Source organism: Herbiconiux dendrobii (assembly GCF_052048175.1).
In the GTDB taxonomy this organism is placed as follows: Bacteria; Actinomycetota; Actinomycetes; order Actinomycetales; family Microbacteriaceae; genus Herbiconiux.
Window position 1 is genome coordinate 338,385 of record NZ_JBLZQV010000003.1, and the last position, 448,252, is coordinate 786,636.

432 protein-coding genes, 8 tRNA genes and 1 riboswitch (2 of these 441 only partly in view) are annotated in these 448,252 nt (G+C 69.7%); of the genes, 172 read left to right on the forward strand and 268 right to left on the reverse strand.

Annotated elements, in window-relative coordinates:
* Both ACN4JJ_RS10515 and ACN4JJ_RS10520 read right to left on the reverse strand, forming a co-directional pair.
* Positions 1-99, reverse strand: partial view of an FGGY-family carbohydrate kinase gene (locus ACN4JJ_RS10515; protein WP_440709860.1) — the 5' end (the start) only. Its footprint begins 1,386 nt before the window's first position; the window shows 99 of its 1,485 coding nt (coding positions 1-99); its start codon is at positions 97-99; its stop codon lies off the left edge, out of view.
* Positions 96-902, reverse strand: a complete 807-nt coding sequence (locus tag ACN4JJ_RS10520) for a DeoR/GlpR family DNA-binding transcription regulator (protein WP_440709861.1) — start codon at positions 900-902, stop codon at positions 96-98. Before ACN4JJ_RS10520 ends, ACN4JJ_RS10515 begins: the two co-directional genes overlap by 4 nt.
* A 153-nt stretch (positions 903-1,055) precedes the next feature.
* Here ACN4JJ_RS10520 and ACN4JJ_RS10525 point away from each other — a divergent pair, with 153 nt between their 5' ends.
* Positions 1,056-1,883 (forward strand): BtpA/SgcQ family protein, encoded by an 828-nt coding sequence (locus tag ACN4JJ_RS10525; protein ID WP_440709862.1) that lies wholly within the window; start codon positions 1,056-1,058, stop codon positions 1,881-1,883.
* A 61-nt stretch (positions 1,884-1,944) separates the two neighbouring features.
* Here the strand turns inward: ACN4JJ_RS10525 and ACN4JJ_RS10530 are convergent, their stop codons facing one another.
* Positions 1,945-2,865 carry a hypothetical protein gene (locus ACN4JJ_RS10530; protein WP_440709863.1) on the reverse strand — a complete coding sequence of 307 codons (921 nt, stop codon included), beginning with the start codon at positions 2,863-2,865 and terminating at the stop codon, positions 1,945-1,947.
* Between the two features lie 144 nt (positions 2,866-3,009).
* Between ACN4JJ_RS10530 and ACN4JJ_RS10535 the strand changes: the two genes are divergently transcribed.
* Both ACN4JJ_RS10535 and ACN4JJ_RS10540 read left to right on the forward strand, forming a co-directional pair.
* On the forward strand, positions 3,010-3,426 hold the full coding sequence (locus tag ACN4JJ_RS10535) for a nuclear transport factor 2 family protein (RefSeq protein WP_440709864.1): 417 nt from the start codon (positions 3,010-3,012) through the stop codon (positions 3,424-3,426).
* Positions 3,423-4,682, forward strand: a complete 1,260-nt coding sequence (locus ACN4JJ_RS10540) for an MFS transporter (RefSeq protein WP_440709865.1) — start codon at positions 3,423-3,425, stop codon at positions 4,680-4,682. The genes ACN4JJ_RS10535 and ACN4JJ_RS10540 overlap by 4 nt, the downstream gene beginning before the upstream one ends.
* Before the next feature lie 67 nt (positions 4,683-4,749).
* Here the strand turns inward: ACN4JJ_RS10540 and ACN4JJ_RS10545 are convergent, their stop codons facing one another.
* Positions 4,750-5,400, reverse strand: a complete 651-nt coding sequence (locus ACN4JJ_RS10545; protein ID WP_440709866.1) for a DUF6226 family protein — start codon at positions 5,398-5,400, stop codon at positions 4,750-4,752.
* Positions 5,401-5,597: 197 nt separating this feature from the next.
* Between ACN4JJ_RS10545 and ACN4JJ_RS10550 the strand changes: the two genes are divergently transcribed.
* Entirely contained in the window at positions 5,598-6,083 is a 486-nt protein-coding gene (locus ACN4JJ_RS10550) for a hypothetical protein (protein WP_440709867.1), read from the forward strand.
* Positions 6,084-6,175: 92 nt separating this feature from the next.
* Here the strand turns inward: ACN4JJ_RS10550 and ACN4JJ_RS10555 are convergent, their stop codons facing one another.
* Together ACN4JJ_RS10555 and ACN4JJ_RS10560 are read right to left on the reverse strand one after the other, a co-directional pair.
* Positions 6,176-6,391: a hypothetical protein gene (locus ACN4JJ_RS10555; protein WP_440709868.1), complete on the reverse strand. Its 216-nt coding sequence runs from the start codon at positions 6,389-6,391 to the stop codon at positions 6,176-6,178.
* Positions 6,392-6,606: 215 nt separating this feature from the next.
* Complete coding sequence (locus ACN4JJ_RS10560) at positions 6,607-6,744, reverse strand: hypothetical protein (protein ID WP_440709869.1); 138 nt, start codon at positions 6,742-6,744, stop codon at positions 6,607-6,609.
* A 301-nt stretch (positions 6,745-7,045) separates the two neighbouring features.
* Between ACN4JJ_RS10560 and ACN4JJ_RS10565 the strand changes: the two genes are divergently transcribed.
* The gene (locus ACN4JJ_RS10565) at positions 7,046-7,435 is read left to right on the forward strand and encodes a hypothetical protein (RefSeq protein WP_440709870.1); all 390 of its coding nucleotides are present in this window, start codon (positions 7,046-7,048) and stop codon (positions 7,433-7,435) included.
* Between the two features lie 55 nt (positions 7,436-7,490).
* On the opposite strand, the gene ACN4JJ_RS10570 is transcribed toward ACN4JJ_RS10565, so the two are convergent.
* Positions 7,491-8,090, reverse strand: coding sequence for an MFS transporter (locus ACN4JJ_RS10570; protein ID WP_440709871.1), 600 nt, complete (start codon positions 8,088-8,090; stop codon positions 7,491-7,493).
* 148 nt (positions 8,091-8,238) lie between these two features.
* The gene (locus tag ACN4JJ_RS10575) at positions 8,239-8,544 is read right to left on the reverse strand and encodes a hypothetical protein (protein WP_440709872.1); all 306 of its coding nucleotides are present in this window, start codon (positions 8,542-8,544) and stop codon (positions 8,239-8,241) included.
* Between the two features lie 291 nt (positions 8,545-8,835).
* Here ACN4JJ_RS10575 and ACN4JJ_RS10580 point away from each other — a divergent pair, with 291 nt between their 5' ends.
* Complete coding sequence (locus tag ACN4JJ_RS10580) at positions 8,836-9,405, forward strand: hypothetical protein (RefSeq protein WP_440709873.1); 570 nt, start codon at positions 8,836-8,838, stop codon at positions 9,403-9,405.
* Positions 9,406-10,075: 670 nt separating this feature from the next.
* Here the strand turns inward: ACN4JJ_RS10580 and ACN4JJ_RS10585 are convergent.
* Together ACN4JJ_RS10585 and ACN4JJ_RS10590 are read right to left on the reverse strand one after the other, a co-directional pair.
* Entirely contained in the window at positions 10,076-11,425 is a 1,350-nt protein-coding gene (locus ACN4JJ_RS10585; RefSeq protein ID WP_440709874.1) for an SMODS domain-containing nucleotidyltransferase, read from the reverse strand.
* Positions 11,422-12,372, reverse strand: coding sequence for a CBASS cGAMP-activated phospholipase (locus tag ACN4JJ_RS10590; protein ID WP_440709875.1), 951 nt, complete (start codon positions 12,370-12,372; stop codon positions 11,422-11,424). Before ACN4JJ_RS10590 ends, ACN4JJ_RS10585 begins: the two co-directional genes overlap by 4 nt.
* Before the next feature lie 980 nt (positions 12,373-13,352).
* On the opposite strand from ACN4JJ_RS10590, the gene ACN4JJ_RS10595 reads away from it, so the two are divergent.
* The gene (locus ACN4JJ_RS10595) at positions 13,353-13,571 is read left to right on the forward strand and encodes a helix-turn-helix domain-containing protein (protein ID WP_440709876.1); all 219 of its coding nucleotides are present in this window, start codon (positions 13,353-13,355) and stop codon (positions 13,569-13,571) included.
* Between the two features lie 223 nt (positions 13,572-13,794).
* On the opposite strand, the gene ACN4JJ_RS10600 is transcribed toward ACN4JJ_RS10595, so the two are convergent.
* Positions 13,795-15,000 carry an SAVED domain-containing protein gene (locus ACN4JJ_RS10600; RefSeq protein WP_440709877.1) on the reverse strand — a complete coding sequence of 402 codons (1,206 nt, stop codon included), beginning with the start codon at positions 14,998-15,000 and terminating at the stop codon, positions 13,795-13,797.
* Between the two features lie 185 nt (positions 15,001-15,185).
* On the opposite strand from ACN4JJ_RS10600, the gene ACN4JJ_RS10605 reads away from it, so the two are divergent.
* From ACN4JJ_RS10605 to ACN4JJ_RS10635, 7 genes are all read left to right on the forward strand, one after another.
* The gene (locus ACN4JJ_RS10605; protein WP_440709878.1) at positions 15,186-16,172 is read left to right on the forward strand and encodes an SMODS domain-containing nucleotidyltransferase; all 987 of its coding nucleotides are present in this window, start codon (positions 15,186-15,188) and stop codon (positions 16,170-16,172) included.
* Positions 16,169-17,887, forward strand: a complete 1,719-nt coding sequence (locus ACN4JJ_RS10610; RefSeq protein ID WP_440709879.1) for a ThiF family adenylyltransferase — start codon at positions 16,169-16,171, stop codon at positions 17,885-17,887. The genes ACN4JJ_RS10605 and ACN4JJ_RS10610 overlap by 4 nt, the downstream gene beginning before the upstream one ends.
* A gap of 173 nt (positions 17,888-18,060) precedes the next feature.
* A complete protein-coding gene (locus tag ACN4JJ_RS10615) occupies positions 18,061-19,131 on the forward strand; it encodes a hypothetical protein (protein ID WP_440709880.1) in 1,071 nt (356 codons plus the stop codon).
* Between the two features lie 696 nt (positions 19,132-19,827).
* The gene (locus tag ACN4JJ_RS10620; RefSeq protein ID WP_440709881.1) at positions 19,828-20,247 is read left to right on the forward strand and encodes a hypothetical protein; all 420 of its coding nucleotides are present in this window, start codon (positions 19,828-19,830) and stop codon (positions 20,245-20,247) included.
* A 35-nt stretch (positions 20,248-20,282) separates the two neighbouring features.
* On the forward strand, positions 20,283-20,525 hold the full coding sequence (locus ACN4JJ_RS10625; RefSeq protein ID WP_440709882.1) for a hypothetical protein: 243 nt from the start codon (positions 20,283-20,285) through the stop codon (positions 20,523-20,525).
* Positions 20,526-20,640: 115 nt separating this feature from the next.
* Positions 20,641-20,925: a hypothetical protein gene (locus ACN4JJ_RS10630; RefSeq protein WP_440709883.1), complete on the forward strand. Its 285-nt coding sequence runs from the start codon at positions 20,641-20,643 to the stop codon at positions 20,923-20,925.
* Between the two features lie 29 nt (positions 20,926-20,954).
* A complete protein-coding gene (locus ACN4JJ_RS10635) occupies positions 20,955-21,401 on the forward strand; it encodes a hypothetical protein (protein ID WP_440709884.1) in 447 nt (148 codons plus the stop codon).
* Positions 21,402-21,425: 24 nt separating this feature from the next.
* Here ACN4JJ_RS10635 and ACN4JJ_RS10640 read toward each other — a convergent pair whose 3' ends face one another.
* Entirely contained in the window at positions 21,426-21,677 is a 252-nt protein-coding gene (locus tag ACN4JJ_RS10640) for a hypothetical protein (RefSeq protein ID WP_440709885.1), read from the reverse strand.
* 69 nt (positions 21,678-21,746) lie between these two features.
* On the opposite strand from ACN4JJ_RS10640, the gene ACN4JJ_RS10645 reads away from it, so the two are divergent.
* The 4 genes from ACN4JJ_RS10645 to ACN4JJ_RS10660 all read left to right on the forward strand — a co-directional run bounded on the left by ACN4JJ_RS10645 (position 21,747) and on the right by ACN4JJ_RS10660 (position 24,997).
* On the forward strand, positions 21,747-22,955 hold the full coding sequence (locus tag ACN4JJ_RS10645; RefSeq protein ID WP_440709886.1) for a Fic family protein: 1,209 nt from the start codon (positions 21,747-21,749) through the stop codon (positions 22,953-22,955).
* A 199-nt stretch (positions 22,956-23,154) separates the two neighbouring features.
* Complete coding sequence (locus ACN4JJ_RS10650; RefSeq protein WP_440709887.1) at positions 23,155-23,517, forward strand: PadR family transcriptional regulator; 363 nt, start codon at positions 23,155-23,157, stop codon at positions 23,515-23,517.
* Positions 23,514-24,593 (forward strand): hypothetical protein, encoded by a 1,080-nt coding sequence (locus ACN4JJ_RS10655; RefSeq protein ID WP_440709888.1) that lies wholly within the window; start codon positions 23,514-23,516, stop codon positions 24,591-24,593. Before ACN4JJ_RS10650 ends, ACN4JJ_RS10655 begins: the two co-directional genes overlap by 4 nt.
* A complete protein-coding gene (locus ACN4JJ_RS10660; protein WP_440709889.1) occupies positions 24,590-24,997 on the forward strand; it encodes a putative quinol monooxygenase in 408 nt (135 codons plus the stop codon). The genes ACN4JJ_RS10655 and ACN4JJ_RS10660 overlap by 4 nt, the downstream gene beginning before the upstream one ends.
* A gap of 38 nt (positions 24,998-25,035) precedes the next feature.
* On the opposite strand, the gene ACN4JJ_RS10665 is transcribed toward ACN4JJ_RS10660, so the two are convergent.
* From ACN4JJ_RS10665 to ACN4JJ_RS10675, 3 genes are all read right to left on the reverse strand, one after another.
* The gene (locus tag ACN4JJ_RS10665; RefSeq protein ID WP_440709890.1) at positions 25,036-25,929 is read right to left on the reverse strand and encodes an Abi family protein; all 894 of its coding nucleotides are present in this window, start codon (positions 25,927-25,929) and stop codon (positions 25,036-25,038) included.
* Between the two features lie 259 nt (positions 25,930-26,188).
* Positions 26,189-26,863 (reverse strand): TetR family transcriptional regulator, encoded by a 675-nt coding sequence (locus ACN4JJ_RS10670; RefSeq protein WP_440709891.1) that lies wholly within the window; start codon positions 26,861-26,863, stop codon positions 26,189-26,191.
* A 79-nt stretch (positions 26,864-26,942) separates the two neighbouring features.
* On the reverse strand, positions 26,943-27,377 hold the full coding sequence (locus tag ACN4JJ_RS10675) for a hypothetical protein (protein WP_440709892.1): 435 nt from the start codon (positions 27,375-27,377) through the stop codon (positions 26,943-26,945).
* Positions 27,378-27,497: 120 nt separating this feature from the next.
* On the opposite strand from ACN4JJ_RS10675, the gene aroQ reads away from it, so the two are divergent.
* From aroQ to ACN4JJ_RS10700, 5 genes are read left to right on the forward strand one after another with little or no spacing between them, the layout of a single operon-like run.
* Positions 27,498-28,016, forward strand: a complete 519-nt coding sequence (aroQ, locus tag ACN4JJ_RS10680; RefSeq protein WP_440709893.1) for a type II 3-dehydroquinate dehydratase — start codon at positions 27,498-27,500, stop codon at positions 28,014-28,016.
* Positions 28,013-28,906: a shikimate dehydrogenase gene (locus ACN4JJ_RS10685; protein WP_440709894.1), complete on the forward strand. Its 894-nt coding sequence runs from the start codon at positions 28,013-28,015 to the stop codon at positions 28,904-28,906. The genes aroQ and ACN4JJ_RS10685 overlap by 4 nt, the downstream gene beginning before the upstream one ends.
* Positions 28,907-31,045, forward strand: coding sequence for a sugar phosphate isomerase/epimerase and 4-hydroxyphenylpyruvate domain-containing protein (locus tag ACN4JJ_RS10690; RefSeq protein WP_440709895.1), 2,139 nt, complete (start codon positions 28,907-28,909; stop codon positions 31,043-31,045). It abuts the gene before it with no gap.
* Between the two features lie 43 nt (positions 31,046-31,088).
* Positions 31,089-32,456 (forward strand): MFS transporter, encoded by a 1,368-nt coding sequence (locus tag ACN4JJ_RS10695; protein ID WP_440709896.1) that lies wholly within the window; start codon positions 31,089-31,091, stop codon positions 32,454-32,456.
* A gap of 9 nt (positions 32,457-32,465) precedes the next feature.
* A complete protein-coding gene (locus ACN4JJ_RS10700; RefSeq protein WP_440709897.1) occupies positions 32,466-33,413 on the forward strand; it encodes an N-acyl homoserine lactonase family protein in 948 nt (315 codons plus the stop codon).
* A gap of 110 nt (positions 33,414-33,523) precedes the next feature.
* Here the strand turns inward: ACN4JJ_RS10700 and ACN4JJ_RS10705 are convergent, their stop codons facing one another.
* Positions 33,524-34,402, reverse strand: coding sequence for a CE1 family esterase (locus ACN4JJ_RS10705; protein WP_440709898.1), 879 nt, complete (start codon positions 34,400-34,402; stop codon positions 33,524-33,526).
* Positions 34,403-34,483: 81 nt separating this feature from the next.
* Here ACN4JJ_RS10705 and ACN4JJ_RS10710 point away from each other — a divergent pair, with 81 nt between their 5' ends.
* Genes ACN4JJ_RS10710 through ACN4JJ_RS10720 form a run of 3 tightly spaced genes read left to right on the forward strand, consistent with a single transcriptional unit; the run spans position 34,484 to position 35,467 of the window.
* Positions 34,484-34,828, forward strand: a complete 345-nt coding sequence (locus ACN4JJ_RS10710; protein ID WP_440709899.1) for a MerR family transcriptional regulator — start codon at positions 34,484-34,486, stop codon at positions 34,826-34,828.
* 52 nt (positions 34,829-34,880) lie between these two features.
* Positions 34,881-35,126, forward strand: coding sequence for a CopG family transcriptional regulator (locus ACN4JJ_RS10715; RefSeq protein WP_440709900.1), 246 nt, complete (start codon positions 34,881-34,883; stop codon positions 35,124-35,126).
* Entirely contained in the window at positions 35,123-35,467 is a 345-nt protein-coding gene (locus ACN4JJ_RS10720; RefSeq protein WP_440709901.1) for a type II toxin-antitoxin system PemK/MazF family toxin, read from the forward strand. The genes ACN4JJ_RS10715 and ACN4JJ_RS10720 overlap by 4 nt, the downstream gene beginning before the upstream one ends.
* Positions 35,468-35,471: 4 nt before the next feature.
* Here ACN4JJ_RS10720 and ACN4JJ_RS10725 read toward each other — a convergent pair whose 3' ends face one another.
* Complete coding sequence (locus tag ACN4JJ_RS10725) at positions 35,472-35,801, reverse strand: dihydrofolate reductase family protein (protein WP_440710294.1); 330 nt, start codon at positions 35,799-35,801, stop codon at positions 35,472-35,474.
* A 149-nt stretch (positions 35,802-35,950) separates the two neighbouring features.
* Between ACN4JJ_RS10725 and ACN4JJ_RS10730 the strand changes: the two genes are divergently transcribed.
* Positions 35,951-36,490, forward strand: a complete 540-nt coding sequence (locus ACN4JJ_RS10730; protein WP_440709902.1) for a hypothetical protein — start codon at positions 35,951-35,953, stop codon at positions 36,488-36,490.
* Here ACN4JJ_RS10730 and ACN4JJ_RS10735 read toward each other — a convergent pair.
* The gene (locus ACN4JJ_RS10735; RefSeq protein ID WP_440709903.1) at positions 36,454-37,791 is read right to left on the reverse strand and encodes an MFS transporter; all 1,338 of its coding nucleotides are present in this window, start codon (positions 37,789-37,791) and stop codon (positions 36,454-36,456) included. The genes ACN4JJ_RS10730 and ACN4JJ_RS10735 overlap by 37 nt on opposite strands.
* Positions 37,792-37,881: 90 nt before the next feature.
* Between ACN4JJ_RS10735 and ACN4JJ_RS10740 the strand changes: the two genes are divergently transcribed.
* From ACN4JJ_RS10740 to ACN4JJ_RS10820, 17 genes are all read left to right on the forward strand, one after another.
* Positions 37,882-38,523: a helix-turn-helix domain-containing protein gene (locus ACN4JJ_RS10740; protein ID WP_440709904.1), complete on the forward strand. Its 642-nt coding sequence runs from the start codon at positions 37,882-37,884 to the stop codon at positions 38,521-38,523.
* 41 nt (positions 38,524-38,564) lie between these two features.
* A complete protein-coding gene (locus ACN4JJ_RS10745; protein ID WP_440709905.1) occupies positions 38,565-39,464 on the forward strand; it encodes a dihydrodipicolinate synthase family protein in 900 nt (299 codons plus the stop codon).
* Positions 39,461-40,651, forward strand: coding sequence for an MFS transporter (locus tag ACN4JJ_RS10750; RefSeq protein WP_440709906.1), 1,191 nt, complete (start codon positions 39,461-39,463; stop codon positions 40,649-40,651). The genes ACN4JJ_RS10745 and ACN4JJ_RS10750 overlap by 4 nt, the downstream gene beginning before the upstream one ends.
* A 120-nt stretch (positions 40,652-40,771) precedes the next feature.
* A complete protein-coding gene (locus ACN4JJ_RS10755; protein ID WP_440709907.1) occupies positions 40,772-41,380 on the forward strand; it encodes a cupin domain-containing protein in 609 nt (202 codons plus the stop codon).
* A 167-nt stretch (positions 41,381-41,547) separates the two neighbouring features.
* Complete coding sequence (locus tag ACN4JJ_RS10760) at positions 41,548-43,149, forward strand: ABC transporter substrate-binding protein (protein ID WP_440709908.1); 1,602 nt, start codon at positions 41,548-41,550, stop codon at positions 43,147-43,149.
* A 111-nt stretch (positions 43,150-43,260) separates the two neighbouring features.
* Entirely contained in the window at positions 43,261-44,271 is a 1,011-nt protein-coding gene (locus ACN4JJ_RS10765) for an ABC transporter permease (protein WP_440709909.1), read from the forward strand.
* A gap of 2 nt (positions 44,272-44,273) precedes the next feature.
* A complete protein-coding gene (locus tag ACN4JJ_RS10770; protein ID WP_440709910.1) occupies positions 44,274-45,152 on the forward strand; it encodes an ABC transporter permease in 879 nt (292 codons plus the stop codon).
* The gene (gene nikE / locus ACN4JJ_RS10775) at positions 45,149-46,810 is read left to right on the forward strand and encodes a nickel ABC transporter ATP-binding protein NikE (protein ID WP_440709911.1); all 1,662 of its coding nucleotides are present in this window, start codon (positions 45,149-45,151) and stop codon (positions 46,808-46,810) included. Before ACN4JJ_RS10770 ends, nikE begins: the two co-directional genes overlap by 4 nt.
* A 14-nt stretch (positions 46,811-46,824) precedes the next feature.
* The gene (locus ACN4JJ_RS10780) at positions 46,825-48,876 is read left to right on the forward strand and encodes a hydantoinase/oxoprolinase family protein (RefSeq protein ID WP_440709912.1); all 2,052 of its coding nucleotides are present in this window, start codon (positions 46,825-46,827) and stop codon (positions 48,874-48,876) included.
* On the forward strand, positions 48,873-50,558 hold the full coding sequence (locus ACN4JJ_RS10785; RefSeq protein WP_440709913.1) for a hydantoinase B/oxoprolinase family protein: 1,686 nt from the start codon (positions 48,873-48,875) through the stop codon (positions 50,556-50,558). The genes ACN4JJ_RS10780 and ACN4JJ_RS10785 overlap by 4 nt, the downstream gene beginning before the upstream one ends.
* Positions 50,551-52,236 carry a hydantoinase B/oxoprolinase family protein gene (locus tag ACN4JJ_RS10790; protein ID WP_440709914.1) on the forward strand — a complete coding sequence of 562 codons (1,686 nt, stop codon included), beginning with the start codon at positions 50,551-50,553 and terminating at the stop codon, positions 52,234-52,236. Before ACN4JJ_RS10785 ends, ACN4JJ_RS10790 begins: the two co-directional genes overlap by 8 nt.
* Complete coding sequence (locus ACN4JJ_RS10795; protein ID WP_440709915.1) at positions 52,226-53,527, forward strand: metal-dependent hydrolase family protein; 1,302 nt, start codon at positions 52,226-52,228, stop codon at positions 53,525-53,527. Before ACN4JJ_RS10790 ends, ACN4JJ_RS10795 begins: the two co-directional genes overlap by 11 nt.
* Positions 53,524-54,051: a YybH family protein gene (locus tag ACN4JJ_RS10800; protein WP_440709916.1), complete on the forward strand. Its 528-nt coding sequence runs from the start codon at positions 53,524-53,526 to the stop codon at positions 54,049-54,051. Before ACN4JJ_RS10795 ends, ACN4JJ_RS10800 begins: the two co-directional genes overlap by 4 nt.
* Positions 54,048-55,082, forward strand: coding sequence for a zinc-binding dehydrogenase (locus tag ACN4JJ_RS10805; RefSeq protein ID WP_440709917.1), 1,035 nt, complete (start codon positions 54,048-54,050; stop codon positions 55,080-55,082). The genes ACN4JJ_RS10800 and ACN4JJ_RS10805 overlap by 4 nt, the downstream gene beginning before the upstream one ends.
* Positions 55,072-55,431 (forward strand): TIGR04076 family protein, encoded by a 360-nt coding sequence (locus ACN4JJ_RS10810; RefSeq protein WP_440709918.1) that lies wholly within the window; start codon positions 55,072-55,074, stop codon positions 55,429-55,431. The genes ACN4JJ_RS10805 and ACN4JJ_RS10810 overlap by 11 nt, the downstream gene beginning before the upstream one ends.
* A complete protein-coding gene (locus ACN4JJ_RS10815; protein ID WP_440709919.1) occupies positions 55,428-56,435 on the forward strand; it encodes an LLM class flavin-dependent oxidoreductase in 1,008 nt (335 codons plus the stop codon). Before ACN4JJ_RS10810 ends, ACN4JJ_RS10815 begins: the two co-directional genes overlap by 4 nt.
* A complete protein-coding gene (locus ACN4JJ_RS10820) occupies positions 56,432-57,607 on the forward strand; it encodes an alpha/beta hydrolase (RefSeq protein ID WP_440709920.1) in 1,176 nt (391 codons plus the stop codon). The genes ACN4JJ_RS10815 and ACN4JJ_RS10820 overlap by 4 nt, the downstream gene beginning before the upstream one ends.
* Here the strand turns inward: ACN4JJ_RS10820 and ACN4JJ_RS10825 are convergent.
* On the reverse strand, positions 57,604-58,371 hold the full coding sequence (locus ACN4JJ_RS10825; RefSeq protein WP_440709921.1) for a TetR/AcrR family transcriptional regulator: 768 nt from the start codon (positions 58,369-58,371) through the stop codon (positions 57,604-57,606). The genes ACN4JJ_RS10820 and ACN4JJ_RS10825 overlap by 4 nt on opposite strands.
* An 86-nt stretch (positions 58,372-58,457) precedes the next feature.
* Between ACN4JJ_RS10825 and ACN4JJ_RS10830 the strand changes: the two genes are divergently transcribed.
* Entirely contained in the window at positions 58,458-59,312 is an 855-nt protein-coding gene (locus ACN4JJ_RS10830; protein ID WP_440709922.1) for an NmrA family NAD(P)-binding protein, read from the forward strand.
* Between the two features lie 92 nt (positions 59,313-59,404).
* The gene (locus tag ACN4JJ_RS10835; protein WP_440709923.1) at positions 59,405-59,797 is read left to right on the forward strand and encodes a DUF7144 family membrane protein; all 393 of its coding nucleotides are present in this window, start codon (positions 59,405-59,407) and stop codon (positions 59,795-59,797) included.
* A 60-nt stretch (positions 59,798-59,857) separates the two neighbouring features.
* On the opposite strand, the gene ACN4JJ_RS10840 is transcribed toward ACN4JJ_RS10835, so the two are convergent.
* Positions 59,858-60,595, reverse strand: a complete 738-nt coding sequence (locus ACN4JJ_RS10840) for a hypothetical protein (RefSeq protein ID WP_440709924.1) — start codon at positions 60,593-60,595, stop codon at positions 59,858-59,860.
* Positions 60,596-60,892: 297 nt separating this feature from the next.
* Here ACN4JJ_RS10840 and ACN4JJ_RS10845 point away from each other — a divergent pair, with 297 nt between their 5' ends.
* A complete protein-coding gene (locus ACN4JJ_RS10845) occupies positions 60,893-61,729 on the forward strand; it encodes an alpha/beta fold hydrolase (RefSeq protein WP_440709925.1) in 837 nt (278 codons plus the stop codon).
* Positions 61,730-61,797: 68 nt separating this feature from the next.
* On the opposite strand, the gene ACN4JJ_RS10850 is transcribed toward ACN4JJ_RS10845, so the two are convergent.
* Positions 61,798-62,670, reverse strand: coding sequence for an oxidoreductase (locus ACN4JJ_RS10850; protein WP_440709926.1), 873 nt, complete (start codon positions 62,668-62,670; stop codon positions 61,798-61,800).
* Positions 62,671-62,776: 106 nt separating this feature from the next.
* On the opposite strand from ACN4JJ_RS10850, the gene ACN4JJ_RS10855 reads away from it, so the two are divergent.
* The 3 genes from ACN4JJ_RS10855 (at position 62,777) to ACN4JJ_RS10865 (ending at position 64,490) form a co-directional block, all read left to right on the forward strand.
* On the forward strand, positions 62,777-63,208 hold the full coding sequence (locus tag ACN4JJ_RS10855; RefSeq protein WP_440709927.1) for a winged helix-turn-helix transcriptional regulator: 432 nt from the start codon (positions 62,777-62,779) through the stop codon (positions 63,206-63,208).
* Positions 63,205-63,432: an RNA-binding S4 domain-containing protein gene (locus tag ACN4JJ_RS10860; protein ID WP_440709928.1), complete on the forward strand. Its 228-nt coding sequence runs from the start codon at positions 63,205-63,207 to the stop codon at positions 63,430-63,432. The genes ACN4JJ_RS10855 and ACN4JJ_RS10860 overlap by 4 nt, the downstream gene beginning before the upstream one ends.
* A gap of 401 nt (positions 63,433-63,833) precedes the next feature.
* Positions 63,834-64,490, forward strand: a complete 657-nt coding sequence (locus tag ACN4JJ_RS10865) for a hypothetical protein (protein ID WP_440709929.1) — start codon at positions 63,834-63,836, stop codon at positions 64,488-64,490.
* A gap of 31 nt (positions 64,491-64,521) precedes the next feature.
* On the opposite strand, the gene ACN4JJ_RS10870 is transcribed toward ACN4JJ_RS10865, so the two are convergent.
* The 3 genes from ACN4JJ_RS10870 to ACN4JJ_RS10880 form a co-directional block, all read right to left on the reverse strand.
* Positions 64,522-65,046: a putative immunity protein gene (locus ACN4JJ_RS10870; RefSeq protein ID WP_440709930.1), complete on the reverse strand. Its 525-nt coding sequence runs from the start codon at positions 65,044-65,046 to the stop codon at positions 64,522-64,524.
* Between the two features lie 31 nt (positions 65,047-65,077).
* Positions 65,078-66,175 (reverse strand): hypothetical protein, encoded by a 1,098-nt coding sequence (locus ACN4JJ_RS10875; RefSeq protein WP_440709931.1) that lies wholly within the window; start codon positions 66,173-66,175, stop codon positions 65,078-65,080.
* Between the two features lie 80 nt (positions 66,176-66,255).
* A complete protein-coding gene (locus tag ACN4JJ_RS10880) occupies positions 66,256-67,308 on the reverse strand; it encodes an SDR family oxidoreductase (RefSeq protein ID WP_440709932.1) in 1,053 nt (350 codons plus the stop codon).
* An 85-nt stretch (positions 67,309-67,393) separates the two neighbouring features.
* Here ACN4JJ_RS10880 and ACN4JJ_RS10885 point away from each other — a divergent pair, with 85 nt between their 5' ends.
* Together ACN4JJ_RS10885 and ACN4JJ_RS10890 are read left to right on the forward strand one after the other, a co-directional pair.
* Positions 67,394-67,708, forward strand: coding sequence for an ArsR/SmtB family transcription factor (locus tag ACN4JJ_RS10885; protein ID WP_440709933.1), 315 nt, complete (start codon positions 67,394-67,396; stop codon positions 67,706-67,708).
* 76 nt (positions 67,709-67,784) lie between these two features.
* Positions 67,785-68,252 (forward strand): DUF2256 domain-containing protein, encoded by a 468-nt coding sequence (locus ACN4JJ_RS10890; RefSeq protein ID WP_440709934.1) that lies wholly within the window; start codon positions 67,785-67,787, stop codon positions 68,250-68,252.
* Positions 68,253-68,330: 78 nt separating this feature from the next.
* Here ACN4JJ_RS10890 and ACN4JJ_RS10895 read toward each other — a convergent pair whose 3' ends face one another.
* Positions 68,331-68,696, reverse strand: coding sequence for a hypothetical protein (locus ACN4JJ_RS10895; RefSeq protein ID WP_440709935.1), 366 nt, complete (start codon positions 68,694-68,696; stop codon positions 68,331-68,333).
* A 258-nt stretch (positions 68,697-68,954) separates the two neighbouring features.
* Positions 68,955-69,932 carry a zinc-binding dehydrogenase gene (locus ACN4JJ_RS10900; protein ID WP_440709936.1) on the reverse strand — a complete coding sequence of 326 codons (978 nt, stop codon included), beginning with the start codon at positions 69,930-69,932 and terminating at the stop codon, positions 68,955-68,957.
* Positions 69,933-70,014: 82 nt separating this feature from the next.
* Between ACN4JJ_RS10900 and ACN4JJ_RS10905 the strand changes: the two genes are divergently transcribed.
* Positions 70,015-70,503: a pyridoxamine 5'-phosphate oxidase family protein gene (locus ACN4JJ_RS10905; RefSeq protein ID WP_440709937.1), complete on the forward strand. Its 489-nt coding sequence runs from the start codon at positions 70,015-70,017 to the stop codon at positions 70,501-70,503.
* Positions 70,504-70,518: 15 nt separating this feature from the next.
* On the opposite strand, the gene ACN4JJ_RS10910 is transcribed toward ACN4JJ_RS10905, so the two are convergent.
* Both ACN4JJ_RS10910 and ACN4JJ_RS10915 read right to left on the reverse strand, forming a co-directional pair.
* Entirely contained in the window at positions 70,519-70,971 is a 453-nt protein-coding gene (locus ACN4JJ_RS10910; protein WP_440709938.1) for a BLUF domain-containing protein, read from the reverse strand.
* Positions 70,972-71,044: 73 nt separating this feature from the next.
* A complete protein-coding gene (locus ACN4JJ_RS10915; RefSeq protein WP_440709939.1) occupies positions 71,045-71,413 on the reverse strand; it encodes a hypothetical protein in 369 nt (122 codons plus the stop codon).
* Between the two features lie 79 nt (positions 71,414-71,492).
* Here ACN4JJ_RS10915 and ACN4JJ_RS10920 point away from each other — a divergent pair, with 79 nt between their 5' ends.
* A complete protein-coding gene (locus ACN4JJ_RS10920; RefSeq protein WP_440709940.1) occupies positions 71,493-72,434 on the forward strand; it encodes a linear amide C-N hydrolase in 942 nt (313 codons plus the stop codon).
* A gap of 26 nt (positions 72,435-72,460) precedes the next feature.
* On the opposite strand, the gene ACN4JJ_RS10925 is transcribed toward ACN4JJ_RS10920, so the two are convergent.
* Positions 72,461-73,423 (reverse strand): GGDEF domain-containing protein, encoded by a 963-nt coding sequence (locus ACN4JJ_RS10925; protein ID WP_440709941.1) that lies wholly within the window; start codon positions 73,421-73,423, stop codon positions 72,461-72,463.
* A 169-nt stretch (positions 73,424-73,592) separates the two neighbouring features.
* On the opposite strand from ACN4JJ_RS10925, the gene ACN4JJ_RS10930 reads away from it, so the two are divergent.
* The 4 genes from ACN4JJ_RS10930 to ACN4JJ_RS10945 are packed head-to-tail and all read left to right on the forward strand — an operon-like array spanning position 73,593 to position 76,666.
* Positions 73,593-74,747: an inorganic phosphate transporter gene (locus tag ACN4JJ_RS10930; protein ID WP_440709942.1), complete on the forward strand. Its 1,155-nt coding sequence runs from the start codon at positions 73,593-73,595 to the stop codon at positions 74,745-74,747.
* On the forward strand, positions 74,744-75,058 hold the full coding sequence (locus ACN4JJ_RS10935; RefSeq protein ID WP_440709943.1) for a hypothetical protein: 315 nt from the start codon (positions 74,744-74,746) through the stop codon (positions 75,056-75,058). The genes ACN4JJ_RS10930 and ACN4JJ_RS10935 overlap by 4 nt, the downstream gene beginning before the upstream one ends.
* A 12-nt stretch (positions 75,059-75,070) precedes the next feature.
* Entirely contained in the window at positions 75,071-75,898 is an 828-nt protein-coding gene (locus tag ACN4JJ_RS10940) for a hypothetical protein (RefSeq protein WP_440709944.1), read from the forward strand.
* An 18-nt stretch (positions 75,899-75,916) separates the two neighbouring features.
* A complete protein-coding gene (locus ACN4JJ_RS10945; RefSeq protein ID WP_440710295.1) occupies positions 75,917-76,666 on the forward strand; it encodes a GntR family transcriptional regulator in 750 nt (249 codons plus the stop codon).
* A 27-nt stretch (positions 76,667-76,693) separates the two neighbouring features.
* On the opposite strand, the gene ACN4JJ_RS10950 is transcribed toward ACN4JJ_RS10945, so the two are convergent.
* The 7 genes from ACN4JJ_RS10950 to ACN4JJ_RS10980 form a co-directional block, all read right to left on the reverse strand.
* Positions 76,694-77,977 carry an alcohol dehydrogenase catalytic domain-containing protein gene (locus tag ACN4JJ_RS10950; protein WP_440709945.1) on the reverse strand — a complete coding sequence of 428 codons (1,284 nt, stop codon included), beginning with the start codon at positions 77,975-77,977 and terminating at the stop codon, positions 76,694-76,696.
* Entirely contained in the window at positions 77,974-78,708 is a 735-nt protein-coding gene (locus ACN4JJ_RS10955) for a phosphonatase-like hydrolase (protein ID WP_440709946.1), read from the reverse strand. The genes ACN4JJ_RS10950 and ACN4JJ_RS10955 overlap by 4 nt, the downstream gene beginning before the upstream one ends.
* Positions 78,705-79,931 (reverse strand): TIGR03364 family FAD-dependent oxidoreductase, encoded by a 1,227-nt coding sequence (locus tag ACN4JJ_RS10960; RefSeq protein ID WP_440709947.1) that lies wholly within the window; start codon positions 79,929-79,931, stop codon positions 78,705-78,707. Before ACN4JJ_RS10960 ends, ACN4JJ_RS10955 begins: the two co-directional genes overlap by 4 nt.
* Entirely contained in the window at positions 79,928-81,757 is a 1,830-nt protein-coding gene (locus ACN4JJ_RS10965; protein WP_440709948.1) for a PhnE/PtxC family ABC transporter permease, read from the reverse strand. The genes ACN4JJ_RS10960 and ACN4JJ_RS10965 overlap by 4 nt, the downstream gene beginning before the upstream one ends.
* Positions 81,754-82,599 (reverse strand): phosphonate ABC transporter ATP-binding protein, encoded by an 846-nt coding sequence (phnC, locus tag ACN4JJ_RS10970; protein ID WP_440709949.1) that lies wholly within the window; start codon positions 82,597-82,599, stop codon positions 81,754-81,756. The genes ACN4JJ_RS10965 and phnC overlap by 4 nt, the downstream gene beginning before the upstream one ends.
* A 67-nt stretch (positions 82,600-82,666) precedes the next feature.
* The gene (locus ACN4JJ_RS10975) at positions 82,667-83,617 is read right to left on the reverse strand and encodes a phosphate/phosphite/phosphonate ABC transporter substrate-binding protein (protein ID WP_440709950.1); all 951 of its coding nucleotides are present in this window, start codon (positions 83,615-83,617) and stop codon (positions 82,667-82,669) included.
* Between the two features lie 125 nt (positions 83,618-83,742).
* Positions 83,743-84,639: an EamA family transporter gene (locus ACN4JJ_RS10980; protein WP_440709951.1), complete on the reverse strand. Its 897-nt coding sequence runs from the start codon at positions 84,637-84,639 to the stop codon at positions 83,743-83,745.
* 273 nt (positions 84,640-84,912) lie between these two features.
* On the opposite strand from ACN4JJ_RS10980, the gene ACN4JJ_RS10985 reads away from it, so the two are divergent.
* Positions 84,913-86,238: a YncE family protein gene (locus tag ACN4JJ_RS10985; RefSeq protein ID WP_440709952.1), complete on the forward strand. Its 1,326-nt coding sequence runs from the start codon at positions 84,913-84,915 to the stop codon at positions 86,236-86,238.
* A gap of 17 nt (positions 86,239-86,255) precedes the next feature.
* Here the strand turns inward: ACN4JJ_RS10985 and ACN4JJ_RS10990 are convergent, their stop codons facing one another.
* Positions 86,256-88,199 carry a cation:proton antiporter gene (locus ACN4JJ_RS10990; protein WP_440709953.1) on the reverse strand — a complete coding sequence of 648 codons (1,944 nt, stop codon included), beginning with the start codon at positions 88,197-88,199 and terminating at the stop codon, positions 86,256-86,258.
* Between the two features lie 169 nt (positions 88,200-88,368).
* On the opposite strand from ACN4JJ_RS10990, the gene ACN4JJ_RS10995 reads away from it, so the two are divergent.
* The 6 genes from ACN4JJ_RS10995 (at position 88,369) to ACN4JJ_RS11020 (ending at position 94,929) form a co-directional block, all read left to right on the forward strand.
* The gene (locus ACN4JJ_RS10995; protein WP_066043706.1) at positions 88,369-88,626 is read left to right on the forward strand and encodes a BatC protein; all 258 of its coding nucleotides are present in this window, start codon (positions 88,369-88,371) and stop codon (positions 88,624-88,626) included.
* Positions 88,623-89,978, forward strand: coding sequence for a cupin domain-containing protein (locus tag ACN4JJ_RS11000; protein ID WP_440709954.1), 1,356 nt, complete (start codon positions 88,623-88,625; stop codon positions 89,976-89,978). The genes ACN4JJ_RS10995 and ACN4JJ_RS11000 overlap by 4 nt, the downstream gene beginning before the upstream one ends.
* A 121-nt stretch (positions 89,979-90,099) precedes the next feature.
* Positions 90,100-91,071 carry a ferredoxin family protein gene (locus ACN4JJ_RS11005; protein WP_440709955.1) on the forward strand — a complete coding sequence of 324 codons (972 nt, stop codon included), beginning with the start codon at positions 90,100-90,102 and terminating at the stop codon, positions 91,069-91,071.
* A gap of 107 nt (positions 91,072-91,178) precedes the next feature.
* Complete coding sequence (locus tag ACN4JJ_RS11010; RefSeq protein WP_440709956.1) at positions 91,179-93,356, forward strand: glutamine synthetase III family protein; 2,178 nt, start codon at positions 91,179-91,181, stop codon at positions 93,354-93,356.
* Between the two features lie 136 nt (positions 93,357-93,492).
* The gene (locus tag ACN4JJ_RS11015; protein WP_440709957.1) at positions 93,493-93,972 is read left to right on the forward strand and encodes a MarR family winged helix-turn-helix transcriptional regulator; all 480 of its coding nucleotides are present in this window, start codon (positions 93,493-93,495) and stop codon (positions 93,970-93,972) included.
* A 63-nt stretch (positions 93,973-94,035) separates the two neighbouring features.
* A complete protein-coding gene (locus ACN4JJ_RS11020) occupies positions 94,036-94,929 on the forward strand; it encodes an Fpg/Nei family DNA glycosylase (RefSeq protein ID WP_440709958.1) in 894 nt (297 codons plus the stop codon).
* Between the two features lie 76 nt (positions 94,930-95,005).
* Here ACN4JJ_RS11020 and pdxY read toward each other — a convergent pair whose 3' ends face one another.
* Both pdxY and ACN4JJ_RS11030 read right to left on the reverse strand, forming a co-directional pair.
* Positions 95,006-95,857 carry a pyridoxal kinase PdxY gene (gene pdxY / locus ACN4JJ_RS11025; RefSeq protein ID WP_440709959.1) on the reverse strand — a complete coding sequence of 284 codons (852 nt, stop codon included), beginning with the start codon at positions 95,855-95,857 and terminating at the stop codon, positions 95,006-95,008.
* Between the two features lie 169 nt (positions 95,858-96,026).
* On the reverse strand, positions 96,027-96,791 hold the full coding sequence (locus ACN4JJ_RS11030; RefSeq protein ID WP_440709960.1) for an NUDIX hydrolase: 765 nt from the start codon (positions 96,789-96,791) through the stop codon (positions 96,027-96,029).
* Positions 96,792-96,879: 88 nt separating this feature from the next.
* Between ACN4JJ_RS11030 and ACN4JJ_RS11035 the strand changes: the two genes are divergently transcribed.
* Positions 96,880-97,224: a hypothetical protein gene (locus ACN4JJ_RS11035; protein WP_440709961.1), complete on the forward strand. Its 345-nt coding sequence runs from the start codon at positions 96,880-96,882 to the stop codon at positions 97,222-97,224.
* 70 nt (positions 97,225-97,294) lie between these two features.
* On the opposite strand, the gene ACN4JJ_RS11040 is transcribed toward ACN4JJ_RS11035, so the two are convergent.
* From ACN4JJ_RS11040 to galU, 7 genes are all read right to left on the reverse strand, one after another.
* Positions 97,295-98,563: a cell wall-binding repeat-containing protein gene (locus ACN4JJ_RS11040; protein ID WP_440709962.1), complete on the reverse strand. Its 1,269-nt coding sequence runs from the start codon at positions 98,561-98,563 to the stop codon at positions 97,295-97,297.
* Positions 98,564-98,721: 158 nt separating this feature from the next.
* Positions 98,722-98,797, reverse strand: a tRNA-Ala gene (locus tag ACN4JJ_RS11045).
* A gap of 157 nt (positions 98,798-98,954) precedes the next feature.
* The gene (locus ACN4JJ_RS11050) at positions 98,955-100,268 is read right to left on the reverse strand and encodes an acyltransferase family protein (protein WP_440709963.1); all 1,314 of its coding nucleotides are present in this window, start codon (positions 100,266-100,268) and stop codon (positions 98,955-98,957) included.
* A 75-nt stretch (positions 100,269-100,343) separates the two neighbouring features.
* On the reverse strand, positions 100,344-100,610 hold the full coding sequence (locus tag ACN4JJ_RS11055; RefSeq protein WP_440709964.1) for a DUF7218 family protein: 267 nt from the start codon (positions 100,608-100,610) through the stop codon (positions 100,344-100,346).
* Between the two features lie 93 nt (positions 100,611-100,703).
* Positions 100,704-101,717, reverse strand: a complete 1,014-nt coding sequence (locus ACN4JJ_RS11060; RefSeq protein WP_440709965.1) for a hypothetical protein — start codon at positions 101,715-101,717, stop codon at positions 100,704-100,706.
* Positions 101,718-101,877: 160 nt separating this feature from the next.
* On the reverse strand, positions 101,878-102,528 hold the full coding sequence (locus ACN4JJ_RS11065) for a GNAT family N-acetyltransferase (protein ID WP_440709966.1): 651 nt from the start codon (positions 102,526-102,528) through the stop codon (positions 101,878-101,880).
* Between the two features lie 45 nt (positions 102,529-102,573).
* Positions 102,574-103,464: a UTP--glucose-1-phosphate uridylyltransferase GalU gene (gene galU / locus ACN4JJ_RS11070; RefSeq protein ID WP_440709967.1), complete on the reverse strand. Its 891-nt coding sequence runs from the start codon at positions 103,462-103,464 to the stop codon at positions 102,574-102,576.
* A gap of 85 nt (positions 103,465-103,549) precedes the next feature.
* On the opposite strand from galU, the gene ACN4JJ_RS11075 reads away from it, so the two are divergent.
* From ACN4JJ_RS11075 to mscL, 3 genes are read left to right on the forward strand one after another with little or no spacing between them, the layout of a single operon-like run.
* Positions 103,550-104,128 (forward strand): 5-formyltetrahydrofolate cyclo-ligase, encoded by a 579-nt coding sequence (locus ACN4JJ_RS11075; protein ID WP_440709968.1) that lies wholly within the window; start codon positions 103,550-103,552, stop codon positions 104,126-104,128.
* A gap of 19 nt (positions 104,129-104,147) precedes the next feature.
* Positions 104,148-104,477, forward strand: coding sequence for an FmdB family zinc ribbon protein (locus ACN4JJ_RS11080; RefSeq protein WP_440709969.1), 330 nt, complete (start codon positions 104,148-104,150; stop codon positions 104,475-104,477).
* A gap of 10 nt (positions 104,478-104,487) precedes the next feature.
* Entirely contained in the window at positions 104,488-104,949 is a 462-nt protein-coding gene (gene mscL, locus ACN4JJ_RS11085) for a large conductance mechanosensitive channel protein MscL (RefSeq protein ID WP_440709970.1), read from the forward strand.
* Here the strand turns inward: mscL and ACN4JJ_RS11090 are convergent, their stop codons facing one another.
* Positions 104,950-105,153 carry a hypothetical protein gene (locus ACN4JJ_RS11090; RefSeq protein WP_440709971.1) on the reverse strand — a complete coding sequence of 68 codons (204 nt, stop codon included), beginning with the start codon at positions 105,151-105,153 and terminating at the stop codon, positions 104,950-104,952.
* 44 nt (positions 105,154-105,197) lie between these two features.
* On the reverse strand, positions 105,198-108,965 hold the full coding sequence (locus ACN4JJ_RS11095) for an AAA family ATPase (protein ID WP_440709972.1): 3,768 nt from the start codon (positions 108,963-108,965) through the stop codon (positions 105,198-105,200).
* A gap of 103 nt (positions 108,966-109,068) precedes the next feature.
* Here ACN4JJ_RS11095 and ACN4JJ_RS11100 point away from each other — a divergent pair, with 103 nt between their 5' ends.
* A complete protein-coding gene (locus ACN4JJ_RS11100) occupies positions 109,069-110,169 on the forward strand; it encodes an LLM class flavin-dependent oxidoreductase (protein ID WP_440709973.1) in 1,101 nt (366 codons plus the stop codon).
* A 365-nt stretch (positions 110,170-110,534) separates the two neighbouring features.
* On the opposite strand, the gene ACN4JJ_RS11105 is transcribed toward ACN4JJ_RS11100, so the two are convergent.
* A complete protein-coding gene (locus ACN4JJ_RS11105) occupies positions 110,535-112,517 on the reverse strand; it encodes a cell wall-binding repeat-containing protein (protein WP_440709974.1) in 1,983 nt (660 codons plus the stop codon).
* 108 nt (positions 112,518-112,625) lie between these two features.
* On the opposite strand from ACN4JJ_RS11105, the gene ACN4JJ_RS11110 reads away from it, so the two are divergent.
* Complete coding sequence (locus ACN4JJ_RS11110; protein ID WP_440709975.1) at positions 112,626-113,213, forward strand: TetR/AcrR family transcriptional regulator; 588 nt, start codon at positions 112,626-112,628, stop codon at positions 113,211-113,213.
* Between the two features lie 97 nt (positions 113,214-113,310).
* Here ACN4JJ_RS11110 and ACN4JJ_RS11115 read toward each other — a convergent pair whose 3' ends face one another.
* From ACN4JJ_RS11115 to ACN4JJ_RS11125, 3 genes are read right to left on the reverse strand one after another with little or no spacing between them, the layout of a single operon-like run.
* Positions 113,311-114,696: a GNAT family N-acetyltransferase gene (locus tag ACN4JJ_RS11115; protein ID WP_440709976.1), complete on the reverse strand. Its 1,386-nt coding sequence runs from the start codon at positions 114,694-114,696 to the stop codon at positions 113,311-113,313.
* A gap of 55 nt (positions 114,697-114,751) precedes the next feature.
* Positions 114,752-117,325, reverse strand: coding sequence for a right-handed parallel beta-helix repeat-containing protein (locus ACN4JJ_RS11120; RefSeq protein ID WP_440709977.1), 2,574 nt, complete (start codon positions 117,323-117,325; stop codon positions 114,752-114,754).
* Positions 117,325-118,731 (reverse strand): glycosyltransferase, encoded by a 1,407-nt coding sequence (locus ACN4JJ_RS11125; RefSeq protein ID WP_440709978.1) that lies wholly within the window; start codon positions 118,729-118,731, stop codon positions 117,325-117,327. The genes ACN4JJ_RS11120 and ACN4JJ_RS11125 overlap by 1 nt, the downstream gene beginning before the upstream one ends.
* A gap of 279 nt (positions 118,732-119,010) precedes the next feature.
* On the opposite strand from ACN4JJ_RS11125, the gene ACN4JJ_RS11130 reads away from it, so the two are divergent.
* Both ACN4JJ_RS11130 and ACN4JJ_RS11135 read left to right on the forward strand, forming a co-directional pair.
* Positions 119,011-120,051, forward strand: a complete 1,041-nt coding sequence (locus tag ACN4JJ_RS11130) for a right-handed parallel beta-helix repeat-containing protein (RefSeq protein WP_440709979.1) — start codon at positions 119,011-119,013, stop codon at positions 120,049-120,051.
* Positions 120,052-120,084: 33 nt separating this feature from the next.
* Complete coding sequence (locus tag ACN4JJ_RS11135) at positions 120,085-120,528, forward strand: nitroreductase/quinone reductase family protein (RefSeq protein ID WP_440709980.1); 444 nt, start codon at positions 120,085-120,087, stop codon at positions 120,526-120,528.
* A 79-nt stretch (positions 120,529-120,607) separates the two neighbouring features.
* Here ACN4JJ_RS11135 and ACN4JJ_RS11140 read toward each other — a convergent pair whose 3' ends face one another.
* The 4 genes from ACN4JJ_RS11140 to ACN4JJ_RS11155 form a co-directional block, all read right to left on the reverse strand.
* Positions 120,608-120,892 carry a GNAT family N-acetyltransferase gene (locus tag ACN4JJ_RS11140; RefSeq protein ID WP_440709981.1) on the reverse strand — a complete coding sequence of 95 codons (285 nt, stop codon included), beginning with the start codon at positions 120,890-120,892 and terminating at the stop codon, positions 120,608-120,610.
* Positions 120,893-120,913: 21 nt separating this feature from the next.
* Positions 120,914-121,540 carry a pyridoxamine 5'-phosphate oxidase family protein gene (locus tag ACN4JJ_RS11145; RefSeq protein ID WP_440709982.1) on the reverse strand — a complete coding sequence of 209 codons (627 nt, stop codon included), beginning with the start codon at positions 121,538-121,540 and terminating at the stop codon, positions 120,914-120,916.
* The gene (locus ACN4JJ_RS11150) at positions 121,537-122,880 is read right to left on the reverse strand and encodes an FAD-binding oxidoreductase (protein ID WP_440709983.1); all 1,344 of its coding nucleotides are present in this window, start codon (positions 122,878-122,880) and stop codon (positions 121,537-121,539) included. The genes ACN4JJ_RS11145 and ACN4JJ_RS11150 overlap by 4 nt, the downstream gene beginning before the upstream one ends.
* Before the next feature lie 98 nt (positions 122,881-122,978).
* On the reverse strand, positions 122,979-123,635 hold the full coding sequence (locus ACN4JJ_RS11155) for a helix-turn-helix domain-containing protein (protein WP_440709984.1): 657 nt from the start codon (positions 123,633-123,635) through the stop codon (positions 122,979-122,981).
* A gap of 62 nt (positions 123,636-123,697) precedes the next feature.
* On the opposite strand from ACN4JJ_RS11155, the gene ACN4JJ_RS11160 reads away from it, so the two are divergent.
* Positions 123,698-124,369 (forward strand): cyclodeaminase/cyclohydrolase family protein, encoded by a 672-nt coding sequence (locus tag ACN4JJ_RS11160; protein WP_440709985.1) that lies wholly within the window; start codon positions 123,698-123,700, stop codon positions 124,367-124,369.
* Between the two features lie 75 nt (positions 124,370-124,444).
* Here the strand turns inward: ACN4JJ_RS11160 and ACN4JJ_RS11165 are convergent, their stop codons facing one another.
* The 8 genes from ACN4JJ_RS11165 to ACN4JJ_RS11200 all read right to left on the reverse strand — a co-directional run bounded on the left by ACN4JJ_RS11165 (position 124,445) and on the right by ACN4JJ_RS11200 (position 132,271).
* Positions 124,445-125,590 (reverse strand): methylenetetrahydrofolate reductase C-terminal domain-containing protein, encoded by a 1,146-nt coding sequence (locus ACN4JJ_RS11165; protein ID WP_440709986.1) that lies wholly within the window; start codon positions 125,588-125,590, stop codon positions 124,445-124,447.
* Entirely contained in the window at positions 125,577-126,362 is a 786-nt protein-coding gene (locus ACN4JJ_RS11170) for an ABC transporter ATP-binding protein (RefSeq protein WP_440709987.1), read from the reverse strand. The genes ACN4JJ_RS11165 and ACN4JJ_RS11170 overlap by 14 nt, the downstream gene beginning before the upstream one ends.
* A 25-nt stretch (positions 126,363-126,387) precedes the next feature.
* The gene (locus ACN4JJ_RS11175; protein WP_440709988.1) at positions 126,388-127,281 is read right to left on the reverse strand and encodes an ABC transporter permease; all 894 of its coding nucleotides are present in this window, start codon (positions 127,279-127,281) and stop codon (positions 126,388-126,390) included.
* Positions 127,274-128,086, reverse strand: coding sequence for an ABC transporter permease (locus ACN4JJ_RS11180; RefSeq protein ID WP_440709989.1), 813 nt, complete (start codon positions 128,084-128,086; stop codon positions 127,274-127,276). The genes ACN4JJ_RS11175 and ACN4JJ_RS11180 overlap by 8 nt, the downstream gene beginning before the upstream one ends.
* Positions 128,083-129,075, reverse strand: a complete 993-nt coding sequence (locus ACN4JJ_RS11185; protein ID WP_440709990.1) for an ABC transporter substrate-binding protein — start codon at positions 129,073-129,075, stop codon at positions 128,083-128,085. Before ACN4JJ_RS11185 ends, ACN4JJ_RS11180 begins: the two co-directional genes overlap by 4 nt.
* 129 nt (positions 129,076-129,204) lie before the next feature.
* On the reverse strand, positions 129,205-130,251 hold the full coding sequence (locus tag ACN4JJ_RS11190) for a methylenetetrahydrofolate reductase (RefSeq protein WP_440709991.1): 1,047 nt from the start codon (positions 130,249-130,251) through the stop codon (positions 129,205-129,207).
* Positions 130,248-131,063, reverse strand: coding sequence for a creatininase family protein (locus ACN4JJ_RS11195; protein WP_440709992.1), 816 nt, complete (start codon positions 131,061-131,063; stop codon positions 130,248-130,250). Before ACN4JJ_RS11195 ends, ACN4JJ_RS11190 begins: the two co-directional genes overlap by 4 nt.
* Positions 131,060-132,271, reverse strand: a complete 1,212-nt coding sequence (locus ACN4JJ_RS11200) for an amidohydrolase family protein (protein ID WP_440709993.1) — start codon at positions 132,269-132,271, stop codon at positions 131,060-131,062. Before ACN4JJ_RS11200 ends, ACN4JJ_RS11195 begins: the two co-directional genes overlap by 4 nt.
* 241 nt (positions 132,272-132,512) lie before the next feature.
* Here ACN4JJ_RS11200 and ACN4JJ_RS11205 point away from each other — a divergent pair, with 241 nt between their 5' ends.
* A complete protein-coding gene (locus ACN4JJ_RS11205) occupies positions 132,513-133,721 on the forward strand; it encodes an FAD-dependent oxidoreductase (RefSeq protein WP_440709994.1) in 1,209 nt (402 codons plus the stop codon).
* Positions 133,722-134,253: 532 nt separating this feature from the next.
* Here the strand turns inward: ACN4JJ_RS11205 and ACN4JJ_RS11210 are convergent.
* The 7 genes from ACN4JJ_RS11210 to ACN4JJ_RS11240 all read right to left on the reverse strand — a co-directional run bounded on the left by ACN4JJ_RS11210 (position 134,254) and on the right by ACN4JJ_RS11240 (position 139,167).
* A complete protein-coding gene (locus ACN4JJ_RS11210; protein ID WP_440709995.1) occupies positions 134,254-134,427 on the reverse strand; it encodes a hypothetical protein in 174 nt (57 codons plus the stop codon).
* A gap of 155 nt (positions 134,428-134,582) precedes the next feature.
* Positions 134,583-135,515 (reverse strand): nucleotidyl transferase AbiEii/AbiGii toxin family protein, encoded by a 933-nt coding sequence (locus ACN4JJ_RS11215; RefSeq protein WP_440709996.1) that lies wholly within the window; start codon positions 135,513-135,515, stop codon positions 134,583-134,585.
* Positions 135,512-136,045, reverse strand: a complete 534-nt coding sequence (locus ACN4JJ_RS11220; protein WP_440709997.1) for a type IV toxin-antitoxin system AbiEi family antitoxin domain-containing protein — start codon at positions 136,043-136,045, stop codon at positions 135,512-135,514. The genes ACN4JJ_RS11215 and ACN4JJ_RS11220 overlap by 4 nt, the downstream gene beginning before the upstream one ends.
* Positions 136,046-136,213: 168 nt before the next feature.
* Positions 136,214-136,285: transfer RNA gene (locus ACN4JJ_RS11225), tRNA-Arg, on the reverse strand.
* Positions 136,286-136,396: 111 nt separating this feature from the next.
* Positions 136,397-136,897, reverse strand: coding sequence for an HNH endonuclease (locus ACN4JJ_RS11230; RefSeq protein WP_440709998.1), 501 nt, complete (start codon positions 136,895-136,897; stop codon positions 136,397-136,399).
* Positions 136,898-137,235: 338 nt separating this feature from the next.
* A complete protein-coding gene (locus tag ACN4JJ_RS11235; protein WP_440709999.1) occupies positions 137,236-138,249 on the reverse strand; it encodes a C40 family peptidase in 1,014 nt (337 codons plus the stop codon).
* 225 nt (positions 138,250-138,474) lie between these two features.
* Complete coding sequence (locus ACN4JJ_RS11240; RefSeq protein ID WP_440710000.1) at positions 138,475-139,167, reverse strand: iron-dependent transcriptional repressor DtxR; 693 nt, start codon at positions 139,165-139,167, stop codon at positions 138,475-138,477.
* Between the two features lie 90 nt (positions 139,168-139,257).
* Here ACN4JJ_RS11240 and serC point away from each other — a divergent pair, with 90 nt between their 5' ends.
* The gene (serC, locus tag ACN4JJ_RS11245) at positions 139,258-140,376 is read left to right on the forward strand and encodes a phosphoserine transaminase (RefSeq protein WP_440710001.1); all 1,119 of its coding nucleotides are present in this window, start codon (positions 139,258-139,260) and stop codon (positions 140,374-140,376) included.
* A gap of 93 nt (positions 140,377-140,469) precedes the next feature.
* Here the strand turns inward: serC and ACN4JJ_RS11250 are convergent, their stop codons facing one another.
* Positions 140,470-141,357 (reverse strand): DUF3027 domain-containing protein, encoded by an 888-nt coding sequence (locus ACN4JJ_RS11250; RefSeq protein WP_440710002.1) that lies wholly within the window; start codon positions 141,355-141,357, stop codon positions 140,470-140,472.
* Positions 141,357-141,737 (reverse strand): cold-shock protein, encoded by a 381-nt coding sequence (locus ACN4JJ_RS11255; protein WP_440710003.1) that lies wholly within the window; start codon positions 141,735-141,737, stop codon positions 141,357-141,359. The genes ACN4JJ_RS11250 and ACN4JJ_RS11255 overlap by 1 nt, the downstream gene beginning before the upstream one ends.
* A gap of 79 nt (positions 141,738-141,816) precedes the next feature.
* On the opposite strand from ACN4JJ_RS11255, the gene ACN4JJ_RS11260 reads away from it, so the two are divergent.
* The 3 genes from ACN4JJ_RS11260 to ACN4JJ_RS11270 are packed head-to-tail and all read left to right on the forward strand — an operon-like array spanning position 141,817 to position 145,587.
* Positions 141,817-142,080 (forward strand): hypothetical protein, encoded by a 264-nt coding sequence (locus ACN4JJ_RS11260; protein WP_440710004.1) that lies wholly within the window; start codon positions 141,817-141,819, stop codon positions 142,078-142,080.
* Entirely contained in the window at positions 142,077-143,915 is a 1,839-nt protein-coding gene (locus ACN4JJ_RS11265; protein ID WP_440710005.1) for a helicase-associated domain-containing protein, read from the forward strand. Before ACN4JJ_RS11260 ends, ACN4JJ_RS11265 begins: the two co-directional genes overlap by 4 nt.
* 28 nt (positions 143,916-143,943) lie before the next feature.
* Entirely contained in the window at positions 143,944-145,587 is a 1,644-nt protein-coding gene (locus ACN4JJ_RS11270) for a DNA repair helicase XPB (protein ID WP_440710006.1), read from the forward strand.
* 108 nt (positions 145,588-145,695) lie between these two features.
* On the opposite strand, the gene ACN4JJ_RS11275 is transcribed toward ACN4JJ_RS11270, so the two are convergent.
* Together ACN4JJ_RS11275 and ACN4JJ_RS11280 are read right to left on the reverse strand one after the other, a co-directional pair.
* The gene (locus ACN4JJ_RS11275; protein WP_440710007.1) at positions 145,696-147,255 is read right to left on the reverse strand and encodes an APC family permease; all 1,560 of its coding nucleotides are present in this window, start codon (positions 147,253-147,255) and stop codon (positions 145,696-145,698) included.
* Positions 147,252-148,136 carry a universal stress protein gene (locus tag ACN4JJ_RS11280; protein WP_440710008.1) on the reverse strand — a complete coding sequence of 295 codons (885 nt, stop codon included), beginning with the start codon at positions 148,134-148,136 and terminating at the stop codon, positions 147,252-147,254. Before ACN4JJ_RS11280 ends, ACN4JJ_RS11275 begins: the two co-directional genes overlap by 4 nt.
* Positions 148,137-148,230: 94 nt before the next feature.
* On the opposite strand from ACN4JJ_RS11280, the gene ACN4JJ_RS11285 reads away from it, so the two are divergent.
* The 4 genes from ACN4JJ_RS11285 (at position 148,231) to ACN4JJ_RS11300 (ending at position 156,912) form a co-directional block, all read left to right on the forward strand.
* On the forward strand, positions 148,231-148,920 hold the full coding sequence (locus tag ACN4JJ_RS11285) for a response regulator transcription factor (RefSeq protein ID WP_066040896.1): 690 nt from the start codon (positions 148,231-148,233) through the stop codon (positions 148,918-148,920).
* Between the two features lie 10 nt (positions 148,921-148,930).
* Positions 148,931-150,691 (forward strand): sensor histidine kinase, encoded by a 1,761-nt coding sequence (locus ACN4JJ_RS11290; protein WP_440710009.1) that lies wholly within the window; start codon positions 148,931-148,933, stop codon positions 150,689-150,691.
* Positions 150,692-150,868: 177 nt separating this feature from the next.
* The gene (locus ACN4JJ_RS11295) at positions 150,869-152,047 is read left to right on the forward strand and encodes an ROK family protein (protein WP_440710010.1); all 1,179 of its coding nucleotides are present in this window, start codon (positions 150,869-150,871) and stop codon (positions 152,045-152,047) included.
* 2 nt (positions 152,048-152,049) lie between these two features.
* Positions 152,050-156,912: a glycoside hydrolase family 3 N-terminal domain-containing protein gene (locus ACN4JJ_RS11300; RefSeq protein WP_440710011.1), complete on the forward strand. Its 4,863-nt coding sequence runs from the start codon at positions 152,050-152,052 to the stop codon at positions 156,910-156,912.
* Between the two features lie 645 nt (positions 156,913-157,557).
* Here the strand turns inward: ACN4JJ_RS11300 and groL are convergent.
* From groL to ACN4JJ_RS11330, 6 genes are all read right to left on the reverse strand, one after another.
* Entirely contained in the window at positions 157,558-159,177 is a 1,620-nt protein-coding gene (gene groL / locus ACN4JJ_RS11305; protein ID WP_440710012.1) for a chaperonin GroEL, read from the reverse strand.
* Positions 159,178-159,288: 111 nt separating this feature from the next.
* Positions 159,289-160,353: a DUF3048 domain-containing protein gene (locus ACN4JJ_RS11310; RefSeq protein ID WP_440710013.1), complete on the reverse strand. Its 1,065-nt coding sequence runs from the start codon at positions 160,351-160,353 to the stop codon at positions 159,289-159,291.
* A 68-nt stretch (positions 160,354-160,421) separates the two neighbouring features.
* Positions 160,422-160,625, reverse strand: a complete 204-nt coding sequence (locus ACN4JJ_RS11315; protein WP_259486230.1) for a cold-shock protein — start codon at positions 160,623-160,625, stop codon at positions 160,422-160,424.
* 198 nt (positions 160,626-160,823) lie between these two features.
* Positions 160,824-161,441, reverse strand: a complete 618-nt coding sequence (locus ACN4JJ_RS11320) for a LytR C-terminal domain-containing protein (RefSeq protein WP_440710014.1) — start codon at positions 161,439-161,441, stop codon at positions 160,824-160,826.
* 15 nt (positions 161,442-161,456) lie between these two features.
* Positions 161,457-161,750: a DUF3263 domain-containing protein gene (locus tag ACN4JJ_RS11325; RefSeq protein WP_440710015.1), complete on the reverse strand. Its 294-nt coding sequence runs from the start codon at positions 161,748-161,750 to the stop codon at positions 161,457-161,459.
* A 47-nt stretch (positions 161,751-161,797) separates the two neighbouring features.
* Complete coding sequence (locus ACN4JJ_RS11330; RefSeq protein ID WP_440710016.1) at positions 161,798-162,289, reverse strand: GNAT family N-acetyltransferase; 492 nt, start codon at positions 162,287-162,289, stop codon at positions 161,798-161,800.
* Positions 162,290-162,358: 69 nt separating this feature from the next.
* Between ACN4JJ_RS11330 and msrB (ACN4JJ_RS11335) the strand changes: the two genes are divergently transcribed.
* From msrB (ACN4JJ_RS11335) to ACN4JJ_RS11350, 4 genes are all read left to right on the forward strand, one after another.
* Positions 162,359-162,781 (forward strand): peptide-methionine (R)-S-oxide reductase MsrB, encoded by a 423-nt coding sequence (msrB, locus tag ACN4JJ_RS11335; protein WP_440710017.1) that lies wholly within the window; start codon positions 162,359-162,361, stop codon positions 162,779-162,781.
* A gap of 17 nt (positions 162,782-162,798) precedes the next feature.
* Positions 162,799-163,323, forward strand: a complete 525-nt coding sequence (locus tag ACN4JJ_RS11340) for a nitroreductase family protein (RefSeq protein WP_440710296.1) — start codon at positions 162,799-162,801, stop codon at positions 163,321-163,323.
* A 68-nt stretch (positions 163,324-163,391) separates the two neighbouring features.
* Positions 163,392-164,606, forward strand: coding sequence for an MFS transporter (locus ACN4JJ_RS11345; RefSeq protein WP_440710297.1), 1,215 nt, complete (start codon positions 163,392-163,394; stop codon positions 164,604-164,606).
* Between the two features lie 183 nt (positions 164,607-164,789).
* Positions 164,790-165,422, forward strand: a complete 633-nt coding sequence (locus ACN4JJ_RS11350; RefSeq protein WP_440710018.1) for a hypothetical protein — start codon at positions 164,790-164,792, stop codon at positions 165,420-165,422.
* Between the two features lie 12 nt (positions 165,423-165,434).
* On the opposite strand, the gene ACN4JJ_RS11355 is transcribed toward ACN4JJ_RS11350, so the two are convergent.
* Together ACN4JJ_RS11355 and ACN4JJ_RS11360 are read right to left on the reverse strand one after the other, a co-directional pair.
* Positions 165,435-165,510: transfer RNA gene (locus ACN4JJ_RS11355), tRNA-Thr, on the reverse strand.
* Positions 165,511-165,553: 43 nt separating this feature from the next.
* A complete protein-coding gene (locus ACN4JJ_RS11360) occupies positions 165,554-166,459 on the reverse strand; it encodes a DsbA family protein (RefSeq protein WP_440710019.1) in 906 nt (301 codons plus the stop codon).
* Positions 166,460-166,707: 248 nt separating this feature from the next.
* On the opposite strand from ACN4JJ_RS11360, the gene ACN4JJ_RS11365 reads away from it, so the two are divergent.
* Both ACN4JJ_RS11365 and ACN4JJ_RS11370 read left to right on the forward strand, forming a co-directional pair.
* Positions 166,708-167,808, forward strand: coding sequence for an ABC transporter ATP-binding protein (locus ACN4JJ_RS11365; protein ID WP_440710020.1), 1,101 nt, complete (start codon positions 166,708-166,710; stop codon positions 167,806-167,808).
* Positions 167,809-167,812: 4 nt separating this feature from the next.
* Positions 167,813-169,120, forward strand: coding sequence for a DUF4032 domain-containing protein (locus tag ACN4JJ_RS11370; RefSeq protein WP_440710021.1), 1,308 nt, complete (start codon positions 167,813-167,815; stop codon positions 169,118-169,120).
* Positions 169,121-169,212: 92 nt separating this feature from the next.
* On the opposite strand, the gene rlmB is transcribed toward ACN4JJ_RS11370, so the two are convergent.
* The 4 genes from rlmB to ACN4JJ_RS11390 form a co-directional block, all read right to left on the reverse strand.
* Entirely contained in the window at positions 169,213-170,271 is a 1,059-nt protein-coding gene (rlmB, locus tag ACN4JJ_RS11375; protein WP_440710022.1) for a 23S rRNA (guanosine(2251)-2'-O)-methyltransferase RlmB, read from the reverse strand.
* Entirely contained in the window at positions 170,264-171,691 is a 1,428-nt protein-coding gene (gene cysS / locus ACN4JJ_RS11380; protein ID WP_440710023.1) for a cysteine--tRNA ligase, read from the reverse strand. Before cysS ends, rlmB begins: the two co-directional genes overlap by 8 nt.
* Positions 171,692-172,170: 479 nt before the next feature.
* The gene (ispD, locus tag ACN4JJ_RS11385; RefSeq protein ID WP_440710024.1) at positions 172,171-173,358 is read right to left on the reverse strand and encodes a 2-C-methyl-D-erythritol 4-phosphate cytidylyltransferase; all 1,188 of its coding nucleotides are present in this window, start codon (positions 173,356-173,358) and stop codon (positions 172,171-172,173) included.
* A gap of 22 nt (positions 173,359-173,380) precedes the next feature.
* Positions 173,381-173,863: a CarD family transcriptional regulator gene (locus ACN4JJ_RS11390; protein WP_066040922.1), complete on the reverse strand. Its 483-nt coding sequence runs from the start codon at positions 173,861-173,863 to the stop codon at positions 173,381-173,383.
* Positions 173,864-173,989: 126 nt separating this feature from the next.
* Here ACN4JJ_RS11390 and ACN4JJ_RS11395 point away from each other — a divergent pair, with 126 nt between their 5' ends.
* Positions 173,990-174,550, forward strand: a complete 561-nt coding sequence (locus tag ACN4JJ_RS11395) for a hypothetical protein (RefSeq protein WP_440710025.1) — start codon at positions 173,990-173,992, stop codon at positions 174,548-174,550.
* Between the two features lie 27 nt (positions 174,551-174,577).
* Here the strand turns inward: ACN4JJ_RS11395 and ACN4JJ_RS11400 are convergent, their stop codons facing one another.
* Together ACN4JJ_RS11400 and ACN4JJ_RS11405 are read right to left on the reverse strand one after the other, a co-directional pair.
* The gene (locus ACN4JJ_RS11400; RefSeq protein ID WP_440710026.1) at positions 174,578-175,258 is read right to left on the reverse strand and encodes a winged helix-turn-helix domain-containing protein; all 681 of its coding nucleotides are present in this window, start codon (positions 175,256-175,258) and stop codon (positions 174,578-174,580) included.
* The gene (locus ACN4JJ_RS11405) at positions 175,255-176,409 is read right to left on the reverse strand and encodes a sensor histidine kinase (protein WP_440710027.1); all 1,155 of its coding nucleotides are present in this window, start codon (positions 176,407-176,409) and stop codon (positions 175,255-175,257) included. Before ACN4JJ_RS11405 ends, ACN4JJ_RS11400 begins: the two co-directional genes overlap by 4 nt.
* Positions 176,410-176,617: 208 nt before the next feature.
* On the opposite strand from ACN4JJ_RS11405, the gene phoU reads away from it, so the two are divergent.
* Positions 176,618-177,277 carry a phosphate signaling complex protein PhoU gene (phoU, locus tag ACN4JJ_RS11410; protein ID WP_440710028.1) on the forward strand — a complete coding sequence of 220 codons (660 nt, stop codon included), beginning with the start codon at positions 176,618-176,620 and terminating at the stop codon, positions 177,275-177,277.
* 97 nt (positions 177,278-177,374) lie between these two features.
* Here the strand turns inward: phoU and ACN4JJ_RS11415 are convergent, their stop codons facing one another.
* Positions 177,375-178,130, reverse strand: coding sequence for a phosphoglyceromutase (locus ACN4JJ_RS11415; protein ID WP_440710029.1), 756 nt, complete (start codon positions 178,128-178,130; stop codon positions 177,375-177,377).
* A gap of 44 nt (positions 178,131-178,174) precedes the next feature.
* Between ACN4JJ_RS11415 and ACN4JJ_RS11420 the strand changes: the two genes are divergently transcribed.
* Positions 178,175-178,990, forward strand: coding sequence for a class I SAM-dependent methyltransferase (locus ACN4JJ_RS11420; protein ID WP_440710030.1), 816 nt, complete (start codon positions 178,175-178,177; stop codon positions 178,988-178,990).
* Positions 178,991-179,023: 33 nt separating this feature from the next.
* On the opposite strand, the gene ACN4JJ_RS11425 is transcribed toward ACN4JJ_RS11420, so the two are convergent.
* The 5 genes from ACN4JJ_RS11425 to ACN4JJ_RS11445 form a co-directional block, all read right to left on the reverse strand.
* Positions 179,024-179,452: a hypothetical protein gene (locus ACN4JJ_RS11425; RefSeq protein ID WP_440710031.1), complete on the reverse strand. Its 429-nt coding sequence runs from the start codon at positions 179,450-179,452 to the stop codon at positions 179,024-179,026.
* A gap of 48 nt (positions 179,453-179,500) precedes the next feature.
* Positions 179,501-180,616: an FUSC family protein gene (locus tag ACN4JJ_RS11430; protein WP_440710032.1), complete on the reverse strand. Its 1,116-nt coding sequence runs from the start codon at positions 180,614-180,616 to the stop codon at positions 179,501-179,503.
* Between the two features lie 6 nt (positions 180,617-180,622).
* The gene (ygfZ, locus tag ACN4JJ_RS11435) at positions 180,623-181,822 is read right to left on the reverse strand and encodes a CAF17-like 4Fe-4S cluster assembly/insertion protein YgfZ (RefSeq protein WP_440710033.1); all 1,200 of its coding nucleotides are present in this window, start codon (positions 181,820-181,822) and stop codon (positions 180,623-180,625) included.
* A 4-nt stretch (positions 181,823-181,826) separates the two neighbouring features.
* Positions 181,827-182,501 carry a nitrobindin family protein gene (locus tag ACN4JJ_RS11440; RefSeq protein ID WP_440710034.1) on the reverse strand — a complete coding sequence of 225 codons (675 nt, stop codon included), beginning with the start codon at positions 182,499-182,501 and terminating at the stop codon, positions 181,827-181,829.
* Between the two features lie 132 nt (positions 182,502-182,633).
* Complete coding sequence (locus tag ACN4JJ_RS11445) at positions 182,634-182,900, reverse strand: hypothetical protein (protein ID WP_291053425.1); 267 nt, start codon at positions 182,898-182,900, stop codon at positions 182,634-182,636.
* A 77-nt stretch (positions 182,901-182,977) separates the two neighbouring features.
* Between ACN4JJ_RS11445 and ACN4JJ_RS11450 the strand changes: the two genes are divergently transcribed.
* From ACN4JJ_RS11450 to ACN4JJ_RS11465, 4 genes are all read left to right on the forward strand, one after another.
* Positions 182,978-183,670: a response regulator transcription factor gene (locus ACN4JJ_RS11450; protein ID WP_291053422.1), complete on the forward strand. Its 693-nt coding sequence runs from the start codon at positions 182,978-182,980 to the stop codon at positions 183,668-183,670.
* The gene (mshD, locus tag ACN4JJ_RS11455; RefSeq protein ID WP_440710035.1) at positions 183,639-184,577 is read left to right on the forward strand and encodes a mycothiol synthase; all 939 of its coding nucleotides are present in this window, start codon (positions 183,639-183,641) and stop codon (positions 184,575-184,577) included. Before ACN4JJ_RS11450 ends, mshD begins: the two co-directional genes overlap by 32 nt.
* Positions 184,577-185,725, forward strand: a complete 1,149-nt coding sequence (zapE, locus tag ACN4JJ_RS11460; protein WP_440710298.1) for a cell division protein ZapE — start codon at positions 184,577-184,579, stop codon at positions 185,723-185,725. The genes mshD and zapE overlap by 1 nt, the downstream gene beginning before the upstream one ends.
* Positions 185,726-186,004: 279 nt before the next feature.
* Positions 186,005-188,407: a glycosyl hydrolase family 8 gene (locus ACN4JJ_RS11465; RefSeq protein WP_440710036.1), complete on the forward strand. Its 2,403-nt coding sequence runs from the start codon at positions 186,005-186,007 to the stop codon at positions 188,405-188,407.
* 65 nt (positions 188,408-188,472) lie between these two features.
* Here ACN4JJ_RS11465 and ACN4JJ_RS11470 read toward each other — a convergent pair whose 3' ends face one another.
* The 8 genes from ACN4JJ_RS11470 to ACN4JJ_RS11505 form a co-directional block, all read right to left on the reverse strand.
* A complete protein-coding gene (locus tag ACN4JJ_RS11470) occupies positions 188,473-192,579 on the reverse strand; it encodes a cell wall-binding repeat-containing protein (protein WP_440710037.1) in 4,107 nt (1,368 codons plus the stop codon).
* 49 nt (positions 192,580-192,628) lie between these two features.
* The gene (locus ACN4JJ_RS11475) at positions 192,629-195,907 is read right to left on the reverse strand and encodes a cell wall-binding repeat-containing protein (protein ID WP_440710038.1); all 3,279 of its coding nucleotides are present in this window, start codon (positions 195,905-195,907) and stop codon (positions 192,629-192,631) included.
* Between the two features lie 97 nt (positions 195,908-196,004).
* The gene (locus ACN4JJ_RS11480) at positions 196,005-199,265 is read right to left on the reverse strand and encodes a cell wall-binding repeat-containing protein (protein WP_440710039.1); all 3,261 of its coding nucleotides are present in this window, start codon (positions 199,263-199,265) and stop codon (positions 196,005-196,007) included.
* A gap of 43 nt (positions 199,266-199,308) precedes the next feature.
* Entirely contained in the window at positions 199,309-204,255 is a 4,947-nt protein-coding gene (locus tag ACN4JJ_RS11485; RefSeq protein WP_440710040.1) for a family 43 glycosylhydrolase, read from the reverse strand.
* 101 nt (positions 204,256-204,356) lie between these two features.
* Positions 204,357-205,409, reverse strand: a complete 1,053-nt coding sequence (locus ACN4JJ_RS11490) for an ABC transporter permease (protein WP_440710041.1) — start codon at positions 205,407-205,409, stop codon at positions 204,357-204,359.
* Positions 205,406-206,533 (reverse strand): ABC transporter permease, encoded by a 1,128-nt coding sequence (locus ACN4JJ_RS11495; protein WP_440710042.1) that lies wholly within the window; start codon positions 206,531-206,533, stop codon positions 205,406-205,408. Before ACN4JJ_RS11495 ends, ACN4JJ_RS11490 begins: the two co-directional genes overlap by 4 nt.
* Entirely contained in the window at positions 206,530-208,056 is a 1,527-nt protein-coding gene (locus ACN4JJ_RS11500) for a sugar ABC transporter ATP-binding protein (RefSeq protein WP_440710043.1), read from the reverse strand. The genes ACN4JJ_RS11495 and ACN4JJ_RS11500 overlap by 4 nt, the downstream gene beginning before the upstream one ends.
* Positions 208,057-208,173: 117 nt before the next feature.
* On the reverse strand, positions 208,174-209,175 hold the full coding sequence (locus ACN4JJ_RS11505) for an ABC transporter substrate-binding protein (protein ID WP_440710044.1): 1,002 nt from the start codon (positions 209,173-209,175) through the stop codon (positions 208,174-208,176).
* Between the two features lie 278 nt (positions 209,176-209,453).
* On the opposite strand from ACN4JJ_RS11505, the gene ACN4JJ_RS11510 reads away from it, so the two are divergent.
* The 8 genes from ACN4JJ_RS11510 (at position 209,454) to pstB (ending at position 219,815) form a co-directional block, all read left to right on the forward strand.
* Positions 209,454-210,998 (forward strand): sugar ABC transporter ATP-binding protein, encoded by a 1,545-nt coding sequence (locus ACN4JJ_RS11510; protein WP_440710045.1) that lies wholly within the window; start codon positions 209,454-209,456, stop codon positions 210,996-210,998.
* Positions 210,999-211,070: 72 nt separating this feature from the next.
* A complete protein-coding gene (locus tag ACN4JJ_RS11515; protein ID WP_440710046.1) occupies positions 211,071-212,108 on the forward strand; it encodes a LacI family DNA-binding transcriptional regulator in 1,038 nt (345 codons plus the stop codon).
* 55 nt (positions 212,109-212,163) lie between these two features.
* Positions 212,164-214,344, forward strand: coding sequence for an RNA degradosome polyphosphate kinase (locus ACN4JJ_RS11520; RefSeq protein WP_440710047.1), 2,181 nt, complete (start codon positions 212,164-212,166; stop codon positions 214,342-214,344).
* Positions 214,341-215,270: an NUDIX hydrolase gene (locus tag ACN4JJ_RS11525; RefSeq protein WP_440710048.1), complete on the forward strand. Its 930-nt coding sequence runs from the start codon at positions 214,341-214,343 to the stop codon at positions 215,268-215,270. The genes ACN4JJ_RS11520 and ACN4JJ_RS11525 overlap by 4 nt, the downstream gene beginning before the upstream one ends.
* Positions 215,271-215,453: 183 nt before the next feature.
* On the forward strand, positions 215,454-216,578 hold the full coding sequence (gene pstS / locus ACN4JJ_RS11530) for a phosphate ABC transporter substrate-binding protein PstS (protein ID WP_440710049.1): 1,125 nt from the start codon (positions 215,454-215,456) through the stop codon (positions 216,576-216,578).
* 196 nt (positions 216,579-216,774) lie between these two features.
* On the forward strand, positions 216,775-217,878 hold the full coding sequence (gene pstC / locus ACN4JJ_RS11535; RefSeq protein WP_440710299.1) for a phosphate ABC transporter permease subunit PstC: 1,104 nt from the start codon (positions 216,775-216,777) through the stop codon (positions 217,876-217,878).
* On the forward strand, positions 217,875-218,978 hold the full coding sequence (gene pstA / locus ACN4JJ_RS11540; RefSeq protein ID WP_440710050.1) for a phosphate ABC transporter permease PstA: 1,104 nt from the start codon (positions 217,875-217,877) through the stop codon (positions 218,976-218,978). The genes pstC and pstA overlap by 4 nt, the downstream gene beginning before the upstream one ends.
* A gap of 57 nt (positions 218,979-219,035) precedes the next feature.
* Positions 219,036-219,815 carry a phosphate ABC transporter ATP-binding protein PstB gene (pstB, locus tag ACN4JJ_RS11545; protein WP_440710051.1) on the forward strand — a complete coding sequence of 260 codons (780 nt, stop codon included), beginning with the start codon at positions 219,036-219,038 and terminating at the stop codon, positions 219,813-219,815.
* Positions 219,816-219,997: 182 nt separating this feature from the next.
* On the opposite strand, the gene ACN4JJ_RS11550 is transcribed toward pstB, so the two are convergent.
* The 3 genes from ACN4JJ_RS11550 to ACN4JJ_RS11560 all read right to left on the reverse strand — a co-directional run bounded on the left by ACN4JJ_RS11550 (position 219,998) and on the right by ACN4JJ_RS11560 (position 222,328).
* On the reverse strand, positions 219,998-220,870 hold the full coding sequence (locus ACN4JJ_RS11550) for an anti-sigma factor (RefSeq protein ID WP_440710052.1): 873 nt from the start codon (positions 220,868-220,870) through the stop codon (positions 219,998-220,000).
* Positions 220,867-221,469, reverse strand: a complete 603-nt coding sequence (locus ACN4JJ_RS11555) for a sigma-70 family RNA polymerase sigma factor (RefSeq protein WP_440710053.1) — start codon at positions 221,467-221,469, stop codon at positions 220,867-220,869. The genes ACN4JJ_RS11550 and ACN4JJ_RS11555 overlap by 4 nt, the downstream gene beginning before the upstream one ends.
* 229 nt (positions 221,470-221,698) lie before the next feature.
* Positions 221,699-222,328 (reverse strand): DNA-directed RNA polymerase subunit beta, encoded by a 630-nt coding sequence (locus tag ACN4JJ_RS11560; RefSeq protein ID WP_440710054.1) that lies wholly within the window; start codon positions 222,326-222,328, stop codon positions 221,699-221,701.
* Positions 222,329-222,412: 84 nt separating this feature from the next.
* On the opposite strand from ACN4JJ_RS11560, the gene ACN4JJ_RS11565 reads away from it, so the two are divergent.
* A tRNA-Lys gene (locus ACN4JJ_RS11565) sits at positions 222,413-222,485 on the forward strand.
* An 80-nt stretch (positions 222,486-222,565) separates the two neighbouring features.
* Positions 222,566-223,264 (forward strand): DUF4190 domain-containing protein, encoded by a 699-nt coding sequence (locus tag ACN4JJ_RS11570; RefSeq protein ID WP_440710055.1) that lies wholly within the window; start codon positions 222,566-222,568, stop codon positions 223,262-223,264.
* Between the two features lie 62 nt (positions 223,265-223,326).
* Here the strand turns inward: ACN4JJ_RS11570 and ACN4JJ_RS11575 are convergent, their stop codons facing one another.
* The 4 genes from ACN4JJ_RS11575 to ACN4JJ_RS11590 form a co-directional block, all read right to left on the reverse strand.
* The gene (locus ACN4JJ_RS11575) at positions 223,327-223,458 is read right to left on the reverse strand and encodes a hypothetical protein (protein ID WP_291057446.1); all 132 of its coding nucleotides are present in this window, start codon (positions 223,456-223,458) and stop codon (positions 223,327-223,329) included.
* Between the two features lie 102 nt (positions 223,459-223,560).
* The gene (locus ACN4JJ_RS11580) at positions 223,561-224,223 is read right to left on the reverse strand and encodes a dihydrofolate reductase family protein (RefSeq protein ID WP_440710056.1); all 663 of its coding nucleotides are present in this window, start codon (positions 224,221-224,223) and stop codon (positions 223,561-223,563) included.
* 54 nt (positions 224,224-224,277) lie between these two features.
* Positions 224,278-225,192: a DUF4436 family protein gene (locus ACN4JJ_RS11585; RefSeq protein WP_440710057.1), complete on the reverse strand. Its 915-nt coding sequence runs from the start codon at positions 225,190-225,192 to the stop codon at positions 224,278-224,280.
* A gap of 44 nt (positions 225,193-225,236) precedes the next feature.
* Positions 225,237-225,650 (reverse strand): DUF7882 family protein, encoded by a 414-nt coding sequence (locus ACN4JJ_RS11590; RefSeq protein ID WP_440710058.1) that lies wholly within the window; start codon positions 225,648-225,650, stop codon positions 225,237-225,239.
* Positions 225,651-225,802: 152 nt separating this feature from the next.
* On the opposite strand from ACN4JJ_RS11590, the gene ACN4JJ_RS11595 reads away from it, so the two are divergent.
* The 4 genes from ACN4JJ_RS11595 to ACN4JJ_RS11610 all read left to right on the forward strand — a co-directional run bounded on the left by ACN4JJ_RS11595 (position 225,803) and on the right by ACN4JJ_RS11610 (position 230,700).
* Positions 225,803-227,539 (forward strand): ABC transporter ATP-binding protein, encoded by a 1,737-nt coding sequence (locus ACN4JJ_RS11595; protein WP_440710059.1) that lies wholly within the window; start codon positions 225,803-225,805, stop codon positions 227,537-227,539.
* Between the two features lie 155 nt (positions 227,540-227,694).
* The gene (locus ACN4JJ_RS11600; RefSeq protein WP_440710300.1) at positions 227,695-229,620 is read left to right on the forward strand and encodes an ABC transporter ATP-binding protein; all 1,926 of its coding nucleotides are present in this window, start codon (positions 227,695-227,697) and stop codon (positions 229,618-229,620) included.
* Positions 229,621-229,690: 70 nt separating this feature from the next.
* Positions 229,691-230,236, forward strand: coding sequence for a hypothetical protein (locus ACN4JJ_RS11605; RefSeq protein ID WP_440710060.1), 546 nt, complete (start codon positions 229,691-229,693; stop codon positions 230,234-230,236).
* Between the two features lie 86 nt (positions 230,237-230,322).
* Positions 230,323-230,700, forward strand: a complete 378-nt coding sequence (locus ACN4JJ_RS11610; protein WP_440710061.1) for a DUF4190 domain-containing protein — start codon at positions 230,323-230,325, stop codon at positions 230,698-230,700.
* Between the two features lie 12 nt (positions 230,701-230,712).
* Here ACN4JJ_RS11610 and ACN4JJ_RS11615 read toward each other — a convergent pair whose 3' ends face one another.
* From ACN4JJ_RS11615 to ACN4JJ_RS11630, 4 genes are all read right to left on the reverse strand, one after another.
* Positions 230,713-231,651, reverse strand: coding sequence for an aldose 1-epimerase family protein (locus ACN4JJ_RS11615; RefSeq protein ID WP_440710062.1), 939 nt, complete (start codon positions 231,649-231,651; stop codon positions 230,713-230,715).
* A gap of 41 nt (positions 231,652-231,692) precedes the next feature.
* On the reverse strand, positions 231,693-232,574 hold the full coding sequence (locus tag ACN4JJ_RS11620; protein WP_440710063.1) for a bifunctional methylenetetrahydrofolate dehydrogenase/methenyltetrahydrofolate cyclohydrolase: 882 nt from the start codon (positions 232,572-232,574) through the stop codon (positions 231,693-231,695).
* Positions 232,568-233,842, reverse strand: a complete 1,275-nt coding sequence (glyA, locus tag ACN4JJ_RS11625) for a serine hydroxymethyltransferase (protein WP_440710064.1) — start codon at positions 233,840-233,842, stop codon at positions 232,568-232,570. The genes ACN4JJ_RS11620 and glyA overlap by 7 nt, the downstream gene beginning before the upstream one ends.
* 43 nt (positions 233,843-233,885) lie before the next feature.
* A riboswitch (ZMP/ZTP riboswitch) is annotated at positions 233,886-233,969 on the reverse strand.
* A 46-nt stretch (positions 233,970-234,015) separates the two neighbouring features.
* A complete protein-coding gene (locus ACN4JJ_RS11630) occupies positions 234,016-235,287 on the reverse strand; it encodes an MFS transporter (protein ID WP_440710065.1) in 1,272 nt (423 codons plus the stop codon).
* A gap of 237 nt (positions 235,288-235,524) precedes the next feature.
* Here ACN4JJ_RS11630 and purU point away from each other — a divergent pair, with 237 nt between their 5' ends.
* Both purU and ACN4JJ_RS11640 read left to right on the forward strand, forming a co-directional pair.
* Positions 235,525-236,382: a formyltetrahydrofolate deformylase gene (gene purU / locus ACN4JJ_RS11635; protein ID WP_440710066.1), complete on the forward strand. Its 858-nt coding sequence runs from the start codon at positions 235,525-235,527 to the stop codon at positions 236,380-236,382.
* 304 nt (positions 236,383-236,686) lie between these two features.
* Positions 236,687-237,748 (forward strand): hypothetical protein, encoded by a 1,062-nt coding sequence (locus ACN4JJ_RS11640; RefSeq protein ID WP_440710067.1) that lies wholly within the window; start codon positions 236,687-236,689, stop codon positions 237,746-237,748.
* Here the strand turns inward: ACN4JJ_RS11640 and ACN4JJ_RS11645 are convergent.
* The 7 genes from ACN4JJ_RS11645 to ACN4JJ_RS11675 form a co-directional block, all read right to left on the reverse strand.
* Entirely contained in the window at positions 237,738-238,526 is a 789-nt protein-coding gene (locus tag ACN4JJ_RS11645; RefSeq protein ID WP_440710068.1) for a glucosamine-6-phosphate deaminase, read from the reverse strand. The genes ACN4JJ_RS11640 and ACN4JJ_RS11645 overlap by 11 nt on opposite strands.
* A complete protein-coding gene (locus ACN4JJ_RS11650) occupies positions 238,519-239,532 on the reverse strand; it encodes an ROK family protein (protein ID WP_440710069.1) in 1,014 nt (337 codons plus the stop codon). Before ACN4JJ_RS11650 ends, ACN4JJ_RS11645 begins: the two co-directional genes overlap by 8 nt.
* Positions 239,529-241,049 (reverse strand): beta-N-acetylhexosaminidase, encoded by a 1,521-nt coding sequence (gene nagZ / locus ACN4JJ_RS11655; protein ID WP_440710070.1) that lies wholly within the window; start codon positions 241,047-241,049, stop codon positions 239,529-239,531. Before nagZ ends, ACN4JJ_RS11650 begins: the two co-directional genes overlap by 4 nt.
* Positions 241,046-241,921 carry a carbohydrate ABC transporter permease gene (locus tag ACN4JJ_RS11660; RefSeq protein WP_440710071.1) on the reverse strand — a complete coding sequence of 292 codons (876 nt, stop codon included), beginning with the start codon at positions 241,919-241,921 and terminating at the stop codon, positions 241,046-241,048. The genes nagZ and ACN4JJ_RS11660 overlap by 4 nt, the downstream gene beginning before the upstream one ends.
* The gene (locus ACN4JJ_RS11665; protein ID WP_440710072.1) at positions 241,918-242,907 is read right to left on the reverse strand and encodes a carbohydrate ABC transporter permease; all 990 of its coding nucleotides are present in this window, start codon (positions 242,905-242,907) and stop codon (positions 241,918-241,920) included. The genes ACN4JJ_RS11660 and ACN4JJ_RS11665 overlap by 4 nt, the downstream gene beginning before the upstream one ends.
* Before the next feature lie 114 nt (positions 242,908-243,021).
* The gene (locus ACN4JJ_RS11670; protein ID WP_440710073.1) at positions 243,022-244,305 is read right to left on the reverse strand and encodes an extracellular solute-binding protein; all 1,284 of its coding nucleotides are present in this window, start codon (positions 244,303-244,305) and stop codon (positions 243,022-243,024) included.
* A 92-nt stretch (positions 244,306-244,397) separates the two neighbouring features.
* Positions 244,398-245,528, reverse strand: a complete 1,131-nt coding sequence (locus ACN4JJ_RS11675; protein ID WP_440710074.1) for an ROK family transcriptional regulator — start codon at positions 245,526-245,528, stop codon at positions 244,398-244,400.
* Positions 245,529-245,655: 127 nt separating this feature from the next.
* Between ACN4JJ_RS11675 and ACN4JJ_RS11680 the strand changes: the two genes are divergently transcribed.
* Positions 245,656-246,009, forward strand: coding sequence for a YrdB family protein (locus ACN4JJ_RS11680; protein ID WP_440710075.1), 354 nt, complete (start codon positions 245,656-245,658; stop codon positions 246,007-246,009).
* Positions 246,006-247,202, forward strand: a complete 1,197-nt coding sequence (nagA, locus tag ACN4JJ_RS11685; RefSeq protein WP_440710076.1) for an N-acetylglucosamine-6-phosphate deacetylase — start codon at positions 246,006-246,008, stop codon at positions 247,200-247,202. Before ACN4JJ_RS11680 ends, nagA begins: the two co-directional genes overlap by 4 nt.
* 112 nt (positions 247,203-247,314) lie before the next feature.
* Here nagA and ACN4JJ_RS11690 read toward each other — a convergent pair whose 3' ends face one another.
* Positions 247,315-248,532 (reverse strand): NADP-dependent isocitrate dehydrogenase, encoded by a 1,218-nt coding sequence (locus ACN4JJ_RS11690; RefSeq protein ID WP_440710077.1) that lies wholly within the window; start codon positions 248,530-248,532, stop codon positions 247,315-247,317.
* 126 nt (positions 248,533-248,658) lie between these two features.
* Between ACN4JJ_RS11690 and ACN4JJ_RS11695 the strand changes: the two genes are divergently transcribed.
* The 3 genes from ACN4JJ_RS11695 to ACN4JJ_RS11705 are packed head-to-tail and all read left to right on the forward strand — an operon-like array spanning position 248,659 to position 249,892.
* Entirely contained in the window at positions 248,659-249,111 is a 453-nt protein-coding gene (locus tag ACN4JJ_RS11695) for a GNAT family N-acetyltransferase (RefSeq protein WP_440710078.1), read from the forward strand.
* Positions 249,108-249,482: an MGMT family protein gene (locus tag ACN4JJ_RS11700; RefSeq protein WP_440710079.1), complete on the forward strand. Its 375-nt coding sequence runs from the start codon at positions 249,108-249,110 to the stop codon at positions 249,480-249,482. Before ACN4JJ_RS11695 ends, ACN4JJ_RS11700 begins: the two co-directional genes overlap by 4 nt.
* Positions 249,479-249,892, forward strand: coding sequence for a hypothetical protein (locus ACN4JJ_RS11705; RefSeq protein ID WP_440710080.1), 414 nt, complete (start codon positions 249,479-249,481; stop codon positions 249,890-249,892). The genes ACN4JJ_RS11700 and ACN4JJ_RS11705 overlap by 4 nt, the downstream gene beginning before the upstream one ends.
* A 30-nt stretch (positions 249,893-249,922) precedes the next feature.
* Here ACN4JJ_RS11705 and ACN4JJ_RS11710 read toward each other — a convergent pair whose 3' ends face one another.
* From ACN4JJ_RS11710 to sucC, 9 genes are all read right to left on the reverse strand, one after another.
* Positions 249,923-251,770 carry an ABC transporter ATP-binding protein gene (locus ACN4JJ_RS11710; protein WP_440710081.1) on the reverse strand — a complete coding sequence of 616 codons (1,848 nt, stop codon included), beginning with the start codon at positions 251,768-251,770 and terminating at the stop codon, positions 249,923-249,925.
* Positions 251,767-253,635 carry an ABC transporter ATP-binding protein gene (locus ACN4JJ_RS11715; RefSeq protein ID WP_440710082.1) on the reverse strand — a complete coding sequence of 623 codons (1,869 nt, stop codon included), beginning with the start codon at positions 253,633-253,635 and terminating at the stop codon, positions 251,767-251,769. Before ACN4JJ_RS11715 ends, ACN4JJ_RS11710 begins: the two co-directional genes overlap by 4 nt.
* 177 nt (positions 253,636-253,812) lie before the next feature.
* Complete coding sequence (ddaH, locus tag ACN4JJ_RS11720) at positions 253,813-255,018, reverse strand: dimethylargininase (protein WP_440710083.1); 1,206 nt, start codon at positions 255,016-255,018, stop codon at positions 253,813-253,815.
* 286 nt (positions 255,019-255,304) lie between these two features.
* On the reverse strand, positions 255,305-256,972 hold the full coding sequence (gene purH, locus ACN4JJ_RS11725) for a bifunctional phosphoribosylaminoimidazolecarboxamide formyltransferase/IMP cyclohydrolase (RefSeq protein WP_440710084.1): 1,668 nt from the start codon (positions 256,970-256,972) through the stop codon (positions 255,305-255,307).
* Complete coding sequence (purN, locus tag ACN4JJ_RS11730; protein ID WP_440710085.1) at positions 256,969-257,562, reverse strand: phosphoribosylglycinamide formyltransferase; 594 nt, start codon at positions 257,560-257,562, stop codon at positions 256,969-256,971. The genes purH and purN overlap by 4 nt, the downstream gene beginning before the upstream one ends.
* Before the next feature lie 2 nt (positions 257,563-257,564).
* Entirely contained in the window at positions 257,565-258,839 is a 1,275-nt protein-coding gene (locus ACN4JJ_RS11735; protein WP_440710086.1) for a cell division protein PerM, read from the reverse strand.
* 94 nt (positions 258,840-258,933) lie between these two features.
* Positions 258,934-259,452: a hypothetical protein gene (locus ACN4JJ_RS11740; RefSeq protein ID WP_440710087.1), complete on the reverse strand. Its 519-nt coding sequence runs from the start codon at positions 259,450-259,452 to the stop codon at positions 258,934-258,936.
* 101 nt (positions 259,453-259,553) lie between these two features.
* Positions 259,554-260,456: a succinate--CoA ligase subunit alpha gene (sucD, locus tag ACN4JJ_RS11745; protein WP_440710088.1), complete on the reverse strand. Its 903-nt coding sequence runs from the start codon at positions 260,454-260,456 to the stop codon at positions 259,554-259,556.
* Between the two features lie 16 nt (positions 260,457-260,472).
* On the reverse strand, positions 260,473-261,642 hold the full coding sequence (gene sucC / locus ACN4JJ_RS11750) for an ADP-forming succinate--CoA ligase subunit beta (protein WP_440710089.1): 1,170 nt from the start codon (positions 261,640-261,642) through the stop codon (positions 260,473-260,475).
* A gap of 227 nt (positions 261,643-261,869) precedes the next feature.
* Here sucC and ACN4JJ_RS11755 point away from each other — a divergent pair, with 227 nt between their 5' ends.
* Positions 261,870-263,819: a hypothetical protein gene (locus tag ACN4JJ_RS11755; RefSeq protein WP_440710090.1), complete on the forward strand. Its 1,950-nt coding sequence runs from the start codon at positions 261,870-261,872 to the stop codon at positions 263,817-263,819.
* Positions 263,820-263,829: 10 nt separating this feature from the next.
* On the opposite strand, the gene ACN4JJ_RS11760 is transcribed toward ACN4JJ_RS11755, so the two are convergent.
* The gene (locus ACN4JJ_RS11760) at positions 263,830-266,268 is read right to left on the reverse strand and encodes an ATP-dependent helicase (RefSeq protein WP_440710091.1); all 2,439 of its coding nucleotides are present in this window, start codon (positions 266,266-266,268) and stop codon (positions 263,830-263,832) included.
* Positions 266,269-266,280: 12 nt separating this feature from the next.
* On the reverse strand, positions 266,281-267,312 hold the full coding sequence (locus ACN4JJ_RS11765) for a glycerophosphodiester phosphodiesterase family protein (protein ID WP_440710092.1): 1,032 nt from the start codon (positions 267,310-267,312) through the stop codon (positions 266,281-266,283).
* Between the two features lie 84 nt (positions 267,313-267,396).
* Between ACN4JJ_RS11765 and ACN4JJ_RS11770 the strand changes: the two genes are divergently transcribed.
* On the forward strand, positions 267,397-268,215 hold the full coding sequence (locus ACN4JJ_RS11770; protein ID WP_440710093.1) for a Bax inhibitor-1/YccA family protein: 819 nt from the start codon (positions 267,397-267,399) through the stop codon (positions 268,213-268,215).
* 67 nt (positions 268,216-268,282) lie between these two features.
* Here the strand turns inward: ACN4JJ_RS11770 and guaA are convergent, their stop codons facing one another.
* From guaA to ACN4JJ_RS11805, 7 genes are all read right to left on the reverse strand, one after another.
* Entirely contained in the window at positions 268,283-269,881 is a 1,599-nt protein-coding gene (guaA, locus tag ACN4JJ_RS11775) for a glutamine-hydrolyzing GMP synthase (RefSeq protein ID WP_440710301.1), read from the reverse strand.
* The gene (locus ACN4JJ_RS11780) at positions 269,877-270,326 is read right to left on the reverse strand and encodes a DUF3817 domain-containing protein (protein WP_291053285.1); all 450 of its coding nucleotides are present in this window, start codon (positions 270,324-270,326) and stop codon (positions 269,877-269,879) included. The genes guaA and ACN4JJ_RS11780 overlap by 5 nt, the downstream gene beginning before the upstream one ends.
* A gap of 4 nt (positions 270,327-270,330) precedes the next feature.
* Positions 270,331-271,209, reverse strand: coding sequence for an SURF1 family protein (locus tag ACN4JJ_RS11785; RefSeq protein ID WP_440710094.1), 879 nt, complete (start codon positions 271,207-271,209; stop codon positions 270,331-270,333).
* A complete protein-coding gene (locus tag ACN4JJ_RS11790; RefSeq protein WP_440710095.1) occupies positions 271,206-272,699 on the reverse strand; it encodes a cation:proton antiporter in 1,494 nt (497 codons plus the stop codon). Before ACN4JJ_RS11790 ends, ACN4JJ_RS11785 begins: the two co-directional genes overlap by 4 nt.
* Positions 272,700-272,708: 9 nt before the next feature.
* Entirely contained in the window at positions 272,709-273,242 is a 534-nt protein-coding gene (locus tag ACN4JJ_RS11795) for a cation:proton antiporter regulatory subunit (protein ID WP_291053293.1), read from the reverse strand.
* Positions 273,243-273,371: 129 nt separating this feature from the next.
* Positions 273,372-275,105 carry a glycerol-3-phosphate dehydrogenase/oxidase gene (locus ACN4JJ_RS11800; protein ID WP_440710096.1) on the reverse strand — a complete coding sequence of 578 codons (1,734 nt, stop codon included), beginning with the start codon at positions 275,103-275,105 and terminating at the stop codon, positions 273,372-273,374.
* A 55-nt stretch (positions 275,106-275,160) separates the two neighbouring features.
* Positions 275,161-276,279 carry a GuaB3 family IMP dehydrogenase-related protein gene (locus ACN4JJ_RS11805; RefSeq protein ID WP_440710097.1) on the reverse strand — a complete coding sequence of 373 codons (1,119 nt, stop codon included), beginning with the start codon at positions 276,277-276,279 and terminating at the stop codon, positions 275,161-275,163.
* A gap of 74 nt (positions 276,280-276,353) precedes the next feature.
* Between ACN4JJ_RS11805 and ACN4JJ_RS11810 the strand changes: the two genes are divergently transcribed.
* Positions 276,354-276,968: a TetR/AcrR family transcriptional regulator gene (locus tag ACN4JJ_RS11810; RefSeq protein ID WP_440710098.1), complete on the forward strand. Its 615-nt coding sequence runs from the start codon at positions 276,354-276,356 to the stop codon at positions 276,966-276,968.
* Here the strand turns inward: ACN4JJ_RS11810 and guaB are convergent.
* A complete protein-coding gene (gene guaB / locus ACN4JJ_RS11815) occupies positions 276,956-278,458 on the reverse strand; it encodes an IMP dehydrogenase (protein WP_440710099.1) in 1,503 nt (500 codons plus the stop codon). The two genes, ACN4JJ_RS11810 and guaB, sit on opposite strands and share 13 nt — an antisense overlap.
* 248 nt (positions 278,459-278,706) lie before the next feature.
* On the opposite strand from guaB, the gene ACN4JJ_RS11820 reads away from it, so the two are divergent.
* The 7 genes from ACN4JJ_RS11820 (at position 278,707) to ACN4JJ_RS11850 (ending at position 284,970) form a co-directional block, all read left to right on the forward strand.
* Positions 278,707-280,005, forward strand: a complete 1,299-nt coding sequence (locus tag ACN4JJ_RS11820; protein WP_440710100.1) for a branched-chain amino acid ABC transporter permease — start codon at positions 278,707-278,709, stop codon at positions 280,003-280,005.
* Between the two features lie 14 nt (positions 280,006-280,019).
* On the forward strand, positions 280,020-280,997 hold the full coding sequence (locus ACN4JJ_RS11825; protein ID WP_291053314.1) for a branched-chain amino acid ABC transporter permease: 978 nt from the start codon (positions 280,020-280,022) through the stop codon (positions 280,995-280,997).
* Positions 280,990-281,991, forward strand: a complete 1,002-nt coding sequence (locus tag ACN4JJ_RS11830) for an ABC transporter ATP-binding protein (protein WP_440710101.1) — start codon at positions 280,990-280,992, stop codon at positions 281,989-281,991. Before ACN4JJ_RS11825 ends, ACN4JJ_RS11830 begins: the two co-directional genes overlap by 8 nt.
* Positions 281,988-282,812 (forward strand): ABC transporter ATP-binding protein, encoded by an 825-nt coding sequence (locus ACN4JJ_RS11835; protein ID WP_440710102.1) that lies wholly within the window; start codon positions 281,988-281,990, stop codon positions 282,810-282,812. Before ACN4JJ_RS11830 ends, ACN4JJ_RS11835 begins: the two co-directional genes overlap by 4 nt.
* Before the next feature lie 85 nt (positions 282,813-282,897).
* Positions 282,898-283,416: a hypothetical protein gene (locus tag ACN4JJ_RS11840; RefSeq protein WP_440710103.1), complete on the forward strand. Its 519-nt coding sequence runs from the start codon at positions 282,898-282,900 to the stop codon at positions 283,414-283,416.
* 46 nt (positions 283,417-283,462) lie between these two features.
* Positions 283,463-284,227, forward strand: a complete 765-nt coding sequence (locus tag ACN4JJ_RS11845; RefSeq protein ID WP_440710104.1) for a hypothetical protein — start codon at positions 283,463-283,465, stop codon at positions 284,225-284,227.
* Between the two features lie 2 nt (positions 284,228-284,229).
* Positions 284,230-284,970 (forward strand): hypothetical protein, encoded by a 741-nt coding sequence (locus ACN4JJ_RS11850; RefSeq protein WP_440710105.1) that lies wholly within the window; start codon positions 284,230-284,232, stop codon positions 284,968-284,970.
* 90 nt (positions 284,971-285,060) lie between these two features.
* Here the strand turns inward: ACN4JJ_RS11850 and ACN4JJ_RS11855 are convergent, their stop codons facing one another.
* The 4 genes from ACN4JJ_RS11855 to groES all read right to left on the reverse strand — a co-directional run bounded on the left by ACN4JJ_RS11855 (position 285,061) and on the right by groES (position 288,638).
* Entirely contained in the window at positions 285,061-286,419 is a 1,359-nt protein-coding gene (locus ACN4JJ_RS11855; RefSeq protein ID WP_440710106.1) for an ABC transporter substrate-binding protein, read from the reverse strand.
* 127 nt (positions 286,420-286,546) lie between these two features.
* A complete protein-coding gene (locus tag ACN4JJ_RS11860; RefSeq protein WP_440710107.1) occupies positions 286,547-287,341 on the reverse strand; it encodes a hypothetical protein in 795 nt (264 codons plus the stop codon).
* A gap of 20 nt (positions 287,342-287,361) precedes the next feature.
* Entirely contained in the window at positions 287,362-288,291 is a 930-nt protein-coding gene (rarD, locus tag ACN4JJ_RS11865) for an EamA family transporter RarD (protein WP_440710108.1), read from the reverse strand.
* Positions 288,292-288,341: 50 nt separating this feature from the next.
* Complete coding sequence (gene groES, locus ACN4JJ_RS11870) at positions 288,342-288,638, reverse strand: co-chaperone GroES (protein ID WP_066041091.1); 297 nt, start codon at positions 288,636-288,638, stop codon at positions 288,342-288,344.
* Positions 288,639-288,782: 144 nt separating this feature from the next.
* On the opposite strand from groES, the gene ACN4JJ_RS11875 reads away from it, so the two are divergent.
* The gene (locus ACN4JJ_RS11875) at positions 288,783-289,973 is read left to right on the forward strand and encodes a THUMP-like domain-containing protein (protein ID WP_440710109.1); all 1,191 of its coding nucleotides are present in this window, start codon (positions 288,783-288,785) and stop codon (positions 289,971-289,973) included.
* A 57-nt stretch (positions 289,974-290,030) separates the two neighbouring features.
* Here the strand turns inward: ACN4JJ_RS11875 and ACN4JJ_RS11880 are convergent, their stop codons facing one another.
* The 10 genes from ACN4JJ_RS11880 to glmS all read right to left on the reverse strand — a co-directional run bounded on the left by ACN4JJ_RS11880 (position 290,031) and on the right by glmS (position 298,520).
* Positions 290,031-290,627: a DUF4190 domain-containing protein gene (locus ACN4JJ_RS11880; RefSeq protein WP_440710110.1), complete on the reverse strand. Its 597-nt coding sequence runs from the start codon at positions 290,625-290,627 to the stop codon at positions 290,031-290,033.
* Between the two features lie 163 nt (positions 290,628-290,790).
* On the reverse strand, positions 290,791-291,072 hold the full coding sequence (locus tag ACN4JJ_RS11885) for a DUF4190 domain-containing protein (RefSeq protein ID WP_440710111.1): 282 nt from the start codon (positions 291,070-291,072) through the stop codon (positions 290,791-290,793).
* A 66-nt stretch (positions 291,073-291,138) separates the two neighbouring features.
* Positions 291,139-292,215: a tRNA (adenosine(37)-N6)-threonylcarbamoyltransferase complex transferase subunit TsaD gene (tsaD, locus tag ACN4JJ_RS11890; protein ID WP_440710112.1), complete on the reverse strand. Its 1,077-nt coding sequence runs from the start codon at positions 292,213-292,215 to the stop codon at positions 291,139-291,141.
* Positions 292,212-292,712: a ribosomal protein S18-alanine N-acetyltransferase gene (rimI, locus tag ACN4JJ_RS11895; protein ID WP_440710113.1), complete on the reverse strand. Its 501-nt coding sequence runs from the start codon at positions 292,710-292,712 to the stop codon at positions 292,212-292,214. The genes tsaD and rimI overlap by 4 nt, the downstream gene beginning before the upstream one ends.
* The gene (gene tsaB / locus ACN4JJ_RS11900) at positions 292,709-293,320 is read right to left on the reverse strand and encodes a tRNA (adenosine(37)-N6)-threonylcarbamoyltransferase complex dimerization subunit type 1 TsaB (RefSeq protein WP_440710114.1); all 612 of its coding nucleotides are present in this window, start codon (positions 293,318-293,320) and stop codon (positions 292,709-292,711) included. The genes rimI and tsaB overlap by 4 nt, the downstream gene beginning before the upstream one ends.
* 23 nt (positions 293,321-293,343) lie before the next feature.
* The gene (tsaE, locus tag ACN4JJ_RS11905; RefSeq protein ID WP_440710115.1) at positions 293,344-293,874 is read right to left on the reverse strand and encodes a tRNA (adenosine(37)-N6)-threonylcarbamoyltransferase complex ATPase subunit type 1 TsaE; all 531 of its coding nucleotides are present in this window, start codon (positions 293,872-293,874) and stop codon (positions 293,344-293,346) included.
* Between the two features lie 58 nt (positions 293,875-293,932).
* Positions 293,933-295,138, reverse strand: a complete 1,206-nt coding sequence (alr, locus tag ACN4JJ_RS11910) for an alanine racemase (RefSeq protein WP_440710116.1) — start codon at positions 295,136-295,138, stop codon at positions 293,933-293,935.
* Positions 295,135-296,310: an alanine racemase gene (alr, locus tag ACN4JJ_RS11915; protein ID WP_440710117.1), complete on the reverse strand. Its 1,176-nt coding sequence runs from the start codon at positions 296,308-296,310 to the stop codon at positions 295,135-295,137. Before alr (ACN4JJ_RS11915) ends, alr (ACN4JJ_RS11910) begins: the two co-directional genes overlap by 4 nt.
* Positions 296,307-296,666, reverse strand: coding sequence for a holo-ACP synthase (locus ACN4JJ_RS11920; protein ID WP_440710118.1), 360 nt, complete (start codon positions 296,664-296,666; stop codon positions 296,307-296,309). Before ACN4JJ_RS11920 ends, alr (ACN4JJ_RS11915) begins: the two co-directional genes overlap by 4 nt.
* Positions 296,667-296,672: 6 nt before the next feature.
* Positions 296,673-298,520, reverse strand: coding sequence for a glutamine--fructose-6-phosphate transaminase (isomerizing) (glmS, locus tag ACN4JJ_RS11925; protein WP_440710119.1), 1,848 nt, complete (start codon positions 298,518-298,520; stop codon positions 296,673-296,675).
* A 125-nt stretch (positions 298,521-298,645) separates the two neighbouring features.
* On the opposite strand from glmS, the gene coaA reads away from it, so the two are divergent.
* Positions 298,646-299,593, forward strand: coding sequence for a type I pantothenate kinase (coaA, locus tag ACN4JJ_RS11930; RefSeq protein WP_440710120.1), 948 nt, complete (start codon positions 298,646-298,648; stop codon positions 299,591-299,593).
* A 21-nt stretch (positions 299,594-299,614) separates the two neighbouring features.
* Here the strand turns inward: coaA and glmM are convergent, their stop codons facing one another.
* The 16 genes from glmM to ACN4JJ_RS12010 form a co-directional block, all read right to left on the reverse strand.
* The gene (gene glmM, locus ACN4JJ_RS11935) at positions 299,615-300,979 is read right to left on the reverse strand and encodes a phosphoglucosamine mutase (RefSeq protein WP_440710121.1); all 1,365 of its coding nucleotides are present in this window, start codon (positions 300,977-300,979) and stop codon (positions 299,615-299,617) included.
* Between the two features lie 26 nt (positions 300,980-301,005).
* Positions 301,006-301,491, reverse strand: a complete 486-nt coding sequence (rpsI, locus tag ACN4JJ_RS11940) for a 30S ribosomal protein S9 (RefSeq protein WP_291056851.1) — start codon at positions 301,489-301,491, stop codon at positions 301,006-301,008.
* Positions 301,492-301,538: 47 nt separating this feature from the next.
* Positions 301,539-301,985, reverse strand: a complete 447-nt coding sequence (rplM, locus tag ACN4JJ_RS11945) for a 50S ribosomal protein L13 (protein WP_440710122.1) — start codon at positions 301,983-301,985, stop codon at positions 301,539-301,541.
* Between the two features lie 178 nt (positions 301,986-302,163).
* Positions 302,164-303,030, reverse strand: coding sequence for a tRNA pseudouridine(38-40) synthase TruA (gene truA, locus ACN4JJ_RS11950; protein ID WP_440710302.1), 867 nt, complete (start codon positions 303,028-303,030; stop codon positions 302,164-302,166).
* 86 nt (positions 303,031-303,116) lie between these two features.
* A complete protein-coding gene (gene rplQ, locus ACN4JJ_RS11955) occupies positions 303,117-303,677 on the reverse strand; it encodes a 50S ribosomal protein L17 (RefSeq protein ID WP_440710123.1) in 561 nt (186 codons plus the stop codon).
* A 57-nt stretch (positions 303,678-303,734) separates the two neighbouring features.
* Positions 303,735-304,724, reverse strand: coding sequence for a DNA-directed RNA polymerase subunit alpha (locus tag ACN4JJ_RS11960; RefSeq protein WP_291056859.1), 990 nt, complete (start codon positions 304,722-304,724; stop codon positions 303,735-303,737).
* Positions 304,725-304,896: 172 nt separating this feature from the next.
* Positions 304,897-305,295 (reverse strand): 30S ribosomal protein S11, encoded by a 399-nt coding sequence (gene rpsK / locus ACN4JJ_RS11965; protein WP_022896808.1) that lies wholly within the window; start codon positions 305,293-305,295, stop codon positions 304,897-304,899.
* A 34-nt stretch (positions 305,296-305,329) separates the two neighbouring features.
* Complete coding sequence (gene rpsM / locus ACN4JJ_RS11970; RefSeq protein WP_066041126.1) at positions 305,330-305,707, reverse strand: 30S ribosomal protein S13; 378 nt, start codon at positions 305,705-305,707, stop codon at positions 305,330-305,332.
* Between the two features lie 154 nt (positions 305,708-305,861).
* Positions 305,862-305,978: a 50S ribosomal protein L36 gene (gene rpmJ / locus ACN4JJ_RS11975; protein WP_104242511.1), complete on the reverse strand. Its 117-nt coding sequence runs from the start codon at positions 305,976-305,978 to the stop codon at positions 305,862-305,864.
* A gap of 82 nt (positions 305,979-306,060) precedes the next feature.
* Positions 306,061-306,282 (reverse strand): translation initiation factor IF-1, encoded by a 222-nt coding sequence (infA, locus tag ACN4JJ_RS11980; RefSeq protein WP_022883252.1) that lies wholly within the window; start codon positions 306,280-306,282, stop codon positions 306,061-306,063.
* 111 nt (positions 306,283-306,393) lie between these two features.
* Positions 306,394-307,539 (reverse strand): mannitol-1-phosphate 5-dehydrogenase, encoded by a 1,146-nt coding sequence (locus ACN4JJ_RS11985; protein ID WP_440710124.1) that lies wholly within the window; start codon positions 307,537-307,539, stop codon positions 306,394-306,396.
* Between the two features lie 30 nt (positions 307,540-307,569).
* Entirely contained in the window at positions 307,570-308,001 is a 432-nt protein-coding gene (locus tag ACN4JJ_RS11990) for a PTS mannitol transporter subunit IIA (protein ID WP_440710125.1), read from the reverse strand.
* A gap of 54 nt (positions 308,002-308,055) precedes the next feature.
* Positions 308,056-309,651 carry a PTS mannitol transporter subunit IIBC gene (locus ACN4JJ_RS11995; RefSeq protein ID WP_440710126.1) on the reverse strand — a complete coding sequence of 532 codons (1,596 nt, stop codon included), beginning with the start codon at positions 309,649-309,651 and terminating at the stop codon, positions 308,056-308,058.
* A 53-nt stretch (positions 309,652-309,704) separates the two neighbouring features.
* A complete protein-coding gene (gene ptsP / locus ACN4JJ_RS12000) occupies positions 309,705-311,303 on the reverse strand; it encodes a phosphoenolpyruvate--protein phosphotransferase (protein WP_440710303.1) in 1,599 nt (532 codons plus the stop codon).
* Positions 311,304-311,377: 74 nt separating this feature from the next.
* On the reverse strand, positions 311,378-311,647 hold the full coding sequence (locus ACN4JJ_RS12005; protein WP_440710127.1) for an HPr family phosphocarrier protein: 270 nt from the start codon (positions 311,645-311,647) through the stop codon (positions 311,378-311,380).
* A 5-nt stretch (positions 311,648-311,652) separates the two neighbouring features.
* A complete protein-coding gene (locus tag ACN4JJ_RS12010) occupies positions 311,653-312,009 on the reverse strand; it encodes a PTS sugar transporter subunit IIB (protein WP_440710128.1) in 357 nt (118 codons plus the stop codon).
* Between the two features lie 218 nt (positions 312,010-312,227).
* Between ACN4JJ_RS12010 and ACN4JJ_RS12015 the strand changes: the two genes are divergently transcribed.
* A complete protein-coding gene (locus tag ACN4JJ_RS12015) occupies positions 312,228-314,150 on the forward strand; it encodes a BglG family transcription antiterminator (protein ID WP_440710129.1) in 1,923 nt (640 codons plus the stop codon).
* A gap of 28 nt (positions 314,151-314,178) precedes the next feature.
* Here ACN4JJ_RS12015 and map read toward each other — a convergent pair whose 3' ends face one another.
* The 33 genes from map to rpoB all read right to left on the reverse strand — a co-directional run bounded on the left by map (position 314,179) and on the right by rpoB (position 342,682).
* Positions 314,179-315,030 (reverse strand): type I methionyl aminopeptidase, encoded by an 852-nt coding sequence (map, locus tag ACN4JJ_RS12020; RefSeq protein ID WP_440710130.1) that lies wholly within the window; start codon positions 315,028-315,030, stop codon positions 314,179-314,181.
* A 92-nt stretch (positions 315,031-315,122) separates the two neighbouring features.
* Positions 315,123-315,728: an adenylate kinase gene (locus ACN4JJ_RS12025; protein ID WP_440710131.1), complete on the reverse strand. Its 606-nt coding sequence runs from the start codon at positions 315,726-315,728 to the stop codon at positions 315,123-315,125.
* Positions 315,725-317,047, reverse strand: a complete 1,323-nt coding sequence (gene secY / locus ACN4JJ_RS12030) for a preprotein translocase subunit SecY (RefSeq protein WP_440710132.1) — start codon at positions 317,045-317,047, stop codon at positions 315,725-315,727. The genes ACN4JJ_RS12025 and secY overlap by 4 nt, the downstream gene beginning before the upstream one ends.
* A 131-nt stretch (positions 317,048-317,178) precedes the next feature.
* Positions 317,179-317,871 carry a 50S ribosomal protein L15 gene (gene rplO, locus ACN4JJ_RS12035; RefSeq protein WP_440710133.1) on the reverse strand — a complete coding sequence of 231 codons (693 nt, stop codon included), beginning with the start codon at positions 317,869-317,871 and terminating at the stop codon, positions 317,179-317,181.
* On the reverse strand, positions 317,871-318,056 hold the full coding sequence (gene rpmD, locus ACN4JJ_RS12040; protein WP_022897975.1) for a 50S ribosomal protein L30: 186 nt from the start codon (positions 318,054-318,056) through the stop codon (positions 317,871-317,873). The genes rplO and rpmD overlap by 1 nt, the downstream gene beginning before the upstream one ends.
* The gene (gene rpsE / locus ACN4JJ_RS12045; RefSeq protein ID WP_291056887.1) at positions 318,056-318,751 is read right to left on the reverse strand and encodes a 30S ribosomal protein S5; all 696 of its coding nucleotides are present in this window, start codon (positions 318,749-318,751) and stop codon (positions 318,056-318,058) included. The genes rpmD and rpsE overlap by 1 nt, the downstream gene beginning before the upstream one ends.
* Entirely contained in the window at positions 318,748-319,119 is a 372-nt protein-coding gene (gene rplR, locus ACN4JJ_RS12050; RefSeq protein ID WP_440710134.1) for a 50S ribosomal protein L18, read from the reverse strand. Before rplR ends, rpsE begins: the two co-directional genes overlap by 4 nt.
* A 3-nt stretch (positions 319,120-319,122) precedes the next feature.
* Positions 319,123-319,659 (reverse strand): 50S ribosomal protein L6, encoded by a 537-nt coding sequence (rplF, locus tag ACN4JJ_RS12055; RefSeq protein ID WP_440710135.1) that lies wholly within the window; start codon positions 319,657-319,659, stop codon positions 319,123-319,125.
* Between the two features lie 6 nt (positions 319,660-319,665).
* On the reverse strand, positions 319,666-320,064 hold the full coding sequence (gene rpsH, locus ACN4JJ_RS12060) for a 30S ribosomal protein S8 (RefSeq protein ID WP_291056893.1): 399 nt from the start codon (positions 320,062-320,064) through the stop codon (positions 319,666-319,668).
* 77 nt (positions 320,065-320,141) lie between these two features.
* The gene (gene rplE, locus ACN4JJ_RS12065; RefSeq protein WP_440710136.1) at positions 320,142-320,729 is read right to left on the reverse strand and encodes a 50S ribosomal protein L5; all 588 of its coding nucleotides are present in this window, start codon (positions 320,727-320,729) and stop codon (positions 320,142-320,144) included.
* On the reverse strand, positions 320,729-321,088 hold the full coding sequence (gene rplX, locus ACN4JJ_RS12070; RefSeq protein WP_440710137.1) for a 50S ribosomal protein L24: 360 nt from the start codon (positions 321,086-321,088) through the stop codon (positions 320,729-320,731). The genes rplE and rplX overlap by 1 nt, the downstream gene beginning before the upstream one ends.
* A gap of 2 nt (positions 321,089-321,090) precedes the next feature.
* Positions 321,091-321,459, reverse strand: a complete 369-nt coding sequence (gene rplN / locus ACN4JJ_RS12075) for a 50S ribosomal protein L14 (protein WP_137837171.1) — start codon at positions 321,457-321,459, stop codon at positions 321,091-321,093.
* Between the two features lies 1 nt (position 321,460).
* On the reverse strand, positions 321,461-321,784 hold the full coding sequence (gene rpsQ, locus ACN4JJ_RS12080; RefSeq protein WP_440710138.1) for a 30S ribosomal protein S17: 324 nt from the start codon (positions 321,782-321,784) through the stop codon (positions 321,461-321,463).
* Positions 321,784-322,110 carry a 50S ribosomal protein L29 gene (gene rpmC, locus ACN4JJ_RS12085; RefSeq protein WP_440710139.1) on the reverse strand — a complete coding sequence of 109 codons (327 nt, stop codon included), beginning with the start codon at positions 322,108-322,110 and terminating at the stop codon, positions 321,784-321,786. Before rpmC ends, rpsQ begins: the two co-directional genes overlap by 1 nt.
* Positions 322,110-322,529, reverse strand: a complete 420-nt coding sequence (gene rplP / locus ACN4JJ_RS12090; protein ID WP_194679269.1) for a 50S ribosomal protein L16 — start codon at positions 322,527-322,529, stop codon at positions 322,110-322,112. Before rplP ends, rpmC begins: the two co-directional genes overlap by 1 nt.
* 2 nt (positions 322,530-322,531) lie before the next feature.
* Positions 322,532-323,296 (reverse strand): 30S ribosomal protein S3, encoded by a 765-nt coding sequence (gene rpsC, locus ACN4JJ_RS12095; RefSeq protein ID WP_173183340.1) that lies wholly within the window; start codon positions 323,294-323,296, stop codon positions 322,532-322,534.
* Entirely contained in the window at positions 323,296-323,688 is a 393-nt protein-coding gene (rplV, locus tag ACN4JJ_RS12100; RefSeq protein ID WP_440710140.1) for a 50S ribosomal protein L22, read from the reverse strand. The genes rpsC and rplV overlap by 1 nt, the downstream gene beginning before the upstream one ends.
* 27 nt (positions 323,689-323,715) lie before the next feature.
* The gene (gene rpsS / locus ACN4JJ_RS12105) at positions 323,716-323,997 is read right to left on the reverse strand and encodes a 30S ribosomal protein S19 (RefSeq protein WP_440710141.1); all 282 of its coding nucleotides are present in this window, start codon (positions 323,995-323,997) and stop codon (positions 323,716-323,718) included.
* A 12-nt stretch (positions 323,998-324,009) separates the two neighbouring features.
* Positions 324,010-324,849, reverse strand: a complete 840-nt coding sequence (gene rplB / locus ACN4JJ_RS12110; protein ID WP_440710142.1) for a 50S ribosomal protein L2 — start codon at positions 324,847-324,849, stop codon at positions 324,010-324,012.
* Positions 324,850-324,874: 25 nt separating this feature from the next.
* Complete coding sequence (gene rplW, locus ACN4JJ_RS12115; RefSeq protein WP_440710143.1) at positions 324,875-325,180, reverse strand: 50S ribosomal protein L23; 306 nt, start codon at positions 325,178-325,180, stop codon at positions 324,875-324,877.
* Positions 325,177-325,836 (reverse strand): 50S ribosomal protein L4, encoded by a 660-nt coding sequence (gene rplD, locus ACN4JJ_RS12120; RefSeq protein WP_440710144.1) that lies wholly within the window; start codon positions 325,834-325,836, stop codon positions 325,177-325,179. Before rplD ends, rplW begins: the two co-directional genes overlap by 4 nt.
* A gap of 3 nt (positions 325,837-325,839) precedes the next feature.
* On the reverse strand, positions 325,840-326,496 hold the full coding sequence (gene rplC / locus ACN4JJ_RS12125) for a 50S ribosomal protein L3 (RefSeq protein WP_440710145.1): 657 nt from the start codon (positions 326,494-326,496) through the stop codon (positions 325,840-325,842).
* 24 nt (positions 326,497-326,520) lie between these two features.
* Positions 326,521-326,829: a 30S ribosomal protein S10 gene (rpsJ, locus tag ACN4JJ_RS12130; RefSeq protein ID WP_092547990.1), complete on the reverse strand. Its 309-nt coding sequence runs from the start codon at positions 326,827-326,829 to the stop codon at positions 326,521-326,523.
* 323 nt (positions 326,830-327,152) lie between these two features.
* A complete protein-coding gene (locus tag ACN4JJ_RS12135; protein WP_440710146.1) occupies positions 327,153-327,923 on the reverse strand; it encodes a fructosamine kinase family protein in 771 nt (256 codons plus the stop codon).
* A gap of 240 nt (positions 327,924-328,163) precedes the next feature.
* Complete coding sequence (locus tag ACN4JJ_RS12140; RefSeq protein ID WP_440710147.1) at positions 328,164-329,123, reverse strand: DNA topoisomerase IB; 960 nt, start codon at positions 329,121-329,123, stop codon at positions 328,164-328,166.
* Positions 329,124-329,157: 34 nt separating this feature from the next.
* A complete protein-coding gene (locus tag ACN4JJ_RS12145; protein WP_440710148.1) occupies positions 329,158-329,370 on the reverse strand; it encodes an Rv0909 family putative TA system antitoxin in 213 nt (70 codons plus the stop codon).
* A 79-nt stretch (positions 329,371-329,449) separates the two neighbouring features.
* Positions 329,450-330,640: an elongation factor Tu gene (gene tuf / locus ACN4JJ_RS12150; protein ID WP_374847921.1), complete on the reverse strand. Its 1,191-nt coding sequence runs from the start codon at positions 330,638-330,640 to the stop codon at positions 329,450-329,452.
* Between the two features lie 114 nt (positions 330,641-330,754).
* Positions 330,755-332,869: an elongation factor G gene (gene fusA, locus ACN4JJ_RS12155; protein ID WP_440710149.1), complete on the reverse strand. Its 2,115-nt coding sequence runs from the start codon at positions 332,867-332,869 to the stop codon at positions 330,755-330,757.
* A gap of 90 nt (positions 332,870-332,959) precedes the next feature.
* The gene (gene rpsG / locus ACN4JJ_RS12160; protein WP_374823694.1) at positions 332,960-333,430 is read right to left on the reverse strand and encodes a 30S ribosomal protein S7; all 471 of its coding nucleotides are present in this window, start codon (positions 333,428-333,430) and stop codon (positions 332,960-332,962) included.
* A complete protein-coding gene (gene rpsL, locus ACN4JJ_RS12165) occupies positions 333,430-333,804 on the reverse strand; it encodes a 30S ribosomal protein S12 (protein WP_022882694.1) in 375 nt (124 codons plus the stop codon). The genes rpsG and rpsL overlap by 1 nt, the downstream gene beginning before the upstream one ends.
* Positions 333,805-334,100: 296 nt before the next feature.
* Positions 334,101-335,165, reverse strand: a complete 1,065-nt coding sequence (locus ACN4JJ_RS12170; protein ID WP_440710150.1) for a hypothetical protein — start codon at positions 335,163-335,165, stop codon at positions 334,101-334,103.
* A gap of 107 nt (positions 335,166-335,272) precedes the next feature.
* Entirely contained in the window at positions 335,273-339,151 is a 3,879-nt protein-coding gene (gene rpoC / locus ACN4JJ_RS12175; RefSeq protein ID WP_440710151.1) for a DNA-directed RNA polymerase subunit beta', read from the reverse strand.
* A 42-nt stretch (positions 339,152-339,193) separates the two neighbouring features.
* Positions 339,194-342,682 carry a DNA-directed RNA polymerase subunit beta gene (gene rpoB, locus ACN4JJ_RS12180; protein WP_440710152.1) on the reverse strand — a complete coding sequence of 1,163 codons (3,489 nt, stop codon included), beginning with the start codon at positions 342,680-342,682 and terminating at the stop codon, positions 339,194-339,196.
* A gap of 247 nt (positions 342,683-342,929) precedes the next feature.
* Between rpoB and ACN4JJ_RS12185 the strand changes: the two genes are divergently transcribed.
* The 5 genes from ACN4JJ_RS12185 to ACN4JJ_RS12205 all read left to right on the forward strand — a co-directional run bounded on the left by ACN4JJ_RS12185 (position 342,930) and on the right by ACN4JJ_RS12205 (position 347,378).
* The gene (locus tag ACN4JJ_RS12185) at positions 342,930-343,832 is read left to right on the forward strand and encodes a DUF817 domain-containing protein (RefSeq protein WP_440710153.1); all 903 of its coding nucleotides are present in this window, start codon (positions 342,930-342,932) and stop codon (positions 343,830-343,832) included.
* Between the two features lie 9 nt (positions 343,833-343,841).
* Positions 343,842-344,744 (forward strand): spermidine synthase, encoded by a 903-nt coding sequence (locus ACN4JJ_RS12190; protein ID WP_440710154.1) that lies wholly within the window; start codon positions 343,842-343,844, stop codon positions 344,742-344,744.
* 92 nt (positions 344,745-344,836) lie between these two features.
* Entirely contained in the window at positions 344,837-346,024 is a 1,188-nt protein-coding gene (locus tag ACN4JJ_RS12195; protein ID WP_440710155.1) for a PQQ-dependent sugar dehydrogenase, read from the forward strand.
* 21 nt (positions 346,025-346,045) lie between these two features.
* Positions 346,046-346,867, forward strand: a complete 822-nt coding sequence (locus ACN4JJ_RS12200; RefSeq protein WP_440710156.1) for a hypothetical protein — start codon at positions 346,046-346,048, stop codon at positions 346,865-346,867.
* 10 nt (positions 346,868-346,877) lie between these two features.
* The gene (locus ACN4JJ_RS12205; protein WP_440710157.1) at positions 346,878-347,378 is read left to right on the forward strand and encodes a SprT-like domain-containing protein; all 501 of its coding nucleotides are present in this window, start codon (positions 346,878-346,880) and stop codon (positions 347,376-347,378) included.
* An 84-nt stretch (positions 347,379-347,462) separates the two neighbouring features.
* On the opposite strand, the gene ACN4JJ_RS12210 is transcribed toward ACN4JJ_RS12205, so the two are convergent.
* The 3 genes from ACN4JJ_RS12210 to ACN4JJ_RS12220 form a co-directional block, all read right to left on the reverse strand.
* Positions 347,463-348,476 carry a Vgb family protein gene (locus tag ACN4JJ_RS12210; RefSeq protein WP_440710158.1) on the reverse strand — a complete coding sequence of 338 codons (1,014 nt, stop codon included), beginning with the start codon at positions 348,474-348,476 and terminating at the stop codon, positions 347,463-347,465.
* 135 nt (positions 348,477-348,611) lie between these two features.
* Positions 348,612-348,914, reverse strand: a complete 303-nt coding sequence (locus ACN4JJ_RS12215) for a DUF427 domain-containing protein (RefSeq protein WP_291057518.1) — start codon at positions 348,912-348,914, stop codon at positions 348,612-348,614.
* A gap of 28 nt (positions 348,915-348,942) precedes the next feature.
* The gene (locus tag ACN4JJ_RS12220; protein ID WP_440710159.1) at positions 348,943-349,506 is read right to left on the reverse strand and encodes a 2-phosphosulfolactate phosphatase; all 564 of its coding nucleotides are present in this window, start codon (positions 349,504-349,506) and stop codon (positions 348,943-348,945) included.
* Between the two features lie 28 nt (positions 349,507-349,534).
* Here ACN4JJ_RS12220 and ACN4JJ_RS12225 point away from each other — a divergent pair, with 28 nt between their 5' ends.
* The gene (locus tag ACN4JJ_RS12225; protein ID WP_440710160.1) at positions 349,535-350,110 is read left to right on the forward strand and encodes a hypothetical protein; all 576 of its coding nucleotides are present in this window, start codon (positions 349,535-349,537) and stop codon (positions 350,108-350,110) included.
* Positions 350,107-350,793, forward strand: a complete 687-nt coding sequence (locus ACN4JJ_RS12230) for a DUF1684 domain-containing protein (protein WP_440710161.1) — start codon at positions 350,107-350,109, stop codon at positions 350,791-350,793. Before ACN4JJ_RS12225 ends, ACN4JJ_RS12230 begins: the two co-directional genes overlap by 4 nt.
* Before the next feature lie 33 nt (positions 350,794-350,826).
* Here ACN4JJ_RS12230 and ACN4JJ_RS12235 read toward each other — a convergent pair whose 3' ends face one another.
* Complete coding sequence (locus ACN4JJ_RS12235; RefSeq protein WP_440710162.1) at positions 350,827-351,885, reverse strand: Vgb family protein; 1,059 nt, start codon at positions 351,883-351,885, stop codon at positions 350,827-350,829.
* 351 nt (positions 351,886-352,236) lie between these two features.
* Here ACN4JJ_RS12235 and ACN4JJ_RS12240 point away from each other — a divergent pair, with 351 nt between their 5' ends.
* Entirely contained in the window at positions 352,237-353,862 is a 1,626-nt protein-coding gene (locus ACN4JJ_RS12240) for a DEAD/DEAH box helicase (protein WP_440710163.1), read from the forward strand.
* A 219-nt stretch (positions 353,863-354,081) separates the two neighbouring features.
* On the opposite strand, the gene ACN4JJ_RS12245 is transcribed toward ACN4JJ_RS12240, so the two are convergent.
* A complete protein-coding gene (locus tag ACN4JJ_RS12245) occupies positions 354,082-354,684 on the reverse strand; it encodes a YdeI/OmpD-associated family protein (protein ID WP_440710164.1) in 603 nt (200 codons plus the stop codon).
* 16 nt (positions 354,685-354,700) lie between these two features.
* Positions 354,701-355,240, reverse strand: a complete 540-nt coding sequence (locus tag ACN4JJ_RS12250) for an NUDIX hydrolase family protein (RefSeq protein WP_440710165.1) — start codon at positions 355,238-355,240, stop codon at positions 354,701-354,703.
* A gap of 89 nt (positions 355,241-355,329) precedes the next feature.
* On the opposite strand from ACN4JJ_RS12250, the gene ACN4JJ_RS12255 reads away from it, so the two are divergent.
* From ACN4JJ_RS12255 to ybaK, 4 genes are all read left to right on the forward strand, one after another.
* Positions 355,330-360,120, forward strand: coding sequence for an ATP-dependent helicase (locus ACN4JJ_RS12255; RefSeq protein WP_440710166.1), 4,791 nt, complete (start codon positions 355,330-355,332; stop codon positions 360,118-360,120).
* Positions 360,113-360,892, forward strand: a complete 780-nt coding sequence (locus ACN4JJ_RS12260) for an Fpg/Nei family DNA glycosylase (protein ID WP_440710167.1) — start codon at positions 360,113-360,115, stop codon at positions 360,890-360,892. The genes ACN4JJ_RS12255 and ACN4JJ_RS12260 overlap by 8 nt, the downstream gene beginning before the upstream one ends.
* Before the next feature lie 187 nt (positions 360,893-361,079).
* Positions 361,080-361,805 carry an alpha/beta hydrolase gene (locus tag ACN4JJ_RS12265; RefSeq protein WP_440710168.1) on the forward strand — a complete coding sequence of 242 codons (726 nt, stop codon included), beginning with the start codon at positions 361,080-361,082 and terminating at the stop codon, positions 361,803-361,805.
* A gap of 50 nt (positions 361,806-361,855) precedes the next feature.
* Positions 361,856-362,359, forward strand: a complete 504-nt coding sequence (gene ybaK / locus ACN4JJ_RS12270) for a Cys-tRNA(Pro) deacylase (RefSeq protein ID WP_440710169.1) — start codon at positions 361,856-361,858, stop codon at positions 362,357-362,359.
* Between the two features lie 10 nt (positions 362,360-362,369).
* On the opposite strand, the gene ACN4JJ_RS12275 is transcribed toward ybaK, so the two are convergent.
* The 3 genes from ACN4JJ_RS12275 to ACN4JJ_RS12285 all read right to left on the reverse strand — a co-directional run bounded on the left by ACN4JJ_RS12275 (position 362,370) and on the right by ACN4JJ_RS12285 (position 364,297).
* Entirely contained in the window at positions 362,370-363,266 is an 897-nt protein-coding gene (locus tag ACN4JJ_RS12275; RefSeq protein WP_440710170.1) for a hypothetical protein, read from the reverse strand.
* 61 nt (positions 363,267-363,327) lie between these two features.
* A complete protein-coding gene (locus ACN4JJ_RS12280; RefSeq protein ID WP_440710171.1) occupies positions 363,328-364,098 on the reverse strand; it encodes a YqjF family protein in 771 nt (256 codons plus the stop codon).
* Positions 364,085-364,297 carry a hypothetical protein gene (locus tag ACN4JJ_RS12285; protein ID WP_291057168.1) on the reverse strand — a complete coding sequence of 71 codons (213 nt, stop codon included), beginning with the start codon at positions 364,295-364,297 and terminating at the stop codon, positions 364,085-364,087. Before ACN4JJ_RS12285 ends, ACN4JJ_RS12280 begins: the two co-directional genes overlap by 14 nt.
* Positions 364,298-364,374: 77 nt before the next feature.
* Here ACN4JJ_RS12285 and ACN4JJ_RS12290 point away from each other — a divergent pair, with 77 nt between their 5' ends.
* Together ACN4JJ_RS12290 and ACN4JJ_RS12295 are read left to right on the forward strand one after the other, a co-directional pair.
* Positions 364,375-365,184 carry a thymidylate synthase gene (locus ACN4JJ_RS12290; protein WP_440710172.1) on the forward strand — a complete coding sequence of 270 codons (810 nt, stop codon included), beginning with the start codon at positions 364,375-364,377 and terminating at the stop codon, positions 365,182-365,184.
* 10 nt (positions 365,185-365,194) lie between these two features.
* Positions 365,195-365,707, forward strand: coding sequence for a dihydrofolate reductase (locus ACN4JJ_RS12295; RefSeq protein WP_440710173.1), 513 nt, complete (start codon positions 365,195-365,197; stop codon positions 365,705-365,707).
* A 33-nt stretch (positions 365,708-365,740) separates the two neighbouring features.
* Here the strand turns inward: ACN4JJ_RS12295 and msrA are convergent, their stop codons facing one another.
* Both msrA and msrB (ACN4JJ_RS12305) read right to left on the reverse strand, forming a co-directional pair.
* Positions 365,741-366,262, reverse strand: coding sequence for a peptide-methionine (S)-S-oxide reductase MsrA (msrA, locus tag ACN4JJ_RS12300; RefSeq protein ID WP_440710174.1), 522 nt, complete (start codon positions 366,260-366,262; stop codon positions 365,741-365,743).
* Positions 366,259-366,753, reverse strand: a complete 495-nt coding sequence (gene msrB / locus ACN4JJ_RS12305) for a peptide-methionine (R)-S-oxide reductase MsrB (protein ID WP_440710175.1) — start codon at positions 366,751-366,753, stop codon at positions 366,259-366,261. The genes msrA and msrB (ACN4JJ_RS12305) overlap by 4 nt, the downstream gene beginning before the upstream one ends.
* Positions 366,754-367,007: 254 nt before the next feature.
* On the opposite strand from msrB (ACN4JJ_RS12305), the gene ACN4JJ_RS12310 reads away from it, so the two are divergent.
* Positions 367,008-367,784, forward strand: a complete 777-nt coding sequence (locus tag ACN4JJ_RS12310) for an isocitrate lyase/PEP mutase family protein (RefSeq protein ID WP_440710176.1) — start codon at positions 367,008-367,010, stop codon at positions 367,782-367,784.
* Here ACN4JJ_RS12310 and ACN4JJ_RS12315 read toward each other — a convergent pair.
* Complete coding sequence (locus ACN4JJ_RS12315; RefSeq protein ID WP_440710177.1) at positions 367,739-368,020, reverse strand: hypothetical protein; 282 nt, start codon at positions 368,018-368,020, stop codon at positions 367,739-367,741. The genes ACN4JJ_RS12310 and ACN4JJ_RS12315 overlap by 46 nt on opposite strands.
* A gap of 66 nt (positions 368,021-368,086) precedes the next feature.
* Positions 368,087-368,746 carry a TetR/AcrR family transcriptional regulator gene (locus ACN4JJ_RS12320; RefSeq protein WP_440710178.1) on the reverse strand — a complete coding sequence of 220 codons (660 nt, stop codon included), beginning with the start codon at positions 368,744-368,746 and terminating at the stop codon, positions 368,087-368,089.
* A 118-nt stretch (positions 368,747-368,864) separates the two neighbouring features.
* Between ACN4JJ_RS12320 and ACN4JJ_RS12325 the strand changes: the two genes are divergently transcribed.
* Positions 368,865-370,334: an MFS transporter gene (locus ACN4JJ_RS12325; RefSeq protein WP_440710179.1), complete on the forward strand. Its 1,470-nt coding sequence runs from the start codon at positions 368,865-368,867 to the stop codon at positions 370,332-370,334.
* Here ACN4JJ_RS12325 and ACN4JJ_RS12330 read toward each other — a convergent pair.
* From ACN4JJ_RS12330 to dnaK, 9 genes are read right to left on the reverse strand one after another with little or no spacing between them, the layout of a single operon-like run.
* Positions 370,331-370,906 carry an NADPH-dependent F420 reductase gene (locus tag ACN4JJ_RS12330; RefSeq protein ID WP_440710180.1) on the reverse strand — a complete coding sequence of 192 codons (576 nt, stop codon included), beginning with the start codon at positions 370,904-370,906 and terminating at the stop codon, positions 370,331-370,333. The two genes, ACN4JJ_RS12325 and ACN4JJ_RS12330, sit on opposite strands and share 4 nt — an antisense overlap.
* 58 nt (positions 370,907-370,964) lie before the next feature.
* A complete protein-coding gene (locus ACN4JJ_RS12335) occupies positions 370,965-372,611 on the reverse strand; it encodes an FAD-dependent oxidoreductase (protein WP_440710181.1) in 1,647 nt (548 codons plus the stop codon).
* Positions 372,611-372,874, reverse strand: a complete 264-nt coding sequence (locus tag ACN4JJ_RS12340) for a UBP-type zinc finger domain-containing protein (RefSeq protein WP_440710182.1) — start codon at positions 372,872-372,874, stop codon at positions 372,611-372,613. Before ACN4JJ_RS12340 ends, ACN4JJ_RS12335 begins: the two co-directional genes overlap by 1 nt.
* Positions 372,871-373,323, reverse strand: coding sequence for a thioredoxin (trxA, locus tag ACN4JJ_RS12345; protein WP_440710183.1), 453 nt, complete (start codon positions 373,321-373,323; stop codon positions 372,871-372,873). Before trxA ends, ACN4JJ_RS12340 begins: the two co-directional genes overlap by 4 nt.
* Positions 373,320-375,980 carry an ATP-dependent chaperone ClpB gene (gene clpB, locus ACN4JJ_RS12350; protein ID WP_440710184.1) on the reverse strand — a complete coding sequence of 887 codons (2,661 nt, stop codon included), beginning with the start codon at positions 375,978-375,980 and terminating at the stop codon, positions 373,320-373,322. Before clpB ends, trxA begins: the two co-directional genes overlap by 4 nt.
* Entirely contained in the window at positions 375,971-376,288 is a 318-nt protein-coding gene (locus tag ACN4JJ_RS12355; protein WP_440710185.1) for a chaperone modulator CbpM, read from the reverse strand. The genes clpB and ACN4JJ_RS12355 overlap by 10 nt, the downstream gene beginning before the upstream one ends.
* Positions 376,285-377,232 carry a DnaJ C-terminal domain-containing protein gene (locus ACN4JJ_RS12360; protein ID WP_440710186.1) on the reverse strand — a complete coding sequence of 316 codons (948 nt, stop codon included), beginning with the start codon at positions 377,230-377,232 and terminating at the stop codon, positions 376,285-376,287. Before ACN4JJ_RS12360 ends, ACN4JJ_RS12355 begins: the two co-directional genes overlap by 4 nt.
* 4 nt (positions 377,233-377,236) lie before the next feature.
* Positions 377,237-377,776 carry a nucleotide exchange factor GrpE gene (locus tag ACN4JJ_RS12365; RefSeq protein ID WP_440710187.1) on the reverse strand — a complete coding sequence of 180 codons (540 nt, stop codon included), beginning with the start codon at positions 377,774-377,776 and terminating at the stop codon, positions 377,237-377,239.
* A gap of 11 nt (positions 377,777-377,787) precedes the next feature.
* Entirely contained in the window at positions 377,788-379,662 is a 1,875-nt protein-coding gene (gene dnaK / locus ACN4JJ_RS12370) for a molecular chaperone DnaK (RefSeq protein ID WP_440710188.1), read from the reverse strand.
* Between the two features lie 285 nt (positions 379,663-379,947).
* Between dnaK and ACN4JJ_RS12375 the strand changes: the two genes are divergently transcribed.
* Positions 379,948-381,522, forward strand: a complete 1,575-nt coding sequence (locus ACN4JJ_RS12375; RefSeq protein WP_440710189.1) for a PucR family transcriptional regulator — start codon at positions 379,948-379,950, stop codon at positions 381,520-381,522.
* A gap of 38 nt (positions 381,523-381,560) precedes the next feature.
* Positions 381,561-383,723 carry a tetratricopeptide repeat protein gene (locus ACN4JJ_RS12380; RefSeq protein WP_440710190.1) on the forward strand — a complete coding sequence of 721 codons (2,163 nt, stop codon included), beginning with the start codon at positions 381,561-381,563 and terminating at the stop codon, positions 383,721-383,723.
* 12 nt (positions 383,724-383,735) lie between these two features.
* Here the strand turns inward: ACN4JJ_RS12380 and ACN4JJ_RS12385 are convergent, their stop codons facing one another.
* A complete protein-coding gene (locus ACN4JJ_RS12385) occupies positions 383,736-385,283 on the reverse strand; it encodes a GMC family oxidoreductase (RefSeq protein WP_440710191.1) in 1,548 nt (515 codons plus the stop codon).
* Positions 385,280-386,683 (reverse strand): alpha/beta hydrolase, encoded by a 1,404-nt coding sequence (locus ACN4JJ_RS12390; protein WP_440710192.1) that lies wholly within the window; start codon positions 386,681-386,683, stop codon positions 385,280-385,282. The genes ACN4JJ_RS12385 and ACN4JJ_RS12390 overlap by 4 nt, the downstream gene beginning before the upstream one ends.
* Positions 386,684-386,945: 262 nt before the next feature.
* Here ACN4JJ_RS12390 and ACN4JJ_RS12395 point away from each other — a divergent pair, with 262 nt between their 5' ends.
* On the forward strand, positions 386,946-387,362 hold the full coding sequence (locus ACN4JJ_RS12395; RefSeq protein WP_440710193.1) for an HAD family hydrolase: 417 nt from the start codon (positions 386,946-386,948) through the stop codon (positions 387,360-387,362).
* A 133-nt stretch (positions 387,363-387,495) separates the two neighbouring features.
* Here the strand turns inward: ACN4JJ_RS12395 and ACN4JJ_RS12400 are convergent.
* A tRNA-Ser gene (locus ACN4JJ_RS12400) sits at positions 387,496-387,585 on the reverse strand.
* 76 nt (positions 387,586-387,661) lie between these two features.
* Between ACN4JJ_RS12400 and ACN4JJ_RS12405 the strand changes: the two genes are divergently transcribed.
* Positions 387,662-388,366, forward strand: coding sequence for a potassium channel family protein (locus ACN4JJ_RS12405; protein WP_440710194.1), 705 nt, complete (start codon positions 387,662-387,664; stop codon positions 388,364-388,366).
* 151 nt (positions 388,367-388,517) lie between these two features.
* On the forward strand, positions 388,518-389,462 hold the full coding sequence (locus ACN4JJ_RS12410; RefSeq protein WP_440710195.1) for a phosphodiesterase: 945 nt from the start codon (positions 388,518-388,520) through the stop codon (positions 389,460-389,462).
* Here the strand turns inward: ACN4JJ_RS12410 and ACN4JJ_RS12415 are convergent.
* Positions 389,398-391,047: a stealth family protein gene (locus tag ACN4JJ_RS12415; RefSeq protein WP_440710196.1), complete on the reverse strand. Its 1,650-nt coding sequence runs from the start codon at positions 391,045-391,047 to the stop codon at positions 389,398-389,400. The genes ACN4JJ_RS12410 and ACN4JJ_RS12415 overlap by 65 nt on opposite strands.
* Before the next feature lie 187 nt (positions 391,048-391,234).
* Here ACN4JJ_RS12415 and ACN4JJ_RS12420 point away from each other — a divergent pair, with 187 nt between their 5' ends.
* Together ACN4JJ_RS12420 and radA are read left to right on the forward strand one after the other, a co-directional pair.
* Entirely contained in the window at positions 391,235-392,017 is a 783-nt protein-coding gene (locus ACN4JJ_RS12420; protein ID WP_440710197.1) for a hypothetical protein, read from the forward strand.
* A 124-nt stretch (positions 392,018-392,141) separates the two neighbouring features.
* Complete coding sequence (gene radA / locus ACN4JJ_RS12425) at positions 392,142-393,464, forward strand: DNA repair protein RadA (RefSeq protein ID WP_440710198.1); 1,323 nt, start codon at positions 392,142-392,144, stop codon at positions 393,462-393,464.
* A 24-nt stretch (positions 393,465-393,488) separates the two neighbouring features.
* Here radA and ACN4JJ_RS12430 read toward each other — a convergent pair whose 3' ends face one another.
* Both ACN4JJ_RS12430 and ACN4JJ_RS12435 read right to left on the reverse strand, forming a co-directional pair.
* A complete protein-coding gene (locus ACN4JJ_RS12430) occupies positions 393,489-395,063 on the reverse strand; it encodes a carboxylesterase/lipase family protein (protein ID WP_440710199.1) in 1,575 nt (524 codons plus the stop codon).
* Between the two features lie 119 nt (positions 395,064-395,182).
* The gene (locus tag ACN4JJ_RS12435; RefSeq protein ID WP_440710304.1) at positions 395,183-396,289 is read right to left on the reverse strand and encodes a fatty acid desaturase family protein; all 1,107 of its coding nucleotides are present in this window, start codon (positions 396,287-396,289) and stop codon (positions 395,183-395,185) included.
* 174 nt (positions 396,290-396,463) lie between these two features.
* Between ACN4JJ_RS12435 and ACN4JJ_RS12440 the strand changes: the two genes are divergently transcribed.
* Both ACN4JJ_RS12440 and ACN4JJ_RS12445 read left to right on the forward strand, forming a co-directional pair.
* Positions 396,464-397,150, forward strand: coding sequence for a GAF and ANTAR domain-containing protein (locus ACN4JJ_RS12440; RefSeq protein ID WP_440710200.1), 687 nt, complete (start codon positions 396,464-396,466; stop codon positions 397,148-397,150).
* Between the two features lie 31 nt (positions 397,151-397,181).
* Positions 397,182-397,895, forward strand: coding sequence for an ANTAR domain-containing protein (locus ACN4JJ_RS12445; protein WP_440710201.1), 714 nt, complete (start codon positions 397,182-397,184; stop codon positions 397,893-397,895).
* Here the strand turns inward: ACN4JJ_RS12445 and ACN4JJ_RS12450 are convergent.
* The 6 genes from ACN4JJ_RS12450 to exaC all read right to left on the reverse strand — a co-directional run bounded on the left by ACN4JJ_RS12450 (position 397,884) and on the right by exaC (position 404,326).
* Positions 397,884-398,207 carry a DUF7882 family protein gene (locus tag ACN4JJ_RS12450; protein WP_440710202.1) on the reverse strand — a complete coding sequence of 108 codons (324 nt, stop codon included), beginning with the start codon at positions 398,205-398,207 and terminating at the stop codon, positions 397,884-397,886. The genes ACN4JJ_RS12445 and ACN4JJ_RS12450 overlap by 12 nt on opposite strands.
* A 103-nt stretch (positions 398,208-398,310) precedes the next feature.
* Positions 398,311-399,699 carry a sensor domain-containing phosphodiesterase gene (locus ACN4JJ_RS12455; RefSeq protein ID WP_440710203.1) on the reverse strand — a complete coding sequence of 463 codons (1,389 nt, stop codon included), beginning with the start codon at positions 399,697-399,699 and terminating at the stop codon, positions 398,311-398,313.
* A gap of 177 nt (positions 399,700-399,876) precedes the next feature.
* A complete protein-coding gene (locus ACN4JJ_RS12460) occupies positions 399,877-401,334 on the reverse strand; it encodes a cell wall-binding repeat-containing protein (protein WP_440710204.1) in 1,458 nt (485 codons plus the stop codon).
* A gap of 147 nt (positions 401,335-401,481) precedes the next feature.
* The gene (locus tag ACN4JJ_RS12465; RefSeq protein WP_440710205.1) at positions 401,482-402,168 is read right to left on the reverse strand and encodes a hypothetical protein; all 687 of its coding nucleotides are present in this window, start codon (positions 402,166-402,168) and stop codon (positions 401,482-401,484) included.
* A gap of 98 nt (positions 402,169-402,266) precedes the next feature.
* A complete protein-coding gene (locus ACN4JJ_RS12470; RefSeq protein ID WP_440710305.1) occupies positions 402,267-402,608 on the reverse strand; it encodes a DUF779 domain-containing protein in 342 nt (113 codons plus the stop codon).
* Positions 402,609-402,733: 125 nt separating this feature from the next.
* Positions 402,734-404,326 (reverse strand): acetaldehyde dehydrogenase ExaC, encoded by a 1,593-nt coding sequence (gene exaC / locus ACN4JJ_RS12475; protein WP_440710206.1) that lies wholly within the window; start codon positions 404,324-404,326, stop codon positions 402,734-402,736.
* A 106-nt stretch (positions 404,327-404,432) separates the two neighbouring features.
* Between exaC and ACN4JJ_RS12480 the strand changes: the two genes are divergently transcribed.
* The gene (locus tag ACN4JJ_RS12480; RefSeq protein WP_440710207.1) at positions 404,433-405,323 is read left to right on the forward strand and encodes a helix-turn-helix domain-containing protein; all 891 of its coding nucleotides are present in this window, start codon (positions 404,433-404,435) and stop codon (positions 405,321-405,323) included.
* A 36-nt stretch (positions 405,324-405,359) separates the two neighbouring features.
* Here ACN4JJ_RS12480 and ACN4JJ_RS12485 read toward each other — a convergent pair whose 3' ends face one another.
* From ACN4JJ_RS12485 to mobA, 4 genes are all read right to left on the reverse strand, one after another.
* Positions 405,360-406,571, reverse strand: a complete 1,212-nt coding sequence (locus ACN4JJ_RS12485; protein WP_440710208.1) for an MFS transporter — start codon at positions 406,569-406,571, stop codon at positions 405,360-405,362.
* A 142-nt stretch (positions 406,572-406,713) separates the two neighbouring features.
* Positions 406,714-408,057 (reverse strand): GAF domain-containing protein, encoded by a 1,344-nt coding sequence (locus ACN4JJ_RS12490; RefSeq protein ID WP_440710209.1) that lies wholly within the window; start codon positions 408,055-408,057, stop codon positions 406,714-406,716.
* Positions 408,058-408,189: 132 nt separating this feature from the next.
* The gene (locus ACN4JJ_RS12495; protein ID WP_440710210.1) at positions 408,190-409,548 is read right to left on the reverse strand and encodes a molybdopterin-binding protein; all 1,359 of its coding nucleotides are present in this window, start codon (positions 409,546-409,548) and stop codon (positions 408,190-408,192) included.
* A gap of 15 nt (positions 409,549-409,563) precedes the next feature.
* On the reverse strand, positions 409,564-410,721 hold the full coding sequence (mobA, locus tag ACN4JJ_RS12500; RefSeq protein WP_440710211.1) for a molybdenum cofactor guanylyltransferase: 1,158 nt from the start codon (positions 410,719-410,721) through the stop codon (positions 409,564-409,566).
* Between the two features lie 102 nt (positions 410,722-410,823).
* On the opposite strand from mobA, the gene fdhD reads away from it, so the two are divergent.
* Positions 410,824-411,711 carry a formate dehydrogenase accessory sulfurtransferase FdhD gene (gene fdhD / locus ACN4JJ_RS12505; protein ID WP_440710212.1) on the forward strand — a complete coding sequence of 296 codons (888 nt, stop codon included), beginning with the start codon at positions 410,824-410,826 and terminating at the stop codon, positions 411,709-411,711.
* Entirely contained in the window at positions 411,708-414,005 is a 2,298-nt protein-coding gene (locus ACN4JJ_RS12510; RefSeq protein WP_440710213.1) for an FdhF/YdeP family oxidoreductase, read from the forward strand. Before fdhD ends, ACN4JJ_RS12510 begins: the two co-directional genes overlap by 4 nt.
* 91 nt (positions 414,006-414,096) lie before the next feature.
* Here ACN4JJ_RS12510 and ACN4JJ_RS12515 read toward each other — a convergent pair whose 3' ends face one another.
* Positions 414,097-414,606: an 8-oxo-dGTP diphosphatase gene (locus ACN4JJ_RS12515; protein ID WP_440710214.1), complete on the reverse strand. Its 510-nt coding sequence runs from the start codon at positions 414,604-414,606 to the stop codon at positions 414,097-414,099.
* 153 nt (positions 414,607-414,759) lie between these two features.
* Here ACN4JJ_RS12515 and ACN4JJ_RS12520 point away from each other — a divergent pair, with 153 nt between their 5' ends.
* Both ACN4JJ_RS12520 and ACN4JJ_RS12525 read left to right on the forward strand, forming a co-directional pair.
* The gene (locus ACN4JJ_RS12520; RefSeq protein WP_440710215.1) at positions 414,760-414,933 is read left to right on the forward strand and encodes a hypothetical protein; all 174 of its coding nucleotides are present in this window, start codon (positions 414,760-414,762) and stop codon (positions 414,931-414,933) included.
* Positions 414,934-415,160: 227 nt separating this feature from the next.
* Positions 415,161-415,280 (forward strand): TraR/DksA C4-type zinc finger protein, encoded by a 120-nt coding sequence (locus ACN4JJ_RS12525; RefSeq protein ID WP_440710216.1) that lies wholly within the window; start codon positions 415,161-415,163, stop codon positions 415,278-415,280.
* Positions 415,281-415,435: 155 nt separating this feature from the next.
* Here the strand turns inward: ACN4JJ_RS12525 and ACN4JJ_RS12530 are convergent, their stop codons facing one another.
* The 3 genes from ACN4JJ_RS12530 to ACN4JJ_RS12540 all read right to left on the reverse strand — a co-directional run bounded on the left by ACN4JJ_RS12530 (position 415,436) and on the right by ACN4JJ_RS12540 (position 418,978).
* Positions 415,436-415,723, reverse strand: a complete 288-nt coding sequence (locus tag ACN4JJ_RS12530) for a hypothetical protein (RefSeq protein WP_440710217.1) — start codon at positions 415,721-415,723, stop codon at positions 415,436-415,438.
* Entirely contained in the window at positions 415,720-416,247 is a 528-nt protein-coding gene (locus ACN4JJ_RS12535) for an amino-acid N-acetyltransferase (RefSeq protein WP_440710218.1), read from the reverse strand. The genes ACN4JJ_RS12530 and ACN4JJ_RS12535 overlap by 4 nt, the downstream gene beginning before the upstream one ends.
* A 208-nt stretch (positions 416,248-416,455) precedes the next feature.
* Positions 416,456-418,978, reverse strand: a complete 2,523-nt coding sequence (locus ACN4JJ_RS12540) for an ATP-dependent Clp protease ATP-binding subunit (RefSeq protein ID WP_440710219.1) — start codon at positions 418,976-418,978, stop codon at positions 416,456-416,458.
* A 466-nt stretch (positions 418,979-419,444) separates the two neighbouring features.
* On the opposite strand from ACN4JJ_RS12540, the gene ACN4JJ_RS12545 reads away from it, so the two are divergent.
* On the forward strand, positions 419,445-419,726 hold the full coding sequence (locus tag ACN4JJ_RS12545; protein ID WP_440710220.1) for a hypothetical protein: 282 nt from the start codon (positions 419,445-419,447) through the stop codon (positions 419,724-419,726).
* A gap of 67 nt (positions 419,727-419,793) precedes the next feature.
* Here ACN4JJ_RS12545 and ACN4JJ_RS12550 read toward each other — a convergent pair whose 3' ends face one another.
* Entirely contained in the window at positions 419,794-420,216 is a 423-nt protein-coding gene (locus tag ACN4JJ_RS12550) for a DUF5684 domain-containing protein (RefSeq protein WP_440710221.1), read from the reverse strand.
* A gap of 92 nt (positions 420,217-420,308) precedes the next feature.
* Between ACN4JJ_RS12550 and ACN4JJ_RS12555 the strand changes: the two genes are divergently transcribed.
* Positions 420,309-421,397 (forward strand): pirin family protein, encoded by a 1,089-nt coding sequence (locus tag ACN4JJ_RS12555; RefSeq protein ID WP_440710222.1) that lies wholly within the window; start codon positions 420,309-420,311, stop codon positions 421,395-421,397.
* A gap of 25 nt (positions 421,398-421,422) precedes the next feature.
* Here the strand turns inward: ACN4JJ_RS12555 and cls are convergent, their stop codons facing one another.
* The 16 genes from cls to tilS form a co-directional block, all read right to left on the reverse strand.
* Positions 421,423-422,895, reverse strand: coding sequence for a cardiolipin synthase (gene cls / locus ACN4JJ_RS12560; RefSeq protein WP_440710223.1), 1,473 nt, complete (start codon positions 422,893-422,895; stop codon positions 421,423-421,425).
* A gap of 55 nt (positions 422,896-422,950) precedes the next feature.
* Positions 422,951-423,130 (reverse strand): hypothetical protein, encoded by a 180-nt coding sequence (locus tag ACN4JJ_RS12565; protein WP_440710224.1) that lies wholly within the window; start codon positions 423,128-423,130, stop codon positions 422,951-422,953.
* Between the two features lie 35 nt (positions 423,131-423,165).
* Positions 423,166-423,384, reverse strand: a complete 219-nt coding sequence (locus tag ACN4JJ_RS12570) for a hypothetical protein (RefSeq protein WP_291054859.1) — start codon at positions 423,382-423,384, stop codon at positions 423,166-423,168.
* 31 nt (positions 423,385-423,415) lie between these two features.
* Positions 423,416-424,948 carry a lysine--tRNA ligase gene (lysS, locus tag ACN4JJ_RS12575; RefSeq protein ID WP_440710225.1) on the reverse strand — a complete coding sequence of 511 codons (1,533 nt, stop codon included), beginning with the start codon at positions 424,946-424,948 and terminating at the stop codon, positions 423,416-423,418.
* A gap of 53 nt (positions 424,949-425,001) precedes the next feature.
* Positions 425,002-425,859 (reverse strand): pantoate--beta-alanine ligase, encoded by an 858-nt coding sequence (gene panC / locus ACN4JJ_RS12580; protein ID WP_440710306.1) that lies wholly within the window; start codon positions 425,857-425,859, stop codon positions 425,002-425,004.
* A gap of 200 nt (positions 425,860-426,059) precedes the next feature.
* Positions 426,060-426,764 carry a Rossmann-like and DUF2520 domain-containing protein gene (locus ACN4JJ_RS12585; protein ID WP_440710226.1) on the reverse strand — a complete coding sequence of 235 codons (705 nt, stop codon included), beginning with the start codon at positions 426,762-426,764 and terminating at the stop codon, positions 426,060-426,062.
* Positions 426,761-428,605, reverse strand: a complete 1,845-nt coding sequence (locus tag ACN4JJ_RS12590; RefSeq protein ID WP_440710227.1) for a PH domain-containing protein — start codon at positions 428,603-428,605, stop codon at positions 426,761-426,763. The genes ACN4JJ_RS12585 and ACN4JJ_RS12590 overlap by 4 nt, the downstream gene beginning before the upstream one ends.
* A gap of 10 nt (positions 428,606-428,615) precedes the next feature.
* Positions 428,616-429,056, reverse strand: coding sequence for a PH domain-containing protein (locus tag ACN4JJ_RS12595; RefSeq protein ID WP_440710228.1), 441 nt, complete (start codon positions 429,054-429,056; stop codon positions 428,616-428,618).
* Between the two features lie 302 nt (positions 429,057-429,358).
* The gene (locus tag ACN4JJ_RS12600) at positions 429,359-429,811 is read right to left on the reverse strand and encodes a DUF3180 domain-containing protein (RefSeq protein ID WP_440710229.1); all 453 of its coding nucleotides are present in this window, start codon (positions 429,809-429,811) and stop codon (positions 429,359-429,361) included.
* Positions 429,808-430,362 (reverse strand): 2-amino-4-hydroxy-6-hydroxymethyldihydropteridine diphosphokinase, encoded by a 555-nt coding sequence (folK, locus tag ACN4JJ_RS12605; protein ID WP_440710230.1) that lies wholly within the window; start codon positions 430,360-430,362, stop codon positions 429,808-429,810. Before folK ends, ACN4JJ_RS12600 begins: the two co-directional genes overlap by 4 nt.
* Complete coding sequence (folB, locus tag ACN4JJ_RS12610) at positions 430,359-430,844, reverse strand: dihydroneopterin aldolase (protein ID WP_440710231.1); 486 nt, start codon at positions 430,842-430,844, stop codon at positions 430,359-430,361. The genes folK and folB overlap by 4 nt, the downstream gene beginning before the upstream one ends.
* Complete coding sequence (gene folP, locus ACN4JJ_RS12615; RefSeq protein ID WP_440710232.1) at positions 430,841-431,647, reverse strand: dihydropteroate synthase; 807 nt, start codon at positions 431,645-431,647, stop codon at positions 430,841-430,843. The genes folB and folP overlap by 4 nt, the downstream gene beginning before the upstream one ends.
* Entirely contained in the window at positions 431,644-432,363 is a 720-nt protein-coding gene (gene folE / locus ACN4JJ_RS12620; RefSeq protein WP_440710233.1) for a GTP cyclohydrolase I, read from the reverse strand. Before folE ends, folP begins: the two co-directional genes overlap by 4 nt.
* 6 nt (positions 432,364-432,369) lie before the next feature.
* Entirely contained in the window at positions 432,370-434,382 is a 2,013-nt protein-coding gene (ftsH, locus tag ACN4JJ_RS12625; protein WP_440710234.1) for an ATP-dependent zinc metalloprotease FtsH, read from the reverse strand.
* A gap of 164 nt (positions 434,383-434,546) precedes the next feature.
* Positions 434,547-435,101, reverse strand: a complete 555-nt coding sequence (hpt, locus tag ACN4JJ_RS12630) for a hypoxanthine phosphoribosyltransferase (RefSeq protein WP_440710235.1) — start codon at positions 435,099-435,101, stop codon at positions 434,547-434,549.
* Between the two features lie 32 nt (positions 435,102-435,133).
* Positions 435,134-436,243, reverse strand: a complete 1,110-nt coding sequence (gene tilS, locus ACN4JJ_RS12635) for a tRNA lysidine(34) synthetase TilS (protein ID WP_440710307.1) — start codon at positions 436,241-436,243, stop codon at positions 435,134-435,136.
* A 56-nt stretch (positions 436,244-436,299) separates the two neighbouring features.
* Here tilS and ACN4JJ_RS12640 point away from each other — a divergent pair, with 56 nt between their 5' ends.
* On the forward strand, positions 436,300-436,797 hold the full coding sequence (locus tag ACN4JJ_RS12640; protein ID WP_440710236.1) for an inorganic diphosphatase: 498 nt from the start codon (positions 436,300-436,302) through the stop codon (positions 436,795-436,797).
* 433 nt (positions 436,798-437,230) lie between these two features.
* Here ACN4JJ_RS12640 and ACN4JJ_RS12645 read toward each other — a convergent pair whose 3' ends face one another.
* Both ACN4JJ_RS12645 and ACN4JJ_RS12650 read right to left on the reverse strand, forming a co-directional pair.
* Complete coding sequence (locus ACN4JJ_RS12645; protein ID WP_440710237.1) at positions 437,231-438,535, reverse strand: M23 family metallopeptidase; 1,305 nt, start codon at positions 438,533-438,535, stop codon at positions 437,231-437,233.
* An 8-nt stretch (positions 438,536-438,543) separates the two neighbouring features.
* Positions 438,544-439,791 carry a peptidoglycan DD-metalloendopeptidase family protein gene (locus ACN4JJ_RS12650; RefSeq protein WP_440710238.1) on the reverse strand — a complete coding sequence of 416 codons (1,248 nt, stop codon included), beginning with the start codon at positions 439,789-439,791 and terminating at the stop codon, positions 438,544-438,546.
* 201 nt (positions 439,792-439,992) lie between these two features.
* On the opposite strand from ACN4JJ_RS12650, the gene ACN4JJ_RS12655 reads away from it, so the two are divergent.
* The 3 genes from ACN4JJ_RS12655 to ACN4JJ_RS12665 all read left to right on the forward strand — a co-directional run bounded on the left by ACN4JJ_RS12655 (position 439,993) and on the right by ACN4JJ_RS12665 (position 440,389).
* A tRNA-Glu gene (locus ACN4JJ_RS12655) sits at positions 439,993-440,065 on the forward strand.
* Between the two features lie 99 nt (positions 440,066-440,164).
* Positions 440,165-440,238, forward strand: a tRNA-Asp gene (locus tag ACN4JJ_RS12660).
* Between the two features lie 78 nt (positions 440,239-440,316).
* Positions 440,317-440,389: transfer RNA gene (locus ACN4JJ_RS12665), tRNA-Phe, on the forward strand.
* 90 nt (positions 440,390-440,479) lie between these two features.
* Here ACN4JJ_RS12665 and ACN4JJ_RS12670 read toward each other — a convergent pair.
* The gene (locus ACN4JJ_RS12670; protein WP_440710239.1) at positions 440,480-440,872 is read right to left on the reverse strand and encodes a VOC family protein; all 393 of its coding nucleotides are present in this window, start codon (positions 440,870-440,872) and stop codon (positions 440,480-440,482) included.
* A gap of 121 nt (positions 440,873-440,993) precedes the next feature.
* Here ACN4JJ_RS12670 and ACN4JJ_RS12675 point away from each other — a divergent pair, with 121 nt between their 5' ends.
* The 5 genes from ACN4JJ_RS12675 to ACN4JJ_RS12695 all read left to right on the forward strand — a co-directional run bounded on the left by ACN4JJ_RS12675 (position 440,994) and on the right by ACN4JJ_RS12695 (position 445,417).
* Positions 440,994-441,875: a DNA/RNA non-specific endonuclease gene (locus ACN4JJ_RS12675; RefSeq protein ID WP_440710240.1), complete on the forward strand. Its 882-nt coding sequence runs from the start codon at positions 440,994-440,996 to the stop codon at positions 441,873-441,875.
* A gap of 97 nt (positions 441,876-441,972) precedes the next feature.
* Positions 441,973-442,491 (forward strand): anthrone oxygenase family protein, encoded by a 519-nt coding sequence (locus tag ACN4JJ_RS12680; RefSeq protein ID WP_440710241.1) that lies wholly within the window; start codon positions 441,973-441,975, stop codon positions 442,489-442,491.
* A 97-nt stretch (positions 442,492-442,588) separates the two neighbouring features.
* The gene (locus ACN4JJ_RS12685) at positions 442,589-443,779 is read left to right on the forward strand and encodes a winged helix DNA-binding domain-containing protein (protein WP_440710242.1); all 1,191 of its coding nucleotides are present in this window, start codon (positions 442,589-442,591) and stop codon (positions 443,777-443,779) included.
* Positions 443,776-444,678, forward strand: coding sequence for a spermidine synthase (locus ACN4JJ_RS12690; RefSeq protein WP_440710243.1), 903 nt, complete (start codon positions 443,776-443,778; stop codon positions 444,676-444,678). Before ACN4JJ_RS12685 ends, ACN4JJ_RS12690 begins: the two co-directional genes overlap by 4 nt.
* Before the next feature lie 25 nt (positions 444,679-444,703).
* Positions 444,704-445,417, forward strand: coding sequence for an SOS response-associated peptidase (locus tag ACN4JJ_RS12695; protein ID WP_440710244.1), 714 nt, complete (start codon positions 444,704-444,706; stop codon positions 445,415-445,417).
* Positions 445,418-445,436: 19 nt separating this feature from the next.
* Here ACN4JJ_RS12695 and ACN4JJ_RS12700 read toward each other — a convergent pair whose 3' ends face one another.
* On the reverse strand, positions 445,437-447,155 hold the full coding sequence (locus tag ACN4JJ_RS12700; protein WP_440710245.1) for an endo-1,4-beta-xylanase: 1,719 nt from the start codon (positions 447,153-447,155) through the stop codon (positions 445,437-445,439).
* Positions 447,156-447,391: 236 nt separating this feature from the next.
* On the opposite strand from ACN4JJ_RS12700, the gene ACN4JJ_RS12705 reads away from it, so the two are divergent.
* Complete coding sequence (locus tag ACN4JJ_RS12705) at positions 447,392-448,174, forward strand: TspO-related membrane protein (protein WP_440710246.1); 783 nt, start codon at positions 447,392-447,394, stop codon at positions 448,172-448,174.
* Here ACN4JJ_RS12705 and ACN4JJ_RS12710 read toward each other — a convergent pair.
* Positions 448,169-448,252, reverse strand: the end of a protein-coding gene (locus tag ACN4JJ_RS12710) for a sensor histidine kinase (protein ID WP_440710247.1). 1,449 nt of this gene lie beyond the right edge of the window; only the last 84 of its 1,533 coding nucleotides appear in the window; the start codon falls outside the window, past its right edge; its stop codon occupies positions 448,169-448,171. The two genes, ACN4JJ_RS12705 and ACN4JJ_RS12710, sit on opposite strands and share 6 nt — an antisense overlap.

Below are 448,252 nucleotides of genomic sequence, written 5' to 3' on the forward strand. Positions count from 1 at the left end.
TTCGCGCGAGGCCTGGGCGACGATGCCGCCCTGCACGTCGAGCAGGATCGTCTTGGTGCCGGTGGTGCCGATGTCGATCCCGATGGTGTGGCGGGTCATGCGCTCTCGCCCCGATCCGAGGCCCAGGCGGCGGGCCCGGGCACGCACACCACTTCGACACCGAGGGAGCGCGCCCCCACCAGTGCGGCGTGGTCGGACGGGCCGTCGGTGACGATGGCCGTCACGGCGCTGAGGGGTGCCACGCTGACGAGCTGAACGCGGCCGAGCTTCGTCTCGTCGGCCACCACGATCACGCGGTCGGCCGCTTTGACGGCTGCGCGCTTCACGCTGCCCTCCTCCCGGTGGTACTCGGAGACACCGCGTGCCGGGTCGACACCGGCGATCCCCATCACGTAGGTGTCGCAGTTGTAGCGGGTGAAGATCTCCTCGGTCTCCGAACCGATCAGGCTCAGCTCACCCGGCCGCACCCGGCCGCCGGCCAGCAGCACGACGGTGTCGGGTTCATCGGCGAGCTCCAGGGCCACGAGGATGCTGGGGGTGACGACCGTGAGGCCGAGCCCGCGACCCTTGATGGCCTTGGCGACGGCGAGCACCGAACTGCCGCTGTCGAGGATGACGGTCTCCCGCGGGTGCAGAAGCTCCACGGCGGCCTCGGCGATGTGCATCTTGCCCTCGGCGGCCTCGGCCGCGCGGGTCTCGAACGAGGGCTCGGCCGCCTTGCCGTTGGAGAGGATGGCGCCGCCCACCACGCGGCGCACCACGCCGGATGCCTCGAGCGCCTCGATGTCGCGCCGGATGGTCATCTCGGAGACCTGGAACTCGCCGGCGAGCGTGGCGAAGTCGATCTCGCCCTCGGCCAGCACGCGCTGTTCGATCAATGCCCTGCGGGTCTTAGCTGCCATAGCTTCATCAAAACCAATGTTTGTTACTGATTCACACGAAGAGTGTTTCAAACATGTAAATTCGCATCATTTCGATCCAATGTATGTGAATATATGACATGTATCTCGTCGCGTCCAGTGCGACGCACGCATGTTTGAACGAAAGGCTCTGCCATGAGCGACTGGCTCGGATCTGTCTTCCCCGCGGCGAAACCCGTCATCGCGATGCTGCACCTGTCGGCCCTGCCCGGCGACCCCGGATTCGACAGCGCCGCGGGCATCCGCGCCGTCGTCGAGCGCGCGAAGGGGGAGCTCGCCGACCTGCAGGAGGGCGGGGTCGACGGCATCCTGATCTCGAACGAGTTCAGCCTGCCCTACCTCACGAAGACCGAGCCCATCACGGCGATCAGCATGGCCCGCATCATCGGCGAGCTGCTGGACGACATCACCGTCCCCTACGGCGTCAACGTGCTCTGGGACGGGCGCGCCTCCATCGATCTCGCGGTCGCCACGGGTGCCCAGTACGTGCGTGAAATCTTCACAGGCGTCTACGCGAGCGACTTCGGTCTGTGGAACACCAACGTGGGCGAGGTCGCCCGCCACCGCGCGCGCATCGGTGGCGCCGGTGTGAAGCTGTTCTTCAACATCGTTCCCGAGTCGGCCAAGTACCTCGCCGACCGCGACCTCACCTCGATCACCGAGACGACGGTGTTCGCCACCCTCCCCGACGCGATCTGCGTCTCAGGCCTGACGGCGGGTGCTCCCACCGACACCCAGGCGCTGGCCACGGTCAAGGCGGCGGCCGGCACCGTTCCCGTCTTCGTGAACACGGGCGTTCGGGCTCACAACATCGGCGACCAGCTCGCAGTCGCCGACGGCGCGATCATCGGCACATACTTCAAGAAGGATGGCGTGTTCGAGAACGCCGTCGACCTGGCGCGCGTGCACGAGCTCATGGGTGCGGCGCGGGATGCCCGTACCGCCCTCTCCCGCGCGGAGTAGTCCGGAGCGCTCCCGGTATACGGGAGCATCCGCTCCCGTTAACCGGACGAGCGGGTGACGGCTAGGCGGGAACGATGCTCAGGTCGGCCTGAACCGGAATCGCGGCCCCGACGCTCAGGATCACACCCGGTGAGACGGCGGTGGTGCCGGCTCCGAGCGTGTACTCGAAGTCGTAGACACCCTCCGCGACCGAGTCGATCTCGAAGCCCGTCATGCCGGTCTGCGGATCGGTGACGTCGGACCAGCCCGCCGCCATCACCACCGTCGTGCCCGCCGGGAACGGCGGGGTCTGGAACGGCGGCGGGAACTGGCTGAGGTCGGCGATGATCCCCCGCCGACCGACGGCGTAGGAGTTTCGCGGCACCGTGAGCCGGAGGATCGTCGTGGTGCCGAACGCGGCGGGGTCGGGGATCCATTCGAGCGTCGGCTCTGGGCCGAAGCCGACTCTGATGGTCGCAGTGAGCGAGCCGGGCTCCTCGTCGTTCGAGTAGGTCGCCACGGCCGTGTAGGGACCTGACCGCTCACCCCATTGATCGACGGTGAAGTAGGTGCTGCCGCCGTTCACTCCCCCGGCCGGCGAGGTGAGCACCCCCGTGGCCGCGCCGAAGTCGGGGACGTAGGTCCATCGCCCGGCACCGATCGTCGGCGGGATCGGCCCGTCGTCCAGCATCGTCACGACGATGGTCGCCGCGCTGCCGATGCCCGGTGACCCGACCGGGAGCGTGAGGGTGAGCAGCGACGACTGGCCCTGAATTCCCTCCGCCTCCGACCAGGAGAACGACGCGTCGGGCTGCCCGCCGCCGCTGGCCGCGGCAAGGGGCGCGGCGACGCTGGCGACGATCACCGGCGCCGCCCAGGCAGCCCCGATCACGGTGCGTCGCGAGAAGCCACCGGGGCGGGCATCCGTGGGCGTGGAGGTTGGCGTGGGCGTCGAGAACAGAGCGGCGAGCGATGCCATCGGCTCGCGGAATCCTTCGGGCATCCTCCCACTCTCTGGGACACCACCCCGAGCGACCAGACCCTCTTCAGGCCATGTCCGCAAGAGGGCATCCCCTCCCCCGGCAGGCGATCCACGCACCGCGAATTCTTTCGAGACATCGTGCCGAGCCGATGCCATAGTTCACCTATGACCGATTCCTTCTCCACCGAAGACAGCACGTCTGAGATGACCCCCGAGGTGCTGGCGGCGTTCAGCAACGCCTGGGCCCGCCACGACCTCGAGGCGCTGATGAATCACGTCACCGACGACTGCGTGTACAGCGCCTCCGTCGGTCCCGAGCCCGGCCGCACCTGGTCGGGCAAGGAGCAGGTGCGGGAGGGCTTCGCGATCATGCTCGCCCACGACGTCGGACAGGAGCGGCACGAGGACGAGGGGCCGATCATCGCGGGGACGCGTGGTGCCGGCACGTGGTCTTTCACCGGACCCGGCCCGGATGGAAAGGTTCTCGAGACGCGGGGCTGCGACATCTACGAGTTCCGCGGTGGCAAGATCGCGCGCAAGGACGCGTTCCGCAAGGTCTACCAACCCGAGTCGACTGAGTGAACGACGTCGCCCGCACCCGATCCTGGCTGTTCGTCGCCCCCTCCCTCATCGTCTTGGGCTGGGGTGGTAACCAGTTCCTGCCGCTGATGCAGTACTACCGGCTGGTGGAGGGCTTCTCGCAGGTGCAGGTGAACATCCTGCTCGGAGCCTATGTGTTTGGGATCGTTCCCGGATTCGCGCTGTCGGGCGGATGGTCGGACCGCTTCGGGCGGCGACCGGTGCTGATGGTGGGCCTCGTGCTGGGCATCCTCGGCAGCATCGTTCTGGCGACCTCCAGCTCGAGCTTCACCGGGCTCTGCGTCGGACGGTTCATCTGTGGTCTCAGCGTGGCCGCCGGGATGGTGGTGGGCACCTCCTGGATCAAGGAGCTCTCGATCGCGGAGGGCCGGTCTGCGGCCGGGGCCCGGCGGGCGGCGGGCATGCTCACGATCGGCTTCGGGGGCGGTGCCGGAATCGGCGGGGCTCTCGCTCAGTGGGCTCCGTGGCCGGCCGTGCTGCCCTACCTCGTGCAGATCGGCGCCTGCGTGGTCGCCTTGATCGTGCTGCTGTGGGCATCCGAGACCCGACGATTCGACCCCGGCGCGACGAGGCTGCTCGGCAACCTCCGGGTGCCGCGATCGGCCCGATCGACGTTCTTCCGGGTCATCGTCCCGCTCGCACCCTGGGTGTTCGCGGCGCCGGCTCTGTCGTTCACCGTCGGCCCGAGCCTGGTGAGCGACCGCCTCCCCGGTTTCACCGTCGGCTTCGCCACCGTCGTGACGGTCATCACGCTCGGCACTGGCTGGGTGACGCAGTTCTTCTCGGGCCACCTCGCGAAGTACCTGCGCGGGCGCATGGGGTTGGTGGGGGGATCGCTCATCGCCGTGGGCGCGCTCCTGCTGATCCCCGCCGCCACCTCGCAGCAGGTGTGGATCGTGCTCGTCGCCGCGCCCGTCTTCGGAGCCGGCTACGGGCTCGCGATGGTCTCCGGCCTCGCCACCGTCCAAGCCCTGGCGACGCCCGACGATCTCGCGGGCATCACGGCGGCGTACTACTCGCTGACGTATCTGGGATTCCTCCTCCCGGCGACCCTCGCGGCCCTGACCGCGTTCGCGCCAATGTGGATCCTGTTGGGCGCGACCGCCGCCGCGTGCGCGCTCTGTACGGCACTGGCCGCGCGCGCCATGCGGCGCAGCAGCGCCGGCACAGGCTCGGCCGGCGGCTCCGTCACCCCGAGCGCCGCGGTCGCTGGGCCTCCCAGCCGGGCGAACGGATGACCGCGGACCTGTCTTCGCGCCGGTGGCTACGCCGGTGTTTCCATTCACCCGTGAAGCGGCACCCCGATCAGACGGATGCTCGCCGCGGCCACGCAGCCCAATCCGCGGTGGCAGAGCGCAGCGCCGACTCCGCCGCGGCGTAACGCTCGGGCGACATGCCCTCCTCACGAGACTCGCCTGAGGACGCGCCGTTGGAATACGAGAAGGCGTACCCGGCCCAGGGGTCGCCCTCGCGTCGCTTGAGCGTCTCGCGGTAGTGCCCGGTCACGACGGCGAACACCTGCTGTTCAAGCCGGTCTGCCTCGGTCTGCCACGTCGAGTCGCAGGCGTCACAGCCGCACACCGGGAAGTGGAAGTCGTGCAGCACTCCGGCGTGCAGGTAGATGCCGGGGTACGCGGTCATCACCACGGTCAGGGATGCGCAGGCCGGGTCGCGGGGTCGCAGCCGCACCGCGCGCACCACGTCGTGGGACGGCACACGGATGAGATCCGCCACCACGTCGTCGCCCTCCTCGACGCTGACATCGTAGGAGTCGCGGAGGTAGGCGATAAGAGCATCCGCCACGGTATGGAACGGCGCGAACCGCTCCGGATGCGTGTCCACCGAGTACGTGTCCTCCGGCGGCGACCCCTCCCACCGATTCCCGTACTCGAAGACCCGCCCGTCGCCATCAAGGAACACCGCCGCCTCGACCGCCGGACGCACGTAGCTGCTCACCCCGCCATCCTCCCCCACCGGCCCGCTTGCGGTCATGTCCGGAAGAGGGTGCCCGCGCACGGCGGTTGTCGCGCTGTCCTGCCCTACCGTGAACACGTGACCCGAAACGCGGTCGACAGGTCCGGCTCGCTGTCGCCAACCGGGCCCCCGAAACCGACGAACAGCCGATGCTCGAACGAGAACGTGAGGACCCACCCGTGACCGACGCAGATCAGCCACGGGAGATCTCCCGCCGCACCATCACGATCGTGGGCGCGTGGTCAGTACCGACGATCGCCCTCGCGGTAATGGCCCCCTCCGCCGCCGCGTCCGGCTCGGACTTGCCCGAACTCGCCATCGAAGCGGTGGGTCCGACCCGTGGAGATGCCGTCACCTTCTGGACGGTCACGATCCGCAACACCAGCCGGATCGACATCCCCGATGGAGACCTGCGGCTGGTCGTTCCGAAAGGTACGGAGTACCGCATCGCGAACAACTCGACGGATGCTTGGATAAAGGTCGACCCCGGCACCTCCTTCGTCTACACCCACCGCGCCGGTGTCTACGGCGGCGCTGCCGCGACCAGCTTGACGTTCGAGTTCAAGAGGTTTCCCCCCGATTCGACGGGTTCGCCGACCGTGACGATCACCGCCATGGCCTCGGGGTTCCGTTCGGCCTCCAGCGCCCTCGTCATCCCCTACTGATCAGACCTCACTCGACCGAAACTGTCTCTGCATCGACGGGCGTCAATTCAATTCACCCGCGAGTCAGCGCGGGGCCCCCTACACGCCTCGATCTATTCCGCCGAGTCACCATGCTCGAGCGTGCGTTCCCCCAGCGGACTCTGAAGCGATACAGCTCGATCCTCGGTCGTCAGAGAATCCGCGCACGCCTCAGCGAGACCGGTCAGAAGGATCGGCGTAATGGTGACGCTCGACTCCGACTCGACAACGTCTACCCGATCGAGCCGCTCGCAGCCGCCGCCCACTGCCACGCCGATCGTGAGCGTCATCGCATCAGGACTCGAGGACAACAGCTGCCAGCTCGCCACCCGAGTGGAATCGTCCGCGTTCAGGGAGGGCGCTGAGGCGGCAGCAGTTTCGGAGGTAGACCAGCCGATGGTTCCACCGGAGGAACCACCCTGCGAAGCGCACCCTGCCATGAGGCCGACCGCCGCCAGCGCACCGACTCCGACAGCCGTCCCCGCCTTCGTTCGAAGCCACATGGTCACAGAATCCACCTCTCCTTAGCAGCAATCTCGCTCGACAGCGCCTGCAGGTCGTACCCCGCCTCGGCCTCAGCCGCCCGCGCGTCGATTTGTTCCTCGGTGCCGGGTACACCGTTGATCTTTTCGTGGTCGCGCATGGTCCCTATCGTAACTTCTCCTGAGATATCATCACTTTCATTTGATTCTTCGACCGGAGCACCCTTGCGGCGCAGTCGTCTGTCGGCAGCCGATTGATATCTGGGGCGGGGCCGATCTCGACCGCGACGCCGGCTCGCCCATCGACCAGGTCGAAATCGTATGAGGGGAGACCACGTCTTCGTCGACGAGACGAGAGCACGGGATTACCTTCTCGTCGCTGCCGCTATTCGCCCCGCTGACCTCCACGTGGCGCGCAAGCTAATTCGCGACCTCACACTGAGGGGACAGCCACGCCTTCACATGAAGAAAGAGAGCGACTCCCGCAAGCGCCAGATCCTCCACGGCATCGTGACCCTGCATCCGGCGGTCACGATCTTCCGTGCCGGGTCCAACCACCAAACAGACCTGGCGCGACGTGAGCGCTGTCTGCGTGCCCTTATGGAAGATTGCGCAGAAACTCAGCGCGGGTTCCTGTGCCTTGAGCGAGACGAAACGCTCGTCAGCCGGGACCGCCAGTGGCTCATCGAAGCGACCCGCGCCGCGGGAGCCCGAGACCTTGCATACCGCCATGAGGCCGCCTCATCCGAGCCGCTCCTAGCGATCCCCGATGCCATCGCCTGGGCATGGGCACGCGGAGGCGACTGGCAGCGCAGATGCCGTGAGATCGTCGCCCGCGTGGTGGATGTGTGACTGGCGCTTAAACGCAAAACTCGAGCGCCACGACCATTCCGGACGGGTCTCGAGTTCACTTTCCACCGCTCAACGCGATGGACACCCTAATGATACGGCCCATCTGCACGTCGCGCGAGCACAGCGGCCAGGCCCGAGCGAGCACGAGCCCCCCGACGATCGTGGTGGCCTGGAACGAGGCGAAGAATCCGCGATGCCCCCGCCTGCCCGACTCCGACAACAACACCGTGGCGGCCGCGTACTCACCCCCGGTGGCGATGCCCTGGAGCAGGCTCACGACCACGAGGATCACGGCCGCCCAAGCCCCCACCGCATGCTCGGTCGGGGCAAGCGCGAGAGCGACGGATCCGGCCGACATCATCGTGACCGCCGCAACGAGTGCCCGTTGCCTGCCTCGCGTGTCGGCGAGTCGGCCGAAGAGCCAGGAGCCGAGGGGGCGAACCACGAACGTCAGGGCGAAGAGCCCGTAGACGTAGATCAGCGAATCGGGCGAGTCGGGATCGAAGAACTCGGTCCGGAAGTACGGAGCGAAGGTGGCGTAGAGGTAGAGGTTGAACCACTGCACGAGATTGGGCACCGAACCCGCCAGGATCACCCCCACCTGAGCGCGACGCTCCGGATGCGACCCGGCTCCGGCCGACGGGGTGGGAATCACGGGACGACCCTACCGAATGTGCTCCCCGGGCTGCCCTACCCCGCACAACGACCGAACATCGACGATCAGACGCACGAGCCGTGGCGCCGGTTGGTGACGGAGGAGCTGGGCTTCATGCAACCTTTGCGCGTGATCGCCGAATTCGCCGCTACGCGAACTCATCCGTTTCAGAACGGGGCAGTACACCAGTCACCGGAGGCCTGACCACGACCCCGCCCAGCTTCCGCTGAATGCGCCGAAGAGCTTCAATCGTCTCATCATCCGTGAACCCGGTCGTGATGCTCCAGTCGATTCCAGAACCGACGATGTTGCTCACGAACACGATCTCCGTCGCCAACAAAGCACGCGTCCAGTCCGCGCGACTCAGAGGCGCACCCGCGACGATCAACTTGGCGAGCTGGCCGCCCTCACGAAGCAGCGCGTCCGAACTCCCGAATCCCAGAGCCACCGCCATCGGTTCACCGCTATGCGCGGGGCCTCCCCACTCCCTAAGGCCGCGTACTAGGAAAACGCGTTCTCGATCCGAAAGCTCGACATCAATCCGGTCATCCCCAATAGTCGAATGATGGCATCTGAGTAGCGTCAGGTCGAGTATTGCTCGCCAGCACCAGAAGATGAACTCTTCGCATTGGATGCGAACTGGCCGGTTCCTGTGACCTCGCCCACACTGAAGCGAACCCAGGCGGGTACGAATCTGAACTACAGTCCGCATCCGCCGGGCGAGCCCGCTGTTAGCGTGTGATCCATGTTCACAATCGACCAGGTGACCGCCGTTCAGGCCTTCTTCCGAACGGCGGGCTTCGACGGAGAACTGCGCATCACGGGGATGCAAAGGCCCGACCAAATTACGTTCGCCTTCGACCCTGAATTTCTGATCCCTCTCCGCCACAAGGCGGGGCAGGATCTCGAGCACATAGTCCAGCAGATCCTCCAAATCCAGGTTCAGATCATTCCCGAAGGCCAACCGTGGAACAGCAAGCGACCCTTTGATCTGAGCCTGATCGGCCCGGCACACGCCGACCCTCCCCAGAGTCGCGACGACGAACCCGTGACCGCAGACGCGGCCGATGAATCGTTGTCGCTCGAAGAGGGCTTTCGCGCAGCGTTCTTCATGGTCGATGACTACATGAGCCTCGAGAACGAACCGGACGAGGGATTGGTGCTCTTCCATGCCTACTTGCTCTCCGATCCGGCACGCTGGAATGACTGGAAGGAGTCTGTCGAAAAGGCCCGTGCTGACCCGACTGCAGCCAGCGAATACCTTCACGACTGGCGCTTCAGATTCGCTCCGCCCGAGCGGTTCGAGGGCCCCTGACCAACCAGAGTTGGACGGTCACGAATCCGCCGGGCAACACATCGACGGGCTAGATCCAGCCAGGCAACTGCTGCCGATGTCGCGCCGAACCTTTCCTTTGCTCGCGCCGGCCTCAGCTCCGGAGCTGATTCCCTAGCCGCGCGCTGAAGGCGGTTGTGCTCGCGCGCAAGGAGGTGCACATGGCACTCAACCTTGTGACGCGACGAGCGAACGTCGACGTCGACGCATAGCGCAATGTCGGCGCTTCTTGATATCGTGACCGGGTCATGACCAGCCCGCCCGGCTTGAGGAAACTCAAGTCCCGGGCTGGTTCTCTTTAAGCCCCACGCTTCTATCGTCGGGGGTCTATCCGTGGGCATCCCGTACGAGAAACCACATCTCACTTAGGACGAGCAAATCGAGAAGCTCGTCGGTCGTGATCTGGAAGTGTCGGATCGTGCAACGGCCAGCGAAGCACTCAAGTCGATTGGCTCTGCCCGATTAGAAGCCAGTCGCCCTCGGCGGGGTTCACGAGATTGTCGTTCGCCACGTAGGTGTAAACGCTGGTACAAGGCGGTACCCAGTAGCTTGAGTCGGTCGGATCAGCACCAACTAGCTTGACGAGACCAAAGACTTCAGTCACCCAGCCCGCCCTTCAATCAGCTACTAGCGACTGGAATGCCGAAGACATCTACTTGATATTCACGTAGTGACGGTCAATGGCTACACAGATGCCATTCACTACGACATAGCACTCGACATAGTGGCGCCCCTTGTATTTCGTAGGCTCCTGCCTGCTCTGGCTTCCAGAGTCCTTCTCTACTTGGCCGCGAATGCAGTCGTTGTCGATTGCTTCCTTCCCCGTATTTCGCACCTTCCAGTACAAGTCAAATGGACCCTGGACGTTGTGACGCGCTAGACGGAAGTTGATCGTCCGATTGGGAGCAACCACGTTGCCTTGGCTGCTGAGCTCATAGTGACGAAAGCCATTTTTCCTCGTCGTACGCGCACCTAGCTTTACTTTGTATGCAGGATTCAACCGAACTGGGATCCCCCACTTTGATTCGATCGTCTCCTCGGTATCCTGAACGCCGGCCACTCCCCGATGAGCTTCCGTAGCCTTCTTTACTGTGAGGTCGTACGTTCCGAACTTGTCACCAAACAGCTTCCGCCATTTGGTCTTGCTCGTCTCGAGGTTTTCCTCTTCGTAGGCATCGTCTATCCACCCGCGGTACATGTGCAGCTTGTCACGAAAATTGGCGTATTGATCCTGGTCCCAGCGGTGGTTGAAGTTCTCCGAAGGCTCGCTAGGGTCATCGATACTTGGCATCGTCGGGTTGGCTTGCAAGTAATCGTCAAGATCAGCCGCGATGCTCCGAAGGGCGGTCGGCACGTCTGGGTAGTCGCTGTTGTCCCCCCACACTGCGGAATCTTTGACCTGACCGCCGAGCAGGATGCTCAGAATCACAGACTTCACCGAGAAGGTGTTCTTGTGGTCCCGCAGGTACTTGATCAGTCGGACGACTTTGATCAATCGGCCGCTCGCGAGACGATTCTTTTCGTCGAGCCATGCGTTGTATCCCTCTGGATTAGTCAGCTCAAATTCATCCGTCACACGGTTGGTGATGTAGTTCTGTCCATGGCGAAGGAGGTACGGCACGACGTCGATATGGAACTCGTTGGCGTAGTCGACTTTGACGCAACGGTCGTGGCGGCTGACCATGTTTCGGTAGGTGGGGTTGGCGCGGAAGACTTTGTATAGCTCTTCGACGTAATCCTCGGCTTCCCACTCATCTACCTCGTCGATGTACAGCAATACGTCGGCATCAAACTCGTCGTTCGATCCAACTGGATTGATGATGGTTCTGTGCGCGTATGAACCTTGAGGCAGCAGGTCGATGAAGTTCGTTGCGAAGTCGTCGTCGCCCGCCTGCAAGAAGTTGGACACCGCTTCGACACGTTTGTCGAGCGAAGTGATGCGCGAGTCGCTCAGATTCACCTTATTCACGAGAAAGGCGTCAAAGTGCTTGATCAATTTCATAGCGTGTCCTCCAACGACCTAATTGGAACGAATGCTTCAGCCTTCTCGGTGAAGAAGATGCTGCGGAGCTTTGGCAGTTCGGTTCGAGCAACGGAAGCTCCCAGCGCACGAAGAGCTGGAACTCCCTCAATCCCGTCGAGCTTGAAACGCTTTTTGTCCACTACAGGGGACACTCGGTAGACGTTTTCATGACCAAGTAGGAGTTGCGCAGTTCCTATCGAAGATGAGGACTGGCCAGAAATGAATACCGCGACCAGGCGCTGAGCCCAGTAGTTCAATCCGAGCCAGTTACGGCGGTCTGCGTTGGCAGACATTGGAGAATCTGTACACCCGACGCTCAGCAAGCGGACGTCTCCCTTTTCCCATTCAAGTATTCCGAGAGCCTCGACTGCCGCCGGCCCCATTGGGTTGTTTGCCCACATGCCGCCGTCTACGAGAGGGATCCCAGCTGCGAGACGATGCGTTGGAAAATATGTCGGAGCGGCCGCTGTCGCAAGAGCGACATCAACGACTGGGATCTTGTAGTCACGCTCGAAGCGCTCGTGGTGTGCCGTCTTGAAGACGTGTACGGCGCCGGTCTCCAGGTCGAGTGAGGGGATCATGATGCGTGTGTTGCTTTCGCCCAGCTTTCGCTCGCCAAACGCATCGGTCAGCGCTCTCTCGAGCGGCTCCGACTGATACTTGGCACGAAAGAGGGGGCGGATGCGCCCTAGACCCTTTCCTCCTCGGAATATATCCGGCCCGCGTTCTTGGTAGAAGGCTAGGAGGTCCTTAGCAGAGAGTCCCATCCCGAGACCTAGGGCGATAATGCCTCCAGTAGACGTCCCGACGATCAGATCGAAATAGTCGACCAAAGGCATCTCGAGCTCGTCCTCGAGGTCCGCCAAGAAAGCGGCGGGAAATACGCCCTTGATTCCACCCCCGTCGATCGACAATATTCGCTTCATTTCGGCTCCCCGTTTGCGTGAGCTGATTATGACAGCGACCTCCGACACTGAGTATGGTGAGAATCAAGAATGTCGGATCGCTAGTGGCGATCAGATGGTGACGGCCTCGGCGGACATTTCGCCCCCAACGGGGAGTCCGGCTTCCTCGCAGCCGACATCGCCGCAATTCCCCCCGCTCTCCGATGCGTGTTGAGTGAGTGCTCCCGTCTCGGGCAAGACACCCGACCCTCGACGCGGCGACCGTCCACTACCACGCCGAAGATCACGCTGGCCGAGACAGGCCTGCCAGCGCACATTCTGATTATCGACGGTCTGGAGTGGGCCGACTCCTCCGCAGTGCGGAGCATCTCGGGATGCGACGACCTCGGCAGCCACTCACCCAAAATTCGCGGGCCCCCGGATGCGAACGCGAGCGGTCAGCCGTGGCTATACGCACTTGATCGTCTGAGCCTCCACGCGCAGCACGCAAAGATCACTGCCTTCAAGCCCCGGCGGTTGAGACGCACGAAGCGCGCCCGTCACTACGACTCGCACACCCTCGACCACGCAGGCGAGGGCGTGGTGTGCGAGCGCGCCCTCGCAGACGATCTCGCACGTAGGCTCCGCACGACCCGCGTGGACGTCGTCGGAGAGCAGGAACGCAACCAAATCCCCGGCTGGCCCGTCACCAACGAACGGCTCACTCGACACGCATCCGCGCACCTCAACTTGCGAGAACATGCGACTCCAGCTCTTCGCCAGGCAAGCACTTGCCGCAGTCAGCGACTGCCTCCCCTTGCTGCATGATCCAGATCTCGTTGGCGCACTCCTCCGAGCAGGCCAACTGGTCGTACCGCATCTCATCGCTCGGCACCCGGATGCCACAGTGCCGACATCGACGCAATCTGTCCTTGAACCTCATGAGAGGCCTCCATTCATTTCTGAGAATGCTACTCATAAGTATGTAGACCTTCAAGTATCATTCCGCGACGCTCAGTCAGATGGAAGGCGAACTGCAAAAGATCCTCGGCCGGAACCTGCGCCGTCTACGCGAAAGCCAGGGCATGAGCCAGGAGGATTTCGCCGACAAGCTCGGCTATCACCGCACTTACCTCGGCGGGGTGGAGCGGGGCGAACGGAACCTAACTCTCCGCTCGGTCGAACGAATCGCGGATCTCACCGGCAGCGACCCGGTTGCACTACTTTCAGAAGCCGTCTAGTTCTCGCAGGACCCGAATCGCAACGGGACCACTCGCGATGCGGCTCTCCACTTGGCCACCTTCATCTGCACACGAAGCCCTTCGCTGTCCGCCAACCGTTGAGCCGCGCAATCGTGCCGCTGCATCCCCTCACAGGTTGCAGGTGACTACAGAACCCCAAGAGCATGGTCGCGCTGGCCATCATGGTCGATGAAGCATCCGCCATGCCTTCCGCGAATGGCCCTTATCGCGGCAGCTCCAAGGTGAAGGCGTAGCCCGCGTCATGCCCAGTTCGGTCATAAATTCTCATCGGCGGGTGCACCGACGAGTTCACTTGACGACCGATTGCGACCGCAATGGTTATTGGCACCGCCGGCACGAGATTTACCTCGGTGATCTTTTCGTGCGTCTCGATTTCACTCAACAAAGAGCGCCAAGTTCGAGCGAACGCGTCCACGGTCGCGGGCGAATCAACCAAATCGAAATTCGGGGTCTCATTTACGGGCCTCAGCTCATAAATGCGCGCAGTGCCCCTAGTGGCCTCCGGTAGGCGATCTATTTCGATCGATCCAGACACAGAGAAAACGACTGTCGCTCGATCCGGATTGATGGCGCCATCCGCAAGTACCCTCCATTCGAATTCATGTTCAGCCCCTGTCGCCGGCCACCCCCACGCTTCGGCACCATCCCTACGCTTTGGATACACCTTGGTCGGGACCGTATCGTCCAAAATCGCGCCGAGGGAAATCAGAATTGGGATCCGAGCGAGCGGGAACACGGCAAGGTCGACTACCGTCCCGTCGGCGACGAACGCCTTTAGGAGCCTGAGGCGGTCTCGAATGAATGAAACAGCGGTCAACCAGTAGAGGTCTGTACCTTCCTCCTCGCCGGGAATCTTCCGCAGGTCAACTTCGTACTCATCAGTCCGCAATAGGGCATACGACGGAAATCGTCCGGCCGCAATCAACGACTCCGCGATAGCCGACTGAGCAAGTTGCACGGGTGCACCGTGGATCGTCCCGACGACACGGAGCACAGTCGTGCTGTCCGTTTGCGCCAAGGCGGTCAACTGTTTAATTCGGTATTCGTGAGCACGTTTCAGTGATTGAAGGCGGTCGACGCTGTACACGTCCCAGAGACTTTTCGAGTCAATCACGTGGTGCTGGTCGTAGCAGATGAGCATCAAATTGTCCGCTTCGTTGCGCTCATCGACCGGATGTTGACTGCTGCCGCGCGGGGAGCCGTCCGCCGTGTCCCAGCCGACGATGTGTGCGAGCTGCCCAATAAAGATCGCCTGCCCTGTTGTTTCGTCGTCTAAGAGCCATCGGTTACAGAAGACGCAGCGGCCGCCCGAAGCAATCCAGACCCGGCGAGCCACCCGCTCTGGGATATTACGAGACGTTTTGCCTGGGCCGATTGCACGGTTGGGCCTGAGATTCTCTTGTTCCATGTTTTGCAACGATGCCTTCCGATGGCAGGTGGTGGACTTCAGTTCGCGTGCTGGCGGAGCTTCTGAAGCAGCGGACCTTTACGGGCATCCCAGAAGAGTGTCGGTGGTGCGGGGTATCATAGTTACACCCATGTAATTCGCCAAATCGAGCGCCCTCTCGCTGCGGCACGATCCGAGGAGGGGCCTTGAAGCTCACCAACCATTTCGACGTGTTGCTACGCGACACAGTAAACCTCAGTCCGACTCGCCTTGCTCAATTGTCCGAGCGAGTTGATCGGATCTATAGCGCGCTCTCGACGGACGCCCAGCTCGACGGTGTGATCGTTGGAATGTCCCCCCAGGGCTCCTGGGCCCACCGGACGATCATAAATCCTGTGGGCGAGAAGGAATTCGATGCTGACTTCCTCCTAGTAATGAAAGAGGTGGACGCGTGGGGCCCCTCTGACTACATCGAGCAGGTCTACGCTGCGATTCATAGGCACTCGATCTATAAGGACATGCCTCATAATCGCAAGTGTCGTTGCGTCAGGCTTGTCTACTCGAACTCCTGCCACGTCGATATTGTCCCCACGGTCACGATCGACTCAAGTCAATACATTGTGAATCGTGATGAGAACATCTGGGAACCCAGCAATCCACAGGGGTTCACTGATTGGATGCACGATCGAGACCAAGCCACCAAAGGCAATCTGCGGAAGGTCATTCGGCTGGTGAAATTCTTGCGAGATCACAAGAACTCGTTTACCGGGACAAGGTCAATTATCCTCACCACCCTGCTCGGCGAGCAGGTTTCTCAGGTCAAGCAGATTTTCGATCCAGGCTATTACGCAGACGTGCCCACCACGCTTGTCCATCTGATGGACGACCTCGATGTGTGGCTCCAAGCGCGGCCGGCGAAGCCTTCAATAGCCGATCCATCGGACTCCGGCCTCACCTTCGACCACCGGTGGACCGAAACGAGCTATCTCTATTTCCGGGACAGGGTTAATGTGCATGCTGCTGAGATGCGCGATGCACTCAACGATCCCGACAAAGAGTCGAGCGTCGCCAAGTGGAAGGTGATATTCGGAGATGGGTTCAAAGCCCCGGTGCCCGCTGACAATAGTGGAAGGTTCGGCAAGACGGCCGTTCCCGCAATGGCTGTGGCTTCCCTTTCAGGCCGAGCAGGTTGACGCCGACGTCCAGCGCGTGGCAGGAGCTCTGCTATTCAGAGTTTCTTCGGGTCCAACGTGAGCACCCCGAATCGGTTCGCATCGTTTGCCGCAGAAAGATCCGGGCGGATGGATCGCTGCCTATTGAGATCGAGCTCCCCACCGGAGACCTGCCTTACAGCGAGGGTGGTGCCTCTCTACAGAGCAGAGAACGCTTCACCGTCGTCGTGCCAGAACGTTCAGTAGTCCCGTTCAATGTGGAGGTCGATCACCGGAGGTTCCTAGATGTGCCGCACGTGCTACAAGGAAGTCGACTTTGCATCTACCTCGACCCTTCTCGCGAATGGGATCCAGCCGGCGGTGTGACCGCGTTCCTCGAGAGGCTCTGGAGCTGGCTTTCAGACGCGAGCACAAATAGCTTTGATCCAAGCACTGCGCTATATCACGCAGTCGGTGGGGTTCTTCATTCAAACCAGCTATCTCCAACCTTTGTCGTGCGCTCAGAGCTTCCCAACAAACCTGCGTTGCTCTACGCGACGTCTCGATCCGAACACCGGATCGACATCGACGTGACCCGTGGGTCAGACAGTTTGTCCGTGGCGATGTGGACATCGGATCACGCCCTTCCGCTCGGAGCGGGAAGCTCGCTCGCGGAGCTTGGTCTCGTCCTGTCCGACCCAAACCTTGAATCTAGCCTTCCGGCCTCCGTAGCAGATCTCACCCGTGGAATCGGCGATGCTCTCGTGGCCACCGCCAAACGCAATCCCGATGGCAGCCCCGCGTACGCCGTTCTCACTATCGCTCACCCCGCCGGAGGCTCGCCCCACGTACTCGTCGGGCGGGTGAGCGCCGCATCAGCCGACCAGTTACGTGCTTTACGACGTTTCGATGACGTACCAAACGTGAACATAGAGTGGTGCCCCGTTTCCGACGAACGTCCTAGCGTGACAAATAGGCGGGACACCCGATCAGCTGCATCATTCTTACGGGGGAAGACACTCACGATATTGGGGTGTGGCGGGCTCGGTTCTTGGATCGCTGAGTTCGCCGTCCGCGCTGGGGTCAGCAGAATTCGCCTCGTCGATCCTGGCTCGGTTGCGGGCGGCTTGCTGGTGCGCCAAAACTTCACCGAGATGGATATCGGCCAGAGGAAGGTTGCGGCACTCGCCGAGCGACTTCGACATGTTTCGGACGACATCGAAGTCATTACCCGGAACGAGCTTGTTTACGATCTTGCAACTGCATTCGAACAAGACGACCTCGTCGTCGACGCATCAGTCAGCAGAGCTGTCACTCGACTCCTCAACGAGATTTGCGAGTTGGGGCCACGTCGACCGTTGGTCGCCCAAGTAGCGACTGACAGCAATACAGGGACGCTAGGTCTGGTTGGTGTGCTTGCACCAAGCGACACGCGTACGCTCGATACGGTAGATACGCATGCACGCTCGGTTGTCGAGTCCAGCGCTTTCCTGGAATCTTTCGAAACGTTCTGGGCCGCATCGAGCGCCTCTCAGATTGTTCCTACACGGGGATGTTCGGTCCCCACGTTCCATGGCTCTGCAGCTGACATGGCTGCAGTATCAGGAAGCGTCGTGTCCCTGTTGGGGCTGCAGGTTGCACACCCCCAGTCGGGAGTTCACCTGATTTCACTGCCTCATGCCCCCAAATCTGCACCACGTCACCACTTCATCGAGGCCGCTAGATCTACTGTTTCAGGTGCCGACGATTCTCCATGACTTTTTCTCGAGTTCTTCTTCGTTGCAGTTCGCGTCGGCCTAAACGGATCGGATCGGCCCCATCAGGCTCATGATGAGAATCCACCTAATGCAGTTGGCTGTTGCATCTTTTTCGTTCCTTTGAGCTCCCCGTCACCCGCTATTGTTCAGGCCAGACGATCGGAAGAGGGAGGTTGCTTATCGCCGTTATTATTGCTCCCAGTGAGCTCGGCCCATTCCGCACGGTCATGCGAGACCTTCAACTTGGTGCCGCTCGGTACTACGCGCAGACGGCCATCGGCGGGGATCTTGGCTCGCTCGTCAGAGCATTCATTGCAAATTGTCAAGTCCTCAATGACTGGTCCGTCCACGCAATCGCCGATCACGCCTCGTACACTGCTCTGTTTGACCAGCCACGACATGAGGGCACCGACGTCATCGACGCCATGAAATACGTTCGCAACGTCTCCCAACATGTGCTCCACGTGGTCAAGCCGAGCGACACGGTGACCCTGGTCGGTGGCGCATTGGGATTTCGGACCTACGCGCAGTGGGAAGGCATCCCCGCACAGGTTCATTCGAAATTACGGCCAGGGACTCAGGCATTGCGGCCTGCATACGAGAACAACCTTGCGGGCAAAGAGGTGATGAGCACGATGATGGCTGTGCTTCGCTTTCTTGCCGACGTTGCCCCGAACATCGTCCACCGCGACAAGCTTGGCGAATGGACGGGCTTCCCGCTGATGAGCCAACCTGGTATGCCACATCCCCTGCATCCAGAGGAACCGATTGGAAGCATTGCAGAGGCTCGGGCTTGGCTGGACAGTCGAAGGCCGGGCGGCGATGCTCGGGTCATTTGTGGCCAGGTGACAATCGACGGGGTGGAGTATGTCCACGGCTACACATTCGTGGGCCGCCTATCGTTCGCGCCCTTCCACGAGACGGTTCCGCAGGTCAATCAGGACATAGCACTTGGCTTCCCTTATCTTGAGGGGGATCTGGCAGCGAACGTGTCTGACGTGAGCGATGAGCATCGCGAGGCGTTACAAGGCCACGTGATACAAAGCCGCGATGACCTTCCAACATGGGCGCACCCTCTCGCTCACGTGGAGCCTGCGGAGGACTGGAGCTCGCCAGCCCTCGATCCCCATCGTTGGCGCACTCAATGCAGGCTGGAAGTTTCAGATCTGGTTCCGGACTACGTCGCTTATGGCGTGAGACGGGCACGACGTCTTAATGCTCTCGTCCCACCTCGAGGTCTTTGAGTCCCGAGCTCGCTAGCAGCCTGCGACACAGTCATTACGGAGTCGGGATGGGGCGGACGGCGCCAGTGAGCGCTCAGGCCGACCGCGTTCACGGCGGGAATTCTCTTCACGCGAATCGGTTGAGCGCACCAATCACCTCAAGAACGATGTGATCGATCCGGCGGTCTGCCCCTGTTCGGTCGAGCAGCCCTCAGTCCACAGTCGCCGACCCGTAGTGGGTGACGCGGAGAGCTACGTGACTGCTGAAGCGGCGGGGATGCGGAGGGCTCGGTGGTGGACGGCGTGGATAGGGTCACTCCCCCGAACTTGAACATCGCGCGCGCCCAGCACGCCATCGAGGATCACCCACTCGACTCGTCTCGGGTCGTGGCTGGTTCAAGTTCGCACTCGCCAAGCGGTGGTGGGTGAGGCGACCCCAGCTACACCTCCGGTCAAGCGGAACCCGTGGAGCCTTGACTCCTGGCCCTGCGCGAGTTTGTCGGGGCGGTGCCACTGTGAGCTCGCACGAATGGTTCAGTAGCCGGTTCCGGCGCTGCCGGCAATGCGGCATCCGGGTGCCCCGCAGCGAGATGGTCTACGGCCACCGCGCCTGCTCCGAAGTCTGCGCCAACAACCTCTGGTTCAAGGAGACGTTCGACGCTTTCGTGGAGTAGGCGGAGGACTCGACGGCACCATCTGGCTCGGTAGCATGAGCGCATGATCGCTTTCGCCGCATCAGCACGAGCGCTCAGAGTGTTCCAAGTCGTGTGGGTGATCGGCTTCCTCGTGGGAACAACCACTCACACGGCGGATCTCATCGTCGGCGGAATGAACGCCTACAGCGACTTCCCTCTAGGCGTCCGGATGTTCTGGGTGTCACTGACGATCCTGGACCCGGTCACCGCTGCGCTGATCCTCTTCCGACGGCGCCCCGGCATCGTGCTCGGCATCGCCGTGATCGTCGCCGACATCGCAGTGAACTGGACCGTCTTCGTTATGGTCGGCGGACTCTCGTTGTTCGGCGTCATCAGTCAGAGCCTGTTTGCGGTGCTCATCCTTGTCACGGCTCGCCCACTGTGGACGTGGTTCGGGCCGTCTTCTCCACGAGAACGCGCCAACCTGAACAGAGCGGCCTGACCGCCCATGATTGCGAGACGGTCGAGGGTGGGTCGATGACGGCATATGTTGTCCAGGTCGTAGTGGGAGCCGTGTTGGTCGGCGGCGGGCTCTTCATCGTCTGCTTTCGCCGGCTCGTCGCTCGACTTCAGGCGCGGTGGTACCGGAACATGGAGGGCGCCATCGGGGAGCGTCTCCGTGGGACGACGCCACGCACTATGGGTTTGATCGGCGGCGCCTGGATTGTCGGCGGCGGCGCCTTGCTTTACGTAGGGATCGAGCACATCGTCAGGACCTGATCCCCCTCCGAGAGCAAGGCGGCGTTCCGCGTATCCAGAGGATTACTCGTTTTGTGCGATATGGTGCCGGCGCACAGCAAACCTGTGTGCATGCCTCATCGGGAGATGACTTGACGTGAGCTGGATCGAGCAATTCGGCGGCGCTCTCTTGACGGCTCTGGGGCTGGGCCTGTTGGCGGTCATCGGCCTCCTTCTCTACCGATTCCTATCGCTGGTCGCATCCAGCCGCCGCAGCGCGTCTAAGGCACGGGCGTCCAACGTGGCTGAGGACAAGCTGATGGCACGACTACAGGCTGATGGCTTTTCACCCAAGGATGCCGAAGCAGCCCTGCGGGCAACCCGAGACGGTGCCGGAAGAGAAGCACGCCGGAGCCGGGCGCCCGACGACACCCAGCCCTGACGACCACTCATAGTGCTTCGTATGGAAAGATGAGCAATGCTTTCGTCGGACCGGCCTTACCCCTGACCACAGGTATCCCTCGCGGGTTTGCCACGTACGCGCCGGCCGGCGAGACCATCACAGGTCGGCACGCTGTTGGATACGACGCCTTCGTCGAGCTTGTCGGCGTAGAGCGCGCGCGGTCGATGTCCGCTGACGGCGCCTTGGTCGAGATCGTGAGTCGCGCACGAGCAATCAGAGAGTCACCGGACGATCTCGAGCGATCGGCCGTCATCTTCTTGGGGAACAAGATCACTCAGGAACTGCCGAACGCGGAGTGGCGAGCCTACGGAACATCAGGGTTGGAGATCTCGACAGGCACCGCGGCATACAACGTGGCGGGGGCAGTGCGATCGGCGTGCGAAGATCCCAAAGATCCGCGAGAAGGACTTCGCCGATTCTTCGCCCTGGCACGAGGTGGCGAGCCCAAAAGCTAGGCGCGCCACCTCGAACCATCGGAATCAAGTGCCGCAGGCCACGTTCTCGTCGAAGATGTCGTAAGCCGTGGCGAGATAGTTGGTACAGGCGAGCGAGAGGTTCCCCGACGTTTCGTTGCGATAGTTGCTCGCGTTGCCGTTGCTGCAGTTGTACGCCAGGTAGGTGCTCATGATGGTGCCGACCGAGAGGTTGGTGAAATCGATGTCTACCGAGACGTGCCAGATGCCCCATGGTTCGGGAGCATCAAGGCCTGAGTCGAAATCGAGTCCAGTCAAGGATGTCAGAACCGGAAGGGTCGAGTTTATGAGTAACTGCGTTAGTCATAAAGTAGACTCATCAGCATTATGAGTAACCACGTCTCCGAGCCAGCCCCGAAGCAGTGGCCGAGCCTTGAGTGGGAGCGCCAGGTGTGGCTGCCCACATCGGGCTGGAGCGTGAACGCCGAGTTCGAGGGCGGTCGACAGCCCTACAAGTCCTCGATTCCGCCGGCCATCGCCGCGCTGACTCCCGAACCAGACATCGAGGCACGCGAAGCCGCCGAAGCTGCGGTGCAGGAGCTGAGCCGGTTCGACGCGGAGCTGGGTGCTCGGGTTGCCGGGTTCGCTCCGGTGCTTCTGCGGTCGGAGGCCGCATCCTCGTCTCAGATCGAGAACCTCACCGCGAGTGCGCGGGCCATCTTCAGTGCCGAGCTCGGGTCGACGAGCAGTCGCAATGCCGAGCTGATCGCCGCGAACACACGCGCCATGCAGGCCGCTATCGACCTGTCGGATGCACTGTCACCAGCTGCCATCCTCGAAATGCACCGCGTGCTCATGGGTGATCAGACGCGTCACACCCCGGGTGAATGGCGCCGGGAGGCCGTGTGGATCGGGACGAAATCGAACAGCCCTATCGGTGCCGAATTCGTTGCGCCGCACTTCGAACGAGTGCCGGCGCTCGTCGACGATGTCGTCGACTTCTCTGCCAGGCGCGACGTACCCGCTCTCATCTCGACCGCCATCGCGCAAGCGCAATTCGAGACCATCCACCCATTCACCGATGGAAACGGTCGAACCGGACGGGTGTTCGCCCAGGCGTTGTTGCGGCACCGCGGGGTGACCCGCAATGTCGCTGTGCCGGTGTCGGCAGGATTGCTTGCCGACGTCGAGGGGTATCACCACGCCCTCACCGCCTATCGTGAGGGCAACGTCTCGCCCATCGTTCTGGCGTTCGCGGAGGCATCGCTCCGTGCGGTCGCGAACTCACGAGAACTCGTCGCCGATATCGACGCCATCAAGGAGAGCTGGCAGGGCCGGCTGACTGCACGACGATCCAGCAATGCCTGGGCACTGCTCGATGTGATCGCTCGACGACCGGTCATCGATTCCGCCACAGCCGCTGCCGCGCTCGGGGTGAAGCAGCCGAACGTCTACCCCGCACTGCAGGCGCTCACGGAAGCCGGCATCCTGAAGTCGAAGGCCGAGCACCGGGCGGGGCCGTTCTGGCGCAGCGACGAGATCCTCGGCGCCATCGACCGCTTCGCCGAACGCGCAGGGCGACGCGAACGCAGCTGAGGACACCGGCAAGAGCGCGTTGTCTGTAGGGGCGATCCGCTCCAGTGGTGCATGTCCCTGGCGGCCGGGATCTTTCGAAGTGCGCGTGCACAATGCGGTCTCAGCATTCATCCGCCGTGGCGCGATGGCGCGATTACTTCCTCAGTGCGCACTACTGCGCAGTCCGTGGTACCTTGTCTACCGACACAGTGGAGGTTCAGTGGATACGACGCAACTGCTCAAGGGGGTGCTCGACGTGGCCGTGCTGGCCGTCGTGCAGCACGACGATGGGTACGGGTACGACATCGTTCGGCGGCTGCGCGACGCGGGGCTGGGCGACGTCGGTGACGCGTCGGTCTACGGAACGCTGCGCCGGCTCTATGCGGCGGGCGCGCTGTCAAGTTACGTGGTGCCCTCCGACGGAGGCCCGCACCGCAAGTACTACGCCATCAACAGCGAAGGTCGCGACATGCTGGCCCGCCAGCGCGCCATCTGGTCGGACTTCGCCGGTGCGATGTCTGCACTGCTGGCGGAGACCCCACCGAAGAAAACCGCGCTTCGCACGATCGGAGAGAACAAGTGAGCGAATCAACGGCCACCCTCGACAAGTCGATCGCGGAATTCGCCTCCGCGGTGAGGCGCCACCTCGACGACCTTCCTCTGGACGAGGTCGACGACCTCACCGGCGGGCTCGAGGCCGACCTCTCCGAACAGGCCTCCGACGAGCAGGGCGATCTGCATCTCGACGACCCGGCGTCCTATGCGGCCGAGCTGCGCGCATCCGCTGGTCTGCCGCCCCGCTCCAGTGCCGCTCTGCCGCTGCGACGGCGGGTGCAGCAGCGGCTCGACTCGCTCGAGGCGGCGACTCGGAGGATCACCCACTCGACCCGGCTCGGGTCGTGGCTGGTGGAGTTCGCCCTCGCCGTGCGGCCCGTATGGTGGGTGCTTCGCGGGTGGGTCGTTTACCAGCTGCTCACGGTCGTGGTGCTGGGGCAGAGCGCACTGGTGCCGTCGGGGCTCGTGATGTGGGTGATGCTGTTCGCCGCGGTCGTGCTGAGCGTTCAGTGGGGGCGCGGGCGGTGGGCGCCCGGGGCATTCTTGCGGGTGCTGCGGGTGGTGGTTTCCGTGGTCGCGATCGTGGCCCTGCCGTTCGTCACGGTGTGGGCGCTGAATGAAGCCAGGGCGAACTCCGGATACTCGTCCCCCGCCATCTATACCGATCCGACAGGGCTGCAGCTCGACGGCCAGCGCGTCACGAACATCTTCGGGTACGACGCCGAGGGCAACCCGATCACCGACTTGCAGCTGTTCGATCAGAACGGGGATCCGCTGGTGACCATCGGGGCCGGGCTGGTCGGGGAAGAGTACGACTACAACTACAGCACCGGCGACGCAACCGTCACCGTGCCCTTCGCGGACGGCACCCGCGGGAACATCTGGAACGTCTACCCGCTGAGGGAGGCACCCGTCGACGACATGGGCGACGTGGATGCTCGCGACGCGGTGCCGGCGACGCCGCCGTTCCGCACCACCAATGCCGTGCCCGAGTCGACCGTCCCCACGCCTTCTCCCACGCCTACCGCTGCTCCCACCCCCAGTCCCAGTCCCACCCCCGCCCCGGCTCCCGAGCCGAGCCCGGCGCCGGATTCCGCGCCATGACTACCCCTCGAGTGATCTCTCTCGATGTCACCTACCTGGTCACCGAAGCGCTCCTGCTCCCCGATCCCGAGCGGTCTCGACCCGCTCAGGGGCAGGCGGATGGCGCACCCGGCACGACCGCGGACGAGATCCGGCTCACCGGGAGGCTCGTGTGCCGGAACGCCGCCGAGGCCGCGATCGTCGCCGCCCACCTGCCGGAGCACATCGAGCTCACCCGAGCTGAGCGCGGCTGCCTCGCGTTCGAGGTCGCCGCAACGGATGACCCCCTCGTGTGGGCCGTGGACGAGCATTTTGCGAGCGAGGACGCGTTCGCCACCCACCAGGCGCGGGTCGCCGGCAGCGAGTGGGGCCGAAGCACCGCCGACATCGAGCGCCAGTACGAGATCCGGCGCGTCGCGCGCTGATCCCTGTTGCCCTCCGGGCCTCATCGACGAAGGTGTGATCAGGTGCCTTGCCAGAGTTCGAGTTCGGACCAGCTCCTAGGCGCACCGAGGTGCGTGATGTTCACGGTGGGCATCGACGGGAAGCTTCTCAAAACGGCTGGCAACACAGTGAGTTTGCCGAGGCCCCGTTGCGCTAGTAGGAACTGAATCATTGAGAGGTGGCCGAAGGCTCTGGTGAAGGGTGCGCATTCGTCGAGCTGCGGAAAACGCCCAGGGGCCGGCAGCTTCGGCGCGATGGCAAACACACGATTGAAGAGCCGGCCGTGGTGGGCGCACACATTGCGAACGACGTTGAGTGACTTCAGCCAGGAGCCGAATTGGGGTGCCGAGAGACTGAACTCTCCTGCGACCCGATCCTGAACGGCACGTGTGGCGAAGCCGTAGAGCCTGGCGAGACCACCCCAATCGAGCAGCTCGACGGCCGCCCACACGGGGAGGGTTCCGCCGTACTTTCGCACATGATGCTCGACGAAATCTTCGCGCGATTCATCCTGGGCCCGCTCGAGCTTCGCCACCCAATCGTCGTAAGCACGACCCTGCGCGGTCGGGCCAAGGCAATCCCGGCGCAGGTGAGCACACTCATTCAGCGCGCCCAGCGCATGGCCGAGCGAGGCTCGCACGGCAAGCTCGATACTCCCGAGAGACGCGAACGTCATCGACCGCAGACCTTGGTCGAACCGATACAGATCCAGCACCGACGTCAGGGTCGTTCCTGGATAGAAGCCGTCCTGTCGAGCCGCATTCTCGAGTTTTCGAAACGGATACCAGTAGCCGCTGAGACGGTAGTAGCTGACGCGACTGAGCTCGCGCAGGGCGCCCTCACGGCCGCCGATGTCCATGCCCCGCTCGACCAACAAATCGATAAGTCCGTCGTAATCGCGGTACTGCTTCACCGAAGTCAAAAGCGTGACCTCCGGGAAAAGCGAAGACCGGCCCTGGACCTATCGAATAGGCGGAACCGGTCGTGATGCTGAAATGGTACCACCTCAGGGAGCGTTGCGACCGTCATTGTCGACATATTATCAACAATTGTCTGCACGTCATGGACCGCACAACGCTCGGCGCGAAAGAACGAGGAGAGGTAGTAGATCAAGCGGCGCCCTCTGCTCCCCCGGCTACGCGAGGCCGCGCAGTGCGGCCGCTTCGGGCTCGTCAGGCCCGGCCGACGCGGGGGCCCTCCGGGGCGGTCATCGTGGCCACGATCATGTCGCCCGCCAGGCGGCGGTAGCGGTCGTTGCGGTCGACGTCGAGGAGGTCGCGCTCGAAGAGCACGCGGAAGGTGTAGCGGTTCGCCACGTGGAAGACCGAGTACGCGCTGATCATCATGTGCACGTCGAGCGCATCGATGTCGGAGCGGAACACCCCGGCGGCGACACCGCGCCCGAGCACCCGCTCCAGCGTCTGCACTGCCGTGGAGTTGAGATCACGGATGACGCCCGAATGCCGGATGTGCTCGGCCCGGTGCACGTTCTCGATGGCCACCAGGCGCACGAAGTCGCGATGGCTGGTGTGGTGGTCGTAGGTCGACTCGGCGAGCGAGCGGAGGGCGTCGACCGGGTCGAGTCCGTCGACGTCGAGGTTCTGCTCGAGCCGGCGGATGACGGCGTACGCCGACTCCATCACCGCGAGGTAGAGCCCCTCCTTCGAGCGGAAGTAGTAGTAGATCATCCGCTTCGTGGTGGCCGTCTGCGCCGCGATCTCGTCGACACGGCCGCCCGCGAAGCCGTTGTCGGCGAACTCGGTGGTGGCCGCACGCAGGATGCTCTCCCGGGTGCGCTGCGCATCCCGCCGCTTCACCGCCGGCTGCTCCTCGACGGAATCGACCATGGAAGACCCACCCTTTCGCCGCGATCGGTTCCTCAGCGGCCAGTTTAGGGCGCTCGGGCCGATGGCCCGTGAGAGCCGCTCAGTCGACCAGGAGACGGATGCCGGCGGCTGACGCGTCGGCGCGCACCACCCAGCTCCCCGGGGCGAGCGCCGACAGCGGCAGTGGGGCCGGCTCGGCAGCCGGCCGGGCGTCGATCACACCGTGCGCGTTGCGCCAGGGGATGTCGAGCGAGGTCGCGCCGACCGCCCGGATGCGCCGCGACGGGTTCTCGGCCACGAGGGCGTCGACGACGTCGTCACCGATCGGTGGATCGGCCCAGAGGGTGAGCTCGTGCACACCGATCCGCAGCAGAGCCCGGGCCGGCAGTTCCGCATGCGGGCCGGCCGCGAGCAGCACCACCCGGCCGCCGAGTGTCGTCTCTCCACGGGATCTCAGCACGGCTCGGGCACGCAGCAGCTCAGCCACGGCGTCGTCGATCCGGGTCTCGTCGATCCGGCCGGGCTCGTGCTCCATTGCAGACGTCGTCCTCTCGCTCCTGGCGATCAATGATCCGAATAGTACATTGCCCGCCCCTTGACGCGCGGTGGATGTCCGTCCATTATTAACCGCACGGTACATTACGGAGATCACTCAATGACGAATCCTCCCGGGGTCACCCCCGCAGGGCCCACCCGCTCGGGCACCCCGCTCCCCCGCATCCTGGTGCTCAACGGACCCAACCTGAACCTGCTCGGCACGCGGGAGCCCTCGCTCTACGGCCACGACACGCTGGCCGACGCCGAGAAGCTCGCCGTCGAGGCGGGTGCCCGCGCCGGGGTCGCGGTGGAATGCCTGCAGAGCAATCACGAGGGCGTGCTCATCGACCGCATCCAGGCCGCCCGCGGCACTGCGGCAGACGCAGAGGGCGCAGTGGCGGGCATCGTGCTGAACGCCGGCGGCCTCACCCACACCTCGGTCGCGCTGCGCGACGCGCTGGCCGCCGTGGCCATCCCCTTCGTGGAGGTGCACGTGAGCAACGTGCACGCCCGCGAAGAGTTCCGGCACCACTCCTTCCTCTCGGCGAACGCCTCGGCAGTCATCGTGGGGGCGGGCATCGCCGGCTACGGCTGGGCCGTCGAACTGCTCGCCCGACGAACGGCGGCGGCATCATGACGCGCCGCTACCTGGTGGGCCTGATCGGCGCCGGCATCACCGAATCGCTCACCCCACCCATGCACGAACGCGAGGGCCGGGCGCTCGGCTTCGACTACGAGTACCGCGTGCTCGACATCCTCGAGCTCGGCCGCCGTCCGGAGGAGATCGGGGCGATGCTCGCCGAGGCCTGGGCCAAGGGCTTCGACGCCGTGAACGTGACGCATCCCTGCAAACAGCTCGTCATCGCCGAGCTCGACGCCCTCACCCCCGACGCCGAGCGGCTCGGCGCCGTGAACCTCGTCACCCGCGGCCCCGAGGGCACCCTGGGGCACAACACCGACTGGACCGGGTTCCGCCGCGCCTTCCGCGACGGCCTGCCCGGCGCCGCCGTCGACCTCGTGGCGCAGATCGGCGCCGGTGGGGCGGGAGCCGCCACCGGCTACGCCCTCCTCGACGCTGGAACCCGGCACCTCCTGCTGGTCGACGCCGATCTCGAGCGCGCCGAGTCCCTCGCCCGCTCGCTCGGCGAGCTCTTCCCCGACCGCCGCGTCGACGCCCGCAGCGCCCTCGACGACGCCGAGTTCGGCGCGCTCGACGGCGTGGTGCACGCCACCCCCACCGGCATGAAAGAGCACCCGGGCACCGCCTTCGACGTGGCCGCCCTCGCCCCCACCGCCTGGCTCGCCGAGGTGGTGTACCGCCCGCTCGACACCGAGCTGCTGCGGGCGGCACGCGCCCGCGGCCTGCGCACCCTCGACGGCGGACGGATGGCGGTGGGCCAGGCCGTCGACGCCCTGCACCTGATCACCGGCGTCGAACCCGACGGCGAGCGGATGCGCGCCCACTTCCTCGACCTGGTCGACGCCGACGAGCGCGCCGCCGAACGAACCGCCCGGGCGGCGGTCTAGATGCGCACCTCCATCGCCACCGTCTGCGTGAGCGGCACCCTGGCCGAGAAGCTCGAGGCCGTGGCCGCCGCCGGCTTCGACGGCATCGAGCTGTTCGAAGCCGACCTGGTGACCAGCCCGCTCTCCCCCGAGGAAGTGGCCGGCCGCTGCGCCGACCTCGGCCTCACCATCGACCTCTACCAGCCGTTCCGCGACTTCGAGGGCGTGGAGCCGAGCGTGCTCACCGCCAATCTGCGGCGAGCCGAGCGCAAGTTCGAGCTGATGCACCGCCTCGGCACCGACCGCATCCTGGTGTGCTCCAATGTGGGCACCGCCACCGTTCCCTACGACGAGACCGCGGTCGACCAGCTCGGGAAACTGGCCGAGCTGGCCGCCGAGCACGAGGTCGTCGTGGCCTACGAGGCACTGGCCTGGGGCAAGTACGTCTCCACCTACGACCACGCCTGGCGCATCGTGGAGCAGGTCGCGCATCCGGCACTCGGCGTCTGCCTCGACAGCTTCCACATCCTCTCCCGCGGCAGTTCGCTCGACACCATCGCCGACATCCCCGGCGAGAAGATCGCCTACGCGCAACTGGCCGACGCACCCCGGATGAACCTCGACGTGCTCAGCTGGAGCCGGCACTACCGGCTCTTCCCGGGCGAAGGCTCGTGGGACCTGGCCGATTTCGTGGCGCGGATGCTCGCCACCGGCTACACCGGTCCGCTCTCGCTCGAGGTGTTCAACGACGTGTTCCGCGAGAGCGACCCGCGGGTCACCGCCGTCGACGCGCGGCGATCGCTCGTGGCGCTCGAGGACGAGGTGGCCAGGCGCAACGGCGACAGCGCGCTCGAGGTGCTTCCCGCGCCGATCGAGCTCGGCGGGTTCAGCTTCGTCGAGCTCGCGCCGGGGGTCTCCGACCCGGGCGCCGTCGACGGGTCCGGCGCGGAGTCGGGCCCCGATGCGAATTCCGGCGCAGGCTCCTCGTCGGACGTCGAGCGGATGCTGCGGGCACTGGGTTTCACCGAGACAGGCTCGCACCGGCGTAAGAACGTGGCGCTCTGGCAGCAGGGAGACGCACGGATCGTGGTGAACCATGGGCTCGAGGCTGCCTCGGCGGGCATCGCCGCACTCGGCTTCGACGTGCGCGAAGTGCGCGAGGCCGCAGCCCGGGCGGATGCGCTGCAGAACGACGTGCTGCATCGCGACCACCGCGCCGGCGAGGACGAACTGCTCGCCGTGCGGGCGCCCGACGGCACTGAGGTCTATTTCAGCGAGCTGACGTCCGGCACCGGCGGGAGCGCCGACCGCCGGTGGACCGAGGAGTTCGGCACCGCGGACACCGGCACCGCGGAGTTCGGCACCGCGGACACCGGCACCGCGGGGTTCGGCACCGCGGACATCGGCACCGCGGAGTTCGGCACCGGAGAACCCGGCACCGCGGAGTTCGGCGACGGGGACACCGGCACCGCGAAGTACGGCGACGGCGACGCGCCCGACTCGTCCGAGCATCCGCTGCGCATCGACCACGTCGCCCTCGTGCAGCCCTGGGACCGCGTGGAGGAGGCCGTGCTGTTCTACCGCAGCCTGCTCGACCTCACCGCGACCGAGTTCGTCGACGTGCCGGGAGCCAGCGGTCTCGTGCGCTCGCGCAGCCTCGTGTCGCCGGCCGGCGGCATCCGATTGGCCCTGAACGCCCTGCCCGATCACGCTCGCGACGACTCCGACTACCCCAACCACATCGCCCTCGTCACCGACGACCTGCTCGGCCTGCTGCGGCGGCTCGACGGGCTGCCGCTGCTCGAGGTGCCGGGCAATTACTACGACGACCTCGACGCGCGGTACGGGCTCGCCCCCGAACTGCTCACCGAGCTGCGGGCGGCGAACGTGCTGCTCGACCGGGCCGGGGACGGCGAGTTCCTGCACGTGTACACGCGGCCGGTCGGCCGGGTGTTCTTCGAGCTGATCGAGCGTCGCGACGGCTACGACGGCTACGGGGCGGCCAACGCCCCGGTACGCCTGGCTGCGCAACGACGACTCACCGGCACCGTCGCATCCGGCACCGTCGCGTCCGGCACCGTCGCATCCGGTACCAGCCCGTCCGGTATGAGCCCGTCCGGTATGAGCCCGGCGGCCCCCATCCCTTCCCGCACCACCTGACCGCACCAGCCGGCCTTCGGGCTACCCTTCGAAAGGATCAATGATGACCTCTCTCCCCTCCTCCCCGGCAGCCGCCGGCGCGCCGCACGCCGGCAATCCGAGGCGTGCCGCCACCGCCGCCTGGATCGGCAGCGCGTTGGAGTACTACGACTTCTTCATCTACGGCACCGCTGCCGCGCTGGTGTTCGGCCGCATCTTCTTCGCCGGCAATGACCCCATCATCGCCACCCTGCTGGCCGTGGCCACCTTCGGCGTCGGCTACCTGGCCCGTCCGCTCGGAGCGCTCGTGCTCGGGCACATGGGCGACCGCTTCGGCCGCAAGCGCGTGCTGGTGTTCACCGTGCTGCTGATGGGTGTGGCCACCTTCTTGGTGGGCTGCCTTCCCACCTACGACCAGATCGGGGCGTGGGCTCCGGTGTTCCTGGTGGTGCTGCGACTGTGCCAGGGGTTCTCGGCCGGCGGCGAGCAGGCCGGGGCCAACTCGATGTCGCTGGAGCATGCGGGCGAGGGCCGGCGCGCCTTCGTGACGAGCTTCACGATGAGCGGAACGCAGGCCGGGCAGATCCTCGCGACGGGCATCTTCATCCCCGTGGCGCTGCTGCCCGAAGACCAGCTGCTCAGCTGGGGCTGGCGGCTGCCGTTCTGGCTGAGCGCGATCGTGGTGGTGGTGGCGTTCCTCATCCGTCGCACACTCGAAGAGACCCCTGTGTTCGAGCAGGAGAAGGCGAGCGGGCAGGTCTCCGAGGCGCCGCTGAAGGTGCTGCTCCGCGATCACTGGCGCACGGTGCTGCGGGTCGTCGCGGCCGCCCTGATCGCCTCGGTGAGCACGATCTTCACCGTCTACGCCCTCACCTACGCCGTGAACACGGTGGGGCTGGACCGCACCTCGATGCTCTGGGTGGGCGTGCTGGCGAACGTCGTGGCGCTCGGCGCCATCCCGTTCTGGGCCCGGATCTCCGACCGCGTGGGCCGCAAGCCCGTGTTCATCGGCGGCTCGATCGGCTGCGCGGTGCTGATGTTCGGCTACCTCTGGGCGATCTCGGTGGGCAACTACGCCCTCATCTTCCTCATCGGAATCGTGATGTTCGGCTTCGTGCACAGCGCCACCGGCGGGGTGTGGCCGGCCACGTACGGTGAGTGGTTCCCCACCAAGGTGCGCCTCTCGGGCACCGCGCTCGGCACCCAGATCGGCTTCGCCATCGCGGGCTTCGCACCTACCATCGCGGTGGCGATCTCGGGCGACGGGCCGGACTCCTGGCTGATCGTCGCGGTCTTCCTGTCGGTGCTGGTGGCCATCAACGTGGTGGCGATCGCCACCGCGAAGGAGACCTTCCGGGTGCCGATGGAGAAGCTGGGGCTCCGCGAGCCCCGCGCCGCCGACCGGGAGCGCGCCGGCGCCGTGGCAGAGTAGCGAGCAGCTATGAGCAGCCCGCAGCAGCATCCGTCGACGCCATCCTCGTCGTCGGTTCCGTCGTCGACCTCGTCGGTGCCGTCGGTGTCGCCGTCACCGATCCGGCGGCCGGATTCGCCGAGCGAGTTCCGCGTGTACGCGGTGCGGTACGCGACGCGCTCGGGGCTGCGCGGGCAGCACTTTCACGGAATCACGCGCGACTGGGATGCGCCGCACGAGACCGCCTACTTCGTCTGGCTGGCGGTCTCGGCGACGCAGACCGTGGTGGTGGATGCGGGCATCCACCCGGAGCGGGCGGCCACGGTGCCCGAGATCGCGTACCGGGGCTCGCCGCCCGAGCTGCTCGCCGAGCTCGGCATCGCGCCCGAGCAGGTCGACACCCTCGTGCTGACGCACCTGCACTACGACCACACCGGAACCGTCGCGCTCTTCCCGAACGCCCGCATCGTGGTGCAGCAGGCCGAGCTCGACTATTGGACGGGGCCGCTCGCCGCCCGCATCGTGCGCGAGCGCTGGCTGATGGAGCCCGCCGACGTGGCGCACGTGCGGGCGGCCCTCGCTTCCACGTCGGATGCGCATCCGGGCGGGGAGGCGGCCCCCGCGACGGCGACGGATGCGCATCCGGGCGGGGCGGTCGCGGTCTCCGGCGACGCCGAGCTGGCCCCCGGCCTCTCGGTGCACCTCGTGGGCGGCCACACGGCGGGCATGCAGGTGGTGCGCTTCGCCACCGCGGCGGGCCCCTTCGTCGTCGCCTCCGACGCGGCCCACTACTACGAGAACATCGAGGACGACCGGCCCTTCGAGATCCTGCACGACGTGCCCGGCATGTACCTCGGATTCGACCGCATCAACGAGCTCGCCGGCAGCCCGGCCCGCGTCGCCCCCGGCCACGACCCCGAGGTCTTCACCCGTCATCCGCCCCTCCCCGGCCACCCCGACGTGAGCCGCCTGGCCTGAGCCCGCCCGACGTGACCCGGCTGGCCCGGCGCGGCGCGACCTGGCCCGGCGGGGCTCGGCTCGGCGCGGATCGGATCGGATCGGCTCGGCTCGACTCGGCGGAAGGCCCCTCAGGCGGATCGGCCAAGTGCCCTAAGGGTCTCGAGAACGATGTCGTCGATGCGGCGGTCCGCTCCCGTTCGGCCGAGCACCGCAGGGGCCGGCTTCGCCCCGGGCACGGTGTGTCCGCCGCCGTGGACCGTGTACAGGGTGACGGACGGGCGGCCCGCCTCCCGGTACTTGGTCTCCTCCATCCGGGGACGCCGGCGCGGGGCGGGCGCTGCGAGGACAGGTGCGACCGTGGGCGCGGCGGTGATGCCGTTGCGCCGGGCGAAGTACTCGGCCGTGGCCGGCGCGGAGAGAGCCACTCCCCCGACCTTGAACATCGCGCGCGCCCACCAAGCCATCCGTCCGCCCTCGTAAGGGACGATCCGGTCCGCTGTCCCGGCCACGAGAGTGACGGGAATGGGGTGCTCCGACGTCTCCGAGAAGGGGCCGAGGAAGCCGGCCCGATCGGGCATGGTCGCGGCCACGACCACCGCGCCCGCGAGGAGATCCGGAGCGTCATGGATGAGGCGGAAAACCATCTGGCCGCCGTTGGAGTAGCCGACGCCCACGACCCGGCGCGGATCGACGCGGTGGGATCGGCGCACGGAGTCGACCACGGCACGCGCGAACGCGACGTCATCCACCTGCTCCCGGCGGGCCGGGAAGGAGCTCTCGGCGCGGGCGTCGTTCCAGTTGCCGCGGTAGCCGTCGAGGTAGACCACCACCGCCCGGCCGTCGGTCGCGAGGCGGTCGAGCGCGCCTCCCGTGAAGCGGCGGTGGGTCTCGCCGTCCTGTTTCGAGCCGTGGAAGACCAGCACGAGGGCACGGCCATCGGCACCGTCGGCCTCTCCGATCACCGTGAACGAGCGGGTGCGGCCGGCGGCCGTGACTGTTGAACGCATGAGACATCCTTCGTGTTCGGACGGACCTCGCCCGGACACCGTCACGCTAGACTCTGACATCATGTCAAGGTCAAACGCGCGATGAAGATCGGCGAAGTCAGCCGGCGCAGCGGCGTGAGCGCGCGGTCGCTCCGGTACTACGAGCAGCACGGGCTCCTCTCCGCGCGTCGCGAGTCGAACGGCTATCGCGAGTACGACGACTCGACGGTGGAGCGCGCCGAGATCATCCACATGCTCTTCGGCATGGACTTTCCGCGTGAGGTCGTGCTGTCGGTGCTGGCCTGCACCGGTGACGCTCCGGATGCCGCGCACGACGCCCTCGCGGAGCAGCTCGTGCACGTGCGGGAGGGCCTGGCGGAGCGCATCGAGCGGCTCACCGCCACGCACCGGCGCGTGAGTTCGTTCCTGGACGAGCGTGGCCTCTGAAGCATTGCCCGAATCTCCGCGCACGGAGAGTATGACTTGTTATACTCGGAACATGAAGACTGCGATCTCCGTCCCCGACGGCGACTTCGACCGGTTCGAGAGGATCGCTTCACGCCATGGCATGAACCGATCGGAGTTCTATCGCCTCGCCGCCAGCCGGCTCGCCGATGAGCTGGAAGGCGAACGAGAACTCACCTCCCTGGCCAACGCGGTGATCAAGCGGGCAGGTCAGCCTTCCGGTGATGGCGTGTTCCTGGGGGAGAACGCCCGCCGGCAGCTCGAGTCCACCGACTGGTGATCGCGTACGGCGATGTCGTCTGGGTGGACTTCGGATCTCCTCGCGGTTCGGAGCCGGCCAAGATCCGGCCCGCGGTCGTGCTGCAGGAGGACTGGCTGCTTGCGACCGACATCAATACGGTGCTCGTCGTTCCGCTCACCTCCAACACGGCGCTGGAAGGATTCCCCGGCAACGTTGCGATCCCCGTCGAGGCCTCCGGGCTCGACCGGGATTCGGTTGCCGTCGTGTCACAGCTCGGCCCGGTGAGCCGGGAGTACCTCGACCCCTATCCCGTCGGCCGAATTCCGGCATACCTCCTGACCAGGATCGGAGCCGGAGTGCGGCTGGTCACGGGAGTCTAGGAACTCACGCGGCGGTGGGCCGGTAGAGCAGTGACACCGCCCCCGACCGGAACTCCTGGCGCTCGACGAGTTCGAGCTGCATCCGCTCGCGCAGGCCGGCGAACAGGGTCGGCCCGTGGCCGGCGATCACCGGGTGCACCACGAACGCATACTCGTCGATCCGGCCGAGAGTGCTCGATACGACGTACTTCTTCGTGCCGTCGATGGTCTCGGCGAACGGGATATCCCACTCGCCCATCCAGTCCGGCCATCCGCCCGAGGCCGGACGCCGCCAGGCCGCCTCCATCATCTCGTAGGTCTCCCGGCCGTACAGCAGGGCATCCGCGCGGTCGATCTCGGCGGTCCACTAGCGCATCGACTCCTCGTCGGTGAGGGGCTCACATAAGGTCGGAGCGACGGCCACTACCACCACCTTTGCCCGCCCGCTCGGATGCGGCGTCAACGTTCGTCGAATAGCGTTCCGGCATGTTTTCCATGCGACGTGTGAGGATCTCTGGAGCGACGATCGCGGCCGCGGGCCTGCTGATGCTGAGCGCGTGCTCTGCTGAACCCGAGGCTCCGGAGGTCGCGGAGTCGAGTTCGGCGCCCGCCAGCCCGACCCCTTCACCCGACCCGACCGCCGCGGCGATGGCCGCAGCGGCGGCAGACGAGAAACTGCTCCCCCTACCGGCCGACGACATCAAGGAGTGGGCGGAGACCGCCGTACCGGGCGCGGAGACAGAAGGCCATCAGAGCAGCTATTCGGGGTGGCTGAGCCAGCATTCCTCGCCGCGACTCGTCAACACCGACAACACGATCGACGCCGGGACGTATCAGGTGCAGCTCGCCTGCCGCGGCGAGGGCACCATCACCGTCTCGGTGCACCCCCTCGACACCGAGCCCGGCGAGGAGGCGGTCGTGTGCCAGAACAGCACCATCGCCTTCACCGCCTCGACCCCCACGCCGGGCCTCGTCTCGGAGTTCACGCTCGACGGGGCCCCGACCATCTACGCCATGTCGTTCGTTCTGGCCCCCACCCCGTAACGACGGGCGGGGAGAGCCACCAGCGACAGGAGCGCCGTGAGAGCGGAGGCTCCGAAGACGATCCCCGTGACCGCCGACGTGCCGGCGGCTCCGACGAGCGCGCCCGCTGCGAGGGTGCCGGCGCCGACTCCGAGGGTCATGGCGCTGACGACCCAGCCGTTCGCCTCGGTGAGCGCGGCGGCGGGGCTGAGCTGCGCGATCCGTTCGAAGACCTGGCCCAGGGTCGGCGGGAGCATCAGGCCCGAGATGCCGGCTGCGATGACGTAGGCCCAGGTGGGGAGCGCGGTCGCGGCGAGCGGGAGGTAGCCGACGGCGAGGAGCACACCGCACACGGTGAGCAGGCGCGCCGGAGTCGAGCCCAGGGGACGAATGCCGACGACCGTCGCACCGACGAGGGCGCCGACCGCGTTCACAGCGAGGATCCACCCGGCGAGCCCCTCGGAGGTGCGGGCCGCCTCGGAGGCGGTGGCGATGATGGTGAGCGCCCCGACGGGCACGCCGATGCCGAACGTGAACACGGCGACCCGCGCGACCGCCGGCATGAGGATGGGCGAACGGACACCCGGACGGGCGGCGGCATCGGGATGGGCGGCGGCACCCGGATGAGCGGCGACGCCGGGACGGGCGGCCGCATCCGGATGAGCGGCGACACCGGGACGAGCGGCGCTACCGGGACGGGCGGCGACGCCGCTGCGCGGGTGGGCCGAGGCCGCGCGCGGCGCGGGGTTCAGGATGAACGCGAGCGCGCCGACCAGGCCGAGACCTCCCGCGAAGAGCAGGTTGCCGACCGGGCCGAAGAGCGCGATGCCGACGACGGTGAGCAGCGGGCCCAGGATGAAGATGATCTCCTGGGCACCGGCATCCAGACTGAAGGCCGCCTTCAGCTGCGGGCCGGGAGCCACGAGCCGCGGCCACAGCGCCCGCAGGGCCGGCTCGAGGGGCGGCGTGAACACCCCGGCGGCCGCGGCGAGCGCCACCGCCAGACCCGGCGAGGGCGCGAGGGTCAGCGCCATGCCCGTGAAGGCGAGAAAGCTCAGGATGCCGCTGACCGCCAGAACCGCGACCTGACCGACGCGGTCGATCAGCCGGCCGAGGAGCGGCTGCCCCACCGCCCCGGCGACGACGTAGACCGCGGTGATGAGCCCGGCGAAGCCGAAGTCGCCGCTGGTGGAGCGCACGAGCTGCACGATCGCGAGGGCGGCCATCGCGCCGGGCAGGCGCCCGAGCAGCGAGGTGACCAGCAGGTACCCGGTGTGCCTGGTGCGCAGGACACCGACGACCGGGTAGGAGGGGCTTGGCACCCCACCAGTCTGACGGGTGGATCGCCGCGACAAGATATCCATCGACGCGGGTCGACATTTATTGCACCGATAGTGCACTACGATGCACTCATGGACGTCGACACTCCGAGCCTCGCCGCCGCGATCGGCGAACGCATCCGCCGGGAGCGTCAGGCGCGCGAATGGACGCTGGACCGCCTGTCCGAGGCGGCCGAGGTCAGCCGCCGCCAGCTCGTGAACGTCGAACAGGGCGAGGCGAACCCCAGCATCGGCACCTTGCTGGCCCTGAGCGACGCACTCGGCATCTCGCTCGCCGCCCTGGTGGAGCCGCCGACCGCGCGACTGGTGAAGATCCATCGCTCGGGCGAAGGCGCCGAACTGTGGGCCGGCGCTCACGGCGGCCGGGCCGTGCTGCTGATCGGCACCCAGCCTCCCGACGTGGTGAACCTCTGGGACTGGCGGATGAACCCGGGCGAACGGCACGAGAGCAGGCCCCACCCCCGGGGCTGCCGCGAGGTGCTGCACGTGGTCGCGGGCACGGTGACCCTCGATGTGGCCGAAGACCGGTACGTCCTCGGCCCGGACGACTCGATCACCTTCCCGGGCGACGTCGCCCACGCCTACTCGAACGAGTCCGGCGAGCCCGGCAAGCCCGGTGAGCCCGGTGAGCCCGGTGAGCCCGCCCACTTCTCGCTGACGGTCTACCAGCCGCAGTCGAGCGCGGCCCGCGAGACGCACGCCCCCGACGCCTGACCACGATTCCTGACCACGAAGCCCGACCGATCGGAGCACCGATGTTCACCGGCCTGAGCGCCTTTCCCCTCACCCCGCTCCGCGACGACGCGTTCGACGAAGCCGCCTACGCGCGGCTGCTCGAGCGCCTGGTCTCGGCCCGCGTCGACTCGATCACCGCCCTCGGATCGACGGGCTCGTACCTGTACCTCGACCGCGACGAGCGGCGCCGGGTGGCGGCCGCCGCGGTGCAGCACGCCGGCCACATCCCGGTGATGGTGGGGATCGGCGCCCTGCGCACCTCGCAGGTGCAGCGTCATGCCGAGGATGCGCAGCAGGCGGGCGCCCGCGCGGTGCTGCTGGCGCCGGTCACCTACCAGGCGCTCGGCGACGACGAGGTGTTCGGCCTGTTCGAGGACGTCACGGCCGGACTGTCGGTACCCCTCGTGGTCTACGACAACCCGGGCACCACGCACGTCACCTTCACCGACGACCTCTACGCCCGGATCGCCGCCCTGCCGAACGTGGCGTCGATCAAGATCCCGGGCATCCCGTCCGACCCCCAGGAGGCCGCCGAGCGCATCCGGACGATCCGCGATCGCGTCCCCGGCACGGTCACCGTCGGGATCTCGGGCGACAGCGCCGCCGCCCGGGGCCTGAACGCCGGATGCGACGCCTGGTACTCCGTCATCGGCGGCACCCTCCCGGTGCCGGCGCGGGCGATCACGCACGCCGCACTCGCCGGGGACCACGCGGCCGCGGCGGCCGAATCCGCGCGGCTCGCGCCGCTCTGGGAGATGTTCGGCCGGCACGGCAGCTACCGGGTGACCGCGGCCATCGCCGAGCACCTCGGACTCGTCTCACCCGACAGCCTCCCCCGGCCGGTGCGCGGACTCGACGCGGCCGCCCGGAGACAGCTCGCGCAGATCGTCGTCGAGCTGCAGCTCGCGGATGAGGGATGACGGGTACCCATGCGCCACCCGCTCGGCCGCGGTGGGGGCTGACCCGGTACGTCGCCGCGGCGACGCTGGCCCGCACGGCCGACGGCGGAGGGGTCGTGGCGATCGTGCTCGTGGTGACCACGAGCGGTGCTCCGGGCTGGCTCGCCGGCCTCCTCGGTGCGAGCATCACCGCCCCGCACCTGCTCGGCCCGTTCCTCGCTCGCCGGCTCGACACCGCCCGGGACGGGCGCACCGTCATCGCCCTCGCCTGCCTCGTGCACGGCGCCGCCCTCGCCGCCGCGGTGCTGCTGTACCCGCTCGTCTGGCCCGTACTCACGGCGCTGCTCCTGTTCGCGTCGGGCCTGGTCGGGCCGTTCCTCACCGGCGGCATCAGCAGCCGCCTCCCCGCCATCGCCGGACCCGACCAGCACCACCAGCGTCGCGCGCAGGGCTGGGACGTGGCCACCTACGGGCTCGGTGGCACGATCGGCCCCACCATCGTGGCCGTCATCTCGGTGTGGGCCACGCCGACCGCCGCCGCGCTCGTGCTGGCCGGAGGCACCTTCGCCGCCGCCGTCCTCGTGCGTCTGCTTCCGTACGCCCCGCCGGCCGCGGCATCCGCCGACGTGCCCCGACCGCTGCGCACGCTCCGGATCATGGCCGCCTCCGGGCCCCTCCGCCGAACGCTGTACCTCACCACCACCGTCGCCGGCTCGGTCGCCGTGCTGCCCATCGTCGCCGTCTCCTCGACCGGGAGCCTCGGAGCCGCCGCCGGGGCCGGAGCCGCCCTGACGGCCGTCTACGGCATCGGGAGCCTGCTCGGATCGGTGGGAGTGATGGTGCGACCGCTGCGCGGCGGCGCCGACACCCTCATGACCCGCTTCGCCCTCGCCGTGGCCGTCACCCTCGTGGCCGTGACCCTCGTGCCGAACCTGGCGCTCGCCATCGTCGCGTACGCCGCGGCCGGCATCGCGAACTCCTTCCTCTTCGCCGCCACCCTCGCCGCCCGGAGCGAATACTCACCGGCCGCCGCACGCGGCCAGATCTTCGTGTGGGTGGGGGCGCTCAAGATCACCGCCGGTTCGGCCGGTACCGCGGTGGCCGGCGCGCTCGTCGCCACCGCGGTGCACCTGCCGACGATCCTCGCCGCCGTCCTCACCACGGCCGCGGCGACCGCCTCGATCATCGACCGCCGCACGCGGGTCTGACGGCGCGGCCCGTCGCACCCGCTACTGTGAGACGTTTAATACGAGTAAACGCATCGGTGCGGCGGATGGTCCGAACAGGAGCCTGACGTCGGGGGCCGCGACCTGAAGGGACGGACGTTCGTGCACGCAGCATCCGGAGACCGGGAACACGACCTCACCAACGACGTCGACGTCGTCGGCGAGCGCATCCGGAGCTTCCGCACCGAGCAGGGGCTGTCGCTGCGCGCGCTCGCCACGGCGAGCGGGCTCACGGTCGGCTTCCTCTCCCAGGTCGAGCGCGGGCTGAGCTCGATCGCGCTGTCGAGCCTGCGGTCGGTGGCCGCGGCCCTCGGGCACCCGATGGCCGACTTCTTCGTGCAGCCGCGCGCCGCCGAGACCGAACCGGAGGGTGTGGTCTTCACCCTCAACCGGGCCGCCGAGCAGGTGGAGCGCGTGGTCTCGGGCGGGCGGCACTACGAGATGCTCTCCGCCCGGGTGCCCGGCCTCATCCTCGAACCGATGCTGGTGTACATCGAGCCGGGAGGCGAGAAGGAGGAGTCGTCGCACCACGCCGGCGAGGAGTTCGCCTACGTGATCCAGGGCGAACTCACCTACGAGGTGGCCGGGGTCACGCATCGCCTCGGTGTGGGCGACAGCCTGCACCTGCGCTCCAACACGCCCCATTCGCTGCACAACGACACCGAGGAGCTCACCATCGTCGTCTCGGTGGTCACCCCGCGCCTGTTCTGACCCGATCCGGCGGACCCGGTCCGTTTTACGATCATGTTAAATGTCAGCGCCATGCGTGTTTAGTACGGTAAAACATCTGAAGGCCCTACCCATTCGCGAGGCCTGTTCCATCAGACATCAACCGTGCATCAGGACACCGTGGAGGACCCGTGGAATTCCCATCGCAAGTGACATCGAAACCGTTCCGCAGACTCGTCGTGGCCGGGGCCCTGCTCACCGCGGCCGCCCTCGGCCTCACCGGCTGCGTCGCCGGCCAGACCGCCCCGACGGAGTCCGCGGCATCCGAGCTCCGCATCGCCGTGCCCTCCTACCCGGGCAGCTGGGACCAGGACTTCGTGGCCTTCGACCCGGTGGCGCTGGCCCTGTTCAAGAACGTGTACCCCTACCTCGTCGACTACGGAGTCACGGATGTCGACGGCGGGCAGATCCTCGACACCGAGAACATCCTGCCCGCCTGGGCGGAGTCGTTCACCTCCGACGACGGCAAGCTGTGGACCCTCACCCTGCGTGAGGGTGCGACCTTCCCGAGCGGCAACCCCATCACGGCCGACGACGTCAAGTGGTCGAAGGATCGCGCCTTCGCGGCCCAGGCCAACGTGGCGGGCGTCTACTCCCTGATCGGCCTCACCGATCCCGAGCAGATCCAGGTCGTCGACGAGCGCACGGTGACCTTCGACCAGGCCTACCCCAGCGCCCTGACCCCTCAGATCCAGGCCATCAGCCTCTTCGTCTACGACTCGGTGCTGATGAAGGAGCACGCGACGGCGGATGACCCGTGGGCACAGGACTGGGCGGCGCAGAACCCCAGCGACGGCGGCCTCTACAACGTGGAGTCGTTCACGCCCGGCCAGGAGATCGTGCTGAAGGCCAACAAGGACTACCCGGCCGAGGACGGGCCCCTGACCGACACCATCCGGCTCACCGTCGTCTCCGACCCCGCCGCCGAGAGCGTGCTGCTGCAGAACGGCGACGTCGACATCGCGCTCGGGCTCGGCCGTCAGCAGATCGCCGACCTCGACGGCACGCCCGGCGTGCAGGTCATCTCCGCCCCCTCCAACGAGATGATCTACATCCCCCTGAACACCGCCGTGGCGCCGTTCGACGACCCGCTCGTGCGCCAGGCGGTCGCCTACGCGATGCCCTACGACGAAATCATCTCCACGGTCTACGGCGGCGACGCCCGGCGGCCGAAGAGCATCGTGCCGATCGACATGCCCGGCTACAGCGAGGACGGATTCCCGTACGAGCAGGACGTCGACAAGGCGAAGGCCCTGCTCGCCCAGGCCGGCGTGAGCGGCGTCACGGTCGAACTCGCCTACCAGGCCGAGAGCGACGAGCAGGAGCAGATCGCCATCCTCGTGCAGAACGCCCTCGCCGACGTGGGGATCACGGTCACCCCGACCCCGCTCGACCCGGCCGCCCTCGGCGCCCGCCGCGACGCGAAGGATCTGGCCATGCAGATCGCCTCGGGCCAGCAGTGGGTGAACGACGTCGAGTACCTCATGAACGGCTGGACCACCGGCGCGTACCTGAATTACGCGAACTACTCCAACCCTACGGTGGACGCCGACGTGGAGGCCTCGCACACCATCACCGACGAGGCGGAGCGCGAGGCCCTGTGGGCGGACGTGCAGAAGCAGTTCGCGACCGACGTGCCCGTGATCCCGCTGGCACAGCCGAACTACAACCTCCCCGTGCGGGACACCGTGTCGGGCTTCGTGCAGCCGGTCGACGGCCTGCTGCGCATGAAGTACCTCACGATCGAGTAGACCGCGTGCCGGGCGGCCGCCCCCGAGGCCGCCCGGCACGCTCCCCCCGCTGCGTCCGCCCCGCGGCCCCATCCGCTCCGCCGCCCGCCCGCTCCCCGCCGAAAGAGAAGCATGCGAATCGCCCGGTACATCGCCATCAGGATCGCGCTCGTCGTGCCGGTGCTGCTCGGCGTGATCGTGCTCACCTTCCTGCTGGTGCGCGTGCTCCCGGGCGATCCGGTGCAGGCCTTCGTGGGGCCCAACACCACGGCGGAGGATCTCGACGCCATCCGGCAGCGGCTCGGCCTCGACGCTCCGCTCTGGAGCCAGTTCCTCGACTATCTCGGGGGCATCTTCGTGGGCGACTTCGGCACGTCGATCCAGACCGGGGTGCCCGTCTCCACCGAGCTCGCCTTCCGCCTGGCGCCCACCCTCGAACTCGTCTTCCTCGGAGTCGGGCTCGCGGTGGTGGTGGCGATCGTGATCGGCATCATCTCCGCCCTGCGGGTGAACAGCCCGCTCGACCACACCAGCCGCATCACCTCGTTGGTGGGCACGGCGATGCCCGAGTTCTGGCTGGGTCTCATCCTCATCGTCATCGGCTACCAGCAGCTGGGCTGGTTCCCCGGGCCGAGCGGACGGATCGGGCGGGGACTGAACCCGACCCCCATCACCGGGGCCGAGGCGGTTGACGCCCTGCTCACGGGCAACGGGCCCGCGCTCGGTTCCGCCCTGCTCTACCTCGTGCTGCCCGTGCTGACCATCGCGGTCGGGGTGACGGCCTCGCTGCTGCGCAGCGTGCGCTCGGCGGCCATCGACATCCGGGCCGCCGCCCCCTGGTCGACCGCGCGGGCCCACGGCATCAGCGGCCGGCCGCTGGTCACGGGCTACCTGCTGCGCGGCACGGTCTCCCGCATCCCCACGCTCGCGGCCCTCGTGCTCGGCAACGTGCTGGGCGGCGTGGTGCTCGTGGAGTACGTCTTCTCCTGGCAGGGCATGGGCCAGTGGCTGCTGCGCGGCCTGCTCTACCGCGACTACCCCGTGGTGCAGGCCGGCGTGGTGATCATCGCCCTCGTCTACGCCGTCGCCTACCTCGTGGCCGATGTCATCCATGCCGCCCTCGACCCGAGAGTGAGGCTCTGATGGTGAGTGTCGGACCCGTCGGCGTGAACCGCCGGCTCCCCCGTTCTCAGGCACCCCGCGCCTCGCGCGGCTTCGGCGCCGTGATGATCTGGACGGGCGCCGCCCTCGTGGCCCTGGTGGTGCTCGCGAGCGTGTTCGCCCCGCTGCTGACGCCGTGGGGACCGATCGAGATCGACTCGAGCGCCATCCGCCAGCCGCCCGGGCCCGCGCACTGGCTCGGCACCGACGCCAACGGCATGGACGTCTTCAGCCGACTGCTGTACGCCGGCAGAGTCGACCTCGGCGTGGCCGTGGTGTCGGTCGCCGTGGCGGTGGTGGTGGGCTCGCTCATCGGCGCGGTGTCGGGCTACGTCGGCGGGGTGCTGGATGCCGTGGTGATGCGGCTGCTCGAAATCCTGCAGGCCTTCCCCACCTTCATCCTCGCCCTCGCCGTGGCCGCCCTGCTCGGCCCCGGCCTCGTGAACCTCACGATCGTGGTGGCCGTCGTCTCGATCCCCTCGTACGCCCGGCTGGTGCGCGCCGAGGTGCGCACCGTGCGGGAACTCGCCTACGTCGACGCCGCCCGCACCTCGGGCCTCGTGAGCGCCCGTGTGCTGCTGCGGCACGTCATCCCGAACAGCCTCGCCCCCGTGCGCATCGTGGCGCCGCTCAACGTGGGCTGGGCGATGCTCGCGCTCGCCGGGCTCAGCTTCCTCGGCCTCGGGGTGCCCGTGCCCCAGCCCGAATGGGGCGCGATGATCAGCCAGGGCACGAGCGACATCGTCGCCGGCCGCCTCTGGACCTCGGTGCCGCCCGGCCTCGCGCTCGTCGTGTGCGTGCTCGGCTTCAGCCTGCTGGGCGAGGGCCTCCAGGAACGCGAGACCCGCAGGAGGACCCGATGAACGTGCTGCTCGATGTGCGCGGCCTGACCGTGTCGATCCCCACCTCGGGAGCCACCGTCGAGGCGCTGCGGGGAGTGGACCTCACCGTGCGGGCGGGCGAGGTGGTTGGCCTCGTGGGCGAGAGCGGCGGCGGCAAGAGCATGCTCGCCCGGGCCACCATCGGCATGCTCCCCGCCCGGGCGCAGACCGGCGGCGAGGTGCTCTTCGGCGGCGACGACGTGCTCCGGATGCCGGAACCGCAGCTGCTCGAGCACCGCGGCCACGGCGTCGCCCTGTGCTTCCAGAACCCCCGTGCGGCGCTCGAGCCCTTGCGCACGGTGCGCAAGCAGCTCGCCGACCGGCTGCGGCTGCACCAGGGATCGACCGGCCCGGCGGCCACCGCGGAGTCGGTGCGGCTGCTGGAGGCCGTGGGCATCGTCGACACCGCCCGCGTGCTCGGCTCCTACCCTCACGAGCTCTCCGGCGGCATGGCGCAGCGCGTGATGATCGCGCTCTGCCTGGCCTGCGACCCCGGACTGCTGCTCGCCGACGAGCCCACCACGGGCCTGGACGTCACCCTCACCCGCGATGCCCTCGCGCTGCTGCGCTCGCTCGCCGTCGACCAGAACCGCGGTGTGCTGCTGATCTCGCACGACATCGCAGCGGCGGCCGAGGTGTGCGACCGCATCGTGGTGCTGCGCGCCGGCGAGGTGGTGGAGGAGGGGACGACGTCGCAGGTGCTCGGCGCCCCGCGGTCGGAGTACACCCGCACCCTGCTCGCCGCCGTGCCCGACATCGACCGGCCACTGCCGCGGGCGGCGGCCGCCGGCATCGGCGACACCGGCCCCGCCGCCCTCACGGGACTCGCTCCCGAGGCGCCTGCCGCCCCGCGCGGCGTGGTGGCCGAGGTGCGCGACGCCCACGTGCGCTACCGGGGCCGCATCGGCAGCGGCGGTCACCACGCCCTGCGCGGTGTCGATCTGACGGTGCGCCGCGGCGAGACCGTGGGCATCGTGGGCGAGAGCGGCTCGGGCAAGACGACGCTCGCCCGGATGCTGGTGGGGCTCGTGGCGCCGACCAGCGGCCGGGTCGAGGTGGCCGGGCACGACCTCGCGTCACTGCGGGGAGCCCGGCGGCGGGCACTGCGCCGATCCGTGCAGATGGTGTTCCAGGATCCGCTCGGCGCCCTCGATCCCCGGCGCACGGTGCTCGACGCGGTCACCGAGACCCTCCTCGCCCAGGGCGTCGACCGGCCCCGGCGCGAGCAGCGCGCCACCGAGGTGCTGCGGCGCACGGGGCTCGACGAGAGCTTCCTCTCCCGTCTGCCGCACGAGCTCTCCGGCGGGCAGGCCCAGCGGGTCGGCATCGCCCGGGCCCTCGTCTGCGAGCCCGAGCTGATCGTCTTCGACGAGCCCACGTCGGCACTCGACGTGACCGTGCAGGCCCAGATCCTCGACCTGATCACCGAGCTCGGTGCCGACGGCGAACGCGGCCAGCTCTTCGTCTCGCACGACCTCGCCACCGTGCGCTCCTTCTGCGACCGCGTGGTGGTGATCTACCGCGGCGAAGTCGTGGAAGAGGGCTCGACGGCCGAGGTCTTCGACGCACCCCAGCATCCGTACACCCGGCGCCTGCTCGCCGCGGCACCCCGCCTCGGCGGCCGAGCCGTCACCCCGTGAAAGGACGGTCCCCCGTGTCCCCTGCCCCCTTCCGCCTCGCCGTCGACATCGGCGGCACCTTCGTCGACGCCATGGAGCTGGACACCCGCACCGGGGTCGTGCGCTTCCGCAAAGCCTCGACGACCCCGGCGCGCCCCTGGGAGGGCGTGCTGGCGGCGGTCGACGCGCTCGGCACCGATCTCGGGGAGGTGGAGCTGTTCATCCACGGCACCACGCTCGGCCTGAACGCGGTGCTCGAACGCCGGGGCGGCGCCACCGGGATCATCACCAACTACGGTCTGCGCGACATCTTCCTGCTCGGCCGGGGCAACGTGCCCGACGACCGGATGTACGACTTCCAGTACGAGCGGCCGGCGAGCCTCGTGCAGCGCCGGCACACCGCCGGGGTGCGCGGCCGCCTGAACCATCGCGGCGCCGAGCTCGAGCCGCTCGACGAGGAGGGGCTGCGCGAGGTGGCCCGGCAGCTCGTGGAGGAGGAGGGGGTCATCTCCCTCGCGGTCTGCTACCTGCACTCCTACCTCGACCCCTCCCACGAGCAGCGCACGGCCGAGCTGCTGCGCGAGTGGTACCCGGAGGTGACCGTGTCGGTCTCGACCGACATCGTGCGGGAGCACCGCGAGTACGAGCGCACGTCGACGACGGTGCTCGAGGCCTACATCCGGCCGATCTTCGAGCGTTACGTCGACGAGCTGGAGCGCGGCCTCGCGGCGAAGGGCTTCGACGGCCGGTTCCTCATCATGCGCTCGGGCGGAGGATCGATGACCTCGGCCACCGCCAAGAAGTCGCCCACCCACACCGTGCTCTCCGGCCCCGCGGGCGGGATCGTGGGCGGTGGATACCTCGCCGAGGTGCTCGAACGGCCGAACGTGCTCACCTTCGACATCGGCGGCACCTCGCTCGACGCCTGCGTGATCGAAGACGGAACGGCCGTCGTCACCCACGAGGCGGAGCTCGAGCACTTCCCGTTGCTCATGCCCTCCTACGACATCCGCACCATCGGCGCCGGGGGCGGCTCGATCGCCTGGATCGACCGGGGCCTGCTCAAGGTGGGGCCGGAGAGCGCGAGCGCCGTGCCCGGCCCCGTCTGCTACGGCCGCGGCGGCACCCGCCCCACGGTGACGGATGCCTCGGTGTGCCTCGGCTACGTCGATCCGGAGAGCTTCCTGGCCGGGTCGATGCCCCTCCACGCCGAGGCGGCCCGCGAGGCCGTGCGCAACACGATCGCCGATCCGCTCGGGCTCACCGTCGAAGCCGCCGCCGCCGGCATCTTCGACGTGATGCTCGCCAAGACCGTCGGAGCCGTTCGGCAGATCACCGTCGAGCGCGGCCACGACCCCCGGGTGTTCTCGCTGCTCGCCTTCGGCGGGGCGGGCCCGCTGGTGGCTCCCCTGCTCGCCCGCGAGATGGGGGTGCGCGAGGTGATCGTGCCCTTCGCCCCCTCGGGCTTCTCGGCCTGGGGCATGCTGAGCGCCGACATCGTGAACGACTTCTCGCGCACCCGGATGGAGGTGCTCGACGAGGTGGACCTCGACGACCTCCGCCGCGAGCTCGCCGAGATCGGCCGCGAGGCCCTCGAGTCGCTGCGCGAGCAGGGGGTGGCCGATGACGTGGCCCACCTCGAGAACCAGCTCGAGCTGCGCTACCTCGGTCAGGAGCACACCCTCACGGTGCCGGTCGGGGACGATCCCGATCCCGAGTCGATCCACCGCGCGTTCAACGAGCTGCACGAGGCGCGCTACGGCCACTCCATGCAGAGCCGGGTGCAGATCCTCACCGCCCGGGTGCGCGGGATCGGCCGCACCGTGCGGCCGGGACTGCCCGTGCTGCCGCGTGGCGACGGCGACCCCGCCCGCGCTCTCACGGGGCGCCGCGAGGCCTACGACTTCGGCACGCGGAGTGCGGCGGAGTTCGCCGTCTACGACCGGAGCCGGCTCGCGCCCGGCGACCGGTTCGACGGGCCGGCCCTCGTCGACGAGGGCACCTCCACCACGGTCGTGCACAGCGGCCAGCACGTCGAGGTGGACGAGCACGGCTACCTCCTGATCACCCTGGAGGAGCAGGCATGACGCTCGACGGCGCCACCATCGAGGTCGTGCGCAGCTACCTGCTCGCGGCGGCCGAGGAGATGCGCACCACGCTCATCCGCACCGCCTTCAACCCCGTCATCTACGAGGTGCTCGACTTCGGCATCTCGCTCTACGACGAGAAGCTCGAGCTCATCGCCGAGGCGCCCGGGCTCACCTTCTTCCTGGGCGCGAACGACTTCTCGCTGCAGAAGGGCGTGGAGTACGTCGGAGCCGAGAACCTGTTCCCCGGCGACATCGTGATGCTGAACTACCCCTACTGGAACGCGGCCCACGCCTACGACGCGACGCTGTTCGCCCCGGTCTTCGTGCCCGACGAGGCGCATCCGGATGCCGACGGCACCCTGGTGGGCTACGTCTGCGTGCGGGCCCACTGGATGGACCTCGGCGCCAAAGACCCGGGGTACGTGCTCGACTCCACCGACGTGCACCAGGAGGGCATGCTCTTCCCGGGCACCAAGGTGTTCTCCCGGGGCGAGGCCGTGCACGACATCCACGAGCTGATCCGCTTCAACTCGCGGATGCCCGACGTGGTGCTCGGCGACCTGCACGCCCAGGTGTCGGCCATCCGCACCGGCGAGCGCCGCCTGGTCGAGATCGTGCAGAAGTTCGGCAAGCCGGCCGTCGACGAGGCCGTCGCCGTCATCAAGGCGCACAGCGAGCAGAACACCGTCGACGCCTTGGCCGCGCTGCCGCAGGGCTCGTGGACGGCGGTCGACTGGATGGACGACGACGGCATCAGCGACGAGCCCATCCGCATGGAGGTGACCGTCACCATCGCCGACGGCACGTTCACCGTGGACTTCGCCGGATCGTCGCCGGCGACGAAGGGGCCCGTGAACATGCCCTTCGGCGCCACCATCGCGCTGTGCAAGGTGGTGCTGAAGAACCTCACCTCGCCCGAACAGCCGAGCAACGCCGGCACCACCGTGCCGCTCCGGGTGCTCGCGGAGCCGGGCACCCTCTTCCACGCCGTCTACCCGGCGCCGACGTTCACGCTGTGGACGGGCATCGTGGCGCTCGAACTCGTCTACAAGGCCCTCGCCCAGGGCATGCCCGATCGGCTCGCCGCCTCCTCCGGCGGCGACGTGCCCGGGTTCATGATGGTGGGCGACCACCCCGACACCGGGGAGTTCTTCGCGATCAGCAACAACGATCCGGTGGGCTGGGGCGGCACCCCGCACCACGACGGGCTCGACGCCACCATCCACCTCTCCGAGAGCACCGTGCGCAGCACCCCGATCGAGGTGCTCGAGGCCAGGAGCGGGATGCTGTTCGAGCGGCTCGAGATCCGCACCGACTCCGGCGGCGCCGGCAAGCACCGCGGTGGGGCCGGCCTGCAGCGCGACATCCGCTTCGTCTCGCCGGGCGAGTTCCTCTCGGTGATCAAGAAGACGCGCACCGCGCCCTGGGCGCTGGAGGGCGGGCTCGAACCCGAGCCCAACCAGGTCGTCGTCTTCCCCGGCACCGATCGGGAGGCGCGCGTGAGCACCAAGCGCGTTCCCGTTCAGCCGGGCGATCTGATCCGTCTGCTCACGGCCGGTGGCGGCGGGCACGGGGATGCCGCCGACCGCGATCCCGAGCGCGTGCGGCGGGACGTGTCGGAGGGGTACGTGTCGCGCGAGGCGGCCGCCTCGGTGTACGGGGTCGAGATCGATGACTGAGTCGCTGCCGAGCGTCGACGGGGCCACCGTCGAGGTCGTGCGCAGCTACCTCGCCGCGGCGGCCGACGAGATGCGCAGCACGCTCATCCGCACCGCCTTCAACCCCGTGATCTACGAGGTGCTCGACTTCGGCATCTCGATCTACGACGAGACGGCCCGGCTCGTGGCCGAGGCGCCGGGGCTCACCCGCTTCCTCGGGGCGAACGACCACTCCCTGAAGAAGGGGCTCGAGTACGTCGGCGTGGAGAACCTCCGTGCGGGCGACGTGGTGCTGCTCAACTACCCCTACTGGAACGCGGCGCACTCCTACGACGCCACCCTCTTCTCGCCGGTGTTCCTGCCCGACGAGGAGACGCTCGTGGGCTTCGTGTGCGTGCGCGCGCACTGGATGGACCTCGGCGCCAAGGATCCGGGCTACGTGCTCGACTCCACCGACATGCACCAGGAGGGACTCATCTTCCCGGGCACCAAGGTGTTCTCCCGGGGCGAGCCGGTGCACGACGTGCACGAGCTCATCCGCTTCAACTCGCGGATGCCCGACGTGGTGCTGGGCGACCTGCACGCCCAGGTGTCGTGCCTGCGCACCGGCCAGCGGCGCATCGTCGACGTGATCGCCAAGTTCGGTCTCGGCCCCGTGCGGGCGAGCATCGAGCGCTTCATGCAGCTCGGCGAGCAGGCCTCGCTCGAGGCGATCGCCGCGTTGCCGCAGGGCAGCTGGACGGCCGTGGACTGGATGGACGACGACGGCATCACCGACGACCCGGTGCGCCTGGAGGTCACCGTCACCGTGGCCGACGGCACTTTCACGGTCGACTTCCGGGGCTCGTCGTCGATGGTGCGCGGGCCGGTCAACCTGCCCTTCGGCGCCACGATCGCGTGCGCCCGGGTGGCGTTCAAGGCGCTCACCACGCCCTTCGAGCAGACGAACGCCGGCCACATGGCGCCGCTCCGGGTGAAGGCCGAGCCGGGTTCGCTCTTCCACGCCGTCTACCCGGCGGCCACCTTCACCCAGTGGACGGGCAACCTCGCCGTCGAGCTCATCTACAAGGCGCTCGCCCAGGGCATGCCGGATCGCCTCGCGGCCTGCTCGGGCGGCGACGTGCCCGGTTTCATGATGGTGGGCGCGCATCCCGACACCGGGGCCTTCTTCGCCATCAGCAACAACGACCCGATCGGCTGGGGAGGCACGCCGCACCACGACGGGGCCGGCCCGCTCAACCACCTGTGCCAGACCGTGGCGCGCAGCACCCCCATCGAGGTGCTCGAGGCCAAGAGCGGGATGCTCTTCGAGCGTCTCGAGGTGCGCACCGACTCGGCCGGGGCGGGCCGGCATCGCGGCGGGCCGGGCATCCGGCGCGACATCCGCTTCGTCTCCGACGGCGAGTTCCTCTCGGTGGTGAAGAAGACCCGCACGAAGCCGTGGGCGCTCGACGGCGGCGAGGAGAGCGAGCCCACCCAGGTGATCGCCTTCCCGGGCACCTCGAAGGAGCGGCGCCTCAGCACCCGCCGCATCGCCGTGACGGCGGGAGACCGGGTCACGCTGCTCACCGGAGGAGGTGCGGGGCACGGTCCCGTCTCCGAGCGTGATCCCCGACTCGTGCGCCGCGACGTCGCCGAGGGGATCGTCTCGGCCGCCGCCGCATCCGACACCTATGGAGTTGATCTCGATGACCGATGACACCGCCCGCACCGCGCTCCGGGCCACCGGGCCGAACCCGTCGAGCGTGCTGCTGCACTCGCTGTCGATCGTCGACGCCGTGGCCGAGACCGCCACGCCCGGGGCGGTGTGGGTGCGCGACGGCGTGATCGCGGCGGCCGGGGCGGAGCACGACGTGCGGCGGGCGATCGCTGCGGCCGCGGGGTCGGCATCGGGGTCGGGGTCGGATGCTCCGGTCGAGGTGGATCTCGACGGCGCCTTCCTCGTGCCCGGCCTGATGAACATGCACACCCACTTCTCCCTGGCGCTGCCCGGGGAGCGCGGCGCCTCGGTGAGCGCGCTCGACGACGCCGGCATCGCGCTCCACATGGCCGACGGCGCCCGCCGCGCCCTGCACTCCGGCATCACGACGGTGCGCTGCGTGGCGGAGCGCGGTCACGTCGACTTCGCACTCCGCCACGCCATCGAGCAGGGCCTCGTGCCGGGGCCCGACATCCGCACCGCCGGCCGGGCGCTGGTGTGCACGGGCGGTCACGGTCACGAGAACGACGACACCCTCGAGTGCGACGGCGCCGTCGGTTTCGCACGAGGGGTGCGCAGCCAGATCAAGGCCGGAGCCGATCTGATCAAGGTGATGATCTCCGGGGGCATCGCGGGCCGGCACGAGGGCATGGACACCCCGCAGCTCACCCGCGACGAGATGGCGGCGGTCATCTCCACCGCCCACGCCTGGGGCCGCAAGGTCACGGCTCACGCCGGCCCCGCGCCGATCATCGCCGAGGCCGTGGCCCTCGGGCTCGACTGCGTGGAGCACGGCTACGAGCTCACCCCCGAAGTCGCGGCGGCGATGGCGGCCGCGGGCACCGCCCTCGTGCCCACGCTCGTGGTGACCCGGTGCGGATCGTTCTTCGACGAGCTCGGCGTGCCCGCGTGGATGCAGGAGCGGTCGCTGTCGGCCGGACCGCGGCACGTCGAGTCGTTCCGGATGGCGATCGAGGCCGGGGTGACCATGATGGTCGGCAGCGACATGCCCCCGTTCTGGCCGTTCGAGGGCACCACCGCGATCGTGCGCGAGATGGAGCACATGAGCGGCAACGGGCTGGGCGCACCCGCCACCCTGCGGGCCGGCACGATCAACTGTGCGCGCTGGCTCGGGATCGACGACGTCGTCGGCACGATCGCCGAGGGCAAGCGGGCCGACCTCATCGCCGTGGACGCGAATCCGCTCGACGACATCTCCGCGCTCCGCACCCTGCGCTGGGTGATGCGTTCGGGAGCCGTGGTGCGCGACGACAGGATGGTGATCGCGTGAGCGCCCCGAGCCCGGCTCCGGCCCCGACCCCTTCCTCGACCCCGACCAGAGCGGAGAGCGAGGTGCTCGACGAGATCCGGGACATGTACGACGCGTTCCTGGCCCGCGACCGGCAGCGCTTCGACAGCCACCTGGCGTCGGACGTGACGACCTGGGAGACCCCGTTCCCCCGCCTGATCAGCCGGGGCGAGCTCGACGCGTTCCGCGACGAGCGGCCGCCGTCGGTCGTGGCGCAGGTGCAGTCGCTGCGGGTGGAGGCCGAGCGGGTGGACGTGTGGGGCGACCACGCGCTGGCCCGGTACCTGCTCATCGCGTCGAAGGCCGGTGCCGAGGGCGAGGAGATCTCCCGGGTGACCGACGTGCTGCTGCGCGACCCGCGGGACGGCTGGCGGATCGTGCACCACCACTCCGAGCTCTGGGCCCGCGGCGCATCCGCACCCGCTTCCCTATCGGGCTCCGCGTCCTCGTCCGGCTCCGCCCCTGCCGAGACGGGATCCGGGCCCGAGGCCGGAGCGCGCGGGTGACCGGCTACCGCGCCGCGGTGGTGGACCGATTCGGCGAGCCCGGCGGCGTGCTCCAGGTCTCGGAGCGGCTGCGCGAACCGCTCGGGCACGCAGAGATCCGGCTGCGCTGCGAGGCGGTCGGGCTCAACTTCCTCGACGTGATGATGTGCCGCGGCGACTACCCGGCCGTCCCGGCGCCGCCCTTCGTGCCCGGCGTCGAGGTGGCCGGCACCGTCATCGAGGCGGCCGAGGGCGCGGAGCATCCGGTCGGCACGAGCGTGCTGGCCTGCCCCGCGCTACCGGCCGGAGCCCTCGGCGACGAGGTGGCGATCGCCTCCTCGCTCGCCGTGCGGCGGCCGCCATCCGTCGACGCCGTGACCGCCGCCGCGCTGCCGGTCACCTACCAGACGGCGTGGTTCGCCCTGGATCGCGCCCGGCTCGAGCCGGGCGACTCCGTGCTGGTGAACGCGGGGGCGGGCGGGGTGGGGATCGCCGTCATCCAGCTCGCCCGCGCCCGCGGACTCCGCGTCATCGCGACCGCCGGAGGCCCGGAGAAGACGGCCGTGTGCCTCGCCCAGGGCGCCGAGCTGGCCCTCGACTACCGGCACGCCGACGTCGTCGGCCTCGTGCGCGAGGCCACCGGAGGGGCCGGGGTGACCGCCGTGATCGATCCGGTGGGCGGGCCGATGACCGCGCGCTCGCTGGACTGCCTGGCTTTCGAGGGCCGCCTCGTGGCGGTCGGCACGGCCGGCGGCCCGTCGCAGGTGGATCCGGCCGCCCTGATGGCGCGCAACGTCGATCTGGTGGGCCTGTCGTGGGGGTCGCGGTACCCCTGGGAGCGGCCCGCGAAGGTGCGGGAGGTCTACGCCGCACTGTTCGCGCTCGTCGCGGACGGGAGCGTGCGTCCGCTCATCGACCGCGTCGTCGGCCTGCACGACGCCGGCGCCGCTCTCGACGACCTCGCGGCCCGCCGCACGCGCGGGAAGACCGTCGTCGTACTCGATCGTGGCGACGGATCCGTGGCCGCAGAAGGAGGAGATCATGACCGATGAGACCCCGGATCAGGAGGGGACCACCGCGGAGGCGGACTCCGGCGACGACATGGAGCTGTACGACATCACCGTGGTGGTCGACCGCATCGAAGGCCGCTCGGTGTGCGGAATGCACGTGGGCGACTCGTTCGAGGTGGTGAACTCGAGCCAGCTGAAGGTACCGGGCCACTTCTGCCTCTACGCGCTGCAGGCCGTGCTGCCGATGATCCCGGCGAAGCAGCGCAAGCTGCCGGAGGGCGACTGGCTGGAGCGCGACTCCCTGGTCGCCTGCCCCGACCCGGAGGAGCGCCTGATCATGCGGATCGAGCGCGGCGCACTGTGCCCGATGCGCTCCGGAGACCTCACGTGAGCCGGGCGGAGATCGGGCTCGGCATCCAGTCCGACAAGGCCCCCGGATCGTACGGACCGCTGGCCGCGGCCGCCGAACGGCACGGCATCGACGTGGTCAGCGTCTTCAGCGACCTGCTCTTCCAGCCCCCGATCGCCGCGCTCCTCGAGATGGCCGCGGCCACCACCCGGGTGCGGCTCGGCGCAGCGTGCTGGAACCCGTACTCGCTGCATCCGTACGAGATCGCCGGGCAGCTGGCCGCCCTGGACGCCGCGAGCGACGGCCGGGCGTACCTGGGCCTGGCCAAGGGAACCTGGCTCGACGCCATCGGCATCCGGCAGGCGAAACCGGTCGCACACCTGCGCGAAGCGGCGGGGCACATCTACGCCCTGCTGGCGGGCGAGGGTTCCGGATTCGACGGAGAGCTCTATCCGCTCGCCCCGGGCGTCACCCTCCGCTACCCCGTGCGCCGGGCCCGCCCTTCCCTGCTGATCGGAACGTGGGGGCCGCTCGGCGCCGCACTCGCCGGCCGGATCGCCGACGAGCTCAAGGTGGGCGGCACGGCCAACCCGGCCATGGTGGCGGTGATGCGCGAACGGATCGGCGTCGGCGCCGAGAAGGCCGGACGCAGCGCCCACGACGTCAAGCTCGTGCTCGGTGCGGTGACCGTCGTCGACCGCGACGGCCGCGCCGCCCGGTCGGCGGCCCGCCGCGAGGTCGCGATGTACCTGGCGGCCGTCGCCGATCTCGACCCGACGGTGCAGCTGCCGGACGACCTGCTCGAATCGGTGCGCCGCCTGGTGGCCGAGGGCGACGACCAGGCCGCCGGTGACCGGATCCCCGACGACGTGCTCGACCTGTTCGCCTTCTCGGGCACCCCCGAGCACGTCGCCGAGCAGGCCCAGTCGCTCATCGACGCCGGGGCCGACCGCGTCGACTTCGGCACCCCCCAGGGTCTCACCGACGACGGCGGCATCGAGCTGATCGGCACCGCGGTGATGCCCCTGCTGAAGCTCGACCGGTGAGCCGGCGGCTCACGGCGATCGTGTCGACCGGGCTCGAGGTCGACACCGGGCTGCTCGAGCAGGTGCTCACCGAGGCCGCCGCGCCGCACGGGGTGCCGCTGCGGCTGGTCTGGCTCGGGCCCGGTGAGAGCTGGTCGGAGGCGATCCGGGACGACGCCTCGGCGAGCGGATTCCTCCTGCTGCCCGGCGACGATGTCGATCTCGGGCTGGAGACCGACTCGGTGTGGGCGGATCGGGGCGACGGATCCGTCGTCCGCGGGCCCCGGCCCCCGATCGTGCGCGTCGATCTGGGGCTGCGCGATCCCGATCCCTCGTCGGCGCTGCTGCACCACGTGCGCGGATCGGGACTGGACAGTCTGCGCTTCGTGGTCTCCTCCGTCGTCGCCGCGGCGGCGCATCCGGCGCAGCGGGAGCCGTACGGCCCCGGCCCCGACCAGTACGGCGAGTGGCGCGAACCGGAGGCGGCGCACAGGTCGGCGCCGACCTCGGAAGGGCCGCCTCTCGCCGTCCTCCTCCACGGCGGCTTCTACCGCTCGCGCTGGCAGGCGGGGCTCATGGACGAGCTGGCGGTCGACCTGGCACGCCGGGGCTGGCGCAGCTGGAACCTCGAGTACCGCCGGCCCGACCAGCACGGTTGGGCGGCCACGATCGACGACCTGCACGCGGGTCTCGCCCGGGCACGCGAGCTCGCCGGAGCCTCGGCGGGCCCGATCGTGCTCGTCGGCCACTCGGCGGGCGGGCAGCTCGCCCTGCAGCTCGCCGAGGAGACCGCGGCGGCGGCCGGCGGGCGGGATGCGGAGCCGGGCGTGCGGCTCGCGGTCTCGCTGGCCGGTGTGGTCGACCTCGTCGCCGCGCACGACCGGTTCCTCGGCGAGGGCGCGGTCGGCATCGCCCTGGGCGGAACGCCGTCCGAGCTGCCGGAGATCTACGCCGCCGCATCGCCGCAGGAGTTCCGCGACCGCGCCACGTCGTGGTTGCTCGTCCAGGGCTCCGACGACTCGGCCGACCTCGTGGAGATGAACCGCCGCCTCTCCAACTCGGTGCGACTCGACCGCCCGGAGCTGATCGAGGCTCCCGGGCACCACTTCAGCGTGATCGATCCCCGCTCCCCCATCTGGGAGACCGCATGGGCCCGCGTCACCGCCATCCTCGACGCCGGCGCCGGACGCTAGGTCACCGGCCGCGGAGCCCCGCGGCGTGGCAGCGGATCAGAGCCCCCATATTCGGCGGCGAGTGCCCGATCGAGCCACTCCGTCAGGAGCCGGCGCTCGGAGGCGCTGAGAGCCGTGAGCGACGGCGCGATCGCCCGGAAGGCGACCGTCGCCGCGAGCGTGTCGTCGGGCTCGCGGTCCGGGGCGTCGGTGAGGATCTGCGCCAGCACGGCCTCGTAGACGGCCTCCCCCAGGCCGGGGTCGCGCTGCTCGGGCGGGGTCGCGAGGAGGGTCTGGATCGTGCCGACGCCGCCGGCCTGGATGAGGCCGAGGGCGCGCTGTTCGCTGACCCGGAGGCGGCCGGACTCGGCCACCCGGCGGATCCGCTTCTCGAGCACCCGCCGGCCCGCCGCCGCCGACGGCGAGTTCCGCACGCGGCCGGGCTCGCTCAGCAGGCGGAACACGTCGGGGTTCGCCAGACCGAACTCCAGCTGCGTCTGCCAGCCGGCCCGGAGGTCGTCGAGCGGGTCGACCCCGTCGGCGGCGGCCGCATCGACGATGCCCGCCTTCGCCTCGACGTAGGTGGTCATCACGTGCTCGGCGACCGCCTCGAGCAGGCCGTCCTTGTCGCCGAACAGGCGGTAGATGGCGGGCGGCTGCACGCCCGCGCCCACGGCCACCGCGCGCGTGGTGACCGCCGCGGGGCCCTGGTCTTCGAGCAGCCGCGCCGCGGCGTCGATGATCCGAGCGCGGATGCTGGGGCGCTGGTCGGAGGCGTCATCCATGTATCAACGATATCGTGCCGGTGGTAACGATGCGATTCCAGTGATACTGTCATAATGTTTCCAACGATACTTTGAAGGGGTCACCCATGATCATCGTCACCGGCGCCACCGGCGCCCTCAACGGCGCCACCGTCGACCACCTGCTCGAACGGATGCCCGCCCGCGAGATCGCGGTCGTCGCACGCGACGTCGCCACGGCCCGGCGCTTCGCCGACCGCGGCGTCGAGGTGCGCTACGGCGACTACGCCGACGCCGCCTCGCTGCCCGCCGCCTTCGACGGCGCCGACCAGCTGCTGCTGGTCTCCTCGAGCGACCCGGCGGCCGATGCCGTCGCCCTTCATCACACCGCCATCGACGCCGCGGTGCAGGTCGGCGCCGGGCGCATCCTGTACACGAGCCACCAGGGGGCCGCGCTCGGCACCCCGTTCGGTCCCGGCCGCGACCACGCTGCGACCGAGCAGCTGCTCGCCGACTCCGGAGTCGCCTGGACGTCGCTCCGCAACGGCTTCTACGCCCACAGCCTCGGCTGGCTCACCGGCCCGTGGCGCGAATCCGGTGTGATGGCGGTTCCCGCCGACGGGCCCGTGTCGTGGACGGCGCGCGAAGACGAGGCCGAGGCCGCCGCGATCATCCTGGCCTCGGACGGCGCCTACGACGGCCCGGTCACGCTCACCGCCGCATCCGCCCCCACCCTCGACGACCTCGCCGCGATCGCCTCGGAGATCGCCGGGCGACCGATCGCGCGGGTCGTCGTCGACGACGAGGTCTGGGTGGCGAACCAGATCGCCGCCGGGCGCCCGGAGACGATGGCCCGGTTCACACTCGGCATGTACCGGGCGGCGCGCGAGGGATTCTTCGCCGGCGTCGACCCGCTGCTCGGCACGCTCCTCGGCCGGGAGCCGGTCGCCGCACGGGCCGCTCTCGAGGCCGATGCGGCCTGAGGGGGCCACTCCCGCGGCGCGGTCAACACCAGTAGGGTGATTTTCGACACGAGCCGGATTGCGCCGGCTCCAGAACTCACGGAGGAGCGGCCATGCGACGACCTGGTGGAGTCACCCTTGTGGCAGTGATCGTCTGGATCTCCGGTGCGCTGCAGGTGATCGGCGGCGTCATCGGCCTCATCACCGCTCCGACGACGGCGGAGGTGAACGGAGTGCCCGGCGCAACCGGGTCGCTCACCGCCACCGCGATCGTGGCGATCGTGCTCGGTGTGATCACCATCGCGGTCGGCGCCGCGCTGCTGCGCGGCAGCCAGCTCGCCCGAGTGCTGACGACGATCGTGCTGGCGCTCAACCTGGCCAGCGCCGTCTACCTCCTGCTCGCCGTGCCGACGAGCGTGTGGCAGGGCCTGCTGAACGGCCTCCTCGCCCTGCTCGGCATCATCCTGCTCTACACCCGCAGCGCGAACGCCTACTTCCGCCGCTAGCCGGCGCGCTCGACCGGGAGACCTCCGGCGCGCGGTACCCCCTGCCGATCGGGGTGCGGTCTACGGGATCAGCTGCTGCCCGCTCGTCGCCGTCGTGCCGCCGCCCAGGTCGGCGACGGCACGCAGCAGGTCGTAGCCACCCAGGGCGGACTTCTCGATCGCCGGGGCGGCCGTCCCGCTCTGCGGGCTGGTGCTGGCGGTGGCCACCTGGGTCCACGCGTCGGTGGCCGGGGAGTGCGCCTGGTAGGAGACCGGGCATCCGATGGGCATGCCGAGCCAGGTGACGACGTTGGTCGCGGCGATCACGAACCGCCCTTCGGCCACGAGGGAGAGCGAGAGGGAGACGCTCGACGGTCCGGGAACCAGGATGGCGAGGGTCGGGCTGAGAGTCAGATCGGGTGCCACTCCCGCCTGCAGACGCAGGAGGTCGTTCGCGTCGCCGAGCGAGTAGGGGATCGACTGGTAGACGGCGCCGTCGGCATCCGTCGTGCCGGTGGAGTACGACGACCAGACCAGGGTCGTCTTGTCGCGCACCTGGAGGTCGTAGTCGGTCTGGATGCCCGCACCCTCGGGAGACGTCACGGAGCCGAACACCGTGAAATCGGACTCGTAGACGTTCGAGATGCTGAGCGTGACCGTCGTCGACCCGGGCGAGGCCGCGGCGGCGGGGGCCGCGACGGCCGCCACCACGACGGGGGCGGCCCAGGCCGCCTGCAGCAGCGTGCGCCGTGGCAGCCCCGCGGATGCTCCGGCAGGCGGGGAAGACGGCGCGGGCGGCGCGGCGGATGGCTCGGTCACAGTGCCAGGTTAGGGGCCGCGGACGGCGCCCCGTGCGCCCTCTTGCGGACATGCCCGCAAGAGGACCCGGTCGCGCGATCAGCCCGCGTCGGCCCGCCCGAGACGATGGGCCGCCGGCATCCGCATCCCGAGCCGGTGAACAGCGGGTGCACATTCGTGCGAGATCGCGCCGGCACCGGAGCGCCGGGGCGGCTTCGCGAATAGATTTGGGGCACTCTCCGCGCGAGCGTGGAGCGGTTCCACTTGATCGTCGCCCCCGCGCGCAGCTCGAGGGTGACCTGAACACGGAGGTTGATCATGCCGTTTGTGACCACGGACGATGGCGCAGAAATCTACTACAAGGACTGGGGCAGCCCCGATGCCCAGCCGATCGTGTTCCATCACGGCTGGCCGCTGTCGTCGGACGACTGGGACGCCCAGATGCTCTTCTTCCTGGGCCACGGCTACCGGGTGGTCGCGAGCGACCGGCGCGGCCACGGGCGCTCGTCGCAGATCGGCACCGGCCACGACATGGACCACTACGCCAGCGACGTGAACGCCGTCGTCGAGCACCTCGACCTGAAGAACGCCGTGCACATCGGCCACTCCACCGGCGGCGGCCAGGTCGCGCGCTACGTCGCCCGGTACGGCGAGCCGCAGGGCCGCGTGGCCAAGGCGATCCTCGTGTCGGCGGTCCCCCCGCTCATGGTGCAGACCGACGCGAACCCCGAGGGCACTCCCCTCTCCGTGTTCGACGACTTCCGCAGCGCACTGGCCGGCAACCGCGCCGAATTCTTCCAGGCCGTGGCATCCGGACCCTTCTACGGCTTCAACCGCGAAGGCGTCACGCCCTCCGAGCCGGTGATCGCCAACTGGTGGCGGCAGGGCATGACGGGCAGCGCGCTGGCGCACTACGAGGGCATCAAGGCGTTCTCCGAAACCGACCAGACCGACGACCTCACGGCGATCACCGTGCCGGTTCTGGTCACCCAGGGCGACGACGACCAGGTCGTCCCCTACAAGGACGCCGCGCTGAAGCAGCACGAGCTGCTCCGCAACTCCACCCTCAAGATCTACGAGGGCTACCCCCACGGCATGCTGACGACGCATGCCGACGTCATCAACCCCGACCTGCTGGCGTTCATCCAGCAGTAGGCTCCACCGGCACGAGTGAAGGCGCACCCGGGATCTCCTGGGTGCGCCTTCGCCATTCCTTCGCCGCGTCAGCCCGCGATGGCGTCGAGGGCGGCGACATCCTCCTCGGAGAGGGCGAGGCCGGCCCCGGCGATGTTCTCGCGCAGGTGGGCGACGGACGACGTTCCGGCGATGAGCAGGATGTTCGGCGAGCGCTGCAGCAACCAGGCCAGCGCGACCGACAGGGGCGTCGAACCGAGCCGGGTCGCGACCGCGGAGAGCGCCTCCGACTGTAGCGGGGTGAAGCCCCCGAGTGGGAAGAACGGGATGTAGGCCACGCCCTCGGCGGCAAGCCGGTCGATCAGGGCGTCGTCGTGGCGCGCGGCGAGGTTGTAGCCGTTCTGCACCGACACGATCGGGGCGATCGACTGCGCCTCCTCGACCTGGGCCGCGGTGGCGTTGCTCACGCCGAGGTGCCGGATGACGCCCTGCCGCTGCAGGTCGACGAGCGTCTCGAACGCCTCCCCGATGCGCTCGGGGACGGGGCCGTTCGCGTCGCCGAGGCGCAGGTGCACCAGATCGAGCACGTCGACACCGAGCGTCTCGAGGTTGTCGTCGATCTGCTGTCGGAGCTCATCGGGTCTCCGCGCGCTGGGCCATCCGCCCTGCCCATCCCGCCGCCCGCCGGCCTTGGTCGCGATGAAAAGTCCCTCGGCGTACGGGTGCAGCGCCTCGCGGATCAGCTCGTTCACCACCCGCGGGCCGTACGTCTCGGCGGTGTCGAGGTGGGTGATGCCGCGCGAGACGGCCTCGCGCAGCACGGCGAGCGCGCCGTCGCGATCCTTCGGCGGCCCCATCACCCACGGGCCGGCGAGTTGCATCGCGCCGTAGCCGAAGCGGCTGACCGTGGTGTCGCCGAGGGTCCAGGTGCCGCCGGGGAGAGCGGATGCTGTGGGGGTCATGTGTGCCTTTCGGGGCGTGGTTCAGGTGGTCGCCTTCCACTCTCGACGAAGTACTATCTCTTCGGTAGTAGTTACCCGGAAGTGCGTTGGTACCGCGAGGAGAACCATGGCGACGATGACGGCGGCCGAGAAGAAGGCCGAGGCGAAGACGCAGTACAACGCGTTCCTGGCCGCGTGCCCCAGCCAGCAGCTGCTCGCCCGCGTCTCGGGCAAGTGGGTGACGCTGGTGATGTCGGCGCTGGGAAGCGGGCCCGACTGCACCGGCGAACCGCGGCCGATGCGCTACTCCGAGCTCGCCCGCGTGCTCGCCGGGGTGAGCCCCAAGATGCTGTCGCAGACGCTGAAGTCGCTCGAACGCGACGGCCTGGTCACCCGGACCGTCGTCGCCACGGTGCCGGTGACCGTCTCCTACGAGCTCACCGGCCTGGGGCTCTCCCTGCACGGCACCGTACGGCAGCTCAAGCTCTGGTCGGAGGCGCACCGCGACGAGGTCGCCGCTCATCAGGACCGGTTCGACTCGCGTACACTTCCGGCATGACGAAGCCCGACCGCATCGACGACATCTCGATCGGCGGGGAGAGCATCCGCCTCGGTCAGTTCGTGAAGTTCGCCGGCCTCCTCGACAGCGGGGGCCTCGGCAAAGAGGCCATCATCGACGGCTACGTCACCGTGAACGGCGAGGTCGACCGCCGCCGCGGCCGCCAGCTGCAGCTCGGCGACGTCGTCGCCTTCGAGGGTCGCCGAGCCCGCGTCTGCCCCTGAGGAGTCGTCCTCGCCGACGGCCGGCGGAGGAGGCGAGGCGCGGCGCGGGGCGAAGCCCCTACTGCGCGCGCACTCCGACGAGGGACTCCGAGACGTCCCAGAGGCGGCTCGCGGCGGCCGTGTCGCGCAGCGGTGACCACAGCTCCTGCCGGGCGGGCGTGCCACCGAGCGTGCGCCGGGGGCCGAAGAACTCGTCGCCGCGGGAGTCGCGGCCCGGTGGCGCAGGAACGCGGCGAGCCCCTCACGATCGATCACGACGTCGTCCTTCCCGGCAGGTCTGCCTTCGTTCCTACCGTGTCCGGGCCACCGTATCCACGACTTCCCTATCCCCCTGTCGCCGCCCGCACCGCGAGCACTGTTCGACGCGTGTACGGTGAGGCTCATCGAGTACGGGGGGCACCATGAAGGCACACAGCAGGGTCGCGGCCATCGTGATGGCGGCGGCGATCGCGGTGACGGCATCCGGATGCGTCGGCGGGACACCCGCTCCGAGCCCCAGCCCCTCCGTTCCCTCCACCTCGACGCCGGCGGCGACGCGGTCAGCGACGCCGACGGCCGGCCCCACCGCGTCACCCACCCCGACACCGACCCCCGAGGCCGACGCCTACGACCCCGACGACATGTCCACCTGGGACATCACCTACTCGGGCATCGGGCCGGTTCTGCTCGACCGGCCCGTGACCGACGTGCTCGCCGAGGTGACCGCGGGCGAAGAGCCCTGCCGACCGGGGATCGCCTCGTTCTTCGACGGCGGCGTGGTGGCGGTCGGCGACGCCTCCGACGCTTCCCTCGTCGCGGTGGCGATCACGGGCCCGAGCACGAGCCTCGACCTGTCGGAGAAACCCAGCACCGACGCCGGCATCGCGGCCGGTTCGACCTTCGATGAACTCCTGACCGCCTATCCGGATGCGGAGCCGTTCCAAGACGCCACCGGGCGACCGGGCTACCGCCTCACCGACGGCACGAGCTGGATCCACTTCACCAGCGTCGACGGTCAGACGGTCAACATCATCGACGTCAGCCGAGACGAGCTCAACCTCAAGGAGTACTGCGGCTGATCGCCCCGAGGTCGTCAGAAAGACGAGGCCGTCACAAGGAGGCCTGGAGGGAACGGATGTTCGCGCCGAGCACTCCCGACGCGAGAAGCCCCGCCCCCAGCGGCCCCGACGGGTCGGTACCGAGCAGCGGCAGGCGCTTCAGCGCGGCCCGCGCCGCATCGCCCAGGTGCTCGAGCTGCCACGCGATCTCGGCCGGGCCCGCGCCCTCGTCGGCCCCGGCGAGCGCCGCCGCCTTCGCCGCGTACGCCGCTGCACCGAGAGCGTGCGCACCCATGTGCGCGACGCCCGCCGCCTGACCGGCCGCCCAGGCCGCCGCTTTGGCCGCGGGTGTGTTCACCACCTGCGCCGCCCGGTTCGCGACGAAGCGTCGACGGATCTCGCCCGCGGCATTCAACTCCCCGCGCGAGAACGCCCGTGCTCGCGCGATGGCGTCCCCGGGCCGGCCGTCCTCCGGCGCCTCTGCCTCGAACAGCGGCAGCACCCGCTCGGCACAGTCCGCGGCCCACGCGGCGACGAGCCGGCGGTCGTGCTCACCGAGGGTCTGGGAAGACGTCATGTCAGCACCCTCGCACACCGCGCATCCGGAGTCACTTGTCGTCGATCACCGACATGAAGCCCGCGAAGGCGAAGATCGCCGGCACGCCGTAGAGCAGCACGAGGGCGAGGATCCAGCCCACCCGGCCGAGCACAGGCCAGAGACCGCGGCTGCGATAGGCGTTGGCGAGGCGGCGGCCGTCGGGGCCGATGATCCGGGCCGGGCGCGCGTGCTGGCGGGAGACGCGGTCGTCGCGGTAGCCGGTGGCGCGCTTGGCGAGGCGGAGGGCGGCGCCGCCCAGCACGGTCTCGATCCGCTGCCAGGTGGCCGGGTCGGCGTAGTCGGCCGCCGCCGGGGTCGAGAAGATCACCCGGTCGTCGATGATCTCCACGTCGAAGGCCGAGGCCTCGTCGACGAGTGCGGCCATCACGTCCGGAGTGAGCGCGTAGAGCGCGTCCGTGCCATAGCCCTCCGGCGCGTAGGCGGCGAAGTGGCGGTCGAAATCGCCCTCGAGCTTCAGGCGCTGCTGCGGGTCGACGCTCGTCGGCAGGTCGCCGGGTGAGCGCCCGTTCGCCAGCGAGTCGAGGTACAGGTGCGGCAGCGCGGAGGGCAGGGTGACGGCGAGGTACCCGCGCGTCACGGGCTTGCCGTGCAGCCCGGTGCGGAAGACGAGGTTGCCGAACTCGATGCGGTCGTCGCCCCGCGCCCTGAAACGGGGGTAGACGGATGCCCGGCCCGCCGGCTGGGCGATCAGGGCGGGCAGGGTGGAGACCGATCCGGGCTGCGGCTCGAATCCGTTCGCGAGCGCGGTGAGGGTCTGACGCCACTCGGTGAGCCGGGCCCGGGGCGACGGCGGGCGCCTGGCCCAACGCCGCAGCAGGAGGGCAGCGGCGATCCAGAGCAGGAGGACGAGCACGGCGATCGCGAGGTCGCGGTAGTCGTCTGGCCCGGTGCGGTTGTCGCCGTAGCCGTCGACCCGGATGCCGATGACCATGAACACGATGAAGCAGTACCAGAGCATCAGGCTCCAGGTGATATGCACGAGCACCTGGCGCCAGGTGGGCACCCAGGACGGCCGCGCGGTCTGCCGCTGGGTCGCCATCGCCTCCGCGACCTTGGCCGGGGCGGCGGTGAGCCATCGTGCATCCACCGTCCCACCGTACCCAGGTCGGCCGGGCCCGGCGACCCGTCGGCGAACCGCCCGCTACCTGCCCGCGACCCCCGGCACCCTCAGGGGATGAGGCGCCGGTCGCGGAGGTCGCGGAAGATGCGCAGGAACATCTCCTCGGTGTCGACGTACTCGTGGAATCCCGCCCGCCTCGACTTCGAGCTGTCGGCGATGACGTCGTAGTCCCAGCCGAACACGAAGTCCCCGAAGCCCCACGACGACACGTCGCTGTAGGGGGTCTCGACCAGGCCGTGCCGCGCGATCATGGCCTGCCAGAGCGGCTCCTTGTCGGCCATGACGTCCGTGAGGCTCATCTCCAGCGGCGGCGCGACCTCGAGATCGAAGAACGCGGCGAGCCTCGGCCACATCGACGACCAGCGGAAGAGGTCGCCGTTGGTGATGTTGTAGGCCTCGTTGCGCGCGTCGTCCGATCCGGCCGCCCAGACCGTGGCCCGGGCGAGCAGGCCGGCATCCGTCATCTCGATCAGGCTCGTGTACGCCCCGGGCTTGCCGGGGAACCGCAGCGGGATGCCGAGTTCCTTGCTCATCGACGCGTAGACGGCGATCACCATCGCGAGGTTCATCGGGTTGCCGAGCCCGACACCGGCCACGACGGAGGGGCGCAGCGCCGACCACGACCAGGTGGCGCCGCGTTGCCGGCGCTCGAGGAACTGCTGCTGGTCGACGTTGAACTCGGGCGGCATGTGGGGCGGGTCGGACTCCTTCGCCGGGGTCGCAAACGGGCCGAGGTGGGCGCCGTAGACCTTGTACCCCTGCATCAGGCTGATGTGCCGGAGAGCGGGTGCGACGGGCTCGATGGCATCGACGACGTTCGTGAGCATCGCGAGGTTCGGCGCGACGAGCTCGGCCCAGCTCGCTCGCTCCTGGTACGCCGCGTAGAACACGTGGGTGACCTCGTGCAGGTCGCGCAGGCGCTCCGCCGTGGCGTCGCGGTCGAGCAGGTCGACGGCGAGGTGGCGCACGGAGCCCGCATCCGCTCCCCCACGGCGCGAGAGGCCGATGACGTCCCATCCCCCGCTCTGCTCGAGATGCTCGATGAGGTTGCCGCCGATCACCCCTCGGGCTCCGACCACCAGTGCTGTCGCGCGTTCCATGTCATCTCCATCGCTAGATCGTGATTTACCGATGTACTGTCTACCACAGCATCGGTAAATAGCGATATTGCGATAGGGTGGAGGTATGGACGACACCGCCGAACTCGACCTGGTCGCCGTGTTCAAGGCACTGGGGCACCCCACCCGGCTCGCGATCCTGGGCTGGCTGAAGGAGCCGGAGTCGTTCCCGCCGCAAGACCGGCCGGCGAGCGAGGTGGGGGTGTGCCTGAAGCACATCCAGGCCCGCGCCGAGGTCTCGCAGTCCACCGCCTCGCAGTTCATGGCCACGCTGCAGCGCGCCGGCCTGGTCACCTGCACGCGGATCGGCCAGTGGTCGCACTACTCGCGCAACGAAGCGGCGATCGACGCGGTGGGCCGCGCGATGTCCGTGAGCGTCTGAGCCACGACGGCTCACCGTCGCGAGGGAGCGGGTGCGGGCCTTGCGGGCGGGGCGCATCCGGTCTTGGTTGAAAGGCATGGCACGATCTCGAACGACCGGGCAGCGCGCGACCCGCCGCGAGCAGCTCGCGCCGGCGTCCGCAGCGGCACCTGAACCGAAGGTGTGCGCCTCCTGCGGGAGGACGATCCAGTGGCGGGCCAAGTGGGCCCGGTCGTGGGACGATGTGCGGTACTGCTCCGTGGCGTGCCGGCGGCGGGGCGTCTCGGCGGCCGACCTGGACCTCGAGCGGATGCTGCTCGAGGCACTAGCACGACGGCCGGGCGGAGCCGCCCTCGGCCTGGACGAGTTCGCCGCCGAGTTCGCTCCCCCGGCCGACACCACCGACGCCTCCGCTCACCGGGAGCAGGTGCGCCGGGCGGCGCGCCGCCTCGCCGCCCGCGGCCGCGTCGAATGGCTGCAGGGCGGCAGGCCCGTCGACCCCTCCACCGCCCGCGGCCCGGCCGGCATCCGCCTCCTGCCGAGCTCCTCCTCGACGCGACGGTGAACGCGGCTCGCTCGCGAAGCGGGAATCACCTCGTCGATCCGAGGGAGCCGCACCAGGGCGGGCCGACGTCGCGGAGGGCTACTGCTGCGGCCGGTCGCGGTCCCGCTTGCGGGCGTCGTAGGCGCGTCTGCGGCTCGCGGCGCGGCGGCGGCGGTCTTCGCGGGAAGGGGGCACTCGCGGCACGCGGCCTCGGGCGACCCGGATGAGGTAGCCGGCGCTGGACGCGACGAGCGACGATCCCCCGACCAGCGCGGCGACGACACCGGCCCAGGCCAGCCACACCGGCACCCGGCGGGCGGCACCCGTGATCGTGAGAAGCGGTTGGCCCCACAGCTCAGTGGCGACGGTGGCCACGGCGAGCACCAGCACTCCCACTCCGAAGAGACCGACGACCGCGACTCCCACCACGCTGGACGGACGCCAGCGCTCCCGGATCTTCCCCACGGCATCAGCCTAGGCGGCGGAGGCGATGCGAAACCCGCGCCGAGGGCCCACGACCCCCGCGCGTCGTCGACGTTCCCGCCGCACTTCACGAGGTCGGTGCTTCCCACAGCCTTCTCCGGCGTGTGCCGGGACCTGACCCGCGGCCCCCTCGGCGCCCCGGCTCCGATCGTGACCAGCCTGCTTCTGCTCGGGGTGCCGGAATGACGAGCGCGAGGCCTGGCCGAGCACCGATCCTGAGGGCCAGGCCGCACGACGGCGTCAGAAGCGGAGCAGGATCTTCCCGGCGCGACCGGGGGCAGCACTCGCCGCCGCGGCCTCGCGTGCCTGTTCGAAGGGGAAGACCGCCTCGACCGGCAGCTGCACCTCGCCCGAGCCGACGCGGGCGAACAGCTCGCCGAACAGCTCGGAGCGCTTGGCGGCGGCCATCTCCCGGCTGACCCGGCTGCCCCAGAACCCCTTCACCGTGACGTCCTTGAAGATGAGGGCGCCGGACGAGATCTGCAGGTCGCCCGAGCCCATCGCGCCGAACGACCACAGGGTGCCACCCTCCCCCAGCAGCCCGAGCAGATCGGCGGAGGCGCTCCCACCGACCGAGTCGACCGCCGCCAGCGGGCTCGCACCCTGCAGCACGGCCGCCGCGGCATCCTGCCAGCCGTCCTTCTCGGTGGAGACCACGTCGTGGATGCCGATGGCCGCGAGCTCGTCGACCCCGGCGTCGCGACGCACCAGGCCGAGCACCCGCACCCCGCGGTGGGCGGCGAACTGGGCGACCAGGCGGCCGACCGCCCCGTTCGCGGTGTTCTGCACAATCCACCCGCCGGGCGGGACGTCGAGGTGGTCGAGCAGGCTGAGCGCGCTGAAGGGCATGGCGACGAGCTGCGCCGCGGTCTCGTCGTCGATGCCGTCGGGCACCGGGATGAGACCCGCAGCCTGGGCGACGAAGTACTCGGCCCAGACGCCGAAGGTGCCGCCGGTCACCACGCGCTGCCCCACCCGGAGGGAGTCGACGCCCTCGCCGAGCGCGTCGACCACGCCCACCGCCTCGGTTCCGGATGCCGCGGGCAGCGTCGGCTTGAACCCGTACGTGCCGCGGATGGTCCACAGGTCGTGGTTGTGGATGGGCGAGAGCACCGTGCGCACCCGCACCTCGCCCGGGCCGGGCTCGGGGAGCGGACGGTCGGTGACCTCGAGGACGTCGGTTGCTTCGCCGAAGGTGGCGTGGGTGAGAGCGCGCATGCCTTCAGGCTACGCGCAAGCCGTTCTCACCGGCGGCGGTCGGGCGTAGCGTCGGGAGTCCTACCGACGAATGGAGCACACCATGGCTGACGACAAGACCGACCTCGAGAATCTGGCCGACCTGCTGGACGACTTCCCGATCGCCATGGTGGTCACGCTCGACGAGCACGGGCATCCGGTGTCGCAGCCGCTGGCGATGCAGCAGCAGCACCACCGCTTCGACGGCGACCTCTGGTTCCTCACCAGCTCCGAGTCGTCGACGGCCGCACGGATCGCCGCGCAGTCCGTCGTGAACCTCGCCTTCAGCGCGAACGACTCCTGGGTGTCCGTCACCGGGCACGCCGAGCTCACGACCGAGCAGTCCTACATCGACGCGATGTGGGACAAGAGCGTCGAAGCCTGGTTCCCCGACGGTCGCACCGATCCGGCCATCCGCGCCCTCATCGTGCACGCCGACAGCGCGGAGTACTGGGACACCCCCGGCTCCACCATCGCCACCGTGTTCAGCTTCGTGAAGTCGAAGGTGACCGGCAGCCCGATGGAGGTCGACAACGAGAAGCTCGACCTCTGAGCCGATGCGGCGCCCTCACCCGGTGGGGGCGCCGTTCGCCTGGAACCAGCGGATGAGCTCCCGGAGCGCGGGTGTCGTCGCGTTCACGTCGTCGTGCTCGTCGCCGAGGTCGTCGAAGGTGGAGCGGTACCCCGGGACCCGATCCTCCTGGGCGGCCGCGACCGTCGGGAACCCCATCGTCCACTCCGGGAACTGCCGGGAGGCGACCTGCTCGTCCAGCAGCACCCGCACGGAGTGGTGTCCCGAGTCGGAGCCGATGCGGTCCATCAGCCGGCGGACGGCCTCCTCGGGGCCCTCGAGCACCTGCAGGAACCGCCCGGCACGGTAGAGGAGCATGCCCGTCAGTCCCGAACGCGCGTTGTTGCGGCGGCTGACGGTGAGGAGCGCCGCGAGTTCGGCATCGGAGAAGGGACTGCTCGCCGTGCTCGTGTACACCACGGACAGCAAGCGGATCGGGCGGGTCTGCATGCTTCGACCCTAGAGGCGCGCCGCGCCCTCCGCGCACGTGGGGAGGGGGGCTGGCGCGAGGCGGGCGGAGGCGCTAGCTCGCGACGTCGATGACGACGCCGGTGACGATCGCGGCGGCGGCGACCACCAGCACGGCGGCGGTGATGATCCTCGCGAGGATCCCGTGGCCGGCGCGCCGGCGCCCGGGCGACGACGCGAGCAGGCCGACCGCGACGGCGATCAGGATGCCGCCGCCCGCGATGCCTAGGGCGAGCAGCGCACCCGCCGCGAGCTCGGGCGTGTGCAGGTAGCCGAGCAGGAGGGCGCCGGCGTAGATGATCGCCGCCGTGATGACCCCGGCGAGCACGCGGGTCAGCACGTCGCGCCAGAGCTTCTGCTCCCGGATCCAGCTCGCGAGGAGCCGCCATCCGCGGGGGTCGTGCTGCGTGTCGGGGCCCGTCATGGTTGCACCCTATCCGGCTCCACCCGCCCCGGCCGGGTCGATCTGTGCGGCGCGCCCCGGGTGGGATACGCTCGCGATCATGTGCACCCGCATCCTCTGGAACACCAACGATGTCGCGATCACCGTCGCCCGCTGCATGGACTGGGCGGTCAGCGACGAGCCAGAGCTCTGGTTCGTGCCGCGCGGCACCGAGCGCAGCGGCAACGCCGACCACGAGTCGCACCGCTGGACCTCGCGCTACGGCAGCGTCGTGACGAGCATGTGGGGAATGGGCACCGTCGACGGCCTGAACGAGAAGGGCTTCGCCGCGCACGCCCTCTACCTCGACCCCGACGACGTCGAGTTCCCGCAGGCCGACGGGCGGCCCTCCGTGGCGAACGCGCTCTGGGTGCAGTATTTGCTGGACAACTACGCCACCGTGGCCGAGGCCGTGGCCGACATCGACCGGGTGCGGATCACTTCGCCGACGTTCCGCGGCATCGAGCTCGGCGTGCACATCGCGATCGAGGACGCCTCGGGCGACTCGGCGGTGATCGAGCCGCTGGGCGGCGAGCTGGTGGTGCACCACGGGCGCGAGTTCACGGTGATGGCCAACTCACCCACCCTCGACAAGCAGCTGCAGAACCTCGAGCGGTACCGCCCGTTCGGTGGCGAGCTGCCCCCGCCCGGTGACATCACCTCATCCGACCGGTTCGTGCGATCCGCCTACTTCCTGAACTACCTCCCCGAGCCGGAGAACGTCGAAGAGGCGGTGGCCGGCGTCTTCCAGCTCATCTCGAACGTCTCCGTGCCCTACGGCGCCCCGTATTCCACCGGGGACGTCTATCCGACCTGGTGGCGAGCCGGTGCCGACCTCACGAACCGGATCTACTACTTCGGTTCCACGCGCAGCCCCAACATCTTCTGGGTCACCCTCGACGATCTCGCCGACGCGGCCGAGGTACGGAAGCTCGATCCCCGCGAACTCACCCTCGTCGGCGATCAGACCGCCCACCTCGAGCCGGCGCCCCTGCTCTACTGAGCCGCAGCGCCGACCCTCGCCCTCCCCTAGCCGGCAGGGTTCCGCTTGCGGGCGGCCTTGTGCGCGTAGAGGCGCTGATCGGCGCGCTCGCGGATGGAGTGGGCGGTGTCGTCCGGCTCGGCGACGGCCAGGCCGAACGACCAGAGCTCGGGCGTGGCGGCGCGCAGCCGGCCGATCAGTTCGAGGGCCTGGTTGTCGGTCGTGGCGGGCAGCACGAGCAGGAACTCGTCGCCGCCGATCCGCGCGACCATGTCGTACGGCCGGGTGGTCGCCCGCAGGGCGGCGGCGAACTCGATCAGCAGCCGGTCGCCGGCGGCGTGCCCGCGCTGGTCGTTGATCTTCTTGAAGTCGTCGAGGTCGACGATCACCACCGCCACGGGCTGCGCGGTGCGCACCGCCCGGCCGAGCTCCAGGTCGATGCGGGCGTCGAGCCCCGAGCGGTTGAGCAGCCCGGTGAGCGGATCGGTGGTGATCTCCCGGTCCAGGCGGCTGCGCAGGTAGCCCGCCGCTTCGAGGCAGAACACCGAGGCGAGCAGAATGTTGACCCAGGTGAGCAGCACGGCGTCGAAGGGGTTCACCATGATCGCCGCGAACGAGAGCGCGAACCCTCCCCCGGTGACGGCCCGCGCGAGCCAACGGCGGTAGAACCAGCCCAGATAGCAGGCGAGCATCGGGTACAGCACGATGTTGTTGACGGATGCCACGGGCGCGGTCGAGACGGCCATCTGCAGCGACGTGATCACGAAGAAGACGCTCACGCCCGCAAGGCCCACCCAGTGCACGAAGCGGATGCCGAGCGCGATCGGGGTGCCGGCGAGCACGACGGTGACCGCGACCCAGAACCACGTCCACCCGCTGCCGAGCGGATCGCCCGTGGAGGTGACGGCATCCAGCAGCCCGCTACCCGCGATCACGGCGCCGCCCGCGGCGGTGACCCAGGCGAACGGCGGGACGGATCGACGTTCGAGCCATCGCGCTGCTCGCCTCATCGCCCTCCCCCGGCCGATCCGTTCTGCTGTCGCGTCGAATTCTAACCAGGCCGTCACGGCCGGGCGTGCATCTGTTCACCTCCTCTTCACCCGTCTCCCCGGTGGCAGGGCGGGCACGAGGGCCTAGACAGGGCGTGAGCGACCACCGTGGCCGCGGGAGGAGGGAACGATGGATGTGCTCATCACCGTGATCCTGGTGATCGTGGTGGCCCTGGTGTTCGACTTCACGAACGGATTCCACGACACGGCGAACGCCATGGCGACCTCTGTGGCGACCGGGGCCCTGAAGCCCCGCGTGGCGGTGGGCATCTCCGCCGTGCTCAACCTGGTGGGGGCCTTCCTCTCCACCGAGGTGGCCAAGACGATCTCCGACGGCATCATCAACGAGGGGGAGAACGGGGTCGAGATCACCCCCACCCTCATCTTCGCGGGCCTGATCGGAGCCGTGCTCTGGAACCTCACCACGTGGTACCTCGGCCTGCCCTCCAGCTCCACGCACGCGCTGTTCGGCGGTCTCATCGGCGCCGCCGTCATCGGTGCCGGCTTCGGCGCGGTGAACTTCTCGGTGGTGCTGTCGAAGATCCTGCTGCCGGCACTCATCTCGCCCCTCGTGGCGGGAGTGATCGCGCTGACGGCCACCTACGTGGCCTACAAGCTCACGAAGCACGCCGCCAGCCGCGGCGCCGAGGCGGGGTTCCGGCACGGCCAGACGGTCTCGGCCTCCCTGGTCTCCCTCGCGCACGGCACGAACGACGCGCAGAAGACCATGGGCGTGATCACCCTCACCCTGGTGGCGGCCGGGTACCAGGATGCCGGCGGGGCGCCGCAGTTCTGGGTCATCCTGGCCTGCGGTCTCGCGATCGCGCTCGGCACCTACCTCGGCGGCTGGCGCATCATCCGCACGGTCGGCAAGCGCATCACCGACATCCAGTCGCCGCAGGGGTTCGCCGCCGAGACGAGTTCGGCGGCCACCATCCTGGTCTCCTCGCACCTCGGATTCGCGCTGTCGACCACCCAGGTCACCTCGGGCGCCGTAGTGGGCGCGGGGCTCGGCCGCAAGCTCGCCTCGGTGCATTGGGGGATCGTCGGGCGCATCGCGATCGCCTGGGGCGTGACGCTGCCGGCCGCCGCGCTGGTGGGCGGGCTCGCCGCGTGGGCCGCGACCAGCAGCATCCTGGGTCTGATCATCGTCGCCGTGCTCGGGGCCGCCGCCGGTCTCGTGATCTACCTGCTGTCCCGCCGGCATCCGGTCACCCACGAGAACGTCAACGACGTCGACGAGGCCCCGGATGCTGCGAAGAAGGAGAAGGAGGTGGCGGCATGAGCGCCGCACTCACCGCACTCGCTGCACTCACCGCACCGGCGGCCACCGTGGCGGCCGAGAGCGGGGCGGCCGGCGAGGGGCAGTTCCTCGGGGTCGACTGGGGATCGTTCGTGCTCGTGTTCGTGGTGGCGTTCACCGCCAGCGTGCTGGTGGTCGCCTCGTACTCGCTCGGCCTGCGCCTGCTGGCCACGGGCAGCGACCGGGCCCACCGGCCGCCCCTGGCCACCGCGGGCGCGTACCTGTGCATCGCCCTCGGCATCGCGGCGGTGCTCTACGGCATCTACCTGGTCATCCCGCAGTTCCACTCCTAGGGTGGGAGCTGGATGACGCGACCGCTGCGAGACGACGGGCACGGCGAAGCCCGGCTGCGGCCGGACCGTGAGTCCACGGCGGTGAGTGCCGTGCTGCTGGGGTTCGCCGGGCTCCTGCAGCTGGCGGCCGCCGCCATCCGGTGGGCTCCCTGCATCGCGCCGAGCGGATCCGTGTCGACCGCCGCCGCGTCGTCCCCGGACCCGTGCTCGGCCGCATCCGACCATCTGCGCGACTACGTCTGGGTCTCCGTACCGTTCGAGCCCATCCCCGGCGCCGTCGTGCTCGCCGGCATCGCCTCGCTGCTGCTGGTCGTCTTCTGGGTGATCCAGACGGTGCACCTGCGCCGGCACCGGATCCTCCTGGTGCTAAGCGCGGTCACGGCCGCGACCTGGCTGTTCGCGGCCGCTACGCAACTGCCGGCGGCGTTCAGCGGCGGGGTTCTCGGCGTCGTCGACGACCGGAGCGGCCTGGCCGCACTGGTCGTGCTGACCGTCGCGGCGGTCGCTCCCCTCGTCGTCGCGCTCCGCTCGGCGGTGATGGCCGTCCGTGACCCGGCGGGGGTGATGGTCGTCCGCGACCCGGCGGGTGGGCAGAGCAGGCGAGGCCGCGGGCGCGGTGCGGAGGCCGCCGGTTGGCTCCTCGTGGCGGTGGCCGCGGTGCTCGCCTTCCCGCTCGTCGACTACGTGCTGCTGAATCCGTTCACCGGAACCCACGACTCCCCGGTCGGCAGCGCCGCCCCTGCCGCCCTCGCCCTGCTCGCCGCCGCTGCGGCGTTCGTGGCGGCGTTCGTCGCGGCCCGGTCACGCAGAGTTCGCTCGGTGGTCGCACAGGCCAACTAGTATGCCTACGTGTCCGCCATGCTGTACGTCGAGATCGCCGACGACCTCCGCCGCAAGATCGTGAGCGGCGAGCTCTCGCCGGGCGACGACGTCCCGAGCGAGGGCGAGCTCGCCGAACTCTGGCGCAGTTCCCGCGGGCCGATCCGCAACGCCCTGGCCGCGCTGCGCAACGAGGGGCTGATCGAGACCCGGCGCGGCCGCCCGGCCCGGGTCGCCGAGCGCAAGGCGCAGCAGGCGGCGGACGTGTCGATCCCGTTCACCCGCTGGGCGGAGTCGATGGGAACCCGGCCCGGCGCGCAGACCCAAGAGGTGTCGCTGCGGCGCGCCGACGACGAGAAGGCCCGCGCGCTCGGCATCGAGAAGGGCGCCCCGATCGTCGACGTGGTGCGGCTGCGGCTGCTCGACGGGCGGCCCACGATGCTCGAGCGGCTCACCTTCATCGAAGAGGTGGGGCGAGTGCTGTTCGATGTCGACCTCGATACCGTCTCGATCACGGAATACCTCAACGAGCGCGGTTACGGCTACCAGGACGTCGACCACGAGATCGACGCCGTCGCCGCCGACGAGCTCGACAGCCGACTGCTCGACGTCGAGGCCGGAACGCCCATCCTGCGTCTGCACCGCGTCACCCGCGGCGCCGACGGCCGCATCTTCGAGGCCTCGGACGACCGGTATCGCAGTGACATCATCCGCTTCACCGTGTCGGCGTCGGGCCGGGCGCGCGAGGGCAGCCACTTCATCCGCGCGATCGGCTCGATCGGCGCGTAGCCGCTGCACCGCGTCGCGCCTGTCCCGTCAGGCCGGCTGCTCCTCGCGCAGCGCGCTGCACGGCTTCACCGGAGCGAGCCCCGGCGCCACGCCGATCCGCACCGCCTTGCCGCCGGCCGCCGCCTCGATGCCGTCGTCGAGGTCGCCGAGCGCCACCGTGGCGCCGATCAGCTCGGCGAACGGGTACGCCTCGTGCCGTGACTCGATGTAGCGGGCAGCCTCCTCCAGGTGGTGCGGCGCGTAGTTGTGCACCCCGCGGAGGGTGACGAGCCGACGCACCAGGCTCTCCGGATCCAGCCCGACCGCAGCTGAGGGCGACACGCTCCCGACGAGCACGGCGACGCCGCCGACTCCGAGCGACCCGACCGCCGAGGCGACGGCGTGCACCGATCCCGAGGCCTCGATCGCCACCAGCGGCCGCTCCCCCAGCTGCTCGAGCACGGTCGCCAAGGACTCCGGATGGCCGGTCTCCGCGCCGGGATCGACCGCGAAGGCCGCCCCGAACCGCGTCGCGAGCGTGCGGCGCCGCCGCGCGGGGTCGACCACGACGACGCGGGCACCCCTGTCGGTGGCGATCGCGGCGGCGGTGAGGCCGATCAGGCCGGCGCCGAACACGAGAACCAGGGCACCGTCGAGGGGCACGATCGCCGAGGCCGCGTCGAGGGCCGCGACGGCGGTGGCCGTGCCGCACGACAGGGGGGCGAGCACGGTCGCGGGCAGGGCGCGGGCGACGGGCACGATCGCCGTGCCACGCCGCAGGTGCACGTGCGAGGCGAAGCCGCCATTGAGCTCCCAGCCGGATTCGAGCCGCTCGTGCCCGTACTTCTTCACCGACTCGCACTTCTGCGGAAGGCCGCGCGCGCAGGTGCCGCAGGCGCCGCATCCGATGGTCAGCGACCAGACGACCCGCTCCCCCACCACGAGCGGTTCACCGGCAGAGGTCACCGCGCCCTCACCCACCGCCACGACGCGGCCGACCTGCTCGTGCCCCAGCACCAGCGGTGCGGGAGCGCTGCGGTGCCCCTGGGTGGTGTGCACGTCGGAACCGCAGATCGTCGCGAGCTCGACGGAGACGAGGGCGTCGCCGGGCTCGAGCGACACCGAAGGCACCGCGATGCACTCGTGGGCGCGGCCGGCCTGCAGCCACACCATGGCGGTGGGGGCGGGCTGCAGCTCGACCCGGGTGACGGATGCGGCCGGGTCGGGCCGGGCGGCGGCGGTCACGCCGTCCGCCGACGGCCGGCGGGCAGCGGTGGCCGGTGCGGCCACCACGCGCCGCATGGCCGAGATCGCCTCGCGGGCGAGCGTCATCGCGCGGCCAGCTGCGGCAGAGCGGCGAGCTCACGCACGCTGTCGAGCACGAGGTGGGCGCCGGCCGTGAGCAGCTGCTCACGCGTGTGGGCTCCGGTGGTGACGCCCACCACGAGTCCGGCACCGGCATTGCGGCCCGAGCGCACGTCGCTCACGGTGTCGCCGACCACCACGAGCGAGGCCACCGAGTTCGCACCGGTGGCGATCAGCGCGGCGAGCACCAGGTCGGGCGCCGGGCGGCCCCGACCCGCGTCGGCGGGCGAGAGGGCGGCGTCGACCTCCCAGCCGAGGCGGGAGAGCACCGCGTCGCGCGTCTCGGGCGAGAAGCCGGTGGTGAGTGCCACCTTGATCCCGGATGAGCGGAGTGCGGCGATCGTCTCGGCCGCGCCGGGAATGGGGTCGACCCCCACCTCGTCGATGAGCTCGGAGTACGCGGCCTCGAACGCGCTGTTCGCCGCCTGCGCGGCGGCCTCGTCGCCGTCGGTGAGGTGGCGGAAGACCTCGATCTTCGACTGCCCCATGGTGTCGCGCACGTACCGCAGCGACTCCCCGAGCGGTCGGAGCGCATCCAGTCCCGTGCGCCGCGCAGCGCGCTCGAAGGCCTGCTCCACGATGCCGTCGTCGACCACTGTGGTGCCGGCCATGTCGAGCACCACGAGCTCGACGGGAACTGCGGGGACGGTGCGGGCCGGCGCGGTGCCGGTGGAGGTTTCGTCAGCGGTGATGGTCATGATGCCGTGCTCTCTCTCAGGGGTCGGATGACGGTGTCGAGGTGGCCGCCCACGGCGTGCTCGGCGAGGCCGAGTCCGGTGGTCATGCCGATGCCGGTGGTGACGACGGTGACGAGCACACCGGGCTCGACCTCCTCGACCAGGAACTCCTCGGGGGCGGTGGCGTAGACGCCCTGCCACCGCTCCACCACGGCGGGCGGGCGCTCGAACAGCACCTCGAACTCGGCGAGGAACGCCGTGGACGCCGCCTCCGGCTGGAACGGCGAGACGCTCTCGCCCTTCCAGTGGCTGTCGCCGAGTATGAGCGAGCCGTCGGGCCGCTGCGTGTACATCTGGTTCAGGTCGAGGGCGGCGAGGTCGGGCCGGTCGCCGGTCAGCCGGGCGCGAACCGCCGTCGACGCCGAGGTGCCGGTGAAGGCGCTGTACCGGATGAGCGACCACCCGGTGAGCAGCGGCCCTCCGAGTGGGCGCGGGAGATCGGCGGTGACGCGCAGCATGTCGAGGCCGCAGCGGATGACACCGTGCCGCTCGGCGAGCGCGGGGAAGAGCTGGTCGATGTCGTGGTTCACGGCCACCACCACGAGGCCGGCGTCGATCGGGCCACGGCTGGTCTCGACCCGCCCGCTCCGGATGCGCCCGGCCGCCGTGCGCATCCGGAATTCCACGCCGCGGGTCTGCAGGTGGTCGCGGATGGCGCCGGCGGCGAACCGCGGGTCGACCTGCAGGTCGCGGGGCAGGCGGGCGCCGCCGACGGCGGTACCCGCTGGGAGGGCGGCATGTTCTTCGATCTCGGCGGCGGTGAGCAGCTCGACCTCGACGGGATCGCCCGCTGCCCGGGGCGCCCGCTGCCCGGCGAGTTCGCGCAGCAGTCGCAGCTCGTCGTCGTGGCGGGCCACCACGAGGGTGCCGGCGTCGTCGATCCAGAACCCGGCTTCGCGGGCCAGCCGAAGCCAGATCCCGCGCGAGGTCAGGCCGTAGTCGCGGGCGATGCCCGACTGCGGGGTGAAGCAGAGGTGGCCGAAGTTGCGGACGGTCGCACCGGCGATCTCGGAGGCCCGGTCGATCACCAGCACCGAGCATCCGCGGTCGACGGCGGCGAGCGCCGCCCCGAGCCCGACGATGCCGGCTCCGACGACGACCACGTCGAACCGCTCGACCGCACCGGTCGCGCCGCCCGCACCCGGTGCCGCGGCGGCGTCACCGCCGATCGCGCCGGCGCTCACCGGAACACCCGCCGCATCCAGATCGCGAGTCCCTCGACCACCAGCACGGTGACCAGGATCATCAGCACGATCGCGGTGACGACGCCGTAGTTCGAGCCCTGGCTCGCGTTCAGCAGGTAGTAGCCCACTCCCCCGGCCCCGACGATGCCGAGCAGGGTCGCGCAGCGGATGTTGGTGTCGAGCATGTAGAAGGTGTGGCCGATGAGTGCGCGCAGCCCCTGCGGCACCGTGGCACCGGCGTACACCTGCAGCCGCGAAGCACCGGCAGCGGTGAGTGCGCGCTCGGGCCCGGCCTTGACCTCTTCGAAGGAGTCGGCGACGAGCTTGCCGAGCAGCCCCACGCCTCCGATGGCGAGCGCCACGGTGCCGGCCTGGGTACCGAGGCCGGAGATGACGATCAGCACGATCGCGAGGATGATCTCGGGGATGCCGCGGATCACCACGAGCAGCAACCGCATCCCGGAGCGCGTGCCCCGGTTCGGCGCCACGTTGCGGGCGGCCAGCGAGCCCACCACGATCGACACGACCAGGGTGAGGAGGGTGGCCGCCAGGGCGATGGCGATGGTCTCGCCCATCGCACCGAACATCGTCGAGGCCTCGTAGCTGCCGAACGACGGCGGCCAGAACTGCCCGGCGATGGCCGGGATCTTCGCCCAGACGGTGACGAGGTCGCCCCACTGGATGTCGCAGATCAGGATGCTGCCGGCCACCACGGCGAGCGCGAGCCAGCCCCAGACCGTGTTGCGCACGCGGATGCGGGTCCAGGGGCGGCGGAGCGCGGCCTCCGGAGTGTGCACCGCGGCGGCGGGCGAAGGCCGCACGGTGCCGGTGCGAGCACCGGCACGAGCCGACCCGCCGTTCGCGGAGCCCGACCGGGCGCGGCCGAGTCCGCGCAGCATCCGGTCACCCAGTCCACGGCCGGTGGGCGCGATGCCCAGCATGGCGGCCCGCACCGCGCTGGAGACCACCTCCATCAGCACGCAGAGCACGAAGATCACCAGGGCGTAGCCGAGCCCGAGCCCGTAGTCGAGCGACTTGAAGGCGAACGACATCTGCATGCCCAGGCCCACCACCCCGACGTAGCCCAGGATCACCGAGCCGCGCAGGTTGATGTCGTTTCGGTGCAGCACGGTCGCCACCCACGAGGGCATCACCTGGGGCAGCACCCCGGCGGTGAACTCCTGGAGCTTGCTGCCGCCGGCCGCGCGGATGGCCAGGCGCGGCCCCTCGTCGATCTGCTCGATGGCGTCGGCGAACATCTTCGAGATCATGCCGATCGAGTGGATGCCGATGGCCAGGATGCCCGGCAGGGTGCCCAGCGAGAAGATCAGCACGAACACCATGGCGAACACGACGTCGGGAATGGCGCGGGTGAGCACCCCGAGGAAGCGGGCGAAAGCCCGCCATCCGGCGCCCGGAGTGGTGTTGGCGGCGGCCAGGTAGGCGATCGGCACCGAGATGACGGCCGCGAGGAGCGTGCCGCAGATCACCAGGCCCAGCGTGAGGCCCGTGAGAGAGAGCAGCTCACCGGGTTCGGGGAACGAGATCGCACCGACCCGGCCGAAGAAGCGCTCGGCGTTCGACCAGCTCTGCGCCATCTTGGCGGGGTCGATGCTGATGCTGTTCAGCGCCACGACCGAGGCGACGAGCAGAGCGAGGAGGGTGAGGCCGGCGGCGATGCGCTCGGGCGAGATGCGGCGGCGGGGTGCCCGCGCGGCGATGTCGGCGGCAGCGGTGGAGCCGTGCGGGCCGTCCGGGCCGCCGGGGCCGTGCGGCGTGCGCGCGCCGGGGCGGCCGCTCGTGGGGGTGCGGGTCACGGTGCTCATCGCGCCTCCACGGTGGAGCCGGCCAGCAGCTCGGCCTCGATGGCCTGCAGCTCGCTGGTGCTGGTGGCGACGCGGCCGTAGATCTCCATCACCTGCGCCTTGCCGAGGCCCTCCGTGGGCGTGTCGAGCACGACCTCGCCGTGGCGCAGCCCCACGACCCGGTCGGCCCAGGAGAGGGCGAGATCGACCTGGTGCAGGCTGCAGAGCACAGTGAGGCCCCGGTCGAGGGCGATCTCGCGGATGAGCGCCATCACCTGGTCGCTCGACTCCGGGTCGAGCGAGGCGACGGGCTCGTCGGCGAGCAGGATCTCGGGGTCCTGCATCAGTGCCCGGGCGATCGCGACCCGCTGCTGCTGGCCGCCCGAGAGGGTGTCGGCGCGCTGATACGCACGGTCGAGCAGTCCGACGCGGTCGAGGTGGCCGAGCGCGGCGAGCTTGCCGGCCCGGCCGTACGACCAGAGGCCGAGGCGCGGGCCACGCACGCCGGCGAGCGATCCGGTGAGCACGTTCTCCAGAACGGTGAGCGAGGGCACCAGCTCGAACTGCTGGAAGATGAAGCCCACCCGGCGGCGGAGCTCGCGCAGCCGCCGGCCGGACAGCCGGGGAACGCTCTCGCCGAGCACCTCGACCCCGCCCTCGGTCGGCTGCTCGAGGCCGTCGATGTGGCGAAGCAGGGTGGACTTGCCCGATCCGGAGAGTCCGAGCAGCACGACGATCTCGCCGCGCCGCACCTCGAGCGAGGCGCCGCCGAGAGCGGTCGTGGCGCCGAAGCGCTTCGTGACGCCGGACAGTCGCACCACTGTCTCGGTCGGAGTCGCGATGGGCGTCTCGTGATTCGTCAAGGGATCCTCCGGATCGGGTTCGTCAGCGGGTCGGACGGTCAGGGGGTCACGCGGTGGGCGCGCTCGGTCAGCCCTGGCACTGCGTGGCGTCGGTCTTCTCGCAGATGTCGCGGATGGTGTCGTAATACGCGTCGTCGACCGGGCTCGTGGCGTAGAACACGCTGCGGAATCCGTCGGTGTCGGCGCTCTCGACGCCGTCGGCGATGATCTGGTCGATGGTGACCTCGCTCAGGATGTCTTTGAGCTGCGCCTGCAGGTCGGCCGGCAGGGTCGACGACATGACGATCGGGGCGCCGGGAACCATCGTCTGCTCGACGACCTTCACCTTGTCCGATTTCGCGACCTCGCTGTCCTCCGCGAAGCCCGCCTCGCACTCGACACCCTCGCCCACCTTGGCGACGCTCACGTCGTGCTTGCCCGCGAACACCGGGGTGACATCCTTCTCCGGGTCGATGCCGGCCTCGAGCAGGTTGTAGCTCGGGAACAGGTAGCCCGAGGTCGACGACGGGTCGACGAAGCACACCTTCTTGCCCTTGAAGCCGGCGAGGTCGGTGATGTCGCTGCCCGTGGGAACGATGGCCTGCGAGTAGTAGCCCGGCTCCTGGCCCTCCTTGGTGATGATGGAGGAGATGGGGGTGAGCTGGGCTCCGTTGTTGCTGGCGGTCACGTAGGTGAAGCCCGAGAAGCTGGCGACGTCGATCTGGCCGGCGATGGCCGCCTCGATCAGCGCGGCGTAGTCGGTGGACTCGTGGTACTCGACCGTCTTGCCGGTCTCCTTGGCGATGTAGTCCATCAGCGGCTGGTAGTTGGTCTCGGTCTCCACCGAGTCGGGCACGACGCCGAACACGAGCGTGTTCTCGTCGACGGCGAAGGTGCCGGCGGAGTCTCCGGATGCTCCGGCAGCGCCGGTGGAGTCGGTCGACGTGGAGGAGGCGGGGGCGGAACAGCCCGCGAGAACGGAGGCGAGCAGAGCGGCGCCGGCGAGGGCGGTGGCGAGCTGCGAACGGCGGAGGGTCATGACGGCCTTTCGGTGGGAACGGGACGTCAGAATGCTGTCACGCGGACGACAACAAATATACCTATGTAGACCTAGTTCAGCTTAAGTTCACCTCTTGTATGCCTATCTCGCGTCCTATGCCGCCCTCAGAGCGCGAGCATCACCACTCCGACCACCACGACGAGCGCTGCGGCGATGCGCCACCCCGGCCGCCCCTCCCGCAGCACGAACACGCCGAAGAGCGCCACCAGGATCACGCTGAGCTCGCGCATCGGCGCCACGAGCGCGACCGGTGCCATCGTGATGGCCTGCAGAACCAGGATGTACGACAGCGGCGACAGCACGCCGAACGCGAGCAGGCGCGGCCAGTGCCGGCGCAGCACCGCACCGAGTTCTCGATGCCGGCGGCCGAGCATCGCCGAGTAGATCGGGACCTCCACGATGGTGCAGCCGACCATGAACGCCACCGGAGACAGCTCCCAGGTGCGCACGGCATGGGCGTCCCAGATCGTGTAGGTCGCGATGGCGACGCCGGTGAGCAGACCCCAGAGCACGCCGGGGTCGATGCGGTGACGGTCGCCGGGCATCCGCTTCTCGCCGACGCCCCGATCGGCGAGCCCCACCGCCACGACACCGCTCAGGATGGCGGCCACCCCGAGCAGCGCCACCCATGAGGGCCGCTCGCCGAGCAGCAGCACGGCCACCACCACACTGATGGTCGGCCCGGTGCCGCGAGCGGTCGTGTACACCGTCGACAGCCGGCCTGTGGCGTATCCCTTCTGCAGCACGAGCATGTACACGACGTGGATGACTCCGGAGACACCCGCGCCCAGCAGGAAGCCGGCGAGGTCGCCGGCGCCCGCCTCACGGCCGCTGCCGATGCCCCCGGTGAACGGGATGGCGACGGCCCACAGCGCCGCGCTCACCACCGCGCCCCACCACAGGAACGGCAGACCGATGCGGCTCACGCCGTGGGCGAGCACGTTCCAGGCGGCGTGCGCCACGGCGGCGGAGAGCACGAGGAGGACGGCGAAAGACGACATGAGGACCCGTTCCACTCGTCGCGGGCGCGACGAAGCAGGGTCCTCCGGGCTTTTGTCCTGTCAGATGACGGCCGTTGCATGGGCTTCGGCCGTGGCGCCGCTCGGACCAGTCGAGCACTGCTGCTCCGGAACCCTAGGCGCTATCGAGAACGACCGTAGCAGAGCCGCGCGGAGCGAGGCCGAGCCAGCCGCAGAGTGCGCCGCCGCAGGCTTCACTCGTTGAGCAAGTTGAACTATACTCACTGATGGATCGGGGAGAAACGAGTCCGATCCATGACGTCTTCGCCCACCACTCTCAGCTGGCGTGTGCGGCTCCCCGCGCTCGCTATGGCCTTGACACTAGCTCCCACAGCGGCACTGCTCGCCCCCGGCACCACCGCAGTCGCGCTCACCCCGGCCGCCGCCTTCGCCGGAACTGCGCACTTCACCGTGTCCGACGTGTCGTCTTCCGGCGCGGGTCCGATGGGCACGGTCCTCGACGCCGATCGCGGTCTGGTGTACACGGCGAACAACGACGGCGACAGCGTCTCGGTGATCGATTCAGACAGCGGCTCGGTGCTCTCGACGGTCGCGGTCGACCCGTGGCCCGTCGCTCTCGCGATCGACTCCGTCCACGACACCGTGTGGGTGACGAGTCAGCTCAACGGAATCGTCTCGGTGATCGATCAGGCGACGAACACCGTGGCGCAGACCTATACCGTCGGCGCGGGCGCGTGGGGCATCGACATCGATGACAGTACCGGCACGGCCTACGTGACCAGCGCGACCAGCGGGACCCTCGCGATGATCGACACGACCTCCGGGGCGATCTCCACGACTACGGTGGGCGCGGGCATCCGCGGCGTCGCCGTCGATGGTGCGACGCACACCGCTTACGTCGCCAGCTACCCGACCGATTCGGTCGTGACCGTCGACACTCTGACTGGCGCGGTGGGCGCGAGCGAACTCGCTGTCGGGTACGGGCCGAAGGAACTCGCGCTCGATCCGGAGACCGGCGACCTCTACGTAGCGAACTTCGACGAAGACTCGGTGACCGTGTACGAGACACGCGGAGTTCCGCGCCGGGTAGCCGACATCCCGGTGTCGGCGCAGCCGCGTATGGTGACGATCGACAGTGCCCGGGGAGTGGCATGGGTGCCGAACTGGGTCGCCCGCAGCATCAGTGTCATCGATCTGAGCCTGCGGTCTGTGATCGCGACGATTCCCGTCAACAACGGCCCCTTCCAGGTGGCAGTCGATCCCTCGTCGAACACGGCGTTCGTCGCCCACAACGGAGACGACACGGTGTCCAGGATCAGCTGGACCATCAGCCCCGCCTTCGACAAGACCGATTTTTCGCTGAAGGCAGTGACGGGGCGTGCATTCGTGGCCCAGGTGAAAGCATCCGGCTCTCCGCCGCCCGCGTATTCCGTGACGTCTGGCACTCTCCCGCCAGGCCTTCTCCTGGATGCCGCGACCGGCGCGATCTCCGGCGTGCCTACCCGGAGCGGTACGTATCGCTTCGAGCTGACAGCAAGCAACGGATCGGCACCGGACGCGGCTCTCGCAGGCGAGATCGACGTGGAGCCCGGTCTGGCCCCCTCCCCTCCGCGGTTCTGATCCTGCAGCCGCATCCGTCACTCGGCGGCGGAGCGGCCGTCGAGGGTGTCGAGGGAGGTCTCCTCGGCGTCGAGCGCCACGCGCATCGCGTCGATCGACTCCGAGGAGAAGGCGCCGCGCTCGTAGACGTCGCGGAGCGCGTCGCGTTCGGCGACCAGCTGCACCCGGCGCAACTGCCGGTACTGGGTGACCTGGTTCTCCGGGTCGGAGAGGTCTTCGCTCGCCCACACCTCGAGATGGTTCATCCAGCGGTCGCTCTCGGCCCTCACGTCGGCGAGCGCCTTCGGCTCGAGCGGCGCCCCGGCCGACTCGGCCTCCACAGCGGCGGCGGCCACCGCGGAGTCGCCCGCATCCTTCAGGAGCTTGCGCAGCTCGTACAGCTCGGTGCGCTCGCTCCCCGGGTCGTCGCCGGCCGGGCGCAGCCGGCGCACCACGGGCGGCAGCAGCAACCCCTGCACCACCAAGGTCACGATCGCCACGGCGAACGCGATCAGCACGAGCGACTCGCGCATCGGCTGGCCCTCGGGAATGGTCTGCACGGCCGCCACGGTGACCACACCGCGCATGCCCGACAGGCCCAGGATCACGCCGTCGCGCCAGCCCAGCGCCTGGTCACGCTCGGCGGTGAGGTCGTTGTTCTGCTGCTCGAGCCGTCTGCGGAAGTTCTCGAAGGTCTTCGAGAAGCGCGCCCGCATCGTCGGATCGATCTCGACGGGCTCCGTCGGCGGGTTCCGCTCCAGCTCGGCCAGCCGCGCCAGGATGTCGTCGCGCGCCGCCTTGTCCTTCTTCGTCACGAGGCCCAGTCGCGCCCGCGCGCCCCTCGTGATGGCCTTCAGCGGCGACTGCCGGATGCCGAGCCGGCGCATGTTCGCGGCGCGCTGCTGGAAGTCCTCCTCGGTGACCGCGCTGAACCGCTCCTGCGTCTTGTCGGCCCGCGCCGCCCGCTTGCGGTACCGGCGGCGGATCGTCCAGAGCAGGGGCGGCATGGCGGCGAACCGGATGCCCACCAGCAGCAGGATGACGAGCCCCGCGACCCCCAGCGTGCCCAGCAGCTGGTTCTGCTCGAGCACCTCGGTGACCACCGGCCACAGCTGGAACCCCATGAACAGGAACACCGCGTTCTCCACCAGCAGCGTCACCGTGCGCCAGGTGTTCGCCTCGGCGAGACGGAACGAGGCCCGGATGCGGTACGCCCCCTGATTGCCCACCACGATGCCGGCCACCACCACGGCCACCACGCCGGAGGCGTGCACGGTCTCGCCGGCCAGGAACGCCAGGAACGGGACCACCAGCGACACCGCGGCATCCAGAACCGGATCGGTGATGCGGCGCCGCAGCGCGACGACGACCGCCCCGAGGATGCCCCCGATCAGCGCCGCGCCGACGACCGCCCAGAGGAAGGTGAGGGCGATCATCCCGCCGTTAGGCGACTCGGTCGACGTGCTGACGATCGCGAGCATGGTCGACAGCAGCACCAGGGCGGTGGCGTCGTTCACCAGCCCCTCGCCCTCGAGGATCGTGACGATGCGGGGCGGCAGACCGAGTCGCTTGCCGAGGCTCGTGGCGGCGACCGCATCCGGGGGCGCCACCACGGCCCCGAGGGCGATGGCCAGCGCGATCGGCACGGTGAGCCAGAGCAGGTGCACCAGCACCCCCACGAGCACCGCCGACACCACCACGAGCACGATCGCGAGAAAGCCGATCACCCGCAGATTGCGGCGGAAGTCGACGAGCGGCACCTGCCGGGCGGCCGCGTACAGCAGCGGCGGCAGGATGACCGTGAGCACGAGCGACGGTTCGACCTCCACGTGCGGGATGGCGGGTATCGCGCCCACGATCACACCCACGACGGTCAGGGCCAGCGGCGCGGCGACCCCGATGCGGCCCGCGAAGAACGACACGGCCCCGATCACCAGGACGACGCCCACCACCACGAGCGTGACCAGCTCTGTGCTCTCCATGCCCCAAGGCTACCGAGGGCCCGGCGCCCCTCCCGGGTCACACGGACCAGGGCGTTCGGATGCCGTTCCCGCGTCGCGTCGAAATGCGACACGGGGAGGGTGCGCGGCGTCGGGGGTCGGGCGTACGCTTCGAGCGACGGCATCGGGCCGCCGGTGAGAGGAGATCAGGATGGCAATCGACGACGACGACATCACGACCGACGCAGCTGCGGGCGGCGAGGGAACCGCCGACGGCGGCGCAAACCCGGGCGGCCACGACGGCGGGGCCGACGGCTCGGCAGCCGGCGGCGAAGGTCCGGCCGACGGCGGCGCGAACCCCGATGGGCACGACGGCGGAGCCGACGGATCGGCCGACGAGGGAGAGGGCACCGCTGACGGCGGCGCGAACCCCGGCGGCCACGACGGCGGGGCCGACGGCTCGGCGTGACGAACGGTTTCGAGCGCGGGTCGGATGCCCGGCCCGCGCTCTCCCGCTGCATCTCGGTCGCTCCGGCGGAGTTCGACCGCGAGTTCTGGGGGCGGGCGCCCCTGCTGTCCCGGGCGGCCACCCTCCCGGAGGGGTTCCGCGACCTGCTCACCGAGGAGGCGGTCGACGAGCTCGTGAGCGAGCGCGGACTGCGCACCCCGTTCATCCGGATGGCTCACGAGGGATCGGTGCTCCCGCCGTCGGCGTACACCGCGCCGGGCGGCTTCGGCGCCGAGGTGGGCGACCAGGTCAGTTCCGAGAAGGTGCTCGCCGAGTTCGCCGCGGGCGCCACGATCGTGCTGCAGGGGCTGCACCGCATCTGGCCGCCGCTGATCGACTTCACCCGGCGTCTGGTCGACGACCTCGGGCATCCGATCCAGGTGAACGCCTACATCACCCCCGCGTCCTCGCGCGGCTTCGACCCGCACTACGACGTGCACGACGTGTTCGTGCTGCAGATCGCCGGCGAGAAGCACTGGCGCATCCACGCTCCGGTGCATCCGGATCCGCTCCGCGACCAGCCCTGGAGCGATCACCGTGCCGCCGTCACGGAGGCCGCCACGCACGAGCCCGTGATCGACGCGGTCTTCCAGCCCGGTGACGCCCTGTATCTGCCGCGCGGGTGGATCCATTCGGCCGAAGCCCTCGGCGGCACCAGCGTGCACCTCACCATCGGCGTGGCCGCCTACACGCGCGCCGACGTGGTGCAGGCGTTGATCGGCTCGCTCGGCGACGTGGCCGCGTTGCGCTGGTCGCTGCCGGCCGGCCTCGACTTCTCCGACCCCGAGGCGCTGCGCCCCGTGGTCGACGACACGCTGGCCGCACTGCAGGAGGCGTTCGCCGCGATGGCCACCACCTCCACCGGCAGCCCCACGCACAGTCCTGCGGGCGCGCAGGAAGCCACCGATGCGCAGAGAGTCGCGGATGCGCCGAGAACTCCGGATGCGCGGCCCGCGACAGACGCGGCCGTCACCGTCTCGAACCGGCTCGCGGCACGCTTCGCCTCCGCCACCCGGCCCGAGCCGGTGTCGCCCCTGGCCACGGTCGACGCCATCGCGGCGCTGAACCCCGGCTCGCGCGTGCGCTGGCGCGGCTCGCTGCACGCCGCCGTCGATCTCGGCCCCGACGGCGAGACCGTGCGCATCCGCACCCCCTCGAAGACCGTGTCCTTGCCCGCCGAGGCCGAGCCGGCCGTGCGGCGCCTGCACGCGGGCGCAGCGGTGTCCCTCGCCGAGTTGCCGGGCCTCGACCCCGCGAGCGCGGTCGTCGTGGCGCGGCGCCTGCTGCGCGAGGGCATCCTGGTTCCCGCGTGAACGCCACCGCGCGCGGCCGGGCGGGCTGCCGGAGGCGCGGGAGACCGGGCGCGATTCCCGGCGGGATCCGGCGGGAGGCTGCGTCGACACGCTCGTCCCGCCGGGTGCGGAGCGCGGCGGCATGAGCGCGGCCGCACTGCCGGCCACCGGGGATCCCGCGCCGCACCCGCCCGCCGCGCCGGAGTGGCGGCCGTGCAGCGACCGGTCGCGCGAGCGCGACGATCCGCTGGCCGCGACCGGCGGCCGTGGGCTGCAGTGGTTCCTGGTGGAGAACGAGGGCGCCTGGGGTATCCGCGCCTTTCTCGACCCGCCCTTCGACGTCGAGCTGGGCCGGGCCCTGGTGACGCGCATCGAGAGCGCCGGGATGCGCCCGCTCGCCATCCGCCGCACGGGCCGCCACCCCGAGCGCATCGACCGCAGCACGCCGCAGCGGTGGCGCTGGGCCTTCGTCGACAGCCGGCCGGGGCACGAGACCGTGCGCTGGGGCGAGGTCGACGAGCCGCACCAGCTGCTCGACGTGCCGCTGGACGGCTCGGCGGGCGTCGCATCCGATCAGCCGGTGTTCGCCGTGTGTGCCCACGCCCGGCACGACCAGTGCTGCGCCGTGCGCGGGCGGCAGGTGGTGGCGCGCCTGGCCGAGGCCTTCCCCGACGAGACCTGGGAGTGCTCGCACCTCGGCGGCGACCGCTTCGCCGGCACGATGATCCTGTTCCCGCACGGCCTCTACTACGGGCGGGTCGACGACGACGACGCGGCCCGGATCGCCGCGAGCTACCGGGCCGGGCGCGTCGAGGAGCCGTTCTTCCGCGGCCGCAGCTCGCTCACGCATCCGGTGCAGGCCGCGCAGCACTACGCGCGGCTCGAGTTCGGCGACGACCGCGTCGAGGCCTACGCCCCGCTCGGCGAGGAGTGGCACGACGGCGGCGACGGCCACGCCCGCTGGACGGTGACCCTCGCCGACACCGACGCGTCGCGCACCATCACCGTCGAGCTCGCCGAAGCCCACTCCGACCCCCTGCTCTCCACCTGCGCCGCCACCCGCCCCGGCCGCGTGCGCCAATGGGACCTCGTCGCCCTCACGCGCGGATTCTGACCGTCACACCCCCGAAACACCGCCGAGACACCGCATCCCTAGGGTGAGCCCTGAGCGGCGTCCGTCGTCAGCGCGGTCACCCAGCGCCGCGACGAGGGAGAAGACCCATGAGTGGAAACAAGGCCCGACTGCAGGCGATGCGCGACGTGGAGGCCTACGTGCCCCCGGCCCACAGCTTCGACGAGTCCGAAGCACCCGGATCCGTGTTCGGCACGAACGTGTTCAACCAGGCCGTGATGCAGAAGCGTCTGCCGAAGTCGGTGTACAAGTCGGTGATGTCCACCATCGAGCACGGCGCCACGCTCGACCCGCTGGTGGCGGATGCCGTGGCCAGCGCCATGAAGGACTGGGCCCTGGAGAAGGGTGCCACCCACTACGCACACGTCTTCTACCCGCTGACCGGTCTCACCGCCGAGAAGCACGACAGCTTCTTCGAGCCCACCGGCGACGGATCCGCTCTCGCCGAGTTCGCCGGCAAGACCCTCGTGCAGGGCGAGCCCGACGCCTCCAGCTTTCCCAACGGCGGCCTGCGCAACACCTTCGAGGCCCGCGGCTACACCGGCTGGGACGTCACGAGCCCCGCCTACGTGCTCGAGAACCCGAACGGCAACACCCTCTGCATCCCCACCGTCTTCGTGTCGATGACCGGCGAGGCGCTCGACCACAAGACCCCGCTGCTGCGCTCGCAGCAGGCGATGGGCGAGCACGCCGAGCGCATCCTGAAGCTGTTCGGCCACACCGACACCAAGAAGGTCGTCTCCTTCTGCGGGCCCGAGCAGGAGTACTTCCTGGTCGACCGGCACTTCTTCCTCGCCCGTCCCGACCTGATGAACGCGGGCCGCACGCTCTTCGGCGCGAAGCCGCCCAAGGGCCAGGAGTTCGACGACCACTACTTCGGCGCCATCCCCGAGCGCGTGCTCGGCTTCATGATGGACACCGAGCGCGAGCTGTTCAAGCTCGGCATCCCCGCGAAGACACGGCACAACGAGGTGGCCCCCGGCCAGTTCGAGATCGCGCCGATGTTCGAGCGCGGCAACATCGCGGCCGACCACCAGCAGCTCTTGATGACGACGTTCAAGACCATCGCCAAGAAGCACGGCATGGAGATCCTGTTCCACGAGAAGCCCTTCGCCGGGGTCAACGGATCGGGCAAGCACGTCAACTTCTCGCTCGGCAACTCCGAGCTCGGCTCGCTGCTGGTGCCGGGCGACACCCCGCACGACAATGCGCAGTTCCTGGTGTTCTGCGCCGCGGTCATCCGGGCCGTGCACACGTACGCGGGGCTGCTGCGGGCCTCCGTCGCCTCCGCCACCAACGACCACCGGCTGGGCGCCAACGAGGCTCCCCCGGCGATCATCTCGATCTTCCTCGGCGACCAGCTGGCCGACATCTTCGAGCAGATCGCCTCCGGCCCCGCCACCTCGTCCAAGGGCAAGGGGCACATGACGATCGGCGTCGACACGCTGCCCGTGCTGCCGACCGACCCGGGCGACCGCAACCGCACCAGCCCGTTCGCCTTCACCGGCAACCGCTTCGAGTTCCGTGCGCCCGGGTCGATGCAGACCGTCTCGGGCCCGATGGTCACGATCAACACGATCATGGCCGACTCCCTCGACTACGTGGCGACCACGCTGGAGGCATCCGTCGCCGAGGGCACCGACTTCGACTCCGCGGTGCAGGCCCTCCTGACCGAGATCATCACCGAGCACGGCGTCGTCGTGTTCAACGGCGACGGATACGCGGATGCCTGGCCCGTGGAGGCCGAGAAGCGCGGGCTCGCGAACCTCAAGACGACGCTGGATGCTCTGCCCGAGCTGATCACGCCGGCCGCCCTCGAGCTCTTCGCGAAGTACAAGGTGTTCAACGAGCGCGAGATGCACTCGCGGTACGAGATCGGGCTCGAACAGTACGCGCTGACGATCGGCGTGGAGGCGAGGCTGACGCTCGAGATGGGCGCGACGCAGATCCTGCCGGCGGCCGTGCGTCACCAGACGGAGGTGGCGACGAACATCGCCGCGCTCAAGGCGGCCGGGGTCGAGGCCGATCTGGCGCCGCTGGAGGAGGTGTCGTCGCCGATCGGCGAACTGCGCGGCGCACTCGCCGCCCTGCGCTCCGCGCTCGCGGCGGAGGTGGGGCACCAGGCCCTGGCCGAGGCGGAGCACGCGCGCGACGCCCTGCTGCCGGCGATGTCGGCCGTGCGGGCCGCATCCGACGCCCTGGAGGAGCTCGTCTCCGACGACATCTGGCCCCTGCCCACCTACCAGGAGATGCTCTACGTGCTGTAGCAGCGCCCCACCACCCGCCCCACCTCGCCGACCCGTCACTTCGTACCGTTATCCCTGGCTCAAAGGGGGACGAAGTGACGGGTCGACGTCGTTGTGGCGGGGGTTGGTTGTCTCGACAAGTGCTTAGGATTGGGGCATGGATGCACCCCGCTGGCTGAGCGCCGAACAGTTGCGGGCGTGGATCCGGCTCGAGGCCGTCGTCGAGCTGCTGCCGGCCGTGCTCGACTCGCAGCTGCAGCGGGATGCGGCGCTGACGCACTTCGAGTACCTCGTGCTCGCGAAGCTCTCCGAGAGCCCGGATCGGGTGCTGCGGATGACCGCCCTGGCCGCCACCACGAACTCCACGCTCCCCCGCCTCTCGCACGTCGTGAGCCGCCTCGAGGCGCGCGGCTACGTCGAGCGGCTGCCCTGCCCGGGTGACCGCCGCGCCACGAACGCGCACCTCACCGAGGCGGGCTGGGACAAGGTCGTGGCCACGGCGCCCGGCCACGTCGACACCGTGCGCTCGCACGTGATCGACCTCCTCACCGACGAGCAGGTCAGCCAGCTCGACGGCATCATGGCCACCCTGCTGCAGAAGCTCGACCCCGAGAACACCCTCCGCGTCCTCCCCTGACCCTTCCCGTTCGCCGGTGCGCGGCGGGTGGTGGGTGTCGGGGGTGAGGGGCAGGATGGGGGCATGCCTGAGCTGCCCGAAGTGCACGCCCTCGTGAGCGATCTCGGGGCGCGGCTCGGCGGGCGCACCATCGAGCGCTTCGAGGTGGTGTCGTTCGCGGCGCTCAAGACCTTCGAACCCACACCCACGGCGCTGGCCGGGCAGCGGATCGCGAGCGTCTCGAGGCATGGCAAGTTCCTCGACTTCACGGTGGGTGCTCCGGATGCCGCCGTGCACCTGGTACTGCACCTCGCGCGGGCGGGCTGGATCCGGTGGCGCGAGGGTCCGCCCCCGCCGCCGAGCGGGCGGCCCGGCAAGGGGCCGCTAGCCGCACGACTGGTGCTGGCCGACGACGGGCTCGGCCCGGCCGGCTCGGGGCTCGACATCACCGAGGCCGGCACCAAGAAGAGCCTCGCGCTGTACCTGGTGCGGGATGTGGCCGAGGTGCCGGGCATCGCGCGGCTGGGGCCCGATCCGCTCGACGACGCCTTCACCGAAGAGGTGTTCGCCGGCATCCTGGCCGGTGCGGGCCGCGCGCAGATCAAGGGCGTGCTGCGCAACCAGTCGGTGATCGCGGGGATCGGCAACGCGTACTCCGACGAGATCCTGCACACCGCCCGGATGTCCCCGTTCAAGCCCGCCGCGATGACCGCGGAGGAGACATCCGCCCTCTATGCGGCGATGCAGTCGACCCTGCGCGGCGCGATCGAGCGCGCCGACGGCCTGGCCGCCTCGGAGCTGAAGCGCGAGAAGAAGTCGGGCCTGCAGGTGCACGGCCGCACCGGCGAGGCGTGCCCCGTGTGCGGCGACACCGTGCGCCAGGTCACCTACGCCGACTCCAGCCTGCAGTACTGCCCCACCTGCCAGACCGGCGGCAAGCCGCTGGCCGACCGCGTGCTCTCCCGTCTGCTCAAGTAGCCGCGACCCGCCCGCGCGCCGCAGCGGCGGATCGGCGTGCGAGCACGCGGCCCCGTCGGCCTTGCGGGAGGCCGCGTCAGCGCACGCGGCGGGCGGTGAACTGCATGCGGGGGTGGGCGTAGAACTCCTGCGACTCCACCAGGCGCAGCTCGCGCTCGCCCGAGGCGAGGGTGGCGTCGATGAGGTCGAAGATGCTCGAGGCCGTGCGCTCCAGTGCCAGTTTCGCGTCACCCGTCGCCCGGTAGTGGGCGGTGAACAGCCCGGCGGTCACGTCGCCCGATCCGTTGGCCTTGATCGGCAGCTGCGGGGTCTGCACGATCCACGCGCCGGCCGAGTCGACGGCGAGCATCTCGACGGTGTCGGGCTCGCGGTCGGGGCGCTCGACGCTGGTCACCAGCACGGTCGACGGGCCCATCGCGCGGGCCAGGTCGACGGATGCGAGGGTCGAGTCGAGATCGCCCGGCTCGGTCTCGGTGAGGAAGCCGAGCTCGAACTGGTTCGGCGTGATGATGTCGGCCACGGGAACCACGCGCTCGCGCAGCAGCACGGGGATCTCCGGCGCCACGAAGCAGCCCGACTTCGCGTTGCCCATCACGGGATCGCACGAGTAGATGGCCGAGGGGTTCGCCGCCTTCACGCGCTGCACGGCGTCGATGATGACGTCGCCGATGCCCGCGCCGCCCTGGTAGCCCGAGAGCACGACGTCGATCTGGGGGAACACGCCCCGCTCCTCGATGCCCGTGATGACCGCGCGGACGTCGTCGGGCGAGATCAGCGGCCCCCGCCACGACCCGTACCCCGTGTGGTTGGAGAAGTTGACCGTGTACACCGGCAGCACCTCCACCCCGATGCGCTGGAGGGGGAACACGGCTGCCGAGTTGCCGACGTGGCCGTACGCCACCGCCGACTGGATCGAGAGGATCTTCATCCCTTTACTCTCGCAGGTTTGGAACCACCCGGTGTCACTCGACGCACCGCGCGCAGGTCATCCGGCGTCACGGGGTGTGCCTGGCACCGCGCGCCGCCATGAGCGCCGCGCCACGCATCTCGACGGAGCGCGGGCAGGCGGTAGCGCGGGACGCAGGGCGGAAAGCGGCTCAGTCGAGCGGCGGGTAGCCCTCGGCGGGGTCGAGTGCCGGGCGGGCCGAGGCGCCACCGCCTTGCACGGTGGGCATCACGACGCGCGGGTCGGCGCGGAACGCCGCCGACCAGGCCGCCCAGTCGCCGTCGGCAGCCTCGAGACGCGCCAGGTGCGCGCGCGTCGGGAGCATCACGTGCGGGCCCCCGTCGGCGAGCCCGGTGAGCACCTCGCGCGGCTCGAGCCACTGCGCGCCCAGGATCTCGACGCCGTCGACCACCTCGGCGGCCTGGCCCGCGTCCTCGCCTGCGGCATCCGGAGCCTCGGCGGCGTAGAACCAGGTGTCGAATCGCTTGGGCTGCACCTCCGGTGTCAGCCAGCGGGACAACGGATGCAGCAACCCGAGGTCGATCCGCAGGCCCGTGGCGCGCAGCACCTCGAGCAGCCCGTCGCCGGCGCCGAACCCGACGCCGACGGCATCCGGTCGCGCGGCGGCCTCTGCACCGTGGCCGAGCAGCCGGTGCGTCTCCTCCCACAGCTCGCGGGCGGCGGCCACGCGACGAGCGCGCTCCGCGACGTCCGCCCCAAGCCCCTCGGGCACGTCGACGACATCGAGCCACTCCTCGCCGGCATCCGCCGCATCCACCACCCCGCCCGGGAACACCAGCGCTCCCGGAAACACCCCCACCGAGCCGCGCTCCACCATGAGCACGGACAGCGGATGCCGCCGCACGAGCAGCACCGTCACCGCGGCCCGCGGAACGGCAGGGTTCGTCTCGCTCATCCCTCCACCCTGTCAGAACGCGCCTGCACCCTGTCAGAACGCGCAACCGACCCGTGCCGAGAAGGTCACATCAGTGCACGATGGACGCATGCGTTGCATTACCTATGCCGGTGGCACCCTCTTCACCACCGATGATGTCGCCGAACACCTGATCGACCTCACCGCGGCCCTGGCCGACCGGGGCAAGGCGCAAGCCGTCGAGATCCCGATCGTGCCCGAGAGCGGCGAGGGTCCGCGCACCGCCGAACTGGTCATCGGGGTCGGCAACGACGTGCTGTCGGTGCCGCAGGACTGGGACGGCGAGGAGCCCGACTTCTCGGCCGACGCCGCCCGTCTCGAAGAGATGCTCAAGAAGCAGACCCCCACAGCGACGGCCGTGGTCATCCCCGACGACGAGACCGCCGACTACTACCCCGAGGACTACCCGGTCTGACCCGGCCGCGCCCGGCGGCGGCGCGGCGCTCGAAGGAAGACACCTTCCCGCCACCGCCGGGCGCCCAGGGTCAGTCGCAGTACCGCGGGTTCGGGAACACGCCGTCACCGATGGTGTTCGGGCCACCCATGAGGTCGAGGTTGTCGGGGTCGAGGTAGCTCTGGAAGATGGCGTCGGCCACCGGTCCGGGGTAGCAGTACGGGCGCACCAGGTAGAGCGGCGCTCCGTAGACCGCGGCGGCGGGTCCGGCCGAGAGGGCGTCGGGGAACACGTAGCCGGATGCGACGAAGACGTCCGTCACCTTGCCGCGGAACACGTCGTAGTTCATGTTGACGGCGACGTCGAACCGGTCGGCACCCGCGTAGCGCACGGCGAAGCCGATCGTCGAGCGGAGGTCGTTCTCGATGCCGTCGCTCACCGAGTTCGGGCCGCCGGCGATGTGGCCGGATGAGGCGCGAACGCGATGCAGCAGGCTCTTGGTCGGGTCATCCAGCGACGACGAGGTGCCGTGCACGAGCAGCACGGCGGCGTCCAGGTGCGCGGCCGCGGGGCCGGCGGCGAGCGCGTCGGGGTAGTTGCTGCCCGTCGCGAGGAAGATGTCGTCCGAGTCACCGGCGCACTCGGTGGCCTCGGAACCCGGAAGGGTGCCGCAGAAGGCGTAGTCGACGACGGCACGCGACACCTCGTAGCGGTCGGCGCCGGCCAGGCGCACGATCGAGGGCTGGAGCGCCGCGAGCTGGTCGTACACACCGGCCGAGATCGTGTTGACACCGCCCACCACGACGATCTTCTGCGGCTGGAGCTGCAGGATCGCCTGCCGGGTGACCTCGGGGATGCTGTCCCGCGTGACGAGCAGCAGCGCGCCGCCCTGGTGGGCTGCGGCCGGCCCGGCGCTCAACGCGTCGGGGTAGTTCTGACCACTGGCGATGTAGAGCACCGGCACCACGTCGCCGACGCTGTCGAGCGTGACGTTGACGGCCACCTCGTAGCGATCCGCGCCACCGTACTGGTAGACCTTGTAGGTCTTGTCGCCCGCCTTCTGCAGCGACGGGTCACCGGATGCCGGTGCGCCCCCGGTGACCGGCGAATCCGTCCGACTGACGCCCGACGGCGTCGGGGCCGGCGCGGTCTCGGCGTGGGCCGCGAGCGGCGCCCCGATCAGCGAGACGGCGATGGCCGCGGTGATGGCCAGTGCCGCCGCGCGGCGCCGTGGTGCGCGACCGGCCGTGCCGGTCTGGCCTGACGCGGTCTGGCGCGATCCGGTCTGGTCTGATGCGGTCTGGCGTGATTCGGTCTGGCGTGATTCGACGGGCGAGCCCGCGATGGATCGATGGTGCACGATTCCCCCCATGAGAACGGGCCGGGTCATGATGTCCCGGCGCAAGTAACTGACGCGAGCCTAGAGCACTCCGGCGACATCTGCGGTGCGGCACGGACAGCACACACCGGAGGCAGAACGCGAAAAACCCCCGGATCAGCGATCCGGGGGTTTCGTGGTGGTGGAGCTACGGGGATTCGAACCCCGGACCTTCTCATTGCGAACGAGACGCGCTACCAACTGCGCCATAGCCCCGCTGACGTCGAAACGACAACCCCGAAAGTCTACGACGAAACCGCGTCCGAATGCGAACCGGCTCCGCGTGGGGCCATCGAGCGTCGGCCTGCCGCCGTCCACGTCACGCACCGGGGTGTCCCCGGACTGCCGTGCACTCGGCGCGGTGGTTCGCGGCTCACCGGAGCGGAGGGGCTCCGGATGCCACCCGCCCGCGCCCGAGCATCAGGATGGCGACGCCCAGCAGCACGCTGCCGACGATCGCGATCGGGAGGTCCATGAAGAACTCCATCACCGCGAACGGCGGGATGAACGCCAGCGCGGTCGCCACGGCCACGACCGGCGTCGGCGGCGTCTCCCCCACCTCCCGCGGCGCCTCCCAGCGCCCCACGAGGAACGACAGGCCGAACACCGCGGCCATCACGATCACGAACATCAGCGGCCGCGTCCACCACCACCAGAGGCTCGCCGGCTCCGGGCTGGCCCCGGGGATCAGCAGCGCCGCCCCCGACACCAGCAGGATCACCGGCAGATGCCACAGGTAGATCGTCATCAGCCGGGTGCCCATCAAAAACACGAAGGCGCGCGCCGCGTGCGTGTTCATCAGCTTCGCCAGAGCCGGGCGCAACAGGCACAGGATGCTCGCCTGGGCCACCGCGAGCGCGACCAGCGGCAGCGTGGGCGGATTGAGGTTCGTGAGCATGTCGTCGGCGTACGGCCCGACGGCCGTCATCGGCACGAGGCTGGCGTAGGCCACGACGGCGATCAGCACGAGAGCCCACCAGCGGCGTGCGGCGAACCATCCGTCGGCGTACCAGAAGCCGAGCTGCTGCACGAGCAGCCAGACGAAGAACAGGTTGGCCAGGCCGATCGCGTCGATCCCGGTCGAGAAGCGCACGGCGTCGACCACCACGGCCCCGGCGAGCAGCAGGAGCAGCGTCGCCCGGGGCGCGCGCAGGTGCCAGCCGACCATCAGCGGCACCAGGGCCTGGCAGAGCATGTAGGCGGCGAGGAACCACAGCGGCGAGGCGGCGCCCACCACCGCGAGGCGAACCAGCTCGGGGTCGATGCCGATCAGCTGCGCCCCACCGATCACCACCGCGTAGAAGAGGAACAGCGGGAAGGCCGGCTGGGCCAGCCTCAGCACGCGGTTGCGAACGTACCCGGCGGCCGTTCCGCCGCGGCGCACGGTGCTGCGCCACGCGGTGATCGACGCGAAGCCGCCCACCACGAAGAACAGCGGCATGATCTGGCCCACCCAGGTGACGGGGGCGAACCACCACTGCGCCTCCAGGGGTCGCGACACGACGACTGCGCCATCCGCACCGAGGCCAACACCCACCATCAGCAAGTGGATGACCACCACGAGGAGCACGCAGAAGACGCGGGCGAGGTCGAGCGTCAGGTCGCGCTTGGAGAGGTCGATCGACGAACCGCTCCGCGAGGCCTTGCTCGCCGGAGGTGCGGTCCGGAGCCGCGCGTCGTCGCTCATGCAGTCATCCTAGGACGACGAGCGGCGTCGTATGCGGCACGCGGCATACACGACGGATGCGCCCGCAGACGCGTCTCACGAATCGCGGAGCGCTTGCACCAGCTGCGCCTTGGTCTTCTTCGAGTAGCCGGTGAGGCCGAGCTCCTTGGCACGCTTCTTGAGTTCGGGCACGGTCCAGTCCTCATACGAACCGGACTCCCCGCCCTTCCGGCCCAGGGCCTTGCGCCCGCGGGCCGCCGCCGCGTTCGAGATGCGGGCCGCCTTCTGCTTCGAGTCGCCCTCGTCGCGGAGCTTCTGGTAGAGCTCGGGATCCTTCAACTGGGGCGTGCTGTTCTCCGGCATGGTTCCTCCTTGCCGGGCACGCTACGCCCGCGGAAGAGCGGCGGCAACGGGCCGCGAGGGCACCGATCGCGGGCGGGCGTGAGGGCGGGCGGCTCAGCCGGCGCGGCGCCGCGCGAGCACGGCGTCGAGGTCGAGGTGCGAGCTCGTGTCGCCCTCGACGATCCCCATCCGGGCGAACCGCGAGGGCGGCGCGGGCGGAGCGGCGACGGGAGCAGCAGGCAGCTCGGCGACCGTCTCGTGCTCCGCCTTCAGCCGCAGCCGCAGCGCCTCTTCGGCTTCGGCCGCAGCGCGCAGCAGCTCCTCGCGCTCGACGGAGGCCACGGGTTCGGCGGCAGCAGGGGTGACTGCGGCCGCCGCGCCGGCGGGCTCGGCCGCCGCACCCGCGTCGTCCCCGACGGCGGTCACGCTGTCGGGCAGTCCCAGCGGCGCGTGGGATGCGCGGTCGAGGTACAGCGGCCGGGGCACCACGACCGGCACCCAGCCCGCCCCCGCCGATCCGTCGCCCTCGAGATCCTCGTCCTGCACGTCTTCGGAGGCGTCAGCGTCGGCTGTCGCGTCGAGCACGGCCACCGGATGCCCGCCCACCGCGTGATCGACGAACGCCGGTGCGACGCGCACGCCCTCGGGGCGCGGCAGCCGCAGGTGGCGGCCGGCGCGGGCGAGCCGCACGAGCACCGCGAGGCTCACACCGGAGGCGATGACGCCGCCGATGAGGATGATCCAGGCGCCGGTGTAGGCGGCCTGCATGCCCCCCAGCACGGCGACGGCGAGCGACAGCGCGAGCACTCCGGCCATCACGGCGCGGGTTCGGCGCAGGCGGTCGGCGGTGCGCACGGCCGAGGGGATGGCCTCGAGCTCGCGCTCGACGGCGCGGTGCTTCAGGATGCGCTCCTGCTCGGCGATGCTGCGGGCGTTCGCCTCGACCCGCACCTCGTCGGGCATCTCGGCCGTCTCGGCCAGGATGCGCAGCGTCTGCTGCAGCCGCACGGCGTTGCGCTCGGTGGCGAGGTACTGCCGGCTCTTGAACCACGAGGGCACGAGGTACACGAGCCACAGCACCGCCGCGAGGGCGATCATGAACCCTCCGCCGAGCCATTCCGTAGTCATGCCTCAACGGTAGGGCCGCATCCCGCCCACGCCCGTGCGCCCGGAGCGCGTGTCTCCCGCGGACTTGCCCCGAATGGCCGCCACCCGAACCGGATGGCCGCCGGTCGAGGCGAATGGCGGCCGGTCGAGGCGAGTCAGGGAGACGCCGGGGCGGCGCAGCTCAGGGCCTGGTGGGGATGGGGTGCTCGGCGGCGGCGCGATCGGCCTCGGGCACACTGCCCTGCCCCACGGGCACGCGGCCCTCCTGCCAGCGGCGCAGCACGCCGACCGGCAGTTCCTCGCGCACGAGGGCGAAGCAGAAGTGGTCGCGCCAGTCGCCGTTGATGTGGATGAACCGCCGCCGCAGCCCCTCGTAGCGGAACCCGAGCTTCTCCACCACGCGCAGGCTCGGCCCGTTCTCGGGGCGGATGCAGATCTCGATCCGGTGCAGCCCCACCGAGAAGAAGCAGTAGTCGGCGGCCAGCGCCACCCCCGTCGGCGTAATGTTCTTGCCCGCGAACCGCTCCGACACCCAGTAGCCGATCGAGGCCGAGGCCACCGATCCGTAGCTGATCGACGACACGTTCAGTTGCCCGGCCAGCTCACCGTCGTACTCGAGGATGAACGGCAGCCCGAGCCCGGCCCGCGCATTGGCCTGCAGGGAACGGATGCTCGCCCGGGTGTCGAACGACATCGGCCCCTGCGGGTTGGTCGCCTCCCACTTGCGCAGCCACGGCCGGTTCTCGATCAGCTCGCGCTCGAGCGGCTTGGCGTCGCGCACGCGGATCGGCCGCACCGTGAACGGGCCATCGGAGAGAGTCGGAACGAACATTTCTCGAACACTACCGCTCTGCGGCGGAAACGCTCAAAGACCGTCTCACAACCCCGCGACGAAGTCCTTCAGCCACGGCCGCAGGTCGGGACCGAGGTCCCTGCGGTCGCTGGCCAGCTGCACGATCGCCTTGATGTAGTCGAGCTTGTCGCCGGTGTCGTAGCGGCGGCCGTCGAACACCACGCCGTAGACGCCGTTCGCGATCGAGTCGTCGGCCGCGAGCGTGAGCAGCGCATCCGTCAGCTGGATCTCGTTGCCCTTGCCGGGGGGCGTGTTCTCGAGTATCTCGAACACCTCGGGCTGCAGCACGTAGCGGCCGATCACGGCCAGGTTCGAGGGGGCCGTGCCCTCCTCGGGCTTCTCCACGAGGCCCGTCACCTTCACCACGTCGGCCTCGTCGGTGGGCTCTACGGATGCCACACCGTACAGGTGCGTCATCGAGGGGTCGACCTCCATCAGCGCGATGATCGTGGCGCTGCGCGCCTGCTCCACCTCGAGCATCCGCTTCAGCAGCGGGTCGCGGGCGTCGATGATGTCGTCGCCGAGCAGCACCGCGAAGGGCTCGTGCCCCACGTGCATCCGCGAACGCAGCACCGCGTGGCCGAGGCCCAGCGGATCGCCCTGACGCACGTAGTGCATCTCGGCCAGTGCGGTCGACTCGTTCACGACCTTGAGCATCTCGCCCTTGCCCTTTTGCTCCAGCGTCGACTCGAGCTCGTACACGCGGTCGAAGTGGTTCTCGATCGCCGCCTTGTTGCGGCCCGTGACCACCAGCACGTCGTTGAGACCGGCATCCACCGCCTCTTCGACCACGTACTGGATGGCCGGTTTGTCGACGACCGGCAGCATCTCCTTCGGCATCGCCTTCGTGGCCGGAAGGAACCGAGTCCCAAGCCCGGCCGCCGGAATCACTGCTTTACTCAACGGGTTACCCATGCGCTTTAGCGTATACATGTTCGGCCTTTCTCATAGGGGCCGCACGAAACACCGCCGTCATCTTCGCGCGCCTACAATTGCACGCATGGCCACCGACGCGACGAACGAGAAGCGCGCCCTGCGCGCCGAGCTCCGCGAGCGGCGGCGCACGCGCCCCGCCCACGTGGTCGACAAGGCGAACGAGGGCTTCACGGCCAACCTGATCGCGCTGGCCACCCAGACGGATGCCCGCACCATCTCGGCGTACCTCTCCACCTCCTTCGAGCCCAACACCCGGCCCTTCCTCAACTGGGCCCTGACCGACGGCCGCCGCGTGCTGCTGCCCATCGCCCGGCAGGACGGTCTGCTCGACTGGGCCGAGGGCGACGGCGAGACCGAGACCGAGGGCCTGTACGGGCTTCCCGAGCCGGTCGGCGGCATCCTCGGCCCGATCGCGATCAACGACGCCGACCTCATCCTCATCCCCGCCTCGGCCGTGGATGCGCACGGCACCCGCATGGGCTGGGGCCGCGGCTACTTCGACCGCACGCTCGGCTCGATGGAGAAGTGCCCGCCCGTGTACGCGGTGGTCTTCGATGATGAGATCCTTGACGAGGTGCCCCGTGAGGTGCACGACGCCCCGATCGACGGGGCCGTCACCCCCACACGCATCCTGCGCTTCTGATCCTCTCGAAAGACGAACTGTGCCCACATACTCTTACCGCTGCACGGAGTGCGACAACGCCTTCGACATCCAGCAGGCGTTCACCGACTCCACGCTCACCGAATGCCCCGTCTGCGGCGGCAAGCTGCGCAAGGTGTTCAGCCCCGTGGGCGTGACGTTCAACGGATCGGGCTTCTACCGCACCGACTCGCGGGCGAAGAGCTCGTCGGGAGACTCCGGATCGGGCAGCTCGTCGAGCTCGTCCGGGTCGTCGTCCTCGTCCGGCTCGTCGTCGTCCGGCTCGTCCTCTTCGGCCCCCGCGGCGACGCCGTCCGCCGCGCCTTCGACCTCGAAGCCGGCCTCCGCATAGGCTTTATCCCATGATCAAGGGATTCAAGGAGTTCATCCTCCGCGGGAACGTCATCGACCTGGCCGTCGCGGTCGTCATCGGAGCCGCGTTCACCGCGGTCGTCAACTCGATCGTGAACAGCGTGTTCAACCCGCTGATCAGCGCGATCTTCCAGTCCGACAGTCTCGACAACGTGGCCGTGGTGCAGCTCGGCGACGCCCAGCTGAAGTTCGGTGCGGTGCTGGGCGCGGTCATCCAGTTCCTGCTGGTGGCGATCGTGGTCTACTTCGTCTTCGTGGTGCCGATCAACCACCTCAAGAAGGTCGCCTTCGCGATCAAGAAGACCCCGGCCGAGTCGCTCGAGGAAAAGAACGAAGAGCTGCCGCCCACCGAGACCGAGCTGCTCATCCAGATCCGCGACCTGCTCGCCGTGCAGCGCGCCGAGGCCGCCGGCGAGACCCTCCCCACCGAGCCGCACACCCCCAAGCACTGACTACCAGTGCGGCGGGACATCCTGTCGCAGGCGGTCGTCGTTCGGCCCTGAAGATCCTTTCGGGGCCGGACGGCCGCCCCAGGACTCGTCGCGGTCTTCGGCGGCCTTCACGGGGTCGCGCGCGGGGAGCGCCTGCGGGGCGGGATCGCTGCCGGGCACCGGCGCGGTCGAGGCACGACGGGGTCCCGTCTTCTTGACGGTCATGTCAAAAGCCTAGAACAGCGGGTGCACTGCGAGGGTCGGATCCGCTACACCCGCACGATCGGCTGGGTCTCCACGAGCGACAGCTCGCGCACGCCGATCACGTTGGCGATGCGGGCGGCCACGGCCTCCGGGTTCGCGAACAGCTCGAACGAGTGCACCCGCAGGTAGTGCCAGCCGAGGCGGCGCAGCATGTCGGGCCGCAGCCGCAGCGATTCGCGGAGCGAGGTGGAGTGCACCACGGCATCCGTCTCGATCGCGATCGCCCGTCCGTCGTGAGCGGCCACCAGCGTGAGCTTGCCCCGGTGCTCGAAGGCCACGTCTAGGCCGCGGGCGCCGAGCCGTCGCGCGAGGTCGATCAGCAGCGCGTCTCCGGGCGAGGAGAAGGTGTCGGGCGTCGGCCCGTTCTCGGCCTCCTGCAGGATCTGGCGCAGGGCGACGACACCGAAGTTCATCCGGTCCTCGTCGATGTCGGAGGGGTTGAAGCAGCTCACGATGTCCATCGAGCGGCGGGCCCGGGTCATCCCGACCGCCAGCAGGCGCTCTCCGCCGGGCTTCGCGAGCCCGCCGAAGTTCGTCAGAACACGGCCGTGGGCGGTCTTGCCGTAGCCGACCGAGAAGATCACCCGGTCGCGGCTCTGCGCCACCGACTGCTCGAGGGTGGCCACCATGAACGGCTCGGCGCGCTCCTTGAGCACGAAGTCGGCCAGGTCGCTGCGCTTGGCGAAGGCGGCCAGCACGGCCTGCTGCACGCGCACGGCGTGTTTGGGCGAGGCGGTGATCACCATCAGCGACTCGCGCGGGTAGTTGATGGCGTGGTCGAGTACGAGCGAGACCACGCGCTCCACCTCGGCGTCGACGGATTCCACGGCCCCCGACTCGGAGTCGGGCATGCCGCCGCGCCCCTCCACGTAGTGCAGCGCGAGGCTGCCGTGGCCGAGGTAGGTTCCGGCCCAGGGCAGGGAGTCGATCTTGCCGCCGTAGAAACGGTGGTTCACCAGCTCGGCGAGGTCTTCGCCGCCGGCCCGGTAGCTGCGGGTGAGCGAGAGCGTGGGCACGAGGTCGGCCAGGCGGGCCAGGGCCGAATCGGTGTGCAGCTCGTCGACGGATGCGGCGTCCATCGCGGTGCGGGTGCGCGAGTCGTCGAACGGGCGGATGGCGATCTCGAAGTGCGAGGGGGTCTGCGTCACCGGGTCGCCGAAGGCGACCACCTGGCGGGCCCGGCGGATGGCGCCCACGTTCTCGGCGAGCGTGGTGGCGCCGGCGTCGACCAGGATGACCGTGTCGAACGTCACCGCATCCGTGATCTGGGCGACCTCGTACGGCGAGGCCAGCCACACCGGCGCGAGCACCTTGCCCAGGCGGGGGGCGGCCTCGTGCAGGCGGTAGGAGTCGACGGCGTCGGAGCGCAGCAGCGCCTTGAGCGCGGCGGCCTCCATCGGGTTGTCGAGCAGCCCGACGCTCCAGGTCTCGGCGAGCTGCCACGCGAGCAGCTGCCCGTTCATCGAGGCGTGCGCCTCGTCGACGAGCCGGAAGTCGCCCTCGAGCCGGTCGAGCACGCCCGTGTTGGCGCCGAGCAGGGCCCGGTCGTTCGCGAGCATCAACTCGAGCACCGACTGCCACCAGGCGAGCTCGAGCTCGTCGGCGACGCCGGCCTCGGGCACGTGCCGCTGCGAGAGGTCGACGAGCAGCGGATCAAGCGAGTGCTCGTGCAGCGAGTCGAGCAGGGCCGTGCGCTCCTGCAGGTTGGCGAGCACCTCGGAGTCGGCGGCGAGGCCCTCGACCAGGCCGATCAGCTGATCGATCGGCAGAGCCGCGAGCTGGCGCGCGGTGCCGACGCTGCCGAGCGGCAGGTCGAGCTGCGCGAGGTCTTCGGTGACCCGCTGGAACGCGATCTGCACGTCGTTGATGCCGACCGGGATCTCCGGCGGGATGCCGGCGGCGGCGAAGCGGTACCAGAGCGTGCGCTGCTGCTGGATGCGGCGCAGCGCCTCGTTGATGTCGCCGATGTGCACGCCGGGGCGCACGTACTCCTTGGCCAGCGCCTTGAGGCGGCGGCGCGAGGTCGACGACATCTGCGGGGCGTCGCGGCGCGGGCTGGTGGCCGCGATCAGGTCGGTGAGCGAGCGGTCGAAGACCACCGGCAGGAACTTGTCGAGCGTCTCGCGCAGGTCGGCGAGCAGGCGCAAGTAGGTGCCGAGCTCGTTCAGCGAGGTGAACGGGCGCATCCGGGTCTGGCCGATGAGCTCATACGCGCCGGTGAGCAGGCGCGGGAGGTCGGTCTTGTCCAGGCGCTTGGCGAGCTGGTGGGCGCGGTGCGCGTCGTCGCTGGAGGAGAACTGGGCGCCGTACCAGGGCGAGTCGTCGGGCCCGTAGCGGAACTGGCCGAGCTCGGCGGCGCGGCTGAGCGCCTTGGCGGCCTTGGCGCGGCCGGAGGCGAGCGACTCCAATGCCGAGCGGTCGAGCCGGGCGGTGGTCGACGGCGGGTTGGGCACGAGCGCCAGGCGGGCGAGCTCGCGCAGGGCGTCGAGCACCGAGACCTTGAGAACGGGATCGACCCGCGACATCGAGGTGCGGTAATCGAGCAGCACGCTGCGCAGGCGCACGAGTGCCTCGTCGACGTCGGCGACGCGGGGCTGTGCGGCCTTCTCGTTGCGGCCGATCGACTGGATGAGGTCGCGACGCAGGGTGCGCGGGGAGACGGCCACGCCAGGGAGCCCCACATCCGAGAGCCGCCGGTTGATGCCGCCGAGGCTGAGGCGACGCGGGCTCACCACGAGCACGCGCTTGTTCTGGCCCACCAGGGCGCCGATGGCGTTCACGATCGTCTGCGTGCCGCCGGTGCCGGGAAGGGTCTTCACCACGAGGGAGTTGCCGCCCGCGATCTGCGCGATCACGTTCTCCTGCTCGCTGTCGGCGTCGAGCAGCAGCGTGTCGGTGGCGGGGGCGCGGTGGTCTTGCGGCGAGGGGTCGACGGGTTGGTAGCCGTCTTGCACGGCGCGGCGCGAGGTGAGGTTGCCGGCGAGGGCGTCGAGCACCGGATGCGCCAGCTCGGTGCTGTCGGCCAGCATCCCGGAGGCGACGTCGGCGAACGAGGAGACCACCAGGCGCGGCTGCACCTGGAACCAGGCCAGGTGCGAGGTGAGACTGCGCAGGCGGTCGATGACCGGCTGCGGCTTGAAGACGCCGTTCGAGGCGGCGAGCGCCACGAGGCTGTCGCGGTCGAGGGTGATGTGGAACTGGTCCTGCAGGGCACGCACCAGCTCGGGGTTCACGAACGGTGCGCCGCGCAGCTTGAGCTCGAAGTCCCGGCCGTAGCGGCGCACCGAGATGGGGCGCAGCAGCACCGGGGCGCGGAAGGTGGTGGTGACGCCCTCGTCGTCGCGCCGCCACTCCGCCAGACCGATGGCCAGCTGCACGGAGTCGATGCCGCGCACCGAGCGCAGCTCGACGCCCTTGTCGGTGATGGCACCGGCGGCGAGGCGGGCGTTGCGCAGTGCGAGCTCGTCGCGGATCAGGCTGGAGAGCAGCGTGGAGTTGCCGGTGATGAACTGGGCGAGGCCGCCGGGATGCGTCGTGCTCAGCTCGATGCGCGACCGCGGGGAGTCGTCGAAGTGCAGAAGCGGGGACTCGCCGCCGAGCGCGGCGATCTCGTCGCGCCACTGATCGCGGGTGGGTTCGACCAGGCTCTCCGTGGAGTAGACCTGCCCGATCGGGCTGTTGCCGGACTGACCGCCCCGGCCCCAGGCGGCCTCGACGGAGTCCGCTGCGGACGACGTCTCGTCCGCGTCTCGTTTCTTATCGGCGCGCCACACGCTGCCACAGTACGTGCGCATCTGCGCGATTCCCCGGCAATCCGCGCGAGTTTCGCGTATTCAGCGGAATACTCAGGCCGTCCCGCGCGCTGCACCTGGTGACATGACTGCTCTTTCGGTTCTCGACCTCATTCCCGTCCGCTCCGGCCAGAACTCCGGACAGGCGGTGGCCGCCGGGCTGTCGCTCGTGCGCACCGCCGAGCGGCTCGGCTTCACCCGCTACTGGGTGGCCGAGCACCACAACATGCCGGCCGTGGCCTCCACGTCGCCGTCGACGCTGATCGCGCACTTCGCCGCCCAGACGTCGCGCATCCGTCTGGGATCCGGCGGGGTGATGCTGCCGAACCACGCGCCGCTGGCCGTGGCCGAGCAGTTCGCGCTGCTGGAGGCCATGCACCCGGGCCGCATCGACCTGGGGCTCGGACGCGCTCCCGGTTCGGATCCGGTGACCGCCTACATGCTGCGCGGCCAGCGCGCCACGACGGATGCCGACCCGGCCGCGAGCTTCCCCACCGATGTCGAGACGGTCGCCGCGCTGCTCGGATCCGACCGCGCCGCCACCGAGGAGCCCTTCGCCTACGGCGACGACCAGCCCGCCGTGGCACTGAACATCCGCGGCCGCGCCTACGAACTGAAAGCCACCCCGAACGTGTCGACCGCCCCCGAGGTGTGGCTGCTCGGCTCGAGCGACTACAGCGCCGCGCTGGCGGCCTCGCTCGGCATGCCGTTCGTGTACGCCAACCACTTCGGGCAGTCGGGCATCGATCAGGCGCTCGCGCTGTACCGCAGCCGCTTCCAGCCCTCGGTGGCGCTGGAGGCCCCGAAGACGCTGCTCACGGTGAACATCTCGGTGGCCGAGAGCGACGAGCTCGCGCAGCTGCTCGCGCTGCCGCAGCTGATCATGATGGCGAGGCTCCGCACCGGGGGCGCACTCACCCCGCAGATGACGGTGGAGCAGGCCCGCGCGGTCGAGCTGACGGAGCTTGAGCAGCAGTCGATCCTCGACCAGTCCGGCCGCATGCTGATGGGCACCGCGGAGTCGGTGGAGGGGCGCATCCGTTCGCTCGCCGAGCAGTACGGGGTCGACGAGGTGATGGTGTCGCCCGCGAGCGCCGCCTTCGACGCCGACCCGCTCGACGCCACCCCCTCCCGTGAGCGCGCCCTCGAGCTGCTCGCCGCCCGTTTCCCCGAGCTCGCCGCCTGACCCCGACCGCGCGCGTCCCCGCCACCCACCCGCACGCGTCCCCTCCGCCCACCCGCGCGTGTCCCCGCCGCCCACCCGCGACTTGCCACAAGTTGTGGCAAGTGGGCGCTGAAGGCGGCGACTTCTGCCAAGTCGCCCCAGGCAAAGCGGCGACTTCTGCCAAGTCGCCGCTGGCTCCGAGCGCGCCCTGACTGCGACTTGCCACAAGTTGTGGCAAGTGACCGCGACATGCGGCGACTTCTGCCAAGTGGCCGCAGTCGCGGCGTCATCGCCTGCGACGGACGGGACGGGACGGACGGGCGGGGCGGACGGGACGGACAGGACAGGACAGGACGGGACGGGCGGACAGGACGGGCGGGCGTGGGTCAGCCGCAGCTGCGCAGGCTCTGCACGCTCGCGTCGAGCGAGGCGGGGCCGCCGAGCAGGGTGACGCGGTCGGCCTGGAAGCCGTTGAGGCTGAGGCGCACGGCCTGCGGCACGCAGTCGCCGTGCACCACGATCAGCGGCGCGCCGAGCGAGCCGGCGAGCGCCGAGCCGGCCAGCGCATCCGGGAAGTTCGCTCCGGTGGCGAAGAACACCCGCGAGCTCGTGTCGTAGGCGTCCTGGTTGATGTTCAGCGAGGCCTCGTAGCGGTCGGCGCCCGAGATGCGCGTCACGTTCGCGGAGCCGAACTGCGACTTGAGCGAGGCCAGCACTCCCGACGACACCGAGTTCGGGCCACCCGCCACGGTGACCTTCTTCACCCCGAGCGCCGTCAGCGCCGCGGAGGTGTCGGGGTCGATCGTGCCGGCCGATCCGTTCACCAGCACGACCGGCTTGCCGGCGTGACCTCCGGCGCCGCTCGCACTGAGGGCGTCGGGGAAGTTCGCTCCGGTGGCGACGTAGGCTCCGGATGCGCCGCCCGCCGACTTCGGGAAGGCGTACGCCGCCACGTTCCGCGACACCTCGTAGCGATCGGCACCGCCGAGGCGCACGATCGTGACCCCGGGGCGGAGGCTCGTGAGCTGCGCTTCGACCGCCGGCGAGACCGAGTTCGGGCCGCCGACGATCACGACGGTCGCCAGCTTCGTGTCGTCCGTGATCGCGGATGCCACGACATCCGGGAGCGCGTCGGCCTGCGTCAGCAGCAGCGGCGCGCTCTTCTCGACCGCGGCCGGTCCGGCCGAGAGCGCGTCGGCGTAGCCCGCGCCGTTCGCCAGGAAGACCGTCGAACTGCCCGACGGGTACGCCTCCTCGGCGATCGCGGCCGAGACGGCGAAGCGGTCGGCGCCCTGCAGGCGGTCGACGTCGATGTGCGGGTAGCCGAACCAGTCGGTGTAGATCACCCAGAAGTTGAGGTTGCCGTAGCTGGTGCAGGCATCCGGGCCCTTGTCCGGGTCGAGTGCATCGGCGTTCGGCGTGTAAGGCGTGTAGGCGTAGAGGGCGGCCGTGGCCTTGTTCTTGATGGTCACGCTGCCTGTTCCGCAGGCGGTGCCGGGCGCGTACTGGATGGCCGACGGGCTGCCGATCGGGTAGCGCGGCGAGATCTGGTAGTTCTTCAGCTGACGGGCCGCGTTGTAGACCTGGTTGGCGAAGCCCTTGTACGCGGGGTCGCACGGGGTACCGTCGTCGCGGCATTCGTAGCCCGTCGCGGCGTCGTAGGCGCCGTTCGTGGGAGCCGTCGCATCCACCACCTGCGACTCCTTCTGCACCAGCACGAGAAGCGCCCGCTGGCTCACACCGCAGGCCTTGCCGGCCTTCGTGATGATCGAGGCGGCCGACTCGGATGCGGCACCGGCGTAGGCGGTGCACTCCGCGTTGGCCGGTTGGCCGGTCGAGGGGAACGTCTTGCCGGAGATGCAGTTGCCGTTCGTGCACTCCGACGGGGGCGCCTGCGCGGTGAGGAAGGCCTGCACCTGGGCGGCGGTCATCGCCCCGCCGTCGTACATGTTGCCGTCGGTGATGATGTCGCCCGGGCGGAAGCTCGTGACGACCACGCCTTCGAGGTCGAAGTGCGGGTCGGGGAGTTCGGATGCGGACTCGGCCGGTTCTGAAGCGGGCTCCTGCTCGGGCGCGGGAGTCGAGGTCGCCGGGTCGGCCACGGGGGTCGCCGCCGCCGGGTCGGTCGCGGGCGTCGTCGAAGTCGACCGATTCGATGCGGGAGTCGAGGTCCCCTGGTCGGACGCGGCCGTCGAGGCAGCCGCGCCCGTCGAGGGCGTCGAACCGGCCGTCGGCGTCGGCTCGGGCGTGGCCGCCGAGGCCCCCGCCGCTCCCCCGAACAGCACCCCCGCGACGAGCGCGCCCGCCATCGCCACCGCTGCGGCACTGCGGATCAACCCGGTCCGCCCGATCGTCTTCGACTCAGCCATCCGGCGATGCTACCCCCACGGCCCGGAGATTCGATCGGAATCAGATGAACACCTGTCGACGAATGTCGGGCCGGCCGGGGAGAACGATTGTTCCGTTACGGTGGAGTGGTGCCGTCCACCGCCGCCGCCGCATCCGCCGCCCTCGTCGTCGAGCCCGTGGTGAGAGCGTCACCGGCCCGCGAGCGGCTGCTCGGTGTGGCCTCCGACCTGTTCTACCGCGAGGGCATCCACCGGGTCGGTATGGACCGCCTCCTCGCCGAGGCCGGCGTGACCCGCGCCACGATGTACCGCCACTTCAGCGGCAAAGAAGCACTGGTGGCCGCCTACCTCGAACGCGAAGACGCGCTGGCCCGGGCCGGTTTCGCGGCCCGGCATCCGGAGTCGGCCGACGAGCTGATCGAGTGGGTCGCCGACGACGTCGCCGGCACCCACCCCCGCGGCTGCCCTTTCATCAACGCCGCCGCCGAATACCCCGACCCCGACAGCGCCGTGCGCCGGATCGTGCGCGGGCACCGGGCCTGGTTCCGCGAGACGGTGACGCGGGTGCTCGAGAAGACACCGGTTCCGGATGCGACGGCCGCCGCCGACGCCCTGGTGCTGTTGCGCGACGCCGCCCTCGTCGGCTGCTCCCTCGACGGCCCCGCGGTGGCCCGCCCCGCCTTCGTGGCGACCGCCCGCCGCCTCCTCGCCCCCTGACGCACCCACCGCACCGCCGACCCGGCACTTCGTCCCGCTTTCGCGCCCGCATAACGGGACGAACTGCCGGGTCGGCGGCGGGGAGCGGGAGCGCGCCTCAGAAGTGCGTGATGCCGTACACCGGAGCGGTCGGGGTCAGCAGCGTGCGCAAGCGTGCGAGGGCGCCCGGGGTGCGCTCGCGCAGCAGTCCGGCGGCGCGCAGCATCGTGGGGTCGAATCCGCCCAGGTACACCGAGGCGAGCGCCGAGGCGTCCAGCTCGATGTCCGGCTCGGCATCGGCTTCGACGGTCACGGCTCCGCGGCCATCCGCCACCCGCAGGCGATGCACCCCCGAGGCGTAGCCGAGGGCATCCGTCACCCCGAGCACGATCTCGCCGGCGACCTCGGGCAGGTATCCGCGCGCCTGGAAGGCGGCCGGCAGGTCGAGCACGCGCAGCCAGAGCCAATCGTCCAGGCTCGTGGTCTTGAGCAGCCGCCAGTCGGCGAGCGCCCAGCGCAGCGGATCCTCGACCGGCGCGAACGCGTGCGTGACCTTCTCGACCAGGTCGATCGAGCCGAGCAGCTGCCAGAGCCCCAGGTAGGCGTCGTCGTTCTGCGCCACGAGGTCGACCACCTCGACGGTGCGCGGTGTCGACTCCCAGCCCTTAAAGCGGTACGACACGTAGCCGTCGATGCGGCCGGCATCGTCGCGGTGCACGGCCGCGCGCACGGCGCGATCCTCCTCGGGGTCGTCGCCCTCGCTGTCCAGGCCCGCGACCAGGCGCCAGTAACGGGTCTGGCGATCGACGGATCCGGGGTTGAGGGCGTGGAACCCCGCGAAGACGGTGGGCGCGATGGTCGTCAGCTCGGCCGCGGCGATCAGCTCGCAGCTCCCGGCGGGCTCGCCGAGCAGCCGGAAGCGCTGGTCGGTGGCGACCTCGACGGCGTGCACGGCCGTGGCCACGCCGAACCCGAAGCGCCGGTAGATGGTGGCCTCCGTCGCGGTCAGCGCGGCCAGCGCGTAGCCGTCGGCGTGCGCGCGGTGCAGGTCGGCCGTCATCATCTCGCGCAGGATGCCGCGGCGGCGGTCGGTCGGTCGCACGGTCACCGACGAGATCAGATGCGCCCGCAGCGGCACGTCCCCGCCGACGTTGACGGTGCGTTCGTAGGAGGCGAAGGTCGCGACCGGGAGCGCGGCGAGCGAGGCGGTTCCGGATGCGCCGGAGGTTCCGGATGCGCCGTGGGTTCCGGATGCGCCGTGGGTTACGGATGCGTCGGGAGTACCGGATGCGCCGGGGGCGGTGTCCCGGCGGAAGACGCCGGTGAGCATCCGGCCGTCCGCCGCCATGTTGGCCGCGGCGAGGTCGATCCGCTTTGCGAGCGGGCGGGGCTCGAGGAAGCCGAGGGTCTCGGCCTCGAACCAGGCGCGGGTGGCGTCGTCGGCCACCCCGTCCGGGGCGGCGGCGGCGAAGGTGCGGAACTCGTAGTCGTCGGTGGTGCTCATGCCTCAACGCTACCCAGCCCGCACGCCCGGCGGCGGGGTGCGGAGCGCAAGGGGCTCAGTCGCCGCGCCCGCGGAGGGCGTCCTGCTCGCGCTGGCGGCGCGCCTTCGAGACCCAGCCGGCCACCGCGCCGACGGGCACGCGCAGGGCGCCCGCCACCCGGTCGATCGGCTTGCCGGCGTCGAGCACGGCGGCCACGGCGAGTTCTTCGACGCTGGAGAAGCGGCCGTACGACGCCGAACTCGAGGCGGGCCGCGGATCGACGGCGGCCGCGCGGGCCCCCGCTCCCGCCGCCGCCCGTGCCACCGCGGGAAGGGCGCGCTTCGGGGGAACACCGCGGGTCGGGCTGAGCGGTGTGACGGGGGAACCGGCCGCCGATCCGGAACCACCCGCCGATCCCGAACCGGGGGCGGATGCGGAATCAAGGGCCGATCCGGACCCGAGGGTCGATGCGGAACCACCCGCCGATCCGGAACCGAGGGCCGATGCGGTCGGCGACCCGCCGGACGGTGACGCTGGTCTCCCCCGCCCACCGACCGCCACCCTCGGTGACGACGACACGGCAGGAGCCGGAGCAGACCCCACCGCCGCCACTTCCGGAGTACGGGAGGTCACCGCATCCGGAACCAGACCCACGTCCGCGCTCACGGCCACAGCCGCAGCCACGTCCGCGTCCGCGTTCACGCCCACAGCCGCCGCCACGCCCATGTCCGCGTTCACGCCCACAGCCGTAGCCACCCGCACATCCGCATCCGCGTCTACGTCCACGTCCGCATCCAGCGCGGAGACCGCCCCCACCCGCGCGCGCTCGTACTTCTGCTTCTCGGCCTGCGCGAGCGCGATCGTGGCCGACTCCACCAGATCACGGATGCGGCGCTGCCGCCGCGCCCGGTAGAACACGAACGCGATGCCCACCACCGGGATGATCAGCAACATCCCCCAGAGCAGGGCGAGCGGATGCGCCTCGATCCAGAGCAGCACCTCCCAGCGCTCGGTCCAGCCGGAGTCGGTGTTCGACAGGGCGGTCACGTCATCGGCGCCGTCGCGCTGGGCGATCGCCGAGGGCCCCGCGCCCGTGAGCGTGTTCCCCTCCGCCCGGGCGGAGGTGTGCGGCCCCTCGAACACGATCCCGTCGCCCGGATCCACCGCGATCGTGTTGCCCGTCACCTCGCTCTGCGAATCGCGCAGGTAGAGGCCGACCGTCTTCTGGCTCACCTCGTTGCCGGCGAACACCACCGAGCCCACGGTCGACACCCAGGCGCCGCCCGAGGCGTTGGCCGAGAGCGTGGAGTCGGTCACGCTCAGCCCCCACGAGTTCTCGACCGGGTACCCTGCCGAGTTCTCCCCGTCGGCCCGCGGCGAGCCGTCGAACCGCAGTCCGTAGGAGCCGCTGCGGGTGAGCGTGCTGCCCGAGATGCTCACCTCGCCCGCGCCCTGGCGCACGTTCACGCCGCTCGAGCCGGATCCGATCACCGTGCTCCCCGTGATGGCGGTGCCGACCGTTCCGCCGCCGATCTCGATGCCCTGGCGGGCGGCATTGCGGATGGTCGAGTCGCTCACGACGACATCCTGAGCCCTGGCCAGGTAGAGACCGATGTGCAGGTCGGAGAACGTGGAGTGCGCGATCGTGCCGGTGGCCGCCATCACGCTGCTGCCGGTGAGGGCGAAACCGCCCGTGCGCCCGCTGTAGAAGCCGAGGTCGGCGAAGTCGGCGTAGTCCGTGGCCACCGTGCCCTCGTGCACGCGGATGTAGGCGCGCCCGTCGCGGAGGTCGGTGTCGGCGGCGCCGGCCGCCTCGTCCCAGGAGGTGAACGCGATCGGGGCCGCCTCGGCTCCGGTGATGCGCAGCACGCCGCCCCACACCACGAGCGGCGCGAAGCCGCCCGCGCCGCTGGCCATCCGGAGCGTGAGGCCGGCGCCGTCGAGGTCGAGCTCGGCTCCGCGCGCCACGAACACGGTCTTGCCCATCAGCAGCGTGCGGTCGTCGACCCGGGTCACGGCGCCGAGCGACACGAGGTCGGCGAGCGTGTACGCCCCCGGCTTGGCGCCGAGCACCACGACCGTGCCGGCGGCTGCGGCGTCGAGCGCGCCGCCGCGGGCGATCAGCGCCCAGCGCGCGTCGTTGGCCTGCACGAGGTCGCCCTGCTTCTGCTCGTCGGCGTCGACCGGATACGGCGCGAGCGTCGAGCTGGGCCGCGCGGCCGCCTCGGCTTCGCGCAGGGCCAGGATGGCGGCGGCATCGCCCGAGACGGGCGTGACGGCCGCGGTCGCCGCCGACGTCGCGCTCGCAGCCGCGGCATCCGCCGGTTCCGGAGCGACGCCCGCCGCGCCCGCCGCCACCACGGCATCCGCCTCGCCCGTCGCCGTCGCCGCCGGCGCGGGCGCGGCCGCCGGAGCGGCGTCGGGCGCCTCGGGCAGCAGTCCGTCGAGGCCCGATCCGATCCCGCCGAGGAACGCGCTCACCCGTGCGGGCACCCCGTTCGACACCGCCACGGTCGCCCCGAGCCCGGCCACGATCATCACGGCCACCACGAGCCGGATCGCGAACCGCCGCCCGCCGCCGATCGTATCGCCGCGCTCCTCCGCCGTGAGCCCGCCGTCGCGTTCCCCGCGCTCCTCCGACGCGCGCATCAGGCGTCCTGCCCCACGGGAGCCGACGACGTCACGATCGACGAACCCGGCCCGCCCGAGGCATCCAGAACCGGCGCAGTCACCGAGCCCACAGAATCCGGGGCCGCATCCGCAGCAGCCGAAGCCGCCGCCGCATCCGCACCCGCTTCCGCACCCGCATCCGCACCCGCCCCCGCGTGCAGGCTCGACTCCCGCTGCCCCTCCCCGCCCACCGAGTCGGCCGAGCGCGTCAGCCACCCCTGCGTGTTCATCGTGAACAGCGCGAACAGCTTGATCGGCAGCGCCACGAGCATGGTGATCACGGCCACCAGCGGCAGGATCACGATGTCCTCCGGCCGACGCCACAGGTGCGAGATGCCCCGGATGCCCCGCCCCACCAGCACCCACAGCAGCGCCACCCCGAACGCCAGAAGCGGAAACGGCGCGGTCAGCGCGTGGAACACGTACGCGATGGCGATGAACATGCTGATCGGTGTGAACAGGATCTGCATCACCGTGATCTGCGAGATGAACGGCACCCGGAAGATCCAGCCCCGCCGGATCGCGGTCAGATAGCACCGGTACGAGTTGCGGCTCCACCGCACCCGCTGCTTCACGAACGCCTGGAACGTCTCGGGGAACATCGACAGCGCCCGCGCCGAATCCTGATGCGTCACCCGGTAGCCCTCCGAGAGCACCAGCCAGGTCAGCCGCCCGTCGTCACCGGCCACGCACTCCTTGCCCAGAAAGATCTCGTGCTCGAGGTCGGGCAGCTTCGGCAGGATGATCTCGCGGCGGTACGCGCTCGTGCGCCCCGAGGCGCAGATCACGCCGCCGAAGCGCCCCATCGCCGGCGCGTAGTCGTAGTAGCGCTGGTCGATGATCCAGTCGGCCACCCGCCGCCACACGCTGGTCTTCGGCAGGTACACGTTCTGCCGCGTGCTCACGGCTCCCACGGCGGCGTCGACGAACGGCATCTGGATGGCGTCGTGCATGCCGTCCTCCCAGGCCGTGTCGGAATCGACCAGGATGACGAGCTCGGTGTCGGCCGCGCGGATGCCCACACCCAGCGCGCTGCGTTTACCCCGGTGCCGGAACATGATGACGTCGACATCCGGATGCCCGAGCTCGCCGAGCCGCCGCTCGGCCTCGGTGTCGGCCACGTCGAGCACGATCACGATGCGCGACGGCCCCTGCCGCCGCCAGGTCTCGAGGCACCGCAGCAGCACCTCGGGGTCTTCGCGGTACGAGGGCACCACCACGGTCGTCGTGGTGCGGTACTCGTTCACCACGGGGCTGGTCGAGGCCGAGATCACCTTGCGCACCAGCCAGAAGCTCCACGACACGATCCCGAACACGCCGAAGGGCAGCAGCCAGAGAAGGGATCGGCCGAAGTCGTCGAGGAACGACGAAAGGTCGCTGGGCATCGGGTGCCGCCTGCCTTTCGGGCACTGGTGTCGGGAGCGGTGCGGGAGGTGGTGCCGGGTACGGGTGGGATGGCGCACGGGTGGGAAGGCGCACGGATGCGCCGGACGGCACGGATGCGCGGGGTGGCGCACGGGAGCGTCGGCTGGAGCGGGTCGGGATCCCGGCGGACCGGGTGAGCCCGGGGATTCCGTGTTCAGCATATAGACGACGACCCGTGCCGCGGGGGATGCGCGCGCCCCCCGTTCTGGGGCGCACCCGGGGCTTTGTAGGCTGGGGTCATGGTGACGCCGGGGCGATCGACCGCCCGCGCGGCGCGGCTCTCCGCCGTCGTCGCGGCATCCCTCGCCCTCGTGTCCGCCGTCTCCGGATGCTCGTCACCGTCGCCCGAGGTCCCCACCTCGTCGTCGCCGCCGGCCGCCTGCCCGTCCGGAACCGCCGTCGGCACCTCCGCAGAGCTGCAGAACGCCCTCGACTCGGCCACGGCCGGAGACGTGCTGGTGCTGACCGACGGCCGCTACGAGGGCTCGTTCACCATCCGCTCGCAGGGCTCCCCCGACGAGCCGATCACCCTGTGCGGCGGCCCCGGCGCGGTGCTCGACGGCGGCCCGGTCGACAGCGGCTACACCCTGCATCTCGACGGCGCGTCGAACTGGAGGCTCGAGGGCTTCTCGGTCATCGGCGGCCAGAAGGGCGTGATGCTCGATGCCTCCTCGCACAACGAGCTGACCGGTCTCGCCGTCTCCGCGGTCGGCGACGAGGGCGTCCACCTGCGCACCGGCAGCAGCGACAACCTGCTCGCGGGGGTATCGGTGTCGAACACCGGCCTCCGCAGGCCCGACTTCGGCGAGGGCGTCTACATCGGCAGCGCCGAGAGCAACTGGTGCGATCTCACCGCGTGCGCTCCGGATGCCAGCGACCACAACCGCCTGGTCGGCGCCACCATCAGCGGCACCACGGCCGAGGCGATCGATGTGAAGGAGGGCACGACCGGCGGGGAACTCTCCGGCAACACCCTCGACGGCGCCGCCATCACGGAGGCCGACTCGCTGATCGACGTCAAGGGCACGGGCTGGCGCATCACGGGTAACACGGGCACGGCCGCGCCGGGCGACGGCGCGCAGGTGCACGTGATCGTCGAGGGCTCCGGATCGGCCAACGTCTTCTCGGCCAACACCTTCGCGGTGGCCGCCGACGGATACGGGGTGCAGCTCGCCGGCGACGCCCGCTCGGCGGGCAACACCGTCTCGTGCGACAACGTCGCGACGGTCGACGGAGTGGCCGAGCCCGCGTTCGTGACGAACATCGCCTGCACCCGCTGACGAGCGGGCATCCCGCACGCTAGCCTCGGCTGCATGAGCGACTTCAACACCATGATCATCGAGCAGTTCCGGGCCAACGGCGGCTACGTCGAGGCCAACGGCTTCGGCTCGCGCCTCCTGCTCGTGCACTCGATCGGCGCCAGGTCGGGCCAGGCCCGCATCAGCCCGCTGATGGCCCTGGCGCAAGGCGACGGATCGTGGCTGATCGCCGCGTCGAAGGCCGGCGCTCCCGACAACCCGGCCTGGTACGCGAACCTGCTCGCGCATCCGGAGACCGAGGTCGAGGTGCCGACCGCCACCCACGGCCCCGTTCCGGGAGGCGCCGTCGACACGGTGGCGGTGCGCGCCGTGTCGCTCGAGGGCGAGGCCCGCGATGCGGCCTGGGCGCAGTTCACCGCGGCGGCCCCGGGCTTCGCCGACTACCAGGAGAGGGCGGGCGACCGGGTCATCCCGGTCGTGCAGCTCATCCCCCGCTGAACCGCCCGTTAAACGTTGGTGGAGAGGGCCGAAGCCCTCCCCACGCAGAATCGTAGCAAGTCGCAGGCGTGTTCGCCAATCAGCGTGTGAGCAACCCGGCCCGCTCCGGATGCTCGTCGAACCACTTGCCGACGTACCAGCACATCGGCACGATCCGGTAGGGCGTGGTCGACTCCACGTCGTCGACGGCGAAGGCCACGATCTCGCCCGCGTAGCCGTGACCGCGCTGCTTGGGATCGGTGAAGGTGTGCGTGAACGAGATGGCGTTCTCGTTCTGCACGTAGTCGACCGCGCTCACCAGAGCACCGTCGACACGGAGGGCGTACCGACGCGCATCCGCGTCGTGGGAGAATTCGCGTGCCATATTCCGACCCTACGCCCGGTCTCAGCCCGCGAGCACCTCATCGCGCCAGCGCCCCGAGTCCCCGTCGCGGCGGAATTCGCGGCGTTCGCTGCCGATGCCGCGGCCGGCCGTCCAGGCCGTCACCCGCAGCGGCTGCACGCCGTAGCCCACCCACCACACGGGGCGGGCGAGCGAGGCGTCCGGATGCGCCGCGTCGAACTCGGCCCAGCGCCGCTCGCGCTCGGGGCGCGGCCGGCGCACCAGGTCGTCGTCGTTCAGCCAGCCGAGCAGCCGTAGGTAGCGCGAGCGGGCGGCCCAGGCGCGGTCGGCCTCCTCGTCGCCGCTCAGCCGGGCGACGCCGGCCACCACGAGCTGGCGGCCGGCATCGGGCCAGGCGAGCGTCAGCGACACCGCCGCGTTCGCGTCCAGCTGCGCGCACTTGCGGGAGCGCGCATCGGTGTGGAAGTACAGGGTACCGGCCTCGTCGACGCCGCTGAGCAGCAGGGAGCGGGCATCCGGCAGCCCATCGAGGCCGATCGTGCCCACCGTCATCAACGGCGGATGGGCCGGGTACCCCAGACCGCACCAGTCGCGCAGCAGCCCGAGCGGGCCGGCCGGGTCGGATGCGCCGAGCGGGCCGGCACCCGGATGCGCGGCGTCCCCGGTCACGCGGCGACCCCGGGCTGCTCCGGGAACTTGCCGGGGTTCAGGATGCCCGCGGGATCCGTGTCCCGCGCCAGCCTCCGCAGTTCGTCGGGTCGCGAGTCGATCACCCAGGAGTGGCAGTCGTGCGAGCCGATCCCGGCCGCCGTCAGCGTCTGGATCGCGGCGGCGATGTCGCCCGGCGCGCGATACGGCAGCACGAGTGCGCCGAAATGCACCGAATGCCCGTACTCGAGGTGCAGGTGCGCTTCGGGGAACAGCGCCCGGATGCGCTCGGGGTCGTCGATCACGACGTCGCCGAACACCTCGAGGTGGAAGTACTCGCCGGTGTGAGAACGCAGGAACCACCACGCCGGGTGGTTGTAGGCGAGCATGCTCATCTTGAGCGCGTCGGCTGCCCCGGGCTTGGCCACGACGACGCTCCCGCCGTGCTCGGCCACGATGCGCTCGGCCGCCTCGAGCACGCTCGCGTCGACGATCGTGCGCAGGCTCACGACTCCGGCAGGCAGGGCCTCGTCGCGCGGCAGGGCGTCGGCGATCACCGCGTCGTCGGCCGAGACCAGCTTGGGGGCCGGATGCAGCGTGCCGAGCCCGCGGAACGCCGAACCGGCCGCGGCGAGTGTGTCGAATCGCGCGTACACCGCCACCCAGGCGGGCTCCGGATGCAGGCGCACCGTCGCCCGCACGATCACGCCGAGCACGCCGAAGCTGTGCAGGTAGGGGACCGCGTCGGCGCCCTCCACCCGCACGATGCGCGCATCCTCGACCGCGTGCACGACGTCGAGCGCGAGCACGAAGCCCTGCCGGGTGTTGCCGTACGCGATCGTGCCGGCCCCGGCCGAACCGCCGGCGAGGAAGCCGCCGAGCGAGCTCTGCACGGTCGAGGGGATGACGGTGAGCTCCTGCCCCTCGCGGCGGGCGGCTTTGTCGAGGTCGAGCAGCCGCGCACCTGCTTCGGCGGTGATCGAACCCTCCTGCACGGCCACGACGGCGGTGAGGCGGCGCAGGTCGAGCACGATGCCGCCGTGCAGCGGGATGCCCTGGCCGTAGTTGCCGGTGCCCCTCCCCCTCGTGGTGAGCGGGATGCCGTGGCGCACCGCCGCGGAGACGATCACCGGTACCTCCTCCACCCGGGTGGGCGTGATCACCACGTCGGCGAGGCCGAGTGGGAGCTGCGCGGCCAGCAGCGGAGACATCGCCGCCTCGTCGACCGAGGCTTTGCGGCGCGCGGCCTCGTCAGTGCTGATCGTGGCGGGGTCGATCGCCTCCGGTCCCGTACCCTCACGGAGCTCCTGGATCAGGGCGTCGATCCGTGTCGTCTCGACGGTCGCAAGCGGACTGCTCATCGGGGTCACCTTCTTCGGGCGGCGATGGCCGCATGGGAAATGTTACTAATACTGACATTAGTCGACGTCGTGTGTCGTCGAAGGCCGGACAGCGCCGATCAGGGGTAGTGGATCATCAGCACGGTGGCGAGCGTGTCACCCACCGAGCGGTAGCGGTGGAGCATGCCGCCCGGGCAGCTCACCGTCTGACCCGCTTTGAGCAGCAGCGACGTGGCCGTGGCCGATCCCTTCGACCGCATCTCGAACTCGATCTCGCCCGAGACCACGTAGACGAACTCGGGGCGGTCGTGCTCGAAGAACTCGCCCAGCTCGCGCGGCAGGTTCGAGAACTCGGTGATGTCGAGCTGGTCGCCGGCGTGCATCAGCAGCTGCACCCGCGCCTTGCCCGAGGTCTCGAAGCCCTCCCCGGAGCGGACTCCGGCGGGCGTGCCGACGGGCACCGGGGCATCCGAACGGCTGGGGCGTCCCTCGCCGTGACCGGCGGACGACCCTCCGGCGGCATCGTCGCCGTGCCCGGAGGCCGCGGCGATCAGTTCCTCCTGCGTGCTCTCCAGCGCCTGGGCGATGGAGAACAGCGAGCGCATGCTGGCGCGGGTCTTTCCGCGCTCGAGCTGACTGAGGAACGAGTGCGACAGCCCCGTGCGCCCCGACACCTCCACGAGACTGAGGGCGAGCTCCTTGCGGCGCCGTCGGATGGTCGAGCCGAGTTCGACGGAGAACCCGTCGGCGTCCACGGACAGGGAGGATGCGTTCATGCGGCCCCTCGTTCAAGCTGGCACTGCATCGATGACAGTGTGATCAACATTATTGTGGGTGCATGACCTCCGAAGCCAGCACCCCGCCCGCCGTGTCGACCGCCGCCTCGACGGTCGCCGACTGGGCCGGCGGTCTCGCCGAGCCCGTGCCGAACCCCGGGGGCGGTGCGGCGGCCGGCGTGATGCTGTCGATCGCGGCCGCCCTGCTGTCGATGGTGGCCGGCTACACCGAGCCGGCCGACGGCGAGCGCCGGGCCGAGCTCGCGGGCCTCGAGAGCCGGGCCGTCGCACTGCGCGAAGAGGCGCTGCGGCTGGCCGACGCCGACGCCGAGGCCTCCCGCGCCTTCGCCTTCGCGTACCGGCTGCCGGCGGGCGCCGAGCGCGACGAGGCCATCCGCACGGCGAGCATCGCGGCGGCGGTGTCGGCCGCCCGGCTCGGCGACCGTGCCGTCGAGGCGGTTCCGGATGCCGAGTGGCTGGCCGAGTGGGGCAACCCGGCGCTCATCGCCGATGTGGCGGTGGCGGGGGCGTCGCTGCGCGCGGCGGTCTCCAGCGCCCGCACGAACGTGGGTGTCGATCTGGTGGCGCTGCTCGGCCTCGGCGACGACCGCGACACCATCCGGGCGGCGCATCCGGAGCTCTGGGGCACCATCCCGGCCTACGACCAGGCCATCGAGCGCATCGACCGCCTGATCGCAGGGCTCGACGCGCGGGTCGTCGCCACGCACGTCTGAGGCGAGCCGAGCGGATCCGCCGAGGACGCACCACGCCGCATCGCCACCGCAGGCGTTCTGAGCCGGCGCGCGCACTCAGGCTCCCCCGCCGAGCTCGTGGCCGATCAGCGCGAGCGCGCGGGCGAACTCCTCTTCCTGGCCGAGGCGCGCGCCACCAGCCGCCACCACGCCCGAGACGCCGTCGAGGGCGAGCAGCTTCTGCCCGAGGTCGACGGATGCCCGAACCCCCGCCATGAACGGATCCGAGGCCTCGAGGATGCTCTCCACGTACCAGTTCGGCAGGATGGCGGCGGCGAACGAGGCCAGCACGCGCGCGCCCTCGTGGTCGATCACGACCGGGATACCCGGGAAGAACGGCATGGTGCCGCCGGCCTCGCGGGTCTCGGCGATGAAGTCGGCGAGCTCGGAGACCTCGCCGGAGTACTGGGGCAGACACAGCTGCGCTCCGGCATGCTCCTTCTGCACGAGCCGCGGCGCGCGACGGGCGGCCGGAGGCGAGGCCGGCGACTCGGCCACCGAGGCGAGCAGTCCGAGCCGGCGCGCGAGCGGCACCAGCTTCGTTCCCTCGAGGTCGAACACGGGCTTGGCATCCGGCCGGTCGCCGGTGTCGGTGTGGTCTCCGGTCACACAGTGCACGGCGGCCACCCCCGCCTCGGCGAGCGCCGCGAGCTCCCCCTCGAGGGCGACGCGGTTGCGGTCGCGGCAGTTGACGCCGAGCCACGCCCGCAGGCCGTTCTGCCGGATCAGCTCCGCCCGGTACGAGGGCGGGAACTGCACCCGCGCCCGCCCCGAGTCGCCCGAGAGCACGGCGTCGACCGACCCGCGCAGGATGTCGGCGCAGGCCCGGATCGACGAGGAGTCCATCGGCCGGGCGGGCAGCCCCGTCACGATCACGGGCCGCTCCGCCATGATCGCCAGCAGCTCGCGCCCCGCGGCGGTCGACACCTCGGCCGTCGCCGGCGCCGAAGCTGCTGCTGCCGGGGCCCCAACCCCGACAGCAGCAGCGGTCCCCGCATCCGGAGCCGCAGCATCCGTCAGCGAAATCGAGTCGTCCGACGCCGACGGCCAGCGCACCGTCGGCTCGGGCAGGAAGACGCACGCCCCCGCCGCCACTTCGCAGCGCCCGTCGGGCTCCACGCCGCCGCACGGCCCGTACGTCATGTGCTTCGGGCAAGCCTCCAGCCGGCGGCCGGCACCCACCAGCAGCTCAGTGCTCGACACGGTCGCGCGCCCCGGGTCGCATCACGAGCTCGAACACGGTGCTGCGCAGGTCGGCGAACTCGGGCAGCCGCTTGGTCGCCACCTGTTCGCGCGGTGCCGGCAGGTCGATCCGCAGGTCCCGGATGACCCGGCCGGGGTTCGCGGCCAGCACGAGCACCCGGTCGGCGAGGTACACCGACTCGTCGATGTCGTGGGTCACCAGCGCCACCGTCACGTCGTACTCGTCGCGGATGCGCAGCACGAGGTCTTCGAGGTCGGCGCGGGTCTGCGCGTCGACGGCCGCGAACGGCTCGTCCATCAGCAGCACCTTCGGTTCGGCCACCACCGCGCGGGCGATCGCCACGCGCTGCTGCATGCCGCCCGACATCTGCCAGGGGTACGACTTCTCGTGCCCGGCCAGACCCACGTTGTGCAACGCGCGCTCGATCCGCTCGTCGAGCACCGCCTTCGGCAGCCGTTGCGACACGGCCGCCATGGCGAGGTTGCGCTTGACGGTCATCCACGGGAACAGCGAGCGGCCGTAGTCCTGGAACACCACGCCCACGCCGTAGGCCGGCCCGTCGACCACCTTCTCGTCGAGCAGGATGCGCCCACCGGTCGAGGGAAGCAGCCCCGCCATCATCATCAGCAGAGTGCTCTTGCCGCAGCCCGAGGGGCCGACGATCGACACGAACTCGTTCTGCGCGATCGTGAAGCTGGTCTCCTCGAGCGCGAGCTTGCGCGAGGCGCCGGAGCCGTAGCTCTTGGTGATCCGGTCGACGGTGATGTCCATGAGAGTCCTTGGGGTGAGGCGGGGATCAGAGGTCGGCGAGGCCGGTGCGGCGCTGCCAGCGCAGCACGCGGCGCTCGAGCAGGTCGAACAGCACGTTGATGGCGATGCCGAGCAGGGCGATCAGCACGAACGCCGACCACATCTGCTTGTAGCGGAAGGTCTGCTGGTACAGCGCCACGTCGTGCCCGAGCCCGGCCGTGGTGGCGTAGAGCTCGGCGACGATCATCAGGATGAGCGCGAAGCTCACGCTGATCCGCAGCCCTGCGAAGATGTGCGGGCTGGCGGCGGGCAGGATGACCCGGCGGTAGAGCGTCCATCTCGGCAGGTGCAGGCTGCGGGCCGAGCGCACCCAGTCGGGGTTCACCCCGGCCACGCCGTCGGCGGTGTTCACGGTGATCAGCCACACGGTGCCGAAGCAGATCAGGAAGATGTTCATGCCCTCGGTCACGCCGAAGAACTGCAGCGCGATCGGCAGCAGCGCCGCGTTCGGAACCGACATCCAGAACCGGATGACCGGGCTGTACATCATCCGGGCGATGGGGCTGCGACCGAGGGCGAAGCCGATCACGAGGCCGAAGACCACGGCCAGACCCCAGCCGCGGGCGAGGCGGGAGAGGCTGATCGGCACGCTGGCCCAGAACTGCTCGCTGAGGAAGAGGGTGGCGGGGTCGCCGCTCCACCAGTCCTCGGCGAACTGGGTCATGACCACCGAGAACGGCGGGAAGAACACCGAGGGGGCCACCCGGCCCACGACCTCCCAGGCCACCAGCAGAAGGGCGAGGATCCAGAGCGAGGAGATCGGGCGCAGCACCCGGCGCGCGAAGCCCCGTCCGGCGCGGGGGCGGGCGCGATCCGGGGCGGGCGTGGGGACGGAGGCCTCCGGAGACGAGGAGGACGGGCTCAGAACGGCGCTAGACAAGATGGATCCGATCGATCGTCGCCTTCTCCACCACGGAGATCCCGGCGTAGACGAGCATGCCGACCAGTCCGATCAGCGTGATGCAGGCGTAGGCGGTGTCGATCTGCAGCGCCTGCTGGTAGCGCACCAGCACGAGGCCGACACCCGACTTGGCACCGAGCAGCTCGGCACTGATGATGACCACGAGCGAGATCCCGGATGCCACGCGGATGCCGGTGACGATCGAGGGCGTCGCCGAGGGCAGCACGAGCATCCCGTAGCGGCGCCACCACGACCAGTGCATCGAGCGGGCCGCATCCGTGCGCATCGGCTCGGTGCCGACCACGCCGTAGATGGTGCTGATCAGGATGACCGGGAACACGGCGTAGATGGAGACGGCGATCTTCATGGTCACCCCGAGGCCGAACAGCAGGATGGCCACCGGGATGAGCGCGGTCGACGGGATCGAGCGCAGCGCGTTCACGGCCACCATCGCCGGCCGGGACAGCCACGGCACGGTGCCGAGGATGAGCCCCAGGATGATCGCGGCGACGGTCGAGAGCGACAGCGCGGCCAGCCAGGAGCCGAGGGTGTCTCCCATGCCGGCGTAGAAGGCGGGGTCGGCGAGCACGACCGGCAGGCTCGCCGCCACGGAGAGCGGTGACGGGAGCGACTGCTCCGACACCCATCCGGCACCGACGATCAGCGCCCACACCGCGACGCCCGTGGCCGCGCCCAGAACGCCGAAGACGATCGGGGCGAGCCGGCGGCCCATCGCGGAGCGGATGTCGTCGGCGCCGTCCGCGGCGGCGAACCAGGTGGTCACTCGGCGCGGGCCAGGGTCGGCAGCACGGCGTCGACGTCGGTGTCGCCGATGGCGTCGGCGTCGACCAGCAGGTCGACCAGCGAGGTCACGGCGGCGGCGTCGAGCTGGCCGACGTACGTGGGCTCGGCGCTGGCGGCGAGGTCGGCGGCGGTCGAACCGCAGGCCGCGGCCGTCACCTCGAAGCGGTCGGTGTCGTTGGCCTCGTCGTTGGCCGAGGCCGCGACCTCGGTCATCGCCTGGGCGAAGGAGGCGGCGGCGGTCTCGTTCTCGGAGATCCAGGAGGCGTTGGCCACGTAGAACGAGGTCGGGATCTCGCCCACCCCGTCGAAGAACGGGTTGCCGAGCGAGCGCACGGTGCCGGCGTCGTGCGCGGAGGCGGCCTGGGAGGCGCCCACCTCGGCCGACTGCACGGTGCCGTTCACCACGCTGGTCACCTGGTCGGCGAAGGGCACGGCCACGAAGCTGGCGGTCGCGCCGTCGCCCTCGTCGGCGATCCAGGCGGCGGTGAGGATCTCGGCCAGGCCGCCCAGGGCGTTCAGCGCCACGGTGGTGCCGTCGAGGTCGGCCGCGGTCTGCACGGGCGAGTCGGTGGCCACGATCAGCTCGTTCGAGGTCTCGTTCGAGAGCGAGTTGCCCGAGACGATGTTGAGGTCGACCCCGCCGTCGATGGCCTGCAGGCTGGTCAGCGGGTTGGCGTAGGCCACGTCGATCTCACCGGCCTGCAGGGCCGAGACGCCGGCGGCGCCGGACTGCACGGTGGTGAGCTCCACCTCGAGGCCGTGGTCGGCGAAGATGCCCTGGTCGATGCCCCACACGATCGGGTCGTCGCAGAAGCCGAGTGTGCTGACACGGATGGTGCTGACGCCGCCGGCCGTGGTGCCGCTCGTGGCCGGTGCGGCCTCGGAGCCACTCGAGCAGGCGGTGAGGAACAGGGCGGATGCGGCGACGAGCGCGCCGGCGCCGTAGACGAGGGGGGATCTGGTGGGCATGGAGGTCTCCGATCGGGACAGGGCAGGGAATGTAACGCTCACTTACATTTCTTCACCCTATGTTCGTGATGTTTCCATTGCGTGTCGGAATCCGCGCCCAATGTAACCGTGGCGTGACGAAATCCCGGTTCAGCCCACCGAGAGCCGCGAAGCCGCCTCCGCCATGGCGGCCGCGTAGTCCACCTCGCCGCCGCGGGTGGCGCCTCCCGACATGCACACGCCCCGCACGCCGTCGACCTCCAGGTAGCGCAGCGCCAGGTCGACCGCCGCGGCGATGCCGGCCTCGCGCCGGTCTTCGCTGCCCATGATGCGCTCGAGGTAGCCGGGTGGGAGCAGGTGCGAGGGCAGGCCGGTCATGATGGCGGCGCTCCCCTCGTCGATCATCAGCGGTACGCACACCACGGCGGGCGCGGGTGCGCCGAGGCGCCCCGCCTCGGCGAGGAAGTCCCGCACGATCGTCGGCCCGGAGTTGATGTTGAGGAAGGCGATGTCGGCTCCGGCCGCGTACTTCTGCGCGAAGCGCTGCGGGCGGATCGCGACGGGCTCCGACTCGGGCGACTCGGCCACCGAGATGGTGAGCCCCCTCGCGCGCGCCAGCGACGTCAGCTCGGTCGAGTCGAGGTCGAACACGGGCATCGCATCCGGTCGTCGGCCGAGGGCCGGATGATCGCCGGTCACGCAGTGCACCGCCGAGACGCCCGCGTCGGCGAGCGCCGCCAGCTCACCCTCGAGGGCCACCCGGTTGCGGTCGCGGCAGTTCACGCTGCACCACACCGTGAGCCCGAGCGAGCGCAGCATCTGGGTGCGGAAGGCGGGCGGGTACTGCACGCGTACGCTCGGCGGTTCGCCGATGAGCACCGCGTCGACCCAGCCCACGAGGGCGCGGGCTCCGGCCTCGACCGTGGGCCGGCTGGGGTCGCGGATGGGGAAGTCGCTCATCACGATCGGCCGGCTGCGCATCAGGGCGAGCAGGTCGGTGCCCTCCTGCCGCCTCGGCGCGGGCAGGGGCATCAGCGATCGCTGGCCCGGCCGGTCGATGCCCGACCACGGGCGTGGTGCCGAGTCGAGGAAGACGCACGGATGCGGCGCCACCTCGCAGGTGCCGTCGGGGTGCACGCCGCCGCACGGCCCGTAATCCATGGCCTTGGGGCAGACGAATGCCGCGCTTGTGCTCACGCTCGTGCTCCTTCGCGGGTCGGGCGTTCCGGCGTGAAGCGCACGATCTCCTCGAGCGCCGTGGCGAACTGCCGCACGGTCGCGTCGAACAGCTCCTTTCCGCGCTCGGCCGTGGCCCCGGTGGGGTCGCCGATCGTGCCGTCGGTGCCGAAGTCGTCGCTCAGCCAGCCGATCGTCACGGGCTTGGAGTGGATGCCGAGGGTCGTCCAGCCCTGCAGCGAGTCGGGCACGCTGCGACGCCCGCGCTCGAGGTGCACGAGCTCGGGCCGCAGGTGCAGCATCACCGAGGTCTCGGCGAAGCCGGCATGGATGCCGAGCCCACACTCGTCGGGCCCGGTCACGCCGTCGCCTCCCGGCAGTCGCAGCCCGCCGAGGAAGGTCTGCAGCCCAAAACGGCGGCGCAGCTCGCGGGCCGCGGTGCCGAGCAAGGGCACGTTGCCGCCGTGCCCGTTCACGAACAGCAGCTTGCGGGCCGGGGTGGTGGCGAGCGAGCGGCCGATCCCGGTCAGCGTGTCCAGCAGCGTCTCGGCCGTGAGCCAGAGGGTGCCGGCTGCCCAGTCGTGCTCGTCCGACTTCGCGTAGGCGAGGGCGGGCAGCAGCCAGGCATCGACGCCGTCGGCGGAGGCCTGCGCCACGGCGGCCGCGGCCACCTCCTCCGCCATCACGAGGTCGGTCGAGAGCGGCAGGTGCGGGCCGTGCTGCTCGAGCGCGCCCACCGGAAGCACGAACACCGAGTCCTCACCGAGCCGCTCCCGCACCTCGGGTGCGGTGAGGTCGACGAAGCGGCGGCTCGTCGGTGCGATGCCGGTCATGCGGTCCTCCTGGTCTCGGATGCGAGGTCGGTGTCCCCGGCACCCTGCCACAGTCGCTCGACGACGGTGTGGCGGCGACTCACCAGCCGCCCGCGCCGGATCACCAGCCGATCGGCAGGCGCCTCGGCGATCGCCCCCGCGATGCTCGTCGCGCGCACCGCCACCAGGTCGGCGACCTGCCCCACCGCGGTGCCGGCATCCGCAAGCCCCATCGCCCGGCGCGATCCGGTGCTCACCACGCTCCAGGCCTCCTCGGGGTCGAGGTGCCCGGCCACGGTGAGCAGCATGGCGGTCTCGAACGGGTCCGACCGGCCGAGCGGATTGAACGGATCGCGCACGTTGTCGCCTCCCGCCCCGAGCACGGCGCCCTGGTCGAGCAGTGCCCGCAGCGGCGGGAGCCCGCGCGGGGTCGCGATCTCGTCGTGCCGGCCCTGCAGGTAGAGGTTGGTCTGCGGGAGCGTGACGATGCCGATGCCCGCGTCCCGGGCCGCGCGGATGAGGCGATCGCGCTCCGGCGGCTCGAGAGTGCCGAGCCGCACGCAGTGCCCGGCGGTGGCGTGTCCGCCGATCCGCTCGGGCCATGCTGCGGCCACGAGCTCGGCGTACAACCCGAGCGTCGGTTCGCTCCGCAGGTCTTCGTCGACGTGCAGGTCGATGCCCACACCGAAGCGCTGGGCCAGCCCGACGAGCCGCCGGGTCTGGGCCACCGGATCGGGCGAGAGGTGCGGAGCCCCGCCGAGCAGGTCGACTCCGGCGCCGATCGCGGCCTCGATCGTCTCGTCGCTCGCCGCGTGGGTGCTGAGCGCCACGAGCTGCAGGTCGAGCACCCCGTCCAGCTCGCGGCGCAGGCGCACGAGGGCCCGGATCGCGCGGAGCGGATCCTCCCCCTCGATCAGGCTGACGTGGCTCCGGATGGCGGTGCTCCCGTTCTCCGCCAGAGCCAGGACGGCCCGCCGAGCGCGCTCCAGGATGTCGCACTCGGAGGCCTCCCGCTGGAACGCCGCGAACGATGTGATGGCGGCCCGCAGGTCGCCTGCGGGCGGCCGCACGGCATCCCAGCTGAACGCCTTGTCGAGGTGGGCGTGCGCGTCGGCCGCGGCCGGCAGCACGAGCATCCCGTCGAGCTCGATCCGCTCCATCCCCGCCTCTGCGACTTTGCCGAGCCCGCTCCCGGCCGGAGTCACCCGCTGCACGACCCCGTCGCTCACGACGATGTCCGCGGCGCTCCCATTCGGCAGCAACCCTCCGGCCAAAACACTTGTCACTGACATTCACGCCCAAAATGTTGATGAAGTTTACATTCATCACCTTAGGTCTCCCGTATTTCACGCGTGTAACGCGCGCCGCACGGTGATTGCACGCCTCACGTCGACGCCGTAGGCTGATTGTCAGACAGTCCGTTCACCCTACGTAGGTGGTCGTCGGCATGTTTCGAACAGCGAGGTTCACATGAATACTGCCCACGTGATCGTGGTGGGAGCCGGCCCGGTCGGTCTCCTGTCGGCGCTGGCGCTCGCGCGCGCAGGTGTAGAGGTGACCGTGCTGGAGCGCGACACGCACCTCAACGACTCGCCTCGGGCGGCGGTCTACCACTGGTGCGTGCTGGAGGTGCTGGAGAAGTTCGAAGTGCGCCAAGACGCCGAGGCGGAGGGCGTGATCGTGCGCGGCAACACCTTCCACCGCCCCTCCACCGGCGAGAGCGTGCAGATCAGCCAGACCGCGATCGAAGGCGTGGTGCCTTACCCCTACAACCTCAACCTCGGGCAGGACAGGCTCGGCCAGATCTGCCTCAACCACCTCTCCCGCCTGCCGAACGCCACCGTGCGCTGGGGTGACGGCGTCGTAGCCGTGAGTCAGGATGCCGACGGACCGGTCGAAGACGGGGCATCCGGCGGCGTCACCGTCACCCTCGAGTCCGGTGGCACGCTGACGGCGGACTGGCTGATCGGCGCCGACGGCGGTCGCAGCTCCGTGCGCAAGGCGCTGGGGCTCGACTTCCCGGGCTTCACCTGGGACGACCGCTTCGTGGCCACGAACATCCGTTTCGATTTCGAGGCCTACGGCTACGGCCGCGCGAACATGGTGATGGATGCCGAGCTCGGCTGCATCGTGGCCCTGCTCGACCGGGAGGGGCTCTGGCGCGTCACCTTCGCCGAGAGCGACGACCTGCCCGAGGCCGGCATCCCCGACCGCATCGACGCCTTCATGCAGGCCTTCCTGCCCGGCGACAAGCAGTACGAGCTGGTGCAGTTCTCGCCGTACCACATGCACCAGCGTTCGGCGGAGAGCTATCGTGTGGGCCGGGTGCTGCTGGCCGGTGATGCCGCACACCTCACCAACCCCACCGGGGCGATGGGCCTGACCAGCGGTGTGTTCGACGTGGAGCTTCTCGTCGACCGCCTCCTCGCGGTGATCGCCGGCGACGCCTCCGCCGCCGCTCTCGATGACTACGCCGACCGTCGCCGCACCGCGTTTCTGGACAACGCCTCACCCACCGCGACCCGCTTCAAGAACCTGGTCTACGGCGGCGTCCAGGCCGACATCGACGAAGCCTTCGAGCTCTACCAGCGAGTCGAGCGAGACCCCGAGGCCTCCCGCGACTTCTTCCTCGGAGTGCAGTCCCTGCGCGAGCCCGAGTTCCGAAGCGTCCCGCTGTAGCCCGTCTCCGCTATGGCCGGTCTCCGCTGTGGCCCGTCTCCGCCGTGGCCCGTCTCCGCTGTGGCCCGTCCCTGCGCTGGCCCGCCCCCGCGCTGGCCCATCTCCGCGCTACTCGTCGGTGGGCTGCGCCTCAGCCGCAGCCCGCTTCTGTGCCTTGTACCTCTTCCGAGCCTCCCACGCCTGTGCAATGCCGAGACACGCCCAGGCGAAGGGCAGGAGCCACCGCCACCCCACCTCGTCCGGATCCCCGACCATCACAGCCGCGCTCAACCCCGCCACGACGAAGAAGCCGACCGAGATCGAGGCCACGGCCTTCCAGCTCAACCCACCCCGCGGAACAACCATCCGATCCCCCAATCGCCAGCAACCCTATCCGCCCTGCCGTGGCCCTGCCCAGCTCGCCTGGTGGGCGGCCCGGGCCCGCTGCGGCAGCTTCACCCCCAGAGGTGCCACCTCGACGCCAGGGCCAGCCCGGCTACGACGACGAGCACCAACCCCGCAATCCAGCCCAAAGCGACCCGCGACCCCCTGTTCACCGGTAGTCCTTCTTCGTGTGCCGCAGCACGTGGACTCCGGCAAGCGCGAACCCGGCACCCGTGACGGTCACGAGGATGCGACCCGCACCTTCGCGGTAGGAGCCATCACCCACCGGCGCCATCCGATCGAGCCAGTCCCGCCCGCGCCCCGACTCCAGCCGATCCCCCATACGCACCGACAGTACGCCGATCCGCCCGCATGCAGCACTCCCGCCGAACCCACGCGCGACAGCGCCGATGTGGGTACCCGAAGACAACAGTGCCCCTGGATAGACGTGAACTCTCAGTCCGGGTCAAGAACGCCGGCACTTTATCGACCGCGACATCAAGCCCTTCCGATGGGGCCGCGTGTGGACGACAGGATGGCGCGAATGATCTGACTCAGCCAGTCGCGTGCAATTGCGACATCCGGCAAGACCAAGATCCGGCCGTCGACCTCGGTCTCCGCGCGCGCGTCGGAGTAGGCGAGCTCCCACCCATCCATGTACCGCACCGGGAGCGGCGGCCAAGCCTGCTGTCGTCGCCACTCGAACGTGCGCACGCAGAGGTTGTTCAGGCTGGGTAGATCGGGGCCGGCGTTCCAGAGCAGTTGGAGGTCGACCAGGTCGTGCGCCCGTACGTAGGCAGGGTCGGTGACGGCATGGATCTTCTGCGCGATCTGGTACTCGAGCTCGACCAGGTCGACTGGCCGCAGCTCACCGAATCCGAAGAAGGTACCGAACTGCGCCAGCCCTCCGTCGACCTCCATCCGCGTGTGCGGGTATGGATCGACCTCGGGGTCGGAAACCTCGACATCGAGCGCGCCCCACGCGCTACCGAGGAAGGAGATCGACACCCGATAGGGATGCATCACATACGCCGGGCGGGCGAGCCCCGGATCATGGGGCTTCACGGCACGCACGTTCGCGGTGAATGCGACGCGATCCGGCGAATCCGGGTTGCGCCGCAACTCGCCCTTCGAAGCCGGAACCATTCCCCACCCCTCAGCCAGACGCGCGCGGAATGACTGCTCGAACTCCTCGCCGCGGACACGCGTGGAGACGTCGAGATCGGAGGTCGCCCGCGTACCCCGCTCACCAAGGCGCAATTTCACACCCATCCCGCCCTTGATCGCGACAGCATCAGGAAGCATCTGCGACACGATCAGCGTGCACAGCATCATTCGCGCACGCGCGACGGGGATGCCCCACTCCGCCGCGACCTGTGTGAGCCGGTCGTTGAGCTGCGTGACGTTCAGCGGCGGTGTCACCTCATTCATGCCGACGCGGTCTTCCACAGGACGGCGTCGCGCTCGCCGATCAAGTCCCTCCTGAGCGCATAGTCGACCAGGGATTCCCACCGATCGGGCGGCATCCGGTCTCGCATGTCCTCCAGCGCCCGCCGAACGGTTGTCGCCAGGACGCCCTCGTAGCGAGTGAGGTCATCGTCGAGCACATCAGATCGGTTCTCCAGCTCCATCCAGTTCGGCAGAGTGCGCCTCACCCGACGGCGAGTCCCCACACGCACCTTCGGTGGGTTGAACTGGCCGAGCCCGACCAGATCAAGGACGGATTCGCGATGCAAGAATGCGCCCTCCCCCGCCAGAGCGGTGGCGATCGCCGGCTGAGCAAAAGATGTTTTCGGCACGTCGCGGTGCGCATAGACACCTTGCCCGTATGCGCGGAGCGCGCCACGAGCAGCGAGCTTCCGCACTTCCACGGCGGGCACGCCTGCATCCTCGGCCTCGGCGAGGGTCACCACGCCGTTGTGCGACGCTGCGATCTCCCACAGATCCTGGCGATAACCCATCTCCTCACCTCTCCGCCATTACTGTACCAATAGTGGTACGGTTTTGGCGGCTCGTAGCCCATGACCTGGAGCACGTGTGGGCGATGTGTGGGCAAACGCGATTGCGTATCGCGAGAGGAGAGCCTCAGATCCCCGGAATCACAGGGATACGAGCACGTGGCACAACGGTGCCCCTGGAGGGACTCGAACCCCCAACCTGCTCCTTAGGACGGAGTCGCTCTTCCATTGAGCTACAGAGGCTGACCCGCCCAGTTTAGCGGGCCGGGCACCAGCGCGGTGCGGGTGGCGGCACGCGCCCGTCGTGACTGGGCGTGGCACCACGCGCACCGCGTCGGAGACGCCCGGCACGCGCTACGCGGCCGCCTCGAGGAACGTCTCCCACTGCGGCTCGGCGCGCTCGGCGCCCTTGATGCTCCAGCCGGCCTGGTGCGGCATCCGCGGCGAGGTGCGCAGCGACCAGCCCATCTCGGCGGGCGTGCGGTCGCTCTTGATGTTGTTGCACCGCAGGCAGCAGGCCACGAGGTTCTCCCAGGTGTCCTTGCCGCCGCGCGAACGGGGCTGGATGTGGTCGATCGTCGTCGCCGAACCGCCGCAGTAACCGCAGCGCTGGTTGTCGCGGCGCAGCACGCCCCGGCGCGACACCGGCATCATCCGATTGAGGGGAACCCGCACGTAGCGGGTGAGCAGGATGACCGCCGGGCGATCGTAGGCGTCGCCCGTGGTGCCGAAGACCGGATGCTCTTCATCCCGCGCCAGCACCCGCGCCTTCTCGTTCATCACCAGCACGAGCGCCCGCTTGAACGAGACGACTCCGAGCGGTTCATATCCTGCGTTGAGGACCAGTGTTCGCATGCTCTCCCTTTCGAAGAGACCTGGACGGCTTCCAGGTGTTCGATGTTTCACAAGCCGGCACCGGGATGCGGAGACGCGCGGACAACAAAAAAGGCGCCGTCACAATGACAGCGCCTTGCTCACCAGAACCGATATGCGGTCCTGACTCAGTCCACTCGTGTGCCTGCGCACGAGCAGCAGGAGACGACCCGTGGGGCGGATGCTCCTACCGTGCGACATCAGGCTCTCCAGATCTCGAGGACGATCAGAGCTTCAGAGTACGACAGAAAAGGCGTACCACATATCTGTGGCACGCCTTTTCGCGTCTCGGTAACGAAGTGTTTACACGCCTCGCGTGGCTACGCCACGATCCGGACGAAGTAGTAGCTCCCCCACACCGGGCGGTGCTCGACGTACCGGCCCCAGTCGGGCGAGTCGATCATCGTGCCGTCGCCGGCGTAGATGCCCACGTGGCCGATCGGGTAGATCATCAGGTCGCCGGCCTGCGCATCCTCGGGAGCGATCGGGATGCCCATCGCCGCCTGGTTGCTCACGGTGCGCGGCAGGTAGATGCCGAAGGCGCCGAACACGTACTGGGTGAGTCCGTCGCAGCCGAAGCTGGTGTCGGGGCTCGCGCCGCTGCCGTAGGGCACCACGCCGACGAACTGCTCGGCGAAGGCGACGAGCGCCGCTCCGCTGTACGAGCCCGAGGGCGGGTTGACCGTGAACGCACCGTTGCTCGAGGCGCCGCTGGTCTTGGCGTTCGCAGCGGTGGCTGCGGCAGCCTCGGCGGCGGCAGCAGCCTCGGTGGCGCGCACGGCCGCTGCAGCGGCCTCGCGGGTCGCGGCCAGCTGCTCGGTCGTGGGGGCGACGTAGTTGTCGCGGCTCACGGCCAGCGCGGCCGACGCATCCGGAACCACCAGCGTCTGGTTGCCGCTGAGCGCCGCATCCGTCGCCACACCGTTGTCGAAGTTGCCGCCGCCGCCGAAGGCGTAGGCCGGGAGGGCCATGGTGGCGATCAGCGCCGCGGCGAAGGTCATCACGACCACGCTCACGGCACCCTTCTTGGTGGGCTTCTTCATCCGCGGCACGCGGATGCTCGGACCGACCTTGCGGGGCTCGGCCACCGCGACAGCCGTCGTCGGCTTCACCGCGGGCGGCGCGACCACGGGGCGCACCTCGAGGGCCGAACCGGCAGCTTCGGCACGGGCCGAAGGGGCACCGGCCGAGGCGGCACCGGCAGCGCGCGACTCGAGTTCGCGACGCTCGCGACGACTCGCCGGCTGAGCGGATGCTGCGGTGGGAAGTGTCTCGGGTGTGTTCGGGTCTTCGGGGTTTCGCCCGGCTTCGGGCGACTCTCCATATGGGGCCAAAATGCAATCCTCCGGCACCTCGCGCAGCTAGGGCACTGCTCCCGTCCACACGTTAAGGGCGTGTGTTTTCGGTGCCCAAGAGACGGGAAACGAGGTGTCTTGGCCCGGATCCACCCCCGTTAGGCGGGCGGTGGACTCGTTCGAGGATACGTGAGGCCTCCGCCTTTGTCACCTCGAAACCGACCCTTTTTAACAATTCGGTAACGCGCGGTGACGAGGAGGCGCTCAGATCCCTACGAATATGTGGCTTGCGACCTCGTTGGGCAGTTCGAGCCCGCCGTCGAAACCTTCGACCTCGACTAGAACGTAGGAACCGACCGCCGAGAACGCGGCACTGTTGCCCGGCACGACGCCGGCCTGCTTCAGCTGCAGCAGCAGCTCGGGATCGACCTGGGCCGGCTCGCCGAGACGGCGGATGGTCTTCGTCTGCTTGCCCACGGCTCCGTGCACGAGCGTGACGATGTTCACGACGCCCCGCGTAAACGGCACCGCGGCGTCGTCACCGAAGGCGTCCAGGCCCGGGATCGGGTTGCCGTAGGGCGACTCCGTCGGGTGATCGAGCATGTCCAGGATGCGCAGCTCCACCTGCTCGCTCATCACGTGCTCCCAGCGGCAGGCCTCCTCGTGCACGAGCTCCCACTCGAGACCGATGACGTCGCTGAGCAGCCGCTCGGCGAGGCGGTGCTTGCGCATGACCGAGATCGCCTTCTTGCGGCCCACCTCGGTGAGTTCGAGGTGACGATCGACCGAGACGACGACCAGGCCGTCGCGCTCCATGCGCCCGACGGTCTGTGAGACGGTGGGGCCGGAGTGACCGAGGCGCTCGGAGATACGGGCACGAAGAGGGTTGATGTTCTCCTCCTCGAGCTCGAGGATCGTGCGGAGATACATCTCGGTCGTATCGATCAAATCTGCCACTGCATACTCCTAGGCCTTGTGAGGCGTACCTAACCAGCCTACTGTTTCGCCGTGCCGGTCGGGCGCTCGCGCGTCGATACTATGGTCATCATGGCCGAGATCCAGATTCCCACCGACAGACTCCCCGTGGACGGCCGATTCGGCTGCGGACCATCGAAGGTCCGCCCGGGTCAGCTCGAAGACCTCGTCACCCGTGGAGCGTCCCTCCTCGGCACGAGCCACCGCCAGGCCCCGGTGAAGAACCTGGTCGGCTCCGTGCGCGAAGGCCTGTCCTCTCTCTTCTCCCTCCCCGAGGGCTACGAGGTCGTGCTCGGGAACGGCGGATCGACCGCGTTCTGGGATGCGGCCGCGTTCGGCCTCATCCAGAACCGCGCCGAGAACCTGTCGTTCGGCGAGTTCGGCTCCAAGTTCGCCGCCGCTGCCGGGGCTCCCTGGCTCGAGAAGCCGCACGTGGTGAAGAGCGACGGCGGATCGCGCGGCGAGATCGAGGTGCTCGAGGGCGTCGACGTGTACGCCTGGCCGCACAACGAGACGAGCACCGGTGTGATGGCTCCGGTGAAGCGCGTGCACGGCGACGCCGGTGCGCTCACGGTCGTGGATGCCACGAGCGCGGCGGGCGGCATCGACTTCGACACCGCCGAAGCCGACGTCTACTACTTCGCCCCGCAGAAGAACTTCGCCTCCGACGGCGGCCTCTGGTTCGGACTGTTCTCCCCCGCCGCCCTCGAGCGCGTGGAGTCGATCGCGGCATCCGACCGGTACATCCCCGAGTTCCTGAGCCTCAAGAACGCCGTCGACAACTCGCGGCTCAACCAGACGCTGAACACCCCGGCCATCTCCACGCTGGTGCTGCTCGACAACCAGATCTCCTGGATCAACGAGAACGGCGGCCTGCCCTGGGCGTCCGCCCGCACCACCGAGTCCTCCTCGGCGCTGTACGACTGGGCCGAGGGCGTCTCGTACGCGACGCCGTTCGTGTCGAATCCGGAGCACCGCTCGCAGGTGGTCGTCACCATCGACTTCGACGACAGCATCGATGCCGCCCTGGTGGCCAAGACGCTGCGCGCCAACGGCATCGTCGACACCGAGCCCTACCGCAAGCTCGGCCGCAACCAGCTGCGCGTGGCCACCTTCGTGGCCATCGAGCCCTCGGATGTGCGCCAGCTCATCTCCGCGATCGAGTACGTGGTCGAGAACCTGGGCTCGTAGCCCCGACTCACCCCGGAAACCGCAGACGTCGCGGTCATCGGCTCCGTCCGGAGCTCGGCGACCGCGACGTCTGCGGTTTCGGGCCGACCAGGGTCAGCGACCGGCGGAGTAGCTCTCGGCGTGCGGGTCGTCGCCGTCCTCGTCGGAATCGTCGGCGTAGAAGTCGTCGTCGTCCGAGTCGTCATCGTCAGACTCATCGTCGTCCGAGTCGTCGTCGTCGGAGTCGTCGTCGTCGGACTCGTCGTCATCGGACTCGTCGTCGTCATCCGAGCCGTCGTCCGCGGCGGCCTCTTCGAGCTCGTCGTCGTCGGTGACGTGGTCGTCGATGTCGATGCCGTCGTCGAGGTCGAGACCGGCGTCGTCGTCGAGATCGTCCTCGTCGTCGTCGTGGTCCTCGTCGTCGTGATCGCCGTCCTCGTCGTCACCCTCGACGGCGGCCGTCGCGGCGGCGAGCTCCTGGGCGAGCTGGTACTCGGCCAGACGCTCCGACCACGGCAGCCAGTCCGGCGCGATCAGCGCGTTCTCGCCCGGAAGCATCTCGACCTCGAGCACCGAGGGCTCGGAGTCCTCGTCGATGCGCGCCAGAGTGACGGTCCAGTGCCAGCCCGGGTAGCCGGGAAGCTTCGACTCGAAGAACAGGCTGAGCACGTGGTCTTCGGCGGCCGACGACCCCACGATCGGGCCGATGTTCACCGACGGCGTGATCTCCAGCAAGGCCGCACGAGCGAACTCCACGGAGCCCAGCAGCACCTCGTCGGTCAGCGGCTCCCGCACGGGCTCGGCCTCGGCCTGCACGTCGCCCTGGACCTCGGATGCCTCGTCAGAAGCGTCCTCGACCTCGGCGGCTTCCTGGGCCTCGGGCTCGACCTGCTCCGATCCGACCTGCTCCGGATGCTCCACCCCGGCCGGCTCGACGTGCTCCGGCTCGGTCTGTTCGACCTCCGACGCAGTCTGCTCCGGCTCGCCCTGATCAGACGGCACTAGGCGTCCAGCTCGTCGGCCACCTTGCGCAGCAGCGCGGCGATCTTGCGGCTGTGCGCGCTGTCGGGGTAGCGGCCGCGCTTGAGGTTGCCGCCGATCGAGTCGAGCACCTTCACCAGGTCTTCGATGATCACGGCCATGTCGTCCGCAGGCTTGCGGGAGAGCTTCACCATGCTCGGCGGGGCTTCGAGCACCCGCACCGAGAGCGCCTGGGCGCCACGCTTGCCGTCGGCGATGCCGAACTCGAGCTTGGTGCCCGCCTTGACCGTGGCGCCGGCAGGCAGTGCCGACGCGTGCAGGAACACTTCTTGACCGTCATCGGAACTGATGAAGCCGAAGCCCTTCTCGTCGTCGTAGAACTTGACCTTGCCGGTGGGCATCGTGAATCTCCTCGTGTAATCGGCCCGAATACCGCTCCGGGCCACTGACCAGCCTACCGGTGCCCGTATCCTTGGTGACGTGAGCGATGCAGACTCCCCCTCCAGCGGCCGGATCGAGCGCGCGCTCGCCTTCATGATCGCCGCCACCCTCGGGCTCTCGGTGCTCGCCTTCCTGGCGCTGATCGTCGGCACCGCGGTGGGCGTGCGCGACTTCGGCGAGGGCGTCTGGCCGGTCATCATCTTCCTGCCGCTGATCGGTCTGCCGATCGGCTTCGTGCTGATGCTGGTGCTGCTCATCCTCAACATGCGCCGCCGGCTGCGCGACGCTCGCGGGAGTCGATGAGCGAATCGCTCACGCTCGCCCGCCGGCTCAGCGCCCTCGACGACGACGCGCTCTCCGCCCTGCTGTCGTCCCGGCAGGTCACGCCCCGCGAGGCGCGCGACTTCTTCGACCTGGCGGATCTACTGCTGAGCCCGGCGTCGGTGCGGGCAGCGCTGCGTACGATCGACAGGCCCACGCTCGAGTCGCTGGCCTCGAACGGCCCGTTCCCGGATGCCGCGAGCGAGCGGATGCTCATCCGCCTCGGTCTGCGGGTTCCGGATGAAGACGTCCCCCTGGGCGTCCGCGAGCAGGCGCTCGAAGCCCTGGCGGCGCATCCGCTCGACGACGTCCCGCTCCACGATGCGCCGGCCGGCCCCGCCGATGCAGCCCCGGAGCTCCCGGTCGACATCGCCCCGGCGGCCGAGCGCGCGTTCACCGCGATCTCCGCCGTGGCCGAGATCGGCCATCAGCTGCGGATCGCTCCCGCGAAGATCCGAGCCCACGGCGGCCTCTCCGCGCACGACGAGAAGCGTCTCGCCGTGCTCCTCGGCCTCGACCCCGCGGTCGTGCCACCGCTGCTGGAGGTCGCCCGAGCCGCCGGCCTGGTGCAGATCGACGGCGACGCCGTGCTCTCCACCACCCTCGCCGACGCCTGGGGCGCCCTCTCCCCCACCGACCGCTGGTTCGCGCTCGCCACCGCCTGGCTGCGTTCCCTGCCGGCACCCGTTCGCCGCACCCTCGCCTCCGGCACCGACGGCACCGACCCCAGCTGGCTCTCCGGCGAGCGCCTGCGCCATGCCGTCGTCCGGCTCTACCCGGCCGCCGATGCCGCCCTGCTCGACGCCCTGTCCCCGGTCGACACCGTCGCCGCGGTGCTGGGCCTCACGGTCGACGGCGCGACGACGGCGTTCGGCGCCGCGCTGCTGCGCGCCTCGGGCGCCCGCACCCCGGCACCCGGCGCCGTCGCCGACTTCGAGGCGGCCCTGCCCGGCGAGGTCGACCGCGTCTACCTCCAGCACGACCTGACGATCATCGCTCCCGGCCCCCTGGCGCCTCCGGTCGACGCGCGCATCCGCTCGCTCGCCGACCTCGAGAACCATGGGGTGGCGTCGAGCTACCGGGTCACGCGGCAGAGCATCGACCGCGCGCTCGCCTCAGGTGAGAGCGAGGCGAGCCTGCGCGACTTCCTCACCGCGATCAGCCTCACCGGCATCCCCCAGGCCCTCGACTACCTGCTCACCGAGGGCGGCCGCCGCCACGGGCTGGTGCGCGTCGGCCCGGCACGATCCGAGGCATCCTCCCCGGACTCCGGATCGGGTGCCGGCACCCGCATCCGCAGCGCCGATGCCACTCTGCTTGCCGCGCTGGCCGTCGACCAGTCGCTCGGCGCCCTGGGACTGCGGCGAAACGAATCGGGCGCGCTCCTCGGCCGGGCCGATGCGGTCGCCGCCTACTGGCTGCTGCTCGACGCCGGCTACCCCGTGCTCGCCGTCGACGCCGCCGGAGAGCCGCGGATGCTGCGCCGCGCGCGCATCCTGGAACGACACGAGGCCCCGCCGCCTCCATCCGACACCCCGCCGGTCACCCCGGCCGTGCTCGAGCTGGTGGCCCGGCTCCGGCAGGCCTCCGTGGAGGCGGGCGACGACGACGCGGCCTGGCTGGGCCGTGAACTCGGCAAGGCGGTGCGTGCCCGCACGCCGCTCATCATCGAGGTGCGCCTGCAAGACGCCAGCTCGACCCGGCTGGAGGTGACACCGCTCAGCTTCGCCAACGGCCGGCTGCGCTGCGTCGACGTGCGCGCGGGGGTCGAGCGAACGGTGCCCGTGGCGAACATCCTCTCGGTCACGACCGCCTGAGAGCCGGGTCGACGTAGACTCGGCTGCTATGCCCGACGGCCCTCTCATCGTTCAAAGCGACCGCACCGTTCTGCTGGAGGTCGCGCATCCGCAGGCCGCATCCGCCCGCCACGCCCTCGCCGTGTTCGCCGAGCTGGAGCGTGCGCCCGAGCACGTGCACACCTACCGCATCACGCGGCTGGGCCTGTGGAACGCGCGTGCCGCCGGCCACTCGGCCGAGGAGATCCTCGAGACGCTGGAGCGCTACTCCAAGTTCGCGGTGCCGCAGTCGGTGAACCGGGAGATCGTCGAGACCATCGGCCGCTACGGCACGCTCGTGATCGAGCGCGCCGGCGAGGGCCCGCTCCAGCTGCGCTCGACGGATGCGGCCGTGCTGACCGAGGTCGGCCGCGCCAAGAAGGTGGCACCGCTGCTCACCGAGCGGCACGAGGACGGATCGTTCAGCATCGAGCCCTGGGCACGCGGGCAGCTGAAGCAGGAACTGATCAAGCTCGGCTGGCCGGCCGACGATCTGGCCGGGTTCACGGCGGGCACCCCGCACGGGATCGAGCTCGACGAATCCGGCTGGCAGCTGCGCGGCTACCAGCAGGAGGCGGTCGACGAGTTCACCGCCCACGGATCGGGTGTCGTCGTGCTGCCCTGCGGCGCCGGCAAGACGCTGGTGGGCGCCGCCGCGATGGCCGCGGTGAAGACGAACACGCTCATCCTCGTCACCAACACGGTCTCGGCCCGGCAGTGGCGGGCCGAGCTGCTGAAGCGCACGAGCCTCAGCGAGGACGAGATCGGCGAGTACTCGGGCCTGGTGAAAGAGGTGAAGCCGGTCACGATCGCGACCTACCAGATCCTCACCTCCAAGCGCGGGGGCGCCTACGCGCACCTCGAGCTGCTCGACGCGCTCGACTGGGGGCTCGTGGTCTACGACGAGGTGCACCTGCTGCCGGCGCCCGTGTTCAAGCTCACCGCCGACCTGCAGGCCCGGCGCCGGCTCGGCCTCACCGCCACGCTGGTGCGCGAAGACGGCCGCGAGAGCGACGTGTTCAGCCTGATCGGTCCGAAGCGCTTCGACGCCCCGTGGAAGGAGATCGAGGCGCAGGGCTACATCGCGCCCGCGAACTGCTTCGAGGTGCGGGTCGACCTGCCCTACGAGGAGCGGATGACGTACGCCGCGGCCGCCGACGACGAACGCTACCGCCTCGCCGCCACCGCTCCCGCGAAGCTCGACGCCACCCGCCGCCTGATTGAGCAGCACCGCGGCGAGCGCATCCTCGTGATCGGGCAGTACCTCGAGCAGCTCGAGGAGCTCTCCCGCGAGCTCGGCGCTCCCCAGGTCACCGGAGCCACGCCGGTGGCCGAGCGCGAGCGGCTGTTCCAGGCCTTCCGCGACGGCGAGGAGACCATCCTCGTGGTGAGCAAGGTCGCCAACTTCTCGATCGACCTGCCCGAGGCGAGCGTGGCCATCCAGGTCTCCGGATCGTTCGGCTCACGCCAGGAGGAGGCGCAACGCCTCGGCCGCCTCCTGCGCCCCAAGGAGTCCGGCCTCTCGGCCAGCTTCTACACCCTCGTCGCCCGCGACACCGTCGACCAGGACTTCGCCCAGAACCGCCAGCGCTTCCTGGCCGAGCAGGGCTACAGCTACACCATTGTCGACGCAGACAGCCTGGCGGCTGCCTGACGGTGCGCCGCCGCCCCTGCGGCGCACCTTGCGGCTAGTCGTTCGCGCGCCTGTGTCGGCCGCTCTCATGCGGAAAAGCGACGTACACGCCGCCGCTTTTCCGCGCTCCTACTCGGGGAGGGCCGCATCCGCTTCGTTGGCGTCGCCGGCGATGCCGCGGGCCAGGGTGCGGTTCTTGAAGAAGTCGGGGCGCAGGCGCGACTGCACGAGCATGATCACGACGCCCAGCACGATGATCGTCATGCCGAGGATGAACACCAGCCCCACGCCGCCGATGTTCGAGCCGCTGCCGTAGTCGGGGTTCGCGCTCTCGATGATGGTCGTGAAGAACAGGATGCCCAGGATCAGTCCGCCCACCAGCGGCGAGAAGAACTGGAAGAAGAAGTTGCGCGCGCTCGAGAACCACTGCTTGCGGAAGTACCACACGCACGCGAACGCCGTCAGCCCGTAGTAGAAGCAGATCAGCATGCCGAGCGTGGTGATGGTGTCCCACAGCACGTCCTCCGAGATGAACCGCATCACGGTGTAGAACACCGAGGCCACGATGCTCGACACGATCGTGGCGTAGCCGGGCGTGAAGAACCTCGGATGCACCTTCGAGAACTTCGGCGACAGCGCCCCGTAGTGGCCCATCGCCAGCAGGGTGCGGGCGGGCGACACGAAGGTCGACTGCAGCGACGCCGCCGACGACGACAGCACCGCGATCGACACCAGGATCGCGAGCGGCCCGAGGATGGGGCCGGCCAGCGAGAAGAACACGTTGCCCTGGATCTCCTCGTTGCCGAGGCCGAACTCCCCCGTGCCGGTGCCCGCGTAGTTGATCAGCGCCACCGAGAGGAAGAGGTAGAGCACCACGATGATGACGACGGTGGCCGTGGCCGCCCGGCCGGGGGTGGAGGCCGATCCTTTGGTCTCCTCGCTCATCGTGAGCGTCACGTCCCAGCCCCAGAAGATGAAGATGGAGAGCGAGAGCCCGGCGGCGAAGGCGCTGAAGGAGCCGACGGCGAACGGGTTGAACCAGTCCAGCGAGATGGGCAGGGCGTCGAAGGCATCGCCCGCACCCACGTGCACGAACGCCACGATGCCGAAGAACACCATCACCAGCAGCTGGAAGCCCACCAGCACGTACTGCAGCTTCTGCGTGGTCTGCATGTCGCGGTAGGAGATGAGGGTGGCGCCGAGCATGAACGCCAGACACGTGATGACGTTGATGAACGGATTCGTGGTGAGGTCGGCGATCGAGGGGTTCTGGAAGATCTGCGAGAGCATCAGGTAGAAGAAGTCCACCGCGATGCCCGCGAGGTTCGACAGCACCACGATGGTGGCCGCGATCAGCCCCCAGCCCGCCATCCAGCCGATCCACGGGCCGAACGCCCGGGTGGCCCAGGTGAACGAGGTGCCCGAGTCGGGCATCCGGCTGTTCAGTTCGCGGTAACCGAACGCCACCAGGAGCATCGGGATGAAGCCCACCAGGAAGATGGCGGGCACGTGCGTGCCGACCTCGGCCACGGTGGGGCCGAGCGCGCCGGTGAGCGTGTAGGCCGGCGCGATGCACGAGATGCCGATGACGATGGCGCCGACCAGACCGACGGTGCCGGCCCCGAGGCCCTTCTTCGACAGGGCGGCGGTGGCCGCGGTCGGCGGGTTCGTGGTGTCGCGGGCGGTCATGACAGGTCTCCGATCGTGAACGAGGAGTCGCGCGGAACGACCACCATCGGTACGGGCAGTTCCCGCAGCATCTTCGCGGCGGTCGACCCGAGGAACAGGTGCTTGGGCTGGGCGAGCCGGCTCGAGCCGATCAGCACGATCTCGGCCGGGTCCCACTCGAGCGTGGTGACGGCGTCTTCGATGCGGTGACCGGATGCCACCTCTGAGCTCACAGCGATGTCGGCCGGCAGGTGCGAGACGGCTTCGGCCAGCACCGAGGCCGCGTGTGCTTCGGCGCGCGTCCTGGCATCCGGATGCGCCGCGTCGGCGGGCTGGTCGAGCGCGACGAGCGACACCAGGCGCAGGGGCACCCCGCCGCGCCGGGCGGCCCCGATGGCCGCGGCGAGCAGCTCGTCGGCGCCGGGGCGCGTGCCGACCGCGCAGGTGACGCGGCTGATCGGCTCGTCCGTCCCCGGTTCGCCGCTGCGGTCGGGCGCGAGCGCCACGGGCACCGTCGCCGAGTGCAGCAGCGCGTTCGCGTCGCTGCCGAGCGAGAAGCGGCCCAGGATGCCGCCGCGTGCCGCGCCGATCACCACGAGTTCGGCCTTCAGCGTCTCGATCGCCTCGAGCAGCCCGTCGGAGGGCGACTCGGCGTAGACGACGTGCGGCGTGGCCTGTACGTCGTCGGGCACGGCGGCGACGGCCTCGGCGAGCCAGCCCTCCGCGGTGTCGCGCAGGAACTTCTCGTACCCGGGATCGGCCGGCACGAGCGTGGGCCGGGCCTCGTTCGCCAGCACCAGCACGAGGTCGAGACGGGCGCCCGTGGTGCGGGCCAACCGCACCGCCAGAGCGAGCGCATCACGCCCGGAAGAAGTGTCCGTATAGCCGACGACGTATCTCATCCCGACATACTGGCGGAGAATCATCAGGAATGGCGACCCGACTCATCCGAGATGCTCCCAGGTTTCGCACAGCGAACCCGCAGATACTTGTCCCATGACCGGCCCACGCATCCTGATCGTCGACGACGAACCGAACATCCGCGACCTCCTCACCACGAGCCTGCGCTTCGCCGGCTTCGCGGTGCGCGCTGTCAGCAACGGCGCCCAGACCATCTCGGCCGTGCTCGAGGAAGAGCCCGACCTGATCATCCTCGACGTGATGCTGCCCGACATGAACGGCTTCGGCGTCACCAAGCGCCTGCGTGCCGCCGGGTACACCGCGCCGATCCTCTTCCTCACGGCGAAGGACGACACGGAGGACAAGATCACCGGTCTCACCGTCGGCGGCGACGACTACGTCACCAAGCCGTTCAGCCTCGACGAGATCGTGGCCCGCATCAAGGCGATCCTGCGCCGCACCATGCAGGCCGACGAAGACGCGATCATCCGCGCCGGCGAGCTCACCATGGATCAAGACACCCACGAGGTCTTCGTGGGCGACACCGCCATCGAGCTCTCCCCCACCGAGTTCAAGCTGCTGCGCTACCTGATGCTCAACCCCAACCGCGTGCTGTCGAAGGCGCAGATCCTCGACCACGTGTGGGAGTACGACTTCAACGGCGACGCCGGCATCGTCGAGAGCTACATCTCCTACCTGCGCCGCAAGCTCGATGCGCACACCGAGGAGTCGCTCATCCAGACCAAGCGCGGCTTCGGCTACATGCTGAAGGTGAGCAAGGCGTAGCCTTCTCGCAATGCTGACCGCCATCCAGAAGCAGTGGAACTCGATCTCACTGCGGAGCAAGATCACGGGCGTCACGGTGCTGATGCTCACCTTCGGCCTCGTGGTCTCCGGCGTCGGCACCATGATCGTGCTGCGCACCTATCTGCTGCAGCAGGTCGACAGCCAGCTCGACACCGCCGACCGCGACCCCTCGCCCTTCCTCGGGCCGAACGCCACGCAGGAGAAGTTCGGTGTGGCCGACATCACCTCGGCCCCCACCGACTACTTCGTGGGCCTGGTCGACTCCTCCGGCAATCTCATCGCCAGCAACTGGGGTGAGGCCGATCCGGCGGCGATGCCCCAGGTGCAGGTGACGCTCGACACCTCGAACGCCCTCGAGGGAAAGGTGTTCAGCGTCGACTCGCTCGACCAGCGCACCGAATGGCACGCGGTCGCGGCCCAGGTGTACCTCTTCGGCGGCACCGACCTCGGCAACGTGATCATCGCGAAGTCGCTCGCCGAGACCGAGAAGACCACGGCCACCTATCTCTCGATCTTCCTGGCCTTCGGCGTGGGCGTCGTCATCCTGGGCGCCATGCTCACGCGTCTGCTCGTCACCTCCACCTTCGGCCCGCTGCGCGAGGTGGAGCGCACGGCGGCGGCCATCGCCGACGGCGGCGACTTCAGCCAGCGGATGAGCGACGCGATGCCCAACACCGAGGTGGGCCGCCTCAACCGCTCGCTCAACACGATGCTCTCGCGGATCGACCGCGCCTTCGCCGACCGCGCCAAGACGATCGACCAGATGCGGCGCTTCGTGGGCGACGCCTCGCACGAACTGCGCACGCCGCTGGTCTCGGTGCGCGGCTACGCCGAGCTCTACCGGATGGGCGCCCTGCAGACCCCCGAAGACATCGCCTCGGCCATGGATCGCATCGAGAAGGAGGCGATCCGGATGGGCACCCTCGTCGAAGACCTCCTCGAGCTCGCCCGTCTCGACGAGACGCGCCCGCTCCAGCTGGCGCCGGTCGACCTCGTACCGCTCACGATGGATGCGGCGATGGATGCCCGGGCCGCGAGCCCGGAGCGGGTCGTCTCGGTGATCACTCCGCTCGGCCCGTCGTCGATGACCTTCGTGCCCGCGATCGAGGGCGGCCCCGACGGCACCGGTGGGGCCGGAGCGCCCGCCGACGGCTCTCGCACGCCGTCGACCGCGACCCGGCCGATCGCGTTCGCCAACGCCACGCTGGCGCGTCTGCGGCGACGCCCGCGTGCGGCCGGTTCGACGGCGTCGGATGCCACGGGAGAGATCATCCTGAACGGCACCGGCGGATCGGACGGCACGGCCGAGGTGCTCGGCGAGCTCGTCCCCACCGAGGCGCCGCGGCCGATCGTGCTGGCCGAGGAGAACAAGATCCGCCAGGTGCTCACCAACCTGATCGGCAACGCCCTGCGCTTCACCGACGCGACGACCCCGATCGACCTCTCGGTACAGGTCGACGAGCAGCGCCGAGTGGCCACGATCGACATCGTCGATCACGGCGAGGGCATCCCCCTGCAGATCCGCGAGAAGATCTTCCAGCGCTTCTACCGTGCCGACTCCTCCCGCACCCGCGAGACCGGCGGATCGGGTCTGGGCCTCGCGATCGTCTCCTCGATCGTGGCCGCGCACCACGGCACCGTCGAGGCCCTCGAGACCCCCGGCGGCGGAGCCACCTTCCGCGTCACGCTCCCCCTGATGCCGGTCGGCGCCGCGCCGACGGCGCCGCCGAAGGTGCCCGCGAAGCGCTAACCGCGCGCCCACCCGGGTGACCCTGCGCTCTCACCTCCATCTGTTGCACAAGGGGGCGACGTCGCCGAGGCGGTCGTGCGCCGCCCGCCCGCCATTCGTGTTTCAATGAGGAGAGACTGCGATGGCCCTCGTTCGGGGGCAGTCGCGGATGACAGCGGAGTCATCGAAGGGGTTGCGGTGGCAGTACAGGGGGCGGGCGGGGCGGGGCACGGCGACCACCTCGAATTCATCAGACGCGCGGGGCAGACCACCCGGCGGGCCATCGCCGAGCACACCGGACTCTCGCGCAGCGTGGTCGCCCACTCGGTGGCCGAGCTGATCGAGCAGGGGCTCGTGGTCGAACGTCGGCTCGGCTCGGCGGCTTCGCGCGACGACGCACTGCGGGCGCGGCGCGGCCGCCCCACCTCGGTGCTCGAACTCGCCGAACAGCCGGGAGTCGTCGTCGCCTGCGACATCGGGCACCGGCACATCACGGTCGCCGTGGTCGACCTGCAATCGCGCGTGCTCCTCGAGAACCGCATCGGCTTCGCCGTCGATGACAGCGCCGCCGAGACGTTCCGTGTGCTGCACCGCCTCATCTCCGACGCGCTGCGGCGAACGGGCGCCACGATGCTGGACGTGAAGGCGTTCGGAGTCTCACTCCCCTTCCCGGTCGTCCGCGACGGCACCGTCATGGCCCCGTCCGGCGTGACCGGCTGGCGCGGCGTCACCGCGGCCGCCGTCCGGCCCGCCGGCATCAGCGGACCTCTCCTCATCGACAACGATGCGAATTTCGGGGCCTGGGGCGAACGCCTGAACGCCGGCTCCCGTCAGTTCGACAATCTGCTCTACGTGAAGATCAGCCACGGCGTCGGATCGGGAGTGATCGTCGACGGCCGGCTGCTCTCGGGCGCGCACGGAACGGGCGGCGAGATGGGTCACATCCAGGTGGAGCAGGACGGCCCCCTCTGCCGGTGCGGCCGGCGCGGATGTCTGGAGACGGTGATCGCGATGTCGCTCCCCGACCACCACCTGGCCGGCCTTCGAGTCGGTCGTGCCATCGCGCAGTTGTGCAGCTTCATCGACGCCGAGGTGGTGGTTCTCGGGGGCCGGCTCGGCGCATCCGGTGGCCCGCTCGTCGACGGGGTGCGGGAGGCCTTCGACCGCCTGCTGCCCGAGCCGCGGGTGGCGGTGCGGTGCGCCGCGCTGGGGGAACGGTCCGAGCTCGTCGGCGTCATCGACCGCACCCTGACGGCGGCCTGGTCGGAGGAGACGGTCGCGCGCCACGCCGACCCGCATTCGTCCTGGGGCCGGACGAATTCACGGGTTGTACTGGACGTTCCGTTCGACGCCGAACGTCTTGCCCTGAAGGAGTGACTGTGCCCGCATCCGGCCAGAGGTCCACCGCCATCCGTCCGCCCCGCACACCCCTGCGCGGCCTGCTCGCCGCCGGAGTCGTGACCGCGCTGATGGGCGCGTTCCTGACCACCGGCCCCGCGGCCACCGCGGCCGAGCCCGACCTCGCTCTGAGCGGTACCACTACGGCGTCGGCGTCGCAGAACGACCAAGACGGCTCTTTCCCGGCCTCGAACGCGACCGACGGCAATGCCAGCACGCGCTGGGCGAGCGGCAACGGACCCGACTCCGACACGCTCTTCACGGCGTCGCTCACGAGCGACCTGGGCTCGGTGGCCACCGTCTCCGGCGTCTCGATCAGCTGGGAAGCCGCCTACGCGGTGGCCTACGACGTGCAGGTCGCCACGGCGAACCCCGATGATCCCGCGAGCTGGAGCACCGCATCCTCGCAGACCGCCGGCGTCGGCGGCACCGAGGACGTCACGTTCAGCGCCCCGGTCGAGGCCCGGTACGTGCGCCTCGCCATGCTGAAGCGCGCCGCCGCCACCTGGGAGGCGCCGACGCTGCACTACTACGGCTACTCCGTCTACACCTTCGCGGTACACGGCACGGTCGCCGTGCCGACCGCCGGCTTCGCCTCCCAGGCCGTCGACGTGGGCGCAGGCGCCGATGCGACGGCCACCGTCAGCCTGAACAGCCCGGCGGATGCCGACCAGTCGGTGCGCGTCACGAGCACCGACGGTTCCGGCGAGGCCGGCACCGACTACACCGAGGTCGACGAGACCCTCACCATCCCCGCCGGCCAGACCTCGGCCGACATCGTCGTGCCGACCGTGTCGCACGGCGCCCTCGCACCCGTGCACACCTTCACGCTCACGCTGAGCGACCCGTCCGACGGCATCACCATCGGCACGCGCAACACCGCCGTGGTCACGATCCGACCCACCGGCGACCTGCCGAACGACGGCCGGAGCACCGTGCTGCAGGGCTTCGAGTCGGGGGTGCCCTCCGATTACTCCACCTGGGCGAGCACTGATGCCGTGAAGCCCGCGCTCACCACGGCCCTCGATGACACCGTCCCCGGCGCCCCGACCGACAACCACGTTCTCGTGGCCACCGTCTCGGGCGTCCCGACCGCCTCCGACTGGTTCGGGTTCACCAACGACACCGCCGTGCAGGACTGGTCGGCCTCCGACGGCTTCGGCTTCTGGTTCCTCGGCACCGGCAGCGGCAAGACGCTGAGCTACGAGGTGAAGTCGGGCGGGCAGCTGTTCGACCGATCGATCGTCGACGACAGCGTCGGCTGGCGCCCGGTGAGCGTGCTCTTCACCGACCTCCGCCTGAAGGGCGACCCGTCGAATCCGGCCCGCTTCGCGCCCTCCGCCTCGACCGGTTTCGCCGTCACCCTCACCGGGCTCGGCGCCGGCACCTGGACGTTCGACGACTTCGCCGTGTTCGAACGCGCCACCACCCTCGAGGACTTCCAGGGCGAGGTGCCGATCGGCAGCTCCACCGAGCCCGTGGGCTTCTTCACCTGGGGCTCGAGCGAGGGTCTCGCCACCATGGATGTCACCTCTCAGGCCCGCGGCGACGTGCCCGACAACAAGGTGCTCTCGGGCACCTACCTCATTCCGGCCGGTGGGTACGCCGGATTCAGCGACAACCTCGCGTCGTCGCAGGATTGGAGTTCCTACCAGGGCCTCCGCTTCTGGTGGTATGCCTCGCAGGCCAGCAATCCCGCCTCGCCCACCGCGGGCGACGACATCAAGGTCGAGCTGAAGGACGGCGGACCCGACGGCGAGCACTCCGAGCTCTGGGCGGCCACGTTCAAAGACAACTGGGGCAGCTCCACGAGCCGTTGGAAACTGGTGGAGATCCCGTTCAGCGCCTTCTCCATCGGCGCCTACCAGCCGGGCAGCGCCGAGACCCAGAACGGCACCCTCGATCTGACGAGCGCCTGGGGCTTCGCCATCACCTTCGCTCCGGGGAAACCGACCAGCACCGGCTGGGCCGTCGACGACGTGCAGCTCTACGGCACGCCGGAGCAGGCCGCGAACCTCACGCTCAGCACCACTCAGGATGTCTACCTGCTGAACCCGGGAGACACCGCGCAGGTGGGGGTCACCCTCAGCACCTCGAACGGCGAGCCGCTCACCGACGCCGTGGAGGTGGCCTACAGTCCCGGAACGGGCACCGCCGAGGTCGGCACGCACGTGGCCGACTTCTCAGGCTCACTCACGTTCGCGGCCGGCACCGAGTCGGGAACGACGCAGGTCTTCGACGTGTCGGCGCTTGCCGCCGGCTCGAGCGGTGATCAGGCGCGCAGCATTCCCGTCGTGCTCGACGCCGACGGCGCCCAGCTGCCGGCATCCGCGCCTCGCATCGTGGTGAACGCGCACGGACTCCCCTACCTCGACCCGTCGTTGTCGATCGACGCGCGCGTCGACGACCTCATGGGCCGGATGAGCCTGGCCGAGAAGGTGGGGCAGATGGCGCAGGCGGAACGCCTCGGCCTCACCTCGCCCAGCCAGATCGCCGACCTCGGGCTCGGTTCGATCCTCTCGGGCGGCGGCTCGACTCCGGCCGAAAACACCCCGGAGGCGTGGGCGGCCATGATCGACGGCTTCCAGCGGCAGGCGCTGTCGACCTCGCTGCAGATTCCGCTGCTGTACGGCGCTGACGCCGTGCACGGGCACAGCAACGTGCTCGACGCGACGATCTTCCCGCACAACATCGGGCTCGGGGCCACGCGCGACCCCGCGCTGGTGGAGCAGCTCGCCCGCGACACCGCGATCGAGACGAAGACCACCGGTGTGAACTGGGCCTTCGCACCCTGCCTGTGCGTGAGCCGCGACGAGCGCTGGGGCCGCACCTACGAGTCGTTCGGTGAAGACCCGGCTCTGGTGACGAACTTCGCCGCGCCGAACACGGTGGGCCTGCAGGGCACCGACCCGTCGGACAAGTCGGGCGCCGACGAGGTGCTCGCCACCTCGAAGCACTGGGTGGGCGACGGCGGAACCACCTACGACCCGTCGAAGGCCGGCAACGGCTACCCCATCGACCAGGGGCTCACCGAGTCGCCGTCGATGGAGCAGTTCATGACCACCTTCGTCGACCCGTACATCCCGTCGATCGACGCGGGTGTGGGCAGCATCATGCCGTCGTACTCGGGCGTCGACATCGGTGGCGCCGGTGACGTGCGCATGCACGAGAACACGGCGCTCAACACCGACCTGCTGAAGGGCGACCTCGGCTTCGACGGGTTCCTCATCAGCGACTGGGAGGGTATCGACAAGCTGCCGGGCGGAACCTACGCCGACAAGGTGGTGCGCTCGGTGAACTCGGGACTCGACATGGCGATGGCGCCCTACAACTTCGGCGCCTTCATCACGAGTGTGACCGACGCCGTGACCACGACCAAGACGATCTCGCCCGATCGGGTCGACGACGCGGTGCGCCGCATCCTCACCCAGAAGTTCGAGCTCGGACTGTTCGAGCAGCCGTTCGCCGACCGCAGCCTGGCCGACCAGTTCGGTGGCGACGCCCACCGCGCCGACGCCCGCCAGGCGGCCGCGGAGTCGCAGGTGCTGCTGAAGAACGACGGCGTGCTGCCGCTGGCGAAGGATGCGGCGGTGTACGTCGCCGGGTCGAACGCCGACGACCTGGGCAACCAGATGGGAGGCTGGACGATCTCCTGGCAGGGCGGCTCCGGCCCCACGGCCACGACCGGCACCACCATCCTCGCCGGTATGCAGCAGGTGGCTCCGGATGCGACGATCACCTACTCGAAAGACGCGTCCGCACCCATGACCGGCAGCGATGTCGGCGTGGTGGTCGTGGGTGAGACGCCGTATGCCGAGGGCCAGGGCGATGTGGGGAACAACGGGCACAGCCTGTCGTTGAGCGCATCCGATCAGGCCACGATCGACAAGGTCTGCGGTGCCATGACGTGTGTCGTGCTCGTGGTGGCCGGTCGCACGCAGCTGGTCACCGACCAGCTCGGCGAGATCTCCGGGCTCGTGGCCTCGTTCTTGCCGGGCAGCGAGGGTGCCGGCGTCGCCGACACGCTCTTCGGCGACACCGCGTTCACCGGGCGGCTGCCCCTCACCTGGCCGGCCGACGCCTCGCAGGTGCCGATCAACGTGGGTGACGACGACTACCAGCCCCTGTACGCCTACGGCTGGGGTGAGCGGACAGACGCGCCGCTCGGTCGTCTGACGGCGCTGTCGGCATCGCTGCCGGCCGGCTCGGCGGCACGCACGGCGGTGGACGCTCTCGTGGCGGCCCCGGTGTGGGACGCCTCGGGTGCAGTGCTCGACACGGCCGAGGCGCGCGCGACGGTGGCGCAGCTCGCGGCGAACGCTGCGGCGGCTCTGGTGCCTGCCGCGGCCACCGCCTCGGTCTCCCTGGCGGCGTCGGTGACGCTCTCGGGTCTTGACGCCCCGACACTCGCGGCGACCGACGAGGTGACGTCGGTGGTGCGCGACCTGGCTCAGGCCGCGATGGTGGGCGGTACCGCCGTGACGGGCGACGCCTCCGAGGGCGTCACCGCCGACGCCGAGCACGCGCTGCAGAGCGGCGACCCGGTCACGGCGATCACTCTGCTGGCCTCGGTCTTCGGTGTCACGGTCGTGGCTCCCGAGCCCGGGACGGACCCGGGAACCGACCCCGGCACCGACCCCGGCGCAGGGACGCCCGGCACCGCGACGCCGGGTTCGGGCACGCCGGGTTCGGGCGGCACGGGCACGTCCCCGGGCGACGGGTCGGCCTCGGGCGACCTCGCCGCCACGGGCGCTCAGCCGGCCCTGATCGTCCTCGCGGCCTTGGCGCTCCTGGCAGCAGGAACGACCTTCGTCATCCGTCGCCGCCGCCGCACCACCCCGTAACCCGGCACCCCCACCCGGCGCAGCGACGACGGAGTGTGCACCCCTCGACGGGCTCACACTCCGTCGTCGCCCCCCTTCGCCCTCAAACTCCGTCGTAACCGTGACCGCGCCCGACCCGTGCGGGGAAGGGCGGGGCCGCGGGGCGCCACGAGGGGCCGGCGAACGCCCCAGGCCCTACCCGACGACCCAGCGCCCCAGGCCCTACCCGACGACCCAACGCCCCAGGCCCTACCCGACGACCCAGCGCCCCAGGCCCTACCCGACGACCCAACGCCCCAGGCCCTACCCGACGACCCAGCGCCCCAGGCCCTACCCGACGACCCAACGCCCCAGGCCCTACCCGACGACCCAGCGCCCCAGGCCCTACCCGACGACCCAACGCCCCAGGCCCTACCCGACGACCCAGCGCCCCAGGCCCTACCCGACGACCCAACGCCCCAGGCCCTACCCGACGACCCAGCGCCCCAGGCCCTACCCGACGACCCAGGGTGAGCGCGTGGCCGGAGGCCTCGACCGCAGGCCGAGGCCTCCGACCGCACGCGAACATGTCGCCCGCGCCGGGCGGGGACCGGCGCGGCACGAGCGCAACAAAAAACGGACGGGCCCCGAAGGGACCGCCCGTTCTTTGTTGTGCGAAGTGAAGGACTAGAAGTCCATGCCACCCGTGGGGTCGCCGGCCGGAGCCGGGTTGCGCTCGGGCTTGTCGGCCACGACGACCTCGGTCGTGAGGAACAGACCGGCGATGGACGCCGCGTTCTGCAGGGCAGAGCGGGTGACCTTGGCCGGGTCGATGATGCCGGCGGCCAGGAGGTCGACGTACTCACCGGTCGCGGCGTTGAGGCCCCAGCCGTAGTCGAGGTCGCGCACCTTGGCGGCGACGACTCCGGGCTCGAGACCGGCGTTGAACGCGATCTGCTTCAGGGGGGCCTCGATGGCCACCTTGACGATGTTCGCACCGGTCGCCTCGTCGCCCTTGAGGTCGAGGTTGGCGAAGGCGGTCTTGCCGGCCTGGATGAGGGCCACGCCACCACCGGCGACGATGCCCTCTTCGACTGCGGCCTTGGCGTTGCGCACGGCGTCTTCGATGCGGTGCTTGCGCTCCTTCAGCTCGACCTCGGTGGCGGCACCGGCCTTGATGACCGCGACACCGCCGGCGAGCTTGGCGAGACGCTCCTGGAGCTTCTCACGGTCGTAGTCGCTGTCGGTGTTCTCGATCTCGGAACGGATCTGAGACACGCGTCCGGCGATGGCCTCGGGGTCTCCGGCGCCTTCGACGATCGTGGTCTCGTCCTTGGTGATGACGACCTTGCGGGCCTGACCGAGCAGGTCGAGGGTGACGTTCTCGAGCTTGAGACCGACCTCCTCGGCGATGACCTGACCACCGGTGAGGATGGCGATGTCCTGCAGCTGAGCCTTGCGGCGGTCACCGAAGCCGGGGGCCTTGACGGCGACCGACTTGAAGATGCCGCGGATCTTGTTCACGACGAGCGTGGCCAGGGCCTCGCCGTCGACGTCTTCCGCGATGATGAGCAGCTGCTTGCCGGTCTGGATGACCTTGTCCACGATCGGCAGCAGGTCTTTGATGTTCGAGACCTTGCTGTTGACGATCAGGATGTAGGGGTCTTCGAAGACGGCTTCCTGGCGGTCGGGGTCGGTGACGAAGTACGCCGACAGGTAGCCCTTGTCGAAGCGCATGCCCTCGGTCAGCTCGAGCTCGGTGCCGAAGGTGTTCGACTCCTCGACGGTGACGACGCCTTCCTTGCCCACCTTGTCGATGGCCTCGGCGATGATCGCGCCGATCTCGGGGTCGGCCGCGGAGATGGACGCGGTGGCCGCGATCTCTTCCTTGGTCTCGATCTCCTTGGCGTTCTTGATCAGCTCGGCGGAGACGGCGGCGACGGCCTTCTCGATGCCCTTCTTGAGCGAGATCGGGTCGGCGCCGGCGGCCACGTTGCGGAGGCCTTCCTTGACCAGGGCCTGAGCCAGCACGGTGGCGGTGGTGGTGCCGTCGCCCGCGACGTCGTCGGTCTTCTTGGCGACCTCCTTGACGAGCTCGGCACCGATCTTCTCGTAGGGGTCGTCGAGCTCGATCTCCTTGGCGATGGACACGCCGTCGTTGGTGATCGTGGGAGCGCCCCACTTCTTCTCGAGGACGACGTTGCGACCGCGCGGGCCAAGCGTCACCTTGACGGCGTCGGCGAGCGTGTTCAGGCCACGCTCGAGGCCGCGGCGGGCCTCTTCATCGAAAGCAATGATCTTTGCCATGTGTGTTTCTCGTCCTCCCTGGACGTCTTCAAAGATTCAAGTGTTTTAGCACTCAGAGTTCACGAGTGCTAAAGCAATACTGGCACTCGGGCACCCCGAGTGCAAGTGACGTTACGCCGCGGGAGGCACGATCGTGACGCTGCCCTCATCCACAGGCACGAGTTCCACCCAGGTGTTCCCCGGGGCCAGGCGCACGGTGGCGCCGCTGTCGTCGAGCAGACGGATCGGCGCATCCCGCGCATCCTTCGCCCAGGTGGCGTGCAGCGTCTTGCCGCCGGTCGACACCCAGGCCTCGCCCGAGGCCACGAGCAGCGCCTGCGGCACCTCTTCGTCGTACGTGTAGGCCTCGTCGACCCGCAGGGTCACCACGTTGACCGCCGAGAGCCGGCCGCCGTTCGCGTCGAGGTCGGGCTCGCCCTCCTGCGAGCGCAGGAAGGCTCCGGATGCCGCGTCCCAGTCCCAGCCCGGGTAGCGGGCGTCGGAGAAGACGAGGGCGAGGGACGCCGAAGGCGATCCGTCGATCGCCGCACTCGACGACGGTACGTCGAAGGAGTAGGCGAACTGCTGCGACGGCGCGGCCAGCTCGGAGTGCTCGGCCACCAGGTCGGCGGCCTTCACCACCACGTCGTGCGGACTGTCGCGCCCGTCCATCCGGAAGAACGTCGACTCGGTGTCGCTCTCGCCGTGGATGGCGTTGTAGACGGGAGTCGCCTCCATCATCCGGACGAACTGCTCCTGCCCGCCCGAGAAGGCGACGATGCCGCCGAGCGGGGAGATGATGTCGGGATCCATCGGCCGGATCGAGCGCACGGGCCCGATCAGGTCGGGCAGGTCGGACTGCCGCACGGCCACGTATCGGGTGAGGCCACCCTCGACGAGCTCCTCGAAGACGAGGTCGGTGCGCTCCAGCCCGATCTGGGGCCGGGCGTCTTCGTGGTTGTCGATCTTGGCCGCGAGCGACGGCGAGGTGAGCGTCCCCTCGGGCACGAGCGTGCCGCGCAAAGGCGCCGGGACCATCGGTGCCGGTGTGACGTAGTCGGAGAGGAACGCCGCTGTCGGCTTCGGAGTGCCCGACGCATCGGGCGCATCCGCGACGCACCCGGTGAGCAGGCCGCCCGCGATCAGCACGGACAGGATCGCGCCCAGACGTGAGGAGCGTCGTCGCCGGTTGATCACCAGCACAGACTAGCGAAGGCAGCCGGATGCCACGGCGCCGCCCGCGCGGCGCCGGAGATCCTGCGGGCTCACGCCAGTCGGACGGATTCCGCCTGAGGCCCCTTGGACCCGGTGCCGACCTCGAAGACGACCTGCTGGCCCTCTTCGAGCACCTTGTAGCCCGACATATCGATCGCCGAGTAGTGCACGAAGACATCCTGTCCACCGCCGTCGACGGTGATGAAGCCGTAGCCCTTTTCAGCGTTGAACCACTTGACGGTTCCGTTCGCCATTGTTACTCCCGAGTGCTGTGTTTCTGCAGCAGCGGCACAGTTTGCCGCAACCAATTCCAGATACTAATCCGATGGGAACGGCGGAAAACGGCCGGAACGGGCAATTGTCCAAACCGTGACCGGGAATCAACACGACGGAAACACGCGTGAAATATTGGGCGCCGGATGACGCCTCGGAGGCCTGGGAGAAGGGCCCGTCTACTCCCCCGAGGCCGGCTCTTCCGCGGCCGGGTCTTCGGCGGGTGCCTCGCCCTCGGCGGCGGTGAGGCCCGGGCCGGCGTAGTCGGTGCCGAGCACGGCGGTGAGCGCCGCCCCCTGGAAGGTGGAGGACTGCACGGCCGGCACGTCGCCGAGCAGCTGGGCGAGGCCGAGCGCGGCCGCCTCGTTGGCCGGGTCTTCGTAATAGACGGTGGTGGTGGAGAAGTCGGTGGAGCTGGCGTTCGCCATCGTGGCGACGTTCCAGCCGCTCGCCACGGCGGCCTCACCCACCCGCCCGGCGAGGCCCACGTTGTCGGTGCCGTTCAGGACGGTGACCGCGAGGGTGCCGTCGGTGACCGGCGTCACCGTGGGCGTGGGGGTGGGGGTGTCGACCGGCGCGGCCGAGGAGGAGGAGCCGCCGAACGCATCCGTGAACTGGATGTTGTTGTTGATCACGGCGAGGTAGGTGATGCCGGCGCCGACCAGCAGAACCGTGGCCAGGGCGGCCCAGGCGAAGACGATCCAGCCGCGGCCGCGCGGGGCGGGGCCGCGGTGCGCGCCGACGCGGTCGGGGTGGGCGGGCAGGGCGTCGAAGCTGTCTGTGGTGAAACGTGACATGGGTCGGGCGGAGTCCTAGTCGTCGCGCGAGAGCAGGCGTGCGGAGCGGGCGGCCAGCCGCGCCTCCCGCACCCGCTGGAGCCTCTTGATGAGCATCGGGTCGTGTGCGAGGGCGGCCGGGGAGTCGATCAGCACGCCGAGCAGCTGGTAGTAGCGAGCGGACGACAGGCCGAACTCCTTGCGGATGGCCTGCTCCTTGGCGCCGGCATGACGCCACCAGCTGCGTTCGAAACTCAGGATGCGGGCGTCGCGTTCGGCGAGCGGCCGGGGGTTCGCCGACGGCATCGGCAGCTCGTCTGCGACAGCCATGGCATTCCCTTCACTCGAACTTCTCCGACATCATATGGCTGCACGCCTCAACGGGAGCCGATAGCGTCGGCGGGCCGGAACATCGATCGATGGGCGATGCCGGCCTCGACGTATTCCTCGCCGAAGGGCACGAATCCGACACCCAGATAGAGGGGGACGATGTAGCACTGCGCGTGCAGCAGCATCGACTCGGCGCCGAACTCCGCGATCACGGCGTCCAGCAGCGTGCGGGCCAGGCCCTGGCCGCGGTGCGCGGGATGCGTGACCACCCGGCCGATCACGCGGTGCGCGTCGAGGTGCTCGGCCTCGGCGTCGCGCAGCACGCGGAGGTAGGCGACGACCTCGCCGGCATCCGGACCCTGCTCGCCCGCGGTCAGCCAGACGTGAACGGTCTCGGGCTCGGCGTCGCGCCAGTCGAGCTCGCTCTCGTCGACCTTCTGCTCGACGTAGAAGACGTCGGTGCGCAGCTTCGCGATGGCGTACAGCTCGCGGGTGGTCAACTCGTCGAACCGGGCGCGGTGGAGGGAATGGTGAGGCACCGTGCAGAGTTTACTGGGATGATCGACAGTGAATCCGAGCACGGTCCGAACACGCAGGAGCACCCCCGCATGAGCTATCAGGTATCGAAGTCCGACGACGAGTGGCGCGACGAGCTGTCGGCCGACGAGTTCGCGGTGTTGCGCGAGGCCGCCACCGAGCGCCCCTGGACGGGCGAGCTGCTCGACGAGGGCCGCGAGGGCGTCTACACGTGCAAGGCCTGCGGCCAGGAGCTGTTCCGCAGCACCACCAAGTTCGACTCGCACTGCGGTTGGCCGAGCTTCTACGACCCCACCGGCTCCGACGCCGTCGAGCTGATCGAAGACCGTTCGCTGGGGATGGTGCGCACCGAGGTGCGCTGCTCGAACTGCGGCTCGCACCTCGGCCACCTGTTTGACGACGCCCCGCAGACGCCCACCGGCGACCGCTACTGCATGAACTCGATCTCGCTGAACTTCACCGCCGCCGAGCCGGAAGCCACCGAGGAGGCGTGACCGGCGTCAAGGAGGCCATGCTCACCCGGCGCTCGTCGTCGAAGGTGACGGATGCTGCGCCCACCCCGGCCGAACTGGCCGAGTACGTCGAGGCGGCCGGCCAGGTCGCCGACCACAGCCATCTGCGGCCCTGGCGGATCATCGAGATCCGCGGCGACGCCCGCGACCGCCTCGGCGACGCGTTCGCCAAAGCCGAGGGCAAGAAGAAGGACGCCCCGAAGCAGCGCTCGAAGGCCCGCCGCGCACCGCTCGTGCTCGCCGTCGTCGTGTCGTTCAAGAAGAGCAAGGTCGCGCGCTGGGAGCAGGAGGCCGTGGCATCCGGTGTCGCCCACAATCTCTCGCTCGTGCTGGCCGACGAGGGTTGGGGCGTGTTCTGGCGCACCGGCTCGCAGACCCGGGCGAAGGCCGTGAACAAGGCCCACGGGCTCGGCAAGAACGAGGAGCTGCTCGGCTGGCTGTACGTGGGCGGCATGCCCGAGCGCTCCCGCGTGCTGCGGCCCAAGCGCCGTATCCGGGTCTCCGAGCACCTCAGCGCGCTGTGAGCGGCGAGGCCGTCTCCACCTCCCCCGTCTCCTCCACCCCGCACGACCTCGCCGACGACTCCGCCGCGGTGCCACCGGTGAGCCCCGCCCGGCGCTGGCTCGCCATCCTCGCGCTCGCCCTGGGCGGATTCGGCATCGGCGTCACCGAGTTCGTGACGATGGGGCTGCTGCCCGACATCGCCGCCGATCTGCTGCCGGCCCAGTACGCGGTCGACCCCTCGGGCGCCAACGCCCAGGCCGGCCTGCTCGTCTCGGCCTACGCGCTCGGTGTGGTGGTGGGCGCTCCGACGATCGCGGCCGCGGCCGCCCGCTGGCCGCGCAAGCGCCTGCTGATCGTGCTCGTGACGGTGTTCGTGGTGGGCAACCTGCTCTCGGCGATCCTGCCCTCGTTCGGCCTCGTGCTGGCGGCGCGCTTCTTCAGCGCCCTGCCGCACGGCGCGTACTTCGGCATCGCCTCGCTCGTCGCCGCCTCGCTGATGGGGCCGGGCAAGCGGGCCCGCGGGGTGGCGTTCGTGCTCGGCGGTCTCACCATCGCGAACGTGGTCGGGGTGCCGTTCGGAACCTTCGTGGGCCAGACCTTCGGCTGGCGCAGCACCTACCTCGTCGTGGCCATCATCTTCGCCGTCACGCTGGCGGCCATCGCGCTGACGGTGCCGTACCGCGCCGGCGATCCGACGGCCACCATGCGCAACGAGCTGAGCGCCTTCCGCCGTCCGCAGGTGTGGCTGACCCTCGCGGTCGGCTCGATCGGCTTCGGCGGCATCTTCGCCGTCTACACCTACATCGCCCCCGTGGTCACCGACGTCACAGGCCTGGACGCCGGCATCGTGCCGTTCGTGCTCGTGGCCTTCGGAGTCGGGATGACCGTGGGCAACTTCCTCGCCGGCTGGCTCACCGACCGCTCGGTGAAGCGCTCGCTTGTCATCAGCGTGCTGGGCGTCGGCCTGTCGGTGCTGGCGTTCGCGCTCTTCGCGCACACGGTGCCCGGGTTGTTCGTCTCCGTGCTGTTCGTCGGCCTGTTCGCCGGAGCCTGCTCCCCCGCCATCCAGACCCGGCTGATGGATGTCGCGCACAACGCCCAGTCGATCGCCGCGGCCCTCAACCACTCGTCCCTGAACATCGGCAACTCGCTCGGGGCCCTGCTCGGCGGCCTCGCCATCACCGCGGGCCTCGGCTACATCTCACCCGCCTACGTGGGCGTCGGTCTCGCCGCCATCGGCTTCACGGCCCTGATGATCTCGTTCGGCGTGGAGCGCCGCGGTCGCAGCCGAGAGGGCGACTGAACCCACGCCGCCGCCGCGTCCCGGGTTCCTCCGTATGACCTGGGAGCAGTTCGACAGCTGACTGGGAACCCGTGGCGGCCTTCCCGGGTGCGGCCTATCGTTGTCCTCTTACTCCGCACGCCTTACCCGAGGCGGAAGCCGGTGACCCTCCGGCTGCGGACGACTCGAGAAGAATTGATCCCCATGGCGATGAAGTCTGCCCGAATCCCGATCTCCGCCGCCCTGACGGCGGCCGCCCTCATCGGCGCGCTCACGGCCGGCAGCGTGTATCTCGCGCCCCGTGCCTCGCGAGCGAGTACGACCACGACAGGCACGGCGGATGCCCGGTGCGCGCTGGGCATGACGACCGGCGACACCGGAACCGGCAATCCTTACCCCGAGCTGGCAGACCTGGACGGCTCGGACGAGTCGCCGTTCCCCCTCGGCGCCACGGTCGTCTGCACGACCGGCGGCGCCGCGTGGACGATCGCCCTGGGGCAGCCGATCCTCGACGCCGGTGCGGCGGACGGCCTCGACGTGCCCCAGGAGACGGACTCCGGGTACATCGTGCTGCCGGTGCAGGCCGGCTACGTGGGCACCGACACCTCGATCGTCACCGATGACCTGACCTTCTCCTACGTCGACGCGGAGGGCGAGCAGCACGACGCGGTCGCCGATCCGGCGCGCACGGATTCGCTCTACGACTTCCCGCGCGTGTTCCCCAACGGCATCGCCTCGGGCAGCGTCGTCATCCCGGTGCCGCAGGGCGACGCCGGCCACGGCCGCTTCGTGGTGCGCGTGGAGGCCACCGGCCAGACGGTGAACTTCACGCTCTGATGGCTGTGGGAGTGGGGCCGGCTGCGGGACTTGAACCCGCAACCCCCGCTTTACAAGAGCGGTGCGCTACCAATTGCGCCAAGCCGGCTGGTGGTGGTGAAACCACCCTAGTGTAGCCTCGCGGCCGCGCGTCAGCCCGCGGCGGGCGTCGGCGTGGGGGTCGCGGTGGAGTACGCCTCGCCCGCGACCTGCACCACGAACGCCGAGAAGGCGTCGGGGTCGGTCAGCGAACCGGAGTACTTCTGGCCGTTGACGAGCACCGTGGGGGTGCCGGTGACGGCCTGCTCGTCGGTGTTCGGCAGCGGTCCCTGCAGCGCGCGGGAGGTCGCATCCGCCACCCAGCCCTTGAACTGTGTGTCGTCGATGCAGGAGTCGATGTCGCCGGCATCCGTCACCCCGGCCTGCTCGACGAGGCCCTTGATGGTGTCGTCGTCCAGCCCCGACGAGTTCTCCTCCGGCTGGTTGGAGTAGAGCAGGCCGTTGAAGGCCCAGAACTGGTCGGGCGCGTAGTTGGCCACGCAGGCCGCCGCGTTCGCCGCCCGGGTGGAGTACTTCGTGCCGAGCGAGGAGCGGTCCAGGATCGACAGCGGGTGGATCTCGACCGTCGCGGCGCCCGACTGCAACCACTCGCCGATCTGCGCGTTGTTCGTGGTCTCGAACTGGCCGCAGTAGGGGCACATATAGTCGACGTACAGCCGGATGTCGACGGTTCCGGATGCCGGGTCGTTGACCGTGGGCACGGGGTCTTCACCGGAGGCCAGCGCCGGGGTGGTGACCGCCGTGAAGCCCTGGCCGATCTGGATGCCGTCGCTGGCCATGTTCAGCGGGCCCGGGCCGGCCGGCTTGAGCGTGGAGGTGATGACCAGGGTGATGCCGACGACGATGGCGATCACGACGACGCTCAGCGAGCTGATCAGGATGACGCGGTTGCGGACGTCTTTCTTGCGCTGCTCCTCGCGGAGCTGCTTCGCCTTCTCCCGAGCCGCCTCTCGACGCTGGTTCTTGGACTGTCGATCGTCGGATCCGCCAGTGGTCATTCGTGCAAACTCCGGAGACTGGGTGAGTGGAGAGGGCGCCGGGTGGGCGCTCAGGTCGGGGCCGGGTGGGCGAGGACCACTCAAGGATAGTAGGAACCCTGTCTGGGAGTTCGCCAGAGCGCGATGGGGAGCCGCGCTGCGCCACAGGCGTGCGATACTGATCTGTGGGTCTTCGACGATGCAGACCCGGTTCCATCCATCACAACGGATCGTCCGGCACGTACCTGCCGGTGAAGGAGTAATGAATCATGGCGTCCGTCACTTTCGACAAAGCCTCCCGTATCTACCCGGGTTCCACTCGCGCCTCGGTCGACAAGCTCGACCTCGAGGTCGCCGACGGCGAGTTCCTCGTACTGGTCGGCCCCTCGGGCTGTGGAAAGTCCACCTCGCTGCGCATGCTCGCCGGCCTCGAAGAGGTCAACGAGGGCCGCATCCTGATCGGTGACCGCGACGTCACCGACATCCCCCCGAAAGACCGCGACATCGCGATGGTCTTCCAGAACTACGCGCTCTACCCGCACATGACCGTGGCCGAGAACATGGGCTTCGCGCTGAAGATCGCAGGTGTCGGCAAAGACGAGCGCGCAACCCGCGTTCTCGAGGCCGCCAAGCTGCTCGACCTCGAGCCCTACCTCTCGCGCAAGCCGAAGGCCCTCTCGGGCGGTCAGCGTCAGCGCGTCGCCATGGGCCGCGCCATCGTGCGTCAGCCCCAGGTGTTCCTGATGGACGAGCCGCTGTCGAACCTCGACGCCAAACTGCGCGTGCAGACCCGCACCCAGATCGCGTCGCTCCAGCGCCGCCTGGGCGTCACCACCGTCTACGTCACCCACGACCAGACCGAGGCGCTCACCATGGGCGACCGGATCGCCGTGCTGAAGGACGGCCTGCTGCAGCAGGTCGGCACCCCGCGCGACCTGTACGAGAAGCCGAACAACGTGTTCGTGGCCGGCTTCATCGGCAGCCCCGCCATGAACCTGTTCCACGCCGACCTCGCCGACACGGGAATCAAGTTCGGCACCTCGATCGTGCCCGTCGACCGCGAGACGCTGGCCAGCGCATCCGGAACCAGCGCCACCATCGGTGTGCGGCCCGAGGACATCGTGCTCTCCTCCACCCCGGGCGAGGGCCTCGAGGTCGTCGTCGACCTGATCGAAGAGCTCGGCGCCGACGGCTACCTCTACGGCCACAGCGAGATCGACGGCAAGCGTACCGACATCGTCACCCGCGTCGACGGCCGTTCGCACCCCTTCGTGGGCGACAAGGTGTACCTCACGGCCGCCCCCGGCCACGTGCACCTGTTCGACCTCGAGTCGGGCGAGCGTCTCGGCAACAAGGCCGTGGTCGCCTAACCCGTTGACGACCTCCCTTTCGATCACCTCGGCCACGGCGGATCCGGCACTGCTGGATCTGCCGTGGTCGGTGCCGTTGGACGAATGGCCCGACGAGTACATCGCCGCGCTGCCCAAGGGCATCTCCCGCCACCTCGTGCGCTTCGCCCACCTCTCCGGACACGTCATCGCCATCAAGGAGACGACGGACGAGATGGCCAAGCGCGAATACGAGATGCTGCGCACGCTGCAGCGACTCGACGTGCCGTGCGTGGACCCGCTCGCCGTCATCACCAACCGCCACGACGCCGACGGCGAGCCGCTGCGCTCGGCGCTGGTCACCCGGCACCTGAAGTTCTCGCTGCCGTACCGGGCGCTGTTCTCGCAGACCCTGCGGCCCGACACGGCCACCCGCCTGGTCGACGCCCTCGCCGTGCTGCTGGTGCGCCTGCACGTGATCGGCTTCTTCTGGGGCGACGTGTCGCTCTCGAACACGCTCTTCCGGCGGGATGCGGGCGCGTTCGCGGCCTACCTCGTCGACGCCGAGACCGGCCAGCTCTACGACGGCCTCTCCAACGGCCAGCGCGAGAACGACCTCGAGATCGCCCGCGTGAACATCGCCGGCGAGCTGATGGACCTCGAGGCCGGCGGCCGCGCCGACGAAGACCTCGATCCGATCACCGTCTCCAACGGCATCGTGGCGGCGTACCGCTCGCTCTGGAAGGAACTGACCGGCTCCGAGTCGTTCAGCTCGTCGGAGCGCTGGCGCATCGCCGAGCGCGTCGACCGCCTGAACGACCTCGGCTTCGACATCGAAGAGCTCGCAATCAAGACCACCGAGGGCGGCACGACCGTGCGCATCCAGCCGAAGGTCGTGGACGCGGGGCACCACCAGCGCCGGCTGCTGCGCCTCACCGGGCTCGACGCCCAGGAGAACCAGGCCCGCCGGCTGCTGAACGACCTCGACTCCTACTCGGCCCGGTACGGCCGCAAAGACGTGGACGAGGAGATGGTGGCCCACCAGTGGCTGGCCGGTGTCTTCGAACCGGTCATCCGGGCCATCCCCCGCGATCTCAAGGGCAAGCTCGAACCGGCGGAGGTGTTCCACCAGCTGCTCGAGCACCGTTGGTTCATGAGTCAGGACCAGAGCCGCGACGTACCCCTGGCCGAAGCGCTCTCCTCCTACATCGACGAGGTGCTGCGCCACCGCCGCGACGAGGCCACCGTGATCGGCCCGCCCACCGAGGCCATCACCCTGCCCGTCCCCACCCAGGACGCCACCGCATCCCCCGACGACGCCGAGCCCGAAACCGACTGGCGCCTCACCGTCTGATCGTCTGATCGTCTGATCGAGAAGTCGCAAATGGCCGCTATTCCGACGATGTAGCGGCCATTTGAGGCTTCTCGACGAAGGCGGGGTGTGGGTTACTTCTTCTTGGCGCCTCGTTGACGGGCGATCTCGTAGAGGGTGACGGATGCGGCGATGCCCGCGTTGAGGGACTCGGTGCCCGAGGAGATCGGGATCGAGACGATCGCGTCGCAGGTCTCGGTGACGAGGCGGCTGAGACCCTTGCCCTCGTTGCCGACCACGACCACGATCGGGCCGTCGGCGAAGTCGAGGCCGGGGAGATCGGTGTCGCCGCCGCCGTCCAGGCCCACCACGAACACGCCCGCGGCCTTGAAGGCCTTGAGGGTCTGCGTGAGGTTGGAGGCCATGGCCACGGGGGTCGTGGCCGCGGCACCGGCCGAGGTCTTCCAGGCCGAGGCGGTCACGCCCACCGAACGGCGCTGCGGCACGATCACGCCGTGCCCACCGAACGCGGCCGTCGAGCGGATGATGGCGCCGAGGTTGCGCGGGTCGGTGATGCCGTCCAGCGCCACGAACAACGGCTTCTGGCCGCGTCGCTGCACTTGGTCGAGCAGGGTCTCCGGGTGCGCGTACTCGTACGGCGGCACCTTCAGGGCGAGGCCCTGGTGCACCGAGTCGTGGCCCGAGATGCGGTCGAGCTCGGGGCGCATGACCTCCATGATCGGAATGCCGCGCTTGGTGGCCAGCGACAGCGCCTCCTTGACGCGCTCGTCGACCTCCACCCGGAACGCCACGTACAGCGCGGTCGCCGGGATCTTCGCGCGCAGCGCCTCGACCACGGAGTTGCGGCCGGTCACCACCTCGCTGTCGTCGGCCTTCTTGGCGCGGCGGGCGGGCGCCGAGGTGCGGCCGGTCGAGTACTGGCCCGGATCCTGACTCCGCTCGCTCGTCGAGCGCGCACCCGGGCGGCCCTTGCCACCGGCCGCCGCGAAGCGCTCACGCGCCGCCTTGGCCTTGCCGGCGGGGTGGTACGGCCGGTCCTCGGCCTTGGGCGTGGGCTTCTTGCCCTCGAGCGCCTGCCGGCCCTGGCCGCCGGACCCGACGGCCTTGCTGCCCTTCGTACCCTTGCGGACGGCGCCGGCCCGAGAGGGGCGGCCCGTGGATGATTTAGCCATCAAGACTCCAGTGCGCGCCGGTAGGCGTGTCTTCTATCGATATTCCGGCCTGTCCGAGTTCGTCCCGGATGCGGTCCGCGGTGGTGAAGTCGCGGTTCTTACGTGCCGTCTCCCGATCGGAGACGAGGCTTTCGACCAGCGTAGCGAGTGCGCGCTCGGATCCGCTGTCGGTGCCGGTGGCCCACTCGGGCGCCAGTGGATTGATTCCCAGCACATCGGTCATGGCGAGCACCTGCCCCTGCAGGGCGGCCGCCTCGGCGAAGTCCTCGTCGTCGAGGGCGGCGTTGCCCTTGCGGACGGTCTCGTGGATGACGGCGATCGCCTGCGGAACGCTCAGGTCGTCATCCATCGCCTCACGGAACTCGTCGGGGACGACGACCTCGGCGGTGCCTGCGAAACGCGTGTCGGCCAGGCGGCGCTGCGCCCGCTCGAGGAAGCCCTCGATGCGCGAGACCGCGGCCTCCGCCTCCTCCAGGGCACCGTCGTGGTACTCGAGCGTCGAACGGTAATGGGCGGCACCGAGGTAGTAGCGCAGCACCACGGGGCGAGCGGATGCGATGAGCTCGCTCGCGAAGATGGAGTTGCCGAGCGACTTCGACATCTTCTGGCCCGTCACGGCCACGAGGCCGTTGTGCAGCCAGTAGTTCGCGAACGCGTCGCCCGCCGCGCGCGACTGCGCCAGCTCGTTCTCGTGGTGCGGGAAGCGCAGGTCGAGCCCGCCGCCGTGGATGTCGAACTGCGTGCCGAGGTACTTGGTCGACATCGCCGAGCACTCGATGTGCCAGCCGGGCCGACCCCCACCCCACGGGCTCGGGAACGACGCCGAGAGCGGCTCGCCCTCCTTGTGCCCCTTCCAGAGCGCGAAGTCGCGCACGTCGCGCTTGCCGCGCGAGTCGGAGTCGGCGGCGGGGGCCATGTCATCGAGCTTCTGATGGGTCAGCTCGCCGTACTCGGGCCAGCTGGCCGTGTCGAAGTACACGTCGCCCGTGCCGTCATCCGTCGCGTAGGCGTGGCCGTTGTCGATGAGACGCTGGATGATGGCCTGCATCTCGGGAATGGATGCCGTGGCCCGCGGCTCGTACGTGGGCGGGAGCACGCCGATGGCGTTGTAGGCCGCCGTGAACTCGAGCTCGACCCGGTAGGCCAGCGCCCACCACTGCTCCGGGCTGCCGGCCGCGGCGCTGGCGGCCGCGTTCAACAGGATCTTGTCGTCGATGTCGGTCACATTGCGCACGAACGTCACCGCGTAGCCGCTGTACGCCAGCCACCGCCGCAGCTGGTCGTACGCCAGAGCCGACCGCAGATGCCCGATGTGCGGCGAAGACTGCACAGTAGGCCCGCACACGTAGATACCGACCTCGCCGGGAACGATCGGCACGAAGTCGAGAAGGGCGCGCGCCTTCGAATCGTAGAGTCTCACCGTCTTAGTTTACCGGGGGCGCCGGGCTTCGCTCGGCGCTCCCGGGGCTCGCCGGTCCTCGCCCGGCGCCGCGCGACATGTGAGCGCGCGGTCGGCGGGCGCGGCCTGCGGTCGCACCCTCCGGCCACCCGCTCACCCTGGGTCGTCGACAAGGGCCTGAGACCTCGGATGCTCTGCTCAAGTGTCGGCGGTGTCAGACCGCAACGGAGGCTGAACGGCCGAAGTCTCGGGCCGTACTCGTCTACCCAGGGTGGGGGTGGGGCCGAACGGCCCGACCGCAGGCCGGGTCGTTCGACCGCGCCCCCACATGTCGCGCTGCGCCGGGCAGGGACCGGCGCAGCCCGGTCACGCCGAGCGAAGCCCGGCGCGACCGCAGCTAGCACAGCGGGGCTTCTGTCTAACGAGAAACCTCCCACGAAAACCCACCCCTGACGGGCGAGAAACCTCCCACGAAAACCCACCCCTGACGGGCGCGTGACCTACACCCGGTACACAAGGGCCGTGGCGAGGGCGGTCAGCCCCTCGCCCCGCCCGGCATACCCCAGGCCGTCCGTCGTGGTGGCCGCAACACTCACGGGCGCCGCGAGCACCTGCGACAGCAGCGCGTCGGCCTCGGCCTTGCGGGGGGCGAATCGCGGCCGGTTGCCGATGAGCTGCACCGAGACGTTGCCGACCGCGAAGCCGGCATCCACCAGGATGGCGCGGGTGCGCTCGAGGAAGACGACGCCGTGCGCACCGGCGAGCGAGGGGTCGGAGGTGCCGAAGCGGCTGCCGAGGTCACCGAGACCGGCGGCGCCCAGCAGCGCGTCGCAGATCGCATGCGCCACCACATCGCCGTCGCTGTGCCCGGAGAGCCCCGGCTCCCCCGGCCAGTGCAGTCCGGCCAGCCACAGGTCGACCGGCTCGGAGTCCGGCGCGAAGGCGTGCGCATCCACGCCCATGCCGGTGCGGAACGACGGCACCGACGTCGCCGCGCGACGCAGCAGATCCTCCGCGCGCTCGAGGTCGTCGGGCGTCGTGATCTTGAACGAACGGGCGTCGCCCGGCACCACCTCCACCGGGTAGCCGGCGTCGCGCACGAGAGCGGCGTCGTCGGTGGCGTCCGTCGTCGCCCGGGCGTAGGCGTCGTCGAGCTGGGCGCGCGGGAAGCCCTGAGGCGTCTGCACCGCGCGCAGACTCGAGCGGTCGACCGTCTGCCGGATGCCGCCGTCGGCGCCGAGCGCCTTGATCGTGTCGGTGACGGGCAGTCCGGGAATGGCGCCGTGTCCGTTCGCCCGCACCGAGGCGATCACCGCCTCGAACACCGACGTGGGCGTGAACGCGCGCGCCGCGTCGTGCACGAGCACGACCTCGATCGCACTCGACAGCACCTCGAGCCCGGCGGTGACCGAGCCCTGCCGGGTGTCCGCCCCGGCGACGGCCACGAAGTCGAGCCCGCTCGACGCCAGTTCGGCATCCGTCGCCGTCATCTGGGCGGCCGGAACGACCACCACGAGCTCGACGGGCTCGGCTATGCCTCGAACGGCATCCATTGCACGCGACAGGATGCTGCGGCCCGCGACCTCGACGAACGCCTTGGGCCGGTCGAGCCCGAGACGGGTGCCGGAACCGGCCGCGACCACGATGACCGCCACCGACGGGGACGCCGTCGGCGAAGACTGCTGCACGAGCGGGGCCGCGCGGAGAGGCCTAGGAGGCCAGGACCTCGTCGAGAACCAGCGAGGCCTTCTCCTCGTCGGTCTTCTCGGCCAGAGCGAGCTCCGAGATGAGGATCTGGCGGGCCTTGGCGAGCATCCGCTTCTCACCGGCGGACAGACCGCGATCCTGATCGCGGCGCCACAGGTCGCGCACGACCTCGCTGACCTTGATGACGTCGCCCGAGGCGAGCTTCTCGAGGTTGGCCTTGTACCGGCGGGACCAGTTGGTGGGCTCTTCGGTGAACGGAGCGCGCAGAACCTCGAATACCTTGTCGAGACCCTCGCGGCCGATCACGTCGCGGACGCCGACCAGGTCGACGTTGTCGGCCGGCACCTCGATGGTGAGATCGCCCTGCGTGACACGGAGCTTGAGGTAGATCTTCTCTTCACCCTTGATGACGCGGGTCTTCACTTCGGAGATCGTCGCGGCTCCGTGGTGGGGGTAAACGACTGTCTCGCCGACCTCAAAAAGCATGAATGGATGTCCTTCCGTGGCTACCAGGATACCACAGGGGGTATGTGGTAAGGGTGTCCTTACCCACTGCCGGCCGCCCGCTCGTTGTAGGCTGAATCCAAAGCGTCTACGACTCTGGAGGGTCACGTGAAAGCACGTCTCGCGGCATCCGTTCTGGCGGGTTCGCTCGTCCTCTTCGGCACGGCCGGATGCGCCTTCATCACCCCGCAGGCCACGGTCGAGATCGTCGAGACCTCCGACGGCGTGAACGCCGACCTCGGCGAGGTCTCGGTGCGCAACGCGACGCTCATCAGCGAAGACGGCGAGCTGGCCAGCCTGCTCGTCTCGTTCGCCAACAGCTCCGACTCCACCCAGCAGGTGCTCGTGCAGTACGAAGACGGCAGCACGGGCGAGCGCGTCAACCAGAAGGTCTCGGTGGAGGGCTCCGGTGCCATCACGAGCTTCGGTGGAAGCGACTCCGAGCAGATCGTGCTCAGCAACGTCAGCGAGCCGGGCAGCCTCTTCCCCGTCTACTTCCAGTACGGCGACACCGAGGGCAAGCAGGTTCTCGTGCCGGTGCTGAACACCTCGCTGCCGGAGTACACGGGCCTCGCGCCGACTCCGACGCCGACACCCACCCCCACGGTCACCATCCCGCCGGTGACCGAGACCCCCGTGCCCTCCGCCACGGCCGAGCCCGCCGAGTAGCGGGCCCGGCCTTCCGGCCGGCAGCGCTTACGCCTCGAAGCGGTAGCCGAGGCCCCGCACGGTGACCAGCAGCGTCGGATCGGACGGCGTCGTCTCGATCTTCGAGCGGATGCGCTTGATGTGCACGTCGAGCGTCTTGGTGTCGCCGAAGTAGTCCGATCCCCAGACCCGGTCGATCAGCTGGCCCCGGGTCAGGACGCGGCCGGCGTTGCGCAGGAGCAGCTCGAGCAGCTCGAATTCCTTCAGCGGCATGGCCACCTCCTTACCGTTCACGGAGACGGTGTGGCGCTCGACGTCCATCGACACCGGACCGGCCGACAGCAGCGGCTCCGAGGCGTCGATCACCTCGAGCTGACGACGGAGCACGGCCCGGATGCGCGCGAGCAGCTCCCGGGTCGAGTACGGCTTCGTGACGTAGTCGTCGGCGCCGAGCTCGAGCCCCACCACGATGTCGATCTCGGAGTCCTTGGCGGTGAGCATGATGATCGGCACCGAGGAACGGGTGCGGATCTCGCGGCACACCTCCGTTCCCGGGATGCCCGGGATCATCAGGTCGAGCAGGATGATGTCGACCCCGCCCCGGTCGAACTCGCTCAGCGCGCTCGGCCCGTCGGGGGCCACGGTGACCCCGTAGCCCTCCCGGCGCAGCAGATAGCTGAGCGGCTCGCTGAGCGCGGCCTCGTCTTCGACCAGCAGGATGTGGGTCATCGGTTCTCTCCTTGGGTGCCGGTGCGCAGGCCTGTGGCCTCCGGGAGCCGGATGGTGAATGTCGAGCCCTGGCCGATCTGCGACCAGGCCCGGATGTCGCCGCCGTGGTTCTGCACGACGTGCTTGACGATGCTGAGGCCGAGGCCCGTGCCGCCGGTGTTGCGCGAGCGCGCCTGATCGACGCGGAAGAAGCGTTCGAACACCCGGGGCAGATCTTCTTCGGGGATGCCGATGCCCTGGTCGGTGATGACCAGCTCGAGCACGCCGTCGTCATGGTGCACGCCGATGCCGATGCGCGATCCGTCGGGCGAGTACTGCACGGCGTTCGCGATCAGGTTGTTCACCGCGAGGGTGAGCAGGGCCTCGTCGCCCATCACGGTGAGCCGCTTCTTTCCCCCCACCACCAGATCCATGTCGCGCGCATCCGCGATCACGTGGTTCTGGTCGACGGCGGCCGAGATGACCGCGTCGATGTCGACGAGCTCCGCCGTGCCGAGCACGTCGGTGGACTGCAGGCGGGAGAGCTCGATGATCTCCCGGGTGATCTGCGAGAGCCGGGTGGCCTCGGTGCCCATCCGCTTGGCGAAACGGCGCACCTGCTCGGGGTCGTCGGATGCCGCATCGAGTGCTTCGGCGAGCAGCGCGATCGAGGCGATCGGGGTCTTCAGCTCGTGGCTGATGTTCGCGATGAAGTCGCGCCGCACCTCTTCGAGCCGGTAGGCATCCGTGCGGTCTTCGGCGAGCACCAGCACGTATCGGCTGCCGAGTCGGGCGATCTGGGTGTCGAGGTGGATGCTGGCCTCGCCGAACGGTCCGCGCGCGAGCACGATCTCCTCGTTCACCGATTCGCCCGAGCGGCGCACCCGCGCCACCAGCTCGCCGATCTCGTCGTGCACCAGCAGCCCGTTGGACACCAGGCCGTAGGTGTAGGCGCGCTCGGAGGCCTTCACGACGTTGTTGGAGGGATCGAGCACGAGGCCGGCGAAGTCGAGGGCGTCGATCATCTGCTCGACACCGTCGGGAACCGCGGTGGAGGAGACGGTGACCGCGTTGTTCCCGCGCCGTTCGGCGGCGAGGACCACCAGCACGAAGCCTGCGCCGACGACCAGGCCGAGTGCCACAGACAACAGCACGACCCAGCCTGTTTCCATGCCAACTACACTAGTGAGTCCGTCGGGACCGGATCCCGTGTGCGCCACCGCAGAGCCATCGCTTCCCGGAGTGTTCAACTGCACGGCACCTCGCGTTAACCTGGCCTCAGAAGGATGGACTCGTCGCCTGCCGATACCGGTGGCGACTCTGCGTGCACGTGAGCCAGCGGTCGCAGTGCCCGCCGTACCCCAGAAAGGACCACCACGCATGCGTGAGGTATTCCAGCAAGAGCTGCGCGAGGTTCAGGAACGACTCGTCGAGATCTCCGAGCTCGTGACCGTTGCGATCACCAATGCCACCGCGGCCTTCAACGAGTCGAACGTGACCCTCGCCGAGACGGTCATCGCCGAAGACCCCAAGATCGACGCCCTGGCCTCGAGCCTGGACGAGCTGGCCATCGGCATCCTGGCCCTGCAGCAGCCGGTCGCGCGCGACCTGCGCATCGTCGTGACCGCCCTGCGGGTGAGCGCTTCGCTGGAGCGGATGGGCGACATCGCCGAGCACATCGCGCAGCTGGCCCGCTACCGCTACCCCGACAAGGTGGTGAAGAAGAGCCTGCGCCAGACCTTCGCCGAGATGGGCCGCCTCGACGTGGAGATCTCGAAGAAGCTCACCGTGCTGCTGCGCACGGAAGACGTGCAGCTGGCGGAGCAGATCCGCAACGACGACGACGCCATCGACGAGCTGCACGTGAGCGTGTTCGACGCCGTGCTCGGCTCGCACTGGAAGGGCGAGGCCGTCGACACCGTCGACGTCACGCTGGCCAGCCGCTACCACGAGCGCTTCGCCGACCACGCCGTCTCGATCGCCAAGAAGGTGCAGTACCTGGCCACGGGCGAATGGCCCGGCTCCACGCAGAACGCATAGCCCTCACCCTTCTGCAGCTCCTCGCGAGCCGTCGAAAATGGCCCTAAAACCTCCGTTTTAGGGCCATTTTCGACGTGTCGCGAGGAGGGCGGGCGGGTTACTTCTTGGCGCCCTGCGCGGCCACTGCGGCGGCACCGGCTGCGGCGGCCTCGGGGTCGAGGTACTCGGCCGGGGTGACGGGGGTGAACGAGGCGTCGAGCTTGTAGACCAGCGGGATGCCCGTGGGGATGTTCAGCTCGGCGATGTCGTCGTCGCTGATGCCGTCGAGGTGCTTCACGAGAGCACGCAGCGAGTTGCCGTGGGCGGTCACCAGCACGGTCTTGCCTGCGGCGAGGTCGCCGGTGATGTCGCTCTCCCAGTAGGGCAGCATCCGGTCGATGACGTCTTTCAGGCACTCGGTGCGGGGCACGGCGTCGCCGAGGTCGGCGTAGCGCGGGTCACCGACCTGCGAGTACTGGTCGTCGTCGGCGATGGGGGGCGGCGGCACGTCGAAACTGCGGCGCCAGGTCTGGAACTGCTCGGGGCCGTACTCGGCGAGGGTCTGCGCCTTGTCCTTGCCCTGGAGCGCGCCGTAGTGGCGCTCGTTCAGGCGCCAGGAGCGCTTGACGTCGATCCACGAGCGGTCGGCTTCGGCGAGCGCCAGCTCGGCCGTGCGGATGGCCCGGGTGAGGCGCGAGGTGTACAGCACGTCGGGCAGCACACCGGATGCGGCGAGCAGCTCGCCGGCGCGCTTGGCCTCGGCGACGCCCTGCTCGCTGAGCTGCACGTCGACCCAGCCGGTGAACAGGTTCTTCTGGTTCCAGTCGCTGTTGCCGTGGCGCAGCAGGATGAGGGTATAGGGCTCTGTTGGCATGGTTTCAGTCTATTGCCGCCGGCCGCGCGTGCTTGGATGGAGGCATGCCCATCGGCGCCGTCACCCGGGGAACCACGGGCACCAATCGCCTGCGCCGGGTCGACCGCTGGATCGGCACCCTGCCGGTGCTGCGGCAGGCGGCCGATCCGCTGGTCGTCGATCTCGGCTACGGCGCCAGCGGCGTGACGGCGTTCGAGCTGCAGGCGCGGCTGGCCCGCGTGCGGCCGGAGGTGCGGGTGATCGGGCTCGAGATCGAACCGGGCCGGGTGGCCACCGCGCGGGCGCAGCTGGCCGAGGTGCGGGCGGGGCGCACCTCGTTCGACCCCGGCGCTCGCGTCGACTTCGCGGTCGGCGGCTTCGAGGTGCCGCTGCCGGGCGGGGCCGGCACGCGGGCCGCCGTCATCCGCGCCTTCAACGTGCTGCGGCAGTACGACGAGTCGGAGGTGCCCGCCGCCTGGGACCTCATGGTGTCGCGCCTGCAGCCCGGGGGCGTACTCGTGGAGGGCACCTGCAACGAGGTGGGGCGGGTGGCCAGCTGGGTGGCCGTGCAGCACGGCGGGCCCGTCTCTTTCACCGTGTCGCTGCGCCTGGCCGGGCTCGAGCATCCGTCGATCGTGGCGGAGCGGCTGCCCAAGGCGCTCATCCACCACAACGTGCCCGGCGAGCCGATCCACCGCTTCCTCGCCGACCTCGACCGGTTCTGGCAGCACAACGCCGCCCTCGGCACCTACGGGCCGGTTCAGCGCTGGGTGGCCACGGTCGCGGCGATGGAAGGCTCCGGATGGCCCGTGCGCACCCTCGCGCGCCGGCGCCGTCTCGGCGAGCTCACCGTGCCGTGGGCCGCCGTGGCCCCGCTCTGAAGCAGCCCGGGCCGAGGCGATCCGGGCCGGGGCCTACTTGACCTCGACCTCGACCTCTTCATCGCCCACGCGCACCGTGAGCGGCTCGGCCGTTGTGATGTCGGACGGGGTCCAGAACACCGAGGTGTGCGGCACGAAGTCCATGGTGCAGACCTGGTCGGCGGGCTGCGGCACGGTCGTGATCTCAACGGTGTTGCCCTCGCCCCGAGGCTCGATGACCTTGATGTCGGAGCCGATCACCGGGCAGGTGGAGCTGCCGGAGATGGCGACGCCGATCTGCGAGCCCTCCTGCATCCAGAAGGCCTGCAGGCCGGAGTCGGAGGGCTCCAGCTCGTGCACGAGCTTCTCTTCGTCGGGCAGGCCGGAGAAGTTGGTGGTGGGACCGGTCATGGTGCAGCCGGTCAGCACGAATGCGAACGCGAGTGCGGTGGCGGAGACGGTGACAAGCTTTCGCATCTTCATGGCTCTACGGTATCGAATCCCGCGGGTCGGCGTGGTATCGGAGGGCGCTCAGGTGGTGATGTCGGGGAGGGTGCGGCGGGCCTCGTCGAGGGGCATGCCGCTGGCGGCCAGCAGGTCGAGCACCAGGGGACGGATGGTGACCACCAGCGCGGCCTCGGAATAGGGCTCGCCCGGGGTGAGGCGGCGCGGGTCGAGGGTGATGGCGATCAGCACGAGACTCTGCCGCACCACGGGGCGCAGCTCCGGGTGATCGATGCTCTGCGCCAGCATCGAGACGGCGCTCTGCAGACCCGCCATGAGTTCGGCGAGCTCGGGGCGTGGGCGGGAGTCCAGGCCGAGGCTCAGCCGGCGCGAGACCACGCGCAGGTTGCGGGCCGCGTGATCCATGTGCAGCTGCATCCGCTGCAGCTCGGCGAGCTCGGTGCCGTGCCGGCGCAGGAACGGCGAGATGCGCGAGATGGCCACGGCCGACTCGAGCGAGGAGCGCCAGCTCTCGATCAGCGCCTGCGTGCCGCGCGCCCGGCCGAGCACGATCTCCGCGGTGCCGGGGTCGCCGATCCGCAGCACCGTCACGAGGGAGGAGAGGATGGCGCTGAAGGCCGCGAAGAACTTGAGGGCCTCCCGCCGGGCCGCCCGGCGCGGGTCACGCGGGATGAGCGCCGTGGCCAGGATGGCGACCGCGCCACCCACCAGGGCATCCGCGGTGCGTGTGAACGGGCCGCCCGCCGGGATCGGCATCAGCGACACCAGCGAAGCCTGCACCGCGGCCATGATCGGCAGGCCCGGCACCGGCGAGAGCAGACGGGTGACGGCCAGCGCGGCCAGCACCGTGAGCGCGAACTGCCAGATGCCCTGACCGAAGGCGAGCAGGATGACCTCGCTCAGCAGGATGCCGATCGTCATCGCGATGGCCGTCTCGAGCACCCGGCGGGGCCGGGCGTCGAGCACCAGCCCGAGGCTGGAGAGGGTCACCGTGACGGCGGCGATCGGATACTGGTGGCCGAGCAGGAAGTGCGTGATGAGGTAGGCGACCGTGACGGCCACCACGAGCTGGGCGATCGCCGGGCCGCTGGAGACGGTGCGTTCCAGGGCGGCGCGCACCTCGGCGTCCCAGCGGTCGCGCCGGGACACCGGATCGGCCGTCGGAGCCGGCAGACCGGTCACGCCGCCCTACCGGGTTCGCGCGCCGAGCTTGGGCAGGCGCACACGGCCCACCGCGGCACCGGCATCCGGCGACACGATCGCCTCGGCGGTCGCCGCGACCTCGCCCTGCGAGGTGCGCACGACGAGCGCGGCGTCGACGGGCAGCTGGCGCTTTACCACGGCGAGAGCGATCGGGCCCCATTCGTGGTGGATGCCCACCGAGGTGACGTGGCCGACCGCGGCTTCGTCTCCGGGCACCGCGACCTCGTCGCCGGCGGCGGGCAGCACGGCGTCGGAGCCGTCGAGCTGCAGCAGCACCAGCCGGCGCGGCGGGTGCCCGAGGTTGTGCACCTTCGCGACCGTCTCCTGCCCGCGGTAGCAGCCCTTGCTCAGGTGCACGGCCGAGCGCATCCAGTCGAGCTCGTGCGGGATCGAACGCTCGTCGACCTCGGTGCTGAGCCGCGGGCGCCAGGCCGCAATCCGCAGCGCCTCGGCGGCCAGCAGGCCGGCGGCGGCGAGTTCGCCGGCACGCACGGCGTCGGCCAGCGCCGGGAGTGAGGAACGCGGCACGAGCGTCTCGCGCCAGAACCAGACGGCTCCCGGATGCGCCTCGACCTGCGCGTACTGCACACCCCCCGCGACCACCTCGGGCCACGGATCGCGCCAAGTGAGCTCGTGGCCGTTGCCCTCAGCGGCCACGGCGGCCAGCGCGGGTGCGGTCGAACGCTCGGCGTCCGAGTCGGTGGACGAGGCGGCCAGCCAGCCGACGGTCGCGAACTCGGCCGTGCGGTCGGCGATCTCGACCCGCAGCATGAAGCGCATGCGCTGCAGCCAGGCCTCGAGCTCGGCGGTCTCGGTCGCGTCGACGAGCAGCCAGGCCGTCTCGCCGTCGTCGAACACCCGGATGGCGTGCTCGATGCGGCCGTTCGCCCCGAGCAGCAGCGTCTCGGCCGATTCGCCCGGCTGCAGGGCCCGGATGCTCTGGCTGGTGACCGAGTCGAGCCAGCTGAGCCGGTCGGGGCCGCCCACCGAGATGACACCGCGGTCGGAGAGGTCGACCACGACCGGAACGGAGCCGGAACCGGCGGCGCCGGCCGTGTCGAGCATCCGCTGTTCGCCGATCGGGTTGCCGTAGTGCGCCGGCACCGCGTCGGGCGCCTCGGACGTGGCGACGGCGCCGGGGAGCGCGAGGAACGGTGAGCGGGTGGGTGTCTCGTCGGCCGTCATGGCCTCAGTCGACCTTGGCGAGGCGCGCCGAGGCGTGGGTGCGCAGGTCTTGGCCGAGGGCCGCGATGTCCCAGGCCCAGAGCATGTGGTTCTCCACGAGGCCGTAGAGGCGGGTGGCCGCCGCGTACTCCTTGGCCGACTTGGTGCGCACCACGGCGTCGGTGGCGAGGTCGATGCGCGGGCCCTTGACCTGCCCGAGGTAGAGCTCGTTGATGCCGGTCGGATGCACGATCGACACCTCGATGTCGAAGCCGCCGGCCGCGTTGCGGAGCGTCTCCACCGACTGGGCGGTGTTGAAGGGGCGTGGGCCGTCGCCCGGGAGCAGGCCCGGCCCGGCGTCGCCCTCGATGTGCAGGCGGCTCAGGCGCCAGTAGCCCGTCTCCGCTGTGAGCGGCGTCGCTTCGGCCGCGGGGGTGACCGCCTCGCCGTCGGCGGCGTCGGAGAGCCGCGGCTCGGTGGGCACGTCACCCTCGGGCAGCAGCCAGGTGTACGAGCTGTAGTTGAGGTAGGGCAGTCCGTCGTGGCTGAAGCTCACGCGCTGCCCGAATTCGCGGGAGACGCGCGTGGCATCCTCGCCCTCGCCGATGGCGTAGTCGATGACGCCGGTGCCTTCCCAGACACCGATCAGCCACGACAGGGGCACCAGCTCGGCCGGCAGGCCCGTGGGGATCTCGATCACGGCGCTTCAGCGCCGGTCAGCGCTGGCCGCGGTACAGCTTGTAGACGACGACACCGGCAGTCCAGGCGATTGCGAGACTCGCAAGCCCGAGGAGGCCGATGAACAGGAGTTCGAGCGCAACGTAGGACATGACTAGATTGTAGCGCCCGCCGCGAAGGCCAGGGGACCGAGCACGACCGTGGCCACGGCGAGGATGAGCACCGCTCCCCCGACGCTCGCCGACACCCGGTCGACGAAGCCCTTGCGCACCGGCACGAGCAGCTGGATGCCGAAGGTGATGAGCAGCACCAGCCCCAGCACGACCGGCAGGAAGACGAGGTACATGTCGGGGGTGACGAACACCCCGACCGCGATCACGGCGAGGATGGACACGATCCACACCGGGACTACGCTTCTCATGAGCAGACTCATACCCGCCATTCTGCCCGACTCGGCCCGAGTAGTATGTACCGCAGGCGTTCTCTGGAGGATCTTACGTGGCGCAGTTGTTGATCCTGACCTCTGCGGTCGACCGGGAGGTGCTGCCCGCACTGTCCCTACTGAGTCACCGCACCCGGCAGATCCCGGCCGAGCCCTCGCAGCTCGTGAACACCCCCAACAGCGACCTCATCTTCGTCGACGCCCGGCACGACCTGGCCTCCGCCCGCTCGCTCTGCAAGATCCTGAGCACCACCGGAATCGGCGTGCCCGTCGTACTGATCCTCACCGAGGGCGGTCTCACGGCCGTTAGCGCCGAATGGGGGGCGGCGGATGTCGTGCTCGAGTCGGCGGGGCCGGCGGAGGTCGACACGCGCATCCGTCTGGCCATCGGCCGCCAGGTGCAAGACCAGTCGACCTCGAAGATCCAGGCCTCCGGCGTCGTCATCGACGAGGCCAGCTATTCGGCCCGCGTGCACGGCCGCCCGCTCGACCTCACCTTCAAGGAGTTCGAGCTGCTGCGCTTCTTCGCCATGCACCCCTCCCGGGTGTTCACCCGCGAGCAGCTGCTCTCGGAGGTGTGGGGCTACGACTACTTCGGCGGCACCCGCACGGTCGACGTGCACGTGCGGCGGCTGCGTGCCAAGCTCGGCGACCTCGAATCCCTGATCGGCACCGTGCGCAACGTCGGCTACCGCTTCAACTTCTTCGAGGACGACAATGACCGACTCGCTCAGACTCTCGGTCAGTAGCCCCGACGAGGCGCGCGAACCCTTTCTGCGGCTGGCCGCACGGGCCGCGCTCGTCGACGGACAGCATCCGTTCAACGACCAGGCGCTGGTCGACATCGGCAAAGGCACGCGCTCGCTGCTGCTCGCCGAGCGCGGCGGATCGGTGGTGGGCGCTGCGATCGTGGGGCAGGGCGAACTCGAGTTCGTGATCGATCCGGAGTGGCGCGAGGAGGGTCTGGGGCGGCAGCTGCTCGAGATCGTGCTGCGCAATCCGCCGGCTCCGGATGCCGCGGGCCGGCCTCTTCTCGCCTGGGCGCACGGCGACCATCCCGGCAGCCGCCGCCTCGCGGCCACGCACCGGTTCGCGCCGGTCCGCACGCTGCTGCAGCTGCGGCGGGAGCTGGCGCCGGCTGCGTCGACGCCGTCCTCGGCTTCGGCTGCAGCCGCTCCGGGCGCTCTGCCGGATGGCTTCTCGGTGACCACGTTCCGCGGCGGGGACGTCGACGAGTGGGTGGCGCTGAACGCGCGGGTGTTCGCCGACCACGCCGAGCAGGGCGGGTTGACCGCCGACGACCTGCGCTTCCGGATGTCGGAGTCGTGGTTCGAGCCCGACGACTTCCTGCTGCTGCGCGACGGGGCCGGCCGGCTGATCGGCTACAACTGGCTGAAGATCGAGCCCGACGACCCGCGGGTGGCGGAGATCTACGTAATCGGCATCGAGGAGGGGCACGCCGGCCAGGGTCTCGGGCGCGAGCTGATGAACCGCGGCCTCGCCCGGATGGTGGCGCGCGGCGCCTCGCACGCGGCCCTGTACGTAGACGGCGACAACACGCGCGCCGTGGCGCTGTACCGCTCGATGGGGTTCACCGACCACACCATCGACGTGCAGTACGAGCACCGGCCGGGCGGGCGCCCGCTCCGCGGGTGATGCTCGCCGTCGATCACGAGGCGGCTGCGGCGGGCTTCGAACTGGATGCCGGACAGCGGGCGGTGCTCGCGCGGCTGGAGGTGCTCGCGGCGGAGCTGGCCCGAGCGGCCGAGCCCGCCGGATCCGGCGAGGTGGTCGACGGGGTCGACGACCCTCCGCCCGCCGGCGCGCCTCGTGGCGTCTACCTCTGGGGGCCCGTCGGACGAGGGAAGACCTGGCTGCTCGACGCCTTCGTGCGGGTGCTGCCCGCGGCATCCGGCCCCGTTCGCCGGGTGCACTCGCACGGGTTCTTCGACGCGCTGCACCGGGAGCTGTTCGTGCAGCGCGGGCGTGACCCGCAGCATCGGCAGGAGGCCTTCGAGCGCACGCTGCGCGAGCTCGTGGGCGACGCGCGGCTGCTCGTGTTCGACGAGTTCCACGTCGACGACCCGGGCAACGCGACCCTGCTGGTGCGGGTGCTGCACGACCTGCGTGACGACGGGGTGGCGCTGCTGCTCTCGTCGAACCAGGCGCCTGAAGAGCTGCTGCCGGATCCGGTGCGGCACCATCTGATGGAGCCCGGCATCCGGCTGATCCGCACGGAGATGGACGTCTTGGAGCTCGCCGGCGAGGTGGACTACCGGCAGCACGCCGACGGGCGCTCCGCCGGACGGCGCGATGGGTTCGCGGCCGGGGCATGGGTGCACGGTGGGGCCCTCGGGACGCCGGATGCGGAGAGCGCGTCCGGCACGGGCGCCGCGACGGACGCCGAGGCTGCGCTGGCGGCCCTGGGCCTGCGCTCCCCCGGCCCCGACGAGGCGACCGAGCTGCGGATCGGCGGGCGCTCCTTCGAGGTGACGGCCGCCCGGCCCGGCGAGCTCTGGGTGAGCTTCGAGCAGCTCTGCCTGCGGCCGCTGTCGACGATGGAGTACCTCGACTGGGCCGACCGCTTCGGCGAGCGCTGGGTCATCACGGGCGTGCCCGGGTACGGCCGCCTCGCGCGCGATGCGCAGCTGCGGTTCCTGACGGCGGTCGACGTGCTCTCCGACGCCGGAGTGCCCACCGTGATGCTCGCTGAGGTCTCTCGCGACGAGCAGATCGCGGCGGTCGCCCGCGCGGGTGACGCCCGCCTCGCCAGCCGCCTCGCCCTCCTGCGCGTGTGCGCTTGACGGGTGGCCGGTGGCGCCATGGCGCCCTGGCGCCAAGAGCCTGACTTCAGACCGGCGACGAGCACGGACGGGTTGACGTTCAGCGCGCCCGCGATGCGGATGATGGTGTGCTGCGACGGATCGGCCTGACCGCGTTCGATCCGGCCGAGGTCGATCGCGAACCGCAGGAGCTCTCCACGGATGCGACACTCACCCGACCTGGACGGCCTGCAGCAGGGTGAGCGATCCAGACGTATCCTCGATGGTGTCCGCCGGATGCGATCGAAGGGCCCACCGACCATGAGACAGCTCCCCCGACGGGCCGCCGCCCTCGTCGCGCTGCTGGCCGCGACGCTCACCGCCTCGACCCTGCTCGCGCCGGCGGCCTTCGCCGACACCCCGGCCCCGACCGCGCCGTCGACCTCCGCAGCGCCGACGCCCACCGCGACGCCGACACCCACCGCACCGCCGACGCCCAGCGCAACGCCGACCGCACCCACCTCCACCGCCACACCGACGCCGACGCCCACGCCGACGCCCACGCCGAGCGCTGAGCCGAGCCCCGCCGAGGTCGGCGCCGAGGCCGGCCAGGCCGAGGTGCTGGCGGCGCCCGCACGGCCGTTCGGGTCGCATCCGGAGCCGTTCCCCAGCGGGGCGGCCGGCGCGCCGGGCGGCACGGCCGCGGCCGACCAGGCCACCGCCGCCGCGTACGACGCGTGGAAGTCCCGGTACCTCAAAGCCGGCTGCGGCACCGGGCGCTACTACGTCGACGCCTCTTCGGCGACGTCGTCGCTCGTCGTGTCCGAAGGGCAGGGCTACGGGATGGTCGTGACCGCGCTGATGGCCGGCCACGACCCGAACGCCCGCACGGCCTTCGACGGCCTCTACCGTTACGTGCAGGACCACCCGAGCGCCTCCGACCCCGACCTGATGGCCTGGCACCAAGACCCGAACTGCATGGACTATCCGAACAACAACAGCTCGGCCACCGACGGTGATCTCGACATCGCCTACGCCCTGCTGCTCGCCGACACCCAGTGGGGCTCGAGCGGCGCCATCGACTACCGCGCCGAGGCGCTCACCGTGATCGCGGCGATCAAGCGCAGCGAGATCAACCCGCAGACCCTCCTGCCGCGGCTGGGCGACTGGACGAGCCCGGGCACGAAGTACTGGTTCGCCACCCGCACCTCCGACATCATGGTCGACCACTTCGTCGCCTTCCAGAACGCCACCGGCGACGAGTTCTGGGGGCAGGTGGCGCGCGCGAGCACCCGCGTGGTGACCTCGCTGCAGGAGACGTACGCGCCCGACACGGGCCTGCTTCCCGACTTCGCGGTCGACACCGACAAAGCGCCGAAGCCCGCGCCGCCGAATTTCCTTGAGTCGCCGGATGACGGGCTCTACGCCTACAACGCCGCCCGCACGCCGTGGCGCTTCGCCTCCAGCGCGCTGCTCACCGGCGACGCCGCCTCACGCGCGGCGGTGACGCGGATGACCGACTGGATCGTCGCCGACACGAACGGCGACCCCGCTCGCATCCGCGCCCGCTACGAACTCGGCGGCACGCCCCTGGGCGACTACTCCGACCTCGTCTTCACGGCTCCGTTCGGCGCGGGCGGGCTTCCGGATGCGCGCAACCAGCCCTGGGTCGACCGGGTGTGGGCGCGGCTCACCTCCGCCGGCACCGGTCAGTACTTCGGCGACTCGATCCGGTTGCAGGTGATGCTGCTCGCCTCGGGCAACAGCTGGCTGCCGCAGGCCACGTCGGCGCCCTCCATCACGCGCATCCCCGGCGCCGACCGCTACGCCGTCTCGGCGGCGGTGTCGGCCGGCGTCTTCGCGCCGGGCGCGCCCGTGGTCTACATCGCCTCCGGCGAGGTGTTCCCCGACGCGCTGTCGGCGTCGGCCGCGGCGGGGGCGGACAGCGCCCCCGTGCTGCTCGTCTCGAAGGGGAGCATCCCCGCCTCCGTCGCCGCGGAGCTGAAACGCCTGGCCCCCAAGAGGATCGTGCTGATGGGCGGCGTCAACACCATCACCCCCGCCGTCGAGACGGCGTTGCGCGCCTACGTCTCCGCCCCCGGCACAGTCGACCGCATCGGCGGCGCCGATCGCTACGCCGTCTCCGCCACCCTCTCGGCGCAGACCTTCGCCCCCGGCGGCCAGGTGGCCTACGTGGCCTCGGGCGAGGTGTTCGCCGACGCCCTCTCGGGCTCGGCCGCCGCCGGCGCGCAGGGCGCCCCGGTGCTGCTCACCCAGAAGAACGCGCTGCCCGCGGTGGTCAAGGCCGAGCTGCAGCGACTCGCCCCGGCCAGGATCGTGCTGCTCGGCGGGGCGAACACCGTCACCGAGGCCACCCGCAGGGCGCTCAAGTCCGCTGTTCCCGGGGCCGATGTCACCCGCATCGGCGGCGCCGACCGCTACGCGGTGGCTGCCGCCGTCTCGAAGAGCGTGTTCGCGCCGATCCGCACCAGCACGGTCTACGCGGCATCCGGAGCCGTCTTCCCCGACGCTCTCTCGGCCTCCGCGGCCGCCGTCGCCGCGCACGCGCCCGTGCTGCTCGTGGCCAGAGACGCGGTGCCCGCCCCCACCGCGACCGAGCTCGGCCGGCTCGCTCCGAACACCATCGTGGTGCCCGGCGGCCCGAACACCGTCTCCGACGCCACGCTCGCCACCCTCGCCACGCACCTCGCCGCACGCGGCTGACCACGCCGAAGGGCCCGCGCCCGTTCCGGAGAACGAGCGCGGGCCCTCGGTGCGGGGCCGGCTGATCAGCCGGCGCAGGTCTCCAGGCGCTCCACCGCCGGCGACAGGGTGTTCGGACCGCCCAGCAGAGAGACCCGTGATGCCCCGAGGCCCCGGATCTGCTCCAGCGTCGCGGCCGGAACGCAGGTGCCCTGCGCCGTGAACAGCGGGGCGCCGATGCGAGGGCCGAACGCAGAGCCGGAGAGGGCATCCGGGAAGTTCGACCCCGTCGCCAGGAGCACCCGGTCGGCCTCCGTCACGAAGTGCGCGTTGATCGTGCGGGACGCCTCGAACCGGTCGGCACCGCCCAACCGAACCGTGTCGGCGATCTTCGCGGCATCCGACTGGATGCCCGCCGAGACGGATGCGGGGCCACCGGCGACCGCGATCTCATCCACGCCGAGATCCGTCAGAAGCGACTTCGTCGCCGCATCCAGACGCGAAGCACCACCGTTGACCAGCACGACCGGGCCACGACCGGCCACCGCAGCACCCGCCGAGAGAGCGTCCGGGAAGGTCAGACCGGTAGCCAGAACAGCCACTTCGGCACCGTCCGGGAACGCGTGCTTCGCAATGTTCCGCGACGCCTCGAACCGATCCGCACCACCGATCCGGGTCACGGTACCGAGCTTCGCAAGCTCAGCCTCCACACCCGCGCCGATCGTCCTCAGGCCACCCACGATCACGATGTCCTTCGCACCCAACCGCACGATCTCCGCCTTCACCGGAGCCGGCAGCGAACCCGACGTCGTCAGCAGGATCGGTGCACCCGCGACCGTGGCCGCCGACGCGGCCGACAGGGCATCCGGGAACACCTCACCCGACGCCACGTAGACAGTGGACGACCCCTCAGACCAGCCGGCCTTAGACGTGTTCACCGACACCTCGAAACGATCCGCCCCACCGATGCGGTCGACCGCGAGCTGAGGAACAATCGTCACCACCACGTCGAGTGTGACGGTGGGCGTGGCGAGCTCCTCCTCCGACTCCATGTCGAGCACCGGCAGTCCCTCGGCCGACCAGTGCACCCGGCGCACGAACATGTCGCGCCCGCTCAAGTCGTTGTGATCGGTGCGGGCGTGGAAGACGTAGATCATGTTCCCGTCTTCGTCCTCCGACCACATGCCGTGTCCGGTGCCGAGCTGCCAGGCGCCGTCGTAGAGACCCGACTTCTGGATGGGGTAGTTCAGCTTGGACCAGGCCGACGGCGACGTGAGGTCGGTGTCGCCCGACGCATCCGCCGTGGCCAGCCCCGTCGTGTACGTGTCGCCCACGGTCGATCCGGAGTAGATCAGCTGCAGCACGCCGTCGTGGTTCACCACGTTGGGGCCCTCGGCGATCGTGTTGTCCCAGGCGTACTCGGGCGCCAGGATGCGCACGGGCTCCGAGGTGAGCCGGGTGGGCTTGGCGGGGTCGACCTTCGCGATGAAGATCGCGCCGAGCTGCTGCCAGGCGTAGTACGACTGGCCCTTCTCGTCCTGGAAGAAGGTCATGTCCAGCGAGATGCCGGCCACCTGGTTGAGGTCGGAGCCGTCGGTGCGCAGCACCTTCTCGGGCTTGGTCCAGTTCGCCGGCACCGCCGGGTCGAGGTCGAGGCCCGAGGCATCCTGCTTCAGCTGCATGATCGACGCGCGGCCCGACCACATGTCGGGGTTGCTGCCGTAGCAGGGCATGAACAGGATCGACAGGCGCCCGTCGATCTCGTGGTACTCGGGCGCCCAGAAGCAGCCGGTCATCGCCGCGCCCTGCGCATCGGTGTCGCCCCGCTTCAGGAGGTCGATCTCCGTCGCACCCGCCGCATCCGACAGTCCGGTGATGGAGTCGGCGACCCGGATCGGCATCTTCGCGGCACCCTGCTGCTCGACGTTCGAGCCGTAGAGGTCGTTGGTGGCGATCATCAGGTACTTGGTGGTGCCGTTCCAGTCGTACTTGTACACCGAGGGGTCGGCGCGCTCGTCGGCGAAGGGCACCGGATACTCGGTCTGCTTCACCGTTCCGGTCACCGGGTAGGTGCCGGGCGTCGAGGTGTCGACGGTGCTGGTGTCCCAGGTCACGGGCAGCGATCCGGTGGAGCCGTCGGAGTAGTCCAGGCCCACCGTTCCGGGCAGTTCGAGGGCCGAGGCGTCGGCTCCCACCTCGGTGGTGACGTCGCCGAACGGCGTGTATCCGGTGTTCACGATGCGGCCGTAGCGCTCCTCGAGAGCGGTCACGGTCGCCGCGGGAACGGGGATGGAGCGCCCGGCCGGGTAGTCGTCGATCCCGGATGCGGCGTCGACCGCGCCCTGCGAGGTGACCTCACCGGCCACCACCGCACCGCGCGTGCCGGCATCCGCGAGGTCGCCGACCGTGGTGTGCTTCGCGGTGCCGGAGTCGTCGGTCCAGGCCACGAGGTAGGTGTCTGCCGCCGAGTCGTAGACCGCGTGCGGTGCGTTCACACCGTTGGTCTCGCCGAGGTCGAGCAGGCCCATCTCGTGGAACGAGAGCAGATCGGCTGAGGTGGCGATGAGCACGCTCGAGGTGGCGGTGCCGTCGGCTCCCCCGCCCCGCGCGGTGCGGGTGGCGATGACACCGTAGGAGCCGTCTTCGAGGGTGAAGACCGAGGGGTTCACGAGGCTCCGGATGATGGCGTCCGAGGTTCCCTCGGCCGGGGGCACGACGGAGGTCTTCGGGAAGAAGATGCCGTAGTTCTCGTTCAGCGGCGTCCAGTCGGCGGCATCCGGGGCCTTGAGGGCGAGGTGCAGGCTCAGTGCCACGTCGGCGTTGTTGGCCTCGTTCGCCGTGGTGGGGGTGCGGTGGTAGCCGAGCAGCTGCTCGGTTCCCTCGGCCGGGAGCACCTTCAGGGTGAAGGTCTTCTGCACCGTCACATCCGGGGTTCCGGTCTTCGAGACGACGGCATCGACGGTGCCGGTGACGGCGCCGTCGGCGTCGGCCACCGAGCCCTCGGCGGCCGTGACCGTACCGTCGGCCGCGATCGCGATGCCCTGAGCGTTCCGCAACGTCACCGAGGTGCCGTCGACGGCCGCCGGCAGCGTGCTGCCCGACACCACCACGGGAGGAAGCACGTAGCCGGCGGCGGCCGCCGCGACCCGCTCCTCGTCGCTGGTGGGCAGAACGGTGAGGGTGATGCTCGTGGTCGCGGTGACGCCGCGCACGGTGCTCGTGGCGGTGGCTGTGACGGTCGCGGGGCCGTCGGCCTCGCTGGGCTGGTTCACGGTGCCGTCGGCGGCGACGATCGCCGGGTCGGAGGTGGTCCAGGTCACGGCACCGCCGGCCGTGGGCAGGCCGACGTAGCTGCTGTCGACCGTCTGATCGGCGAGGTCGAGGCCGTCGAGGATGCCCTGGGCGGCCGCGGCCATCTGGTCGGCATGGATCGCCGCATCCGTGTCGGAGACGGCGGCCACATCCGCGTCGGACAGAGCCCGGTCGTACACGCGGAAGGTGGAGACCTCGCCCTTGAAGAAGGGGTCGGGCCAGGGCGAGCGACCGATGGCGTTGAGCGACTGGTCGGTGATGGAGGCGGGTGTCAGAGCGGATGCCGCCTGCCCCACCTTCACGCCGTCGACGTAGAAGGCGATGGTGCCGGCCGCGCCGTCGATCACCGAGGTGAGGCTGTACCAGCGGCCCGCCTCGAGCGCGGCGCCCGAGCGGGCGTTCACCTCGCCGGCGTTCGACCCGGTCGTGATGGCCGTTCGGGGCGTGTCGCGCACCGAGGTGAAGAAGTAGGAGGTCGGCGAGTCGTTGCCCACGTTCCAGAGGAAGTTGAAGGCCGACTTCATCGAGGCGTCGATCTTCACCTCCGTGGTCACCGAGGCCGAGGTTTTGCCGGCGAGGATGTCGTTCGGCAGCCGCACCCAGTTGGCACCGCTCGACTTGGCTCCGCCGGAGAAGACGAGCGAGTCGCCCGTCCAGGCGGCATCCGTGCCGTTCACCACGGTGGCGGCGCCGAGCGCGCCGTCGCCGCCGGCGGAGTTCGCCACCGAGGCGCCGGCGGTCTGGGAGAACACGTACTCCCCGATCAGCCCGTCGGCCGGCCGCTCGGCGGCCGTGGCCGATCCAGCCGCCACGAAGCTCGTGGCCACCACGGCCAGCGTCGCGACGGCCGCGGCGCCCCTGGTGATGATTCGTCTCAACATGGTCGATCCTTCGCTCGTCGTCGAGTGGGTCAGCGGGTGGGTCATGGTGCTAGCCGGCACAGGTCTGCAGCTGGGCCACGGCGGGGCTCAGGGTGGCTTCGCCGCCCAGGAGCGTGATCTCTTCGGCGCCGAGGGCGGTGATCTGTTCGAGGGTCTCCGACGGGACGCAGGTGCCTTGCACGGTGAAGAGCGGGGCGCCTGTGCGGGGGCCGAACGCCGAACCCGAGAGAGCATCCGGGAAGTTCGAACCCGTGGCCAGCAGCACGTTCTTCGCCTCCGTGACGAAGTGGGCGTTGATCGACCGCGACGCCGCGAACCTGTCCGCACCACCCAGCCGGACAGTGTCGGCGATCTTCGCCGCATCCGACTCGATACCCGCAGACACCGACGCGGTTCCACCGGCAACCGCGATCTCATCCACGCCGAGGTCGGTGAGCAGCGACTTCGTCGCCGCATCCAGACCAGACGCGCCACCGTTCACCAGGACAACCGGGCCACGACCGGCGACCGCCGCACCAGCCGACAAGGCATCGGGGAAGTTCAGACCCGTGGCCAGAACCGCCACCTCCGCACCGTCCGGGAAGGCGTGCTTCGCGATGTTCCGAGACGCCTCGAACCGATCCGCACCACCGATGCGGGTGACAGTGCCGAGCGTCTTGAGTTCCGCCTCGACACTCGCGCTGATGGTCTTCGGGCCTCCCACGATCACGATCTCGGCCGCCCCGAGCCGCTGGATCTCGGCCTTGACCGAGGCGGGAAGGGAACCCGACGTCGTCAGCAGGATCGGTGCACCCGCGACCGTGGCCGCCGATGCGGCGGACAGGGCATCCGGGAACACCTCACCCGACGCCACGTACACGGTGTCGGACCCATCAGACCAACCGGCCTTCGACGTGTTCACCGACACCTCGAACCGGTCCGCGCCGCCGATGCGGTCGACCTCCGGCGCCACCGGTGCCGTGACCACCACCTCGGCCGTGACGGTGATGGCGCTCGAGCTGAAGAGCTGTCTGCCCGACGCGTTCCACGCGGTCGAACCGCCCTCGCCCACCCAATCGTTCAGGTTGGCGCCGAGCGAGCGCACCGTGCCGGTGACGGCGTAGCTGCCGGGCGTCGCGAGGTCGACGGGCGTCGTGTCCCAGTCCACGGGCAGCTCCGCGGTGCCGCGCCCGTAGGCGAGGTTCACCGCGGCGGTGCCGGGCAGGGCCGCGGCCAGCTCCTCGGCCGTGCCGCCCTGGCCGAACGAGGTCGTGCCGAGGTCGGCCGTGACGGCCGACGTCGCATCCGCCGCTCGAACGGTGTCGTACTGCGCCTTCGTGAGCGAGACGATGCCGCCGTGCTTCGTGTTCGGCGCCATCGAGAAGCCCGGATCGGTCAGCTGGGTCCAGCCGGCATCGAGGTCGGTGGTCTCCATCGGGCGGTAACCGGTGCTGGGGATCACGTCGACGTACAGGTACCAGCGGTCCTCGCTGTGGCTCTTGAACACCGCCGGGCCCTCCACGCCGCCCGCGTTGCCGCCGGCCCACACCGCGCCGATCTTCGTCTGGATGCGCGTCCAGGCCGTGCCCGCCTCCCACCAGCGGGGTGCGGTCGTCGACTCCATGTAGATGCCGTCGCCGAATCCGTTGTCTTTGGTGATGCGGTAGGTGGTGCCGTTGTTCTGGATCATCGTGGTGTCGATCGCGTTGCCGCCGGTGTTCACGAAGTCGCCGCCGAAGGCGTAGGTGCCCTGCGTGAAGTCGCTGGTGGCGCCCCACAGCACGCGGTTGTAGCTCGCGGTGTCGTGGTTCGGGTCGGTGGCGGGGAACACGTTCGAGGCCCAGTACACGACGAAGGCGCCGCGGCCGTCGGGGTAGTAGTCGTCTACCCAGGTGGCCTCGGGAGCCCAGGCCATGCCGAGCTCGGCGACGGTGCCGCCGTTGGCGTCGACGGCCATGTCGATCTGGCGCAGGTCTCCCCAGGTCACGAGGTCTTTCGACTCCCAGATGTTCAGCTTGGTGCTGGCGTTCTTCGTCCAGTAGCACCAGGTGGTGCAGCTGCCGGAGCCCGAGTCGCCGCCGAACACCCGCAGGTCGGTGGCGATGATGTAGTAGGTCTTCGTCTCGGGGTTGTAGGTGAGGTACGGGTCGCGAACGCCGGTGGTGCCGAGGTCGGAGGCCAGGATGGGCACGCCGCCGTTCAGCGGGTCCCACTGCTCTGGGTTGTCGCCCCGGGAGACGTCGAGGTAGATCTTCTCGGCGTAGCCCGCGGAGTCCTCGATGAAGTGCACCATCAGGTAGCCGTAGTCGTCGCCGGCCTCGGCCATCGGGGTCACCGTCACATCGACTTCGCGCGACGCGGTCACACCGCGCACCGTCGCCGTGGCCGTGAGGGTGCCGGTGAGCGCGGGCTGGCCGGGTGCGGGCTGAACCGCCGTGGCGGTCACCCCGTCGGCCGCGATCGCGATGCCCGGGGTGTCGGAGGCCCAGCTCACCGAGCCGCCGAGGTCGGGCAGCACGAGTGAGCTGTCGTCGATGGTCACGGGCGACAGGGCGTCGACCGTGGCCCGCGCCACCGCCTGGAAGCCGGCGGCATGCGCCGTCGCATCCGCGTCGGAGACCGCGTCGACCTCGGTGGCCGAGAGCGCCCGGTCGTAGACCCGGAACGACGAGACGGCGCCCTGGAAGAACGGGTCGGGCCAGGGCGACCGGCCGATCGTGTTGAGAGACTGGTCGGTGATGGAGGCGGGGGTCAGGGTCGAGGCGGCCTCGCCCACCTTCACGCCGTCGACGTAGAAGGCGATGGTGCCGGCCTCGCCGTCGATCACCGAGGTGAGGCTGTACCACCGGTCGGCGTCGAGGGCCGTGCCCGAGCGGGCGTTGATCTCGCCCCCGCCGCCGTTGGTGGTGATGGCCGTGCGCGGGGTGTCGCGCACCGAGGTGAAGTAGTACTGCGCGGTCGTGTCGTTGCCGACGTTCCAGAGGAAGTTGAAGGTCGACTTCATCGAGGCGTCGATCTTCACCTCGTTGGTGATGGTGGCCGAGGAGGCCCCGGTGAGGATGCCGTCGGGCAGCTCCACCCAGTTCGCCGTGGGGCTCGACTTCGCGCCACCGGTGAACTGGAGCGCGTCGCCGGTCCACTGGTTGTCGGCGCCGTTCACCACCGTGGCGTCGGCGAGCGCACCGTCTCCGGTGGCCGAGTTGGCGACCGTGGTTCCGGATGTCTGGCTGAACAGGTACTCCCCGATCAGACCGTCCCTCGGCGCTGCGGTCTCGGCGGCGGCAGCGGGTGCCGCTGCTCCCGCCGAAACCGCACCGAAGCCGCCCACCAGCAGCAGCGATGTCGCCACCGCCGCCGTCCTTCTGAATACGTCACGCATCACGGTCGTCTGCTTCCTGTCGTCGTCGTCAGTTGCTGGGGTGATCGTCGGGTGTTCGGGATGCTCGTCAGGTGCTCGCGCAGGCCTGGAGCTGCTCGACCGCGGGCGACAGGGTCGCTTCGCCGCCGAGGAGGGTGATCTTCTCGGCGCCCAGAGCGGTGATCTGCTCGAGGGTCTCCGCAGGGACGCAGGTGCCCTGCACGGTGAACAGCGGGGCGCCTGCGCGGGGGCCGAACGCGGAGCCGGAGAGGGCGTCGGGGAAGTTCGACCCGGTCGCCAGCAGCACGTTCTTCGCTTCGGTCACGAAGTGGGCGTTGATCGCCCGCGACGCCGCGAACCGGTCCGCGCCACCCAACCGCACCGTCGTCGCGATCTCGGCAGCATCCGACTGGATGCCCGCGGAGACGGATGCGGTGCCGCCGGCGACGGCGATCTCATCCACGCCGAGATCGGTGAGCAGCGTCTTCGTCGCCGCATCCAGTCCCGCTGCGCCACCGTTCACCAGAAGGACCGGGCCGCGACCGGCGACGGCCGCACCCGCCGAGAGAGCGTCCGGGAAGGTCAGACCGGTGGCCAGGACTGCGACCTCGGCACCATCCGGGAACGCGTGCTCCGCGATGTACCGCGACGCCTCGAACCGATCCGCACCACCGATCCGGGTCACGGTACCGAGCTTCGCAAGCTCAGCCTCGACACCCGCGCCAATGGTCTTGGGGCCGCCGACGATGACGATGTCCGTCGCCCCGAGCCGCTGGATCTCCGCCTTCACCGAAGCGGGAAGGGAACCCGACGTCGTCAGCAGGATCGGTGCACCCGCGACCGCGGCCGCCGAGGCAGCCGACAGGGCATCCGGGAACACCTCGCCCGACGCGACGTAAACAGTGGACGACCCGTCCGACCAGCCGGCCTTCGACGTGTTCACCGACACCTCGAACCGGTCGGCACCCGCGATCCGCGACACCTCGGGCTCGGGCTGCGGCTCCACGCCGTCGCCCGCGAGGATCGCGATCGATGCCGCATCCAGCGCCCGGTCGTACACGCGGAAGTCGCGCATCCGACCGTCGAACAGCGGGTCGGCCGCCCACGACGACCGGCCCAGGTAGTTGAAGCTCGTCGAACCGCCGCCGATGGCGCCGGGGGTGGTGGTGATGCCCGTGTTCGTCGCCACGAGGGCGTCGTCCTGGTAGAGCTTCGCCACGCCGGGGTTCGCGCTGTCGCCGCCGGCCACCGTGTACGTGACCCGCACCCAGTTGCCCTGGGGCAGGAGGGCCGAGCCGGCCGAGCTCTGCTCCGCCGAGCCGGTGGTGCGGGTGATCGCGCCGCGGAACACGTTGTTGTAGTCGCGGGCGGTGACGAACAGGTACCCGCTGTTGGCGGTGGACGGGTTGCCCACCACGAACGACATCGTGTTCTGCGGCAGGCCCTGGTCGACCCAGAGGTCATAGCTCACGGAGACGTCGTCGAGACCCGTCACCAGGTCGTTCGGCAGCTTGATGCGGTTGCCCGTGGCGACCGATCCGCCGGTGAACTCGAAGCCCTCGGCTCCTCGCCACTGGGGCGTTCCCTCCACCACCGCGTCGCGGCCGTTGCCGGAGGAGTCGGTCACGGCCGTGCCCTCGGATTCGTCGAGCGTGTACCGGGCCACCAGCCCGCTCTCCAGGCTGGGCGCCTCGACGACCGTGACCGTGGCCGTGAGCGGCGTTGCGAAACCGTCGACGTGCCCCGAGACCGTGAAGGTGCCGGGCTGCGCGTACGCCGCCGGGTCGATCGCGTCCCACGTGATGGGCGCGGAACCGACGGCGCCCGAGGTGTAGGTGGCCTGCACCGAGCGCGGCAGGTCGGGGGCGTTCCGCTGCACGGCCTCGACCGCGAAGGTCGTGCTCTGCACGCTCGAGATGGTGTTGTAGGCGGTGCGCAGGCGTGCCTGCTCCTCGGCCGAGACGGGCAGCACCGTGCCGTGGCGGGGAACGCCGGGCAGGCCCGAGGAGTCCTGGGCCTCCCAGGTGAGCCCCTTGTCGTCGGAACGGAACGCGACGTAGCCGACACCGCCGTGGTAGCCGGGCTGGTCGATGAACAGCCACCAGGTGCCGTCGTCGCGCACGTCCTTGAACACCGTGGGGCCCTCGCCGCCCGTGTAGATGCGGGTCGAGCCGTCGATGGCGGTGTAGCTCTGGTTGCGGCCGATCTCGCGGGTGACGAGCGACCAGGCGTTCGGATCCTCGGTCACCACCATCGGGTCGCCGCTCGTGGCCCGGAGCGAGTCGGACTTCTGCAGCAGCACGTTCATCGTGCCCTCGTCCTTGGTGAAGCGGTAGTAGGTGTCGCCGTCCTGGATGACGGTGGAGTCGATCAGGCCGAGCCCGTTGCCGCGCTTGGAGTCGCTCCAGATCTGCGGTTCGGAGAAGGTCACGAAGTCGCGCGTGGTGGAGTACATCATGCGGTTGTAGGTGGCGAAGTTGTCGCGCGCCGACACCGGGGTGGAGGCGTCGTAGATGTTCGAGGCCCAGTACACGACGTACTCGCCGATCGTCTCGTCGTAGAAGGCCTCGGGGGCCCAGGTGTTGCCCACCGTGGCCTCATCCGACACCTTCACGTGCCGCTGGTCCGACCAGGTGACGAGGTCGGTCGACTCCCAGATCTCGAGGTAGGCGCTGCCGGTGCGCTGGGCGCGGCCGAAGTCGCCGTTCGGGTAGATCTTGAGGTCGGTCGCCACGATGTAGAACTTGTCGCCCTCGGGCGAGCGGATGATCATCGGGTCGCGCAGGCCCTTCTCGCCGAACTCCGAGTCCAGCACGGGCTGGCCGCCGTTGAGCTCGTCCCACTCGAGGGGGCTGTCGCCCTCGCTGGTGCCGAAGTAGATCTCCTCCCCCGCGTCGGTGGACTCGCCGGCGAAGTAGCTGAAGAGGTAGCCGGCCGGGTCGACGGCCGGTGCCGCGGCCCGCACGAGCAGGTCGAAGGTCTTCGACTGCCCCTCCACGGTGGCGGTCAGCTGAACGGTGACGTCGGCGCTGCCCCGGGTGACCGCGCCGGGGGCGATGCTGCCCTCGGCGGTCTCGGCGACCGCGTCGGAGACGACGGCCGCGTTCGACGAGCTCCAGGTGATGGGGCTGCCGCTCACGCTGCCGGTCTCGGGGAGGTGGATGTTGCCCCGCACGTCGTCGGCGGAGGGGATGACGAGGGCGGCGAGGTCGGCCGATCCGTCGGCCACCGCCGTGGTGCCGCTCGTGCTCGGCAGAGCGGCACCCGCCGGCACCGCCGCCGAGGTGGCGAGGAGCACGGCCAGGGCGGAGGCGACCAGCGCACCGCGGGTCGAGAGAAGTCGCTTCATTCGTTTCCTACTTCGTCGTAGTGATGGAGGATGGTGCGGCGGCTCAGCCCGCGCAGGGCTGGAGCTGCTCGACCGCGGGGCTCAGGGTGGCCGGGCCGCCCAGGAGCGTGATCTGCTCGGCGCCGAGGGCGGTGATCTGTTCGAGGGTCTCCGTAGGGATGCAGGTGCCTTGCACCGTGAACAGCGGGGCGCCGATGCGGGGACCGAACGCGGAGCCCGAGAGGGCGTCGGGGAAGTTCGACCCCGTCGCCAGCAGCACGTTCTTCGCTTCGGTCACGAAGTGGGCGTTGATGGCCCGCGACGCCTCGAAGCGGTCGGCGCCACCCAGCCGAACCGTGTCGGCGATCTTCGCGGCATCCGACTGGATGCCGGCCGAGACGGATGCGGGGCCACCGGCGACCGCGATCTCGTCGACACCGAGATCCGTCAGAAGCGACTTCGTCGCCGCATCCAGACCAGACGCGCCACCATTCACCAGCAGCACCGGGCCGCGACCGGCCACCGCAGCACCCGCGGAGAGCGCATCCGGGAACGTCAGACCGGTAGCCAGAACAGCCACCTCGGCACCGTCCGGGAACGCGTGCTTCGCGATGTTCCGCGACGCCTCGAACCGATCCGCACCACCGATGCGGGTGACAGTGCCCAGCGTCTTCAGCTCGGTCTCCACCGCAGCACTGATGGTCTTCGAGCCACCCACGATCACGATGTCCGTCGCACCCAACCGCACGATCTCGGCCTTCACCGAAGCCGGCAGCGAGCCGGATGTCGTCAGCAGGATCGGAGCGCCCGCGACCGTGGCCGCCGACGCGGCGGACAGGGCATCCGGGAACACCTCACCCGACGCCACGTACACCGTGCCGGAACCGTCCGACCAGCCGGCCTTCGACGTGTTCACCGACACCTCGAAACGATCCGCCCCACCGATGCGCCCCACCTCGGGCTCCACCGGAGCCGTCACGATGGTCTGCGGCGCCACGCTCTCCAGCGTCGGCGTCACGGTCTGCATGAGACCGGTGGCCGGGTCGAAGGTGAGCTCGTCGATCGTGGTCTCGCGGTGCTGACCATCGCCGCCCGGGATCGCGAAGCGGTGATACGCGATGTACCAGTCGTCGGTGCCCGGCACGTTCAGCACCGAGTTGTGCCCGGTGGCCAGGATGCCCTTCGACGTGTCCTTCTGCAGCAGCACTCCACGGTACGTCCACGGCCCGTCGACGCTGGTGGCCGTGGCGTAGCCCACCTTGTAGTTCGCCGACCCCGTGTCGTCGATCGAGTAGGTGAGGTGGTACAGGCCGTCGCGGTAGTTGAGGAACGTGCCCTCCCGGAAGTCGGTCAGTCCGGAGATCGGCTTCAGCGTCTCGGCCTTGATCGAGAGCATGTCGTCGGAGAGCTCGGCGTAGACCGGGGATCCGTTGCCCCAGAACAGGTAGTGCTTCCCGGTCTCCGGATCGGTGAACGCCGCCGGGTCGATCGCCTGGCCGGAGGTCACGGCCTCGTCGTTCAGGATCATCGCCTCGGGCTGCGCCACGAACGGTCCGGTGGGGCTGTCGGCCACGGCCACACCGATCGTCTTGCGGTCCAGCTCGGCGTTGTGACCGCTGAAGTAGAAGTAGTACTTCCCGTCCTTCTCGGCGATCGTCGGTGCCCAGGCGTTGCCCGTCGCCCACGGCACGTTCCCGTTCGCGCCGTCCAGCGTCAGGATGGGCGTCTCGGACCGCGTCCAGTCGACGAGGTCCTTCGACGACCAGACGAAGAACTCCTTGCCGCCCCAGCCGGGGAAGCCGTCGGTGGTCGCGTAGATGTAGTAGGTGTCGCCGAAGGCCACGATGTTCGGGTCGGCGTAGAGCCCCGGGATGCTCGGGCTGCCCATCTCGATGGCGCTCAGCGTCCAGGTGACGGGGTCGCCGCCGGTGGAGCTGAGCGTCACCGTCACCGGTTCGCGCAGGTCGACGGTCGATCCGGATGCGGGGCTCGCCTGCACGCCGGCCGCCGTCGCGAACTGCGGCGTGAGGGCGCTCCGGTCGGTGCCCGGCTTCACCGGGAACACCACCGTGTGGGCGGCCGAGTCGACGATCGGCGCGGTCTTCAGCACGTCTTCGGCGAGCGTCACACCGGCCAGGGCCGAGGTGTTGCCCGAGGCGGCGAGCACCTCGGCGTCGGAGAGCGCGCGGTTGTAGATCGCGAACTCGCGCAGCCGCCCGTCCAGCAGCCGGTCGCCGTCGTAGTTCGACTTGCCCAGGTGGTTGGCCGTGGTCGCTCCCCCGCCGATGTCGCCCGGGTCGGTGGTGACCGTTCCGGAGGCCACCGCGAGGCCGTCGAGATAGATCGTGGCGGTGGTGTCCTTCAGCACGTAGGTGAGGTGGGCCCAGCGGCCGCGCGGCAGGTCGCCGCCCTGTGCGACGGTCTGTTCGGTCGTCCAGTTGCCCGTGGCGAGACTGGTGCGGTAGCCGTTGCCCGTCGAGAAGAGGTAGCCGTTGCCGGCGCCCGAGACGGTGTTGCCCAGTCCGTAGATGAAGTACGGGGTGGCCTGCCCGGCGTCGATCCAGACATCCGCCTCGACCGTGGTGTCGACGACACCGGCCAGCAGGTTGTCGGGCAGGTCGACGTAGTCGTCGCTGCCGTCCAGCAGCAGCGCGCCGTCGGAGAAGGTGGCGCCGCCCTGAATGCTGCCGTCCTGGCCGTTGCCGGAGACGTCGTGCAGCACCGATCCGGAGCCGTCGGAGAAGTCGTAGCGCACGATCTCGCCGTTCTCGTTCGCCGGCGCGGGTGGAACCGTCGGCTCGTCGGCGCTGAGCGCGGCCAACTCGTCGGCGGTGACCGGGATCACGGTGCCGTGGCGGGGGCTGGCGGGCAGGTCGTAGTCCGCAGCGACCTTCCAGTCCGGGTGGGCGATGTCGTCGGTGGCGAGCGGGATGTACCCGCGTCCGCCGTACTCGTCCACGAGGAGGTAGAACTTCTCGCCGTTCACGTCGCCGGGGTTCGCCTTGAAGGCGGTGGGGCCCTCGACGGCGCTGGTACCGGCGTCGCGGCCGATGCAGCTGTCCATCACCGTCCACGAGTCGAGAGTCGCGCGCAGGTCGGTGGACGACTCCTGGATGATGTCACTGCACCCGGTGCCGCCGGCGCCCTCGTCCTTCGTGAAGCGGTAGTAGACGTCGCTCTCTTCGATGACGGTGGAGTCGATCCGCGACACCCCCTGGTCTTGCCAGACCTCGGGCGTGCTGAAGGTGACGAAGTCGCGCGTGGTGGCGTACATCATGCGGTGGTAGGTGGCGCCGGTGTGGCCCGGGTCGTCGTCGCCGTACAGCGCCGAGGCCCAGAACACCACGTAGGAGCCGATGGTGTCGTCGTAGTAGGCCTCGGGCGCCCAGGTCATGCCCGCATTGTCGGGGGCCACCTTGACGTGCCGCTGCGCCGACCAGTTCTTCAGGTCGCTCGACTCCCAGACCTCGATGTATTTGCTGCCGGTGCGCACCGAGTCACCCCACGAGGTGCCGCTGCCGATCGAGAGGTCGGTGGCGATGAGGTAGAACGTGTCGCCCTCAGGAGAGCGGATGACGAACGGATCGCGCAGACCCTTCGTGCCCTCGGTCGAACTCAGCGCCGGCCGTCCGCCGTTCAGCTCTTTCCAGTCGAGGGCGTTGTTGCCCTCGCTCGCGGCGAAGTAGATGTTCTCGCCGGCGAGGGAGTTGCCCGTGAAATAGGCGAAGGCGTAGCCCTCGTAGGCGCCGAGGTCGGCGGCCTTCCTCACCTGAGCCGTGAAGGTGCGGGTGGCGGTGGCGGAGCCCTTGCCGAGCTGGGCGGTCAGCGTCACCGCGGTGTCGGCCTCGGGGCGGTTCACCTCGCCGGTGGTCGAGATGACCGACGGATCCGAGGAGGTCCACTCCAGCGAGATGCCCGCCGGCGCCGCAGGCAGGGTCAGGTTGCCGCGCACGTCGTCGAGGGTGTTGATCGCGAGCGCGGCGGCCGCGGAGTCGACGTCGGACTGGTCGTCAGGCAGAGCGACCACGGTGGCCGTGAACTCCTTCGTGGTGCTGCCGGAGCCACGCGCGAGGGTGGCGGTGAGCGTCACGGTGGTGTCGCCCTCGCCGGCCGCCGGGCGGGTCACCGCACCGGTCGCCGAGATGGCGTCGGGAGCATCCGAGCTCCAGGTCACCGTCGAGCCGTTCAGGCCGGTGCCGGGTAGCGCCAGGTCGCTCTGCACGGCCGAGAGGTCGCCGAGCGTGAGCTGCTCGGCGTCGCGGGCGAGACGGACCTCGTCGGAGGGCTGCAGGGCGGCGACCTCGGTGGCGCTCAGCGCCGTGTCGTAGATGCGGAAGTCGCGCACGCTGCCCGCGAGGTACCGGTCGGAGGCGTAGTTCGAGCGGCCGATGAAGTTGGCGGTGGTCGTTCCGCCGCCGAGCTCGCCGGGCTTCACGGTGACGCCGGTGTTCACGGCCACCTCGGCGCCATCGAGGTAGAGGCGTGCGGTGTCGCTCGCGTCGTCGAGCGTGTAGGTGAGCGTCTTCCAGGTGTCCCGGGCCAGGTTCGCATTCGAGTTGACGACCTGCTCGCCGCTCCAGTTGCCGGTGGTGATGCCGGCCCGGTAGGCGTTGCCGGTGGCGAAGAGGTAGCCCGTGCCCGAGTTGCTCGTGGCCGGGTTGCCGAGTCCGAACACGAAGTACGGCGTGCCCTGGCTGCCGCGCACCAGCACCTCGGTGCTGACGGTGATCGAGTCCAGCCCGGCGAGGATGTCGTCCGGCAGCTTCACGTGATCGTCGACGCCGTCCAGGGTCACCCCCGCCCCGCCGCCCAGAACGGCACCGCCGGCGATGACGGCGTCGTGGCCCCCGCCCGAGCTGTCGACGGCCGTGCTGCCCGCGGTCTCGTCGAGGGCGTACCGCGCCACGAGGTGGTCGGCGGGTTCGGCGAAGGCGGGGGTCGCGCTCAGCAACGGCACGGCGAGAGCCAGCGCGGTGGCGGCGACCAGCGCCTTGGTGGGTGGACGTGTCATGCGGAGTGTCTCCTGAATCGGCTTCATCGTCGAACGGGGCGCAGCTGCACCAGGGCAGAGCTGTGCTGGGAGAAGGTGCCCCGAAGGGCCGTGTGGGCGGTCTAGGTCTTGCGTTTGCGCGACACCACGAGCCGCTGTAGCAGCACGAACACGAGCAGGATGCCGCCGGTGATGATGGTCGTGGCCTCGGGCGGGATGCTGCCGTCACGGGTGATCAGCACGTTCATCAGGCCGAGCACCAGGGCTCCCACCACCGAGCCGAGCACGAAGCCCGCACCGCCGGTGAGCAGGGTTCCGCCGATGATCACCGCGGCGATGGCATCCAGTTCCCAGCCGATGCCGGTGATGTTCTGCGCGATGCCGAGCTTGGAGGTGTAGACCACCGCGGCCAGGCCCGCGAGCGTGCCGCTGATCACGTAGATGAGCAGCTTGGTGCGCACCACGGGCAGGCCCATCAGCAGAGCCGACTGCTCGGATCCGCCGATCGCGTAGACGGTGCGGCCGAGCCGCGTGCGGTGCAGCACCACGAAGGCCACGATCACCACGACGGCGGCGATCAGCACGGTGGGGGTGATCACCAGGTCGTTGATCTTCGGTCCGTCGATCACCTTCCACTCGGTCGACAGGGTGCGGATGGGCGAGTCGTCGGCGAGGCGTTCGGGCGTGGTGCTCAGCATCGCGGCGAGCCCCCGGGCCAGGAACATCATCGCCAGGGTGGCGATGAACGGCTGCACGTTGAAGAACTGGATCAGGATGCCCGAGGCGAGTCCGAAGGCCGAGCCGATCAGGATCATCAGCACCACGACGGCGATCGGGTTCCAGCCCTGGTTGGCCAGCATCACCCCCACCAGGCTGCTGATCGCGATCACCGCGCCGACCGAGAGATCCACTCCCCCGGTGAGGATGACGAAGGTCAGGCCCACCGCCAGGATGATCAGGTACGAGTTGTTGATCAGCAGGTTCGAGACGGTGTTGAACTGCACGATCCGGCCGTAGGCGATCTCGCCGTAGACGATCATGCCGACGAAGATCACGACCGCGGCGAGCGTGGGCAGCGTCTCGAGCTTGGGCTTCAGGCGCGACAGCGGGTTGGGGCGGGCCGGAGGCGGCGAGCCCGTGGGGCCGGAGAGGGGGCGTTCCATGAGGGTGCTCATGCCGACACCGTTTCCTTTCGGGTCGAGCTGGGCGCGACGGGCGCCGGGGTGGGGGCCGCCGGGGTGCGCGGGGCTCGGCGCTGGTTGAACAGCGCCCTGACCCGGCGCGACTGCAGCAGGCAGATCACCACGATCACGAGCGCCTTGAACGCGGGCGTGGCCGAGGAGGGGATGGCGAGGAACACGATGGTCTTGTCGAGGGTGGCGATCAACAGGGCGCCGATCACGCTGCCGGTCAGCGAGAACTTGCCGCCGGCCAGCGAGGTGCCGCCGATGACCACGGCGAGGATGGCGTCCATCTCGGCCGAGAGACCGGTCTTGGCCACCTCGACCGTCATCACGCTGGCGGTGGAGAAGATGCCGGCGATACCGGCCAGGATGCCGCTGACGATGTAGACGGAGATCAGGATGCCGATGGGCCGGATGCCCGCCATCCGCGCGGCCTTGGGGTTGATGCCGATCGACTCGATCATGAGGCCCAGGGCGGTGCGCCGGATGAGCACGGCCACGATGGCCACGATCACGGCGCCGATGACGAACACCACCGGGAAGCCGAACACGGTGCCGTTCGCGATCCACCGGAACGGTTCGTTGCTGGCCGAGGTGTTCTGGCCGGAGGTGATCACCTTCGCGAGCCCACGGCCGGCGAGCATCGTGATCAGCGTCGTGATGAAGGGCTGCAGACCCACGATCGACACCAGCACGCCGTTGACCGCACCGAGCACGGCGCTGATGCCGATGGCGAAGGCCGCGGCGAGGATCGCGCCGCCGACGCTGCCGTCGCCCGAGCTGTTCATGAACTCCATCGAGACGGCGCCCGAGACCGCCATCACCGAGCCGACCGAGAGGTCGATGCCGCGGGTGGCGATCACCAGGGTCATGCCGATGGCGATCATCATGATCGGCGCACTGGCCCGGAGGATGTCGATGACGTTGCCGGAGAGATTGCCGGTGGTGCCGTTCACCGAGATGCCGAGGTAGCCCGGATCCTTGATCAGATTGATCACGATCAGCAGCAGCAGGGCGACGACGGCCCAGATGTAGGGCTGGCGCACGACGGAGGTGGCGAACTGCCGGGCTCCGGATCGCGGGGTGCTCGCTCGCGGCGTCGTTGGCGCGCTCATGGGGTGGTCCCTTCGGTGGCGATGAGGTCGACGATGGTCTCTGCGGTGATCTCCGGACCGTTCACGATCTCGCCGATCTTGCGGTGGTCCTTCAGCACGACGATCCGTTCACTCAGTCTGACGACTTCTTCGAGCTCGGACGAGATGAAGACCACCGACATCCCCTCTTCGGCCAGCGTCGCGATCGCCTCCTGGATCTCGGCTTTGGCCCCGATGTCGATTCCGCGGGTGGGCTCGTCGAGGATGATCAGCTCGGGCTGGGTGGCGAGCCACCGGCCGAGCAGCACTTTCTGCTGGTTGCCGCCGGAGAGGTTCTTGATGGGGAGCTCGGGATCGGCCGGCCGCACGTTCAGCGACACCAGGTACTTCTCGCAGAGCTCGTTCTGCTCGCGGCGGGAGAGCGGGCGGGCCCAGCCGCGGCGGGCCTGCACGGCCACGATCAGGTTCTCGCGCACCGTGAGGTCGCCGATGATGCCCTCGTCGCGGCGGTTCTCGGTCGAGAACGCGATCTTCTTCGCCAGGCCCGCGGTGGGGCTGTGCACCTCGACGGTCGCGCCGCCGATGGTGACCTCGCCCGTGTCGGGCCGGTCGGCGCCGTACATCAGGCGGCCGAGCTCGGTGCGGCCGGAGCCGAGCAGACCGGCCAGGCCCACCACCTCGCCCCGGTGCACCTGGATGTCGACGGGATCGATCGAGCCCTTGCGGCCGAGATCCGTCGCCGAGTAGAAGGCGGGGGCATCCGCGTCGATGGCGCGTCCGCGGTTGGAGCCGAGCGCCGCGAGGGCGCCGAAGTCTTTACCGATCATCTTCGAGATGAGCTGGCTGCGGTCCAGCTCCGAGGTGCGGTACTCGCCCACGAATTCGCCGTTGCGGAGCACGGTGAGGCGGTCGCTGATGGCGTAGACCTGGTCGAGGAAGTGCGAGACGAACAGGATGGCCACGCCCTGGTCGCGCAGGCGCCGCATCACGGCGAACAGGCCCTCGACCTCGTTCGCATCCAGGCTGGAGGTGGGTTCGTCGAGGATGAGCACCTTCGACTTGGTCACCATGGCCCGGCTGATGGCCACCAGCTGCTGCAGCGCCAGCGAGATGCTGGAGAGCGGCTGCTTCGTGTCGAGGTGGCCGAGGCCGAGGCCGACCAGCGCGTCGTGCGCGGCGCTGTGGGTCTTCGCCCAGTTGATGCCGAAGCGCCCCCGCACCTCGTGACCGAGCATCACGTTCTCACCGATGGTGAGGTTGTCGCAGAGGTTGACCTCCTGGTAGACGGTCGAGATGCCCGCGCTCTGCGCATCCGCCGTCCCGCTGAACGAACGCGGTGCACCGGCCACCCGGATGCTGCCGCCGTCGATCTTGTAGACGCCGGTGAGCGCTTTGATCAGCGTCGACTTGCCGGCACCGTTCTCACCCATCAGGGTGTGGACCTCGCCCGGGAACAGCCGGAAGTCCACGTGCTGGAGGGCTTTCACGCCGGGGAACTCGATCGAGATGTCGCTCATCTCGACGATCGGCTCTGTCGCTGCCATGTCTGCCTGGTCGTTCTGCCGGAGGTCCGGCGTCGTCGCGGGAGGGGGTGCCCGGCCAGGGGGCCGGGGCCGCCCGGCTCCCCTGTGAGGAGAGGAACCGGGCGGCGCGGGGTGGGATCAGAACTGACGGGTGGGCAGTGCCTCGGTCGCCGCCTCGGGCGAGTCGAAGGTCACGCTCGGCACCACGATGTCCGACTCGACGGTCTCGCCGGCCAGGGCCGACTTGACCACGTCGATGGCGGTGTCGCCGAACAGCGGGTTGTACTCGGCCACGAAGCTGAGACGGCCCTCGGAGAGCGCGGTCAGGGCGGCCTTGGTGCCGTCGATCGTGATGATCTTGACGTCGGTGCCGGGCTTCAGGCCCGCCTCCTCGACGGCGAGCGCGGCGCCCAGCCCCATCTCGTCGTTCTGGGCGAAGACGAGCTGCACGTTGTTGTTGTTCGCCTTGAGGATGGTCTCGAACACGCTCTTGGCCTCCTCGGTCGACCAGTTGGCCGACTGGCTCTCGAGCTTCACCAGGTTGGCGTCGACGGTCTCGTCCCAGCCCTTGTTACGGTCGTTGACCACCGAGAGGCCGGGAGGGCCTTCGAGCACCACGTAGTTGGCGCCGTCGGGGAACTGCGCGTTGGCCCACTCGGCGGCCGAGGCGCTGATGCCCACGTTGTCGGGCGCGATGTGGCTGGTGTACAGCTCGGTGTCGTTGGGCTCGATGCCGCGGTCCAGCAGCACCACCGGGATCTCGGCCTCCTGAGCACGCTCGAGCACGCTCTCCCAGCCGGTGGCCTCGGTGGCCGAGAGCAGGATGGCGTCGACACCCTCGTCGATGAACGAGGTGAACGCGGTGATCTGCGAGTTCTGGTCGCCGTTGGTGGCCGGGGCGTACTTGAGGTCGAAGCCGTTCTCCTTCGAGAACGAGTCCTGGATGTTCTGCTCGTTGGCGGTTCGCCAGCCGCCCTCGGGGCCGACGGCCACGAAACCGATCGTCGTGAGCTCACCGTCGGAACCGGCGGCGCCGGTCGACTCGGCGGACGAGCCACCCGAGCACGCCGTGATGCCCAGCGCCATGGCCCCTGCGAGTGCGATGCCCGCGAATGCGCGGAACGATGCTGTCTTAGACATTGATCTCCTCCTCGAGATCCGCCGGCCCTCCATCGGGTAGCGGTATGAATGTGTCTGCTGCGGTGGTGCGTGCGGGTGTCGAACACTTTTGTGAGCGCTCACAAACCCGATGCGCTGAACGTTAGCGACGAATTCGCTGCAGTGTCAAGTCACAAATTGAGAACGCTCACAACGGCTTGTTCCCGGGCCTCGCCGCGCGATAGACTCGCATGCGGTCAGCAGATGTGAACCCTAACATCCGGCCTCGGCCGCAGTCTTTTGCCTCACGGAGAGCCGAGATGAACGCGCCCATGCCGATCGTGCAGCTCATCGGCGTGTCCGTCGGCTTCCCCGGCGTGCTGGCGCTCGACGAGGTCGATCTGCGCCTGTTCCCGGGCGAGGTGCACTCGCTGATGGGCGAGAACGGCGCCGGAAAGTCCACCCTGATCAAGGCGCTCACCGGCGTGTACCGCACTCAGGGCGGGCGCATCCTGGTGGGCGGCGACGAGGTCTCGTTCTCCGGGGTGTCCGACGCGCAGCAGGCCGGCATCAGCACCGTGTACCAGGAGGTCAACCTGCTGCCCAACCTCACGGTGGCCGAGAACGTGATGCTCGGTCGCGAGCCCCGGACCCGCTGGGGCGGCATCCACTGGAAGGCCATGCGCACCCGCACCCGGGAGCTGCTGGAGGCGATGCACCTCGACATCGACCCGGCCTCGACCCTCTCCGACCACCCGCCCGCCGTACAGCAGCTCGTCGCCATCGTGCGAGCGGTGGCGGTGCAGACGCGGGTGCTCGTGCTCGACGAGCCCACCTCGAGTCTGGACGCCGAGGAGGTGACCGAGCTCTTCCGGGTGATCGCCCTGCTGAAGGCCGAGGGCGTGGCCATCCTGTTCGTGTCGCACTTCCTCGATCAGGTGTACGAGATCTCCGATCGGCTCACCGTGCTGCGCGAAGGCCGCCTGGTGGGCGAGTACCTGCCGCAGGAGCTGCTGCGGATCGATCTGGTGCAGAAGATGATCGGCAAGGAGCTCACCGCACTCGACGAGCTGCACCAGCGCCTGGAGTCCAGCGACCTGGAGGACTCGCTCGACGACGAGCAGCCCTTCGTGGCCGCCGTGGGTCTCGGCCGCAGCGGTGCGCTCGAGCCGGTCGACCTGCGCATCTACGAGGGCGAGATCGTGGGCATCGCGGGCCTCCTGGGCTCGGGCCGCACCGAGTTGGCGCGTCTGCTCACCGGAATCGACCGGGCCGACGCGGGCACGATCTCGGTGCAGGGACACCCGGCCCGTCTCAGCACGGTGCGCCGGGCCCTCAAACGCCGGATCGTCTACGCCTCGGAGAACCGCCGTACCGAGGGCATCATCGGCGAGCTGACGGTGCGCGACAACATCGCGCTCGCCCTGCAGGCCGATCTGGGCTGGTTCCGCCGGATCTCACGAGCCAGGCAGGACGAACTGGCCGCGAGCTACATCCAGGCCATGGACATCCGCCCGAACGACCCCGACGCGCTGATGAAGAACCTCTCCGGCGGCAATCAGCAGAAGGTGCTGCTCGCGCGCTGGCTCGCCATCGCGCCCCGCCTGCTGGTGCTGGACGAGCCCACCCGCGGCATCGACATCGGGGCCAAGGCCGAGATCCAGAAGCTCGTCACCGATCTGGCCGAGAACGGTCTCTCGGTGGTGTTCATCTCGGCCGAGCTGGAGGAGGTGCTGCGCATCAGCCACCGCGTCGCGGTGTTGCGCGACCGGCGCAAGGTGGCCGATCTGCCCAACCACGACCTCAGCGTCGCGAGCCTGCTGGCGGCGATCGCCGACGCGCCGCCGACGCGGATCGATCCGTGACGGCGGCCGTGGTGGCGCCGCGTCCCGACAGCGGTGCATTAGTGTTCCAGTCACGCCGGAAGGGGTGGAATCGTGCCCGCTGACACCCCTCGCCAGGCGACCATCTTCGACGTGGCCCGGCTCGCCGGCGTCTCGCACCAGACGGTCTCGCGGGTTCTCAACGACCTCCCCAACGTGCGCCCGTCCACCAAGGTCAGGGTGCAGGATGCCATCAAGAAGCTGCGATACGTGCCCTCCCCCGCCGCGAGGGCCCTGGTCACCCGGCGGTCCCGCACGATCGGCGTCGTGGCCACCGGGGGCACCGAGTTCGGTCCGTCGTCGACGGTGCTGTACTTCAACGCGGCCGCCCGGGATGCCCGGTGGTCGGTCTTCACCGCCAACATGGTCGACGGCGAGCCCGCCTCGGTGCGCACCGCGGTCGAGGCCTTCCTGCGTCAGAGCGTCGAGGGGATCGCCGTGATCAGCGCCCACGAGGGCGTCACCGACATCGTGGCCGGCATGGAACTGACGGTGCCGCTCGTGGTGCTGCACGCCACCGAGCTGAGCGGGATCGTGACCGTGGGCGCCGACCAGTACCGGGGCGCCCGCGCGGCCGTGCGGCACCTGATCGACCTGGGCCACCGCGACATCGCCCACCTCGCCGGGCCGGCGGATGCGATCGACGCTCGGGAGCGGGAACGCGGCTGGCGCGACGAGCTCGCCGACCACGGGCTCTCCGCACGCGTCATCGGCACCGGCGACTGGACACCTTCGGCCGGTTTCGCCTTCGGCTCGAGCTTCCCCGCCCACGAGTTCACCGGCGTCTTCGCGGCCAACGACCAGATGGCGCTCGGGCTGACGCACGCGCTCGCCGAGCGGGGCCTGCGGGTACCCGACGACATGAGCGTCGTGGGTTTCGACGACATCCCGGAGGCGGCGCACTTCTCGCCCCCGCTCACCACCGTCCGCCAGGACTTCCGGCGGCTCGGCACCGACCTGCTGGTCACCCTGCTCGCGCGCATCAACGGCGACCCGCCCGTGCCGGCACCTCCGGCGGCCCCGCAGCTGGTCGTGCGGTCCTCGGCCGGGGTGCCCGCATCGGTGAGCGCTCCCCGGGACGCCCGTTCCTGAGGGTGCCCGACCCCGGCGCCCCCGACGGACACATGCGAGTGCAATGATGGCTTGCATGAACGACGACATGATCTCGCTCGACGCCGGAGTCGTCACCGACTTCGACGACGACTTCGACGAACTCGCCGTGACCACGGCCGGCCCGCCGCTGCCCGAGGGCCGCTACCTCGACCGCGAGCTCAGCTGGCTGGCGTTCAACACGCGCGTGCTCGAGCTGGCCGAAGACCCCACGCTCCCGGTTCTGGAGCGCACGAACTTCCTCGCCATCTTCGCCAGCAACCTGGACGAGTTCTTCATGGTGCGGGTCGCGGGCCTCAAGCGCCGCATCCTCACCGACCTCGCCGTGCCCACCAACGTCGGCCGCCGCCCCACGGATGTGCTCGAAGACATCTCCGTCAAGGCCCACGAACTGCAGGCCCGCCACGCGAAGGCCTGGCAAGACCTGGTCGGTCCGAAGCTCGGCGAAGAGGGCATCCGGATCGTGCGCTACGACGAGCTCGACGAGGCCGACCGCGAGAACCTGCACGACATCTTCTCGAGCCAGATCTTCCCGGTGCTGATGCCGCTCGCGGTCGACCCCGCGCATCCGTTCCCGTACATCTCCGGCCTCTCGCTCAACCTCTCGGTGCGCGTGCGCAACTCCAAGACCGGCAAGGAGGAGTTCGCGCGCCTCAAGGTGCCGCAGGTGCTCAACCGCTTCATCCGGGTCGACCAGCGCGAGACGTCCGACGAACTGCGCTTCATCACCCTCGAAGACCTGATCGCGAACCATCTCGGCGACCTCTTCCCCGGCATGGAGATCGTGGAGCACCACGTGTTCCGCGTCACCCGCAACGAAGACGTCGAGGTCGACGAGGACGAGACCGAGAACCTGCTGCAGGCCCTCGAGAAGGAGCTGCTGCGCCGCCGCTTCGGCCCGCCCATCCGCCTCGAGATCACCGACGACATGGATCCGGTGACCCTCGAGCTGATCGTGCGCGAGCTCGACGTGACCGAGCAGGAGGTGTACCGCCTGCCCGCGCCGCTGGACCTCGGCGGGCTGTTCGACCTCAACCGCATCGCGCGGCCCGACCTCAAGTACCCCAAGCACGTTCCCACCACGGCGGCCGCCCTGCTACCGCCCGAGCCGAACGCGAAGCCCGACATCTTCAAGGCGATCAGCCGCGGAGACATCCTGCTGCACCACCCGTACGAGTCGTTCGCCACCAGCGTGCAGGCGTTCCTCGAGCAGGCCGCGGCGGATCCGCACGTGCTCGCCATCAAGCAGACGCTCTACCGCACGAGCGGCGACTCCCCCATCGTCGAGGCACTGATCGACGCGGCCGAGGCCGGCAAGCAGGTGCTGGCCCTGGTGGAGATCAAGGCGCGCTTCGACGAGCAGGCGAACATCTCCTGGGCGCGCAAGCTCGAGAAGGCCGGCGTGCACGTGGTGTACGGCCTGGTGGGCCTCAAGACCCACTGCAAGCTCGCGCTCGTCATCCGTCAGGAGAAGGGCCGGCTGAAGAGCTACAGCCACATCGGCACCGGCAACTACAACCCCAAGACCTCGCGCATCTACGAAGACCTGGGGCTGCTCACCGCCGACGACCAGGTGGGCAAAGACCTCACCCGGCTGTTCAACGAACTCTCCGGCTACGCCATCGAGAAGAAGTTCAAGCGCCTGCTGGTGGCCCCGCTGCACCTGCGCAAGGGCCTGCTCAAACGCATCGCGGCCGAGGCCGAGAACGCGCGCCAGGGCCTGCCCTCCGGCATCAAGATCAAGCTGAACTCGATCGTCGACGAGGCCATCATCGACGGCCTCTACCGCGCCAGCCAGGCCGGCGTGCCGGTGGAGGTGTGGGTGCGCGGCATCTGTGCCCTCAAGCCCGGGCAGCCGGGCCTCAGCGAGAACATCCGGGTGCGCTCCATCCTCGGCCGCTACCTCGAGCACTCGCGCATCTTCTCGTTCGAGAACAACGGCGACCGGCAGGTGTACATCGGCAGTGCCGACATGATGCACCGCAACCTCGACCGCCGCGTCGAGGCCCTGGTGCGCCTGGTCGATCCCGGCCACCTGAAGGAGATCGAGAGCCTGTTCGAGCTGGCGATGTCGGACGGCGTCGCATCCTGGTCGCTGGAGGAGTCCGGCGCCTGGACGCGCACGAACCTCGCCGCCGACGGCACGCCCCTGGTCGACCTCCAGGACGAACTGATGCAGCAGATCAGCCGCCGCAAGCGCCCGGGCACCACGCGGTGACGGTCTTCGCGGCGGGAGCAGTCTGCTGGCGGGTCGTCGACGGCAAGATCCGGGTGCTGGTGATCCATCGCACCGCCCACCGCGACGTGTCGCTGCCCAAGGGCAAGGTCGACCCCGGCGAGACGCTGCCGCAGACCGCGGTGCGCGAGATCGCCGAGGAGACCGGGCTCGGCGTGCACCTCGGTGTGCCGCTCGGCGTCACGAACTACACCATGCCCAACGGCCGCGAGAAGGTGGTGCACTACTGGGCCGCCGAGGTGAGCGAGGAGGCCGTCCGAGCCTCGACCTTCCGGCCCAACGCCGAGGTCTCGGCGTTCGAGTGGCTGTCGATCAAGAAGGCGCGCGCCGCCCTCACCTACGAGCGCGACGGGGCCATTCTCGACCGGTTCGCGATGCTGGTCGACGAGGGCGTCACCCGCACCTTCGCGATCATCGCCCTCCGCCACGCGAAGGCCACGCCGCCGTACCAGTTCCCGGGTCAGGATGCCGAGCGGCCGCTGACCGAGCGAGGCCGCGGCGAGGCCCGCTCGATCGTGCCCGGCCTGGCCTCGTTCGGGCCCACCAAGATCGTCTCCAGCACCGCCCTGCGCTGCCGGCAGACGGTGCAGCCCGTCGCCAAGGCGCTCGGCCTCCCGGTGAAGACCACGGATGCCATCAGTCAAGACGCGTTCGAGTACGGCGAGAGCGACATCCGCTCGGTCGTCGGCCGGCGGGTGGCCAAGGGCGTCACCGCCGTGATCTGCAGCCACGGCCCCGTGCTGCCCGAGATCGTGCGCGAGGTGGCGCTGGCCACCGGAACGGCCCCTGCTGTGACCGTGTCGCGCGCCGGCGACCTCCCCGTCGCCGGCTTCTCGGTGCTGCACCTCTCGGCCGACCGGCCGGACGCGGGCATCATCGCCATCGAGACACACACCCCGCAGATCTGACGACGGCCGTACGCCGATCGTCGGCATCCGTTAACCTTCCGTTCACCTCCGTGCGGGTGACTGGTCAGACGTCGCGCTTAGCGTCGCTGACGGGTCAGCACCGACCCGATCCGTGCGGCTGTGATCGATCTCTCGATATTCACTGCGGCCGCCCGCGAGATAACCCAATTCGAAGGGAACACAGTGAAGCTCAAGAACGTGGCGGCGGTGGGCAGCATCGTCCTCGTCAGCGCCCTCGCACTCTCGGCATGCGCCGGCAGCGACAGCAGCGGAACGCCGGCCGAGTCGACGACGCCCACGACCGCAGCGGTCGACAGCTCGCTCGCCGGAACCATCACCGCCGGCGGCTCCTCCGCCCAGGCCAACGCCCAGGCCGCCTGGACCACCGCGTTCACCGCGCAGGCCTCCGGCGTCACCATCAACTACGACAAGTCGCAGGGCTCCGGCGGCGGTGTCACCAACTGGCTCGCCGGCAGCTACGACTTCGCGGGCTCCGACTCGCCCCTGAAGGACGACCAGCAGGCATCCGCTGCAGCCAACTGCGGCACCGGCGGCGCCCTCAACCTGCCGATCTACCTCGACGGCGTCGCGGTCATCTACAACCTCGCAGGCGTCACCGACCTCAACCTGTCGTCGGCCACCCTGGCGAAGATCTTCTCGCTGCAGATCACCACCTGGAACGACCCGGCCATCGCCGCCGAGAACCCGGATGCCACCCTCCCCGCCACCGCGATCACCACCGTGACGCGCTCCGACGGATCGGGCACCACCACCAACTTCACGAACTACCTCAGCCAGACCCAGCCGAGCATCTGGACCAACGCGCCCGGCAACGCCTGGCCGATCGCCGGTTCCTCCGCCCAGCAGGGCGGCTCCGGTGTCGTGAACACCGTCAAGGCCGGCGACGGCACCATCGGCTACGCCGACCACAGCGCCATCGGCGACCTGACCTCCGCCAACATCCAGGTGGGCACCGGCACCGACTTCGTGCCGTTCTCCGCCGAGGGCGCCTCGAACGCCTTCACCGCGGCCGCCACCCAGAAGGACACCGGCATCGAGGGCGACCTGGCCCAGACGATCGACTACACCAAGATCACCGACGCCGACGCCTACCCGATCCCGCTCGTCTCGTACGCGATCCTCTGCACCACCTTCAAGGACTCGGCGCAGGCCGAGGTCACCAAGGGCTACCTCTCGTTCATCGCGAGCGAGGTCGGCCAGCAGGTCGCGGCCAAGAACGCCGGCTCCGCCCCGATCCCCGCCGACATGCTGGCGGAGATCAACACGAGCCTCGAGCTCGTCAAGTAACACCGCTCCACCCCGCCTGATCCGGCCGCCGTCCCGAGCGTCCACGCCGATACCCTTGAGAAAGAGTGCAGTGAGCGAATCCACAGCTGTTCAATCCGCCGCAGGGAGCTCGAGCGTGAACGACAGGACGACGGCCGGATCGGCCACCACCTCCTCCACCTCGCCGGGAGGCGCCCCCAAGAGCGCCTCCCGGAAGGTGAAGGCCAAGGCCCGCCCGGCCGACCGCATCTTCTACGGCCTCTCGGCCGGATCCGCGATCTCGATCATGGTCATCCTGGCCGGCGTCGCCCTGTTCCTGATCATCCAGGCCGTGCCCGCCATCCTCGCCGACTGGACCACCAACACCGACCTCACCGAGGGCCCCACCGCCGGCTACGGCAGCTTCTGGGAGTACGTCGGCCCGCTGATCTGGGGAACGCTGTTCGCCAGCGCGATCGCCCTCATCATCGGCGCCCCGATCGCCATCGGCATCGCCCTCTTCATCTCGCACTACGCACCGCGCCGGCTCGCCGGCATCCTGGGCTACCTCGTCGACCTCCTGGCCGCCGTGCCCTCCATCGTCTTCGGCCTCTGGGGCATCATCGTCATCCGCCCCTTCCTGCTGCCGCTCTCGGACTGGCTGAACACCTACCTCGGCTGGATCCCGCTCTTCGGCGGCCAGGTGTCGACCACCGGGTCCACCATCCTCGCCGGCGCCGTGGTGCTGGCCGTGATGATCCTGCCGATCATCACCTCGATCTCCCGCGAGATCTTCCTGCAGACCCCGCGCCTGCACGAAGAGGCCGCGCTGGCGCTCGGCGCCACCAAGTGGGAGATGATCAAGCTCGCCGTGTTCCCCTACGGCCGCTCCGGCGTCATCAGCGCCACCCTGCTCGGCCTCGGCCGGGCGCTGGGTGAGACGATGGCGATCGCGCTGATCATCTCGCCCGCCATCCTGGTCTCCGTGCGGATGCTCACCGAGGGTGAGAACTCGCAGACCATCGCGGCGAACATCGCCCTGAACTTCCCGATCGCCACCACGCTGCAGCGTGAGGCGCTGATCGGCACCGGCCTGCTGCTGTTCGTCATCTCGCTGGCCGTGAACATGCTGGCCCGCGTGATCGCCGGCCGGGCCGGCAAGAGCGCCCAGAAGAAGCGCAAGAAGATGCTGGCCCAGCTGCCGCCGTCGGATCCGAGCACCGTGCTGGCCGTCGACGACGTGCTGGCCCGCAAGGCCGCCGATGAGCGTGCCGAAGGCTCCGGCGCCGAGACCGGCGAGCGCCCCACCGATTCCTCCGAGCGAGAGCGAGGCGACGCGTGAGCGCCACCCTGACCCCGAGCCGCACGCCCAGCGGCCCGATCGCGAACTCCCTGACCTCGGGTCAGCTCCCCCGCCGAATCGAGTGGTACGTGCTGGCCGGCTCGCTCGCCCTGAGCGCCGTGGTGCTCGCCCTGATGGGCTTCAACATCGCCGGCTGGCTCGTGCTCACCGCGGTGATCTACCTGCTGGCCCTCGGCATCCTCTCCTCCGTCGTCGAGAACCGCCGCAAGGCCACCGACCGGGTCATCCGCGGTGTCGTCACCGTCGCCTTCCTGCTGGCGCTGGCCCCACTGATCTCCACGCTGATCACCGTGGTGGCGAACGGCATCGGCTCGATCAGCTGGGACTTCATCACGCAGACCTCCGGCTCGGTGTTCAACGCCGACACGCTGGAGGTCGAGACCAAGGTCGGCGCCTGGCAGGCCATCGTCGGCACCCTGATCATCACCGGCATCGCGGCGCTGATCTCGATCCCGATCGGCATCCTCACCGCGATCTACCTGGTGGAGTACGCCCAGCCCGGCAACTGGATGGCGCGCACCGTCACCTTCCTCGTCGACGTGATGACGGGCATCCCCTCGATCGTCGCCGGTCTGTTCGCGTTCTCCCTGTTCAGCCTGATCGTCGGCCCGAAGGCGTTCAGCGGCTTCTCGGCCTCGGTCGCCCTGTCGGTGCTGATGATCCCGATCGTGGTGCGCTCCTGCGAGGAGATGCTGCGACTCGTGCCGCACGACCTGCGCGAAGCATCCTTCGCCCTCGGCGTCTCCCGCTTCTCGACCATCATCAAGATCGTGCTGCCCACCGCCATCGCCGGCATCGTGACGGGCGTCATGCTCGCCATCGCCCGGGTGATCGGCGAGACCGCGCCGATCTTCATGGCGGCGAGCTTCACCGACAACTTCAACGCCAACCCCTTCGAGGGACCGATGCAGACCCTCCCCGTGATGGCCTACACCGGCTACAAGTTCCCGGGTCAGGACATCGCGGCGTCGAACGACTCCGCCTGGGGTGCCGCGCTGCTGCTGGTCATCCTGGTCGTCATCCTCAACCTGATCGCCCGTGTCGTCGCCAAGGTGTTCGCACCCAAGGGCTCGCGGTAGACCCACCGCACGCCCGTTCGCCCGCCCGCATCACAGAACGCAGAAGGAACTCTTTACGTGTCCAAGCGCATCGAAGTCAACGACCTCAACGTCTACTACAGCGACTTCCTCGCCGTCGAAGGCGTCAACATCAACATCGAGCCGCGTACCGTGACGGCGTTCATCGGGCCCTCCGGATGCGGCAAGTCCACGTTCCTGCGCACGCTCAACCGCATGCACGAGGTCATCCCCGGTGCCCACGTCAAGGGCGAGGTGCTGATCGACGGCAACGACCTCTACGCGCCCGGCGTCGACCCGGTGCTGGTGCGCCGCCAGGTGGGCATGGTGTTCCAGCGGGCGAACCCGTTCCCGACCATGTCGATCCGCGACAACGTGCTGGCGGGCGTGCGCCTGAACAACAAGCGCCTGTCGAAGTCGGACGGCGACGACCTGGTCGAGAAGTCGCTGAAGGGCGCCAACCTCTGGGAAGAGGTCAAGGATCGGCTCGCGCTCCCCGGCCAGGGCCTCTCGGGTGGTCAGCAGCAGCGCCTGTGCATCGCCCGCGCGATCGCCGTCTCCCCCGACGTGCTGCTGATGGACGAGCCCTGCTCGGCCCTGGACCCGATCTCCACCCTCGCCATCGAAGACCTGATCGAGGAGCTCAAGCAGGAGTACACGATCGTGATCGTGACCCACAACATGCAGCAGGCCTCGCGCGTCTCCGACAAGACCGCGTTCTTCAACATCGCCGGCACCGGCAAGCCCGGCAAGCTGATCGAGTACGACGTCACGTCCACGATCTTCTCGAACCCCTCCGTGCAGGCCACGGAGGACTACGTCTCCGGCCGCTTCGGTTGATCTGAGCCCCCAGACAAGGAAAGCCCCCTCGCCGATCGGATCGGTGAGGGGGCTTTCGTCTGTTAGCCGTGGGCGTGTGAAACGGCGGCGTGACGGTGTTTCACACGCTGAGAGCGCCTGGATGGACAGTTCGGACTACCTCACCGCAAGGTGCGCCGCAGGGGCGGCGGCGCACGACAGGCTCAGGCGCTTTGGACCACCAGGATGGGGTCGGTGGTGGGGGCGGTGGAGCCGCCCGCCGGTTCGACCGTCACGCCGATGGCGTCGCCCGAGGTCAACGCGCCGTCGAGCACGTGCCACGTGGTGCCGTCGGCCGAGGCCGTGAAGGTACCGGCCGGGATCGCACCCCCGGCGTTGATGTACCAGGCCTCGTAGACCTTGCCGTCGGGCAGGCCCGCGAGCCCGTCCACCAGCACGGCCGAGCGGCCCAGGTCGTTCGACCACACCAGCGTCGCCGTACCGCCGTCGGTGACCTGCACCGTCTCGCGCTGCACGTCGTCGGCCGCGGTGATGGCGGCCAGCTGGGCGGCGGAGGCATCGATGGTCGTGCTGTTCGTGGTGCTGTTGATGATCGCACTTCCCACGAAGCCGCCACCCACGAACAGGGCCGCTGCGGCGGCGACCGCGGTGAGCAGACCGACGGGCCGGGCGAACCAGCGCACGCGGGCCCGCTGCTCGGCGGCTCCGGATGCGGGCGCGGCCAGCTCGGTGACGGTCGCGTCGGCGGCTGGTGCGGCAGGAGCATCCGCGACCACCGTCTCGGGGGCGCTCGCTCGGGCATCCTGAACCGTCGTGGACTCGACGGCGGGAAGCTGCGGCGTGATGGCCAGCTTGGCCATCAGCTCGGCCTTCATGCGCTCGGACGGCGTCACCGGATCGGCCGCGAGACCCAGCAGGCTGGCCGTGGCGGCGAGCTCGTCGGCCTCCTCGCGGAGCACGTCGGAGCGGGCGGCGGCACGTTCGAACGCCTCGGCGTCCTCAGAGGACACTGCATCGAGCGCGTAGGCGCCCGTCAGCAGTCGTGGGTCGTTCTGGTCATCGTGTGGACCGGTCATGAGGTCACCCCCAGTTCGTCTCTCAGGCGGATCATCCCGTCACGCAAGCGTGTCTTCACGGTGCCGACGGGGATGGACAGGATTCCGGCGACTTCGCTGTGGCTGTAGCCGCCGTAGTAGGCGAGGGAGATCGCCTGGCGTTGCAGTTCGGTCAGCTGCGCCATGGCCCTCTTCACCCTCTCGTGCTCGATGCGGATCTCGACGGATTCGCTGACCTGGTCGTAGGCCGGTTCGATGTCGCGGATGCCGATCCGCTCGTCGCGGTCGTGGCCGGCCTGGGAGGCCCGCACCCGGTCGACCGCCCGGCGGTGGGTCATGGTGAGGATCCAGGACATCGCACTGCCGCGGGCCGTCTCGAAGCGGGAAGCGGACTTCCAGATCTCCAGGAAGATCTCCTGCGCCACCTCTTCGGACTGCGCGTGGTCGATCAGCACCCGCTTCACCAGGCCCAGCACGCGGGGCGCGGCCCGGTCGTACAGTTCGGAGAAGGCCTGCTGATCGCCTTGGGCGGTGCGCTCCAGAAGCGACTCGAAGCTCTCGGCGGGTTCGCCGCCTTCGACATCGATGGGCCCTCTGTTGCTCGTCACGAGTTCCAGCATGTCAGGTCACGCCCTCCCCCGCTCACGGCACCCAGGTGGTGTGCACGATCGTTATTCGGGGCGGCGCGTCGATCGGTTTGCCGAACGACCGAGATGTCTGCAGAAAAAGCGAGACCGGGCCGCGAAGAACGCCTCTCGGCGGAAGGCCGCTCGTAGCGGCGATATTTGGAGCCCGGGGTTATCGCGGCCCGGCAGTGTTCATTTTACCGAATTCTCCGGACCGTCGGCATCAGTCGAGCCCGTCACGACGCCAGAGGGCGGCCGATTGGCCGAGGTCGTCGCCGATCGACTCGAATCGGAGGGCTCTGGTGGTGAGGGTCGAGGCGGTCTCGGGCGCACCGATCTCCGCATCGTCGGCGATCGAGGCGCATCCCTGGGCCATGATCCGGCAGAAGGCGGCGGCCCGGTCGAGGGCGACCGCAAAGTCTCCTGTGAACAGTCCGCGCAGGATTCGATCGGCCAGCTCGGTGATCTCCTTCGGGCCCGTCGGCGACTCGGCGCCGGCCACCACGGGGTCGATCGAGGGGATCAGCTGGGCGCCGCGCTCGAAGAAGTAGCTGGTGAGCTCGGGATCCTGGCGGATCAGCGCGCGCAGCAGGTAGATCCGCCAGAGGCTGCCGGGCAGGCTGTGGGCGCCGGCGCGCGACCACAGCTCGGCGACCGTGTCGATGCCGTGGTCGTCGGTGAACGCGATCAGGCGGTCGATCACCTCGGGCTGCGGATCGTCGCGCACCCGGCTGAGCAGCGCACCGGCCGTCTCGTGGGCGACCCGGTTGATGGTCGCCGGATCCTCGCCGCCCTGGAAGGCCGCGAAGGCCTGCCCGCTGAAGAACACCGGTTTGTGGAAGTCGTCCGCCATGCCCTCCATTCTGCGCTCGTGCGCCGAGGGCCGGAGCACACTACGCGCAGGGCGAACCCCGTTTAGCGGTAGATTGGTCTGCGAGGGCCTGTAGCTCAGTTGGCAGAGCATCGGACTTTTAATCCGCGGGTCGAGGGTTCGAGCCCCTCCGGGCCCACTTGCATCGCTTGCGGTCACCAGCCGCGTGACCCGATCGGGGCGGTGCGCTGTTCTACGAGTGTCTGCCAGAATCGGCTCATGAGCAACTCACAGCAACCACCCGTCTACCCTCCGGCGCAGCCGCCCTATCAGCAGCCGCCGGCCGCGCAGTCCAAGACGAACGGGCTGGGCATCGCGGCCCTGATCGTCGGCGGCGTGGCCCTCGTCGGGGCATTCATCCCGTTCCTGAACTATGCCACCGGGTTCATCGCGTTCGTCGGACTCGTGCTCGGCATCATCGCCCTGTTCCTGAAGGGCAAGAGCCGGGGCGTCGCGATCGCGGGCACCATCGTCAGCTTCGTGGCACTCGTCCTGTCGATCATCCTCGCCATCGTCTACACCGCCGCCTTCGCGGCCTCGGTGACCAGCACCATCGATGAGGTGCAGGCCTCCAACAGTGCCGCCGCGGCCGTGCCCGTATCGGTGAAGTACGAGGTCACGAGCGACCTTCCCACCATCGACGTGAGCTACTCGCTGTACACGAACGGGTCGTCGGGCACCGAGTCGAGCAGCGGCGTGCCCGCGCCGTTCACCAAGGAGTACACGGTGGAGACCGGCGACGCCTTCGACTACAAGTCGTTCCTGCTCACCGGATCCACGGGCGCGGATCCCGGGACGGTGACCTGCACGATCACCGTGGACGGCGAGGTCGTCTCGACCCAGTCCGCCACCGGGTCGTACGCGTTCGTGACCTGCTCGAGCAGCGACTTCAACGGGCTGGACGGCGACTCGGAGTAGCGAGGCTCTCCCGGACGACCGGCTGATGACGTGAGCGCATCAGCCGGTCGGCGCGGGACGGGCTAGCGCTGGCCGCGGAACAGGCGCAGCACGACGATCACCGAGACCCAGACGATGCCGATCGTCGCCAGGCCCAGTAGGCCGATGTAGAACAGTTCGAGAAAGAAATACGGGTCGTCGCCCATCGTCGTCACGCTCCTCTGCGTCTGCCAGGAACGATACGACCGCAGTCGGCCTTCGAACACCCCTTGACGGGCGGACGTGCCGACGTCAGTGCGCCGTGGGCCGTCAGCCGATCAGTGTGGCTTCCGGGTGAAGACGTGGTGCACGGCGCCGCTCGGCGAGACGGCGGACTCGAGGTCGAAGCGCTCCTCGAGCCCCTCCTGGCCGTCCCAGAGCCGGATGCCACGGCCCAGCACCACGGGCGAGACGACGACGTGCAGGTGGTCGACGAGATCGGCGTCGAGGAACTCGCGCACGACCGTGGGGCCGCCACCCAGACGCACGTCGAGACCCCCGGCCTGCTCGGCGGCGAGCGCCAGGGCCTCCGCCGGCGGCAGGTCGCGGAACAGGAACGTCGCCTCGCCGAGCACCAGGTCAGGCCGCTCGTGATGCGTGAGCACCACCACCGGTGTGTGGAACGGCGGCTCGTCGCCCCACCACCCCTGCCACGACTCGTCCTCCCACGGCCCGGTCTGCGGCCCGAACTTGCCCCGCCCCATGATCTCCGCGCCGATCCCCTGCTGCGATGCGGCCGCGAAGGCGTCGTCGATGCCGCGCGTGCCACGGCCCACGGCCTCCGCATCGTGCCCCGTCATGCTCACGAAGGCGTGCGTGGGGAAGAACCAGTCCATCAGCCGCTGCCCCGCGTGCCCGAACGGCGCCTCGAGGGTGCGCCCCTCCCCCGTCGCGAACCCATCGAGCGAGACAGCGACATTGTGCACCCGGAGCAAAGCCATGCCCAGACCGTACCGGATGATGTGGACGTTGTACACATCACGGCACGGCGTCCATCATCGCGGGTCGTCGTCGGGCGGCGGGGGGCGGCGGAGGCCGGTGGCGGGGGTGCCCCAGCGGTTCCAGGCGAGCACGTAGATCGAGAGGCCCGTGATGAGGGCCACGATCACCCAGAGCACGACGAGGAAGTCGATCCAGGAGCCGATCGGGGGCGAGCCCGGGAGGAACCCGCGCAGGGGGACGACGGCGAAGAGCATCGCACCCATCCAGCTCGTGAGGGTGGCCTCCACCTTGCGGCGGCCGGTGAACGCGCGGATCGCCACGAACAGCACGAGCACGGGCATCACCACGAGCAGCCCCAACAGCAGGAAGCCGAAGGCGAAAGTACTGCCCGAACGGGTCGCGCCGATGTCGATGGTGGGCACGTCTTCTTCGGTGCCGTCGGCCATCGTCAGGGGCACGGTCAGCTCGTCGTTCTGGGAGACGGCGAAGTTCCAGCCCGACAGCGAGCCGCTCCACTCGACGAACACCGGGACTTCCTCCTTCACGCCGTCGACCGTCGTGTAGGCGATGATCCTGAGATTCGCGTCGTAGCGGTCGAAGGGCCAGTTTTCCACGGTCCCGCGCGTGGGAATCGAGACCGTCCGGGTCTGCAGAGCGAGCGTGCCCGCCTCGAGCTCGATCGACTGAGTGCCGTCGATCGGGGAGACGATCACCGTCAGATCCTTGGTGAGGGTGATCTCGTCGACCACGATGGAGTCCTGCGGAAACACGCGCACATCCACCGACAGCCGCTCACCCGGACCGTTGACCGCCACAGGGGACATCTCCAGGATGACCGAATCGGGCTGAGGCTCGCCCGACGTCCCGCCGGGCTCCGAGCGGGTGTTCGCTGCGTCGAGCATCACGATGGCGACGTACACCAGCACCACCAGGAGCCCGATGCCGACCACGATGAGTCGTCGTCGCATCCGTATGCCCCCTCCGACCCCATGCGCCGAGCTTATCGAGAGCGCTACGCCTCCGGCTCGCCCTGCGGCGGCTCGGGCATGATGTGCAGGTCGCCGCGGTTCGCCGAGAGCACCATCAGATCGAGCCAGGAGCGGTTGATCGCCGGCGGGCGGCCGCCGTAGAAACGGAATCGCAGCGGGATGGACGGATGCACCCAGAGCGTCTCGCGCCCGCCACCCTGGCTGGCGTCCATGCTCCACGACAGGGAGAACGCCTCCGCATTGCGCAGCTTGGAGACGATCACGATGCGCAGGTGTGCCAGGAGACGATCATCCATCTCGATCTCCGACGCAGCCGGACCATAGATCAAAAGGCCCAAGCCTGTGCTCCCAAGGTGTTCAGGGGCCTCGAAGGCCCATTCGTGGAGCCTAACCGAGCCGATTTCAGAGCCCAAACCCACTCGGTGGGGGCTTGACATCCGGCCGTCGCATCCGTGATTTCCGAGGAGTGTTCGGAGCCTCCGGCGCGGTCGGATTGCGAGCGTCGGTGGCCTCGGCTAGTGTCCCGAGCAGGACGCGACCGAGCCCCTACGACCCGGCCGATCCGCGTACCGAAAGAGGCCCCCCCCGCATGACCCTGCTCCGTCTGTTGACGCGCTACCTGCGCCCGTACCGCGGCTCGCTGATCGCCGTGGTGCTGTTCCAGCTCATCCAGGCGGTGGCCTCGCTCTACCTGCCCACGCTGAACGCCGAGATCATCGACCAGGGGGTGGCGCTCGGCGACACCGCCTTCATCCTCTCGACGGGCGGCTGGATGCTCGTCATCACGCTCGTGCAGGTGGCGGCGTCCATCACGGCGGTGTACTTCGGCGCCCGGCTGGCGATGGCCGTGGGGCGCGACCTGCGGGGCGATCTCTTCCACCGGGTGAGCGAGTTCAGCGAGCGCGAGGTCTCGTCGTTCGGGGCGCCCTCGCTCATCACGCGCTCCACCAACGACGTGCAGCAGGTGCAGATGCTCGCGCTCACCACGATGACGCTCCTGGTGTCGGCGCCGATCCTGGCCGTCGGCGGCGTGGTGATGGCGCTGCAGCAAGACCTCGAACTGAGCTGGATCATCGCGGTCAGCGTGCCGGTGCTGCTGGTTTCGCTGAGCCTCGTGATCGTGCGGATGGTGCCGCAGTTCCGGCGCATGCAGGCCCGCATCGACACGGTGAACCGGGTGCTGCGCGAGCAGCTCACCGGCATCCGCGTGGTGCGCGCCTTCGTGCGGGAAGACTCGGAGACCGAGCGCTTCGCCCGCGCGAATCACGACGTGACCGACTCGGCGCTTCGGGCCGGCCGGCTGCTGGCGCTGATGTTCCCCATCGTGATGCTCGTGCTCAACGCCTCGAGCGTGGCCGTGATCTGGTTCGGCGCCTTCCGGATCGACGACGGATCGATGCAGGTGGGCACCCTGATCGCCTTCCTCAGCTACCTGATGCAGATCCTGATGGCCGTGATGATGGCCACCTTCATGGCCATGATGATCCCGCGCGCGGCCGTCTGCGCCGACCGCATCACCGAGGTGCTCGGCACGGACTCCTCGGTCGTGATGCCCGCCGTCCCGGTGCGCGGCACGCCGCATCTGGGCCGCGTCGAGCTGCGGAGCGCGACCTTCTCCTACCCGGGTGCCGAGCAGCCGGTGCTGCGCGACCTCGACATCACGGTCGAACCGGGCAGCACGCTCGCCATCATCGGCAGCACCGGCGCCGGCAAGACCACGCTCGCCAACCTGCTGCCCCGCCTGTTCGACGCCACCGGCGGCGCCGTGCTGATCGACGGCACGGATGTGCGCGACTACGACCCCGACGACCTCTGGGGGCGGATCGGCCTGGTGCCGCAGAAGCCCTACCTCTTCTCCGGCACGATCGCCTCGAACCTCCGCTACGGCAAGCCCGACGCCAGCGACGAGGAGCTCTGGGAGGCCCTGGAGATCGCCCAGGCGAAAGACTTCGTGAGCGCCATGGAGGGCGGCCTCGAGGCGCCCGTCGCCCAGGGCGGCACGACGGTCTCGGGTGGTCAGCGGCAGCGACTGGCCATCGCGCGAGCGCTGGTGAAGCGGCCGGAGATCTACGTGTTCGACGACTCGTTCTCGGCGCTCGACCTGACGACGGATGCGCGACTCCGGCAGGCCCTCCGCGCGCACCGCGGCGGCGCGACGATGATCATCGTGGCGCAACGCGTGTCGAGCATCGTGGAGGCCGACCAGATCGTGGTGCTCGAAGACGGCGCGATCGTGGGCCGTGGCACGCACGAGGAGCTGCTGGCCGAGGGTGGCACGTACGCCGAGATCGTGGCTTCGCAGCTGACGGCGGAGGAGGCGGCATGAGCGGGCGCGCACCGGCGGGCGGAGCATCCGGAACCCGTCCCGGCGGCCCTGGAGCGAACGGCCCCGGCGGCCCCGGCGGCCCCGGTGGCCCCGGCCGGCCCGGCGCGGGCGGCCCCGGTGCGGCGGGCCCCGGCCCCGGCGGCCCTCGCGGGCCCATGGGCGGCGGCCGCCCCGGCGCGAACATCGGCATGCCCACCGTGAAGGCCATGACCTTCGGCCCCTCGGTCAGGCGCCTCATCCGCCGGCTCAGCCCGCATAGGATCGCCGTGCTGACGGTGATCGCGCTCGGCACCATCAGCGTCTTCTTCACGGTGCTCGGCCCGTGGCTGCTCGGCCAGGGCACCAACCTCATCTTCGCCGGCGCCATCTCGCAGACCCTGCCCGCCGGCGCCACGAAGGAGCAGGTCATCCAGGGCCTGCGCGACTCCGGTCAGAACGGCCAGGCCGACCTGCTCAGCGGCATCGCGCTCACCCCGGGTCAGGGCATCGACTTCAACGCCCTCTCGATCGTGCTCGGCACGGCCCTGGTGCTCTACGTGGCCTCCTCCGTCTTCTCCTGGCTGCAGGGCCGCCTGCTCAACACCATCGTGCAGCGCACCGTCTACCGCCTGCGCGAAGACGTCGAGGCCAAGATCAACCGGCTTCCCCTCGGCTACTTCGACCGGATGCCGCGCGGCGAGCTGCTCAGCCGCGTCACGAACGACATGGACAACGTGGCGCAGAGCCTGCAGCAGACGCTCTCACAGATGCTGACGAGCATCCTCACCGTGATCGGCGTGATCGTGATGATGTTCATCACCTCGCCGCTGCTGGCCGTGATCTCGCTCGTCACCATCCCGCTCACCATCGGCATCACCGCCGTCATCGCCAAGAGGTCGCAGAAGCTGTTCGTGGCGCAGTGGGCGCACACCGGAGCGCTCAACGCGCAGATCGAGGAGAACTTCACCGGCCACGCCCTGGTGAAGGTGTTCGGCCGGCAGCGCGAGACCGAGGCGGCCTTCCGCACCAAGAACGCCGAGCTGTACAGCGCCAGCTTCGGCGCCCAGTTCGTGTCGGGCATGATCATGCCCGCGATGATGTTCGTCGGCAACCTCATCTACGTGGTGATCGCCGTGGTCGGCGGCCTGCAGGTGGCCGGCGGCGCCATGAGCATCGGCGCCGTGCAGGCCTTCATCCAGTACTCCCGCCAGTTCACGCAGCCGCTCACCCAGCTGGGCTCGATGGTGAACCTGCTGCAGTCGGGCGTGGCCTCGGCCGAACGCGTCTTCGAGCTGCTCGACGCCGACGAACAGACCCCGGATGCCTCGCCCGCACAGACCACGCCGGCCGACGCCCCCGGCCGCCTGGTGTTCGACGACGTGTCGTTCAGCTACTCCCCCGACAAGCCGCTCATCCAGAACCTGTCGCTGGTGGCCGATCCGGGCCAGACGGTCGCGATCGTGGGGCCCACGGGCGCCGGCAAGACCACCCTGGTGAACCTCATCATGCGCTTCTACGAGCTGGATGCCGGCCGCATCACGCTCGACGGCGTCGACATCGCGCAGATGACCCGCCGCGACCTGCGCTCGCGCACGGGCATGGTGCTGCAAGACACCTGGCTGTTCGGGGGCACGATCCGCGACAACATCGCCTACGGACGTCCGGATGCCACGGAGGAGGAGATCCTCGAGGCGGCGCAGGCCAGTTACGTCGACCGCTTCGTGCACTCCCTGCCCGACGGCTACGACACCGTGCTCGACGACGAGGCCTCGAACGTGAGCGCCGGCGAGAAGCAGCTGCTCACGATCGCGCGCGCCTTCCTCTCCCGCCCGAGCGTGCTCATCCTCGACGAGGCCACCAGCTCGGTCGACACCCGCACCGAGCAGCTCGTGCAGCGGGCGATGTCGGCGCTGCGAGCCGATCGCACGAGCTTCGTGATCGCGCACCGGCTCTCCACCATCCGCGACGCCGACCTCATCCTCGTGATGGAGGCGGGCCGCATCGTCGAGCAGGGCTCGCACGCCGAGCTGCTCGCGGCGGGCGGGGCCTACCACTCCCTCTACACCGCCCAGTTCGCCTCGGCAGGCGTCGACGAAGGCTGAGAAGTCAAGCGGGCGGGACAAACGCGTTTCGGGTCGATGGTGGGAGTCACTCCATCAGACGGGACTCCCCATGTCAGAACGCAACACGCTCGTTCGCTCGCTGCACGATCTCGGCCTCGCCGCATGGTTCGGAGGCACCCTGATGGGAGCCGTCGGCCTGAACGGCGCCACGGCGAAAGCGGCCGATCCGACCGAGCGCCTGAAGCTCTCCTCGATCGGCTGGGCGAAGTGGGCGCCGGTGCAGCTCACGGCCATCGTCGCCCACGGGATCGGCGGGGTCGGTCTCATCCTCGGCAACAAGGGCCGCCTGGCCGGCCAGTCCGAGGCGCGCACCAACACCTCGGTGAAGCTCGTGCTCACGGGCGTGGCCGCCGCCGCGAGCCTCTACTCCGGCATCCTCGGCGCCACCATCGGCAAGCACGCCGACGAGGGGGCGGAGGGCGTCACCGAACCGGACGCCAAGGCCTCCAAGAAGCTGGCCGCCGCCCAGCGCAAGCAGAAGGTGCTGCAGTGGGTGCTCCCCGCCGTCACCGGCGTGCTCGTCGTGCTCGCGGCTCAGCAGGGCGAGCAGCAGCGCCCGGTCGCCGGCCTGCTGCACAAGATCACCGGCAAGTAACCCGGCGGATGCGCGCGCCGCGGCGGTGAGAGCACCGTCGCGGCGCGCCGACCCGGCTACCAGGTGCTCCGGCTAGATTCTTCTCCATGAGCAACTATCCGGTGCCGGGGCCGACTCCTGCAGGCTGGTACCCCGATCCGGAGGCCAGCGACGTGCTGCGCTGGTGGGACGGCTACCGCTGGACCGACGACTTCGCTCCCCGCGCGATCGATCCCGCCGACAGCCGCAACGGCTACGCCACCGCGTCGCTGGTCTTCGGCATCGTCTCGATCGGACTCAACATCCTGCTGGTGCCGAGCATCCTGGCCGTCGGCTTCGGCGTGGCCGGGCTCACCAGGGCGCATCGCATGCATCAGGGGCGCGGCATGTCGATCGCCGGCATCGTGCTCGGCGGCATCGGTGTGCTCGCGATGTTCGCCTTCATCGTGCTGTTCTCGCTGCTGCAGGTGCGCTCGCGCTACTGAGCACCGAATCGCTCAGGTGGCGGGCACGACCAGACGGATGCCCCACTCCATCGTCCAGGTCTCGCCGGGGGCGAGCCACCGCAGCCCCTCCCCCGTGTTGAGGGCGTTCGCGGGCGCGGTCATCGGCTCGATGGCGACGGCACGGCGCGGCCCCTCCGGTGCGGCGAACGCCGCCGGCGTGAACACCTGCACGTAGCCGAAGTTCCCGTCGGCCCACAGTTCGACGCGACGGCCGTCGGGCGCCTCGAGCGACTGCACGCTCCGGCCATCCGCAGCGCTCACTCGGACGCCGCCGTAGCCGTGATCGATGGTGAGGTCGCCGACCCGCCGGCCGAGCGTGAGGTCGAAATCGGTGCCCGACACCGCCTCCTCCGACACCGGGATCTGCGTGTCGTCGGTGAGGAAGCGGGTGGTGGCGTCGATGGTGAGCGTCAGCTCGTCGGCCGGCACGTCGCCCACCCGCAGGTACGGATGCGCCCCCACGGCGACCGGCGCGGCAGCAGCGGAGTCGTTGCGCACGGCGTGCCGCACGAGCAGCCCGTCGGAGGTGAGTTCGTGCTCCACCGAGGTCTCGAGCAGAAAGGGGTAGCCGTGCTGGGGATACACCGTGGCCGTCTGGTGCACCCGGTGCTCCTCGTGCGCCAGCAGCCGGTAGGGCGTGTAGCGCAGCAGGCCGTGGATGGCGTTGTTCTGCTTGGGCTCGGTGATGTCGAGCTGCTGCGCTGCGCCGTCGAGGGTCCACAGCCCGCCGGCGACCCGATTCGGCCACGGAACGAGCACGATCCCGGCCGCGCCCGGCGGCGTCGACGACTCGGGGAAGCTCTCGACGAGCGCCACCCCGTCGACCTCGAGCTCCCGGATGCCGGCCGCCACCTGCGTGACGACCGCGCTCACCCGCCGCCCGTCCTGCAGCAGCGAGAGCGGGTACTGGTCTCCGGTGGGTGCGCGCATGCGGTCAGCCTACCCAGCCTGCGCCGGAGGGGAGGAGACGGTCAGCGGGCGCGGCGCTCGGCCTCCTCGAGCACGTTGAGCAGGAGCATGGCGCGGGTCATCGGGCCGACTCCGCCGGGAACCGGCGAGAGGAACGCCGCGACCTCGGCCACGCCGGGGTCGACGTCGCCGATCAGGCGCGCCTTGCCCGTGGCCTCGTCGACCACGCGCGTGATGCCCACGTCGAGCACGGCGGCGCCGGGCTTCACCCAGTCGGCCTTGATCAGGCCGGGCACGCCCACGGCGGCGACCACCACATCCGCTCGCCGAACCTCGGCGGCCAGATCGGTGGTGCGCGAGTGCGTGAGGGTGACGGTGGCGTCGACGCCCTTGCGGGTGAGCAGCAGCCCGAGCGGGCGGCCCACGGTGAGCCCCCGGCCCACGACCACGACGTGCTTGCCCGAGAGGGGCACGTCGTAGCGCCGCAGCATCTCCACGATGCCGGCCGGCGTGCAGGGCAGGGGCGAGTCCAGTTCGCCCTCGACGCCCAGCACGAGACGGCCGAGGTTCGTGGGGTGCAGGCCGTCGGCATCCTTCGCCGGGTCGATCAGCTCGAGCATCGCGTTCTCGTCGATGCCCGCGGGCAACGGCAGCTGCACGATGTAGCCGGTGACGGCGTCGTTAACGTTGAGGGCGGCGATCGCGTCGCGCACCTCCTGCTCGGATGCCGTGGCCGGCAGATCCACGCGCACCGACTCGATGCCCACCTCGGCGCAGTCGCGGTGCTTGCCCGCCACGTAGGAGATCGAGCCCGGGTCTTCACCCACCAGGAGCGTGCCGAGGCCAGGCACGATGCCCCGGGTGCGCAGCACGGCGACCCGCTCGGCCACCTCGGCCTTCAACGCCGCGGCGGTGGCGACGCCGTCCAGGCGTGCGGCTACCACTGCTCGAGGCCCGGGTAGAGGGGGAAGCCGTCGGTGAGGGTGAGCACGCGGGCACGGAGGGCCTCGACATCCGGAGCCGGCTTGAGGGCCGTCGCGATGATGTCGGCCACCTCGGTGAACTCCGCGTCGCCGAAGCCGCGGGTGGCGAGCGCCGGCGTGCCGATGCGCAGGCCCGAGGTGACCATCGGCGGGCGGGGGTCGAACGGCACCGAGTTGCGGTTCACCGTGATGCCGACCTCGTGCAGGATGTCTTCGGCCTGCTTGCCGTCGAGCTCGGAGGTGCGCAGGTCGGCGAGCACGAGGTGCACGTCGGTGCCGCCGGTGAGCACGTCGACGCCGGCGGCGCGGGTATCCTCGGCCGTCAGGCGCTCGGCCAGCAGGCGGGCGCCGGAGAGGGTGCGCACCTGGCGGTCCTTGAACTCGGGCTCGGCCGCGAGCTTGAAGGCGGTGGCCTTGGCGGCGATCACGTGCATCAGCGGGCCGCCCTGCTGGCCGGGGAACACGTTCGAGTTGAGCTTCTTGGCCAGCTCCGTGTCGCGGCTCACGATGAAGCCGGAACGGGGGCCGCCGATGGTCTTGTGCACGGTCGACGACACCACGTCGGCGAAGGGCACGGGCGAGGGGTGCAGGCCTGCCGCGACGAGCCCCGCGAAGTGCGCCATGTCGACCCAGAGCTTGGCGCCCACCTCGTCGGCGATCGCACGGAACGCGGCGAAGTCGAGCTGGCGGGGGTAGGCCGACCAGCCGGCGATGATGACCTGCGGCTTGTGTTCGAGGGCCTTGTCGCGCACCACGTTCATGTCGACGAGGAAGGTCTCGGGGTCGACGCCATAGGAGACGGCGTTGTAGAGCTTGCCCGAGAAGTTGAGCTTCATGCCGTGGGTGAGGTGGCCGCCGTGGGCGAGCTCGAGGCCCAGGATGGTGTCGCCGGGGGTCGCGATGGCGCTCAGCACGGCGGCGTTGGCCGTGGCGCCGGAGTGCGGCTGCACGTTGGCGAACTCGGCACCGAACAGCGACTTGGCGCGGGCGATGGCGAGCTCTTCGGCCACGTCGACGAACTCGCAGCCGCCGTAGTAGCGGCGGCCCGGGTAGCCCTCGGCGTACTTGTTGGTGAGCACGGAGCCCTGGGACTCGAGTACCGCGCGCGGCACGAAGTTCTCCGAGGCGATCATCTCGAGGGTGCCGCGCTGGCGGCCGAGCTCGAGCTTGAGCACTTCGGCGATCTCGGGATCGACCTCACTCAGCGGCGCAGTGAAGATGTCGGACATGACGGGCTCCTTTTCGGCGTGACGGACTACGTGTGTCGGGATCCGTATCGACCCAGGCGCGCGGCCGAATCCCTTGTCCGTCGCTTCCCGATGGTGGACCATCTGAACGCCAGTTGCGACGGGGTCAGCCTACCTCAGGAGCGCCGTGCGCGGCGAGCCGATCAGGCCGCCGATCAGGCCGCCGAGCCCGATCGCACCCGCTGCGCCCGACGGGTCAGGGCCGGGGTCACCGAGAGCAGCACGATGCCGACCACGAGGGCGATCAGGTAGATCCAGGGCAGTGAGGTGAGACCGAGGGCGTCGAGGAAGAAGCCGCCGACCAGCGCGCCCAGGCCGATCCCCGCGTTGAACGCGGTCGAGTAGAAGGCGCTCGAGGTGTCGCGGATGGCCGGCGAGGCCTCGTGCATCAGCTGCGTGGGCAGCAGGGTCGGGATGACGCCGAAGGCCACACCCCAGACGAAGAAGGCCGCGATGGCGATCACCGGGTTGCCGGCGAACAGCGCGAGCGCCAGAACGGATGCCCCGGTCACCCCGAGCGCCACCATCAGCCCGCGCGCCGGCCGCTTGCCGAAGACCGCACCCGCCGTCAGCACGCCGATCGCCCCGGCCGCGCCGTAGACGAGCAGCAGCAAGCCGATCTGACCCTCGGGAACGCTCATCTGGCCGATCAGGAACGGCGCGATGTAGGTGTAGAAGGAGTAGTTGCCGATCATGATCACGGCCACCAGGATGCAGATCAGCGCGACCACGGGGATGGTCGGGTCGAGTGGGCCGCGGCGCCGCTCGGCCCGGATGGCCGCCGTGTTCGTCGACACCTCGAGGTGCTTGCGGTGGTCGACCCGCGGCAGCAGCAGCCAGATGAAGACGGCGCCGAGCAGCGCCAGAACGCCGATGCCGACGAACGGCGCGCGCCATCCGAAGGCGTGACCGACGGTGGTGGCCAGCGGCACGCCGAGCACGAAGGCCAGCGTTCCGCCCCCGGTGGTGATGGCGACGGCGCGGCCGATCTGCTCCTTGGGCACGAGGTGGGCCGAGTAGGCGCCGACGACGCCCCAGAACACACCGTGGGCCATCCCGCCCACCACGCGCGCGACCACCAGCACCTCGAAGTTCGGTGCGAGGCCGCCGACGGTGCTCGAGATCGCGATGGCGACCAGCACGAACATCAGCAGCAGGTGCCGCGGCACCCGGCGGAACAGGAAGGTCAGCGGCACGCTGGTGAGCACCACGGCGAAGGCGAAGAAGCTGATCAGCAGGCCGACCTGCGATTCGGAGACGCCCAGACCGGTGCTCATCTCGGGCAGCAGGCCGGTGGGGATCATCTCGGCGGTCACCGAGAGGAACACGGCGATGGCGAGCACGATGAGCCCGCCCCAGGGGAAGCGTTTCACGACGGGGACCGATCCCGTCTCGGACAGGGCTGTGGAGTGATTGAGTGTGGTCACGAGGTTCGCGTCCATTCGAAGACAACTCGAAATTCGGCGGACAGAGGAGGCTCGAGTGCCGATCCTGACGACCTGAAGCGCCGGCTCCCCTGCATCGCCTACTCGGCTGATGCCTCCCCGTCGATTCACGACGTGACTGGCCCGGCGACGACTTCGTACATGCCCGTGGCCGAACGATGACCGCGCGACCACTGGCTATTCTAGCAAAGGGGCATCCGCCTGCAAGAGGAGAAGCGAATGACGTTGCCGCGTAATCACTGGGTACTCACCTTCGTCTGCGCCGACCTGCCCGGGATCGTGCACGCGGTCAGCGGCGCGGTGGTCGAGTCCGGCGGCAACATCACCGAGAGCCAGCAGTTCTCCTCGGCCGATACCGGCCGCTTCTTCATGCGCCTCCAGGTGGAGGCGGACGCCGGCCGCGAGGTGTTCGAAGCCGCCCTCGCGCCGGTCGCCGAGCGCTACGACATGCAGTGGAAGGTCGACGTGGTCGGCCGCCCGCTGCGCACGCTCGTGCTGGCCTCGACGGCGGCGCACTGCTTGAACGACCTGCTGTTCCGCCAGCGTGCCGGGCAGCTGCCGATCGAGGTGCCGCTGGTGCTCTCCAACCACGGCACCCTGCGCGACCTGGCGCAGTTCTACGATGTGCCGTTCGAGTCGCTCCCGGTGACGGATGCCGCATCCAAGGCCGCCTTCGAAGACCGCGTCGTGCGGGCCGTCGAGGAGCACGACATCGAGCTGGTCGTGCTGGCGCGCTACATGCAGATCATCTCGCCCGAGCTCTGCGAGCGCCTCGCCGGCCGCCTGATCAACATCCACCACTCCTTCCTGCCCGGCTTCAAGGGAGCGAACCCCTACAAGCAGGCGCACGCCCGCGGTGTGAAGCTGATCGGCGCCACCGCCCACTTCGTGACGAGCGACCTCGACGAGGGCCCGATCATCGAGCAAAACGTGGTGCGCGTCGACCACAGCCGCACCCCCGCCGAGCTCGTCGCGATCGGTCAGGACGAGGAGAGCCGCACCCTCACCCAGGCCGTGAAGTGGTTCGCCGAGGACCGCGTGCTGCAAGATGGCGCCCGCACCATCATCTTCCGCTGAGTCCGTTGCTTTCATCGGCTCACCATCGAGGGCTCTCGGACGGTACGAGCGTGGTACTCAATTCTCTGTCCAAGAATACGTAGAACATCTCGAAGCTGATCTTCGTGGGTTGACCCGCCCGTATGGTGCCCAGAAGTAGTGGTCGGATCTCGCTCCGGCAGACAGCGAGGAGACGTGTTTGGCACGAAAACGAGCGACGAGGCGCAAGCGGCCGCAAGCCGATCATGATGTCTCGGAAGTAGTCCGCTTCGAGATCGAGAGGGCGCTGCGTACCGAGGTCCACAGGTATCAGCGACGAGAGCGTGTGGCATCTGCCGCCGCGCTCGCTAGCCGTTCTCGTGCGGCGTCGTCCTCCGTGCGAATTCGAATGGTCTCCGCAGCGCTGCTAATTTCTTCGGGACTCGGCGCTTTCGCAACTACGGGCCTCTTGTTGGCCTCTCCGCCAGCTGCCACCCTGTCGAGCGCGAAAGAGGGTGATGTCGCGGACATCGACCCAGGCCTCATCGAAGTCAGTTCTTCGACACCCCTTCCACTCACCTTCGACTTCGCTACGGAACTGCACCTTTCCGGTACCACGCGCGAGTCCTACGCATTCGAACTTCGGGCCCCCAAGACCGGTTTCGTCGACTGCGGATCAGCGTGTGCGGATGAACCACTGACACTCTCGATCGAGTTCAGCGGCTCCGCGGACGGAACGTCTTATCTCGTCACGACCGAAGACATGAACGATCTCCCTCATTCACTCATTCACGCTGCTTTCGCCTCGTCCACCGGGGCAATCGCCACGGTGCGTGAAGCGGGAATGCCTGTTCAGGATCTGGTGACGGACTGGGGAAGTCCGATGAAGCAGAACAAGTCCGTCCTGCAATTCCACTTCACACAGACCACCTTCATCTCCCACCGCGCTGACGAAGGCTGGAAACAGCCAGTGGTGAGGATCGAGGTAACACCTGCCCGGGACAATGCAGCACAGTCTGGCTCGTACTTCGCCGTTCAAGCCCCCACGGTTTCAACGATCCGCAGCAATGTGACCTTGACCTCCGCTTCGCCTTTCAACGAATCGGGTCTGTGCGTCTTCTGGCCGATACCTCTATTCGGCACCGTATTCGGAATCACAGACGATACCGGGGCCGCGATACTCACGGGCGGCGTCGAGTCAGAGAACAGCTGGCACGTCAATCCCGCTTCGCTTCCCGATGGATCTGGACCAGTAGTTTCGTATATCGACCACCGGCGGGCGCAGCTCGAAGAGTTTTGGCGACAGGGCATCCTGTTGGTATCGGCGACGCTGATTGGCACGGCATTTGCAATATGTGCCGATCTCTTCTTCGGTAAACGGACCGGCGTGGGTGTGGTCAGAGGATGACCGGGTCCCAGGTGGGCTTCTGGGCGAAGGCGTCGCGGTAGTAGTCGAGCTCGGCGAGGGCGCCGGCGGCGTCTTCGTCGACCACGACGGTGGCGCGCGGGTGCAGCTGGATCGCCGAGGCCGGCACGCTGGCCGTGAGCGGGCCCTCCACGGCCGCCGCCACCGCCCGCGCCTTGCCGGCGCCGAAGGCCAGCAGCACGAGGCGCTTGGCCCGCAGGATGGTGCCGAGGCCCTGCGTGATGCTGTGCACCGGCACCTCGTCGACCGAGTCGAAGAAGCGCGCGTTGTCCTCCCGGGTCTGCCGGGTGAGCGTCTTCACGCGGGTCACCGAGGCGAACGAGGAGCCCGGCTCGTTGAAGCCGATGTGCCCGTCGGTTCCGATGCCGAGGATCTGCAGGTCGATCCCGCCCGAGGCCAGGATCGCCGCCTCGTACCGCTCGCCGGCGGTCTCGATGCCGAGCTGACGGCCGTCGGGCACGTGCACGGCGGCGGCGTTGAGCCCGAGCGGGCGCGTCACCTGGGCGGCGATCACCGAGTGATAGCTCTGCGGATGACCCACCGGGATGCCCACGTACTCGTCCAGCGCGAACCCCCGCACCGACGAGAGGTCGAGCCCCGCCCTCACCCGCTCGGCGAGCGCGCGGTACACCGGCAGGGGCGTGTCGCCCGTCGCGAGGCCGAGCACCGCATCCGGTTTCTGCGTGACGAGCCGCTCGATCGCCTCCGCGACCAGGGCGCCCGCCGCCTTGCGACTACCGACGACGATCACTTCAGCCATGTCCCGCGATCTCCACTGTCTGTTCGGCGATCTCCACCGTCCGTCGCGGCGCTCCCACCAGGGCCGCGCCGACCGCCGCGGCCGGGAAGCCCGCCGGCACGAGCTGCACGCGGGCCGGCAGCCCGAGCGACGCCAGGAACGGCGACTCCTGCGCCCAGGATGCCAGAACCCGCCGCACGGCGTCGAGCAGCCAGTCGCCGAGGTTGCTCAGCCCGCCCCCGATCATCACGATCTCCACGTCGACGGTGAGCACGAGCACGCGCACCGCGGCCGCCACGTTGTCGACCAGCAGGGAACGGACCGCGATCGCCGTGGCGTCGCCGGTCTCCGCAGCCGCCAGAAGCGCCCGCACGGGGATCGGGTCGTCCGTCGGCCACTGCCGCGCGATCGCCGACCCCGAGGCCACCGTCTCCAGGCAGCCGCGCTGGCCGCACGGGCAGAGCACGCCCTGCGGATCGACCGGGATGTGCCCGATCTCCCCCGCCGTGCCGCGGGCGCCCCGCCAGAGCGTTCCGTCGATCACGAGGCCCGCCGCGAGCCCCGTACCGAGGTTGAGGTAGGCCATCGAGCGGGCCGTCAGCCCCGGCTGCGCAGTCATCAGGTGGTAGGCGCCGAGCGCGGCGGCCGTGACGTCGTTCTCCACCTCGACCCGGCGAGCGGATGCCGCATCCGCGGTCCCGCCCGGAGCAGTCCCGACGGCCTCCGCCGCCAGAGCCTCCGAGAGGCGCACCCCGACGTCGAGTTCTTCGAAGCCGAGGTTCACGGCGTGCGAGACGTGCCCCCGCCGCGGGTCGACCTGGCCCGGGATCCCCACGCCGATCGACTCGAACTCCGCGGGAGCGAGACCGGTGATGTCGGCGATGCGCCGGATGCCCTCCAGCGCCGTCGCGATCACCGCGTCGGCCCCGAACCCGGTGGGGAGCCGCACGCGCTCGACGACCATCCCGTCGGAGTCCACCGCCACGGCATCCGTCTTCGTGCCACCGATGTCGAGTCCGAGCCTCATGGGCGAACCCCTCTCCCGATCAAGGCGGCCGCGAGCGCCTGCCCGACGAGCGCCGAGGCGCCGTACGTGGCGATGCCCGCGTAGAGCGGATCGTCGCCGGGCCACCCGAGGTCGACGGTCACGACCCGCTCGTGGCGGGCACGCAGAGTGTCGATGAGCCGCACGACCTCCGCCCGCCGCTGGTTGTCCCGGCCGACCAGGAGAACGGATGCCGCTTCGGGAATATGCCCGATGGCGTCGGTCCACGACTCCTCGGCGACCGTGTACTCCGGTACGTCCAGGCCCGCGGCGGCCAACGCGGGCGCCGGATCCCACGGCACGACGCCGATCGCGTTGTTGGGGACGGTGTCGACCCGCAGCAGGATCCACCCCGGGCCGTGCAGCAGCTGCTCTGCCTCGGGCGAGATCGCGAACGAGGACGCCACGCGGTCGGCATCCGGTGACGCCGAAGCCGGCGCACCTGAACCCGCATCCGCACTCGCACCCGCACCCGAGACCGGGCCGGAGTGCGATCCCGGATCCACCGCACCGTCCGCGGCGCGAAGCACCTCCGCGAGCCGGCGCAGCCGCGCGCTCGCGTCGGCCAGGCGGTCGAGCGCGAGTTCGCCCGAGTCGATCGCCGCTGCCATCCGGTCGTGGATCTCCTCGAGCTGCGCCGCGGTGTTCTTCGTGCCGATGCACAGCAGGTCGCACCCGGCGGCGAGCGCGCGAACCGCCGCGCTCGGAATGCCGATCGCGCCGCTCGCCCCCACCATGTCCAGCGCGTCGCTCACGATCACGCCGCGGAAGCCGAGCTCGCCGCGCAGCAGCCCCTGCAGGATGGCGGACGAGAAGGTGGCGGGCTGCACGGGGTCGACCTGCGGCAGCAGCACATGGCTGGTCATCACCGTGAGTGCGCCCGCCTCGATCGCCGCGGCGAACGGCTGCAGCTCGCGCGCACGCAACACCTCCAGCGGCACGTCGACGCTCGGCAGGGCGAGGTGCGAGTCCTCCGCGGTGTCACCGTGGCCCGGGAAGTGCTTGAGGGTGGCGGCGACGCCCTGGGACTGGAGGCCTGCCGTCCAGGCGGCGCCGTGCCGCGACACGAGCCCGGGCGCGGCACCGAAACTGCGCACGCCGATCACGGGGTTCAGCGGGTTCGAGTTGATGTCGACATCCGGAGCCAGGTCGAGGTTCACGCCCACGGCGCGCAACTCGGCACCGACCGCGGCCCCCACCGCCCGTGTGGCCGCGACGTCGTCGATCCGTCCGAGCACCGCGTTGCCCGGGAACGGCGCCCCGCGGTCGTAGTAGAGGCGGGTGACGTCGCCGCCCTCCTCGTCGATGGCGATCAGGGCATCCGGATTCGCCGCCCGGATGGCGTCGGTCAGCGCGCGCAGGTGCGCGGTGTCGACCACGTTCTCACCGAACAGGCACACGCCGCCGAGCCCCTCGCGGAGCAACCCGTCCACCCACGCGGGCAAGACGGCTCCCTCGAATCCGGGCAGCAGGGTGCCCAGGATCTCGCGCCGGCTCATCCCTTCACCGCCCCGCTCACGAGGCCGGAGGTCATCCGCCCCTGCACGATCAGGAAGAACACGATCACCGGGATGGCCATCAGCGTCGACCCCGCCATGATCGCGGCCCAGTTCGTGGTGCCGGTGACCTGCTGGAAGGTGCGCAGCCACACCGGCAGCGTCATCATCTCGGGTCGCGAGTTGACGACGAGGGCGAGCAGGAACTCGTTCCAGGCCTGGATGAAGCCGAACACACCGGTGGCCACGAGGCCGGGCGCGAGCAGTGGGAAGGTGATGCGCCAGAACGCTCCGGTGCGCGAGCATCCGTCGATCATCGCCGACTCCTCGAGCTCGACGGGCACGCCGTTCACGAAGCCGCGCAGCGTCCAGATCGTGAACGGCAGCACGGTGGCCACGTAGACCAGGGTCAGCCCCGCGATCGTGTTGAGCAGCCCCCAGCCGTCGAGCACGCGGTAGGTCGACACGATCATCGCCTCGGCCGGGATCATCTGGATGATCAGGATGGCGAAGATGAACGTCTTACGGCTCTTGAAGCGGTATCGCGTGACGGCGAGCGAGGCCAGGAACGCGAACACCAGCGCGATGATCACGGTCGACACGGTCACCATCAGCGAGTTGCCGAGCGCGGGCAGGAAGGGCGCGCGACCCGGATCGAAGATGACGGTCTCGTAGTTGGCCATCGTGATGCTCTTCGGGATGAAGTTGGGCACGCTGCCGCGGATCTCGTTGTTCGGCTGCAGCGAGGTGTTCACCATCCAGTAGACGGGGAACACCGAGAACAGGAACACGACGACGGATGCGACGCCCAGCAGGATGCCGGTGGTGCGCTTGCGGGTCGAGACCCGGCGGTGGGGCGTGGCGATGGCGGTCACGATTCCTCCTCCTTGAGGCTGCGGCGCACGTAGAAGATCGAGATGGCGACCATCAGGATGACCATGATCACCGCGATCGCGCCGCCGGTGCCGTAGTCGCCCTTGCCGAGCGAGGTCTGGTAGATGTACACGCCGAGCGTGGAGGTCTGCTCCTTGATGCCGCCGATCCCCTGCAGGGCGAAGATCTGCGTGAACACGCGCAGATCCCAGATCACCTGCAGGATGATCACGACCACGAAGATCGAGCGAAGGTACGGGAAGACGATCAGCCGGAAGCGCTGCCAGGCACCGGCGCCGTCCAGCTGCGAGGCCTCGAGCACCTCCTCGGGAACCTGCGTGAGCCCCGCGAAGATCGTGAACGCCACGAACGGCACGGCGCCCCAGGTGACGATGATGGTGGCCACCACGAAGAACGAGAACGGGTCGATCAGCCAGGAGTGGTTCGTGAAGTCCTGCCCGCTCACCGCCTCGAGCAGGTAGTTCACCACGCCGTACTGGGTGTCGAACATCCAGCCCCAGACGATCGTGGCGGTGAGGGCGGGCATCGCCCAGGCGAGCAGCAGCCCCACGCTCACGAGCACCTTGAAGAACTTGTTCACCCGGTGCATCAGCAGCGCCACGAGGGTGCCGAGCACCATCGCGGTGATCACGTTGGCCAGGCAGAACAGGATGCTGCGCACCAGCACGGCCCAGAACTGCGGGTCGCCGAGAACGCGGCTGTAGTTGTCGAAGCCCACGAACGGGGCGTCGGCGCCGAACACCTGCGCGCGGCCGAACTCCTGGAACGACATGACGAACAGCTGGATCAGCGGCCAGCCGATCACCACGGCGAGGATCACCAGCGCCGGCAGCAGCAGCACGCCGGGGGTGAACCGGCCCGCCTTGGCGCGCGAGGGGCCGCGCTTCTTCTTTCCGCGGGGCGCGAGCGGAAGCTCTTGAACGCCTCCGGACTCGTGCTCGCGCACCAGCATCACCGACGAGGTCATGCGAGGTCCTCCCACTACGATCGAGGTGTGCTCACCACCTTCCTAGGGCGATGGGCATCTGGGCTGACGGTGGCCGTGTTCGCGCACGGCCACCGTCATTTCTTGTGAGGCGCCCTACGAGTTGAGGATGCCGTCGATCTTCTCGTCGAGCGCCTTCGCGAGCTGCTCGACGTCGCCGCCCTGGCCCACGGCCACGAAGAAGTCCTGCAGGGCTCCCGAGGCCTCGACGTCGGCCCACTTGGGCGACGCGGGCGTGAGCTTCGAGTTGGCCGCGGCCTCGGCGATCGCCTTCGCGACGTCGTCGGTGCCGAGGGTGCTCGCGAGCGAGATCTTGGCCGGCACGAGGCCGTTCTCGCCGAGGATCGACTGGTAGTCGTCGCTCAGCATGATCTCCAGCGCGTCGGTGGCGAGGTCAGGATGGGCCGAGTTCGCCGAGACGGCGATGTTCGAGCCGCCCGCGAACACGTGGGCCGCTCCGCCGTCCATGCCGGGAAGGGCATACACGCCGAGGTTGGCCTCCTGGTCGGGGCAGCCGGGCGCATCCGCGTCGGCCGGTGCCAGGATCGAGCCCTTCACCCAGCTGGGTGCGGACAGGTTCGCGACGACACCCTCGCAGAACGGGACCTGCGGGTCGGTCTCGTTGCCGTCCTTGGCGGCGACGCTGGCCTTGGTCATCACTTCCTGCACCTGCTTGAGGCCGGCGATCGACTCGGGGCTCGAGAAGCTCGAGGTCCAGGTGTCGCCGTCCTGCGTGGCGATCTCGCCGCCGTTCTCCCAGATGTAGGGCAGGGCGTTGTACCAGTCCTGGCCGGGGAAGTAGATGCCCGAGACGCCGGGGTTGGCTGCAGCGAGCGCCACGCCGTTCGAGATGTACTGGTCGAGCGTGGTGGGCACGGTCAGACCGGCGTTCGCGAGCAGGTCCTTCTTGTAGAACACCAGGCGTGCGCCCGAGTAGTACGGGGCGGCGTAGAAGGCTCCGTCGTACGATCCGGCGTCCACGAAGCCGGGCAGCAGGTCGTCGCCACCCAGCTCCTCGTACTTGTCGGTCAGATCCAGGAACGCGCCGGCCGAGGTGAAGGCGGCGGCCTGCGTGTTGCCCACCTCCACTACGTCGGGGCTGTCCGAGCCGGAGAGGTTCGTGGTCAGCTTGTCCACGAGCCCGGTCCAGGACTGCTCCTCGATGGTGAGGGTGGAGCCGGGGTGGTCGGCCTCGAAGGTGGTCTTCAGGTAGTCGCGCGCGGCATCCGGGGTGTCGGTGCCGTTCAGCCAGACCCGGATGTCGGCGCTGTCACCGGCGGCGTCGGTGCCGCCGCCCGATCCGGAGCCGCCGGCACAGCCCGCGAGCGCGAGCACGGCCGTGATTCCGAGGGCGGTGACAGCGAGTGTCTTCTTCCTCATGGTGTTTTACCTTTCCTAGGGCGATGGTGTGGATGTGGTGCAGGTGATGCGGGGTGGTGCAGCCAGCTGGGCACTGGCGTCTGGGGCGGGGTCTAAGAGACCCCGAGTCGGGCGGAGAGCACCATGACGGCGGCGCCGCGCAGCACGATGTCCTGCCCGAGCGCCGTCATCCGGAGCGTCAGTGCGCCGTGGAACTCGGCCATGGTGCGGGCGCGGAGGGTCTGGGCGGTGGCCGCCATCAGCGTGCCGTCGAGCAGGTCGACGGGGCCGCTCAGGATGACCTCGCCGAGGTCGAGCGCTCCCACCACCGGGGCGAGCGCGATGCCGAGCCGCTCGCCGGCCTCGCGCAGCACGGCTTCGGAGTCGGCCTCGGGCACGCCCGCGATCCGCTCGATCAGGTTCGGGATGCTCAGCCAGGTCTCCAGGCAGCCCCGCTTGCCGCAGGCGCAGACCGCTCCCCCGTCGGTGCCCACGACCACGTGGCCGATCTCGCCCGCGGCGAACCGGCTGCCGAACAGCGGCGTGCCGCCGAGCAGGAGGCCGGCGCCGACACCGTGGCCGATCCGGATCAGCATCGCGTCGCTGTCGGCACCGCCGAAGCTGTGCTCGGCGAGCACGGCGGCGTTGGCGTCGTTGGCCACCACTACGGGCAGGTCGAAGCGGGCGGCGAGGATGCTCTGCAACGGCATCCCGTTCCAGCCGAGGTTGGGGGCGCTCAGCACGATCCCGCCGAGGTCGACCACGCCGGGCGAGCCGACGCCGATGCCGAGCACGGGGGCGGTGGCCTCGGTGATCAGCCGTTCGGCCAGGGCGACGACCTTCTCGACCGCGTCCTCACCGGTGGAGCCGGCCAGTTCGACCTCGGCCCGCGCGATGATCGTTCCGTCGAGGTCGAGCAGGGCGCCGGAGAAGAGCGTGTGCTCGGAGAGGTCCAGGCCCACGATCACGAAGGCGCTGCGATCGAGGTCGAGCAGGGTGGCGGGCTTGCCGGGGCGGGTCTCCTCACGCTGCCCCAGCTCGATCACCAGGCCGTCGGCGATCAAGTCGGCGACGAGGGCGCTCACGGTGACGCGGGTGAGGCCGGTCTCCCGGGCGATGTCGGCACGCGAACGGCGGCCGTCGCGATAGAGCGTCTGCAGCACCAGCGAGCGGTTGTGGCCGCGAGCGTGCTCGGGGAGGACCTTCGCGCTGGGCCTCAGCACTCGTCCCTGGGGGCTGATCATGTTTGTTAGTAAAGCGTACGAACATACTCGCCGCAAGAGTTTTCCCGCATCCATGCGAACGCTTTACACATCCGTAACACGGGCTCCGCCGACCGGCACGCCGCCGGCACGCTTTAGCATGGAGGACGTGAACGTAGAGACCCAGCGCACGCCCTTCGACGTCAACGACGTCATCCGATTCGTGGTGGAGCTGTTCGCGTTCTTCACCTTCGGCTTCTGGGGTTTCGTGGCGTGGCCCTTCCCCTGGAACATCGCCTTCGGCATCGTCACCCCGCTGTTCGCGATCGTGGTATGGGCGCTGTTCCGCTCGCCCCGGGCCGTGTTCCACATCGACGCGTTCGGCAAGGCGTTGGTCGAGATCGTGATCATGGGGTCGGCCGCGCTGGCCTGGCTGATGCTGGGGCAGCCGGTCATCGCCCTGGTCTTCGGGCTGGTCGCGGTGATCAGCGGAGTGATCGCGGGGCGCCGGGAGTTCCGATGAGCCTGGCGCACGCCTCGGTGCTGGTGCATTCGGCGCAGGCGATCGACGCCGGCGGCATCGTCGACGACGCCTGGGTGCTCGCCTCCGACGACCGCATCGTCGAGTCCGGAACAGGCTCCGGATGGCGCTCGCTCGCCGCCGAGATCGGCATGCACGGCGGGCGCGGCCAGCTCGACCTCGTCGACGGATCGGGGCTGCGCCTGGTCCCCGGATTCATCGACCTGCACGCCCACGGCGGCGGCGGGCACGCCTTCGACGACGGCGCCGCCGAGATCGCGGCGGCCGTCGCGGTGCATCGCACGCACGGCACCACCCGCTCGGTGATCTCGCTGGTCGCGAATCCGCTGCCGGCGCTCGAGCAGAGCCTCGGTGCGGTCGCGTCGCTGGCCGAAGGTGATCCGCTCGTCCTGGGCGCCCACCTCGAGGGGCCGTTCCTCGCGCCCTCGCGGAAGGGCGCGCACAATCCGTCCTTCCTGATCGCTCCGACCCCGGATGCCGTCTCGCGGCTGATCGAGGCCGGCCGCGGCCACCTGCGGCAGGTCACCGTCGCGCCCGAACTCCCCGGGGCCCTCGACGCGATCGACCGCTTCGTGGCCGCCGGCGTCGTGGTGGCCGTGGGCCACACCGAGGCGACGGCGGAGCAGGCCCATGAGGCCTTCGACCACGGTGCCACCCTGCTCACGCACGCCTTCAACGCGATGCCCGGCCTCGGTCACCGCGAACCCGGCCCGGTGGCCGCCGCGCTGGCCGACCCGCGCGTGGTGCTCGAGCTGATCGTCGACGGCGTGCACGTGCATCCGGATGTCGTGCGCCTCGCCTTCGGCGCCGCGCCCGGCCGCATCGCGCTGATCACCGACGCGATGGCCGCCGCCGGCTCACGCGACGGCCGCTACCGCCTGGGCACGCTCGACGTCGAGGTGGCGAACGGCCGAGCCGTCCTCGCCGGCACCTCCACGATCGCCGGCTCCACCCTCACCCTCGACGCCGCCCTCCGCACAGCCACCGCCGCCGCGGGCATCGACGTCATCGCGGCGATCCCGGCACTCACGGCCACCCCCGCGCGCGTGCTCGGTCGCGCCGGCGACCTCGGCCTCCTCCGTCCCGGCCACGCCGCCGACCTCGTGCTGCTCACCCCCGACGGCCGCCCCCGCCACGTCTTCGCCGCCGGCGCCCGCATCCCCACCCCAGCCTGACACCCCCCTCCCACAGGCCGTGGCCACGAGGGAGACGACGAAGGCCCCCGCCCGGCGAGCCGGGGCGGGGGCCTTCGTGCGGCGGGCGGGAGCCCGCATGCGCGGCAGGAGCCTAGGCGGCCATCCGCGCCTTGAGGTTCTCGTCGAGCGTCGCGAGGAACTCCTCGGTGGTCTGGTACGGCTGGTCCTTGCTCACCAGCAGCGCCAGGTCTTTCGTCATCTTGCCCGACTCGACGGTCTTGATCACGACGTCTTCGAGGGTGAGCGAGAAGTCGATCAGGGCCTGGTTGCCGTCGAGCTTGCCGCGGTGGGCGAGCCCACGGGTCCAGGCGTAGATCGAGGCGATCGGGTTGGTCGACGTGGGCTTGCCGGCCTGGTGCTGGCGGTAGTGCCGGGTGACGGTGCCGTGGGCGGCCTCGGCCTCGACGACCGCACCATCCGGAGTCGACAGCACCGAGGTCATCAGGCCCAGCGAGCCGAAGCCCTGCGCCACGGTGTCGCTCTGCACGTCGCCGTCGTAGTTCTTGCAGGCCCAGACGTAGCCGCCCTCCCACTTCATCGCGGATGCGACCATGTCGTCGATCAGGCGGTGCTCGTAGGTGAGGCCCGCCGCATCGAACTGCTCCTTGAACTCGGTCTCGAAGATCTCCTGGAAGATGTCCTTGAACCGGCCGTCGTAGGCCTTCAGGATGGTGTTCTTGGTCGACAGGTACACCGGGTAGTTACGGCTGAGGCCGTAGTTCAGCGATGCGCGCGCGAAGTCGCGGATCGAGGCGTCCTGGTTGTACTGCACCTGCGCGATGCCGTCGTCCGGAGCGTCGTACACCTCGAACTTCATCGGCTCGGAGCCGTCTTCGGGGGTGAACTCGACCGTGAGCTTGCCCTTGCCCTTGAACACGAAGTCGGTGGCGCGGTACTGGTCGCCGAAGGCGTGACGGCCGATGATGATCGGCTTGTTCCAGCCCGGCACCAGGCGCGGGATGTTCGAGATGATGATGGGCTCGCGGAAGATGACGCCGCCCAGGATGTTGCGGATGGTGCCGTTCGGCGACTTCCACATCTTCTTCAGACCGAACTCCTCCACGCGCGCCTCATCCGGCGTGATGGTGGCGCACTTGACGCCCACACCGTGCTTCTGGATGGCGTGCGCCGCGTCGATCGTGACCTGGTCGTCGGTGGCGTCGCGGTGCTCGATGCCGAGGTCGTAGTACTCGAGGTTCACATCGAGGTACGGGTGGATGAGTGTGTCTTTGATGGCCTGCCAGATGATTCGAGTCATCTCGTCGCCGTCGAGTTCGACGACCGTGCCTTCAACCTTGATCTTGGACAATTCAGCTCCTCAACAGCCGCCGGAAATGGGCCGTCACCCAGTTTACCGCCTCTCGGAGATATCTCGACATCGAGATACTTTCGGGCCGACCTGGCGCACCCCGCACGCAGCCGTTAGCCTGTGACCATGAGTGAACTGAGGCTCGAGGAGCTGTCGGCGTCCAACATCGTCGCGGCCAACACGCTGACGCTGAAGCCGGGTCAGGAGCAGTACGTCGCTCCCGTCTCGCACTCCATCGCCGAGGCCTACGTGAACCCCTCCACCGCCTGGCCCCGGGTGGTTCTCGAAGACGACGAGGTGGTCGGCTTCATCATGGGCAACTTCGATCCGGATGCGGAGGAAGACGTCTTCCGCGGTTGCATCTGGCGCATCAACGTGGCCGCCGACGCCCAGGGTCATGGTGTGGGCCGCTTCGCCGTTCTCGCGCTGGCCGACGAGGCGCGCTCGCGCGGTTTCGACCGCATCACCGTCATGTTCGAACCGGGCGAAGACGGCCCGGCCGCCTTCTTCGAGCGGATCGGCTTCGTGCAGGTCGGCGAGACGCAGTACGGCGAGACGATCGCCGCCCTCACCCTGTGACGACGGGCCGGGATGCCGGCCCAGGCGCACCCTCCTTCGTCGACGACGTGCTCGAGATCGTCGACTCCATCCCGCCCGGGCAGGTGCTGAGCTACGGCGACGTGGCCGCGCTGCTCGGCACCCGTGCCGCCCGGGCCGTCGGCAGCATCCTGCGCCGCTACGGCCACGCGCATCCGTGGTGGCGGGTCGTGCGCGCCGGCGGCCTGCCGCCCGCCGGTCACGAGGTGCGGGCGCGTGAGCACTACGAGGCCGAGGGCACCCCGCTCCAGGTCATCTCGCGGGAACCGGGGTATGCAGTCAGCTACGCTGTAGCTCGGTGGCAGCCGCTGCACCCGGATGCCCATCACGAGAGGACCAACACCTGCCGATGACAAGACGAGCACTTCTCGCCGGATTGGCGGCGGCAGGCACCGTCGCGATGCTCTCCGGTTGCACCCTCGCGAGCGCCATCACGCCGCCGGTCGAATCGCAGCTGTACCCGACGATCGCCGACGCCCAGGCCTCCTCGGCGACGATCGAGATCCCGAGGTGGGTTCCCGCCGACGCGCAGATGATCCGCATCAAGGAGAACAGCGACACCGGCGAGGCCATCATGCAGTTCGGTGTGCCCACCCCGGTGGCCATCGGCACCGCCTGCGACGCGTCGATCGCGTCGAACGTGGCCCCGCTCGACGACACCTGGTGGCCGCAGACGCTTCCCCCGGCCGATCAGATCACCTGCCAGGACGGCTGGCACATCGCCTTCCTCTACGGCTCCCAGTTCTTCGCCTGGAAGCCGTAGCCCGCTCCGTTCCCGGAACGGGCTCCGGCCTCACACCAGCGAGTCGCGCCAGGAGGCGTGCAGCTGGGCGAACCGCCCGCTGCCACCGATCAACTCGACCGGCGATCCGTCTTCGATGATCCGTCCGTGCTCCATCACGAGCACCCGGTCGGCGATCGAGACGGTCGACAGCCGGTGCGCGATGATGACGGCCGTGCGGTCGGCCAGCAGGGTCTGCAGCGCATCCTGAACCAGGCGCTCGCTCGGGATGTCGAGCGAGGCCGTGGCCTCGTCGAGGATGAGCACGGCCGGGTCGGCCAAGAACGCCCGCGCGAACGAGATCAGCTGCCGCTGTCCCGCCGAAACCCGGCCGCCGCGCTTGTTCACGTCGGTCTCGTAGCCGTTCGGCAGGCCCCGGATGAACTCGTCGGCCCCCACCGCCCGAGCCGCCTCGATGATCTCGTCGCGGCTCGCCTCGGGCTTGCCGATGGCGATGTTGTCGGCGACCGTGCCCGAGAACAGGTAGGCCTCCTGGGTCACCATCACGATGGCGCGGCGCAGGTCTTTCGGATGCAGGTCCCGCAGGTCCACGTCGTCGAGCGTGATGCGCCCGTGGCTGGGGTCGTAGAAGCGTGAGATCAGCTTGGCCAGCGTCGACTTGCCGGCTCCGGTCGATCCGACCAGGGCGATGGTCTGCCCGGCCGGGATCCGCAGATCGAACGGCGGCAGGATCGGCCGGTCGGCGACGTAGCCGAAGTCGACGCCCTCGAAGGCGACCGCTCCGGATGCCGTCCACAGGTCGACGGGGCGCTCCGGGTCGGGCACGCTCGGCCGCTCCTCGAGCACGCCCGAGATCTTCTCCAGGGCCGCCGTGGCGCTCTGGTAGCCGTTGTAGAACATCGCCATGTCTTCCATGGGGTCGAAGAAGCGCCGGGTGTAGAGCACGGCCGCGAGCAGCACGCCGATCTCCATCCCTCCGTCGATCACCCGGAAGCCGCCCACCAGCAGCACCACGGCCACCGCGATGTTGCCGATCAGCACGAGCCCGGGGTCGTAGATGCCGAACAGCTTGATCACGCGCGCGTTGGTCTCGCGGTGTCCCTCCACGAGCTCGCCGAACTCGTCTTCGTTGCGCTTCTCGGTGCGGAACGCCTTCACCGCGCGGATGCCGGTCATCGACTCGACGAACTTCACGATCAGCCGCGCCGAGGCCACCCGGGTGCGCCGGAACAGTCGCTGCGATCGCAGCTGGAACCAGCGCGTGAGAATGCCCAGCGGCACGAGCGCGGCGAGCAGGATAAAGCCCGACTCGACGTCGAGAAGGAACAGCGCCACCGCCGTGAACACCATGTAGAGCACGCCCTGCACGAGCTGGTTGATGCCCGAGTCGAGCAGCTCGCGGATGGCGTCGAGGTCGCTGGTCTGCCGCGAGATGATGCGGCCGGAGGTGTAGCTCTCGTGGAACTCCAGGCTCAGTCGCTGCGTGTGCAGGAACACCCGGCGGCGCAGGTCGAACAGGATGGCCTGGCTGATCTGGGCCGAGAGCACGGTGAACCAGGCGATCAGGCCCGCGCCCGTGATGCCGGCGAGCAGGTAGGCCAGTCCCGCGAGCGAGACCGGCATCCAGTCGGCGTTCAGCAGGGCGGGGAGCCCGGTGTCGATGCCGTACGCGATGATCGAGGGGCCGGCGACCTGCGAGACGGTGCTGATGACCACCACGAGGATGCTGAGCGCGAGCTTCACCCGCATGGGCCGGATCAGCGAACCGAGCAGGCGCAGCGAACGGGCGCGGATCTGCGCGCTCTCGGCCTTGCTGAGGTCGTCGCGCTCCTCGCCCTCGACGCCCTCGACGCCCTCGACGCCGCGGTCGGCGGAGTCGGGCACGGTGGAGTCGCTCACGAGCGTGCTCCCTTCTGGTCGAGGTGGTGCGGGTCGAGGTGGTGCGGGTCGGGATCGGGGCCGGCCGCGGCGGCCTGTGGTGCCCGCTCGTCCTCCAGGCTGGAGATGACGAAGCGGTAGTGCTCGCTGGTGGCGAGCAGTTCGGAGTGGGTGCCCACCGCGGTCACCCGCCCGCGTTCGAGCAGGGCGACCCGGTCGGCGAGCGCCACCGTCGAGGGCCGGTGCGCCACGATCAGCGCCGTGGTGCGGGCCAGCACGCGCCGCAGCGCCGCCTCGACGAGCGCTTCGGTGTCGACGTCGAGCGCCGACAGCGGGTCGTCGAGCACCAGGATGCCGGGCTTCGCCGCGATGGCGCGGGCGAGCGCCAGACGCTGCCGCTGGCCGCCCGAGAGGCTCATCCCCTCTTCGCCGACCTTCGTGTCGAGCCCCTGCGGGAGATCGTCGACGAACGAGGCCTGAGCGATGTCGAGCGCCTCGCGCAGCTCCGCCTCGGTGGCATCCGGTCGCCCGAGCAGCACGTTCTCGCGCACCGTCGTGCTGAACAGGGTGGCCTCCTCGAAGGCCATCGCGATGCGGGTGCGCAGATCTGCGCGGCTGAGCGAACGGATGTCGGCGCCGTCGACACGCACGGCTCCCCCCGTGACGTCGTAGAGCCGGGTGGTGAGGGCCGTGAGCGTCGACTTGCCGGAACCGGTGAGCCCCACCAGCGCCATCGTCTCGCCGGGGCGCACGGTGAGTGTCACGCCGTCGATCAGGTCGGGGAAGGCGGCCGGCGCATCCTGGTACCGGAAGTGCACGTCGTCGAACACCAGCTCGCCGGTGCCGCCCGCGATGGTCACGGGGGCGGCCGGATCGGTGATCGTGTTCTCGGAGTCCATCACCTCGAAGAAGCGCAGGGTCGCGGTCTTGGCGTCCAGCGTCATGGCCAGGAAGTAGCCCATCGACCAGATCGGGAACAGCAGCACCGTTCCGGTGGCGAAGAACGCCACCAGCTCGCCCACCGACGACTGCCCCGTGGAGGCGAGCCAGACGCCCACCACGAGGCACACGCCGAAGGCCACATCCGGGATCAGGGTGAGGTACAGCCAGATGCCCGCGATGGCCTTGGCCTTCTCGATCTCGGTGCCGCGCAGCTCTTCGGCCTGGCTCTCGAAGCGTTTGAGGGCGTAGCGGCCGCGGCCGAAGGCCTTGAGCACGCGGATGCCGTGCACCGACTCCTCGACGCTGGTGGCGAGGTCGCCGGCCTGGTCCTGGCTGCGGCGGGCGACGTCGGAGTACTTGCGCTCGAACGAGAAGCCGTAGGCGATCACCGGCACCGCGGCGGCGGCGAAGATGAGGCCGAGCACCCAGTTGAGGGTGACCATGATGATCAGGCCGCCGATCAGGGTGAGCACGTTCACGATCAGCAGCACCAGGCCGAACGACAGCCAGCGGCGGATCAGGTTGAGGTCGCTGACGGCACGGGAGAGGAGCTGCCCGCTCGGCCAGCGGTCGTGGAAGGAGACCGGGAGGTCTTGCAGGTGCGCGTAGAGCGCGTTGCGCATCCGGGCCTCGACGTGGGTGCCGGGGGTGAGCACGAGGGCGCGCCGCAGACCGATCAGGATGGCCTCGAGCACGCCGAGACCGAGCACGATGCCGAAGGCGATCCAGAGCTGGTCGACGTCGCCGTCGGCCAGCGGGCCGTCGACCAGCCACTGCAGCACCTGCGGGATGGTGAGGGCCACGGCGCTGGCCAGCAGGGAGACCACCATGGCGACGTAGATGCGCGGGAGGGCCTTGGCGGCGTACGGGCGCAGGCGCGACAGCGTGGCCACGGTTCCCGCGGCGGGGGTCTTCGCGACGTCCGGCGTCGACACTTCTGGCATTTCCCTGTTCCTCACACCTGTGCGCGTGCTCGTGACACAACGCGGCGCTGCGCGCACTGATTCCCCGATCCTGGTCGTCGGGGCACGCCGAATGACCCCCGTTCCGGGGGCGGATGGCGTCGCGGCAGCCTTACAGACTAAGGGCAGTGCCGGTCGGTCCGCAAGCTCGCGGCACGCTCAGCGCACGCGTACCGAGAGGCAGGTGACGCAGCCCTCGAGCTTCTCGAACTCGGAGATGTCGACCGAGATGACCCGGTAGCCGAGACCCTCGATCAGGCGCGCCGACTCGGGCGCCGAGGCGGCGACGAGCACGGTGTCGTCGGCCAGCACGAGCACGTGGGCGCCGCTGGGCTCGGGCATCTCGAGGAAGCGGTCGAAGATGAACGGGTCGTCCACGAGCGGCCGGTAACCGATCACCGTGCCGTCGGGCAGGGCCGTGACGGTACTCTTCAGGTGCAGGGCCTTGGTGACCGGCACGGCGACCACCGAGTAGCCGCGCGGCGCGAGCATCTTGCGCAGCTGACGGATGCCGTCGGAGTTCGTGCGGTCGCCGCGGCCCACGTACACGGTCGTGCCGATCTTCAGCACGTCTCCGCCGTCGAGGGTGCCGGGCTTCTCGATGCGGGTGACCTCGATGCCGAGGGCGGCGACGCCCTCCTCCACCTCGGGGATCTCGTCCACCCGCGACTCGGCCGCCGGGTTGCCGAGCACGGCCAGCGCGCCGAACATCACCACCGCATCCTCCACGAACACCGAGTCGGGCAGGTCGTCGGCCACCGGGATCTCGACCGGCACCCAGCCCGCGCCGGTGAGGGCGGCGACGTAGCTCTCCCACTGCTCCCGGGCCAGCTCGACGTCGACCGCGCTCCTGTCGATGTGGGTGACGATCCCGTCGGCGAGCGACTCGGAGGGGCGGCGCACGAGCACGTACTTCTTGCGCAGCACCTCCTGCTCTTCGGTGATGGCGATCCGGCCGTGGATGCGACGGCCCAGGGTGACGGATGCCAGCACCGCGGCGAGCACGAAGATCAGGTTGTTGCCCACCAGCGTGCCGAACAGCGGCGCGATCATGTCGCCGACGCCCACGCCCACCGAGAGGGCTCCGAGCCCGGTGCCGACCAGCGCCGCCACGACGCCCGACACGAGCCCGGCGATCAGCGCCGTGTACCAGCGGCGGTACGCCCCCACGAGTCCGAAGATCGCCGAGAACAGGAACAGCAGCAGCGTCGCGTTCAGGAAGTACACGCTGTACACCGTGAACACCTGGGCGTTCTGGGCGTTGGCGACGAAGTACGCCAGGTCGGCCGCCGCCAGGGCGATCACGGCGATGGCGGCCGCAGCGGCCACGGATGCGGTCAGGGACCGGAGCCGGAATTGGGACATAAAAACGACCCTAGGGGATGGTTGCTGGCCGCCGCCTGCGCGCCCAACAGCAAGTGAACCCGACGCCCCAGACCCCACTCCACGACCCAAGGCAAGCGTCAACCCGACACCTCGACGCCCCGTCCGACGTCACAGGCCCTACTCGCCGACCCAAGGTGAGCGTGTGGCCGAGGGATGCGACCGAAGGCCGCGTCCCTCGACCGCGCGCTTACATGTCGCGCTGCGCCGGGCAGGGACCGGCGCAGCCCGGTCACGCCGAGCGAAGCCCGGCGCGACCGGCAGCCAATCAGTGAAAGAAGTGACGCTCGCCCGTGAAGTACATCGTGGCCCCCGCCGCCTTCGCGGCCTCGATCACCTCGGCATCGCGCACCGAGCCGCCCGGCTGCACCACGGCCCGCACACCCGCGGCCAGCAGCACCTCGAGCCCGTCGGCGAAGGGGAAGAACGCGTCCGAGGCCGCAGCCGATCCCGCGGCCCGCTCCCCCGCCCGGCTCACGGCCAGGTGGCACGAGTCGACCCGGTTCACCTGTCCCATGCCCACACCGACGGATGCTCCGCCCGAGGCCAGCAGGATGGCGTTCGACTTCACCGAACGGCACGCCTTCCAGGCGAACACGAGGTCGCTGAGGGTGGCTTCGTCGGCGGCCTCGCCGGCGACGAGCTGCCAGCTCGAGGGGTCGAGGTCGGCGAACCCGTCCGGGGTCTGCGCGAGGAAGCCGCCGCTGATCTGCCGCAGCTCCACGTCTTCGCGGCCGTAGCCCTCGGGGAGCGTCAGCAGGCGCAGGTTCTTCTTGGTCTTCAGCAATTCGAGCGCCTCGCCCTCGAAGGCCGGCGCGATCAGCACCTCGGTGAAGATGTCCTTCACCGTCTCGGCCATCGCGAGCGTGACCGTGCGGTTCGCGGCGATGACGCCGCCGAAGGCCGACAGCGGGTCGCAGGCGTGCGCCTTGGCGTGCGCGTTCGCGATCGCCAGCGCGTCGGAGAGCCCCGCATCCGCCACCGCTATGCCGCAGGGGTTCGCGTGCTTGATGATGGCGACGGCCGGCTCGGCGAAGTCGTAGGCGGCGCGCACGGCCGCATCCGCGTCGACGTAGTTGTTGTACGACATCTCCTTGCCGTGCAGCTGCACGGACTGGGCGATCCCGTGACCGCCGGCTGCGGCGTAGAGGGCCGCCTGCTGGTGCGAGTTCTCTCCGTAGCGCAGCGACGCGGACTTGGCGACCGTGACGGTGAGCTCGTCGGGGAAACCGGCCCCGGCATCCGTCGGCGTGCCCTGCGCCGGAGCCTCGGAGGCCTCGGCGGCCGCGAGCGCCGAGGCGCTGCCGCCCAGCTGCTCGGCGAACCAGCCGGCCACGGCGGTGTCGTACGAGGCGGTGTGCGCGAAGGCCTCGGCGGCCAGCCCGCGTCGCACCTCGAGGCCCGTCCCGCCGGCGGCGAGCGCCGCCACCACGTCGGAGTAGCGCGTGGGCGACACCACGATCGCCACGTTCGCGAAGTTCTTGGCCGAGGCCCGCACGAGCGCCGGCCCGCCGATGTCGATTTGCTCGATCACGGCATCCGGAGCCGCACCCGAGGCGACCGTCTCGCGGAACGGGTAGAGGTTCACCACCACGAGGTCGAAGGCGCGGATGCCCAGCTCCTCGAGCTGGTGCTTGTGCGACTCGAGACGCAGATCGGCCAGGATGCCGGCGTGCACGCCGGGGTGCAGCGTCTTGACCCGCCCGTCGAGCGACTCGGGGAATCCGGTCACCGACGACACCTCGGTGACGGCGACGCCCGCCTCGGCGATGGTCTTGGCGGTCGAGCCGGTCGACACGATCTCGACGCCGGCGGCGGAGAGCGCCTGCACGAGCTCGACCAGCCCGGACTTGTCGCTGACCGAGATCAGCGCCCGGGTGAGGGGCACCACGTCGCGGTTCGTATACAGGTTCGGGTCGTGCTGGGGGCCACTCATCGTGCTGCTATCTCCTCGAGATCGACTTCTCCGTGGGCGATGTCGAGCACCGCTGCGACCAGCAGCTCGCGTTCGACGACCTTGATGCGTTCGTGCAGGGCGTGCTCGGTGTCCCCGGGGAGCACCGGCACCGCCCGCTGCACGATGACCGGCCCGGTGTCGACGCCTTCGTCGATCACGTGCACGGTGACTCCGGTGGTGTCGACGCCGGCGGCCAGGGCGTCGCGCACCGCGTGCGCTCCCGGGAACGCGGGCAGCAGGGCCGGATGCGTGTTGATGAGCCTGGGGGTGAGCGCCGACACGACCACCGGCGGCAGGATGCGCATGAAGCCGGCGCACACCACGAGGTCGGGCGACCAGCGCTCGATCTGCTCGAGCAGTTCCCGGCCCCACTCCTCGCGCGAGGCGAACGCGCTCGGCACGACGGTGAAGGAGGGGATGTCGAACTCCTCCGCGTGCGCCAGGCCCGGGGCGTCGGTGTCGGAGCCGACCGCGATGATCCGGGCGGGATACGCGCCGTCGCGGGAGGCTTCCAGGAGCGCCCGCAGATTCGAGCCTCCCCCGGAGATCAGCACGAGGAGGGAAAGCACCGTCACAGTGTATCGGCCGAGCGCGGGGCCTCCGATCGAGCGGTCAGGGGCTTCGCTCCGGCGATCAGGCCGAGCAGCATGGGCACGGAGAACTCCAGGAACGCCCACACCCACACCCAGCCGGCATCCGGGCCCACCTCGGCCAGCCGCCCGGGACCGGCGGCCCCTCCCGACCAGAGCGCCAGCAGGGCCAGGATGCTCGCCCCCACGGCTCCGGCGCCGGCGGCCACGATCACCATCCGCACGATCCGGCCCCGCCCGTGCGTTCCGCGCACGCGCGACAGGAACACCGGCCGCAGCACCGCCGCCGTGGCGAAGCCGGCCAGCACGGGCACCAGCAGCCCCACGAAGCCGAGCGCCGGGGTGCCCTGTGGCAGCGCTCCGAGCACGGGCAGCGCGGGCACGAGGCCGAGCTGCGTGCCGAGCGGCGAGACCGCCGATCCGGCGCCGATGGCGAAGCCGGGGCCGACGAACCAGGAGGCCGTCCAGACGATCAGGTTCGGCAGCAGAACGAGCTGGGCGACGGTGAGCGAGATCCCGCCCACGAGGCCGGCCTGCAGGCTCTCGTAGAGCGAGACGATCGACGAGAAGTTGACCACGAGGATGAGCGCCATGGCGATCGCGGAGAGGGCGATCACCGCCGCAGCCGCGAGCGCTCCGGCGCGGAAGACCAGGGCCACGAGGCCACGGTCGTCCTCGTCGACCCGGTCGAGCCGGGCCCGCCAGCGACGCCGGATGCCCGACGAGGGGCCGAGCTCGAGGGCGGGCGTGCGCCGCGCCGTCCAGGCCGCGCCGATGGCCGTTCCGAGCGCGTAGACGCCGGCGGGGAAGAGGATGCTCTGCGCCAGTGAGGGCAGGGCGGCCGCCTCGCGCGCGCTCAGACAGACCAGCAGCGACAGCGCTCCCACCGCGACCGTACCGACCACGGCGGCGGTGACGGGATACGGCGTCGCCGCGAGCCGCCTCCCGGCGCGCACGCCGAGCAGCGCCGTGATCAGGGCGAGACCGAGAGGGGCGAGCCCGACCTCGAACGGCACCCCGGCGCCCTCCAGCGCGAGCCGCAGGGCGAGATCGGGATCGACCGTCAGCAGCAGGTCGACCCCGTTGCCGAGCAGCCACAGATCGGCCGAGGCGCGCCAGAACGCGAGCCAGTCGATGGCGAGTCCGAACTGGGTGGCCCAGAGGATGGTGAGCGGTACGAGCGGGATGCCGACACCGATCGCGACGACGATGACCGCGTCGAGCGCGGCGAGCAGAGCGGTGACTGGGCGATTCATGCTCGGCCGAGCCTACCCTCCGCGGTGGTCCCGAACCCGGCGGCACGCAGGGCATCCGGATGCGCCCGGGAGTGTCGTCGGGGCACCGGCGCGATCAGTGGAAGGCGGCCTTCAGGAGGATCACGGCGACGCCGAGCAGGGAGGTGACGAACCCGGCGACCAGGCACGAATACCAGCGCGCTCCGCGTTCGGCGAAGGCCAGCAGGCCGAGCACGAACAGCAGCACGACGCCGATGAGGAGCGCCAGGTAGTAGGCCAGTGATTCGGAGACAAGGCCGAGGGCGCCGAGCGCCAGCATGCTGATCGGAAGGATCGCGGCCAGCAGCAGCCCCGAGGAGTGGCGCACCGCGTCTCCGAGGGCTTCGCCGATCGGGATGTCGCGGCCGTCGCGCTTGCCGTGGTTCGCCACGGTGAAGGCGAACACGTGCGCGATCCAGAACACGAAGGTGGTGGCGGCGACGGTGGCGAGCAGGTCGAAGTCGCTCTCGCCGTCCTCCACGATCACGATCAGCGCGCTCGTGATCAGCGTCCCGTAGATCGACTCCGGAGTGACCAGCTCATGCCGCAGCCGCCGATACAGCCCCCGCGAGCCCTCAGTAGTGGTGTCCGTCACCCCACCATTCTGGCAGCCCGAACGACATCGACCCGTCAGTCAGTCCCGCTATTCCGGTGCGAAAGCGGGACGAACTGACGGGTCGATGGAGGTGAAACCCCCTACAGGGCGGCGTAGACCTCGCGGAGGAGCGCGGCGGTCTCGCTCGGCGTCTTGCCGACGCGCACGCCGGCGGCCTCGAGGGCCTCCTTCTTGGCCTGGGCGGTACCGGCCGAGCCGGAGACGATGGCGCCGGCGTGGCCCATGGTCTTGCCCTCGGGAGCGGTGAAGCCGGCGACGTAGCCGACGACCGGCTTGGTGACGTTGGCCTTGATGAACTCGGCCGCGCGCTCCTCGGCGTCGCCGCCGATCTCGCCGATCATCACGATCGCCTTGGTCTCGGGGTCGGCCTCGAACGCGGCGAGCGCGTCGATGTGGGTGGTGCCCACGATCGGGTCGCCGCCGATGCCGATGGCGGTGGAGAAGCCGAGGTCGCGCAGCTCGTACATCATCTGGTAGGTCAGGGTGCCCGACTTCGACACGAGGCCGATCGGGCCCTTACCGGTGATGTTGTTGGGGGTGATGCCCACCAGCGACTCGCCGGGGGTGATGATGCCGGGGCAGTTCGGCCCGATGATGCGGGTCTTGTTGCCCTTGGCCTTGGCGTAGGCCCAGGCTTCGGCCGAGTCCTGCACCGGGATGCCCTCGGTGATGACGACCAGCAGCGGGATCTCGGCGTCGATGGCCTCGATGATCGCGTCCTTCGAGAAGGCGGGCGGCACGAAGGCGATCGACACGTCGGCGCCGGTCTTCTCGATGGCCTCGGCGACCGTGCCAAAGACGGGCAGCTCGACGGCGGCGCCGTCCTTGCCGGTGTGGCTGACGGTGGTGCCGGCCTTGCGGGCGTTGACGCCGCCGACGACCTGGGTGCCCGCGGCGAGCATCAGGCCGGTGTGCTTGGTGCCCTCACCGCCGGTGATGCCCTGGACGATGACCTTGGAGTCCTTGTTCAGAAAAATCGACATATCTCTCGTCCTCTACTTACTTCGCCGCGGCGGCGAGCTCGGCGGCCTTGTCGGCGCCGTCGTCCATCGTCAGGGCCAGGGTCACGAGCGGGTGGGCGGCCTTCTCCAGGATGGCGCGCCCCTCCTCGACCTTGTTGCCGTCCAGTCGCACGACCAGCGGCTTGGTGGCGGTGTCGCCGAGCACCTCGAGGGCGCCGACGATGCCGTTCGCCACGGCGTCGCAGGCGGTGATGCCGCCGAAGACGTTGACGAAGACCGACTTCACCTGCGGGTCGCCGAGGATGACGTCGAGGCCGTTGGCCATCACCTGAGCGGAGGCTCCGCCGCCGATGTCGAGGAAGTTCGCCGGCTTCACACCGTCGTGCTTCTCACCGGCGTAGGAGACCACGTCGAGCGTCGACATCACGAGACCGGCGCCGTTGCCGATGATGCCGACCTCGCCGTCGAGCTTCACGTAGTTGAGGTCGTTCTTCTTGGCCTTGGCCTCGAGCGGGTCGGCGGCCTCGGCGTCTTCGAGCGCCTCGTGGTTCGGGTGGCGGAAGCCGGCGTTCTCGTCGAGCGAGACCTTGCCGTCGAGGGCGATGATGTCGCCCTCCTCGGTGAGCACGAGCGGGTTGACCTCGACGAGTGTCGCATCCTCGCCCTTGTAGACCTCCCACAGCTTCACGAAGACGGGAGCGACCTTGTCGACGAGCTCCGCGGGGAACTTGGCGTCGACGGCGATCTGCTTCGCGGTCTCGAGGTCGATGCCCTTGATCGGGTCGACCTCGATGCGGGCCAGGGCCTCGGGGCGCTCGACGGCGAGCTGCTCGATCTCCATGCCGCCCTCGTAGCTGGTGAGCGAGAGGTAGGAGCGGTTGGCGCGGTCCAGCAGCACGGAGAAGTAGAACTCCTCGGCGATCCGGGCGCCGCCGGCGACCATGACGCGCTTCACGACGTGGCCCTTGATGTCGAGGCCGAGGATGGCCTGGGCGGCCTCGTAGGCGGCCTCCGGATCCTTGGCGACCTTGACGCCGCCGGCCTTGCCGCGGCCTCCGACCTTGACCTGGGCCTTCACCACGGTGACGCCGCCGAGCTTCTCGGCCGCTGCCTTCACCTCGTCGGGGGTATCGGCGATGATGCCCGGAAGCACGGGAACCCCGTAGCTTTCAAAGAGGTCTCGGGCCTGGTACTCGAATAGATCCACGCTGGTCTTCCAATCCGCTTTCAACTCGTCGTCCTGCAGGGGATTTCGCAGGGCGTGACTGACGGCGCGACAAAAGGAGTGTCCCCTCCATCGCTCCGGACACCATCTAGCACTCTACCCCCGTGGCGGAGGGCCGCTCGTCCTCCACAGGTGGGGCTCGCACCGGATCTCTCCACAGATTTGCGTCCGGCACCGCGGCCCGGGCGCCCGTGATCGACTCTGAGGGCATGAAACGACCACCTCTCGTGCTACTCGCCGCCACCGTCGCCGCCCTGCTGGGGCTTCCCGCCGCCACTCTGGGCGGTCTCGCCCTCTCCGCCTCCGCCGTCCAGGCCACAGCCCACGGTCAGGGGGTGCTCTGGGCGAAAGACCACACCTCGTGGATCGGCGATTACGCGCTCGACGACGGCCGTTCGGGTTACTGCATCGACGTCGAGAAGCCGCCGCCCACCGGCGCCGACGTCGATTACAGCGACGGATCGGCGAGCGGATGGTTCTCCACCGACGACTCCGCGCGCCTGGCCTACATCTCCCGCCACTGGGGCTCCCCCGGCGACCCGCTCACGGCCGCCGCCGGGCAGCTGGCCACCTGGACGGTGACGGGGCTGGCCGGTCACGACCAGGCCTACTTCGCACAGCGGGCGAACGCCGATGCCGATCTGGTGCTCGGCGCAGCCAATCACATGCTCGCGCTGGCGAACGGCAAGAACGGCGCGTCGCGGGGAGCATCGGTGACGATCGCGCTCACGCTCGACGGCGCGTCCGGCAGCGCCCGGCCCGACCTCACGGTCGACTACCTCTCGGGGCCGGTGGTGCTGCCGATCTACTCCTATCCCGGCACGATGACGCTGCACGGCGCCACCTTCGCCGACGGCAGTCGCAGCGCGACCGTGGCGAACGGGGCCACGGCCTCCTTCACGGCCGACCAGGAGGGGGCGACCGAGTCGGTCACCGTCGAGGTCAGCTATCCGAACCTGCCCTACGGAGACGGTTTTCGGCTCGGCCGCAACACCGGCGGCAGCCAGAACCTGCTCGTCTCCCAGCCCTATGAGATGGAGGTGCGTGCCTCGGCCACCGCGTCCGGGCCGAGCGCGCTGCCGTTCCGGCCGCGGGTGCAGACGAAGACAAGTCTGCAGGTCGCCGAGCCCGGGGCGACGCTGAGGGATGATCTGCACCTCGAGGTGCACCCCTCCTCGCCGACCGGCACGCAGTGGGGTGTCTATCGCGCCCCCGACGGCTCGATGGATCCCATCCCCGTGGTCATCCAGAGCGTGCTGTACGGCCCGTTCCCCGTGCGGCCCGGCGAGAGCGTCGCCGTTCCGGAGGGTGCCCCCGAGGTGTGCCGGGTGGAGCTGACGGTCGAGGGCGGGCCGGGCGACTACCGGTCGAGCCCCTGCGTCGTCCCCGCGGCCGGGTTCTACGTCTGGACCGACCTGATCGACCCGGTGCGCACTCCGAGCGACCGGGGCGGAGGGCGATTGCAGGGCTGGAGTTCGGCGTTCGGCGTGGCCTCGGAGACCACCGTCGTCCCGGCCGTCCCCCGCATCGAGACCGTCGCCTCGGCCCACGCCCTCACCGAACCGGGCTGCGTTTCCGACTCCCTGACGGTCGGCGGCTTCCCCTCGGGGGCGCCCGGCATCACCGTCGTCTCGACCCTGATCGGCCCGCTGCCGGATGCGCCCGCCGCCGAGAGCGTCCCGCCGGGCTGGGAGGGCTTCCCGGTCGCCGGCCGGGTGAGCACGCTCGTCGCCCACGACGGAACCCACCGCAGCAAGTGCGTCCCCGTGCACGAACCGGGGCACTACTACTTCGTGTACTCGTCCGAGGGGAGCGGGCCGAAGGTGCCGAAGGTCGCCACCGCCCTGCCCGCCCTGATCCCCGCGTTCTCCGACGCGGTGGTGCAAGAAGCGGAGTCGGTGGCCCTGACCGCCCCGACGCCCCCGACGTCGACTCCTCCACCGCCGACCCCGCCGACCCCGCCGACGAGCACACCGCCGGCCCCCGCGGTGCCGCCGGTCGTGCCCACACCCACGACGAGCAGCACTCCCGCACCGATCGCCGCTCTCGCGAGCACCGGGCGCAACAGTGGCCCCTCGGCTCTGGCCACCACCTGGTCGGTGCTGGCGGTCATCGCCGGGCTGGCCGGGCTCGGTTTCACGGCGAGGCGCTGGCTTTGAAAGCCGGCGGTCAGATCTTCTCGATCGGGGCGATCTTGATCAGCAGCTTCTTGGGCCCGGCCGAATCGAACTGCACGTGCGCCACCCGCTTCGAGCCTTCGCCCGTCACCTGGTTCACCCGGCCCTCGCCGAAGTCGATGTGCGTGATGCGGTCACCGGGCTGGAGTTCGAGGTCGCCGTTGTCGCGCACCTGGCCGGTGACACGGTTCGCCCACTCCGTCTTGGGGCGGGGCGGGGCGGGCGGCAGGCCGAAGTTCGAGTCGCTGTTCCAGCGTGAACCGCCACCGGATCGGCCTCCGTACGAACCGCCACCGCGCGAGGCGTTGAGCGCCCGTGGCTCCGTGCCGCCGCGCGAGGTCGCCATCCCGGGCGACTGGATCCAGTCCATCAGCTCGGCCGGGATCTCCTGCAGGTAGCGGCTGGGCATGGCCACCGCGGTCTCGCCGAACTGGGCGCGGGTCATCGCGAGCGAGATGAACAGGCGCTTGCGCGCGCGGGTGATGCCCACGTAGAACAACCGGCGCTCCTCGGCCGGTCCGCCGGGCTCGCCGGCCGACATCCGGTGTGGCAGGAGGTCTTCTTCGACACCGGTGAGGAACACCGCGTCGTACTCCAGCCCCTTGGCCGTGTGCAGGGTCATCAGCGAGACCGTGCCGCTGGTGTCGTCGAGATCGTCGACCGCGGCCACGAGCGACACCTCGGTGAGGAAGTCGATCAGCGTGCCGTCGGGATTGTTGCGGTTGAACTCCTTGGTGACGGCCAGGAGCTCCTCCACGTTCTCGGCCCGGGCCTCGTCTTGCGGGTCGCGGCTCGCCCGCAGGGCGGTCACGTAGCCGCTCTTCTCCATCAGCAGGGCGAGAACCTCGCTCACCGGGGCCTCGCCGCCGGTGCGCTCCGGGTCGACCAGCTCGGAGGCCTCGTCGAGCAGGGCGGCGAGCTGCAGGATGGCGCCCGTCACCTTCGGGCCGAGCGAGAGCTCGGTGGCCCGCCGCATCGACTCGCGGTAGCTGACCTCCTCGCGCTCGGCGAACGAGGCGAGCGCCGTCTCGGTGGCCGGCCCGATGCCGCGCTTGGGGGTGTTCAGGATGCGGCGCAGCGCCAGCCCGTCGAACGGATTCGCGACCGCGGTGAGGTAGGCCATCACGTCTTTGATCTCGGCGCGCTCGTAGAACTTGGTGCCGCCCAGCACCCGGTACGGAAGCGCCGAGCGGATGAAGATCTCCTCCAGCGCTCGGGTCTGCGAGTTGGTGCGGTAGAACACGGCGATCTGGTTGTACGCCATGCCCTCCTCGTGCAGCTTCTGGATCTGGTCGGCCACGAACTGGGCCTCGTCGTGACCCGAGTAGCCGGTGAAGCCGATGATCTTCTCGCCGTCGCCCACGGCCGTCCAGAGCTTCTTGTCCTTGCGGTCGAAGTTGTTCGAGATGACCGCATTGGCCGCCGTGAGGATGTTCTGGGTGGAGCGGTAGTTCTGCTCGAGCAGCACCACGGTGGCACCCGGGAAGTCGCGTTCGAACTCCACGATGTTGCGGATGTCGGCGCCGCGGAAGGCGTAGATCGACTGGTCGGAGTCGCCCACCACGGTGAGCGAGGCGCCACCGCCGGCGAAGGCGGCCATGCCGGAGAGCTCGTTCGACTGCGGGGGTCGGGTGAGCTCGCGGATGAGGGCGTACTGGGCGTGGTTGGTGTCTTGGTACTCGTCCACCAGGATGTGCCGGAACCGGCGCTGGTACTTCTCCGCCACCTGCGGGAAGGCCCGGAACAGGAAGACCGTCTGGCTGATCAGGTCGTCGAAGTCGAAGGCGTTCGCCTCGCGGAGCGCCCGCGTGTAGGCCCGGAACATCTCGACGAAGATCGCGTCCTGCGGGTCGGAGAAGTTCGCCTGCCGGGCGTAGCTGTCGGCATCCGAGAGCTCGTTCTTGAGCTTGGAGATCTTGCCCTGCACCGAGGAGACCGTGAAGCCGAAGGTGTCGGCCTGCAGGTCTTTGATGATGCGCTTGATCAGCGCCCGCGAATCAGCCGAGTCGTAGATGGTGAAGCTCTTGGTGAAACCGAAGTTCTCGGCCTCGCGGCGCAGGATGCGCACGCAGGCGGAGTGGAAGGTCGAGATCCACATCCCCTCCGCGACACCGCCCAGCAGGGCGCCGACGCGTTCGCGCATCTCGGCCGCGGCCTTGTTGGTGAACGTGATGGCGAGGATCTGGCTCGGCCAGGCCTCGCCACCCCGGATGAGACCGGCGATGCGGTGGGTGAGCACCCGCGTCTTGCCACTGCCGGCACCGGCGACGATGAGCAGGGCCGGACCGCGGTAGACCACCGCCTCGCGCTGCTCGGGGTTCAGCCCGTCGAGCAGTTCATCCTCGACGCCGTCGGAGCCGGGCGCTCCGGAACCGGGGCCGCCGACCACGATGGGACGGACGCTGGGTGTCGATTCGGTGGTTTCGCTCATGCTGAGGCAAGTTTACGGCGCGCCACCGACGCTGCCGGCTGCGGCCAGCGCCAGATCGGGCTGGTCGGCGAACACACCGTCCACGCCGCTGCCCAGGATGGCCCGGAACTCGTCCTCCCACCGCCCGAACGCCCCCGCCGCCTTGCCGATGCGGTAGTTCTTCGGCAGGAAGCGGTTCTCGGCCCGCAGGGTCCAGGTGAACACGTCCAGACCCGCCGCATGGGCGCGGTCGACCAGGTCGGATGTGCGGTGCGCGGCCCCGACCGCGTCCCGCGGGAGGATCATCGCCTTGTCGACGCTGATGCCGTCGACCTCGGTGGCCAGCACCCGCAACCCCTCATCGCTCAGCTCCTGGGCATACGTGAGCGCCGCGGCGCCGTCTCGGGTCACCGCGTCGAACGCGCTGCCGGCCGCCTCGACCAGATACGTGTAGTGCGCCGACAGACCGCTCGCCCGCAGCGCGAGCAGCGGCGTCTTCTCGAACGACTCGATCACCAGCTGCCCGCCGCGACCCGACCAGCCGGAGGCCGCCAGCTCCGCCGCCACGAGCTCGGCGAGCGGCATCCCGATCGAGTCGAAGTAGGTGGCGTGCTTGAGCTCCACCACCACGCCCTTGGCCGCCCCGTCCGACGACGCCTCGTCGGCGATGCGCAGCACGTCGCCGAGGCGGAGCAGCCCGAACCGCCCGTCGAAGCTCGCACTCGAGCGGCGCACCGCCGGCAGCCGCTCGACGGCACGCAGGCTCTGCAGCTCGGCCCAGGTGAAGTCCTCGGTGAACCAGCCCGTGAGCGCGGTGCCGTCGATCCGCTTCGTGGTGCGCCGGCCGGCGAACTCGGGCCGGGAGGCGACATCCGTGGTGCCCGAGATCTCGTTCTCGTGCCGCACCACGGCCACGCCGTCGCGGGAGAGCACGATGTCGGGCTCGACGGCGCCGGCCCCCAGGGCGAAGGCGAGCTCATACGCCGAGGCGGTGTGCTCCGGGCGGTAGCCGCTGGCTCCCCGGTGAGCGATCACGAGGGGGCGGGCATCCGGAAGTCGTCTCACATTCCGAGGCTACGCCGAGGTGGGTGCACTACCCTGGGAAGACTCGATCACCCTGAGACAACCACCCAAGACAGAGAGACTGACATGGCCACCCCGTCTTCCAGCAATCCCGCGTTCTCGCGCAACCCCGTGTTCAACGGCAAAGAGGTGCAGAACATCTCCGCCGAGGGCCTGCAGTCGATGTACGAGCAGCCCGCCGCCACCCCCTCGCAGACCGAGCGGATGAGCTACGACGGCGTCATCCTGAAGACCGCCGGCATGTTCGTGGTGCTGTTGGCCACGGCGGCCATCGGCTTCCTCGCCATGTACCCCACCCCCACGGTGCTGGGTCTCGGCCTGATGATCGGCGGCGTCGTCGGCGGCCTCATCCTGGGCCTGGTCAACGCGTTCAAGCGTGAGCCCTCCGTTCCGCTCATCCTGCTCTACGCCGCCTTCGAAGGTCTCGCCGTCGGCGCCATCTCGGGCATCTTCGAGGCGCGCTGGTCGGGCATCGTGCTGCAGGCCGTGCTCGCCACCTTCGCCGTGTTCGGCGTCACGCTGGCGCTCTTCGCGAGCGGCAAGATCCGCGCGTCCAAGCGGGCCACCAAGATCTTCCTGATCGCCATGGTCGGCTACGGCGTCTTCTCGCTGCTCAACTTCATCCTGATGGTCACCGGCGCTGTCACCGACCCGTGGGGCCTGCGCGGCGCCACGATCGGCGGCTTCCCCATCGGTATCATCATCGGCCTGCTGGCCGTGCTGCTGGCCGCCTACTCGCTGGTGCTCGACTTCGACTCCATCCAGCGCGGCGTCAAGGCGGGCGCTCCCCGCAAGTACGAGTGGTCGGGCGCCTTCGGCCTCGTGCTCACGCTGGTGTGGCTCTACCTCGAACTGCTGCGCATCATCGCGATCTTCCGCAACTAGCGGTCCGCGCAGCGCAACGAAGAAGGCCCCGTCCGACTGGACGGGGCCTTCTTCGTTCAGGGGAGCATCACTCCCACTCGATGGTTCCCGGCGGCTTCGACGTGACGTCGAGCACCACGCGGTTGACGCCGGAGACCTCGTTGGTGATGCGGTTCGAGATGCGGGCCAGAACGTCGTACGGCACGCGCGTCCAGTCCGCGGTCATCGCATCCTCGCTGGAGACGGGACGCAGCACGATCGGGTGCCCGTAGGTGCGCCCGTCGCCCTGCACGCCCACCGAGCGCACGTCGGCCAGCAGCACCACGGGGCACTGCCAGATCTCGGCGTCCAGGCCGGCGGCCGAGAGCTCGGCGCGCACGATGGCATCCGCCTGACGCAGCAGCTCGAGGCGCTCGAAGGTGACCTCGCCGACGATCCGGATGCCGAGACCGGGGCCGGGGAACGGCTGGCGCCCCACGATGACCTCGGGCAGCCCGAGCTCGCGGCCGATGGCGCGCACCTCGTCTTTGAACAGGGCCCGCAGCGGCTCCACGAGCTCGAACTGCAGGTCTTCGGGCAGGCCGCCCACGTTGTGGTGGCTCTTGATGTTCGCCGTACCGCTGCCGCCGCCGGACTCCACCACGTCGGGGTACAGGGTGCCCTGCACGAGGAAGCGGATCGGATCGCCGTCGGCCTCCGCCTCGGCCAGCAGATCGGCCTGCGCCTTCTCGAAGCTGCGGATGAACTCGCGCCCGATGATCTTGCGCTTCTGCTCGGGGTCGCTGACCCCGGCGAGCGCCGTCAGGAACTGCTCACGCGCGTCGATGGTGACCAGGCGCACGCCGGTCGACGCCACGTAGTCCTCTTCCACCTGGCGTCGCTCGCCCTCCCGGAGGAGCCCGTGGTCGACGAAGATGCACACCAGCTGGTCGCCCACGGCCTCGTGCACGAGCGCGGCGGCCACGGCGGAGTCGACGCCGCCGGAGAGCCCGCAGATGACCTTGCCGCTGCCCACCTGGGCGCGGATGGCGGCCACCTGGTCGGCGATCACGTTGCCCGGGTTCCACTCGGCCGGGATGCCGGCCGCGCGGTGCAGGAAGTTCTCGATCACGTTCTGGCCGAACGGTGAGTGCTTCACCTCGGGGTGCCACTGCACCCCGTAGAGCCCGCGGGAGGAGTCGGCGAAGGCGGCCACGGGCGTCGAGGAGGTGCTCGCGAGCACCTCGAAGCCCTCGGGCGCCTGCACCACGGAGTCGCCGTGACTCATCCACACCGTCTGGGCCGCGGGCTGCTCGCCGAGCAGCGTCGACGACGGTGCGGTGGCGGCATCCAGAGCCACGTCGGTGGACCCGTACTCACGGGCGCCGGTCTTCGCGACCTCGCCGCCGAGCGCCTTGGCCATCACCTGGAAGCCGTAGCAGATGCCCATCACGGGCACGCCGAGCTCGAGGATCGCGGGGTCGAGCGCGGGCGCACCCTCTTCGTAGACGCTCGAGGGGCCGCCGGAGAGCACGATGCCGACCGGGTTCTTCGCCGCCACCTCGGCCGCGGAGATGGAGTGCGGCACGATCTCGGAGTAGACGCTGGCCTCGCGCACGCGCCGGGCGATCAGCTGCGCGTACTGCGCGCCGAAGTCGACGACCAGCACCGGCCGGTTGAGCTCGGCAGGGGACTCTGATCCGCTAATGGGATGCCTCCACGGGTTCGGGGGTTGCGGCGCCGGCCTCACGCTGGGCGAGGTAGGCCTTGACCTCGCGCGCGATCCGCGCTTCGAGGAAGAAGGAGAGGAAGGGGATGACGCCACCGAGGGCGATCAGCACGAACCGCAGGAACGGCCAGCGCATGAGGCTCCACAACCGGAAGTCGGAGAACAGGTACACCACGTAGAACCAGCCGTGGGCGATCAGGATGCCCGTGCTGAGGTTCACGGCGACCGTCGTGCCCTCGGGCACGAACGCCAGCAGTCCGCGCGGCCCGCCGAGCTCGAGCTCGACCCCGATGGGGGTGTACTTCAGCAGCATCTCCACGCAGAGCAGCAGCAGCATCACACCCGTGATCACGGAGGCGACCTGGTAGAACTTCAGCGCTCCGCGGATGCGCGGGAAGTCCTTCGGTTTGGGTTGCAGGGCCATGGATCTAGGATACCCGCGCATCCGGGGCGTCGTCGGCGGCCCCGGGTGCCCCGGAGGCCTCCGCCGCCTCCTCGAGCTCCCGCTCCCAGGCGTCGCGCACGAGCCGGTACCAGAAGTAGATCGCGAAGCCCGCGAACACCACCCACTCGGCCGCGTAGAAGATGTTCAGCCAGTTCAGCTGCACCGAGCGGTCGGGCTCGGGCGAGGCGATCGGGGCGAGGCCGGGCGGAGCATCCTGGAGCACGAGGTAGCCGCCGTAGACGTCCGCCGCCCCGTCGAACTCGGTCCAGCGGTTGATCAGCGAGGCCACGGCCATCGAGGTCTCCAGCGGCAGCCCGTCGAGGGTCGCGGGCGAGGTGATCGGCTTCTCGGTGTCGCTCGCCGCCGGCGCCTCGGTCGGCAGGTAGCGGCCGGTCACCTCCTCGGAGGCGGCACTCGCTCCCCCGGCCAGCGCGGAGGCACTCGCCAGCGCGGTGTCGGCGTCGGCGGTCCAGCCGAGCGCCACCGCGAGATACGTGTCCACCGGCTGGTCGACGGCGAACTGCCCGATCACCCAGTACCCGGGCGTGCCCGCATCGAGCCGATCGGCCAGGATGCCGTACCCCGAGGCCACGAAGTGCCCCGACACGGTCACCCGCTGAGCGGCCTGCGACTCGAGTACCGGCGTCTGCGGCGTCGCCACGTCGGCTAGCGGCCGCACCGTCTCGGTCTGCGAGTAGATGTCCTCTCCATTGCTCACGGCCCGCCCCAGCTGCCACTGGCCGAGCGCGGCGAAGATGCCGGCCACGACCAGGGCGAGCACGAGCACGCCGATCCATCGCGGGCGCCGCATCACGCTGAAGACGGTGATGCTGCGGGGGGTGCTGCCGGCGGGCGAACTCAATACTCGCTGTCCCTTGCCTTGGTGTCGTACTCGTCGTAGCCGTCGGACTGCTGCATGGCCTGTTCGATCAGGCGATCGGCGTCGGAGCGCACAGGGGTGGCGGGGCGTGCGGATGCGCTGGTTCCGGATGGCGAGCCGCCCGGCGACCCGGCGGGCACGGCCACCCCGTCGTCACCGTCGGCGGCTTCCATCAACGCGATGGCCTCGTCGGCCGAGAGGTCGCCGCCGGCGCCCGGCCGCCCCGCCCCACCGGCCGCGCCGGACCCCGCACCCGCCGCACCGGCGGCTGCTGCGGCCGCCGCCAGAGCCGCGGCCTTCTTGCGCTTGGTGCCGAGCACGAACGAGCCGATGCGCTCGGAGTTGACAGCCAGGATCGGCCCGATGATGGCCATGATCAGCACGTAGAGCCCCGCGAAGGGCTGGATGCGCGAATCCAGCCCCGCGGCCAGCGCGAGCGTGGCGAGGATGAGTGCGAACTCCCCGCGGTTCTGCAGGATGGCGGTCGTGTTGATTCCCGCCTGCGGCCCGAGGCCGTTGAGCCTGGCCACGAACTGCCCCGCGACGATGTTCAGCCCGATGGTCATCGCCACCGCGATCGCCACGGGCCCGATCACCTCAGGGAACTTCGAGGGGTCGAGGCCCAACCCGAAGTTCAAGAAGAAGAAGGCCCCGAACACGTCGCGCAGCGGGATCGCGATCTGCTCGATCCGATTGCGGTAGCGGGTGGCGCCCAGCACGAGGCCGATCAGGAACGCGCCGATCGCATCCGTCACCCCGAGGATCTCGCCGAGCCCGCCGAACATGATCGCCAGCCCGAAGAACAGGATGGTGAACAGCTCGGTGTCCTTCGTGCGGAACAGCCGCGACACGAACTTCCCGCCCCAGCGGGCGACCGCGAACATCAGCACGAGGAACAGGAACGAGATGCCGAGCTTGCCGATCACCGGCCACACCTCGGTCTCGCCCGAGAGCACCACCGAGACGATCGCCAGGTAGATGGCGATGAAGAGGTCTTCGACCACGGTGACGCCCAGGATCATCGGCGTCTCGCGGTTGGCCAGCCGGTTCAGCTCGATCAGCAGCTTCGTCACGATCGCGCTCGAGGAGGTGGCCGTGATGCCCGCGATGATCAGCGCCTCACGCGTGCCCCAGCCCACCATGAAGCCGAAGGCGAGCCCCACCAGCATGTTGATGGCGATGTACGAGCCGCCCGAGATGACGAGCTTGCCCGCGTTGGAGAAGAACTCGTCCTGATCGAACTCGAGACCGAGGTTGAACAGCAGCAGGATCAGCCCGAAGACCGCGATCAGCTCGATGTAGTCGGTGTGCTCGAAGGAGAGCGGGAACCAGCCGAAGTGCGGGCTCGCCAAGAGCCCCACGACCATGTAGATCGGGATGGCCGGGAGGCCGATGGACTTACCCAGTCGCCCCAGCACGTAGGCCAGGACGAAGAGGATTCCGAGGATGAGGAGGTCGGGCCCTAGGTGCATGCGGCCGGCTCAGCTTCCGGGCGGACCGTCGAGGGCTCCTGCTTTCGCCTTCATCTCGCCGGTGCGGAAGAAGGTGAAGGCCTTGGCGACCTTCTCCGGCGAACCGGCTACCACGAGGGTGTCACCGGGGAAGACCTTGAAGTCGGGGGCCGGGGCGGGGTTCGCGGAGTCGCCGCGCACCACGGCCACGACCGTGAGGCCGGCGATGCCGCGCTCGGCGGGCGAGCCGAGCGGCTGGCCGGCGATGTGGTCTTCGTAATCGACCGTGAACCAGTCGATCGAGAGCCCGGGGATCTGGTCGAGCGCCGTGAGCGACTCGGTGATCTGGGTGCCGCCGAGCAGCTCGGCGAGGGTGTGCGCCTCGTCTTCGGAGAGCCGGAGCGAGACCTTCGTGGCATCCGAACCGTCTTCGTCGTCGGCGAAGGTGATGAGGTCGCTGTGCCCGGAGCGGTGCGCGATGACGCCCACCTTGCCGCCGTCGGAGGTGTAGAAGGTGTGCAGTACCCCGACTCCGGGAAGCTTTACGCGCCGCACGTCGACCATGGCCGTCTCCTCCAGCTGTCACCGCGATGCTTCGGATGGGCTCGTTCCGAATGGCGGTGACACCAGTTTAGCCGAGCGCACGAGGGCCCCCGCCGGAGCGGAGGCCCTGTTCGCGCTGAGCGTGCGAGGTCAGTTGGTCGGGACGATGTCGGGGGCCTCGAGGCGGATGCGCTCGGCCGACTCGTCGTCGGGCTGCTCTTGCGAAGCGCGTTCGGCGGCGACGCGCTCGAGGTAGACCGTGACCTCGTGGTCGATCCGCTGCTCGTCCCAGCCGAGCACGCCCGCCATCAGCCGGGCGGCCACGGGTGCGGCCGAGACGCCGCGGTCCCAGGCCTCGATCGAGATGCGGGTGCGGCGGGCGAGCACGTCGTCCAGGTGCAGCGCGCTCTCGTGTGAGGCCGCGTAGACCACCTCGGCGCCGATGTAGTCGTCGGCGCCCGGCAGGGGCTCGGCGAGCGTCGGGTCGGCGAGGATCAGGTCGAGCAGCTCATCCGTCAGCGTTCCGTAGCGGTTCAGCAGGTGCTCGATCCGCACGGTGTGCACACCGAACTTGCGCGCGATCTTCGAGCGCTTGTTCCAGGCGGCCTGGTAGCCCTCGGCGCCGAGCAGCCCGATGTCTTGCGTGACCGACGGCGAGATCTTGCCGTCGAGGGCCGAGACGGCGGCGTCGATGGCATCCTTCGCCATGATGCGATAGGTCGTCCACTTGCCGCCCGCGATCACCACGAGGCCGGGCACCGAGTGCGCCACGAGGTGCTCGCGCGAGAGCTTGGAGGTCTGGTCGCTCTCCCCGGCCAGCAGCGGACGCAGGCCCGCGTAGACGCCCTCGACGTCTTCGCGGGTGAGCGGCACGGCCAGCACCTTGTTCACGTGCGCGAGCAGGTAGTCGATGTCGGCGGCGGTGGCGGCCGGATGCGCCTTGTCGAGGTGCCAGTCGGTGTCGGTGGTGCCGATCAGCCAGTGCCGCCCCCATGGGATGACGAACAGCACGCTCTTCTCGGTGCGCAGCAGCAGCCCCGACTTGCCCTGGAAACGATCGCGCGGGACGACGAGGTGGATGCCCTTGGAGGCACGCACCTTGAACTGCCCGCGCTCCCCCACCATGGCCTGGGTGTCGTCGGTCCAGACACCGGTCGCGTTCACGACCTGCTTCGCCTTGATCTCGAACTTCTCGCCGGTCTCGAGGTCGTGGGCCTTCACGCCGACGACCCGCTGGCCGACCTTGACGAAGCCCTCGACCTGCACCCGGCTGGCCACATGGGCGCCGTACGAGGCGGCCGTGCGGGCGAGGCTCGACACGTAGCGGGCGTCGTCGACCTGCGCGTCGTAGTAGGTGATGCCGCCGATCAGCGCGTCTTTCGCCAAGCTCGGCATGAGCTGCTGCACCTGCTTGCGCGAGAGGTGCCGGTGGTGCGGAACCCCGGGAGGGCGGCCGCCGGAGTAGCTGAAGATGTCGTACAGCAGCATCCCGGCGCCGATGTACAGCCGCTCGAAGACGCGCTTGTTCAAGGGGTAGAGGAAGCGCACCGGCTTCACCAGGTGCGGCGCGATCCGCTGCAGCAGCAGGCCGCGCTCGGTGAGCGCCTCACGCACCAGCCGGAAGTCGAGCTGCTCGAGGTACCGGATGCCGCCGTGCACGAGCTTCGACGAGCGGCTCGAGGTTCCGGATGCCCAGTCCCGGGCCTCGACCATGCCCACGCGCAGTCCACGGGTCGCCGCATCCAGGGCGCTCCCGGTGCCGACGATGCCGCCGCCGACCACCAGGATGTCGAGTTCCTTGGTCTTGAGCGTCTCGATGGCGGCCGCGCGCTCTTCCGGACCGATCTTGGTCGGATGCGATACCGAGGTGGGGCTGGTGGCCATGAGACTCTCCTTCTTTGGTGAGCTAGCTGCGTGCCCTCTCCACGCTAGTCATCCTCTAGTCGACCCGGTAGGGGGCGACCACGACTTCGATCCGCTGGAACTCCTTGAGGTCGGAGTAGCCGGTGGTCGCCATCGAGCGGCGCAGGGCGCCGATCAGGTTGGCGGTGCCGTCGGCGACGGGAGAGGGGCCGTAGAGGATCTGCTCGAGCGGCGCGACCTGGCCCACGTGCACGCGGTTGCCGCGGGGCAGCTGCGAGTGGTGGGCCTCGGGGCCCCAGTGGTAACCGCCGCCGGGAGCATCCGTCGCCCGTGCCAGGGCCGTGCCGAGCATGACGGCGTCGGCGCCGACCGAGATGGCCTTCACGATGTCGCCCGAGGTGCCGAGGCCGCCGTCGGCGATGACGTGCACGTAGCGGCCGCCCGACTCGTCCATGTAGTCGCGGCGGGCGCCGGCCACGTCGGCGACGGCCGTGGCCATCGGGGCGTGGATGCCGAGGGTCGCGCGGGTGGTGGATGCCGCTCCCCCGCCGAAGCCCACGAGCACACCGGCCGCGCCCGTGCGCATGAGGTGCAGGGCCGCGGTGTAGGTGGCGGCACCGCCCACGATCACCGGGACGTCGAGCTCATAGATGAACTTCTTGAGGTTCAGCGGCTCGACCGTCTTCGACACGTGCTCGGCCGAGACGGTGGTGCCGCGGATGACGAACAGGTCGACGCCGGCGGCGACCACGGTCTCGTACAGCTCCTGAGTGCGCTGGGGCGAGAGCGCTCCGGCGACGGTGACTCCGGATGCGCGGATCTCGGCCAGGCGGGCGGTGACCAGCTCGGGCTTGATGGGTTCGGAGTAGATCTGCTGCATCCGCTCGGTGGCCTTGCCCTCGGGCAGGTCGCGGATCTCGGCCAGCAGCGGCTCGGGGTCGTCGTAACGCGTCCACAGCCCCTCGAGGTCGAGCACGCCGAGGCCGCCGAGCTGCCCGATCATGATGGCCGTCTGCGGTGAGACGACGGAGTCCATGGGGGCGGCGAGCACCGGGATGTCGAACTGGTAGGCGTCGATCGACCAGTTCACCGACACATCCTGCGGATCGCGGGTGCGCCGCGAGGGCACGACCGCGATGTCGTCGAAGGAGTAGACGCGGCGCCCGCGCTTGGCCCGGCCGATTTCAATTTCCATCACGCCTCATCCTATCGGGCGGCATGCCCACCCCTCAGGCCCACGACACAGCGAACCCCGGAGAGAATGGGCGCATGTCCAAGATCACGCGGGAGCAGATCGTCGCGGCGGGCACGGCGATGATCGCCGAGGAGGGCGCCGAGGCGTTCTCGATGCGGCGGCTCGCCGAGCGGCTCGGCGTGACGCCCATGGCGCTCTACCACCACGTGGGCAACCGCGAGCGGCTGCTGCACGCCGTGCTGCACGAGGTGTCGAGCCGGCTCGAGCGGCCCGAGCTACCCGCCGATCCGCGCGAGCGCGCCCTCGCGGTGGCACTCTCGTTCCACGCGTTCCTCCGCGCCAATCCGTGGGCCATCCCGCTGATCAGCGTCGGCCGCACGGATGCCCGGGAAGGCATCTGGGTCTCCGAGCAGCTCGTGCAGGCCGCGGTCGACGCGGGTGTTCCGGATGAGGCCGCGTTCCGCTTCTTCCGCGTGGTGCTGGCCGTGGTCGTCGGCCAGGTCGTCGCCTTCCCGCCGGGTGGCGACGACGCCGAAGACGTCGAGCTGCCCCCGCCCGAGCCCTCAGACGAGGAACCAGGCCTGCATCGCTTCCTCCGCCGCTGGTCGGCCTACGACCGGCGGCTTTCGGTGCAAGCGCTGCTGAGATCCGTCATCGACGCCCAGCTGCCTGCGCCTCAGCGACGGTAGTTGGGCGCCTCGACGACCATCTGCACGTCGTGCGGGTGCGACTCCTTGAGCCCGGCGGCGGTGATCCGCACGAAGCGGCCCTTCGCCTTGAGCTCGGGGATGGTGCGCGCACCCACGTAGAACATCGACTGGCGCAGGCCGCCGGCCAGCTGGTACGCCACGCTGCCGAGCGGGCCGCGGTAGGGCACCTGGCCCTCGATGCCCTCGGCGATCAGCTTGTCGTCCGACGGCACGTCCGACTGGAAGTAGCGGTCCTTCGAGTACGAGGTCTTCTCGCCGCGGGTCTGCAGCGCGCCGAGCGAGCCCATGCCGCGGTAGTTCTTGAACTGCTTGCCGTTGATGAACACCAGGTCGCCGGGGCTCTCGTCGCAGCCCGCGAGCAGCGAGCCGAGCATGACGGTGTCGGCACCGGCCACGAGGGCCTTCGCGATGTCGCCCGAGTACTGCAGACCGCCGTCGGCGATCACGGGGACGCCCGCCTCGCGCGCGGCCAGCGAGGCCTCGTACACGGCGGTGACCTGGGGCACGCCCACGCCGGCCACCACACGGGTGGTGCAGATGGAGCCGGGGCCCACGCCCACCTTGATGGCGTCGGCACCGGCCTCGACGAGCGCCTGGGCGCCCGATCGGGTGGCCACGTTGCCGCCGATCACGTCGACGTCGGCGAAGGCCGAGTCGCCCTTGAGCCGGCGGATGATGTCGAGCACGCCCGCGCTGTCGCCGTTCGCGGTGTCGACCACGATCACGTCGACGCCTGCGTCGAGCAGGTTGGTGGCGCGCTGCCAGGCGTCGCCGAAGAAGCCGATGGCGGCTCCGACTCGGAGGCGTCCCGCAGAGTCCTTCGTGGCGTTGGGGTACTTCTCGCTCTTGTCGAAGTCCTTGACGGTGATGAGGCCGGAGAGACGCCCGGCGTCGTCGACGATGGGCAGCTTCTCGATCTTGTGCTGCGCGAAGATGGCGACCGCGTCATCCGGGTCGACCCCGACGCGCGCGGTGATGAGGGGCATCTTCGTCATGACGTCGCGCACGAGCGTGGTCGACTTCTCGAACTGGGAGACGAAGCGCATGTCGCGGTTCGTGATGATGCCCACGAGCACGCCCTGGCCGTCGACCACGGGCAGTCCCGAGACGCGGTACACGCCGCACAGGGCGTCGACCTCGGCCACGGTCGCATCCGGAGTCGTGGTGACCGGATCGGTCACCATGCCCGACTCGCTGCGCTTCACCCGGTCGACCTGCTCGGCCTGGTCGGAGATGGAGAGGTTGCGGTGCAGGATGCCCAGGCCTCCCTGGCGCGCCATGGCCACGGCCATCCGCGATTCGGTCACCGTGTCCATCGCAGCGGAGAGCAGCGGAGTGGCCACATCGATCCGTTTGGTGAGGCGTGACGTGGTGTCGGCCTCGCTCGGGATGACGTCGGTGTGCCCCGGCAGGAGCATCACGTCGTCATAGGTCAGCCCCACAAAACCGAACGGATCCGCCTGGTCCATACATCTCCTCACGCCCAACGCCTAGGTCAATCGTAACCGTTAGGAACTGCGCGGTATTCCGTGTAGAAATGACGACAGCCGATTGAGGTGTCCACTCGAAACACCGTGGACACATTTCGACTGTATGGTCTAGCAAAGTCGCTACGACCATAGCCACGGAGAAGCCCGCTGCACCCGGGTTTCTCCCACCAGGAGGTGCTGACTTGATCGCAGGAATCCGCATCGGACCAGGAGTCCGACTCGTCACGATGATCCTCACAGCCATAGCGCTGTGCTTGGGTGTCGTGCTCGGATCAGGGGCGCTGACCGCGAACGCGGCCACCACCCCGGTGCCCACTCCCGCCCCGACACAATCGGGTGATTTCACCAACACGTACACGATCACCGGCATCCTGCGCGACGGCGACACCCTCGTCACCGGCGCCGAGATCACGGTCGAGGGCGACGGCTTCAACGAGGTCGCCACCACCGACGACACCGGCCGCTGGTCGGTCGTGGTGCCCGAGAAGGCCGAGTACACCGTCACGCTCGACGTCGACACGCTGCCCGAGGGGGTGGCCCTGCGCGACGCCGACAAGTCGGTCGCCACGGTGGCCGCCGACGAGTGGCAGGTGAACACGATCACCCGCTCGTTCCCCTTGGGTGCGGACACCCGGCAGACGACGGGCGTCTTCGAGCAGTTCCTGCAGCGCCTCGCGGCCGGCCTCAACTTCGGCCTGCTGATCGCCCTCGCGGCCATCGGCATCACGCTGATCTTCGGCACCACCGGCCTCAACAACTTCGCGCACGGCGAGATGGTGACCTTCGGCGCCATCGTCGCCTGGGTGTTCGCCGTGCTGCTCGGCCTCAACATCTTCGTGGCCATGGTCATCGCGCTCGTGCTCGGCGGCGTCTTCGGCTACCTCAACGACTGGTTGCTCTGGAGACCCCTGAGGCGAAAGGGGGTGAAGCTCGTCCAGGCGATGATCGTGTCGATCGGTCTGGCCATCGCGGTGCGCTACCTCTACCTCTTCAACATCGGCGGCGACACCAAGACGATGAACGTCGGGCTGTCGGACGTCGTGGTGCTGGGCCCCGTGCGCATCACCACCGGCTCGATCATCAGCATGGTCATCTCGATCGTGGCGCTCCTGCTGGTGGGCCTGTTCCTCACCCGCACCCGCATCGGCAAGGCGACCCGCGCGGTGAGCGACAACCCCTCGCTCGCGGCCGCATCCGGAATCGACGTCGACCGCATCATCCGCATCGTCTGGGTTCTCGCGGGCGCACTGGCCGCCCTCGCCGGCGTGATGCTGGCGCTGTACCGCCAGGTGTCGTGGGACATGGGCTTCCAGGTGCTGCTGCTGATGTTCGCCGCCGTCACCCTCGGTGGACTCGGATCGGCCTACGGCGCGCTCGTCGGCTCGATCGTGGTGGGGCTCTTCGTCGAACTCTCGACGCTGTTCATCCCCGCCGACCTCAAGTACGCGGCAGCCCTCGTGGTGCTGATCGTGGTGCTGCTCGTACGGCCCCAGGGCATCCTCGGCCGCAAAGAACGAATCGGTTAAGGGAGGAGAGACTCATGGACTGGGGAAACATCTTCGGAAACGCCGTCGGCGAGATCATCTCACCGACCACCGCGGCCTACGCACTCGCGGCGATCGGCCTGGGCGTGCACTTCGGCTACACGGGCCTGCTGAACTTCGGCCAGGCGGCCTTCCTCCTGATCGGCGCGTACGCGTTCGCGATCCCGACGCTGGCCGGGGCGCCGATCATCGTCGCCGTGCTCAGCGCCATCATCTGCTCGGTGATCTTCGCGTTCATCCTGGGCATCCCGACGCTGCGACTGCGGGCCGACTATCTGGCGATCGTCACCATCGCCTCCGCCGAGGTGGTGCGGTACATCGTCACCACGACGGGCCTGACCGACTTCACCGGTGCGGCCAACGGCCTCTCCGGCTTCAAGGGCACCTTCGCGGCGATCAACCCGATCCCGCAGGGCACCTACGGTTTCGGTCCCTTCACCTACAACGAGTACGACTGGTGGGTGCGGATCGTCGGCTGGGCGCTCGTCATCCTGGCCAGCGTGCTGGTGTTCCTCTTGATGCGCAGCCCTTGGGGCCGTGTGGTCAAGGGCATCCGGGAAGACGAGGATGCCGTGCGCAGCCTCGGCAAGAACGTCTACTCCTACAAGATGCAGGCGCTCGTCATCGGTGGTGTCATGGGCTCCGTGGCCGGCATCGTGTTCATCCTGCCGAGGGCGGTGCAGCCGGCGAACTACACCACCGGCCTCACCTTCTTCATCTGGACGATCATGTTGCTGGGCGGCGCGGCCACGATCTTCGGGCCCATCGTCGGCTCGATGATCTTCTGGGTCGTGCTCTCGCTCACCCAGGGCATCCTCTACGGCGCCATCGAGTCGGGGGCGCTGACCTTCATCTCCACCACCCAGGCCGGGCAGATCCGCTTCATCCTCGTGGGTGTCGCGCTGATGCTGCTGGTCATCTTCAGGCCGCAAGGCATCTTCGGAAACAAGAAGGAGCTGTCCTTCAGTGTCTAACGTCCCCTCGTCCCAGACCGCCGTCCCGCAGACCCACCCGCTCGTCAAGGGCGAGGTCGGTCCCGGATGCGCCAAGACCGATCCGATCGTCATCGCCGACAGCGTCACCCGTCAGTTCGGCGGCCTCAAGGCCGTCGACGTGGCCCACCTGGAGATCCCGCGCGGCAAGATCACCGCCCTGATCGGCCCCAACGGCGCCGGCAAGACCACGATGTTCAACCTGCTCACCGGCTTCGACAAGCCGAACACCGGAACGTGGGAGTTCGACGGCAAGTCGCTCGCCGGCGTCCCCGCGTTCAAGGTGGCGCGGGCCGGCATGGTGCGCACCTTCCAGCTCACCAAGTCGCTCGGCCGGCTCTCCGTGCTGCAGAACATGCTGCTCGGCGCCACCGGGCAGCGCGGCGAGGGCCTGTTCAGCTCGCTGGTCAAGCCGCTCTGGCGCAAGCAGGAGGAGGAGAACACGGCACGCGCCGATGAGCTGCTCGCCCGCTTCAAGCTCGACGCCAAGCGCGAGGACTACGCCGCCTCGCTCTCGGGAGGCCAGCGCAAGCTGCTCGAGATGGCGCGGGCGCTGATGTCGAACCCCGAGCTGATCATGCTCGACGAGCCGATGGCGGGCGTGAACCCCGCGCTCACCCAGTCGTTGCTCGGGCACATCAAGAACCTGAAGGACGACGGCACCTCGGTGCTGTTCGTCGAGCACGACATGCACATGGTCATGCACATCTCCGACTGGGTGGTGGTGATGGCCGAAGGCCGGGTCGTGGCCGAGGGCCCGCCGGAGACGGTCATGAAAGACCCCGCCGTGATCGACGCCTACCTGGGTGCCCACCACGACGAAGACCTGGGTGACCTGATGGAAGACGGGCCCAACCCGGTGCTGGAGGCCGAGCGCAAGGCACGGGAGGCGCATCCGGATCTGGCGGACGGCGCGGCCGAGCCCGGTTACGCCGAGCCGGTCACGCCCGCCAGCCGCGAGGAGGAGCAGCGATGAGCAGCATCGACCCCAACGAGATGAACTCGGAGACCAACACGCTGGCCGAGGAGGGCTCGAGCGCGCACACGCTGGCCCCCACCGACCGCGGCGGGGCGGTGCTGAAGACCGAGAACCTGGTCGGCGGCTACCTGCCGGGGGTGAACATCCTGAACGGCTGCACGATCGAGGCCTACCCGGGTGAGCTGATCGGCATCATCGGCCCGAACGGCGCCGGCAAGTCGACGGTGCTGAAGGCGATCTTCGGCCAGATCAAGATCCGCAGCGGCCGGGTCATCCTGAAGGGCGAGGACATCACGGGTCTCCGCGCGAACAAGCTGGTCACAAAGGGTGTCGGCATGGTTCCGCAGAACAACAACGTGTTCCCGAGCCTGACCATCGAGGAGAACCTCGAGATGGGCCTGTTCCAGAAGCCCTCGATCTTCGCCGAGCGCTTCGACTTCGTCACCACGCTCTTCCCGGAGCTCGGCAAGCGCCGCAAGCAGCGCGCGGGCTCGCTCTCCGGCGGTGAACGCCAGATGGTGGCGATGGGCCGGGCGCTCATGATGGAGCCCTCGGTGCTGCTGCTCGACGAGCCCTCCGCGGGTCTCTCGCCGGTGCGCCAGGACGAGACCTTCATGCGGGTGCACCAGATCAACCGCGCCGGCGTCTCGGTCATCATGGTGGAGCAGAACGCCCGCCGCTGCCTGCAGATCTGCGACCGCGCCTACGTGCTCGACCAGGGCCGCGACGCCTACACCGGCACCGGCCGCGAGCTCATGAAAGACCCGAAGGTGATCGAGCTCTACCTCGGCACCTTGGCGGCCGACCAGGGCCACTAAGCGGCTCCGGTCGCCCACCGCGCCGATCGAAGTAGGTAGCAACTGCTCAGAAGGGTGGTCGCCTCCGCAGACATAGTCTCGCGAGGTGACCACCCTTCTGGCGTTCTCCCCCGACCTCGCACCGCTCACCCTCCCCGGCGGGCGTGAAGCCCGTCTGCGGGCTTTTGCGGCACGCAACGGGTTCGTCTACGACCGTGGCGCTCCGGGCGCCCCAGCGGCGGCCGGATTGTTCGGCGTCGGCCATCGCGGCCGCACGCTGCGGCGGTTCCGGGGCCGCCACGACGGCCGTCGCCTCGAGATCGGCAACTTCGCCTGCCGCACCCGCTCCGCGTGCCCCTGGTCGCGGGTACTAACGGGCTACCTCATCCTCGGCCCGGTCCCGGATGCGGCATCCGCTCCCCCGGGCTGGTCGCGCCACCCTGCCCCGGCCGCCGAGCCCACGGCGCACGTCGAGGCGGGTGGAGGCTCGGCCCTCGTGCACACCCTCGACCCTTTCGCCTTCGACCGCGCCGCCACCTGGGACCGCATCGCCCTGCTGATCGTGGGTGTCGAACCTCTCGCCCTATTATCATTTCCTGAGGTATACTCGTCTTCTGCCCGCTGATCACCGGAGAGTCTCCCACTCCCCCTGTCGGGCCTCAGGAGCTGACATGTCCCACCCGTCCCCGTTCGCGGTGCGCACCGATTCCCTCGTGCCCGCGGTCAGTCGTCCCGAGATCGCCGCAGCGCTGAGCAGTACTCCGCGCCCCGAGCGCGATCCCCGGCAGACGCGGGCTCAGATGCTGAGCTACGCCGGGGCCGCGGTAGTGCTGGTCGTGGTGTGCATCGCCTTCGCCCGCAGCGACCCCCGCCTTATCGCGGTCGTGGCCTTGCTGGCTGTCGGCGCCGCGGCGTACACGGTGATTCCCGCTCGCCGTCGGCGCCGTAAGCGCGCGGCGGATGTCGCCGTCCTGCGCCGCATGGCCCACGCCAACCAGCTCGAGCTCACGCTCGACGCCCCGGCGCCCGCCAGGCCGGGAACCGCCTTTGGGTTCGGCGACCATCAGAGCAGCCCGGTGAGATTCATCCACCGGCCGAGCGGCATCGAGATGGGCAACTTCCGCTACTTCACCTCGGCGGTGCCGGGAAAGGCGTTCCAGGAGTTCGGCTACGTCATCATCCCGCGGCGTGGCGACGCCCCTTTGCCCGCACGAGCGGCCGAGGGCGCGCTCGGCCGTGCGTCGATCGCCGTCTCGCGCGACCTGCACGAATTGCCCAAGGTCGATGTGCCCAGCGCCGAACGGCACTATCACGTCGAGCACTTCCCCCAGGTCAGCGTCGTCTACATCCACATCACGTTCACCTTCACAGCCGAGTGGGCCTGGAGGCGCATCGAGGCCATCGTGCGGCACGAGACGGCCCAGTCCATCGTCTGACCGTGCCCATCCGCAGTACCCGACGCCGGGTCGAACTCCTCACGCGCTTCGCCCGGTCGAACGGGTTCGAGTACGAGCACGGCGACCGCAGCACCGACTATCCGGGTACACTGTTCCAGCGGGGCACCGACCGGGTCGTCATCGATCGACTGCGGCGCCGCGGCGGACGGCTCTTCGAAGCCGGCAACTACGCCTACGAGCCGGGCAACACCCATGGCGTGTTCACCCAGCGATGGGGGTACCTCGTCGTCCAGCTCGATCGCGGCATGCCGCACCTGTTCCTGAACTCCCGCCCCAACAGGCTCCTCGGGGCCGGAGGCGTTCCTCGCGGCCTGGCGGGGGCGCAGATCCTCCAGCTGGAGGGCGAATTCGATCGCCACTTCACCCTCTACTGCCCCCAGGGGTACGAGCGCGACGCGCTCTACGTGCTCTCACCCGACCTGATGGCGTTACTGATCGACCACGCCGCGCCCTACGACATCGAGATCGTCGATGACCTGCTCTTCGTCTATTCCCCCGATCCGTTCGACCTGACATCGGAGCGCGATTGGCGGCGCATCCGCGAGCTCCTCGATGCGATCCTCGGAAAGTCGATCCGTCAGACGGCCCGCTACACGGATGCGCGCGCCGATCCCGCTCGTCGACTGCGCCGAAGCGGCCTCGGCCCCCGGCTCGCCTCGGTCAGCGGAGCGATCGCCTTCCTCGCGGTCGCCGCGTACTGGCTCGCCAGAACCCTCACCTGAGCGCCCGGCCCATCGCCGAGATCTCGCCGGGCACGCAGAAAGGCCCGGCACCCTCCGAAGAGGGACCGGGCCTTCTGGTGTTCGGGAGGACTACTCCGCGAGCGAACCGAACTCGACGTTCAGCGGCGCGTAGGTGTTGTCCTGGCCGTACTGGTAGATGCCGATGTAGGCCTCGGTCGGGTCGCCGTTGTCATCGAAGGTGATGGGTCCGGAGACGCCGTCGTAGTCGATGTCGGTGCCCGCCGCCAGCAGGTCGGCGCACTCGGAGAAGGTGGTGCACTTGGTGCCACCCTCCGAGACGGCCTGCATGTTGGCCTGGATCGACGGACCGGTCGCCGAGCCACCCGCGATGGCTGCGAGAGCCATCAGGTTGACCGCGTCGTACGACTCAGCCGCGTAGCTGAAGTCGTTGAGGTCGGGGTTCACACCGAGCAGCTTCGCCTTGAACGCGTCATCGGCGAGAACACCGGGGAGCGTGCCCTTGGCGCAGTTCAGGGTTCCGGGGTCGAAGTCCTCGTCGTAGTTCGACAGGTTGCCGTCCACGAAGTAGACCTTGCTGCCGTCGAAGCCCTTGGTGCCGACGAGCTCGGGGATGATGACCTTGGTCTGGTCGAAGGCGATCACCGCGATGGCGTCGGGGTCTTCGGCGACGACCGCGTCGATCTGCGACGAGAACTGGCTGTCGCCCTCGTTGAAGGCCTCAGCGGCGACGACGGTTCCACCGGCGGCCTCGACGGCCTTGGAGACGTTCTCTTCGAGACCGGATCCGTACGCGTCGTTGAGGTAGATGATGCCGATGTTGGTGTTGCCGTCGTTGACCATCAGGTTGCCGAGCACGCGGCCCTGCAGCACGTCGGAAGGAGCGGTACGGAAGTAGTATCCGCCGTCGGCGTAGGTCGAGAAGTCGGGCGAGGTGTTCGCCGGGGAGATCTGGACGACCTGGGCACCGGTCACCTGGTCGATGAAGGTGAACGAGACACCCGACGAGGCGGCACCGACGATGCCGGAGACGCCCTGGCTGAGCAGGTCGGTCGCCGACTGGGTCGCGATGTCGGTCGTGGTGTCACCGGAGTCGCGGTGGATGACCTCGACGTTGCCGCCGAGCACACCGGCGGTCGATGCGTTGATCTCGTCGACGGCGAGGTCGACACCCGCGATCTCGGGCGGGCCGAGGAAGGCCAGGCTGCCGGTGGTCGGCAGGATCGAGCCGAGCTTGAGGCTGGTGGCGCGGTCGATCTTCGCGGCCGGCGCCTCAGCGGTGATGTCGGCCGCTGCGGTGGCCGCATCCGGGCCACAGATGGCTGCTGCCGCTGTGGTCTCTCCGCCGTCGGTGCTCGGCGACGATGCGCACGATGCCAGCAGCAGAGCGCCGGCACTGAACGCGGCAACGCCCGCAACGATGGAGAGGGGCTTCGAGCGCGAGACCTTGGCCTTCGCAAATACGCTCATGGTGCTCCTTATGTGATTGTGTGCAGATTCTCGGCGGATTCGTGGAATCGACCGTGGATTCACGTTATGCGGCATTGGGTGCCCAGACAATACATCGGTGTTACAGCCGTGTAACACGGCCGAATCGTTACCTCCCGGTGACCTGGGCGATCCCGAGGATCCCGGTGACGCCGGTGTACCGGATGCCGCCCTGCGCGCCGATCGCGTCGAGGCACGCCCCGTAGCTAGAGCAGGGAACTCCGCCCGCCGTGACGGCGGGCAGGAACTGCGCGATCGAGGCCGGGCCGTCATCGCCCGCCAACCTCGCCGCGAGGGCGATCATGACCACGGCGTCGTAGCTCTCCGCGCCGTAGCGGGTGTCGGCCAGGGTCGGATCCGCCGAGCGCAGGCGCGCCTCGAAGGTCTCGTCGATGGCCGCGGGCTCCCCCGACGCGCTGAGGCCCGGCAGCCCGGCGGCGGCCGCGGCCTCTGCGAAGGGCGCCTGCAGCTCGGGCCGGCTCGGCCCCACCAGCGCGTCGGCGCCGCGCCCCGCCAGCGCCGCCACCCCGTCGACCGTCTGCGTGCTCGCGGAGTCGCCGGCATCCGCGTGCACGACGAGCACACTGCCGCCTCCGTATCCGCCGGCCTCGCCGATGTCGCGCGCGGCGAGCTGCACCCCGGCGAGTTCCGCGGCCCCGATCGAGCCCTCGGCGCCGGTCAGCGGCACGACCGCTCCGATCACCAGGGTGCCGTCGCCGCTCGGCATCGGCTGCGCCATGGTCGCGACCGGCACGGGGGCCGCGGAGTCGCTCGAGGCCCCGGATCCGCCGGCGAAGCATCCGCTCAGCGCGAGCAGCGACCCCAGACCGACGGCACCGGCTGCCACGGCACGCAGCAGAGCGGATGCCGGGCGGGGCGGGCCCGGCGCAAACGGGGTAGGCATACTCCGATCACTGTATCGCCCTAGACCGGCCCGATCTCCGCAGCCTCGACCCCACCGGCGGCGCCCGCCTTGCGTGCCCGGCGCGACGCCCGCACACCGTCGATCACCAGGATGATCAGCGCCACCCACACGATCACGAACCCGGCCAGCCGCTCGGGCGGCATCGGCTCGTGCAGCACCAGCACCCCGGCCAGGAACATCAGCAGCGGCGCGATGTACTGCACCAGCCCGAGATACACCAGCGGCAAACGGCGTGCCGCCGACGCGAACAGCAGCAGCGGCAGTGCCGTGGCGATGCCCGCCGACGCCAGGATGGCGGCGTGACCCGCACCGAGGGTTCCGAACACCAGGCCCGGCCCCAGCAACGCCACGACGAGCAGCTGCACGATCGCGACCGGCGTGAGCCAGGCGGTCTCCAGCGTCAGCCCGCTGATGGCGTCCACCCGCGGACCGACCTTCTTCTTCACCAGGCCGTAGGCGCCGAACGAGCACGCCAGCACGAGCGCGATCCAGGGCACGGCCCCGTAGCCGACGGCCAGCACCAGCACGGCCACCGCGCTCACCGCGATGGCCAGCCACTGCATCCATCGCAGCCGCTCGCGCAGCACCAGCACGCCGAGCAGCACGGTCACCAGCGGGTTGATGAAGTAGCCGAGCGAGCTCTCCACGACGTGGCCGGAGAGGGTGGCGATGATGTACACCGACCAGTTGACGTAGATCAGCGCCCCGGCGAGCCCCATGGTCAACAGAAGCCGGGGCTGGCGCGCGATGGCGAGAAGGGGCTTCCACCCGCGGGTGACGGTGAGCAGCAGCGCGCAGAACACCAGCGAGAACAGGATGCGCCAGCCGATCACCTCGAAGGCGCCGGCGGGCCGCATCAACAAGAAGTAGAGGGGGAACAGCCCCCAGAGCACGTAGGCGGCGAGGGCGCGGATCAGACCCGTACGCACAGAACCCGGATGGCCGAAGCCACCCGGGTTCTGGGAATCGAACGCCTGATTCAGCGGACGACGACCGCGAGCACGTCGCGAGCGGACAGGACCAGGAAGTCCTCTCCGGCGTACTTGACCTCGGTTCCGCCGTACTTGGAGTAGATGACCTTGTCGCCGACGGCGACGTCGAGCGGAACGCGGTTGCCGTTGTCGTCGATGCGGCCGGGGCCGACAGCGACGACTTCGCCTTCCTGAGGCTTCTCTTTCGCGGTGTCGGGGATGACCAGACCGGAAGCAGTGGTCTGCTCGGCTTCGACCTGCTTGATGACGATGCGATCCTCGAGCGGCTTGATGGAGACCGACACGGTTGACCTCTTCTTTCTCAGTTACAAAACGTCTAGTTAGCACCCTCACTCCGAGAGTGCTAAGTCGAGTTTAGAGGCAGCGCTGGCACTCGCGCAACGTGAGTGCCAGACAATGACGCACCCCGTGCTTGCTACGGTTGCCGGATGGACTCCGCCGAGCTCTCGCTCCTGTTCACCGCCGAGGGCCTGCGCCTGCTCGACTCGCTGCCTCCCTATTCGGCCAAGGATGCGGTGGGCCAGGTCAGTGCCCTGCGAAAGGCCGGCCACTCCCCCGACCTGGTCGCCGCGGTGCTCACCCAGTCGCGGCTGCGCGAGAAGGCGAAGGCCAAGTTCGGCTCCTTCGCCGACCGGCTGCTGTACACGCAGGCCGGCCTCGAGCAGGCCACCCGTCTGCGCGTCTCGGCGCTGCACGCAGGCCGCTTCCGCGATGCCGGGGTGACAAAGGTGGCCGACCTCGGCTGCGGCATCGGCGCCGACGCCCTCTCGCTCGCCGCCCTCGGCATCCCGGTGGTGGGCGTCGAGCGCGACGAGGTGACCGCCGCGATCGCCGCCTACAACCTGGCCGGCTTCGAGGGCGCCGACGTGCAGCTGGCCGACGCCGAGTCGTTCGGGCTCGACGGCTTCGACGGCGTGTACCTCGATCCGGCACGCCGCACCGCCGGCACCGGCGAGACCAGCCGGCTGACGGATGCCGCCGACTACTCGCCCTCGATCGGGTTCGCGTTCGGTCTCGCCGAGCGCCTGCCCACCGGCATCAAGCTCGGTCCGGGCTTCGATCGTTCGCTGATCCCGGCCGGGATGGAGGCCCAGTGGGTCTCGGTCGACGGCCAGCTGGTCGAGATGGGACTGTGGTCGGGCGCGCTCGCCCGGCCCGGCATCCGTCGGTCCGCCCTGGTGTTGCACTCCAGCGGTACCGACGATCTGACGGCCGGGGGCGACAGCGCCGACGCCGAGGTGCGGGCGCTCGGCGAGTACGTCTACGAGCCCGACGGCGCCGTCATCCGGGCCCGCCTGATCGGCGACCTGGCCGGGCGGCTGAACGCGGGGATGCTCTCGGCCGGTATCGCCTACCTCACCGGCGACGAGCACGTCGATTCGCCGTTCGCCGCCGCCTTCCGCGTGCGCGAGCGCCTTCCCGCCGGCGAAGCGGCCCTCAAGAAGGCGCTGCGCGAGCGCCGCATCGGCACGCTCGAGATCAAGAAGCGCGGCATCGACGTCGATCCGGCCGCACTGCGCAGCCGGCTGGGGCTCAAGGGCCCCGAGTCGGCCACGCTCATCCTCACCCGCATCGGCGGCGCCCATGAGGCACTGCTGGTCGACCGCGTGCGGGAATGACGAACGCGGCGCCCCTCCGAAGAGGGGGCGCCGCGCTCGAAACGTACGATCCGCGGATCAGTAGGACGAGTAGTACCCGCTGGTGCCCGCGGCCGCGATGATCACGAAGAAGATCACCACGTAGGCGATCACGATCAGCAGCCCGAGGCCGGTGAACACGTACGAGAGGATCAGGCCGGCCTTCGCGAGGCCCCGGCCCTGCTCACCCGTGCGGTCGATCTGCTTCAGCGAGATGTGCCCCGTCACGATTCCGGCGATCGAGAACACGAACGCCAGGATGATCGTGATGATGGCCAGCGTGTTGTACGGCGCGGCGGCCGGCTGCTGGTAGCCGTAGTACTGCTGGGCGGGCGGCTGGTAGCCGGGGGGCGGCGTCTGGTATCCGCCGGCCGGGGGCTGCGGCGCCTGCTGGTAGGCGGGGGCGGGCTGCCCGTAGGCGGGTGCGGAAGGCGCTGCCGGGGCGGCGGGCTGCTGCGGGTAGCTCGGTGCGCCGTAGGAGGGCGCGGGCGGTGCCGGCGGAGCGCTCGGCGGAACGGGAGCGGCCGGGGGCGTCGGCGCGGCGGGCGGGGCCGGCGTGGAGGCCGGCTCCGAGGGGGTGACCGGCGGAACCGGCGGCTCTCCGGATGCGGGAGTGGGGTTGTTCGTGTCGCTCACGGTGGGCGCCCTTCTTGTCGTCGGCCGCTGGCCGGCCTCAGTGGCTGAGGGCCCGTACGGCGACCGGCCCTGCTTAACAGATTAGGCGCAGGTGGCGTCTCGGCCACCTGCGCCCGGGTGAACTCGCTGAGTTCGGATCGGTCCGCACCGCGGACCGCCCTGATCAGTAGGTGGTGGTGGTCATCGCTCCGCTGGCCGCGAGGGCGGCGATGGCGATGATCCAGATGATGATCAGCACGATCGAGATCGCACCGATGATGATGCCGGCGATGGCCAGGCCACGCCCGTTCTCGCCGGTCTTCTTGATCTGGCTGAGGGCGATGGCACCGAGGATGATCGCGATGACGTTGAAGCCGAGGATCGAGATCACCAGCGACACGATCGCGAGCACGTTGGTCTTGGGGGCGGCGGGCACGGGTGCGTAACCGGGGGCGGGCTGAGTCATGAGAGGCTCCAATAGTCCTGAATGAACGCTGACGGCACCCATCGTGACAGCACGGCTGAGAAAGTGTCAATCACCCCGGTCGTATTGTGTCGCCCGGTCGACCTGGATCTCGGTCACCGGAAGCGTCGAATCGGCTCCGAATCCGAGGCCCGAGGGCGCGTGTCCGGCCGCGATCAGCTGGGCTCCGAGCGCCGCGATCATCGCCCCGTTGTCGGTGCACAGCGACAGCGGCGGGATGCGCAGCGTCACGCCCTGGGCGGCGGCGCGTTCGGCCGCGACCTCGCGCACACGCGCGTTCGCCACCACGCCGCCGCCCAGCAGCAGGCGCGGGATGCCGAAGTCGGCGCAGGCGCGGAAGGCCTTGGTCAGCAGCACGTCCACCACGGCCTCGCGGAAGCTCGCGGCCACGTCGGCCACCGGGATCTCCTCGCCGGCGTCCCCCGCGCGCTCCACCCAGCGGGCCACCGCGGTCTTGAGCCCGGAGAACGAGAAGTCGTAGCGGTGCTTCTCGGCATCCTTCGCCTGCATCAGGCCCCGGGGGAAGTGGATCGCCTTCGGGTCGCCACCGATCGCCGCGCGGTCGATCTGCGGGCCGCCCGGGTACGGCAGGCCGAGCACGCGGGCCACCTTGTCGAAGGCCTCGCCCGCGGCGTCGTCGATGGTCTCTCCGAGCAGCTCGACGTCGCCGGTGAGGTCGCGCACGAGCAGAAGGGAGGTGTGCCCGCCGGAGACCAGCAGTGCGATCGTCGGGTACTCCAGCGACTCGGCCGCGAGCACGTCGGCGCCGACGTGGCCCACGAGATGGTTCACCGCGTAGAGCGGCGTTCCGGTGGCGATCGACAAGGCCTTGGCGGCGCCGACGCCCACCATGAGGGCGCCCGCGAGTCCGGGACCGCTGGTCACGGCGATGGCGTCGATCTCGCCGATCGTCAGCCCCGCCTCGGCGAGCGCCGCATCCAGCGTCGGGGTGAGCGCCTCCAGGTGGGCACGGGCGGCGACCTCGGGCACGACGCCGCCGTAGCGGGCGTGCTCGTCCATCGAACTGGCGATCACGTTCGCGAGAAGGGTCGAGCCGCGCACGATGCCGATGCCGGTCTCGTCGCACGAGGTCTCGATGCCGAGCACCACGGGTCCGTCCGTCATGCGGATGCCTCCTCCTCGGCGAGCGCCGGTCCCGTCACGGGCACCGGCGCCTTCATCACGACGGCGTCCACACCGTCCGGCTGGTAGTACTTCGGGCGCACCGCGATGTCCTCGAAACCGAGCGAGAGGTACAGCCCGTGCGCCACGGGGTTGTCGGCCCGCACCTCGAGGAACACGCTGCGGGCGCCGCGCCGGCCGGCCTCGGCGAGCAGCCGGCTCATCAGCTGACGGCCGAGTCCGCGCCCGCGCGAGCGCTCGGTCACGGCGATGGTCTGGATGTCGGCGTCGGTGGCGCCTTTGGGGCAGAGCAGACCCGCGTAGCCCTGGAGGGCATCCGGATGCTCGGCGTCGATGCCCACGAGGTAATAGCACTCGGGATGCTCGATCTCACGCCGCATCGACTCGCGCGACCAGGCATCCGTGGTGAACGACGACTCCTCGAGCTGCATGATCGCGTCGAGGTCGCCGACGTCCGCCCGTCGCAGCTGCCAGCTCACGGGGTGACCCGCTTGCGCGCACCGGGAACGGTCACGTCGGGTGAACGCAGGTAGAGCGGTTCGGTGAACTCGGGCACTGCGCCGGCCCCGCCGCGCAGTCCGGCGAGGCGCCCGAGGGCCCCCGCGCTCACCTGGGTCGCGTCGATCCGCTCGAACTCGGGGTAGGGCACCTCGTCGGGCTTGCACAGCGCGGGCCCGTCGCTGCGCACGATGCCGCTCTCGTCCAGGTCGTAGCTCGACCAGTACACCTCGCGGCGGCGGGCATCCGTCACCACCAGCAGCGAGCCGCGAAGGCCCGCCGACCACTCGTCGAGCGCGACGGCGTCGTGGCTGACCATCGGGATCAGCGGGCGCCCGATCCCCCAGGCGAAGGCGCGGGCGGCGGCGATGCCCACGCGCAGGCCCGTGAACGGCCCGGGGCCGAGCCCGGTCACCACGGCGTCGATCCCGGATGCCGCGACCCCCGACTCCTCCAGCACGCCCGCGATCATCTCGCCGATCACCTCGGCGTGCCGCATGGTGTCGTCGGTGGAACGCTCGGCGAGCACGAGGTCGCCGTCCACGACGGCCACGGATGTTCCGGCGGAGGTGTCGAGGGCGAGAAGCACCCTCCGAGCCTAACGCCGCGTGCTCAGCTCCAGCGCGGGCCGACGCCGGTGATGCGCACCTGGCGGGGTTCGATCGGCTCGATCGAGGCGTCGTCGGGTTCGACCTCGCCGCCCGCGCCCGCGCCCGCACCGTGCGGGCGGTCGATCTCGATCGAGAGGTACGACTCGGTGAGCACCTCGATCAGGCCGGCACCCCACTCGGCCACCACCACCGAGCGCGCGAAGTCGATGTCGAGGTCGTCGAGCTCGAGGGCACTACCGAGCCGGTAGGCGTCGACGTGCACGAGCGCCGGCCCGCCCACGAGCGAGGGATGCGTGCGTGCCAGCACGAACGTGGGGCTCGTCACCGGGCCCCGCACCTGCAGCCCTTCGCCGAGCCCACGGGTGAAGGTGGTCTTGCCGGCGCCCAGGTCGCCCGTCAGCAGCACGACATCCCCGGCGCGAAGAAGTGCTGCAACCCGGATCCCGAAGGCGTGCATGGTCTCGGGATCCGCGATCTCGAGCACGGCCCCGAGCTCCGCCAGCGCCTCGGCGCCCGTCATTCGCTCGGTCATCGCAGCGTCCCGGCCATCGCGGCCCCGACCATCGCGGCCCCGACTATCATCCGCTCGGTCATCGCCCAGGCTCGCCGAGGTACACCCGCGGCACGCGAGGCCCCACCCGCGCCACGATCTCGTCGCCGATGGTCTCCGCCCAGCCGGCCCACTCCTCGGCGGTCGGCTCGCCGCGGTCGCCTTCGCCGAACACCACCACCTCGTCGCCGGCGGACACCGGATGCTCGCCCACGTCCACCACGAACTGGTCCATGGCGATCCGTCCGGCGATCGGATGCCGCCGGCCGCCGATCCACACCTCGGCCCGTCCGGAGGCGATCCGCGGGATGCCGTCGGCGTACCCGAGCGGCACCAGCGCGAGCGTGCTCTCGGCCTCGGTGCGATAGGTCAGCCCGTACGAGATGCCGTGCCCGGCAGGAACCCGCTTGGTCGACACCACCCGGGCGCGCAGGGTCATCACCGGCCGCAGCCTCAGATCGCGGGCACTCTGGTCGTCGAACGGCGAGATGCCGTACGCGGCGATGCCGAAACGCACGAGGTCGAGGCGGGCCTCGGGCATCCGGATGCCGGCCGAGCTGGCGGCCAGGTGCAGCTGCGCGAACCGCGCCCCCTGCTCCTCGGCGCTCGCCACGGCGCGGCGCAGCCGGCCGAGGGCCACGCCGTCCTCGTCGGGTGAGGCGTCGGCCAGGTGCGACCAAGCGGCGTGCAGCCGCACGGCGTCGAGCCGGTCGAGTTCGATCGCGCGTCGCACCAGGCCCGGCCAGTCCGCCTCGGTGGCACCGTTCCGGCTGAGGCCGGTGTCCACCTTGAGGTGCACGCGGGGCGCTCGGGAGGCGCCGGCGGCCGCGATCGCGTCGAGCTGCCACACCGCCGAGATGCCGAGATCGATGTCGGCCTCGGCCGCCTCCGCGAAGAGCGCGTCGGGGTCGTGCATCCAGGCGAAGATCGGCGCGGTGACCCCGGCCTCGCGCAGCACCAGGGCGGCCGGGATGTCGAGAACGGCGAGCGACGACGCGCCCGCTTCGAGCGCGGCCCGGGCCAGCGGCACCATTCCGTGCCCGTAGGCGTCCGCCTTCACGGCCAGCATCGTCTCGGCCGGCCGGGCGATCGCGGCCAAGGTGCGCACGTTGTGCCGGAACGCGTCCAGGTCGATCACGGCTTCGCGATCGGGCGCGGCTCCCCGCGACACGTCGCCCGCGCCCCCCGCGGTGCCGGTCGCCGTGCCGGCCGCTCGGCCCACACCGGTCTCTGCCGAGCCGCTCATCCGTACACCCGTTCCACGCGCCGGCCGAGCCGCGTCACGATCTCGTAGTTGATGGTCGACGCCGCCTCGGCCCAGTCGTCAGCGCTCGGTTCACCGGCGTCACGATCCCCGAACAGCACCACGCGGTCGCCCACCGCCGCCTGCAGCGAGCCGAGGTCCACCACGAACTGGTCCATGGCCACGCGTCCGACGATCGGATGCACCGACCCGCCGACCCACACGCTCCCCCGGTTCGACACGTGCCGAGGGATCCCGTCGGCGTACCCGAGCGGCACCAGCCCGAGCCAGGAATCGCGCGGCGCGCGGTACGTGTACCCGTACGACACGCCGGTCCCCGCCGTCACCCGTTTGACCGAGATCAGGCGGCTCTCCACGCGCATCGCGGGGCGGAGGCCGAGCGCGGCCGAGTCGGCGTCGTCGAACGGCGACAGCCCGTACGACCCGATCCCCAGCCGCACAAGGTCGAGCCGAGTCTGCGGCAGCCGCAGGGCCCCGGCGGTCGAGGCGAGGTGCCGGATCGAGGGCTCGAGCCCGAGCGAGCGGGCGAGCGCCTCGGCCTCGCCGAAGGCCGCCAGCTGAGCGAGGTCTTCGCTGTCGTCGGCGTTCGAGAGATGGCTGAAGAGTCCTTCGACGACGACCAGTCCGGCGACCTCGGCCTCGCGCGCCGCTCGGAAAACGGTCTCCCAGTCGGCGCGCTGCAGGCCGTTGCGACCGAGCCCGGTGTCGACCTTGAGGTGCACGCGAGCGGGCCGCGCCGTCGTGCCGGCTTCAGCAGCTCGCGAGAGCTGCCGGGCGGTGCTGATCCCGAGCGTGACGTCCTGCGACACCGCCTGCTCGAACGACGGATCCGACCCGTGCAGCCACGCCAGGATCGGCGCCTCGATGCCCGCCGCCCGCAGTGCGAGCGCTTCGTCGACGTCGGCCACCCCCAGCCAGGTCGCGCCCCCCGCGAGCCCCGCGCGCGCCGCCGGCACCGCGCCGTGCCCGTAGCCGTTCGCCTTGACGACCATCATCACGGCCGCCGGCGACACCTGCGCCATGACCTGAGCCACGTTGTGCTCGATGGCCCCCAGGTCGACATGCGCCCGGCGGAGCGCCGGAACGGGAACGGATCCCGCGGCCTGATCCGGGACGGGAACGGATGCGGCTCCCACGACGCCCTCCCCGCTCACGCGGCATCCCCTTCCGCCACCACGAACGCCAGCGCGTTGCCCCCGTCGTGGCTCATGCTGAGGTGCACGCGCGTCGCCCCGATCTCCGCGAGCGCCGCCGCGACCCCGCCCGACACGGAGAACGCGGGGTTGCGATGGTCGTCCGACACGATCCGCATGTCGTGCCACCGGAACTCGGTCGAGTGCCCGACGGCCTTGATCAGCGCCTCCTTCGCGGCGAACCGGGCCGCCAGCGAGCGCACCGGCAGCGCGCGTTCGCCCTCGGCGAACAAGCGCTCCAGCAGCTTCGGCGTCCTCGCGAGAGAGCGCTCGAAGCGGGCCACGTCGACGAAGTCGACCCCGACACCGACGATCACGACGGCCTACTCGACCGTGACCGACTTCGCCAGGTTCCGCGGCTGGTCGACGTCCAGGCCCTTGGCGGTCGCGAGCTCCATGGCGAACAGCTGCAGCGGGATGACGGTCAGCAGCGGCTCGAACAGCGGCGCGGCGAGCGGGATGCGGATCACCTCGTCGGCGAACGGCAGCACCGCCACGTCGCCCTCTTCGGCGATGGCCAGGATGCGCGCCCCGCGAGCGCGGATCTCCTGGATGTTCGACACCACCTTGGCGTGCAGCGAATTCGGGTCGCGCGGCGACGGCACCACCACGAACACCGGCTGTCCGGGCTCGATCAGCGCAATCGGCCCGTGCTTCAGCTCGCCGGCGGCGAAGCCCTCGGCGTGGATGTAGGCGAGCTCCTTGAGCTTCAGCGCCCCCTCGAGGGCCACCGGGTACCCCACGTGGCGGCCGAGGAACAGGATGGCGCGGCTGTCCGACATCCATTTCGCCAGCTGCGTGATCTCGGCGCCGCTCTTCAGCACCTTGGCGATCTTGTTCGGGATGCTCTGCAGCTCGGTCAGCTGAGCGGCTCCGGATGCCGCATCCAGCGTTCCCCGAACCCGGGCGAGGTGCAGCCCGAAGAGGTACAGCGCGGTGATCTGCGCCACGAAGGCCTTGGTGGAGGCGACTGCCACCTCGGGGCCGGCGTGCGTGTACACGACGGCATCCGACTCGCGGGCGATCGTGGCGCCCTGGGTGTTGCAGATCGACAGCGTGCGGGCGCCGTTGGCGATGGCGTACTTGACGGCCATCAGGGTGTCCATGGTCTCGCCCGACTGGCTGATCGACACCACGAGCGTGCGGTCGGAGAGCACCGGCTCGCGGTAGCGGAACTCGTGCGAGAGCTCGACCTCCACCGGGATCCGGGCCCATTTCTCGATGGCGTACTTGCCCAGCATCCCGGAGTAGGCGGCGGTGCCGCAGCCGATGATCACGATGCGGTCGATGCCGGTGAGCACTTCGTCGAGCCCCTCGAGCTCGGGAAGCACGACCTGGCCGTCGACGCTACGGCCGAGGATCGTGTTCGCCACGGCCTCCGGCTCCTCGCTGATCTCCTTGGCCATGAAGCTGCTCCAGCCGCCCTTCTCGGCGGCCGAGGCGTCCCACGACACCTCGAACTCCTGGGCGCCCACCTCGGCGCCGTCGAAGTCGGTGACGGTCACCGAGTCGGGGGTGATGATCACGATCTGGTCCTGGCCGATGGCCACGGCACGACGGGTGTGCTCCACGAAGGCGGCCACGTCGGAGCCGAGGAAGTTCTCGCCCTCGCCGAGGCCGATCACGAGCGGCGAATTGCGGCGCGCGCCCACCACGACGCCGGGCTCGTCCTGGTGCAGCGCGAGCAGCGTGAAGGCACCCTCCAGGCGCGAGACCACGCGGCCGAGAGCGGCGGGCAGGCCGTCGCCCTGTTCGTATTCCCGGCCGAGCATCTTGGCGGCCACCTCGGTGTCGGTCTCGCTGTCGAAGGCGAATCCGTCGTCGAGCAGTTCCTGCTTGAGGGTGGCGAAGTTCTCGATGATGCCGTTGTGGATGAGCGCGATGCGTCCGTCGGCGGAGAGGTGCGGATGCGCGTTGCCGTCGGTGGGGCCGCCGTGCGTCGCCCAGCGGGTGTGCCCGATTCCGGTCTGGCCATCGGCCATGGGCCGGGCCTCGAGGTCGTCGGCCAGCACGGCCAGCTTGCCGGCGCGCTTGCGGGTGGCGAGCGTTCCGTCGGTGCCGATCACGGCCACTCCGGCGGAGTCGTAACCGCGGTATTCGAGTCGGCGCAACCCGCCGAGGAGCACCTCGAGACTGCTGTTGTTGCCGACGTAACCCACGATTCCACACATGCCAGCGAGTTTAGCCGAGCGCCGGCGAGGCAAGCTGATAGCACCGCGCCGAGCGGCAGTGAGGCACGCTGATAGCACCGCGCCGAGCGGCGCGGGGCGACCCTGACAGTGCACAATAGAGTCCTATGCCCGATTCAGCCACGAACGGTTTCGCGCAGTTCAGCCCGTTCACCGAGTTCGACCGGGCGCACTGGGCGGCCCTCGCGCCGTCGACCCCGCATCCGCTTTCCGAGACCGAGGTCGTGCAGCTGCGCGGCCTCACCGACCCGCTGAACCTGCACGAGGTCGACGAGGTCTACCTCCCGCTGGCCCGCCTGATCAACCTCTACGCCACCAGCGCCAAGCAGTTGCACCGCTCCACCACCGATTTCCTGGGCGAGACCTCGAAGAGCACCCCGTTCGTCATCGGCATCGCCGGCTCGGTGGCCGTCGGCAAGTCCACCACGGCGCGGCTGTTGCGCGAGCTGCTGGCTCGCTGGTCGGACACCCCGCGGGTCGAGCTGGTCACCACCGACGGTTTCCTGCTGCCCAACCGCGAGCTCGAACGCCGCGGCCTGATGCAGCGCAAGGGCTTCCCCGAGTCGTACGACCGCCGCTCGCTGCTGCGCTTCGTGAGCGCCATCAAGAGCGGCAACCCCGAGGTGCGGGCGCCGTTCTACTCGCACCTCAGCTACGACATCGTGCCGGAGGCCCAGATCGTGGTGCGCCAGCCCGACATCCTGATCGTCGAAGGCCTGAACGTGCTGCAGCCGCCCTCGGCGAACCGCCTGGCGGTGAGCGACCTGTTCGACTTCTCCATCTACGTCGACGCTCGCACGAGCGACATCGCGAGCTGGTACGAGACCCGCTTCCTGGCCCTGCAGCAGGGCGCGTTCGCGAATCCGAAGTCCTACTTCCACCGCTACTCGAGCCTGTCGGAGACCGAGGCGCGCGACACGGCGAACAGCATCTGGTCTTCGATCAACCTGCCGAACCTGATGGAGAACATCCGTCCCACCCGCTCGCGCGCCACCCTCGTGCTCCGCAAGGGCGCCGACCACAAGGTCAACAAGGTCCTGCTCCGCAAGCTCTGACCCTCTCGCGAGGGCAGCTGCTCAGATCGCCTGTTCGACTCCGGTCGAGAGGCGCTGGCGCACCACTTCGGCGAGCGACTCCGCGATGCGGTCGGCGGTGGCCTGGTCGCCCGCCTCCACCATCACGCGCACCAGCGGCTCGGTGCCCGAGGGGCGCAGCAGCACGCGGCCGGTCTCACCGAGGTCGGCTTCGGCGTCGGCCACGGCCTCGGCGAGCACCCGGTCGCTGGCCACACCGTCGCGGTTCACCCCGCGCACGTTCACGAGCGTCTGCGGGTACACCTTCATCACCGAGGCCAGCTCCGCCAGCGACTTCTTGGTGGCGGCCATGTGGCTCACCAGCTGCAGACCGGTCAGGATGCCGTCGCCGGTCGTGGCGTGATCCGCGAAGATGATGTGCCCCGACTGCTCGCCGCCGAGATTCAGGTTCTTCTCGTTGATGGCCTCGAGCACGTACCGGTCGCCGACCTTCGTCTCGAGCATCGTGATCCCGTGAGCGGCCATCGCCACCTTGAGTCCGAGGTTCGACATCACCGTCGCCACCAGCGTGTTCTCGCGCAGCAGACCGCGCTCGAACTGGGCCAGGGCCAGGATGGCCATGATCTGGTCGCCGTCGATCACCCGGCCGGCCGCGTCGACCGCCAGGCAGCGGTCGGCGTCGCCGTCGTGCGCGATGCCCACGTCGGCGCCGGCCGCGATCACGGCGTCGGCCAGCTGGCCGAGGTGCGTCGAGCCGACCCCGTCGTTGATGTTCATGCCGTCGGGATCGTTGCCGATCACCGTGATCCGGGCACCCGCCTGACTGAACGCCTCGGGCGAGACGCCGGCCGCCGCGCCGTGGGCGCAGTCGAGCACCACGTGCAGGCCGTCGAGGCGGTGCGGCAGCGTCGTCAGGAGGTGCACGACGTACCGGTCTTCGGCATCCGCGAACCGCTTGATGCGGCCGATGGCGCCGCCCAGAGGGGCGAGCTGCGGATGCTCGAGCGCGGCCTCGATGCCGATCTCGATCTCGTCGGGCAGCTTCTTGCCGCCGGCGGCGAAGAACTTGATGCCGTTGTCGGGCGCGGGGTTGTGCGAGGCGGAGATCACCACACCGAAGTCCGCGCCGATGTCGGCGATCAGAAATGCGGCGGCCGGGGTCGGCAGCACTCCGGCGTCGAGAACGTCGACGCCGGAGCTGGCGAAACCGGCCGAGACCGCGGCCGCGATGAAATCACCGGACTGCCGGGGGTCGCGGGCGACCACTGCGACCGGCCGACGGCCGGCATCCCGGGCCGCTTGACCCAGCACGCGTGCACCGGCCTGCGCGATCCGAAGAGCGAGGTCGGCGGTGACGTCCTGGTTCGCGAGCCCACGCACCCCATCGGTGCCGAAAAGGCGAGCCATGCGCTAAGCGTAGAGCCGAAGCGCGATCAGCGCTTCGAGAACTGCGACGCCTTACGGGCCTTCTTGAGACCGGCCTTCTTGCGCTCGATGACGCGGGCGTCACGGGTGAGGAAGCCGGCCTTCTTGAGCTGAGCGCGGTTGTTCTCGCGGTCGATCTCGTTCAGCGCACGGGCGATGGCGAGACGGAGCGCACCGGCCTGGCCCGAGGGGCCACCACCGGTGATCTTCGCGACCACGTCGTAGGAGCCGATCAGGTCGAGCACCTTGAAGGGGTCGGTGATCAGCTGCTGGTGCAGCTTGTTGGGGAAGTAGTGCTCGAACTCGCGGCCGTTCACCACGAGGGTGCCGGCGCCGGGAACGAGGCGCACGCGGGCGATGGCCTGCTTGCGGCGGCCGACGGCTGCGCCGGACACGTTGAGGACGGCGCGGGGGGCGCGGGGCGCCTCTTCGGCCGGGGTTTCGGTGGAGTAGCTCTCGGGAGCCACGTCAATCTGGTCTGCGATCTTCGCCACGGTAGTGATAAGTCCTTTGTCTGAGTCTGCTGAATGAGCGCGGGACGCTACTGGGCGACCTGGTCGATGGTGTACGGAACGGGCTGCTGGGCAGCGTGCGGGTGCTCTCCGCCTGCGTAGACCTTCAGCTTGCGGAACTGGTCGCGACCGAGGGAGGTCTTCGGCAGCATGCCGCGGATGGCCTTCTCGACGGCGCGCTCGGGGTTCTTCTCGAGCAGCTCGGAGTAGCTGACGGCGGTGAGGCCGCCCGGGTAGCCCGAGTGGCGGTAGGCCTTCTTCTGCGCCAGCTTGGAGCCGGTGAGGGCCACCTTGTCGGCGTTGACGATGATGACGAAGTCACCCATGTCCATGTGCGGGGTGAAGGTGGCCTTGTTCTTGCCACGCAGGATGGTGGCGGCGTGGCTGGCCAGACGGCCGAGAACCACGTCGGTTGCATCGATGATGACCCAGCCGCGCTGAACTTCGCTGGCCTTCGGGGTGTAAGTACGCGTCACAGTAGTGCTGCTTTCTTGTTCGAGTGAGGAGTTCGTGAATCCCACTCCGGTGGGTCTTCGCGCTCGGACCGAGCGGAAGGCAGCCGATGGAGGGCTCAACTACGGGTGACGCACAACGAGGCGCGCACACCAAAGGTCAAGGATAGGCGATACCATCCGCCCGGTCAAATGCCGACGGTCACTCCACGGCGGTGCGGCGCGCCCTGGTCTGCTCGGCCCGTGTGCGCAGCTCGCCGTCGACCGGATAGCCCACCTCGGTGAGCACCAGGCCCTTCGCCGGCATCACCAGGAACTCCCCGGTGCGCTGCTGCGCGTCCCGCAGCCGCACCACGTCCTCCCCGTTCAACGAGCCGTCGCCCACCGCCACGGTCGCCCCCACGAGCGAACGCACCATGCTGTGGCAGAAGGCATCGGCCTCGAGCGACGCGATGAGCACGCCGTCCCCCTGCCGCCGCCAGGCGAACGACCGCAGCGTGCGGATGGTGGTGGAGTGCGGGCGGGGCCTGCAGAAGGTCGCGTAATCGTGCAGCCCGAGCAGGGCGCGCGCCGCGGTGTCCATGGCATCGACGTCGAGCTCGGTGGGATGCCGCACAGTGCGCCGTCGCTCGAGCGGATCGTGCTCGGCCGCCGTGTCGGCCACCCGGTAGCGGTACCGCCGCCAGATCGCCGAGAACCGCGCGTCGAAGCCCTCGGGAGCCAGTTCGGAGGAGCGCACCACCACGTCGGAGTCGGCCCCCAGCACACCGTTGATGCGCTGCCCGAGCAGCCGGGCCAGCTCGGCCTCGCCGATCCCTGCCGGCGCGCCCCGGCGTCGCAGGCTCCGCAACTGGTCCTCCGCCAGATCGACGTGGGCCACCTGCCCCGTGGCGTGCACACCGGCATCCGTGCGCCCGGCCACCCACAGCACGGGATTCGGCGGGTATCGCCGGAGGATGATCGCCATCGTCTCCTCGAGCACCCCTTGCACGGTGCGGAAGCCGGGCTGCTTCGCCCACCCCGAGAAGTCGGTGCCGTCGTACGCGATGTCGAGCCGGATCCGCCGCATCCCGCTTTCCTCGATCACATCCACCATCTTAAAGCGAAGAGGGCCCGCATCCTCGACGGATGCAGGCCCTCCTCATGCAGCAGGTGCTACTTGGTCTCCTCTGCGGGAGCCTCGTCAGCAGCCTCGGCCTCGGCGGGAGCCTCGGTGTCGGCGGTGTCGGTCGCGTCGTCGGCGGCGGTCTCCTCGGCGGGAGCCTCCTCGACGACCTCGTCCTCAACCTCGGGCTCGGCCTCGACGGGCGCCGCAGCGGCCTTCGGGGCAGCCTTTGTGGCCTTCTTCTTCGGGGTGACGGGCTCGAGAACGAGCTCGATCTGCACCATGGGGGCGTTGTCGCCCTTACGGAAGCCGAGCTTCGTGATGCGGGTGTAGCCACCCTCGCGCTCGGCGACGAGCGGAGCGATCTCGGTGAAGAGCTCGTGCACGACGTTCTTGTCGCCGATCACGGCGAGCACCCGACGACGGGCGTGCAGGTCTCCGCGCTTGGCGAAGGTGATGAGACGCTCGGTCAGCGGACGCATCCGCTTGGCCTTGGTCTCGGTCGTCTTGATGCTCTTGTGCGTGAACAGGGCGGCAGCCAGGTTGGCGAGGAGCAGGCGCTCGTGCGCCGGTCCGCCGCCGAGACGGGGTCCCTTGGTTGGCTTGGGCATTTCTTATCTCCAGATGTGAATCAGTTGTCGGTCAAGGCGATGCGAAAGGAGGACGTCTTAGACGTTCTCGTCGTCGTATCCGCCGTAGAAGTGGGCGCCGTCGAATCCGGGAACGGTGTCCTTCAGCGAGAGGCCGAGCTCGACGAGCTTGTCCTTCACCTCATCGACCGACTTCTGTCCGAAGTTGCGGATGTTCATGAGCTGCGTCTCCGAGAGGGCGACGAGCTCCGACACGGTGTTGATGCCCTCGCGCTTGAGGCAGTTGTACGAGCGCACCGACAGATCGAGGTCTTCGATCGGAACGGACAGCTCGGACGAGAGCACGGCGTCGACCGGCGCGGGGCCGATCTCGATGCCCTCAGCGGCCGAGTTGAGCTCGCGGGCCAGACCGAACAGCTCGGTCAGGGTGCGACCGGCGGAGGCGATGGCGTCGCGCGGCGTGATGGCCGGCTTCGTCTCCACGTCGACGACCAGGCGGTCGAAGTCGGTGCGCTCACCGGCACGAGTCGCCTCGACGCGGTAGGTGACCTTCAGCACGGGCGAGTAGATCGAGTCGATCGGGATCTGACCGGCCTCGGAGAACTCGCTGCGGTTCTGCGTCGCCGAGACGTAGCCGCGGCCGCGCTCGATGATCAGCTCGAGCTCGAACTTCGCCTTGTCGTTCAGCGTGGCGATGACGAGGTCGGGGTTGTGGATCTCGACACCGGCCGGAGCCGAGATGTCGGCCGCGGTGACCTCGCCCGAGGCGTGCTTGCGCAGGTAGGCGGTGATCGGCTCGTCGTGCTCGCTGGAGACGACGAGGCCCTTCACGTTCAGGATGATCTCGGTGACGTCTTCCTTCACACCGGGGATCGTCGAGAACTCGTGCAGCACGCCGTCCAGGCGGATGCTGGTGACAGCGGCGCCGGGGATCGAGGAGAGCAGGGTGCGGCGGAGGGAGTTTCCGAGGGTGTAGCCGAAGCCGGGCTCCAGCGGCTCGATGACGAACCGCGAGCGGAACTCCGAGATGTTCTCCTCGGTGAGGGTGGGGCGCTGTGCAATGAGCACTGTTATTCCTTTCGGCTGAGTGTCCGCTATATGACACTCACGTGACGAGGTATTGAGTTGTGAGAAAGGACTATCGCCGAAGATCCGGGCTCAGCCCGACTTCAGCACTGACGCCGAGTGCGGTGGGGGCCCGGGAGGGCTCCCACCGCAGTTCGGCGCAATCAGCGCATCGTCACACGCGGCGACGCTTGGGCGGGCGGCATCCGTTGTGCGCCTGCGGGGTCACGTCGTTGATCGAACCGACCTCGAGGCCGGCGGCCTGGAGCGAGCGGATCGCGGTCTCGCGGCCGGAGCCCGGTCCCTTGACGAAGACGTCGACCTTCTTCATGCCGTGCTCCTGAGCCTGGCGCGCGGCCGACTCGGCAGCGAGCTGCGCGGCGAACGGGGTCGACTTGCGCGAACCCTTGAAGCCGACGCCACCCGAGGAGGCCCAGCTGATGACGGCACCGGTGGTGTCGGTGATCGACACGATGGTGTTGTTGAAGGTCGACTTGATGTGGGCCTGGCCCACGGCGACGTTCTTCTTCTCTTTCTTGCGCGGCTTGCGAACGGCCGACTTGGGGGTTGCCATATGTATCTCCTGGAATCCTGGTCAGTCGGCGCGCTTAGCGGCCGGCCTTCTTCTTGCCGGCGACGGTGCGCTTCGGGCCCTTGCGGGTACGAGCGTTGGTCTTGGTGCGCTGACCGCGGACCGGGAGGCCCTTGCGGTGACGGACGCCCTCGTAGGAGCCGATCTCGACCTTGCGGCGGATGTCGGCGGCGACCTCACGGCGGAGGTCACCCTCCACCTTGTAGTTGCCCTCGATGTAGTCGCGGAGAGCGACGAGCTGGTCGTCGCTCAGATCCTTGACCCGGATGTCTCCGCTGATCTCGGTGTCGGCGAGGGTCTTGAGCGCACGCGTGCGGCCGACCCCGTAGATGTACGTGAGGGCAACTTCCACGCGCTTGTCGCGGGGGATGTCAACTCCTGCTAGACGTGCCATTGTGGCTATCTCCTGTTGATGAGTGGAGGTCTGTGACAGTGAATGTGCTCCGGCCTCCGACCGAAGGTGTCCACCGCCCGGCTCTCACCGGGCGGCTTCTGACACTGCCATTTTTCTGAACCGGCCCGAGCGATGAAGCTCGGAGCGGGTAGTTCTAGCCCTGACGCTGCTTGTGGCGCGGGTTGCTCTTGCAGATCACCATCACGTTGCCGTTGCGTCGGATGACGCGGCAGTGCTCGCAGATGGGCTTGACGCTGGGGTTGACCTTCATGTCGTTATCTTTCTTCGCTGTCCTCGTACCTCGCGGGATGCCGCGGGGCCGTTACTTTCCAGCACAGCCGACGGATCGGGGTCTACTTGTAGCGGTAGACGATCCGGCCACGGGTGAGGTCGTAGGGGCTGAGCTCCACGATCACGCGGTCCTCGGGAAGGATGCGGATGTAGTGCTGACGCATCTTGCCCGAGATATGGGCAAGAACCTTGTGCCCGTTCGTCAACTCCACCCGGAACATCGCGTTCGGGAGAGCTTCGACGACTGCGCCTTCGATCTCGATTACACCGTCTTTTTTGGCCATAGCCTCACTGTCACTCAAGTAGTCTGTGCTGGTCGTGCGGAGAATCGGCACACGAAAAATGGGCCGAAAACACCAAAGATCGAGCTTACGCTAAGAAACGCCCGGGCGCAATCAGAGGAATGCGTCCACGGATCGTATAGTGCCCACCAGGTCGCCGAAGAGCGGATGCGAGGGCTCGATGCCGCAGGCCTGTTCCGCGAACTGCTCCGGCGTGAGGGTGGTCAGCAACTCGCGCAGCTCGGCTGTCTGCGGGTCGCTGGGGGCGTCGAAGCGGAGCGCGGCGCGCACGGCACGAAGCAGGGCGGCCGTGGGCAGCCCGCGCTCGGCCAGCTCGGCGGCCGGGCCGATGAAGCGCTCGTGCCGGCTGATCTTGCGCAGCGGCTGACGGCCCACGCGCTCCGGGGTGTCGGTGAGGTACGGGTTGGCGAAGCGCTCGAGGTTCTTCTCCAGGTACGCCTCCTGCGTGGCGGGGTCGAACTCGTGCTTGACCACGAGCAGGGCTTTCGTCTCCTCCAGCACCGCCTTGACCTCGGCGAACACCTCGGGGATGGCGAGCGCCTCGGCGAGCGTCGTCGCTCCCTCGACCCAGCCGTGGTACGCCACCGTGGCGTGCCCGGTGTTGACCGTGAAGAGCTTGCGCTCGATGAACGGCGCGAGGTCGGGCACGAAGTGCGCGAGCGGGATGTCGGGGGTCGAGCCGCCGAAGGGCCCCTCCTCGATCGCCCACTCGAAGAAGACCTCGACCGTCACGTCGAGCCCCGCATCCGGAGCCTGGCCGGGAACGATGCGGTCGACCGCGGTGTTCGCGAACACGGCTTCGGCCAGCGCCGGGGACCCCTCGCCGAGGCGAGCGACGATCTCGCCCTTCAGCACGTCGGTGGCGTTGATGGCGTTCTCGCAGGCCATCACCTGCAGGGGCGGAAGGGCCGGATCGCGCGCCTCGAGGGCCCGGGCGATCACGGGGGCCACGAACTTCAGGATGTTCGGGCCCACCGCGGTCGTCACGATCTCGGCCGTGGCGATCTCGGCCACCACCGCATCCTCGTCGCTGCCGCTGTTGAGGGCGCGGTAGCCGGTGACCGTGGTGGTGGAGGCCCCCTCCCCCACCGCGTGCACCTGGTAGCTGGTCGAGGCGGCGAGCGCGTCGATCAGCTCGGCGTTCACATCGGCGAAGACCACCTCGTAGCCGGCCTCGTGCAGGATGAGCCCCACGAACCCGCGGCCGATGTTGCCCGCGCCGAAATGAACTGCCTTCATGATGAACCGCCTAAAGGTTGGTGCCGATTGCTATTCGTTGACGTCGCCGAGGATCTCGAGGATCTCGCCGGCGTCGGAGGCCGCGAGCAGCTTCGCCACGTCGTCGTCGTCGCTGAACACGATGGCGATCTTGGTGAGGATGTCCATGTGGCCACCGTCTTTCCCGGCGATGCCCACCACGAAGCGCACCTCTTCGCCGCCCCAGTCGAGGGCCTCGTCGTACCGCACGAACGAGAGCGCCGACGCGAGGATCGTGTCCTTGCCCTCGTTCGTGCCGTGCGGGATGGCGAGGAGGTTGCCCATGTACGTCGAGACCGTCTCTTCGCGCTGGAGCATGTAGTCGAGGTATCCGGCCTCGACGGCTCCGGCCGCGATCAGGATGTCGGCGGCCTCACGGATCGCCTCCTCCTTGGTGCGGGCGGTTCCGCTGATGCGGATCTGCGACGGTTCCAGAACGGCCATGGGCTTCTCCTCTATCCGGTGTGTCCGATTATCCAGTTTGTCCGACGATGGCGCCTACTCGGCGGCGTGCTGTTCCTTCAGCTTCTCGACGACTTCTTCGTAGCGGGGGCTGTTCATGAAGTTGTCCACCGACACGTGCTCGGCGCTGGGGGTGCGCTCCTGGGCACGCGGCGTCAGCTCGCGCTGCGTGATCACGAGGTCGACGTCGTCCTCGAGGTTCGCGATGGACTTGTTGACCACCGTGACGCCCTCGATGCCGGCCTTCTTGATCTTATTCCGCAGCACCGATGCGCCCATGGCGCTCGAGCCCATTCCCGCGTCGCAGGCGAACACGATGTTCTTGATCGGACGGGTGTCGGTCAGCAGCGAGGTCTCCTCGGCCACGGTCTCGGCGTCGCCGGCGGGAACGCCCTGCGATCCGAGGGTGCCGAGCACCGAGCTCTCCTTGCCCTTGTTGGCCGTGGTCTTGGCCACCGCGGCGGCGAGGTCGCCGGCGTTCTCGTTCTCCAGATCCCGCTTGCGGCTGGCGCGCAGGATGATCGACGCCACCAGGAACGAGACGGCGGCGGCGAGCACCACCGACAGGATGACTCCGAGGAAGCTGTCCGGAGGAGTCGCAGCCAGAATGGCGAAGATCGATCCAGGGGAAGCAGCCGTCCGCAGGCCCGACTGGAACAGCACGTTGGTCGCCACGCCGGTCGCGCCACCCGCGATGGCCGCGACGATCACCAGGGGCTTCGCCAGGATGAACGGGAAGTAGATCTCGTGGATGCCGCCGAAGAACTGGATGATGGCCGCTCCGGGTGCGCTGGCCTTCGCCAGTCCCACGCCGAAGATCGAGAAGGCCAGCAGGATACCCAGACCGGGGCCGGGGTTCGATTCGATCAGGAACAGGATGGACTTGCCGCTCTCCTGCACCTGGATGGCGCCGAGGGGCGTGAACACGCCGTGGTTGATTGCGTTGTTCAGGAACAGCACCTTGCCGGGCTCGACGAGGATGCTCACGAGCGGCAGCAGGCCCAATCCGGTGAGCCAGTTGACGCCGGCCTCCAGCGCCGAGCTGATGCCCTGGATGACCGGCGCGATTCCGAAGAAGCCCGCGATCGCCAGGATGAAGCCCAGGATTCCGGCCGAGAAGTTGTCGACCAGCATCTCGAAGCCGGCCTTGATCTTCCCCGCCCAGAGCTTGTCGATCTGCTTGATCAGGTAGGCGCCCAGCGGGCCCATGATCATCGCGCCGATGAACATCGGGATGCTGGCGCCGACGATCACGCCCATGGTGGCGATCGTGCCCACCACACCGCCGCGCGCTCCGTAGACCATGCGGCCACCGGTGTTGGCGATGAGCAGAGGGAGCAGGTAGGTGAGGATCGGTCCCACCAGGCCGACGTACGACGTGATCGTCGCGCCGTCCTCGTTCAGGCTCAGCTGCGTGAGTCCACCGGTCCAGCCGATCTGCGAGACGTCACCGCCACCACCGAGGATGCCGTTCGGCAGCCAGCCGGTGGCGATGAAGAGGCTGGTGATCAGGCCCCAGGCGATGAACGCCGGGATGTTCGGCATGACCATGCCGCTGAGGAAGGTGCCGAAGCGCTGCACGCGGACGCGTGCACCACCTCCGGCGGCCTTGGTTTCTGACGTCGTTGTCATGACGGCTTCTCCGTTTCTGTGATGTTCGGGTTGTGCTAGGGGTGAGGGGTGGATCAGCCGGCCGCAGCGGCCGCGGTGACGGCACCGCGAGCCTCGACGGCGCTGTTGGCCGAGAGCGCGAGCTCGGCGAATCGCTTCGCCTCGTCGAGCGTGAAGCGGGCCAGCTCGGCGCGCACGTCGGCCAGGGCCGACGGCGACATCGACAGGGTGGTGGCGCCCAGGCCGACGAGCACGACGGCCAGCAGCGGGTCGGCTGCGGCCTCGCCGCAGATGCCGACGGGCTTGCCGAGGGCCTGGCCGGCCTTACCGACCTCGCCCACGAGCTTCAGCACGGCGGGGTGCCACGGGTCTTGGAACGATGCCACCGAGCCCAGCAGCCGGTCGGCCGCCAAGGTGTACTGGGTGAGGTCGTTGGTGCCGATCGAGGCAAAGTCGGCGTCGGCGAGGATGCGGTCGGCCAGCAGGGCGGAGGAGGGGACCTCCACCATGACACCGGCGGTCTTCAGTCCCACCTCGCGGGCGAGAGCGGTGAAGTAGCGGGTCTCCTCGACGGTGGAGACCATCGGGGCCATCACCCACACGTCGGCGTCGGTCTCGGCCTCGGCGGCCGCCAGGGCGGTGAGCTGGTCGCGCAGGATGGGCTCGTTCGCCCGCAGGGCACGCAGGCCGCGCAGGCCCAGCGCCGGGTTCTCCTCGGCGGCGTCGTTGAGGAAGCTGAGCGGCTTGTCGGCCCCGGCATCCAGGGCGCGCACGACGACCTTCTTTCCGGCGAAGGCCTGCAGCAGGCGCACGTACTGGGCCTTCTGCTCCTGCACCGTGGGAGCGCTCGTGGAGTCGAGGAAGAGGAATTCGGTGCGGAACAGGCCCACGCCCTCGGCGCCCTTGGCGAGGGCGTCCTCGGCGCCGTCGGCCGAGCCGAGGTTGGCCAGCAGCGGCACCGGGGTGCCGTCGGCGAGCGCGCCCGGGCCGGTCGCGGCACCGCGGGCGTTCTTCAGCTGCTCGGCGCGATCCTGAGCGGCATCGCGCTCCTCCGCGCTCGGCGACACCGTCACGGTGCTGCCGGCGGCGTCGACGATGACCTCCGTGCCGTCGCGCAGCGCGAGCGCGTCGGCGACACCGACGATCGCCACGATCGACTTCTCGCGGGCCAGGATCGCCGTGTGCGAGGTAGGCCCGCCGTCGCTGGTCACCAGCGCCAGCACCTTGTCGAGGTCGAGCAGTGCGGTGTCGGCCGGGGCAAGGTCGCGGGCCACCAGAACGAAGGGGTACTCGGGGTCGGGCACGCCGGGAGCCGGCACGCCGCGCAGGTGCGCGACGACCCGCTGCGAGACGTCGTCGAGGTCGGTGGCGCGCTCGCCCATGTAGCCGCCCAAGCTCAGCAGCAGGTCACGGAAGGCGGCGAAGGCCTCGAACACGGCGCGCTCGGCGGTCTTGCCGGCGTCGATCCGCACGCCGACGTCGTCGATCAGGGTCGGGTCCTCGGCCATGAAGGCCTGGGCCTCGAGCACGTCCTTGGCCGATCCGCCGGCCCGCTCGCCGCGGTGGCGGATGATGGCGGCGGTGGCCGCGAGGGAGGCGCGGGCGCGCTCCTTCTCCGCGTCGGGGGTGAGCGCGCTGGCGGCGTCGTCGGGTTCGGGCAGCGGATCGGGCATCCGGAGCACCGGGCCCACGGCCACGCCGCGGCCGATGCCGGTGCCGTGCAGCTGGGAGGTCACCTCGGCAGCCATCACTCGGCGTCCAGGTCGGAGCCGAGCAGCGCCACGAGCTCGTCGAGCAGGGCGTCGGCCGACGGGTCGTCGGAGCTGAGGGTGACGGTGTCGCCGTGCTCGATGCCGAGCGAGATGACGCCGAGGATGCTGGCGGCGTTCACGGCGGATCCGCCGTCCTTGGAGATCTGCACCGGCAGACCCGACTTCGCCACGGCCTGCGTGAACAGGCTCGCGGGGCGGGCGTGCAGCCCGTGCTTGGACGCCATTTCGACGGTACGTTCGGCCATCTCGGTCACTCTCCTCTGATCGTCTCTGCCTTGAGCGATGTTCTCGATCCGCGCGAGTCTGCGAGCAGCTCCGACACGAGGTCGGCCGCGGCCTCCGCTCCCTCCGGTCCGAACACGGTGTCCGGCAGCAGGGCGGCGCGCGCACCCACCCGTGCGGCACGCGCGTTCAGCTCATCGAACTGCGTGTCCAGGTGGGGGCCGACCAACAGGATGCTCGTCGTCCCGAGCCGCTCGTCGAGATCCGGCTGCGCAGCCGCTTCGACGATCAGCTCCAGGTCGCGGGCCCGCAGGGCCTTGCGCAACCGCAACGCGAGGAAGGTGCTGGATGCTCCTGCACCGCAGACGATCAGCACCGTATCCACACGCACGCCTCCTCGCGTCCTGTTCGATCCTGTTCATCCTCAGCCACGGGCGCGCGCGCTTCCAGCAGGAATGCTTCCTCACCCCCGGAAACCTTTCTGAACACCGGCTAGGAATCCCTGTTCCGCCGTTGATTTCCCAGGATGCGGCGCGCCCGGCCGGGCCGGGTACGCTTGATCTGCAACAGCGTCGGAACCGTCGGCGCCAGGGATGACGGGTGATGAGCGAGAAGTACGAGCGGTTGCTGGAGTACCTGGCCGAATCCGACGAATGGATGACGGCCGGTCAGCTCGCGGATCGCCTCGGCGTCACCACCCGCAGCGTGCGCAGCTACGTCACCAGCGTCAAGACGGCGGCGAAGCCGCTCGACGTGATCGCCTCCTCCACCAGCGGGTACCGGTTGAACCGCGACGCCTACGCGTCCTTCGTGGCCGAGCGGCGCTCGCGCGACTCCGAGCCGGGCAGCCCGCGCGAACGGGTGCACTTCATCATCCGGCGGCTCGGCGACTCCCCCGACGGCCTCGACGTCTACGAACTGGCCGCCGAGCTCTTCGTCAGCGAGTCCACGGTCGAAGCCGACCTCCGCAAGGCCAAGCTGCTGGTCGACGACGCCGGCCTCGCGCTCGCGCGCCGCGGCAGCCTGGTGACACTCGCCGGCAGCGAGCTCAACCGCCGCCGGCTGCTCAGCCGCCTCTTCCGCGACGAGAGCGCCCAGGGCTTCCTCGATCTGGAGAACATCCAGCGCGAGTTCTCGTCCGAGAACCTCTCCGCTTTCAAGTCCGACCTGCTCGCGATGCTCGACGGCAACGGCTACTTCGTCAACGAGTACTCGATCAACAACGTTCTGCTGCACATCGCCATCGCCGTCGACCGGGTGGGCAAGCAGCTCTCGATCGAGCCGGCCGACGAGCGCCCCGTCACCGATGTGGTGCGCGACATCTCCGCCCAGCTCGACGGGCTCATCCGTTCGCACTTCCATGCCACCCTGAGCGCCCGCGAACTCGCCTACCTCTCGGTGCTGCTCACCACCCGGGTGCTCACCCCCGGGCACGACGAGTCGACCGAGAGCGTGGCCCTCAACTATCTCGACGACGACGACCTCGCCGCGATGCGCCGGATCGTGCAGCTGGCCAGCGACGAGTATCTGGTCGACCTCGACGACGAGGACTTCATCGTGCGGCTGAGCCTGCACATCCGCAACCTGGTGGCCCGGGCGCAGGAGAACTCGTACTCGCGCAACCCGATGACCCGCTCGATCAAGGGTTCGTTCCCGATGATCTACGAACTCGCCGTCTTCATCGCCAGCCAGATCCAGCGTCGCGAGAACATCGTCATCAACGACGACGAGATCGCATACATCGCCCTGCACGTCGGCTCCTACCTCGAACGGCAGAATCTGCGCGAGGAGCGGGTCACCTGCGCCATCGTGTGCCCGAACTACTACGACATGCACGTGATGCTCCGGCGAAAGCTCGAGGCCGAACTGGGCTCGGAGCTGCAGATCGACGTGGTGATCACGCGCGCCGACGTCGACTGGGCCGCCCTCGCCTCCGACATCGTGGTCACCACCATCTCGGTGCCGACCGCACGCGACAACGTCGTCGTCATCCAGCCCTTCCTCACCGAGAACGACGTCGAGGCGATCCGGCGCACCATCAGCTCGGTGCGCCGGCACCGGCGCCGGATGGAAATCAAGGACGAGCTGCTGCAGTACTTCGACGAGCGGCTGTTCTTCCGCGAGCTGCAGGCGCCGTCCGAGGCGTCGATGATCCGCTCGCTGGGCGAGGCCATGGTGCAGCTCGGCGTGATCGACGAGGCCTACGTCGACGGCGCGATCGAACGCGAGCGGATGTCGTCGACCGCCTTCACCGACACCATCGCGGTTCCGCACGCGATGGCCATGAGCGCCTCACGCACCGCGATCGCGATCGTGCTGAACGAGAGCGCCATGACCTGGGGTGAGAACCGGGTGAACGTGATCGCGCTGATCGCCTTCAGCGCCAGCGGCCGCAAGGCCTTCCAGACGGTCTTCGATCAGCTGGTGGAGGTGTTCTCCGACCGCGACGACGTGCAGCGGATCGTGCGCCGGGGCACCGACTTCGCCTCGTTCATCGATGAACTCGTCCACGTCATGGACACCTGATCCGGCTTCCCACCCTCCTGGCGTCGAACTACGGGATCGGGATGGGGGTGATGCCGAGGGGCGCGAGGCCCGCCGCGCCGCCGTCTTCGGCGGTGAGCACCCAGATGCCGTCCTTGTGCACGGCCACCGAATGCTCCCAGTGCGACGACATGCTGCCGTCGGCGGATGCCACGGTCCACTCGTCTTCGCGCACGTAGGTGTCGGTGGTACCGGCCGTGATCATCGGCTCGATCGCCACCACCAGGCCGGGCTTCACCTCGGGCCCGCGCTGACGCACTCGGTAGTTGAACACCGGTGGCGCCTCGTGCATGCTGCGGCCGATCCCGTGCCCGATGTAGTCGGTGAGGATGCCGTAGGTCGCTCCCTGCGCCACCGAGGGATGGTCCTCCACATACTCCTCGATCGCCTCCCCCACCTCGTTCAGGTGGCGGGCGGTCGCGAGCCGGGCGATGCCGTGCCAGAGCGACTGCTCGGTCACGTCGGAGAGAAGCCGCCGGGCCGCCACCACGTCAGGGCGTGCCGGGTCGTCGAGCACGATCGTGATCGCCGAGTCGCCGTTCCAGCCGCCCACGTCGGCGCCGCTGTCGATCGAGACGATGTCGCCCGGTTCGAGCAGACGCCCGTTCGGGATGCCGTGCACGATGTCGTCGTTGACCGACGTGCAGACGGTGTGCGCGTATCCGGGCACCATCTGGAAGTTCGAGACACCCCCGCGCGAGCGGATCGCCTGATCGGCGATGTCGTTCAGCTCGAGCGTCGAGATCCCGGGCCTGATGGCCGCACGAACGGCCGCGAGCGAGGCAGCGGTCACCAGTCCGGGCTCCACCATCAGCCGCAGTTCCGCCGGCGTCTTGTAGATGCCCTTGTTGCGGCCGATCATCGGACGCCAACCAGCGCAGGGCGGCCGATCATCGGACGCCAACCAGCGCAGGGCGGCCGATCATCGGACACCGATCCGCACGGTGCGGCCTGTCACCGGCTGGCGAGGGCGGCGATGATCCGCCCGGTGACCTCATCGATGGCGCCGAGGCCGTCGACCTCCACCACGAGTCCGCGGCCGGCGTAGACCTCGATCAGCGGAGCGGTCTGCTCGGCGTACACGTCGAGGCGCTTGCGGATGACCTCTTCGGTGTCGTCGCTGCGCCCCTGTTCGGCCGAGCGCTTGAGCAACCGGGTGACGACCTCGTCGGTGTCCGCCGTGAGAACCACGACCGCGTCGAGCGTGGACCCGCTGACACCGAGGATGTCGTCGAGCTCCTCGACCTGCTGCAGCGTGCGCGGGTAGCCGTCGAGCAGGAAGCCGTCGATCACGTCGTCCTGGCCCAGCCGGTCGCGCACGAGGTCGTTGGTGAGGCTGTCGGGCACGTACTGCCCGGCATCCATGTACTCCTTGGCCTTGACCCCGAGCTCGGTGCCGTTCTTCACGTTCTCACGGAAGATGTCACCGGTCGAGATGGCCGGGATGCTGTACGCCTCCGACAGCCGTGCCGCCTGGGTGCCCTTTCCGGCTCCGGGAGGGCCGATGAGCAGAAGGCGCAGTGCAGCGTTCACCTGAGGGGTCCCTCCGTCGGTGGTCATCGCAGAAGTCCCTCATAGTGCCGCTGCTGCAGCTGCGAGTCGATCTGCTTCACGGTCTCGAGGCCGACGCCCACGATGATCAGGATCGAGGCGCCGCCGAACGGGAAGTTCTGGTTCGCCCCGACCGCTACCAGGGCTATCAGCGGCAGCAGGGCGATCAAACCGAGATAGATCGATCCGGGGAGCGTGATGCGGGTGAGCACGTAGTCGAGGTACTCGGCGGTGGGGCGGCCGGCCCGGATGCCCGGGATGAAGCCGCCGAACTTCTTCATGTTGTCGGCGACCTCTTCGGGGTTGAAGGTGATCGCCACGTAGAAGTAGGTGAAGCCCACGATGAGCAGGAAGTACAGCGCCATGTACAGCGGGTGATCGCCGCGCACGAGGTAGTTGTTGATCCAGGTGACCCAGGGGGCCGCCTCCTGGCCCGCGGGTGGCTGGTTGAACTGCGCGATCAGGGCCGGCAGGTACAGCAGCGACGAGGCGAAGATGACGGGCACAACACCGGCCATGTTGACCTTGATCGGGATGTAGGTGTTGTTGCCGCCGTAGGTGCGACGCCCGACGACGCGCTTGGCGTACTGCACCGGGATACGCCTCTGCGAGAGCTCGACGAACACCACCAGGCCCATCACCAGGATGCCGACGGCGATCACCAGCAGGAAGATCTCGAAGCTCTTGGTCTGGGCGATCAGCCACAGCGAGGCGGGGAAGCGGGCGGCGATCGAGGTGAAGATCAGCAGCGACATGCCGTTGCCGATGCCGCGCTCGGTGATCATCTCACCGAACCACATGATGACGCCGGTACCGGCGGTCATGGTGATGACCATCAGCAGGATGGCGTACCAGGCGTCGTTGGTGATGAGCTGGCCGCACTCGGCGACCGTGGAGGTGCCGAACAGTGCGCCGCTGCGAGCCACCGTGATGAGGGTGGTGGACTGCAGGATGGCAAGCGCGATGGTGAGGTAGCGGGTGTACTGCGTGAGCTTGCTCTGCCCCGACTGGCCCTCTTTGTAGAGGGTCTCGAAGTGCGGGATGACCACGCGCAGCAGCTGCACGATGATCGAGGCCGTGATGTACGGCATGATCCCCAGCGCGAAGATGGAGAGCTGCAGGAGCGCTCCCCCGCTGAAGAGGTTGACGAGCTCGTAGAGGCCCGAGGTGCCCTGGTTGGCGGCCAGACAGGTCTGCACGTTTCCGAAGTCCACGAAGGGAGCGGGGATGAAGGATCCCAGACGGAACAGCGCGACGATGCCGAGCGTGAAGCCAATCTTCCTGCGGAGATCCGGAGTCCGGAAGATCCGCGCGACGGCTTTGAACAAAAAGGGCCTCCTGCGTTCGTGTGGCTCAATGCCAAGAAGACCGGTGACCCGAATCGTGGCCTCGATAGGCTACATCATTCAGATGTCGCATATTCGAAGCACCGAGTAGGGTCACCGGTCGACTGTAGTACTTACTTGACGGAACCACCTGCGGCGACGATCTTCTGCTCAGCGGAGCCGGAGACCTTGTCGACCGCGACGTTCAGCTTCACGGAGATGTCGCCATCGCCGAGAACCTTGACCTTCTCGTTCTTGCGAACCGCTCCCTTGGCCACCAGGTCGGCGATGGTGACATCGCCGCCGGCGGGGTAGAGGTCGGCGAGCTTGTCCAGGTTCACGACCTGGTACTCGACGCGGAACGGGTTCTTGAAGCCGCGCAGCTTCGGGGTGCGCATGTGCAGAGGCATCTGCCCACCCTCGAAGCCGACGCGCACCTGGTAGCGGGCCTTGGTGCCCTTGGTGCCACGGCCGGCGGTCTTACCCTTCGAGCCCTCACCGCGGCCGACGCGGGTACGCGCCTTCTTGGCCCCCGGAGCGGGACGGAGGTGGTGCACCTTCAGCACGTGCTCGCGGGGAGCAGCAGCCTCGGTGTCGGCCTTCTTGGCAGCCGGAGCCTTCGCGGCGGCCGGAGCCTTCACGTCAGCGGCAGCGGCGTCGGCCTTGGGAGCGGCGGCCTTCTTGGGAGCGGCAGCCTTGGCCGGAGCCTTGGCGGCAGCGGCCTTGGGGGCCTTCTCCGCAGCATCCGCCTTGGGAGCGGCGGCCTTCGAGGCCGCAGCCTTCTTCGGAGCCGCCTTCGCGGTCTCCTTGGCTTCTTCTTCAGCCATTAGTCAATCTCCTCGACCTTCACCAGGTGTGCGACGGTGCGCACGTACCCACGGTTCTGGGCGTTGTCTTCGCGCACGACGACGTCGCCGATGCGCTTCAGTCCGAGGCTGCGCAGCGTGTCACGCTGGTTCTGCTTCTCGCTGATCTTGGACTTGATCTGGGTCACCTTCAGGCTCGTGGCCATCATGCACCTGCCTTCGCTGCGAGGGCGTCGGCCTCGGCACGCACCAGGCGGGCCGGGGCGACGTCTTCGAAGTCGAGGCCACGGCGGGCGGCGACGGCGCGCGGCTCTTCGAGCTGCTGCAGTGCCTCGACGGTGGCGTGCACGATGTTGATCGTGTTCGACGAGCCGAGCGACTTCGAGAGGATGTCGTGGATGCCGGCGCACTCGAGGACGGCGCGCACCGGGCCACCGGCGATGACGCCGGTACCGGCGGCGGCGGGGCGCAGGAGCACCACACCGGCGGCCGCCTCACCCTGAACCGGGTGGGGGATCGTGTTTCCGACGCGGGGGACGCGGAAGAAGTTCTTCTTCGCCTCCTCGACGCCCTTGGAGATCGCGGTCGGCACCTCGCGGGCCTTGCCGTAGCCGACGCCCACCAGACCGTTGCCGTCGCCGACGACCACGAGAGCGGTGAAGCTGAAGCGACGACCACCCTTCACGACCTTGGAGACGCGGTTGATGGTGACGACGCGCTCGAGGAAGTTGCTCTTGTCCGAGTCGCGCCCGCCGCGGTCACCGCGGTTGGGGTTGCGCTCGCGACCGCCACGGCGGGCCTCGCGGGGCTCGTTCTGGGTCGACTCCGTCGAGGCCGCAGTCTCGACCGGAGCCTGGGCAACTGCTGCCACGTCCTGCTCCTTGTTGGTTTCGGTGCTCACAGGCTCAGACCACCCTCTCGTGCTCCATCGGCGACGGCCGCGACGCGACCGGCGTAGCGGTTACCACCGCGGTCGAACACGACGGCCTCGATACCGGCCTGCTTGGCGCGCTCGGCGACCAGCTCACCGACCTTCTTGGCCTTGGCGGACTTGTCACCATCGAAGGTGCGCAGGTCGGCCTCGAGGGTCGACGCCGACGCGAGGGTGAAACCCCGGCTGTCGTCGACGACCTGCACGAAGACGTGACGGGCCGAACGGGTGACGACCAGGCGCGGACGCGCCGGGGTGCCTTCGACCTTCTTGCGAAGACGCGTGTGCCGGCGATCGCGGGCTGCGGACTTCGACTTTCCTCTGGTTCCAGTAGCCATGGTCTACTTACCACTCTTTCCGGCCTTGCGGCGAACGACCTCGCCGGCGTAGCGCACACCCTTGCCCTTGTAGGGCTCGGGCTTGCGCAGCTTGCGAATGTTGGCGGCAACCTCACCGACGGCCTGCTTGTCGATGCCGTTGACCGTGAGCTTGTTGTTGCCCTCGACGGTGAACGTGATGCCCGCAGGCGGTTCGACCGAGATGGGGTGGGAGTAGCCGAGGGCGAACTCGACGCCCGAGCCCTTGGCCGCGACGCGGTAACCGGTACCGACGACCTCGAGGCTCTTGGTGTAGCCCGTGGTGACGCCGATGATCTGGTTCGCGATGAGGGTGCGCGTCAGGCCGTGCAGCGAACGCGAGGCGCGCTCGTCGTCCGGACGGGTGACGAGAACCTGGTTCTCCTCGATGGTGGCCGCGATGGGCGACGCGATGGTGAGCGCGAGCTCACCCTTGGGGCCCTTGACGGCGACGGCCTGGCCGTCGATCGTCACAGTGACGCCGGCGGGGATGTCGATGGGAAGACGTCCGATACGTGACATTGTCGGTTACCACACGTAGGCGAGGACTTCCCCACCCACGCCCTTCTTGCTCGCCTGACGGTCCGTCAGCAGACCCGAGGAGGTGGACAGGATCGCGACGCCGAGGCCACCGAGAACCGTGGGGATCTCGGTCGACTTCGCGTACACCCGGAGACCGGGCTTGGAGACGCGCTTGATGCCGGCGATGGAACGCTCGCGGTTGGGACCGAACTTGAGGCTGAGCGTCAGGGTCTGGCCGACCTTGGCGTCGGTCACCTCCCAGTCCGCGATGTAGCCTTCGGCCTTCAGGATGCCGGCGATGTGCGACTTGAGCTTCGAGTGCGGCATCGACACGGTGTCGTGGTGTGCCGAGTTCGCGTTGCGCAGTCTGGTCAGCATGTCTGCGACCGGATCTGTCATTGTCATTGTGGTGCCTTTCGCGCCTGGTTTCGGTCACGCTTTACGAGCGAGCCGACCTGTGGTCGTCGTGGGTGGGGTGGTGCTTAGGAGTTTTCGGCCGTCTTGAAGGGGAAGCCGAGCGCCTTGAGCAGCGCGCGTCCCTCGTCGTCGGTCTTCGCGGTGGTCACGACGGTGATGTCGAAGCCACGCACGCGGTCGATCTTGTCCTGGTCGATCTCGTGGAACATCGACTGCTCGTTGAGACCGAAGGTGTAGTTGCCACGGCCGTCGAACTGCTTGTCCGAGAGACCGCGGAAGTCGCGGATACGGGGCAGCGCGAGCGAGAGCAGGCGGTCCAGGAACTCCCAGGCGCGGTCACCGCGGAGGGTGACGTGGGCGCCGATGGGCTGACCCTCACGCAGCTTGAACTGCGCGATGGACTTGCGGGCCTTCGTGACCTGCGGCTTCTGGCCGGTGATCGCGGTGAGGTCCTTGACCGCACCGTCGATGATCTTGCCGTCGCGGGCGGCCTCACCCACACCGGTGTTCACGACGATCTTGACGATGCCGGGAACCTGGTGGATGTTGGTGAACGAGAAGTCCTTCGTCAGCTGCGCGACGATCTCGTTCTGGTACTTCTGCTTCAGGCGCGGCTGGATCTTGCCAGCGGGCGCGGCAGTCTCGGTGCTCATCAGAGGTCTTTTCCTGACTTCTTCGCGTAACGAACGCGGACCGTCTTGGTGACGCCGTCCTTCGTGACTTCTTCGTTGCGGTGACCCACGCGGGTCGGCTTCTTGGTCTCGGGGTCGACCACGGCGACGTTCGACACGTGGATCGGGGCCTCGACGGTCTCGATTCCACCGGTCTTGGTGCCGCGCTGCGACTGTCCGACACGGACGTGCTTCTTGACGAAGTTCACGCCCTCGACGATGACGCGGTCCTTCTCGACCTGCACCTCGATGACACGACCCTGCTTGCCGCGGTCTCCGCCGCGGTCCTGGCTGGGGCCGGAGATGACCTGAACCAGGTCACCCTTCTTGATCTTGGCCATGACTAGATAACCTCCGGGGCGAGCGAGATGATCTTCATGAACTTCTTGTCACGGAGCTCACGGCCGACCGGTCCGAAGATGCGGGTACCGCGGGGGTCCCCGTCGTTCTTCAGGATGACGGCGGCGTTCTCGTCGAACTTGATGTAGGAACCGTCGGGACGACGGGTGGACTTGACGGTGCGGACGATGACGGCCTTGACCACATCGCCCTTCTTGACGTTGCCACCGGGGATGGCGTCCTTGACGGTCGCGACGATGACGTCGCCGAGACCTGCATAGCGACGACCGGATCCACCGAGCACGCGAATCGTCAGGAGTTCCTTGGCGCCGGTGTTGTCGGCCACCTTGACTCGTGATTCTTGCTGCAGCATGTTACTTCGCCTTCTCCAGGATCTCGACCAGGCGCCAGCGCTTGGAGGCGCTCAGCGGACGGGTCTCGTTGATGAGCACGAGGTCGCCGATGCCGGCGCTGTTGGTCTCGTCGTGCGCCTTCACCTTGGAGGTGCGGCGGATGACCTTGCCGTACAGCGGGTGCTTCACGCGGTCTTCGACCTCGACGACGATGGTCTTGTCCATCTTGTCGGAGGTGACGTAGCCGCGGCGGGCCTTGCGGTATCCGCGGGCCGCCTCGTCCTTGACGTCGTGCGAGGAGGACTCGTGTCCGGTCGCAACGACCTTCTCTTCGGTCTTAGCCATTACTTGCTGGCCTCCTCGGTGTCGTCGGCGGGCGCAGCCTCAGCGGCAGCCGCCTTCTTGGTGGACTTCTTGGTCGTCTTGGCCGGGGCCTCGACGGGGGCGGGGGTGGCACGGATGCCGAGCTCCCGCTCGCGGATGACGGTGTAGATGCGCGAGATGTCGCGCTTCACCGCACGGAGACGGCCGTGGCTTTCGAGCTGGCCGGTCGCCGACTGGAAGCGCAGGTTGAACAGCTCTTCCTTGGCCTTGCGAAGCTCCTCGAGAAGTCGAGAATCTTCGAACGTGTCGAGCTCCGCCGGGGCGAGCTCCTTAGAACCGATCGCCATTACGCGTCGCCCTCCTCGCGCTTGATGATGCGTGCCTTGAGAGGCAGCTTGTGGATTGCACGGGTGAGTGCCTCGCGAGCGACGGTCTCGTTGACCCCGCTCAGCTCGAAGAGCACTCGGCCCGGCTTGACGTTCGCGACCCACCACTCGGGCGAACCCTTACCGGAACCCATGCGGGTCTCGGCGGGCTTCTTGGTCAGCGGACGGTCGGGGTAGATGTTGATCCACACCTTTCCACCACGCTTGATGTGACGCGTCATCGCGATACGAGCGGACTCGATCTGACGGTTGGTCACGTACGCGGGGGTGATGGCCTGGATACCGAACTCACCGAAGCTCACCTTGGTGCCACCGGTGGCGTGGCCACTGCGACCCGGGTGGTGCTGCTTGCGGTGCTTGACTCGACGGGGGATAAGCATGGTTACGCCTCAACTCCTGCTGCAACCGGTGCGTCCGCCTTCGGGGCGGAGTTACGGCGCGGACGGTCGCGGTCGCCGCGCTCGGGGCGCGAGGACTTCTGGTTGGCCTGCTCGCGAGCGAGCTCCTTGTTGGTGATGTCGCCCTTGTAGATCCAGACCTTCACACCGATGCGGCCGAACGTCGTCTTGGCCTCGTAGAAGCCGTAGTCGATGTTGGCGCGGAGGGTGTGCAGCGGCACGCGGCCCTCGCGGTAGAACTCGGAACGGCTCATCTCGGCGCCGCCCAGACGGCCCGACACCTGGATGCGGACACCCTTGGCGCCGGCGCGCTGAGCGCCCTGCAGGCCCTTGCGCATCGCACGGCGGAACGCCACGCGGGCGGTCAGCTGCTCGGCGATGCCCTGAGCGACGAGCTGAGCTTCAGCCTCGGGGTTCTTGACCTCGAGGATGTTCAGCTGGATCTGCTTGCCGGTGAGCTTCTCGAGGTCGGAGCGGATGCGCTCGGCCTCGGCGCCGCGGCGGCCGATGACGATGCCGGGACGCGCCGTGTGGATGTCCACGCGGACACGGTCACGGGTGCGCTCGATCTCGATCTTCGCCACACCGGCGCGGTCGAGCGAGGTCTTCAGCAGGTTGCGGATCTTGACGTCCTCAGCAACGTAGTCGCTGTAACGCTGACCCTTCTTCGTGCTGTCGGAGAACCAGCGCGACACGTGGTCGGTGGTGATTCCGAGGCGGAAGCCGTACGGATTGACTTTCTGGCCCATTACTTGCTCACCTTCTTGCTCGCAGCGGCGACATCCGCCTCGTCCGGCGTGGCCAGGACGATGGTGATGTGGCTGGTGCGCTTGAGAATCTGGAACGCCCGTCCCTGAGCACGCGGCTGGAAACGCTTGAGCGTCGCGCCCTGGTCGACGAATGCCTTCGTGATGAAGAGATCCTGCTCGTCCAGGTAGCTGTTCGTGGCGTCCGCCTTGACCCGTGCGTTCGCGATCGCCGAGGCGACCAGCTTGTACACGGGCTCCGAAGCGCCCTGGGGGGCGAACTTCAGGATGGCCAACGCTTCGACGGCCTGACGGCCGCGGATCAGGTTGACGACACGACGGGCCTTCATGGGGGTGACGCGGATGTGACGCACGCGTGCGATCGACTCCACCATTACTCTTCCTCCTTCACGTCGCCGCGCTTAGCGGCGACGGCCCTTCTTGTCGTCCTTCACGTGTCCACGGAAGGTGCGGGTCGGGGCGAACTCGCCCAGCTTGTGACCCACCATGGTCTCGGTGATGAACACCGGGATGTGCTTGCGGCCGTCGTGGACGGCGATCGTGTGCCCGAGGAACGCGGGGATGATCATCGAACGGCGCGACCAGGTCTTGATGACGTTCTTCGAGCCGGCCTCGTTCTGCACGACGACCTTGCGGTACAGGTGGTCGTCGACGAAGGGGCCCTTTTTGAGACTGCGTGGCATTTTCTAAGACTCCTACTTACGCTTCTTGCCGACGGTCCGGCGACGCACGATGAGCTTGTCGCTTTCCTTGTTGGGGTGACGGGTACGGCCTTCGGCCTGACCCCACGGGCTGACGGGGTGACGTCCACCGGACGTCTTGCCCTCACCACCACCGTGCGGGTGGTCGACCGGGTTCATCGCGACACCACGGACGGTCGGGCGGATGCCCTTCCAGCGGTTACGGCCGGCCTTGCCCCAGTTGATGTTCGACTGCTCGGCGTTGCCGACCTCGCCGATCGTGGCGCGGCAGCGCACGTCGACGTTGCGGATCTCGCCCGAGGGCAGACGCAGCTGAGCGTAGGGGCCGTCCTTCGCCACGAGGCGAACGGATGCACCGGCGGAACGGGCCATCTTGGCGCCGCCGCCCGGGCGCAGCTCGATCGCGTGGATCACGGTACCGGTGGGGATGTTGCGAAGGGGCAGGTTGTTGCCCGGCTTGATGTCCGCCGCGGCACCCGACTCGACGATGTCGCCCTGGGCGAGCTTGTTCGGCGCGAGGATGTAGCGCTTGGTGCCGTCCACGAAGTGGAGCAGCGCGATGCGCGCGGTGCGGTTGGGGTCGTACTCGATGTGAGCGACCTTGGCGTTCACGCCGTCCTTGTCGTTGCGACGGAAGTCGATGACGCGGTACTGGCGCTTGTGGCCACCACCGATGTGACGGGTGGTGATGCGACCCTGGTTGTTGCGGCCACCGGTCTTGGAGAGCGGGCGGAGCAGCGACTTCTCGGGGGTCGAGCGGGTGATCTCGGCGAAGTCCGAGACGGACGAACCGCGACGACCGGGGGTCGTGGGCTTGTACTTGCGAATAGCCATGTGTCTTTTCCTCTAGCTTCCGGGCCTAGCCGACGGCCGTGAAGATGTCGATGGAGCCGGACTTGAGCGTGACGATCGCGCGCTTGGTGTCCTTGCGCTTGCCCTGGCCGAACTTGGTGCGACGGGTCTTGCCCGTGCGGTTCAGGGTGTTGATCGACGCGACCTCCACCTTGAAGATCTTCTCGATGGCGAGCTTGATCTCGGTCTTGTTCGAGCGGGGGTCCACCACGAAGGTGTACTTGCCCTGGTCGATCAGGCCGTAGCTCTTCTCGGAGACGACCGGAGACAGGATGATGTCGCGCGGGTCCTTGTTGAACGCGGCGTTGCTCATGCGGAAACCTCTTCCTTCTTGGTCTTCGCGGCCACGAAGGCGTCGAAGGAACCCTTGGTGAAGACGATGTCGTCGGAGACGAGGACGTCGTAAGCGTTCAGCTGGTCTGCGGGCAGCACGTGAACGGTGGGGATGTTGCGCACGCTGCGCTCGCTCACCACGTCGTCACGCTCGACGACCACGAGGACGTGCTTGGAGGAGGCGATGGCCGAGAGGAACTCGACGGTGACCTTGGTCGAAGCGGTCTCGCCGAGGGCGAGCGACTCGACCACGTGCAGGCGGCTGCCGCGGGCGCGGTCGGAGATGGCGCCGAGCAGGGCTGCGGCGATCATCTTCTTGGGGGTGCGCTGCGAGTAGTTGCGGGGCACCGGTCCGTGGACGATGCCACCACCGGTCATCTGAGGGGCGCGGATCGAGCCCTGACGAGCGCGACCGGTTCCCTTCTGCTTGAACGGCTTGCGGCCGGCACCGGAGACCTCGCCACGACGCTTGGTCTTGTGGGTTCCCTGGCGGGCGGCGGCGAGCTGAGCGACGACGACCTGGTGGATCAGCGGGATGTTGGTCTGCACGTCGAAGATCTCGGCGGGCAGCTCGACCGTTCCGGACTTCTTGCCGGCGACGTCGAGGACATCGAGCGTGTTAGTAGCGGTAGCCATGGACTACGCCCCCTTCACTGCGTTGCGAACGAAAACGAGGCGGCCCTTGGCGCCGGGAACGGCGCCCTTGACCAGCAGCAGGCCCTTCTCGGCATCGACCGAGTGGATGACCAGGTTGAGCACGGTGACGCGCTCGCCACCCATGCGGCCCGCCATGCGCATGCCCTTGAAGACACGGCTGGGGGTGGAGGAGGCGCCGATCGACCCGGGCTTGCGGTGGTTGCGGTGCGAACCGTGCGAAGCGGAGACACCCTTGAAGTTGTGGCGCTTCATGACACCGGCGAAACCCTTGCCCTTGGAGGTGCCCACGACGTCGACCTTCTGGCCGGCCTCGAACACGCTCTCCGCGGTGAGCTCCTGGCCGACGCTGTAGTCGGCGGCATCCGCGGTGCGGATCTCGGTGATGTGACGGCGAGGCGTGACGCCGGCGGCCTCGAAGTGGCCCGCCTTCGGCTTGTTCACCTTGCGGGGGTCGATCTGACCGGCGGCCACCTGAACGGCGGCGTAGCCGTCGCGCTCGGGGGTGCGGATCTGGGTGACGACGTTCGGGGAGACCTCGACGACGGTCACGGGGATGAGACGGTTGTTCTCGTCCCACACCTGCGTCATGCCGAGCTTCTTGCCGAGCAGACCCTTGGAAGTCTTAGCTGCGAGAGCCATAGTGATTACCTAGTCCCTTCGCGCTCAGAGCTTGATCTCGATGTTGACGTCGGCCGGCAGGTCGAGTCGCATGAGCGAGTCGACGGCCTTGGGCGTCGGGTCGATGATGTCGATGAGGCGCTTGTGGGTGCGCATCTCGAAGTGCTCGCGGCTGTCCTTGTACTTGTGGGGAGAACGGATGACGGCGATCACGTTCTTCTCAGTGGGGAGCGGCACCGGGCCGACCACGGTCGCTCCTGCGCGGGTGACCGTGTCGACGATCTTGCGCGCCGAGGTGTCGATGACCTCGTGGTCATACGACTTAAGTCGGATGCGGATCTTCTGTCCCGCCATGTGTGACTCTCTCTCTGTCTAGCGTCATACAGCCTCGACTGCATTGGACGCGATTACTCGGCACAATCCTCGGAACGCGCCGGAATACCGGTCGCTCTCTCGGGTGTCGCACCACTGTTCTTCTGTCAAGCACCGCACGCACACACACTTCACCGAAGAGAAGGATGATGGGCGATTAAGCTTCGTTCTGCTACCCGCGGCCTAGCTTCTAAGAGCTATGCACTGCCTGGCAGTGATCCCGGCACGCACAAGGCTGCCCGGAATGTTGAACTAGACGAGTTTGCCACATTCCGGAGCTACATGCAACCCGGGCGTGTCGCGCCTCAGGATGCGGTGCCTGAGCCCAGTTCGAGCACCGCGCGCGCCGCTCGTTCCAGCTCGGTCCCGTACGACGGCCCGTGCCCAACAGCGTGCACGGCGAGCGGGAACAGTTGGTGCAGCGGTACCCGGGTGTGCCAGCCGGGAGCCAGGGGCGCCGCCTTGTCGTAGGCGCCCAGGATGTCGTCGAGGAAGGGGGCGCCGAACAGCACGAGCATCGCCAGGTCGGTCTCCCGGTGACCACCGTGCGCGGCGGGGTCGATGAGGGTCACGCCGGTCGGCGTCCACATCACGTTGCCCGACCACAGGTCGCCGTGCAGCCGCGACGGCGGCTCCTCGTCGTCGAAGATGCCCGACTCGATCAGATCGCATGCCCGCTGCACCCTCACGTAGCCGTCGGCCGAGAGGTTCCCGCGGGCGACCGCCTGCTCGGCGTAGGGGCGCACCCGCTCGGCGGGGTAGAACTCGCTCCACCGCTCGTAGGAGCGCACCGACATCTCGCGGCGGCCGATGTAGGCGGGGCCGTTCCAGCCGGCCGGAGGCGATCCGAAAGCCGGAGCACCGGCGCGGTGCGTCACTGCCAGCAGCTCGCCGAAGCGCCGTGCCGCCTCCCGGTTCGGCCGGGTGCTGCGCAGCTCGTCGAGAGTGATCGACTCATCGTCGACCTCGTGCACCCGCACGCAGGGGACCCCGGCCGCCGACGCCAGCCAGGCCAGCCCCGCGGCTTCGACCTCGAAGAAGCCCTCGCGAGCTGAAGGGTCGGACTTGGTGAACACGATCCCACGCTATGCCGCGGAGGTTTCAGCCGCATGACGCGGATCGAACGTTCTCGCCGCAGTCGGCGGCCGGCCGACGGCCGCGCCGAGGACGTTCTTACGGGAGAACCCGGAGCCCAGTCGTCAAAATACGCCGGTCGCTCACGGCCTAGCTCTGTTCGCAGCGCCTGGCGGCGGGCCTCCCGTAAGAACGAATGACCTCATTCTGCTCCTCGCCGCACAGAACACAAGACTTGACTTTCAGCGGAAAAGGAGAGCGCGCAGTTCCGATTCCGGCCGGGCCGGGTCGATCGTCTCGCCGGCCTTGTAGTGATCCACCACTCGGGGATCGACATAACTGTTCTTGGCGATGGTGGGAGTGTTGCCCAGGACGGCGGCCGCATCCTTCATCGCAGCCGACAGAGCGCGGGCGCGCTTGGACGTCGTCGTCTCGGGGCCGTGCTTCGCCAGGCTCACGGCTGCGGCGATCGTGCCGTGCAGCGTGCGGAAGTCCTTCGCGGTGAACTCTCCCCCGGTCTGCGCGCGCACGTAGTCGTTCAGCTCTTCGGCGGCGATCGGATGCCAGTTCTTCTCCGCCTTCCAGGCCAGCAGGCGAGCCTGCGGACCGCGGCGCTTCAGGCTGCGGATGACGGCGGCCAGATCCGGATCGGTGATCTCCGAGTCCCACTCCTGCCCGCTCTTGGCCGGGAACGACAGGTGCACCGTGTCCCCCGACACCGTCGCGTGCGAGCACAGCAGCGTGGTGAGGCCGTGGCTGCCGTGGGCGGTCGCGTACTGCTCGCTGCCGACGCGCAGGGAGCCCGTGTCGAGCATCCGGAAGCCCGCCGCCAGCGCGCGCTCCTTACTCGGCTCATCGCTGCGCAGGTCCTTGGTCACGCGGCGGCGGGCCGTCGGCAGGGACTCCGCGAGGGCCAGCGACCGGTCGAACTTGATGCGGTCCTTCTGCTCACGCCAGGTGGGGTGGTAGATGTACTGCCGGCGCCCCGCCCCGTCGACACCGGTGGCCTGGATGTGCCCGTTCGCGTAAGGGGCGATCCACACGTCCGTCCAAGCCGGCGGAATGCCGAGGCCCTTGATGCGCTCCCGCAGCTCGGGATCGGTGACGGTCTCCCCCGCGTCGTCGCGGTAGGTGAAACCCTTGCCCGCCTTCAGACGACGGATGCCCCGTCCCGAACTGTCAGAGCGTCGGAGGCGGGGCATCTCACCATCTAATCCCTATCGAGCAAAAACGGCCCTATTCGTTGCCGACGGCCTTGTCTGCTGTCGACCGAGCACCCTCGACCTGGCCCTCGAACTTGCCGCCGGTCACCTTGTTCACGGTGTCGGCGACTCCATCGAGGATCTTGTCACTGATGTCCTCGGCCTTCTCGCTCTTGAGGGCCTCCTTGACCTTGTCGTCCTTCAGGAATTCCTGAGCCTTCTTGGTGATGTCGTCAAATGCTGCCATGCAGCCCATCATCCTCTTGTTCCCGAAAACACAAAAGGGCCGTGCCCGAAGGCACGACCCTTTCGAGTGGTGAGATCTACTACTTGTTGATCTTGGTGACGGTACCGGCACCGACGGTGCGGCCACCCTCACGGATCGCGAAGCCGAGGCCCTCTTCCATCGCGATCGGCTGGATCAGCGCGACCGTGATGTCGGTGGTGTCGCCGGGCATGACCATCTCGGTGCCCTCGGGCAGCGTGATGACGCCGGTGACGTCGGTGGTGCGGAAGTAGAACTGCGGGCGGTAGTTCGTGTAGAAGGGGTTGTGACGGCCACCCTCATCCTTCGACAGGATGTAGGCGGTGCCCTCGAAGTCGGTGTGCGGCGTAACCGAACCCGGCTTCACGACGACCTGGCCGCGCTCGACGTCTTCACGCTTGGTACCGCGGAGCAGCAGACCACAGTTCTCGCCGGCCCAGGCCTCGTCGAGCTGCTTGTGGAACATCTCGATACCCGTGACCGTGGTCTTCTGCGTCGGGCGGATGCCGACGATCTCGACCTCGGAGTTGATGGCGAGGGTGCCACGCTCGGCGCGACCGGTGACGACCGTTCCACGACCGGTGATCGTGAAGACGTCCTCGATCGGCATCAGGAACGGCTTGTCCTTGTCGCGGATCGGGTCGGGGATCGACTCGTCGACGGCGTCCATGAGGTCGAGGATGGACTGGGTCCACTTCTCGTCACCCTCGAGGGCCTTGAGGCCCGAGACGCGCACGACCGGTGCGTCCTCGTCGAAGTTCTGGCCGGCGAGCAGCTCGCGGACCTCGAGCTCGACGAGCTCCAGGATCTCCTCGTCGTCGACCATGTCGGCCTTGTTGAGGGCGACCAGCAGGTAGGGCACGCCGACCTGCTTCGCGAGCAGCACGTGCTCACGGGTCTGGGCCATGGGGCCGTCGGTGGCGGCGACCACGAGGATCGCGCCGTCCATCTGAGCCGCACCGGTGATCATGTTCTTGATGTAGTCGGCGTGACCCGGGGCGTCGACGTGAGCGTAGTGACGCTTGGGCGTCTCGTACTCGACGTGCGAGATGTTGATCGTGATGCCGCGCTGGCGCTCCTCAGGAGCGGAGTCGATCGATGCGAAGTCGCGCTGCACGTTGGTGGCCGACGGGAACTTGTCCGCCAGGACCTTCGAGATAGCGGCGGTAAGAGTGGTCTTACCGTGGTCGACGTGACCGATGGTTCCGATGTTGACGTGCGGCTTGGTCCGCTCGAACTTGGCCTTAGCCACTAGGTCCTCCTCAGGACTCTCATGCCAGTCGTCCGGATGCTGGATTGCAGCCGGATTCAGGCGGGGGTTTGTTGATATTTTACGCGAACCTACGAGGCCCGCAGAACTCGGGTGTTACTCGCCCTTGTTCTTCTGGATGATCTCGTCGGCCACAGCCTTCGGGACCTCGGCGTAGCTCTCGAAGGTCATCGAGTACACCGCGCGGCCGGAGGTCTTGGACCTCAGGTCGCCGATGTAGCCGAACATCTCCGACAGCGGAACGTGTGCACGCACGACCTTGACACCCTGCGCGTCTTCCATCGACTGGATCTGACCGCGACGGGAGTTCAGGTCGCCGATGACGTCGCCCATGTACTCCTCGGGCGTACGGACCTCGACGGCCATGAGCGGCTCGAGCAGCACGGGGCTGGCCTTGCGGGCCGCTTCCTTGAACGCCATCGAACCGGCGATCTTGAACGCCATCTCCGAGGAGTCGACGTCGTGCGAGGCGCCGTCGAGCAGGGTCGCCTTGACGCCCACCATGGGGTAGCCGGCGAGCACGCCGACCTGCAGGGCGTCCTGGATTCCGGCGTCGACCGAGGGGATGTACTCGCGCGGGACGCGACCACCCGTGACCTTGTTCTCGAACTCGTAGACCGTGTCCGCGGTGACCTCGAGGGGCGCGATGGCGATCTGGATCTTCGCGAACTGGCCGGAACCACCGGTCTGCTTCTTGTGCGTGTAGTCGTGACGCTCGACGGTCTTGCGGATCGTCTCGCGGTAGGCCACCTGGGGCTTGCCCACGTTGGCCTCGACGTTGAACTCGCGCTTCATGCGGTCGACCAGGATGTCGAGATGGAGCTCGCCCATTCCCTTGATGACCGTCTGACCGGTCTCCTGGTTCTGCTCGGTGCGGAAGGTCGGGTCCTCTTCGGCGAGCTTCTGGATGGCGACACCCAGCTTCTCCTGGTCGGCCTTGGTCTTCGGCTCGATCGCGACCTCGATGACCGGCTCCGGGAACGTCATCGACTCGAGGACGATCTGGTTCGAGGGGTCGGACAGGGTGTCACCGGTGGTGGTGTCCTTCAGGCCGATGACCGCGTAGATGTGGCCGGCGGTGACCGAATCGACCGGGTTCTCCTTGTTGGAGTGCATCTGGAAGATCTTGCCGATGCGCTCCTTCTTGCCCTTGGTCGAGTTCATGACCTGGCCGCCGGAGTCGAGGTGACCCGAGTACACGCGGATGTAGGTGAGTCGACCGAAGAAGGGGTGAACCGCGACCTTGAACGCCAGAGCGGCGAACGGGTCCTTCGGGTCGGGGTGACGCTCGACGACGACCTCTTCGTCGCGGATGTCGTGACCTTCGGTCGCGGGCACATCCAGCGGGGAGGGGAGGTAGTCGACGACCGCGTCGAGCATCGGCTGCACGCCGCGGTTCTTGAACGCCGAACCGCACAGAACGGGGTAGATCTCGCTGTTGACGGTGAGCTTGCGGATGGCGCCCTTGATCTCGGCGACCGTGAGCTCCTCGCCACCGAAGAACTTCTCCAGCAGCACGTCGTCGGTCTCGGCGACGGTCTCCAGGAGGAGCTGACGGTACTCGTCGGCCTTGTCCTTGAGGTCGGCCGGGATCTCTTCGATCTCGTACTTGGCACCCATCTGCACGTCACCCTTGGCGTCGCCGCGCCAGGTCAGTGCGCGCATCTCGACGAGGTCGATGACGCCCTCGAACGACGACTCGGCACCGATCGGGAGCTGGATGACCAGCGGCTTCGCGCCCAGGCGGTTGATGATGGTGTCGACCGTGAAGTAGAAGTCGGCGCCCAGCTTGTCCATCTTGTTGACGAAGCAGATGCGGGGCACGTTGTACTTGTCGGCCTGACGCCACACCGTCTCGGACTGGGGCTCGACGCCCTCCTTGCCGTCGAAGACGGCGACCGCACCGTCGAGCACGCGGAGCGAACGCTCCACCTCGACCGTGAAGTCGACGTGACCCGGGGTGTCGATGATGTTGATCTGGTTCTTGTTCCAGAAACAGGTCGTCGCGGCCGACGTGATCGTGATGCCGCGCTCCTGCTCCTGCGCCATCCAGTCCATCGTGGCAGCGCCGTCGTGAACCTCACCGATCTTGTGCGTGATGCCCGTGTAGAACAGGATGCGCTCGGTGGTGGTGGTCTTGCCGGCATCGATGTGAGCCATGATGCCGATGTTGCGGACCTTGTTCAGGTCGGTGAGCACGTCCTGTGCCACGGATTTCCTCCGAAAGGTAAGGGTGAAAGGTGTTCGAACGTGGTTCGCTGCACCATCTGGATGCCGGCCGCCCGGAGGCGGCCAGGCGGGCTACCAGCGGTAGTGCGCGAAGGCCTTGTTCGACTCGGCCATCTTGTGGGTGTCTTCACGACGCTTGACAGCGGCGCCGAGACCGTTGGACGCATCGAGGATCTCGTTGGTGAGACGCTCGGTCATGGTCTTCTCGCGACGGGCCTTGGCGTAGGTGGTGAGCCAGCGCAGCGCCAGGGTGTTGGCACGGTGCGGCTTGACCTCGATCGGCACCTGGTAGGTCGAGCCACCGACACGGCGGCTGCGGACCTCGAGCGTGGGGCGCACGTTGTCGAGCGCCTTCTTCAGCGTGACGACGGCATCCTGGCTGTTCTTGGCGGAGACGCCTTCGAGGGCGTCGTACACGATGCGCTCCGCGGTGGCCTTCTTGCCATCGAGGAGGATCTTGTTGACGAGCTGCGAGACGATCTGCGCGTTGTAGACCGGGTCGGCGACAACGGGACGCTTCGGGGCGGGACCCTTGCGAGGCATTACTTCTTCTCCATCTTCGCGCCGTACCGGCTGCGAGCCTGCTTGCGGTTCTTCACGGCCTGCGTGTCGAGCGCGCCGCGGATGATCTTGTAACGAACGCCGGGGAGGTCCTTCACACGACCGCCGCGAACGAGCACCATCGAGTGCTCCTGCAGGTTGTGGCCCTCACCGGGGATGTATGCGGTGACCTCGGTGCCGTTGGACAGCTTGACGCGGGCGACCTTGCGAAGCGCCGAGTTCGGCTTTTTCGGGGTGGTGGTGTACACACGGGTGCACACGCCGCGCTGCTGGGGGTTGGCCTTGAGGGCGGGCGCCTTGGTCTTGACGACCTTGGGGGTGCGACCCTTGCGGACCAACTGCTGAATGGTTGGCACTACTGACTCCTTGTATTCGTAACGCTCGGTGTATTTGGCGGGGGCGGACATCCGCCACCCGTACGTTCACGCACTCCGCGCCATGTCTGGCGTGTCGAGTTCGTCTGGACCCACCGGCGGTACAAAATGGCTCTGGTATCGCTGGCTGGTGGAGCAGTGGGAACTTTCGTTCTGCTTCGCTCTAAAATTGGGCATGCTAATTTGCACACACCCGGAAAAGAATAGCTGGTAGACCCTGAAGGGTCAAGTGCGGGTGCCCATCCCAGTCGCTCTGCGGCAGTCGGGACTAGAGGATGTTACCAGGTCGCGATGGGTGCTGCGCCATCGGCGGCTTCTGCGCTGCGGGCGCGCTCGAACTCTTCGCGGGCCGCCGCGTTGCGGGCCTTCACCTTGCGGCCGCGGAGCGCGATCCAGGCGCCGGTCCAGATCGAGACCTCGCGGGCCACGACGGCACCGGCGAGGGTGAGCGGGTCCATCGTCAGCGAGCGCACGAAGTCGTACTGCTCCTGCGGCTGCCAGCCCCAGGCCTGCACGTGGATGAGCGCGCCGGCGATGCCGCCGAAGTAGACGAGCACGGCTACGAAGAAGCCGCCGAGCACGTAGGCCCACCAGCCGGCGCGGTTGACGATCAGCACGATCAGGATGAGGGCGACGGCGAACACCAGCACCGGGATGATGAAGGCGGCGGTGGCCAGGTAGGAGACGAAGGCCTGCACCGCGCCGGCGCCCTGCACGCTGGCGGAGATGACGAAGAACGAGACCGCCGCGTAGATCACGGCGAAGGCCACCGTGCCCAGCAGCGCGATCAGGGTGCCGCCGCCGCGATTGCCCTTCGGCGCGGGCGGCACGGGAGCGACCGGCTGCGGCGCGGGCTGGTAGGCCGGGTACGATCCATCGGCGAGGATCGGAGCGGCCGCGACACCGCCGGCTGCGGCGGCCGGGGCGGGCGCGGGGGCCGGGGCGAAGGCCGCCGCCGGATAGGGCGTGCGCTCGACGGCGGGTTCGTCCGGGTTCGGTTCCGACGAGGTGACGTACGGCCCGCCCTGCGGCTCGCGGTCGTACGCCTGGACGGCCTGGGCCGCGATCGGCGCACCATCGCCCGAGACGACGTACGGGCCGCCCAGGGGCTCCCTGGTGGCGCTCTGATCGATGACCGGCTCGGAGGAGGGCACGACGCCCTCGGGGAACGCCTCGAACTGCTCAGGGGTCACCGGCGCCTGGGCGGCGGGCTCTTCGGGGATCTCGGGGACAGCGGGCACCGCGGGCGTCGACTCGGCGTCGGTGCTGTCGCTCGAAGGGGCTTCCCAGGCCGGCATGGCGGGGAGGTTCGGCTTGTCGTCTCTGCCGTCGTCGGTGCTCATGCCGAAACCATACCGCCGCACTCCCCCACCCGCGGTGACCCGCGCCGTGCCACGGATGCAAAAAGGGCCCCCCACCGGAGTGAGGGGCCCTTCTCAGCTGGTACCTATCAGTTGTAGGTACCGGGGGTGTAGTCGTCGCTCGAGAAGCTGTCGAAGTCGACGAAGGAGAGGTCGGCTTCCGAGAACACCGAGTCATCCGTGAAGATGCGGTTCGGGTAGCGCTCGGCCTTGGCCTCTTCGGTCGCCTCGACGGTGACGTTGCGGTACTTCTGGAGACCGGTACCGGCCGGGATCAGCTTTCCGATGATCACGTTCTCCTTCAGGCCCACCAGCGGGTCGGACTTGCCTTCCATGGCGGCCTGCGTGAGAACACGCGTGGTCTCCTGGAACGACGCGGCCGACAGCCACGACTCGGTCGCGAGGGACGCCTTGGTGATACCCATGACCTCCTGGCGAGCCGACGCGGGCTTCTTGCCCTCGGCGAGCGTGGCGCGGTTCACCTCGGTGTAACGCGCCCGGTCGACGAGCTCGCCCGGCAGCAGGTCGGTGTCGCCGTGCTCGACGACGGTGACCTTGCGCAGCATCTGGCGCACGATGACCTCGATGTGCTTGTCGTGGATCGGCACACCCTGCGAACGGTAGACGCCCTGCACGCCGCCCACGAGGTGCTTCTGCACCTCGCGCACGCCCTTGACCCGGAGGACTTCCTTCGGGTCGACGGCGCCGACGATGAGCTGCTGACCGAGCTCCACGTGCTGCCCGTCCTCGATGAGGAGGGTGGCACGCTTCAGCACCGGGTAGGCGATGGCCTCGTCGCCGTTGTCGGGCGTGAGGATCACCTTGCGGCTGCGGTCGGTGTCTTCGATCGTGACGCGACCGGCGGCCTCGACGATGGGCGACGCACCCTTGGGGGTACGGGCCTCGAAGAGCTCCTGCACGCGGGGCAGACCCTGCGTGATGTCGTCGGCCGAGGCCGATCCACCGGTGTGGAAGGTACGCATGGTCAGCTGGGTTCCGGGCTCACCGATCGACTGGGCCGCGATGATACCGACGGCCTCTCCGATGTCGACGAGGTTTCCGGTGGCCAGCGAGCGGCCGTAGCAGGTCGCGCAGACTCCGACGGCCGACTCGCAGGTCAGCACCGAGCGCACCTTGATGGTGCGCACGCCGGCGGCGACCAGCTTGTCGATCAGCACGTCTCCGACGTCGTCTCCGGCCTCGGCCACGACCTCGCCGGCCTCGTTGACCGCGTCAGCGGCCAGCGAGCGGGCGTAGACCGAGTTCTCGACGTTGTCGTCGCGCTCCCAGACGCCGTCGGCGCCTTCGAGTGCGATCGGCAGGTCGAGACCGCGCGAGGTGCCGCAGTCGGGCTCGCGGATGATGACATCCTGCGAGACGTCGACCAGACGACGCGTGAGGTAGCCCGAGTCGGCCGTACGGAGAGCCGTGTCGGCCAGACCCTTACGGGCACCGTGGGTCGCGATGAAGTACTCCGCCACCGACAGTCCCTCGCGGTACGAGGAGATGATCGGACGAGGGATGATCTCACCCTTCGGGTTGTTCACGAGGCCTCGCATACCGGCGATGTTCCGCACCTGCAGCCAGTTACCACGAGCACCCGAGGTGACCATGCGGTTGATCGTGTTGTCGACCGGGAAGTTGGCGCGCATGGCTGCGGCGACCTCATCCGTGGCCTTCGTCCAGATCTGGATCAGCTCCTGGCGACGCTCGAGGTCGGTCGTGAGACCCTTCTCGAACTGCGCCGTGACCTTGGCGGCCTGCTTCTCGTAGCCGGCGACGATCTCGCGCTTCGTGGGAGGCGTGAGGATGTCGGACAGCGCCACGGTGACACCCGAGCGGGTGGCCCAGTAGAAGCCGGCGTCCTTGATGCGGTCCAGCGATGCTGCGACCTCCACCTTGGGGTACCGCTCCGCGAGGTCGTTGACGATCGCGGAGATGGCGCCCTTGTCGGCCACCTGCTGCATGTAGGGGTAGTCCTCCGGCAGCGCCTCGTTGAACAGCGCGCGGCCGAGGGTGGTCTCCAGCAGCACGGGGCCGCCTTCGTAACCCTCGGGGCCGTCGCCCTCGCCGAAGTGCACGTCGAACATCCGGATCTTCACGACCGCGTTGAGGTCGAGAGTGCCCTGGTCCTTGGCCATCAGCGCCTCGGCGACGGTCGAGAACGAACGGCCTTCGCCGATCGCCCCTTCCTTCACCGTGGTGAGGTGGTGGAGACCGATGATCATGTCCTGCGTGGGCAGGGTGACCGGACGGCCGTCGGAGGGCTTCAGGATGTTGTTCGACGCCAGCATCAGGATGCGGGCCTCGGCCTGGGCCTCGACCGACAGCGGGAGGTGGACGGCCATCTGGTCGCCGTCGAAGTCCGCGTTGAACGCGGCGCAGACGAGCGGGTGCAGCTGGATCGCCTTGCCCTCCACGAGCTGAGGCTCGAAGGCCTGGATGCCCAGACGGTGCAGCGTGGGTGCGCGGTTCAGCAGAACCGGGCGCTCACGGATGATCTCCTCCAGCACGTCCCACACCTGGGGACGGCTGCGCTCGACCATGCGCTTCGCGGCCTTGATGTTCTGAGCGTGGCTCAGGTCGATCAGACGCTTGATCACGAACGGCTTGAACAGCTCCAGCGCCATCTGCTTGGGCAGACCGCACTGGTGCAGCTTCAGCTGCGGACCGACGATGATGACCGAACGGCCCGAGTAGTCGACGCGCTTGCCGAGCAGGTTCTGGCGGAAACGACCCTGCTTTCCCTTGAGCATGTCGCTCAGGGACTTGAGGGCGCGGTTGCCGGTACCGGTGACGGGGCGACCACGGCGGCCGTTGTCGAACAGGGCGTCGACGGCCTCCTGCAGCATCCGCTTCTCGTTGTTGACGATGATCTCGGGGGCACCGAGGTCGAGCAGTCGACGGAGACGGTTGTTGCGGTTGATCACACGACGGTAGAGGTCGTTCAGGTCGCTGGTCGCGAAGCGGCCACCGTCGAGCTGCACCATCGGGCGCAGTTCCGGCGGGATGACCGGCACGACGTCGAGCACCATGGCGGCCGGCGAGTTGCCGGTCGCGAGGAACGACGACACGACGCGGAGTCGCTTGATCGCACGGATCTTCTTCTGGCCCTTGCCCTCGGAGATCTGAAGGCGCAGGTTCTCGCCCTCGGTCACCAGGTCGAAGGCCTCGAGGCGCTTCTTGATGGCCTCGGCACCCATGTAGGCCTCGAAGTACATCCCGTAGCGGTCCTGCAGCTCGTGGAAGATCGCGTCTTCGGGCTTGAGCTCGCCCACCTTGAGGTTGCGGAAGTCTTCCCACACGCGCTCGAGCTGGGAGATCTGGTCGTCGTAGGCCTTACGGGTCTGCGACATCTCCTTCTCGGCGCCGTCCTTGGTGCGACGCTTCTGGTCGGCCTTGGCGCCCTCGTTCTCGAGGTCGGCGAGGTCGGTCTCCAGGCGCGTCAGACGGTCCGCGATGCGGGCGTCACGCTGGTCGGCGAGGGTCTTGATCTCGAGGCGCAGCTCGTTCTCCAGGCCCGGCATGTCTTCGTGACGGCCGTCTTCGTCGACCGAGATGATCATGTAGGCCGCGAAGTAGATGACCTTCTCGAGGTCTTTCGGCGCCATGTCGAGCAGGTAGCCCAAGCGCGAGGGAACGCCCTTGAAGTACCAGATGTGCGTGACCGGAGCGGCGAGCTCGATGTGGCCCATGCGCTCACGGCGCACCGACGACTTCGTGACCTCGACGCCGCAGCGCTCGCAGACGATGCCCTTGAAGCGAACCCGCTTGTACTTGCCGCAGGAACACTCCCAGTCACGGCTCGGCCCGAAGATCTGCTCTCCGAAGAGGCCGTCCTTCTCGGGCTTCAGCGTGCGGTAGTTGATGGTCTCGGGCTTCTTGACCTCACCGTGCGACCACTTGCGGATGTCGTCGGCCGTTGCGAGGCCGATCCGCAGCTCATCAAAAGTTGTTACGTCGAGCAATTTTCCTTCTCTCCTGGAAAAAGTCTTCTAGTGGTTGCCGGCTCAGATGTCGTCGATGGACGACGACTCGAAGCGGCTGGAGATGTTGATGCCGAGCTCTTCGGCGGCACGGAAGACCTCGTCGTCCGTGTCGCGCAGGCTGACCGCGGTTCCGTCGGCCGAGAGCACCTCGACGTTCAGGCACAGCGACTGCATCTCCTTGATGAGCACCTTGAAGGACTCGGGGATGCCGGGCTCCTGGATGTTCTCACCCTTGACGATGGCCTCGTAGACCTTGACGCGGCCCAGGATGTCGTCCGACTTGATGGTCAGGAGCTCCTGCAGGGCGTAGGCGGCTCCATATGCCTCGAGCGCCCACACCTCCATCTCACCGAATCGCTGGCCACCGAACTGCGCCTTACCACCCAGCGGCTGCTGCGTGATCATGGAGTACGGACCGGTGGAACGGGCGTGGATCTTGTCGTCGACCAGGTGGTGCAGCTTCAGGATGTACATGTAGCCGACCGAGACGGGCTCCGGGTACGGCTCGCCGGAGCGGCCGTCGAAGAGCTGCGTCTTGCCCGAGGAACCGATCAGGCGCTCGCCGTCACGCGTGAGCGTGGTGGAGTCGAGCAGACCCGCGATCTCCTCCTCCGAGGCACCGTCGAACACCGGGGTGGCGACCTTGGTGCCGGGAGCGGCGGAACGCGCCTGCTCGGGCAGGTTCGCGGCCCACTTCGGCTTGCCGTCGACCTCCCAGCCCTGCTTGGCGATCCACCCGAGGTGGGTCTCCAGCACCTGGCCGAAGTTCATTCGACCGGGGATGCCCATCGGGTTCAGCACGATGTCGACGGGAGTTCCGTCGGCGAGGAACGGCATGTCTTCGACCGGGAGGATCTTCGAGATGACGCCCTTGTTGCCGTGACGGCCGGCGAGCTTGTCACCCGCGGTGATCTTGCGCTTCTGGGCGATGTAGACCACGACGCGCTGGTTGACGCCCGAGCCGAGCTCGTCGTCGTTCTCGGCCGAGAACTCCTTGACGGCGATGATCGTGCCCTCTTCACCGTGAGGCACCTTGAGGCTCGTGTCGCGGACCTCGCGGGACTTCTCGTTGAAGATGGCGCGCAGCAGGCGCTCCTCGGCGCTGAGCTCGGTCTCGCCCTTGGGCGTGACCTTGCCGACCAGGATGTCGCCGGGACGGACCTCGGCGCCGATGCGGATGATGCCGCGCTCGTCGAGGTCGGCCAGCAGCTCAGGGCTCACGTTGGGGAGATCACGGGTGATCTCCTCCTTGCCGAGCTTGGTGTCGCGGGCATCCACTTCGTATTCCTCGATGTGGATCGAGGAGAGAACGTCGTCCTTCACCAGGTTCTGGCTCAGGATGATCGCGTCTTCGAAGTTGTGACCCTCCCACGGCATGAACGCCACGAGGAGGTTCTTGCCGAGCGCGAGCTCACCGTTCTCGGTGGCCGGGCCATCCGCGATGACCTGACCGGCCTCGACGCGCTCACCCTCGGAGACGATGACGCGGTTGTTGTACGAGGTGCCCTGGTTCGAGCGGTCGAACTTGCGCAGGTAGTAGGTCTCGGTTCCACCCTCGTCCAGCTGCACGGTGACGGAGTCGGCGGAGACCTCCTGCACCACACCGGCGGCGTTGGTGGTGACCACGTCTCCGGCGTCGATGGCGGCGAAGCCCTCCATACCGGTACCCACGAGAGGCGACTCGCTGCGCAGCAGCGGGACGGCCTGACGCTGCATGTTCGCACCCATCAGGGCGCGGTTCGCGTCGTCGTGCTCGAGGAACGGGATGAGCGAGGTCGCGACCGACACCATCTGGCGCGGCGAGACATCCATGTAGCCGATGTCCTCGGCCGGGAACAGGTCGACCTCTCCACCCTTCTTACGGGCGAGCACGCGGCCCTCCGCGAAGCGGGCGTCCGAGGTCAGCGGCGCGTTGGCCTGGGCGACGATGTACTCGTCCTCCTCCGACGCGGTGAGGTAGTCGATCGTCTCGGTGACCACACCGTCGACGACGCGACGGTACGGGGTCTCGATGAAACCGAAGGAGTTGATCCGCGCGAACGATGCGAGGGATCCGATCAGACCGATGTTCGGGCCTTCCGGGGTCTCGATCGGGCACATGCGGCCGTAGTGCGAGGGGTGCACGTCTCGCACCTCGACGCCGGCGCGCTCACGGGACAGACCACCCGGGCCCAGCGCCGAGAGGCGACGCTTGTGCGTCAGGCCGGCGAGGGGGTTGTTCTGGTCCATGAACTGCGACAGCTGGCTCGTTCCGAAGAACTCCTTGATCGCGGCGACGACGGGGCGCACGTTGATCAGGGTCTGCGGGGTGATGGCCTCGATGTCCTGCGTGGTCATGCGCTCGCGGACGACGCGCTCCATGCGGGACAGACCGGTGCGGACCTGGTTCTGGATGAGCTCGCCGACCGCACGGATGCGGCGGTTGCCGAAGTGGTCGATGTCGTCGACATCGAGACGGATGTCGACCTTCTTGCCATCGCGCACACCGGGCAGCTGGGTCTGGTTGTCGTGCAGGGCGACCAGGTACTTGATCGTCGCGATGATGTCCTGGTTCGTGAGAACCGAGTCGGACAGCGGTGCGTCGATCCCGAGCTTGCGGTTGATCTTGTAACGACCCACCTTGGCGAGGTCGTAGCGCTTGGGGTTGAAGTAGAAGTTGTCCAGCAGGGCGCGGGCAGCCTCGGCGGCCACCTGCTCGCCCGGGCGGAGCTTGCGGTAGATGTCCTTCAGGGCCTCTTCCTTGGTGAGGATCGAGTCCTTCTCCAGGGTGGCCTCGATCGAGGCGTAGCCCTTGAACTCCTCGAGGATCTCCTCGGAGGTCAGGCCGAGGGCCTTGAGGAACACCGTGACGCTCTGCTTGCGCTTGCGGTCGATGCGCACGCCGACCTGGTCGCGCTTGTCGATCTCGAACTCGAGCCAGGCTCCGCGGCTCGGGATGACGCGAGCGGAGTAGATGTCCTTGTCGGAGGTCTTCTCGGGGGTGCGCTCGAAGTACACGCCGGGCGAGCGGACCAGCTGGGACACGACGACACGCTCGGTGCCGTTGATGATGAACGTGCCCTTCTCGGTCATCAGCGGGAAGTCGCCCATGAAGACCGTCTGGGTCTTGATCTCACCGGTCTGGTGGTTCATGAACTCGGCCTCGACGTACAGCGGGGCGGCGTAGGTCTTGCCGCGCTCCTTGCACTCGTCGATGGTGTACTTCTCGGGCTCGAGGAACGGGCTCGTGAAGCTGAGCTGCATGGTCTCGCCGAGGTCTTCGATCGGGGAGATCTCCTCGAAGATCTCATCGAGACCCGAGTTGCTCGGCAGGTCTTGACGACCGGCCTTCTTCGCTTCGGCGACGCGTGCCTTCCACACGTCGTTCCCGACCAGCCAGTCGAAGCTCTCGGTCTGCAGAGCGAGCAGATCCGGAACGGTCAGGTTGTCGGTGATCTTGGCGAACGAGAGCCGCGAAGCGGCCCGACCGTTCTTGGGTGAAGTGGTGGTTGCGTTGCGCGCAGCAGCCAAGGAAATAACCTCCGTGGGCCCCGTCGGGCCTTGCGTTACTTACGGTCGATGGTGTCGAGAACTCCCGAGATATGGTCTGAACCCGCAATATGGTTCTAGAGTGTTGCTGCGTGTGAGACACGAAGCTGCCGACCACAATATGAAGGCATGGTTGTTCTGGGAGCGCAAAGAACAACTATAGGCACATCCGACACGCCTGTCCAGTCTTTTTCTTGACCAGTCTCGATTTCTCCGGTATAACCGCGGGATGACTGACGCCGAGCGCCAGATTCCCTGGGAAAAGGGGCTGGAAGGCCGTTGGCGGCGCATCCTCTCGTCGGCGCCCACCCGCGGACCCGTGTCGTGGCTGGTCGAGTTCCTCGTCTTCGGGCTGAAACAGGCCTGGGCATGCGTGTTCGGCGGGGCGTTGCTGGCCGTGATCTTCGCGGCCCGGCTCTGGTATCCGGACGATGCCGTGCTGGCGCGGAACGACTTCCTCACCCTCACGGCGATCGCCATCCAGATCGTGATGATCGCGACCCGACTGGAGACCTGGCGGGAACTGCGGGTGGTCATCCTGTTCCACGTCGTCGGTACGGTGATGGAGCTGTTCAAGACCGACGTGGGGTCGTGGACGTACGGGGGCGACGGCATCCTGCGCATCGCGGGCGTGCCTCTGTTCAGCGGCTTCATGTACGCGGCCGTGGGCTCGTATCTGGTGCGCGTGTACCGGCTGTTCGACCTGCGGTTCACCCGCTATCCGCGGATCTGGGCGACGGCGGTGCTGGCCGGGCTCATCTACCTCAACTTCTTCACACACCACTACATCTGGGATCTGCGGTGGGTGCTGCTGGGGCTCGTGGTCGTGGTGTTCGCGCGCTCGGTGATGCACTTCCGGGTGTTCCGGCGGGTGTGCCGGATGCCGGTGCTGCTGGCGTTCGGACTGGTGGCGGTGTTCATCTGGTTCGCCGAGAACATCGGCACGTTCTCCCAGGCGTGGAGCTATCCCGATCAGGAGGCCGGCTGGCAGCTGGTGTCGATCGCGAAGCTGGGGTCGTGGTTCCTGCTGATGATCATCTCGGTGGTGCTGGTGACCTGGGTGTATCCGCCGAGGGCTCCCGACGCGGCCGCCCCGGGCGGTGCGGCCGGCCTTCCCCCGCAGCCCCGGTAGGGTCGGGGGATGGCCAGGGACCGGGATTCGCGCGCGGGCGCCGCGCCGCATCCGTCCCGCCGGCTCGCCGACGGACTGCTCGCGACCATCGAGGAAGACCGCTTCCGGCCGGGCACCCACGTGCTGATCGTCGACGGCACCCCGCAGTCGCACGTCGACGTCGACGACCCCACCTACCTGTCGTTCGAATACGTGCGGCGGATCGGGCACGGCATCGATCTGGTGGCGCTTCCCGGGCAGCCGATCACGGCCGTGCATCTCGGCGGCGGCGCGTTCACCCTCCCCCGCTACGTCGAGGCGACGCGGCCCGGGTCGCGGCAGCAGGTGGTGGAGATCGACAGCTCGCTGGTGGAGTTCGTGCGGGAGGAGCTCCCGCTGCCCAAGGGGGCGAGCATCCGCGTTCGTCACGGCGACGCGCGGGCGGTGCTGGAGAAGTTCCCGCCGGGGCTGCGCGGCTCGACGGATGTGGTCGTCGTCGACGTGTTCGCCGGGGCGCGCACCCCGGCCCACGTCACGAGCGCGGAGTTCTACCAGGCCGTGGCGAGCATCCTGAAGCCCTCGGGGATCGTGGCCGTGAACGTGGCCGACGGGGCGGGACTGGCGTTCGCGCGCAGCCAGGCGGCGACGCTCGCGCACGTGTTCGCCGAGGTGGCGCTCGTGGTCGACCCGCAGATGCTGAAGGCCCGGCGCTTCGGCAACGTGGTGGCGTTCGCATCGGCATCCGCTCTGCCCTTCGAACGGATGCCGCGGCTGGCCGCGAGCGATCCGGTGCCGGCGAAGGTGGTGACCGGGAGCGAGCTGCGGAACTTCATCGCGGGGGCGCCCGTGGCCACGGATCAGACCTCGACGAAGTCGCCGGCTCCGGCGCGGAGCATCTTCCAGGTGGGGCGGAAGGGCGCCGACGAGGGCTGAGACGGCGCCGGGATTCGCAGGCGGTTCCTACGGAATCGGATGAGGCTGGGAGCAGTACCGCACTGACCGGCTCCCGGCGAGAGGACCCCTCGATGGATCGACCACTCCGACTCCGCGCCGCCGGAGGCGCCCTGACCACGGCTGTGCTCGTGGGCGTGCTCACCGCCTGCGCGGCCACGCCGGCGGAGGCGCCGACCACGACGGCGAGCGCCGTTCCCACGCCGTCGGACACGGCATCCGCCACGCCCACGGCGCCGGCCACGGGGACACCTGCGCCCTCCCCCGCGGCCGATCTCGGCCCGCTGGTGCCCTCGGGCGATCCGGTGCCGATCGCCGGCGGGCTCGAGGCGCCCTGGTCCATCGCCCAGCTCACCGACGGGACGATCTTCGTGAGCGAGCGCGACACGGCGCGGGTGCTCGAGATCGTCGGCGGCCAGGCGGTTCCGGTGTTCACGATGCCCGATGTGACGCCCTCCGGCGAGGGCGGGCTGCTCGGGCTCGCCACCCTCGAGCTCGACACCGGCTCGTATCTGTATGCCTACTTCACGGCCGACGAGGGCAACCGTGTGGTGCGTGTACCGATCGGCGGCGCGGCGGGATCACACACCTTCGGGGCGGTCGAGACCGTGCTGACGGGCATCCCCAAGGCGTCGAACCACAACGGCGGGCGGATCGCCTTCGGGCCCGACGGGATGCTCTACATCACGACCGGCGACGCGAGCACGACCTCGAACGCGCAGACGCTGGACTCGCTCGGCGGCAAGATCCTGCGGGTGACCGAGATCGGAGGCGTGCCGGCGGACAACCCGTTCCCCGGCTCCCCCGTGTACACCCTCGGGCACCGCAATCCGCAGGGGATCTCGTGGGCCCCCGACGGCACCATGTGGGCCGCGGAGTTCGGGCAGGACACCTGGGACGAGCTGAACCGCATCACGCCCGGGGCGAACTACGGCTGGCCGGTGGTGGAGGGGCTCGGCGGTTCGCCCTCGTACGTGGATCCGGTGGTTCAGTGGCCGACGGATGACGCGAGCCCGAGTGGGATCGTCGTCGTGGGGTCGACCGTGTTCCTGGCGGGGCTCGGCGGCGAGCGGCTGTGGACGGCGAGTTTCGAGGGGGCCGCCGCGGAGTGGTACGGCGGGGGGCAGCTGGGGCGGATCCGGGACGTGGTGCGGGGGCCCGGGGCATCCGTGTATCTGATCACCAACAACACGGACGGGCGGGGGTCGCCTCGGGAGGGCGGGGACGTGCTGTATCAGGTGAATCTGGTGCCGGCGGGCTGAGGTTCTCCACAGGCGGGGATCGTGCGGGATTTCTCCACCGTGCCGGGGTGGCTGAGGCGGAAGGCGGATGCGCTGGGTACCCTGGAGTGGACGGGATCCGAATCCCCTCGGAGGCCATCCGCGCTTGCCCTGGCGCCGGCCTTCGGCAAGCAGCATCGGGAGCACGAACTGAGCATCATCACCGGGTACGACATGACCACCCTGCGCGAGAAGGTCGACGTGCGCGCCGCGAACGAGCGGCTCGACGAGCTCGGGCAGCTGCGCTCCCTCTCGGCGCTGAACGAGAAGGTCGTGCTGCTGCGCCTGCTCGGCCGGCTCGACGAGGCCTTCCCGGTCGCGAACGAGGCCGTTCGCCAGGCGCGCTTCTCGGGCGACCGCGAACAGGCGCTGGGCGCCCGCATCCGTCGCGCCCAGGTGCAGCAGTACCAGGGCAAGTACCCTTCGGCCCTGCAGGAGCTCGGGCTCTGCGTCGAGGAGGCGCAGACGCACGAGTGGGGGTCCCTCGAGGCCACCGCCACGCTCAGCCGGGGCAAGGTGCACTTCGAGACGGGCGACTACGAGGCGGCGCTGGTCGACTTCAAGGCCGCGGTGTTCTTGATGGAGCGTCTCGGGGCGTCGATCGATCAGCTGGAGAGCTCGCTGGTGGCGGTGGCGGTGACGGAGTCGTTCCTCGGGACGGGGCTGGCGGTTCCGTCGTCGTCTGCTTCCTCCGCTTCAGGCTCGTCTGCACCCGGTTCGTCTGTTTCCAGTTCGTCTGCGCCCGGTTCATCGGCGTCGGCGTCGACGCTGCCGGTGATCCCGGCGTCGCCTTCGCCGGCCGCTCCGTCCGCGTCCGGCGCCTGAGTGATTCCGGATGGCCGACCTCAGCCGTGTGACGACCTGGGCGAACGCCCTGATCGCGTTGCACCTGGATCCCTCCGTCTGGCGTTTCGGCTTCGATAACGCCAAGACGCGGGCGGGCCAGTGCAACTACACCGCCAAGCGGATCACGGTTTCGCGGTACCTCGCCGCGCGGTACGAGGACGACGAGGTGCACCAGATTCTGCTGCACGAGGTGGCACACGCTCTGGCCGGCTCCGCCGCCGGCCATGGGCCGCGCTGGGTCGCCATCTCGCGGGAGATCGGCTACGAGGGCAAGCGCCTGCACGACGGTGACCGGGCCGACGAGCTGGCGCCGTGGATCGGCCGCTGCCCGGCCGGCCACGAGTTCTACCGCCACCGCCGCCCCTCGGGCCGCCTCTCCTGCAGCCTCTGCGCTCGCGGCTTCAGCCCCACGCACCTGATCGCGTGGTCGCGCCGCGACGTCGCCGCCGTGCGCCGCGACGCCCGGGGTGCCGCCGCCCGTTCGGCCTGAGCCGACGCTCGCGGCCTCTCCCGGAAAGCGTATCCCCGCGCCACTGCGCCAGTTCGGGTTGGGCGCGCAGTCGGCGATAGGGGGTCAGAAGCAGCCGATTGTGCCGCGAGCGGGGTCGGTGTACCAGAGGGTGCCCACCGAGGTGACGGCGAGTTCTCGTGGGGCCGCGCCGGCGAACGGCGGGCGCTGGAAGGTGACTGCGCCGCCTGGGTCGATGCGGCCGAGGCCCAGCTGCTCGTCGGTGAAGTAGAGGCGCGCGTGGTGACCTGCCGCGAGGGAGGTCGGGTACCCCGGCCAGAAGGGGATGGTCGAAGGGATGGGGTATTCGGTGACGACGTCTCCGGCGGCGACATGACTGACGAGGCCGTGCGTACCGACCCACACCTCGCCGACGGTGTCGACGGTGAGGCCGTAGGTGTCGCCGCCGCTCAGCAACAGTTCGTCGAAGACTCCGGTGGCGGGGTCGTAGCGCACCAGAACGGGAAGGCCGTCTCGCGAGTACCAGAGCCGCCCGTCGCCGGCGGCCACGACGTGCACCACGAGCGAGCCGTGCGGATCGCGAACACGGGTGATCGTTCCGTCGGATGCCAGGGACGCGATGCCCTCGTTGCCGGGATCGCCGAACCAGATGGCTCCGTCGGAGCCGACGACCGGCGAGAAGGCGGTGCCGGACCCGCCGGTCGGGAACATCGACACCGCTGTGGTGAGCGGGTCGAAGCGGCCCATCTGCGGCTCGGCGAAGTCGTTGAACCAGATGGCCCCGTCGGGCGCAGCGAGGAGGGTGCCGATCGACGGGCCGGCCGGCCCCAGGTCGACGGTCGTGTAGGCGGCCGGTGACGCCGCCGGGAACATGATCAGCTGCTTGTTGGCGTCATCCGTGTACCACACGCGGTCGAGCGCGTCGCAGAGGATCGCGCCCGGCATCCCCGCCGCGGAGGGCAACGCGAATTCGTGCCACGTGACGAAGCCGCCCGGGCGGACGTCGAGTGCGCGCGCCGCCTCGGGTCGTAGGGACGCAGCGGCGCCGGAGCCGGCGACAGCGAGGGCTGCGGCGGCCCCGAGGAAGTGGCGACGGGACACGGGGACGGATGACGACACGGCAGCTCCTTCGTGAGAAGAACGCCGCGCGACAGGGGGAGTCGCGCGGCGTTCGATTCACGGTAAGCCGGTGAGGCATCGGGCAGATATGAGTACTTCCTACCCTGTGGAAAGTGACCGATCCAGTGGAGCGTCTCAGTCGGTGACCTGGACCTCTTTCCAGAAGGCCACGTAGTTGCTGAAGTCCTTACCCACGCGGTCGAAGGCCGTCGGGTAGGGGGTGGGGTAGCTCCAAGCGCGGTCTTTGAGTGACTCGTCGCCGTTCTTCACGCTGAAGTACTGGCACTCGCCCTTCCAGGGGCAGGTGTACGGGGTGTCGCTCTTCTCGAGCAGGTCGGCGTTGACGCTCGCGGGCGGGAAGTACCAGTTGCCCTCGATCGCGATCAGATCTTCCTTGGGCGCTTCGGCGATGACGGTGCCGTCCAGAACTGCCTTCATAGTGATGACCTCCAATGTCACCACCACGCTACGCCCGATGGTCTGGGAGTGCGCTTTCGGCGTCGAGGGCGCAGGCGGCCAGGACCTCGGGGGTGCGGCCGGCGGCGGCCCAGGACTGGCCGGCCGCGGAGGCCGTGACGAGGTGCGCGAGGGCACGGCGGAGGGTGGTGAAGGCCGCGCAGGCGGCCGCGGCCTCGGGTGAGGAGAAGTCGACGCCGAGCTCGGCGAGGGCGTCGACGACGGCACCGGCGGCCAGGAAGTCCTCGACGGCGAACTGGCCGTCGGGCCGGGCCGGGGTGACGAGGTCGACGAAGACGCGGTCGCCTCGGGCCGCCTGGGCCTCGAGCACCGCGCGCGCGGCAGCCGTGCGGGTGCGGAAGCCTGCGACCGGCAGAGCGGCCGTCCGGCCGTCGATCGCGGTTGCGGCCGGCGCGAATTCGCCGTCGTCGAGCACGTCGACGACTAGCACGTGGTCACCGGTGCGCTGCAGCGCGGCCAGGTGCGCGGCGTCGACGGCGAGGTGCAATCGCACCTGGTAGCGCGACTGCGGATGCTCGGGGGCGGCGGCTTCGGCGGCGGTCTCTGTGGGCATCCGTCGATTTTACGAGCAGACTGAGGGCATGCGCGTGCTGCTGAAGCTCATCCTCGACTGCGAACCGGACGCCGCCTGGCGCGCGATCCGGAGCCCGGCCGTGTTCCGGGAGGTGTCGAGCCCCCTGGTGGAGGTCGAGTCGCTCGCGGCGGACGGGTTCCCGACCGTGTGGGAGCCGGGGCAGCATCCGGTCGCCATGCGGGGGGCGGGCGTGATCCCGATGGGCAAGCAGATCATCCGGTTGAATTTCGAGACCGCGGAACGCGGCACGACACGAATCGTGCACGACTCCGGCCAAGGCGTGACGGGTGCCGTGAGCAGCATCACGCTCTGGGATCACCGGATGGCGATCGCACGCGATCCGGCCGGCACCGGCAAGACGCTCTACCGGGACCAGCTGCTCGTCGGCGCCGGACTGCTCACGCCGTTCGCCTGGTACAGCCTGTGGGCGTTCTGGCAGTGGCGGGGGCACAAGCTGCAGCAGCTGGCGCCGACCTGGGCGTTCGATCCGCCGCAGCCGGAAGCCGAAGGCGATCCGGACGACGTTGCCGCGACCGGCACAGACAACGGCCGGGAGCCCGGCCAGGAGGAAGCGACCGCATGAACACCCGCGCCGTGACAGCCCTGCAGACCGCCGACTGGCGGATGCGCGTCTTCAGCATCTATGAAGAGGTGCGGCGGCTGCGCAGCGTCGACACCGCCGAGGCGCACGAGTTCTGGCGGGTGTCGCGCGACGACCTGTTCTCGATGCATCCGGCCTCTCCCCTGCTGCCCGAGGATGCCGCGGGCTTCAGCGGTCTGCCGATCGCGCCGTACGACCCGGCGTGGAGCTTCGAGGCGGAGATCGAAGAGGTGGCGGACGACGATCCGCGCCCGCGCAGTTTCGACTTCGAGACCGGCACCGACGGGGTCGTGCCTTTCGAGCTCCTGGGGATCGCGCGACTCGACGGCGTCGGCACGCTCGACGTGTGGCGGCTCGCCTCGTACGGCGGCGGCCTCTTCGTGCCGGTGAAGGATGCGCGCGCCGGCAAGCCCGACGGCACCTACGGCGGCGGCCGCTACCTCGTCGACACCATCAAGGGCGCGAGCCTGGACCACGCCGTCACCCTCGGGGTCGAGGCCGACGAGGCATCCGGAGCCCACCCCACGATCGTGCTCGACTTCAACTTCGCCTACAACCCGTCGTGCGCCTACGACCCCGCCTGGGCCTGCCCGCTCGCCCAGCCGGGCAACCGCGTGGCGGCCGAAATCCCGGTGGGCGAGGGGTATGCGGGGGCTATGCCGTAGTCGGAGGGAGGACCGGAGCCTCCCTCCGACTCATCAGACCCAGCCGAGGTTGGAGCTGTTGAGCGTGAACCAGAGAGAGCCGGAGCCGTCGACCGTGAGGCTGCGGGTTCCTCCGTCGACGAAGGGCGGGTGGAGCACGGTGAGCGAATCGTCGAGATTGATCCGTCCGATGCCACCGTCGCCGTCGGCGAAGTACATCTTGGAGGCCTCGCCCGCGACGAGCGACGTCGGCCGTGTGAAGAAGGGGTGGGCGGGGAAGATGGTGGTGCTCAGCACGGTGCCGGTGGTGGTGAAGCTCGAGATGCCCCGGTCGGTCACGACCCACAGCTCGCCGCTGTGGGAGAACTCGACATCGGCGACCTCGGACGTGCCGATCCCACCGAGCGGGAACGCCGAGAATGTTGCCGAGGGAGGGTCGAAGACCATGACGTCCGGCGTCCCGTCCTCGGCAAACCAGATGCGCCCGTCGGGTGACACCGTGATGGCCAGCGGATCCCGGCCGATCGGATCGGCATAAACGTCGGAGGATCCATCGGGACGGATCACGGTCAGACCGGCGACGCCGTTCGTTCCACCGAACCAGGCATCTCCCGCCGCGTCGAAGGCGATTTCGCTCGGTACCCACGCGCTCGGACCGGCCACCGTGTAGGTATCCACCGCGCCTGTGGCGGGATCGAGGCGGCCGACTTGGGTGTGTGCCATGTCGCTGAACCAGATCGCTCCATCCGGAGCTCCATCGAGGCCGACCAGGCGGGTCGTGCCGAGACCGAGGGAGAACTCGCTGTGCGATGCCGTCACCGGGTCGATGCGAATGAGCCCGCCCGTGTTGTCGTCGTCGTACCAGATCGCCCCGTCGGCCGCAGTGGTGACAAGACCGGGCCAGTCACCCGCGGTCTTCACGGCCACACGATGCCACGTAGCGAAATCAGTGGGTGGCGGAGACACCGGCAGCGCCTGGGCGGACGGGGCCGCAGTGATACAGGCGAGCGGGAGAAGCGCTGCACCGGCAAGGGCCAGGGCGAGGGCTTGCCAGGTGCGCCGCCGCGCGGGATGCACAGTAGGTCGACGGGTGGCTTGGGAGTGATGATTCACGATTGCTCTATTCGGGATGGGTGGTACGGGTAAATTGGGACTCAACGCACGCTAGGTCGTCCCGATCCCCGTGCGTTATGAGTACTTTCTGCCCAATTCGAAGGGCTGTGACGCCGAGTGCGTACTGCCGTGCGCTAGACTGGGTGTACTCGTGGGCTCGATAGGGAGCCCCGTGCGTCGAAAGAACGCTCCCTCTTCTCGTGGCGGCGACCGGGCCTGACAGGCTTTCTGTCCCTCCATTTGCAGATACTTCTTGCGGCGAACGGATGCACCGTCGGTGCGTTCGCTGACTTCCGGGTGAGCCGTCTTTCGTGGCGTGCGCTCCGGACTGATGCCGGAAAGGCACCAACCTTGACCAGTTCCCCCACCACCTTCGCCGCGCTCGGCGTTCCCACTCCCCTCGTCACGATCCTGGCCGCCGAGGGCAAGACCGAGCCGTTCCCGATCCAGGTCGACACGCTTCCCGACACCCTGAACGGCCGCGACGTGCTCGGCCGCGGCAAGACCGGCTCGGGCAAGACCCTCGCCTTCTCCATCCCGATGGTCGCCCGCCTCGGCGGTCAGCTCTCCGGCGGCAAGCGCCGCCCGGGCCGCCCGCTCGGCCTCGTGCTCGCCCCCACCCGTGAGCTCGCCACCCAGATCGACGCCGTGCTGGCGCCGCTGGCCAAGGCCTACGGCATGACCACCACCACCATCTTCGGCGGCGTCTCGCAGGGTCGTCAGGTGACCGCGCTCAAGGCCGGCGTCGACATCGTCGTGGCCTGCCCCGGCCGACTCGAAGACCTGATGAAGCAGGGCTTCGTCTCACTCGACGCCGTGGAGATCACCGTGCTCGACGAGGCCGACCACATGGCCGACCTGGGCTTCCTGCCCGTCGTCACGCGCATCCTGGACAAGACCCCGCAGTCGGGTCAGCGCCTGCTGTTCTCGGCCACGCTGGACAACGGCGTGGACAAGCTGGTGCGCAAGTTCCTGCACAACGAGGTTCTGCACTCGGTCGACGAGGCGAACTCGCCCGTCGCCGCCATGACGCACCACGTGTTCGAGACCGAGTCGGTCGAGTCCAAGCGCGTGCTGGTCGAGAAGCTCGCCTCGGGCAGCGGCCGCCGCATCCTGTTCATGCGCACCAAGCACCACGCCAAGAAGCTCGCGAAGCAGCTGACGGATGCCGGCATCCCGGCCGTCGACCTGCACGGCAACCTCTCGCAGGTGGCCCGTGACCGCAACCTGGCGGCGTTCTCGGCCGGTACCGTCAAGGTTCTGGTGGCGACGGATGTCGCGGCCCGCGGTGTGCACGTCGACGACATCGAACTCGTCATCCACGTCGACCCGCCGGCGGAGCACAAGGCGTACCTGCACCGCTCGGGCCGTACCGCCCGCGCCGGTTCGGCCGGCGACGTGGTCACCATCATGCTGCCCGCGCAGCGCAAGGACGTGAAGGATCTGCTGCGCAAGGCCGCGATCACCGTCTCCCCCGAGGTCGTGACGGCCGACTCCGCGTCGGTCAACGCCCTCACCGGTGAGGTGGCGGCGTACGTGAAGCCGGCTCCGCGCACCACGAACCAGCTGCCCGCATCGGGTCAGCGCCGCACGGGCAACGACGGCACCGGCCGTGGCGGCTCGGGCGCCGGTGGCGGTCGAGGCGGCTCGCAGGGCGCCAACGCGCAGCGCAAGCGCGCGGCTCGGGACGGATCGGGCGCGGGTGCCGAGGGCGGCCGCGGCGGTCAGGGTGGACGCGGCGGCCAGGGCGGCTCGTCGAACGGCCGCGGCTCGCGCGGCGGCAGCGCCGGTGGCGGAAGCCGTTCGTTCTACAGCACCTCGACCGACCGCCCCGGCGGCGGCGAGGGCGGAAGCCGTCGCGACGGCCAAGGCGCCGGCGCCGGCGCGTCCTCCGGTTCGAACGGCGGCGGCGCGCGCCGCTCGGCCGCGTCGTTCTCGGCGGGCTCCGACGGCGGCCGCGGGCGTCGCTCGCGCTAGTCGCTGAGGCTCACGCCTCGCTCTTCACGACGGCCCGTCTCCTCATCGGAGGCGGGCCGTCGTGCGTCTCGGGCGAACCGCCGCCGCGGCATCCGGAGCCGTGAACGTCGCCGACCCGTCACTTCGTCCCGCTTTCGCGCCCGGATAAGGGGAGAAAGTGACGGGTCGACGAAGGTGGGGGGGCGGGGGGTTGGGCGCGAGCGCGGGGGGGGGAGCGAGCTACGGCTTCGGGGGCTTCGGGGGGCGCTGGGGGTAGACGGTTTCGTGGCGGGCGAGCATCGCGACGAAGTCGGCGATGCGGCGGGCACGGGTGTCGGCGCGCTTGGCGTGGTGGACGCGGAAGAGCACCGCGTAGCGGTTCTGGCTGCTGAGGGTGGCGAAGAACGCGAGCGCCTCGGCGTTCTCGGCCAGGGCCGCCGCGAGGTCATCCGGAACCTCGATGTTCTTGGGCGAGGCGTAGGCGGCCTCCCAGCGGCCGTCGGCCTTCGCCCTGTCGATCTCGGCCTGCCCGCGGTCGCGCATCCGGCCCGCCTCGATGAGGGCCGCCACCTTGTCTTGATTCACCTGCGACCAGATGCTGCGCGGCCGGCGGGGCGTGAAGTTCTGGATGAAGAAGTCGTCGTCGAAGGAGTTGCGGCGGGCGTCGATCCAGCCGTGGCAGAGCGCCACGTCGAGCGCCTCCTGGTGACTGACGGTGGAGTGCGCGCTGCCCTTCTTGGCGATCAGCATCTTCACGCCGCTCGCGGAGTCGGCGTTCTGCTCCAGCCAGCGCTCGAACGCGGCCGCATCCGCGAAGCTGCGCTGCTCGAAGTCTTCGGCCATCGGATGCCCCGTGTCGTCAGAGCAGGCGGCCGACCGAGGCCAGCGCCGCCCGCAGCAGACCGCCGCGGCCGCCCTCCATCTCGTCGGTGACGCTCGGCGAGGCGGCCTCCTCCGGCGTCATCCAGGTGAGCTCGAGGGCATCCTGCCGCGGCTCGCAGGTTCCCGTGACCGGCACCACGTACGCCAGCGACACGGCGTGCTGACGCTCGTCGTAGTACGCGGAGACTCCCGGCAGCGGGAAGTACTCGGCCACCTGGAACGGGACCGGGCTGGCCGGCAGCTGCGGGAAGGCCATCGGGCCGAGGTCTTTCTCGAGGTGACGGAACAGCGCGTCGCGCAGCGTCTCGCCGTACATCACCCGGCCGGAGACGAGGGTGCGCGCGATGGTGCCGCTCGGGCCCACCCGCAGCAGCACGCCGACCTCGACCACCTGGCCGAGCCCGTCTACCCGCACCGGAACGGCCTCGACGTAGAGAAGGGGAAGGCGCTGGCGCACCTCCGCGAGTTCACTGTCGCTCAACCAGCCGGAATTGGGGTCAGGGGTGCGCACGCTCATAGTCCATTCTTACCCGGTGGCCGCAGCCGATCGTGCACGCCGTGCGGTGGCCCCGTGCCGTTGTCGGTGGCTTGGGTGAGGATAAGGGGATGAGCGACGTGCTCGAGAGCTTCTCCCCCGCCACCCGAGAATGGTTCCTCGGGGCTTTCGACGCGCCCACGGCCGCGCAGACGGGCGCCTGGGAGGCGGTCTCCGGGGGGTCGCACGCGCTGGTGGTGGCACCCACGGGCTCGGGCAAGACGCTCGCGGCCTTCCTCTGGGCGCTCGACCGGCTGACCACCACCATCGAACCGGGCGTGCCGCGCAAGACCTCGGTGCTCTACGTCTCCCCCTTGAAGGCGCTGGCGGTCGACGTGGAGCGCAACCTGCGCTCGCCGCTCGTGGGCATCACGCAGACGGCGAAGCGGATGGGCGCCGAGCCGCCCGTCATCACGGTGGGAGTGCGCTCGGGCGACACCCCGGCGGCGGAGCGCCGCACCCTCTCGAAGAACCCGCCCGACATCCTCATCACCACGCCCGAGTCGCTCTTCCTCATGCTCACCTCGGCGGCGCGGGAGTCGCTCAGCGAGGTCACGACGGTGATCATCGACGAGGTGCACGCGGTGGCCGCCACCAAGCGTGGGGCGCACCTCGCGGTGAGCCTGGACCGACTCGACCTGCTGCTCCCCCAGCCGGCGCAGCGGATCGGCCTCTCGGCCACGGTGCGGCCGCGTGAAGAGGTGGCGCGGTTCCTCGCCGGAGGGCGGCCGGTGAGCATCGTGGCACCGCCGTCGACCAAGAAGTTCGATCTTCGAGTGATCGTCCCGGTCGAAGACATGACCCAGATCCCGCCGCGCGATCCGGGAGCCGAGCTCGAAGGTTCGGCGGCGGGGGCGGACGCACCCGAGCAGGGCTCGATCTGGCCGCACGTCGAGGAAGACATCGTCGACCGCATCCTGGAGCACCGCTCGTCGATCGTGTTCGCGAACTCGCGGCGGCTGGCCGAACGCCTGACTGCGCGGCTGAACGAGATCTTCGCCCAGCGGATGGGGCCGGGCGAGGAGGCGGATGGCGCTCCCGGGGCCGCATCCGCTCGTTCCTCCGCCCCGACGTGGGCAGCCCAGACGCCGGTAGCCCAGACGCCGGTAGCCCAGACGCCGGCCGCCCAGGTGATGGGGCAGGCCGGGCAGACCTCGGGCGAGGGGCCGGTGCTCGCCCGCGCCCACCACGGCTCGGTGAGCAAGGAGCAGCGCGCCATCATCGAGGACGACCTCAAGACGGGGCGCCTACGCTGCGTCGTCGCCACCTCGAGCCTCGAGCTCGGCATCGACATGGGCGCGGTCGACCTCGTCGTCCAGGTGGAGGCACCCCCATCGGTGGCCAGCGGACTGCAGCGGGTGGGGCGTGCCGGGCACCAGGTCGGCGAGGTGTCGAAGGGGCTGCTGTACCCCAAGCACCGGGCCGACCTCATCCATTCGGCGGTGGTGCCGATCCGGATGTCCGAGGGCCTCATCGAGACGCTGTCGATCCCGGCGAACCCGCTCGACATCCTCGCCCAGCAGACGGTCGCCGCCTGCGCGCTGGAGCCGATCGACGTCGAGGAGTGGTTCGACACCGTGCGGCGGAGTGCCTCGTTCAGCGGCATGCCTCGATCGGCATACGATGCCACGCTCGACCTCCTGGCGGGCCTCTACCCGTCTGACGAGTTCGCCGAGCTGCGGCCGAGGCTGGTGTGGGACCGCGATGCCGGCACACTCACCGGCCGACCCGGAGCCCAACGGCTGGCGGTCACGAGCGGCGGGACCATCCCCGATCGTGGGCTCTTCGGCGTGTTCATGGTGGGTGGCGAGCCGACGGATGCCGATCCGACGACGGGCTCCACCCGCTCGGCTCCGGGGCGCCGGGTGGGCGAGCTCGACGAGGAGATGGTCTACGAGTCGCGCGTCGGCGACGTGTTCGCGCTCGGGGCGACCAGCTGGCGGATCCAGGAGATCACGCACGACCGGGTGCTCGTCACCCCGGCCTTCGGTCAGCCGGGGCGGCTGCCGTTCTGGCGCGGCGAGGGCCTCGGGCGGCCCGCCGAGCTCGGGCGGGCGATCGGCGAGTTCACCCGCACGGTGGCCGCGGCATCCGTCGAGGAGTCCCAGCGGATCGCCGAGCGCGCGGGACTCGACGACTGGGCCGCGGGCAACCTGGTCTCGTTCATCGCCGAGCAGCGCGAGGCGACCGGGCACGTGCCGAGCGACAAGACGCTGGTGGTGGAGCGGTTCCGCGACGAGCTCGGCGACTGGCGGGTCATCCTGCATTCCCCGTACGGCATGCAGGTGCATTCGCCGTGGGCGCTCGCGATCAACGGGCGCATCCGGGAGCGCTTCGGAGTCGACGCCAACGCGGTGGCGAGCGACGACGGGATCGTGGTGCGGATGCCCGACACCGACGGCGAGCCGCCCTCGGCCGAGCTGTTCCTGTTCGACCCGGCTGAGCTCGAGCAGATCGTCACCGACGAGGTGGGCGGATCGGCGCTGTTCGCCTCGCGCTTCCGCGAGAACGCGGCGCGCGCTCTGCTGCTCCCCCGGCAGAACCCGGGCAAACGCTCGCCGCTCTGGCAGCAGCGGCAGCGCTCGGCGCAGCTGCTGGAGGTGGCGCGCAAGTACCCGACGTTCCCGATCATCCTGGAGACCGTGCGGGAGTGCCTGCAGGACGTCTACGACCTGCCGTCCCTGCTCGCGCTCGCTCGCGACCTCGAGGCCCGGCGCATCCGTGTGGTCGAGATCGAGTCCGCGACGGCGTCGCCGTTCGCCCGCTCGCTGCTGTTCGGATACGTGGCCTCGTTCGTCTACGAAGGCGACAGCCCCTTGGCCGAGCGCCGGGCCGCGGCGCTCGCCCTCGACCCGACGCTGCTCTCGGAGCTGCTCGGGCGGGCCGAACTGCGCGAGCTGCTCGATCCCGGGGTGATCGAAGACACCCAGCGCGAACTGCAGCGGCTGGCTCCCGACCGCCGGGCCCGCGATCTGGAGGGTGTGGCCGACCTGCTGCGGATGCTCGGCCCGCTGCGCACCGAGGAGGTGCGCGCCCGGGCGCTCGAGTTCGACGTCGTCGCCGCGCTCGACGAGCTCGTGTCGGCCAAGCGCGCGCTCCGGGTGAGCTTCGCGGGCGAGCAGTGGTGGGCGCCGATCGAAGACGCCGGGCGCCTGCGCGACGCCCTCGGCGTGCCCATCCCGTTCGGGGTGCCCGACGCCTTCATCGCGCCGGTCGAGCATCCGGTGCTCGACCTGGTGAGCCGCTACGCGCGCACCCACGGGCCGTTCCTCGCCTCGGAGGTCGCCGCACGGTTCGGGCTGGGGGTGGCGGTGGTGACGGATGCGCTGCGCCGGCTCTCCGCCGACCGTCGCGTGATCGAGGGCGAGTTCCGGCCGAGCGGGCTGGCGATGGAAGCGGTCGCCCTCGGGCAGGCGGGCGGAACCGAGTGGTGTGACGCCGAGGTGCTGCGTCGCCTGCGCAGCCGCTCGCTCGCCGCCCTCCGGCACGAGGTGGAGCCGGTGCCGGCCACCACGCTCGCCCGCTTCCTGCCCTCGTGGCAGCACGTGGGCGGGTCACTGCGCGGAGCCGACGGCGTGCTCACGGTGATCGAACAGCTGGCCGGGGTGCCCGTGCCGGCCTCGGCCTGGGAGAACCTCGTGCTGCCCGCCCGGGTGCGCGACTACAGCCCGGCGATGCTCGACGAGCTGACCGCTGCGGGAGAAGTGGTGTGGTCGGGGCGGGGCAGCCTTCCCGGCAGCGACGGCTGGGTGGCGCTGCACACCCTCGACACGCTGCCGTTCTCGGCGCCGCCCGCCGACGAGTTCGAGGCCGGCCCGGTGCACCGGGCCCTGCTCGGGGCGCTCGAGCGCGGTGGGGCGTACTTCTTCCGCACGCTGGCCGACGAGGTGGGGGCGGCTGTGCTGCGGGAGGAATCGGAGCAGGCCATGTCGGAGGCCGGGGGCGCCGCATCCGGAACCGCGTCGCGAGCCGCCCTGCAGGTGGTCGCGCCGCCCGACGACGCCGCGATTGTATCGGCGATCTGGGACCTGGTGTGGGCCGGCCTCGTGACCAACGACACCGTGGCGCCGCTTCGCACTCTCACCGGATCGGGCAAGTCGGCGCACAGCACCAAACGGGCCGCACCGCGCGCCCGGATGTACCGCGGCCGGTCGTTCGCCCGCGCCACCATGCAGACCCGGGTCGGCCCGCCGACCGCCGGTGGGCGCTGGTCGCTCCTGCCGGAGCCGAACACCGATGCCACCCTGCGGGCGCACGCCACCGCCGAGATGCTGCTCGACCGGTACGGGGTGGTCACTCGGGGCTCGGTCGTGTCGGAGCGGGTTCCGGGCGGGTTCGCGCTCGTGTACCGCGTGCTCAGCCAGTTCGAGGAGTCGGCGCGCTGCCGGCGCGGCTACTTCGTGGAGACGCTCGGGGCGGCGCAGTTCGCCACCGGCGGCACGGTCGACCGGCTGCGCGGCTTCGCTCCGGATGCGGTGGGCCGCTCGGGGCGCGACCGCGTTCCCGAGGCGCTGACCCTCGCGGCGACCGATCCGGCGAACCCGTACGGTGCCGCACTGCCCTGGCCGAGCGTCGAGGGGCACAAGCCCGGCCGTAAGGCGGGTGCGCTGGTGGCGCTGGTCGACGGCGACCTGGTGCTCTACCTCGAGCGCGGCGGCAAGTCGGCGCTGTCGTTCAGCGACGACCCGGAGCAGCTCGAACGCGCGGCCCGATCCGTGGCCCAGGCGGTGTCGGCGGGGCGGGTCGACAAACTCGCCGTCGAGCGGGTGAACGGTGATTTCGTGCTCGGCACGGCGGTGGGCGGATCGCTCGAGGCCGCGGGCTTCACCGCGACTCCCCGCGGATTGCGGCTCCGTGCCTGAGGGCGACACCGTCTACCGGGCGGCGGTGCACCTGAACACGGCGCTCGCGGGCCGGCCGCTCACCGTGTGCGACATCCGGGTGCCGAAGTACGCGGCGGTCGACCTGACGGGAGAGACCGTCGACGAGGTGGTCTCCCGCGGGAAGCACCTGCTCACGCGCGTGGGCGAGCACAGCATCCACAGCCACCTGAAGATGGAGGGCTCGTGGCACATCTACCGGCACGGCACGCGCTGGCGGCGGCCCGCCTACCAGGCGCGGATCGTGCTGGAGAACGCCGACTGGGTGACGGTGGGGTTCGATCTGGGCACGCTGGAGGTGCTGCGCCGGGACGAGGAGGACGAGGTCGTGGGGCATCTCGGACCGGACGTGCTCGGACCGGACTGGGATGCCGAGGAGGCCGTTCGGCGCCTTGCGGCCCAGGAGTCGCGGGAGATCGACGTCGCCCTGCTCGACCAGCGCACCCTGGCGGGCCTCGGCAACGTCTACGTGAACGAGCTCTGCTTCCTGCGCGGCGTGCTTCCGCAACGGCCGGTCGGTGACGTGAAAGACCTGCCGGCGGTGGTCGGCCTGGCGCACCGGCTCATCCTCGCGAACCGCGACCGGGTGGAGCGCACCACCACCGGCGACACGCGGCCGGGGCGGCAGACCTACGTGTACGGCCGCGAGGGCAAGCCGTGCCGGCGCTGCGGCACGCGCATACGCCACGGGATGCTCGGGGCGACCGCGCTCTCGCAGCGCGACACGTATTGGTGCCCGAACTGCCAGACCTGAGGGGCGGCGGCCCCAGGCCTGCACCTCGGCGTGTTCCGGGTAGCCCGCGCAGATGGCGCGCAGGCGCTCGAGCGTCGGGTCGCCCGGTTCGAAGAGCTGCGGATGCTCCCTGCCGAGCAGAGCACCGCGTCGATGTGCGTCCCTCCATCGTCGTCGCCCAACCGCAGCCGGCTGTTAGATTCGGCTGGTGAGCGAAACGGATGCGGCGCCCCTGACCATCGACGACGAGGCAGTGGTCTGGTCGGTGCCTCGCGACCGGATCGCGGAGAGCCTGGCGACCCAGCCCCTGGTGATCGTGATGCACGGCCGCGGTTCGCACGAGGCCGACCTGCCGTCGCTGTTCCCCTTCCTGCCGGAGGGGATCGTGTTCGCCTCCCTGCGCGCGCCGCTCTCCGGGGCGCCGTTCGGGATGGGCGGGTGGACCTGGTTCCCGCTCGCCGCGGCCCCTGACGGCACGGGGAGCCCGGCCGGCGCCGACGTCGTCGCTGCGGCCGACGCCGTGCTCGCGTGGCTCGATCGCACCGAGGCGCAGCACGGCACGCCGCCCGCCGTCGTCGGACTCGGCTTCTCACAGGGCGGCATGATGTCGATCGAGCTGATGCGCTCGGCCCCGCACCGCTTCGCCGCCGCCGTCGACCTCTCGGGCGTGAGCGCCATCCGCACCGTCGACGGCGACGAGGTGCTCGCCGAGCGCCGCCCGCCGCTGTTCTGGGGCCGGGATGCCGCCGACCCGATCATCCCGCTCGCCGGCGTCGAGCGTACGGCGGCTTTCGCACCCCGGCATTTCACCGTCACCGAGCGGCTGTACCCCGGGATCGCACACTCGATCTCGCGCGAGGAGCTCGGCGATGTGTCGGCGTTCCTCCGCGCCGCGCTGGCGCTCGACGACGAGCCGACCGCCCAGCCGGCCTGACGGCTGCGCAGCGGTCGGGGACCGATCCCACGAGAGAGCAGGAACGCATCATGGCCAAGAAGGCTGCGCGGTCATCCGCCGGTCCGTCGACGGCGGCCACGCTGGCCCTGGCGAAGGCGGGCATCCCGTTCCTCCCCCACGTCTACGAGCACGACGCGGCGGCCACCGACTTCGGCGCCGAGGCGGCACGCGAACTCGGCGTCGAACCGGCCCGGGTGTTCAAGACGCTGATGGTGGAGACCGATGCCGGGTTCGGCATCGGCATCCTGTCGGTGCAGGACCAGCTGGATGTGAAAGCTCTGGCCGGCGAGCTCGGCGCGAAGCGGGCGGCGATGGCCGACAAGGCGGTCGCCGAACGCAAGAGCGGCTACGTGGTGGGCGGCATCAGCCCGATCGGCCAGAAGACGAGGCTGCCGACGGTTCTGGACGAGACGGCCCGGGATTTCGCGACGATCTTCGTGTCGGGTGGGCGACGCGGATTCGACCTCGAGATCGCTCCGGACGACCTGCTGCGCGCCGTGGACGGGCGCGTCAGCCGGATCCGGCGCGGCTGAGCGGTCGTGGTCAGTGCGGGCCGTCGGCCTCGCCGCCCTCGACCACGGTGACGGCCCACCGGCGCAGGAACACGGCTCCGGCGGCGTCGTTGGTGAGCCCGTCGACCGTGAGCACCGGGTACGACGTCTCCGGAACGCCGTCGGCCGGGCGCACGTCGACGTGGGCCACGTCGTAGCCCTCCCCGTGCAGCCAGCCGGCCATGGCGTAGTCGACGCGTGAGTCGCCCACCGTGCGCCAGATCGCCGGAACCGCTCCGGTCTCGGCCACCAGCGCCAGCGCGCGCTCGGCACCCAGCGCCTTCCCGGCGCGGAACGACTCGATGTCGGTGGAGATGATCGAGGGGTCGAGCCGGTAGCTGATGCTGCCGTCGGAGGCCGGGCGGGTCTCGGTTCTCCACACCGCGCCGAGGTCGAGAGTTCTGCACAGATCCAGCACCGCTCGGTCGAAGTCGGACTGCATCGCGAGATAGTCGTCGGAGTCGACGTCGGTGCGCTGCTCGACCGACACCATGGTGCGCTTGGTGCGGTCGAGGAAGACCGAGTCGGCGAAGCGCGTGGCGACGAGTTCTTCGACCGCGGCGGCCAGTTCCGGCACAGGAGAGAGGGTTTCATCGATGGTGATCTCACCGACACCGGCGGGAGTGATGCGGAACCAGGATCCGCCCTTCTCGCACACACCGAACACGCGGGCGTGCGCAGCCAGACCGCCCTGCACGAGGGGGCCGACCACCTCGGCGCGGAGGAAGCCGTCGGAGCGGCCGGTGTTGAAGACGATCGGCACGCCGGCGTTCGCGAGCGAAACCAGGTCGGCGGCGATCGAGGGGATGGCGATGGTGCGGGTGACCGGGCTGGCCACCGGCCCGTCGACGTCCAGGAGCAGGCCGAGATCGGGGGTGGCTGAAGTCACTGATCCATTATGGTCGGCGGAGCGAACCGTGCTGTCCGTGCGTGCAGACCGGCGAGCGCCGTCAGCTCGCGCGAAGGGGCTGGGCGCGCCCGAACGCCGTGTGCACCCCGGGCGAGAACAGCACCGAGTCCGGGGCGCGCTCTGCGAGATCCGGGAAGCCGGCCGCGGCGAGCAGCTCGTCGTCGAGGAAGAGCAGTTCGGCGTCGAGCACCGTCCACGGCGGATGCTCGTTCGGGATGAACACCGTGCGGCCGTTGCGGGCGAGGTGCAGTCCCCAGCGCGCGGTGAGGAAGACGGCGAGGTCGTCGTGGGAGCGATCGGCCCGTCCGGGCCGGGCGTCGATCCTGCTGTGCGGCCCGGGGCCACCGCCGAAACCGTGGTCGCCGAGGCGTTCCGAACGGTAGCTGATCACTCCGGCGCGGTCGGTGGCGATCGACATCCGCGCCCAGCGGTACGGCAGCCCGAAGAGCAGGTGCGCGGCGCCCACCGCCGCCAGGCGCGACGACTCGAGCGAGGAGAAGACGACTCCGCGCCGGCCCGTCTCGTCGACCGAATAGAGTCGCACGTTGATCTCAGGGAAGGTTCCGGCGTACGGGATCGGGCCGAGGGCGCGAAACCCCGGAGCCGTGGCATGGGCGAGACGGAAGGGGATCAGCCCCACCCAGGCCGACCCGTCGAACAGATCGGGTCGGGTACCCGGGGGCAGATGCGGCTGCACCAGCGCGGGATCGACCCGCCAGTGCAGGAAGGTGAGCGACTGCCAGTCCTGCTCATGCAGAGCGCCTCCCGCGAGCGCGGGCGCGGCGCGCGACAGAGGCTCAGTCGTCGGCATCGATCCCGATCACGGCCACATCCACACCGGGGCTCAGCAGGATGTCGGCACGCTTGTACTTGCCTTCGCCCACGTTCACCTCCATCCAGGTCGGTTCGGCCGAGGCCACCGCCTGCCGGATCTCCTCTTTGACGTCGTCGACGTCCCGACCCGAGACCGAGTACTGCTTGCCCGCGTAGAGGATATTGATGCGCTTCACGGAATTCTGCCTCTCTTCGCTCCCAGAGTACTTCGATCCGGCGCCCGGGATGCGCCGGAAACCCTTACGCTCGTGGGATGACGAACGCGATTCCGACGCCGTACGAAGATCTCCTGCGCGACACCCTGGAGAACGGCACAGCGAAGTCGGATCGAACCGGAACGGGCACGCGGAGCGTGTTCGGCCGGCAGCTGCGATTCGACCTCGCCGAGGGCTTTCCGCTGATCACCACGAAGCGCGTGCACTTCAAGTCGATCGCGTACGAGTTGCTCTGGTTCCTGCGGGGCGAGAGCAACGTGCGCTGGCTGCAGGAGAACGGGGTCAGCATCTGGGACGAGTGGGCCGATTCGAACGGCGAGCTCGGTCCGGTGTACGGGGTGCAGTGGCGATCCTGGCCCTCACCGACGGGCGAGCACATCGACCAGATCACCGAGGTGATCGAAGCCATCCGCCGCGATCCGGATTCGCGCCGGCTGATCGTCTCGGCCTGGAACGTCGCCGAGATCCCCTCGATGGCGCTTGCGCCCTGCCACGCGCTGTTCCAGTTCTACGTGGCCGACGGCAAGCTCTCCTGCCAGCTCTACCAGCGCAGCGCCGACCTGTTCCTCGGCGTGCCGTTCAACATCGCGAGCTACGCGCTGCTGACGCACCTGGTGGCGGCGCAGACGGGGCTGGCCGTGGGCGACTTCGTCTGGACCGGCGGCGACTGCCACATCTACGACAACCACGTCGACCAGGTGCGGCTGCAGCTCGAACGCGATCCCTTCCCCGCACCGGCGCTGCAGATCACGGCCGAACGGGCGAGCATCTTCGACTACACGTACGACGACCTCGAGATCGTGGGGTACGAGCACCACCCGGCCATCCGCGCCGCCGTCGCCGTCTGAGGCCGACGGCATGAGCGTGGCACTGATCTGGGCCGAGGCCCGGGGCGGCGTGATCGGTCAGGGCGGCGGCATCCCGTGGCACCTGCCGGAAGATCTGGCGCACTTCCGGGAGCTGACCTCGGGTGCTGCCGTGGTGATGGGGCGGAAGACCTGGGACTCACTGCCCGAGCGCTTCCGGCCGCTGCCGGGCCGCCGCAACATCGTGGTGACCCGGGATTCCGAGTGGGAGGCCGAGGGAGCGCAGGTCGCTCACTCGCTCGAGGCGGCACTGGTTACCGGGGCGGACGAGACCGTCTGGGTCATCGGCGGCGGTGAGATCTACCGGCAGGCCCTCGGAGCAGCCGACCGGATCGAGATCACCGAGGTGGATCTCGATCCGGCCGGAGACACCAGGGCGCCGGAGGTCGGCGAGGGCTGGCGGCGCAGCCAGGACCCCGTCGAGGGCTTCCACGAGTCGAGGACGGGCATCCGGTACCGGTTCGTCACGCTCGCGCGTCACGAACCGGCCGCCGGTCAGGCCTGACGGCTCAGCCGTCGTCGACCGTCTGCTCGCGAGTCAGCCCGCGTCGACCGTCTGCTCGCGGCGCGGCAGGGTCCACCCCGGTCGCACGTAGTGGCAGGTGTAGCCGTTCGGGTACCGCTCCAGGTAGTCCTGGTGCTCCGGCTCGGCCTCCCAGAACGGGCCGGCTGGGCTCAGCTCGGTGACCACGGGCCCGGGCCAGAGGCCCGAGGCGTCGACATGGGCGATCGTGTCCTCCGCGACCGCCCGCTGGCTCTCGTCGGTGTAGTAGATGCCCGAGCGGTAGCTCGTACCGATGTCGTTGCCCTGCCGGTTCTTGGTGGACGGGTCGTGGATCTGGAAGAAGAACTCCAGCAGCTCGCGATAGCTCGTGACACTCGGGTCGTAGCTGATCTCGATCGCCTCGGCGTGCGTGCCGTGGTGGCGGTAGGTGGCGTTCGCCACGTCACCGCCGGTGTAGCCCACGCGCGTGTCGAGCACGCCCGGGCGACGGCGGATCAGATCCTCCATGCCCCAGAAACAGCCTCCGGCGAGGATCGCCTTCTCGGTCGTGGTCATCGTGCACTCTCCTCGGTGATCGTGGTGGTGGCGGCGGCGCCGCTCGGCGTTCCGAACAGCGCCAGGTACTCCTCGTAACCCGCCTCGGCGAGCTCCTCGCGCGGCACGAAGCGCAGCGCGGCGGAGTTGATGCAGTAGCGCAGGCCTCCGGCCTCGCGCGGCCCGTCCGGGAAAAGGTGCCCCAGGTGGCTGTCGCCGTGGGCCGACCGCACCTCGGTGCGGGTCATGCCCCAGCTGCGATCCTTCTTCTCGACGACGTTCGCCGGGTCGAGGGGCACGGTGAAGCTCGGCCAGCCGGATCCGCTGTCGAACTTGGCGGTGGAGGCGAACAGCGGCTCGCCCGACACGACGTCGACGTAGATGCCGTCGCGGTGCTCGTTCCAGAACTCGTTGCGGAACGCGGGCTCGGTGGCGTCGTCCTGGGTCACCGCGCGCTGCTGGCGGGTGAGACGGGCGATCGCCTCGGGGGTGGGGCGGTAGTCCTTGGTCACGTTGACTCCTCGATTCTGCGCCACTGGCTGCGGCGTCACTTACCAGAACACTCGTTCTGCCGGAATAGTTCCCGCTTGCACAGGATGTTCGGAGCCGCTGCCGTTGCCGCTCGGGCGATGGCGGGGCAGAGTGAGGCCATGACCGCCGGCACCGAGCCCAGCCGGGGGCCGGCCCGCTGGATCCGCGATCACCGGCACGCCTGGGAGAGCAAGCGGGAGCCCGTGGTCGACAACACGAAGGAAGAGAACCCCGCATGAGCACCTCCACGAACGACCGCGCCCAGCAGTTGAAGAGCCTGCACGAGGCACCCGAGATCCTGCGCGTGGTGAACGTGTGGGACGCGATCAGCGCCAAGACGGTGGCCGACCTGCCCGAGACGAAGGCCATCGCCACGGCGGGTCACTCGATCGCCGCCTCGTACGGCTACGACGACGGCGGGATGCAGCTGGACGTGGCTCTCGCGGGCGCCAAGACCGTCGTCGACGCCACCGACCTGCCGGTGACCGCCGACCTGGACGACGGTTACGCCGACCCGGCCGAGACCATCCGCCGGGCCATCGGCTTCGGCATCGTGGGCGCGAACGTGGAAGACCGCCTGCGGCCCTTCGACGAGTCGGTGGCCCGCGTCGCCGCCATCATGAAGGCCGCAGAGCAGGAGGGTGTGGCCTTCCAGCTCAACGCCCGCACCGACGCGATCGCGCGGGGCGGCGACCGCCCGCTCGACGAGAGCATCGCGGACGCCATCGCGCGCGGCAAGGCATTCCTCGACGCCGGCGCGCCCCTCGTCTTCGTGCCGGGCGCGGTGAAGCGCGAGGTGGTGGAACAGCTCGTCGAGGGCCTCGGCGCCGGCAAGCTCTCGGTGATCGGCCTGCCCGGCGCCCTCGCCGCCGCCGAGTACGAAGCCCTCGGCGTGGCGCGGATCTCCTACGGCCCGCTCACCCAGCGCGTCGCCCTGCGCGCACTGCGCGACCTCGCCACCGACCTCTACGGCACCGGCATCATTCCCGAGGACACCCCCGCGCTGAACTGACGGCGGCCGGCGCGCCCCGCCACCCGCCGGACCACCAGCACGCCGTTGCGGCCGATCTCGCCCACGAAGTCCGCGACGAGCGCGCGCGTGGCGACGGCTCCGGCGGCCCCGATCCGGGCGAGGAGCTGGGTGTCGTCGACGGCGACGAACGAGCCCGCGCCGGTCGAAGTGATCCCGGTGCCGAACCCCAGCTCTCGGCACCGAGCGACGTCCAAGGTCTCCGTGCCGCCCACCATTAGGGCGAGTCCGCACGGGAATCCCGCGGCATCCCGCTCGCTCTGCGGGGGGCTGCGGCGTGGTGCTCAGTCGTCCTGGTCGCCGAGAAGGCCTCGGAAGATGCGGGCGAGCGGATCCGCCAGCTCGTCGTGGCCGGCGGTGGCCACCGGCTGCACGGCAGCGGAGGTGCGCAGCATCACCGTGCCGAGCATCGTCGCGATGGCCAGCTGTGCCCGGAGCAGGATCGGGGCCGTCTCGGGATCGTCCGCCTTCCACCCCGCCGCCGCCGCGAGCCTCTGCGTGAAATGCTCGAGGGTGCGGCGGCGGATGCGGTTGGCGTTCTCGTCTCCTGAGGAACGCAGGAGCAGCAGCAGCTGGAGCGGGTCGTCGCCGTCGGGCGCGTTCACGACGTGCGTCACGAGGCGCTCGATCACCGATTCCAGGTCGGACGGGCGCGAGGGCGTCTGGGAGTCGAGCTCGTCGGAGGTGCGGGCCATGCAGGCCTCGAAGAGACCGTCCTTCGACACGAAGTAGCGGTTGATCAGGGCGACGTTCACACCCGCGTCCGCGGCGATCTGCCGTACCGTCGTCGCCCGGTAGCCGTCGGTGGCGAACCGGCGGCGGGCGGCACGCACGAGCGCGCGCTTGGTGGCGGCGGCGTCCCGGCCCGGGCGGATCAGGTCGTCGTCGGCGGCCGGCTCGACCTCATCCGTTCGATCGGCGGACCGCACTGTCTGATTGCTCATCTCTCACTCCCACCGGCCACTGTACCGGCCCGGCATCGCAAGTAAACAAAAGTTGACTTCGAGCAACGAAACAAGAATGATGGTCAAGTCAGCGACTGCTTACATACCCGAGGAGACCATGTCCGCCACCACCCAGAGCCCTTCGACGGGCTCGATCCAGATCGCCAAGGCCGCGCGCGGGCGCGGAACCGCGATCATCCTGTTCCTCTCCCTCGGCGGACTGTCGTTCGCCGTTCTGCAGTCGCTCGTCGCACCGGCCCTGGGCACCATCGGCGCCGACCTCGGCGTCGCCACCACCGATGCCAGCTGGGTGCTCACCGCCTACCTGCTCTCGGCCGCCGTGCTGACCCCGATCCTCGGCCGTCTCGGCGACATGGTGGGCAAGCGCAAGGTCATCATCGTGGTGCTCGCACTGCTGCTGGTCGGCACGGTGCTCGCCGCGCTCGCGCCGAACCTCGGTGTGTTGATCGTGGCGCGCATCCTGCAGGGCGCCGCGGGCGCGGTGATGCCGCTGTCGATCGGTATCGTGCGCGACGAACTGCCGCGGGAGCGCGTGAGCGTGACCATCGGCCTGCTCTCGGCCATCTTCGGCATCGGTGCGGGCGTCGGGATCGTCGCGGCCGGCCCGATCGTGGAGAACCTCTCCTGGCACTGGCTGTTCTGGCTGCCGGCCGTGCTCGTGGCGATCGCGCTGCTCGGCGCCATCTTCGGCATCCCCGAGTCTCCGGTGCGCACCCCGGGCCGCCTCGACGTTCTCGGCACGGGCATCCTGAGCGTGGGCCTCGTGGGCCTGCTGCTGGCCATCAGCGAGGGCGAGAAGTGGGGTTGGGGCGACGGCAAGACGATCGGGCTGATCGCGCTCGGTGCGATCGCGCTGGTCGTGTTCGTCGTCGTCGAGCTCCGGGTGAAGAACCCCCTGATCGACGTGCGCCTGTTCAAGCACCGTGGGGTGTGGACCGCCCACGTCGTGGCCCTCGCCTTCGGCTTCGCGATGTTCGGCACCTTCATCCTCGTGCCCACCCTGCTGCAGCTGCCGACCGTGCTGGGCTACGGCTTCGGCTTCTCGGTGAGCGAGGCCGGGCTGTACCTCCTGCCCACCGTGGTGGCGATGGTGATCTCGGGCGTCGTGGCCGGCATCCTGATCCGCCGCATCGGGCCGAAGATCCCGATGATCGCGGGTGGCATCGCCGTGGCCGTGGCGTTCCTCATCCCGGCGCTCGGGCACTCGGAGTCGTGGCAGATCGTGATCTCCGGCATCCTGACCGGTATCGGCATCGGGATGGCGCTGGCCGCGACCTCGAACGCCATCGTCGAGAGCGTGCCGGCCGCTCAGACCGGTGAGGCGATCAGCGCCAACACCGTGCTGCGCACCGTCGGCAGCAGCATCGGCACCGCCGTGATCGCCGCCCTCATCTCCTCGAACGTGAGCGAGCAGGGCGCTCCGACCGATGACGCCTTCACGATCGGCTTCTGGGTCTCGGCCGGCGTCGGCGTGCTCGCCATCCTCGCCGCGCTCGTGGCGCCGTCGCTGCGGGCCCGCCGCCGTGAGGCCGCTGAGGCCGGCGTCGACGACTTCGCCGAGCTCTAACGGATCACGGCGAACCCGCCGTTCCAGCCGATCTTCTCGCGTGCCGCGAGGGTGAGCTGGAGGAATCCGAGGGCTTCGAGCTCACGAGCGCGGCTCAGGGCGCCTGCGTCGAGCGCCGAGAGCCCGCCGGCGAGGATCGCCTCGATCAGAGCGGTCTTCGCGTCGGTGTCGTCACCGGCCACGAGGACGGTGGTGAGCACACCGCCCACCTGCTTGCTCGCGAGGGTGGCGGCGAACGTGGTGTTGAACGCTTTCAGCACGTGGCTGCCGGGGAGCTTCGCCTGGATCTCGGCCGCGGCGGAGCCGTCTGCCGGCACGACGAGCGAGTCGAAGGTCGAGAAGTCGACCGGGTTGGTGATGTCGACGACCGTCTTGCCGGTGAGCTGCGCACCCAGTGAGGCGAGGATGCCGTCGACCTCGGGATAGGGAACGGCGAGCACGACGGTGTCGCCCGAGACGGTGGCCTCGGTGTCGCCGTGCGTGACGTAGGCGACGTCGCTGCCTCCCGCGGCGAACACACCTCCGATGGCGTTGCCCATGGAGCCCTTGCCGATGATGGTGATGCGTGACATGACGATCCCTTGCCCTTCTGTTGATGTGTACTTGTGGAGTCGATCCGGGCACTGCCGCTCACGATCGGCTGCCGCCGGTCGCGAGGTGATCGTGAACCATCGCGACGACGCTCGCTCCCTCGCCGATCGCCGCCGAGATCCGCTTGACCGACCGGCTGCGGACGTCACCGATTGCGAAGACACCCGCAACCGATGTCTCGAGGGCGGGCCTGCTCGCGCCGGACGGTGTCGTGCCGCTCCCCGTGATCAGATAGCCGCGCTCGTCCCGCGCGACGTCCGGGCCGAGCCACGAGGTGGCAGGCGACGCCCCGATGAAGACGAAGAGATTCGTCGCGGGGATCTCGCTGCGCACGGCCGAGGGCACGTGCTCGACGACGACCGACTCGAGCTGGTCACGGCCGTTCGCCTCCACCACCACCGTCTGCAGATGCACCGTGATGCGGGGATGCTCCTCCACCTGCACGATCAGGTAGCGCGACATGCTCGCCGCGAGATCCGCCCCGCGGACGACCAGGTCCACCTGCGACGCGGTGCCGGCGAGGAAGACGGCGGCCTGCCCGGCCGAGTTGCCGCCCCCGACCACGACGACCGGCGCCGCGCCGCACTGACGCGCCTCGTTGACCGTGGCGGCGTAGTAGACGCTCGTGTACTCGAAGCGGTCGAGGCCCGCCACAGCGAGGCGGTTGTACCTCATCCCGGATGCGACCACCACCGCCCGTGGGGTGGCGGTCGTTCCGTCTGAGAAACGCACCACCAGCGCGCCATCCTCGACCACGAGGCTCTCGGCGACGGAGGGCGCGACCAGGGTGGCGCCGAACTTCGCGACCTGCAGGGTGGCGCGCTCCGCGAGTTCGGCGCCGGAGATGCCGGAGGGGAATCCGAGGTAGTTCTCGATGCGCGCCGACAGTGCCGCCTGTCCTCCGGTCGCGACGGCGTCGGTGAGCAGAACGGAGAGTCCGTCGGAGGCGGCGTACACCGTCGCAGCGAGACCCGCGGGCCCCGCACCGACGACGAGCACGTCGCTGCTCGCCGGAGGGAGGGCGCTCCGTACGCCGAGCACCTGTGCGACCTGCACGACGGAGGGGTTCCGGAGCATCCGCGATCCGCCGACGATCACCACCGGCACGTCCGAGGCGCCGAGTCCCAGCCGCCGCAGGATCGCTTCGGCGCCCGGGTCGTGTTCCAGGTCGAGCAGCCGGTGCGGTATCCGGTTTCGCGCCGCGAAGTCGAGCAGCCGACGGGTGTCGGGCGAGAACGGCGATCCGATCACGCGCAGCCCTGCCCCGAACCCGATCGCCATCGACCGGCGGATCAAGTAGGCGCGCAGGATGATGTCGCCGAGCAGCGGCGCCCCGGTCACGATCCTCGCCAGCTCCTCTATCGGCACCGCGAGCGCGACGCCGTCGACGACCGCGGTGGTCGTGCTGAAGGTCGGTTGCCCTTCCAGCAACCCGATGTCGCCCACGAAACGGCCGGGGCCGTGGATGCCGGCCTGCTCGCCGTCGGAGACCTCGAGCAGGCCCTCGAGCACCACGAAGAACGAGTCGGGCACCTCGCCCGCCCGCGTGAGCACCTGCCCTTCGGAGACGGGCACGAGCGATCCCACCCCCCTCAGCACCTCCAGCTGCAGAGCTGTGAGCCGTGGGTAGGCCCCGAGCGTGTCCGGCGTCTCCACGACGACGCGCCCCGATCCGAGGCCCGGCATCAGGCGAAATCCTCGTCGATGTAGCACCAGCGCCAGGTCTCGCCCGGCTCGAGGGAGCGGACGATCGGATGCCCGTCGTGCTGAGCGTGCGCTCGCGCGTGCCTCATCGGCGACGAGTCGCAGCATCCGACCTTGCCGCAGGTCAGACACAGCCGGAGATGCACCCACGGCGTGCCGAGGGCCACGCAGTCTTCGCAGGCGCCGGGAGTGCGGGCTGACACCGGGCGGACGAAGGCGAGGTGGGGATCGGGGCGGAGGGTCATGAGCTTCTTCCTTCGTTCTTCAGCGCGTCGTCGAACCAGCGGCGCAGCACGCCGAACGGGGCGGCGCCGGCCTGCCGGGCGATGACCTCGCCTCCGTGCAGCACGAGCAGAGTCGGCACGGCCTGGATGCCGAACCGCGACGACAGACCGGGCGCACGATCGACGTCCACCTTCACGAGCTTCAGCTCGCCCGCCCTCTCGGTGGCCAGCTGCTCCAGGATGGGGCTGACCACGCGGCACGGACCGCACCAGCTCGCCCACAGGTCGACGATCACCGGCGGATCGGCCTTCTCGGCGACCTCGGCGAAGGTGTCGTCGAGGGCGTCGACGATCCAGGGAAGGGGCTCGTGGCAGTTCCCGCAGCGCGGCCGCCCCGCGCCGGCCGTGAGCACGCGGTTCTTGTGTCGGCAGTTCGGGCACCGGATGACGGTGGTCGCCGTGGTCGTCATGTCATCACCTCGGCCTCGGCCTGGGTGTCGGCCTCGGTGTCGGCCGCCGCGCGCTCCAGGTCGACCACGAGGTCGCCGTCCCGCACGTCGATGCGCACGGTGGAGCCCTCGCCGACCGATCCGGAGAGGAGGGCCCGGCCCAGCCGCGTCTCGATGTCGTGCGAGATGTACCGCCGCAGCGGCCGCGCGCCGTAGAGCGGGTCGTAGCCGCGCTCAGCGATCAGCCACCGCGCTTCGGGTGTGAGTTCGAGCGTGATCTGGCGTTCCGCGAGGCGCCGGCGGAGGTCGTCCATCAGCAGCTCGACGATCGACTCGATCTGTTCCAGACCGAGCGGCGCGAAGACGACGATGTCGTCGACGCGGTTGAGGAACTCCGGGCGGAAGCGGCCGCGCAGTTCGGCGAGCACCTGGTCGCGCACCTCGTCGGTGATGCCTCCGCCGCTGTCGCGAGCGCCACTGAGGAGGTGGTCCGCGCCGATGTTGGAGGTCATGATCACGACGGTGTTCCGGAAGTCCACCGTGCGGCCCTGGCTGTCGGTGATGCGGCCGTCGTCGAGCACCTGCAGCAGGGTGTTGAACACGTCCGGATGCGCCTTCTCGATCTCGTCGAAGAGCACGACGCAGTACGGCCGCCTCCGCACCGCCTCCGTGAGCTGCCCGCCCTCGTCGTATCCGACGTACCCGGGAGGCGCCCCGACCAGGCGGCTGACCGTGTGCCGCTCCTGGTACTCGCTCATGTCGAGACGGATCATCGCCGACTCGCTGTCGAACAGCGCGCCTGCCAGGGCCTTGGCGAGCTCGGTCTTGCCGACGCCCGTCGGCCCCAGGAAGATGAACGACCCGATCGGCCGCCGGGGGTCGCGGATGCCCGAGCGCGCACGGATGATCGCATCGGCGACCAGCCTCACGGCCTCCGACTGCCCGACGACGCGCTCCTCGAGCACCTCGTCGAGCTTCAGCACCTTCTCGCGCTCGCCCTCCTGCAGGCGGGCGACCGGGATGCCGGTCCAGGCGGCGACGATCTCGGCGATCTCCTCCTCGGTCACGACCTCGCGCAGCATCCGCTGCCGGCCCTGCTTCGACTGGAGCCTGGCCTCCTCGGCGGCGAGGTTGCGCTCGAGCTCCGCCAGCGTGCCGTAGCGCAGTTCCGCCGCACGGTCGAGGTCGTAGCTGCGTTCGGCCTGCTCCGCCTCGCGCCGCACCCGCTCGAGTTCGCTGCGCAGCTCCTGCACCTTGCGGATGGCCTGGCGCTCGGCCTCCCACTGCGCGCGCTTCGCGTCGGCATCCGCCCGCAAGTCGGCGAGCTCCCGGCGCAGCTCGTGCAGACGGAGGCGGCTCGGCTTGTCCTTCTCCTTCGCCAGCGCGGCCTCCTCGATCTCGAGGCGGGTCACCCTTCGCGTGAGCTCGTCGAGCTCGGCGGGCATCGAGTCGATCTCGGTGCGCAGCCGCGCGCAGGCCTCGTCGACGAGGTCGATGGCCTTGTCGGGCAGGAACCGCTCGGTGATGTACCGGTGGGAGAGGGTGGCGGCCGCGACGAGCGCGTTGTCCTGGATGCGCACCCCGTGGAAGACCTCGAGGCGCTCCCGCAGTCCACGGAGGATCGAGATGGCGTCCTCGACGCCCGGCTCCTCCACCAGCACGGTCTGGAACCGGCGCTCGAGCGCGGCATCCTTCTCGATGTGCCGGCGATACTCGTCCAGCGTCGTCGCGCCGATGAGGTGCAGCTCGCCGCGCGCGAGCATGGGCTTCAGCATGTTGCCCGCATCCATGGCCCCCTCGGTCGCTCCCGCACCGACGAGCGTGTGCAGCTCGTCGATGAAGAGCAGGATGCGCCCGTCCGACGACGTGACCTCGGCCAGCACGGCCTTCATCCGCTCCTCGAACTCGCCGCGATACTTCGCACCGGCGACCAGGGCCGCGAGGTCGAGCTGGAAGACCGTCTTGTCGCGGAGCCCTTCGGGAACGTCGGTGCGCACGATCCGCTGGGCCAGACCCTCGACGATGGCGGTCTTGCCGACACCCGGCTCGCCGATCAGCACCGGGTTGTTCTTCGTCTTGCGCGACAGGATCTGGATGACGCGACGGATCTCGGTGTCGCGGCCGATGACCGGATCCAGGCGCCCGGCCCGGGCGTCGGCCACGAGGTCGCGACCGTACTTCTCCAAGGCCTCGTAGGTCTGCTCGGGGGTCGCGGAATCGACGTGCTGGTTGCCGCGGACGGCGGTGAGCGCGGTCAGGAAGCCCTCGCGCGTGACACCATCGCTCTGCAGCAGGCGCGCCGTCGCACTTCCGGGGTCGTCGGCGAGCGCGAGCAGCAGATGCTCCACCGAGACGTAGGAGTCCTTGAGTCGATCCGCCTCCCTCTCGGCACGGTCGAGGGTCGCTGCCAGGGACTTCGAGAGGAAGACCTGGCCGGGCGTCGCCCCGGGCCCCGTGGCCCTCGGTTTGCGCTCGATCGCGCGCGTCACGTCGCCGAGCAGCACCGGCAGATCGACACCGGATGCTTCCAGCAGTCGCGGGATGAGCCCGCCCTCCTGCGTGAGCAGCGCCAGCAGGAGGTGCTCGCTCTCGGTCTCCGTCTGCCCGTTCCGGCTCGCGATGCTCTGCGCCTGCTGAAGGGCTTCCTGGGATTTCTGGGTCAGTTTGTTCATCTCCATGGTGGGGTCCCCTTTCCGGAACGGATCACCCGGCGCCGGCTCTCGAGCACATCGATGCGGGCGAGCAGCTCGATGACGAGGGCGACGGCGGTGTAGTTGAGCGACAGGTCGGCGTGCAGCCGCACGATCCGCCTCACCAGTCCGGGTGCGGACGGGTCGAACCACAACCGGCCCGCGCCGTCCCGATGAGCCGGGACGAGGCCGAGCTCGACGAACCGCGCGACGAGTTCGGGGTGGGTGCCGGAGGCGGCCGCGACCATCCCGATGTCGAGGCGGGGTGGGAGCACCGGGAGCAGCGGAGAGCTCATGATGCGGACCTCGGATCGTAGGCGGACTCGTGCCCGAGCTTCTCGAAGAGCTCGCGTTCACGGTCGGTGAGGTGTGGTGGGACCATGATCTTCACCTTCGCGAAGAGGTCGCCCGGCTTCCCGCCGGACTGCGGCATGCCCTGGCCCTTCAGCCGCAGCCGGCGGCCGCTGGACGAGCCGGGCGGAACCCGCACGGTGATCGGGCCGCCGGGAGCTCGGGTCGAGACGCTCGACCCGAGCGCGGCCTCCCAGGGCAAGATCGGCAGGTCCATCTCGATGTTCTTCCCGTCGAGCCGAAGGCTACGGTCGGGCCGCACGCGGAACGTGACGACGAGGTCGCCGGCCCCGCCGTCTTCCCGGCCCGCGCCCCCGCCGCCGGTCACGCGCATCCGCTGGCCGTCGAGGACGCCCGCCGGGATCTGGATGTCGAACGTCTGGCGGTCGCCGTCGGGGCCCGAGACGACGACCGTTCGGGCTCCGCCACGGAAGGCCTCCTCGACGGTGAGTTCGAGGGTGGCTTCGTTGTCCATTCCCCGCATCGAGCCGAAGACGTCGCCGAAGAGGTCTCCCCAGTCGACGGAGGCGCCACCCGGGCCGGCGCCGCCTTGAGCGCTCGACCAGGTGAAGCCCGCGGGTCCGGGGCGCGCTCGGGTGCGGCCGCCGCCACCCGCCGCGCCGGCCCGTGTCTGCGACGCGTACTCGCGCTCGGCTCCCGCAGCGTACTGACGGAATTCCGGCCCGAACCGGTCGTACTGCGCGCGCGAATCGGGATCGGCCAGCACATGGTAGGCCTCGCTGATCTGCTTGAATCGGTCTTCGGCTCCCGCTTCCTTGTTGACGTCGGGGTGGTACGTGCGGGCCAGTTTCCGGTAGGCGCGCTGGATCTCCTTGGCATCGGCCGATCGCGAGACGCCGAGCAGTCGGTAGTAGTCGTCGGCCGCCACGATGTCACTCCTCGGCTGAGGTGACGACGACGCCGGCGGCCCGCAGCAGCCGATCCGAGGTCCCGAATCCGAGCCGGGCGACGAGCACGACCGTTCGCGGCGGCCGATCGCCCCGGTCGACCACCGACACGACCTCGTGGATGCGCGGGTCGAAGGGCACCCCGACCTCGTCGATCCGGGGGTAGCCGAGGAGCTCGAGCGCGGCGACGGCCTGTTCCCGGATCGCCTGCATGCCTTCGGCCAGCCCGGCACTCTGCCCTCGAGCGTAGGTGACGGCATCCTCGAGCCCGTCGACGACCGGGAGGAAGACGGATGCGGCCCGAGCCCGCTCGGCATTGCGAACGAACTCGATCTCCCGGGCCGCCCGCTTCCTCAGGTTGTCGAGGTCGGCGACCGCACGGCGCCAGCGGTCCTCGACGTCGGCGAGACGGAGGTCCGGATCGTCAGGCGTGACGGGCCGGGCCGACGCGGCACCCGCGCCGGCGTCGGGCTCGGTGTCGACGTCGCTGTCGCTGTCGGTGTCGGTGCCATCCGGGTCGTCCATGTCACGGTCCCTCAGCTTCGATCGAACTCGGCGTCGACGACGTCGTCGTCGGCCTCGTCCTCGGTCTGAGCCTCGGAGGACGGCGCATCGGATGCCCGTGAGACGGACAGGGCGGCGTCCATCTGCTGCAGCTCACTGGTCAGCTCGCGCGATTCGGATGCCGAGACCTCCCGACCGACGGCGTCGCGAGCCTGACCGACCAGCATCTCCGCCCGAGCGCGCTCGTGCTGGGGCACGGAATCACCCTGCTCGGCGAGCGTGCGCTCGACCCGGTAGGCGGCGGCGTCGAGCTCGTTCCGGGCGTCGACGTCTCCGCGCAGTTGCTCGTCCTCGGCGCGATGCTGTTCGGCCTCCTGCACCATGCGCTCGATCTCGGCCTGATCGAGATTCGTCGTGCCGCTGATCGTGATCCCCTGCTCCGCACCGGTGTCCTTGTCGCGCGCCTTCACGTTCAGGATCCCGTTCGCGTCGATGTCGAAGGTGACCTCGACCTGGGGTTCGCCGCGCGGCGCCGGCCGGATACCGGTCAGCGTGAACCGGCCGAGCACGCGGTTGTCGGCGGCACGCTCCCGTTCCCCCTGCAGCACCACGATCTCGACCGAGTCCTGGCTGTCCTGCGCGGTGGAAAACACCTCGCTCCGGCGCGCCGGGATGGTGGTGTTCCGCTCGATGATCGTCGTCATCACGCCGCCGCGCGTCTCCACGCCGAGCGAGAGCGGGGTCACGTCGAGCAGCAGCACGTCGCTGACCTCGCCCTTCAGGACCCCCGCCTGGATGGCCGCGCCCACGGCGACGACCTCATCCGGATTGACGGTCATGTTGGGGTCTTTGCCCCCGGTGAGCCGTTTGACGAGGTTCTGCACGGCGGGGATCCTCGTCGAACCTCCGACCAGGATGACCTCGTCGATGTCGTTCTCGGTGACCTTCGCGTCGTCCATCGCCTGCCGCACCGGGCCGAGGCACCGCTCGACCAGATCGGCGGTGATGTTGTCGAAGGTCGCGCGCTTCAGCGTCGTCGTCAGGTGCTTGGGGCCGGCGGCATCCGCCGTGATGAACGGCAAACTCACCTGGGTCTGGCTCACGGAGCTCAGCTCGACCTTGGCCTTCTCCGCCGCCTCGAACAGGCGCTGGAGCGCTTGCGGATCGTTGCGCAGGTCGATCCCCTCCACCTTCTGGAACTCGTCGGCGAGGTGGTCGACCACACGCCGGTCGAAGTCGTCGCCGCCGAGATGGGTGTCGCCCGCCGTCGAGCGCACCTCCACCACGCCGTCACCGACGTCCAGCAGGCTCACGTCGAAGGTGCCGCCGCCGAGGTCGAACACGAGCACCGTCTCGTGCTCCTTCTTGTCCATCCCGTAGGCGAGGGCGGCTGCGGTCGGCTCGTTGATGATGCGGAGCACCTCGAGACCGGCGATGCGGCCGGCGTCCTTCGTCGCGGTGCGCTGGGCGTCGTTGAAGTAGGCGGGAACCGTGATGACCGCCTCGGTCACCTTCTCACCGAGGAACTTTGCGGCGTCGTCGACGAGCTTGCGCAGCACGAGCGCGCTGATCTCCTCCGGGGAGTGGAGCTTGTCGCGGATCGTGAACCGGGCTTCGCCGTTCGGTCCGGGTGCGATGTCGAAGCCGACCGCCTTGGCTTCGTCGTCGATCTCGTCGAAGTTCCGCCCGATGAAGCGCTTGGCCGATGAGATCGTGCCTTTCGGATTCAGGATCGCCTGCCGCCGGGCGAGCTGCCCGACGAGTCGCTCACCCGTGTCGGTGAACGCCACCACCGACGGGGTGGTGCGGGCGCCCTCCGCGTTCGGGATCACCTTCGCTTCTCCCCCCTCCCAGACCGCGATCACCGAGTTCGTGGTGCCGAGGTCGATCCCCACTGCCTTCGCCATCAGACATCCCTTTCTTCGGGCCCGCGGGTCGTGCACCCGCTTGGAGCCGTCGAGACTGGTCTCGCTGACGCCGAGTGTGCGCTTCCCCCCGGGTGGTGTCTTCGGCCCGGCAGGGCGAAAGACGCGGGATTATCCGCCCTGTCGGGCCCAGGGGAAAGCGACTAGCCTGGGCGTGCGGAGTCCACCATCATGTGCGCACTGAGCGACCCATCGTCGGTCGCACAAGCCGACCTCGATGCCAAGGCACGGTCGGACTTGTACGACCTCTTCAGAGTGGGTTCGACGATGTCCGAGCGGCCGACCACGCGCCGCACGCTCCGACTGGCATCCGCCGCCGCCACGGTGATCTCCGGATGCGCCGTCGCGGCCGCCTATGTCATGCACGGAGACCGTCTCATCCGGCATTCGGGCCGAGCCGACCGCCGGCTCGACCTTCTGGTGGAGGCGCTCGCCGGCATCAGCGGAGTGCTGGAGAACGGACAGGGCTGGAGTTACGCCCTCTTCTTCCGGGGAACCGATGCGGTCAAGGGCGCCTTCGTGCTGCACACGACGGCCGAACCGTCGCGCGAGGCGATGTTCCTGCTCGGCGCACTGGCCGAGCCGACCGGCGCGGCGCTGGCCACGGCCGAGCTGCTCGACCGCGGACGCCGCCGGGCCCATGAACTGCGGCAGCTCGGTCAGGAGCAGGAGGGCGCGAACCGCACCTTGACGGCGACGATCCTGCGACTCGACTCCCGCCAGCGCATCCGCGACGCCTTCGCCGCCGTGGCCGGCTCCGGCGACGGCGAGACACGGATCGTGGCCGTGCTGAGTGCGCTCACCCGCCGATCCGTCGTCCTTCAGGATTCCCTCGGCAGCCAACGCGCCTTCGCCCGGGTCGGCGACTCCCCGGCCCCGTCCAGCCTCCGCGCACCGGTCACCGGCCCGGCCTCCGCTCCGGCGACGACCGGATGGCGTCCGACCGAGGTGCGCTCGGGCGGCGAGATCGTCGGCGTGATCGGCGTCTGGGACCCGCACGACGATCGCGGCGACGACGATCGGTTCGCCGTCGAGCACGCGAGTGCGGTGATCGCCGTCGAGCTCATGCACCAGCGTCGTGTCGCCGCCGTCGAGATCCGCCTGGGCCGCAATCTCGCCGACGACCTCGTGCTCGGCACGGATGTCGTCGGCGCTCGCGCTCGCGCCGAGATGCTGCGTTTCGACCTCGACGGCTCGCAGCGCGCCGTGCTGGTCTCCTGGGAGCAGCCCTCGCCGAACGGCGTCGACATCGCGGCGGCACTGGGCCATGACCTGATGGCGATGCGCGTGCCGGCTCTGCTCTCCCGCCGGGCGGACGCCGTGCTCGTGATCGTCGCCGCCGATGCCGATCTCTCACCGCTCCACGCCAGGCTGTCGTCGTCGGTCGCCAGCGGGCGGGGCACCATCGGTGTGGGTTCGCCGGGCCCCGCGGGTGAGCTCCCGCGCTCCTTCGCCGAAGCCGGCCGGGCCCTGAAGATCCGGGTCGAATCGGTGCGGCCCTACGGTCTCTCCACGTACGACGACCTCGGTCTCCTCCGCATCCTCGACACGTCGAACGACGGGGTCGACCTCGGCCGGTACCTGGACGAGTGGCTCGGCGCACTGATCGAGCACGATCGGGACCACCACTCGGAGCTCGTCCACACGCTGGCCCTGTACCTGGACTCCGGCGGCAACTACGACCGCGCGGCGCAGGCGCTGACGATCCACCGGAGCACGCTCCGGTACCGGCTCGGGCGCATCCGCGAGCTGACCGGTCGCGATCTGGCCGACCCGGACTCCCGGCTCCACCTGCACATCGCCGTCCGCGCCCGGGCGGCTCTTCGCGACGGCGCACGCTGAGCCCAATCCGGTCGATCGCACAATCGAGGAGCGAGAGCATGGCATCCGAGTCACGAGAGACGGAGTTCACCGGCCGGGGACGTCAGGCGATCGCAGCCGGTCTGCTCGCATCGTTCGACCGGGCGAAGAGGGACCAGCGACCGGTCTGGATCTCGCTGGAGGCACCGACCGGCTGGGGGAAGACCCGGATCGCCAAAGAGTTCTACCGTGCGCTGGCGCAGTCCCGTCAGACCGAGCCGGCGTACTGGCCCCCGGCGATCTCCACCGCGCGGTCCGGGGTCTCCGAGCGCCGCAAGAGCGTCAACCCGCCCGACTTCGAGCACGTCTCGATGAGCCGGCCCGACTTCGTGTGGTGGGGCGTCTCCTGCGGCCTGCGGAACGGCACCCCCACCGAGTCACTCCTGCAGGACGTCACGGTGCTGCGCAAGCACATCGACCACCTCGAGAACGCCTGGTGGTACCGGGCGGGCTTCGTCGAGAAATTCGCCTATCCCGCGTTCCTGGCGCTGCGCGCGAAGGTGCTCGAGGACGGTGTGACCGCGGCCGTGGACTTCGGCGTCGCGAAGGCCGGCGAGCTGGTCGGTGGAGCACTGCCGGGATTCGCGGCGATGAGCTGGCTGATCCGGAAAGGCGTCCAGGGGAGCAAGGCGGCCCGCACCCGCAGCAAGAACCTGCGCAGCGTCGAGGGGATCGTGTACAAGCCGTCCGAGGTCGACGAGGTGGAGTCGTTCCTGGCCAAGATCGCGCCGCTCGTGCCGGTCGTGCTCCTCGTCGAAGACGTTCACGACGCGGACGACCTCCTCGTGGAACTGATCGAGCGGCTGATCGTCCGTGACGCACCGGTGATGATCGTCACGACCGGGTGGCCGGGGTTCATCGACGCCCACCCCGGTCTGGTCCGCGCGATGCGACGAGCCGGCGAGCGGCTGATCCGCCTCGACGAGGAGACGTCGCCTCCGCCTCCGTTTCCGCCGGAGGCGTCACTGCGGGCCCTGACGGCCGCAGACCTCGCGTCGATCGTCGAGTCGCATCGCGAGCAGATCGGCCCGGCCACCCGGGACGCGCTCGTGGCCGCCTACCCGAACCCCTTCGCTCTGGAATTGGTGCTCGAGACGTACGGCGCCCCGGGCGGAGACGTTCTCGAGATCTCCCTGGAGGACATCGAGAGGCTCTCCGGCACGGTGGCGGACATCCACAAGGCCGCCTGGAGCCGCCTCGGCGCGTCCGAACGCGAGCGGCTCACGCTGGCGACCCTGGCCATCCCCGCCCTCGTCTCCGGCACCGTGACCGCCAACCACTCCTGGGACCGGACGATGGTGGAGCGCGCGCTCGCGCTCCCCGGCGACGACCAGCGCGAGGCGCACCCGTCGGCGGCCGCGATCGAGCGCACCTGGGTGCGCTCGATCGATGAGTTCCTCTGCGAGTTCCACGATGTGGCTCAGATGAACGTCGCTGCCACCGAATTCACCCGGGCATCGGATCGGCTGCGTGTGCGCTCCGCGCTCATCGAGGAGGCCAAGCGCCTGATCGCGGATCGCGCCACCCCGGTGCGCCGGTCGGCGCAGGCGAGCCGGCTGCTGCTGGCCTACCGGGCGGAGATCGATCCGCGCGACGTCGTGGACGCGACGCGCGCGCTCGTCGAGGTGCTCGCCGACCTGCACGAGGAGACCGGGGCGATCGCGCGCCTGGGCGACGACGTCCATTCCCTTCTCGACCTGCACGACCGGCGCGATCGCGATCTGCTGTGGCGATTCGCGCAGGCGGAACGAGAACTGGGCCACCACGCGCGCGCCATCGAGCTGCTCGAGGAGCTGCTCGACGTGGAAGGCGTGGTCTACGGCGACGACTCCGCCGAGGTTCTCGCGACTCGCCGCTCGATCGCGAGCTCCCTGGCCGGCGACGGCCGGCAGGAGGAGGCAGTCGACCTGCTGGAGGAGGTGCTCGCCCGGCAGCTGACCACGCGTGCCGACGCCGACGCCGACGTGCTGGACACCCAGGCGGAACTCGCCCTCACGCTGGCGGGCACCGACCGGCTGCGGGAGGCCGTTTCTCTGAACGAGCGCCTTCTCGTCACCCAGGCGACGGCGTTCGGTGACGAGAGCCCAGAACTCGCCGGCACCCGCCGTCGGCTGGCCGAGGCCGTGGCGTCGTCGATCGCGATCGCCGCAGAGATCGACGGTCGTCGTACGTTCGGATCATGAGGTCGTCGGCGTTCAGCCGGCCGCGAGGAACCGATCGGCGGTGCGCAGCGCCAGCGCCATGATGGTGATCGCGGGGTTGGCGATGAGCGAGCTCGGGAAGACGGAGTTGTCGCTGATGAAGAGGTTGGGCACCTCGTGCGAGCGGCCGTCGGGATCCACCACGGAACGCTCGGGATCCGTCCCCATCCGGCAGGTCCCCACCGTGTGCGCCGTGCGCGCGAGCACCCGGGTCGACCGCGCCCCGGCGGCCTCGACGATGGCGGTCATGGTGGCCACGGCGTGATCGTCGATCGCTTTCTCGTTGTCTCCGGCCGAGAAGGTCAGCCGGGCCTTGGGGATGCCGAACTCGTCCGGCTCGCCGGCCAGCTCGAGCAGATTGCCGTCTTGCGGCAGGCACTCGGCGTTGATGCCGACCCCGGCCATGTAGGGGTACTCGTCGATCGCGTCGATGAGCTCCGGCCCCCAGAGTCCCCCGCCGCGCACGAGCGAGGTGGCGAAGGTGAGCGGCATCACGCCGAGACTCTGCATGAGGTACCCGCCGGCGAAGTCGACACCGGCCGGCCGCACCATGTCTTCGCTGATGATGGACGAGGGATAGCCGCGGTGGCTGCGCATCTCGGTGTCGAACCGGCCCCACACCTGGGTGGCGCCGTGCACCATGAAGTTGCGGCCCACCTGGTCGCTGCCGTTCCCGATGCCGGTGTGCAGGAGCAGCCGGGGGCTCTCCACTCCCCCGGCGCACAGGAACACGTTCGCGCAGCGCTGCCGGTGGTCGCGGCCGTTCTGCCGGTACAGCACGGCCGTGATGCGGCCGGCACCGTCGCGTTCGAAGCCGTACACGGTGGCCTCGGCCCGGATCTCGGCTCCGTCGGCCACCGCCTGGGGCAGATAGGTCGTGTCCATGCTGGCCTTGGAGGCGGTGCGGCAGCCCTGGTGGCAGGCGCCGCACGCGATGCACGCCTGGCGCTGCCCGTGATGGGCCTGGTCGTGATCCCGCGTGAGCACCGCGGCCGGGGCATCCGTCGCTCGGATGCCGACCGCCTCGCAGCCGCGCATCATCATGTCCGAGGAGGCGTTGCGCGCCGTGGCCGGGAAGGCGTAGCGGCGCGACGGGTCCCAGGGGTAGTCGGCGGGGCCGGAGACCCCGATGGTGCGCTCGACCCGCTCGAGATAGGAGGTGAGCTCGGCGAAATCGACCGGCCAGTCCTCCCCCACTCCCGAGTCGGAGCGCAGCCGGATGTCGGAACGGCTCGGCCGCGGGGCGAAAGCGCCCCAGTGCAGCGTGGAACCGCCGACGCCGCGGCCGCTGTTGTTCTGCCCGAACGCCGTCGGGTCGTCGCCCCCGCTCAGGCGCTCCGCCATCCAGTTGATCTCCACCGCCTCGGTCTCGTCGGGGGTGTAGCCCTCGGGGTCGAAGTGCGGGCCCGCCTCGAGCGCCACCACGCTCAGCCCGCGTGCCGCCAGCGAGGCGAGGATCGGGGCACCGCCCGCTCCGGTGCCGATCACGACCGCGTCGACCACGGTCTCGGTGGAGTGCGTGCGCATTCCGGTGATGTTCATGCCTGTCCGTTTCCGATGCGTGCGATCTGGAGTGCGGGCTCCCAGGCCTCGCGCCGTCCGGCGGCGAGCACGCGGAAGCCGGTCTTGCGCAGCCCGTCGCCCCCGTTCGCGAAGCCGTCGAAGCCGATCCGGGCGGCCGAGGCGGGATGGGCCAGCCACAGCCGCACCAGGTCGGCGGAGACGTCTTCGAACCAGGCGGCGAACTGCGCTCCGGTCAATCCGCTGCCCTCGAGGGAGAATCCGGATGCGGCGATGGCGCGGAGCCGCTCGTCGCGGTCGTCGGGAGCGAGGCCGGCGAAATCCGCCAGCGCGTCGAGTGCGAGTGAGTAGGCCTCGGCGTCGGGGGGAGACTCCGCGTTGCGCCATCCGTCGCCGTCGCCTCGGGCGAGCTGGGCGTCGAGTCGGGCGGCGAGGTCGATGGCCGGATGCTGCTGCGGCACGATGCGCTCGGCCACCGCCCGCAGGGTCTGCAGCTGCGCGGTGGTCAGGGCTTCGGGCTCGTAGGCCGGGTCGTCGGCGAGGGCGCGGCGGGCGAGGATGCCCCGGGTGCGGGCGCTCGTCCGCGGCGAGGCGATGAGCACGGCCGTGTCAGCCGGCACCGCCGGGCCGGCGAGGGCGATCGTCTCGGCGAAGGAGGTGATCAGCGCGGCGACCTCGGCCGGGCGTTCCCAGGGCAGGAGGTGCCCGGCGCCGTCGAGCGTGGCGAACGTGGACCGGGGGTACACGGAGCCGTTCAGGTCGCGTTGCGCCTCGGGCCCCAGGTCGCCGTCGGAACCACCGCTCACGATGAGCGCCGGCGCGGCGATCTCTCCGACGGCCGGAGTCCAGTCTTCACGGCTGCCGCGCTCGAGCCAGGCCGTCCAGGCCTCCATCGAGGTGCGGGCGATGTCGCCGAGAACGAGGGCGTCGATGTCGGGAGGGAGAGGAGAGCCGACATTGGCGTCGACGAAGGTCCGGGCGTCACCGGGCCCGATCGACTCGCCGTCCGCCCATCCGATCATCTGCTCACGTCGGTCGTCGTCCATCGGCTCGGGCGACAGCGGAGAGCCGGCGAGCAGCACCACGCCGGCGAGGCCGAACAGCCCGGCGGTGCCGTCGAGCGTTCGCGCGGCCACGATCGAGGCGATCTTGCCGCCCATCGAGTGCCCCACGAGGAGCCAGCGCGTCGGCTCCTGGGTGGCGATCTTGCGTACGACGTGGTCGGCCATCTCTTCGACGGTCGCCGCGCCCAGGCCGTGGGCGTCGCCGAAGCCGGGCAGATCGATCGCGAGGATGTCGAAACGGTCGCCGAGCTGGGCCGCCACTCCGTCGATCGCGCGCCGGCTCGACCCGAGCGCGTGCAGATAGACGAGCGTCGGCACGGGCGGCACGTCTCCGGCAGGCGCCTGCGCCTGCGTCACGCGGCGTCGAGGCTGTCGATGATGAGATCCTGGTCGGAGTAGCCGAAGCGGTTCTTCACGTAGTCGAGCACGTCGGGGTGCACCAGGGTGATGATGGTGGGGATGGTGTCGTTCATGCGCTCGTCCGTTCTCGCGTGGGTGGTGAAGTCAGCATCGTTAGGATGACTGGTCATTAGAAAGACTAGTAATAAAATCCGAGACCGCATCCCGTTGACAAAGGCGCTCCCGATTCGCTACGGCTGAGTATCTCGACTGCTTCGATGTGATCGGAACCCTGGTCGACGAGGACGGATCCTGGGCCGCCACCGCCCGGGGACTCACTGCCGAAACCGGTGTGGACTCGGCAGACGAGCTCCACGCGCAGTGGACCCGACTCCTCGACGAGAAGATGAACGCCGTCATCAACGGTGACGTTCCCTGGCAGCGACACAGCCGCTTGGTCGCCGAAGCCGCCGACGAGGCGATCAGGACCCTCGGCGGCAGTCCGACGGCGTCGACGACGAGGCTGGTGTCGGATCTCGATTCCGAGTACCCCGCATTCCCCGACGTCGCCGCCGCGACCACGGCACTGCGCCGCAAGCGACTGGTGGCCGGCGGTTCCGCACCGCGTACATCGGCAGGCCCGGCGCGGAGCGGCCATCGAAGGACGATCACTTCGACCTGGAGCTGGAGGATCTGAAGGCCCTCTCGGACCTCCTCGCCTGACCGCGGTGGCTCGTGCGCCTCACGGATGCCGAGCCGGATCGCGGGAGACATGCGCCCGAACGCAGATCAGGGGCCCTACGAAGAGGACCCCTGATCAGGTGGTGCGATGGCGGTACCGGTGGGATTTGAACCCACGGTGGAGTCTCCCCCACACAACTTTTCGAGAGTTGCACCTTCGGCCGCTCGGACACGGTACCGCAGACGAGTGTACGCGAGCCGCGCCCGTCTCGCCAATCGAGGGTACGGGGGCGGATCCATGGGATCCTGACGGGCATGGACGAGCATCCGAGCGGGAGCGGGAGCGGGCACGAGATCGCGCACGGGCGCGAGCCCGAGCCCGACAGCCCGCGTCGGCACTGGGAGGCCGGCACCTCGATCCCGCTGGTGGCCCTCTCGCTCGTGTTCCTCGTCTGCTACTCGGTGCGGGTGATCGACACCGAGCTGCCGCGCGAGGCCGAGATCGCCCTCAACGTCGTCATCGCGGTCATCTGGGTGGCCTTCGCCGCCGACTACGTGATCCGGTTGACCCTGGCCGACCACAAGCTGGCGTTCGTGCGCGCCACGCCGCTCGACCTGCTCTCGGTCGCCGTCCCGGTCTTCCGCCCGTTCCTGCTGCTGACCCGACTCAAGGACATTCCGTACTTCCGCCGCCACAGCGGCTCGTCGGTGCGCTTCCGCCTGATCATCCACGCCGCCCTGTTCGTGGTGCTCTTCGTGTACTCCATCGCCCTCGCCGTGCTCGCCGCCGAACGGGGTGCACCCGGCGCCACCATCGACAGCTTCGGCAATTCCATCTGGTGGGCCTGCGTCACCATGACCACCGTCGGCTACGGCGACTACGTGCCCGTCACGGTGCTGGGTCGGGTGCTCGCCGTCGTCCTGATGTTCGGCGGGGTCGCCATCGTGGGCGTCGCCACCGCGACGATCGTGTCCTACCTGGGCGAACGGATCGGTCGACAGCGCCGCGGGCACGAGTAAGACGCGGGCACGATCGAAGAAATGGTGATCTTTGCCCCGACTCGCGGGGAAACGTTCGCATTCCGTTCAGATTCGCGTGCTTGGCTCGATCCAGCACCAACGGACGGGCGTCAACCCCTGAGGCCCGCACCTCACCCGAATGGAAGTCATCGTGACTAACCGAACGGCCGAGTACCCGAGGCCGAACCACTTCCTCCTGCACATCAGCGACACGCACCTGCTGGCCGGAGGGGGCAAGCTCTACGGATCCGTCGACAGCGAGACCCATCTGCGTCAGGTGTTCGACGACCTGGAGGCGTCCGGGGGCCGCCCCGAGGCCATCGTGTTCACGGGTGATCTGGCCGACAAGGGCGAACCGGATGCCTACGCGAGGCTGCGCGAGATCGTCGAGCCGGCCGCCGCGCGGCTCGGTGCCCAGGTGATCTGGGTGATGGGCAACCACGACGACCGGGCGAGCTTTCGCGAGGGACTGTTCGGCGAGGTGCCCACCGACCGATCCGTCGACCGCGTCTACGACGTCAACGGGCTGCGCGTGATCACGCTCGACTCGACCGTTCCCGGTCACCACCACGGCGAGATCTCGGGCGACCAGCTCGACTGGCTGGCCGAGGAGCTGGCCTTCCCGGCCCCGCACGGCACCATCCTGGCCCTGCACCACCCGCCCGTGCCGAGCGTGCTCGACCTGGCCGTGGCCGTGGAGCTGCGCGACCAGAAGGGCCTCGCCGAGGTGCTCGAGGGATCCGACGTGCGCTCCATCATCGCCGGGCACCTGCACTACTCCACCACCGCCACCTTCGCGGGCATCCCCGTGTCGGTGGCGAGCGCCACCTGCTACACGCAGGATCTGAACGTGGAGGTCGGCGGCACCAAGGGCCGGGCGGGCGCGCAGGCGTTCAACCTCATGCACGTGTACGAGCACACCGTGCTGCACTCGGTGGTGCCGGTGGGCAGCTACCCCGCCCTCGACCACATCACGGCCGAGGAGACGCGGCGCCGGCTGCTCGCCCAGGGCGTCGTGATCGCCGACGCCGTCAGCCCGCGGGTATCGCCCGAGCCGCCGATGACGATGCCGATCCTGCTTCCGACGGGAGTGTGAGCCCGGCCGGCTGCGAGGCCGGCTCGACCGCCTGCTTCTCCCACGGTGCCGGGAACGGGAAGTACCGCTCCAGGAACGAGATCACCGCGGTGGTGCGTTCCTCCACACCGATCTCGGGCTTGGAGCCGTCGTTCAGGCAGAACATGTCCATCGAGCGCTTCTTCAGCAGCGTGTCCATCTCTTTCAGAGCGGCACGCAGTGTGGTCTCGATGTACTTCACCTTCGCCTCGGTCTGCACCACCGCGCGCCCGGTCATCAGGGCGTAGTAGTGGTAGAACGAGTTCGTCACCGAGATGTCGGTGGCCGAGCGGAAGGGGCTCGCGGCCGTGCGCGCGAACTCGGGCGCGAACTCCTGCTCCATCTCGAACAGCACGCTCTTGCGCAGCGGCGCGGCGCAGTGCTCGAGGTGACGGGTCGTGATGCGGCCGAACCGGCGCTGCAGCAACTCGCGGTTCACCCGGGCGGCGTTCTCGAAGCCACTGCGGTGCAGGGCGTTCTGGCCGAGGCCGATGCGGGTGTCGGCCTCGACGAACTTGGTGATGCCACCGGGCGAGAAGAACAGGTCGGGCGTGACCGGCCGCCCGAAGAACATGTCGTCGTTGGAGTACAGGAAGTGCTCGGAGATGCCCGGGATGCGGTGCAGCTGCGCCTCGACGGCGTGCGAGTTGTGCGTGGGCAGGTCGCTCAGGTCTTTGAAGAACTGGTCGCTCGGCATGATGGTGACCCGCGGGTCGTCGGCCAGCCATTCCGGCTTGGGCGAATCCGTGGCGATGAAGATGCGGCGTACCCACGGAGCGAACATGTAGACGCTGCGCAGCGCGTACTTCAGCTCGTCGATCTGGCGGTAGCGGGCCTCGGAGTCGTCGCCCTCGCCCACCACGTAGGCGGCCATCCGCTTGGCGCGGGCACGCTGGAACTCGATCGCCGTGCCGTCGACCCAGGAGAAGACCATGTCGATCTCGAAGCCGACGTCGCTCGCGAGCTGGTCGAACATGCCCTCGAGGGTGTTCCACTCGCGGCCGTAGATCTCGACGGTGGTGCGGATCATCTCGTCGACCGGGATGCTCCGCCGCGTGAGCGAGTTCTCCACCGGGGCCTCGACCGTGTCGCCGACCCGGCGCCAGATCTCCAGCTGCACGGCCGACTCGGCGCCGTATCGCAGGCGCCCGATCGGCTCGATCCGCGGCCGGTAGAGGCGCAGCACGCGGGCTTTCGGATCGCGGGAGAGCTTGCCGTCGGCCACCAGGAGGGCCGGCGCACCAGGAGCCTTCGCGTAGAAGGGCTCCCCGGCCATGCTCGCCAGCAGCGCCTTCCTGGCGGCTTTGCGGTTGACCCACTCGATCGCGAGCACGGGGCGCTCGTCGTTGCCGCGCACCAGGAGGAAGGGCACGCCGGCCGCCTGCAGGGTGTCGGCGATGAACAGCAGATCGGCGATCATCGACTCGCGCGGAGTCGCGTGACCGTTGAGAAGGGTCAGCTGACCTTTTCGCAGAACGAGGTCGTGGCGATCGAGAGCGATCGGATGGGTGGTCGCGGCGCGCAGGACGGTTTCGAGGTGGGGGGCTCCAAATACGTCATCGGTCAAAGTCGCCTCCTCAGGTCGGTGGTTCGCGGTGCGGTGGATCTGTCTCCTGCCAGCGGCTCCAGTCGCCTCATTTTACGCCCTGATCGGCGACTGCCGGACCGGGACAGGTGAATACACGCGTGTTAGCCTTGCCTAAGTAGGGCGTGTCACAACATGCTCGCCCTCTGACCGAAGGGTTCATTCTCCGATGAGCTACATCCGTTCGAAGTCCTTCGAGGAGACCGGCTACGTCGTCCTCGACCGCTACGACCAGGCCGCCGATCCGAAGGAGTGGCTCGACCTGGAGTACGTGGACTGGAAGTCCTCCGGCGACACCCGGTTCGCGCCGCTGTCCAGCGCCTCGGGCGACATGGACTGCAACGGATTCTGGAACCACACTCCCCCTCGCACCGACAAGGACGGCGTCTGGGTGGAGGCCAACGTGTCGAAGGCGCCGATCCTCAAGGCCCGCGCCGAGGAGCCCGGAGCCAACATCGGCCGTTGCCGCGTGATCGAACTGCAGCCCAACAGCTACCCCGAAGCCCTCTACAACCTCCACCAGGACGACAACAACCGCCTGAACCCCGAGGGCACCGGATGGATCGTCCGCGGTTTCTACAACCTGTCCGACGACGCCGACTCCTACCTGATCCTGCGCGAAGACCGCTTCGACCCCGAGACCGAGGTGCGCATCGCGCTGCCGGCCGGGGCGCAGCTGGTCGTCGACACGCAGCGCTTCTGGCACGCCGTGTGGCACCGCGGCCCCGAGCCCCGGTACTGCCTCATCACCTCGTGGGAGTCCGGCCCCGAGCTCGACGCGTTCATCGCGTCGAAGAACGGCACGGCGCACGCGGCATCCGCTCCGCTGGACGCCGATTTCGTGGCGACGGCGCAGGCCGACGTGCGGCACCGGCTCGCCGAGCGCGCCGCGATCATCTCGGCCAAGGGCAAGGCCGCGGCGGGCCCCGACCCCCTCGACTACGAGGACTGAGCCCCGCCCGCAGGCATCCCGGATCCCTGCGCGGGCGGGGTGTGTAAAGCGGCGGATGCGGGCGGTTCTCCCCCGGCGGTGGCATCCGATCACGGATGTCGGAGGCTCGCTCTAGGGTTGTGGCATGGCCACCAGATCCACCACCGCGTACCGCTGCACCGAGTGCGGCTGGCAGACGGCCAAGTGGGTCGGCCGCTGCGGCGAGTGCCAGTCGTGGGGCACCGTGGTGTCGGGGGCCGAGAACGAGGGCATCTCCCGCGCGGTGCGGGCCACCGTGCTCGACCAGGCGCGGATCGCGCGGCCCATCACCGAGATCTCCTCCGACGTGGCGTCGCACTGGGCCACCGGCATCGGCGAGTTCGACCGGGTGCTCGGCGGCGGGCTGGTGCCCGGCGCCGCCATCCTGCTCTCGGGCGAACCGGGGGTCGGCAAGTCGACCCTGCTGCTCGAGGTGGCGGCGAAGGCGGCCGAAGAGCATCTGCGCGTGCTCTACGTCTCGGCCGAGGAGTCGGTGTCGCAGGTGAAGCTGCGCGCCGAACGCACGCACTCGCTCTCGCCCACGCTGATGCTGGCCGCCGAGACCGATCTGGCCACGGTCCTCGGGCAGATCGACGCGGTGCAGCCGCACCTGGTGATCGTCGACTCGGTGCAGACCGTGTCGTCGTCGTCGCTCGACTCGGCCGCGGGGTCGCCCACGCAGGTGCGCGAGGTGGCGTCCTCGCTCATCCGGGTGGCGAAGGAGCGCTCGCTCCCGGTGCTGCTGGTGGGTCACGTCACGAAAGACGGGTCGATCGCGGGCCCGCGCGTGCTCGAGCACCTGGTCGACGTGGTGTGCCAGTTCGAGGGCGACCGGCAGACTTCGCTGCGCTTCGTGCGCGCACTGAAGAACCGCTTCGGGCCGACGGATGAGGTGGGCTGCTTCGAGATGTCGGCCGACGGCATCCGCGAGGTCCCGGATCCGAGCGGCCTGTTCCTGTCGCGGGGGTCGGATGCCGTCTCGGGCACCTGCGTGACGGTCGCGCTGGAGGGCCGGCGGGCCCTGCCCGTGGAGGTGCAGGCGCTCGTCGTGTCGACCCCGTCACCCAACCCGCGCCGGGTCACGAACGGGGTCGACTCCTCGCGGGTGGCGATGATCCTGGCCGTTCTGGAACGCCGGGCGCGCATCAAGCTCAGCGAGCTCGACGTCTACGTGTCGACCGTGGGCGGGGTGAAGCTCACCGAGCCCGGCGCCGATCTGGCGATCGCGCTGGCCCTCGCCTCCGCCGCGAACGACAAGCCGCTCCCGCACGACCTCGCGGCCTTCGGCGAGATCAGCCTGGCGGGCGAGGTGCGGCCGGTCTCCTCCAGTCGCACGCGCACCGCCGAGGCCCGCCGCCTGGGCTTCACCCGCATCATCGACGACGAGGCGCAGCAGCTCACCCGCGCCCTCGGCCGCGCCTTCTCCTGAGGGAGGCACGCCGACGGCGCATGCTCACACGTGCGGAACGAAGGCCTGCCAGGCGAGGCGGCGCGACCCGCGCGGGTCGGCTTCGACGCGGTCGGCGGCGTCGATCACGAGGGTCAGCCTCTCCTGCTCGTCGTAGGCCGGCCAGTCGGGGCCGAGCCGGCCCTCGTGAGCGAAGCGCAGCCAGTGCGCCCGCATCCGCACCCCCGCGGAGCGGAACGCCCGCCGCCCGCCGAGCACCGTCATGGTGCGCCCGAACCACCCGTTCATCCGGTCGAACACGGCGAACAGGTCGAGCCCGTGGGTGGCGTCGAAGCCGGCCAGCCGCACCAGGCGCGGTGCCACGTCGAAGCGGTAGAAGTAGGTCGGCTGGTACCGCGAGTGCCGCTCGGCCACCTTCACGGTCGGGTACCAGAAGGCGTAGTCGCCGCCGAAGTCGGCCGCCGGGCGCTTGGCGGGCAGCCCCGGGTACTCGGCCTTGATCGCCTTGCGATTGCCCTTCTTGGTACGCCGGAAGATGGCGCGGATGCGCTTGGGCGTCGTGGCGAGGATGTCGAGCCGGCCGACGAACAGCGAGCCCTCGCGGTCGTTGGTGCCGATGATCAGGGGGATCGCCGCCGCGCGCCCCTCTTTGAACGCGTCCAGCGGCCGCTCGGGCAGGAAGTCGCCGTCGATCACGGGCGAGAGCGCGATGGTGCCCGGATGCGCATCCGGGGTCCGCAGCGTCAAGGTGACGGCGGCCTCCACCAGCTCGGTGGCGTCCGCCGACACGAGCACCTGCCCGGCCAGGTCGTCGGAGGTGGACTCCACGCCGTCCGCGTCGATGGCCTCGGTGAGCAGCTCGACGAACTCCTCGGCCCAGACCGCCGTCGTCTCAGGGAGGTAGATGGCGTTGGCGGGAGAGCTCTGCGCGATGGCCCGGGCGAACAGTCCGTGCGCGGAGGGCGTCGCCATCAGCGTGGTGACCGCGTTGCCGCCCGCCGACTCGCCGAACAGCGTCACGTTCGCGGGGTCGCCGCCGAACGCCGCGATGTTCTGCCGCACCCACTCGAGGGCGGCCACCTGGTCGCGGAGGCCGAGGTTCGACTCCAGGGGGCGCTCCGGCGTGGAGTACCGCGTGAAGTCGAGGTAGCCGAGCGCGCCGAGCCGGTAGTTGAAGCTCACGTAGACGATGCCGCCCTCGCGCACGAGCGCCTCGCCGTTCTGCGGATGCTCGGCCGACGACCCGACGCTGTAGGCGCCGCCGTGCACGAACACCATCACCGGCAGGCCCGTCCGCTCGTCGGCCGGGCGCAGCACGTTGATGCTGAGGCAGTCCTCCGACATCACCGCAGAACGACTCGCCCCGATGAAGTTGCCGCCGCGCGACTGCATCGCCACCGGCCCGAAGTCGCGCGCCTCCCGAACGCCGCTCCACGGCTCCGGCGCCCGAGGCGCCCGGAACCGCAGCGCCCCCACCGGCGCGGCCGCGAAGGGGATTCCGCGCCACCACCGCAGGTCCCGCCGCTGCGCCCCGCGCACCGTGCCCCCGGTCACCGCCACCACGAGCGGATCCGCACCGGAGCGGGCATCCGGAATCGAGGTCGATCGGGAGATGGTCACCCGCGCATGCTAACCCGCCGCGATGAAGAAAGGGCTTCCCGCCGGAGCGGGGGCGAACCGGCGGGAAGCCCGGGGATGCTCGTCGCGCCTCGTGGTGACGGCGCGCGAGCCGTTCAGGGTCAGCGTCCGAAGGAGGACGCCGCGGGGCAGTCGAAGGGGTCTCCGCCGGCGGTGAGGCCGACCGAGTTGAGGTAGCGCACGACGATGGCGTACGAGCTCCCGAGCGAGGTCTCGGTGTAGGCGATGCCGTGCGCGGCGCAGTACGCCTTCACGAGCACACGGGCGGGCAGCAAGTTCGGCCGCGGCATATTCGGGAACAGGTGGTGCTCGACCTGGTGGTTCAGCCCGCCCATGAAGACCTGCACGCCGAGACCACCGCTGATGCTGCGGCTGGTGAGAACCTGCCGGCGCAGGAAATCGACCTTGCTGTCGTGCGCGAGCATCGGCATGCCCTTGTGGTTGGGCGCGAACGAGGCGCCCATGTAGACACCGAACACCGCGAGCTGGACTCCGATGAACGCCGCGGCGAGGCCGGGCGGGAGCATCACGAAGATCACGGCCAGGTAGAGGCCCAGTCGCGGCACGAGCATCGCGATCTCGACCGGACGCTTGTCGACGCGATCGCGGCCGAACACCGTGCGCAGCCCGTGCAGGTGCAGGTTCAGGCCCTCGAGCGTCAGGATCGGGAAGAACAGGTATCCCTGCCGTCTGGTGAACCAGGCGTAGGCGCCCGTCGAGCGCGCCGCATCCGCCTCGGTGAACGAGACCACGTCGCGGGCGATGTCGGGGTCGCGGCCGAGCACGTTCGGATTGGCGTGATGACGGCTGTGCTTGGTCATCCACCAGGAGTAGCTGATGCCCACCACCAGGTTCGCCAGGGCCCGGCCCGCGACGTCGTTCGCCCGGCCGGAGGTGAAGATCTGCCGGTGCGAGGCCTCGTGGGCGAGGAACGCGTACTGGGTGAGGACGATGCCCAGCGCCGCCGCCACGATCAGCTGGTACCAGGAGTCGCCCAGAAGGACGAAGGCGGTCGCCGTGAGGGCCAGTGCGCCGGTGACGAGCAGGAAGGCCCCTAGGTAGAAACCGCGCCGGCGCTCCAGGAGCCCGGCGGCCCGGACATCGCGGAGCAGTGCCGAGTAGTCGGAGGTGATGCTGCCACGACCGCTGGACGGCCGCGTCTTGCGAACCGGCCTCGTCACAGGGGCGACAGGGGGTGGGAGAAGGATGCTCACGCGCAACTCGATCCGCTCGTCTACGACGGCGACCGGGGCTGGGGCTACCTGGTGGTGACGATACCCTCATCGACCGCGATTCGGGAAGGGACTTGACAAGGAATCGACCTGCTGAGCGGTTTTAGTCGCTAGTCTGGCGGAGCAGGTAGTCCTGGACCCAGGCCGCTCGTGGCCGGCGGCGATCGCCCCGGTGCAGGTCAGGAGGACACCATCCCGCCCGTTCGCCCGTCGCACACCCACCTCTGCGAGCCGTTCATCGAATCGCTGCTCATCGACCGCGCGGCACTGATGACGCTCGGAACCCCGTTCGACGTCGAGACGATCAGCACGAGCGACGACCGGGCGGCCGAGCTGAGCGAGCTCCAGCTCGATGCCGGAGAGGGCCCGTGCTGGGACGCGTACAGCACCGCGACGGCCGTGCTCGCCCCCGACCTCGCCTCGGTGCCGTCATCCACCTGGCCGGTGATCTCCTCCGCACTCTCCGCCTTGGACGTGCGGGCCGTGTACTCGCTGCCGCTGGCCATCGGCACCCTGAAGATCGGCGCCGTCGACCTCTACGCCGACACGCCGGACACCCTCAGCGCCGACGACCTCGCCCGAGCCTGGAAGCTCGCCGCCAGCGCCTCCGCCGACGTGCTGAGCCAGGCTCTGGAACGCCGCGGTGACGACGCGAGCGAGGACGGGCCGTATTCCCGCCGGGAGGTGCACCAGGCAACCGGAATGGTGATCGCCCAGATGCGGGTCAGCGCCGAAGACGCGCTCCTGCTCATCCGCGCCCACGCGTTCGCCTCCGGACGGACGGTGCGCGAGACCGCCGCCGACATCACCACCCGCCGGATCACCCTCGCCCCGTGACTCCACCCGACTCAGAAGGTAGGTTGAGCAAATGACGGCCCCCACCCGCGAAGCACTCCTCGCCGAGACATTCGTCGACCTCGCCGACACCCTGGTCGCCGGCTACGACGTCGTCGACCTCCTGCACACCCTGGTCGAACGCACCGTCCACATCCTCGATGCCGCCGATGCCGGCATCCTGCTCCCCAACGACGACGGGGTGCTGGAGGTCGTGGCCTCCAGCAGCGAACGCAGCCACCTGATCGGACTGCTGCAGCTCGACGCGCAGGAAGGGCCGTGTGTCGACGCCTACCACAGCGGCCAGGTCGCGGCGGTCGACGACATCGCCGCCACTTACGCGAACTGGCCCACCTTCGCCACCGACGCCGCCTCCCTCGGCTACCAGTCGATGTACGCCATCCCGATGCGGCTGCGCGACGAGACCATCGGCTCGCTCAATCTCTTCAGCGACCGGCGCGGACCCTGGGATGCCAGCGACACCGCCACCGCCAAGGCCTTGGCCGACGTCGCGACCATCGGCATCCTTCAGGAACGGGCCCTGCGCGAGGCCGACATCGCCCGGGAACAGCTCCAGCACGCGCTGAACAGCCGCATCCTGATCGAACAGGCCAAGGGCGTGCTGGCGCACACCGAGCGCGTCGACATGGACGAGGCCTTCCGCCGGCTGCGCACGCGCGCCCGGAACAGCGGGCAGAGGCTCTCCACCATCGCCCAGGAGGTCATCGACGCCGCCTCAGGATCCTGATTCCGGATCCGGGTCCGGCTCGGGCTCCGGCGCGATCAGCAGCCCGTTCGACGTGCCCGCACGAGCGACCATGTCGTTGAGCCATCGGGTGTTCAGGGTCGGCGGGCGCGTGCCGCCGTACTGGTACATCAGCGGGATGCCCTGGCCGATCCACAGCGCTCGCGGACCCCGTCCGTCATTGCTGCAGAAGCCGAGGGTGAACCCCTCACCTCGGCGGAGTTTCGACGAGATCACCACCTGGAGATGCGCCAGAAGGCGATCCTCGAACTCGATCTCGACACCGTTCGAACCGTACGTCAAAAGCCCCATCATCGTCCCGATCCACTGAGGGCGAGGTCTTGGCCCGATCACCCCGACTATACGCGGTGGCCGCCGTGCTCGATACCGATCGCCGGATGAGTCTCGCGCGCTCCGGTCATCGCTCCTCCCCCCGGAGGACGAGGTGCTTGGCGGCTTCCACGGCCAGACTCCGGTCGTGGCTCAGCGCGAATTCGTACGCGCCCTCCTCGTGGCGGGACGGGTCGGTCTCCCGCGCGACCAGCACCGCGGCGAAATCCGCCGTGAGAACGATGATGTCCCACTCGTCGAGCAACGGGTCGTTCTGAGGGATGCGGGCGACATGCACCTCGCTCGCATCGAACATCGGGGTGGGGCCGTCGACGTGCACCATCACGAGGGCGCAGTGCTCCGCGAGATCGAGGTACCGCCGTGTGGCACCGGGGGTCACGTTCGACGCATGCTGGAACGTCGACAGGACCACCGCGGAGTCGCCGCTGGCCCGAGCACGTGCCTCCAGGAAGATGCTCATCTGCACCAGCAGAGCCCGGTCGGACGACTTCGTCGGGACGTGGGCGGCGAGGACCTCGAACGGCGTCTTGGCCCCGGCCGGCGCTTCGACCGGCTTCGGGCGGACGGACAGTCCGGGCAGCGCATGGCCGTCGTCGACGTCGGCGACGGCTCTGCTGAAGTACCAGCCCTGTCCGTGCGTGGCGCCCAGGGCCCGGGCCGTGATGAGCTGGCGGCGGTTCTCGATCCCCTCGGCGACGATCACGACCCCGGATGTCGCCGCGTGCGTGTTGAGCGCGGACATCACTCGGGCGATCTCCGCATCCGGCCTGTCCTGGATCAGCCTCATGTCGAGCTTCACGACATCGGGATCGATCAGCGGTACCAGTGCGAGGGATGCCGGATCGGCGCCCAGGTCGTCGATCGCGATCGCATGACCCGCATCGCGCGCGTGCCCGACCATCGTCAGGAGCGCCGCGGGCGAGGACAGCAGCGCGCGTTCGGTGAGCTCGACGACCACCGGACTCACCGGAGGCACCTGCAGGAGGAGACCGGCCTGGAACGACTCCGGCTCCACATTGATCAGAACACAGTGGGGCCGCACGAGATCGAGCGTCTCGGCGGATCGCAACGCCGTCGTCCAGCAGGCCCGATCCACCTCCGCGATCCGTCCGTCGCGGCGGGCCTGGTCCAGCAGCCGTTGCGGCGAGTCGTCCTGTGTTCCTCGCACGCGGGTGAGCGCCTCGTAGGCCACTCGCGAGCCCGTCTCGAGGTCGATCACCGGCTGGAAGACGGTGGACAGGTGATGAGCGGTCTCACCGGCCGGCGCCGCCGCCGCCCGAGCCCGGCGGCGCCGCTCCGACTGGATCAGTGGAGCGAGCCATTCGAAGCGGATGGAATCCACCCCGTCCGGATCCAGATCCGGCATCGCCCAGAGGTGGTCGACCAGGCCGGCGAGATCACGCAGTCTCTGGTCGGAGAGTCTCTCGAGGTGCAGGTCTTCGACCTGAACCGCCACTGCAAGCCTTGTCAGCTGTTCCACACCGCACCCGGTTTTCCTCATCGCGAAGCAGGAAGCACGCCGATCCGGGTCTGGGAATCGATCTGATCTGCTACGGACCCTAACACTCCGGCCGCGCAGGCGGCAGCGGGAGCACGTGACTCCCAGGGGCGTCAGCGTGCCAGGGGAAGGGGGTCAGGGCGCCCCGGGCAGGCTCTCGCACGGGATGAGGTCGTTGTTGCCGTCGAGCTTCGCCACGTCGCCGTAGTACGGGTAGTAGTAGTCGAACCACGCCTTCGCCTCGGCCCAGGTGGCGAAGTCCTTGCAGTTCTTCGTGTCCCCCGGGTTGCCGGGCACCGTCGGCGGGGCAGGCGGCGTGGGCGGCGTCGGCGGCGCGGGCGGGGCCGGGGGAGGTGGCGGCGGGCAGACCGTGAGGTCGTAGACCCCGTCGCCCACGGAGGCCGGACCCCCGAGCAGTGTGCGGGCGGCCGAGGCGAAGCGGTTGTTCACCGTCCAGGCGGTGACGTCGGTGACGCAGCCGCCCGCCACCACGAGCAGCGGTGAGTTCAGCCGGCCGGCCAGCGCGCCGCCGGAGAGCGCGTCGGCGAAGGTGCGGCCGGTGGCGAAGAAGATCCGGTCGGCGCTCGGGAAGGCGTAGAGGTTCACGTTCGCCGAGGCCTCGTAGCGATCGGCGCCGCCGATGCGGTCGACGGACGGGACCAGGCTGCGCACGCTCGACTCCACCGAGGAGTTCACCGAGGCGGTGCCGCCTACGATCACCACCTTGCTCGGCGCGAGGCGGCGGATCTCGCTCGCCGTCACGCCGCCGAGACCCGACGACCAGCCGTTCACCAGCAGGACGGCGCCGCCCGAGGTGACGGCGGCCGGGCTCGCCGACAGGGCGTCGGGGAAGTTGTTGCCCGTGGCGAGGTAGAGCACCGGCAGGCCCGCCGGGAAGGCGAAGCGCACGAGATTGATCGAGACCTCGTAGCGATCGGCCCCCGAGATGCGCGTGACCTCCGTGCCGAGGGCGGCGAGGGCGGTGGCGACCTGGGGCTGCACCGACGACGGGCCGCCGACGATGATCACCCTCTCCGGCGCCAGCTCGCGGATGCGATCGGCCACGGACGGCAGCAGGCGGTCGCTCGGTGTGAGCAGGAGCGGCGCATTGAGCGTCGCCGCGACGGCCGAGGCGGAGAGCGCATCGGGGTAGTCGGTGCCCTTGGCGATGAAGACCGTGTCGGTCTCGCCCGTGCTCCACGCCCGGGAGACGGTGATGGCCACCTCGTACCGGTCGGCGCCGGAGAGCCGCTGGTTTCCGGGGGCGACACCGACCTGGAGTTCATTCGCGGAGGCACCGTCGGTGGACTCACCGTCGATGACGGCGGGTGTCGGGCCTGCAGCCGGGGGCTCGGGCTCCGCGTCGGGATCCTCCGCGAGCGGTGGAACGGGCGTCGGAGCCTCGGTCGCCACGGGTGTCGGAGCCGACGACGTCGGGGGATCCGTCGGCGCCGTCACCGGAGCCGACGATGACGGGACGTCCGTCGACACCGGCGTCGGAGCCTCGGCTGCCGCATGGGCGGGGATGGCGCTCAGAACGAGCAGGGAGGTGAGGAGGGCGGCCGCTGCGGTGCCACCTAGGCGTCGGATCATCGGGTCTTCCGGGTAGGGGCGGGTCACCCGGAGAGGGACGGGTCACCCGACACTATTGCACGCCCGTAGAACGCCCCCAGCCCCTCTTCGGGGGTGCGCCGGCGGCGCCGAGCGCGGTTCCGCCACCCGGCGACCCGCCCGAGACGGTCAGTTCAGGATGAACTGCTGGGTGTCGGCGGCCGGGATGCCCGCGACCTGCACGGTGAGGTGGTACGAGGCGCCGGCAGCGGGAACCTGGGGGCGGTCGGCCGCCCCGCAGGTGGCGGTGCTCGAGCGGGTGCGGTCCCAGGCGAAGGGCGTCGAGTTCACGGCGACGCCCGGCTCGAGCAGGGCCTCGGTGTCGGAGGCGCCGGTCTGGCAGTCGGTCGAGACCCAGTAGGTCTCGTCGCCGCTGGTGATCGTGTAGAGCTGCTGCGAGGTGCCCGCGTTGATGGTGCAGGGCTCCGAACCGGTGTTCTCGATCGTGAACGAGATCTGCGGGTTCACCCCGGCGGCGTAGGTGGTGGCATCCGTCACCGGGGTCACCGAGATGTTGCCGGCGGCGCAGGCGGCCGCGGGAGCGTTCGGATCGGTGGTGGCCGCGTCGACCGAGCCGGGCGTGGCCGCGGGATCGGCTGAGCCCGCCGCATCCGCTGCTCCCGGATCGCCGCTCGAGGTGGGAGCGACGTCCGCGACGGGCGACTCGCCCTGCGCACCGGAGCCCGGCCGCACGATGATCAGCACGACCACCACGATCACGGCCACGAGCGCGAACAGCACGACCGCGCGGCGCCGCCAGTACACCTGCTTGGGCAGCTTTCCCGGTGCTTGCCCGGGTTGTCCGATGCTCGACATGAGCCCACATTAACCAGCGGATGCGCCCGAGCCCCGGCGCGACACCGGGATTCGCGGCTCCCGACCCTGCGAATCCGCCCAACCCGCCCCGTCACACCTCACGAGCCGGCGAGGCCGAACGCCTCGAGCTCGGCGTCGTCGAGCATGCGGGAACGGATCAGGAAGCGCTTGCCCTCGGGGGCCTCGATCGAGAAGCCGCTCCCCCGGCCGTCGACGAGGTCGATGGTGAGGTGGGTGTACTTCCAGTACTCGAACTGCGACCGCGACATGTACACCTCGACGGGGTAGGTGCCCTCGACGTGCAGGGTGCCGATCAGGATGTCCGAGCCGCCGGTGCGGAACATCCCGACCGGGTAGCACATCGGCGAGGAGCCGTCGCAGCATCCGCCCGACTGGTGGAACATCAGCTGCCCGTTGATCGAGGCGAGGTGCCGCAGCATCTCGGCGGCCTCCTCGGTCACGTCGACGCGGGAGAACGCCGGGGCGACGACGGTGTCGGCCCCGGCCCCAGTGCCGGGAGCCGCCCCAACGGCTCCCGGCACGGTCCCCGACGTGGGATCCGTCATCAGAAGAATCCCATCGGCCCGTCGGCATAGGAGACGAGAAGGTTCTTCGTCTGCTGGTAGTGGTCGAGCATCATGCGGTGGTTCTCCCGCCCGATGCCGGACTGCTTGTACCCGCCGAAGGCCGCGTGCGCCGGGTACTGGTGGTAGGTGTTCGACCAGACGCGACCGGCCTGGATGGCACGGCCCGCACGGTAGAGCTGCGATCCGCTGCGCGACCAGACGCCGGCGCCGAGACCGTACAGGGTGTCGTTGGCGATGGCGATGCCCTCGTCGTAATCGCTGAAGCTGGTGAGGGCGAGCACCGGCCCGAAGATCTCCTCCTGGAAGATGCGCATGTCGTTGGTGCCCTCGAACACGGTCGGCTGCACGTAGAAGCCTCCGCTCAGCTCGCCGCCGAGATCGGCTCGCTCGCCGCCGGTGAGCAGCTTGGCGCCGCCCTGCTTGCCGATGTCCATGTAACTGAGGATCTTCTCCAGCTGGTCGTTGCTCGCCTGCGCCCCGATCATCGTGCTGGTGTCGAGCGGGTTGCCCTGCTTCACCTTGGCGACGCGGTCGAGGCCGTCCGCCACGAAGCCGTCGTAGATCGAGCGCTGCACGAGCGCGCGGCTCGGGCAGGTGCACACCTCGCCCTGGTTGAGCGCGAAGAAGGTGAAGCCCTCGAGCGCCTTGTCGTAGAAGGAATCCTTCTCGTCGGCCACGTCGGCGAAGAACACGTTCGGGCTCTTGCCGCCGAGTTCGAGGGTGACGGGGATGAGGTTCTCGCTCGCGTACTGCATGATCAGGCGGCCGGTGGTGGTCTCGCCCGTGAACGCGATCTTGCGGATGTTGTTGTGGCTCGCGAGCGGTGCGCCGGCCTCGATGCCGAAGCCGTTCACGATGTTGAGCACACCCGCCGGCAGCAGGTCTTCGATCAGGCCCAGCAGCACATGGATGCTGGCCGGCGTCTGCTCGGCCGGCTTCAGCACCACGCAGTTGCCCGCGGCGAGCGCCGGCGCGAGCTTCCAGACGGCCATCAGGATGGGGAAGTTCCAAGGGATGATCTGGCCCACGACGCCCAGCGGCTCGTGGAAGTGGTACGCGATCGTGTCGTGGTCGATCTCGCTGATGCCACCCTCCTGCGCCCGGATACAGCCCGCGAAGTAGCGGAAGTGGTCGATGGCGAGCGGGATGTCGGCGGCGAGCGTCTCGCGCACCGGCTTGCCGTTCTCCCACGTCTCGGCCACGGCCAGCAGTTCGAGGTTCTGCTCCATGCGGTCGGCGATCTTGTTCAGGATGACGGCGCGCTCGGCGACGCTCGTCTTGCCCCAGGCCTCGAAGGCCTTCCAGCCGGCCTCCACGGCGCGGTCGACGTCGGTGGCGTTGCCGCGGGCGATCTCGGTGAAGTTCTGGCCCGTGATGGGGGTGGGGTTCTGGAAGTACTGGCCGCTGGCCGGCGGAACGTACTCGCCGCCGATGTAGTTGTCGTAGCGCGGCTTGAAGGCGACGACGGCACCCGCGGTGCCGGGGTTCGCGTAGACGGTGGAGCCGGGCGCTGCCGGTGCGGCGGCCTCGGCGGTGTCGGTCCCGGCCTCGGGACGATCGATGATGGTCATGATGCTCCTTGTCGACGACGGTGTCGGATGCCCGGAAGGTTACGCCGCGGCAGGTTGCATCGGGTTGCGCGGGAATGCCCGGGACCGGCCGGGCCTTGATCCGTTCATGACCGTCGTCAGAACCGAACCGGATGCCGTGGGGGCGCTGCTGGCCCGGCTGCGGTTCCGGGCCGATTCGCCGGCGCTGGAACGGCTCGCGCCGGGCGAGCGCCGGCGGCGGAGCGAGGGTGCGGTGCTGCACCACGTCGTCTCCGGATCGGCCAGCGTCTCGGGCACCGGGGCCTGCGCGATCGTGCGCGCCGGAGACGTGTTCCTGCTCCCGCTCGGCGGTCCGCACTCGCTGACCGCGATCGAGGAGGCGGAGCTGCTGACCATCGCGCTCCGGGTCGACGGCGCCGCCCCGGCCGCCGTGCTCGAGGGCGGACTGCCCGAGCTGATGATGAGTTGCGCCCTCGCCGAGCGCTCCGCCGTGGTGGCGGGCCTGATCGGCGGCATCCGCGAGGAGCTGGCGGCGGGCCGGGACGAGTCCGCGTCGCTCGCGGACGGCCTCGCCACCCTGGTGGTGACGGCCACGCTGCGCGGCTGGGCGGAGAGCGGATGCGACCGAGACTCCGGAGCATCCGGCTGGCAGCTCGCCCTGCGCGATCCGCACATCGCCCGCGCCCTGGAGGCGATCCAGAACGAGCCGGGCACCAAGTGGAGCGTCGCCGCCCTGGCCCGGGTGGCGAACTCCTCGCGCTCGGTGTTCGCCGAGCAGTTCCGGCTCGCCGTCGGCGTGCCGCCGCTGGCGTACCTCGCGCGGGTGCGGATGGAACGGGCGAAGCAGCTGCTCACCGAGGGCGGCTTCAGCGTGGGCCAGGCGGCGAACGCCCTCGGCTACTGCTCCGACGAGGCCTTCAGCCGCGCCTTCCGCCGTGTCTCCGGCGAGACCCCCACCGCCTGGCGCCGCTCCGCCGTCGCCGACCCGTCAGTTCGTCCCGCTTTCGAGCTGCCATAACGGGACTGACTGACGGGTCGGCGGGTGGATCGTGGGCTAGGCGCGGGTGCGGAGGGAGGTGAGCAGGACGCCGCCGGCGAGGGCCGCCAGGCCGCCCGCGAGGAGGGCCGTGCGCACGCCGACGCCGTCGACGAGGAGGCCGCCGGTCACGGCGCCGAGCGCGATCGCCACTTGGAAGGCGGCCGCCTGCAGGCCGCCGACGCTCTCCAGCCGGGAGGGCTCGGCGCGGGCCATCCAGGTCGTCAGCGTGGTCGGCACAGCGCCGAAGCCGAGGCCCCAGAGCGCCACGGCCACGACGACGAGCGCCTGGCTGCCACCCGAGAACGAGAACAGCAGCAGGGCGGCGCCGAGCAGTGCCGGCATCACCAGCACGGCCAGTCGCATCCGCTTGTCGACCAGGGGGCCGGCCACCAGGTTGCCGGCGAAGGCCGCCAGACCGTAGACCAGCAGCAGCGCCGGGAGGGCCGCGTCGTCGAAGCCGCCCACCTCGGTGGCGGCGGGGCGGATGTAGGTGAAGGCGGCGAAGTGACCGCCGGCCACCAGCGCCGTGGCGAGCAGGCCGAGCAGGATCAGGCGGGAACGCAGGGTGGCGAAGAGCGCCCGGAAGCCCGCACCGCCGGTGGGCCGCACCGAGGGCAGCACGATCAGTTGCACCACGAGCGCCACCACGCCGACACCGGCCGCGAGCAGGAACACCGTGCGCCAGCCCCACACCTCGCCCAGCCACGTGCCGAGCGGGATGGCGGCCACGGTGGCCAGCGACACCCCGATGTTCACGATCGTCATACCCCGGCCGAGGCGGGCGGGCGACACCAGCCGAGCGGTCATGGAGATGGCGAGCGCCCAGAACCCGCCGAGCGCGATGCCGAGCAGCACCCGGGCCGCCAGCAGCACGGGGTAGTTCGGGGCGAAGGCCACGAGCAGGTCGGAGAGCACGGCGAGGGCGCCGAGGCCGAGCGTCAGGTGGCGCCGGTCCATCCTCGGGAGCAGCACGGGGAGGGTGAGCCCGGCGAGCGCCGCCACGATCGCGGTGACGCTCACCGACTGGCCGGCCACCCCCTCGCTCACGCCGAGGTCCCCCGCGATGCGGGTGAGCAGGCTCGCCGGGAGGAACTCCGCCATCACGAGCGAGAACACGCCGAGCCCGAGCGCGACGACACCGGCCCAGGAGTCTCTGGGCGCGGGATCGGACGGGGCAGTGGTGCTGCTGCTGCTCGCGAGCGAGAGCGACGCGGTGTCGGTGGTCATGAGGGATGCAACGCGGCGGCGGCCGGATCCTTCCGACCGATCGTCGGCGACACCGTGCAGATCGTCCGGGCGGACCGCGCTGCCGCACACGCCGCCCGCCCGCGGGTCAGCCCCGTGACCGGGGTCGAACGGGGTCGAGGTCTTACCGCGACCCCTCGAGCGCCTCGAGGTGCGCCACCACGCCGGCTCGTTTCGGCGAGCGCGCGGGCAGCAGCCGGAGGGCCGCGGTCCACACCTCGGCGTCGTCGAGGCCGTCTTCGGTGGCGGCGTAGTCGAGCAGCACGTCGACGGCCGCATCGGTGAGGATCGCCTCGCGCAGCCGCATCCGCACCCGGTCGCGGATGGCGACGACCCCGGGGGCGTCGGATCCGGGCAGCAGCGGCCCGCGCACCGCAGCCAGCGCCACCCGGTGCGCCCCCTTGTCGAGCAGCGAGACCACGTGGTGGGCGTCGAGCTCGATCGGCACGCTCAGCCGGTACGGCCGCGACTCGATGTCCACGCCGGTGCCGGCGGCGGTCAGGATGCGCCGCAACCGCACCAGCTCGGGGCGGAGCGTCACCACTCCCGACTCGTCGCCGTAGACCTCGGCGGCCAGGCGCTGCGCCGAGACGCCCTCCGGATGCCACGCCAGCACGGTCACGATCTCGGAGTGCCGCGAACTCAGCTCGACCGGCCCGTTCGCCCCGGTCAGCTCGCCCGTGTCGCGACCGAGCACGTGCATCGAGATCGGCCCCGCATCCGGCCGGCGCCCCGCCCGCACGGCGGAACCTCTCCGGGCTCCGGCGGGGCCCGCGGCGCCCGCCCCGCCGAACCCCACCACGCTGAGCGGTGAGCGCCCGCGGGTCGACGTCGAGCCGCCCTCGCCGCCCCGATCGCTCAGGGCCCGCAGCCGCAGCACCATCAGCTCGGCCTCGGCGGCCGCGGCGGTCGCCTCGATCAGCGGGAGCGTGTGCGGATCCACCGCCCGGGCATCCCCCGTGATGTCGATCACGCCCAGGATGCGCCGGGTCTCGGGGTCGTGCACCGGCACCGCGGTGCAGCTCCAGCCGTGCACCAGCCGGTTGAAGTGCTCGGAGTCGTGGATCTGGATGCCGTGGTCGAGTTCCAGCGCCGTGCCGGGGGCCGAGGTGCCCACCCGGCTCTCCGACCAGCCCGCGCCCTCCACGAAGCGCATGTCCTCGGCCGCCCGCTTCGAGGCGGAGTCGCCTTCGACCCAGAGCAGCCGGCCCATCTCGTCGCCGACGGCCACGAGCAGGCCCGAGCCCTCGGCATCCCGCACCAGCAGCTTGCGGATGACCGGCAGCACGAGGGAGAGCGGATGCGCGCGCCGGTACTCCGCCAGCACGTCCCCCGCCACCTCGAGGTCGGGCAGCAGGTGCTCGGGGTCGAGCGCCCGGCTCTTCGCGCGCTCCCAGGAGTCGTGCACGACGGTGCGGGGGCGTGAGCGCTGCCGGGCATCCGGATGGGCGAGCCAAGGACTGCTCATGCTCTGCCGCCCATCTGCGCCGATAGTGGGAGTGTGCTGCGGAGTGCGCCGGGAGGATCCGGCCGAGGTCGCAGCAGACCTCACGCCTCCAGTATCACGCGCCGACCGCCGTCCGAGAAGAACTTCCCGGGATCACCACGGGATCGGCAGCGTCGGCACGCGCTCGCCCGCCGCCGCGCCCGCCCCCTCGCACACCAGCACGCCGTCGGCGTCGGCGAGCCCGCGCAGCATGCCCGATCCGTGCCAGTCGGTGGGCACGGCGAGCCCGTCGTGCAGCCGGTAGGGGCGCAGCACGGTGGGGCTGCGAGCGGCTTCGACGGCAGCGCCCAGCACGACCTCGCCGAGCGCGGGGAGCGGGAGTCCCTGGAACGCGGCGAGCACCGGATGCGCGAGCGTCAGCAGGCTGAGCAGGGCCGCGAGCGGGTTGCCCGGCAGCCCGACCACGAGGAGACCTCCCGGGAGCCGTGCCAGCAGGGCGGGGCCGCCGGGGCGGGCGGCGAGGCCGTCGACCAGGAACTCGGCGCCGAGGGCGCGCAGGGCGGCGCGCACGTGGTCGGAGCCGGATCCGCCGGTGCCTCCCGTGGTGAGCAGCAGAGAGGGAGCGGCCCCAGCGGGCGGTGCGGAGTCTGACGGCGCCGGGTTCGCCGTCGCCCGCGCCGTGATCGCGGCGATTGCGGTGATCGTCGCGTCGAGGTCGTCGCCGATCCGGTCGAGGCCGGTGACGGTACCGCCCAGGCTCGCGATCACTCCGGGCAGGGAGGGCCCGAAGCTGTCGCGCACCCGTCCGGGACCGGGGATCCCCTGCGGCACGACCTCCGCGCCGGTGAGCAGCACGGCGACGGCGGGTCGGGCCGCGACCGCCAGGTGGTCGTGACCTCCCGCCGCCGCGAGGGCCAGATGCACCGGGTTCAGCGGGCGCCCGGCGCCGATCAGTCGTTCACCCTTCCGCGCCTCCCGGCCCGCGAGCCGGATGTGCTGGCCGGGATGCGGTTCGCCGGCCGCCCCGGGACGCGGCTCGAGCATCCGGAGGCCGTCGACGGACCGCACGACGCCGTGTTCGCTTCGCAGCACGCCCCGGATGCCGCCCGGCACCAGACCGCCGGTGACGATGGGGCGGGCCTCGCCCCCGCGCAGGGTCACCGGGTTCGAGTCGTCGTCGAGCACCCGCCAGGGCGGATCGCCGGCCACGGCCCAGCCGTCCATGGCGGAGGAGTCGTAGTGCGGCACCTCGAGGAGCGCGTGCAGGTCGCCGGCGAGCACGCGGCCCGCCGCCGCCTCGAGGGGAACGCGGATCGGCTCGAGCGACACTGCCGCGGCCCGGGCGATCCGCCGTGCCTCGTGCCACGGAACCGGTGCCGCTGCGGGCAGCTCCCCGGACGCCGTCGTCGCCGAAGCCGGCCCGGATGCCGACGCGGCTTCGGGTTCGGATGCGGACCCAGGTCGGGGTGCGGCCGCGGGATCCGGTCCCGTCGCGCGGTCAGCGCCGCTCATGTGGAGCTCCCGATCTCACGCGGGACCGTCTGCGGTGGGCGGCAGCTCCACTGTCGTGGTGGGCGGCACGTCGTCGGCGGCCGCTCGCTCGGCGGCGGCGGTGTGCGCCAGCCGGGTCGCGGTGTCGATCGCCCGAGCGAGTTCGTCGCCCGCCGCCGTGCCCCCCGCCGCCGCGAGCCCGGCGGCGTAGCCCACCACGTAGGTCGTGAGCGGCGCCGCCGGCCGCCGCACCGAGTGCGCCGCCACCCCGGCCAGCGCGAGGAGCGCCTCCACATCCACCACGAACCCCTCCAGCCGCAGTTCGGCCGCCAGGCGCGCACTCCAGGCGGCGAGTTCGCGCAGCTGCTCGTCTTCAGAACTCATGGGGCTCCTTCTTTCCTGTCCGCGCGCTTTCCCGTCCGCGCGCTTTCCTGTCCGCGCGCTTTCCTGTCCGCGCGCTGTGCCGTCCGCTCGGGGCGGTCGTGCGCCGAGGCGCTCGGCGTCGTCCCAGGTGTCGACGTCGTCGGCGGCGCCGGCGGGGATCGCCACCTCGCGCAGCTCCAGCGGTTCGATCAAGGTTCGCACGGCGAGTCCGTCGAGGCGAGAGCCCATCCGGTGCACGGCGGCGGACAGCGCGCCCGCGTCGTACAGCGCGAGCAGATGCTGCCGGCGCCCGGATGCGTCGACCGCGGTCACTCCGTCGGCGCCCCCGCCCCACCCCGCGGGCAGGGAGGCCTCCGCCTCCCTCGCCGCGCGCAGCAGCGCGGAGACGGCCTCCCCGCATCCGGGCATGTCGCAGGCCAGCACGAGGATGCGGCGCCTGGTACCGGAGGACGGCGCGCCCAGAGCCGTCACCCCCGCCGCGATCGCGGCCGCCGGGCCGCCGAACGCCGGTTCCTCGCGAACCACCTCGACACGCCCGCCAGGATCCGCACCCGGATCCACCCCGGTTCCCCCACCCGCGCCGGTTCCGGCCCGCGCAGCCCCACCGCCACCCACCTCGACGGCCGCACCCGCGAACTCCGCGGCGAGGCCCGGCTCCCCCACCACCACGATCCGCTGCGCTCCGGCCGCTCGGGCCACGTCGACCGCTCGGCGCAGCAGGCTGAGCCCGTCCACGACCAGGTGCTGCTTGGGCTCCCCGCCGAGCCGCGAGGAGCGGCCTCCGGCCAGAACGATCGCATCCAGCAGCACGCGCCCAGCCTAGGCTCTCCGCCGTCGCGGCGCCCCGGCCGGAGCGCTGAGCATCCGCTCGGCAGGTTTGCCCCGGCCTCCCGCGGATGCTATTCCTGACACATGGGACGAATCACCGCTCGACGCCGCGTGACCCGCATCACGGTGGGCTCGCCGCGGGAGTTCCGCGAGGACCTGCTCGCCGTCGAAGAGCCCCTCGAGATCCGGGTGGGCGGCCGGTCGCTGGCCATCACGATGCGCACGCCCGGTCACGACACCGACCTCGCGGCCGGCTTCCTCGTGTCGGAGGGCGTCATCCGGCACGGCGACGACTTCGCGGCGGCCCGCTACTGCGCCGGCGCCACCGACGAAGGCCTCAACACCTACAACGTGCTCGACGTGACGCTCGCGCCCGGTGTTCCGGCCCCGGACCCGAGCCTCGAGCGCAACTTCTACACCACGAGCTCGTGCGGGCTCTGCGGCAAGGCCAGCATCGACGCCGTGCGCACGCTCTCGCACTACGAGGTGCGCGGCGACGCCTTCGAGATCGACCCGGCCCTGCTGGTGACCTTCCCCGACCTGCTGCGCGCACAGCAGGCGGTGTTCGAGAAGACCGGCGGCCTGCACGCGGCCGCACTCTTCGACGCCCTCACCGGCGAGCTGCTCGTGCTGCGCGAAGACGTGGGCCGGCACAACGCGGTCGACAAGGTCGTCGGCTGGGCCGTCAAGGAGAACCGGCTCCCGCTGCGCTCCACCGTGCTGATGGTGTCGGGGCGGGCGAGCTTCGAACTCGCCCAGAAGGCCTCGATGGCCGGCATCCCGATGCTCGCCGCCGTCTCCGCCCCCTCCTCGCTCGCGGCCGAACTCGCCGCCGAACTCGGGATGACGCTCGTCGGCTTCCTGCGCGGCGACTCGATGGTGGTCTACAGCAGCCCGCAGCGGATCGGCGCCGCACGCGCGGCCGCCGTCGCGACATCCGTCGACACCGACCCCACCGGAGCCCCCGCATGAGCGCCAAGCCACCCGTCGACGACGTCACCGACGCCGACATCGAGGTCTCCCCTCCGAAGCACTACGCCGTGGGCCTGCCCGGCGTGCTGCACTCGATGGAGCCGGCGCTCCGCCAACTGGGCGGGCGGCGCACCCTCGAGCTGCTGACCTCGATCAACCAGCGCGGCGGCTTCGACTGCATGAGCTGCGCCTGGCCCGATCCGGATCACCGCAAGAAGCTCGAGTTCTGCGAGAACGGCGCCAAGGCCGTGATCTGGGAGGCCACCCCGGTCATCGTGCCGAGCAGCTTCTGGGCCGAGCACTCGGTGCACGACCTGGCCGGCAAGTCGGAGTACTGGCTCGGCATGCAGGGGCGGCTCACCGAGCCCGTCCACAAGCCCGCCGGCGAAGACCACTACCGCCCGGTGAGCTGGGACGAGGCCTTCCGCCTCGTAGGCGAGAACCTGCGGGCGCTGGAGAGCCCCGACCAGGCCGCCTTCTACACCAGCGGCCGCGCCTCGAACGAGGCCGCCTTCGCGTACCAGTTGTTCGTGCGCTCCTTCGGCACCAACAACCTGCCCGACTGCTCGAACATGTGCCACGAGTCCACCGGCACCGCGCTCAGCGAGGTGATCGGCATCGGCAAGTCCACCATCGCGTACGACGACTTCGAGAAGGCCGAACTCATCATCGTGATGGGCCAGAACCCGGGAACGAACCATCCGCGGATGCTCACCGCGCTCGAAGACGCCAAGAAGGCCGGCGCCACCATCGTCTCGGTCAACCCGCTGCCCGAGGCCGCGCTCGAGCGCTACAAGAACCCGCAGACCGTGCGCGGGGTGCTGGGGCACGGCACGGCGATGTCCGACCAGTTCCTGCAGATCCGGCTCGGCGGTGACATGGCCCTGCTGCAGGCGCTGTCGCAGCGCGTGCTCGCCGCCGAGGCGGCGGCGCCCGGCACGGTGCTCGACCATGCCTTCCTCGCCGAGCACTGCCTGGGGCTGCCGGAGCTCACCGAGCACCTCTCCCGACTCGAGGAGGCCGAGGTGCTGGAGGCGACCGGCCTCACGAGCGCCGAGATCGACGAGCTGGCCGAGCGGTACATCCGCTCGAACGCCACCATCATCACCTGGGCGATGGGGGTCACCCAGCACAAGAAGGCCGTCGCGGGCATCAAGGAGATCATCAACCTCCTGCTGCTGCGCGGCAACATCGGCAAGCCCGGTGCCGGAGCGTCACCCGTGCGCGGGCACAGCAACGTGCAGGGCGACCGCACCATGGGCATCTGGGAGCAGATGCCGCCCGCCTTCCTCGACGCGCTCGAGCGCGAGTTCGGGCGGCCGATGCCGCGCGAGATGGGGGTGGATGCGGTGCACGGCATCCGGGCCATGCAGCGGGGCGAGATCAAGACCTGGGTGTCGCTCGGCGGCAACTTCGTGGGAGCCATCTCCGACACGGCGGCGGCCGAGGCCGCGATGCGCGGCACGGGGATGACCGTGCAGATCTCCACCAAGCTCAACCGCTCGCACGCCGTCACCGGCGCCGAGGCGATCATCCTGCCCACCCTCGGGCGCACCGAGATCGACCTGCAGGCCTCGGGCCCGCAGATCGTGTCGGTGGAGGACTCGGTGTGCGCGGTGCACGCCTCGCACGGGCGCATCCCGCCGGTGGCGCCGAACCTGCTCTCGGAGGTGGCGATCGTGACGCGGTTGGCCCGCGCGACGCTGGGTGAGGCATCCGGGATCGACTGGGCCGGCTTCGAGGCCGACTACGACGTCATCCGGGAGCACATCGGGCGCGTGGTGCCGGGCTGCGCGGGCTACAACGAGAAGATCCGCCGCGAGCAGGGCTTCGTGCTGCCGAACGGTCCGCGCGACTCGCGCACCTTCACGAACGCCGTGGGCAAGGCGCTGCTGACCGTGAACGAGCTGGAGCCGGTGGTGTGCCCGCCGGGGCGCCTGCTGCTGCAGACCCTGCGCTCGCACGACCAGTTCAACACGACGATCTACAGCCTGAACGACCGCTACCGGGGCATCAAGAAAGGGCGGAACGTGGTGTTCGTGCATCCGGCCGACCTGGAGGCGCTGGGACTCGCCGACGGGCAGGCGGTCGACGTGTTCAGCGAGTGGGCGGGGCAGCCCGACCGGGAGCTGCGCGGTTTCCGGGCGGTCGCCTATCCGACGGCCCGCGGATGCGCGGCCGCGTACTTCCCCGAGGCGAACGTGCTCATCGCGCTCGACTCGACCGCCGAAGGCAGCAACACGCCGGTGTCGAAGGCGGTCGTGGTGCGGCTGGAGCCGGCCGCCGCGGGCTGAGGATGCGGGGCGCTCGCGCGCGCCCCTCGGTGCCCGTTCCTCGCTGCTCGGCCCGCGCCCCTCGGCCCTCGGCTCCCAGCCGGCGCTCGACTCAGGGCGTGCGCAGCGCCGGGTCGTGCAGCTCGTAGCCCGAGACGGTGGCGCAGTCCTCACCGAACGTGAAGTCGCCCAGCACCCGCTCGCCCGCGAGCACGGCCGGCAGCCAGTACTTGGCGTCGTCCCACATGTCGTCCAGGGGCAGTTCGTCGAGCGGATACCAGTCGGGTGACACCTCGTCGGACTCTTCGGGCTCTCCGCTCCAGACGCTGGCCACGAACACCGTCGAATCCTGGCTCCAGTTCTCCCGGAACGGGAAGGCGAACTTCACCAGCCCCATCTCGGTGAGGTCGGCCGGATCGACCACCAGGCTCGACTCTTCCTCGATCTCCCGCACGATGGCGTCGAGCGCACTCTCGCCGGCCTCGACCTTGCCACCGAGGCCCACGATGTTGCCCGATCCGAGGCCGGTCTTCTTGCGGCCGAGAAGCACCTCGGTGCGGCCGTCGGCGCGCACGCGGGTGAGGAAGGCCACGCAGACCTGGTAGGGAGAGACGGGAGACACCTGTGGATGATAACTCCCGCGTGTGTTCGGCATGTTTCGGCCGCGCCGCCGCACCGCCGCACCGCCGCGCCGCCGTCGCGTGCCGGGCTGCACCGGGCTGTGGCTCCGCCGCGAGCCCTGGCCGCTGTCGGCGGCCCGGCGTAGCCTTCTGGCATGAGCACTTTCGTAGATCCCCCCACCCCCGAGTCGTTCGAGCACAACGGGCAGCGCCCCGAGGTCGACGACGAGTACGACGAGACCGACAGCTTCGACGAGAAGGTCGAAGACGAGTTCAAGGAGTTCGTCGGCGACGCCACGCCCACCGACGGCCCCGCGCCCGCGGGCTGATCACGGGTCCCTCCTCCATCCTCGAGGCCGAGCGGCAGCGCACCGAGGCGCAGCTCGCCTCGCTGTCGAGCGCTCTCGACGAGCTGAGGCGCATCCGCGAGTCGTCGTCGGATGACGACGAGCACGATCCCGAAGGGCCGACGCTCTCGAGCGAGTGGTCCCGTCTGGATGGTCTGCAGCGTGAGGCGACGAACCGCCTGGCCGAGGTCGACGCCGCCTTCGCCCGTGTGGCCGAGGGCCGCTACGGCATCTGTGAGAACTGCGGCCAGCGGATCGCCTCCGGCCGCCTGGAGGCCCGCCCCACCGCCACCCTCTGCGTCACCTGTGCTTCCCGCCCCCGCCGCTAGAACCGGCGCCTGCCCACACCGGTGTCCACCCGGGCACGCACACCTCCGCGCCCACTGCTAGCCCCCCCCCCACCTCGCCGACCCGGCAGTTCATGCCGCTTTCGAAGCCGGATAGCGGTATCGAGTGCCGGGTCGGCGAGGGGGGTGAGGCCGGGTCAGTCGCGGCGCGGGCCGCCGAGCTCCCAGGGGAGGTCGTCGTCGTCGAGCTCGACCGGCTCTTCGGGTGGGCGGTCGAAGCCCCCCGGGCGCTGCACGCGGCCGAAGAAGCCCATCTGGTTCGATTTGGGGAGCGAGGACTCGCCCTCGGCCTCCGCCGTCGCATCCGTTCCCGAGCGGGGCCTGCCGAAGTAGCGGTCACGGAGGCGCTGGTTGAAGGTCTTCTTGTCCTCGCCGTCGCCCTCAGCGTCGGGGTTGCCGTCGTGCTCGACGGTGCCGGCGCTCATCGGGCGAGGTGCTTCAGCATGCGGGTGTTCCCGAGGGTGTTGGGCTTCACGCGGGCGAGGTCGAGGAACTCGGCCACACCCTCGTCGGGAGAGCGCACGAGCTCGGCGTAGACCTCGGGCTCGACCAGCGCCAGCGGCGAGGCTGTGTAGCCGTTGCGCTGGAAGAACGGCACCTCGAAGGTGAGGCAGAACAGGCGCGACAGGCCGAGGTCGAGAGCATCCGTCTCGATCTGCGCCAGCAGGGCCCGGCCCACACCTCGGCCGAGCCAGTCGTCGTGCACGGCGAGGGTGCGCACCTCGCCCAGGTCTTCCCAGAACACGTGCAGAGCGCCGCAGCCGACGAGGTTGCCCTCCTCGTCCTCCGCCACCCGAAATTCCTGCACGGCCTCGTAGAACACCACCGCGTCTTTGCCGAGCAAGATTCGTCGCTGCACCAGGGGCTCCACCAGCTCCTGGATGCGGGGGACGTCACTGGTCCGCGCACGCCGCACGGTCACGGCGCTCTGCGTCTTGCTCGAACTCATCGCACCAGCGTATCCCCGCGTGCCCGGTGGTCGCGCACCCACCCCCTCCTCGACCCGTCACTCAGTCCCGTTATGGGGGTGCGATAACGGGACTGAGTGACGGGTCGACGAAGGGTGGGTGGGGTGCAGGGCGGGAGGGACGACGAAGGGCCGGACACCGTGTGGTGTCCGGCCCTTCGGGGAGGCGGCCGGGGCCGCCGAGGGGTGACTAGTCGAGGTCGCCGAGGGCGGCCGCGGCCGCAGCGGCCGAGGCCTGCTGCTGGTCGCCGGCGCCCGCGCCGATGGCCACGGGCTCCCGCGAGGTCTGCGTGAACACGAACTTGCCGTCCTGGAAGTCGACGTGCACGTGGTCGCCCGCGTTCAGCTCACCCTGGAGGATGCGCTCCGACAGCTGGTCTTCGACCTCGTGCTGCATCGCGCGACGCAGCGGCCGAGCACCGAGCGACGGGTCGAAGCCGACCTCGATCAGGCGCTCCTTGGCGGGCAGCGTCAGCTCGATGGTCATGTCGCGGTCGAGCAGGCGGTCGCGCAGGCGCTTGATGAACAGGTCGACGATCTGCAGCAGCTCCACCTTGTTCAGCTGCGGGAACACGATGGTGTCGTCGACGCGGTTGAGGAACTCCGGCTTGAAGTTCTTCTTCAGCTCCTCCGAGACCTTCGCCTTCATGCGGTCGTACGAGGTCGACTCGTTGCCCGACACCTGGAAGCCGATGGGGCTGCCGGTGATGTCCTTGGTTCCGAGGTTCGTCGTCATGATGATGACCGTGTTCTTGAAGTCGACCACGCGACCCTGGCCATCCGTCAGACGTCCCTCCTCCAGCACCTGGAGCAGCGAGTTGAAGATGTCGGGGTGCGCCTTCTCGATCTCGTCGAACAGCACCACGCTGAAGGGCTTGCGGCGCACCTTCTCGGTGAGCTGGCCGCCCTCTTCGAAACCGACGAACCCGGGAGGGGCACCGAACAGCCGCGAGACGGTGTGCTTCTCGCCGTACTCCGACATGTCGAGGGAGATCAGCGCGTTCTCGTCGTCGAACAGGAACTCGGCGAGCGCCTTGGCGAGCTCGGTCTTACCGACACCGGTGGGGCCGGCGAAGATGAACGAGCCCGAGGGGCGCTTCGGGTCTTTCAGACCCGCACGCGTGCGGCGGATCGTGCGCGAGAGCGCCGCGATGGCCTCGTTCTGGCCGATGACCCGCTGGTGCAGGGCCTTCTCCATGAACACGAGTCGCGCCGACTCCTCTTCGGTGAGCTTGAACACCGGGATGCCCGTGGCCTGAGCCAGCACCTCCGCGATGAGCCCCTCGTCGACGATGCCGGAGGTCTGCACGTCGCCCGACTTCCACTGCTTCTCGAGGCGCAGTCGCTCACCGAGGAGGTTCTTCTCCTCGTCGCGCAGGCTGGCGGCCTTCTCGAAGTCCTGGTCTTCGATCGCGGCTTCCTTCTGCCCGCGCACGGCGGCGATCCGCTCGTCGAACTCACGCAGCTCCGGCGGGGCCGACAGGATCGACAGGCGCAGGCGGGCGCCGGCCTCGTCGATCAGGTCGATGGCCTTGTCGGGCAGGAAGCGGTCTTGCACGTAGCGGTCGGCGAGGTTCGCGGCGGCGACGATCGCGCCATCCGTGATCGACACCTTGTGGAAGGCCTCGTACTTGTCGCGCAGGCCCTTCAGGATGTTGATCGCGTGAGGCAGCGACGGCTCGGCCACCTGGATGGGCTGGAAGCGGCGCTCGAGCGCGGCATCCTTCTCGAAGTGCTTGCGGTACTCGTCGAGCGTGGTGGCGCCGATGGTCTGCAGCTCACCGCGGGCGAGCAGCGGCTTCAGGATGCTCGCCGCGTCGATCGCGCCCTCGGCGGCACCCGCACCGACGAGGGTGTGGATCTCGTCGATGAAGGTGATGATGTCGCCGCGGGTGCGGATCTCCTTGGTGACCTTCTTCAGGCGCTCCTCGAAGTCGCCGCGGTAGCGGGAGCCTGCGATCAGCGAACCGAGGTCGAGCGTGTAGAGCTGCTTGTCCTTCAGCGTCTCGGGCACGTCGCCGCGCACGATCGCCTGGGCCAGGCCCTCGACGACGGCGGTCTTGCCGACGCCGGGCTCACCGATCAGCACGGGGTTGTTCTTGGAGCGGCGCGAGAGGATCTGCATGACCCGCTCGATCTCCTTCTCGCGGCCGATCACCGGGTCGAGCTTATTGTCGCGCGCGGCCTGGGTGAGGTTGCGGCCGAACTGGTCGAGGATCTGCGATCCCTTGTCGGGCGCCTGGTCGTTCCCACCGACGGCGACCTGCTCCTTACCCTGGTATCCGCTGAGCAGCTGGATGACCTGCTGACGCACCCGGTTGAGGTCGGCGCCGAGCTTGACGAGCACCTGCGCGGCCACGCCTTCGCCCTCGCGGATGAGGCCGAGCAGGATGTGCTCGGTGCCGATGTAGTTGTGGCCGAGCTGCAGGGCCTCGCGGAGGCTCAGCTCGAGTACCTTCTTCGCACGCGGCGTGAAGGGGATGTGGCCGGTGGGCTGCTGCTGGCCCTGGCCGATGATGTCTTGAACCTGCTCGCGCACGGCATCGAGCGAGATGTTCAGCGACTCGAGAGCCTTCGCTGCGACACCCTCACCCTCGTGGATGAGTCCGAGCAGGATGTGCTCGGTGCCGATGTAGTTGTGGTTGAGCATCTTGGCCTCTTCTTGGGCCAGGACGACGACGCGACGGGCGCGGTCGGTGAATCTCTCAAACATGTCTGTCTCCTTGGCCGCCAGGGCAGGATGACGGCCGATACGAAGAGACTAGCCAGCGAACCGACCCCCGACAGCCCCTGTTCGCCGTGGGCGTGACTGGGTTACGTCCCGTCTCCACAGGCGCGCGGGTCTCCGTGGTTCTCCACAGATCGTGCGACCGCGCCTCGTACTCTCCTCAGCCGAGCGAATGTCAGTCATGACCATTGCTCAATACTCCGACCCTTGTTAACGTGGAGATGGATCGGCGAATCGCCCGTTCCGCCCTGAAGCACGGAGTCTCTGAGGAGGACATCACGCACGCACTCGATCACGCCCTGCATTTCCACGAGCTCGAGAACGGGTTGACCATGGTCGTCGGTCCCGGCCGGAACGGCGCATTCCTCGAGGTGGGCCTGTCGCTGAGAGCAGACCGAGCCATGGTGGTGCACGCGATGCGTGCACGTCTCAAGTTCGTCAGGAGCCACAGATGACCGAGCCGACAGAAGATCTCGAAGCCTTCTACGAAGCGTGTGCCGCTCGATTCGAGGCGTATGAACCCCGCGACGAGGATCTGATCGACGGACAGGCGTACTTCGCGCTTTACGATGCGGCTGCGGCAGATCGCCGAGGGGAACCGGGCCTCAGCGCCGCGGTGGCAGCCGCTCGCGCAGGGAACGTCAGTTGGGTCGGAATCGGCGCCGTTCTCGGTACCACGGGCGACGTCGCCCGGCGGCGGTTCGGCACCGAGGCGACGCGCGTCGTGGGCTGAGCCCGTACACGCGAACGCCCCTGCCGACCGGAGTGGGCAGGGGCGCTCGGGGCGTGAGTCGGCGCGATCAGACGGCGACGGCGGGGGCGGCGCCTTCGGGGCGGGGGCCCTGGTACTGGGCGCTGCTGAAGCCGAGGATCGGGTAGCCGATGAAGGGGAGCGGCCAGAAGAGCAGGAAGAAGCCGAAGACGCCGCCCTTGCCGAAGCGGCGGGCGACCTCGAGCGCGACGATGATGCCGACGATGATGTTCGCGATCGGGATGATGTACCAGATGAACCACCAGCCGGGGCGTCCCGCCAGCTTGCACAGCGTCCAGATGTTGTAGAACGGCACGATCGCGGCCCAGCCGTGCAGGCCGGCCTTGTTGAACGTGAGCCACATCCCGATGATCGTGAGCGCGGTGAGCGCGACGCTGAGGATCGAGGTGAACGGGTCGGCCTGGTAGCTGTAGGAGTACGAGTAGCTCTCGGCGAGAGTGGACGTGATCATTGGTTTCCCCCGGGTTATCGGATTGTCGGATGCGCGGGGGCGCGACGAAGGCGATCCCCCGTCGAGAATCGTAGCGAACGTAGGATTCGTTCATGAGCAACCTCGAGCAGAAGCCCGCCGAGACCTGGGTCGAATGCGACGCCGTCCTCGCCTCGGGCCCGGCACTGCCCGAGATCATCGAGGCGCGTGAGGTGCCGCTCGGCGGGCCGCGCGCGATGACCGTGCACCGCACGCTCCCCAGCCGCGAGCGCACCCTCATCGGAGCCTGGTGCTTCGTCGACCACTACGGCCCCTCCGACGTCTCGGTGACCGGCGGGATGGTGGTGCCGCCGCATCCGCACACCGGGCTGCAGACCGTGAGCTGGCTGTTCGCCGGCGAGATCGAGCACCGCGACAGCGTGGGCAGTCACGCCTTCGTGCGCCCCGGAGAACTCAACCTGATGACCGCCGGCCACGGCATCTCGCACTCCGAGATCTCCACCTCCGCCACCACCACGCTGCACGGCGTGCAGCTCTGGGTGGCGCTGCCGGAGGCCTCACGCCAGGTCGATCCGTTCTTCGAGAGCCACCGGGCCGTGCCGGCCAGGGTGCAGGATGCCGAGCTCGACGTGTTCGTGGGCTCCCTCGCCGGCGCGACCGTGGGGGCCGCCACCTTCACGCCCTTGGTGGCCGCCGAGATCCGGCTGCCGGCCCGCGGCGTGGCCGAGCTGCCGGTGAGCGCCGACTTCGAGCACGGCGTGCTGGTGGATGCCGGCGAGCTCACCGTCGAGGGCGGCATGGTGCGGCGCACCGAACTGGCGTACACGGGGCTCGGCCGCACGAGCATCCGTCTCGAAGCAGGCGCTCATCCCGTGCGCGCGCTGCTGATCGGGGGCACCCCGCTGCGCGAGCAGATCCTGATGTGGTGGAACTTCGTGGGCCGCAGCCACGAGGAGGTCGTGGGCTACCGCGCCCAGTGGCAACGCGAGTCGGGCGCCGAGCCGGCCGAGGCTCCGGCTGCGACGCCCACCGACGCTCCGGAACCCGCACCCACCCACGCCCCGGATGCCGCGACAGCACCCGCGGGGCCAGCCGCCGCATCCGCACTCCCCCGCCGCTTCGGTGACAGCGACCACCACTTCGCCGGCAACCCGCTGCCCGCACCGGTGCTGCCCGGCGTGCGCCTCAAGCCGCGCCGCTGACCACACGGATGCGCGAGCCCGGTCGCTACTGGATGGCGGAGGTGAGGCGCGCGAGGTTGTCGAGGATGGTCGAGCGCAGCGGCTGCTTGTGCCACTCGTCGAGGGTCAGCTCGCGGCTGACGGCGCGGTAGCCGTCTTCGACCGCGCGCATCTCGGTCACGAACGACTGCCCGCGCACCATCAGCGACACCTCCATGTTGAGGCTGAACGAGCGCATGTCCATGTTCGAGGAGCCGATCACGGCCACGTCGTCGTCGATGGTGAAGTGCTTGGAGTGCAGGATGTACGGCGACTGGTACATCCAGATCTTCACGCCCGCCCGCAGCAGCACCTCGTAGTACGAGCGCTGCGCGTGGTAGACGAGCGCCTGGTCGCCGATCTCGGAGACGAACAGCTGCACCTCGACCCCGCGCTGCGTGGCCGTGGTGATGGCGTAGAGCATCGCGTCATCCGGCACGAAGTACGGGCTCGTGATGATGATGCGCTTCTGCGCGGCGTAGAGCAGCGCCAGGAACAGGCGCAGGTTGTTCTCGCCGTCGAACCCGGGGCCGGACGGCACCACCTGCATGTCGAGGGCATCCGGTTCGTCGTCGATGACCTCATCGGTGATGGCCCGCGTCTCGCGCAGCAGCAGCTCGTTCGACTCGCTATACCAGTCGGTGATGAAGATGGCGTTGATGCCGGCCACGATCGGGCCCTCGAGGCGGGTCATCAGGTCTTGCCATTTCAGGCCGCGACGGATGTTGCCCTTCTTGTTGTAGCTGCGGTCGACGACGTTCTGCGAGCCCATGAAGGCCACGTCGCCGTCGATCACCAGGATCTTGCGGTGGTTGCGCAGATCCGGCCGCTGCCACTTGCCCTTGAGGGGCTGCACCGGCAGCATGTAGTGCCATTTGACGCCCATGGCGTTCAGGCGCTTGGCGGTCTTCCGGTTGCCGGGGGCACGCACCGAGGCGATGTGGTCCAGCAGCACGCGCACGGTGACACCGCGCTTGGCCGCGTTCTCGAGGGCGTCGAAGAAGGGGGCGGTGGTCGCATCCAGCGACAGGATGTAGAACTCGGCGTGCACGTAGCGCTGCGCCTGGTCGATCGCCACGGTCATCTGGCGGATCGCCTCGTCGTAGTCGCCCACCAGGCCCGCGTTGTTGCCGCCCACCAGGGGCATCGCGCCCAGGGTGCGGTTCAGCTCGACGACGTTCTTGAACCAGGGCGGCCAGGGCTGGTTGTTGCTGACCCGCTCGATACCCTCGGTGGTCTCGATGATGAACTCGTTGATGGCGTGCTGCTTGTCGCGCCGCGACTTCGGCAGCTTGTAGGAGCCGATCAGCAGGAACAGCAGGAAGCCCACGTACGGCAGCACGAAGATGGCCATCAGCCAGGCGATCCCGGTGGAGGGCCGGCGGTTGCGCGGAACCACGATCACCGCGATCACACGGATCACGAGGTCGATCAGCAGCAGCGCGAGAGCGACGAAGACCGCCACATCAGATGCCGACAACGTTCCCCACTCCCCGGCGAACTCGCTGTTCCCCAGGGATACCGTACCGGGTCGGTCAGTCGGCGGAGACCTTGGCCGGCAGGCCGAGTCGCGCGCGCTCCTGGGCTTCGATCTTCGCCTTGGCGCGACGCTCCGACTTGTCGGAGCGGATCAGCGCACGCATGACGAACCAGAACACCAGGCCGATCAATACGGTCGGGGCCAGTGCTGCGATCGCGAGCCAGAGATCATCCATCAGGTCAAGGGTACGTCATCCCGAACGGGCTGCGCTCAGCCGCCGTTCGTGATGATGCCGTAGATGCCCGAACCGATGAAGTACAGGCCGACGGCACTGACGATGATCCAGATCGCGATGCGCGTGGTGGTGGGCTTGCTCGGATCCCGGTCTTTGTCGTCGGGGTTCACCCGGCCCGCGTTGCCGGCGTTGTTCTCGCGCTCGGTCTTGCCGGGCTGGTACGGATCTTTGGGACCGCTGCCGAGAAAGCTCATGCGCTCATCCTCCCACGCCCCGCTGAGAGGGCTACTTGACCAGGGGGAACAGGATGGTCTCGCGGATGCCGAGGCCGGTGATGGCCATCAGCAGGCGGTCGATGCCCATTCCCATGCCGCCCGAGGGGGGCATGCCGAACTCGAGCGCGCGCAGGAACTCCTCGTCGAGGCGCATCGCCTCGTCGTCGCCGGCCGCGGCCTGCTTGGCCTGCTCGACGAAACGCTCGCGCTGGATGACGGGATCGACCAGCTCGGAGTATCCGGTGGCCAGCTCGAAGCCCCGGATGTAGAGGTCCCACTTCTCGACCACGCCCGGGATGCTGCGGTGCGCGCGGGTGAGCGGGCTGGTCTCCAGCGGGAAGTCCATCACGAAGGTGGGGCGGGTGAGGCCGCCCTTCACGAAGTGCTCCCAGAGCTCTTCGACGAGCTTGCCGTGGTTGGGCAGGTGCACCTCCACGCCCTCGCGGTCGGCGATGGCCTGCAGCTCGGCGACGCTCGTCGACGGGGTGATCTCGACACCGGCCGCCTCAGAGAGCGAGCCGTACATGCTGATGCGGTCCCACTCGCCGCCGAGGTCGTACTCGGTGCCGTCGGCCCAGGTGACCACGTGCGATCCGGCCACGGCGAGCGCCGCGTTCTGGATCAGCGACTGCGTCAGCTCGGCGATCGAGGTGTAGTCGCCGTAGGCCTCGTAGGCCTCGAGCATCGCGAACTCGGGGCTGTGGGTGGAGTCGGCGCCCTCGTTGCGGAAGTTGCGGTTGATCTCGAACACCCGGTCGATGCCGCCCACCACGGCGCGCTTGAGGAAGAGCTCGGGCGCGATGCGCAGGTAGAGCTCGGTGTCGAAGGCGTTGGAGTGCGTGGCGAAGGGGCGGGCTGCCGCGCCGCCGTGCATGGTCTGCAGCATCGGCGTCTCGACCTCGAGGTAGTCGCGGTCGGCGAAGGTGCTGCGGAGCGAGGCCATCGTCTGCGCGCGGGTGCGCACCACCTGGCGCGCCTGGTCGCGCACGATCAGGTCGAGGTAGCGGTTGCGCATCCGCACCTCCTCCGAGAGCTCGGAGTGCAGGTTCGGCAGGGGCAGGATGGCCTTGCTGGCGATCTTCCAGCCGGTGGCCATCACGCTCAGCTCGCCGCGGCGGCTGGAGATGACCTCACCGGTGACGAACAGGTGGTCACCGAGGTCGACGAGTTCCTTGAACTCGGCCAGCGACTCCTCGCCCACGTTCGCGAGCGAGAGCATGGCCTGGATGCGCGTGCCGTCGCCTGCCTGCAACGAGACGAAGCACAGCTTGCCGGTGTTGCGGAGGAAGACGACACGGCCGGCGACCCCGACGGTCTCGCCGCTGGTCTCGTCGGCGGCCAGGTGACCCCACTTGGCGCGCACGGCAGGGATGGTGGCGGTGACGGGCACGGCCACCGGGTAGGCCTCGGCGCCGGACTCGTTCAGCCGGTCGCGCTTGGCCAGGCGCACGGCCTTCTGCTCGAAGATCTCGGCCTCGGTGGGCTCGACGATCTCGGTCTCGGCAGAGGCGGGGGTGGTGCGGGGCGCGGATGCGTCGGTCATGCGGAACGGGTCTCCTAAAGTCCCGCCCAGTTTACCGGGGCGCGAAGGGGCGCTCAGGCGCCGAGGTAGATCGCGGCGTTGTCGATCAGCCGGGTGTCGCCCACCCGCGCGGCGATGATCACGCGGGCACGGCCGGTGTAGTCGTCGTCGACGGGGAGGAAGGTGTCCGGATGCACGATGGCCAGGTAGTCGAGGTCGACCAGCTGCTCCCCCATCGCCGCCGCCTGGGCGGCCGCCAGCACCGCGTCGATGCCGCGGTCGGCCGCGGACTCGGCCGCCTCGAGCACGTGCGGCAGCGTGACGGCGGCCCGGCGCTCGCGCGCGTCGAGGAAGCGGTTGCGGCTGGAGAGCGCGAGCTCGTCGCCGTCGCGCACGGTCTCGATGACGTCGAGCGTCACCGGCATGTTCAGTTCGGCGATCATCCGCCCCACCAGGAAGACCTGCTGGGCATCCTTCTGGCCGAACAGGACGACGTCGGGGCCGACCGCGTTGATCAGTTTGGCGACGACCGTGAGCACGCCGTCGAAATGACCCGGGCGGCTGCGGCCCTCGAAGAGGCCGCCGACCCGGCCGGCGGTGACGCGGGTGGCCACGTCGCCGTGCGGGTAGAGCTCGGTGACATCCGGGGCGAAGACGTAGTCGACGGATGCGCCCCCGGCGGCGATCGCGGCGAGGTCGCCGTCGAGGTCGCGGGGGTACCGGTCGAGATCGGCCGGGTCGCTGAACTGCAGCGGGTTCACGAAGATGGAGACGACCACGATGTCGGCGACCTCGGCGGCGCGCTCGACCAGCGCCAGGTGCCCGGCGTGCAGGGCGCCCATGGTGGGGACGAGGGCGACGCGCGCCGTGCGGCCGGAACGGGCGGAGCGGGCCTCGGTGAGCGACTCGCGCAGGTCCGCGATCGACGTCACAACGACGGGCGCCGATGCGGTGCCCGGAACGGTGCCCGCTTCGGCGCTCGGCGCGCTGCCCGCTTCGGCGCTCGGCGCGCTGCCCGCTTCGGCGCTCGGCGCGCTGTTCGGGGCGAGGTCTTCCGAGAGGGAGACGGAGTCGGCCACCTGGGGCTCCTTCGGGATGCAGCGGCGCTCGAGGATCCGGCGCCACGACGATGCTACCCGGCCAGCGAACCTCCGGCGCGCGTGAGGGCGTTCTCGACCGAGGAGCGCACGAGCGGGGCGAGCAGACGGCCGGGGCCCTCGACGCCGATCCCGCTCAGGATGCCGGCGGCCTGTTCCACGATCGCGCTCGAGAAGGTGGTGGCCGTCTCGATCGCCTCGGCATAGGCCGCGCGGTCCGCCTCGTCGACCACGACCGGCTCGCCGCCCATCTCGACCACCAGGGCCTGGGCGATCGGCAGCACGGGCGTGGGCGCGGTCACCGCGAAATGCGTGCCGGCCAGCCGGGCGAGATCCACGCTCGTGCCGGTGAACGACATCGCCGGATGCACCGCGAGCGGGATGACGCCGGCCGCGCGAGCCGGTGCGAACACCTCGACGCCGAAAGCCGCCGCCGTGTGCAGCACGAGCTGGCCGGGCTGCCAGGCACCGGTGTCGGCCAGGCCCTTCACGAGTGCGGCGAGCTGATCGGAGGGGATCGCGATGATGACGAGCTCGCTGCGCTCGACCAGCTCGGGGATGGGGAGCACGGGCACCCCCGGGAGCATCGCATCCGCTCGCTCGCGGCTCGCCTCGGAGATGGCGGAGACGCCCACGAGCGCGTGCCCGGCTCCCGCGAGCGCGGCACCGATGACGGGGCCGACCCTGCCCGCGCCGATGATGCCGACGCCCAGGCGGCCGGTGCGTTCGGACGGTCTCATCGTTCTCCTCCGGGGTCGGCGGTGGGGTGCTGATTCAGTGTGGGGCCGGGGTCGGCGCCGGTTCCGTGCGCTCGCTCCGCGGTGGGGGAGGGCTCGGTGGTGGGAGTGGGGGCGGGGTCCGTCGTGGGGGCGGGGTCCGTCGTGGGGGCGGGGTCCGTCGTGGGGGCGGGGTCCGCCGTGGGAGCGAGGACCGCCGTGGGAGCGAGGTCCGTCGTGGGAGCGGGGCCGGCGGGCACGGGGCCGGATGCGGCCCAGCGGTGCGAGCGGTCGGCGCCGTCGGCGGCCACCACCTCGGCCGACCAGCGGGCGAAGGCCTGCTCCCCCACCGAGCGGTCGAGCACGGGCACCGTGGCGCGCACCGGGCCCGCAACGGTCTGCACGCTCAGTTCGACGAGGTCGAGCATCCGGAGCACGGGGCCCTGCGAGACGCGCAGGCTCTGCACCCGCGCGAGCGGCACGACCGTGAGGTGGCGCCAGGCGAACCCCGAGCGGATGAGCACGGCATCCGGGGTCTCGGCCCAGCCGGTGCGCCGCCACGAGAACGGGCGCAGCGGCCACGCCCGCCGGGGTGCGTCGACGAAGCCCTCGCCGGCGCGCGCCCGGAGACCCGCGAGCACGAGCTCGCGGGTCTCGGCGCCGGCGAGTCCCGGAAGCAGCAATCCGAGCACCTTCCGCACGTCGTCGACCGTCCCCACGGGCAGCATGAGCGTGCTCGTCTGCGCGCTCCCCTCGCCGGCCGCCCCCGCGCGGTTGATGCGGATCATCCACCACCCCGCCGGCCGCCAGAGCAGCGGCTGGCTCACCTCGACGGCGTGGATGCGCCCGGGCGGCAGGGTGTCGTTGCTGGTGGAGAGCAGGCCGAAGCCCACCCGCACGCCGTCGGAGGTGCCGGCGATGCTGTAGCGCAGCGACTTCGTGGTGCGGTTGAAGTAGTAGCCGATGGCCGCCGCAGCGCCCGGCAGCACGAGGATGGCGAAGAACTCGCGCCGCCCGAGCAGACTCGTGGTGAGCACGAAAGCGCCCATGATCAGCAGCGCCACGGTGAAGCCGCTCAGCACCAGCGAGGCGATCAGACGGCCGGCCGGGATGCGCACCACGGACTCCGGGGGTGCCGCCGAGGGGTCGAGCTCGGGGGCGAGCAGCTCGCGCATCCGCCGGTCGACGACCCCGGTTCGAGGAGGTTCGGGGCTCACCGCGGCGCCAGGCACGGGAACGGATGCGGAAGCGGATCCGGACGCGGATGCCCCGTCGCCGGATGGGGTCGCGCGGAGGCCCGAGGCGAGGGTGAGCACCTCGCGGCGGAGGCGGTCGGCGTCGGCGCTGCCGAGGTAGGCGAGCTGCACCTTCGCGTCCTGTCCGGCGACGCTGATCTCGAGCCGCGCCGCACCGAACAGCCGCGCGAACAGCGGGCGGCCGATCGCCACGCCCTGGATGCGGTCGAGCCGGGCCCGCCGATGCGTGCGGAACAGGATGCCGCTGCGCACCTCCACCACGTCGTCGCCGACCCGGAACGAGTGCATGCGCCACGAGGCATAGAAGACGACGACCCCGACGACCAGTCCCACGGCGAGGATGACGATGGCCCAGCCGAGCTGCCCGCGCTCGTACGCCACCTGGAACGGGTCGCCCGGCAGCTCGGGGGCCGCGAAGACCCAATCGAGGAACCGCTCGCGGAAGTTCGCGATCACGAAGCCCAGAATGGCGATCAGGATGATGCCGCCGCGCAGGAGCGGCGTGGCCGGGTGCAGCCGGTGCCACTCGCCGTCGACGAGGTCGCCGGGCTCGCGGCGGAGCCCGCCCGGCCCGCTGTCGTCGGGCTCGCCCCCGGATCCGCCGGTCATCGCCGCACCGTCAGAGCCCGACCCGGCGCGACTCCGCGAGCGACACCAGCTCGTCGCGCAGGCGCGTCGCCTCGGCGTCGACCAGGCCCGGGATGCTGACGCCGGTCGAGGCGGCGGCGGTCACGAACTTGAGGTCGGCGAGTCCGAGCGCGCGCGAGACGGGTCCGCGCGTGATGTCGATCAGCTGCATCCGGCCGTAGGGCACCGAGACCACCCGGTGGAACATGATGCCGCGCTTGAAGACGAGGTCGTCGGCGCGCAGCCGGTAGCCGATCGAGCGCACCCGGCGCGGTGCGAGCGCGATCGTCACGACTCCGATCACGAACGCCAGCACCAGCGCCGGCCAGCCGAACCAGGTGCCGAGCAGGATGAACGGCACGGTGATGCCGCACAGCACCACGAGGCCGATGACGCTCGACACGACCTCCACCCCGAGGTACTTGGGGCTCACCCCGCGCCACTCGCCGCCGACGGTCAGACGGTTCGAGGATGCGGGCGCAGGTCCCGGCGCGGGGTACTCGGCCGGCTCGGGCTCAGGGCGGTCGGCCGGCTCGGGCGCGCCCTCCGACCGGGGCGGCTACACCGCGTCGGCCGGCTCGGGCGCGCCCTCCGACCGGGGCGGCTACACCGCGTCGGCCGGCTCGGGCGCGCCCTCCGACCGGGGCGGCTACACCGCGTCGGCCGGCTCGGGCGCGCCCTCCGCCCGGGGCGGCTGCACCGCGTCGGCCGGCCCGGGCTCAGGAAACACGCCGCTCACTTGGTCTCGGGCTCGTCGGGCGGCAGCGTGCACAGCCGCTCGGCCACGAGACCGGCCACCAGCAGCACCGCTCCGGCGAGCGCGGCCACGATCCCGGGCCAGAGCGAGCCGACATCGGCCACCACGGGACGGGTCAGCAGGAACACCAGCACGCCCGCACTGAACCCGGCGATCAGTGCGCCGACGAGACTCGAGGCCTTGGCGAGAACGACCACGCGCATCGCGCGGAACGGGTTGATGCGGGTGGCGGACGTGCCGCGGATGGCCCGGCGGATCGGCACGGCGAGCACGACCACGATCACCGCCGCGGCCACCAGGGTGACGGCTAGCGTGTACGGCGGGATCATCACGGGCTGCCCGGCGGCGGCCAGCGCGACCTCCAGCACGAACCCCGCGATCGCGCCGACGAGGGCGTAAAGCACCACCGTGACGGGGCGGGTGTGCCTCACCGTGGCTCCCCCACGTACGGCTGCAGAGTGGTGTCGGGGATGGCGGCGAGCAGCTGCTCGATCCGGCCCCGGCCCGGCAGCGTGGCATCCGGAGCGATCTCGAGCCAGGGCACGAGCACGAAGTCGCGCTCGGCCGCCCGCGGGTGGGGCAGAGTGAGGCGCTCGGTGTCGCGCACCACCGAGGCGAAGGTCACGATGTCGACGTCGAGCGTGCGGTCGCCCCAGCGTTCGGCGCGCACCCGTCCGTGCTCGTGCTCGATGCGGTTCACCACGCCGAGCAGCTCTTCGGGGTGCAGGGTGGTGCGGATGCTCGCCACGGCGTTGAGGTACGGCGGCGCCGAGTGGTCGATACCGGTGAGCTTGACCGCGGTGGTCTGGTAGAGCCGGGACACCGCGACGACCTCGATGCCCTCCTCGGCGCGCAGCTCGTCGATCGCCGCCAGGATGGTGGCCTCGCGGTCGCCGAGGTTGCTGCCGAAGGCCAGCACGGCCGGCAGGCCGACGACGCGCTTGGTGACGACCGGGATCGGGCGGGGGTTCGGGGCGTTCATGCGAGGGGCGTCTCTGCTCGGTGCGGGCGGGGGCCTGGGGCGGCAGAGGCGGCCGCGGATGAAGCTGCGCCCACGGGCCCACTACCGGGGACGGCGGCTCGGGACCTGGCGCGGCCACGGGTGATCGTGATGCTCACGTCACCGAACGGCACCGTGATCGGTGCATCCGGCTTGTGCACCACCACCCGCACGCGCTGCACGGGTTCGTGGGCCAGCACCACGCCGGCGACCCGCTCCGCCAGGGTCTCGATCAGGTCGACCGGGTCGGCCCCCACGGCATCCGAGATCTCGACCGCCAGCTCGCCGTAGTGCACCGTCTCGGCCAAGGCGTCGCCGGCCGCAGCCGGAGCGGTGTCGAGCCAGAGCGCCACGTCGATCACGAAGCGCTGACCGTTCTCGCGCTCGAAGTCGAACACGCCGTGATGCGCGAACACCTCCAGGCCGGTGAGCGTGAGGATGTCGAGCTCGTCGATCTCCGTCATCCTTCGATCCTGCCCCTCGACCACGCCTCGGCCACGTCGAGGGCCTGGCGCGTTCCGGATACGTCGTGCACCCGCACACCCCAGACGCCATTCGCGGCCGCCAGGGCGGCGACGACCGCCGAGGCGAAGTCGCGCTCCTCGACGCGTGTGCTGCCGGGGCGGAGTTCGCCGATGAAGCGCTTGCGCGAGGCACCCACCAGCACGGGGACGCCGAGCGCGGTGAGGCGGTCCAGGTGCGCGAGCACGGCCCAGTTGTGCGGTCCGTTCTTGGCGAAACCGAGACCCGGGTCCAGGATCAGCCGCTCGGGCGCGACACCCTTCACGATCAGCTGGGCGGCCCGCAACTCGATCTCGCCGGCCACCTCGGCCACGACGTCGGTGTAGCGGGCGTTGTCGACCATCACGTCGCTGTGCCCGCGCCAGTGCATCACCACGAAACGGGCATCGGTGCCGAGGACGACGTCGTCCATCTCCGGATCGGCCAGCCCACCCGAGACGTCGTTCACGATGGCGGCGCCGGCCTCCACGGCTGCCGCGGCGGTGGAGGCGTTCATGGTGTCGACGCTCACGGTGATGCCGCGCGCCACCAGCTCGCGCACCACCGGGAGCACACGGCGGTGCTCCTCGGAGATCGCCACGCGCGGTGCCCCCGGCCGCGTGGACTCGCCGCCGACGTCGATGATGTCGGCGCCACGAGCGACCATGCCCTCGGCGTGGCGGATGGCGGCGTCGCCGTCGAACCAGAGCCCGCCGTCGCTGAAGGAGTCGGGCGTGACGTTGAGGATGCCCATGATGACGGTCATCGTGGATCGCCTCCGGGGGCCGCTGCCGTCGGGGTGGCCGGCGTCGGAGCAGCCAGGGTCGGGGCTGCGCCGGCTGCTCCGATCAGCGCGGTGATCTCGGCGCGGGCGGCGGGGTCGGCCAGCTCGCCGCGGGCGGCCAGGGTGACGGTGGTGCTGCCGGTCTGCCGGGAGCCACGGGCCGTCACGCAGCCGTGCTTGGCGTCGAGCACCACCAGCACGCCGCGTGCGCCGAGGCCGCGCTCGATCGCCTCGGCGATGTCGTCGGTGAGACGCTCCTGCAGTTGAGGACGCGAGGAGGCGGACTCGACCACGCGGATGACCCCGCCGAGCCCGGCGACGACGCGGCCGGGCACGTAGGCCACGTGCGCGACACCCTCGAACGGCAGCAGGTGGTGCTCGCACACCGAGCGGAAGGCGATGCCGCGCATCAGCACGGGCTGGCCGCTCGGCGAGACGGCGGATGCCGCGGAGTGCGGCACATCCGGAACCGGCGGGTGCGCCGCATCCGGAGCTGCGGGGTGCGCCGCATCCGGAGCCGGGAAGGCCTGCCCGAGCGCGTCGGCCGGATCCTCCCCCACCCCGCCGTAGAGTTCGGCGAAGAGCTCGGCGACCCGCCGCGGGGTCTCCTGCAGGCCCGCGCGGGCGGGATCCTCACCGATGGCGGCGAGGATCTCGCTGACCGCGGCCTCGATCCTGTCCCGGTCGACGGATGACACGGGTGCTCAGGCGGTGGCGGGGCGCGGGTTGATCCGCGGGGTGCGCGCCGGCTTGGACTCCGGCTCGGGCTCCGAGTCGACACCGCCGTCGACGGCCGAGCTGTCGATCGGCGCCTTCTGGGTGGGGAAGGCGACGGGCGGCAGCGACGACACCGGGCGGTGCTCGCTGGAGAGCCACTGCGGGCGCAACGGGAGCTTCTTCACGCCCTCGAAGATCGAGGCGAGCTGGTCGTGGTCGAGCGTCTCCTTCTCGAGCAGCTCGGCAGCCAGGCGGTCGAGGATGTCGCGGTTGTCGTTCAGCACCTGCCAGGCCTCGTCGTGCGCGGCCTCGATCAGCGTGCGCACCTCGGCGTCGACCTGCTGGGCGAGGCTCTCGGAGTAGTCGCGCTCATGGCCCATGTTGCGGCCGAGGAACATCTCGCCGGAAGCCGCCCCGAGCTTGACCGCACCGAGCGAGGCGGTCATGCCGTACTCGGTCACCATCTTCTTGGCGGTGCCGGTGGCCTTCTCGATGTCGTTCGAGGCGCCGGTGGTGGGGTCGTGGAACACGATCTCCTCGGCGACGCGCCCGCCCATGGCGTAGGCCAGCTGGTCGAGCAGCTCGTTACGGCTGACCGAGTAGCGGTCTTCCAGGGGAAGCACCATCGTGTATCCGAGGGCCCGGCCGCGCGGCAGGATCGTGATCTTGGTGACCGGATCGGTGTAGTTCATCGCCGTCGCCACCAGGGCGTGACCACCCTCGTGGTAAGCGGTGACCAGCTTCTCCTGGTCGCGCATGATGCGGGTGCGGCGCTGGGGGCCGGCGATCACGCGGTCGATGGCCTCGTCGAGGGCACGGTTGTCGATCAGCTGCGCGTTGCTGCGGGCCGTCAGGAGGGCGGCCTCGTTCAGCACGTTGGCCAGATCCGCGCCGGTGAAGCCCGGCGTCTTGCGGGCGACGACCTCGAGGTCGACCCCGGCGGAGAGCGGCTTGCCCTTGCCGTGCACCTCGAGGATCTTCCTGCGGCCGTTGAGGTCGGGCGCGTCGACGCCGATCTGGCGGTCGAAGCGGCCGGGGCGCAGCAGGGCCGGGTCGAGGATGTCGGGCCGGTTGGTGGCCGCGATCAGGATGACGTTCGTCTTCACGTCGAAGCCGTCCATCTCCACCAGGAGCTGGTTCAGCGTCTGCTCGCGCTCGTCGTGACCGCCGCCCATGCCGGCGCCGCGGTGGCGGCCGACGGCGTCGATCTCGTCGATGAAGATGATGGCCGGGGAGTTCTCCTTGGCCTGCTGGAACAGGTCGCGCACCCGGCTCGCACCCACACCCACGAACATCTCGACGAAGTCGGATCCGGAGATGGAGTAGAACGGCACGCCCGCCTCACCCGCGACGGCGCGGGCCAGCAGGGTCTTACCGGTACCGGGAGGGCCGTAGAGCAGCACGCCCTTCGGGATGCGGGCGCCGACGGCGAGGAACTTGGCCGGCTCCTTCAGGAAGTCTTTGATCTCCTCGAGTTCTTCGAGCGCCTCCTCGGCACCCGCGACGTCGTCGAAGGTGACCTTCGGCGTCTCCTTCGAGACGAGCTTCGCCTTGGACTTGCCGAACTGCATCACCTTGTTGCCGCCGCCCTGCATGCCCGAGAGCATGAACCAGAAGAAGGCGCCGATGAGGATGATCGGAAGCAGGAGGCCGAGGGCCGACAGGAACCAGTTGGGCTGGGGCACCTGGTCGTTGTAGCCGTCGGAGGGGTTCGCCTCGGTGACGGCGTTCACGACCTCGGTGCCGCGCGGGGCCACGTAGTAGAACTGCACCTTGTCGCCGTACTTCTCATCGGCGCTGGCCAGCGTCATGTCGACGCGCTGCTCACCGTCGATGATGGTGGCTTCGGAGACCTTGCCGCTCGAGAGGAAGCCGAGGCCCTCCTGCGTCGTGACCTGCTGATAGCCGACACTCGTGATCAGGCTGAACCCGATCCACAGCGCGATCGCACCCAGGAGGATGTAGGGAATGGGAGATCGGAAGATGCGTTTCGCGTTCATGTCTCTTCATCGCTTCGGTACCGCACGAGTCGGCACTGGCTTAGGTCGTGGTGCAAGGGTACTCGTCGCGCGCTGAGCGGCGCCTCCATGTTCCCCGTGGGCGTAACGAGCGCCGCGCGCACCCGTTCCGGCCAGAGCCGCCTCGACATCTGCGGGTGCCGGAGTCAGGAGTAGACGTGGGGGGCGAGCACGCCGATCGACTTGAGGTTGCGGTAGCGCTCGGCGTAGTCGAGGCCGTAGCCGACGACGAAGGCGTTGGGGATGTCGACGCCGACGTACTCGACGTCGATCTCGACCTTGACCGCCTCGGGCTTGCGCAGCAGGGCGCAGATCTCGACGGATGCCGCCCCGCGCGAGCGCAGGTTCGACAGCAGCCAGGAGAGGGTGAGGCCCGAGTCGATGATGTCTTCGACGATCAGCACCTTGCGGCCCGAGATGTCGGTGTCGAGGTCTTTCAGGATGCGCACGACGCCGCTGGACTGCGTTCCCGATCCGTAGGAGCTCACCGCCATCCAGTCCATGTTGAGCTGCAGGTGCAGCTCACGGGCGAGGTCGGCCATCACCATCACGGCCCCGCGCAGCACGCCCACCAGCAGCAGGTCGTCGGCATCCGTGTAGTCGGCCTCGATGCGCCGGGCCAAGCCCGCGATCGTCTCGGCGATCTGCTCCTCGGTGAGCAGCACCTCGGTGATGTCCGACTCGACGTCGTTGATGTCCATCCGGCTGTCCCTCTCCCTGTTCCTGATCGCGCCTACTGCTCACGCTCGTCGCCGCGGTCCGTCCGGCCGAACACCAGCCGGCCGCCCTGCCGCACCACTCTAATCCCTGGCAGATCCACGCCCTTCTGACCGTGCCAGTCGGTCACCAGCGCCGCCGCCGCCAGCGTCTGCACCCGCGACAGCGCCACCCCGAACTCGCTGTCGACCACGTACCGGATGATGCGGTTGCGGAGCGCCGGCGGGTTCGCCTCGAGCGCGCCCACCGAGATGGCGATGCCCGCCTCGGCGTGCTCGACGAGGTCTTCGATGGTCTCGATCGCCATGTCGTGCAGGGTCTCGTCGTCTTCGCGCAGCTGCTCGGCGGTGCGGGCGAGCGCCTCGGCGATGCCCGGACCGAGCTCGGACTCGAGCACGGGCAGCACCGAGCGGCGCACGCGCACGCGGGTGAATCGCACGCTGTCGTTGTGCGGGTCGTGCCACGGCGTGAGCCCGGAGTCGGCGCAGAAGGCCTCGGTCTGGGTACGACGGATGCCCAGCAGCGGGCGCAGGCGCGAGCCGAGTGGAACGACGGATCCGGATGCGCGGCCACCGCCGTGACCGTGGTCGTGGTCGTGGTCGACGTGCCCGGGCGGCGGCGTGACGGCCGCCATGCCCGCGAGGCTTCCGGCGCCGGCGCCGCGGGCGAGGCCGAGCAGCACCGTCTCGGCCTGGTCGTCGAGGGTGTGGCCGAGCAGCACGGCGTGGGCACCGGTGGTGGTCAGTACCTCGTCGATCGCCGCGTAGCGGGCGTCCCGGGCGGCGGCCTCCACGCCCCCGGTGACGGATGCGGGACCTGCGGCCACCTCGACGCGACGCACGAGCACGGGTTCGAGGCCGAGAGCGCGCGCCTGGCCGGCCACGCGCTCGGACACCGCATCCGACCCCTCTTGCAGACCGTGGTCGACGATCACCGCGCCGGCCCGGATGCCCGCCCGCGGCGCCTCGAAGGCCGTCGCGGCGGCGAGCGCCAGCGAATCGGGTCCGCCGCTCAGGGCCACGAGCACCGCGGATCCCTCGGCGAGACGCGCCGCGGCGAGACCCTCGCGCACCGCGCGGCGTACGTCGGCGACGGCCGGGGTGAGGCGTGGTCGGCGGCCGTCCATGTGCATCCAGTAACGTTATTGCACTCAGACCACCACACATCGAGGGAGCACCACCTATGGCCGCGTACGACGTCGTCGTCGAGATTCCCAAGGGAAGCCGCAACAAGTACGAAGTCGACCACGAGACCGGTCGCGTCTACCTCGACCGCGTGCTCTTCACGAGCTTCGCCTACCCCACCGACTACGGGTACTTCGAGAACACCCTGGGCCTGGACGGCGACCCCGTCGACGCGCTCGTGCTGCTCGAATACCCCGTCTTCCCGGGCGTGGGCGTGAAGGTGCGCCCCGTCGGCGTGCTCAACATGAGCGACGAGGCCGGCTCCGACGCCAAGGTCGTCGTGGTTCCCCACAAGGACCCGCGCTGGCTGCACATCCAGGACATCACGGATGTCCCGGAGCAGACCCGCAAGGAGATCGAGCACTTCTTCGCCCGCTACAAAGACCTCGAGCCCGGCAAGTTCGTGAAGATCGAGGGCTGGGGCGACGCCGCCGAGGCCGAGGCCATCGTCGAGGCCGGCTTCAAGAAGCTCGCCGAAGAGGGCACAGGACACTAGTCCCCCTCTCGCGCCCAGCGCACTCGGGCCCCCGCCCACTCTCCTCGCGACCCGTCACTTTCGGCCCTTCTCAGCACCTTTTCGGGCCAAAACTGACGGGTCGCGATGCATTCCGCCCTCGGATGCCCCACCCGAGCCCGCGACTTGGCACAAGTCGCCACTTTCCCGCCCCACTTGCCACAACTTGTGCCAAGTCGAGGTTCACCCGCGGACCCCCGCCCGACGGCCCACAGGGAGTCCCTCACGCGCGGCCTACGCAACAGGCCCTACCCGACGACCCAAGGTGAGCGTGTGGCCGCCGGGTGCGAGCGAAGCCCGCGCCCGGCGACCGCGCGCTCACATGTCGCGGCTCGCCGGGCAGGGACCGGCGAGCCCCGGGAGCGCCGAGCGCAGCCCGGCGCCCCCGGCAGCCAGCACAGCCGACTAGAGCCCGCTAGAAACTCACCCAGTTCCGCGGGTTCTGTGCGCTCCCGTTCACGCGGGTCTCGAAGTGCACGTGGCAGCCGGTGGAGCTGCCGGTGGTGCCGGCCCAGGCGATGATCTCGCCGCCGCCGACGTCTTGGCCGCGGCCCACGTTGAGTGAGGAGTTGTGGCCGTACACGGTGGTGAGGCCGCCGCCGTGGCTGATCGTGACGGAGTTGCCGAGGCCTCCGTTGTAGCTGGCCTGGGTGACGGTGCCGGCCGCCGCCGCGTAGACCGGAGCGCCGCAGGTGCCGCCGCCCCGCACCAGGTCGATGCCGGCGTGCAGCCGCCAGACCCGATCGATCGGGTGGAAGCGGTTGCCGAACTCGTCGCTCACGATCCAGTTCGAGAGCGGGCTCGACCATCCGTCGACCGAAGGGCCGGGACCGGAGTCGCCGCCGCCTGCCGCCTCACGGGCGGCCGCCGCAGCCGCCGCAGCGGCGGCGCGCGCTGCCTCCTCCGCCTTGCGCCGCTCCTCGACGCCCTTCTCGTACTCGGCCACGGTCTTCTGCGTCGCCGAGGCGAGGGAGGCGAGTTGCTCCTGCAGCACCGCGCCTTGCGCCTGCTGCTCGGCGAGCGCCGCCTCAACCTGCTCCTGGGCTGCGATCGCGGCGTCGAACGCCTCCTGAGCCGCGATCTTCAGCGCCTCGAGAGCGGATTCGGCCACCTCGGCCTGCTCGGTGAGCGACTGCGCCGTGTTGCGGTCGCTCGCGGCCTGCTCGTAGAGCTGCCCGGTCTTCTGCGAGAGCTGGCTCATCGCGCCGAGCTGGTAGAGCAGGTCGTCGGAGTCGTCGCCGGCCACGATCAGGTTCAGCGTGAGGTCGGCCCCGCCGGCCCGCGTGAACTGGGTGATGAGCATCCCGGCCTGGGCGTTCGAGGCCTCGGCGCGCGATGCCGCCTCGACGGCCTGCGCGGCCAGCTCGTCGGCCCGGAACGCCGCCGAGTCGTAGGCGGCCTGCGCCGCCGAGTGCTCGTCGGCCCGCTGCACCGCGAGCGCCTGGGCGGCCACGACCTCGGCCTCCAGGCCCGCGATGAGCCCCTGGATGCGCGTGACCTCGGCCTGCTTCGTCGACTCGCTCGCGCGCGCCGCCAGCACGTCTTCCCAGCTGGGGTAGTCGGCCGCCGACGCGCCCTCGGTTCCGCGGAACACATCGACCGCGAGGATGCCCGCCGCGAGGGCCATGGCGGCGGCGAAGCGAAAGCGCGGCACCGCTCGCGCCGATCCGTTCGCCGGCGTGCCGCCCCGGACTCGGCGGGTGGTTCTGGTCATCGTCATGGTCGCTCCTACCCGAAGGTGATCCCCTGCGCCTCCATGAACGGCCGCGGGTTGACCGCGGTGCCGTTCTGGCGCACCTCGAAGTGCAGGTGGCAGCCGGTGGAGTTGCCGGTGGTGCCGGCGAGCGAGATGGGCTGGCCCACCGAGACGTAGTCGCCGTTGCTCACCAGCAGCTGGGTGTTGTGACCGTAGGCGGTGGCGATGCCGCCGCCGTGGTCGATCTGGATGAAGTTGCCGTAGCCGCCGTTCCAGCCCGCGTAGTTCACGAGCCCCTCGGCCGCCGCATAGACGTAGGCGCCGCAGGTGCCGCCGCCGTAGACGAGGTCGATGCCCGAGTGCAGCCGGTAGCCGCCGTCGACCGGGTTGACGCGCATCCCGTACTCGTCGGAGGAGAAGGCCCCCGGGAACGGGCTGGTCCAGCCGCTCGCCGCGATGAACGGCAGCGTGGGCAGCCCCGCCGCCGCTGCCGCACGGGCCGCCTCGGCGCGGGCGTCGACGCCCTTCTGGAAGTCGGCCTCGGTGGCCGCGCGGTTCTCCTGCAGCACCTGCAGCTGGGCCGCGAGCTCGACCTGGTGGTCCTCCTGCTCCTGCAGCGCGGCCTCGGCGGCCTGCTGGGCGGCGACGGCCTCGTCGCGCAGGCGCTGGGCCTCGTCGGCCAGACCCTTCAGCTCGTCGCGGGCGACCTGGGCCTGCGCGGTGAGCGCCGAGGCGGTGTTGCGGTCCTGCTCGGCCTGCGCGTAGATCTGCGAGGTCTTCTCGCTGAGCTTGGACATCGCGCTTAGCTGATAGAGGAGGTCGCTGGAGAGCCGGTCGCCCCCGACGATGAGGTTGAGCGTGAGGTCGCCGCCGCCGGAGCGCGCCAGCTGCGCGGCCAGCAGACCGGCCTGGCGGTTCGAGGTGTCGGCGCGGGTGGCCGCGTCGGCCGCCTGCGCCTCCAGCTCACCGGCGACGTAGTTCGCCGTGTCGTACTTCTCCTGGGCGGCCTGGTACTCGGTGCCGCGCTGCGTGGCCACCGCCTGGGCGGCGGAGACCGCGGAGTTCATGCTCTCGATGAGGCCCTGGATGCGCGTGACCTCTTCGCCCTTGGCCGCTTCGTTCGCCTGGGCGTTCTTCACGTCGTCCCAGGTGGGGTACTCGTCGTCGGCGTAGGCCGGCCCAGCAGCGATCCCCGCGGACACCACGAGCGCCAGCGCGACGAGCCCCGTGAGGAAGCCCCGCCTGCGCCGTCGAGGTGTGACGTGGTTCCCGGTGCTCATGCTCCCCTGCCGTGCTGATGGCCGGGCCGTGCGAGCGGCCTGCCCTGCTGTCGTCTCCGCATCCGTCACATCTGTCACAGCGCTCCCAGGAATCTAACCCGGGCGCGTGTGGATTGCACGGACATCCGGCCGGATGTGGGCAACTCGTCGCGAATTGGTTCCTGCGCCCATGTTGTGGCATACTCGATGAGTTGTCGCCGCGGCCCTATCGTTTAGCGGCCTAGGACGCCGCCCTTTCACGGCGGTAGCACGGGTTCGAATCCCGTTGGGGCTACGAACACCGGGGTCACGAGCACCGCGCGGCAACAGGTAGAATAGACAAGCACGACGAAATTGAATAGCAACACAACGTTTGAATAGCAACACAAAGTAAGGCCCTGTAGCGCAGTTGGTTAGCGTGCCGCCCTGTCACGGCGGAGGTCGCGGGTTCAAGTCCCGTCAGGGTCGCAAGGCGTGAAAGCCCTTCCACATCGGGAGGGCTTTTCGCTAGAGCGGCGCAGTATTCTCGTAGTACGGCACCCGTTCGGCTCTGTAGCTCAGTTGGTAGAGCGCACGACTGAAAATCGTGAGGTCACGGGATCGACGCCCGTCGGAGCCACGAAGCCCTCTCCCTAGCTTCTACATGGGAGGGGGCTTTTTTCGTGCCCGCGGACCGACGGCGGCGCCGATCCGTTCGGAGCCGACGCGCTCACAGCGAGCGCTGGTCGCGGCGCAGCGGGTGCTCGTCGGGAATCTGCACGAGCACGATCGGCACCCCGTCGGGATCGGCGATCCAGGCCTCCACGAGGCCCCACGGCTCCACCTCGGGCGGCCGGACGATGGCGTGCCCGAGCACGACCAGGCGCGTGATCTCCGCCCGCACGTCGCGCACCTGCATCCACAGGGTCAGGCCCTCGCGCGAACCCGGGCCGCCCGATCCGGAGACCTCGAGCAGCCCGTTGCCGAGGAAGAAGACCAGCCCGCGGTGCTCGCCCTCACCGAACTCGCGCATCACCGCGAGCCCGAGTTCGTCTCGGTAGAAGCGGTGGCTGCGGGCGAGGTCGGTGGGGCGCAGGAGGATGCGGCTGCTGAGGACGTCCATGGCGCGATTCTGCCGCACCGGGCTCGCGAAGTCCCGCGAGGGCAGCCCGCCGGCTGTGAATTCATCCACCCGCCCCCGGCCCGCCGTAGACGTTGTCGGAGGGTGGTGCTCGAATGGGGAGATGACACGGGCTCCGGATGCCGCCACCACCGCCGACGCGGGTGCCCCCGCCGAGCCCGGCGGTTTCGACCCCGTCTTCCTGGGCGTCGACTGCCCGCTGCCGGCGCCGGGGGCCGGGCGGAGCATCCGTACTCTCCCGTACACGCACTTCACCGTGCTGCTGGACGCCGACCGGCGACTGGCCGCCGCGACCGCCGTGAACATCGACGGGCGGCTGCTGACCGACCTGGCCCGGGGCGACGACTGGCACCTCGATCCGCGCGTGCCGGCCGACGAGCAGGCCGGCCCCGAGCTCTACGCCCGGAACGACCTCGATCGCGGCCACCTGGTGCGCCGCCGCGACCCGGTGTGGGGCCCGGATGCCGTGGCCCGGCGCGCGAACACCGACACCTTCGCCTACACGAACGCCGCCCCGCAGGCCGCGGAGTTCAACCAGTCGAAGGAGCTCTGGAACGGTCTCGAAGACCACGTGCTCGCCTACGCGCAGGCCGGGCAGCTGAAGCTCAGCGTGTTCACCGGCCCCGTGTTCGACCCCTCCGACCAGGTGTACCGGGGCATCCGCATCCCGCAGTGGTTCTGGAAGGTGGCGGCCTGGTACGACGTGGGCCGCGATCGGCTCGCCGCCGCCGGCTTCCTGCTGGAGCAGACCGTGCAGCTGTCCGAGATCGATCTCGAGTCCGCGGCGGGGGCACGGGCGCCGGCTCCGGATGCGACGGCGGCGCTCGGTCCGTTCCGCACCTTCCAGCTTCCCGTGGCCGACATCGTGCACTCCACCGGGCTGGCCATGCCGGAGCTCGTGGCGGCCGACGTGTACCTGCCTCCGCTGGCCGCCGCCGGCCGGCGGCGGGTGCGGCTGGAGAGTTTCGGGCAGGTGCGACTGTGATCGACGGTGGCACCGGCCCCGGCCCGGGCAGTGGCCCCACCCGCACACGTACACGCACCCGCGCACGCGCGGGCGTCGGCACGGGAGCGGTGCTCGCGTGACCGGCGCCCAGACGGCCCTCGTGGTGGTGGGGCTGCTCACCGCCGTCTCGGCGCTCGGCGCCGCGGTGGTGGGCGGCGTGTTCTTCGCCTTCTCGGGCTTCGTGATGCGCGCGCTCGGGCAGGTCTCCCCCACCGCCGGCCTCGAGTCGATGCAGGCGATCAACCTCACCGCGGTGCGGCCGCCGCTCATGATCACCCTCTTCGGCACGGTGCTGACCGGCCTCGCCGCCTGCGTGCTGCTGGCCGTGAACGACGCGGGGCACGCGCTGTGGTGGGGTTTCGCCGGCGAGGTGGTGTACCTGGCGGCGGTGATCGTGCTGACCGTGGGGTTCCACGTTCCCCGCAACACCCGGATCGCGGCGCTGGACCCGCGTGACCCGGCTGCGGCCGTGGAGTGGGAACGCTATCGGGCCGGGTGGACGCGCGGCAACCACGTGCGCGCGGTCGGCGGCGTCGTGGCGGCGGTCCTGTTCGGGATCGCGACCGTTCTGATCGCCATCGCGATCGGCTCGTAAGCGGCGCTGCTCGCCATCGCCATCGCGAGCACCCATCCCATCGCGATCGGCTCGTGAGCGGCGCCCCGCTGTCGGGGGCGAGCTGCATACTGGGCGCATGACTCCTCCGGGCGGCGCCACCGCGATGAGCGCCCGCGCGGCGCGCGAGCTGCTGCGGCGGCGGGCTGCCGCCCAGGGAATCGGCCAGACCCGCGTGCGCCGGCCGGGCGCGCCCGGGCAGGCGGCATCCGGCGCCGAGTCGATCGCAGCGGTCGTGACCGGCCTTCTGGCCGTGCAGGCGCAGGACTTCGGCCAGGCGAGCTGGGCGCTCGGGCTGCGCGCACCCGGCTCCACCCGCGACGACCTGGTCGAGGCGCTCGACTCCGGCGCCGTCGTGCGCTCGTGGCCGATGCGCGGAACCCTGCACTTCTGTACCCCGGGCGACCTGCGGATGATGCTCTCGATCACCGCCGCCCGCACCGTGCAGGGCACGGGCGCCCGGCACCGCCAGCTCGGCATCGACGACGCCCTGGTGACGCGGGCCGAGCACATCGCGCGCGGCGCGCTCACCGGCGGCGGCTCGCTCAGCCGCGACGAGTACTTCGCCCTGCTGAAGGCCGAGGGCATCGAGCCGGGCGGCCAGCGCGGCGTGCACCTCATCTGGCTGCTCGCGCACGCGGGCGTGCTGTGCTGGGGCCCGGCCCGCGGCTCCGGCCAGGCGATGGTGCTGCTCGACGAATGGGCTCCGGCCACCCGTGAGCCCGACCGCGACGAGGCGCTCGGCGAGTTCGTGCTGCGCTACTTCACCGGGCACGGCCCCGCCACCCTCGACGACTTCTGCTGGTGGTCGAAGGTGACGGTCGCCGAGGCGAAGAGCGGCCTCGCCCGGGTGCGCGAGCGGCTGAGCACCATAGAGCTCGGCGGCGAGACGTACTACCTCGCCGGCCCCGATGCGCACGGCTCGGCAGAAGCCGCCCCGCCCGGGCGCCTGCCCGCCACCGCCGCCCTGCCGGGCTTCGACGAGTACCTACTCGGGTACCGCCGTCGCGCGCCCGCGCTGCCGGAGGAGTACTTCGAGCGGATCGTGCCCGGCGGCAACGGCATCTTCCTGCCCATGCTCGTCTCGCACGGCACGATCGTCGGCACCTGGAAGCGCTCGATCGGGCCGAAGGCCGTCACCGTGACCCTGGATCCGTTCACCGTGCTGAGCGAGTCGGAGCAGCGCGGCTTCGAGCGCGATCTCGGCCGCTACGCCCGCTTCCTCGGGCTCCCTCTGCGGATGGCGACGCCGAAGGCGACGACACCGTGACAGCCGGCGCGAGCATCCGGCGCGTCCGACTGCACCCCGGGGGCGGGATCGCCGAGATCGCACCCGACCCGGTGCTGCCCGGAACCTTCACCCTGTCGATCGCGGGAACGATGCAGTCGCACGTCGATCCCGCCGACCCGGGCACCCTCTTCCACGACTACGTGCGGCGGATCGGCTTCGCGGTCGACCGCATCCGCCTGCCGGGCGAGCCCCTGGTCGCCCTGCACCTCGGCGCCGGAGCGCTGACCCTCGCCCGCTACCTGCAGTCGACGCGGCCGGGCAGCGAGCAGCACGTCGTCGACCTCGAGGCGAACCTCGTCGCCTTCGTGACGGATGCTCTCCCCCTGCCCGCGGGCACCTCCCTCACCGAGCACCCGGGCGACGCCGCTCGGCAGGTTCGCGGGCTCGCCACCCGCCTGGGCGGCCGCTGCGACGTGGTGATCGCCGACCTGTACCAGGGCCTCAGCACGCCAGCCCACCTGCAGACGACCGGGTTCTTTGGCGACGTCGCCCGGCTGCTGACGGCCGAGGGCGTTCTGCTGATCAACGTCGCCGACGACCCCGGGCTGCCCACCCTGCGCCGGCAGCTCGCGGCGCTGTCCCCGGTGTTCGGGCACGTGCTCGTGCTCGGCCCGCAGTCGGTGGTCGACGGGCGGGAGGCCGGGAACACGGTGGTCGCCGCCTCACGGTCGGACGTCGTGCTCGGCTGGGCCGGAGCCTTGCGCGCGGCAGGCCCGCACCCCGGGTCGGTGCGGCTCGGGTCCGCCCTCCTCGACCCGCTCCCGGCGACCGGCTCGCTCCCGGACACCGGCCCGCTTCCAGGCACCGGCCCGCTCCCGGACACCGACCCGCTTCCCAGGGCGGCATCCGGAGCCCAGAATGGACGCGACGGCGGATGATCGCCGCAGGGAGGACGGTGCAGCCATGTGCGGCCGATTCACGATGAGCGCCGAGACCGACGAGCTGATCACCGAGTTCATCGCTCGCGGCGGCAAGCTCGAAGACTGGCGCCCCTCCTACAACGTCGCCCCCACCGAGGCGGCGCCGATCGTGCGCGAGCGGGTGCGCGACGGCGAGACCCTGCGCGAGGTCGATGCCGCCAGCTGGGGGCTGAAGCCGGCCTGGGCCAAGAGCGGTGGCCCGGCGCCGATCAACGCGCGGCTGGAGGGGGTGGCGAGCAACGGCCTGTTCCGCAACGCCTTCGCGGCCCGGCGCTGCATCGTGCCGATGAACGGCTACTACGAGTGGGTGGCGACGGCCGAGGGCAAGCAGCCGTACTTCATCCACGGCCCCGAGAAGCTGATGGCGGCGGCCGGCCTGTACGAACTCACCAAGACGGCGGAGGGCAGCTGGGCCCTCTCGTTCACCGTCATCACCCGCGAGGCGGCGGATGCCTCGGGCGAGGTGCACGACCGGATGCCCGTCTTCCTCACGCCCGACACCTGGGACACCTGGGTCACCCCGCAGAAGGCCGAGTCGGCCGGCGCGAAGGACGAGCTCGTGGCCATGCTCGACCGATCCTCGCTCGCGGTCGCCTCGACGATCAGCACCTACCCCGTCTCCAAGCGGGTCAACAACGTGCGCGACACCTCGGTGGCCAAAGACGACCCCACGCTGATCGAGCCGATCGCCGTCTGAGCCCGCCTCCGCCGGTCGGTCAGCCTCCGAGCACCTTCCTCACGGCGTCGTACGCGGGCGTCGGCTCCCCGTCGGCGAACAGGAGATCGTGGCCCTGCTGCAGGTCGCCGTCGTCGTCGATCCACCAGTCGAAGCGGTCGTCGACCCCCCACGTCGTATAGGAGACGCAGGTTCTCGAACGGAGGCAGCTTGCGAGGACAGTGGCGTACTGCTCCGCCTGGGCGACCTGACCCTCGCTGTCCGTGACGTCGTTCTCGGAGATCCGGACGAGCAGCCCGGCATCCTCGAAGCCGTCGAACGTCGTCGCGAGATCAGCGGCGGACAGGGCATCGGAGCCGAGGTCGTACACATGAGCCTGGAGGCCGACGCCGTCGATGTATCCACCGTGCGCGTTCGTGTCGAGAGCGAGCTGGATCAGCGCGTCCTGGCGCGCACCCGGCACGTCGGCGCCGTTCTCGTTGATGAACTGCCGGACGTCGGGGTCGGCATCGTGAACCGCCCGCGAGACGATCACGGGGTAAGCCGGTCCGAAGACCCGGTACCAGATGTTCTCCTGCAGACGGGTCCCCTGGTCGAGATCGAAGGGTTCGTTGACGACGTCGAGCGACTCGAGCCGCCCCGCGAAATGCGTGACGACGGTGGTCACGTAGTCGAGCAGCGCCTCGGCGCTGGCCTGACGCCCCCGATCGGAGTCGGCGGGGAGTTCCCGCATCCAGTCGGGCATCGCCTCGGAGAAGGCGATGGTGTGGCCGTGCACGGCGATCCCCTTGCTCTCCGCGAAGTCGAGGAGGGCATCGGCTTCCTGGAAGGTGTACTCGCCCTGCCGCGGGGCGAGCGACTGCGGCTTCATGGCGTTCTCCGGGGTGAGGGCGCCGAACTCGCCCACGACGGTGTCGGCGTACTCCGCGTCGGAGACCAGCGGGCCGAGGGCCACAGCCGCGCCGATCAGGAAGTCCGGCCGAGAGCGGGTAGCACGAGCTTGAAGCCCCTCGGGAGACGGTTCGGCATCGACTGCAGCCGAACCCGCGGTGGCCAGGTGAGCACCGGCCGGGGCCGCGGCGGCGAGTGTATCGACCGCGAAGGTCCCCTCCTCACTCGACAGCCCCAACCAGAGCTCGCCGGAGCCGAAGACGTCCCCTCCTGACAGGGTGGCCGGCGTCCCCCCGCCGGTGCCGATCTCGAGTCGGTCCCCGGAACGGTGGATGGAGAACTCCGCCTCGGGATCGGGGACCGTCACGCGCACCTCCTGCACGGGCCGCGGGTCGGTCACATCCTGCTGCGCGGACCCGTCGAAGACGGCGATCCGCAGCTCGTCGCCTCGGAGTGTGAGCGTCAATCCCGTAGGCTCGATCCGGAACTCGTCGGCGATCACCGGGGGGCTGTCGTGGACGGCCAGGGTGGCGTCCGCGGTCACATCCGAGAACGACACACTCAGCGAGAAGTCCTCCGCGGCCACCAGGTGCGTTCCCTCGAGGTCGACCGGTGCGTTCGGCCGGCCTCCCCGGCCGTCCTGTTCGGCGATGCTCCTCCCCGTCGCAGCCACCCGCAGACCGTCTCCGTCGGCAACGACCCCGGGCACGTTCCGCCACCCCGCGTGCATCAGGTCGATGACGATTCCCTGCTCCCCCGGCGAGTCCCCCGGCGAGTCCCCCGGCGAGTCCGTCGACGTGCAGCCCATCAAGGCCAGGAGCAGACCAGCGCTCACGAGGCACCACCGGCGGTCGGTCGGGGCCGCCATCAGCTGCCGTCGACGGCGCCGGCGTCGACCTCCGGCGCGGCGTGACGGTCGATGGACGACGGCCGCGCGCATCCAGGAAGGTGGCCCATGAGAAGAACGTAACAAACCTCGAACCCTCCCCGTGGCCGCGAGCGGGATGCGTCGAAACCGGCCCTCCTCGCCGATGCCATTCGGTAGCATGGTTACTAAGATGATTAGCGAACTGCCGGTCGCGCGGTTCGTGGAAGGAGCATCCCATGTCCGATCGCATCCGCCAGATCGTGGTGGCCGTGAGTGCCGTGCTGGCCGTCATCGGCGCGTTCGTCGGATCCGGGGCCGCGGGCGGCACCCCGATCCAGGATGCCGCCGGGGGCGCCCTCGGCGCCGACTCGACCCTCATCGCGCCGGCCGGTCCCGCGTTCTCGATCTGGTCGGTCATCTACCTCGGGCTGCTCGCGTACGCCGTCTGGCAGTTCCTGCCGGCGCAGACCCACAGCCCGCGCCAGCGCGTCCTGGGCTACCCGATCGCCGTCACGCTGCTGCTGAACGCGGCGTGGATCCTGAGCGTGCAGGCCGGTCTCCTCGCGCTCAGCGCCGTGGTGATCGCGGTGCTGCTGATCGCGCTGCTGTTCACCTTCGTGCGGGTGGTACGCACCCGGCGGCGGGGCCAGGGCTGGGTGCAGTCGATCGTGGTCGACGGCACGGTGGGCCTCTACCTCGGCTGGGTGAGCATCGCGACGGCGGCCAACGTGACCGCCCTGCTCACGGCGAGCGGCTTCGACGGCTTCGGCTGGCCCGCGGATGCCTGGGGCGTGGCGATCGTGATCGTCGCCGGGCTCGCGGGGCTGGCCCTGGCCGTCTTCGGGGAGGGCCGCCTCTCCCCCACCGCTTCACTCGCCTGGGGCCTCGCGTGGGTCGCGGTCTCGCGCACCACCGGCACGCTGCCCTCGGCCGCCGTCGCGGCCACCGCCATCGCGACGGCGACCGCCCTGGTGGTGGTGACCGTGGTCATCCGCCTCGTCGCGGCCCGTCGCTCATGAGCTGATGCGGCTGTCCTGTGCGGCAGACCGGTCGCCCGCGGGCGACGGGCCGGCCGCCGCACCGGCCACCCGGGCCAG

Bases quoted from the DNA above. Each gene is read 5' to 3' on its own strand.
- ACN4JJ_RS11480 (WP_440710039.1), bottom strand. From the start codon at position 199,265: ATGAAGCGACTTCTCTCGACCCGCGGTGCGCTGGTCGCCTCCGCCCTG.
- ACN4JJ_RS10930 (WP_440709942.1), top strand. From the start codon at position 73,593: ATGGATGTGCTCATCACCGTGATCCTGGTGATCGTGGTGGCCCTGGTG.
- rplN (WP_137837171.1), bottom strand. From the start codon at position 321,459: ATGCTGCAGCAAGAATCACGAGTCAAGGTGGCCGACAACACCGGCGCC.
- ACN4JJ_RS11135 (WP_440709980.1), top strand. From the start codon at position 120,085: ATGAGCGACTTCAACACCATGATCATCGAGCAGTTCCGGGCCAACGGC.
- ACN4JJ_RS12530 (WP_440710217.1), bottom strand. From the start codon at position 415,723: ATGAGCGCCGGCACCGTCGAGCACGACGGCAACCCCGACGCTGAGGGC.
- ACN4JJ_RS12250 (WP_440710165.1), bottom strand. From the start codon at position 355,240: ATGAGCGTGCGCACCCCTGACCCCAATTCCGGCTGGTTGAGCGACAGT.
- ACN4JJ_RS10700 (WP_440709897.1), top strand. From the start codon at position 32,466: ATGAGCAGCCCGCAGCAGCATCCGTCGACGCCATCCTCGTCGTCGGTT.
- ACN4JJ_RS10635 (WP_440709884.1), top strand. From the start codon at position 20,955: ATGAGCAATGCTTTCGTCGGACCGGCCTTACCCCTGACCACAGGTATC.
- ACN4JJ_RS10690 (WP_440709895.1), top strand. From the start codon at position 28,907: ATGCGCACCTCCATCGCCACCGTCTGCGTGAGCGGCACCCTGGCCGAG.
- ACN4JJ_RS11230 (WP_440709998.1), bottom strand. From the start codon at position 136,897: ATGCGAACACTGGTCCTCAACGCAGGATATGAACCGCTCGGAGTCGTC.
- ACN4JJ_RS10525 (WP_440709862.1), top strand. From the start codon at position 1,056: ATGAGCGACTGGCTCGGATCTGTCTTCCCCGCGGCGAAACCCGTCATC.
- ACN4JJ_RS10890 (WP_440709934.1), top strand. From the start codon at position 67,785: ATGGCACGATCTCGAACGACCGGGCAGCGCGCGACCCGCCGCGAGCAG.
- ACN4JJ_RS11835 (WP_440710102.1), top strand. From the start codon at position 281,988: ATGAGCAGCATCGACCCCAACGAGATGAACTCGGAGACCAACACGCTG.
- ACN4JJ_RS10905 (WP_440709937.1), top strand. From the start codon at position 70,015: ATGGCTGACGACAAGACCGACCTCGAGAATCTGGCCGACCTGCTGGAC.
- ACN4JJ_RS11520 (WP_440710047.1), top strand. From the start codon at position 212,164: ATGAACGACGACATGATCTCGCTCGACGCCGGAGTCGTCACCGACTTC.
- ACN4JJ_RS12245 (WP_440710164.1), bottom strand. From the start codon at position 354,684: ATGGCCGAAGACTTCGAGCAGCGCAGCTTCGCGGATGCGGCCGCGTTC.
- ACN4JJ_RS11170 (WP_440709987.1), bottom strand. From the start codon at position 126,362: ATGGACATCACCGTCGACCGGATCACCAAGAGCTACGGCTCCGGCGCC.
- ACN4JJ_RS11790 (WP_440710095.1), bottom strand. From the start codon at position 272,699: ATGCACCTAGGGCCCGACCTCCTCATCCTCGGAATCCTCTTCGTCCTG.
- zapE (WP_440710298.1), top strand. From the start codon at position 184,577: ATGCTCGCCGTCGATCACGAGGCGGCTGCGGCGGGCTTCGAACTGGAT.
- rpsJ (WP_092547990.1), bottom strand. From the start codon at position 326,829: ATGGCGGGACAGAAGATCCGCATCCGACTTAAGTCGTATGACCACGAG.
- ACN4JJ_RS11470 (WP_440710037.1), bottom strand. From the start codon at position 192,579: ATGTTGAGACGAATCATCACCAGGGGCGCCGCGGCCGTCGCGACGCTG.
- ACN4JJ_RS10945 (WP_440710295.1), top strand. From the start codon at position 75,917: ATGCTGTACGTCGAGATCGCCGACGACCTCCGCCGCAAGATCGTGAGC.
- ACN4JJ_RS12450 (WP_440710202.1), bottom strand. From the start codon at position 398,207: ATGATGGGGCTTTTGACGTACGGTTCGAACGGTGTCGAGATCGAGTTC.
- ACN4JJ_RS10825 (WP_440709921.1), bottom strand. From the start codon at position 58,371: ATGGATGACGCCTCCGACCAGCGCCCCAGCATCCGCGCTCGGATCATC.
- ACN4JJ_RS12555 (WP_440710222.1), top strand. From the start codon at position 420,309: ATGAGCAACCTCGAGCAGAAGCCCGCCGAGACCTGGGTCGAATGCGAC.
- ACN4JJ_RS11055 (WP_440709964.1), bottom strand. From the start codon at position 100,610: ATGCCGGAGAACAGCACGCCCCAGTTGAAGGATCCCGAGCTCTACCAG.
- ACN4JJ_RS12535 (WP_440710218.1), bottom strand. From the start codon at position 416,247: ATGAGTTCGAGCAAGACGCAGAGCGCCGTGACCGTGCGGCGTGCGCGG.
- ACN4JJ_RS10750 (WP_440709906.1), top strand. From the start codon at position 39,461: ATGACGGGTACCCATGCGCCACCCGCTCGGCCGCGGTGGGGGCTGACC.
- ACN4JJ_RS11280 (WP_440710008.1), bottom strand. From the start codon at position 148,136: ATGAGATACGTCGTCGGCTATACGGACACTTCTTCCGGGCGTGATGCG.
- rpsH (WP_291056893.1), bottom strand. From the start codon at position 320,064: ATGACAATGACAGATCCGGTCGCAGACATGCTGACCAGACTGCGCAAC.
- ACN4JJ_RS11570 (WP_440710055.1), top strand. From the start codon at position 222,566: ATGAGCAACTCACAGCAACCACCCGTCTACCCTCCGGCGCAGCCGCCC.
- ACN4JJ_RS10715 (WP_440709900.1), top strand. From the start codon at position 34,881: ATGAAGACTGCGATCTCCGTCCCCGACGGCGACTTCGACCGGTTCGAG.
- ACN4JJ_RS11670 (WP_440710073.1), bottom strand. From the start codon at position 244,305: ATGAGGAAGAAGACACTCGCTGTCACCGCCCTCGGAATCACGGCCGTG.
- ACN4JJ_RS12015 (WP_440710129.1), top strand. From the start codon at position 312,228: ATGAGCGAGAAGTACGAGCGGTTGCTGGAGTACCTGGCCGAATCCGAC.
- ACN4JJ_RS12320 (WP_440710178.1), bottom strand. From the start codon at position 368,746: ATGAGCAATCAGACAGTGCGGTCCGCCGATCGAACGGATGAGGTCGAG.
- ACN4JJ_RS10860 (WP_440709928.1), top strand. From the start codon at position 63,205: ATGACGAAGCCCGACCGCATCGACGACATCTCGATCGGCGGGGAGAGC.
- ACN4JJ_RS11105 (WP_440709974.1), bottom strand. From the start codon at position 112,517: ATGGCTGAGTCGAAGACGATCGGGCGGACCGGGTTGATCCGCAGTGCC.
- ACN4JJ_RS11705 (WP_440710080.1), top strand. From the start codon at position 249,479: ATGACAAGACGAGCACTTCTCGCCGGATTGGCGGCGGCAGGCACCGTC.
- ybaK (WP_440710169.1), top strand. From the start codon at position 361,856: ATGGCCAAGAAGGCTGCGCGGTCATCCGCCGGTCCGTCGACGGCGGCC.
- ACN4JJ_RS12195 (WP_440710155.1), top strand. From the start codon at position 344,837: ATGGATCGACCACTCCGACTCCGCGCCGCCGGAGGCGCCCTGACCACG.
- ACN4JJ_RS12695 (WP_440710244.1), top strand. From the start codon at position 444,704: ATGTGCGGCCGATTCACGATGAGCGCCGAGACCGACGAGCTGATCACC.
- ACN4JJ_RS12355 (WP_440710185.1), bottom strand. From the start codon at position 376,288: ATGAGCTCTCCGCTGCTCCCGGTGCTCCCACCCCGCCTCGACATCGGG.
- ACN4JJ_RS12685 (WP_440710242.1), top strand. From the start codon at position 442,589: ATGACTCCTCCGGGCGGCGCCACCGCGATGAGCGCCCGCGCGGCGCGC.
- rpsQ (WP_440710138.1), bottom strand. From the start codon at position 321,784: ATGGCTAAGACCGAAGAGAAGGTCGTTGCGACCGGACACGAGTCCTCC.
- ACN4JJ_RS10830 (WP_440709922.1), top strand. From the start codon at position 58,458: ATGATCATCGTCACCGGCGCCACCGGCGCCCTCAACGGCGCCACCGTC.
- rplR (WP_440710134.1), bottom strand. From the start codon at position 319,119: ATGGCTACTGGAACCAGAGGAAAGTCGAAGTCCGCAGCCCGCGATCGC.
- ACN4JJ_RS11490 (WP_440710041.1), bottom strand. From the start codon at position 205,409: ATGAGCACCCTCATGGAACGCCCCCTCTCCGGCCCCACGGGCTCGCCG.
- ACN4JJ_RS11340 (WP_440710296.1), top strand. From the start codon at position 162,799: ATGCTCACCCGGCGCTCGTCGTCGAAGGTGACGGATGCTGCGCCCACC.
- rpmC (WP_440710139.1), bottom strand. From the start codon at position 322,110: ATGGCGATCGGTTCTAAGGAGCTCGCCCCGGCGGAGCTCGACACGTTC.
- ACN4JJ_RS11035 (WP_440709961.1), top strand. From the start codon at position 96,880: ATGCGTTGCATTACCTATGCCGGTGGCACCCTCTTCACCACCGATGAT.
- ACN4JJ_RS10710 (WP_440709899.1), top strand. From the start codon at position 34,484: ATGAAGATCGGCGAAGTCAGCCGGCGCAGCGGCGTGAGCGCGCGGTCG.
- fdhD (WP_440710212.1), top strand. From the start codon at position 410,824: ATGGGACGAATCACCGCTCGACGCCGCGTGACCCGCATCACGGTGGGC.
- ACN4JJ_RS11215 (WP_440709996.1), bottom strand. From the start codon at position 135,515: ATGAATGAGGTGACACCGCCGCTGAACGTCACGCAGCTCAACGACCGG.
- ACN4JJ_RS10520 (WP_440709861.1), bottom strand. From the start codon at position 902: ATGGCAGCTAAGACCCGCAGGGCATTGATCGAACAGCGCGTGCTGGCC.
- folK (WP_440710230.1), bottom strand. From the start codon at position 430,362: ATGAACGCCCCGAACCCCCGCCCGATCCCGGTCGTCACCAAGCGCGTC.
- purU (WP_440710066.1), top strand. From the start codon at position 235,525: ATGACGTTGCCGCGTAATCACTGGGTACTCACCTTCGTCTGCGCCGAC.
- ACN4JJ_RS11695 (WP_440710078.1), top strand. From the start codon at position 248,659: ATGAGTGAACTGAGGCTCGAGGAGCTGTCGGCGTCCAACATCGTCGCG.
- ACN4JJ_RS12025 (WP_440710131.1), bottom strand. From the start codon at position 315,728: ATGACCACCGACGGAGGGACCCCTCAGGTGAACGCTGCACTGCGCCTT.
- ACN4JJ_RS10625 (WP_440709882.1), top strand. From the start codon at position 20,283: ATGACGGCATATGTTGTCCAGGTCGTAGTGGGAGCCGTGTTGGTCGGC.
- ACN4JJ_RS12290 (WP_440710172.1), top strand. From the start codon at position 364,375: ATGACGAACGCGATTCCGACGCCGTACGAAGATCTCCTGCGCGACACC.
- rplP (WP_194679269.1), bottom strand. From the start codon at position 322,529: ATGCTTATCCCCCGTCGAGTCAAGCACCGCAAGCAGCACCACCCGGGT.
- ACN4JJ_RS11405 (WP_440710027.1), bottom strand. From the start codon at position 176,409: ATGGAAACAGGCTGGGTCGTGCTGTTGTCTGTGGCACTCGGCCTGGTC.
- ACN4JJ_RS12495 (WP_440710210.1), bottom strand. From the start codon at position 409,548: ATGAGCGGCGCTGACCGCGCGACGGGACCGGATCCCGCGGCCGCACCC.
- ACN4JJ_RS12705 (WP_440710246.1), top strand. From the start codon at position 447,392: ATGTCCGATCGCATCCGCCAGATCGTGGTGGCCGTGAGTGCCGTGCTG.
- ACN4JJ_RS10980 (WP_440709951.1), bottom strand. From the start codon at position 84,639: ATGTCGTCTTTCGCCGTCCTCCTCGTGCTCTCCGCCGCCGTGGCGCAC.
- ACN4JJ_RS10940 (WP_440709944.1), top strand. From the start codon at position 75,071: ATGACGCGACCGCTGCGAGACGACGGGCACGGCGAAGCCCGGCTGCGG.
- ACN4JJ_RS11595 (WP_440710059.1), top strand. From the start codon at position 225,803: ATGACCCTGCTCCGTCTGTTGACGCGCTACCTGCGCCCGTACCGCGGC.
- ACN4JJ_RS12385 (WP_440710191.1), bottom strand. From the start codon at position 385,283: ATGAACATCACCGGAATGCGCACGCACTCCACCGAGACCGTGGTCGAC.
- ACN4JJ_RS10660 (WP_440709889.1), top strand. From the start codon at position 24,590: ATGACTACCCCTCGAGTGATCTCTCTCGATGTCACCTACCTGGTCACC.
- ACN4JJ_RS12335 (WP_440710181.1), bottom strand. From the start codon at position 372,611: ATGCCGGGCCTCGGATCGGGGCGCGTCGTCGTGGAGACGCCGGACACG.
- ACN4JJ_RS12510 (WP_440710213.1), top strand. From the start codon at position 411,708: ATGAGCGCCAAGCCACCCGTCGACGACGTCACCGACGCCGACATCGAG.
- ACN4JJ_RS11735 (WP_440710086.1), bottom strand. From the start codon at position 258,839: ATGAATCGCCCAGTCACCGCTCTGCTCGCCGCGCTCGACGCGGTCATC.
- ACN4JJ_RS11185 (WP_440709990.1), bottom strand. From the start codon at position 129,075: ATGCCCACCAGATCCCCCCTCGTCTACGGCGCCGGCGCGCTCGTCGCC.
- ACN4JJ_RS10880 (WP_440709932.1), bottom strand. From the start codon at position 67,308: ATGGAACGCGCGACAGCACTGGTGGTCGGAGCCCGAGGGGTGATCGGC.
- nagA (WP_440710076.1), top strand. From the start codon at position 246,006: ATGAGCCTGGCGCACGCCTCGGTGCTGGTGCATTCGGCGCAGGCGATC.
- ACN4JJ_RS11715 (WP_440710082.1), bottom strand. From the start codon at position 253,635: ATGCCAGAAGTGTCGACGCCGGACGTCGCGAAGACCCCCGCCGCGGGA.
- ACN4JJ_RS12190 (WP_440710154.1), top strand. From the start codon at position 343,842: ATGGCCAGGGACCGGGATTCGCGCGCGGGCGCCGCGCCGCATCCGTCC.
- ACN4JJ_RS10835 (WP_440709923.1), top strand. From the start codon at position 59,405: ATGCGACGACCTGGTGGAGTCACCCTTGTGGCAGTGATCGTCTGGATC.
- rplO (WP_440710133.1), bottom strand. From the start codon at position 317,871: ATGGCTGAAGAAGAAGCCAAGGAGACCGCGAAGGCGGCTCCGAAGAAG.
- folP (WP_440710232.1), bottom strand. From the start codon at position 431,647: ATGACCGTCATCATGGGCATCCTCAACGTCACGCCCGACTCCTTCAGC.
- ACN4JJ_RS11415 (WP_440710029.1), bottom strand. From the start codon at position 178,130: ATGCCAACAGAGCCCTATACCCTCATCCTGCTGCGCCACGGCAACAGC.
- ACN4JJ_RS12225 (WP_440710160.1), top strand. From the start codon at position 349,535: ATGCGCGTGCTGCTGAAGCTCATCCTCGACTGCGAACCGGACGCCGCC.
- ACN4JJ_RS11290 (WP_440710009.1), top strand. From the start codon at position 148,931: ATGCTGACCGCCATCCAGAAGCAGTGGAACTCGATCTCACTGCGGAGC.
- coaA (WP_440710120.1), top strand. From the start codon at position 298,646: ATGCCCGATTCAGCCACGAACGGTTTCGCGCAGTTCAGCCCGTTCACC.
- ACN4JJ_RS11060 (WP_440709965.1), bottom strand. From the start codon at position 101,717: ATGACTACGGAATGGCTCGGCGGAGGGTTCATGATCGCCCTCGCGGCG.
- ACN4JJ_RS11120 (WP_440709977.1), bottom strand. From the start codon at position 117,325: ATGCGCGCGTCGGAGGAGCGCGGGGAACGCGACGGCGGGCTCACGGCG.
- ACN4JJ_RS12570 (WP_291054859.1), bottom strand. From the start codon at position 423,384: ATGAGCTTTCTCGGCAGCGGTCCCAAAGATCCGTACCAGCCCGGCAAG.
- ACN4JJ_RS12295 (WP_440710173.1), top strand. From the start codon at position 365,195: ATGAGCGTGGCACTGATCTGGGCCGAGGCCCGGGGCGGCGTGATCGGT.
- ACN4JJ_RS11795 (WP_291053293.1), bottom strand. From the start codon at position 273,242: ATGGTCGACGTGCGGCGCGTAAAGCTTCCCGGAGTCGGGGTACTGCAC.
- ACN4JJ_RS10790 (WP_440709914.1), top strand. From the start codon at position 50,551: ATGACTGAGTCGCTGCCGAGCGTCGACGGGGCCACCGTCGAGGTCGTG.
- ACN4JJ_RS10595 (WP_440709876.1), top strand. From the start codon at position 13,353: ATGGAAGGCGAACTGCAAAAGATCCTCGGCCGGAACCTGCGCCGTCTA.
- ACN4JJ_RS12230 (WP_440710161.1), top strand. From the start codon at position 350,107: ATGAACACCCGCGCCGTGACAGCCCTGCAGACCGCCGACTGGCGGATG.
- ACN4JJ_RS12670 (WP_440710239.1), bottom strand. From the start codon at position 440,872: ATGGACGTCCTCAGCAGCCGCATCCTCCTGCGCCCCACCGACCTCGCC.
- ACN4JJ_RS11650 (WP_440710069.1), bottom strand. From the start codon at position 239,532: ATGAGGCTCGGACTCGACATCGGTGGCACGAAGACGGATGCCGTGGCG.
- ACN4JJ_RS11500 (WP_440710043.1), bottom strand. From the start codon at position 208,056: ATGGCAGCGACAGAGCCGATCGTCGAGATGAGCGACATCTCGATCGAG.
- ACN4JJ_RS11210 (WP_440709995.1), bottom strand. From the start codon at position 134,427: ATGGGGGATCGGCTGGAGTCGGGGCGCGGGCGGGACTGGCTCGATCGG.
- ACN4JJ_RS10530 (WP_440709863.1), bottom strand. From the start codon at position 2,865: ATGCCCGAAGGATTCCGCGAGCCGATGGCATCGCTCGCCGCTCTGTTC.
- ACN4JJ_RS11590 (WP_440710058.1), bottom strand. From the start codon at position 225,650: ATGTCAAGCCCCCACCGAGTGGGTTTGGGCTCTGAAATCGGCTCGGTT.
- radA (WP_440710198.1), top strand. From the start codon at position 392,142: ATGGCCACCAGATCCACCACCGCGTACCGCTGCACCGAGTGCGGCTGG.
- ACN4JJ_RS11265 (WP_440710005.1), top strand. From the start codon at position 142,077: ATGAGCGAATCGCTCACGCTCGCCCGCCGGCTCAGCGCCCTCGACGAC.
- ACN4JJ_RS11990 (WP_440710125.1), bottom strand. From the start codon at position 308,001: ATGGCCGTTCTGGAACCGTCGCAGATCCGCATCAGCGGAACCGCCCGC.
- ACN4JJ_RS11755 (WP_440710090.1), top strand. From the start codon at position 261,870: ATGAAACGACCACCTCTCGTGCTACTCGCCGCCACCGTCGCCGCCCTG.
- rpsM (WP_066041126.1), bottom strand. From the start codon at position 305,707: ATGGCACGTCTAGCAGGAGTTGACATCCCCCGCGACAAGCGCGTGGAA.
- ACN4JJ_RS11665 (WP_440710072.1), bottom strand. From the start codon at position 242,907: ATGACCTCGTCGGTGATGCTGGTGCGCGAGCACGAGTCCGGAGGCGTT.
- ACN4JJ_RS10785 (WP_440709913.1), top strand. From the start codon at position 48,873: ATGACGCTCGACGGCGCCACCATCGAGGTCGTGCGCAGCTACCTGCTC.
- ACN4JJ_RS11050 (WP_440709963.1), bottom strand. From the start codon at position 100,268: ATGAGCGACGACGCGCGGCTCCGGACCGCACCTCCGGCGAGCAAGGCC.
- ACN4JJ_RS10765 (WP_440709909.1), top strand. From the start codon at position 43,261: ATGCGAATCGCCCGGTACATCGCCATCAGGATCGCGCTCGTCGTGCCG.
- rplQ (WP_440710123.1), bottom strand. From the start codon at position 303,677: ATGCCCAAGCCAACCAAGGGACCCCGTCTCGGCGGCGGACCGGCGCAC.
- ACN4JJ_RS10600 (WP_440709877.1), bottom strand. From the start codon at position 15,000: ATGGAACAAGAGAATCTCAGGCCCAACCGTGCAATCGGCCCAGGCAAA.
- serC (WP_440710001.1), top strand. From the start codon at position 139,258: ATGGCCGAGATCCAGATTCCCACCGACAGACTCCCCGTGGACGGCCGA.
- ACN4JJ_RS11100 (WP_440709973.1), top strand. From the start codon at position 109,069: ATGACTGCTCTTTCGGTTCTCGACCTCATTCCCGTCCGCTCCGGCCAG.
- ACN4JJ_RS11510 (WP_440710045.1), top strand. From the start codon at position 209,454: ATGAACGCGCCCATGCCGATCGTGCAGCTCATCGGCGTGTCCGTCGGC.
- ACN4JJ_RS11155 (WP_440709984.1), bottom strand. From the start codon at position 123,635: ATGAACGCATCCTCCCTGTCCGTGGACGCCGACGGGTTCTCCGTCGAA.
- ACN4JJ_RS10885 (WP_440709933.1), top strand. From the start codon at position 67,394: ATGGACGACACCGCCGAACTCGACCTGGTCGCCGTGTTCAAGGCACTG.
- ACN4JJ_RS10575 (WP_440709872.1), bottom strand. From the start codon at position 8,544: ATGGCGGTGGCTCTGGGATTCGGGAGTTCGGACGCGCTGCTTCGTGAG.
- nagZ (WP_440710070.1), bottom strand. From the start codon at position 241,049: ATGAGCCGGCGCGAGATCCTGGGCACCCTGCTGCCCGGATTCGAGGGA.
- hpt (WP_440710235.1), bottom strand. From the start codon at position 435,101: ATGGACATCAACGACGTCGAGTCGGACATCACCGAGGTGCTGCTCACC.
- groL (WP_440710012.1), bottom strand. From the start codon at position 159,177: ATGGCAAAGATCATTGCTTTCGATGAAGAGGCCCGCCGCGGCCTCGAG.
- sucD (WP_440710088.1), bottom strand. From the start codon at position 260,456: ATGTCGATTTTTCTGAACAAGGACTCCAAGGTCATCGTCCAGGGCATC.
- msrA (WP_440710174.1), bottom strand. From the start codon at position 366,262: ATGACCACGACCGAGAAGGCGATCCTCGCCGGAGGCTGTTTCTGGGGC.
- ACN4JJ_RS12315 (WP_440710177.1), bottom strand. From the start codon at position 368,020: ATGGTGGGCGGCACGGAGACCTTGGACGTCGCTCGGTGCCGAGAGCTG.
- ACN4JJ_RS11445 (WP_291053425.1), bottom strand. From the start codon at position 182,900: ATGAGAAGCGTAGTCCCGGTGTGGATCGTGTCCATCCTCGCCGTGATC.
- ACN4JJ_RS10695 (WP_440709896.1), top strand. From the start codon at position 31,089: ATGACCTCTCTCCCCTCCTCCCCGGCAGCCGCCGGCGCGCCGCACGCC.
- ACN4JJ_RS11015 (WP_440709957.1), top strand. From the start codon at position 93,493: ATGGATGCACCCCGCTGGCTGAGCGCCGAACAGTTGCGGGCGTGGATC.
- ACN4JJ_RS11465 (WP_440710036.1), top strand. From the start codon at position 186,005: ATGAGACAGCTCCCCCGACGGGCCGCCGCCCTCGTCGCGCTGCTGGCC.
- ACN4JJ_RS12185 (WP_440710153.1), top strand. From the start codon at position 342,930: ATGACTGACGCCGAGCGCCAGATTCCCTGGGAAAAGGGGCTGGAAGGC.
- ACN4JJ_RS11555 (WP_440710053.1), bottom strand. From the start codon at position 221,469: ATGCTGGAACTCGTGACGAGCAACAGAGGGCCCATCGATGTCGAAGGC.
- ACN4JJ_RS11030 (WP_440709960.1), bottom strand. From the start codon at position 96,791: ATGAGCGAGACGAACCCTGCCGTTCCGCGGGCCGCGGTGACGGTGCTG.
- ACN4JJ_RS11075 (WP_440709968.1), top strand. From the start codon at position 103,550: ATGGCCACCGACGCGACGAACGAGAAGCGCGCCCTGCGCGCCGAGCTC.
- ACN4JJ_RS10565 (WP_440709870.1), top strand. From the start codon at position 7,046: ATGAAGAAAGAGAGCGACTCCCGCAAGCGCCAGATCCTCCACGGCATC.
- ACN4JJ_RS10810 (WP_440709918.1), top strand. From the start codon at position 55,072: ATGACCGATGAGACCCCGGATCAGGAGGGGACCACCGCGGAGGCGGAC.
- ACN4JJ_RS12330 (WP_440710180.1), bottom strand. From the start codon at position 370,906: ATGTCACGCATCACCATCATCGGCAAGGGCTCCATGGGCAACGCCATC.
- ACN4JJ_RS11615 (WP_440710062.1), bottom strand. From the start codon at position 231,651: ATGCGCGCACCCACCGGAGACCAGTACCCGCTCTCGCTGCTGCAGGAC.
- purH (WP_440710084.1), bottom strand. From the start codon at position 256,972: ATGAGTGGCCCCCAGCACGACCCGAACCTGTATACGAACCGCGACGTG.
- ACN4JJ_RS10675 (WP_440709892.1), bottom strand. From the start codon at position 27,377: ATGGAGCACGAGCCCGGCCGGATCGACGAGACCCGGATCGACGACGCC.
- ACN4JJ_RS11125 (WP_440709978.1), bottom strand. From the start codon at position 118,731: ATGCCCAGCGACCTTTCGTCGTTCCTCGACGACTTCGGCCGATCCCTT.
- rpsG (WP_374823694.1), bottom strand. From the start codon at position 333,430: ATGCCTCGCAAGGGTCCCGCCCCGAAGCGTCCCGTTGTCGCCGACCCG.
- ACN4JJ_RS12325 (WP_440710179.1), top strand. From the start codon at position 368,865: ATGTCCGCCACCACCCAGAGCCCTTCGACGGGCTCGATCCAGATCGCC.
- ACN4JJ_RS10865 (WP_440709929.1), top strand. From the start codon at position 63,834: ATGAAGGCACACAGCAGGGTCGCGGCCATCGTGATGGCGGCGGCGATC.
- ACN4JJ_RS11005 (WP_440709955.1), top strand. From the start codon at position 90,100: ATGAGCGCGGCCGCACTGCCGGCCACCGGGGATCCCGCGCCGCACCCG.
- ACN4JJ_RS12405 (WP_440710194.1), top strand. From the start codon at position 387,662: ATGGACGAGCATCCGAGCGGGAGCGGGAGCGGGCACGAGATCGCGCAC.
- ygfZ (WP_440710033.1), bottom strand. From the start codon at position 181,822: ATGACGGCCGACGAGACACCCACCCGCTCACCGTTCCTCGCGCTCCCC.
- ACN4JJ_RS11220 (WP_440709997.1), bottom strand. From the start codon at position 136,045: ATGGGTTATCGCCAGGATCTGTGGGAGATCGCAGCGTCGCACAACGGC.
- ACN4JJ_RS11770 (WP_440710093.1), top strand. From the start codon at position 267,397: ATGGCCACCCCGTCTTCCAGCAATCCCGCGTTCTCGCGCAACCCCGTG.
- ACN4JJ_RS10920 (WP_440709940.1), top strand. From the start codon at position 71,493: ATGTGCACCCGCATCCTCTGGAACACCAACGATGTCGCGATCACCGTC.
- ACN4JJ_RS12565 (WP_440710224.1), bottom strand. From the start codon at position 423,130: ATGGATGATCTCTGGCTCGCGATCGCAGCACTGGCCCCGACCGTATTG.
- ACN4JJ_RS12340 (WP_440710182.1), bottom strand. From the start codon at position 372,874: ATGACCCTCCGCCCCGATCCCCACCTCGCCTTCGTCCGCCCGGTGTCA.
- phoU (WP_440710028.1), top strand. From the start codon at position 176,618: ATGCGTGAGGTATTCCAGCAAGAGCTGCGCGAGGTTCAGGAACGACTC.
- guaB (WP_440710099.1), bottom strand. From the start codon at position 278,458: ATGGACCAGGCGGATCCGTTCGGTTTTGTGGGGCTGACCTATGACGAC.
- alr (WP_440710116.1), bottom strand. From the start codon at position 295,138: ATGAGCGGCTCGGCAGAGACCGGTGTGGGCCGAGCGGCCGGCACGGCG.
- galU (WP_440709967.1), bottom strand. From the start codon at position 103,464: ATGGGTAACCCGTTGAGTAAAGCAGTGATTCCGGCGGCCGGGCTTGGG.
- ACN4JJ_RS11805 (WP_440710097.1), bottom strand. From the start codon at position 276,279: ATGGAAATTGAAATCGGCCGGGCCAAGCGCGGGCGCCGCGTCTACTCC.
- ACN4JJ_RS10685 (WP_440709894.1), top strand. From the start codon at position 28,013: ATGACGCGCCGCTACCTGGTGGGCCTGATCGGCGCCGGCATCACCGAA.
- ACN4JJ_RS12215 (WP_291057518.1), bottom strand. From the start codon at position 348,914: ATGAAGGCAGTTCTGGACGGCACCGTCATCGCCGAAGCGCCCAAGGAA.
- ACN4JJ_RS12205 (WP_440710157.1), top strand. From the start codon at position 346,878: ATGGCCGACCTCAGCCGTGTGACGACCTGGGCGAACGCCCTGATCGCG.
- ACN4JJ_RS11810 (WP_440710098.1), top strand. From the start codon at position 276,354: ATGTCCAAGATCACGCGGGAGCAGATCGTCGCGGCGGGCACGGCGATG.
- ACN4JJ_RS10845 (WP_440709925.1), top strand. From the start codon at position 60,893: ATGCCGTTTGTGACCACGGACGATGGCGCAGAAATCTACTACAAGGAC.
- ACN4JJ_RS10560 (WP_440709869.1), bottom strand. From the start codon at position 6,744: ATGCGCGACCACGAAAAGATCAACGGTGTACCCGGCACCGAGGAACAA.
- ACN4JJ_RS11390 (WP_066040922.1), bottom strand. From the start codon at position 173,863: ATGCTTTTTGAGGTCGGCGAGACAGTCGTTTACCCCCACCACGGAGCC.
- ACN4JJ_RS11610 (WP_440710061.1), top strand. From the start codon at position 230,323: ATGAGCAACTATCCGGTGCCGGGGCCGACTCCTGCAGGCTGGTACCCC.
- ACN4JJ_RS12470 (WP_440710305.1), bottom strand. From the start codon at position 402,608: ATGCTGCGGCACCTCGCCTCGATCAACGGGCAGCTGATGTTCCACCAG.
- ACN4JJ_RS10705 (WP_440709898.1), bottom strand. From the start codon at position 34,402: ATGCGTTCAACAGTCACGGCCGCCGGCCGCACCCGCTCGTTCACGGTG.
- ACN4JJ_RS11995 (WP_440710126.1), bottom strand. From the start codon at position 309,651: ATGACAACGACGTCAGAAACCAAGGCCGCCGGAGGTGGTGCACGCGTC.
- ACN4JJ_RS10585 (WP_440709874.1), bottom strand. From the start codon at position 11,425: ATGAAATTGATCAAGCACTTTGACGCCTTTCTCGTGAATAAGGTGAAT.
- ACN4JJ_RS10925 (WP_440709941.1), bottom strand. From the start codon at position 73,423: ATGAGGCGAGCAGCGCGATGGCTCGAACGTCGATCCGTCCCGCCGTTC.
- ACN4JJ_RS10580 (WP_440709873.1), top strand. From the start codon at position 8,836: ATGTTCACAATCGACCAGGTGACCGCCGTTCAGGCCTTCTTCCGAACG.
- ACN4JJ_RS11325 (WP_440710015.1), bottom strand. From the start codon at position 161,750: ATGGCTGTCGCAGACGAGCTGCCGATGCCGTCGGCGAACCCCCGGCCG.
- truA (WP_440710302.1), bottom strand. From the start codon at position 303,030: ATGCGGCGGATCCGGCTCGACATCGCGTACGACGGCACCGACTTCTCG.
- ACN4JJ_RS11160 (WP_440709985.1), top strand. From the start codon at position 123,698: ATGACCTCCGAAGCCAGCACCCCGCCCGCCGTGTCGACCGCCGCCTCG.
- ACN4JJ_RS10745 (WP_440709905.1), top strand. From the start codon at position 38,565: ATGTTCACCGGCCTGAGCGCCTTTCCCCTCACCCCGCTCCGCGACGAC.
- ACN4JJ_RS12675 (WP_440710240.1), top strand. From the start codon at position 440,994: ATGACACGGGCTCCGGATGCCGCCACCACCGCCGACGCGGGTGCCCCC.
- rplX (WP_440710137.1), bottom strand. From the start codon at position 321,088: ATGGCCAAGATCAAGAAGGGTGACCTGGTTCAGGTCATCTCCGGCCCC.
- ACN4JJ_RS10555 (WP_440709868.1), bottom strand. From the start codon at position 6,391: ATGACGCTCACGATCGGCGTGGCAGTGGGCGGCGGCTGCGAGCGGCTC.
- aroQ (WP_440709893.1), top strand. From the start codon at position 27,498: ATGACGAATCCTCCCGGGGTCACCCCCGCAGGGCCCACCCGCTCGGGC.
- ACN4JJ_RS12590 (WP_440710227.1), bottom strand. From the start codon at position 428,605: ATGACCGGCGGATCCGGGGGCGAGCCCGACGACAGCGGGCCGGGCGGG.
- ACN4JJ_RS10915 (WP_440709939.1), bottom strand. From the start codon at position 71,413: ATGACGGGCCCCGACACGCAGCACGACCCCCGCGGATGGCGGCTCCTC.
- ACN4JJ_RS10870 (WP_440709930.1), bottom strand. From the start codon at position 65,046: ATGACGTCTTCCCAGACCCTCGGTGAGCACGACCGCCGGCTCGTCGCC.
- ACN4JJ_RS12540 (WP_440710219.1), bottom strand. From the start codon at position 418,978: ATGTTTGAGAGATTCACCGACCGCGCCCGTCGCGTCGTCGTCCTGGCC.
- rplV (WP_440710140.1), bottom strand. From the start codon at position 323,688: ATGGTGGAGTCGATCGCACGCGTGCGTCACATCCGCGTCACCCCCATG.
- ACN4JJ_RS11860 (WP_440710107.1), bottom strand. From the start codon at position 287,341: ATGCCTACCCCGTTTGCGCCGGGCCCGCCCCGCCCGGCATCCGCTCTG.
- ACN4JJ_RS12420 (WP_440710197.1), top strand. From the start codon at position 391,235: ATGAGCTACATCCGTTCGAAGTCCTTCGAGGAGACCGGCTACGTCGTC.
- ACN4JJ_RS11580 (WP_440710056.1), bottom strand. From the start codon at position 224,223: ATGGCTTTGCTCCGGGTGCACAATGTCGCTGTCTCGCTCGATGGGTTC.
- clpB (WP_440710184.1), bottom strand. From the start codon at position 375,980: ATGGAGATGAACAAACTGACCCAGAAATCCCAGGAAGCCCTTCAGCAG.
- ACN4JJ_RS11400 (WP_440710026.1), bottom strand. From the start codon at position 175,258: ATGACCCACATCCTGCTGGTCGAAGACGAGGCCGCGCTCAGCGAGCCG.
- ACN4JJ_RS12520 (WP_440710215.1), top strand. From the start codon at position 414,760: ATGAGCACTTTCGTAGATCCCCCCACCCCCGAGTCGTTCGAGCACAAC.
- ACN4JJ_RS10620 (WP_440709881.1), top strand. From the start codon at position 19,828: ATGATCGCTTTCGCCGCATCAGCACGAGCGCTCAGAGTGTTCCAAGTC.
- infA (WP_022883252.1), bottom strand. From the start codon at position 306,282: ATGGCCAAAAAAGACGGTGTAATCGAGATCGAAGGCGCAGTCGTCGAA.
- ACN4JJ_RS12140 (WP_440710147.1), bottom strand. From the start codon at position 329,123: ATGCCCCGCCTCCGACGCTCTGACAGTTCGGGACGGGGCATCCGTCGT.
- ACN4JJ_RS11485 (WP_440710040.1), bottom strand. From the start codon at position 204,255: ATGACACGTCCACCCACCAAGGCGCTGGTCGCCGCCACCGCGCTGGCT.
- ACN4JJ_RS10855 (WP_440709927.1), top strand. From the start codon at position 62,777: ATGGCGACGATGACGGCGGCCGAGAAGAAGGCCGAGGCGAAGACGCAG.
- ACN4JJ_RS11205 (WP_440709994.1), top strand. From the start codon at position 132,513: ATGAATACTGCCCACGTGATCGTGGTGGGAGCCGGCCCGGTCGGTCTC.
- ACN4JJ_RS10535 (WP_440709864.1), top strand. From the start codon at position 3,010: ATGACCGATTCCTTCTCCACCGAAGACAGCACGTCTGAGATGACCCCC.
- ACN4JJ_RS12255 (WP_440710166.1), top strand. From the start codon at position 355,330: ATGAGCGACGTGCTCGAGAGCTTCTCCCCCGCCACCCGAGAATGGTTC.
- pdxY (WP_440709959.1), bottom strand. From the start codon at position 95,857: ATGAAGATCCTCTCGATCCAGTCGGCGGTGGCGTACGGCCACGTCGGC.
- ACN4JJ_RS10935 (WP_440709943.1), top strand. From the start codon at position 74,744: ATGAGCGCCGCACTCACCGCACTCGCTGCACTCACCGCACCGGCGGCC.
- ACN4JJ_RS11585 (WP_440710057.1), bottom strand. From the start codon at position 225,192: ATGCGACGACGACTCATCGTGGTCGGCATCGGGCTCCTGGTGGTGCTG.
- ACN4JJ_RS11605 (WP_440710060.1), top strand. From the start codon at position 229,691: ATGTCAGAACGCAACACGCTCGTTCGCTCGCTGCACGATCTCGGCCTC.
- ACN4JJ_RS12145 (WP_440710148.1), bottom strand. From the start codon at position 329,370: ATGGCAGCATTTGACGACATCACCAAGAAGGCTCAGGAATTCCTGAAG.
- ACN4JJ_RS11275 (WP_440710007.1), bottom strand. From the start codon at position 147,255: ATGACCGCCCGCGACACCACGAACCCGCCGACCGCGGCCACCGCCGCC.
- rpsS (WP_440710141.1), bottom strand. From the start codon at position 323,997: ATGCCACGCAGTCTCAAAAAGGGCCCCTTCGTCGACGACCACCTGTAC.
- ACN4JJ_RS11495 (WP_440710042.1), bottom strand. From the start codon at position 206,533: ATGAGCGCGCCAACGACGCCGCGAGCGAGCACCCCGCGATCCGGAGCC.
- ACN4JJ_RS11855 (WP_440710106.1), bottom strand. From the start codon at position 286,419: ATGAGCGTATTTGCGAAGGCCAAGGTCTCGCGCTCGAAGCCCCTCTCC.
- trxA (WP_440710183.1), bottom strand. From the start codon at position 373,323: ATGACGACCACGGCGACCACCGTCATCCGGTGCCCGAACTGCCGACAC.
- rpsK (WP_022896808.1), bottom strand. From the start codon at position 305,295: ATGGCAACCCCCAAGTCGGCCGTTCGCAAGCCGCGCAAGAAAGAGAAG.
- ACN4JJ_RS10900 (WP_440709936.1), bottom strand. From the start codon at position 69,932: ATGCGCGCTCTCACCCACGCCACCTTCGGCGAAGCAACCGACGTCCTC.
- ptsP (WP_440710303.1), bottom strand. From the start codon at position 311,303: ATGCCCGATCCGCTGCCCGAACCCGACGACGCCGCCAGCGCGCTCACC.
- map (WP_440710130.1), bottom strand. From the start codon at position 315,030: ATGATCGGCCGCAACAAGGGCATCTACAAGACGCCGGCGGAACTGCGG.
- ACN4JJ_RS11825 (WP_291053314.1), top strand. From the start codon at position 280,020: ATGGACTGGGGAAACATCTTCGGAAACGCCGTCGGCGAGATCATCTCA.
- ACN4JJ_RS11130 (WP_440709979.1), top strand. From the start codon at position 119,011: ATGGTGACGCCGGGGCGATCGACCGCCCGCGCGGCGCGGCTCTCCGCC.
- glmM (WP_440710121.1), bottom strand. From the start codon at position 300,979: ATGGCTCGCCTTTTCGGCACCGATGGGGTGCGTGGGCTCGCGAACCAG.
- tilS (WP_440710307.1), bottom strand. From the start codon at position 436,243: ATGGACGGCCGCCGACCACGCCTCACCCCGGCCGTCGCCGACGTACGC.
- rplB (WP_440710142.1), bottom strand. From the start codon at position 324,849: ATGGCTATTCGCAAGTACAAGCCCACGACCCCCGGTCGTCGCGGTTCG.
- rplC (WP_440710145.1), bottom strand. From the start codon at position 326,496: ATGGCTCTCGCAGCTAAGACTTCCAAGGGTCTGCTCGGCAAGAAGCTC.
- ACN4JJ_RS11800 (WP_440710096.1), bottom strand. From the start codon at position 275,105: ATGGCCACCAGCCCCACCTCGGTATCGCATCCGACCAAGATCGGTCCG.
- ACN4JJ_RS11425 (WP_440710031.1), bottom strand. From the start codon at position 179,452: ATGAAGATGCGAAAGCTTGTCACCGTCTCCGCCACCGCACTCGCGTTC.
- ACN4JJ_RS10985 (WP_440709952.1), top strand. From the start codon at position 84,913: ATGACGTCTTCGCCCACCACTCTCAGCTGGCGTGTGCGGCTCCCCGCG.
- rplF (WP_440710135.1), bottom strand. From the start codon at position 319,659: ATGTCACGTATCGGACGTCTTCCCATCGACATCCCCGCCGGCGTCACT.
- ACN4JJ_RS12380 (WP_440710190.1), top strand. From the start codon at position 381,561: ATGGCATCCGAGTCACGAGAGACGGAGTTCACCGGCCGGGGACGTCAG.
- ACN4JJ_RS10670 (WP_440709891.1), bottom strand. From the start codon at position 26,863: ATGGTCGATTCCGTCGAGGAGCAGCCGGCGGTGAAGCGGCGGGATGCG.
- ACN4JJ_RS12445 (WP_440710201.1), top strand. From the start codon at position 397,182: ATGACGGCCCCCACCCGCGAAGCACTCCTCGCCGAGACATTCGTCGAC.
- mshD (WP_440710035.1), top strand. From the start codon at position 183,639: ATGACCGACTCGCTCAGACTCTCGGTCAGTAGCCCCGACGAGGCGCGC.
- ACN4JJ_RS12460 (WP_440710204.1), bottom strand. From the start codon at position 401,334: ATGATCCGACGCCTAGGTGGCACCGCAGCGGCCGCCCTCCTCACCTCC.
- ACN4JJ_RS12645 (WP_440710237.1), bottom strand. From the start codon at position 438,535: ATGACGATGACCAGAACCACCCGCCGAGTCCGGGGCGGCACGCCGGCG.
- ACN4JJ_RS11020 (WP_440709958.1), top strand. From the start codon at position 94,036: ATGCCTGAGCTGCCCGAAGTGCACGCCCTCGTGAGCGATCTCGGGGCG.
- folB (WP_440710231.1), bottom strand. From the start codon at position 430,844: ATGACGGAGATCGACGAGCTCGACATCCTCACGCTCACCGGCCTGGAG.
- dnaK (WP_440710188.1), bottom strand. From the start codon at position 379,662: ATGGCGAAGGCAGTGGGGATCGACCTCGGCACCACGAACTCGGTGATC.
- ACN4JJ_RS11420 (WP_440710030.1), top strand. From the start codon at position 178,175: ATGCCCATCGGCGCCGTCACCCGGGGAACCACGGGCACCAATCGCCTG.
- ACN4JJ_RS12280 (WP_440710171.1), bottom strand. From the start codon at position 364,098: ATGCCGACGACTGAGCCTCTGTCGCGCGCCGCGCCCGCGCTCGCGGGA.
- ddaH (WP_440710083.1), bottom strand. From the start codon at position 255,018: ATGTCCCAATTCCGGCTCCGGTCCCTGACCGCATCCGTGGCCGCTGCG.
- ACN4JJ_RS11115 (WP_440709976.1), bottom strand. From the start codon at position 114,696: ATGAGCACCACCGACGACTACGAGTTCCGCACCTTCGCCGCCGCCGCC.
- ACN4JJ_RS11760 (WP_440710091.1), bottom strand. From the start codon at position 266,268: ATGAGCGAAACCACCGAATCGACACCCAGCGTCCGTCCCATCGTGGTC.
- ACN4JJ_RS12490 (WP_440710209.1), bottom strand. From the start codon at position 408,057: ATGAGCAGTCCTTGGCTCGCCCATCCGGATGCCCGGCAGCGCTCACGC.
- rpmD (WP_022897975.1), bottom strand. From the start codon at position 318,056: ATGGCCACGAGCCTGAAGGTGACCCAGATCAAGTCCAAGATCAGCGAG.
- mscL (WP_440709970.1), top strand. From the start codon at position 104,488: ATGATCAAGGGATTCAAGGAGTTCATCCTCCGCGGGAACGTCATCGAC.
- rlmB (WP_440710022.1), bottom strand. From the start codon at position 170,271: ATGGCTAAATCATCCACGGGCCGCCCCTCTCGGGCCGGCGCCGTCCGC.
- msrB (WP_440710017.1), top strand. From the start codon at position 162,359: ATGAGCTATCAGGTATCGAAGTCCGACGACGAGTGGCGCGACGAGCTG.
- ACN4JJ_RS11875 (WP_440710109.1), top strand. From the start codon at position 288,783: ATGGACTCCGCCGAGCTCTCGCTCCTGTTCACCGCCGAGGGCCTGCGC.
- ACN4JJ_RS10850 (WP_440709926.1), bottom strand. From the start codon at position 62,670: ATGACCCCCACAGCATCCGCTCTCCCCGGCGGCACCTGGACCCTCGGC.
- ACN4JJ_RS11140 (WP_440709981.1), bottom strand. From the start codon at position 120,892: ATGGCACGCGAATTCTCCCACGACGCGGATGCGCGTCGGTACGCCCTC.
- ACN4JJ_RS12365 (WP_440710187.1), bottom strand. From the start codon at position 377,776: ATGGACGACCCGGATGGCACCGACACCGACAGCGACAGCGACGTCGAC.
- ACN4JJ_RS11820 (WP_440710100.1), top strand. From the start codon at position 278,707: ATGATCCTCACAGCCATAGCGCTGTGCTTGGGTGTCGTGCTCGGATCA.
- ACN4JJ_RS11845 (WP_440710104.1), top strand. From the start codon at position 283,463: ATGTCCCACCCGTCCCCGTTCGCGGTGCGCACCGATTCCCTCGTGCCC.
- rpsC (WP_173183340.1), bottom strand. From the start codon at position 323,296: ATGGGCCAGAAAGTCAATCCGTACGGCTTCCGCCTCGGAATCACCACC.
- ACN4JJ_RS11010 (WP_440709956.1), top strand. From the start codon at position 91,179: ATGAGTGGAAACAAGGCCCGACTGCAGGCGATGCGCGACGTGGAGGCC.
- ACN4JJ_RS12485 (WP_440710208.1), bottom strand. From the start codon at position 406,571: ATGACCACCGACACCGCGTCGCTCTCGCTCGCGAGCAGCAGCAGCACC.
- ACN4JJ_RS11195 (WP_440709992.1), bottom strand. From the start codon at position 131,063: ATGACCGGCATCGCACCGACGAGCCGCCGCTTCGTCGACCTCACCGCA.
- ACN4JJ_RS11090 (WP_440709971.1), bottom strand. From the start codon at position 105,153: ATGACCGTCAAGAAGACGGGACCCCGTCGTGCCTCGACCGCGCCGGTG.
- ACN4JJ_RS11505 (WP_440710044.1), bottom strand. From the start codon at position 209,175: ATGTCTAAGACAGCATCGTTCCGCGCATTCGCGGGCATCGCACTCGCA.
- exaC (WP_440710206.1), bottom strand. From the start codon at position 404,326: ATGACCATCATCGATCGTCCCGAGGCCGGGACCGACACCGCCGAGGCC.
- ACN4JJ_RS11675 (WP_440710074.1), bottom strand. From the start codon at position 245,528: ATGATCAGCCCCCAGGGACGAGTGCTGAGGCCCAGCGCGAAGGTCCTC.
- ACN4JJ_RS11255 (WP_440710003.1), bottom strand. From the start codon at position 141,737: ATGCCCACCGGCAAGGTCAAGTTCTACGACGACGAGAAGGGCTTCGGC.
- rpmJ (WP_104242511.1), bottom strand. From the start codon at position 305,978: ATGAAGGTCAACCCCAGCGTCAAGCCCATCTGCGAGCACTGCCGCGTC.
- ACN4JJ_RS10965 (WP_440709948.1), bottom strand. From the start codon at position 81,757: ATGAGCACCGTGACCCGCACCCCCACGAGCGGCCGCCCCGGCGCGCGC.
- glmS (WP_440710119.1), bottom strand. From the start codon at position 298,520: ATGTGTGGAATCGTGGGTTACGTCGGCAACAACAGCAGTCTCGAGGTG.
- ACN4JJ_RS12005 (WP_440710127.1), bottom strand. From the start codon at position 311,647: ATGGCCGAACGTACCGTCGAAATGGCGTCCAAGCACGGGCTGCACGCC.
- tsaD (WP_440710112.1), bottom strand. From the start codon at position 292,215: ATGACGGACGGACCCGTGGTGCTCGGCATCGAGACCTCGTGCGACGAG.
- ACN4JJ_RS10950 (WP_440709945.1), bottom strand. From the start codon at position 77,977: ATGACGCTCGCCCGCGAGGCGATCTCGGCCATGCGGCGCGTGGTGGCC.
- ACN4JJ_RS12465 (WP_440710205.1), bottom strand. From the start codon at position 402,168: ATGTCGAGCATCGGACAACCCGGGCAAGCACCGGGAAAGCTGCCCAAG.
- nikE (WP_440709911.1), top strand. From the start codon at position 45,149: ATGAACGTGCTGCTCGATGTGCGCGGCCTGACCGTGTCGATCCCCACC.
- ACN4JJ_RS11560 (WP_440710054.1), bottom strand. From the start codon at position 222,328: ATGGCGGACGACTTCCACAAACCGGTGTTCTTCAGCGGGCAGGCCTTC.
- ACN4JJ_RS12310 (WP_440710176.1), top strand. From the start codon at position 367,008: ATGAGCACCTCCACGAACGACCGCGCCCAGCAGTTGAAGAGCCTGCAC.
- ACN4JJ_RS11885 (WP_440710111.1), bottom strand. From the start codon at position 291,072: ATGACTCAGCCCGCCCCCGGTTACGCACCCGTGCCCGCCGCCCCCAAG.
- rplE (WP_440710136.1), bottom strand. From the start codon at position 320,729: ATGAGCACCGAGACTGCCGCGCCCGCTGGCAAGATCCAGCCGCGCCTG.
- ACN4JJ_RS11150 (WP_440709983.1), bottom strand. From the start codon at position 122,880: ATGAGCAGTCCGCTTGCGACCGTCGAGACGACACGGATCGACGCCCTG.
- ACN4JJ_RS11350 (WP_440710018.1), top strand. From the start codon at position 164,790: ATGGCGATGAAGTCTGCCCGAATCCCGATCTCCGCCGCCCTGACGGCG.
- rplD (WP_440710144.1), bottom strand. From the start codon at position 325,836: ATGGCTACCGCTACTAACACGCTCGATGTCCTCGACGTCGCCGGCAAG.
- ACN4JJ_RS12220 (WP_440710159.1), bottom strand. From the start codon at position 349,506: ATGCCCACAGAGACCGCCGCCGAAGCCGCCGCCCCCGAGCATCCGCAG.
- ACN4JJ_RS10590 (WP_440709875.1), bottom strand. From the start codon at position 12,372: ATGAAGCGAATATTGTCGATCGACGGGGGTGGAATCAAGGGCGTATTT.
- ACN4JJ_RS12650 (WP_440710238.1), bottom strand. From the start codon at position 439,791: ATGAGCACCGGGAACCACGTCACACCTCGACGGCGCAGGCGGGGCTTC.
- ACN4JJ_RS11600 (WP_440710300.1), top strand. From the start codon at position 227,695: ATGGGCGGCGGCCGCCCCGGCGCGAACATCGGCATGCCCACCGTGAAG.
- ACN4JJ_RS11780 (WP_291053285.1), bottom strand. From the start codon at position 270,326: ATGGCCCTGCAACCCAAACCGAAGGACTTCCCGCGCATCCGCGGAGCG.
- rplW (WP_440710143.1), bottom strand. From the start codon at position 325,180: ATGAGCAACGCCGCGTTCAACAAGGACCCGCGCGACATCATCCTGTCT.
- ACN4JJ_RS11270 (WP_440710006.1), top strand. From the start codon at position 143,944: ATGCCCGACGGCCCTCTCATCGTTCAAAGCGACCGCACCGTTCTGCTG.
- ACN4JJ_RS10795 (WP_440709915.1), top strand. From the start codon at position 52,226: ATGACCGATGACACCGCCCGCACCGCGCTCCGGGCCACCGGGCCGAAC.
- ACN4JJ_RS10975 (WP_440709950.1), bottom strand. From the start codon at position 83,617: ATGACCCTCCGCCGTTCGCAGCTCGCCACCGCCCTCGCCGGCGCCGCT.
- ACN4JJ_RS11365 (WP_440710020.1), top strand. From the start codon at position 166,708: ATGGCGTCCGTCACTTTCGACAAAGCCTCCCGTATCTACCCGGGTTCC.
- ACN4JJ_RS12545 (WP_440710220.1), top strand. From the start codon at position 419,445: ATGACCGAGCCGACAGAAGATCTCGAAGCCTTCTACGAAGCGTGTGCC.
- ftsH (WP_440710234.1), bottom strand. From the start codon at position 434,382: ATGAACGCGAAACGCATCTTCCGATCTCCCATTCCCTACATCCTCCTG.
- ACN4JJ_RS10645 (WP_440709886.1), top strand. From the start codon at position 21,747: ATGAGTAACCACGTCTCCGAGCCAGCCCCGAAGCAGTGGCCGAGCCTT.
- glyA (WP_440710064.1), bottom strand. From the start codon at position 233,842: ATGTCCGACATCTTCACTGCGCCGCTGAGTGAGGTCGATCCCGAGATC.
- ACN4JJ_RS12480 (WP_440710207.1), top strand. From the start codon at position 404,433: ATGACCGTCGTCAGAACCGAACCGGATGCCGTGGGGGCGCTGCTGGCC.
- ACN4JJ_RS12640 (WP_440710236.1), top strand. From the start codon at position 436,300: ATGGCCGCGTACGACGTCGTCGTCGAGATTCCCAAGGGAAGCCGCAAC.
- ACN4JJ_RS11360 (WP_440710019.1), bottom strand. From the start codon at position 166,459: ATGACCACTGGCGGATCCGACGATCGACAGTCCAAGAACCAGCGTCGA.
- ACN4JJ_RS12585 (WP_440710226.1), bottom strand. From the start codon at position 426,764: ATGAGACCGTCCGAACGCACCGGCCGCCTGGGCGTCGGCATCATCGGC.
- ACN4JJ_RS12170 (WP_440710150.1), bottom strand. From the start codon at position 335,165: ATGAGCACCGACGACGGCAGAGACGACAAGCCGAACCTCCCCGCCATG.
- ACN4JJ_RS12375 (WP_440710189.1), top strand. From the start codon at position 379,948: ATGTCCGAGCGGCCGACCACGCGCCGCACGCTCCGACTGGCATCCGCC.
- ACN4JJ_RS12700 (WP_440710245.1), bottom strand. From the start codon at position 447,155: ATGGCGGCCCCGACCGACCGCCGGTGGTGCCTCGTGAGCGCTGGTCTG.
- lysS (WP_440710225.1), bottom strand. From the start codon at position 424,948: ATGACCGACGCATCCGCGCCCCGCACCACCCCCGCCTCTGCCGAGACC.
- ACN4JJ_RS10955 (WP_440709946.1), bottom strand. From the start codon at position 78,708: ATGACCATCACCGCTGACGAAACCTCCACCGGCACCGCGCCGGCCCGC.
- ACN4JJ_RS11645 (WP_440710068.1), bottom strand. From the start codon at position 238,526: ATGGCTGAAGTGATCGTCGTCGGTAGTCGCAAGGCGGCGGGCGCCCTG.
- ACN4JJ_RS12550 (WP_440710221.1), bottom strand. From the start codon at position 420,216: ATGATCACGTCCACTCTCGCCGAGAGCTACTCGTACTCCTACAGCTAC.
- ACN4JJ_RS11285 (WP_066040896.1), top strand. From the start codon at position 148,231: ATGACCGGCCCACGCATCCTGATCGTCGACGACGAACCGAACATCCGC.
- ACN4JJ_RS10990 (WP_440709953.1), bottom strand. From the start codon at position 88,199: ATGGAGAGCACAGAGCTGGTCACGCTCGTGGTGGTGGGCGTCGTCCTG.
- ACN4JJ_RS11985 (WP_440710124.1), bottom strand. From the start codon at position 307,539: ATGAAGGCAGTTCATTTCGGCGCGGGCAACATCGGCCGCGGGTTCGTG.
- ACN4JJ_RS11550 (WP_440710052.1), bottom strand. From the start codon at position 220,870: ATGACCGGTCCACACGATGACCAGAACGACCCACGACTGCTGACGGGC.
- tsaE (WP_440710115.1), bottom strand. From the start codon at position 293,874: ATGACCGAGCGAATGACGGGCGCCGAGGCGCTGGCGGAGCTCGGGGCC.
- ACN4JJ_RS11065 (WP_440709966.1), bottom strand. From the start codon at position 102,528: ATGTTCGTTCCGACTCTCTCCGATGGCCCGTTCACGGTGCGGCCGATC.
- ACN4JJ_RS10910 (WP_440709938.1), bottom strand. From the start codon at position 70,971: ATGCAGACCCGCCCGATCCGCTTGCTGTCCGTGGTGTACACGAGCACG.
- ACN4JJ_RS11315 (WP_259486230.1), bottom strand. From the start codon at position 160,625: ATGGCGAACGGAACCGTCAAGTGGTTCAACGCTGAAAAGGGCTACGGC.
- ACN4JJ_RS11320 (WP_440710014.1), bottom strand. From the start codon at position 161,441: ATGTCACGTTTCACCACAGACAGCTTCGACGCCCTGCCCGCCCACCCC.
- ACN4JJ_RS10995 (WP_066043706.1), top strand. From the start codon at position 88,369: ATGGCAATCGACGACGACGACATCACGACCGACGCAGCTGCGGGCGGC.
- ACN4JJ_RS10740 (WP_440709904.1), top strand. From the start codon at position 37,882: ATGGACGTCGACACTCCGAGCCTCGCCGCCGCGATCGGCGAACGCATC.